497 protein-coding genes, 2 tRNA genes, 1 other RNA gene, 6 pseudogenes, 3 riboswitches and 3 other annotated features (1 of these 512 only partly in view) are annotated in these 461,373 nt (G+C 36.3%); of the genes and pseudogenes, 347 read left to right on the top strand and 159 right to left on the bottom strand.

Annotated elements, in window-relative coordinates:
• The 4 genes from ABC228_RS11785 to ABC228_RS11770 form a co-directional block, all read left to right on the top strand.
• A protein-coding gene (locus ABC228_RS11785; protein ID WP_345825338.1) for a methyltransferase domain-containing protein crosses the window boundary here: on the top strand, positions 1-143 show its final stretch. The gene continues 565 nt to the left of window position 1, outside the view; the window shows 143 of its 708 coding nt (coding positions 566-708); the start codon falls outside the window, past its left edge; it ends in the stop codon at positions 141-143.
• Positions 144-203: 60 nt separating this feature from the next.
• A complete protein-coding gene (locus tag ABC228_RS11780; protein ID WP_345825337.1) occupies positions 204-695 on the top strand; it encodes an NUDIX hydrolase in 492 nt (163 codons plus the stop codon).
• A gap of 42 nt (positions 696-737) precedes the next feature.
• Positions 738-1,490 carry a phosphorylase family protein gene (locus ABC228_RS11775; protein ID WP_345825336.1) on the top strand — a complete coding sequence of 251 codons (753 nt, stop codon included), beginning with the start codon at positions 738-740 and terminating at the stop codon, positions 1,488-1,490.
• Between the two features lie 150 nt (positions 1,491-1,640).
• On the top strand, positions 1,641-2,183 hold the full coding sequence (locus tag ABC228_RS11770) for a DUF6944 family repetitive protein (RefSeq protein WP_345825335.1): 543 nt from the start codon (positions 1,641-1,643) through the stop codon (positions 2,181-2,183).
• 133 nt (positions 2,184-2,316) lie between these two features.
• On the opposite strand, the gene ABC228_RS11765 is transcribed toward ABC228_RS11770, so the two are convergent.
• A complete protein-coding gene (locus ABC228_RS11765; RefSeq protein WP_345825334.1) occupies positions 2,317-2,946 on the bottom strand; it encodes a hypothetical protein in 630 nt (209 codons plus the stop codon).
• A gap of 194 nt (positions 2,947-3,140) precedes the next feature.
• Here ABC228_RS11765 and ABC228_RS11760 point away from each other — a divergent pair, with 194 nt between their 5' ends.
• From ABC228_RS11760 to ABC228_RS11735, 6 genes are all read left to right on the top strand, one after another.
• Positions 3,141-4,058 (top strand): hypothetical protein, encoded by a 918-nt coding sequence (locus ABC228_RS11760; protein ID WP_345825333.1) that lies wholly within the window; start codon positions 3,141-3,143, stop codon positions 4,056-4,058.
• 302 nt (positions 4,059-4,360) lie between these two features.
• Positions 4,361-5,182 (top strand): VOC family protein, encoded by an 822-nt coding sequence (locus tag ABC228_RS11755; RefSeq protein ID WP_345825332.1) that lies wholly within the window; start codon positions 4,361-4,363, stop codon positions 5,180-5,182.
• 19 nt (positions 5,183-5,201) lie between these two features.
• A complete protein-coding gene (locus ABC228_RS11750; RefSeq protein ID WP_345825331.1) occupies positions 5,202-5,963 on the top strand; it encodes a MerR family transcriptional regulator in 762 nt (253 codons plus the stop codon).
• A gap of 368 nt (positions 5,964-6,331) precedes the next feature.
• Entirely contained in the window at positions 6,332-6,844 is a 513-nt protein-coding gene (locus ABC228_RS11745; protein ID WP_345825330.1) for a hypothetical protein, read from the top strand.
• Between the two features lie 141 nt (positions 6,845-6,985).
• Positions 6,986-7,213 (top strand): FeoB-associated Cys-rich membrane protein, encoded by a 228-nt coding sequence (locus ABC228_RS11740; RefSeq protein ID WP_345825329.1) that lies wholly within the window; start codon positions 6,986-6,988, stop codon positions 7,211-7,213.
• A 138-nt stretch (positions 7,214-7,351) separates the two neighbouring features.
• Complete coding sequence (locus ABC228_RS11735) at positions 7,352-7,990, top strand: hypothetical protein (RefSeq protein ID WP_345825328.1); 639 nt, start codon at positions 7,352-7,354, stop codon at positions 7,988-7,990.
• Between the two features lie 256 nt (positions 7,991-8,246).
• On the opposite strand, the gene ABC228_RS11730 is transcribed toward ABC228_RS11735, so the two are convergent.
• Complete coding sequence (locus ABC228_RS11730) at positions 8,247-8,441, bottom strand: DUF4177 domain-containing protein (protein ID WP_345825327.1); 195 nt, start codon at positions 8,439-8,441, stop codon at positions 8,247-8,249.
• 110 nt (positions 8,442-8,551) lie between these two features.
• Here ABC228_RS11730 and ABC228_RS11725 point away from each other — a divergent pair, with 110 nt between their 5' ends.
• The 8 genes from ABC228_RS11725 (at position 8,552) to ABC228_RS11690 (ending at position 13,938) form a co-directional block, all read left to right on the top strand.
• Positions 8,552-8,878, top strand: a complete 327-nt coding sequence (locus tag ABC228_RS11725; RefSeq protein ID WP_345825326.1) for an HIT family protein — start codon at positions 8,552-8,554, stop codon at positions 8,876-8,878.
• A gap of 21 nt (positions 8,879-8,899) precedes the next feature.
• A complete protein-coding gene (locus ABC228_RS11720) occupies positions 8,900-9,310 on the top strand; it encodes a VOC family protein (RefSeq protein ID WP_345825325.1) in 411 nt (136 codons plus the stop codon).
• A 17-nt stretch (positions 9,311-9,327) separates the two neighbouring features.
• The gene (locus ABC228_RS11715) at positions 9,328-10,116 is read left to right on the top strand and encodes a hypothetical protein (protein WP_345825324.1); all 789 of its coding nucleotides are present in this window, start codon (positions 9,328-9,330) and stop codon (positions 10,114-10,116) included.
• A gap of 109 nt (positions 10,117-10,225) precedes the next feature.
• Positions 10,226-10,828: a zinc dependent phospholipase C family protein gene (locus ABC228_RS11710; RefSeq protein ID WP_345825323.1), complete on the top strand. Its 603-nt coding sequence runs from the start codon at positions 10,226-10,228 to the stop codon at positions 10,826-10,828.
• The gene (locus ABC228_RS11705) at positions 10,825-11,331 is read left to right on the top strand and encodes a GNAT family N-acetyltransferase (RefSeq protein WP_345825322.1); all 507 of its coding nucleotides are present in this window, start codon (positions 10,825-10,827) and stop codon (positions 11,329-11,331) included. Before ABC228_RS11710 ends, ABC228_RS11705 begins: the two co-directional genes overlap by 4 nt.
• A 64-nt stretch (positions 11,332-11,395) precedes the next feature.
• Entirely contained in the window at positions 11,396-12,319 is a 924-nt protein-coding gene (locus tag ABC228_RS11700) for a phosphotransferase (RefSeq protein WP_345825321.1), read from the top strand.
• A gap of 22 nt (positions 12,320-12,341) precedes the next feature.
• Positions 12,342-13,127: an AAA family ATPase gene (locus ABC228_RS11695; protein ID WP_345825320.1), complete on the top strand. Its 786-nt coding sequence runs from the start codon at positions 12,342-12,344 to the stop codon at positions 13,125-13,127.
• A gap of 259 nt (positions 13,128-13,386) precedes the next feature.
• On the top strand, positions 13,387-13,938 hold the full coding sequence (locus ABC228_RS11690) for a hypothetical protein (protein WP_345825319.1): 552 nt from the start codon (positions 13,387-13,389) through the stop codon (positions 13,936-13,938).
• Between the two features lie 192 nt (positions 13,939-14,130).
• Here ABC228_RS11690 and ABC228_RS11685 read toward each other — a convergent pair whose 3' ends face one another.
• Complete coding sequence (locus ABC228_RS11685; protein WP_345825318.1) at positions 14,131-14,871, bottom strand: hypothetical protein; 741 nt, start codon at positions 14,869-14,871, stop codon at positions 14,131-14,133.
• 172 nt (positions 14,872-15,043) lie between these two features.
• Here ABC228_RS11685 and ABC228_RS11680 point away from each other — a divergent pair, with 172 nt between their 5' ends.
• Genes ABC228_RS11680 through ABC228_RS11665 form a run of 4 tightly spaced genes read left to right on the top strand, consistent with a single transcriptional unit; the run spans position 15,044 to position 17,082 of the window.
• A complete protein-coding gene (locus ABC228_RS11680; protein ID WP_345825317.1) occupies positions 15,044-15,562 on the top strand; it encodes a GNAT family N-acetyltransferase in 519 nt (172 codons plus the stop codon).
• 22 nt (positions 15,563-15,584) lie between these two features.
• Positions 15,585-16,067: a GNAT family N-acetyltransferase gene (locus ABC228_RS11675; protein ID WP_345825316.1), complete on the top strand. Its 483-nt coding sequence runs from the start codon at positions 15,585-15,587 to the stop codon at positions 16,065-16,067.
• On the top strand, positions 16,068-16,490 hold the full coding sequence (fosB, locus tag ABC228_RS11670) for a metallothiol transferase FosB (RefSeq protein ID WP_345825315.1): 423 nt from the start codon (positions 16,068-16,070) through the stop codon (positions 16,488-16,490).
• 34 nt (positions 16,491-16,524) lie between these two features.
• The gene (locus ABC228_RS11665) at positions 16,525-17,082 is read left to right on the top strand and encodes a DUF6241 domain-containing protein (RefSeq protein ID WP_345825314.1); all 558 of its coding nucleotides are present in this window, start codon (positions 16,525-16,527) and stop codon (positions 17,080-17,082) included.
• A gap of 27 nt (positions 17,083-17,109) precedes the next feature.
• Here ABC228_RS11665 and ABC228_RS11660 read toward each other — a convergent pair whose 3' ends face one another.
• On the bottom strand, positions 17,110-17,538 hold the full coding sequence (locus ABC228_RS11660) for a DUF6376 family protein (protein ID WP_345825313.1): 429 nt from the start codon (positions 17,536-17,538) through the stop codon (positions 17,110-17,112).
• Between the two features lie 170 nt (positions 17,539-17,708).
• Here ABC228_RS11660 and ABC228_RS11655 point away from each other — a divergent pair, with 170 nt between their 5' ends.
• The 6 genes from ABC228_RS11655 (at position 17,709) to ABC228_RS11630 (ending at position 23,102) form a co-directional block, all read left to right on the top strand.
• The gene (locus tag ABC228_RS11655) at positions 17,709-18,029 is read left to right on the top strand and encodes an ArsR/SmtB family transcription factor (protein WP_345825312.1); all 321 of its coding nucleotides are present in this window, start codon (positions 17,709-17,711) and stop codon (positions 18,027-18,029) included.
• Positions 18,022-18,717 carry an SRPBCC domain-containing protein gene (locus ABC228_RS11650; protein ID WP_345825311.1) on the top strand — a complete coding sequence of 232 codons (696 nt, stop codon included), beginning with the start codon at positions 18,022-18,024 and terminating at the stop codon, positions 18,715-18,717. Before ABC228_RS11655 ends, ABC228_RS11650 begins: the two co-directional genes overlap by 8 nt.
• Before the next feature lie 98 nt (positions 18,718-18,815).
• Positions 18,816-19,991, top strand: a complete 1,176-nt coding sequence (locus ABC228_RS11645; protein WP_345825310.1) for an NAD(P)/FAD-dependent oxidoreductase — start codon at positions 18,816-18,818, stop codon at positions 19,989-19,991.
• A gap of 27 nt (positions 19,992-20,018) precedes the next feature.
• A complete protein-coding gene (gene sigJ / locus ABC228_RS11640; protein ID WP_345825309.1) occupies positions 20,019-20,885 on the top strand; it encodes an RNA polymerase sigma factor SigJ in 867 nt (288 codons plus the stop codon).
• Between the two features lie 118 nt (positions 20,886-21,003).
• Positions 21,004-21,105, top strand: a riboswitch (purine riboswitch).
• Between the two features lie 128 nt (positions 21,106-21,233).
• Complete coding sequence (locus ABC228_RS11635; RefSeq protein ID WP_345825308.1) at positions 21,234-21,803, top strand: xanthine phosphoribosyltransferase; 570 nt, start codon at positions 21,234-21,236, stop codon at positions 21,801-21,803.
• 12 nt (positions 21,804-21,815) lie between these two features.
• Positions 21,816-23,102, top strand: coding sequence for a nucleobase:cation symporter-2 family protein (locus tag ABC228_RS11630; protein ID WP_345825307.1), 1,287 nt, complete (start codon positions 21,816-21,818; stop codon positions 23,100-23,102).
• Positions 23,103-23,145: 43 nt separating this feature from the next.
• Here ABC228_RS11630 and pdxK read toward each other — a convergent pair whose 3' ends face one another.
• Together pdxK and ABC228_RS11620 are read right to left on the bottom strand one after the other, a co-directional pair.
• Complete coding sequence (pdxK, locus tag ABC228_RS11625) at positions 23,146-23,961, bottom strand: pyridoxine/pyridoxal/pyridoxamine kinase (protein ID WP_345825306.1); 816 nt, start codon at positions 23,959-23,961, stop codon at positions 23,146-23,148.
• A gap of 124 nt (positions 23,962-24,085) precedes the next feature.
• Positions 24,086-24,964, bottom strand: coding sequence for a manganese catalase (locus ABC228_RS11620; protein ID WP_345825305.1), 879 nt, complete (start codon positions 24,962-24,964; stop codon positions 24,086-24,088).
• 208 nt (positions 24,965-25,172) lie between these two features.
• On the opposite strand from ABC228_RS11620, the gene csaA reads away from it, so the two are divergent.
• The gene (gene csaA, locus ABC228_RS11615; protein ID WP_345825304.1) at positions 25,173-25,502 is read left to right on the top strand and encodes a chaperone CsaA; all 330 of its coding nucleotides are present in this window, start codon (positions 25,173-25,175) and stop codon (positions 25,500-25,502) included.
• 26 nt (positions 25,503-25,528) lie between these two features.
• A complete protein-coding gene (locus tag ABC228_RS11610; protein ID WP_345825303.1) occupies positions 25,529-26,218 on the top strand; it encodes a CBS domain-containing protein in 690 nt (229 codons plus the stop codon).
• 49 nt (positions 26,219-26,267) lie between these two features.
• Here the strand turns inward: ABC228_RS11610 and ABC228_RS11605 are convergent, their stop codons facing one another.
• The gene (locus ABC228_RS11605) at positions 26,268-27,029 is read right to left on the bottom strand and encodes an NRDE family protein (protein WP_345825302.1); all 762 of its coding nucleotides are present in this window, start codon (positions 27,027-27,029) and stop codon (positions 26,268-26,270) included.
• A gap of 262 nt (positions 27,030-27,291) precedes the next feature.
• Between ABC228_RS11605 and ABC228_RS11600 the strand changes: the two genes are divergently transcribed.
• From ABC228_RS11600 to ABC228_RS11585, 4 genes are all read left to right on the top strand, one after another.
• Positions 27,292-28,707, top strand: coding sequence for a DHA2 family efflux MFS transporter permease subunit (locus ABC228_RS11600; RefSeq protein ID WP_345825301.1), 1,416 nt, complete (start codon positions 27,292-27,294; stop codon positions 28,705-28,707).
• Positions 28,708-28,815: 108 nt separating this feature from the next.
• Entirely contained in the window at positions 28,816-29,847 is a 1,032-nt protein-coding gene (locus tag ABC228_RS11595; RefSeq protein ID WP_345825300.1) for a S66 family peptidase, read from the top strand.
• A 68-nt stretch (positions 29,848-29,915) separates the two neighbouring features.
• Positions 29,916-30,512 (top strand): short chain dehydrogenase, encoded by a 597-nt coding sequence (locus ABC228_RS11590; RefSeq protein WP_345825299.1) that lies wholly within the window; start codon positions 29,916-29,918, stop codon positions 30,510-30,512.
• A gap of 228 nt (positions 30,513-30,740) precedes the next feature.
• A complete protein-coding gene (locus ABC228_RS11585; protein WP_345825298.1) occupies positions 30,741-31,523 on the top strand; it encodes an HAD family hydrolase in 783 nt (260 codons plus the stop codon).
• 89 nt (positions 31,524-31,612) lie between these two features.
• Here the strand turns inward: ABC228_RS11585 and ABC228_RS11580 are convergent, their stop codons facing one another.
• The 4 genes from ABC228_RS11580 to ABC228_RS11565 all read right to left on the bottom strand — a co-directional run bounded on the left by ABC228_RS11580 (position 31,613) and on the right by ABC228_RS11565 (position 35,249).
• A complete protein-coding gene (locus ABC228_RS11580) occupies positions 31,613-32,209 on the bottom strand; it encodes a hypothetical protein (RefSeq protein ID WP_345825297.1) in 597 nt (198 codons plus the stop codon).
• Between the two features lie 74 nt (positions 32,210-32,283).
• The gene (gene serA / locus ABC228_RS11575; RefSeq protein ID WP_345825296.1) at positions 32,284-33,870 is read right to left on the bottom strand and encodes a phosphoglycerate dehydrogenase; all 1,587 of its coding nucleotides are present in this window, start codon (positions 33,868-33,870) and stop codon (positions 32,284-32,286) included.
• A gap of 3 nt (positions 33,871-33,873) precedes the next feature.
• Positions 33,874-35,034 carry a pyridoxal-phosphate-dependent aminotransferase family protein gene (locus tag ABC228_RS11570; RefSeq protein ID WP_345825295.1) on the bottom strand — a complete coding sequence of 387 codons (1,161 nt, stop codon included), beginning with the start codon at positions 35,032-35,034 and terminating at the stop codon, positions 33,874-33,876.
• A gap of 44 nt (positions 35,035-35,078) precedes the next feature.
• Positions 35,079-35,249: a hypothetical protein gene (locus ABC228_RS11565; RefSeq protein ID WP_345825294.1), complete on the bottom strand. Its 171-nt coding sequence runs from the start codon at positions 35,247-35,249 to the stop codon at positions 35,079-35,081.
• A gap of 363 nt (positions 35,250-35,612) precedes the next feature.
• On the opposite strand from ABC228_RS11565, the gene ABC228_RS11560 reads away from it, so the two are divergent.
• The 6 genes from ABC228_RS11560 to rbsB all read left to right on the top strand — a co-directional run bounded on the left by ABC228_RS11560 (position 35,613) and on the right by rbsB (position 41,362).
• Positions 35,613-36,599 carry a LacI family DNA-binding transcriptional regulator gene (locus ABC228_RS11560; protein WP_345825293.1) on the top strand — a complete coding sequence of 329 codons (987 nt, stop codon included), beginning with the start codon at positions 35,613-35,615 and terminating at the stop codon, positions 36,597-36,599.
• A gap of 5 nt (positions 36,600-36,604) precedes the next feature.
• The gene (gene rbsK, locus ABC228_RS11555) at positions 36,605-37,495 is read left to right on the top strand and encodes a ribokinase (RefSeq protein ID WP_345825292.1); all 891 of its coding nucleotides are present in this window, start codon (positions 36,605-36,607) and stop codon (positions 37,493-37,495) included.
• 2 nt (positions 37,496-37,497) lie between these two features.
• Positions 37,498-37,893 (top strand): D-ribose pyranase, encoded by a 396-nt coding sequence (rbsD, locus tag ABC228_RS11550; protein ID WP_345825291.1) that lies wholly within the window; start codon positions 37,498-37,500, stop codon positions 37,891-37,893.
• Positions 37,894-37,908: 15 nt separating this feature from the next.
• Positions 37,909-39,417: a sugar ABC transporter ATP-binding protein gene (locus tag ABC228_RS11545; protein WP_345825290.1), complete on the top strand. Its 1,509-nt coding sequence runs from the start codon at positions 37,909-37,911 to the stop codon at positions 39,415-39,417.
• The gene (locus ABC228_RS11540) at positions 39,414-40,352 is read left to right on the top strand and encodes an ABC transporter permease subunit (RefSeq protein ID WP_345825289.1); all 939 of its coding nucleotides are present in this window, start codon (positions 39,414-39,416) and stop codon (positions 40,350-40,352) included. The genes ABC228_RS11545 and ABC228_RS11540 overlap by 4 nt, the downstream gene beginning before the upstream one ends.
• Positions 40,353-40,420: 68 nt before the next feature.
• Entirely contained in the window at positions 40,421-41,362 is a 942-nt protein-coding gene (gene rbsB / locus ABC228_RS11535) for a ribose ABC transporter substrate-binding protein RbsB (RefSeq protein WP_345825288.1), read from the top strand.
• A gap of 43 nt (positions 41,363-41,405) precedes the next feature.
• Here rbsB and ABC228_RS11530 read toward each other — a convergent pair whose 3' ends face one another.
• Positions 41,406-42,509, bottom strand: coding sequence for a 5-methyltetrahydropteroyltriglutamate--homocysteine S-methyltransferase (locus ABC228_RS11530; RefSeq protein ID WP_345825523.1), 1,104 nt, complete (start codon positions 42,507-42,509; stop codon positions 41,406-41,408).
• Between the two features lie 22 nt (positions 42,510-42,531).
• Complete coding sequence (locus ABC228_RS11525) at positions 42,532-43,290, bottom strand: cyclase family protein (RefSeq protein WP_345825287.1); 759 nt, start codon at positions 43,288-43,290, stop codon at positions 42,532-42,534.
• Positions 43,291-43,374: 84 nt separating this feature from the next.
• Positions 43,375-43,476, bottom strand: a riboswitch (SAM riboswitch).
• Between the two features lie 154 nt (positions 43,477-43,630).
• Here ABC228_RS11525 and ABC228_RS11520 point away from each other — a divergent pair.
• The 12 genes from ABC228_RS11520 (at position 43,631) to ABC228_RS11465 (ending at position 54,875) form a co-directional block, all read left to right on the top strand.
• Positions 43,631-47,158: a hypothetical protein gene (locus ABC228_RS11520; RefSeq protein ID WP_345825286.1), complete on the top strand. Its 3,528-nt coding sequence runs from the start codon at positions 43,631-43,633 to the stop codon at positions 47,156-47,158.
• Positions 47,159-47,297: 139 nt separating this feature from the next.
• Positions 47,298-48,074: a Cof-type HAD-IIB family hydrolase gene (locus ABC228_RS11515; protein WP_345825285.1), complete on the top strand. Its 777-nt coding sequence runs from the start codon at positions 47,298-47,300 to the stop codon at positions 48,072-48,074.
• A gap of 229 nt (positions 48,075-48,303) precedes the next feature.
• Positions 48,304-48,933, top strand: a complete 630-nt coding sequence (locus ABC228_RS11510; protein ID WP_345825284.1) for a 3'-5' exonuclease — start codon at positions 48,304-48,306, stop codon at positions 48,931-48,933.
• Positions 48,934-49,069: 136 nt separating this feature from the next.
• Positions 49,070-50,062: a signal peptide peptidase SppA gene (gene sppA / locus ABC228_RS11505; protein WP_345825283.1), complete on the top strand. Its 993-nt coding sequence runs from the start codon at positions 49,070-49,072 to the stop codon at positions 50,060-50,062.
• Between the two features lie 13 nt (positions 50,063-50,075).
• On the top strand, positions 50,076-50,540 hold the full coding sequence (locus ABC228_RS11500; RefSeq protein WP_345825282.1) for an RDD family protein: 465 nt from the start codon (positions 50,076-50,078) through the stop codon (positions 50,538-50,540).
• Positions 50,541-50,739: 199 nt separating this feature from the next.
• Complete coding sequence (locus ABC228_RS11495) at positions 50,740-52,350, top strand: fatty acyl-CoA synthetase (RefSeq protein ID WP_345825281.1); 1,611 nt, start codon at positions 50,740-50,742, stop codon at positions 52,348-52,350.
• Between the two features lie 102 nt (positions 52,351-52,452).
• Complete coding sequence (gene sspL / locus ABC228_RS11490; protein WP_345825280.1) at positions 52,453-52,593, top strand: small, acid-soluble spore protein L; 141 nt, start codon at positions 52,453-52,455, stop codon at positions 52,591-52,593.
• Between the two features lie 15 nt (positions 52,594-52,608).
• A complete protein-coding gene (locus tag ABC228_RS11485) occupies positions 52,609-52,857 on the top strand; it encodes a sporulation protein (RefSeq protein WP_345825522.1) in 249 nt (82 codons plus the stop codon).
• A 79-nt stretch (positions 52,858-52,936) separates the two neighbouring features.
• A non-coding RNA gene (gene ssrS / locus ABC228_RS11480) (6S RNA) lies at positions 52,937-53,124 on the top strand.
• A 188-nt stretch (positions 53,125-53,312) separates the two neighbouring features.
• On the top strand, positions 53,313-53,681 hold the full coding sequence (locus tag ABC228_RS11475) for a VOC family protein (protein WP_345825279.1): 369 nt from the start codon (positions 53,313-53,315) through the stop codon (positions 53,679-53,681).
• A gap of 99 nt (positions 53,682-53,780) precedes the next feature.
• A complete protein-coding gene (locus ABC228_RS11470; RefSeq protein WP_345825278.1) occupies positions 53,781-54,731 on the top strand; it encodes an alpha/beta hydrolase in 951 nt (316 codons plus the stop codon).
• Positions 54,732-54,734: 3 nt separating this feature from the next.
• Positions 54,735-54,875: a hypothetical protein gene (locus tag ABC228_RS11465; RefSeq protein ID WP_345825277.1), complete on the top strand. Its 141-nt coding sequence runs from the start codon at positions 54,735-54,737 to the stop codon at positions 54,873-54,875.
• Positions 54,876-54,991: 116 nt separating this feature from the next.
• Here the strand turns inward: ABC228_RS11465 and ABC228_RS11460 are convergent, their stop codons facing one another.
• The 3 genes from ABC228_RS11460 to ABC228_RS11450 all read right to left on the bottom strand — a co-directional run bounded on the left by ABC228_RS11460 (position 54,992) and on the right by ABC228_RS11450 (position 56,768).
• The gene (locus ABC228_RS11460) at positions 54,992-55,441 is read right to left on the bottom strand and encodes a GNAT family N-acetyltransferase (RefSeq protein WP_345825276.1); all 450 of its coding nucleotides are present in this window, start codon (positions 55,439-55,441) and stop codon (positions 54,992-54,994) included.
• A 13-nt stretch (positions 55,442-55,454) separates the two neighbouring features.
• Positions 55,455-56,024 carry a nucleotidyltransferase family protein gene (locus tag ABC228_RS11455; protein ID WP_345825275.1) on the bottom strand — a complete coding sequence of 190 codons (570 nt, stop codon included), beginning with the start codon at positions 56,022-56,024 and terminating at the stop codon, positions 55,455-55,457.
• Between the two features lie 153 nt (positions 56,025-56,177).
• A complete protein-coding gene (locus tag ABC228_RS11450; RefSeq protein WP_345825274.1) occupies positions 56,178-56,768 on the bottom strand; it encodes a Maf family protein in 591 nt (196 codons plus the stop codon).
• A 155-nt stretch (positions 56,769-56,923) separates the two neighbouring features.
• On the opposite strand from ABC228_RS11450, the gene ABC228_RS11445 reads away from it, so the two are divergent.
• Positions 56,924-57,196 (top strand): DUF4190 domain-containing protein, encoded by a 273-nt coding sequence (locus ABC228_RS11445; RefSeq protein WP_345825273.1) that lies wholly within the window; start codon positions 56,924-56,926, stop codon positions 57,194-57,196.
• Positions 57,197-57,333: 137 nt separating this feature from the next.
• On the opposite strand, the gene ABC228_RS11440 is transcribed toward ABC228_RS11445, so the two are convergent.
• From ABC228_RS11440 to ABC228_RS11430, 3 genes are read right to left on the bottom strand one after another with little or no spacing between them, the layout of a single operon-like run.
• Positions 57,334-58,482, bottom strand: coding sequence for a Ger(x)C family spore germination protein (locus tag ABC228_RS11440; RefSeq protein ID WP_345825272.1), 1,149 nt, complete (start codon positions 58,480-58,482; stop codon positions 57,334-57,336).
• Positions 58,483-59,898, bottom strand: coding sequence for a spore germination protein (locus ABC228_RS11435; protein WP_345825271.1), 1,416 nt, complete (start codon positions 59,896-59,898; stop codon positions 58,483-58,485).
• Complete coding sequence (locus ABC228_RS11430; protein ID WP_345825270.1) at positions 59,895-60,983, bottom strand: GerAB/ArcD/ProY family transporter; 1,089 nt, start codon at positions 60,981-60,983, stop codon at positions 59,895-59,897. Before ABC228_RS11430 ends, ABC228_RS11435 begins: the two co-directional genes overlap by 4 nt.
• Positions 60,984-61,074: 91 nt before the next feature.
• Here ABC228_RS11430 and ABC228_RS11425 point away from each other — a divergent pair, with 91 nt between their 5' ends.
• Complete coding sequence (locus ABC228_RS11425) at positions 61,075-61,641, top strand: DJ-1/PfpI family protein (protein WP_345825269.1); 567 nt, start codon at positions 61,075-61,077, stop codon at positions 61,639-61,641.
• Positions 61,642-61,656: 15 nt separating this feature from the next.
• Positions 61,657-62,169 (top strand): DNA-deoxyinosine glycosylase, encoded by a 513-nt coding sequence (locus ABC228_RS11420; RefSeq protein WP_345825268.1) that lies wholly within the window; start codon positions 61,657-61,659, stop codon positions 62,167-62,169.
• 535 nt (positions 62,170-62,704) lie between these two features.
• Here the strand turns inward: ABC228_RS11420 and ABC228_RS11415 are convergent.
• Complete coding sequence (locus tag ABC228_RS11415) at positions 62,705-63,805, bottom strand: SDR family oxidoreductase (RefSeq protein ID WP_345825267.1); 1,101 nt, start codon at positions 63,803-63,805, stop codon at positions 62,705-62,707.
• Positions 63,806-63,962: 157 nt separating this feature from the next.
• Here ABC228_RS11415 and ABC228_RS11410 point away from each other — a divergent pair, with 157 nt between their 5' ends.
• From ABC228_RS11410 to ABC228_RS11375, 8 genes are all read left to right on the top strand, one after another.
• On the top strand, positions 63,963-65,042 hold the full coding sequence (locus tag ABC228_RS11410; RefSeq protein ID WP_345825266.1) for a sensor histidine kinase: 1,080 nt from the start codon (positions 63,963-63,965) through the stop codon (positions 65,040-65,042).
• 11 nt (positions 65,043-65,053) lie between these two features.
• A complete protein-coding gene (locus tag ABC228_RS11405; RefSeq protein ID WP_345825265.1) occupies positions 65,054-65,695 on the top strand; it encodes a response regulator transcription factor in 642 nt (213 codons plus the stop codon).
• A 473-nt stretch (positions 65,696-66,168) separates the two neighbouring features.
• Positions 66,169-66,978 carry a cytochrome c oxidase assembly protein gene (locus tag ABC228_RS11400; protein ID WP_345825264.1) on the top strand — a complete coding sequence of 270 codons (810 nt, stop codon included), beginning with the start codon at positions 66,169-66,171 and terminating at the stop codon, positions 66,976-66,978.
• Positions 66,979-67,114: 136 nt separating this feature from the next.
• Complete coding sequence (locus ABC228_RS11395) at positions 67,115-68,047, top strand: ABC transporter ATP-binding protein (RefSeq protein WP_345825263.1); 933 nt, start codon at positions 67,115-67,117, stop codon at positions 68,045-68,047.
• 11 nt (positions 68,048-68,058) lie between these two features.
• Positions 68,059-69,321: an ABC transporter permease gene (locus ABC228_RS11390; protein WP_345825262.1), complete on the top strand. Its 1,263-nt coding sequence runs from the start codon at positions 68,059-68,061 to the stop codon at positions 69,319-69,321.
• Positions 69,318-70,430: an ABC transporter permease gene (locus tag ABC228_RS11385; RefSeq protein ID WP_345825261.1), complete on the top strand. Its 1,113-nt coding sequence runs from the start codon at positions 69,318-69,320 to the stop codon at positions 70,428-70,430. Before ABC228_RS11390 ends, ABC228_RS11385 begins: the two co-directional genes overlap by 4 nt.
• Before the next feature lie 103 nt (positions 70,431-70,533).
• Positions 70,534-71,028: a DinB family protein gene (locus ABC228_RS11380; RefSeq protein WP_345825260.1), complete on the top strand. Its 495-nt coding sequence runs from the start codon at positions 70,534-70,536 to the stop codon at positions 71,026-71,028.
• Positions 71,029-71,170: 142 nt separating this feature from the next.
• The gene (locus ABC228_RS11375; RefSeq protein ID WP_345825259.1) at positions 71,171-72,121 is read left to right on the top strand and encodes an alpha/beta hydrolase; all 951 of its coding nucleotides are present in this window, start codon (positions 71,171-71,173) and stop codon (positions 72,119-72,121) included.
• Positions 72,122-72,199: 78 nt separating this feature from the next.
• On the opposite strand, the gene ABC228_RS11370 is transcribed toward ABC228_RS11375, so the two are convergent.
• From ABC228_RS11370 to dat, 3 genes are all read right to left on the bottom strand, one after another.
• The gene (locus ABC228_RS11370; protein WP_345825258.1) at positions 72,200-74,197 is read right to left on the bottom strand and encodes a S9 family peptidase; all 1,998 of its coding nucleotides are present in this window, start codon (positions 74,195-74,197) and stop codon (positions 72,200-72,202) included.
• An 86-nt stretch (positions 74,198-74,283) separates the two neighbouring features.
• Entirely contained in the window at positions 74,284-74,796 is a 513-nt protein-coding gene (locus ABC228_RS11365; RefSeq protein ID WP_345825256.1) for a P-loop NTPase family protein, read from the bottom strand.
• Positions 74,797-74,875: 79 nt separating this feature from the next.
• The gene (dat, locus tag ABC228_RS11360; protein ID WP_345825255.1) at positions 74,876-75,751 is read right to left on the bottom strand and encodes a D-amino-acid transaminase; all 876 of its coding nucleotides are present in this window, start codon (positions 75,749-75,751) and stop codon (positions 74,876-74,878) included.
• A 495-nt stretch (positions 75,752-76,246) separates the two neighbouring features.
• Between dat and ABC228_RS11355 the strand changes: the two genes are divergently transcribed.
• From ABC228_RS11355 to ABC228_RS11320, 8 genes are all read left to right on the top strand, one after another.
• Positions 76,247-76,320, top strand: a tRNA-Gly gene (locus tag ABC228_RS11355).
• A gap of 224 nt (positions 76,321-76,544) precedes the next feature.
• Positions 76,545-77,693 (top strand): tRNA epoxyqueuosine(34) reductase QueG, encoded by a 1,149-nt coding sequence (queG, locus tag ABC228_RS11350; protein WP_345825254.1) that lies wholly within the window; start codon positions 76,545-76,547, stop codon positions 77,691-77,693.
• Between the two features lie 13 nt (positions 77,694-77,706).
• Positions 77,707-78,222 (top strand): methylated-DNA--[protein]-cysteine S-methyltransferase, encoded by a 516-nt coding sequence (locus ABC228_RS11345; protein WP_345825253.1) that lies wholly within the window; start codon positions 77,707-77,709, stop codon positions 78,220-78,222.
• A 42-nt stretch (positions 78,223-78,264) separates the two neighbouring features.
• Entirely contained in the window at positions 78,265-79,107 is an 843-nt protein-coding gene (locus ABC228_RS11340; RefSeq protein WP_345825252.1) for an amidase domain-containing protein, read from the top strand.
• Positions 79,108-79,165: 58 nt separating this feature from the next.
• A complete protein-coding gene (gene trmL / locus ABC228_RS11335) occupies positions 79,166-79,639 on the top strand; it encodes a tRNA (uridine(34)/cytosine(34)/5-carboxymethylaminomethyluridine(34)-2'-O)-methyltransferase TrmL (protein WP_345825251.1) in 474 nt (157 codons plus the stop codon).
• 457 nt (positions 79,640-80,096) lie between these two features.
• Positions 80,097-82,961 carry a 2-oxoglutarate dehydrogenase E1 component gene (locus ABC228_RS11330; protein ID WP_345825250.1) on the top strand — a complete coding sequence of 955 codons (2,865 nt, stop codon included), beginning with the start codon at positions 80,097-80,099 and terminating at the stop codon, positions 82,959-82,961.
• Positions 82,948-84,201 (top strand): 2-oxoglutarate dehydrogenase complex dihydrolipoyllysine-residue succinyltransferase, encoded by a 1,254-nt coding sequence (odhB, locus tag ABC228_RS11325; RefSeq protein WP_345825249.1) that lies wholly within the window; start codon positions 82,948-82,950, stop codon positions 84,199-84,201. The genes ABC228_RS11330 and odhB overlap by 14 nt, the downstream gene beginning before the upstream one ends.
• Before the next feature lie 188 nt (positions 84,202-84,389).
• On the top strand, positions 84,390-85,577 hold the full coding sequence (locus tag ABC228_RS11320; RefSeq protein WP_345825248.1) for a NupC/NupG family nucleoside CNT transporter: 1,188 nt from the start codon (positions 84,390-84,392) through the stop codon (positions 85,575-85,577).
• 21 nt (positions 85,578-85,598) lie between these two features.
• Here ABC228_RS11320 and ABC228_RS11315 read toward each other — a convergent pair whose 3' ends face one another.
• Positions 85,599-86,969, bottom strand: coding sequence for an MATE family efflux transporter (locus ABC228_RS11315; protein WP_345825247.1), 1,371 nt, complete (start codon positions 86,967-86,969; stop codon positions 85,599-85,601).
• A gap of 116 nt (positions 86,970-87,085) precedes the next feature.
• On the opposite strand from ABC228_RS11315, the gene ABC228_RS11310 reads away from it, so the two are divergent.
• Together ABC228_RS11310 and ABC228_RS11305 are read left to right on the top strand one after the other, a co-directional pair.
• Complete coding sequence (locus ABC228_RS11310; RefSeq protein ID WP_345825246.1) at positions 87,086-88,156, top strand: undecaprenyldiphospho-muramoylpentapeptide beta-N-acetylglucosaminyltransferase; 1,071 nt, start codon at positions 87,086-87,088, stop codon at positions 88,154-88,156.
• 100 nt (positions 88,157-88,256) lie between these two features.
• A complete protein-coding gene (locus ABC228_RS11305) occupies positions 88,257-88,712 on the top strand; it encodes an NUDIX hydrolase (RefSeq protein ID WP_345825245.1) in 456 nt (151 codons plus the stop codon).
• An 83-nt stretch (positions 88,713-88,795) separates the two neighbouring features.
• Here ABC228_RS11305 and ABC228_RS11300 read toward each other — a convergent pair whose 3' ends face one another.
• Both ABC228_RS11300 and ABC228_RS11295 read right to left on the bottom strand, forming a co-directional pair.
• On the bottom strand, positions 88,796-91,909 hold the full coding sequence (locus tag ABC228_RS11300; protein ID WP_345825244.1) for an MMPL family transporter: 3,114 nt from the start codon (positions 91,907-91,909) through the stop codon (positions 88,796-88,798).
• 14 nt (positions 91,910-91,923) lie between these two features.
• The gene (locus ABC228_RS11295; RefSeq protein WP_345825243.1) at positions 91,924-92,355 is read right to left on the bottom strand and encodes a MarR family winged helix-turn-helix transcriptional regulator; all 432 of its coding nucleotides are present in this window, start codon (positions 92,353-92,355) and stop codon (positions 91,924-91,926) included.
• 641 nt (positions 92,356-92,996) lie between these two features.
• On the opposite strand from ABC228_RS11295, the gene ABC228_RS11290 reads away from it, so the two are divergent.
• The 6 genes from ABC228_RS11290 (at position 92,997) to ABC228_RS11265 (ending at position 98,563) form a co-directional block, all read left to right on the top strand.
• Positions 92,997-93,989 (top strand): ABC transporter substrate-binding protein, encoded by a 993-nt coding sequence (locus ABC228_RS11290; RefSeq protein ID WP_345825242.1) that lies wholly within the window; start codon positions 92,997-92,999, stop codon positions 93,987-93,989.
• Between the two features lie 99 nt (positions 93,990-94,088).
• Complete coding sequence (locus ABC228_RS11285; RefSeq protein ID WP_345825241.1) at positions 94,089-94,940, top strand: ABC transporter permease; 852 nt, start codon at positions 94,089-94,091, stop codon at positions 94,938-94,940.
• Positions 94,940-96,148: a quaternary amine ABC transporter ATP-binding protein gene (locus ABC228_RS11280; RefSeq protein WP_345825240.1), complete on the top strand. Its 1,209-nt coding sequence runs from the start codon at positions 94,940-94,942 to the stop codon at positions 96,146-96,148. The genes ABC228_RS11285 and ABC228_RS11280 overlap by 1 nt, the downstream gene beginning before the upstream one ends.
• A 332-nt stretch (positions 96,149-96,480) precedes the next feature.
• Positions 96,481-97,326, top strand: a complete 846-nt coding sequence (locus ABC228_RS11275) for an SPFH domain-containing protein (RefSeq protein WP_345825521.1) — start codon at positions 96,481-96,483, stop codon at positions 97,324-97,326.
• A 12-nt stretch (positions 97,327-97,338) separates the two neighbouring features.
• Complete coding sequence (locus ABC228_RS11270; RefSeq protein WP_345825239.1) at positions 97,339-97,518, top strand: type II toxin-antitoxin system antitoxin; 180 nt, start codon at positions 97,339-97,341, stop codon at positions 97,516-97,518.
• A gap of 223 nt (positions 97,519-97,741) precedes the next feature.
• Positions 97,742-98,563: an aldo/keto reductase gene (locus tag ABC228_RS11265; protein WP_345825238.1), complete on the top strand. Its 822-nt coding sequence runs from the start codon at positions 97,742-97,744 to the stop codon at positions 98,561-98,563.
• 36 nt (positions 98,564-98,599) lie between these two features.
• Here the strand turns inward: ABC228_RS11265 and ABC228_RS11260 are convergent, their stop codons facing one another.
• The 4 genes from ABC228_RS11260 to ABC228_RS11245 form a co-directional block, all read right to left on the bottom strand.
• Positions 98,600-99,739 (bottom strand): Ger(x)C family spore germination protein, encoded by a 1,140-nt coding sequence (locus ABC228_RS11260; RefSeq protein ID WP_345825237.1) that lies wholly within the window; start codon positions 99,737-99,739, stop codon positions 98,600-98,602.
• Positions 99,736-100,851, bottom strand: coding sequence for a GerAB/ArcD/ProY family transporter (locus ABC228_RS11255; protein WP_345825236.1), 1,116 nt, complete (start codon positions 100,849-100,851; stop codon positions 99,736-99,738). Before ABC228_RS11255 ends, ABC228_RS11260 begins: the two co-directional genes overlap by 4 nt.
• A 7-nt stretch (positions 100,852-100,858) precedes the next feature.
• A complete protein-coding gene (locus ABC228_RS11250; RefSeq protein WP_345825235.1) occupies positions 100,859-102,373 on the bottom strand; it encodes a spore germination protein in 1,515 nt (504 codons plus the stop codon).
• Positions 102,374-102,494: 121 nt separating this feature from the next.
• Complete coding sequence (locus ABC228_RS11245; protein WP_345825234.1) at positions 102,495-103,049, bottom strand: beta-class carbonic anhydrase; 555 nt, start codon at positions 103,047-103,049, stop codon at positions 102,495-102,497.
• A 107-nt stretch (positions 103,050-103,156) separates the two neighbouring features.
• Between ABC228_RS11245 and ABC228_RS11240 the strand changes: the two genes are divergently transcribed.
• The 6 genes from ABC228_RS11240 (at position 103,157) to ABC228_RS11215 (ending at position 110,602) form a co-directional block, all read left to right on the top strand.
• The gene (locus tag ABC228_RS11240; protein WP_345825233.1) at positions 103,157-103,384 is read left to right on the top strand and encodes a hypothetical protein; all 228 of its coding nucleotides are present in this window, start codon (positions 103,157-103,159) and stop codon (positions 103,382-103,384) included.
• 357 nt (positions 103,385-103,741) lie between these two features.
• On the top strand, positions 103,742-105,490 hold the full coding sequence (locus ABC228_RS11235) for an ABC transporter ATP-binding protein (protein ID WP_345825232.1): 1,749 nt from the start codon (positions 103,742-103,744) through the stop codon (positions 105,488-105,490).
• Positions 105,490-107,520, top strand: coding sequence for an ABC transporter ATP-binding protein (locus ABC228_RS11230; protein WP_345825230.1), 2,031 nt, complete (start codon positions 105,490-105,492; stop codon positions 107,518-107,520). The genes ABC228_RS11235 and ABC228_RS11230 overlap by 1 nt, the downstream gene beginning before the upstream one ends.
• Before the next feature lie 24 nt (positions 107,521-107,544).
• Positions 107,545-108,372, top strand: coding sequence for a S1 family peptidase (locus ABC228_RS11225; RefSeq protein WP_345825229.1), 828 nt, complete (start codon positions 107,545-107,547; stop codon positions 108,370-108,372).
• A 377-nt stretch (positions 108,373-108,749) separates the two neighbouring features.
• Positions 108,750-109,472: an RNA polymerase sigma-I factor gene (gene sigI / locus ABC228_RS11220; protein ID WP_345825228.1), complete on the top strand. Its 723-nt coding sequence runs from the start codon at positions 108,750-108,752 to the stop codon at positions 109,470-109,472.
• The gene (locus ABC228_RS11215; protein WP_345825227.1) at positions 109,469-110,602 is read left to right on the top strand and encodes an anti-sigma factor domain-containing protein; all 1,134 of its coding nucleotides are present in this window, start codon (positions 109,469-109,471) and stop codon (positions 110,600-110,602) included. Before sigI ends, ABC228_RS11215 begins: the two co-directional genes overlap by 4 nt.
• Positions 110,603-110,653: 51 nt before the next feature.
• Here the strand turns inward: ABC228_RS11215 and ABC228_RS11210 are convergent, their stop codons facing one another.
• Positions 110,654-110,890, bottom strand: a complete 237-nt coding sequence (locus ABC228_RS11210) for a YhdB family protein (protein ID WP_345825226.1) — start codon at positions 110,888-110,890, stop codon at positions 110,654-110,656.
• Between the two features lie 168 nt (positions 110,891-111,058).
• Between ABC228_RS11210 and ABC228_RS11205 the strand changes: the two genes are divergently transcribed.
• The 8 genes from ABC228_RS11205 (at position 111,059) to ABC228_RS11170 (ending at position 118,313) form a co-directional block, all read left to right on the top strand.
• A complete protein-coding gene (locus tag ABC228_RS11205) occupies positions 111,059-111,667 on the top strand; it encodes a YhcN/YlaJ family sporulation lipoprotein (protein ID WP_345825225.1) in 609 nt (202 codons plus the stop codon).
• 136 nt (positions 111,668-111,803) lie between these two features.
• Positions 111,804-112,442, top strand: a complete 639-nt coding sequence (locus ABC228_RS11200) for a class I SAM-dependent DNA methyltransferase (protein ID WP_345825224.1) — start codon at positions 111,804-111,806, stop codon at positions 112,440-112,442.
• Positions 112,443-112,467: 25 nt separating this feature from the next.
• Complete coding sequence (locus ABC228_RS11195) at positions 112,468-112,926, top strand: S-ribosylhomocysteine lyase (protein WP_345825223.1); 459 nt, start codon at positions 112,468-112,470, stop codon at positions 112,924-112,926.
• Between the two features lie 21 nt (positions 112,927-112,947).
• Positions 112,948-113,883, top strand: coding sequence for a PLP-dependent cysteine synthase family protein (locus ABC228_RS11190; RefSeq protein ID WP_345825222.1), 936 nt, complete (start codon positions 112,948-112,950; stop codon positions 113,881-113,883).
• A gap of 1 nt (position 113,884) precedes the next feature.
• Positions 113,885-115,021 carry a bifunctional cystathionine gamma-lyase/homocysteine desulfhydrase gene (locus tag ABC228_RS11185; protein WP_345825221.1) on the top strand — a complete coding sequence of 379 codons (1,137 nt, stop codon included), beginning with the start codon at positions 113,885-113,887 and terminating at the stop codon, positions 115,019-115,021.
• 116 nt (positions 115,022-115,137) lie between these two features.
• A complete protein-coding gene (locus ABC228_RS11180) occupies positions 115,138-116,508 on the top strand; it encodes a dipeptidase (protein ID WP_345825220.1) in 1,371 nt (456 codons plus the stop codon).
• A gap of 44 nt (positions 116,509-116,552) precedes the next feature.
• Positions 116,553-117,536: a phosphotransferase enzyme family protein gene (locus ABC228_RS11175; protein ID WP_345825219.1), complete on the top strand. Its 984-nt coding sequence runs from the start codon at positions 116,553-116,555 to the stop codon at positions 117,534-117,536.
• Between the two features lie 18 nt (positions 117,537-117,554).
• Positions 117,555-118,313, top strand: coding sequence for a (S)-benzoin forming benzil reductase (locus tag ABC228_RS11170; RefSeq protein ID WP_345825218.1), 759 nt, complete (start codon positions 117,555-117,557; stop codon positions 118,311-118,313).
• A 186-nt stretch (positions 118,314-118,499) separates the two neighbouring features.
• Here the strand turns inward: ABC228_RS11170 and ABC228_RS19110 are convergent.
• Positions 118,500-118,583: pseudogene (locus ABC228_RS19110) on the bottom strand (YjcZ family sporulation protein); the annotation flags it as partial.
• A 196-nt stretch (positions 118,584-118,779) separates the two neighbouring features.
• Between ABC228_RS19110 and map the strand changes: the two are divergent.
• The 3 genes from map (at position 118,780) to ABC228_RS11150 (ending at position 120,762) form a co-directional block, all read left to right on the top strand.
• Positions 118,780-119,529, top strand: a complete 750-nt coding sequence (map, locus tag ABC228_RS11160; protein ID WP_345825216.1) for a type I methionyl aminopeptidase — start codon at positions 118,780-118,782, stop codon at positions 119,527-119,529.
• 214 nt (positions 119,530-119,743) lie between these two features.
• The gene (locus ABC228_RS11155; RefSeq protein ID WP_345825215.1) at positions 119,744-120,469 is read left to right on the top strand and encodes an AzlC family ABC transporter permease; all 726 of its coding nucleotides are present in this window, start codon (positions 119,744-119,746) and stop codon (positions 120,467-120,469) included.
• A complete protein-coding gene (locus ABC228_RS11150; RefSeq protein WP_345825214.1) occupies positions 120,466-120,762 on the top strand; it encodes an AzlD domain-containing protein in 297 nt (98 codons plus the stop codon). Before ABC228_RS11155 ends, ABC228_RS11150 begins: the two co-directional genes overlap by 4 nt.
• A gap of 117 nt (positions 120,763-120,879) precedes the next feature.
• Here the strand turns inward: ABC228_RS11150 and ABC228_RS11145 are convergent, their stop codons facing one another.
• Positions 120,880-121,746 carry a cation diffusion facilitator family transporter gene (locus ABC228_RS11145; RefSeq protein ID WP_345825213.1) on the bottom strand — a complete coding sequence of 289 codons (867 nt, stop codon included), beginning with the start codon at positions 121,744-121,746 and terminating at the stop codon, positions 120,880-120,882.
• Positions 121,747-122,164: 418 nt separating this feature from the next.
• Between ABC228_RS11145 and ABC228_RS11140 the strand changes: the two genes are divergently transcribed.
• The 4 genes from ABC228_RS11140 to ABC228_RS11125 all read left to right on the top strand — a co-directional run bounded on the left by ABC228_RS11140 (position 122,165) and on the right by ABC228_RS11125 (position 126,625).
• On the top strand, positions 122,165-122,398 hold the full coding sequence (locus ABC228_RS11140) for an IDEAL domain-containing protein (RefSeq protein ID WP_345825212.1): 234 nt from the start codon (positions 122,165-122,167) through the stop codon (positions 122,396-122,398).
• A 90-nt stretch (positions 122,399-122,488) separates the two neighbouring features.
• Positions 122,489-123,949 carry a methyl-accepting chemotaxis protein gene (locus ABC228_RS11135; protein ID WP_345825211.1) on the top strand — a complete coding sequence of 487 codons (1,461 nt, stop codon included), beginning with the start codon at positions 122,489-122,491 and terminating at the stop codon, positions 123,947-123,949.
• Between the two features lie 69 nt (positions 123,950-124,018).
• On the top strand, positions 124,019-125,293 hold the full coding sequence (locus ABC228_RS11130; RefSeq protein ID WP_345825210.1) for an MFS transporter: 1,275 nt from the start codon (positions 124,019-124,021) through the stop codon (positions 125,291-125,293).
• Positions 125,294-125,590: 297 nt separating this feature from the next.
• Positions 125,591-126,625 (top strand): serine hydrolase domain-containing protein, encoded by a 1,035-nt coding sequence (locus ABC228_RS11125; RefSeq protein WP_345825209.1) that lies wholly within the window; start codon positions 125,591-125,593, stop codon positions 126,623-126,625.
• A gap of 70 nt (positions 126,626-126,695) precedes the next feature.
• Here the strand turns inward: ABC228_RS11125 and ABC228_RS11120 are convergent, their stop codons facing one another.
• Positions 126,696-127,607, bottom strand: a complete 912-nt coding sequence (locus ABC228_RS11120) for a zinc dependent phospholipase C family protein (RefSeq protein WP_345825208.1) — start codon at positions 127,605-127,607, stop codon at positions 126,696-126,698.
• A gap of 230 nt (positions 127,608-127,837) precedes the next feature.
• Here ABC228_RS11120 and fumC point away from each other — a divergent pair, with 230 nt between their 5' ends.
• Positions 127,838-129,223 (top strand): class II fumarate hydratase, encoded by a 1,386-nt coding sequence (gene fumC, locus ABC228_RS11115; protein ID WP_345825207.1) that lies wholly within the window; start codon positions 127,838-127,840, stop codon positions 129,221-129,223.
• Between the two features lie 149 nt (positions 129,224-129,372).
• Positions 129,373-129,576, top strand: a complete 204-nt coding sequence (locus ABC228_RS11110; protein WP_345825206.1) for an alpha/beta-type small acid-soluble spore protein — start codon at positions 129,373-129,375, stop codon at positions 129,574-129,576.
• Between the two features lie 180 nt (positions 129,577-129,756).
• Here the strand turns inward: ABC228_RS11110 and ABC228_RS11105 are convergent, their stop codons facing one another.
• Entirely contained in the window at positions 129,757-130,854 is a 1,098-nt protein-coding gene (locus ABC228_RS11105) for an ABC transporter ATP-binding protein (RefSeq protein WP_345825205.1), read from the bottom strand.
• 129 nt (positions 130,855-130,983) lie between these two features.
• The gene (locus tag ABC228_RS11100) at positions 130,984-131,865 is read right to left on the bottom strand and encodes a PucR family transcriptional regulator (protein ID WP_345825204.1); all 882 of its coding nucleotides are present in this window, start codon (positions 131,863-131,865) and stop codon (positions 130,984-130,986) included.
• A 155-nt stretch (positions 131,866-132,020) separates the two neighbouring features.
• Between ABC228_RS11100 and ABC228_RS11095 the strand changes: the two genes are divergently transcribed.
• Complete coding sequence (locus tag ABC228_RS11095) at positions 132,021-132,371, top strand: YlbF/YmcA family competence regulator (protein WP_345825203.1); 351 nt, start codon at positions 132,021-132,023, stop codon at positions 132,369-132,371.
• Between the two features lie 60 nt (positions 132,372-132,431).
• On the opposite strand, the gene ABC228_RS11090 is transcribed toward ABC228_RS11095, so the two are convergent.
• Positions 132,432-132,791, bottom strand: a complete 360-nt coding sequence (locus ABC228_RS11090) for a hypothetical protein (RefSeq protein ID WP_345825202.1) — start codon at positions 132,789-132,791, stop codon at positions 132,432-132,434.
• A gap of 157 nt (positions 132,792-132,948) precedes the next feature.
• Here ABC228_RS11090 and ABC228_RS11085 point away from each other — a divergent pair, with 157 nt between their 5' ends.
• A complete protein-coding gene (locus ABC228_RS11085; protein WP_345825201.1) occupies positions 132,949-133,722 on the top strand; it encodes an enoyl-CoA hydratase-related protein in 774 nt (257 codons plus the stop codon).
• Between the two features lie 79 nt (positions 133,723-133,801).
• Here ABC228_RS11085 and ABC228_RS11080 read toward each other — a convergent pair whose 3' ends face one another.
• A complete protein-coding gene (locus ABC228_RS11080; RefSeq protein ID WP_345825200.1) occupies positions 133,802-133,987 on the bottom strand; it encodes a YhzD family protein in 186 nt (61 codons plus the stop codon).
• A gap of 168 nt (positions 133,988-134,155) precedes the next feature.
• Between ABC228_RS11080 and ABC228_RS11075 the strand changes: the two genes are divergently transcribed.
• The 10 genes from ABC228_RS11075 (at position 134,156) to ABC228_RS11030 (ending at position 143,564) form a co-directional block, all read left to right on the top strand.
• Complete coding sequence (locus ABC228_RS11075; protein ID WP_345825199.1) at positions 134,156-134,365, top strand: helix-turn-helix transcriptional regulator; 210 nt, start codon at positions 134,156-134,158, stop codon at positions 134,363-134,365.
• A complete protein-coding gene (locus ABC228_RS11070) occupies positions 134,355-134,672 on the top strand; it encodes a DUF3796 domain-containing protein (RefSeq protein WP_345825198.1) in 318 nt (105 codons plus the stop codon). Before ABC228_RS11075 ends, ABC228_RS11070 begins: the two co-directional genes overlap by 11 nt.
• 31 nt (positions 134,673-134,703) lie before the next feature.
• Positions 134,704-135,021 carry a DUF2178 domain-containing protein gene (locus tag ABC228_RS11065; protein WP_345825197.1) on the top strand — a complete coding sequence of 106 codons (318 nt, stop codon included), beginning with the start codon at positions 134,704-134,706 and terminating at the stop codon, positions 135,019-135,021.
• A gap of 19 nt (positions 135,022-135,040) precedes the next feature.
• On the top strand, positions 135,041-135,940 hold the full coding sequence (locus ABC228_RS11060; protein WP_345825196.1) for an ABC transporter ATP-binding protein: 900 nt from the start codon (positions 135,041-135,043) through the stop codon (positions 135,938-135,940).
• The gene (locus ABC228_RS11055; RefSeq protein ID WP_345825195.1) at positions 135,933-137,180 is read left to right on the top strand and encodes an ABC transporter permease; all 1,248 of its coding nucleotides are present in this window, start codon (positions 135,933-135,935) and stop codon (positions 137,178-137,180) included. Before ABC228_RS11060 ends, ABC228_RS11055 begins: the two co-directional genes overlap by 8 nt.
• A gap of 167 nt (positions 137,181-137,347) precedes the next feature.
• On the top strand, positions 137,348-138,571 hold the full coding sequence (locus ABC228_RS11050; RefSeq protein ID WP_345825194.1) for a metallophosphoesterase family protein: 1,224 nt from the start codon (positions 137,348-137,350) through the stop codon (positions 138,569-138,571).
• Between the two features lie 9 nt (positions 138,572-138,580).
• Positions 138,581-141,559: an ATP-binding protein gene (locus ABC228_RS11045; protein WP_345825193.1), complete on the top strand. Its 2,979-nt coding sequence runs from the start codon at positions 138,581-138,583 to the stop codon at positions 141,557-141,559.
• Positions 141,560-141,697: 138 nt separating this feature from the next.
• The gene (locus ABC228_RS11040; protein ID WP_345825192.1) at positions 141,698-142,246 is read left to right on the top strand and encodes a GbsR/MarR family transcriptional regulator; all 549 of its coding nucleotides are present in this window, start codon (positions 141,698-141,700) and stop codon (positions 142,244-142,246) included.
• Between the two features lie 101 nt (positions 142,247-142,347).
• Positions 142,348-143,292, top strand: coding sequence for a 3'-5' exoribonuclease YhaM (gene yhaM / locus ABC228_RS11035; protein ID WP_345825191.1), 945 nt, complete (start codon positions 142,348-142,350; stop codon positions 143,290-143,292).
• Positions 143,293-143,366: 74 nt separating this feature from the next.
• Positions 143,367-143,564, top strand: coding sequence for a sporulation YhaL family protein (locus tag ABC228_RS11030; protein ID WP_345825190.1), 198 nt, complete (start codon positions 143,367-143,369; stop codon positions 143,562-143,564).
• A 41-nt stretch (positions 143,565-143,605) separates the two neighbouring features.
• Here ABC228_RS11030 and ABC228_RS11025 read toward each other — a convergent pair whose 3' ends face one another.
• The 3 genes from ABC228_RS11025 to ABC228_RS11015 all read right to left on the bottom strand — a co-directional run bounded on the left by ABC228_RS11025 (position 143,606) and on the right by ABC228_RS11015 (position 145,512).
• Entirely contained in the window at positions 143,606-144,469 is an 864-nt protein-coding gene (locus ABC228_RS11025; RefSeq protein WP_345825189.1) for a peptidylprolyl isomerase, read from the bottom strand.
• Between the two features lie 122 nt (positions 144,470-144,591).
• Positions 144,592-144,777: a hypothetical protein gene (locus ABC228_RS11020; RefSeq protein ID WP_345825188.1), complete on the bottom strand. Its 186-nt coding sequence runs from the start codon at positions 144,775-144,777 to the stop codon at positions 144,592-144,594.
• Positions 144,778-144,972: 195 nt separating this feature from the next.
• Positions 144,973-145,512 (bottom strand): DUF3267 domain-containing protein, encoded by a 540-nt coding sequence (locus ABC228_RS11015; protein WP_345825187.1) that lies wholly within the window; start codon positions 145,510-145,512, stop codon positions 144,973-144,975.
• Between the two features lie 216 nt (positions 145,513-145,728).
• Here ABC228_RS11015 and ABC228_RS11010 point away from each other — a divergent pair, with 216 nt between their 5' ends.
• Positions 145,729-146,064, top strand: a complete 336-nt coding sequence (locus ABC228_RS11010; RefSeq protein ID WP_345825186.1) for a DUF1878 family protein — start codon at positions 145,729-145,731, stop codon at positions 146,062-146,064.
• A gap of 52 nt (positions 146,065-146,116) precedes the next feature.
• Here ABC228_RS11010 and ABC228_RS11005 read toward each other — a convergent pair whose 3' ends face one another.
• Entirely contained in the window at positions 146,117-146,599 is a 483-nt protein-coding gene (locus ABC228_RS11005) for a GbsR/MarR family transcriptional regulator (protein WP_345825185.1), read from the bottom strand.
• A 305-nt stretch (positions 146,600-146,904) separates the two neighbouring features.
• Between ABC228_RS11005 and ABC228_RS11000 the strand changes: the two genes are divergently transcribed.
• The 3 genes from ABC228_RS11000 to ABC228_RS10990 all read left to right on the top strand — a co-directional run bounded on the left by ABC228_RS11000 (position 146,905) and on the right by ABC228_RS10990 (position 149,933).
• A complete protein-coding gene (locus tag ABC228_RS11000; protein ID WP_345825520.1) occupies positions 146,905-148,104 on the top strand; it encodes a quaternary amine ABC transporter ATP-binding protein in 1,200 nt (399 codons plus the stop codon).
• Positions 148,097-148,954 carry an ABC transporter permease gene (locus ABC228_RS10995; RefSeq protein ID WP_345825184.1) on the top strand — a complete coding sequence of 286 codons (858 nt, stop codon included), beginning with the start codon at positions 148,097-148,099 and terminating at the stop codon, positions 148,952-148,954. Before ABC228_RS11000 ends, ABC228_RS10995 begins: the two co-directional genes overlap by 8 nt.
• Positions 148,955-149,030: 76 nt before the next feature.
• Positions 149,031-149,933, top strand: coding sequence for a glycine betaine ABC transporter substrate-binding protein (locus ABC228_RS10990; RefSeq protein ID WP_345825183.1), 903 nt, complete (start codon positions 149,031-149,033; stop codon positions 149,931-149,933).
• Between the two features lie 144 nt (positions 149,934-150,077).
• Here ABC228_RS10990 and ABC228_RS10985 read toward each other — a convergent pair whose 3' ends face one another.
• From ABC228_RS10985 to ABC228_RS10975, 3 genes are all read right to left on the bottom strand, one after another.
• Positions 150,078-150,452 (bottom strand): YtxH domain-containing protein, encoded by a 375-nt coding sequence (locus tag ABC228_RS10985; protein WP_345825182.1) that lies wholly within the window; start codon positions 150,450-150,452, stop codon positions 150,078-150,080.
• A gap of 150 nt (positions 150,453-150,602) precedes the next feature.
• Positions 150,603-151,118, bottom strand: a complete 516-nt coding sequence (locus tag ABC228_RS10980; RefSeq protein ID WP_345825181.1) for a tryptophan transporter — start codon at positions 151,116-151,118, stop codon at positions 150,603-150,605.
• A 147-nt stretch (positions 151,119-151,265) separates the two neighbouring features.
• Positions 151,266-151,694, bottom strand: a complete 429-nt coding sequence (locus tag ABC228_RS10975; protein ID WP_345825180.1) for an HIT family protein — start codon at positions 151,692-151,694, stop codon at positions 151,266-151,268.
• A 527-nt stretch (positions 151,695-152,221) separates the two neighbouring features.
• Here ABC228_RS10975 and ABC228_RS10970 point away from each other — a divergent pair.
• Complete coding sequence (locus tag ABC228_RS10970) at positions 152,222-152,965, top strand: ABC transporter ATP-binding protein (protein WP_345825179.1); 744 nt, start codon at positions 152,222-152,224, stop codon at positions 152,963-152,965.
• A complete protein-coding gene (locus tag ABC228_RS10965; RefSeq protein WP_345825178.1) occupies positions 152,958-154,172 on the top strand; it encodes an ABC transporter permease in 1,215 nt (404 codons plus the stop codon). Before ABC228_RS10970 ends, ABC228_RS10965 begins: the two co-directional genes overlap by 8 nt.
• Before the next feature lie 108 nt (positions 154,173-154,280).
• On the opposite strand, the gene ABC228_RS10960 is transcribed toward ABC228_RS10965, so the two are convergent.
• On the bottom strand, positions 154,281-155,450 hold the full coding sequence (locus ABC228_RS10960) for a M20 metallopeptidase family protein (RefSeq protein WP_345825177.1): 1,170 nt from the start codon (positions 155,448-155,450) through the stop codon (positions 154,281-154,283).
• A gap of 130 nt (positions 155,451-155,580) precedes the next feature.
• Between ABC228_RS10960 and ABC228_RS10955 the strand changes: the two genes are divergently transcribed.
• The 7 genes from ABC228_RS10955 to ABC228_RS10925 all read left to right on the top strand — a co-directional run bounded on the left by ABC228_RS10955 (position 155,581) and on the right by ABC228_RS10925 (position 161,035).
• On the top strand, positions 155,581-156,225 hold the full coding sequence (locus tag ABC228_RS10955; protein WP_345825176.1) for a phosphatase PAP2 family protein: 645 nt from the start codon (positions 155,581-155,583) through the stop codon (positions 156,223-156,225).
• An 85-nt stretch (positions 156,226-156,310) separates the two neighbouring features.
• A complete protein-coding gene (locus ABC228_RS10950) occupies positions 156,311-157,567 on the top strand; it encodes an MFS transporter (RefSeq protein WP_345825174.1) in 1,257 nt (418 codons plus the stop codon).
• Entirely contained in the window at positions 157,564-158,319 is a 756-nt protein-coding gene (gene liaF / locus ABC228_RS10945; protein ID WP_345825173.1) for a cell wall-active antibiotics response protein LiaF, read from the top strand. Before ABC228_RS10950 ends, liaF begins: the two co-directional genes overlap by 4 nt.
• Before the next feature lie 11 nt (positions 158,320-158,330).
• Positions 158,331-159,368, top strand: a complete 1,038-nt coding sequence (locus ABC228_RS10940) for a sensor histidine kinase (protein ID WP_345825172.1) — start codon at positions 158,331-158,333, stop codon at positions 159,366-159,368.
• 49 nt (positions 159,369-159,417) lie between these two features.
• Complete coding sequence (locus tag ABC228_RS10935; RefSeq protein WP_345825171.1) at positions 159,418-160,056, top strand: response regulator; 639 nt, start codon at positions 159,418-159,420, stop codon at positions 160,054-160,056.
• Positions 160,057-160,131: 75 nt separating this feature from the next.
• Entirely contained in the window at positions 160,132-160,560 is a 429-nt protein-coding gene (locus ABC228_RS10930; RefSeq protein ID WP_345825170.1) for a disulfide oxidoreductase, read from the top strand.
• A 1-nt stretch (position 160,561) separates the two neighbouring features.
• Positions 160,562-161,035: a thioredoxin family protein gene (locus ABC228_RS10925; RefSeq protein ID WP_345825169.1), complete on the top strand. Its 474-nt coding sequence runs from the start codon at positions 160,562-160,564 to the stop codon at positions 161,033-161,035.
• A 38-nt stretch (positions 161,036-161,073) separates the two neighbouring features.
• Here the strand turns inward: ABC228_RS10925 and ABC228_RS10920 are convergent, their stop codons facing one another.
• Positions 161,074-161,568, bottom strand: coding sequence for an antibiotic biosynthesis monooxygenase family protein (locus ABC228_RS10920; protein WP_345825168.1), 495 nt, complete (start codon positions 161,566-161,568; stop codon positions 161,074-161,076).
• 539 nt (positions 161,569-162,107) lie between these two features.
• Here ABC228_RS10920 and hemE point away from each other — a divergent pair.
• Genes hemE through hemY form a run of 3 tightly spaced genes read left to right on the top strand, consistent with a single transcriptional unit; the run spans position 162,108 to position 165,509 of the window.
• Complete coding sequence (gene hemE / locus ABC228_RS10915) at positions 162,108-163,136, top strand: uroporphyrinogen decarboxylase (protein WP_345825167.1); 1,029 nt, start codon at positions 162,108-162,110, stop codon at positions 163,134-163,136.
• A 37-nt stretch (positions 163,137-163,173) separates the two neighbouring features.
• Complete coding sequence (gene hemH / locus ABC228_RS10910; protein ID WP_345825166.1) at positions 163,174-164,109, top strand: ferrochelatase; 936 nt, start codon at positions 163,174-163,176, stop codon at positions 164,107-164,109.
• Complete coding sequence (gene hemY, locus ABC228_RS10905) at positions 164,109-165,509, top strand: protoporphyrinogen oxidase (RefSeq protein WP_345825165.1); 1,401 nt, start codon at positions 164,109-164,111, stop codon at positions 165,507-165,509. The genes hemH and hemY overlap by 1 nt, the downstream gene beginning before the upstream one ends.
• Before the next feature lie 155 nt (positions 165,510-165,664).
• Here the strand turns inward: hemY and pepF (ABC228_RS10900) are convergent, their stop codons facing one another.
• Together pepF (ABC228_RS10900) and yhfH are read right to left on the bottom strand one after the other, a co-directional pair.
• The gene (gene pepF, locus ABC228_RS10900; RefSeq protein WP_345825164.1) at positions 165,665-167,479 is read right to left on the bottom strand and encodes an oligoendopeptidase F; all 1,815 of its coding nucleotides are present in this window, start codon (positions 167,477-167,479) and stop codon (positions 165,665-165,667) included.
• 190 nt (positions 167,480-167,669) lie between these two features.
• Positions 167,670-167,801 carry a protein YhfH gene (gene yhfH / locus ABC228_RS10895; protein WP_345825163.1) on the bottom strand — a complete coding sequence of 44 codons (132 nt, stop codon included), beginning with the start codon at positions 167,799-167,801 and terminating at the stop codon, positions 167,670-167,672.
• A gap of 96 nt (positions 167,802-167,897) precedes the next feature.
• Here yhfH and ABC228_RS10890 point away from each other — a divergent pair, with 96 nt between their 5' ends.
• Together ABC228_RS10890 and lplA are read left to right on the top strand one after the other, a co-directional pair.
• Positions 167,898-168,629 (top strand): MBL fold metallo-hydrolase, encoded by a 732-nt coding sequence (locus tag ABC228_RS10890; RefSeq protein ID WP_345825162.1) that lies wholly within the window; start codon positions 167,898-167,900, stop codon positions 168,627-168,629.
• Positions 168,630-168,703: 74 nt separating this feature from the next.
• Positions 168,704-169,699: a lipoate--protein ligase gene (gene lplA, locus ABC228_RS10885; protein WP_345825161.1), complete on the top strand. Its 996-nt coding sequence runs from the start codon at positions 168,704-168,706 to the stop codon at positions 169,697-169,699.
• 137 nt (positions 169,700-169,836) lie between these two features.
• Here lplA and ABC228_RS10880 read toward each other — a convergent pair whose 3' ends face one another.
• The gene (locus tag ABC228_RS10880) at positions 169,837-170,805 is read right to left on the bottom strand and encodes a helix-turn-helix transcriptional regulator (protein ID WP_345825160.1); all 969 of its coding nucleotides are present in this window, start codon (positions 170,803-170,805) and stop codon (positions 169,837-169,839) included.
• 110 nt (positions 170,806-170,915) lie between these two features.
• Between ABC228_RS10880 and ABC228_RS10875 the strand changes: the two genes are divergently transcribed.
• The 6 genes from ABC228_RS10875 to ABC228_RS10850 all read left to right on the top strand — a co-directional run bounded on the left by ABC228_RS10875 (position 170,916) and on the right by ABC228_RS10850 (position 174,785).
• On the top strand, positions 170,916-171,395 hold the full coding sequence (locus tag ABC228_RS10875; protein WP_345825159.1) for a GyrI-like domain-containing protein: 480 nt from the start codon (positions 170,916-170,918) through the stop codon (positions 171,393-171,395).
• 21 nt (positions 171,396-171,416) lie between these two features.
• On the top strand, positions 171,417-171,881 hold the full coding sequence (locus tag ABC228_RS10870; protein ID WP_345825158.1) for a phage tail protein: 465 nt from the start codon (positions 171,417-171,419) through the stop codon (positions 171,879-171,881).
• Between the two features lie 255 nt (positions 171,882-172,136).
• Positions 172,137-172,580, top strand: a complete 444-nt coding sequence (locus ABC228_RS10865; RefSeq protein WP_345825157.1) for a GNAT family N-acetyltransferase — start codon at positions 172,137-172,139, stop codon at positions 172,578-172,580.
• A gap of 269 nt (positions 172,581-172,849) precedes the next feature.
• Positions 172,850-173,809: a tRNA dihydrouridine synthase gene (locus ABC228_RS10860; protein WP_345825156.1), complete on the top strand. Its 960-nt coding sequence runs from the start codon at positions 172,850-172,852 to the stop codon at positions 173,807-173,809.
• Between the two features lie 226 nt (positions 173,810-174,035).
• Positions 174,036-174,185 carry a hypothetical protein gene (locus ABC228_RS10855; RefSeq protein ID WP_345825155.1) on the top strand — a complete coding sequence of 50 codons (150 nt, stop codon included), beginning with the start codon at positions 174,036-174,038 and terminating at the stop codon, positions 174,183-174,185.
• A gap of 108 nt (positions 174,186-174,293) precedes the next feature.
• Complete coding sequence (locus ABC228_RS10850) at positions 174,294-174,785, top strand: competence protein ComK (protein WP_345825154.1); 492 nt, start codon at positions 174,294-174,296, stop codon at positions 174,783-174,785.
• Here ABC228_RS10850 and ABC228_RS10845 read toward each other — a convergent pair.
• Positions 174,766-175,155, bottom strand: coding sequence for a YhjD family protein (locus ABC228_RS10845; protein WP_345825153.1), 390 nt, complete (start codon positions 175,153-175,155; stop codon positions 174,766-174,768). The genes ABC228_RS10850 and ABC228_RS10845 overlap by 20 nt on opposite strands.
• 328 nt (positions 175,156-175,483) lie before the next feature.
• Between ABC228_RS10845 and ABC228_RS10840 the strand changes: the two genes are divergently transcribed.
• The 3 genes from ABC228_RS10840 (at position 175,484) to addA (ending at position 183,469) form a co-directional block, all read left to right on the top strand.
• Positions 175,484-176,137 (top strand): TVP38/TMEM64 family protein, encoded by a 654-nt coding sequence (locus tag ABC228_RS10840; RefSeq protein ID WP_345825152.1) that lies wholly within the window; start codon positions 175,484-175,486, stop codon positions 176,135-176,137.
• Between the two features lie 104 nt (positions 176,138-176,241).
• Entirely contained in the window at positions 176,242-179,745 is a 3,504-nt protein-coding gene (addB, locus tag ABC228_RS10835) for a helicase-exonuclease AddAB subunit AddB (protein ID WP_345825151.1), read from the top strand.
• Positions 179,738-183,469, top strand: coding sequence for a helicase-exonuclease AddAB subunit AddA (gene addA, locus ABC228_RS10830; protein WP_345825150.1), 3,732 nt, complete (start codon positions 179,738-179,740; stop codon positions 183,467-183,469). The genes addB and addA overlap by 8 nt, the downstream gene beginning before the upstream one ends.
• 29 nt (positions 183,470-183,498) lie before the next feature.
• On the opposite strand, the gene ABC228_RS10825 is transcribed toward addA, so the two are convergent.
• The 7 genes from ABC228_RS10825 to ABC228_RS10795 all read right to left on the bottom strand — a co-directional run bounded on the left by ABC228_RS10825 (position 183,499) and on the right by ABC228_RS10795 (position 187,020).
• The gene (locus ABC228_RS10825) at positions 183,499-183,717 is read right to left on the bottom strand and encodes a spore germination protein (RefSeq protein ID WP_345825149.1); all 219 of its coding nucleotides are present in this window, start codon (positions 183,715-183,717) and stop codon (positions 183,499-183,501) included.
• Positions 183,718-183,783: 66 nt separating this feature from the next.
• Positions 183,784-184,170 (bottom strand): spore germination protein GerPE, encoded by a 387-nt coding sequence (locus ABC228_RS10820; RefSeq protein ID WP_345825148.1) that lies wholly within the window; start codon positions 184,168-184,170, stop codon positions 183,784-183,786.
• Positions 184,171-184,238: 68 nt separating this feature from the next.
• Complete coding sequence (locus tag ABC228_RS10815) at positions 184,239-184,415, bottom strand: spore gernimation protein GerPD (protein ID WP_345825147.1); 177 nt, start codon at positions 184,413-184,415, stop codon at positions 184,239-184,241.
• Positions 184,412-185,005, bottom strand: coding sequence for a spore germination protein GerPC (gerPC, locus tag ABC228_RS10810; RefSeq protein WP_345825146.1), 594 nt, complete (start codon positions 185,003-185,005; stop codon positions 184,412-184,414). The genes ABC228_RS10815 and gerPC overlap by 4 nt, the downstream gene beginning before the upstream one ends.
• A gap of 61 nt (positions 185,006-185,066) precedes the next feature.
• Positions 185,067-185,279: a spore germination protein GerPB gene (locus ABC228_RS10805; protein WP_345825145.1), complete on the bottom strand. Its 213-nt coding sequence runs from the start codon at positions 185,277-185,279 to the stop codon at positions 185,067-185,069.
• A 5-nt stretch (positions 185,280-185,284) separates the two neighbouring features.
• Complete coding sequence (locus tag ABC228_RS10800; RefSeq protein WP_345825144.1) at positions 185,285-185,500, bottom strand: spore germination protein; 216 nt, start codon at positions 185,498-185,500, stop codon at positions 185,285-185,287.
• A 323-nt stretch (positions 185,501-185,823) separates the two neighbouring features.
• The gene (locus ABC228_RS10795) at positions 185,824-187,020 is read right to left on the bottom strand and encodes an ornithine--oxo-acid transaminase (protein WP_345825143.1); all 1,197 of its coding nucleotides are present in this window, start codon (positions 187,018-187,020) and stop codon (positions 185,824-185,826) included.
• Between the two features lie 233 nt (positions 187,021-187,253).
• On the opposite strand from ABC228_RS10795, the gene ABC228_RS10790 reads away from it, so the two are divergent.
• From ABC228_RS10790 to ABC228_RS10775, 4 genes are all read left to right on the top strand, one after another.
• Complete coding sequence (locus ABC228_RS10790; RefSeq protein ID WP_345825142.1) at positions 187,254-187,628, top strand: YisL family protein; 375 nt, start codon at positions 187,254-187,256, stop codon at positions 187,626-187,628.
• 144 nt (positions 187,629-187,772) lie between these two features.
• A complete protein-coding gene (locus ABC228_RS10785) occupies positions 187,773-189,269 on the top strand; it encodes an alpha-amylase family glycosyl hydrolase (RefSeq protein WP_345825141.1) in 1,497 nt (498 codons plus the stop codon).
• A gap of 220 nt (positions 189,270-189,489) precedes the next feature.
• Entirely contained in the window at positions 189,490-189,915 is a 426-nt protein-coding gene (locus tag ABC228_RS10780) for a DUF1801 domain-containing protein (protein ID WP_345825139.1), read from the top strand.
• Positions 189,916-189,995: 80 nt separating this feature from the next.
• A complete protein-coding gene (locus ABC228_RS10775; RefSeq protein ID WP_345825138.1) occupies positions 189,996-190,397 on the top strand; it encodes a DUF4440 domain-containing protein in 402 nt (133 codons plus the stop codon).
• Here ABC228_RS10775 and ABC228_RS10770 read toward each other — a convergent pair.
• A complete protein-coding gene (locus ABC228_RS10770) occupies positions 190,394-191,299 on the bottom strand; it encodes a carbohydrate kinase family protein (RefSeq protein WP_345825137.1) in 906 nt (301 codons plus the stop codon). The genes ABC228_RS10775 and ABC228_RS10770 overlap by 4 nt on opposite strands.
• A 145-nt stretch (positions 191,300-191,444) precedes the next feature.
• Between ABC228_RS10770 and ABC228_RS10765 the strand changes: the two genes are divergently transcribed.
• From ABC228_RS10765 to ABC228_RS10755, 3 genes are read left to right on the top strand one after another with little or no spacing between them, the layout of a single operon-like run.
• Positions 191,445-191,966, top strand: coding sequence for a GNAT family N-acetyltransferase (locus ABC228_RS10765; RefSeq protein WP_345825136.1), 522 nt, complete (start codon positions 191,445-191,447; stop codon positions 191,964-191,966).
• A gap of 31 nt (positions 191,967-191,997) precedes the next feature.
• On the top strand, positions 191,998-192,438 hold the full coding sequence (locus ABC228_RS10760) for an NUDIX domain-containing protein (protein WP_345825519.1): 441 nt from the start codon (positions 191,998-192,000) through the stop codon (positions 192,436-192,438).
• A 32-nt stretch (positions 192,439-192,470) separates the two neighbouring features.
• The gene (locus ABC228_RS10755; protein WP_345825135.1) at positions 192,471-192,875 is read left to right on the top strand and encodes an NUDIX hydrolase; all 405 of its coding nucleotides are present in this window, start codon (positions 192,471-192,473) and stop codon (positions 192,873-192,875) included.
• A 20-nt stretch (positions 192,876-192,895) separates the two neighbouring features.
• Here the strand turns inward: ABC228_RS10755 and ABC228_RS10750 are convergent, their stop codons facing one another.
• From ABC228_RS10750 to ABC228_RS10735, 4 genes are all read right to left on the bottom strand, one after another.
• Positions 192,896-193,762, bottom strand: coding sequence for an SDR family oxidoreductase (locus ABC228_RS10750; RefSeq protein WP_345825134.1), 867 nt, complete (start codon positions 193,760-193,762; stop codon positions 192,896-192,898).
• Between the two features lie 110 nt (positions 193,763-193,872).
• Complete coding sequence (gene yppF, locus ABC228_RS10745) at positions 193,873-194,058, bottom strand: YppF family protein (RefSeq protein ID WP_345825133.1); 186 nt, start codon at positions 194,056-194,058, stop codon at positions 193,873-193,875.
• Between the two features lie 200 nt (positions 194,059-194,258).
• Positions 194,259-196,511, bottom strand: a complete 2,253-nt coding sequence (locus ABC228_RS10740) for a beta-propeller domain-containing protein (protein WP_345825132.1) — start codon at positions 196,509-196,511, stop codon at positions 194,259-194,261.
• Positions 196,512-196,655: 144 nt separating this feature from the next.
• Positions 196,656-197,516: a DegV family protein gene (locus ABC228_RS10735; RefSeq protein ID WP_345825131.1), complete on the bottom strand. Its 861-nt coding sequence runs from the start codon at positions 197,514-197,516 to the stop codon at positions 196,656-196,658.
• A 98-nt stretch (positions 197,517-197,614) separates the two neighbouring features.
• Between ABC228_RS10735 and ABC228_RS10730 the strand changes: the two genes are divergently transcribed.
• The gene (locus tag ABC228_RS10730; protein ID WP_345825130.1) at positions 197,615-198,457 is read left to right on the top strand and encodes a YitT family protein; all 843 of its coding nucleotides are present in this window, start codon (positions 197,615-197,617) and stop codon (positions 198,455-198,457) included.
• 138 nt (positions 198,458-198,595) lie between these two features.
• On the opposite strand, the gene ABC228_RS10725 is transcribed toward ABC228_RS10730, so the two are convergent.
• The 4 genes from ABC228_RS10725 to ABC228_RS10710 form a co-directional block, all read right to left on the bottom strand.
• Complete coding sequence (locus ABC228_RS10725; RefSeq protein WP_345825129.1) at positions 198,596-198,859, bottom strand: NifU N-terminal domain-containing protein; 264 nt, start codon at positions 198,857-198,859, stop codon at positions 198,596-198,598.
• 232 nt (positions 198,860-199,091) lie between these two features.
• Positions 199,092-199,280, bottom strand: coding sequence for a DUF3813 family protein (locus ABC228_RS10720; RefSeq protein WP_345825128.1), 189 nt, complete (start codon positions 199,278-199,280; stop codon positions 199,092-199,094).
• A complete protein-coding gene (locus ABC228_RS10715) occupies positions 199,281-199,430 on the bottom strand; it encodes a hypothetical protein (RefSeq protein ID WP_345825127.1) in 150 nt (49 codons plus the stop codon).
• A gap of 101 nt (positions 199,431-199,531) precedes the next feature.
• Positions 199,532-200,365 carry a Cof-type HAD-IIB family hydrolase gene (locus ABC228_RS10710; RefSeq protein ID WP_345825126.1) on the bottom strand — a complete coding sequence of 278 codons (834 nt, stop codon included), beginning with the start codon at positions 200,363-200,365 and terminating at the stop codon, positions 199,532-199,534.
• Between the two features lie 172 nt (positions 200,366-200,537).
• Between ABC228_RS10710 and ABC228_RS10705 the strand changes: the two genes are divergently transcribed.
• Both ABC228_RS10705 and ABC228_RS10700 read left to right on the top strand, forming a co-directional pair.
• The gene (locus ABC228_RS10705; RefSeq protein ID WP_345825125.1) at positions 200,538-201,296 is read left to right on the top strand and encodes a prolyl oligopeptidase family serine peptidase; all 759 of its coding nucleotides are present in this window, start codon (positions 200,538-200,540) and stop codon (positions 201,294-201,296) included.
• Between the two features lie 59 nt (positions 201,297-201,355).
• On the top strand, positions 201,356-201,667 hold the full coding sequence (locus ABC228_RS10700) for a metal-sulfur cluster assembly factor (protein ID WP_345825124.1): 312 nt from the start codon (positions 201,356-201,358) through the stop codon (positions 201,665-201,667).
• Positions 201,668-201,908: 241 nt separating this feature from the next.
• Here ABC228_RS10700 and ABC228_RS10695 read toward each other — a convergent pair whose 3' ends face one another.
• Complete coding sequence (locus ABC228_RS10695) at positions 201,909-202,703, bottom strand: undecaprenyl-diphosphate phosphatase (protein ID WP_345825518.1); 795 nt, start codon at positions 202,701-202,703, stop codon at positions 201,909-201,911.
• Positions 202,704-202,829: 126 nt separating this feature from the next.
• Between ABC228_RS10695 and ABC228_RS10690 the strand changes: the two genes are divergently transcribed.
• On the top strand, positions 202,830-203,183 hold the full coding sequence (locus ABC228_RS10690; RefSeq protein WP_345825123.1) for a hypothetical protein: 354 nt from the start codon (positions 202,830-202,832) through the stop codon (positions 203,181-203,183).
• A 103-nt stretch (positions 203,184-203,286) separates the two neighbouring features.
• On the opposite strand, the gene ABC228_RS10685 is transcribed toward ABC228_RS10690, so the two are convergent.
• Positions 203,287-203,466, bottom strand: a complete 180-nt coding sequence (locus ABC228_RS10685) for a DUF2929 family protein (protein WP_345825122.1) — start codon at positions 203,464-203,466, stop codon at positions 203,287-203,289.
• Positions 203,467-203,592: 126 nt separating this feature from the next.
• Here ABC228_RS10685 and ABC228_RS10680 point away from each other — a divergent pair, with 126 nt between their 5' ends.
• From ABC228_RS10680 to ABC228_RS10655, 6 genes are all read left to right on the top strand, one after another.
• On the top strand, positions 203,593-204,207 hold the full coding sequence (locus ABC228_RS10680) for a hypothetical protein (RefSeq protein WP_345825121.1): 615 nt from the start codon (positions 203,593-203,595) through the stop codon (positions 204,205-204,207).
• Positions 204,208-204,241: 34 nt separating this feature from the next.
• A complete protein-coding gene (locus ABC228_RS10675; RefSeq protein ID WP_345825120.1) occupies positions 204,242-205,204 on the top strand; it encodes a BMP family ABC transporter substrate-binding protein in 963 nt (320 codons plus the stop codon).
• Between the two features lie 123 nt (positions 205,205-205,327).
• Entirely contained in the window at positions 205,328-206,266 is a 939-nt protein-coding gene (locus ABC228_RS10670) for a beta-ketoacyl-ACP synthase III (protein ID WP_345825119.1), read from the top strand.
• A 60-nt stretch (positions 206,267-206,326) separates the two neighbouring features.
• Positions 206,327-207,562, top strand: a complete 1,236-nt coding sequence (fabF, locus tag ABC228_RS10665) for a beta-ketoacyl-ACP synthase II (protein WP_345825118.1) — start codon at positions 206,327-206,329, stop codon at positions 207,560-207,562.
• A gap of 400 nt (positions 207,563-207,962) precedes the next feature.
• A complete protein-coding gene (locus tag ABC228_RS10660) occupies positions 207,963-208,169 on the top strand; it encodes a YuzI family membrane protein (protein WP_345825117.1) in 207 nt (68 codons plus the stop codon).
• 137 nt (positions 208,170-208,306) lie between these two features.
• Positions 208,307-209,080 (top strand): YjbA family protein, encoded by a 774-nt coding sequence (locus tag ABC228_RS10655; RefSeq protein WP_345825116.1) that lies wholly within the window; start codon positions 208,307-208,309, stop codon positions 209,078-209,080.
• A gap of 7 nt (positions 209,081-209,087) precedes the next feature.
• On the opposite strand, the gene trpS is transcribed toward ABC228_RS10655, so the two are convergent.
• The 4 genes from trpS to ABC228_RS10635 all read right to left on the bottom strand — a co-directional run bounded on the left by trpS (position 209,088) and on the right by ABC228_RS10635 (position 212,313).
• The gene (gene trpS, locus ABC228_RS10650; RefSeq protein WP_345825115.1) at positions 209,088-210,086 is read right to left on the bottom strand and encodes a tryptophan--tRNA ligase; all 999 of its coding nucleotides are present in this window, start codon (positions 210,084-210,086) and stop codon (positions 209,088-209,090) included.
• Between the two features lie 67 nt (positions 210,087-210,153).
• Positions 210,154-210,334 (bottom strand) — a binding site (T-box leader).
• Between the two features lie 103 nt (positions 210,335-210,437).
• Positions 210,438-210,710, bottom strand: a complete 273-nt coding sequence (locus ABC228_RS10645; protein WP_345825114.1) for a phospholipase — start codon at positions 210,708-210,710, stop codon at positions 210,438-210,440.
• 254 nt (positions 210,711-210,964) lie between these two features.
• The gene (locus ABC228_RS10640) at positions 210,965-211,681 is read right to left on the bottom strand and encodes a ZIP family metal transporter (RefSeq protein WP_345825113.1); all 717 of its coding nucleotides are present in this window, start codon (positions 211,679-211,681) and stop codon (positions 210,965-210,967) included.
• A 179-nt stretch (positions 211,682-211,860) separates the two neighbouring features.
• Complete coding sequence (locus ABC228_RS10635; protein ID WP_345825112.1) at positions 211,861-212,313, bottom strand: GNAT family N-acetyltransferase; 453 nt, start codon at positions 212,311-212,313, stop codon at positions 211,861-211,863.
• Between the two features lie 408 nt (positions 212,314-212,721).
• Between ABC228_RS10635 and ABC228_RS10630 the strand changes: the two genes are divergently transcribed.
• The 4 genes from ABC228_RS10630 (at position 212,722) to ABC228_RS10615 (ending at position 215,553) form a co-directional block, all read left to right on the top strand.
• Positions 212,722-213,018 carry a hypothetical protein gene (locus ABC228_RS10630; RefSeq protein ID WP_345825111.1) on the top strand — a complete coding sequence of 99 codons (297 nt, stop codon included), beginning with the start codon at positions 212,722-212,724 and terminating at the stop codon, positions 213,016-213,018.
• A 323-nt stretch (positions 213,019-213,341) separates the two neighbouring features.
• Positions 213,342-213,749 carry a hypothetical protein gene (locus ABC228_RS10625; RefSeq protein WP_345825110.1) on the top strand — a complete coding sequence of 136 codons (408 nt, stop codon included), beginning with the start codon at positions 213,342-213,344 and terminating at the stop codon, positions 213,747-213,749.
• Between the two features lie 149 nt (positions 213,750-213,898).
• Entirely contained in the window at positions 213,899-214,372 is a 474-nt protein-coding gene (locus ABC228_RS10620; RefSeq protein WP_345825109.1) for a YusW family protein, read from the top strand.
• Positions 214,373-214,407: 35 nt separating this feature from the next.
• Entirely contained in the window at positions 214,408-215,553 is a 1,146-nt protein-coding gene (locus ABC228_RS10615; protein WP_345825108.1) for a PQQ-dependent sugar dehydrogenase, read from the top strand.
• A 47-nt stretch (positions 215,554-215,600) separates the two neighbouring features.
• On the opposite strand, the gene ABC228_RS10610 is transcribed toward ABC228_RS10615, so the two are convergent.
• Positions 215,601-217,808: an outer membrane protein assembly factor BamB family protein gene (locus ABC228_RS10610; RefSeq protein ID WP_345825517.1), complete on the bottom strand. Its 2,208-nt coding sequence runs from the start codon at positions 217,806-217,808 to the stop codon at positions 215,601-215,603.
• 334 nt (positions 217,809-218,142) lie between these two features.
• Here ABC228_RS10610 and ABC228_RS10605 point away from each other — a divergent pair, with 334 nt between their 5' ends.
• The gene (locus ABC228_RS10605) at positions 218,143-219,369 is read left to right on the top strand and encodes a putative glycoside hydrolase (RefSeq protein ID WP_345825107.1); all 1,227 of its coding nucleotides are present in this window, start codon (positions 218,143-218,145) and stop codon (positions 219,367-219,369) included.
• A 240-nt stretch (positions 219,370-219,609) separates the two neighbouring features.
• Positions 219,610-220,203, top strand: coding sequence for a GNAT family N-acetyltransferase (locus ABC228_RS10600; RefSeq protein WP_345825106.1), 594 nt, complete (start codon positions 219,610-219,612; stop codon positions 220,201-220,203).
• A gap of 155 nt (positions 220,204-220,358) precedes the next feature.
• On the opposite strand, the gene ABC228_RS10595 is transcribed toward ABC228_RS10600, so the two are convergent.
• Both ABC228_RS10595 and ABC228_RS10590 read right to left on the bottom strand, forming a co-directional pair.
• Positions 220,359-221,669: an ammonium transporter gene (locus ABC228_RS10595; protein ID WP_345825105.1), complete on the bottom strand. Its 1,311-nt coding sequence runs from the start codon at positions 221,667-221,669 to the stop codon at positions 220,359-220,361.
• 28 nt (positions 221,670-221,697) lie between these two features.
• Positions 221,698-222,039 carry a P-II family nitrogen regulator gene (locus ABC228_RS10590; protein WP_345825104.1) on the bottom strand — a complete coding sequence of 114 codons (342 nt, stop codon included), beginning with the start codon at positions 222,037-222,039 and terminating at the stop codon, positions 221,698-221,700.
• A gap of 406 nt (positions 222,040-222,445) precedes the next feature.
• Here ABC228_RS10590 and spxA point away from each other — a divergent pair, with 406 nt between their 5' ends.
• The 4 genes from spxA (at position 222,446) to pepF (ABC228_RS10570) (ending at position 226,992) form a co-directional block, all read left to right on the top strand.
• Positions 222,446-222,841, top strand: a complete 396-nt coding sequence (spxA, locus tag ABC228_RS10585; protein WP_345825103.1) for a transcriptional regulator SpxA — start codon at positions 222,446-222,448, stop codon at positions 222,839-222,841.
• A gap of 269 nt (positions 222,842-223,110) precedes the next feature.
• Complete coding sequence (mecA, locus tag ABC228_RS10580) at positions 223,111-223,797, top strand: adaptor protein MecA (RefSeq protein WP_345825102.1); 687 nt, start codon at positions 223,111-223,113, stop codon at positions 223,795-223,797.
• 89 nt (positions 223,798-223,886) lie between these two features.
• The gene (locus ABC228_RS10575; protein ID WP_345825101.1) at positions 223,887-225,074 is read left to right on the top strand and encodes a competence protein CoiA; all 1,188 of its coding nucleotides are present in this window, start codon (positions 223,887-223,889) and stop codon (positions 225,072-225,074) included.
• Positions 225,075-225,177: 103 nt separating this feature from the next.
• Positions 225,178-226,992 (top strand): oligoendopeptidase F, encoded by a 1,815-nt coding sequence (gene pepF / locus ABC228_RS10570; protein ID WP_345825100.1) that lies wholly within the window; start codon positions 225,178-225,180, stop codon positions 226,990-226,992.
• 91 nt (positions 226,993-227,083) lie between these two features.
• On the opposite strand, the gene ABC228_RS10565 is transcribed toward pepF (ABC228_RS10570), so the two are convergent.
• From ABC228_RS10565 to ABC228_RS10550, 4 genes are all read right to left on the bottom strand, one after another.
• Positions 227,084-227,263: a hypothetical protein gene (locus ABC228_RS10565; RefSeq protein ID WP_345825099.1), complete on the bottom strand. Its 180-nt coding sequence runs from the start codon at positions 227,261-227,263 to the stop codon at positions 227,084-227,086.
• A 322-nt stretch (positions 227,264-227,585) separates the two neighbouring features.
• Complete coding sequence (locus tag ABC228_RS10560; protein ID WP_345825098.1) at positions 227,586-228,482, bottom strand: ClpXP adapter SpxH family protein; 897 nt, start codon at positions 228,480-228,482, stop codon at positions 227,586-227,588.
• 14 nt (positions 228,483-228,496) lie between these two features.
• Positions 228,497-228,883: a globin domain-containing protein gene (locus ABC228_RS10555; RefSeq protein ID WP_345825097.1), complete on the bottom strand. Its 387-nt coding sequence runs from the start codon at positions 228,881-228,883 to the stop codon at positions 228,497-228,499.
• Positions 228,884-228,972: 89 nt separating this feature from the next.
• Entirely contained in the window at positions 228,973-229,542 is a 570-nt protein-coding gene (locus tag ABC228_RS10550; RefSeq protein ID WP_345825096.1) for a CYTH domain-containing protein, read from the bottom strand.
• 134 nt (positions 229,543-229,676) lie between these two features.
• Here ABC228_RS10550 and yjbM point away from each other — a divergent pair, with 134 nt between their 5' ends.
• The 3 genes from yjbM to ABC228_RS10535 are packed head-to-tail and all read left to right on the top strand — an operon-like array spanning position 229,677 to position 231,994.
• Positions 229,677-230,285 carry a GTP diphosphokinase gene (yjbM, locus tag ABC228_RS10545; protein WP_345825095.1) on the top strand — a complete coding sequence of 203 codons (609 nt, stop codon included), beginning with the start codon at positions 229,677-229,679 and terminating at the stop codon, positions 230,283-230,285.
• Between the two features lie 18 nt (positions 230,286-230,303).
• Positions 230,304-231,101 carry an NAD kinase gene (locus ABC228_RS10540; RefSeq protein WP_345825094.1) on the top strand — a complete coding sequence of 266 codons (798 nt, stop codon included), beginning with the start codon at positions 230,304-230,306 and terminating at the stop codon, positions 231,099-231,101.
• 8 nt (positions 231,102-231,109) lie between these two features.
• Positions 231,110-231,994: an RluA family pseudouridine synthase gene (locus tag ABC228_RS10535; protein WP_345825516.1), complete on the top strand. Its 885-nt coding sequence runs from the start codon at positions 231,110-231,112 to the stop codon at positions 231,992-231,994.
• Here ABC228_RS10535 and prpE read toward each other — a convergent pair whose 3' ends face one another.
• Positions 231,995-232,741 (bottom strand): bis(5'-nucleosyl)-tetraphosphatase PrpE, encoded by a 747-nt coding sequence (prpE, locus tag ABC228_RS10530; RefSeq protein WP_345825093.1) that lies wholly within the window; start codon positions 232,739-232,741, stop codon positions 231,995-231,997.
• Positions 232,742-232,791: 50 nt separating this feature from the next.
• Positions 232,792-233,955 carry an FtsW/RodA/SpoVE family cell cycle protein gene (locus ABC228_RS10525; protein ID WP_345825092.1) on the bottom strand — a complete coding sequence of 388 codons (1,164 nt, stop codon included), beginning with the start codon at positions 233,953-233,955 and terminating at the stop codon, positions 232,792-232,794.
• A gap of 274 nt (positions 233,956-234,229) precedes the next feature.
• On the opposite strand from ABC228_RS10525, the gene mgtE reads away from it, so the two are divergent.
• Both mgtE and ABC228_RS10515 read left to right on the top strand, forming a co-directional pair.
• On the top strand, positions 234,230-235,591 hold the full coding sequence (gene mgtE / locus ABC228_RS10520) for a magnesium transporter (RefSeq protein WP_345825091.1): 1,362 nt from the start codon (positions 234,230-234,232) through the stop codon (positions 235,589-235,591).
• Between the two features lie 218 nt (positions 235,592-235,809).
• Entirely contained in the window at positions 235,810-236,352 is a 543-nt protein-coding gene (locus ABC228_RS10515) for a CotO family spore coat protein (protein WP_345825090.1), read from the top strand.
• A gap of 55 nt (positions 236,353-236,407) precedes the next feature.
• On the opposite strand, the gene ABC228_RS10510 is transcribed toward ABC228_RS10515, so the two are convergent.
• A complete protein-coding gene (locus ABC228_RS10510) occupies positions 236,408-236,896 on the bottom strand; it encodes a CotY/CotZ family spore coat protein (RefSeq protein ID WP_345825089.1) in 489 nt (162 codons plus the stop codon).
• A 217-nt stretch (positions 236,897-237,113) separates the two neighbouring features.
• On the opposite strand from ABC228_RS10510, the gene ABC228_RS10505 reads away from it, so the two are divergent.
• The 3 genes from ABC228_RS10505 to ABC228_RS10495 all read left to right on the top strand — a co-directional run bounded on the left by ABC228_RS10505 (position 237,114) and on the right by ABC228_RS10495 (position 238,013).
• Positions 237,114-237,326 (top strand): hypothetical protein, encoded by a 213-nt coding sequence (locus ABC228_RS10505; protein ID WP_345825088.1) that lies wholly within the window; start codon positions 237,114-237,116, stop codon positions 237,324-237,326.
• A gap of 142 nt (positions 237,327-237,468) precedes the next feature.
• Positions 237,469-237,666 (top strand): hypothetical protein, encoded by a 198-nt coding sequence (locus tag ABC228_RS10500; RefSeq protein WP_345825087.1) that lies wholly within the window; start codon positions 237,469-237,471, stop codon positions 237,664-237,666.
• 74 nt (positions 237,667-237,740) lie between these two features.
• Entirely contained in the window at positions 237,741-238,013 is a 273-nt protein-coding gene (locus tag ABC228_RS10495) for a hypothetical protein (protein ID WP_345825086.1), read from the top strand.
• Between the two features lie 323 nt (positions 238,014-238,336).
• Here ABC228_RS10495 and ABC228_RS10490 read toward each other — a convergent pair whose 3' ends face one another.
• The 6 genes from ABC228_RS10490 to ABC228_RS10465 all read right to left on the bottom strand — a co-directional run bounded on the left by ABC228_RS10490 (position 238,337) and on the right by ABC228_RS10465 (position 244,548).
• On the bottom strand, positions 238,337-239,038 hold the full coding sequence (locus ABC228_RS10490) for a YetF domain-containing protein (protein ID WP_427902226.1): 702 nt from the start codon (positions 239,036-239,038) through the stop codon (positions 238,337-238,339).
• A 117-nt stretch (positions 239,039-239,155) separates the two neighbouring features.
• The gene (locus ABC228_RS10485) at positions 239,156-239,581 is read right to left on the bottom strand and encodes a GNAT family N-acetyltransferase (protein WP_345825085.1); all 426 of its coding nucleotides are present in this window, start codon (positions 239,579-239,581) and stop codon (positions 239,156-239,158) included.
• Entirely contained in the window at positions 239,578-240,096 is a 519-nt protein-coding gene (locus tag ABC228_RS10480; protein ID WP_345825084.1) for a YjcG family protein, read from the bottom strand. The genes ABC228_RS10485 and ABC228_RS10480 overlap by 4 nt, the downstream gene beginning before the upstream one ends.
• Positions 240,097-240,205: 109 nt before the next feature.
• The gene (locus ABC228_RS10475; RefSeq protein WP_345825083.1) at positions 240,206-240,934 is read right to left on the bottom strand and encodes an alpha/beta hydrolase; all 729 of its coding nucleotides are present in this window, start codon (positions 240,932-240,934) and stop codon (positions 240,206-240,208) included.
• A 64-nt stretch (positions 240,935-240,998) separates the two neighbouring features.
• Positions 240,999-242,828, bottom strand: a complete 1,830-nt coding sequence (locus ABC228_RS10470; protein WP_345825082.1) for an ABC transporter ATP-binding protein — start codon at positions 242,826-242,828, stop codon at positions 240,999-241,001.
• Positions 242,818-244,548 (bottom strand): ABC transporter ATP-binding protein, encoded by a 1,731-nt coding sequence (locus ABC228_RS10465; protein ID WP_345825081.1) that lies wholly within the window; start codon positions 244,546-244,548, stop codon positions 242,818-242,820. The genes ABC228_RS10470 and ABC228_RS10465 overlap by 11 nt, the downstream gene beginning before the upstream one ends.
• 347 nt (positions 244,549-244,895) lie before the next feature.
• Here ABC228_RS10465 and ABC228_RS10460 point away from each other — a divergent pair.
• The 8 genes from ABC228_RS10460 (at position 244,896) to ABC228_RS10425 (ending at position 250,655) form a co-directional block, all read left to right on the top strand.
• Positions 244,896-244,968 (top strand) — tRNA-Val (locus ABC228_RS10460).
• On the top strand, positions 244,945-245,079 hold the full coding sequence (locus tag ABC228_RS10455; protein ID WP_345825080.1) for a hypothetical protein: 135 nt from the start codon (positions 244,945-244,947) through the stop codon (positions 245,077-245,079). The genes ABC228_RS10460 and ABC228_RS10455 overlap by 24 nt, the downstream gene beginning before the upstream one ends.
• A 193-nt stretch (positions 245,080-245,272) precedes the next feature.
• Positions 245,273-245,818 (top strand): hypothetical protein, encoded by a 546-nt coding sequence (locus ABC228_RS10450; protein WP_345825079.1) that lies wholly within the window; start codon positions 245,273-245,275, stop codon positions 245,816-245,818.
• A gap of 24 nt (positions 245,819-245,842) precedes the next feature.
• Positions 245,843-247,120, top strand: coding sequence for an ABC transporter permease (locus ABC228_RS10445; RefSeq protein ID WP_345825078.1), 1,278 nt, complete (start codon positions 245,843-245,845; stop codon positions 247,118-247,120).
• Between the two features lie 17 nt (positions 247,121-247,137).
• Entirely contained in the window at positions 247,138-248,022 is an 885-nt protein-coding gene (locus ABC228_RS10440) for an ABC transporter ATP-binding protein (RefSeq protein ID WP_345825077.1), read from the top strand.
• Positions 248,019-249,137: an ABC transporter permease gene (locus tag ABC228_RS10435; protein ID WP_345825076.1), complete on the top strand. Its 1,119-nt coding sequence runs from the start codon at positions 248,019-248,021 to the stop codon at positions 249,135-249,137. The genes ABC228_RS10440 and ABC228_RS10435 overlap by 4 nt, the downstream gene beginning before the upstream one ends.
• Before the next feature lie 437 nt (positions 249,138-249,574).
• Entirely contained in the window at positions 249,575-249,994 is a 420-nt protein-coding gene (locus ABC228_RS10430; RefSeq protein WP_345825075.1) for a MerR family transcriptional regulator, read from the top strand.
• A gap of 85 nt (positions 249,995-250,079) precedes the next feature.
• Positions 250,080-250,655 (top strand): sugar O-acetyltransferase, encoded by a 576-nt coding sequence (locus tag ABC228_RS10425; protein ID WP_345825074.1) that lies wholly within the window; start codon positions 250,080-250,082, stop codon positions 250,653-250,655.
• A gap of 161 nt (positions 250,656-250,816) precedes the next feature.
• Here the strand turns inward: ABC228_RS10425 and ABC228_RS10420 are convergent, their stop codons facing one another.
• Positions 250,817-251,191: a DUF2255 family protein gene (locus ABC228_RS10420; RefSeq protein ID WP_345825073.1), complete on the bottom strand. Its 375-nt coding sequence runs from the start codon at positions 251,189-251,191 to the stop codon at positions 250,817-250,819.
• Positions 251,192-251,767: 576 nt separating this feature from the next.
• Between ABC228_RS10420 and ABC228_RS10415 the strand changes: the two genes are divergently transcribed.
• The 3 genes from ABC228_RS10415 to ABC228_RS10405 all read left to right on the top strand — a co-directional run bounded on the left by ABC228_RS10415 (position 251,768) and on the right by ABC228_RS10405 (position 254,302).
• Positions 251,768-252,634, top strand: a complete 867-nt coding sequence (locus tag ABC228_RS10415) for an aldo/keto reductase (RefSeq protein WP_345825072.1) — start codon at positions 251,768-251,770, stop codon at positions 252,632-252,634.
• Between the two features lie 376 nt (positions 252,635-253,010).
• Complete coding sequence (locus ABC228_RS10410) at positions 253,011-253,766, top strand: carboxymuconolactone decarboxylase family protein (RefSeq protein ID WP_345825071.1); 756 nt, start codon at positions 253,011-253,013, stop codon at positions 253,764-253,766.
• A gap of 128 nt (positions 253,767-253,894) precedes the next feature.
• Positions 253,895-254,302, top strand: a complete 408-nt coding sequence (locus ABC228_RS10405; protein ID WP_345825070.1) for a cupin domain-containing protein — start codon at positions 253,895-253,897, stop codon at positions 254,300-254,302.
• A 238-nt stretch (positions 254,303-254,540) separates the two neighbouring features.
• Here the strand turns inward: ABC228_RS10405 and ABC228_RS10400 are convergent, their stop codons facing one another.
• The 6 genes from ABC228_RS10400 to ABC228_RS10375 all read right to left on the bottom strand — a co-directional run bounded on the left by ABC228_RS10400 (position 254,541) and on the right by ABC228_RS10375 (position 260,954).
• Entirely contained in the window at positions 254,541-255,245 is a 705-nt protein-coding gene (locus ABC228_RS10400; RefSeq protein ID WP_345825069.1) for a hypothetical protein, read from the bottom strand.
• Between the two features lie 26 nt (positions 255,246-255,271).
• Complete coding sequence (locus ABC228_RS10395; protein ID WP_345825068.1) at positions 255,272-256,162, bottom strand: ATP-binding cassette domain-containing protein; 891 nt, start codon at positions 256,160-256,162, stop codon at positions 255,272-255,274.
• 48 nt (positions 256,163-256,210) lie between these two features.
• Positions 256,211-257,371: a hypothetical protein gene (locus ABC228_RS10390; RefSeq protein WP_345825067.1), complete on the bottom strand. Its 1,161-nt coding sequence runs from the start codon at positions 257,369-257,371 to the stop codon at positions 256,211-256,213.
• A gap of 26 nt (positions 257,372-257,397) precedes the next feature.
• Complete coding sequence (locus ABC228_RS10385) at positions 257,398-258,627, bottom strand: hypothetical protein (RefSeq protein ID WP_345825066.1); 1,230 nt, start codon at positions 258,625-258,627, stop codon at positions 257,398-257,400.
• 553 nt (positions 258,628-259,180) lie between these two features.
• A complete protein-coding gene (locus tag ABC228_RS10380) occupies positions 259,181-260,098 on the bottom strand; it encodes an ABC transporter permease (protein WP_345825065.1) in 918 nt (305 codons plus the stop codon).
• Positions 260,091-260,954 carry an ABC transporter permease subunit gene (locus tag ABC228_RS10375; protein WP_345825064.1) on the bottom strand — a complete coding sequence of 288 codons (864 nt, stop codon included), beginning with the start codon at positions 260,952-260,954 and terminating at the stop codon, positions 260,091-260,093. Before ABC228_RS10375 ends, ABC228_RS10380 begins: the two co-directional genes overlap by 8 nt.
• Positions 260,955-261,137: 183 nt before the next feature.
• Here ABC228_RS10375 and ABC228_RS10370 point away from each other — a divergent pair, with 183 nt between their 5' ends.
• From ABC228_RS10370 to ABC228_RS10260, 23 genes are all read left to right on the top strand, one after another.
• Positions 261,138-261,299, top strand: coding sequence for a hypothetical protein (locus ABC228_RS10370; RefSeq protein ID WP_345825063.1), 162 nt, complete (start codon positions 261,138-261,140; stop codon positions 261,297-261,299).
• Positions 261,300-261,347: 48 nt separating this feature from the next.
• Complete coding sequence (locus tag ABC228_RS10365) at positions 261,348-261,473, top strand: DUF6254 family protein (protein WP_345825062.1); 126 nt, start codon at positions 261,348-261,350, stop codon at positions 261,471-261,473.
• A 139-nt stretch (positions 261,474-261,612) separates the two neighbouring features.
• Complete coding sequence (gene proC, locus ABC228_RS10360; RefSeq protein WP_345825061.1) at positions 261,613-262,413, top strand: pyrroline-5-carboxylate reductase; 801 nt, start codon at positions 261,613-261,615, stop codon at positions 262,411-262,413.
• Between the two features lie 140 nt (positions 262,414-262,553).
• Positions 262,554-263,522 carry an L-lactate dehydrogenase gene (locus ABC228_RS10355; protein ID WP_427902225.1) on the top strand — a complete coding sequence of 323 codons (969 nt, stop codon included), beginning with the start codon at positions 262,554-262,556 and terminating at the stop codon, positions 263,520-263,522.
• A gap of 99 nt (positions 263,523-263,621) precedes the next feature.
• Entirely contained in the window at positions 263,622-263,735 is a 114-nt protein-coding gene (locus tag ABC228_RS10350) for an RAxF-45 family protein (RefSeq protein ID WP_345825060.1), read from the top strand.
• A 169-nt stretch (positions 263,736-263,904) separates the two neighbouring features.
• Positions 263,905-265,761 (top strand): ribosomal protection-like ABC-F family protein, encoded by a 1,857-nt coding sequence (abc-f, locus tag ABC228_RS10345; RefSeq protein ID WP_345825059.1) that lies wholly within the window; start codon positions 263,905-263,907, stop codon positions 265,759-265,761.
• Between the two features lie 183 nt (positions 265,762-265,944).
• The gene (locus ABC228_RS10340) at positions 265,945-266,688 is read left to right on the top strand and encodes a DUF3784 domain-containing protein (RefSeq protein WP_345825058.1); all 744 of its coding nucleotides are present in this window, start codon (positions 265,945-265,947) and stop codon (positions 266,686-266,688) included.
• A 270-nt stretch (positions 266,689-266,958) separates the two neighbouring features.
• On the top strand, positions 266,959-267,069 hold the full coding sequence (locus ABC228_RS10335) for a YjcZ family sporulation protein (protein WP_345825057.1): 111 nt from the start codon (positions 266,959-266,961) through the stop codon (positions 267,067-267,069).
• 41 nt (positions 267,070-267,110) lie between these two features.
• On the top strand, positions 267,111-267,260 hold the full coding sequence (locus tag ABC228_RS10330) for a YjcZ family sporulation protein (RefSeq protein ID WP_345825056.1): 150 nt from the start codon (positions 267,111-267,113) through the stop codon (positions 267,258-267,260).
• Positions 267,261-267,757: 497 nt separating this feature from the next.
• Positions 267,758-268,321 (top strand): histidine phosphatase family protein, encoded by a 564-nt coding sequence (locus ABC228_RS10325; RefSeq protein WP_345825055.1) that lies wholly within the window; start codon positions 267,758-267,760, stop codon positions 268,319-268,321.
• Between the two features lie 11 nt (positions 268,322-268,332).
• Positions 268,333-268,866, top strand: a complete 534-nt coding sequence (locus tag ABC228_RS10320) for a DNA topology modulation protein (protein ID WP_345825054.1) — start codon at positions 268,333-268,335, stop codon at positions 268,864-268,866.
• Complete coding sequence (locus ABC228_RS10315; RefSeq protein ID WP_345825053.1) at positions 268,856-269,443, top strand: GNAT family N-acetyltransferase; 588 nt, start codon at positions 268,856-268,858, stop codon at positions 269,441-269,443. Before ABC228_RS10320 ends, ABC228_RS10315 begins: the two co-directional genes overlap by 11 nt.
• Positions 269,444-269,485: 42 nt before the next feature.
• The gene (locus ABC228_RS10310; RefSeq protein ID WP_345825052.1) at positions 269,486-269,980 is read left to right on the top strand and encodes a GNAT family N-acetyltransferase; all 495 of its coding nucleotides are present in this window, start codon (positions 269,486-269,488) and stop codon (positions 269,978-269,980) included.
• 93 nt (positions 269,981-270,073) lie between these two features.
• A complete protein-coding gene (locus tag ABC228_RS10305; protein ID WP_345825051.1) occupies positions 270,074-270,826 on the top strand; it encodes an RNA polymerase sigma factor in 753 nt (250 codons plus the stop codon).
• An 18-nt stretch (positions 270,827-270,844) separates the two neighbouring features.
• Complete coding sequence (locus tag ABC228_RS10300; protein WP_345825050.1) at positions 270,845-271,843, top strand: hypothetical protein; 999 nt, start codon at positions 270,845-270,847, stop codon at positions 271,841-271,843.
• A 16-nt stretch (positions 271,844-271,859) separates the two neighbouring features.
• Positions 271,860-272,279, top strand: a complete 420-nt coding sequence (locus ABC228_RS10295; RefSeq protein ID WP_345825049.1) for a VOC family protein — start codon at positions 271,860-271,862, stop codon at positions 272,277-272,279.
• Positions 272,280-272,480: 201 nt separating this feature from the next.
• Entirely contained in the window at positions 272,481-272,771 is a 291-nt protein-coding gene (locus ABC228_RS10290) for a HesB/YadR/YfhF family protein (RefSeq protein ID WP_345825048.1), read from the top strand.
• A gap of 76 nt (positions 272,772-272,847) precedes the next feature.
• Entirely contained in the window at positions 272,848-273,021 is a 174-nt protein-coding gene (locus ABC228_RS10285; RefSeq protein WP_345825047.1) for a hypothetical protein, read from the top strand.
• Between the two features lie 152 nt (positions 273,022-273,173).
• Complete coding sequence (locus tag ABC228_RS10280; RefSeq protein ID WP_345825046.1) at positions 273,174-274,346, top strand: hydroxymethylglutaryl-CoA synthase; 1,173 nt, start codon at positions 273,174-273,176, stop codon at positions 274,344-274,346.
• Positions 274,347-274,463: 117 nt separating this feature from the next.
• A complete protein-coding gene (locus ABC228_RS10275; protein WP_345825045.1) occupies positions 274,464-275,129 on the top strand; it encodes a ribonuclease H family protein in 666 nt (221 codons plus the stop codon).
• A gap of 344 nt (positions 275,130-275,473) precedes the next feature.
• On the top strand, positions 275,474-276,295 hold the full coding sequence (locus ABC228_RS10270; RefSeq protein WP_345825044.1) for an SDR family NAD(P)-dependent oxidoreductase: 822 nt from the start codon (positions 275,474-275,476) through the stop codon (positions 276,293-276,295).
• A 79-nt stretch (positions 276,296-276,374) separates the two neighbouring features.
• Positions 276,375-277,100: a YkgJ family cysteine cluster protein gene (locus ABC228_RS10265; protein WP_345825043.1), complete on the top strand. Its 726-nt coding sequence runs from the start codon at positions 276,375-276,377 to the stop codon at positions 277,098-277,100.
• A 166-nt stretch (positions 277,101-277,266) separates the two neighbouring features.
• Positions 277,267-278,127 carry an AraC family transcriptional regulator gene (locus ABC228_RS10260; RefSeq protein WP_345825042.1) on the top strand — a complete coding sequence of 287 codons (861 nt, stop codon included), beginning with the start codon at positions 277,267-277,269 and terminating at the stop codon, positions 278,125-278,127.
• 112 nt (positions 278,128-278,239) lie between these two features.
• Here ABC228_RS10260 and helD read toward each other — a convergent pair whose 3' ends face one another.
• From helD to ABC228_RS10240, 4 genes are all read right to left on the bottom strand, one after another.
• Positions 278,240-280,537 carry an RNA polymerase recycling motor HelD gene (gene helD / locus ABC228_RS10255; RefSeq protein ID WP_345825041.1) on the bottom strand — a complete coding sequence of 766 codons (2,298 nt, stop codon included), beginning with the start codon at positions 280,535-280,537 and terminating at the stop codon, positions 278,240-278,242.
• 249 nt (positions 280,538-280,786) lie between these two features.
• The gene (locus ABC228_RS10250; RefSeq protein WP_345825040.1) at positions 280,787-281,164 is read right to left on the bottom strand and encodes an SLAP domain-containing protein; all 378 of its coding nucleotides are present in this window, start codon (positions 281,162-281,164) and stop codon (positions 280,787-280,789) included.
• Between the two features lie 166 nt (positions 281,165-281,330).
• Positions 281,331-281,720 carry a TIGR02328 family protein gene (locus ABC228_RS10245; protein ID WP_345825039.1) on the bottom strand — a complete coding sequence of 130 codons (390 nt, stop codon included), beginning with the start codon at positions 281,718-281,720 and terminating at the stop codon, positions 281,331-281,333.
• A 6-nt stretch (positions 281,721-281,726) separates the two neighbouring features.
• Positions 281,727-282,512 carry a nucleotidyltransferase domain-containing protein gene (locus ABC228_RS10240; protein WP_345825038.1) on the bottom strand — a complete coding sequence of 262 codons (786 nt, stop codon included), beginning with the start codon at positions 282,510-282,512 and terminating at the stop codon, positions 281,727-281,729.
• A gap of 181 nt (positions 282,513-282,693) precedes the next feature.
• On the opposite strand from ABC228_RS10240, the gene ABC228_RS10235 reads away from it, so the two are divergent.
• Positions 282,694-283,119, top strand: coding sequence for an OsmC family protein (locus tag ABC228_RS10235; protein ID WP_345825037.1), 426 nt, complete (start codon positions 282,694-282,696; stop codon positions 283,117-283,119).
• Positions 283,120-283,154: 35 nt separating this feature from the next.
• On the opposite strand, the gene ABC228_RS10230 is transcribed toward ABC228_RS10235, so the two are convergent.
• Positions 283,155-283,679, bottom strand: coding sequence for a CBO0543 family protein (locus tag ABC228_RS10230; RefSeq protein ID WP_345825036.1), 525 nt, complete (start codon positions 283,677-283,679; stop codon positions 283,155-283,157).
• Positions 283,680-283,901: 222 nt separating this feature from the next.
• On the opposite strand from ABC228_RS10230, the gene ABC228_RS10225 reads away from it, so the two are divergent.
• From ABC228_RS10225 to ABC228_RS10185, 9 genes are all read left to right on the top strand, one after another.
• Positions 283,902-284,147: a DUF378 domain-containing protein gene (locus ABC228_RS10225; protein ID WP_345825035.1), complete on the top strand. Its 246-nt coding sequence runs from the start codon at positions 283,902-283,904 to the stop codon at positions 284,145-284,147.
• A gap of 128 nt (positions 284,148-284,275) precedes the next feature.
• Positions 284,276-285,871 carry a spore germination protein gene (locus tag ABC228_RS10220; RefSeq protein WP_345825034.1) on the top strand — a complete coding sequence of 532 codons (1,596 nt, stop codon included), beginning with the start codon at positions 284,276-284,278 and terminating at the stop codon, positions 285,869-285,871.
• Between the two features lies 1 nt (position 285,872).
• Positions 285,873-286,973: a GerAB/ArcD/ProY family transporter gene (locus ABC228_RS10215; RefSeq protein ID WP_345825033.1), complete on the top strand. Its 1,101-nt coding sequence runs from the start codon at positions 285,873-285,875 to the stop codon at positions 286,971-286,973.
• Positions 286,970-288,169 carry a Ger(x)C family spore germination protein gene (locus ABC228_RS10210; protein ID WP_345825032.1) on the top strand — a complete coding sequence of 400 codons (1,200 nt, stop codon included), beginning with the start codon at positions 286,970-286,972 and terminating at the stop codon, positions 288,167-288,169. The genes ABC228_RS10215 and ABC228_RS10210 overlap by 4 nt, the downstream gene beginning before the upstream one ends.
• 170 nt (positions 288,170-288,339) lie before the next feature.
• Positions 288,340-288,918, top strand: coding sequence for a TetR/AcrR family transcriptional regulator (locus tag ABC228_RS10205; protein WP_345825031.1), 579 nt, complete (start codon positions 288,340-288,342; stop codon positions 288,916-288,918).
• 165 nt (positions 288,919-289,083) lie between these two features.
• The gene (locus ABC228_RS10200; RefSeq protein ID WP_345825030.1) at positions 289,084-289,425 is read left to right on the top strand and encodes a DMT family transporter; all 342 of its coding nucleotides are present in this window, start codon (positions 289,084-289,086) and stop codon (positions 289,423-289,425) included.
• The gene (locus ABC228_RS10195; RefSeq protein ID WP_345825029.1) at positions 289,425-289,736 is read left to right on the top strand and encodes a DMT family transporter; all 312 of its coding nucleotides are present in this window, start codon (positions 289,425-289,427) and stop codon (positions 289,734-289,736) included. The genes ABC228_RS10200 and ABC228_RS10195 overlap by 1 nt, the downstream gene beginning before the upstream one ends.
• 283 nt (positions 289,737-290,019) lie before the next feature.
• Entirely contained in the window at positions 290,020-290,973 is a 954-nt protein-coding gene (locus tag ABC228_RS10190) for an RNA polymerase sigma factor (protein ID WP_345825028.1), read from the top strand.
• Positions 290,974-290,985: 12 nt separating this feature from the next.
• Complete coding sequence (locus ABC228_RS10185) at positions 290,986-291,345, top strand: VOC family protein (protein ID WP_345825027.1); 360 nt, start codon at positions 290,986-290,988, stop codon at positions 291,343-291,345.
• A gap of 58 nt (positions 291,346-291,403) precedes the next feature.
• Here the strand turns inward: ABC228_RS10185 and ABC228_RS10180 are convergent, their stop codons facing one another.
• Entirely contained in the window at positions 291,404-291,991 is a 588-nt protein-coding gene (locus ABC228_RS10180) for a cell wall hydrolase (protein ID WP_345825026.1), read from the bottom strand.
• Positions 291,992-292,330: 339 nt separating this feature from the next.
• Between ABC228_RS10180 and ade the strand changes: the two genes are divergently transcribed.
• Both ade and ABC228_RS10170 read left to right on the top strand, forming a co-directional pair.
• Entirely contained in the window at positions 292,331-294,139 is a 1,809-nt protein-coding gene (ade, locus tag ABC228_RS10175) for an adenine deaminase (protein ID WP_345825513.1), read from the top strand.
• A 142-nt stretch (positions 294,140-294,281) separates the two neighbouring features.
• Positions 294,282-294,692, top strand: a complete 411-nt coding sequence (locus tag ABC228_RS10170; RefSeq protein WP_345825025.1) for a cupredoxin domain-containing protein — start codon at positions 294,282-294,284, stop codon at positions 294,690-294,692.
• A gap of 1 nt (position 294,693) precedes the next feature.
• On the opposite strand, the gene ABC228_RS10165 is transcribed toward ABC228_RS10170, so the two are convergent.
• Positions 294,694-294,912: a hypothetical protein gene (locus tag ABC228_RS10165; protein WP_427902224.1), complete on the bottom strand. Its 219-nt coding sequence runs from the start codon at positions 294,910-294,912 to the stop codon at positions 294,694-294,696.
• Positions 294,913-295,257: 345 nt separating this feature from the next.
• On the opposite strand from ABC228_RS10165, the gene trhA reads away from it, so the two are divergent.
• The 6 genes from trhA (at position 295,258) to ABC228_RS10135 (ending at position 297,905) form a co-directional block, all read left to right on the top strand.
• Positions 295,258-295,896 carry a PAQR family membrane homeostasis protein TrhA gene (trhA, locus tag ABC228_RS10160; RefSeq protein WP_345825024.1) on the top strand — a complete coding sequence of 213 codons (639 nt, stop codon included), beginning with the start codon at positions 295,258-295,260 and terminating at the stop codon, positions 295,894-295,896.
• A gap of 131 nt (positions 295,897-296,027) precedes the next feature.
• Positions 296,028-296,366, top strand: coding sequence for an NIPSNAP family protein (locus ABC228_RS10155; RefSeq protein WP_345825023.1), 339 nt, complete (start codon positions 296,028-296,030; stop codon positions 296,364-296,366).
• Between the two features lie 16 nt (positions 296,367-296,382).
• A complete protein-coding gene (locus ABC228_RS10150) occupies positions 296,383-296,913 on the top strand; it encodes a GNAT family N-acetyltransferase (RefSeq protein WP_345825022.1) in 531 nt (176 codons plus the stop codon).
• Between the two features lie 136 nt (positions 296,914-297,049).
• Positions 297,050-297,220 carry a hypothetical protein gene (locus ABC228_RS10145; protein ID WP_345825021.1) on the top strand — a complete coding sequence of 57 codons (171 nt, stop codon included), beginning with the start codon at positions 297,050-297,052 and terminating at the stop codon, positions 297,218-297,220.
• Positions 297,221-297,235: 15 nt separating this feature from the next.
• Positions 297,236-297,583 carry an MGMT family protein gene (locus ABC228_RS10140; RefSeq protein WP_345825020.1) on the top strand — a complete coding sequence of 116 codons (348 nt, stop codon included), beginning with the start codon at positions 297,236-297,238 and terminating at the stop codon, positions 297,581-297,583.
• Positions 297,584-297,650: 67 nt separating this feature from the next.
• On the top strand, positions 297,651-297,905 hold the full coding sequence (locus ABC228_RS10135) for a GlsB/YeaQ/YmgE family stress response membrane protein (RefSeq protein WP_345825019.1): 255 nt from the start codon (positions 297,651-297,653) through the stop codon (positions 297,903-297,905).
• 54 nt (positions 297,906-297,959) lie between these two features.
• Here the strand turns inward: ABC228_RS10135 and ABC228_RS10130 are convergent, their stop codons facing one another.
• Positions 297,960-299,516 (bottom strand): ABC-F family ATP-binding cassette domain-containing protein, encoded by a 1,557-nt coding sequence (locus ABC228_RS10130; RefSeq protein WP_345825018.1) that lies wholly within the window; start codon positions 299,514-299,516, stop codon positions 297,960-297,962.
• 311 nt (positions 299,517-299,827) lie between these two features.
• Here ABC228_RS10130 and ABC228_RS10125 point away from each other — a divergent pair, with 311 nt between their 5' ends.
• Positions 299,828-300,685, top strand: coding sequence for a DegV family protein (locus tag ABC228_RS10125; RefSeq protein ID WP_345825017.1), 858 nt, complete (start codon positions 299,828-299,830; stop codon positions 300,683-300,685).
• Between the two features lie 59 nt (positions 300,686-300,744).
• Positions 300,745-300,921, top strand: a complete 177-nt coding sequence (locus ABC228_RS10120) for a hypothetical protein (RefSeq protein ID WP_345825016.1) — start codon at positions 300,745-300,747, stop codon at positions 300,919-300,921.
• A 100-nt stretch (positions 300,922-301,021) separates the two neighbouring features.
• Here ABC228_RS10120 and ABC228_RS10115 read toward each other — a convergent pair whose 3' ends face one another.
• The gene (locus ABC228_RS10115; RefSeq protein WP_345825015.1) at positions 301,022-301,336 is read right to left on the bottom strand and encodes a hypothetical protein; all 315 of its coding nucleotides are present in this window, start codon (positions 301,334-301,336) and stop codon (positions 301,022-301,024) included.
• A 147-nt stretch (positions 301,337-301,483) separates the two neighbouring features.
• Between ABC228_RS10115 and ABC228_RS10110 the strand changes: the two genes are divergently transcribed.
• The 3 genes and pseudogenes from ABC228_RS10110 (at position 301,484) to ABC228_RS10100 (ending at position 302,779) form a co-directional block, all read left to right on the top strand.
• Positions 301,484-301,960 carry a DinB family protein gene (locus tag ABC228_RS10110; protein ID WP_345825014.1) on the top strand — a complete coding sequence of 159 codons (477 nt, stop codon included), beginning with the start codon at positions 301,484-301,486 and terminating at the stop codon, positions 301,958-301,960.
• Positions 301,961-302,077: 117 nt separating this feature from the next.
• Positions 302,078-302,459, top strand: a pseudogene (locus ABC228_RS10105) (GNAT family N-acetyltransferase).
• A gap of 86 nt (positions 302,460-302,545) precedes the next feature.
• Entirely contained in the window at positions 302,546-302,779 is a 234-nt protein-coding gene (locus ABC228_RS10100; RefSeq protein ID WP_345825013.1) for a YczI family protein, read from the top strand.
• A gap of 92 nt (positions 302,780-302,871) precedes the next feature.
• On the opposite strand, the gene ABC228_RS10095 is transcribed toward ABC228_RS10100, so the two are convergent.
• Complete coding sequence (locus ABC228_RS10095; protein ID WP_427902223.1) at positions 302,872-303,594, bottom strand: Crp/Fnr family transcriptional regulator; 723 nt, start codon at positions 303,592-303,594, stop codon at positions 302,872-302,874.
• A 196-nt stretch (positions 303,595-303,790) separates the two neighbouring features.
• Between ABC228_RS10095 and ABC228_RS10090 the strand changes: the two genes are divergently transcribed.
• Positions 303,791-304,627 carry an alpha/beta fold hydrolase gene (locus ABC228_RS10090; RefSeq protein WP_345825012.1) on the top strand — a complete coding sequence of 279 codons (837 nt, stop codon included), beginning with the start codon at positions 303,791-303,793 and terminating at the stop codon, positions 304,625-304,627.
• A gap of 153 nt (positions 304,628-304,780) precedes the next feature.
• Here the strand turns inward: ABC228_RS10090 and ABC228_RS10085 are convergent, their stop codons facing one another.
• On the bottom strand, positions 304,781-306,082 hold the full coding sequence (locus ABC228_RS10085) for a globin-coupled sensor protein (protein WP_345825011.1): 1,302 nt from the start codon (positions 306,080-306,082) through the stop codon (positions 304,781-304,783).
• 125 nt (positions 306,083-306,207) lie between these two features.
• Here ABC228_RS10085 and ABC228_RS10080 point away from each other — a divergent pair, with 125 nt between their 5' ends.
• Positions 306,208-307,338, top strand: a complete 1,131-nt coding sequence (locus ABC228_RS10080; RefSeq protein ID WP_345825010.1) for a glycerate kinase — start codon at positions 306,208-306,210, stop codon at positions 307,336-307,338.
• Positions 307,339-307,432: 94 nt separating this feature from the next.
• On the opposite strand, the gene ABC228_RS10075 is transcribed toward ABC228_RS10080, so the two are convergent.
• Positions 307,433-307,645 (bottom strand): YjzC family protein, encoded by a 213-nt coding sequence (locus ABC228_RS10075; RefSeq protein ID WP_345825009.1) that lies wholly within the window; start codon positions 307,643-307,645, stop codon positions 307,433-307,435.
• 360 nt (positions 307,646-308,005) lie between these two features.
• On the opposite strand from ABC228_RS10075, the gene cpaB reads away from it, so the two are divergent.
• From cpaB to ABC228_RS10010, 13 genes are all read left to right on the top strand, one after another.
• Positions 308,006-308,728: a Flp pilus assembly protein CpaB gene (cpaB, locus tag ABC228_RS10070; RefSeq protein WP_345825008.1), complete on the top strand. Its 723-nt coding sequence runs from the start codon at positions 308,006-308,008 to the stop codon at positions 308,726-308,728.
• A gap of 52 nt (positions 308,729-308,780) precedes the next feature.
• Entirely contained in the window at positions 308,781-309,917 is a 1,137-nt protein-coding gene (locus ABC228_RS10065) for a CpaE/TadZ family protein (protein WP_345825007.1), read from the top strand.
• A 48-nt stretch (positions 309,918-309,965) separates the two neighbouring features.
• Positions 309,966-311,333 carry a P-type DNA transfer ATPase VirB11 gene (gene virB11, locus ABC228_RS10060; RefSeq protein WP_345825006.1) on the top strand — a complete coding sequence of 456 codons (1,368 nt, stop codon included), beginning with the start codon at positions 309,966-309,968 and terminating at the stop codon, positions 311,331-311,333.
• A complete protein-coding gene (locus ABC228_RS10055; protein ID WP_345825005.1) occupies positions 311,305-312,234 on the top strand; it encodes a type II secretion system F family protein in 930 nt (309 codons plus the stop codon). The genes virB11 and ABC228_RS10055 overlap by 29 nt, the downstream gene beginning before the upstream one ends.
• 3 nt (positions 312,235-312,237) lie before the next feature.
• Complete coding sequence (locus ABC228_RS10050) at positions 312,238-313,173, top strand: type II secretion system F family protein (RefSeq protein ID WP_345825004.1); 936 nt, start codon at positions 312,238-312,240, stop codon at positions 313,171-313,173.
• A 21-nt stretch (positions 313,174-313,194) separates the two neighbouring features.
• On the top strand, positions 313,195-313,410 hold the full coding sequence (locus ABC228_RS10045) for a hypothetical protein (protein WP_345825003.1): 216 nt from the start codon (positions 313,195-313,197) through the stop codon (positions 313,408-313,410).
• A gap of 59 nt (positions 313,411-313,469) precedes the next feature.
• Entirely contained in the window at positions 313,470-314,885 is a 1,416-nt protein-coding gene (locus tag ABC228_RS10040; protein ID WP_345825002.1) for a VWA domain-containing protein, read from the top strand.
• 47 nt (positions 314,886-314,932) lie between these two features.
• Complete coding sequence (locus ABC228_RS10035; protein WP_345825001.1) at positions 314,933-316,366, top strand: hypothetical protein; 1,434 nt, start codon at positions 314,933-314,935, stop codon at positions 316,364-316,366.
• A 101-nt stretch (positions 316,367-316,467) separates the two neighbouring features.
• On the top strand, positions 316,468-317,292 hold the full coding sequence (locus ABC228_RS10030) for a hypothetical protein (RefSeq protein ID WP_345825000.1): 825 nt from the start codon (positions 316,468-316,470) through the stop codon (positions 317,290-317,292).
• Between the two features lie 64 nt (positions 317,293-317,356).
• Positions 317,357-317,854, top strand: coding sequence for a hypothetical protein (locus ABC228_RS10025; RefSeq protein ID WP_345824999.1), 498 nt, complete (start codon positions 317,357-317,359; stop codon positions 317,852-317,854).
• A 65-nt stretch (positions 317,855-317,919) separates the two neighbouring features.
• Positions 317,920-318,321 carry a TadE/TadG family type IV pilus assembly protein gene (locus tag ABC228_RS10020; protein WP_345824998.1) on the top strand — a complete coding sequence of 134 codons (402 nt, stop codon included), beginning with the start codon at positions 317,920-317,922 and terminating at the stop codon, positions 318,319-318,321.
• A complete protein-coding gene (locus ABC228_RS10015; protein WP_345824997.1) occupies positions 318,318-319,088 on the top strand; it encodes a Tad domain-containing protein in 771 nt (256 codons plus the stop codon). The genes ABC228_RS10020 and ABC228_RS10015 overlap by 4 nt, the downstream gene beginning before the upstream one ends.
• Before the next feature lie 79 nt (positions 319,089-319,167).
• Entirely contained in the window at positions 319,168-319,884 is a 717-nt protein-coding gene (locus ABC228_RS10010) for a YciC family protein (protein ID WP_345824996.1), read from the top strand.
• Positions 319,885-320,087: 203 nt separating this feature from the next.
• On the opposite strand, the gene ABC228_RS10005 is transcribed toward ABC228_RS10010, so the two are convergent.
• A complete protein-coding gene (locus ABC228_RS10005; RefSeq protein WP_345824995.1) occupies positions 320,088-321,089 on the bottom strand; it encodes a glycosyltransferase family protein in 1,002 nt (333 codons plus the stop codon).
• Between the two features lie 254 nt (positions 321,090-321,343).
• On the opposite strand from ABC228_RS10005, the gene ABC228_RS10000 reads away from it, so the two are divergent.
• From ABC228_RS10000 to ABC228_RS09980, 5 genes are all read left to right on the top strand, one after another.
• A complete protein-coding gene (locus tag ABC228_RS10000; protein WP_345824994.1) occupies positions 321,344-321,826 on the top strand; it encodes a PCYCGC motif-containing (lipo)protein in 483 nt (160 codons plus the stop codon).
• A gap of 426 nt (positions 321,827-322,252) precedes the next feature.
• Entirely contained in the window at positions 322,253-323,521 is a 1,269-nt protein-coding gene (locus tag ABC228_RS09995; RefSeq protein WP_345824993.1) for an MFS transporter, read from the top strand.
• Positions 323,505-324,035 carry a GNAT family N-acetyltransferase gene (locus ABC228_RS09990; protein WP_345824992.1) on the top strand — a complete coding sequence of 177 codons (531 nt, stop codon included), beginning with the start codon at positions 323,505-323,507 and terminating at the stop codon, positions 324,033-324,035. Before ABC228_RS09995 ends, ABC228_RS09990 begins: the two co-directional genes overlap by 17 nt.
• A gap of 120 nt (positions 324,036-324,155) precedes the next feature.
• Complete coding sequence (locus ABC228_RS09985) at positions 324,156-324,917, top strand: MerR family transcriptional regulator (RefSeq protein ID WP_345824991.1); 762 nt, start codon at positions 324,156-324,158, stop codon at positions 324,915-324,917.
• A gap of 152 nt (positions 324,918-325,069) precedes the next feature.
• Positions 325,070-325,210, top strand: a complete 141-nt coding sequence (locus ABC228_RS09980) for a YpzI family protein (RefSeq protein WP_064971738.1) — start codon at positions 325,070-325,072, stop codon at positions 325,208-325,210.
• Positions 325,211-325,358: 148 nt separating this feature from the next.
• On the opposite strand, the gene ABC228_RS09975 is transcribed toward ABC228_RS09980, so the two are convergent.
• From ABC228_RS09975 to ABC228_RS09960, 4 genes are all read right to left on the bottom strand, one after another.
• Positions 325,359-326,612 (bottom strand): DUF5068 domain-containing protein, encoded by a 1,254-nt coding sequence (locus ABC228_RS09975; RefSeq protein ID WP_345824990.1) that lies wholly within the window; start codon positions 326,610-326,612, stop codon positions 325,359-325,361.
• Between the two features lie 198 nt (positions 326,613-326,810).
• Complete coding sequence (locus tag ABC228_RS09970; RefSeq protein WP_345824989.1) at positions 326,811-328,880, bottom strand: carbohydrate-binding domain-containing protein; 2,070 nt, start codon at positions 328,878-328,880, stop codon at positions 326,811-326,813.
• 68 nt (positions 328,881-328,948) lie between these two features.
• Positions 328,949-329,638, bottom strand: a complete 690-nt coding sequence (locus ABC228_RS09965; RefSeq protein ID WP_345824988.1) for a DUF4956 domain-containing protein — start codon at positions 329,636-329,638, stop codon at positions 328,949-328,951.
• Between the two features lie 24 nt (positions 329,639-329,662).
• On the bottom strand, positions 329,663-330,364 hold the full coding sequence (locus ABC228_RS09960) for a polyphosphate polymerase domain-containing protein (protein ID WP_345824987.1): 702 nt from the start codon (positions 330,362-330,364) through the stop codon (positions 329,663-329,665).
• Between the two features lie 225 nt (positions 330,365-330,589).
• On the opposite strand from ABC228_RS09960, the gene ABC228_RS09955 reads away from it, so the two are divergent.
• From ABC228_RS09955 to ABC228_RS09930, 6 genes are all read left to right on the top strand, one after another.
• Entirely contained in the window at positions 330,590-331,270 is a 681-nt protein-coding gene (locus ABC228_RS09955; RefSeq protein WP_345824986.1) for a response regulator transcription factor, read from the top strand.
• Complete coding sequence (locus ABC228_RS09950; RefSeq protein ID WP_345824985.1) at positions 331,254-332,672, top strand: HAMP domain-containing sensor histidine kinase; 1,419 nt, start codon at positions 331,254-331,256, stop codon at positions 332,670-332,672. The genes ABC228_RS09955 and ABC228_RS09950 overlap by 17 nt, the downstream gene beginning before the upstream one ends.
• A gap of 134 nt (positions 332,673-332,806) precedes the next feature.
• Complete coding sequence (locus ABC228_RS09945) at positions 332,807-334,036, top strand: S1C family serine protease (RefSeq protein ID WP_345824984.1); 1,230 nt, start codon at positions 332,807-332,809, stop codon at positions 334,034-334,036.
• Positions 334,037-334,053: 17 nt separating this feature from the next.
• Positions 334,054-334,920 carry a peptidylprolyl isomerase gene (locus tag ABC228_RS09940; RefSeq protein WP_345824983.1) on the top strand — a complete coding sequence of 289 codons (867 nt, stop codon included), beginning with the start codon at positions 334,054-334,056 and terminating at the stop codon, positions 334,918-334,920.
• Between the two features lie 1,183 nt (positions 334,921-336,103).
• Complete coding sequence (locus ABC228_RS09935; protein ID WP_345824982.1) at positions 336,104-336,703, top strand: hypothetical protein; 600 nt, start codon at positions 336,104-336,106, stop codon at positions 336,701-336,703.
• 181 nt (positions 336,704-336,884) lie between these two features.
• Positions 336,885-337,544: a M23 family metallopeptidase gene (locus tag ABC228_RS09930; protein WP_345824981.1), complete on the top strand. Its 660-nt coding sequence runs from the start codon at positions 336,885-336,887 to the stop codon at positions 337,542-337,544.
• 166 nt (positions 337,545-337,710) lie between these two features.
• Here ABC228_RS09930 and ABC228_RS09925 read toward each other — a convergent pair.
• From ABC228_RS09925 to ABC228_RS09915, 3 genes and pseudogenes are all read right to left on the bottom strand, one after another.
• Positions 337,711-338,881: pseudogene (locus ABC228_RS09925) on the bottom strand (IS256 family transposase).
• Between the two features lie 43 nt (positions 338,882-338,924).
• Complete coding sequence (locus ABC228_RS09920) at positions 338,925-340,136, bottom strand: PqqD family protein (protein WP_345824980.1); 1,212 nt, start codon at positions 340,134-340,136, stop codon at positions 338,925-338,927.
• 5 nt (positions 340,137-340,141) lie between these two features.
• Positions 340,142-341,311 (bottom strand): HesA/MoeB/ThiF family protein, encoded by a 1,170-nt coding sequence (locus ABC228_RS09915; RefSeq protein ID WP_345824979.1) that lies wholly within the window; start codon positions 341,309-341,311, stop codon positions 340,142-340,144.
• A 355-nt stretch (positions 341,312-341,666) separates the two neighbouring features.
• On the opposite strand from ABC228_RS09915, the gene ABC228_RS09910 reads away from it, so the two are divergent.
• Positions 341,667-342,419, top strand: coding sequence for a PepSY domain-containing protein (locus ABC228_RS09910; protein WP_345824978.1), 753 nt, complete (start codon positions 341,667-341,669; stop codon positions 342,417-342,419).
• A 492-nt stretch (positions 342,420-342,911) separates the two neighbouring features.
• Here ABC228_RS09910 and ABC228_RS09905 read toward each other — a convergent pair whose 3' ends face one another.
• The gene (locus ABC228_RS09905; protein WP_345824977.1) at positions 342,912-343,322 is read right to left on the bottom strand and encodes a VOC family protein; all 411 of its coding nucleotides are present in this window, start codon (positions 343,320-343,322) and stop codon (positions 342,912-342,914) included.
• A 90-nt stretch (positions 343,323-343,412) separates the two neighbouring features.
• Here ABC228_RS09905 and ABC228_RS09900 point away from each other — a divergent pair, with 90 nt between their 5' ends.
• From ABC228_RS09900 to ABC228_RS09890, 3 genes are read left to right on the top strand one after another with little or no spacing between them, the layout of a single operon-like run.
• Positions 343,413-344,078, top strand: coding sequence for an RNA polymerase sigma factor (locus tag ABC228_RS09900; RefSeq protein ID WP_345824976.1), 666 nt, complete (start codon positions 343,413-343,415; stop codon positions 344,076-344,078).
• Positions 344,079-344,127: 49 nt separating this feature from the next.
• Positions 344,128-344,565 (top strand): NUDIX hydrolase, encoded by a 438-nt coding sequence (locus ABC228_RS09895; protein ID WP_345824975.1) that lies wholly within the window; start codon positions 344,128-344,130, stop codon positions 344,563-344,565.
• 26 nt (positions 344,566-344,591) lie between these two features.
• Positions 344,592-345,344, top strand: coding sequence for a glucose 1-dehydrogenase (locus tag ABC228_RS09890; RefSeq protein ID WP_345824974.1), 753 nt, complete (start codon positions 344,592-344,594; stop codon positions 345,342-345,344).
• Between the two features lie 62 nt (positions 345,345-345,406).
• Here the strand turns inward: ABC228_RS09890 and ABC228_RS09885 are convergent, their stop codons facing one another.
• A complete protein-coding gene (locus ABC228_RS09885; protein ID WP_345824973.1) occupies positions 345,407-345,496 on the bottom strand; it encodes a YjcZ family sporulation protein in 90 nt (29 codons plus the stop codon).
• 131 nt (positions 345,497-345,627) lie between these two features.
• Here ABC228_RS09885 and ABC228_RS09880 point away from each other — a divergent pair, with 131 nt between their 5' ends.
• The 3 genes and pseudogenes from ABC228_RS09880 to ABC228_RS09870 all read left to right on the top strand — a co-directional run.
• Complete coding sequence (locus ABC228_RS09880) at positions 345,628-346,083, top strand: GNAT family N-acetyltransferase (RefSeq protein ID WP_345824972.1); 456 nt, start codon at positions 345,628-345,630, stop codon at positions 346,081-346,083.
• 95 nt (positions 346,084-346,178) lie between these two features.
• A complete protein-coding gene (locus ABC228_RS09875; RefSeq protein ID WP_345824971.1) occupies positions 346,179-346,715 on the top strand; it encodes an STM3941 family protein in 537 nt (178 codons plus the stop codon).
• Positions 346,716-346,887: 172 nt separating this feature from the next.
• Positions 346,888-346,989: pseudogene (locus ABC228_RS09870) on the top strand (sigma-70 family RNA polymerase sigma factor); the annotation flags it as partial.
• Here the strand turns inward: ABC228_RS09870 and ABC228_RS09865 are convergent.
• On the bottom strand, positions 346,970-347,257 hold the full coding sequence (locus ABC228_RS09865; protein ID WP_345824970.1) for an SDR family NAD(P)-dependent oxidoreductase: 288 nt from the start codon (positions 347,255-347,257) through the stop codon (positions 346,970-346,972). The pseudogene ABC228_RS09870 and the gene ABC228_RS09865 sit on opposite strands and share 20 nt — an antisense overlap.
• Positions 347,258-347,461: 204 nt before the next feature.
• Between ABC228_RS09865 and ABC228_RS09860 the strand changes: the two genes are divergently transcribed.
• A complete protein-coding gene (locus ABC228_RS09860) occupies positions 347,462-348,292 on the top strand; it encodes a mechanosensitive ion channel family protein (RefSeq protein WP_345824969.1) in 831 nt (276 codons plus the stop codon).
• Positions 348,293-348,371: 79 nt separating this feature from the next.
• Here ABC228_RS09860 and ABC228_RS09855 read toward each other — a convergent pair whose 3' ends face one another.
• Positions 348,372-348,980 (bottom strand): restriction endonuclease, encoded by a 609-nt coding sequence (locus tag ABC228_RS09855; RefSeq protein WP_345824968.1) that lies wholly within the window; start codon positions 348,978-348,980, stop codon positions 348,372-348,374.
• Positions 348,981-349,124: 144 nt separating this feature from the next.
• Between ABC228_RS09855 and ABC228_RS09850 the strand changes: the two genes are divergently transcribed.
• Both ABC228_RS09850 and ABC228_RS09845 read left to right on the top strand, forming a co-directional pair.
• The gene (locus ABC228_RS09850) at positions 349,125-350,324 is read left to right on the top strand and encodes an alanyl-tRNA editing protein (RefSeq protein WP_345824967.1); all 1,200 of its coding nucleotides are present in this window, start codon (positions 349,125-349,127) and stop codon (positions 350,322-350,324) included.
• A gap of 67 nt (positions 350,325-350,391) precedes the next feature.
• A complete protein-coding gene (locus ABC228_RS09845) occupies positions 350,392-350,877 on the top strand; it encodes a metallophosphoesterase family protein (RefSeq protein WP_345824966.1) in 486 nt (161 codons plus the stop codon).
• A gap of 56 nt (positions 350,878-350,933) precedes the next feature.
• Here ABC228_RS09845 and ABC228_RS09840 read toward each other — a convergent pair whose 3' ends face one another.
• The 3 genes from ABC228_RS09840 to ABC228_RS09830 form a co-directional block, all read right to left on the bottom strand.
• Positions 350,934-351,722 carry a FixH family protein gene (locus ABC228_RS09840; protein WP_345824965.1) on the bottom strand — a complete coding sequence of 263 codons (789 nt, stop codon included), beginning with the start codon at positions 351,720-351,722 and terminating at the stop codon, positions 350,934-350,936.
• 35 nt (positions 351,723-351,757) lie between these two features.
• The gene (locus ABC228_RS09835; RefSeq protein WP_345824964.1) at positions 351,758-352,327 is read right to left on the bottom strand and encodes a DeoR family transcriptional regulator; all 570 of its coding nucleotides are present in this window, start codon (positions 352,325-352,327) and stop codon (positions 351,758-351,760) included.
• A gap of 79 nt (positions 352,328-352,406) precedes the next feature.
• The gene (locus ABC228_RS09830; protein ID WP_345824963.1) at positions 352,407-353,171 is read right to left on the bottom strand and encodes a cytochrome c oxidase assembly protein; all 765 of its coding nucleotides are present in this window, start codon (positions 353,169-353,171) and stop codon (positions 352,407-352,409) included.
• A gap of 194 nt (positions 353,172-353,365) precedes the next feature.
• Between ABC228_RS09830 and ABC228_RS09825 the strand changes: the two genes are divergently transcribed.
• The 3 genes from ABC228_RS09825 (at position 353,366) to ABC228_RS09815 (ending at position 357,117) form a co-directional block, all read left to right on the top strand.
• Positions 353,366-355,195: a MotA/TolQ/ExbB proton channel family protein gene (locus tag ABC228_RS09825; RefSeq protein WP_345824962.1), complete on the top strand. Its 1,830-nt coding sequence runs from the start codon at positions 353,366-353,368 to the stop codon at positions 355,193-355,195.
• Positions 355,185-355,877, top strand: a complete 693-nt coding sequence (locus tag ABC228_RS09820; protein ID WP_345824961.1) for an OmpA family protein — start codon at positions 355,185-355,187, stop codon at positions 355,875-355,877. The genes ABC228_RS09825 and ABC228_RS09820 overlap by 11 nt, the downstream gene beginning before the upstream one ends.
• A gap of 466 nt (positions 355,878-356,343) precedes the next feature.
• Positions 356,344-357,117, top strand: coding sequence for a TerC family protein (locus ABC228_RS09815; RefSeq protein WP_345824960.1), 774 nt, complete (start codon positions 356,344-356,346; stop codon positions 357,115-357,117).
• A 162-nt stretch (positions 357,118-357,279) separates the two neighbouring features.
• Here ABC228_RS09815 and ABC228_RS09810 read toward each other — a convergent pair whose 3' ends face one another.
• From ABC228_RS09810 to ABC228_RS09800, 3 genes are all read right to left on the bottom strand, one after another.
• Positions 357,280-358,737, bottom strand: a complete 1,458-nt coding sequence (locus ABC228_RS09810; protein ID WP_345824959.1) for a hypothetical protein — start codon at positions 358,735-358,737, stop codon at positions 357,280-357,282.
• A gap of 131 nt (positions 358,738-358,868) precedes the next feature.
• Positions 358,869-359,468, bottom strand: coding sequence for a YqaA family protein (locus tag ABC228_RS09805; protein ID WP_345824958.1), 600 nt, complete (start codon positions 359,466-359,468; stop codon positions 358,869-358,871).
• Between the two features lie 365 nt (positions 359,469-359,833).
• The gene (locus ABC228_RS09800; RefSeq protein ID WP_345824957.1) at positions 359,834-360,670 is read right to left on the bottom strand and encodes an FtsZ/tubulin family protein; all 837 of its coding nucleotides are present in this window, start codon (positions 360,668-360,670) and stop codon (positions 359,834-359,836) included.
• 317 nt (positions 360,671-360,987) lie between these two features.
• On the opposite strand from ABC228_RS09800, the gene ABC228_RS09795 reads away from it, so the two are divergent.
• From ABC228_RS09795 to ABC228_RS09785, 3 genes are all read left to right on the top strand, one after another.
• Positions 360,988-361,347 (top strand): DUF3888 domain-containing protein, encoded by a 360-nt coding sequence (locus tag ABC228_RS09795; protein WP_345824956.1) that lies wholly within the window; start codon positions 360,988-360,990, stop codon positions 361,345-361,347.
• Between the two features lie 98 nt (positions 361,348-361,445).
• Positions 361,446-361,847, top strand: coding sequence for a MarR family winged helix-turn-helix transcriptional regulator (locus tag ABC228_RS09790; RefSeq protein WP_345824955.1), 402 nt, complete (start codon positions 361,446-361,448; stop codon positions 361,845-361,847).
• A gap of 15 nt (positions 361,848-361,862) precedes the next feature.
• Positions 361,863-363,050, top strand: a complete 1,188-nt coding sequence (locus tag ABC228_RS09785; protein ID WP_345824954.1) for an MFS transporter — start codon at positions 361,863-361,865, stop codon at positions 363,048-363,050.
• A 131-nt stretch (positions 363,051-363,181) separates the two neighbouring features.
• On the opposite strand, the gene ABC228_RS09780 is transcribed toward ABC228_RS09785, so the two are convergent.
• Positions 363,182-364,174 carry a hypothetical protein gene (locus ABC228_RS09780; RefSeq protein WP_345824953.1) on the bottom strand — a complete coding sequence of 331 codons (993 nt, stop codon included), beginning with the start codon at positions 364,172-364,174 and terminating at the stop codon, positions 363,182-363,184.
• A 237-nt stretch (positions 364,175-364,411) separates the two neighbouring features.
• Here ABC228_RS09780 and ABC228_RS09775 point away from each other — a divergent pair, with 237 nt between their 5' ends.
• From ABC228_RS09775 to ABC228_RS09760, 4 genes are all read left to right on the top strand, one after another.
• The gene (locus tag ABC228_RS09775; RefSeq protein WP_345824952.1) at positions 364,412-364,570 is read left to right on the top strand and encodes a hypothetical protein; all 159 of its coding nucleotides are present in this window, start codon (positions 364,412-364,414) and stop codon (positions 364,568-364,570) included.
• A 132-nt stretch (positions 364,571-364,702) separates the two neighbouring features.
• A complete protein-coding gene (locus tag ABC228_RS09770) occupies positions 364,703-365,566 on the top strand; it encodes an NAD-dependent epimerase/dehydratase family protein (protein WP_345824951.1) in 864 nt (287 codons plus the stop codon).
• A gap of 33 nt (positions 365,567-365,599) precedes the next feature.
• On the top strand, positions 365,600-366,100 hold the full coding sequence (locus tag ABC228_RS09765; RefSeq protein WP_345824950.1) for a GNAT family N-acetyltransferase: 501 nt from the start codon (positions 365,600-365,602) through the stop codon (positions 366,098-366,100).
• Positions 366,101-366,205: 105 nt separating this feature from the next.
• Complete coding sequence (locus ABC228_RS09760) at positions 366,206-367,012, top strand: alpha/beta fold hydrolase (RefSeq protein ID WP_345824949.1); 807 nt, start codon at positions 366,206-366,208, stop codon at positions 367,010-367,012.
• Positions 367,013-367,220: 208 nt separating this feature from the next.
• Here the strand turns inward: ABC228_RS09760 and ABC228_RS09755 are convergent, their stop codons facing one another.
• Positions 367,221-368,090 carry a proline iminopeptidase-family hydrolase gene (locus ABC228_RS09755; RefSeq protein WP_345824948.1) on the bottom strand — a complete coding sequence of 290 codons (870 nt, stop codon included), beginning with the start codon at positions 368,088-368,090 and terminating at the stop codon, positions 367,221-367,223.
• Positions 368,091-368,360: 270 nt separating this feature from the next.
• Between ABC228_RS09755 and ABC228_RS09750 the strand changes: the two genes are divergently transcribed.
• A complete protein-coding gene (locus ABC228_RS09750) occupies positions 368,361-369,125 on the top strand; it encodes a DUF2087 domain-containing protein (RefSeq protein ID WP_345824947.1) in 765 nt (254 codons plus the stop codon).
• A 172-nt stretch (positions 369,126-369,297) separates the two neighbouring features.
• On the opposite strand, the gene ABC228_RS09745 is transcribed toward ABC228_RS09750, so the two are convergent.
• The gene (locus ABC228_RS09745) at positions 369,298-370,125 is read right to left on the bottom strand and encodes a TetR/AcrR family transcriptional regulator (protein ID WP_345824946.1); all 828 of its coding nucleotides are present in this window, start codon (positions 370,123-370,125) and stop codon (positions 369,298-369,300) included.
• A gap of 106 nt (positions 370,126-370,231) precedes the next feature.
• Between ABC228_RS09745 and ABC228_RS09740 the strand changes: the two genes are divergently transcribed.
• Positions 370,232-373,312, top strand: a complete 3,081-nt coding sequence (locus ABC228_RS09740) for an efflux RND transporter permease subunit (RefSeq protein WP_345824945.1) — start codon at positions 370,232-370,234, stop codon at positions 373,310-373,312.
• Positions 373,313-373,589: 277 nt separating this feature from the next.
• Here ABC228_RS09740 and ABC228_RS09735 read toward each other — a convergent pair whose 3' ends face one another.
• Positions 373,590-373,976, bottom strand: coding sequence for a VOC family protein (locus tag ABC228_RS09735; RefSeq protein ID WP_345824944.1), 387 nt, complete (start codon positions 373,974-373,976; stop codon positions 373,590-373,592).
• Between the two features lie 635 nt (positions 373,977-374,611).
• Here ABC228_RS09735 and ABC228_RS09730 point away from each other — a divergent pair.
• From ABC228_RS09730 to ABC228_RS09700, 7 genes and pseudogenes are all read left to right on the top strand, one after another.
• Entirely contained in the window at positions 374,612-375,832 is a 1,221-nt protein-coding gene (locus tag ABC228_RS09730) for a DUF819 family protein (protein ID WP_345824943.1), read from the top strand.
• A gap of 313 nt (positions 375,833-376,145) precedes the next feature.
• Positions 376,146-377,369 carry a methionine adenosyltransferase gene (gene metK, locus ABC228_RS09725; protein ID WP_427902222.1) on the top strand — a complete coding sequence of 408 codons (1,224 nt, stop codon included), beginning with the start codon at positions 376,146-376,148 and terminating at the stop codon, positions 377,367-377,369.
• Complete coding sequence (locus tag ABC228_RS09720; protein ID WP_345824942.1) at positions 377,366-378,865, top strand: aminotransferase class I/II-fold pyridoxal phosphate-dependent enzyme; 1,500 nt, start codon at positions 377,366-377,368, stop codon at positions 378,863-378,865. The genes metK and ABC228_RS09720 overlap by 4 nt, the downstream gene beginning before the upstream one ends.
• A gap of 1 nt (position 378,866) precedes the next feature.
• A complete protein-coding gene (gene speD / locus ABC228_RS09715) occupies positions 378,867-379,298 on the top strand; it encodes an adenosylmethionine decarboxylase (RefSeq protein WP_345824941.1) in 432 nt (143 codons plus the stop codon).
• Positions 379,298-380,152, top strand: a complete 855-nt coding sequence (gene speE, locus ABC228_RS09710) for a polyamine aminopropyltransferase (RefSeq protein ID WP_345824940.1) — start codon at positions 379,298-379,300, stop codon at positions 380,150-380,152. Before speD ends, speE begins: the two co-directional genes overlap by 1 nt.
• Entirely contained in the window at positions 380,142-381,002 is an 861-nt protein-coding gene (gene speB / locus ABC228_RS09705; protein WP_345824939.1) for an agmatinase, read from the top strand. The genes speE and speB overlap by 11 nt, the downstream gene beginning before the upstream one ends.
• A gap of 195 nt (positions 381,003-381,197) precedes the next feature.
• Positions 381,198-381,710: pseudogene (locus tag ABC228_RS09700) on the top strand (GNAT family N-acetyltransferase).
• Between the two features lie 58 nt (positions 381,711-381,768).
• Here ABC228_RS09700 and ABC228_RS09695 read toward each other — a convergent pair.
• A complete protein-coding gene (locus ABC228_RS09695; protein ID WP_345824938.1) occupies positions 381,769-382,290 on the bottom strand; it encodes a DinB family protein in 522 nt (173 codons plus the stop codon).
• A gap of 116 nt (positions 382,291-382,406) precedes the next feature.
• Positions 382,407-382,754: a winged helix-turn-helix transcriptional regulator gene (locus ABC228_RS09690; protein ID WP_345824937.1), complete on the bottom strand. Its 348-nt coding sequence runs from the start codon at positions 382,752-382,754 to the stop codon at positions 382,407-382,409.
• Positions 382,755-382,983: 229 nt separating this feature from the next.
• Here ABC228_RS09690 and ABC228_RS09685 point away from each other — a divergent pair, with 229 nt between their 5' ends.
• Together ABC228_RS09685 and ABC228_RS09680 are read left to right on the top strand one after the other, a co-directional pair.
• A complete protein-coding gene (locus ABC228_RS09685; protein ID WP_345824936.1) occupies positions 382,984-384,042 on the top strand; it encodes an LLM class flavin-dependent oxidoreductase in 1,059 nt (352 codons plus the stop codon).
• 12 nt (positions 384,043-384,054) lie between these two features.
• Positions 384,055-384,621 carry an NADPH-dependent FMN reductase gene (locus ABC228_RS09680; protein ID WP_345824935.1) on the top strand — a complete coding sequence of 189 codons (567 nt, stop codon included), beginning with the start codon at positions 384,055-384,057 and terminating at the stop codon, positions 384,619-384,621.
• Positions 384,622-384,720: 99 nt separating this feature from the next.
• Here ABC228_RS09680 and ABC228_RS09675 read toward each other — a convergent pair whose 3' ends face one another.
• Complete coding sequence (locus ABC228_RS09675) at positions 384,721-385,194, bottom strand: DinB family protein (RefSeq protein WP_345824934.1); 474 nt, start codon at positions 385,192-385,194, stop codon at positions 384,721-384,723.
• Positions 385,195-385,436: 242 nt separating this feature from the next.
• Between ABC228_RS09675 and ABC228_RS09670 the strand changes: the two are divergent.
• The 4 genes and pseudogenes from ABC228_RS09670 to ABC228_RS09655 all read left to right on the top strand — a co-directional run bounded on the left by ABC228_RS09670 (position 385,437) and on the right by ABC228_RS09655 (position 389,826).
• Positions 385,437-387,389, top strand: a pseudogene (locus ABC228_RS09670) (GTP-binding protein).
• A 65-nt stretch (positions 387,390-387,454) separates the two neighbouring features.
• Positions 387,455-388,009 carry a GNAT family N-acetyltransferase gene (locus tag ABC228_RS09665; RefSeq protein WP_345824933.1) on the top strand — a complete coding sequence of 185 codons (555 nt, stop codon included), beginning with the start codon at positions 387,455-387,457 and terminating at the stop codon, positions 388,007-388,009.
• Between the two features lie 86 nt (positions 388,010-388,095).
• Positions 388,096-388,815 (top strand): DsbA family oxidoreductase, encoded by a 720-nt coding sequence (locus ABC228_RS09660; protein ID WP_345824932.1) that lies wholly within the window; start codon positions 388,096-388,098, stop codon positions 388,813-388,815.
• Between the two features lie 93 nt (positions 388,816-388,908).
• On the top strand, positions 388,909-389,826 hold the full coding sequence (locus ABC228_RS09655; RefSeq protein ID WP_345824931.1) for an aldo/keto reductase: 918 nt from the start codon (positions 388,909-388,911) through the stop codon (positions 389,824-389,826).
• Positions 389,827-389,890: 64 nt separating this feature from the next.
• On the opposite strand, the gene ABC228_RS09650 is transcribed toward ABC228_RS09655, so the two are convergent.
• Genes ABC228_RS09650 through ABC228_RS09635 form a run of 4 tightly spaced genes read right to left on the bottom strand, consistent with a single transcriptional unit; the run spans position 389,891 to position 393,625 of the window.
• A complete protein-coding gene (locus tag ABC228_RS09650) occupies positions 389,891-390,901 on the bottom strand; it encodes a FecCD family ABC transporter permease (RefSeq protein ID WP_345824930.1) in 1,011 nt (336 codons plus the stop codon).
• A complete protein-coding gene (locus tag ABC228_RS09645; protein WP_345824929.1) occupies positions 390,894-391,895 on the bottom strand; it encodes a FecCD family ABC transporter permease in 1,002 nt (333 codons plus the stop codon). Before ABC228_RS09645 ends, ABC228_RS09650 begins: the two co-directional genes overlap by 8 nt.
• 16 nt (positions 391,896-391,911) lie before the next feature.
• Positions 391,912-392,832, bottom strand: coding sequence for an iron-hydroxamate ABC transporter substrate-binding protein (locus tag ABC228_RS09640; RefSeq protein ID WP_345824927.1), 921 nt, complete (start codon positions 392,830-392,832; stop codon positions 391,912-391,914).
• Positions 392,774-393,625, bottom strand: coding sequence for an ABC transporter ATP-binding protein (locus ABC228_RS09635; protein ID WP_345824926.1), 852 nt, complete (start codon positions 393,623-393,625; stop codon positions 392,774-392,776). Before ABC228_RS09635 ends, ABC228_RS09640 begins: the two co-directional genes overlap by 59 nt.
• Positions 393,626-393,757: 132 nt before the next feature.
• On the opposite strand from ABC228_RS09635, the gene ABC228_RS09630 reads away from it, so the two are divergent.
• Complete coding sequence (locus tag ABC228_RS09630) at positions 393,758-394,795, top strand: NAD(P)/FAD-dependent oxidoreductase (protein ID WP_345824925.1); 1,038 nt, start codon at positions 393,758-393,760, stop codon at positions 394,793-394,795.
• 126 nt (positions 394,796-394,921) lie between these two features.
• The gene (locus tag ABC228_RS09625) at positions 394,922-395,197 is read left to right on the top strand and encodes a hypothetical protein (protein WP_345824924.1); all 276 of its coding nucleotides are present in this window, start codon (positions 394,922-394,924) and stop codon (positions 395,195-395,197) included.
• Between the two features lie 73 nt (positions 395,198-395,270).
• Here ABC228_RS09625 and ABC228_RS09620 read toward each other — a convergent pair whose 3' ends face one another.
• Positions 395,271-395,882 (bottom strand): DUF4304 domain-containing protein, encoded by a 612-nt coding sequence (locus tag ABC228_RS09620; RefSeq protein WP_345824923.1) that lies wholly within the window; start codon positions 395,880-395,882, stop codon positions 395,271-395,273.
• A gap of 262 nt (positions 395,883-396,144) precedes the next feature.
• Between ABC228_RS09620 and ABC228_RS09615 the strand changes: the two genes are divergently transcribed.
• A complete protein-coding gene (locus ABC228_RS09615; RefSeq protein ID WP_345824922.1) occupies positions 396,145-397,290 on the top strand; it encodes a PcsB-like coiled-coil domain-containing protein in 1,146 nt (381 codons plus the stop codon).
• A gap of 73 nt (positions 397,291-397,363) precedes the next feature.
• On the opposite strand, the gene ABC228_RS09610 is transcribed toward ABC228_RS09615, so the two are convergent.
• Positions 397,364-397,828 carry a GNAT family N-acetyltransferase gene (locus ABC228_RS09610; protein WP_345824921.1) on the bottom strand — a complete coding sequence of 155 codons (465 nt, stop codon included), beginning with the start codon at positions 397,826-397,828 and terminating at the stop codon, positions 397,364-397,366.
• 221 nt (positions 397,829-398,049) lie between these two features.
• Here ABC228_RS09610 and ABC228_RS09605 point away from each other — a divergent pair, with 221 nt between their 5' ends.
• On the top strand, positions 398,050-398,205 hold the full coding sequence (locus ABC228_RS09605; protein WP_345824920.1) for a hypothetical protein: 156 nt from the start codon (positions 398,050-398,052) through the stop codon (positions 398,203-398,205).
• Positions 398,206-398,306: 101 nt separating this feature from the next.
• Here ABC228_RS09605 and ABC228_RS09600 read toward each other — a convergent pair whose 3' ends face one another.
• On the bottom strand, positions 398,307-398,603 hold the full coding sequence (locus ABC228_RS09600; protein WP_345824919.1) for a spore coat protein: 297 nt from the start codon (positions 398,601-398,603) through the stop codon (positions 398,307-398,309).
• A complete protein-coding gene (locus tag ABC228_RS09595) occupies positions 398,600-398,806 on the bottom strand; it encodes a hypothetical protein (RefSeq protein WP_345824918.1) in 207 nt (68 codons plus the stop codon). The genes ABC228_RS09600 and ABC228_RS09595 overlap by 4 nt, the downstream gene beginning before the upstream one ends.
• A 122-nt stretch (positions 398,807-398,928) precedes the next feature.
• Between ABC228_RS09595 and ABC228_RS09590 the strand changes: the two genes are divergently transcribed.
• From ABC228_RS09590 to ABC228_RS09580, 3 genes are read left to right on the top strand one after another with little or no spacing between them, the layout of a single operon-like run.
• Positions 398,929-399,138 (top strand): spore coat protein, encoded by a 210-nt coding sequence (locus ABC228_RS09590; protein WP_345824917.1) that lies wholly within the window; start codon positions 398,929-398,931, stop codon positions 399,136-399,138.
• A 9-nt stretch (positions 399,139-399,147) separates the two neighbouring features.
• Positions 399,148-399,507, top strand: coding sequence for a spore coat protein (locus tag ABC228_RS09585; protein ID WP_345824916.1), 360 nt, complete (start codon positions 399,148-399,150; stop codon positions 399,505-399,507).
• 19 nt (positions 399,508-399,526) lie between these two features.
• Entirely contained in the window at positions 399,527-400,663 is a 1,137-nt protein-coding gene (locus ABC228_RS09580; protein ID WP_345824915.1) for a zinc-dependent alcohol dehydrogenase, read from the top strand.
• A 58-nt stretch (positions 400,664-400,721) separates the two neighbouring features.
• On the opposite strand, the gene ABC228_RS09575 is transcribed toward ABC228_RS09580, so the two are convergent.
• The gene (locus tag ABC228_RS09575; protein WP_345824914.1) at positions 400,722-401,879 is read right to left on the bottom strand and encodes an MFS transporter; all 1,158 of its coding nucleotides are present in this window, start codon (positions 401,877-401,879) and stop codon (positions 400,722-400,724) included.
• 142 nt (positions 401,880-402,021) lie between these two features.
• On the opposite strand from ABC228_RS09575, the gene ABC228_RS09570 reads away from it, so the two are divergent.
• The 7 genes from ABC228_RS09570 (at position 402,022) to cspD (ending at position 408,132) form a co-directional block, all read left to right on the top strand.
• Complete coding sequence (locus ABC228_RS09570) at positions 402,022-402,690, top strand: response regulator transcription factor (RefSeq protein WP_345824913.1); 669 nt, start codon at positions 402,022-402,024, stop codon at positions 402,688-402,690.
• Positions 402,687-404,042 (top strand): sensor histidine kinase, encoded by a 1,356-nt coding sequence (locus ABC228_RS09565; protein ID WP_345824912.1) that lies wholly within the window; start codon positions 402,687-402,689, stop codon positions 404,040-404,042. The genes ABC228_RS09570 and ABC228_RS09565 overlap by 4 nt, the downstream gene beginning before the upstream one ends.
• Positions 404,043-404,152: 110 nt before the next feature.
• A complete protein-coding gene (locus ABC228_RS09560) occupies positions 404,153-405,064 on the top strand; it encodes an ABC transporter ATP-binding protein (protein ID WP_345824911.1) in 912 nt (303 codons plus the stop codon).
• Entirely contained in the window at positions 405,061-405,768 is a 708-nt protein-coding gene (locus ABC228_RS09555) for an ABC transporter permease (protein ID WP_345824910.1), read from the top strand. The genes ABC228_RS09560 and ABC228_RS09555 overlap by 4 nt, the downstream gene beginning before the upstream one ends.
• Positions 405,769-406,500, top strand: coding sequence for an ABC transporter permease (locus tag ABC228_RS09550; RefSeq protein WP_345824909.1), 732 nt, complete (start codon positions 405,769-405,771; stop codon positions 406,498-406,500). It begins immediately after the preceding gene.
• A 169-nt stretch (positions 406,501-406,669) separates the two neighbouring features.
• Entirely contained in the window at positions 406,670-407,725 is a 1,056-nt protein-coding gene (locus ABC228_RS09545) for a beta-carotene 15,15'-monooxygenase (protein ID WP_345824908.1), read from the top strand.
• 206 nt (positions 407,726-407,931) lie between these two features.
• Positions 407,932-408,132, top strand: coding sequence for a cold-shock protein CspD (cspD, locus tag ABC228_RS09540; RefSeq protein ID WP_339215661.1), 201 nt, complete (start codon positions 407,932-407,934; stop codon positions 408,130-408,132).
• Positions 408,133-408,178: 46 nt separating this feature from the next.
• Here the strand turns inward: cspD and ABC228_RS09535 are convergent, their stop codons facing one another.
• Positions 408,179-408,721: a cysteine hydrolase family protein gene (locus ABC228_RS09535; protein ID WP_345824907.1), complete on the bottom strand. Its 543-nt coding sequence runs from the start codon at positions 408,719-408,721 to the stop codon at positions 408,179-408,181.
• 325 nt (positions 408,722-409,046) lie between these two features.
• Here ABC228_RS09535 and ABC228_RS09530 point away from each other — a divergent pair, with 325 nt between their 5' ends.
• The 5 genes from ABC228_RS09530 to ABC228_RS09510 all read left to right on the top strand — a co-directional run bounded on the left by ABC228_RS09530 (position 409,047) and on the right by ABC228_RS09510 (position 413,121).
• Entirely contained in the window at positions 409,047-409,304 is a 258-nt protein-coding gene (locus ABC228_RS09530; protein ID WP_427902221.1) for a transcriptional regulator SplA domain-containing protein, read from the top strand.
• A complete protein-coding gene (splB, locus tag ABC228_RS09525; RefSeq protein WP_345824905.1) occupies positions 409,297-410,325 on the top strand; it encodes a spore photoproduct lyase in 1,029 nt (342 codons plus the stop codon). The genes ABC228_RS09530 and splB overlap by 8 nt, the downstream gene beginning before the upstream one ends.
• A gap of 192 nt (positions 410,326-410,517) precedes the next feature.
• Complete coding sequence (locus ABC228_RS09520; protein WP_345824904.1) at positions 410,518-411,762, top strand: MFS transporter; 1,245 nt, start codon at positions 410,518-410,520, stop codon at positions 411,760-411,762.
• Entirely contained in the window at positions 411,752-412,633 is an 882-nt protein-coding gene (locus ABC228_RS09515; protein WP_345824903.1) for an aminoglycoside 6-adenylyltransferase, read from the top strand. Before ABC228_RS09520 ends, ABC228_RS09515 begins: the two co-directional genes overlap by 11 nt.
• A gap of 17 nt (positions 412,634-412,650) precedes the next feature.
• Positions 412,651-413,121, top strand: a complete 471-nt coding sequence (locus tag ABC228_RS09510; protein ID WP_345824902.1) for a GNAT family N-acetyltransferase — start codon at positions 412,651-412,653, stop codon at positions 413,119-413,121.
• A 137-nt stretch (positions 413,122-413,258) separates the two neighbouring features.
• On the opposite strand, the gene ABC228_RS09505 is transcribed toward ABC228_RS09510, so the two are convergent.
• The gene (locus ABC228_RS09505; protein WP_345824901.1) at positions 413,259-413,693 is read right to left on the bottom strand and encodes a DUF2383 domain-containing protein; all 435 of its coding nucleotides are present in this window, start codon (positions 413,691-413,693) and stop codon (positions 413,259-413,261) included.
• A 156-nt stretch (positions 413,694-413,849) separates the two neighbouring features.
• Between ABC228_RS09505 and ABC228_RS09500 the strand changes: the two genes are divergently transcribed.
• From ABC228_RS09500 to ABC228_RS09490, 3 genes are all read left to right on the top strand, one after another.
• The gene (locus tag ABC228_RS09500) at positions 413,850-414,698 is read left to right on the top strand and encodes a pentapeptide repeat-containing protein (protein WP_427902230.1); all 849 of its coding nucleotides are present in this window, start codon (positions 413,850-413,852) and stop codon (positions 414,696-414,698) included.
• Between the two features lie 324 nt (positions 414,699-415,022).
• Positions 415,023-415,919, top strand: coding sequence for a heme o synthase (cyoE, locus tag ABC228_RS09495; RefSeq protein WP_345824899.1), 897 nt, complete (start codon positions 415,023-415,025; stop codon positions 415,917-415,919).
• A gap of 296 nt (positions 415,920-416,215) precedes the next feature.
• A complete protein-coding gene (locus ABC228_RS09490) occupies positions 416,216-417,256 on the top strand; it encodes an FUSC family protein (RefSeq protein ID WP_345824898.1) in 1,041 nt (346 codons plus the stop codon).
• Between the two features lie 40 nt (positions 417,257-417,296).
• Here ABC228_RS09490 and ABC228_RS09485 read toward each other — a convergent pair whose 3' ends face one another.
• From ABC228_RS09485 to ABC228_RS09465, 5 genes are all read right to left on the bottom strand, one after another.
• Positions 417,297-418,076: an energy-coupling factor transporter transmembrane component T family protein gene (locus ABC228_RS09485; protein ID WP_345824897.1), complete on the bottom strand. Its 780-nt coding sequence runs from the start codon at positions 418,074-418,076 to the stop codon at positions 417,297-417,299.
• A gap of 4 nt (positions 418,077-418,080) precedes the next feature.
• A complete protein-coding gene (locus ABC228_RS09480) occupies positions 418,081-419,649 on the bottom strand; it encodes an ABC transporter ATP-binding protein (RefSeq protein ID WP_345824896.1) in 1,569 nt (522 codons plus the stop codon).
• A complete protein-coding gene (locus ABC228_RS09475) occupies positions 419,630-420,235 on the bottom strand; it encodes an ECF transporter S component (RefSeq protein WP_345824895.1) in 606 nt (201 codons plus the stop codon). Before ABC228_RS09475 ends, ABC228_RS09480 begins: the two co-directional genes overlap by 20 nt.
• A gap of 62 nt (positions 420,236-420,297) precedes the next feature.
• Positions 420,298-420,888, bottom strand: a complete 591-nt coding sequence (locus tag ABC228_RS09470) for a YkoF family thiamine/hydroxymethylpyrimidine-binding protein (protein ID WP_345824894.1) — start codon at positions 420,886-420,888, stop codon at positions 420,298-420,300.
• A 97-nt stretch (positions 420,889-420,985) separates the two neighbouring features.
• Positions 420,986-421,089: riboswitch (TPP riboswitch) on the bottom strand.
• Between the two features lie 74 nt (positions 421,090-421,163).
• A complete protein-coding gene (locus tag ABC228_RS09465; RefSeq protein WP_345824893.1) occupies positions 421,164-421,505 on the bottom strand; it encodes a DUF4363 family protein in 342 nt (113 codons plus the stop codon).
• 87 nt (positions 421,506-421,592) lie between these two features.
• Here ABC228_RS09465 and ABC228_RS09460 point away from each other — a divergent pair, with 87 nt between their 5' ends.
• A complete protein-coding gene (locus ABC228_RS09460) occupies positions 421,593-422,453 on the top strand; it encodes a DUF421 domain-containing protein (protein WP_345824892.1) in 861 nt (286 codons plus the stop codon).
• Between the two features lie 21 nt (positions 422,454-422,474).
• Positions 422,475-422,927 carry a hypothetical protein gene (locus tag ABC228_RS09455; protein WP_345824891.1) on the top strand — a complete coding sequence of 151 codons (453 nt, stop codon included), beginning with the start codon at positions 422,475-422,477 and terminating at the stop codon, positions 422,925-422,927.
• Between the two features lie 46 nt (positions 422,928-422,973).
• Here the strand turns inward: ABC228_RS09455 and ABC228_RS09450 are convergent, their stop codons facing one another.
• Positions 422,974-423,840, bottom strand: coding sequence for an MBL fold metallo-hydrolase (locus ABC228_RS09450; RefSeq protein ID WP_345824890.1), 867 nt, complete (start codon positions 423,838-423,840; stop codon positions 422,974-422,976).
• Complete coding sequence (nhaC, locus tag ABC228_RS09445) at positions 423,837-425,258, bottom strand: Na+/H+ antiporter NhaC (RefSeq protein WP_345824889.1); 1,422 nt, start codon at positions 425,256-425,258, stop codon at positions 423,837-423,839. Before nhaC ends, ABC228_RS09450 begins: the two co-directional genes overlap by 4 nt.
• Before the next feature lie 49 nt (positions 425,259-425,307).
• Positions 425,308-425,501: a binding site (T-box leader), on the bottom strand.
• Positions 425,502-425,556: 55 nt separating this feature from the next.
• Positions 425,557-425,750: a binding site (T-box leader), on the bottom strand.
• 166 nt (positions 425,751-425,916) lie between these two features.
• Between nhaC and ABC228_RS09440 the strand changes: the two genes are divergently transcribed.
• Positions 425,917-427,158 carry an EAL and HDOD domain-containing protein gene (locus ABC228_RS09440; protein WP_345824888.1) on the top strand — a complete coding sequence of 414 codons (1,242 nt, stop codon included), beginning with the start codon at positions 425,917-425,919 and terminating at the stop codon, positions 427,156-427,158.
• A gap of 78 nt (positions 427,159-427,236) precedes the next feature.
• Here the strand turns inward: ABC228_RS09440 and ABC228_RS09435 are convergent, their stop codons facing one another.
• Positions 427,237-427,401 (bottom strand): hypothetical protein, encoded by a 165-nt coding sequence (locus ABC228_RS09435; RefSeq protein ID WP_345824887.1) that lies wholly within the window; start codon positions 427,399-427,401, stop codon positions 427,237-427,239.
• A gap of 166 nt (positions 427,402-427,567) precedes the next feature.
• On the opposite strand from ABC228_RS09435, the gene ABC228_RS09430 reads away from it, so the two are divergent.
• The 3 genes from ABC228_RS09430 to ABC228_RS09420 all read left to right on the top strand — a co-directional run bounded on the left by ABC228_RS09430 (position 427,568) and on the right by ABC228_RS09420 (position 431,618).
• Entirely contained in the window at positions 427,568-429,301 is a 1,734-nt protein-coding gene (locus tag ABC228_RS09430; RefSeq protein ID WP_345824886.1) for a C40 family peptidase, read from the top strand.
• Between the two features lie 473 nt (positions 429,302-429,774).
• A complete protein-coding gene (locus ABC228_RS09425; protein WP_345824885.1) occupies positions 429,775-430,656 on the top strand; it encodes a serine/threonine-protein kinase in 882 nt (293 codons plus the stop codon).
• Positions 430,657-430,688: 32 nt separating this feature from the next.
• Positions 430,689-431,618: an aminoglycoside phosphotransferase family protein gene (locus ABC228_RS09420; protein WP_427902229.1), complete on the top strand. Its 930-nt coding sequence runs from the start codon at positions 430,689-430,691 to the stop codon at positions 431,616-431,618.
• A gap of 32 nt (positions 431,619-431,650) precedes the next feature.
• Here ABC228_RS09420 and ABC228_RS09415 read toward each other — a convergent pair whose 3' ends face one another.
• Positions 431,651-433,237, bottom strand: a complete 1,587-nt coding sequence (locus ABC228_RS09415) for a peptide chain release factor 3 (RefSeq protein WP_345824884.1) — start codon at positions 433,235-433,237, stop codon at positions 431,651-431,653.
• A 243-nt stretch (positions 433,238-433,480) separates the two neighbouring features.
• Here ABC228_RS09415 and ABC228_RS09410 point away from each other — a divergent pair, with 243 nt between their 5' ends.
• From ABC228_RS09410 to modB, 18 genes are all read left to right on the top strand, one after another.
• Complete coding sequence (locus tag ABC228_RS09410) at positions 433,481-433,816, top strand: ArsR/SmtB family transcription factor (protein ID WP_345824883.1); 336 nt, start codon at positions 433,481-433,483, stop codon at positions 433,814-433,816.
• A gap of 24 nt (positions 433,817-433,840) precedes the next feature.
• Positions 433,841-435,130 carry an arsenic transporter gene (locus tag ABC228_RS09405; protein WP_345825507.1) on the top strand — a complete coding sequence of 430 codons (1,290 nt, stop codon included), beginning with the start codon at positions 433,841-433,843 and terminating at the stop codon, positions 435,128-435,130.
• Between the two features lie 15 nt (positions 435,131-435,145).
• A complete protein-coding gene (gene arsC, locus ABC228_RS09400) occupies positions 435,146-435,565 on the top strand; it encodes an arsenate reductase (thioredoxin) (protein ID WP_345824882.1) in 420 nt (139 codons plus the stop codon).
• Positions 435,566-435,821: 256 nt separating this feature from the next.
• Positions 435,822-436,727 (top strand): hydroxymethylglutaryl-CoA lyase, encoded by a 906-nt coding sequence (locus ABC228_RS09395; RefSeq protein ID WP_345824881.1) that lies wholly within the window; start codon positions 435,822-435,824, stop codon positions 436,725-436,727.
• Positions 436,728-436,849: 122 nt separating this feature from the next.
• Positions 436,850-437,446: a helix-turn-helix domain-containing protein gene (locus ABC228_RS09390; RefSeq protein WP_345824880.1), complete on the top strand. Its 597-nt coding sequence runs from the start codon at positions 436,850-436,852 to the stop codon at positions 437,444-437,446.
• 394 nt (positions 437,447-437,840) lie between these two features.
• Positions 437,841-439,121, top strand: a complete 1,281-nt coding sequence (locus tag ABC228_RS09385) for an L-lactate MFS transporter (RefSeq protein ID WP_345824879.1) — start codon at positions 437,841-437,843, stop codon at positions 439,119-439,121.
• An 86-nt stretch (positions 439,122-439,207) separates the two neighbouring features.
• On the top strand, positions 439,208-441,559 hold the full coding sequence (locus ABC228_RS09380) for an FdhF/YdeP family oxidoreductase (protein ID WP_345824878.1): 2,352 nt from the start codon (positions 439,208-439,210) through the stop codon (positions 441,557-441,559).
• Between the two features lie 11 nt (positions 441,560-441,570).
• The gene (gene fdhD / locus ABC228_RS09375; protein ID WP_345824877.1) at positions 441,571-442,383 is read left to right on the top strand and encodes a formate dehydrogenase accessory sulfurtransferase FdhD; all 813 of its coding nucleotides are present in this window, start codon (positions 441,571-441,573) and stop codon (positions 442,381-442,383) included.
• Between the two features lie 90 nt (positions 442,384-442,473).
• Positions 442,474-443,478 (top strand): GTP 3',8-cyclase MoaA, encoded by a 1,005-nt coding sequence (gene moaA / locus ABC228_RS09370; protein WP_345824876.1) that lies wholly within the window; start codon positions 442,474-442,476, stop codon positions 443,476-443,478.
• A gap of 29 nt (positions 443,479-443,507) precedes the next feature.
• Entirely contained in the window at positions 443,508-444,518 is a 1,011-nt protein-coding gene (locus tag ABC228_RS09365) for a MoeB/ThiF family adenylyltransferase (RefSeq protein WP_345824875.1), read from the top strand.
• Positions 444,519-444,530: 12 nt separating this feature from the next.
• The gene (locus ABC228_RS09360; protein WP_345824874.1) at positions 444,531-445,844 is read left to right on the top strand and encodes a molybdopterin molybdotransferase MoeA; all 1,314 of its coding nucleotides are present in this window, start codon (positions 444,531-444,533) and stop codon (positions 445,842-445,844) included.
• Positions 445,834-446,313, top strand: coding sequence for a molybdenum cofactor biosynthesis protein MoaE (locus ABC228_RS09355; RefSeq protein WP_345824873.1), 480 nt, complete (start codon positions 445,834-445,836; stop codon positions 446,311-446,313). Before ABC228_RS09360 ends, ABC228_RS09355 begins: the two co-directional genes overlap by 11 nt.
• Entirely contained in the window at positions 446,310-446,543 is a 234-nt protein-coding gene (gene moaD / locus ABC228_RS09350) for a molybdopterin converting factor subunit 1 (RefSeq protein WP_345824872.1), read from the top strand. Before ABC228_RS09355 ends, moaD begins: the two co-directional genes overlap by 4 nt.
• A gap of 2 nt (positions 446,544-446,545) precedes the next feature.
• A complete protein-coding gene (gene mobB / locus ABC228_RS09345; protein WP_345824871.1) occupies positions 446,546-447,052 on the top strand; it encodes a molybdopterin-guanine dinucleotide biosynthesis protein B in 507 nt (168 codons plus the stop codon).
• Entirely contained in the window at positions 447,045-447,647 is a 603-nt protein-coding gene (locus ABC228_RS09340; RefSeq protein WP_345824870.1) for a molybdenum cofactor guanylyltransferase, read from the top strand. Before mobB ends, ABC228_RS09340 begins: the two co-directional genes overlap by 8 nt.
• A complete protein-coding gene (locus tag ABC228_RS09335) occupies positions 447,640-448,161 on the top strand; it encodes a MogA/MoaB family molybdenum cofactor biosynthesis protein (protein ID WP_345824869.1) in 522 nt (173 codons plus the stop codon). Before ABC228_RS09340 ends, ABC228_RS09335 begins: the two co-directional genes overlap by 8 nt.
• 6 nt (positions 448,162-448,167) lie before the next feature.
• Entirely contained in the window at positions 448,168-448,950 is a 783-nt protein-coding gene (modA, locus tag ABC228_RS09330) for a molybdate ABC transporter substrate-binding protein (protein ID WP_345824868.1), read from the top strand.
• Positions 448,950-449,597, top strand: coding sequence for a molybdate ABC transporter permease subunit (gene modB, locus ABC228_RS09325; RefSeq protein WP_345824867.1), 648 nt, complete (start codon positions 448,950-448,952; stop codon positions 449,595-449,597). Before modA ends, modB begins: the two co-directional genes overlap by 1 nt.
• A gap of 7 nt (positions 449,598-449,604) precedes the next feature.
• Here modB and moaC read toward each other — a convergent pair whose 3' ends face one another.
• Positions 449,605-450,096 (bottom strand): cyclic pyranopterin monophosphate synthase MoaC, encoded by a 492-nt coding sequence (moaC, locus tag ABC228_RS09320; RefSeq protein WP_345824866.1) that lies wholly within the window; start codon positions 450,094-450,096, stop codon positions 449,605-449,607.
• A gap of 99 nt (positions 450,097-450,195) precedes the next feature.
• Positions 450,196-450,786 (bottom strand): DNA-3-methyladenine glycosylase, encoded by a 591-nt coding sequence (locus tag ABC228_RS09315; protein ID WP_345824865.1) that lies wholly within the window; start codon positions 450,784-450,786, stop codon positions 450,196-450,198.
• Between the two features lie 297 nt (positions 450,787-451,083).
• Between ABC228_RS09315 and ABC228_RS09310 the strand changes: the two genes are divergently transcribed.
• The 3 genes from ABC228_RS09310 to ABC228_RS09300 are packed head-to-tail and all read left to right on the top strand — an operon-like array spanning position 451,084 to position 455,030.
• Positions 451,084-451,701, top strand: a complete 618-nt coding sequence (locus tag ABC228_RS09310; protein WP_345825506.1) for a phosphotransferase family protein — start codon at positions 451,084-451,086, stop codon at positions 451,699-451,701.
• Between the two features lie 11 nt (positions 451,702-451,712).
• Complete coding sequence (locus tag ABC228_RS09305) at positions 451,713-452,267, top strand: GNAT family N-acetyltransferase (protein WP_345824864.1); 555 nt, start codon at positions 451,713-451,715, stop codon at positions 452,265-452,267.
• Positions 452,268-452,300: 33 nt separating this feature from the next.
• Positions 452,301-455,030, top strand: coding sequence for a UPF0182 family membrane protein (locus ABC228_RS09300; protein ID WP_345824863.1), 2,730 nt, complete (start codon positions 452,301-452,303; stop codon positions 455,028-455,030).
• Between the two features lie 164 nt (positions 455,031-455,194).
• Here ABC228_RS09300 and ABC228_RS09295 read toward each other — a convergent pair whose 3' ends face one another.
• Together ABC228_RS09295 and ABC228_RS09290 are read right to left on the bottom strand one after the other, a co-directional pair.
• Complete coding sequence (locus tag ABC228_RS09295; RefSeq protein WP_345824862.1) at positions 455,195-455,302, bottom strand: YjcZ family sporulation protein; 108 nt, start codon at positions 455,300-455,302, stop codon at positions 455,195-455,197.
• Between the two features lie 157 nt (positions 455,303-455,459).
• Complete coding sequence (locus ABC228_RS09290) at positions 455,460-455,891, bottom strand: YndM family protein (protein WP_345824861.1); 432 nt, start codon at positions 455,889-455,891, stop codon at positions 455,460-455,462.
• Between the two features lie 126 nt (positions 455,892-456,017).
• Between ABC228_RS09290 and ABC228_RS09285 the strand changes: the two genes are divergently transcribed.
• Together ABC228_RS09285 and ABC228_RS09280 are read left to right on the top strand one after the other, a co-directional pair.
• Positions 456,018-457,214 (top strand): DHH family phosphoesterase, encoded by a 1,197-nt coding sequence (locus tag ABC228_RS09285; RefSeq protein WP_345824860.1) that lies wholly within the window; start codon positions 456,018-456,020, stop codon positions 457,212-457,214.
• 109 nt (positions 457,215-457,323) lie between these two features.
• Positions 457,324-458,307 (top strand): ring-cleaving dioxygenase, encoded by a 984-nt coding sequence (locus ABC228_RS09280; protein WP_345824859.1) that lies wholly within the window; start codon positions 457,324-457,326, stop codon positions 458,305-458,307.
• A gap of 103 nt (positions 458,308-458,410) precedes the next feature.
• Here the strand turns inward: ABC228_RS09280 and ABC228_RS09275 are convergent, their stop codons facing one another.
• Both ABC228_RS09275 and ABC228_RS09270 read right to left on the bottom strand, forming a co-directional pair.
• Positions 458,411-458,620, bottom strand: a complete 210-nt coding sequence (locus ABC228_RS09275) for a hypothetical protein (protein ID WP_345824858.1) — start codon at positions 458,618-458,620, stop codon at positions 458,411-458,413.
• Between the two features lie 17 nt (positions 458,621-458,637).
• Positions 458,638-459,336 carry a YetF domain-containing protein gene (locus ABC228_RS09270; protein ID WP_345824857.1) on the bottom strand — a complete coding sequence of 233 codons (699 nt, stop codon included), beginning with the start codon at positions 459,334-459,336 and terminating at the stop codon, positions 458,638-458,640.
• A 217-nt stretch (positions 459,337-459,553) separates the two neighbouring features.
• On the opposite strand from ABC228_RS09270, the gene ABC228_RS09265 reads away from it, so the two are divergent.
• Together ABC228_RS09265 and ABC228_RS09260 are read left to right on the top strand one after the other, a co-directional pair.
• Complete coding sequence (locus ABC228_RS09265; RefSeq protein WP_345824856.1) at positions 459,554-460,201, top strand: DUF3889 domain-containing protein; 648 nt, start codon at positions 459,554-459,556, stop codon at positions 460,199-460,201.
• A 160-nt stretch (positions 460,202-460,361) separates the two neighbouring features.
• Entirely contained in the window at positions 460,362-460,718 is a 357-nt protein-coding gene (locus ABC228_RS09260; RefSeq protein WP_345825505.1) for a DUF1360 domain-containing protein, read from the top strand.
• Positions 460,719-461,373 lie beyond the last annotated feature (655 nt).

Below are 461,373 nucleotides of genomic sequence, written 5' to 3'. Positions count from 1 at the left end.
AAATGAATACTATCTTGCTCAGATTGTTTACTAATTGGACTGTGTTAAAGCATATGGTAAAACCTTTAGAATATCAAATAACTAGAAATGGTAGAAAGATTGCATTAAAGACAAATGCAATTACCTTTGTCGTAAGGAAATGATAGCTATTTAGTTCTAATAGATTCTATATATATAAAATAATTGTTTCGGAGTTGATAAACTTGGTATCTACATATGTTACTTGGGGAGAGGCAAGAGTGAAACTAACCTGGAAGCAAGATTATCTAGGTCCAAGAGAGTTGATGACAAGTGCACACGGATTCTGTTTTTGGAATGGAAAACTATTGATCGTTGATTTGAATCATCGTGGTTGGGACTTTCCAGGTGGGCACATTGAACCAAATGAAACACCGGAAGAAGCTTTTAAGAGAGAAGCGATGGAAGAAGGATATGTAGAAGGTGATTGTAGCTTTTTAGGATGTGTTGAAGTAAGCCATCACGAGAACCCAAATTGGAGAAAGGATAGTCCATATCCACTTGTTGGTTACCAAGCATTCTATCGAATGGATATTAAACAGTTACATAACTTTGATGCTGAGTATGAGTCTAGCAAACGTGAATTTATTGAGCCATATGAAATTGAAAACTATAAAAATTGGGATACCATTTATCAAGCACTGCTAGAGTATGCTATGAAAAAGGAAGCTGTTTAAGACGTAACACGAACAAAAATAGAGTCTTAACCTAGGGGGAGCATGATGAAACTTTATGGAGAGTTTACAAAAGAAGACTGGATGAACGCTTTGGGAATAGAAGAAAAGAATATTCCAAATACCTTTATCCTACATGGTGAATGGGAGCATGAGGACAACTTAGAATTATGGAAAAATCTATTACAAGCAGATCAATGGCATCCAACTTGGAATACAGTAATCGGTGAGTACAGTCAACAAAAAATTGGGTTTTCAAATGTATTTGGAGGACCTCATGCATCCATCATAGCTCACCGATATGCTGTTTTAGGAACCGATAAATTTATCCAAACTGGTTATTTTGGTGGTCTATCTCATCATGTTCAGTACGGTGATATTTTCATTGTTACTGGTGCATATATGGAGGATGGTGTTTCACAATGGTACTTCCCAGGAGAAACAATGGTTTATGCAGATTCGGGATTCGTGCAAGCAGCTATCGATTATTGTGAAGAAAAAGGCTACCGATATGTAACGGGTTCTGTTTTCTCTACCAGTGCTATGCTAATGGAAACAACCGAATTAGTGAAACGTTGGTCAGAAGATGGGCATATTGGAGTTGATATGGAAACAGCAACTACATTTGCTATTGCAAAGAAGTTTAATCGAAAAGCAGTTGGACTTCTGAACTTGTCTGATCATATTTTACAAGGTGATACATTTTATACGGCAACAGAGGAAATAAGGGTTATCGAAGCGGAAACTGATAGAAGAATTCGAGAGTTATCATTGTATTTAGCATCATTAAAGTTCTGATTATTAATAGTACATTTTTAAAAAAACGTAAAATAATCTACCTATATGGAAGTCAGGTTGGAATAGCAAAGGTTATAGTTGCTTACCGTTACCATTAACTTATCCCTTGAATAAGATGCACAAACGTCTTGCTGAAGGGTGATAGAACCAATGAACAATTACTTAGAAGAATTACTGGGCTCTTGGGTTCAGGCAATCGGTACTGTTATTGATGCCATAAGTAATACGCCCTCACGTAAATTAAGTGAAGAGCTACAAACGAATTTATCCATAACTGGTAATGTCATGCAAGCAACTGGAAATGCACTATTAGCGGATAGTGATAATACTCTTGATTTCGAGAAGATAGGAAACATAATCCAATCGATTGGGAACTTAACAGTCGTTTCAGGTATTTTAATAATGTCGGACGAGAAAAGAGAAACAGAATTAGAAATAAAAGGTAATTTACTTCAAACCTTAGGTAATCTATTGTCCCCTTTTGATATCTCAGTTGATGATAAGAGCTCTTACAAAGAAAACCTCTTGCTTGATGTAGGATCTATTCTACAAGCCATCGGAAACTCCCTTCAGGCAATGGCAGGAATCCTTAAGCTTCAAGGAAAAGAACAGGGAAATTTGAATCTTGTAGGGGGGTGGATCCAGGCTAGTGGAGCCGTTCTACAAGCCTTGGTTCAAAGTAAAAATAGTTAAGGGAGTTTTGTAGATGTTGCCTTCTTTGGGTGAAGGGAACAGCTAATTCTCTTGATACCAAACGAATTACAACAAAAAAGGCTGGGGTGAAATTACAACCCTCAACCTATTAATAGCGTTAATAACGAACATGTTAATGATTATTTTGCAGTTCGATTAATCTTATAACATCTTCATCATCTGCTGGATCAATATATACTGACTCTGTATTTTCAATAATCTTTTCTGTTTCCTTGCGCATGACACCTTCCTCTAACTCTTCAGGGGGGATTCCATCCCAGCGTAAAGGAACATTGTATACATTAATTGTTCCATCTCCATTACCACTATATGTTACGGACCCATCAACTAATCGTGAACCTGATAATTGAATAACATCTTCAGGATAAGTGGCGCTGGTGTCGTCATTTGGATTAATTAATTCTCCGGCAGAAATATGATTCACATACAGTTCATCTATTTCTTGATTTGGTCCAAGCTGCAACCAAACTCTAGCGTATTCAATTTGTTCACTTGAATACTGGGACAATGAATCTTTGTCTTCCTCATCATCTACATTTAAATCGCTATTCTCGGATGAGGTAATATCTGTATTATTGTTTTCAGATTCCTCGGAGGTACTTGCTGAATTGTTATTGTCTATTTCAGACTTATCTTGACTGGTCGACTCTATTGGAGAACCGTTAGTAGATTCTTCATTTGTACTGCACCCTACTAAGATAAAGACAATACTCAAATAGATCATTATTGTTATCTTTTTCATATGTTAGACCATACCTTTCATTATTGCTATTTAAGAAAATGTTTTTAAAGTCTACCTACTTGTTGGATGGATTCCCCTCACAATTTTACTATACTTCTTTTCAATATCTACTTATTTTAACATAATTTAACAAAAAATTATCATTTTAATCATGTGAAGACCAAAAGCTTTTTTACTAGAAAAGTTGGAGTCTAATGAAAATAGTGAAACGATGTAGTATGGGGATGAATATCCTAGCTATTCTGAGGAATGATAAAGAAAAAAAGGTAGTCATTGTAATGCCCAACTATATCCCTTATTTGATTCTTACAATAGTCAGTATAATCATATTGATTTTTGTTATATTTTCGAAACGTCAGTTTGGACTAATTGTTCTTTTTTTAGGATTTTCTGGATTGGTGTATGTTGCCGAATTTCTAGTCATGGTAATCGGAAATTGCTATGTATATTATCCAAACATACTTTCAGTCCAATATTATAATAATATACTAGGCGCAATTGTCTCCAATCTATTTGTTATTCCTGTCTTGGGTTTAGTAGCTGCTGTTTATCAGCTTCGACTACGTTGGCTTGTACTTTTTGTAGGAACTCTAGTGGGAATAGAATGGTTATTTGAGTGGTTAGCTATTTATCACACAAATTGGTGGAGGAAAGGATATACATTCGTTTTTGTGTTGTTATTCTTCATGGTTACCAAGTTCTGGGTGCGTGCCATTCAGTCTGGAGCGAAGTGGTCCCAATTTTTAATGTTGTGGATGCAAGCGTGGGGTGGTGCAAGTACGGTAATGTATATCATGTCCATTACTTTTATACGCTATTATGAATTCGGGGTTTTCGAAAATATTTATCGTGATAACATCTTTATCTCAGCCATCATGGGGTTATTAAAAGGGTTAATTTTTACGGTAGCAGTTATCATCATTCGAAAGCCTCATTGGCGTTTTCTTGCCCCAATTTTGGTTTTTGGAATTGATATGCCTTTGTATTACTTCGGTATATTGGTGGTCGAAATACCATTTTGGATATATACAATTGTTTACTTCGTGCTGGCGACTCTTCTACTATGGTGGACTCAGTATGCCTACTCTATTATTGCCAAAATGGCTAGGTAATCAGTAAGTAAGAGTTAGTGTTTATATAATTCAATTAATGTTATTCATCACAATTATTAAATAAAGATGGAGTCATAGGATAATGGCTCTTTTTTTATGGCTGGAAATTTATTCAGAATTTTTATAGTTCTTTATGATATTATTTTTTTAGAATGATTGTCGTTTTTAGTGTAATGTTTACCTTAGTGTTCGAGTAAATAGCTAAAAATCTAAGATTTAAAAAAAGTTTTATAAAAGCATTGACATTAAACTAGGTTTAACCTTTATCTTTAAAATGTAAAAATAATAAAGGAGTGAGTAATATGTATCGTTGGGATGGAGGATTTATCATGGTTGCACCGGAATCGTTTGATGATGGTGTGAAATGGTATCAGGAAGTTTTGGGCTGGGAATGTGTTGACAAAATTACAACTTGGGTTGGTAGAAAAGGGTTTATGAAACTACCAAGATCTGGGATGGTCACCATTAAATCTTTTGAAGGAGAGTATGAACACTTACAAGTATCTGAGAACGAGGGTAACACGAAGCTAGTATTTGTTACATATGATCTTGAAAATACCTTAAACTATTTAAGGAACAAACAGGTAAATGCTACTGAAATTAGCTTACTACCGAATGGTCAGAGATATTGTGATATTTATGCATTTCATGACACGAAGCTAACAATTGTAGAAGAAGATAGAAAAGATGATAATAATGAATACCCGGCTTCTGGAATAATTGGCTTCGGGAGCGTCAATACCATTATCCATGTTGAAGACCCAAAGGCTTCTGCTGAATGGTATGTAAAGAATCTTGGGTTTGAAGTAGTCGACTTAAATATAGAAGAAGGCTATGCACATATGAGGACAGAAGATGCGTATGATAGAAATGCGTTGGACGAACAATTTTGGGATTATATATGGCTGATCAAGGGCTCAAATCGTCCAGCTGAAAAACCGAATGATAATCATGCTAGAACATATTTTGATATTAGACCTGCTGTGTTCTTTGAGGAATATAATAAATTGATTCGTAACGGAATAAAACCCTCAGAAATTGCAGGCGATCCAATAAACGGCTGGGGTGGATTTCATATCTATGATCCAGATAACAACCGAATAAATATTTGGTCGTATAAATAATATAAATGGATAAATTATTATGTATCTTACCATAAAGGACTTTTCCAATAAGACAGGTCTACCACCTAGTAAACTAAGATTCTATGATAAGAAGGGACTATTAGAACCATCAGTCCGATTGGATAATGGCTATAGAGCGTATTCGGTAGAACAAATACATTTAGCAAAAATGATTGATTCGCTTAGACAGGCTGATATTCCGATACAGGATATTAAGCTATATTGTACAGTCAATGAACAGGAGAAGAAAAGGATACTTCAAACATGGAAAGTGGATTTGGACAGAAGAATGGAGGTTCTTCTTGCTGCTCAAAAATATATTGGTGGTATCAATGTGGAAAATCCTCAAACGCTGTTACTATCAAAATGGGAGAAAGAGAAGCATCTTGTTTGGCAGCGGTTTGAAGTGGAGAGAAAACCACACCCTTTCCATGCGTATTTCAGGAGTGCAAAGGATCATCTAGAAAAGCATGGAATAGAATGCTCCAATCAGGTATATATCAAAACTGACACGATTACTGATGAGAAAATAATAGGTGAGATAGGATTTGAGGCTATCAAAACTATTCAAAAAATGAACGATGAAAGCTTTCGATTTGAAGTAGTTCCACCGACGCTATTTGCTGTACTACAAGAATGTAAAGCCGATGATGCGTTCCTTTGCTTTTCGTACATACAGGTTGTAATTCGTTACGGCTTTCAACCTGCAGGGACGAAGCTAGAGAGATATTCTAACTTAAGTGCCGAGACTTTTGATTATTTAATTCCACTTGTGACATAAGTAATGAAAGAGAAAAAGCGATAAATTATCGCTTTTTCTTTTTGTTAATTAGACTGGTGTTTTCGGAATATTAAGTTGGTATTTGATGCAAGGGTTGGCATAGAATATCAATGGTTATAGAGCGGGAAATAATCTGGAAGTCAAAGTGGAGCATTATCGGATTAGTTTATTTCTACTTTCATTTTGATATTTCTTTATAATGGTTTTTTGGATAGAAATGGAATAGTTGTAAATGATAGAATTTTCACAACGGAGTAGTCTAGAAATATAATACTAAAGGTTCTATAATAAAATTATACAGAGTAATTTCAATATTTGTTTCGGAACTGATAATCTATTTGGCATTATCAGATAAGGGGAAAAGAGATATGAATGATTACGAAACCTATAGATTTTTTCGGAAAACGTACCCTGCTTGGAATATTCATCGTGTTAAGGACTTCTTTATAGAAGAGCTACAAGCGATACCTATTCCAATGGATCATCCGGACATACAATATCACCTTCAGGATCCGTATATACCCAAGAGAGAAAAAATTTGTGGTGTGTATGGTATTTATAAGAAATCAATCCTATCTGTACTCGAAGGAGAAGTAGAAAATATTAATGGAATAGACTTTGCGATGAAGAAGCAAAAAGATGTAACATTAAGTATTGATGATGTGGAAACAATTCTTGAGGTTGGAATATTAGTTATATTAGAGAAGGATGATCAGAAGCACGTTTCTGGGGCATTTATAGGTGGAAATGCTGGCAAACTATATAATTTAATTGATGTTTTCCGTGGTTTACCACCCTTAACACATTCGAAAGATGACATAATCTCTTTACGTAAATTTATGAGTAGTTTAGATACTGTCAACCGAATGGGTTTCTTGTAGACTAACACCCATCATTTTACATATTTAAAGCTTGGATAATAGGTAATCGAAGGTAGCGACAATAGAAATAGAAAATTATTGACTAGAATAAGCTTCTCTTTTTAAAAAATACAGGATAAATTTATACGAAGGAGTTCTTGTATGACTAGAAAAAAATATGTTTTTTATTTTATTGTTAGTTTTTTATTTGGATCATATATTTTATCAACATTATTAGATTTGCTAGGCGTTTCATCTTTCGCAGATGTTTTGGAATTTATTTTTGGGGAACCAAACATGCTAAGTATGTTAATTGTTGGTTTACTCATTATTGCAATACTTTTCTTTACTGGACGTAATTTTTATAAAGAATATAAAAAACTGCCTTAGCATAAGACGAGGGAGAGTGATAACAATGTCACTCTCTTATTTTTGTTTTTATAATTCAGATATTTTAAAAAATAGTTGGGATAATATGGTATTATGATTTTGTGAGGTGAATACTAGATTAGCTAAGGAGAGAAGAATATGACGAATAGCAAAGAACGGTATACGCAACTTGACGTAGAAAAACTAAATATTGTGGATAAAGATGGAAAGGTTAAAATGACATTATTTAATCAAGAAAATATCCCACCACTAATGATGGATGGGAAGGATATTTTACCTGGGCATAGACAAGATGACCCGATTGCTGGCATTATGTTCTACAATGGAAAAGGTGAAGAATGTGGTGGTCTTATTTATGGGAGTCAAGAAGATGAGGCAGGTAATGTATATGCGGGGGCTTCCTTAACGTTTGACCAATACAGACAAGACCAAGTGGTTCAAGTGCAATACGAGGAAGAAAATGGTCAACGAGAATATGGCTTTTATTTATATGATAGACCAAATACTCCTATGCCAGAAATTATTGAAAGGCAACATGAAATTACAAGTTCTGATTTAAATGAAGAACGTAAGCATGAAGAGTTGAGAAAGATTTATCAAGGAAACACTCAGCGGGCATTTTTTGGTAAGGATGCCAATGGGGATGTTGCTGTGCAACTAATGGATTCTAAAGGAAGGCAGCGTATTAGAATGGTGGTTGATCAACAAGATGTTCCAAGAATTGAATTTCTAAATGCACAAGGAGAGGTTACCTATACATTACCTCCTGAGGAATGAAAATGGTGTAAAAAGGAGCATTCTTTTACGATAAGTCTAGTAATAGTGTAGGAGTTGACCAAATACGAAATTAAGCTTTAAAGTACCTGATAAAGTATCTGAATACCTATCCAATTTTCAATAGAGGTCCTCTATGTAATGAAACTACTATAATGAAAGATAGGTTATCTGACATAACATAAACACCTTACGTAAGAAATTCTCTTACGAAGGTGTTTTTTTATCGTTAGACTATATGCTGTATAAATGATATTTTCTACAGCTTTCTTTTAAAGACTAGTTGATTAAATTCAACGGATGTAGTACCACCCATTCCCCCAACCTGAGGGATGATATTGACCAATTCCCAGCCTTCCTTTCCAAAATCATTTAATTTTTCTTCAAACTCCTGGCGATCAGCAGAGGTGATGGCTAATGTCCAAGTTTCAACTGCATATTCCCACTTTGTCAATTTATTCCCTCCATAGCTAATAATAATCTTTTCTAATTAATACTATACTACCATATTATGGATGTTATAATGTTTATAATATTTACTTTATTATAAAGGGAGTGAGTTGAATGACAAACGATTTTTATTGTGATGAGGTATTAAGTGGGAAGACAGCTGTTAAGAAAGTTTATGAAACAGAGAATGTTTTAGCTTATTATCATACTCGCCCGTTTTATGAGGTGCATATAGTTGCTATACCGAAGAAACATATTCCTTCTCTAACTAAAATCGATACTCATGACATGGAAATATTACATGAGCTAATAGAAGTAATTCAGATTGTAGCTAGTGAAGTGGAAAATAAATATGGTGCTTGTAGGGTTATGACGAATTTAGGTGCTTATCAGGAATCGAAGCATTTACATTGGCATATTGTTTCTGGTGACAGCGCTTAATCTACTTAGGAGGAATGTGGGATGGAGTTCAAGGAATATTCTGTTGTTCAGGTTCGAATTGCAAGACCGACAGATAAATTTAGTCAAGTAATAGATTTTTATGAGATTGGACTTGGGTTAAAACGGCTGACTGATTTTGGTGGACCTGGACATGCAGGATACAATGGAGTCATTTATGGATTACCCGAAGCCCCATATCACTTGGAATTTACAGAGCATGTTGACGGTACCCCTTGTCCAGCGCCAACCAAAGACAATCTACTAGTATTCTATATTCCTAGTAGAGAAGAAATTGATAAGCTTAAGGATAGGTTGGAGGGTATGGGCTACCCTGAGGTGGAACCAGAGAATCCGTATTGGAAGAATAGAGGAGTAACGATTGAGGATCCGGATGGCTGGCGGGTGGTTTTGATGAACACGAACGGAATTTAACGCTTGGAGAAAAGACGATGACAATTATCATGAAAGAATATAATCAAGAACAAGTAGAAAAATTAAAGCAGCTTATTTCAGTAAGTTCTTTAGAAACGGATGAAATAAATATTGTAAATCAACCTTATAAGTACGCGTATTCAGCCTTTCACCAGAATGAAATGATAGGGCTAATCGTTGCTTGGAAGAGTAGTTTTCATCCACATTGCACTTACTTTCGAGTTATCCATCATCCAGAATATACAAATCTAGTAGACGAACTGATAACGGAAATGGAAGAAAACCTTCATGAAGATGAATATCCTCTTCAAACCGTAGTCATGGAAAACACCTATTTGGATCGTTATTATGCAACGAATAGCTATCAAGTTGCGCGAAAGACCTATTTACCATCGGTGCTAGTTTCGCTTTGTCATGCTGAGGGAATCGAGTTGCCAGAAAATAGGTTAATTATGTCATTAGATGGTATTTCAACAAATCCCAATTTAGTGCAAAAGCTTATTAACTTAGTGAAAAGCGTCTATGAACAAACACATCTTATAAACCCTGTTGCAGAGCTTGAATTGGCTACATGGAGAAAAATGATTTTCGCTGAAGATACCATAATGCTAGGAAGCTATGTTTGCTTAGATGAAAAAGGTGATGATATTGTCGCTTTTTCCCTTCTTCATGAGTCAGATAAGCCGAAAACTATTGAACTTGGTTGGTGTGGATCGTCCTGTTGTGGAGAAATGAAGACGGTTACGCAATTAGTGAATAGCATTTGCAAGAAGGCATGGATATTCCTTATTAGAAGGAGAATTTGATACCACTAGTGAATATGCAATGGAAGTACTAAAGTCCATACCATTGCCAATGGAACCAACATTAATAACTTATCAAAAACAAAAAACACGTAGTGAAGAGGAGTAGGACATGGGGTCAAGAATCATGCATTTAATTATTGCAAAGCAAATTGCAGAACAGTTTTCTATTCAGGATAAGAATGCCTTCTTACTCGGTGGAATTGCACCAGATGCTGTTTCGCCAAAAGAAAAATCGCATTATTTTGAAGGAGATACTGAACGATATACGAGAACGATAGCTTACGAGAAATTTATTCATAACTATCATCAGAAGTCAGATTACGTACTAGGGTATTACACACATCTGATTGCAGATTATGTATGGCTGAAGGGATTCTATTTAGGTTGGTTAAAAAATAGAATGAATGCTGATAATAATCTTTATGAAAAGTATCATCAGGATTTTAGGCTATTAAATGGTAAGTTGCTTCATCACTATCAGATAAGTAAAGATATCCTTGAGAATGTAAACTTTAATACAATCCATGATTTAGATGAGGTGAAGGTAAGGGATGTTGTGGGGTTTGTACCGTATGTAAAAGGTGATTTTAATTATAAAAAGGAAACACTAAATGATAGCTTACAAGTGTTTTCGTTTCAACAGATAATCGGTTATTTGGAAACCTCTATTGAGATTGGATTGATGAGGATGAAAGAGGCAGGTATAACATGATTGGCTTAACACCATTAATCATGGAAGAAGATGTATTACATCGCGTTAATTCGCTATATAACCATGTTTGGAATGTTAATGGAGTTGAATTTGTACAACGAATTAAAAGACATTTTACGTATCCAGGCTTTATTGGAATATTGGCTAGTCAGGGGGCAGAAGTGATGGGCTTTGTATATGGGTATGCTTCCGTAAAAGGCCAATATTATCATGAACTGTTATGCCAACAATTAAGTGTTTCTGAACAGAGGCTCTGGTTAGAAGATTGCTTTGAATTGGTTGAATTAGCTGTTCACCCTTCCATAAGAAGACAGAGACTTGGGCAGAGGTTGGTTCAGTCACTTATGGAACAGGTAACGTGTCAAACAGCTATACTAACAACCCAAAAGAATAATATTCCTGCTCTGGGCCTCTACAAACAGCTTAACTGGGAAGTTGTGAAGGATGACTTCTTTCCAACCCAGCAACAGGAAGCCTATCTTATTATGGGCAAGGAACTTTAATAAAAAAATAAACATGTAGCCACAAAAAAATTAAGGCTATAAAGTATAGTTAAGGGGAATATTGATGAACGGGAAATTGATTTTACATCGATTTGGATTTGAACTAAATGAGGAACCAACAAGTATATACGCATTTTCACCAGTCTATCGAGTGAGGATTGATAAACAAGACCTTATTGTTAAACGAACACAAAGAAAAGTAGATAGCTTATTAGCTTATACATCCATGTTAAAAAAGCAAGAAGTCAATGTGGTGACACCAGTTCCATTAAAAGCAAAAAATCCACAGCAAATCGATGATACTAATTTTATTGTCTATCCATTTATTGAAGGAAAGCTTTATTCTGGTAAAGAAGAAGAAATCTATGAAGCAGGTAAATTTTTAGGGAGAATTCATCAGTTGTCTCCTAACGCAAATGTATATGAGTTGCCAGAATATGATGTATATGATTTTAATCAAGAAGAGGTTGAAGAGAGTGTTTCTTCTATTGATAAGCTAGCAAAGGCTGAAGGCGTATTGGTTGAGTGTGAACTGTTACAAGGGAAGCTGCTTGAAAGTGTTCAACGGCAATCTGATTTGCAGGAAGCAGGATTAATACATGTAGCAACCCCACATGATTATAAGGCCAACAACTTAATTTATACACCAGAGCCATATTTAATAGATCCAGATAATGCAACCTGGATTCCACGAATCTTTGACTTAGCATTGGCTTTGTTACTCTTTCATAATGAGCATAAGGATGCACCATATCGGACTTTCTCGCCAAAAGAATGGCGATTGTTCCTATCTGGCTATCAGACTTATGTGACTCTAACAGATAAGGAAAAATCATTGTGGATACATGCATTAGAGCACGTGTTTTTAGATGAGGTGATGTGGTTAATGGCAGAGGTTGAAGAAGATTGGCAGAATCCGGCGCAGAAACAGTTGTTTATTAGCTTGCTTAACCTATTGTATGATAGTTCTGGCTATAAACTAGATTAAACAGGAAAGGAAGTATATTTCCATGATTCACCTTAAGTCTGTCGCCAAACGAAACAAACAAAGTAATCATGAATATCCATTTAATTTGCCGTTTATTCAACAGTTTAAAGAAATGCATTTTCGCTATCCGGTTACGATTTTAGTAGGTGAAAATGGAACTGGAAAATCAACTTTTTTGGAAGCACTAGCAACTAATATCGGCAGCATTTTAATCGGTGGCGAGAACCTCGAGAATGATCCTAGCTTGACACCTGCACGAAAGCTTGGTAACGAGTTAAAGTTAACCTGGACCATCAAGACGAAAAAGGGCTTCTTTTTTCGTGCAAATGATTTTATTAATTTTACCAACAGGCTTGCAGCAATTAAAGAAGAGTCAAAGCAAAAACTAAAAGAAATACGAGAAAGAGACCCAAACAGTCTTGAGGTTCTTCCTTATGCAAGTACACTTCACGATTTAAACCATTTTTATGGAGAAGGTCTAGAGGTTCGGTCGCATGGTGAAAGCTTTTTGGATTTGTTCCAGGCCAGATTCCAGCCAAATGGATTATACTTACTTGATGAGCCTGAGGCTCCATTGTCACCATTAAAACAGCTTACGTTAATGTCTATGATTAATGAAATGGTAGAAGAAAATGGTCAATTTATTATTGCGACACATTCACCTATACTAATGGCTTTACCCAATGCCGAAATATTTGTGATAGAAGATGATGTATTACAACGAAAAAGTTATGGTGATGTTGAACACGTTAAGCTGACCAGAGATTTCTTGAGTAGTCCAGAACGTTTTTTACGGCATTTAAATTGATATACAGTCCCTTATTAGGGACTTTTTTTAATTGATTTCCAATTATTTGAAACTTTATTAGGGTTTTATTCGTCTATATATATAAGGTGATTTTTTAACATGTGACAGTCTCCATTATTAAAAAAATATTAAAATTCCCTCTGAACTGTATCCAAATTTACTTATTTTTCTATTATATGATGTAGCAAGTAAAAATTATTGTACATCATTCGTTATAACTAAGTGGGCATATTAGGTCCTGATTATCAGGGAGGAAAACATGAAAAAGTGTTTAGCAGTATTGTTACTATTGATTATTGTTTTGGCGGGTTGTTCAGCACAAACGCTACAAGATGCAATCAGTTCAAGTGCTTATGGGGACTATGACAAACCAGAAATCCTATATCGAAATGATGACATTGGTGTCGTTATATTTTTAACAAAAGATGAAAATAACGAATTTGTCTTATGTCGTAGTACGTACGAGAAGAACCGTTTTAATCGATATGACTTAAGAGAAACCGATAATGATTATTCGATATCGGTTGATATTGGTAGAAAGTCTGAATTTATCACGGTAGATACAATTGATAAGGATTCTGATAATCCATTGCACTTAGTATGGGGAAGTATCTTTCATCACCCAGGAGCTGAACAGGTTGTTTATAAGGTTCATAATCAACAAGGAGACCGTTTATATGAGAATAAGGTTGAAATAAATAATAAACATATCTTTGTCGATATCGTACCAGAACAAGTTACCAACTCTTATACGATTAGCTTCGATATTGTTGACCAAGAAGGAAATATTGTATTTAGTAAACCAAATTAGAAGACCCTTTTGATCACGATCAAAAGGGTCTTCACGATATTTATTTGTTCATAACCCAAAAATCCTGAACCAATCGCTCCAGACACTTGGCTTAGTAAATTATTCCAATGGGCAGGTTATCTAAATTTATGGTTTCGGTAAAGCTTCTAAAAATCCTGGAAATTATTTATGAGTAACTCCGCTTATTACGTTTCACTTTCTGTAATGAATTAGCTCTTTTTCCAATGTTTCTTGATACGCTTTAGGAATTATAAGTAAATGGTCGATGAAGTGAAGTAATAACATAGAATTCACCCCAGATTTTCCTGCTGTGAAACGCTGGTAAACCGAGATTAATAGGTCACGTTTGATACTATAACGTCGCTTATCATGAAGTTTCGTCTTATTATTAAATAACTCGGCTAGTACTACAATTGCAAAAGGGTTTGAAGATTTTTGTAATCGATTCACATTTAGTTCTAGGAAATTAACAACATGATAGGTGTAGGTAAGACTCGTTCCGTAATAATGATAGGAATAGTAATTCTGCCTCGGATGAGTATTTCGATTTGTTAGTAATGCGATTCCATAGACTTCTTGGTTAAAGTGGTCAAAAACACTGTAAAAATACTGGAACATACTTTTTCTAAAGTCGTCTAAAGACATTTCTCGGTTTGGGATATGAATGAATAGCCACTTTTCTGTCTGATTACGTAAAGGTGCTTTTAAGATGTGAACGGTAGCAGTTTGTAAATTATCTTTAGAAAAAATTGGTTCTAGTTCGCTATGCTGAAGAAATACGGGAGGTTTTGTAAAATCAATAACTTCTTGTAAATTAGGTGCAAAAAACACAATAAATTCCTCGAACATTTCTTCAATCAGTTTCTTCCAAAGTTCATTATAGTAATGTGGTTTATAGGTTGAATTATTTTCGAGAACAACATCTATTAACAATATTTTCCACCCCTTTTTGGATATTGTACACGAACATACGTTTCTTTTCAAGTGATAAATAAAGGAGTTTTATAGATAATGTGGAATAAGTGTAAATAAGAAAACAATAGAATATAGAATCTTTTTAAACTAGTTATTCGTAGTAGAACTAGTAGAATTCGGGGGAATTCATATGATGATTAGATTACTGAATCCAGCGGATGCCGAGGAATATTCGAGGCTTCGAATTGAAGCCTTACAAGAAAATCCAGAAGCTTTTTCTTCAAGCTATGAGGAGTTAATTAGAAAGCCGAATTTAGTAGCGGAATATAGAAGAAATTTTCAAGAAAATAAAAGCTATACCTACGGTGCATTTAAGGATGGTGTGTTAATAGGGATGGTGACGTTAATTCCTGAAGGTAAGGAAAAATTAAAGCATAAGGCTACTATATTTGCTATGTACGTGACTCCAGGACATAGAGGTAATGGGATTGGCAAAGCACTCTTAGAAGCAGCGATTAGTCAAGCAAGAGAAATAGAAGGAATTAAGAAAATAAACCTAGGAGTCGTATCGATTAATAGAAGAGCTAAAGAGCTATACGTGAAATTTGGCTTTAACACATATGGTGTTGAGGAAAAAGCATTGAAGATTAAAAATGTGTATTTTGATGAGGAATATATGACGCTATTTCTTACGGAAGAGAAAAACTAGGCTAACAGAATTGAGGGGAAACATGGAATGGACTAATAGAAGCATGACAGAAAAACACGCAGTTGAGATTCTTAGCTGGAAGTACAGTAAACCATATGACTTTTATAATAATGTATTGTCAGGTGATGCATTATTAGAGATGACTAATGGAAGCTACCATGTCATCTTAGCTGGCAACCATCACATCATTGGGTTTTACTGTACGGGAAAATCAGCTCAAGTTCCAGCTGGTGACCTCGTTCATGCATATCGCGAAAATTGTTTGGATATAGGGCTTGGGATGAGACCAGACTTAACTGGAAAGGGACTAGGAACTGATTTTTTTCACTTTGTTTTAGCGGAAATCAAACAATGCTATAAGGGTGGAATCCGTTTGACCGTGGCTGAATTTAATAAGCGTGCGATTCGGCTCTATGAGAAATTTCATTTCGTAAAGCAGGGGGAATTCTTAAAAGGCGATACAAAATTTATTACGATGAAAATGGAAAACGAGGTAGGTGTGTGAATGAAGTTGGGTGGTATTAATCATATACTGTTCTCTGTGTCAGATTTAGATGTCTCAATAGCATTTTATCAAAAAGTGTTTGATGCAAAGTTGTTGGTGAAGGGAAGAACAACAGCATACTTGGACATTAATGGATTGTGGCTGGCACTAAATGAAGAAAAAACGATACCGAGAAATGAGATTCACAGTTCTTATACACATATCGCTTTTTCAATTGATGAAAAGGATTTTTATTATTATTGTAGGAAGTTAGAACAATTAAATGTTACGATAGTGCCTGGACGAGAACGAGATGTGAAGGATAAAAAGTCGATCTATTTCACTGATCCTGATGGCCATAAATTTGAGTTTCATACGGGTACCCTTGTTGATAGATTAAATTATTACAAACAAGATAAACATCATATGGAATTTTTTGATTAGTAGTGGACATATATTACCTAAGTGGGAGGTAATGATGAAGAAAGTATTAATTGTCTTGGTTGCTTTGACGGTAATTGTCTTAGGTTATGGTGGGTGGATATTTATCAGTTGGTTGAACGGTGAAAAGGCCGAAGAATCCAATCACGAAGGCACACAGGAGGAGCTAAGTGGATTAGTTGATCAACGTGAATTATTGCAGGGCAATGTCTCAGAAGAAGATTTAGCAGTATTTCAAGAGCAAAACTTAAATCCATTTGGACATTCTGTAGTGGAAAGTGAACTAACAGACGCTATCTATCAGGAATATATTCATGGTATGTCTCATCAAAAGGTGAAGGCAAGTGAGAAGTGGGGATTCTATGGAATACATCCGGATCGTATTGAATGGTTGCTAAATGGTTTGGAAGAAGTAGAACTTCGTCATGAGGAATTGTATCGAAGAATATTAGAAAAATGGTATCAGGGTAATTTTGCAACTGCTGCTGATGATCATAATGCAATTTGGGAGCTGCAAGGTGGAAGTATTGGGAAAGCAACAGGGGTGCTTAGTCCTGAAGAAGAACAAGCTTACATAGATAGCCAAACAAATTAAAACCACTTCGTTTGAAGTGGTTTTTGATTACTCTAATCCTAATTGTTCGATTTGATCCATAAAGCTCGTAATACTATCGATTGTTTGAAAAATCTCAGCGTTTTGTAGTTCTTCAATAGCTAGCTGGCCATCTTCTTGTAGATTGTTTATTTTTTCAAGCAGTATTTCATTATTGGTAAGAATATCTTGATGAATTCCTTCAGCTAGTTCTGGAACCTCGATATGATTAAATTCGGTAATGGTTTGCTCTAATGAAGTTAACTTTTCTTCTAGTGCTTCTGTATTAACCTCACCGTTAGCCAAACTAGCGGTTTCATCAGCAAACGTGCTAAGTTTATTGAAATATTCCGTTGCTTCATTTGCGTAATTAATTGTGTTTTGTGTTTCTTCAAATAATGCACATCCGGACAAAAAAATGATGGTTGTGACTAGAAAAACACGTATTGTTTTTTTCATTTAATAGCTCCTTTTTAATTAAAAAATTGAGACTCACACATAGAATAACACGCAATTATGTTACTGTCTGTAAGGAAGTTGCGTTTTTTTTCAGAATAATGTTGACATCGTATTTACTTATGGTTATATTATATATAACCAATTGGTTATATAAGAATTGAGGGATAACAATGCCAGATATTTATCGTGCATTAGGTGATCCAACGCGACGGCGTATACTTAGCATGCTAAAAAGAGGAAACAAAACACAAAAGGAGATAGTGGAGGCGTTTGCTATCTCCCAGCCTGCAATTAAGAAGCATTTAGCAATTCTTCTGGAGGAGAAGATTATTGCACAAGAGTTCCAAGGTAAATATCGAATCTATCGATTAAATTTGGATTCGCTACAAATTGCCTACAACGAAATGCTTCAATACATCGGAGATCTACTAGATAATCAGCTCGCAAGTCTAAAAGATTATGTGGAAAAAGGAGAGATTCGAGATGAATGACGTGAAGGATTCTGTACAAAGAGAAATTGTTGTGAATGCATCACTTGAGAAGGTTTGGGATACGCTTACAAAGCCAGAGCACCTAAACAAATGGTATACAAAGGATGCTCAAATTGATTTTCGTGTAGGTGGAAGAGGTTATATGAATCATGGTTGGGGTGCCGAAACAGAGGGGGTATACACAGAAATAGATGCAATGCACTACTTTGTTTTACAGGGGGAAGATGGTGATTTTACAACCATTACCACGTTGGAGGAAGTAGAAGAAGGAATTAAAGTAAGTATTGTATATCAAGCCTCCTATATTGGGAAAATGCAAGCAGCTGCCAAAGAAAATATGCTATTCGGTACTGGTCAATTTTTAGAGAACCTAAAAAGTGTCTATGAAACAGGTAAAGATAATCGTGTAAATCTGTGGAGAACTTGGATTGGTATCGCTCATACTACATACAATGGAGAAGGCACAAGGGTCTTACAAGTAAAAGAAGGTTCAACAGCGGCAAAAGCAGGTATACTATCCAATGATGTGATAACGGAATTGGATGGCGAAAAGATAGATGGATATGAATCCTTTGAAAGAAGCCTGAATGAGAAGAGCATTGGTAATACAGTTACTATAGAGGTTCAAAGAAACCAGCAGAAGCAGCAATTAAATTGTGTCGTAGAGCAATATCCCGTGTCATATTAATAAAGAATGAAAGGATGCTAACATATTTAGCGTCTTTTTTTGTCACAAAAACCAAGCCTATCTCGTTCTATTTATAAAATGGAATGGAGATGTATGCGATGAATAAAAAAACAATAGCGATAATTGGTGGCGGTTATGCAGGAATACATGCCATAAAGTCTATTCAAAAGAAAGTATCGAAGCAGGAACAATTTCGTCTCGTTTTAATTGACCCAAGACCTTCTCATGTAAGGAAAGTTCTTATGTTTAAGCCAGCAGTTAATGAGGTTGATATCACAGTTCCTTGGGAGAAGCTATTTCCAGAAAGTGTAGAAATTATTGAAGGGGCAGTAACCGATATAAATCATCAAACGAAAACAATTTTCTATCGAAACAATCGACAAGAGACTGGGATTCTTCCTTATGAGTTTGCTGTTGTAGCGGTCGGAAGTGTTATTCAGCAAGCTTCACCAGAGCAAGGAGGAATATCCCTTTCTAATTCAGAGGCAGCTATGGAAATTCGTAACAGATGGCAAAGTGATTTACGTAGGGCACTTCAGCTATCGGATTCTGTGGAACGTAAAAGATTAATGACTATTACTGTTGTAGGAGCTGGTATAAGTGGTGTGGAAACATCGGCATCATTAGCAGAACAAATGAAGCAATATGCACAAGATATTGGTCTTCAACCTAACAATATACGTGTTCATTTAATTAATTCCAAGGAAAGACTATTTATTGAAGGAAACAAGAGGATGAGTGCAAAGCTAGAGGATTTACTAACTAGCATGGGGGTAAATGTGTTGCATAATACAAAAGCTGTTCAGGAAAAAGATGGAGAAGTGCTGTTAACAACAGGTGAAAAAATCTCTTCTGGGTTATGTGTGTGGACAATCGGACTAATTCCTAATCCAGTGCTTGCTTCCTGGAGCCTTCCAATAACAGAGAATGGTAGAATTAAAGTGGATGAATCATATAGAGTAATCGGGAAAGCTGGAATATATAGTATTGGGGATTGTACTCGAATAGTTGACCCGAGAAATGGAGCAGAAGATACGATGACATGTAAAGAAGCGACCATGCAAGGTAAAAGATTGAGTAAGGTTATTTTAGCAGACTTCTATAAGCGAAAAGCCCCAGTTCATAAGAAGACAATTGCTACTTATTGTTTTGGAATTGGAGAGAAAAAGGGGCTGGTCTGGATAAGATTTTTGAAAATGAATGTGATTCTGTCAGGAAAGCTTGGTCTGTATATTAGAAAGCTAACTTGGGATATGGCAAGTTTGTTAAAATAGTGAAAAGGAAATCGGGGAGGGTATTGTATGGAGATAAAGGTAATGTATCAGGAATACAGACCTTTACTATTTACATTAGCATATCAATTGATGGGTACAACGGTGGATGCTGAGGATGCCGTACAGGACGTCTTTGTTAAACTACACAGTGTAGAGGTTGATAGATTAGAAGAACCAAAATCATATTTATGTAAGATGGTCACGAATCGTTGTCTAGACCATCTAAAGTCAGCTAAGAATAAAAGGGAGCAATATGTTGGACCATGGCTCCCAGAGCCAATTTGTACTTCTAATGAAGACGTGATGGATATTATAATCAAGAATGATTTACTCTCCTATGCAATCCTTGTTTTAATGGAGAAATTGACACTAGTCGAACGTTCTATCTTTGTATTAAAAGAAGCGCTTCGATTTGATTATAAAACGATTGCATCCATCGTTGAAAAGAGTGAAGTAAATTGTCGCAAGATTTATAGTCGGGCATATGAAAAGCTCCAAATACAGAAAGAAGATAAGACATTAGATGTACCAGCTAATTCTGAGTGGTTCCAAGCGTTTATTCATGCACTTGAGGCTGGGGATATTGAGCAATTACTGCCACTTCTTTCCGAAGACGTTACCGTATTTTCTGATGGGGGAGGGAAGGTTCCTGCGGCTATTTACCCTATTCATAGCCCAATGAATGTTATTCGTTTCCTGGTTGGTCTAATGCGAAAATTACCGCAGTTTGGCGAGGATGTCGCAGTAGAATTTATGACTTTAAATAAACAAGATGCGATTGTGATTTCAACCGCGAAGGAAATCCTTGTCGCAGCGATAGTAGAGTTTAGAGGTAACGTAATCGAAAATATATTTTTCGTACGTAACCCAGATAAACTTCAATCCATTAGATGATAATAAGGGTACTAACGCGTTAGAATGATAGACTTTCCTCTTTCCTTGCTATGAAATAATCTGAATCTTTTTTTATTCATGTTTTGGGTTGATTTTGTCAACTTGCGTGATATACTTGAAAACAATTAAATACTATTTTCATATAATCGCGAGGATATGGCTCGCAAGTCTCTACCGGTTTACCGTAAATGAACCGACTATGAAAAGCGGCAGAACGACATATTACACGGCTTTAATCGTGTAATCTTTTCGTTGTTTATTTTCGAATTAACATAGCTCGAAAACATTGCTTCTTCATAGTGGAGGAAGTATGTTTTCGGGCTTTTTTGTTAGGAAAGGAAGTTAGCTATGGAACGATTAAAACAAAAAATAAAGGAAGAGGGTACAGTTCTATCCAATACGGTATTAAAGGTTGATGCTTTTTTAAATCATCAAATCGACCCGGTATTAATGCAAGAGATAGGTAACACCTTTGCAGAGCTTTTTAAGGGGACTGGGGTTACTAAAATCGTAACATTAGAATCTTCCGGAATTGCACCAGCTATGATGACAGGCTTACAATTAGGAGTCCCGGTAGTGTTTGCTAGAAAACGCAAATCACTGACGTTAGTAGATCAATTACTATCGGCTAACGTTTATTCGTACACGAAAAATGAAACGAATGAAATTTCCGTATCGAATGAGTATTTAATAAAAAAGGATAAAGTACTTATTATTGATGATTTTCTCGCAAATGGTCAAGCCGTCCTAGGAATCATGAATATCGTAGAGCAAGCTGGAGCATCACTAGCTGGCGTTGGTATTGTCATCGAAAAAGGTTTTCAAGATGGTGGAGAAGTATTGCGAACAAATGGGGTTCGTGTAGAATCCCTAGCAATTATAGATTCATTACAAAATAGAAACGTAACCTTTCGTTAGGGGGAAATGAGAATGAAGACAGCAACACTTGGAATTCAGCATGTATTAGCAATGTATGCCGGAGCTATATTGGTTCCTTTAATAGTAGGAGAATCCTTAGGACTAACCTCTGAAGAGTTAACATACTTAGTTGCTATTGATATTTTAATGTGTGGAGTTGCTACGTTATTACAAGTTGTATCCAATCGGTTTTTTGGTATTGGTTTACCAGTGGTACTGGGCTGTACATTTACAGCAGTAGCACCAATGATTGCTATTGGTGGACAATATGGGGTATCGGCGATTTATGGTGCCATAATCGTATCTGGATTAATTGTTATCCTAATTAGTGGTTTCTTTGGTAAGCTTGTACGATTCTTTCCGCCAATTGTCACGGGAACAGTAGTAACTATTATTGGTGTGACACTTATTCCTGTGGCAATTAATAATCTTGGTGGTGGACAGGGAGAAAGTGATTTTGGTTCGATAGCCAATATTTCTTTAGGCTTTGGAACATTAATTTTTATTATTTTATTGTATCGCTTTACGAAAGGCTTTATCCGATCTATTTCTATTTTAATTGGATTAATTGTTGGGACTGCAGCAGCAGCTGTATTGGGAAGAGTAGATTTTAGTGCTGTATTAGAGGCATCTTATGTTCACTTGCCAGAGCCTTTTTATTTTGGAATGCCAACGTTTGAATGGTCAGCTATTCTTACCATGACTCTAGTAGCGATTGTGTCACTAGTTGAATCAACTGGCGTCTATTTTGCCTTAGGTGATATGACAGAAAAAGAATTATCGGAAAAGGATCTATCGAAAGGATACCGAGCAGAAGGGATAGCCATCTTTATTGGTGGAGTTTTTAACGCCTTTCAATACACTACTTTTTCTCAAAATGTTGGACTATTACAAATGACTGGGATCAAAACGAAAAAGGTGATTTTTGTAGCTGGCGGGATGTTAGTTGCCTTAGGATTTATTCCTAAAATTGCTGCTTTTACAACGATTATTCCGACTTCTGTTCTGGGAGGAGCAATGATTGCCATGTTTGGAATGGTCATCTCACAAGGTATAAAAATGCTAAGCAAGGATATAGCAAGTTCAACAGGCAACTCGATGATTGTAGCATGCTCCGTTGGGATGGGACTAGGGGTAACAGTCGTTCCAGAATTGTTTGCAAAATTACCGGATAGCATCCAAATTTTAACGGGAAATGGTATTGTTGCAGGAAGCGTTACAGCAATCGTATTAAATATAATCTTTAATATGTTACCAACAAAAAATACGGTCACAATACTACAAGAAAAAGAAGCCTAATTAAAACATGGAGAAGGAATTCGTTTTCCTTCTCCATGCTTGATTACTGACCTACTTCATATTTATTGTATGCACCATGCATAACTGGTCCTACATAATCATTTAGCTTCCAGCCGTGCTTAATGGCAGCTGAAACAAATTTCTTCGCATTCGTAACAGCGTCTAAGACAGATTGTCCATTTGCAAGATTAGCGGTTATTGCCGCAGCAAATGTACATCCTGCACCATGATTATAGGTTGTATCAATTTTATCACTTTCGAGTAGTGTGAAATCCTTACCATCGTAGAATAAGTCTACTGCTTTTTCATGCTCGATTGCGCTTCCGCCTTTTATCACGACATTTTTTGCACCAAGCTCATGAATCTTAACAGCTGCTTCCTTCATTCCATCAATTGTCTTGATTGGACCTGAAGTTTGTGCTAATTGCCAAGCTTCAAAAAGATTCGGCGTTGTCACTAGTGAGACAGGTAGAAGAACTTCACGCATTGCATCGGTATTTTCAGGTAGTAATAGTTCGTCTTCTCCTTTACAAACCATTACCGGATCTAGTACATACTTATCTATTTGATGCTCCTTAATTTTTCTTGCACCAAGCTGAATCACGTCAACTGTACCAAGCATTCCTGATTTCATTGCATCTACACCAACAGATAGAATGGTATCTAACTGCTTTTCTACGACATTCACATCAATTGTTGTCACATTATGATTCCAGCCATTTGGTTCCATTGTAACAATGGAAGTAAGAGCATTCATGCCGTATACCCCATGTTCTTGAAAGGTTTTTAAGTCAGCTTGAATACCTGCACCACCACTTGTATCAGAGCCTGCAAGGGTTAGAGCTTTTTTCATTGTCATGGTATTTCCCCCTTCTAAATAAATCATACACATGTACTAGGATATAGTATTTCTAATGGAAAATAAAGAATACATACTTATGATGAAAATGAACCCCAATTCTTAGATGAATTGGGGTTATGCCTTACATAATCGGACCGGGTTGGTCATAATTTGCTTGGTCTAATGCAGGGGGATTCATTCCAGGCATTGGACTGTTATGGATATATGCTGGAGCTTGTTGTAATTGTGGTACCTGTCCCATTGCTTCTGGTTTTGCGATATATTCAAAATTGGCTTGTTGGTCGATGCTTTGACCATTTGCCCATCTACCCTGTGCACTTTCCTCCCCTTTTGAAAAATTCATAAAGGCGTAAGATACTTCTTGCTTCTCTAGTTCCTGTGGGAATGTGCTTGGTACTATCGGTTTTTGTGTTTGTTCAAGCTCTTCGATTGCTGCCATCCATTGGTTTTGATGCATCGTATCACGAGCAATTAAAAAGGACAACATATCACGAACACCTGGATCTGTCGTGGATTCATAGAGACGAACAACCTGTAATCGGCCTTGTGACTCTGCGTTTAGATTTGCACGAAAATCAGCTAAAAGATTTCCGCTGGCAATCATATAACGGGCATTCCAAGGATAGCCAACACTGTCTGTGGCGGTAGCACCAAGACCTGAAACAATTGCATGCTGTGGATTCATTCCGCCTAAAACAGCAGCAACCGCAGGATTTTGAGCAGCAGCCTCTTCTTGTGCATTTGCAGGTGCTCCATCTAATAACTGCGCAATCATTGTGGCAATCATTTCAACATGTGCAATTTCTTCGGTACCAATATCGAGTATCATATCGCGATACTTTGCTTCTGCACGACAATTAAAACCTTGAAATAAGTATTGCATCATCACACTAATTTCACCGAATTGACCACCTAAGATTTCTTGGAGCTTTTTCGCATAGACTGGATCTGGTTGCGATGGCTTGGCATTGTATTGTAATTCTTTTATGTGGTAAAACATCTAATCAACATCCCTTCCTCTGAATGAATAATGTTAGGATTTACTAAAGCAAAGGAAGTATACTGATTTATGGAGTTAAATTACTTTTACTTATGTATAAGAGAAAGTACAATAGTAATAATAGAAGATACCAACCATGTTTATTAAACCTCTATGTTCAGCTTCTTATGTACATGGGGGTTTCTTTAGTTGAAGGGGGTATTTCAAGATGGCAACAATTGATGATTTTATGAAACTTGACTTGCGAGTAGGTACCGTTATCAAGGCAGAGCCTTTTCCTGAAGCAAGAAAACCAGCTATTAAGCTAGAGATTGATTTTGGAGAATTTGGTGTGAAACAATCTTCTGCTCAAATCACAAAGCGTTATGAATCGGAAAATTTGCTTGGGAGACAAGTTGTTGCAGTAGTGAACTTTCCACCGAGAAGAATTGCAGGGTTTAAGTCAGAGGTGTTAGTACTGGGTGGTGTACCAACAGAGGATGATGTTGTACTACTTCGCCCTGATGAAGAGGTAGAAAATGGAACAAAAATTTCATAAACCATGATCTGAAGGAGAGCTTTTCAATGCCAACAAACTCAGAACGATTTATTACTGCATTTAATCGGATTGATAAGGCTTTGGACTCGGAGTTAGACAATAGTAAGGGATTTGGATTTTCAAAGTCTGTTCGTATTTTAGCGAAATACAACGCCACTGTAAGAAGGTATAAGGAGGATTTATTAGAGTATGCGGAATTAAGAAATGCGATTGTACATAATCGCATGGATACTTTACAGGTTATTGCTGAGCCGCATGATTCAATCGTTGAAGAAATTGAGAAAATCGAAAGAGAGTTTACTCAACCTAAGCTTGTTACCCCACTTTTTGCTCGTGAGGTACAGGCGTTTCAATTGAAGGATCCGCTGTCCAATCTATTAGATGCCATTCATGAGAAAGGATATTCCAAGTTTCCTGTATATGATCACGACCATTTTAAAGGTCTTGTGACAGAAAGTGGGATCACGCAGTGGTTAGCGAAACATATGGAAGCCGAAATCCATGAGGTAATCCTGGAAGAAATATTGCCTTATCAAAAGGATACAAATCATCAGTTTATCCAAAAAGCGACCACCGTCTATGAAGCGGTCGAGATATTTAAGGATGAGATTGAAAAGGGAAATCGAATTGATGCCCTACTCATAACAGAGAACGGCATAGACCGTGAAACATTACTGGGGATCATAACGGCATGGGATATTATGAGTATTGAATAATATAAAAATAAGGAAGAAGTTCCAGTAGTAGGTAGCTTGAACTTCTTCCTTATTCGATTTGAAATTCCATATTAACTTCATAAGCCTGTTCACCAGCTTGAAATGTTCTTTCAGAAAAGGTTACATAATTATTATTATCGATCGTAACTACAGTTGAACAACGAGTTCCATAATCAGGTAACGCAATAAACATGGGAGATAATCTTTTTTCAAGCTCTTTATCAATTCCTGTGTCTGGAATTTCCTTCTCATCGGCTTCTTCTGAGTCTGACAAAATTTGAAAAAGATCCTCTACAATAATCTTTTCTCTATTCAAGGTGTACTCCTGAAGTTTCTTTTTGCCTTTTTCTACCTTTGGCCAAGGTGTATTTAAGAAATGATTGCTTAGCCCATGTGTACCAGGTGGAATGGCAGTCATACTATCCTCGATATTGTTGTAATAGGCAAGTTCATTAGGATTTCCAACTAACACATTGAAGCCTACATAATTTAATTTATCTTTGCGTAATGCTTCTAAATAATGTTCCGCTGTATCCATGCTTTCTAGATAATTCGAAACGATTGCACCACGAGAAAATTTACCGAACTTCATTTGCTTTGGATCACGGTAGTTCGTCAAGGCAGCAACACGACCTTCTTTTGTAATTCCTAACCAGGTACCCATTTGCTCAAGGTCTCTACCAGCAAGAATTGTAGGGGCAGTTTGCCAGAATTGTGCCTGTGCCGTTGGACGATTATAGAACTCATCTCGATTAGCAGTAAGGATGAGCTTGTAATGTGGATGTTCTTGTAATTGGAAAAGTATTAGCACATAACTTAAATACGTCCTCCTTTTACATTCATTATAAACGAATAGCTTAAGAAATATCATAAAATACCAAAGGATTTATGAGGTAAACATCTTGCTAAATGGGATACAATTCTCTAGTTCGTTTCCTTTTTTAAATATGAATGGGGATGTTATAATGGAATCTTGTCAAATTTCAAGTAGATAAGTATTCCACAATCTAGTCATAAAATACTAGCCTTGTGGTATCAATAAGTATGAGTAAATAGAGAAAGAAGGAAGCAGTATGGTTAAGAGTCAGGAGCAACCAGAACAAACGGAACAGATTCGAAAGGTTCCACTTATCATTGTACTATTATCAGGGGCATTCGTAGCGATCTTAAATCAAACGCTTTTAGCCACAGCGCTACCAGTAATAAAAGCTGATTTGCAAATCGATGATAATACAGTTCAATGGTTACAATCAATATTTATGCTAGTGAATGGCATCATGATTCCAATCACTGCCTTTTTAATTGAACGATTTACAACGAGAGGATTATTTATTTCAGCAATGGGTTCATTTGCTTTAGGTACCATTGTCTGTGCCTTCGCACCTGAATTTTTTACACTATTAATAGGAAGGGTTCTTCAAGCAGCTGGTGCTGGTATCATGATGCCATTAATGCAAACCATCATGTTTTTAATTTTTCCAGTGGAAAAAAGAGGTACTGCAATGGGGTTGTTTGGTCTAATTATCTCATTTGCACCGGCAATTGGCCCAACCTTGTCTGGATATTTAATTGAGCATTATCCATGGCGAAGCTTATTTTATGTTGTATTCCCAATTGCAGCAATTGATCTTATCTTAGCGTATTACGTTCTAAAAAATGTTACGAAGCAAACATTTCCAAAGGTTGATATCTTATCGATTATTCTCTCTACACTTGGATTCGGAGGTTTGCTATATGGGTTCAGTGTTGCTGGAAATACGGGCTGGACTAGTTTGCAAGTAATTCTGTCAATCTTACTCGGAGCGGTTACATTAACCTGGTTTATAGTAAGACAATTAAAACTAGAGCAACCAATCTTGGAGTTTCGAATATTTAAGAATCCAATTTTTACATTAACAACTGCTTTAGGTATGGCAGTATTTTTGGCAATGATTGGCGGAGCAGTAATCCTTCCATTGTTAATGCAGGATATGTTAGGATTTTCACCACTTGTCTCAGGGTTAGCCCTGTTACCTGGTGCAATTATCATGGGGATAATGAATCCAATTACTGGACGATTATTTGATAAATTTGGAGCAAAATGGCTCTCACTTATTGGATTGTTACTGATAACAGCGACAACATTTATGCTTACAGTTCTGACAACAGACACAACCTTTACGTATATTGCAACTGTTCAAGCATTTCGTATGCTTGGGATTGCGATGGTAATGATGCCAGTAACAACCGCTGGATTAAACCAACTCTCACCAAGAATGCTACCGCATGGAACAGCAATGAATAACACATTACGCCAGGTAGCCGGGGCAATCGGTACGGCATTGTTGGTTACGGTCATGACAACAACAGCTATACCATCAGAAGGATTGAGTGGAATTATTCATGGTGTCAATATGGCCTTTGCAGTAGCAGGCGTTATTGCTGCAGCTGGTCTTGTCATTACCTTCTTTATTAAATATGATAACCCGAGCCATATGAAACAGAATTAAGAAAGAAGCCAGGAAATAGTTATTTCCTGGCTCTTATTTTTAATAAAAAAGGAAAATAAGCAATTATGTTGAATAAATTAAGGGATAGAATCATGAGGAGGGGAAACCGTGTTTGTGAAACCCAAAAGTTTAAATCCAGGAGATAAGGTAGCAACTATTAGCTTATCTTGGGGTGGTGCAGGGGACAAAGAACTTAGGTGGCGATATGAACAAGGGGTTAAAAGATTGGAAGAGGTCTTTGAATTAGAGGTTGTGGCGATGCCAAATAGTTTAAAGGGTACCGATTATATCTACCATAACCCACAGGCAAGAGCGGAGGATTTCATGGCTGCATTTCGTGATCCCAGTATAAAAGGGATTATATCGAACATTGGTGGTGACGACAGCATTCGAATGCTGCCATATATTGACTATAATGTGATTCACAACAATCCAAAAATATTTATGGGGTTTTCGGATACCACCATTCCACACTTGATATGCCTAAAAGCAGGTATCTCATCCTTCTATGGGCCAGCAATCCTAACCGATTTTGCAGAAAATGTAGCAATGGATTCCTATACAATTGAAATGATGAAACGGACACTTTTCTCCAATAATAAAATCGGATTAATAGAACCTGCTGCAGAATGGACAAGTGAGCATATTCGATGGGAAGAGCAAAATAAGAATCGGAAAAGAAAACGAAAGCCAAATCGTGGATATGAGTTGATTCAGGGAGAAGGCGTAGTACGCGGTCATCTAATCGGGGGATGTATGGAAGTACTTGAATTTGCAAAAGGAACTAGCATCTGGCCGGATGAAGAGGTATTTGAAAATAGTATTCTGTTTTTTGAAACTTCTGAAGAAACGCCTAACCCTAGCATGATTCGATATTGGCTTCGAAACTATGGTGCACAAAATATTTTAGCAAAGGTAAGTGGCATCTTATTTGCTAAGCCTTTAGATGAAAAATACTATGAGGAATATAAAATAGAGATTCAAACAGTACTTAAAGAATTTCATTTAGAAAAGCTCCCAGTACTATATAACTTAAACTTTGGGCATACCGAGCCGAAATTAATACTTCCGTACGGAGCTATGGCGGAAATTGACTGCAATCAAATGACATTTTCACTAATCGATAATGGAGTGGAATAGTTTACAAACTGTCCATCATATGAATTAATGATGGAGAATTTTGATATTCCAAAAAGGGGATTTGTAAAATGAGAATATTAGTTGTTGGCGCGAGTGGGACAATTGGTTCTGAAATATGTAAAGTATTAGCGAATCACGAAATAATTCGTGCTGGTCGGAATGGGTTAGATGTATCGGTTGATACGACCTCTGAACAAAGCATTCGAGATATGTATAATCAAATTGGTAAAGTGGATGCGGTTGTAAACGCGGCTGGTGGAGCTAATTTTGCTTCTGTGTCTGAACTAACTCCTGAGCTAAATGAACGTGGTATTCAAAGTAAGCTAAAAGGGCAGATTAATTTAGTATTAATTGGAATGGACTATGTCAATGATGGTGGAAGCTTCACGCTTACAACTGGTGTAATGATGGATGACCCGATACCAATGGGAGCATCTGCGGCGATGGCAAATGGAGGGGTGAAATCCTTTGTGAAAGCAGCCTCCATCGAAATGCCAAGAGGTATCCGTATTAATAGTGTTAGTCCAAATATTGTTCAAGAATCATGGAGCAAAATGGAAAAATATTTTGCGGGATTCTCACCAGTTCCTGCGGTTCGTGTAGCGCTTTCGTATAAAAAGAGTGTTGAAGGTGCACAAACTGGTCAAAATTATGAAGTATATTAGAGATTAAGGAAGCCAAAGCAATAATTAGATATTGCTTTGGTATTATTTTTTTCTAGTATTTTTTATTCGGAATAAATTACTTTCAAATTGCTAGACTCCTAATATGGTACACTACTCTATAATGGAAATGGAATGAAATTACATACCTATCATCTAGTGATTGTCATCACGACATATAGTAAGTATCAAGTCAGAAAAATCACTTTCAAAAATATAAAGGGGAGTTCGATGAAAAAGGTAATTATATTTGATCTAGATGATACATTAATAAATGACAAAAAAAGTATCGATAATGCATTTCGTGCTACTTGTGGCATTGTAAATAGTCAGCATGGTATTGATTCCATACAACTAGAGAAGAAGGTGCGTGAGTTTGCCCGTGAGCTCTATTCTTCCTACGATACATACCGGTTTACAAAAAGGATTGGAATTAATCCTTTTGAAGGGCTTTGGGGTACATTTGTGGATAATGGAGAAGACTTTCAGAAGTTAAGGGAGATTGCTCCAGTATACCAACTAGACGTATGGAGAATGGGGTTGCGTGAATTTGGAATTGAGGATGAGGGATTAGCTAAGAAGCTATCCATGGCTTTTCCGATGTTTCGAAAGCGATATGCCTTTGTATTTTCAGAGGTCTTTCCCGTTTTAGAACAGTTGAAGGAACAGTATCAATTAGTGTTACTTACAAATGGATCGCCTTCCTTACAACGGACAAAATTATCCCTTTCCCCAAAGCTTGGTAACTACTTTGATTCTGTTTTTATTTCTGGTGATTATGGAATTGGTAAACCAGACCCTTCCATTTTCCAACATGTACTAGAAAGTGTAATGGTGGAAAAGGAAGAAGTGATAATGGTGGGAGATAATTTACATACGGATATTCTAGGTGCCAACCGTGTTGGAATAACGAATGTGTGGATAAACAGAAAAGCAATAGAAGCTGTAGACATTCGGCCAACCTTTGAAATTAGGACATTAGATGAGTTAACTCCAGTACTTCAAGAGCTTTGACTCCTATTGCTGGTGTAAAAATAATGTACGACATTTGCTTCTGAGCAAATGCCGTACGATTTATCTCATCTACCTGGATGAGATTTTCTTTATGTTGTCTTACGCAGTCCTCTATAACAAGCCCAAATTAACACAATTAGTAATCCGATTATGACAAATGCATCCGTTTGGATAGAATCTAAACTTGATAGTTTTCGAGTGAAGGCATTCCAAAACGGTTCTTCAATATGTTCACTCCGATCTTCTTGGTAGCGAATATGATGGACTGAATCTCCTGATATTGCTGGCTCCCACCCGTTATCTCCTTCTTCTAACCATATTTCAATCACATCTTCTTTGGCAATGTCCATCCTTTTTCCACCATTATAATTCTTGGCATCCCAAGCCGGAATATAGTGGTAAAATACGTCAACTGAACGATTACCTATCATGTTGTTTGGAGCTTTTATCACATCGGTAATATGAATCGTCATTTTTCGAAGCTGTATTGGATGTTCTTGGTCTTTTGTTACATCGCTATAAAGCTCATCTGAGGTAACCGTCCCTATGATATGATAAGGAGCATCACGATTAATTTGTTCTATTTCCGTTGGATCCATTGCTGCGAGTACCGTGTTAGTCACAAGTAAGAATAATAGAAAGCAAGTGATTATTCCTATTGTCTTTTTTAAACAAGCTTTTGGCATCGTTATACCTCCAATTTTTATCCCTTGTTAATGGGTAACGCAATTTCAATCCAAGACAAAGGGAATAGAATTATTTATAAGTCAATTGCTCTAACATAATGAATATCTTCTAACATCATTAGTTTATTTAATACGACTTCCTCTACATGCTTATCCACCTTTAACATCATAATAGCATCTCCGCCAATATCTGAACGGTCAACCTGCATCGTAGCGATATTAATGTCATGATTAGCGAGTAGGCTCCCCATTTTACCGATTACACCAGGTTGATCGGTATGATGGATGACTATAATATGACCTTTAGGGGTTACGTCTACACTGAAATGATCAATTTTGACGATTCTAGCTCCCAATCCATTTAATAATGTACCTGACACATTTCGCTTGGTTGATTTAGTTTTTAATTCTACCGTAATTAAGTTAGAGAAGCCTTTTTTGGTAGACGTTTTACTTTCGTGAATTTGAATATCCTTTCTATTGGCTAGATATAATGCATTAATTTCATTTACATGTGTTCCGAGATGTCGCTTTAATATTCCTTTTATGATTTTTCTACTTAGTGGTGAAAGCTCGTAGCTGGTTATATCGCCAGCATATGAAATTGTAATTTCCTCAGGTGACTCATCTGCTAAATAGATAAGAAATTCACCAAGCTTTTCTCCTAAGTGAAAGTAGGGTTCTATCTTGCGATAAAACTCTTTATCAAGGGAGGGAAGATTCACTGGATTTCGTACAACCCCACCATGAATATAGCGCAAAATATCTTGGCAAACATCCACTGCTACATTTTCCTGTGCCTCTATTGTACTAGCGCCAAGGTGAGGTGTTGCAATAACCTCAGGTAGCTCAAGTAGCTTATGTTGTAGAAATGGTTCCTCTTCAAGGACATCTAGTGCTGCACCAACAACCTTCTTAGAAATTATTGCCTCGTATAATGCATCTTCATCGATAATTCCCCCACGTGCGCAGTTTATGATTTGCACCCCCGGCTTCATCCTTTCAAATGCATCGCGATTTAGCAGATGCTTTGTTTCTTTAAGTAGTGGGGTATGTACAGTAATGAAATCCGCACTTTGTAAAACTGCTTGTATACTCCCATACTCAATACCCATCTTGGATGCCTTTTCTTTTGTTAGAAAGGGGTCATAAGCAATAACATTCATTCGTTGTCCTCTAGCACGATAGGCAACTTCTGCTCCAATTCGTCCAAGACCAATTATACCTAGTGTTTTATCCTTTAATTCCACACCAATATATTGCTTGCGGTCCCATTTATTTTGTTTTAATGCATGATAGGCTTGCGGTATGTTTCGAGACAAAGCCATCAGCATAGCCATTGTATGCTCTGCAGCAGAATTTGTATTTCCATTTGGTGCATTAACAACCAGAATTCCATTCTCAGTTGCTGCATCCAAATCTATATTGTCTACACCGACTCCAGCACGTCCGATGATCTTTAAGTTTGTCGCAGGTTCAATTATCTCTCTCGTTACTTGGGTCTGACTTCTGACGATTAATGCATCAAACTGATGGATAATTGCTGTTAAGTCTTTAAAATCCAGATTACTTCTAAGTTCCACTATTACATTTGGAGTTTCTTGTAATCGTTGAATCCCTTCATTACTAATTGATTCTGTAATTAATATCCTGAAGGCCACTTTTTAATCCCCCTCTATATGATTTAAATAAACATCCTGAGCTGCTTTCGTGCCAATACCAAGTGATGTTTTCTTTCCTAGCTTATACATTCCAATTTCTATACAGCTAATAACCTGAATCACGTCTGCTGGCGAACAATAACCCATATGGCCGATTCGAAATATCTTTCCTTTTAACTGGTTTTGGCCTCCAGCTAATACTAATCCAAAATCCTTTTTCACGATTTTCCTTAATAGGTCGGGTTGAAAGTCGTACGGCTTTAATGCTGTTACGGTTGGGGATGCTACTAAATCATTTGTTAAAAGTGGAATGCCAAGTGCTCGCATGGAAGCTCTTGTCATATTTTTCATTACTTGATGCCTCTGAAAGACGGCTGGAAATCCTTCTGATTCAATTAAAGTAAGGGATTGTTCTAATCCATATAAAAGGGAAAGCGCTGGTGTAAATGGTGTGGAGTCCTGTTGAGATGAATCACGGTATTTTCGTAAATCTAGAAAAAAGCGAGCTTGCTTGGATTCTTCTATTTTTTTCCATGCTCGCTTATTTGCAGCTACGAAGGTAAGTCCAGGAGGGAGCATGAGGGCTTTTTGTGAGCCTGTAACTAGTACATCAATTCCCCAGTCATCCATTCTTGTTTCAACTGCGCCAACGCAAGAAACACCGTCTACTATGAATAGTGCATCTGAAACCTGCTTTACAACTTGAGCAAGCTCTCGTATTGGATTTAATACACCTGTTGAGGTTTCACAATAAGTTGCAAAAATCGCTTTAATGGAAGGGTTTTGTGATAGGTATGCTTTTATTTGCTCAGGCTCTAGCGCTGTACCCCAGTCATAATCAAACCGATGTACAGTTAATTGGTAGGTTTTACATATCCTTGCAAAGCGATCCCCGAAAGAACCAGTAACTAGAACAAGTACATCTTCTCCGGGATTAACCGTATTGACAACAGCAGACTCGAGACCTGCAGTTCCACTACCAGCTATTACGGCGATATCTTGCAATGTCCCAAATATGTTTTTAAGTTTAGGTTGAATACGGTTCAGTAATGCTTTTGTCTCCTGATCACGATGACCAATCATTGGTGCAAGCATTACTTGTTGGACACTAGGTGGGATGGGAGTCGGTCCGGGGATCCGGAGTAATTGATAGTCTTGTAACATGTTATTACACTCCTTTTGGTTAACAAAAAAACATCAGGATATTCCTAATGTTCTATGTGCTCGTTACGACGGCTTCTTCGAAAAAATTTTTTGATAATGCCATTCTTTTCTTGGTCCTTTGCTTGCTTGCGAAATGCTAAATGATTCGATAAATAATATAGTCCTTCTTCAAGGAAGATTAATATGACAATAATGAGTACAATCCAAAACCACATTGAAATGCTCCTTTTCTCTAAAAAGATACAGCTATAGTTTACTTTTATTTTACCAAAAGTTTCAAGTGATGGTGTGAATTTTGTGATATTTCTATATGAACCTCTAAAAAGATTATTCAATATGTAATGGAAGGGATAGTTCTAATTGCACTGAGGTGATATCCCTCAGTAGGGATTAATAACTACTACAGAAGAAAGTGCTTCAAAAAAAGTATTTGACAAGAAAAAGAAAGCGCTTTATTATGTATGTAACGGGTTACACAAATAAATTTTAATAGATTTGTGTATTTTTTATCCTTCAATATGTAACCCGTTACATAAATTCTACAAATCTATTAAGCGATAAGAGGGTGGGTTAGAAGCATGCCTACAATTAAAGATGTTGCAAGTCTTGCAGGTGTTTCCGTGGCTACCGTGTCACGAGTATTAAATGATAGTGGTTATGTCAATCATGAAACAAAACAGCGAGTTAATGACGCAATATCAACTTTAAACTATCGACCTAATAATGTGGCTCGTAGTCTATTTAATGGACGTTCACAGATGATTGCATTATTAGTTCCAGATATAATGAATCCCTTTTTCCCAGAGCTTGCAAGAGCTGTTGAGGATTTTACGAAACAAAATGATTATACGTTTGTACTATGTAACACCGATGATGATCCCGAAAAAGAAATGCATTATATTGATGCATTACAGCAAAAGTCAGTCGATGGAATTATCATCGTTTCTAGTACGATTACGGAAAAGGAGTTAAATCAAGTTAAGGTTCCAATTGTGGCCCTTGACCGTATTTTAAGCTCTAATCTCTCTTCTGTTACGGTTAGAAACAGAGAAGGTGCCAGGCATGCTGTGAAATATCTAAAAGCTCTAGGCTGCAAACGGATTGCACATATATGTGGTCCAGAAAATGTCAGTAATACCAAAGATCGCTTAAGTGGTTATTTGGATGAAGTAAAAGATATGGATTGGTTTTTATCCAGTTATGTGGTTACAGGTGAATATCAGTTCGACTCGGCAATGGCTGCGACAAAAAATCTACTAATTAATCATCCAGAGATTGATGGAATATTCGTAGCAAATGATGTAATGGGTGTTGGAGTGCTAAAAGCAGCACAAGAGCTTGGACTCCGAATTCCAAAGGATCTTTGTGTAATCGGATTTGACGGTATATCCCTTGGCGATAAAATTACGCCATCATTAACGACGATAAAGCAACCAATTTATGAAATGGGAACACGAGCAGCAGAAATATTAATTCAGCAAATCAATGATCCTGTATTTACGGTACAGCGAGAAGAATTTGAAGTAACCCTACTTGAAAGAGAGTCAACCAGTGTAAGGAGGTAAGGCATATGAGTATGACAGCAACCGTTACTGTAGTCGGAAGTATAAATATGGACCTCACAGTATCCACTAAGAAAATTCCTGAAAAGGGTGAGACCATTCTTGGGGAAGAATTTGCAACCTATCCAGGAGGTAAAGGTGCTAATCAAGCTGTAGCAGCTGCAAGACTAGGCGCAAAAGTTAATATGATTGGTTCCTTAGGAAATGATGAATTTGGATCGTCCTTGTTAACAACTTTGAATGATGAAGGAATAAATACAGAAGGGGTCACGTTAGTAAATGATGTGGCTACTGGAATTGCAACCATTCTTGTTTCTGACAATGACAATCGAATCATTGTTGCACCGGGTGCCAATAAGAAGGTTAGCCCAGTGGTCGTTGAGAAATATAAACATCTTATTATTCAGAGCGACATCGTATTACTTCAGCTAGAAATACCAATGGAGACGGTTATTTTTACAGTGAAGCTTTGTAAAGAGCATCAAATTCCGGTTATTGTGAACCCTGCACCATATCAATCATTATCACAAGAATTAATCGAAAATGTATCATTCTTAACACCAAATGAATTAGAAGTGGAAGAAATGCAACAGGATACACTACTAGATTCCTTAAAAGATAAGCTAATTATCACCAAGGGAGAAAAAGGTGTCGGTTATTATCAAGAGGATAAGGAACAATTTGTTCCAGGTTTCGCTGTAGAGGTTCAGGATACAACTGGGGCAGGCGATACATTTAATGGTGCATTGGCAGTGCAATTGGGAAGTGGAGAAACAATTGAAGAAGCAATCCGATTTGCAAATGCTTCTGCCGCCCTATCGGTTATGAAATTCGGAGCTCAGGGTGGTATGCCGACCCGACAGCAGGTGATGGAATTCATGCAAGAAAGGAAGTTATAACAATGAAGAAGTCAGGTATTCTAAATCGAGATATTGCAGCAGTTTTGGCTAGGTTAGGACATACAGATACGGTGATAATTGCTGATTGTGGTCTTCCGATCCCAGATCATATACCGTGTATCGATCTTTCCATAAGACTAGGAAAACCAAGTTTTACATCAGTATTAGAAGCGTTGGAAGAAGACATGGTAATCGAAAAAATGATACTAGCAAATGAAATTAAAATAAAAAACAGTGGATTGCATACACATTTGGCAAAACAGTATTCTAAGATACCGTTGGATTATGTTTCACATGAAGAATTAAAGGAATGTATAGTAGACGCAAAAGTAGTGATACGTACAGGAGAAGCGACTCCATATGCAAATGTGATTTTACAAGCTGGCGTTTTATTTTAGAGAGGGGGGAGTTAAATGAGTGAAACACCTTTAGTAGAAATGACCGGTATTGATAAGGCATTTTCGGGAAACCAAGTATTAACGAAGGTTGCTTTTAATGTAAAAAAAGGTGAAGTTCATGCACTAATGGGAGAAAATGGTGCAGGGAAATCCACCCTTGTAAAGATATTGACAGGAATCCATCCTCGGGATAAAGGTCAAATAAAGATTAATGGCGAAGAGGTTAGTTTTACGAACCCAAAGCAAGCCGAAGCAAAAGGGATTGTCGTTATTCATCAGGAATTAAATATTATTCCACATTTAACCGTAACGCAGAATATGTTCCTTGGTAAAGAAATCACCTATGGAAAAACAGGAATATTAAATCATAAGAAAATGAAAGCGGAAACAGTGAAAAACTTGCACGCATTGGGTGTAAGTAACATCGACCCAGATGATCTTGCTGGTGATTTATCTGTAGGTAAACAGCAAATGATTGAGATTGCAAGAGCACTGGCTACAAATGCAGAGTTAATCATCATGGACGAGCCTACTGCGGCACTTACAGATCGTGAGATAGAAAGTCTGTTTAAAGTAGTAAACGCATTGAGAACAGAAGGCGTAAGTTTTGTTTATATATCTCACCGAATGGAAGAAATATTTGAATTATGTGATCGCATTACGGTTTTGCGTGACGGACAGTTTATTGGAACCGAAAAAATAGTAGAAACCTCATTAGAAGAAATCGTTAAAATGATGGTTGGTCGTGAACTAGGTGAACGGTTTCCTTCTAGAGACCACAACATTGGAGAAACAATTTTTGAGGTAACTAATCTCTCTAGTAAAGAAGGCTTATTCCGAAATATTAGTTTTGGAGTACGCAAGGGTGAAGTTCTTGGAGTAGCTGGTTTAATGGGGGCAGGTCGTACCGAAGTGATGGAAACAATATTTGGCTACCGCAAAAAGGAAAGCGGCACTGTTACGTTAAATGGTAAGTTGTTAAATACGAAACAACCAAGCAATCTAATTAAGGCAGGCATTGGCTTTATTACAGAAGATCGGAAAACAAAGGGGCTTGTTTTGGGTTCGACGATTCGGGAAAATATTGCATTAACTAATTTAAGCACAGTTTCAACGAATGGCGTCATATCGAAGTCAAAAGAAAAATCTTTGGTTAATGAACTGATTAAGCAATTAAAGGTTCGAACTACTGGCAGTGAGCAAGAAGTTAAATCATTAAGCGGTGGAAATCAACAAAAGGTTGTAATTGCGAAATGGCTAGGTATTGAGCCGAAAGTACTTATATTAGACGAACCAACTAGGGGAGTTGATATTGGGGCCAAAAAAGAAATCTACTCCATTATTAATGAACTAACGAAAAATGGAGTTGCAGTTATTATGATTTCCTCTGAATTACCAGAAGTTCTAGGTGTTAGTGATCGAATTATGGTATTACATGAAGGGAAAATCACAGCATTTTTAGATCGGGACGAAGCAAATCAAGAAAATATTATGATGGCAGCAACAGGGGGGAGTAAAGCATGAAGCGATTTATAACGAATAACATCTCTATTATTGGACCATTTATTGGATTAATCCTATTTTCTATTATTCTAGGAGTTCTAAGCGATAGCTTCTTTACCGTAGATAATATTCTAAATTTGTTAAGACAAATTTCAATTAATGCACTAATCGCGTTTGGGATGACATTTGTTATTTTAACAGCTGGAATTGATTTGTCAGTTGGTTCCATTCTTGCATTGGGGAGTGCGCTAACAGCCGGATTATTGACTAGCGGGATGGACCCATTATTAGCGGTGTTTATTGGGTTAATAATCGGACTTGTATTAGGAGCAGTAAATGGTCTGGTTATTACGAAAGGTAAGGTTGCCCCTTTTATCGCAACCTTAGCAACGATGACAATCTATCGTGGTGCAACATTAGTTTTTACAGATGGTCGTCCTATTACAGGATTATCTGATAGCTTCACATTTGAAATGATTGGAAAGGGTTATGTGTTTGGAATACCATTTCCTGTACTCCTCATGTTAGTGATCTTTGGAATATTATTCTTTGTATTGCGAAAAACTGTTTTTGGAAGACAAGTTTATGCCATTGGTGGTAATGAAGAGGCGGCTATTCTATCGGGAATTAAAGCAGATCGTGTGAAAATCTGGGTATATTCGTTAACAGGTATGCTATCTGTACTAGCAGGAATTATTTTGACTAGCCGATTAAATTCAGCACAACCAACAGCGGGTACTAGCTTTGAACTAGATGCAATTGCTGCTGTTGTTATCGGTGGTACAAGCCTTGCCGGTGGTAAAGGTAGAATTGTCGGAACGTTAATTGGTGCTCTAATTATTGGCGTTATTGATAATGGATTAAATTTATTAAATGTATCTTCTTTCTATCAACAAATTGTCAAAGGTGGCATCATTTTACTAGCAGTTTTACTTGATCGTCGCCAAAGCAAATAGGTTTTAATGATGTTTCAATAAACATCTTAAAATAAAAAAACACTTTTACTTATAGGGAGGAAACAAAAATGATGAAATGGCTTAAATCTTTAGGTCTTGTAACACTTTTATTGGTAGTTTTAGCAGCATGTTCAACGGAAGCACCTGGATCAGATGATTCAGATGATACTAGTGAAGGTTCTGGTGATAGTGATGTGAAAATCGGTCTATCGGTTTCTACACTAAATAACCCATTTTTTGTAACATTACGTGATGGGGCTGAAGCGGCTGCTAAGGAAGCTGGTTATGAAATTGTTGTTTCCGATGCACAAGATGACCCTTCAACACAGTTAAGTGATATTGAAGATTTATTACAACAAGATATTGATGTATTGCTTGTAAATCCAGTAGATTCTGATGCAATTGTTAGTGCTGTTGAGTTAGCAAATGATGCAGGAGTTCCAGTAATTACAGTTGACAGAAGTGCTGCTGGTGGAGAAATTGTAACGCATATCGCTTCTGACAACGTTGCAGGTGGAGAAATGGCTGGAGAATTCATTGCAGAAAAATTAGGAAATGAAGGAAATATAGTAGAACTAGAAGGTATACCTGGGGCTTCTGCAACACGTGAACGTGGAGAAGGATTCCACAATATTGTAGATGCGATTGATGGCATTGAAGTGGTTGCAAACCAAACAGCTAATTTTGACCGAAGTGAAGGCCTAACTGTAATGGAAAATATTATCCAAAGTACAGACGGCATTAATGCAGTATTCGCTCATAACGATGAAATGGCATTAGGTGCACTTGAAGCCCTTGATGCACAAGGATTATTAGAAGACGTAATTGTAGTAGGATTTGATGCAACTGATGATGCAGTTGCTGCTGTAGACGAAGGTAGATTAGATGCTACTATTGCACAGCAACCCGCTCTAATTGGAGAATATGCTGTTGATGCTGCGGGTAAAGTGGTAAGCGGCGAAACAGTAGAAGAATTTATTCCTGTTGAACTAGAATTAGTATCACAATAATAACAACAGGTCAGCCTGAAGTGGTTGACCTGTTGTTTTATTTTTAATTCCAAACTTCCTTTGCTATATCAACTATAAATTTTAATTTTGCCCACTGTTCTTCCTCAGATAATTTATTTCCGTGATGTGTAGAGGAAAAACCACATTGAGGACTTAAGCATAATTGTTCGAGTGGAACAAATTCAGTAGCTGCATGAATTCGTTGTTTAATGTATGCTTTCTCCTCCAATTCGCCAAATTTGGAAGTTACTAAACCTAGTACGACTCTTGCTCCATCTGAAGGAATATAATCTAACGGTTTGAAGGTACCCGAACGCTCATCATCGTATTCTAAGAAAAATCCATTAACCTTTTCTTTAGCAAATAACGTAGGAGCGATAAATGCATAACTACCTTCAAATGCCCATCTAGATTCGTAGTTTCCGCGGCATAAATGTGTCGTAACATATAAATCCTCGGGTTTATCTTCCAGTACGCCATTTACCACCCGCAGAGCTAAGTCTATCAATTCTTCTCTTGTCAGCTCTTGCTCATATGCTATTAAATTTTCCGTGTTTAAGCCTGCAATATACACATCATCAAATTGTAAATACCTTACACCAGCATCATAGAATGCTCGTAAAGCATCACGATAGGCATGAATAATATCATCAGCATATTCATCTATATTAGGGTATACAGCGATATTTCGAATTCCTCGGTGAAAAAGCTGATTAGGACTAGGTATGGTTTGTTTTGCAACTGCTCTCCCACCAACAATTTCATTGAATTCAATAAAATCTCTTATAAAAGGGTGATCTGGATTAAACGAGATTTTTCCAATGTTGCGTACATCATATGGTTCGGTTTCTATCCCTTCAAATAGAATACCTCTTTCAGGTACAAAACCCTCAAATCCATTAAGATTCTCCAAAAAGTCTAAGTGCCACCAAGAACGTCGGAATTCACCATCGGTTACAAGCTCTAGCCCAACTTCAATTTGCTTATCAACAATGCGTTTGATTTCCGTAGTCTCTACATCCCGGAGTTCACTTGCAGAAATAGTTCCATTGTTAAATTTTTTTCTTGCTTTTAGTAAATTATTTGGTCTTAATAAGCTTCCAACGTGGTCTGCTCGAAAGGGTACTTTATTCTTTATTTTGCTCATCATTATTCCTTCTTTCTATATATTATGGTAGTAATGCAAATGAACGTACTGGGAAGCCAGACGCTTTTTCAACTTTTGGTACGATATTAAAGATGACTGCACCATTTGCAGGTAATTTATCTAAATTTGTTAGTAATTCTACTTGATATGTATCTTGTTCTAGTACATAATACTCTCCTAATAGTGCACCATTCTTTCGGTAGTCAACAGCTGAGTCAGTATCAAACGTTTCATGGCCAATAGCTTTAATTTGTCTTTCTTCAAATAAAAATTGTAAGGCATCTATGCCCCATCCAGGTGCATGCGGATTTCCATTAGAATCTTTATTATTGAATAAATCATGATTGGGCCATCGTTTGCTCCAGTCAGTTCGAAGCGCAACAAACGTATCAGGTTCAATTTTTCCATTTTCAGCTTCAAACTGAAGGATATCATCTACTGATAACGTAAAGTCATTATTTAAAGCAGCTTCTTTGGACTTATCGATCACTATTAATGGTAATACAAGTTCCTTTAGCTCTAATTCTTCCAAATAACGTTTGTTCTGAACAAAGTGAATTGGGGCATCCAAATGGGTTCCATATTGTCCAGGAATAGTAAAACTTTGTGCAAAAAAGCCATCCTCATGTGTAAATAGAGTTTTGAATTCTGCTGATTCAAATGCTGAAAAATGTGGAGAAGTTGGCCCAAACGTATGGGTTAAGTCAATCCACTTCTTTTCTTTTAGAACGTTGATAGCTGTTCGTAACTCGTTTACCGTTTGCAAGTTATTCTTAGTCATACAATCACCTCATTTTATTTTTGAACAACTAAAAAACCTCTTCTTAAAAATAAGAAGAGGTTAACATACAAATCTCGCTATCTCTTCTTATCTTCAAGCATTACGCTTCTGGAATTGGCACAGTACTCTTAAGAGTCCGCTGCCGAGGCTTCAAAGGGCCAGTCCCTCCACCTCTCTGGATAAGAATTATCGGTAATTTAATTGTTAGTATATAATCTACACTCGTGATATTACGATGTCAAGAAGAAATTTCCAAGAAAATGAAAATTATGATGAATATGACATAATATACTGTTATGATTATCTTAGCAGAAAATTGATGAACAAAGGTGGGAATAGGATGGCTCCGTTAAACGCGGATGAAAGACGTGAGATATTCAGAGAAGAACTACATAAGCTGGTGAAGGCAAATTACGTAACTTTAAATTTGGCAGCACGAATCATCAATGCGCATGCGAAGTATTATACGACAATACCGAAAGTGGAACAACAAAGACCAGCAGTACAACAAAAAACACCAATTGAACAGCAACAACCAATTAATCAACAAAAATCTCAAGAGCCACAATTGAATCAATCGATAAAGGAGAACAAGTCACAAGTTAGACAGCAGTTGGATCCTGTAAGCCAAGAGCAAGAGACATCGAGTGGTTTAGCGCCACGACCGGTTATGGCTCCCAAGCAGAAGGATCCATTGACAGCTCAACAGGTTCGAGAACGGAATATTACGTGGGCACTTAACTTAGGTGTTATTCTACTTTTGTTAGGAGGTCTCGTACTCGCTACTAGTACCTGGGAAACACTTGGGAATTGGACTAAGACAGGCTTAATCTCACTTGTTTCGGTGCTGTTTTTTGGATTGGCATGGTTAACGAATCGAGTACTACATATTAAGAAAACAGCGCTTGCTTTCTTAATCCTAGGAAGTTTATTTCTCCCAATCGTGATTGTATCAGCAGGGTATTTTGAATTATTTGGTACATATTTATCCTTCTCTGGCGAAGGGAAATACTTATTTGGTGCAATCGGAACACTTGTTGTGTTACCAATATATATATTCTTTGCTTTTAGACTAGCATCACGACTATTTGTTTGGTTTTCATATGTGTTTATTAGTGTATTTATCGGATTACTAATAGCAGCACTATATCTCCCAGTTGACGGGTTCTATCTCGGAATTATGCTTTACAATGGATTATTAATTCTTGGATATCGTGGTGTCAGAGAAAATCCAAATCTGAAGGTGTTTACAAAGGAATTTATCCCATTTATTCAAGCAAACTTAATTCTTTCTACATTGCTCATGCTAGTTTTCTATGATCATGAACTAATGTATAGCGCGAATCTATTATTAACAGCTATTATTTATTTTTCGATGATTTACGTTACCAATCACAAGTCCTATCATTTTGTATTTACAGCAATGCTTGTGTATGGTGCCTATCAGCTAATTGAAAATTCCATGCTTGCTGGTGTTGAGGAAATAGCATATGCATTTCTTGGAATAATTTTCATTTTAATTCCAAGGATGATTAAGGATACAAAATCACTTCAAACTGTATTTCATGTAACAAGTGCAATCGTATCGTCACTAGCATTCTTATATATTAGTTTTGAGGGAATTATATTACGAATAAATGATCCGTCTATCGTTTTAGTTATCGCGTATATCATCATTGCCCTTAATTTTACGTACTTGGTGAAGTCTGTAACTAATACATTATTTACGTACTTAAGCCCCATTTTCTTTATTAGTGCGTTATATGAGTTAGCGATGCTTGGGAAGGATTGGATTGGATATGAAACGGTTACGTTACCATTCTTTGTTTTGGCATTTAGTTTCTATATCCTAGTAGGATGTTTGGTAGGAGGCTCATTCTTAGGTGCAATCAAACAGAGCTCTAGAGATATTAGTGGGATTGCGATGCTTCTAAGTCTATTAATTGGCTTGTCTCAAACGAATGCAATTGAACAGAGTATAATGCTATTGCTAGTAAGTATTCTCAGTATCGTAACACATCGATACGAGCCGCGAGCAGCATTCAAATTATTTACAACCTGGATACATGCAGTAGCATTAGCGTTAGCGATTACAGCGTTATATAGTGAATTAGTGGTGACAATGGACTCATTATTTGTGATGTCTCCATTTAATCAAGAAGGAGTCATCCTTGGAAGCATCGTTGTACTAATTATTAGCTATGTTTGGAAGGCTTTACGACAAACAAAATTTGCTAATCACAGCTTCTTTATAGCTCAAATGTTCTATGGTCTAGGGATTCTTATAAGCCTTGCAATGGAAACCGATTCTATCGTAAAGGTCTTCATTTCTCTAGGTGGAATTGGAATGGCATATCTACTGTATAAGAGGACTGATTGGTCAGCTATTCCGTATGTTATTAGTGGATTATCACTATTATTCTATCTAAATATACTAGTGGCTATGCATACAGAACTAGCGAATATTCCAGCTGCATTTGAATGGTTTGAATTTATTATAGGAGCAATTTTATTATTAGGAACGGGAATTATTATTGGGAAAAAAGACGAACAATTGATGAAGGCATATCAATGGGTAGGTCAAATCTATCTTCCACACGCTCTCATGATTAGTTTGTTAATCAACGGAGAGGATGCTATTTGGTCCTTTATTATTGCAACAATCGTGTATGCTTTATCGGTGAAATACGTTAAATCAGATTGGACAATTATTACGTTCTTATATGCAGGATTTACAACATTTTGGGTAATTTTATTATTATTATTTATCAAGCTTGATTTATATGATGAAATTCCTTATACATTCTTGATTTCAAGTATTGCGATGGCGATTGGTTGGATTATTTCGGATGAAGGCTGGAGAAAGCGGATCGCTTATTATCTAATTCCTTTTTCAAATATTGGTATTTTAAGCTTTTTAACAATCTATCCATATGAATTGGAAATGTTTATTCCGACCTTAATTTACGCAATTTTTGTTCTGTACCTATTCCATCGATTAGCTTGGGATTCTTTTTCAATTTTTACTCTATTAATGATTTTTGCAGCAGTTATAAGCTATAGTGATCAGTTTGATGAGCATTTCCAACTTGTAGCGTATGCGTTCTTTGGAATTCTATTAACTTTGTTAGGAATGGTCCTCTATCAATCAATGTATTTGTTTGCGAAAAACATATTAAGAATTGATTGGTATAGTATTCTAGCATTTATTGTATTTGTTAGTTTGTATGAATTTAGTAGTTTCAATAGTTTGTATAAAGTGCTCCCAGGTATTTTAATTGTATTATTCTTGTTCCTTCAACGAAATAGACTAACTGGCCTTTCACCAAGGTGGGTCACTTTTGGAGCATTTACGTATCTGCTACAGCCTTATTATGCGCTGCTTGGAGATGTTAATCTTCCAGATCTATTTGAACGTGAATTTTATGTGCTTCCGTGGATTATCGTTGTGATTGTTTTAAGAAGTTTTGTATGGAAAGAAAACAAACAGGCAACCAATTCTATCCAATGGGCAGTATTAGTGATTGTATCCTTATTACTTGTCCAGGACGGCTTAGCTAGCAATACAATTTATGATGCGCTCATCGTTGGTGTGCTCTCCTTAGCGTCACTAGTTGCTGGGATGATTTATCAAATAAAATCCTTCTTCTTTGTTGGCACTGGGGTATTATTATTCAACGTATTTATGCAGACCAGACCATACTGGGGCAAATTGCCGTGGTGGGTATACTTATTAATAGCAGGTTCTATCTTGATTACAATTGCTAGCTATAATGAATGGCAAAAGCAACGTTCCTCAGAAGGAAGAGAAACACTGGTATCAAAGTTTAAGAAAAATGTAATTGAACGGATAAAGAAATGGGATTAGTCGAAGTATAAGGTCGTGAGACGATGAAGGTATTGGAGAATATCCAATACCTTCTCTTTTTATGATTTGACGTGAAAAGCCTTTCATAAGGTAGAATGGGGTCAGAATTACAAAAAGGTATAAGAGGAGCAGAACCCATATGACAGAACAAAGCGTTATTTTCTTTGATATTGACGGCACTTTATTAGATCATGATAAACAATTACCAAAGTCAACAAAAGAATCAATTTTTCAATTGAAAAGCCAAGGACATGTTGTTGCGATTGCGACCGGACGTGGTCCATTCATGTTTAAAGAACTCCGAGAAGAATTAGATATTGATACATTTGTGAGTTTTAATGGGCAATATGTAGTGGTTAAGGGAAAAGTTGCGGATGTCAATTCACTTCATGTTCCTTCTTTAGAAAGGCTTACGAATGATGCCTTGCAAAAAAATCATCCCGTTGTCTTCATGGATCATGCTGTGATGAAGGCAAATGTACCAAGTCATCCATTTATTGAAGAAAGTATTGCAACGTTAAAGGTCGGCTTACCGACTCATGATCCACTTTACTTTCAACATAATGATATTTATCAAACCCTATTATTCTGTGAAGAAGGGGAAGAAAAACAATATGAAGAAGCATTTCCTGCGTTTGATTTTGTACGTTGGCATCGATTAGGAGTTGATGTACTTCCTAAGGGTGGTTCGAAAGCAAAGGGCATTGAAAAGGTCATGGAAAAGCTACAATTTCCAAAAAGTCGTCAATATGCATTTGGAGATGGTCTTAATGATATTGAAATGCTCCAAACAATAACGAATAGTGTTGCAATGGGGAATGCAGAAGAAACCGTTAAATCCTATGCAAAACATGTTACGAAGCCAGTTGATCAAGATGGCATTTATCATGGATTGAAGATGGTTGGATTGCTCTAATTATTAGCAAGTAACGGGATTATATTATGAAAGTGTGGAATGGCAAGGTTCAGATATGTGAAAACTTGTTTTCTTAATTCAACTTGCTATAAGATTCAACCTTGCGTTATTCCATATCTACCTGTAGTAATATAGACGATATGTCTAACTATAATTTGCTTGTGAAATTAACAGAATTTAATTCTTCATGTTATGATAGATATAAAGATCTATAAAGGAATGTACGATTATGAACTTTGTTTCCATTGATTTTGAAACAGCCAATGAAAAACGAAATAGTCCATGTGCGGTAGGGATTGTACTTGCAAATGAAACGGAGATTGTAGATGAGTACTATACACTTATCAATCCAGAGACAAATTTTAACCCATTTAATATCCGAGTTCATGGAATTACAGAAAGCGATGTGCTTGGCGCACAAACTTTTTCTGAGATTTGGCCGACATTGGACAGTTATCTCTCAGGGAATGTTGTGGTTGCCCACAATGCTAGTTTTGATATGAGTGTTATTCGGCAAACCTTAGATTATCAAGGACTTGCGTATCCAGAAATGGATTATTTGTGCACGGCAAATATTGCAAAGCGAGTATGGCCAAATATTGAAAATCACAAGCTAAATACACTTGCCAGATATCATGGAATTCAATTTGAGCATCACCACGCTCTAGAGGATGCACGTGTAGCGGCAAAAGTAATGCAAAAAGCTGTTGAAGCATATGAGACAGATTCTCTTGATATATTTATGGAGCGGTGTCAAATTACAAAGGGGAGAATATTTGAGAGAGGCTATTATCCTCCTAAAGTGAAACGTTCAAAAAAACATACAACCCTATCCTTATCAAAAGGAGAGATGTTCTAGCATCTCTCTTTTTTTATACCGAAATACTTGAATTTAAACCTATTAAGAGTTCGACCTAGTAAATAATTAGATATCCATTTCCAAATAGTGTATCCTTTTACTGTGAATATAATTGGTAAAAACAGGAGGATTTTGCATGAATAAAAAACGCTGGTTTGCTTTATTAGCAGCTATCGTATTATTTGTTGTTTCGATAGGGTTTCAACTCGTCACTAGCATTGCTAGTACTAATTTTGAACAGTTATTTGCTTTTCCAGAAAGCAAATTTGAAGAGGAAGTTATCGAGAAAGGTACAGATGGAAAACTTGTTGTGCTTCACTTAGATGGTGTCATCCAAGATACAACTCCAAGTACATTACTTAATACGACATCCTATAATCATCGACAGTTCTTGGAAATGTTGGAGGAAGCAGGTAAAGATCCAACAGTTGATGGAATTGTCCTACGCATTAATACGCCAGGAGGAGGCGTGGTTGAAAGTGCAGAAGTCCACGATAAAATAGTTGAAATACAAAATGAGCATGAAAAGCCTGTTTATGTTTCCATGGGAAATACAGCAGCCTCTGGTGGTTACTATATTTCGGCTCCTGCCGATAAAATTGTCGCGCATCCTGCAACATTAACAGGTTCGATTGGTGTTATTATGCAAGGTTATGATCTTTCTGGTCTAACAGATAAGCTAGGTATTGAATTTAATACGATTAAGAGTGGTGAATTTAAGGACATCATGTCAACTTACCGTGAAATGACCGATGAGGAACGTGAGCTTCTCCAAACGATGATAGATGATATGTATGCTGATTTCGTACAGGTGATTGTAGAGGGCAGAGGCATGTCAGAGCAGCAGGTGCGAGAGCTTGGTGATGGACGTGTTTATACAGGTGGACAAGCGAAGGAAAATGGTCTCGTTGATGAGCTTGGCTCACTAGAAGATACGATTACCATGATGAAAAAAGACTTGGATTTGGAAAATGCACAGGTTGTTAACTATAACAATCCAATGGGGATTGAGCAATTCCTAGGGATGTCAGTTCAGAGCTTAGTTGGACAAGATGAAGAATTATCAAATATACTTTCTATCCTACGTGAATCAAATGCGCCACGTGCGATGTATTTGTATTCGAATTAAAGGAGGATCAATCATGAACGAGAAAAGTGTAGAACAATCGATTGAGACTGTGGTTTCGAATAAAAGATACGCTGGTTTTTGGATGCGATTTTGGGCGTATTTTATTGATTTATTGGTCATTTTTAGTATCAATGGTATTTTGCTTTCTCCTTTTAAATTTATGAATGAGGGAATTGCGATAACAGTAGGTTTCTGGACGATAACTGGGATCGTTGGCTCTGTCGTCTTTTATACGTATTTCTTATTAATGACCAAGTTCTTTGGGCAAACATTAGGAAAAATGATTTTAGGAATAAAAGTAGTACGGGAGGATGATCAGCCACTTAAGTGGAGTGATCTTATTTTCAGGGAGTTTATAGGTAGGTTCATTTACCGCGTATTTTCAATCCTACTGGTACTTTATATTATCGTTGGGTTTACAGATGAAAAGCAAGGTTTACATGACATGATTGGAAGTACTAGAGTGGTATTTGACTAATAGTGAATTGAGGACACGGTTTACCATTTGAGTTGGTACCGTGTCTTTATCTATTTATATGGGTCGAAAATAAGCGATTTACGTTAGGTTTTGACAAAGTACATGTTACATATTGCTTCTATAAATTATCTGAATTAAAATAATAGATAGAATTTTAAAACGCTAAAGTCATCAAATTATTTGGAGGAGTTGTTGTTACATGAACACAGATTCAAATGTAGTTGATGAACTATCAAATGTACTGGAGCGTGCACGTAGAAATACATTAGGGGATTTACTTGCAAGAACAAGTGAACGAATGCCTGAGAAGTTTGCATTAGCTTATCGAGATAAGCGATTAAATTACGAAGAATTAAATCATGTGGTGAATCAAACAGCACATGCATTTGTGAAAGATGGCATGAAAAAGGGTGATATGATAACCGTGATGTCTAAGAATAGCTTAGATTTTGTCATCGTTAATTTTGCCTTAGCACGTATTGGCGCTGTGATGATCCCTGTTAATTACATGCTAACAAAGGATGATGTAGCATTTATTCTGAACCATGCTGGTGTTAAGGGGTTCATAGCATCAGAAGAGTATGCACCTTTATTAGACACAGCTGCTATAAATCGTGATATCATGTTTCGTTATTTAATGGATATTGATGACGCTGAAACTCTTGATGGAAGGCTTGAAGAATGGGTGCCATTACGTGATACACGTGAGAATCAACCGACATCCTTGGTTGATTTAGATTTATCGGATGATGATTTGGCGCATGTGCTCTACACAAGTGGAACTGAATCAAGACCAAAAGGAGTTATGCTAACACATAAGAATATCATTAGTGAATATATGAGCTGTATTGTGGATGGTAGCATGAATGAAGAGGATGTGTTAATTCATGCTCTTCCAATGTATCATAGTGCTCAGCTACACTGTTTTTTAGGGCCAAGTATCTATTTAGGGTCAAGTGGAATCATTCTTGATGGTGCTAGTCCTGAAATAATTTTACAGACTATTGAGAAAGAGTGTGCCACACAGTTATTTTGTCCACCAACAGTATGGATCGCATTATTACGTCATCCAGAATTTGAATCAAGAAACCTCTCAACGTTGGAGAAGTGTTATTACGGGGCGGCAATTATGCCAAGAGAAGTATTAAAGGAGCTATCGGAAAGATTGCCAAACGCAAGGTTTTGGAATTTTTACGGACAGACAGAGGTATCTCCACTAGCAACAGCATTACAACCAAAGGATCAATTACGCAAGCTTGGTTCCGCGGGGAAGCCAACCTTGAATATGCAGACTCGAATTGTAGATGATTGTAATATAGAAGTTCCACGTGGTGAGGTCGGAGAGATTGTTCATCGAACGCCTCATGCGATGAAAGGATATTTAAATGATCCGGAAAAAACTGCTGAAGCATTTAAAGGCGGTTGGTTCCATAGTGGAGACCTTGGGATAATGGATGAGGATGGCTATATTACTATTATAGATCGAAAAAAGGATATGATTAATACTGGTGGTGTAAATGTGTCAAGCCGAGAAGTAGAAGAGACAATCTACCAGTTAAATGGTGTGTCAGAGGTTGCCGTTATTGGTATCCCCGATGAATACTGGATAGAGGCAGTGACAGCCATTATTGTTCCAAAAGAAGGTGTGAACCTTACTGAAGACGCTGTTATGGAATTTTGCAAGGAGAGTTTGTCAACGTTTAAAGTTCCAAAATATGTTGCATTTACAGATACATTACCTAAGAATCCTAGTGGCAAGGTATTAAAACGAGAGTTGCGCCATGAATATGAAGGATTAAGTGAAGCGTAAGTATAAGATAAAGACATAAGCATATATTAGCTTATGTCTTTTTTATTGGAAATTTGGATAAAAGAATGATGTCTTGAAATACTAATAGTGGAGGTGTTAACGTTGGCAGAAAAAAGTGACAATTGGAGCAAGAAACGTGTTACATCTAGTGTGAATCCTCAAGGGCTAACAGAAGAAACTGCAGATCACCGTCCAAAAACGCAGTTAGAGGATCGAGCAAAGAAAAAGAATACCAAGATATAAAAGCAGGTGAGCACAATCGACCATACATTAAAGTACTTACAGGAATCATTATCAAATTACACAGATAATGCGTTAAGCGAATCTATTTATCAAAAGCTAAGAAATAATTCGTATGAAAATGAAGAGGAATTTGTTGAGGATTTAAATGATAAGGAAATGCAATATTTAGATCAAATTCTTGAAAGAGAAATTAACTATGCTGAGAATGTACAAGATGATGTTCGTGTTGCCCAACTACGTGAAGTGTATGAGATTATATTCTAGCACTAGTAGGATAAGCCTATTTTCCATAATTGGATGACATTGACATTGATATTTGTGATTAGAGATAGTATGATATGTATACAAGCTACGATGTACGTATTTAATTAAGTTTTAACCTCTAATTGGATAATAGGGAGTTTTACATTGGAACTCAAATGTCGGGCCGCCATGGATGAGCGGAAGACAGGAAGGTTTCTGCAAACACCCACTTTGGTGAAGTGGTGGTTTAAAACTTTTTATTACAAATACGGCATATGTGGCTGTTAACTAATGAATGATACCGACCAGTTTCCTGATGGAGACTGGTCATTTTTTTTGAATAAGCTGACGATTAATCATTCATACCATACCAAAAGGGTATAAGTGATTCTTTCAAGTATGTATTTGAAATTAGTATTTTATTTTATCTTTCTTTAGCTCTATGATGGAATTAACATGAGGATAGAGGTGATAGGATGTCTTTTCATTACGAAAAAATTGACCACGTTCAATTGGCTGCTCCTAAAGGCGGAGAAGATAGGGCTCGTGCATTTTATCAAGGTTTATTGGGCTTTGAGGAATTAGAGAAACCGGAGAATCTAAGAAAACGTGGCGGCGTATGGTTTCAGTCTGGTAGTTTCCAACTTCACATTGGAATTGATGAACCATTTTATCCAGCAAAAAAAGCACATCCAGCTATTCGTGTAACGAATTTAGAAGGCTTGAAAGATCGTCTTGATAACCATCACGTTAGCTATACTGTCGATGGGGATTTGCCTGGCGCAGACCGATTTTATATGACGGATCCATTTGGTAACCGATTAGAATTTTTAGAATGGTTATAAAGACAATAGGGATATCTTACTATTATCGTGAGATATCCCTATTTATGGTAAAATGATGAGAAAAAATGCAAGTTTTTTTAGCAATCAGGGGGAAATCAATTGAAAAAGAAACTGATGATTATTTTTGGAAGTTTGGTAGGAATAGTTGTAATTGGTCTACTAGTAGCAGGGAATTACTTTTATGCTGAAGGAATAAAACGTGGTACGGATATTGAATTGCATAGTGAGCCTGAAGAAGTCAATGCTGAAGCAAGCGAAACAGCACTATCCATTATTGCGGAAGCAGAGGAATGGTATGCTAACCAAGAGCCAGAGGTATTAGAAATCCAATCCTATGATGATTTAACCTTAAAGGCGGGATTCTTAGAGAATGACTCCAATTCTGGTAAAGTTGTGATATTGGCTCATGGCTATCGTGGGCAACGCGATCAAATGGATGACTTGGTTAAGTTTTATGATGACCAAGGGTTTGATGTGTTAATGCCTGATGCTAGGGGGCACGGTGAGAGTGAGGGGGACTATGTTGGATATGGTTGGCATGATCGCCTTGACTATTTAAAGTGGATTGATTTATTAATTCGTAAGTATGATGCAACAGATATCTTTTTACATGGTAATTCAATGGGCGCTGGGCTTGTATTAATGACAAGTGGAGAAGACCTTCCAGAAGAAGTGAAAGGGATAATTGCAGATAGTGGCTATACATCTGTTAAGGAAGAGCTGGAGCACCAATTAAAGTATTTATATCATCTTCCGGCTTTTCCAATTCTTGATATCACAAGTGGGATAACAAAGGTTCGAGCAGGTTATTTCTTTGGTGAGGCTTCTGCTATCGAACAGGTTAAGAAGAATACAAAGCCACTATTTATTATTCATGGAGATGCAGATGAGTTGGTTCCAACAGAAATGGCATACGAATTATATGAAGCAGCTGGGGGTGACAAGGAGCTTTGGATTGTTCCAAATGCTGGCCATACAAAAGCATATACCGTAGCGACAGAGGAATTTCAACAACGATTGCAGGTCTTTATTGACCAAGCATTAGAATGAATAATGCTAGTAGAGTTCGCATGGTTGGATGAAAAGAATATTTTTTGCGAAGAAGGACAGGCTGCGGTAGGAACAGTTGAAAAAGCCTTCTATGGAAATGAAGTTCAGAATGAGATTGACTCATCCGATAAACATACTAATTAGGACAGAAGTAGTTGTTATTATTTTGAAACGATACAGAGAAAGCATGTGTAGAAATGGTAACTTCACATGCTTTTTACTTGTCTTATAGCAAGATTTACTGTTTAGTATTTGTTCTTTTATTTTAAAAAATATTCCATGACTAATTCATCTTCAATCTTTTCTGCTGTCATGTTAAATCCAACTTTCTCATAAAAAGCGATAGCGGATTGGTTCTCAGGTACTACCGATAATCGTATGCGCTCACAATCTTTGTGCTTTGAAATCATGGCAATTAGTTCTTTCATTGCTTTTTTTCCGTATCCCATACCTTGGAATTGTTCACCAACCATAAAACGAGGAATCCAGTGCTTGTCTTCTGGTTCATTCTCAGGAATATATTCAACAGCAGCAACACCAACAACTGTATCTTCATGGTAAATGGCATATGGTGTGAAGGTTTCATCGACGTATGCCCATGCAATGGTTGCAACATTGCGTGCAACAAAGTTTTTTTGATCTTCAGCTACTTCTAAGCGGGCACAATCACGTATATTTTCTTTTGTAATCGATTTAATTTCTATATTCATTTCAAGTTTTCTCCTATTCTACTAAATATGTAACTTGATTCCAGGTAGCTTTCCAATTTTTTTGTTTCAATCGTCTAGAATAGATTCTCATTCTGTCTGAGGATTCTAAGAAATAAGGTGTTGGTCTTACGATAACATTTAATACATCCTCTACACCGTGAGGAGCTGTTAAATGCAATGAACCATCATTAGCAAATGTCAGACCGAGAGCTGTTGCTGTTTCAGGGAATTTCGAAATGGCATCTTGCGTACTTGTATAAGGGGAAATTCCGTTGATAAGATGCATTCTTGCTTCATTTTTAACTGACCATGGAACGGATGGAAGAATTTGCTTTAGTTTCTGCTCGTAACCCTTCTCATTCGCTTTGTCTGTATTGGTTTTATCGAAATAAACAACGTCAACATCATCAATGCGAGTCGGTTCACGAAAATTATGTATAATGTCCCATATTTTGGAACGTACAAACCCAGCACAAATCCACCAGTCTTTTAGATTCAAGGTTTGGGCGGCTTCAAGTATCTCCATCATGCGAGGGTCGTTACGGAAGGCTAACAGAATATCATCTTGACCTCGTAAATCCATTTCTTCTCTCTCCTAATTTAAGAAACTAATCCTATCATACAATAATTATGCAAAATTTAGCGGCTTTTTTAAATGAATTTTTATTCGTATGACAAGAAATGATTATGTCTTCAAGATAATACTATAGGTGACAGAATTATTGTTTGGGGGGGGTCATGATGTGCGATTATCAATTATTGGATAAATTTGAAATTTTCCTAGCTCACGCACAACACGTGAAATGGGGAGACCGACGACATTATAATAATCTCCTATAATTTTCTTGACTAGCGTAGCGCCGAAGCTTTGTATTCCATATGCGCCAGCTTTGTCAAAGGAGTCATTTGTGGCTAAATAAGCTTCTATTTCCTGGTGTGTTAATGGCCAAAACTCTACTAAAGTCTTTTCAACGAAGGAAGCTTCTTGTTGTTCTGAAAGGATTGTAACCCCTGTATACACCTCATGAACAGCCCCACTTAAGTTAGCGAGCATCGCATACGCTTCTTCTTTATCCTTAGGTTTTCCATAAATATTTCCCATGAGAGCTACAACCGTATCTGCTGCTAAAATTACCTCATCTTGCTTTGAGATAACTGTGCTTCTTGCTTTTAACATTGCGATTTGCTCAGCTTTTTCCTCAGGATCAGGTGATTGAATTAATCCTTCATCAACGTCTTGCTTTCTTGCAGTAAAAGGGATATTAACCTGTTGCAATAGCTCAGCTCTTCTTGGTGAGGATGAAGCTAAAATTAACGTTCTCTTCATGAAAGTACCTCCAGTACGTGAATCCTCGTATTATTATTAGGTAACAGTATACTGATAAAATTACAGGCCTTGCAAGAAATATATCTATACATGGCGGCGAGTATTTGGTATTTTTGAATAGGTATATGTAATTGTTTTAGAAAAGGGGGATTAGTATGGAAACACAAGTGACAAACGGGAAAGCAATTGCTTCATTAGTATTAGGAATCCTTTCTTTTATACCTTATATTGGAATTATTCTTGGTATTATTGGTCTTGTATTAGCGAACAAAGGTATAAAGGAGGTTGCTGTATATGGTCAAGGTGGTTTAGGACTTGGCATTGCTGGCAGAGTAACAAGCATTATTGGAATTGTTCTTGGAGGAATTCTTTGGTTATTTATCATTCTCGGAATAGCAATTATAGCATCCAATCCATATTATTTTTAGATAAATAGTATTCCGTTTCGTTTGAACGCTCCCATGAAATTGTTGGGAGTTTTTTTTATGCATTCAAAGAAGCTTGTTAATTAGCAAGCTTCCTTGAATGGTAATGAGTGAGGATGAAGCTACTAGCTATCAATGTATCAATGTGTATTGATATTGGAATTATTCTTATGGATGCTTTTATAAGGTTTAATAGTTATATGGATGTTTTCTTTTTCTAACTTAGGGAAGCTTACACTTTTGCTGAGCTTTTTCCACTCGTGATGCTTGAATCGATACATAAATTCTTCAAATTGATAGATGTCACTGTCTAACTCAAGACCTTTTATGTATGAATTGTATGCTTCGGTTTTGAGCTTCTCTTCTAATTTACGCTTAATTTCTCTCATATCTAGCTGATAACTAGATTCACGAATGATAGCGGAAATTGTAATATCTAGCTGAAGTTTAATGGAGTTATCCTTAGTTTTTACAATATGTTTCTTTAAATTTGGTTTCTTTAAGTCAACCTGAACATGCTTCTCGTCCTGCTCATCATCGGATACAACCACAGATGTTCGAATAGAATCATCGTTTACGTAAATAAACCCTTTCAAGTCATCAGTTGTCAAGAAACCCTTTAATTGATTCTGCTTCAATAAATAGGAACCATTTATTATTGTGACCGGAGTTTTTTCAAGGTCTTTATTAATAATTTCCTTATTGATTGAAACGGAAGGAAGCATAACCGTAGTCGCTTTTTCATTCAACTGATAGACAAGCTCCTGTAATGTAACTGATGGAATAGTAGATGCCTCCCCTTGTAGATAATCTGGTTGTACGATTCGAGAATTTGTATAAGGGTAATTAAATGGTACGCTGGCTGTAAAGATATCTTCTATAGATTCTCCCGTACCGTATGCCATACCAGTTAATCGAATACTAAAGTTCGTATCCAAGGAAAGAATTGTTTTTTTTAATCCTTTCTCAAGGAGTGACTGTCCAAAGATAAATAAGCTGATTTGATCAAAATTAATTGGGATTTGGATTCCACGATAAATTTTAAATATTGCTTCCTCTACTGTTTTGCCTTCTCCAGTTCCTAACCAAACCTGTCCAGGTTTATCACTTTTCCCCTCAGTTTTGGCTACATTTGAAAAGTCTAGAAATTGTAGCGTTACCTGATAGTTATCATCTGTGTAGTCTATTCCCATTCCCACTGCATATGCTTGGTTTTCTATTTCTTTCGTATCCGCACAACCAGTACAAATGAACAAAATAAAAAATATCATGAATAATCTTGTTTTCATCTAATCACCTGTTCTCGTTTTATCTTTAGGTAATAAGGATGATGCACGTTTTCTGAAAAAAGCGAGTGGTAAACGGAAGAAAGTAAATAAAATATCCAGACCATTTTGTGAAAGGATGTTTGAAAGAAGCGGTACACCGAAAGATTTTAGTTTTGATATATATAAGAATATAAATACAAGACTAATAAAGAATCCATATATTCCCATGAAATAGCTAAGTAGTAATACCAGAACTCTAATATAGAATAGGTTACCAGCCAGTGATTGATTTACTAAAGTGAAACTTGAAATCGCTGTGATACCTATAACGACAAGTGTTGTTGGAGAGGTAATCCCGCCTCTTATCGCGGCATCACCAATAATTAATCCTCCAATTACCGCAACAGTTTGACCAATACCTTTTGGTAGACGTGCGCCACCCTCTTTGAATAATTCCAGCATAATCAGCATGAGTAATATTTCTAATAATGGAGAAAAAGGTAAACCAATTCTGGAAGCTGTTAGCGTTGCAATTAGTGGAAGTGGTAATTGTCCAACATTATGTGTAATCAGTGCAATATAAAATCCTGGAAGAAATACCGTAATAAATAATCCAATAATCCGAAGCGATCGTTCTAACGAAGCAAAGTAAAAGCTTGTGTTATCATCTTCAGGTGTTTTATATAGCAAGGAAAGATCTGTAGGAGCAATTAATACGGTTGGTGCTCCGTCAACTACAATGGCAAATCGACCCTGATTTAAACATTGCACAACAAAGTCAGCTCTACCTGAATAGTTCATTAACGGAACAAGCGTAAATTTTTGATTAATCAATACTTCAATTAACATGGAAGAACTAGTTAAGATATCAATATCTATGCTTGATAGTCTGTTCTGAATATCAGATAAGATATCCTTATTCAAAATATCTTTGATGTAGAGAAGCGAAACCTTTGTTTGTGTTCGTTTCCCTATTGTATAATCCTCTGTCACAAAAGAGCTTGTTCGTAATCTTTTACGAATTAAGCCAATATTTGTTGTGATATCCTCTACAAATCCATCCTTAGGACCACGAATAGACACTTCTGCTACAGATTCATCTGGTTGCCTGTTAGGAGATTTGCTGATGTTATAGAATTTTATTGTTTCACTTGAAGATATAAGCATTAATTTTCCTGAAAAAATCGCATCCTCTATGTATTTTGAAGTCAGCTCGTTCTTATGGATAGTATCTAATTGTATCGATTGATAAATAGATCGATCATCTTCTTTGTAATCTGATGTTGTTAAGTCTTGAGCAAGACTAGTATCTGTTAGTGGCTTACAATAAACATATAACGTTGTGGATTGTTTATTTTTTAACTCTTTTATTTCAATATCTGTGGAATGGTTAAACAATTTTTGGAGACTTGTTTTTGTAAAAGGTTCTGGTTTCATGAAGTTGAATCATCTCCTAGGATTTTTCGCTGATTTATCCATAGATAAATCATTAAAAAAGTAATATGAGTCACCAAAAAAAAGAATGTAATGGGTCGAATATACTCGTACAAATAGTAGTAAAATTGATTTTGGTTGACAGGATATATACAAAAAGCGAGTAAGATAAGATAAATAAACCTAATTACCCGCTTATTTTGCTTCGCTTTTGAAAAAATAAGACTAGCAATTAATATAAATAAACTAATTCTGATTACACCGCCTGAGAGCCATTGAAATATAGCAAAGAAATCGGCATGGGAAAAATATTTACCTACTGTTATTAATCGCCACTGTTCATATGCTGGATAACGATAGATAGAGGCTTGTTGCGGACCAAATTCTACAATGGCACCAATAGTAGGTCCTAACATTAGAAAAATGATAAACAAGCCCAACATACTTAATTGCTTTTTGTTTATTACTTTTTTTAAGGATGGTGTCAAGAACAGTAAGACAAATAGCTCCAGAATAGGTAGGGATGTAAATAACAATCCCTGGATTGCTGGTAGGTATCCATCTGAAAATGCCGGAAACAACAAGTCATAGTTTTTTTTCTGTATGTTCGCAAACGAGATGAAAAACCCTAATAAAATAACAAGTGGACAAAGGATACTACTTAGTATTCCAATAGAAATAAACCCTGATTCCGAACAGATTAAACAAACTATTAACAAAACTAATGCCAGTGTAATATTATCGAAGCCTTGCATGTAGCTTAACTGTGACCACAGAATAATATCCTTAGAGGTAACAATTGCATTTAAAATCATGTATATTGCTAGCGGCAATAGTAGCAAATAGTATATAAACTTCTTATTCTGGTCATGGAGTACTGTAATAATGGATCTTTTTTTTATAATGGATATAATTTTGTTAAATATGTACAGCCATAATGGTAGAATTATAAATACTAATAAAACACTTATCCATGCATCTCTCTTGACGATATTTAGAAGTCCGGGAATTATTTCTACATGGGCAAACAGCCCTACTGATAAAAGCATCATGTATATAACTGAAATAAATCGCAATGTATTATTCATGTAAAGAACCCTTTTTAGTCTTAGTATTGTATTCTTTTACCAAAATTATCCTGTAAAATAGAGAATGAAAAATATATAAAGAGGGATATAGATGACGAGAGTTTTATTTTTTGCTTACCCAATGTTTGCCGATTTTGAAATCGCACATACACTATTCTTTTTAAGAAAAATTGGTAAAGCAACTATTACAACTGCAACAATAGATGGGAATCCTGTAGAAAGTCTTGGAGGAATTGTGACTCAAGCCAATGTGGATATTGCTGAGGTAATTCCAGAGAACTATGATTTAATCTTAATATCTGGTGGAGATGGCATTTCAGAGGTGTTGAATAACAGGGAAATTCACAGCGTTCTCGAACAATTTAATAGCTTAGGAAAACCAATAACAGCCATATGTGCTTCAGCAGCCTTACTTGGTAAAAGCGGATTACTGAAAGGCAATTCATTTACCTGTAATCCGAATAATTATGATGTATATCAGGAAGTTTTTACAGGAGCATCATATACAGGCAAAAGAATAGAGATTGCAGGAAATATCGTAACTGCAAAAGGTACAGCGTTTCCAGAATTTACGCAGGCAGTTCTTGATCAATTGCGTTTATGGGAGAGTGTAGAGCAACGTGATTGGGCGTACAAGTTCTGTAGGGGTGACATATAAAGAGGAGGAGTGATTATGTCGGAAAGGATTGTCGGACTACCACCAATTATAACCAAGCAGTCAACGGTATTAATTCTAGGTTCTATGCCGAGTGTCCTCTCATTAGATCAACAAGAATATTATGGGAATCCACGAAATCATTTTTGGAGAATTATCTATGGCGTGTTTCAGAAAGATGAGGATGAGGAATATATTTCTAAAATAGCTTTCATAAGGGAGCATTCCATTGCACTATGGGACACCATTGGTACGTGTTACCGTGAAGGGAGCCTGGATTCTGCTATACGAGATGAAGAACCGAATGATATACCAGGTCTTATAAAGAAGTATCCGAATTTGCGTTTAATCGCTTGTAATGGAACTAAGGCTTATAACACCCTTAGAAAGTATTTTTCGCCTGAGGATTTAGGGGAGGTAACTGTCGTCAAACTACCTTCTTCTAGTCCAATACCGGGACGATTTAATAAGACATTACCGGAAAAAATAGAAGACTGGAATATGATTTTGAAATATCTCGAAGAAAAATGATGCAATTTTCAAAAAAGTATTGTATGTGGCACATCCAATTATGTATAATAAACTTTGGGAGTGTCGTCAGCCTATTGAAGCAAGCGAGCCGTAAGCTGCAACTTACGACTCGGACAGTTACGTAGGCTTCGGCGACTTCCTTTCTTGGTGAAAAAGGTAATTATCCTGGTTCCTTAATCAGATACAGGGTGATTACTTTTTTTCACGGGAGTTCACAACTAACAATATGAGCGTTGAGAACATTAACATTAACTCGATCGTCTTGTCAATTGGAATCACAAGCTTCAACCCCTTTCCTGGGGAAAATTTTTTGAAGCCGCCGAGTAACTCCAATTCTTTAAGTCGATTCTAAAGCCTACCTTCTGTCTTCCTAATTATACTACAGATGAGGGGGTCAAGTATCGTGATTATTGTGAAATGGTAAAATATTCATAGAATTTAGTTTCTTGCTGCAAAATACCTATCAAATGCAATTTTTCTAGATTTTTGTCAAGCTAAGGACTAATGAACCAGCATATTGTAACAAGCGATTTTTTTAGTTAATATGAATATGCATCTGATCATCATCCTTATATTTTCGGTAAAAGGTAACCATAGACTCTAATGTGTCCTTTAAGTCTGGACAGTTAATGCCAGTTCCTGATAAATCACGTACTGCCTGACTACAATCATAGGATGAATGAATTGTAAAATAATCCATCGCCTCAGCCTCGACTTTTAACCATTTTCGTATCGCTTTTAACCCGAGTGCAGCTTTTGTAACCGATATTGGAATGCTCCCTTTAGGGGCCTTTCCTAGATATAGCTGTGCGAGCATTTTTTGAATCTCCCGCATTTTATATGGTTTGGGATCAGTTAGATGATAGGTTTTACCTTCTCCTATTGGATGAATTGCTAAATAACTAGTTGCATTCAATACATAATCAGAAGGCACAAAGTTTCCTTCTGGTGTCCCCTTCCCTAGATATGGAATGACGGGTGAGTATCGTAAACGATCGAATACATTGAGCATGAAATATAACCCATCAAATTTGATTGTTTGTCCTGTTTTTGAATTTCCTTTCACGACACCTGGACGAATAATCGTTGTAGGTATTTCATTCACTCTTTCCTTAACTAAATACTCAGCTAGATATTTGGTATGTTCGTAGTGATTCCGAAATTCTTGTCCTTCGACTAGTTCGTTTTCAAATATTTTTCCTTCACGTTTACCGGATACATATGCCGTGCTAAAGTAAATATATCGTTTCAGATTTTCAATGTTCCGCAACCACTTGTTCACGTTATCTGTTCCATTTACATTTACATTGTAGGCTACTGCCTTTGGAACAGCTAAATCATAGACTGCGGCGAGATGAAATAGATGTGTTATCTTCTTCGTTAAAGTTGGGCTTATAGTCGAGTCCAGCATAAGATTCTCTTTTGTAATATCGCCTCTAACGATTGTGAAATTTTCTCTGATTAATTCATCGTTTTCTATTATATGCCGTAATGATTCGCTAGCTATTGATTGTTGACTAGGTAATACAAGTAAATAGATATGTTCAACATTATTATAATGATCTCTGATGAGTTGTTTCACTAAGCTTGTCGCAAGAAATCCTGGAAAACCGGTAATAAAATATGTATGCTTCAAGCATATCCCCCCTATACATTTCAATTAATTATTCGTTAGAGAGCAAGATAATTCCTTTGTTAATTGCGAAAAATTTATGAAAATTTCATAATACGTTATGATAAAATAATATCTATTAAGCCATTCAAATTTTTTTGGATAGGAAAGTAGGTTTATCATGTTTTATTTTTGGCTCCGTTTTGGCATGTTTATCATACTATGGACCTATATGATCGTGAACTATAGTAATAATTTTGGTATAAGTATTCTATGTTTTGCCATTGCTATGGTATTTTTCTTTTTCCTATCTTTACGACAAGTACCAACATTTATATACATATTTCTATCGCTCACCATCGTTTTCCATGGTGTATACTTTGTTGAAGAAAATTGGTTTACCATTATTCTTTTATTATTTTCATCCATTATTTCTTCCTTACGTTTACATAGTAATTGGCTGAAAGTATATGTTTTGTTCAATTTATTGTTATCTATATTCATTAGCATGTTGCAAAACAATCATGTTATTGAATTAACAATAATGGCGGTATTCTTTTACTTTCTTATCATGGCAATGCATCAAAATTATGCTTCTTTTAAAGAACAGCAAAGTCTTTATGACCAATTACGGGGAGAGTACCGGAAATTAAAACGGATAAATCTTCTTGCTGAACAAGATGCACGTTTGGAAGAACGGAATCGAATTGCTCGAGATATTCATGATTCTGTTGGTCACCGGTTAACTGCATTAATTATGAAGTTAGAGATGCTAGCAATTCAAACAAAGAATGATGGGTACCGAGAATTAAAGGAAATGGCAGAGGAAAGTCTTGGAGAAACAAGGCAGGCAGTGAAAGCTTTGCAAGCGGAAGAGAGCGAAGGGATAGCTACTGTTGTTAATCTAATTCGAAAACTTGAAGCGGAAAGTCATATTGTTGTCCAGTTTACGATGAAACAGGGAGTGCTTTCGGTTCCATTATCCAATCAAAATAGTGTTGTTTTATACCGAGTTATCCAGGAAGCTTTGACCAATGCAATGCGCCATGCATACTCTAGAGAAGTCCATGTTGTACTAAGTAAATCTGCAATCGGTGATGTTGCCTTTGAAATTTCAAATGCTATTTATGATAGGAAGTCCTTTAAGTTTGGGTTCGGCTTATCCAATATGAAAAAAAGGCTTGAGGAAATAAGTGGTAGACTGGAAGTTTATCAAACAGAGAAAAAGTTCTTCGTTACTGGAATTGTTCCAGCACAATAGGGGGAAGCAATATGTGGAATGTTTTGTTGGTAGAGGATCAAGCAATTGTAAGGCAAGGATTAAAAGTAATTTTAGAACAAGACGAAAATATTCAGGTATCACACGAAGCAGCGGACGGACTACAAGCAATAGAAATTCTAGAAAAGCATTCAGTCGATTTTGTCATGATGGATGTTCGAATGCCTAATATGAATGGTATTGAAGCAACAAGTGTGATAAAAAAGCGTTGGCCAGCTATCAAAATTCTTATTCTTACCACGTTTAATGATGATCAATATGCGCTAGAAGCATTAAAAGAAGGAGCAAATGGGTTCTTACTGAAGACAGCAAATTCTACTAAACTCATTGAAGCAGTTCATAGCTGTATGCATGGAGGGATGACTCTCCATGAAGAAGTAGCGGCGAAAGTGATGCCTAAATTATTACATACCTCACCAAAAGACAAAGAGCCCGTCGCTGTAGCACTATCACCACGCGAGCTAGCTATAACGAAGCTAGTCGGAGAAGGTAAAACCAACAAAGAAATTGCTGACGAGCTGTTTTTATCCATTGGCACAGTAAAAAATCATATCACACAAGTCCTGCAAAAAACGGGGCTCCGCGACCGCACGCAATTAGCAATATATGCTGTGAAACATGATATATCTGATTAGGGATTATCCTGCTTTAAGCAGGATATTTTTATGGTGGATTTCTTTTTAATGGGGGGATCCGCTTAAGTGATGGATTGTTCGGATAATATGTCCAACCGACGAATTCCTCAGCTGAACAACGGAAAATGCAGAGAAACGCCAGAATAATTGGGTTAGCCGCCGGAATAGTGAGAGGGAGCGCCGAATAACAGACTGAGCCGCTGTGAAAAAGTTGATTCGCTGATATAACGGAAGAACCGCTGATATATTGAAATATTCGCTGATAAATGAAAGTGATTCGCTGATAAATGAAAGTGATTCGCTGATAAAACGAAATCTCCGCTGATAAAAGTACAGCCCCCGCTGATAATTCAATAGAACAGCTTCCATAATCACTTCAACAGAAAATTCACGAAATCGTTATAGCTATAATCTGATTCGGGTTAGTCTATCCTTTATAATATAGATAAGTAATTATGTTAGAAGGTGTTTCAATGCTCGATATTATTTTAGATGAATTTCATTTTGCCTCACTATGGAATGGAGGGATTTTTTTATTCCTGGCGTTCACGGCGATCATTTATTTATTCTTACTTCCTTCAGAGAAGAACCACTCTGCCGGGAAAACAATTCTATTTTTAGGTAGTCTTGTATTACTGTTTATTGCCGTAGGTAGTCCTTTAAATATTATTGGAAGGATAAAGTTTAGCACCCATATTATTCAGGTCGCATTGCTGGTGCTGGTCATTCCTCCGCTAATGTTGTTAGGATTGAAGAAGAAAGTGATTCACCAGGTAAGAAAGTTTCCAGTGATCAAGAAGCTGGAGAAGTTCATAACCAACCCTATTATTGCATTCGGATTATTTTATGGGTTTCTGTATGCATATCACCATCCACCAATTTTTGATGATGCTAGAACTGATTTGTTTTGGAATTATTTTTACTTACTGGGCTTATTTCTTGCTGCTATATTATTATGGGTTCCAATCATTCGAAACCAATTCGGAACAAAACAAAGAACGATTTTCTTATTGGCCATTATGGGAATGCTTCTACCGCTTGGAAGTATCTTTCTGTTTGCAAAGGAAAGCTTATATCAGACATACAGTAATTTAACTTCCTTTACTGAAGCACTGCAGTTATGCTTACCACCTGGTGAGACACTGTCTTCTGATTATATTCTTATGCTTTTACCATTTAAACCGGTTGCCGAACAACAGCTCGGTGGAATAATTTGGATTGTATCAGGCCTTGTTATCTTTGCTGCAATACTGTTGTGGACGAATCTTAAACGAAAATCGTAAGCTGCTCTCTTTTAACGAAGAGGGCTTTTTTTTGGAGAAAATGACTTAGGTCATAGTGTGACAACTTGAATTGATGACTTCCGATAGTATTCTAGTATGATAAAGTATCGTATGATTATCATAGGAGGGGAAGCGAATGATTGAATTAGTGAATTTGTCGAAGAAATATAAACAGGTGGATGCCGTAAAAAACTTAAATATGTTTATTGAAAAAGGAGAGATAGTTGGGCTACTTGGTCCAAATGGAGCTGGTAAGTCAACTGCGATATCAATGCTTTCATCACTTGTTGAACCTACTAGTGGTGATGTTCGTTTTGAAAATAATAGTATTCTAAAAAATCCTTCACCTTTACGAAAGGTAGTTGGAATGGTTCCACAGGAAATCGCTCTGTATACAGACTTAACTGCTGAAGAAAATCTTGAATTCTTTGGAAGGATATATAAATTAAGTGGGAAAGCATTAAAGCGAAAAATGGATGAAGTATTGGAACAAATCGGTCTAACAGATCGTCGGAAGGATATCGTAAAAAAATTCTCTGGTGGTATGAAACGAAGACTCAATATTGGGGTTGCAATGTTACATGATCCTGAAATGATTATTATGGATGAACCAACAGTTGGTATTGATCCGCAATCTAGAAATTATATTTTGGAAACAGTTAAACGATTAAATGAAGAGAGACAAATGACGGTGTTATACACTAGTCATTACATGGAAGAAGTAGAGTTTTTATGTGACCGCATTTACATTATGGATAAGGGAAATTTGATAGCTTCCGGAACGAAGGGTGAGATAAAACAAATTCTTTCCTCTGAAAAAACAATTTCCATTAAATTAGACAGATTAAATGATCAATTTGTAGAAGGATTACGGGAGAATCCATTGGTAAATCGTGTCACAGTAGGGGAAAAAGAAGTAACTATTCTTGTACCTAGAGAGGCGAATATGTTCTCAGACGTTATTAAAATTGCTGAAGCAGCTGAACTTGAGATATATTCCGTTGATAATAAAACACCTACTCTAGAAGATGTGTTTTTACATCTTACTGGCAGAGCATTACGGGATTAGGGGGGAGTATTGTGATTTGGAAAATCATTAAAAAACAAGCACTGTTATTTTTACGTAATCCCCAGCAATTAGTACTGCTAATTGCATTGCCAATGATACTAATTATGATATTAGGAACAGCGTTAGGTAGTGTCATGAATGGTGAGGGTTCGCCAATAAATCTGAAGCTTGCTTTCATCGAGAATGATGATGAACAAGAACAGGTAGAAAGATTTCTAACTGATCTTGCAGAGAAACTCCCACCTGAAGCTGTAACCGATATTGAGGCAACTATTTCCAATATGATGCCAGTTGACTTATTAAAAAAATCATTGGATAACAAGGAAGTTGATGATTTCATACAGGTTTCATACTTTGATCCATCTGAACGTGAAGCTTTACGGAAAGAGGAGTCTTATACAGCGATTATTGAAATTCCGGAACAGTTCACCTATAAAGTTTTAGAGGCGATGTTCCTTGGCAATATAGAACCACCTGAGCTTCAAGTAACTTATAATGAAGAAGAACAGGTTGGCACTAGTGTCCTAACAAGTTTTCTAACACAATTTCAAACACAACTAACAAAAGGGAATTTTTTAGGGGAAAATGGTATCGATCTCTCATCTATACAAATTGATGAAAGTATTATTGAAGGTGAATTGATAGCTGTCAACGAGAAGAACCCAATTACATCTTCAGCCTATTACACGGTTGGTATGGTTGTAATGAATGTCTTATTTATTGCAGGTGCTATTGGCTATTATGCATTTCATGAAAAAGAAATTAAGGTCTTTAATCGAATAATCATTGCCGATGTTTCAAGATGGGTTTATTTCATTAGTATACTCCTTTCTGGAACCATCTTTGCTTTTATACAATCCATGTTAATTTTTACTTTTTCCAGAATCGTGTTTGGTATTATCTGGCCAAATCTATTTTCATTTTTAGTTGTTACACTAGCATTTTCATTTGCGGTTGGAGGACTTGCGGTGCTCTTAACTGCATTAAACTATCGGGTGAATTCTGAAACCATTACGAATTTCTTTATGAATATTAGTGTTACTCTATTAGCTGTACTCGGAGGTAGTTTTTATCCAATTGGAGATTATTTACCGCTTATACAAACAATTGGAAATATGACCCCTAACGGCGCAAGCTTGACTGCTTATGTAACATTACTAAGAGGTGATGGTATTGCTGCCATTGATAGTCAGCTCATATATCTCGTATTATTTGGCATTGTGATGGTTATTATTGCTGGCCTTTGTTTTCCAAAAAGGGGGGTATCAGCATGATTGGGATTTTACTAGCAAAATTCAAAACGTTTATTCGTAGTCCATGGTCATTTGTCGTATTTACAGGTATGTCAATGGTGTTTGCGTTAATTTTTGGTGGAACAAGTATGGATAAAGCATATATACCTGTATATACAGATGATGAATTATTAAGAGAATCTTATATTGGTGAGGAATTAGAGAAGCAGGATGCATTCGGATTTAATTGGGTTACTAAGGATGAATTACAAAAACAAATATCGACTGGCATGGCAGAGGTTGGTGTTATCCTGAAAGATGAGGAATATCAAGTTATTGTTGGTGTTGATTCTTACAATGTTAATCTAGTACAGCAGATAGTGTCGAGTATCTATAAAGAAAAGATTGAAAGAGAACAAATCGCAGAAGCGGCTAATTTATCATCGGAAACGGAGAAAAAAAGCTTTTTAGAAGAGATGGATTTCGCACTAGAAAATCCAGTATTCAAGATAAAATCAGAAAGCTTCCGCGGGGAAGACGCGTTTGTATATGACAATTCATTGCATCGGTTGTTTGGATTTTCATTATTTTTCGTAATCTATACCATTGCTTATAATGTATTACCGATATTGGTGGAAAAGCGAGATGGTATCTGGGATCGTATGATATTATCGCCATTAAAGAAATGGGAAATGTATGTTGCGAATTTGGTATATAGCTTTATAACTGGCTTTGCTCAGGTCATCATTATATTTTTGATGTTCCGATATGTAATTGGTGTTGATTTTCATGGGAAATTCATTGAAACATTACTTTTGTTAATGCCTTATGTGTTTTCCATTGTTTCGCTTGCGATATTATTAACTGCTGTTGTTAAAACCGTGCAGCAATTTAATGCAGCTCTTCCAATATTGGCTGTAAGTATGGCGATGATTGGTGGTGCCTACTGGCCAATTGAGCTTGTAGAATCTAAGTTCTTATTAACACTGGCTAAATTTAATCCATTAACCTATGGTATGGAAATTTTGAACGGTGCAGCAGTATATGGACATTCATTAGAAGAATTACTGGTTCCGATTAGTATATTATTGCTGATGGGAGTAATAATGATGGGATTAGGAATTCATTTAATGGAAAGAAGGCATGTGTAAACGAAGAGAGGAATGGCTGTTATAGTGGCCATTCCTCTTTCTCTATGAATTGACGCACTTAATTGTTATAATATTCTTAATATAATGGATTGGAAGTGATCGAATGGAAGTAAAGAATAAGGCGAGGAAGGATTTAATTATAGAAATTGAAGGGATATCAGATAAGGAAATTAATCGTAGAATAGCAACGGATACATGGTCTATCGGACAGGTTTTAGAGCATTTGTATTACATTGAGAAAGCATTTATTAAAATGATTACGAGGCAGCTGGAAAGCGGAGAGGATGTTTTTGCGAAGGAACAACCAATTCAATTAACGGTTGACCGTTCATACAAGGTCCCATCTCCTGAATTCGCTATTCCAAGTCCCGAGGATAAGAAATTAGACACGTTAATAAAACAACTAAATTCCTCCCATCAAATTCTAGCCGACCTTATTCATCAGACTGAACCAGAACAATTAATCTCTCGTGGAATTCCACATCCAATATTCGGTAATCTTAGCTTGAAGCAAACAATCGACTTCCTTGGCTATCATGAAATGAGGCATATTGAACAGATAAAGGAAATAAAGCATGCTTTAGGTGTTACAAAATAGATTATTATGCCATCATCAATAAAAGATGGTGGCTTTTCAAATAAATACCAACGAAATGTTTCTATTTTTTGTGAAAATTTCTAGTATAATAGTATAATAGATAAATTTACATCAAGAGAGCACACCACAGGGGGACGGCAAGGTGAAAAAGGTATTAAAAATTGTTACAGGTCTTATCATTCTATTATTAATTATCGATATTATTGCTAGTTTTTATTTTTATGATCTTGCTATCAAAACTGGTCCTAAGGAATTTTTACAGGGAAACAAAGACCTCGAGGTTTCAGCCGAGACAATGGATGTTTTACTAGAAGGGTCCTGGCGTGACTGGGTAGCTAATCAAGACTTCGAGCGGATCGAGATGACATCAAGGGATGGTTTAACGCTTCAAGGTTACTTTCTTGAAGCCGAGGAGCCGACTAATAAACTGGTAGTCGCTGCACATGGTTATCTTGGTCGAGGTAGTGATATGGGATTATTTGGGCAATATTACTATGAAGAATTGGGTTACAACTTCTTTACTGCTGATGCACGTGGACATGGAAGAAGTGAAGGTGATTATATTGGTTTTGGTTGGCCGGATCGCTTAGATTACGTGGATTGGATAGACTTATTGATTGAAAGACTCGGTCCTGACACAGAAATCATACTTCATGGACTATCAATGGGTGCTGCAACTGTATTGATGACGAGTGGGGAAGAGCTTCCGTCAAATGTGAAGGTTTTGATAGCGGATAGTCCTTACACGAGTGTTCAGGAATTATTCTCCTATCAGGTTACGAGAATGTTTAACTTACCACCATTTCCTGTAATTAATACAACCAGTCTTGTCACAAAAGTAAAAGCAGGATATTCCTTTACAGAGGCATCTGCGTTGAAACAGGTTAAGAACACAAATATACCAGTCCTCTATATCCATGGTAATAAAGATACATTTGTGCCAACTAGTATGTCGCAAGAACTCTATGAAAATACCCAAAATGCCGAACTCGTTATTTTTGATGGGGCAAATCATGGTGAATCCTTTGTGATAGATGAAGAAAGGTATATTGAAGTATTAAATGAATTCTTGGAAGAGAATGATCTAAAATAAAAAGCTGACTGATTAAGACGATATCCTCTCTATTAGAAAGGATGTATCTTAATCGGCCAGCTTTTTTACTTTTTTCGATTATAGGTAGTTATCAAACCATCGAGTAATATGGTTTAGACGTTCTACTCGCATTTCCGGCTTACCACTTCTACTTAATTCATGGTTTGCTCCTGGGAATCTAACAAACTCAACTTCTTTCTTGAGATGCTTCAATGTTACAAATAATTGTTCGCCTTGCTCGATAGGACAGCGATAATCTTGTTCGCCGTGTAAAATTAATAATGGGGTCTCCACCTTATCTGCATATTTTAATGGGGATATATCCCATAAGGCTGTTGGATTATCTAGTAAATTGTGACCGTGCTCCCACTTATTGAAGAAATATCCGATATCACTTACTCCGTAAAAGCTTAGCCAGTTACTTATGGAACGCTGCGTAACAGCAGCTTTAAAGCGATTGGTGTGTCCGACTATCCAGTTGGTCATGAATCCACCATAGCTACCACCAGTAACACCTAAGCGGCTTTCATCTACAAAGTTATACGTTTCAACAACATAATCAACCGCAGACATTAAGTCACCATAATCTCCGCTACCGTAGTTCCCACGACAAGCATCAACAAATGTTTGTCCATAACCATGACTACCACGAGGGTTTGTGTATAAAACGGTGTAGCCTTTGGCAGCAAGTAATTGCATTTCGTGGAAGAATGTTTGCCCATACATGACATGTGGACCACCATGAACCTCTAAGATAAGCGGATATTTTTTATCTTCTTCAAATCCATAAGGACGTAACAACCATCCGTGAACATCCCACCCATCTTTTGCCTTGAATGAAATTCTTTCAGGTTCACTAAGTTCAACCTCATCTAAGAATTCTTTATTAGAATCTGTTAATTGAACTGCTTCAGCATTAGAATCTAGTAAATAGAAATTACAAGGATTTGTTGGTGTACTTACGCCAACAACAAAACGTTCTTGAGTTGCGTTATATGAAAAGCCAAACACATGGCTGTCCACGTTATATAACTCTTTTAATTCGCCTTGTAAGCTTACTTCATAAAGATTTGTTACTCCGTTATCTGAGCCAATGAAATATATATGATTTTCATCCTTTGACCATACCGGACCATTTTCTGAAGCGCCTAAACGAGTGTCACCAGCAATAAGATCGCCTAAAGGAAAATCCCATTTCTCGCTAAGACAAGATAGTTCCTTAGTAGATATATCATAGATAAATAGTTCTGTTAATGTTGCACCGGCAAATTGTTGTTTATGCCCTAAGAAGGCAATTTTGTTTCCGCTAGAAGAGAATCGAGCTGTGTAGTAAGATCCCTTACCATCTGTAAGCTTCGTTATTTCTTTTGTAGCCGTATCGATTGTATACAAGTCACTCTTAATTTCATAGTCAGCATCTTCACTAAGATTACCAGCGATTAGAATAGTTGACCCATCTGGTGAAATATCCTGGTATCCGTGATGGTGATTGCCACTTGTTAACTGTGTAAATGTCTCTTTCTCTAAATCGTACAGAATGATTTGTGACTTTTTATCATCAAGGAATCCTTGGGCATCAGATTTATATTTTAAATTTTTTACGATCAGAGGTTGTTTGCTTTTTTCTTCTCTTTCTTTTTGTCTTTCTTCTTTGGACAGTTCTTTTTGGTTTGTTACATCATCGTCCTCGTCTAGTGTTGCTGAAAAGATAATTAATTTTCCATCCTTTGACCATTCCGGATTCACAGCACCATTTTTGAACGTTGTAAGCTGTTTTGCTTCACCGCCATCAGTAGGAAGAAGCCATAGTTGTGGGACACCGCTTCGATTGGATTGAAACACAACTGCTTTTCCATCAGGAGAAAAACGAGGATTACTGTTTTTATCTTGGCCAAACGTCCATTGTCTTGTGGTTTTTTCACTTAAACCTTGTACAAATAGATTTGATTGATATTCTTTTTTATCATTGACAGTGGTTGATACAAATGCGTATTGAGATCCATCAGGTGAAAGCTGAGGATCACTAAATACTTCAAGCTTCATAAAGTCTTCTGTTGTGATTGCTCGTTTTGACATAAAAAAACCTCCAATAATCGTAGTGAATTTTCAAACTTATTTCTATTTTAAACTATTTCGTGTTTCGAAGCAATTAGATTACTAGATTAATTGGTCTGTTTTAAAGCTTCCAAAAAAGTGTTTAATTGTCTTCGGTTTTTGAAAATATGTATATCCTTACCCTGTAGGATGGATAATCGTTCATACATCTTAGGAGCATTGTTTTTATTATAGTTTTTCGTCCATCGAATAAACTCGAGATTCAATCGTTCTGGGCAGTCTTTGCCAATGTCAGGTCTGGTTTTGTTGCGATATTGAAATCTCCTTCTCGTGATTCCATATAGACATCTAATAGTTGAGTAATTAAGAAATATGATAGTATCTGCATCCTCTAATCTTTTTGGTAGCGTGACACTATAATTACCATCGATGACCCATTCTTTTTGTGTTAATATCTCATCGTGTTTTTGAAGTAGTCCTTCCTTATCAATTGGTTCCCATCCTGGTTTCCAAAAAATTGAATCCATGTGGTAAACAGGAATGTTTAATATTTCACCAATTATTTTAGCAAGAGTTGATTTACCAGCACCAGGGTTGCCGAGAATCGTAATCTTTTTCATAAATTCCTCCTCTTTCAAATCGTAATATTCTGATAAAATTGATGAAAATAAGTATCCCAAGTAAATGGGATACTTATTTCTATGCATAGTTTTCAATTAGGTTTTCTAGTATGTTAGCATCCTTTTCATATGCAGTTTGTAATTGTTTGGTGATAGGACCAGGTTTTCCAGTGTTAACCGGATGCCCATCTACTGTAACAATTGGTGTAATTTCAGAGGTACTGCTTGACAAGAATAGCTCATCTGCACTCCAAATATCATCTAATGTAAATGCTTCTTCGATAAATGGAATGTCGAATTCAAGAACAAATTGCTCTATTGCCATACGAACGCATCCATGTAGAATATTGTTTGTGGTTGGATGTGTAAATATTTTTCCGTTTTTAACTAAATAAACGTTGGATGAAGAACATTCTGTAACATGACCATTTCTATGAAGAATCGCTTCATAGCAGCCGTGTTCTTTTGCTTCCTGTTTAGCCATAACATTCGGTAATAAGTTTAAACTTTTAATATAACAATTTTCCCAACGGATATCTCGATGTGTAATAACACCTACTCCATTTTTCATTGTTTCTAAATTACGTGGCTGAGACTGTATATATGCATAGATGTTCGGATCGACATCTTTTGGAAAAACATGATCTCGTGGTGCTGAACCGCGAGAAACTTGCATATATAACTTTCCATCCTCTGTCATTTGATTTCGATTTAATAGTTCTTGAAGCATATGTTTTAACTCATCTTTCGTAACCATGAGTTTGATTTTAATAGCTTCTGTTGATCTGAAAAGTCTATCAATATGCTCATCTAATAGATAGTAGGTTCCTTTGTATATACGGATGACTTCATATATGCCATCTCCAAATTGAAGAGCGCGCTCTTCGAGTGGAAATCTTAGACTATCACGATGTGTGAATTTTGTTTGAGATAGTATTACTGGATAGACTGACAAGCTTTATCGCCCCCTCATTATTATGATTATTTTATTACTTCCTCGTACCATTGTAAATAATTGTTTTTATATATTATTCGATTCGAGAAAATAAGTTAAATAGTCCTAGGAATGCCTAATGATTTGCCAAAGGTAATTGTTCAATTTTGTAGACTAGTAGATATATAGTCTTGGCGATGAGTCACAATAAAGAAGGGAAATGAATATAGTTGTTTTAGGCAGATTTGGTGAAACGATGCAAAAGTATTTGTAAAGTTTTGTAGAAGAATGTATAAATATCCTCTTGCATCTATTTTATGTTCTTGTTATAATTACTTTTGTACTCAAAAAACAACTTATATGCGGGTGAAGTTTAATGGTAAAACTCCAGCCACAAGCAAAGCTTCTGCCGACTAATCTGCGAGTTGCCCCGAAGAATATGCTTCTTCGATTTTGCTAGTAGATGCAGGGGCATGATTATGCGTACGAAAAATTTCATAAAATTTCTATTAATATGCGGGTGTAGTTTAATGGTAAAACTCCAGCCTTCCAAGCTGATGTCGAGGGTTCGATTCCCTTCACCCGCTCCATACATACATATGTCCTAACGCAGTGTTTCGTAATAAACTTACGAGGCGTTGCGTTTTTACTTTTTATCCCCTTATGAAATTGGATAAAAAGGGACCTCTAAAAGAATGAAATTCCACATAAAATATCTACAATGTCCCAATTACCAAATACAAATACTTAACAAATAATAATGCAGATAGTATCTTAAGAATAAATCAGGCTAAATGGAAGGGAGGCGCTGCAGATGAATACGAACCAGTTAAAACAAGAAATTATCGAATATAGTAAAAAAATCGGGATTGATAAAATCGGGTTTACAACAGCCGATGTGTTTAGTGAACTAAAAGAACGTTTGAAGCGGCAACAAGAGCTCAGGTTTCAATCAGGCTTTGAAAAAGGGTCTAATGAAGAACGTACCGAACCAAAACGGTTGTTGCCAGAAGCACAATCCATTATAGCTATTGCGGTTGCCTACCCTTCTCGAATGAAAGATGCCCCTAAAAGCACGAAAGAAGAGCGAAGAGGTTTTTTCTGTCGTGCATCTTGGGGGAATGATTATCACGATGTATTGCGAGAGCGTTTAGCAAAATTGGAGAGCTTTATTCATGCAAAAGTAAATGATGCTGTTACCAAAATAATGGTCGATACTGGAGAGCTTTCCGACCGAGCAGTTGCAGAGCGAGCTGGAATAGGCTTTACTGGTAAAAACACATTACTAATAACTAAGGAATATGGATCATTTGTGTATCTAGGGGAACTCATTACGAATATTCCATTTGTACCTGATTCCCCAGTTGAAGATAGCTGTGGTGAATGCAGGAAGTGTATCGATGCATGTCCAACTGGCGCTATTGTGCAAGGAGGTCAATTGAACGCACAGCGTTGTATTGCTTTCTTAACGCAAACAAAGGATTTTCTACCAGATGAATTTCGCGAAAAAATCGGAAACCGAGTGTATGGCTGTGATACATGTCAGCTCGTATGCCCCAAAAATAGGCAGGTAGATTTTCATATCCATTCGGAGTTCGAGCCAGAAGACGATATTGCAAAGCCAAAGCTTAAACCAATGCTTACAATATCCAATCGTGAATTTAAAGAGACATTTGGACATATTTCAGGTTCTTGGCGCGGGAAGAAACCAATACAACGTAATGCGATACTGGGACTTGGTCATTATAAGGATAAAACAGCAGTACCGGAATTAATTACGATTATGAACAATGATCCACGTCCAGTGATACGAGGAACAGCCGCATGGTCACTCGGGAAGATCGGAACAGAAGAAGCATTTGAAGCAATTACCAAAGCATTGGAAAAAGAAACAGATGTTGACGTACGATATGAAATGGATAAGGGATTAGCATTCCGTGAAGTGCAAGCTTCGCAAAAATAGGGGGAAGGAATTTATGTCGCTTCTATACGTTGATGAAATGGATTCACCTCTTGGAACTTTACTGATAGTCAGTGATGAGGATTCTATTTTGCGAATTGACTTTGGCTCGTATATGGATAACGAAGCTAACATTACTAGGTGGTCACAAAAGTACTTGAATCATAAAAATTTTGTCCACAACCCTGAAAAAGTTGTACATGTGAAGAAAGAACTGGAAGAATACTTTCAACAAAATAGAAAGGAATTCGGTTTTCAGTGTGCATGTTATGGGACAGCTTTTCAGAAGCTGGTATGGCAAGCGCTCATTGATTACATTCCATATGGAGTCACGAGGACCTATAAGGATATTTCCGTTGCTATAGGTAAACCGAATGCTGTTCGGGCTGTAGGTGGAGCGGTTAATAAAAACCCATTTTCAATAGTGGTGCCTTGTCACCGTGTTGTTGGGAAAAATGGAAAACTAATTGGCTATAACGGTGGTCTGGATAAGAAAGAATATCTATTAAGGCATGAAGAAATCGTGCTTTAGACAGGCGTTCCTTCCATATATATGCTAGTGGAGGGGATTATCATGGACTTGTTAAAGCAGTTTTGGATGGAATGCTTTGGATTAGATTATCATGATGAGGAATGGTGGCACCGGAAAAAGGCATCACTTGCAAATAGAAATGTACAAATTGTTCGAACAGCAGGTAAGGGTCACATCTTTCAACGCATTCGTTATGATCAAGAAGAAAAAGTGTATTATCACTTACATGTATCAATGCTCATGAAACAAGGGGATTATTTCTATCAGGAAGAACAAATAATTCCATATCAATTTCGGTTGAGATCTGGAAAGATTGCGGAACATAGACAGTTGAATGAAAATGAACCCGAAGAGCAACTGGAGAAGTTAATGCCAGAAGGCGAAACAGATCGTACTGTTCGATTCGCATATGACCGATTAGCAGCGGTTCAATATGCGGAAAGATGGTGGAATAGTTATAATCCTGCTTATAAAAAATTTGATGTAGATTGTACAAATTATATATCCCAATGTTTGCGAGCGGGTGGTGCACCAATGCGTGGTGCTCCTAATCGGAACCAGGGATGGTGGTACCAAGGGAATAATTGGAGCTATAGTTGGTCGGTTGCTCATTCGTTCAGGTGGTTTTTAAGTGGGTCGACGCATGGTTTAAAAGGAACGGAAGTCGATTCACCAGAGGAGTTAATGCCTGGTGATGTCATTTGTTACGATTTTGAGGGGGATGGCAAATGGAACCATACAACGATTGTTGTAGCAAAAGATGCCAATGGAATGCCATTAGTAAATGCTCACACTCATAATAGTAGACATCGCTATTGGGCATATGAAGATTCTACGGCGTATACACCAAATATTAAATACAAGTTTTTTCGGATAGGCGATTAGTGCTATAATAATAACGTTATGCAACTTTAGAGACATAAAAGAGCAAGGAGAAATGATTGTGAGTTTACATGTCGTTTTATTTGAACCAGAAATCCCAGCAAACACAGGTAATATTGGAAGAACCTGTTTAGCGACTGATACAACGCTGCATCTTATTCATCCGTTAGGATTTTCTACAGAAAATAAAATGGTTCGCAGAGCTGGCCTTGATTATTGGGAGAATGTTGATATAAAGGAGCATGATTCCATTCATGCCTTATATGAAAAATATCCAGATGGAAAGTTTTATTATATAGAAAACTTTGGCACGAAGCATTATACTGATTTTGATTTTAGTGATCGAGATGAAGCGTTATTTTTTGTATTTGGAAAAGAAACTACCGGTATCCCAAAAGAATTATTAGAAGGTAAAGAAGACCAGTGCTTACGAATTCATATGAATAATAAAGTTAGGTCTTTAAACTTGTCCAATACTGCTGCAATCTTAATCTATGAAGTATTAAGACAACAAGGGTTTCCCAATATGGCATAGCAAAAAACGTCACTTCCCTCTTAATATAGGGAGTGACGTTTTTTTAGGTTAACATTACTGGTTTTTCTTTGGTACTCCTGGCTTTGCTTCATATCCAGCAGTGAAGATAGCTGTAATGAACGTTATCGTTACACCTAGAATTAGTGCTAATTTCATAGTGGTATCCTCCTTTAGCATAAAACAATATGTAGGGACTGTTATAATATGTCCCTATTATAACGAATAAATGTTAGAATGTGAACTAGGATTAGGAACATTTGCATGAACAGATAAGTGTGAATATTCGTTATCTTTTTAATTCGATACAATTCTGGGATAATGCGCATAACATATATTGTTTCCCGTTATAAAATAAGGTATATTAGTTGATGAAGAATCTAGACAGTTCTATAATTAGAATTGTGTTTAACAACCGTTTTCATACGGAGTAAGTTAACTTCTAATGGGGGTATAAGACGTGGCACAAAATGATGAATCTTCACAAGGATTCTGGGGAGAGTTTCATGGTCCTAATATGGGGTACTTAGAAGAACAGTATGAACTATATAAAAAGGACCCTCAAGCAATTGATCAATCATTAAGAGAAATGTTTGATCAACATGGAGCTCCTAATTGGTTAAAGTCAACAACCAATACGATACAAGAAAGTTCTCAAACTACTTCTATAAATGATGTCAAAAAGATTACCTCAACAGTGAAATTTGTTGAGGCTATTCGTCGTTTCGGACATTTGGAAGCAGACATTTACCCAGTAAGTGTTCAGGATGAAAGAAAATCTGAATTATTAAATCCACAAACTTATGGTTTAACGGAAGCAGATTTGAAAGACATACCTGCATCTTGGGTGTGGGAAAAAGCGCCTATCGGAGTGGATAATGCGCTAGATGTTGTTCGAGAGTTACGCAAATATTATACGGGTACGATTACATTTGAATATGATCATGTAGACAGTGATGAAGAACGAAATTGGTTATCGGATTATATTGAAACGGGAAACGCTCGTTTGGATTTATCTGATGAAGAGAAGAAGCAATTATTAGACAGACTCGCAAATGTCGAGGGGTTTGAAGGTTTTTTACAAAAGACATTTGTAGGACAAAAACGTTTTTCAATTGAAGGACTAGAAGCGATGGTTCCAATGCTTGATCATATTGTCAAGCATGCAACGGAAGATCGAGTAGAAAACATTATGATGGGTATGGCGCACCGTGGAAGACTAAGTGTGTTAGCTCATGTATTAGGAAAACCAATTGATAAAATCTTTTCCGAGTTCCACCATTCGCCAAATAAGGAACTAATTCCTTCTGAAGGATCAAGAGGAATTAATTATGGCTGGACCGGGGATGTGAAATATCACTTCGGTGCTGTAAGAGATGTGAAAGATGGGGAAGAAACAAGAATTAGAATAACCCTTGCACATAATCCTTCACATTTAGAATTTGTGAATCCAGTTGTAGAGGGATTTACCCGTGCTGCACAGGATGAACGTTCTGAAAGCGGTTATCCAAAGCAAGATGTATCAAAAGCAATTCCAGTTCTAATACATGGAGATGCCGCATTTATCGGAGAAGGCGTCGTTGCCGAAACACTTAACTTAGCTAATTTGCCAGGATATACTACTGGTGGAACCTTGCATATTATTGCAAATAATTTACTTGGTTATACAACAGATCAGCAAGACGGTCGTTCCACTCGTTATGCGAGTGATTTAGCGAAGGGATTTGAAATTCCGGTAATCCATGTCAATGCTGATGATCCGGTTGCTTGTATATCGGCGATTAAAATTGCTTATGATTATCGCAAGAAATTTAATAAGGATATTTTAATAGACTTAGTTGGGTATCGTCGTTATGGTCATAACGAAATGGATGAACCACGGGTTACACAGCCTATGTTATATGGCCGAATCGATAATCATCCTACTGCCGCTAATGTATTTGGAAATGAATTAGTGGAAAAAGGGATTATTTCTGCTGAGCAATTCGAAAGCATGAAGACAAAGGTTGAGGAAGACTTACGTGCTACGTACGAAAGTATGAAAGAGACAGAGATTGCGAAGGTAGAATGTAAGGACATGCCTGATGCTCTCAATAACAACCTTGATCAATATAAAACTGCCGTTCCAATGGAAACGTTAGCTGAACTAAATGAGGGACTATTTAATCGTCCAGAAGGCTTTGTTGAGAATAAAAAGCTATCAAGAATATTTAAGCGTCGTAGAGATGCACTAAAAGATGGTAATACAGTAGACTGGGGCGCTGGAGAAGCACTGGCATATGCATCGATATTAAAAGATGGTATTCCAATTCGCTTGACTGGTCAGGACTCTGAACGTGGTACATTTGCACACCGACATGCGGTACTTAATGATGCTGAAACAAATAAAAAGTACAGTATCTTCCATGGTTTAAATACAGAGGCATCCTTCGATATTCGTAATAGCCCGCTTTCGGAAATCGCTGTACTAGGATTTGAATATGGCTATAGTGTTCAAGCTCCAAATACATTGGTTCTATGGGAAGCACAATTTGGGGACTTTGCTAACGTAGCCCAAACAATATTTGATCAGTTCATCTCAGCTGCCCGTGCAAAATGGGGAGATAAGTCCAACATGGTCATGTTGCTACCACATGGATATGAAGGTCAGGGACCTGAACACTCTAGTGCTAGACTGGAAAGATTCCTACAAATGGCTGCAGAAAATAACTGGATCGTTGCTTATGTTACTTCATCAGCACAGTTCTTCCATTTAATTCGCAGACAGGCAGCATTACGTGATAAAGAAGAAGCACGTCCATTAGTACTGATGACACCGAAGAGTAGTTTACTACGTAACCAGCGTATTGCTTCTGAAGCGAAGGATTTCACAGAAGGTAATTTTGAAGTACTGCGTAACCAGCCTAACTTGAAGGTGAGCAAGAAAAATGCAAAACGCTTACTAATTGGAACAGGAAAAGTTATGGTGGATATTGAAGAAGCAATTGTAAACTCAGAAGATAAGTTTGATTGGCTAAGAGCGCTACGTTTAGAACAAATATATCCATTCCCTACGAAAGAGTTGGAAAAGGAACTAAAAGAACTTCCAAATCTAGAAGAGATTGTTTGGGTTCAAGAAGAACCGAAAAACATGGGTGCATGGAGCTTTGTCGATGATTATTTAAGAGATGTACTAAAACCAGGTCAAACTTTACGCTATATTGGACGTCCAAATCGTTCAGCACCAGCAGTTGGAGATCCAAATGTCCATAAAGCAGAACAAGAGAACATTGTGCAACAAGCAATTAACCCGACTTTAGGAGGAGATTCCAGTGAAAGAAATTAAAGTACCTGAACTTGCCGAATCAATTACAGAAGGAACAATTGCCGAGTGGTTAGTTAAAAAAGGGGATCGAGTTGAAAAAGGTGACCCGGTTGTTGAGCTAGAAACAGATAAAGTCAATGTAGAAGTAAACGCAGAGGTTTCTGGGGTTATTACAGAAATCGTTCGCGAAGAAGGTGATGACGTTGTTGTAGGCGATGTTATTGCAAAGGTAAGTGAAGAAGGGGAAGCAAGTGCTGAGCCAGCTCAGGAAGAAGCACCAGCAGCAAAAGAAGAAGCACCAAAATCAGAACCAAAAGTAGAAGAATCACCAAAAACGGAAGAGACACAAACTTCTAAGCATGATGTAATTGCATCACCAGCGGCTAGAAAGCGTGCTCGTGAATTAAATATTGATTTAAGTGCTGTTAGTGCTCGTGATCCTCTTGGCCGAATTCGTCCAGAAGACGTAGAAGCAGCAGCGAAAGGAGAAAGTACTCCTAAGCAGCAGGCTCAACCGGCAAAGCAAGCTGCTCCTAAAGAGGAAACTACTGAATTTAATAAGCCGGTTGAACGTGTGAAAATGTCTCGTAGACGTCAAACAATTGCTAACCGTTTAGTAGAAGCACAACAAACAGCAGCAATGTTAACGACGTTTAATGAAGTGGACTTAACGAATGTGATGAAGCTTCGTGGAGAACGTAAAGACAAATTCGTAGAAAAGCATGGTGTGAAGCTAGGTTTCATGTCATTCTTTACAAAAGCTGTCGTTGGAGCACTAAAAGACTTCCCATTACTAAATGCTGAAATCCAAGGAAATGAATTAGTAATTAAGAAGTTCTATGATATTGGTATTGCAGTATCGACAGAGGAAGGTTTAGTAGTTCCAGTAGTTCGCGATGCAGATAGACTTGATTTTGCTGGCGTAGAACGTGAGATTTCTAACCTTGGTAAAAAAGCGCGTGACAAACAATTAGGACTTAATGATTTACAAGGTGGAACCTTTACGATTACAAACGGCGGAACATTTGGATCTATGCTATCGACACCAATCTTAAATGCTCCACAGGTTGGTATTCTAGGGATGCATAACATCATAAAACGAGCAGTTGTTATGCCAGATGATTCGATTGAAGTACGTCCAATGATGTACCTTGCTCTTTCTTATGATCACAGAATTGTAGATGGGAAAGATGCTGTACAATTCCTTGTACGTGTGAAGCAGTTGTTGGAAGATCCATATGATTTATTATTAGAAGGGTAAACAACTTCCGATTTAATAAAAACTCATGATAACCATACGTTGTCATGAGTTTTTTATTTAAATCAAGATATTAGTAAAATTCTGACTAAAATCTTTCCTATGGTTTTCCCTGTTAATTTATCCTGCATTTAGGGTAAACTATCAAAGTAACAAAATTTTATAGTAAAAAGTAAGGAGGCTTTATACCCGTGGATATTCTTCTTGGAATAGTAGCAATCATTGTTGTCCTCGGTCTATCGTATTTATTGTCGAATGACAAGCGTGTAATCAATTATAAAGGAATCATAGTAATGATCCTTGCGCAATTATTGATTACTTGGTTTATGTTTTCTACGACAATAGGACAAACCATTATTAATGGTATATCTGCAATATTTAATAAACTAATTGAATTTGGTAAGGCAGGAGTAGATTTTATTCTTGGCGGTGTTGTAAGTGAAGAAGGTGGTATATTCTTTTTCGATGTACTGTTATTAATTATCTTCTTCGCCACTATCTTATCGGTGCTTACATACCTGAAAATATTGCCAATCATTATTAAATATATCGGGGGATTAATCTCAAAGGTAACAGGATTACCAAAGGTAGAATCCTTTAATGCAGTAAATAGTATCTTTTTTGGTCAATCAGAGGCCCTAATCGCCATTCGTTCTCAGTTTCACCATTTGTCGGCGAATCGACTTTATATTGTAAGTGCATCTGCAATGGGATCAGTATCTGCTTCAATCGTAGGAGCCTACATGCAAATGCTACCTGCAGAATTCGTTTTAGTTGCACTTCCTTTAAATATGTTTAGTGCGCTAATTATCGCTTCTATTATTTCTCCTGTTCGTGTGCCGAAGGAAGAAGATAAAGTAGATATTAAGGACGTTTCGAATGATTCGAGTATCTTTGAAGCAATGGGAAATGGTGCTCTTGAAGGTGGAAAGATCGCATTAATCGTAGCCACTATGTTAGTTGCCTTTATTGCGTCACTTGAACTAGTGAATTGGATTATACAGTCGGTATTTGCAGGGGTAACACTACAGCAAATTCTAGGCTATGTATTCGCGCCAATTGGTGTATTAATGGGTATTCCAACTAGTGAAGTAATAGAAGCAGGAGGAATAATGGGTACAAAAATTGTGACAAATGAATTTGTAGCCATGTTAGATTTCCAACCTATGTTGAAATCAATGTCTGAAAAAACAATTGGGATTGTAACTGTATTTCTAACGAGTTTTGCTAATTTCTCTTCAATTGGTATTATCGCTGGTACAGTTCAAGGAATTGACCGTAAAAAAGGTGGAGAGGTTTCAAAGTTCGGTTTGAAGCTTTTACTTGGAGCAACGTTAGCTTCTATACTGTCAGCAACAATTGCGGGCTTATTCCTATAAAAATGAAAACTCATCTGCAGATTAGGTTGCAGATGAGTTTTCTATTTGATTACGGTATTTCTTTTGAATGTGGATTAGTCTTGCTAGTAGGGCTAGGGCTCCACAGCTTAATCCAGTAATAATTCCAACCCAGTAACCAAATGGTTCAAGTGACGTGTAATTCGCAAGTATCCAGCCAGTCGGTAAACCAATTACCCAATAGGATACAAGTGCAATTACTAATGTCATATTCACATCCTTATATCCACGAAGGGCACCTTGTATTGGTGCGCCGAATGCATCAGCCAATTGGTACACAATGGCAAAACCAATAAATTGTACAGTTAATGCAATAACATCTGGGTCTGTATTATAAAGACCAGCAACATAGTCATTAAAGGCAAATAGGACAATACCATTAAATAATGCGATAAAGATGCCACCGCTAATTCCGATATATCCATATACTTTCGCATCTTGCATTCGTTTGGCACCAACCTCAAATCCTACTGTTATGGTTAATGCCATCCCAACACTCAACGGAATCATATAGAGTAATGAAGAGAAATTCATCGCTGCTTGGTGAGCGGCTATTGTATTTGTACTATAGGCACTCATTAATAAGGTTACGGCTGCGAAAATGCTTGTTTCAAAGAAAATAGCGAATCCTATTGGAACGCCTATTTTTAGTTGTTCTAGCCATTCCTTCACCCTAGGTCTTACCCAAGATGAAAATAGCTGATAATCCCGAAATGGTGCTACTTTATATAAGATCGCAATAGCTAACAAACTGATTACCCAATACGTAAGAGCAGTAGCGATACCTGCACCAATTCCTCCAAATGCAGGTACACCAAATTTACCGAAGATGAAAATGTAATTAAATAATAGATTTATTGGAAGTGCAATTAAGATGATAATCATAGACATCCTAGTTTGACCTAAAGCATCCATAAAACAACGTAGAGTGTTAAAGATGAATAACGGGATAATTCCAACACCTAATGTAATAAGATAGAATTTAGCAATATGGCGTACTTCATATTCTAAATCCATTGTATTGAGGATGGGATTTAATAGGATAAGGCCAAGTAATAAGATTGCAATCGCTAAACCAACAGAAAGATACATGGCTTGCTGCACTTTTTGTTTGATGGATTTATCTTCTTGAGCACCTAGTAATTGAGCGATGATGGGTGTGATGGCAAGAAGAATACCATTAATACCAGTGAATACGGGGACCCATAAACTTGAACCAATCGCAACACCTGCTAAATCTTCAGCACCAGCTCGACCTGACATGACGGTATCAAAAAACGTCATGAGGTTGAGGCTGACTTGTGTGATTAGGATTGGAAAGAATATGATCATAAACAATTTGATTTTTTGTTTTAGATTATCTGTTTGATACATATTATGCTTCCTTTTTCTGTGATTTTTTAATAGGATAGAGAAGTAATGGAATTACACATATAAAAGCTATTATAAGGCTATAATGTGTAATTGGAAAGAGGGGACTACCAAAGCTTATGAAAAACAAACGAATTCTGTTCACTGGCGGTGGAACAGCAGGACATGTAATTGTAAATTTAGCATTAATTCCTGTATTTCAACGTGAGGGATGGGAAATTGATTATATTGGTTCAAAAGATGGAATAGAGCGAAATCTAATAGAACAATTGGAGCATGTGACATATCATCCAATTTCAACAGGGAAACTAAGAAGGTACATGTCTATCGAGAATATAAAAGATCCATTTAAAGTCATAAAAGGTACGTTACAGGCATGGAAAATTATTGGAAAGCGAAAGCCATCCGTCATTTTTTCAAAGGGTGGATTTGTATCTGTACCTGTAGTACTTGGAGCGAAAATGCGCGGTGTACCAGCAGTTATTCATGAATCTGACTATACGCCAGGTCTAGCTAATAAACTTGCCATCCCATTTGCACAAAAGGTGCTGTCTACATTTCCTGAAACAATGGAATACTTACCAGATAATAAAGCTGAATATGTAGGAGCCGTTATTCGTGAAGAACTATTTCAAGGTATTAAGGAAAAGGGCTTAGAATTATGTGGATTTAATCTTGAAAAACCAGTTCTATTAATTATGGGAGGAAGCGGTGGCGCAAAGAAAATAAATGAAACAGTTCGAGCATCATTAGATAAACTGTTACCTCGCTTCCAAATTGTCCATATCTGTGGCAATGGAAAAACAGATCCGTCCTTTAATCAAACAGGATATATACAATTCGAGTATGTGAATGAAGAGCTAAAAGATCTCTTTGCGGCAACAGATTTTATTTTATCTCGAGCTGGTTCGAATGCTATTTTTGAATTTTTAGCATTGCATATTCCAATGCTTCTTATCCCACTGTCTAAAGAGGCTAGTAGAGGAGATCAAATTATAAATGCTAAATCGTTCCAAGATAAAAAATATGCTAGGGTGTTAGAAGAAGAAGATTTATCAGAGGATACTCTTATACAAGAGCTTGAAAAGCTAATGAGTCAAGCACCGGTTATGCTGGATAAAATGAAAGCTTATCAAAGTGAAAAGTCACGTGACCGAGTCATTGGAATTATTAAAGAATCCGCTAAATAAAATTTGAAAGACTGTTCTTCATTGGAACAGTCTTTATTTTTTAAAGGAATTTGTAGTTATTTGTCGAATACTATAATGGTAACGATAAGGAGGTTATCTATTGGGATATATAGAAGATTTACGTCAATTAGTGGGAAATGAGCCGTTAATTTTAGTTGGAGTTGCTGTTGCAGTTATCAATGAGAACGCTGAGATACTTTTACAGAAAAGACATGATGGTGTTTGGGGTGTACCTGGTGGGTTCTTGGAATTGGGAGAGTCGACAGAGGAAGCAGGAAGACGAGAGGTATTCGAAGAAACAGGACTTGAAGTTGGAAAACTAGATTTGGTTGGTGTGTTCTCTGGAAAAGAACATTTTGTGAAGCTTCCAAACGGTGATGAGTTTTATCCTGTAACTGTCTCCTATGTAACAACGGAAATTAAGAGTGGAGAGCTTAAAGTGGATGGTGTTGAAACAGTAGAGCTAGCATTTTTTAAACCTAATGAATTGCCTGAGGATTTAAATCCGATAATAAAAAATCTTATTAAACAGTATCTTTTATCCAGGAATAGATGAATGTTACTTAATACAAGATTAGCAGTATAGGTAAGAAAACGAAAGAGCATCGTATTTTCACGATGCTCTTTCATAATTTATTATTATTTCATTTTAAATGGCCACCAATTAATTTTTCCAAACAATCGAACCATAACAGGAATAAATAATGGTAACATAACGAGTGCATATAGGAATAACCCTATTAGCACCACCGTCGCGATTTGCAAGATGGATAATACCCCTGAAGGAAGCATAGCAGCAAATGTTCCACCTAAGATGACCGCTGCTGAGATGATTACAGTTCCCATCTTCTTCATAGCGGTTAGCATTGCTTCTTTTAGATTTCCTTCACGATATTCATTAAATCGGTCCATTAAGAAAATACTATAATCAATCCCAAGAGCGGTAAGCATAACGAAGGCAAAGAATGGAACTGCCCAAGTTAATCCATCATAGCCCAAGATATTTACGAAAATAATTTCACTGAATGCCATGGATGTAAAGTATGTTAATACTAATGATCCAATTAAATAGATTGGCATTACGATAGAGCGAAGAAGGATTATTAGAATGATGAAAATACCACCAATCATATAAAGTACAGTTCTTGAATAATCCTCATCTGATACATTTTGAAGGTCATTATTCGTACTACTAATCCCCCCAAGAAGCTGCTCACTATTTTCAAAAATAGTGCCTTGTTTTACCTCATCAACCTTATCGTTAATTTTATCAACCATGTTTAGTGCTTCCGTAGAATATGGATTATAGTCTAGCACTACTTCAAATTTAACGATTTTTTTATCGTCTGAAAGATACATGCCTGCACCTTCCATAAACGCTTCATTTTCTAAGGCTTCATGTGGAATCATCACAATTGGATTGTTTTCATCTGTTTCAATATCAGCAAGATAGCTCTTAACCTCTGACAATCCATCACCTATTTGTTGTAGTCCGTCAGCCCCTTCAGATAATCCACTAGAAAGCTGTCCAAGCTGATCCTGCATGTCTTGGAATGCTGTTTTCAGCTCTTCCTGACCACCGTAAATCTGTGATAATCCATCTTGTAGACTAGGAATATTGGATACAACCTGCCCTTGCCCATTTGCTGCTTGATTTAAGCCAGATTCTAATTGTTCTAAACCAGTTATTAATTCTCCAAGACCGGATGAAAGTTGTTCTTGAGCTTGAATGGATTGATTTAAGTTAAATTGCTCATTTTGTTCATTTAATTGTTTTAATGGTGCAATAACTTTAGAATTCATTAATTCCTGTATATTAGCTAAAGAAGCAGTTTCTTCTTTAAGTTTTTCTAAAGTTCCATATGCAGTCATAAAGTCTGTGTCGTTTCTCAAACTTGGGTTATTAGTAAGAACAGTAGTTAAGGTATTGTATACCTGCTCAATAGTACCTGGTAACTGACTTAATGAGCTAAATTGTTGTTCATTTATGGTAGTTAGTCCGTTTGTAACTTCCTGATAACCTTTCAACAACTCTTTATTACCAGCAATAATCTGGTCTAGATTATCTTTTATCGTTTGTAATCCATTTTTAGCATCATTAGCTCCGAGAGCACCGGATTCAATACCATTCTCAATTTGTGCTAAGGCATTTTTCATATTTCCAATACCTGAATTAGCAGCTTCTGTACCGTCCAATAATTGGTCGACACCATCTTGTGCTTCTTGAAGTTGCGGTTCAGCGTTTGATAATTCACTAGATGCTTCTTGTAATCCAGTTTGTATCTCTGTTAGGCCGTCTGTGCTTTTACCAATTCCATCTGCCAGTTGGCCGGTTACATTATCAACTAGAAAGTCTTCGATAATCGAACCGGTTGGACGTGTTGCACTACGTACTTGATCAACACCTTCCATTTGTGTTAATGAATCGGAAATTTGCTCAATCTGCTGATATTCACTCGCTGAATCAACAGGTTCGTCTGTTTCAAATACAACAGTGGTAGGCATTGTTTGCCCTGGACCAAAGCTATCAGAAATATAATTAAACCCTTTAACAGATTCATAGGAATCTCCAATTTCCTCAAGAGAATTATAGGATTTATTTCCGTCATAGGTTAGTAAAGCTGGCACGACGATGACAGCTACGATTGCTAGCGCAATAAGTGGCCTCTTCCATGCAAAGGAGCCTACGCTACCCCATAGTTTACTTTCCTTATGCGATACTGCTTTATCAAATGGCCAAAAAAGTTTTTTGCCTAATACCACAAGGAAGAACGGTACAAGTGTTATTAAAGCAATCAATACGACAGCAACCCCAACAGCAACGGCCACTGCTGATTGATAAAGAGAGAAAGTTGATAATCCGATAGTTGAGAATCCGATTAGAACTGCCAGCCCAGAAAATAGAACCGTTTTGCCACTTGATTTATACGTACTTAGTACAGCATCTTTTATTGAATCTTGATTTGCTAACTCTTCCTTAAATCTACTAATTAGTAAGATACAGTAATCCGTACCAATTCCAAACATTACAGCTACCATAAAAATTTGTGTAAACGTAGAAAGTGGGAAATCAACTTTATCTGCCAAAATAGACACAATTCCTTGAGCAGCCAAATAAGAAATCCCAACTGTTAATAATGGAATAAATGGAGCCACAAAGGACTTAAATACGATAAATAGAATGATGAGGATTAAGCCAACCGTAATAATCTCAGTCTTTTTTAATCCTTCTTCTGAATTCGTAATAATGTCCTGAGAAATAAAGGCTTCACCGGTTAAGTAATGGTCAATCTCTACTTCTTCTACTATTGAATAAATACGCTCAGAAGCTTCATCAATCTCTTGATTTTTTAGAGATACCTGGAATGGTACAATAATGGTCTTACCATCCTCTGAAACAGTTTGTTCCTCAATGGCAGGATCTGAATTAAATGCAAGTATTTCAGATATACCGAGGTTATCTTGGTTACCTTCTAAAGTGTTTATGGCTTTAATCACCTGATTTTTTTCGGCTTGATCAAACCCATCCTCTTCACGAAATACAAGTACTGCACTCGTTACATTACTTGTATTGTTGTCAGACATCGACTCTAGCAATTCACTTGCTTGAACTGATGGAGAATCCTCTGGTGCCGCAATCTGTCCTTTTTCCCGGACAAGCTCTTGTAAGTTTGGTGAGAAAATTAATAATATAGTAGCGACTGCAATCCAAGCAACTGCAATGAGCCACCTAAAACGAACGATTTGTTTCATTCTTTTTCCCCTTTCTATTCTTCATTCATAACCTTTGCTAATTTCTCTAAAGAATGGATAAATGTATAAATTTCTTCCTGGTCAAAATTCGTTAAATATTTCTCCAACTCACTAAATAGCGCTTTCTCTGTAAATTCAACAAAATCAATTCCTTTATCCGTTACATGTAAATAAATCACTCTTCTATCATTATCATCACGATCACGCTCAATGAGCCCTTTATCGAATAGACGGTTAATTTGTGCTGTAACAGCACTCTTTCCAACACCAAATTCATTGGCAATATCCGTACTTGTACATTTCTCGTTTTTGGTAATGTAATGAAGTGTGGCAAATTGATCTGATGTAATGTCCGAATGAATCTTCTCCTTTAAGAGGATATTTACTCTTCGGTATACTTGATTCATGGCGGTTTGATATCGTTCAATAAGTTCTTTCATCTGCATGGGTGGATACACCTCCAGTCTTGTCTATAAAAGTTCACTTTATGAATAGTTCACTAAATGAACTATATTATCATAACAGGTTTATGTAGAAGTCGCAATTATTTTTTCCATTATTTTATTGTTTAGTATTTCATCTTATTGGGTATTTAATTTTATTGGTATTACTTGAAGGTGAGGTGAATAGCAGGTGGCAATTTGTAAGTAGAGCAAATGTAAGCGGATTATAGGTGAAGCCTTATTCTGCTTTAATAAATTCTAAGAATACTAGAGTTATATAGAGAATTATGGGCAATAAAGCTAGATAAGGTAGGTATTGTATACTAAAGTCTGTAATATCATAGATAATTCTATTATTTCCGTTAATACGCCATTTGATAGAAGTGAAATAATTCTGTAACATTAAATGTGTTGTGTTCATGTTAAATTCTTTCTTTACCTCCACACAAATTCAAGTAAAAACTTCTTTTATTGGATTAAGTTCACCTACCTATTACATTTAATCGGTTTTATATTGAGAATAAAATAAGTGGACAGATAACGTATCTCGTTAATTTTTGGATTATTGGGAATTTTGTGTTGTTAAAATGGGATTTCATCATGAATTTAGAAGACAAAAAAGTGTAACACAAAGGAGTTTTATCATGAAAAAACTAGGAATTGCTTTACTGGCAGTGTTTTTTGTAATTTTATCTGCTTGTAGCTCAGAAACAGAAGGAGAAATTGAAACGATTGTTCTAGCGGATGCTGGATGGGATAGTATTCGTGTCCATAATAGTATTGCACAAATTATTATGGAGGATGGCTTTGGATATGATACAGAAGTAACATCTGGTTCTACAGCAGCAACCATCCAAGGTCTACGTCAAGGTGACATTAATGTATACATGGAAGTTTGGACTGATAATATTAAGGAAGTTTATAAAGAAGCAACAGAAGCAGGAGATTTTGAAGCGGTTTCTGTAAACTTTGATGATAATGTACAAGGTCTATATGTTCCAACTTATGTAATAGAAGGGGACGAGGAGCGTGGAATAGAACCTGCTGCTCCAGATTTGAAAACGGTTGAGGATTTAAAGAAATATCCCGATGTATTTGCTGATCCTGAGGACCCAGGTCGCGGACGTATTCTAAATGCACCAAGTGGCTGGGCTGTAGCTGAAGCGATTACAGCAAAATTTGATGCATATGGATTAGATGAAACAATGAATAATTTTATGCCTGGTTCAGATTCAGCAGCAGTAGCTGATTTAGTAGATTCATATGAAGCTGGTGAGCCATGGGTAGGCTATTACTGGTCACCAACTGCAGTAACAGCGAAATATGATTTAACATTATTAGAAGAGCCAGAATATGATGAAGCGGTTTGGAATGAAACAAAAGGAACGGAATTTCCTCCAAATGATGTCGTTGTTGCTGTTCATAAAGATTTTGAGGAGCAAGCACCAGAAGTATACGATTTCCTAAGTAACTATGAGACTAGCAGTGCTCTAACAGAGGAAGCATTAAAGTATATGGATGAAAATGATGTAGAACCTAAAGACGCTGCCATTTGGTGGATGAACCAACATGAAGATATATGGACTAGCTGGGTATCAGAAGACGTAGCTGAAAAGGTTAAAGAAGCTCTAAAGTAGTAAATTAGGAGCAGCTGGCCGGAGGGTTGGCTGCTTTTCTAATCTAAAAAAATATGAAAATTAAAGAGAGGTGAGAGGACTGCAACTTGCAGTCTACCTATGGGAACTTTTCCTGATATACGAACAAATTTAGGTGATTACATTGATCAATTTGTTAGTTTCTTAGATACAACATTAGAAGGCTTTTTTGATTTTATCTTTTTTATTTCATCTAGAACGATAAATTTTATTGATGATATGTTAGTAGCCATGCCTTGGTGGAGTTTTATCTTAGTTATTTTTATATTAGGCTGGTATTTTAAATCGTTATTTTCTGGCGTACTTTATGGATTTTTTGTATTCCTTATCGGTAGCTTTGGATTATGGGAAGATATGATGACTACGATTGCCATTATTTTAGCAGCAGTAATCATTTGTTTAATTATCGGAATACCAATTGGAATTTGGATGGCATTTAGTAAAGGATTCTCCAATGTCATGCGTCCATTATTAGATGCGATGCAGACGATGCCGAGCTTTGTATATTTAATACCTGCTATTTTCTTCTTTGGACTAGGTAATGTCTCTGCGATATTTGCTACATTAATTTATGCGCTTCCGCCTGTTATTCGATTAACTGAGCTTGCTATTCGCGGTGTTGATAAGGAAGTTATCGAATCAGCTCAATCCTTCGGGTCTTCAAGAGGTCAAATGCTTAGAAAAGTACAATTACCGCAAGCTATGCCAACCATTATGGCGGGTGTTAACCAAACCACCATGATGGCACTAGCAATGGTAGTAATCGCTTCTATGGTAGGTGCTAAAGGACTCGGGGAACAAGTTCTTGTTGCGATTAATCGAATAGATATTGCACTAGGATTTGAAGCTGGCATTAGTATTGTATTTTTAGCGATTATTATTGACCGTATTACAAATGGTGTGGCAGCCAAGTTCCAAAGGGGGGTTAAGTAATGGAAACAAAAATAAAAATTAATCATGTATCCAAAATCTTTGGGCCAAAGCCAAAATCAGTTATACCGCTAGTGAAGGAAGGAAAGACAAAGGAAGAGATACTAGCAGATACTGGGCACACAGTAGGTGTTTATGATGCTTCTTTTGACATAAAGAAGGGTGAAGTTTTTGTCATAATGGGCTTATCCGGTAGTGGTAAGTCTACCTTAATCCGTTGCTTTAACTTATTGAATAAGCCAACAGATGGGTCTATATATATTGATGATACGGATATTACGAAATCGAGTAAACAGGAGTTAAAGCAGATTAGACAGGAAAAAATCGCGATGGTATTCCAACATTTTGGACTTTTTAGCCACCGTACGATTCTAGCTAATGTAGAATATGGACTTGAAATTCGGGGTGTATCAAAAGAGGAACGACGTGAGATTGCCCTGAAAAATATAGAAGTTGTTGGCTTAAAAGGATATGAGGATAAATATCCAGATGAGCTATCAGGTGGTATGCAGCAGCGTGTAGGGTTAGCTAGAGCTCTAGCTAATGACCCTGATATTCTATTAATGGATGAACCATTTAGTGCACTCGACCCATTAATCCGCCGTGAAATGCAGCTGGAATTATTGGATATACAAGAAAGACTTCAAAAAACCATTATCTTTATTACACATGATGTAAATGAGGCATTTAAACTTGGGGATCGTGTGGCAGTTATGAAGGATGGTCATGTTGTGCAGGTAGGAACTCCAGAGGAAATTATCGAAGCTCCTGCGAATGATTATATCTCCGAATTCATTAAAGACATTGATCGTTCTAAAGTATTCCAAGCCGAACATGTGATGATTAAGCCGAATGCTTTAGTTTCGCTTAAAGATGGACTTAATGTTGCAATTAAGGAAATGGAAGATAATGGGATATCAAGTGTATTTGTAGTGGATCGTGCACGACAAGTAAAAGGGATTGTAACGATTGATGATGCTATTCAAGCAAAGAAAGAAAAGCAATCGTTAACGGATATTTTACGTGATGACTATTCCGTTGTTCAACAAGATGAATATATAAATGATTTAATTCCAAAGGCATTAGAATCGAAATATCCGCTGGCTGTTGTGAATGAAGCTGATAAATTGGTAGGGTTTATTCTACGTGTTCATGTTCTCTCCGGACTGGTATCAGAGGATATTGATGAAAGTGACGAATATTATAATTAATGGATGAGAAATAGGTCAGCTACTGAACTATACGATAGAATGAACAATAGGTTAAGGGGTGTTTACTAGCTATCTGTACTAGTACCGTTGCATCCTAAAATTATGCCTATAAAAATGGTAAAATAACAAAAAAACCGAACGTATTTAAATTCTAGTTAAAGAATATTGAATACGTTCGGTTTTTCTTTCGTTAAACAAATAAATCATTCTTTATCACACTCAAGAAATTATTTTTTTTGTTAAAAGTAATTGCAAGAAAATTCATAACTATGATATCATAATGATATAAATATGATATTTTGAAATGAGATGGAGGAAGAAGTATGAATGGGATGAAAGAAAGAAATGCTTGGGCGATGAATGGATATCTTGGCATTCTAATAATTGCTGGATTGATTGCTGGTACTGTATTTAGTATTATGGAGGAGCAATTTATATTAGGCGGTATGCTAATTGTTCTAGTGATTGTGCTTGGGTCAGGAATAACCATGATTCAACCAAACCAGTCTGTAGTTGTTATGTTTCTTGGTCGATATATGGGGACCGTACGTCGTGAAGGAATTGTTCTAACAGTGCCTTTCTCGGTTAGAAGAACGATTTCACTTCGCGTTAGAAATTTTAATAGTAATCGTTTAAAGGTAAATGATGTAAATGGTAATCCAATCGAGATTGCGGCAGTTATTGTATTTAAAGTAATTGATGCAGCAAAGGCTGTTTTTGATGTTGATCGATATGAACAATTTGTTGAAATTCAAAGTGAGACTGCAATTCGTGCAGTTGCAACAAAATATCCCTATGACAACTTTGACGCGGATGAATTAACGCTTAGGGGAAATGCCGAAGAAGTTTCAACAGAATTAACGACGGAACTACAGGATCGATTAACCGTTGCCGGTGTAGAGGTTATCGAAGCAAGATTAACACACTTGGCATATTCTACTGAAATTGCACAAGCCATGCTTCAAAGACAACAGGCAAGTGCAATTATTTCGGCTAGAAAACAAATTGTAGACGGTGCTGTAGGGATGGTACAAGATGCTATTGATCGAATTGAAAGAGAAGGTATTGTGGAATTAGATGATGAAAGACGAGTAGCAATGATTAATAATCTTCTGGTATCAATTGTTTCCGACCACGGCACACAACCAGTTGTGAATACAGGGTCATTATACCAATAAAGAAGGGATAAAATGGCAAAGAGGAAGAATTTCCCATTACGTATTGATCCGAAGCTTTATGATGCCTTAGAAGCTTGGGCTAATGATGAATTTCGAAGTGTTAACAGTCATATGGAGTTTCTACTAAGGGAATCACTTAAAAAGGCAGGAAGGCTACCAAAGTTACAGGAAAGAAATAAAGAAGAGGATTAAAATAGTTTACGTTATGTTTAGGGGCTTGTTATTTTCAAGCTCCTTTTTCAATAAAATTATTCTATCCTCTCTTTCACAAAATGTAACCATAGTCTAATGAAGGCTTGTATTTTTTGATAAGCTGAACGAAAAAGCATCTGAAATTCTAGCATGTTTTTGATTTTATCCGATTCATTCTTTTCAGTAAACTTGAAATAATCACTACCAGGAAAGGAGAACTTGTATGAACGATATCCCGGTAAAAGAGCTAGCTAATGGTGTTAAAATTCCACAGCTTGGATTAGGTGTCTATAAAGTATCATCGGAACAAGCATATGAGACTGTTTCGAATGCATTAAAAATTGGTTATCGACATATCGATACAGCAAGCTACTATCAAAATGAGGAAGAGGTTGGTCGAGCAATACGTGAATCTGGAATTCCTAGAGAAGAACTATTTGTTACTACGAAAGTGTGGAATGACGAGCAGGGATATGATCGAACATTAAGAGCTTTTGAGCAGAGTAAGGAGCGACTAGGATTAGACTACATCGACTTATATCTTATTCATTGGCCAGTCACGGATCGTTTTCCGGAAACATGGAGAGCCTTGGAAAAACTAGATACGGATGGTGAAGTCCGTGCAGTTGGAGTCAGTAATTTTTTAAAACATCATTTGAAAACGTTGATGGAGACAGCAATTATCAAGCCAGTTGTTAATCAAATCGAATTACATCCTAAGCTTGTAGAAAAGTCCACGATTGCATATTGCAAGGAGCAGGGCATTGAAATTGAATCCTGGTCACCATTGGGAAGGGCTAAGTATTTAGATGACCCAGTTTTAGTTGAACTTGCCAGTAAGCATGATAAATCACCTGCACAAATCATGATTAGATGGCATATCCAAAACGACTATATCGTCATTCCAAAATCTACCAAGAAAGTTCGTCAACAGGAAAATCTAGCTGTTTTTGACTTTTCATTAGATAAAAAGGATTTGGAAAAGCTAAATCAAATGGAAGCTGGAGAACGAGTTGGTTCACATCCAGATCATATAACAAGATAGAGGGCGTCCATTTAGTTCGCCCTTCTCTTTATAAATTTATTTATTTACTGTTCCATGACGAATAATATCTACATTGACAGTAAACTTCGATTCTATTTTCGGAAAAAGTTTATCCCACTCTTTTTTGGTAAGTTTGCCGTCTTTATTATTAATTCGGTATATGACCCCATAACCAAATGCATCACTATTTAATTCCTTTAACTGTTTTAGAATTTTTTCATATCTTTTTTTAACTTCTTTTTCAACTTCTTTTTCTAGGTCTTGAATCGCCTTCTCTTTTTCAAGGTCATATTTTTTGGAAATCTCCATGAGGTTAAGCTCTATATCGATATTGGTGTCAAATTGTAATTTTTCTTTGTTCTTTAATTTAATGTCTCCAGTGCCATGTTCAATTAAGAATGTCGTTGTGAAGTTCTCTTCACTATCACCAGAACTTTCATCCTTAATGTAATCTGATAATGCTTCAGTAGGCAACTGTACTTCAAATAACTGACCTCGAACTGTTCCCTGAATCAGCATAAAAAGTTTTTCTTCCTCGATGGGTACCTCTCCAACCAATTTATCATTTTTAAAGAGAGCAATCCCTTTTATTTTAGGAACACCTTCATCAAGCCCAATTATCGGTAGGATTGGGTCAATTCCTTCATTATTAATTATTGTTGAGAGCTGTTGCAATGAAACACTAGGAAATAATTTCGTTTGGATTCCAGTCTGGACTAATCCATGTAGAAACTCTCCAATATTAGTAGATAACCCAGATTCTTGGGTGTCAATTATTTCCTTGCCAGTTGTTTCACTGACCGCTAAGAGCATTGTATCTGGAATCGTGGCGTCACGCCTGAGTGTGTCTAAGTATGGATTTATTCCTTTTTCCGCAACGCTTTTACCATAAATTTCCAACTCTAATTTTCCACCTACTATAGTTTTATTGGATCTTTTATCCGCTTCATCTACAGCCCCCTTAATAGAGTGAGATTTACCAGTAATTACTTTCGTGTAATCTTGAGAATCTGCTTCAAATTGAAGTACGGCCATTGTAATTTCAACCTCATTATTGTCTGTTAAGTCCACCCCTCTGGAAGCGATGATTCCTAGTTGTTCAAGCTGCTGTGTTTGTACACAGCTTGAGAGGAAGATTACCGGAATTAAATAAAGAATGAAAAGGTAACGTCTCATGAAGCATCACCACTTTTAGATTTTTGAATCCTTTTCTTAATGAGGACAATCGGTAGCAAAATAAACGGATAGACGTAAATAATCCAAAATCCAATTCTTGCTACAAGATCTGTCAAATTTGAGATTTGGTAATCATATTGAAAAAAATTAACAGCTATAAGCACGATAATTGTTATTGTATATAAAGTGAATCGTTGTGGAACCTTGTATAAGCGTTTTAGCCCGTAGGTCATGGACCACATGATGAGTGCTAAATTAGGTATTATTACCATCATCCACACAACAATTACAATATAGTCCAAACGTTCAATAAAGGTAAAGGAAGCACTTTTTACTAGGATTAATAGTGCCCAATCTACACCTTTTAGCCCAACAGGACTAAAATAACCGATTGAGATGATGGTAATGATCAATAATACAAGTGATGAAAAAGCAAGTCCTAAGAAAACCGGAAGCTTTGCCTTTTCTTTATTCTGTATAAATGGATATACAATTAATAGGATTTCAAAGCCTGCCAATGTATACGATGTTGCTTTTGCTCCTTTTAATAGCTCTGTAAAAGAAGAATTAAATACTGGCATTAAATTAAACCAGTTCATTCTCATAAAAGGATCGTATAGCACGATTAACAGCCAAAAGGTTAAAATGAAAAAAACAAAGGAAACACCAACTACTACTCGAAATCCTCCCAGTACAGCGTACATGATAATAATCATTAGTAAAATGGTTAATAGGAGATTAGGAAGTGTATGATATAGAAAAATTTGTACGACTTCAATATACGTTAACAGAATGGAAAGAAAGCTTGCCCCTAGATAAATGATTAACACAGTTCCGAAGAATTTACCGATCCATTTACCAAATATATCAACATGAATTCCGAAAAAATCTGCATTTTGATACTGCCTTAAGGTGAGTAGCATTACCCATGCCACGATGCATATATAAAAAAAGGCAATAATAATCGCGATCCAAGAGTCCCGTTCAGACTCCATATAAATAAAACGGGGAGCCCCGATAATACCGACCCCAATCTGGATACTTGCTATGATGAAAAACAGGTAAAAAGCACGTATTTGAAGATTTGGTTTAATTGTTTGATTGATCTCCATGTTTCACCTACTCATCGATATCACGTATTTTCTGAGAGTCTTTTTTGCTATATCGTAATTGGCGCTTTGGTCGGTAGGACATTGCGCGTCTACTTGTGTAATTAAAAGGAGTTCTGAAAAATGCTTTATTAAAGTCTTTTAGCTTTAATGGATATAACGGTGTTAGGTATGGTCTGCCTAATGATGTTAATCGTAATAAATGGATGATTAAAAAACAAAGGCCAAACGCGATACCAATCAATCCTAATAATCCCGCTAGTATAATTAATGGAAATCTAATCAATCGTACGGTTGTTCCCATCATATAGCTAGGGGAAGTAAAGGAAGAAAGTGCACTCATCGCTACAACAATGATTAGGATATTACTGGTTAATCCTGCTTCTACGGCTGCCTGACCAATAACGATACCACCAACAATACCCATCGTTTGTCCGACCTTAGTAGGTAGTCTAGCTCCAGCCTCTCTTAGGAGTTCGATTAAGAATTCCAAGAGTAGTGCCTCTATAAGAGGTGGAAAGGGCACTGCAGCTCTAGATTGGCCAATTGTTATGAGCATTTGCGTCGGAATAATACCATATTGATACGTTACAGCTGCGACATAGGTAGGTGTGATCAGAATAGAAAATACCATTGCAATGAAACGAATCATTCTTAAGAAAGACCCTGCCTGCCACCGCATATACACATCTTCTGTAGACTCTAAAAAACTAAATAGCGTTGTTGGAGCGATGATTGCAGACGGACTATTTTCTACTAAAACACCAACTCTTCCTTTGGTAATATTATAGGTAAAGCGATCCGGTAGCTCCGTTGTATCAAATTGTGGAAAAAGATTGGTTTGAGAGTCTTCTAAATACTGCTTCAATACAACTGCATCTTCGACCTCGTCGACATCCAATTCACTAATCCGTTGTCGCATAGTATTGACATCATCATCGTTGGCAATCGATTTGATATATACGATTCTTATCAGTCTTGGTGATAGTTTTCCTACTGTTAATTCTTCCATAACTAAATCAGTAGATTTAATTCGCCAGCGAACAATGTTCATATTCATATGCAAGGATTCAGTAAACGAAATCTTTGGACCAAGCACTAATGATTCTGTTTCCGCCTTTTCTAATGAACGGCTTTCCTTTTTGAGGAGACTGTAGCTAACCGCTTCGTTTTCTCCTTCAATATATATAAAGACTTCACCTAGAATGATTTTCTTAAAAATATCATCAATTGTTTTAAAGGTTGAGCCAGAGCTTAAAGGAAGCCTCTGTAAAATTACTTCATTCGTAATTTCTGTTTTATCTTCCAATTCCAGTAACGGCTCAAGCAAATCTCGATGCATGACGTTTGTATCGATTTGATAATCGATGAAGAAGATTGCTATGTTTTTTTCATTTTTCTTATAGCATGAGAAGCTTAAATCTGGACTATTTTCAAACTTCTCCTTGAGATAAATCTCGAGCTTATCAAGTGAGATAGGGAAGATAGGATTCTGTTTTGTAGCTGCTTGTTTTCTTCTTCGCATAGCAACCTCCAAAAGCATATGATCTAGTAATACAGGTTAGTATGTGAAGAATAGTTAAAAATATGAGTAGAAGGTAAAAGCAGGAAATAAGAAAAGCGAGCAGTAATTACTGCTCGCCAAATTAATCTTCTCTTGTAACGACATCGACCTTGCCAGTGCCAGGATCAATGACTAATCCATGCACTTTTACATAGTCTGGAAGGAGAGGATGATTCCGAATAAGGTTTACACTTTGTTGAACCGATTCTTCAACAGTTTCAAAGCCATGAAACTCGTCCTCAAAATCGATTCCAGCATGCTGTAACGTTTTAATTGTTTCTTCTTCTATTCCTTTATCCAACATCGTCTGTGTTAATTTCTTTGTATCAACTCGAGACATTCCGCAATCGTGGTGGCCAATGACGGTTACTTCTTCTGCTTTTAGCTCAAAGATTGCGACAAGTATACTCTTCATGATGCTATCAAATGGCTTGCGGATAATTGCACCCGCGTTTTTCACCATTTTTACATCTCCGTTTTGGATGTTGAGAGCCCGTTGTAATAACTCAACTAAACGGGATTCCATACAGGTGAATACAACCATTTTTTTATTTGGAATACTATCAGTCTGATATTTTTCGTATTCCTTTCCTTCAACAAATTGCTTATTAAAAGCTAACATTTCATCAAGATGCATGTTCAACACTCCTTTTACATTAAATACCCTATTAAAAACTATAGCAGTTTTCGAATCATATAGAAAACAAAATAACTGGGGTTTTATTTTTTAAGGGGGGAACATCGATGTGCGAACATGTTCGGAATTGCAAGTTGTGTCAAAAGCAAATGAGATACAGTGCGTTCTTTATATGCAAGGAATGTCTCATTGAAATCGATACGATCGGTAATTATATAAAAAAACATCCTCAAGTATCTGTCAGTCAAATTGCAAAAGCAACCAATCTATCAACAGAAAGTGCACAGAAGATTATTACCTATATGATAAGTCGAAGTACTTTGTTTATGATGTAATTTTTTTAGAAAACAAAATATTTTAAAAAGTTATTGACTAATCGTCATTACCAATCTATAATGATGAGGTGTTCAAAAAATGAAAAGGAGGTCATGAAAATGAAAAACAATATCATTGTTCAAACTAAAATTGATAATTTAATATTTCTAGTGGCCTCTTACGAGCGGAAAATTGGTTTGTAATACATACATAAAATTTTTTTCGATTAAGTAAAGGTCACAATGTGCTGTGGCCTTTTTGTAATATATGGGGGAATCTAGCTATTTCCTGAATTCTTACATGCATGCGTCATTGGCGCATGCATTTTTTGTTTTTTGAAAATTATTAACAACCAAAGAGATAGAGAAGGTGAAAAAATGTTTCAGGTATTTAAGAAATTAGATTGGTTTTTTAAGCATTATTGGAAACGGTACACATTTGCTATTATTTCCTTAGTTATTGCTAGTGCAATTGGTTTAATACCACCAAGGTTAATTGGATATGCGATTGATCAAATTCAATATGAAACACTGACTTCGCAGCTGTTAACCATTATTATTGTAGGTTATATTGTGCTTATTATTGTCCACTACAGTATTTCCTTCTTATGGGACTATACCCTATTTAGTGGAGCGGTAATCTTAGAGCGTTGGACTCGGACCAAATTAATAGATCATTTTCTAAAAATGACACCTACTTTTTACGGGAAGTATAAAACAGGTGACTTAATGGCTCGAAGTACGAACGACTTAAAAGCGATAGCTCAAACGGCTGGATTTGGAGTACTTACATTAGTAGACTCGACAACATTTATGTTTATGTTAATTGCAGTGATGGGATTTACGATTAGCTGGAAATTAACATTAGCAGCATTGATACCACTTCCGCTTATGGCAATCATTATGAACAAATATGGTTCAGCCATTCATGCACGCTTTACAGAAGCACAAGCTGCATTTGGGAATATGAATAATGAAGTATTAGAATCAATCCGTGGTATCCGTGTTATTCGTGCTTTTGTTCAAGAGAAGCAAGATAAAAAAAGATTTGAAGATATGACCGAGGATGTTTATCAAAAGAATATTTCTGTAGCAAAAATCGATGCGATGTTTGAACCAACGATGAAAATATTAGTTGGCCTGTCCTATACAATTGGTTTAGGATATGGAACGTTGCTAGTCTTTCAAAATGTTATTTCATTAGGAGATTTAGTTTCCTTTAACGTGTATCTTGGGATGTTAATTTGGCCAATGTTTGCAGTAGGTGAATTAATTAATGTATTGCAACGTGGTAATGCATCGCTAGATCGGGTTAATGAGACAGTTAATTATAAGGCTGATGTACAAAATCCAGAAAAACCTATTTCTGTTGGATATGTGGATGCTATTCATTTTGATCAGGTATCATTCTCCTATCCAGGTACAAAAATGAATCAGCTAAAGCAAATTAACCTTCGTATCAAAAAGGGGCAAACCATTGGAGTCGTAGGTAAAACTGGTTCTGGTAAAACAACCTTATTTAAATTATTGTTACGTCAATATCCTGGTGTACAAGGTACCATTAATATCTCAGATGTCAATATAGACTCCATCAGCTTAGAGGAGACTCGTAGCTGGATTGGCTATGTACCACAGGATCAGGTGATGTTTTCGAAAAGCGTACGAGAAAATATTCAATTCGGTAAAAGTGATGCAACAGATGATGAAATCTTTCGGGTAATGGAGCTTGCGCATTTCTTAGAGGATATTAAACAGCTTCCACAAGGTTTAGATACGAAGGTAGGAGAAAGTGGTGTAACGCTTTCTGGAGGACAGAAGCAACGTGTTGCACTTGCTCGTGCATTCATTAAGAACCCCGAGATATTAATCCTGGATGACTCGCTATCAGCAGTTGATGGTAAAACCGAATCTAAGATTATTGAGCATCTACGAAGTGAACGTCGTAACAAAACAACTTTTATTGCCGCACACCGCTTATCTGCGGTTACCCATGCGGATCATATTATTGTGTTAGAGGATGGTAAAATCGCTGAAGAAGGCACCCATGAAGAACTATTGAAAAATGGTGCTTGGTATAAGGAACAATATGAACAGCAACAGCTTGATGATGAGGAGGTGATCTCCTAATGAAGAAGAGATCGACCGAGAGAAGACTCTTTCAATATGCACTACAATTTAAAAAACGTATTATTATTGGTGTTGTTTGTCTAATGATAGCAACTGCCTTAGAATTAGCTGGGCCGCTAATTGCAAAAACAATAATTGATGAGCATATTGTTGGAATTGAAGGAACATGGTATGAGGTTGAAGATAATAATGACCGAAATACAGTAGAATATGAAGATAAAAATTATAAACGTTCCGATCGAATCTTAGCAGAAGAGGAGATTGTCGCAACAAATACGATCTTACAAATTGGTAGAGAGTATTATTTAATTGAAGGTGAAACACCTTTACAAGGAGAACGAAGTGTAGATGGAAATGTCATAACCATCACAACTCCAACCGATGACTTAACCTATACTGGTAAGAAGATTTCCTTAACAGATATTTATTCGTTCTTTAAACCAGAACAGCGTCCAATATTAATGCTCTTAGGGTTATATGTTGGGTTGCTTTTAATCGCAGGGATTTTCCAGTTCTATAAGACGTTCATGTTACAAAAGGCGTCCAATCAGATTGTAAAGAAAATGCGTAATGATATTTTTGAACATACACAACGAATCCCAATTAATTACTACGTAGATCAACCAGCAGGTAAAATTGTTGCTCGAATTACAAACGATACAGAAGCCATTCGAGATTTATATGAGCGAGTGTTAAGTATTATTGTAACAAGCGCAATCTATATGGTAGGTATATTTGTGGCATTGTTCATTCTAGATGCCAAGCTTGCTGTATGGTTCTTAATTTTAGTTCCACTTATTATTGTATGGATGAAATTTTATAAGGCATTTGGAACGAAGTACAATAAAGTTATTCGTTCAACCATAAGTGATATAAATGGAAAAATTAATGAAGCAATTCAAGGTATGACAATTATTCAAGCATTCCGTAGAGAAGAAAAAACAAAGGAAGAGTTTGAGGTGTTAAATAATCGTCATTTCACCTACCAACGAAAATTAGTAAAATTAAGTGCGTTAACATCGTATAATCTTGTTACAGTGTTTCGTAATATTGCATTTGTCGCATTTATTTGGTATTTTGGTTCACAATCGTTAGATCTTACTAGCATCATCTCAATTGGAATGCTGTATGCGATTGTTGACTTATTAACAAGGCTTTTTGAACCTGTAAACGATATTGTAAATCAGTTGCCACTACTTGAACAAGCAAGGGTAGCCGGTGGTCGAGTATTTGATTTAATAGACTTAGATGGAGAAGATGTTGTTCATGAAAAGATTAATCGCTATGAGGGCAACATCAAATTTGACCATGTATCCTTTGCATATAATGATGAAGATTATGTATTGAAGGATATTTCATTAAATGTGAAAGCTGGCGAAACCGTAGCCTTTGTGGGGCATACTGGTTCTGGTAAAAGCTCTATTATGAATTTACTATTTCGTTTTTATGATCCACAAAAAGGTACCATTACAATTGACGGTAATGATACAATGCAATGGTCTAGACAACAAGTTCGTAGTCATATGGGAATCGTACTACAGGATCCGTTTCTTTTCTCGGGTTCGATTATTACAAATGTCACCATGAATGATCCAAAGATTTCAAGAGAGAGAGCGATTGAAGCGTTGCGAACAGTTGGAGCAGATCGATTTATTGAAAAGCTACCGAAGAAATATGATGAGAAAGTTACGGAAGGTGGAAGCACCTATTCATTAGGGGAGAGACAGCTAATCTCATTTGCTCGTGCCCTTGCATTTGACCCAGCAATTCTTATATTAGATGAAGCGACTGCTAATATTGATACAGAAACAGAAACTGTCATTCAAAATGCACTAGAGGTATTAAAGCAAGGAAGGACAACGCTTGTTATTGCACACCGACTTTCTACAATTCAACAAGCAAATACCATATTTGTACTGGAACATGGTAAAATTATAGAACAAGGTAACCATGAACAACTTATTACAGAAAAAGGTACCTATTATCAAATGTATAAGATGCAGCAAGGAATCTCGCAAAAAGCAGTTTAGTTCCATACAAATGTGGGGTGACCTATGGATAAAGAAAAAAAAGTCAAACCAGATATTATTGATGATGATTTATATGAAGAATTTGAAGATGACGAACTCTATGAGATCGTTGAGCAGGTAAGACAAGATGCGCTTAGAAAAGCAGCAATGAAAGAGGAAAACAAACAGCCAAAGCGTCCATTTCCAAAGTGGGCGTTTTGGCTTATTGCTATTGCGTTGCTATTGAATGTAATTGCCATATTGCCTAGAACCTTCTCCATTCCGGCAATTGATTTCTTAATAACATCGGCAAAACTCTCTACAGATGAAGAAATTCAACAGTATAAGAAATCAGTTGTGGTGGTGGAGACAGAGGAAAGTAAAGGTACAGGATTTTCAATTTCTAGTGATGGATACATTTTAACGAACCATCATGTAGTTGATGATGTGAGTGAAGTGAAGGTGGGCTTTCCGAATAACGGTATATTTACTGCGGAAGTAGTCGAAAGGTATCCCGATGTTGATTTAGCTCTTCTTAAAACAGAAAGTGATGATAAGCTTCCGTATTTAACATTAATCGATAAAACGGTATTTGAAAAAGATGAACCCATTTCTTTTATCGGTAACCCGCTTGCATTTAATGGCATCGCTAACCAGGGAACCATAATTGGCTATACGGAATTGAAAAGCTGGGAGAAGCCAGTTGTCATGATTAGAGCCCCGGTATATCGTGGAAATAGCGGAAGTCCAATTATTAATCAAGATGGGAAAGTAATAGGTATTATCTTTGCCACAATAGATCATGATGAACACGGGAAGGTAGGCTTATTTATTCCGGTCGATTATTTTTATGAACAACAAAATAATTTGTAATACTATCGATTCCGAATAACGAACCGATAAAATAGAAGAGAGGATAGATTTCCTGCTCTTCTATTTTATATTGAAGAGATATAAACCTAATTTTATCTACTGTTTGAATATTTTACTTTATATGAAATATTGCTCTTTTGGGGGCAGTTACAGTTATTTAAACAAACTGTAATTATTCTGTGATAGCTCCTGTAATACTAGTGAGGTAATATGGTCATATTCAATTAAATTTATACTAATACGATAAATAATGGTGGTTTTATAGATGACCTTTTTAAATAAAATTTGCGATAATTTGATATATTTATTACTTGCTACACCCAAAAAAATTGTAACACAATCGAAATATATGAATGATTGGGGTGGTCTTTTTGACAATGCCTAATTTAAAAGACATCTCAATGGAAGAATTAATAACAATTGCACAGCAAGGTGATGAAGCTGTTCAAAACTATCTGTTAAAGACTTATCAGCCATTTATTGCGAAATGTGTATCTGAAGTGTGTAAACGATACATTGATCCAGAGCATGATGACGAGTTTAGCATAGGGCTGTCTGCTTTTAATGAAGCAATACGAATGTTTTCGCCAGATAGAGGGAGCTCCTTTTTAACATTTGCTAATTTAGTGATTAAACGAAAAGTTATCGACTATATTCGATATAATAATAAGTATCCGACGGCTATTTCTTTGGATGAAACATATGATGAAGAAAAAATGGAAAATCCAACTGAAATTGAAGCGGTAAAAGAAATCTATCAGCAAGAGCAGGATGCTTGGTATCGTAGAGAGGAAATTGCAGAATTTAAGAAAAAGCTATCTGCGTATAAATTATCACTTGCTGAGCTTGCCGAGATTGCACCGAAACATCGAGATGCAAGAGATACAGCTGTAAGGATTGCTAGACTTATTCGTGATGATACTGAATTAAGTGAATTTGTTGAGCGGAAGAAAAAACTTCCAATTAAAGATTTAGCCAAAAAAGTGGATGTTAGTAAAAAAACATTAGAGCGAAATCGGAAGTATATTTTGGCAATTTTTATTGTTTTAAGTGAAGATTATGTATTTCTACAGGATTATCTTAAGGGGGTTGGCCAGTGAAAAAAGGTATTGTCATGGAGCTGCATCGTAAGTACATTATTGTAATGACTTCAGACGGCTCATTTGCAAAAGCACACACCATAGACAATGTAGTAATTGGCTCTGAAGTAAACTTTGAGCCAGTTGCAAAAAAGCCATTTATAAATACGATTCGGGAAAATCTCTTCACCCTCCGTGTTGTGGCAATGGCTTGTATATTTTTGATTGCACTTATTCCATTATATATGATGGTTGATGGCGACACAGCTTATGCTTATGTTGATATTGATATCAATCCAAGTATCGAGCTAGAAATTGACGACGATTTAGAGGTATCCGAGATAACTCCTTTAAATGATGATGCGGTTAGTTTACTAGAAGAAATTGGTGATTTAAAAGGAAAGAAGCTCGCACAAGTAATCGAAGTCATTATGACAACGAGTGAAAATAGAGGGCTTGTAAATGCTTCAAAGAATGTATTGGTCGGGGTTCATTATACGGATGAGGAAAATGAACAAGACAAGCAAGTTCTGGAAATAATTGATCGACACTTCTCAGAAGAGGAATCGGATTGGGAGGTAGTTACGGTTGAAATTCCTGAAGAAATCCGCGAAACCGCTGAGGAAAACAAGCAGTCAATGAATGAAGCGTTAGCTAATTCTTTTGAGGATGAAAAAGTAGATGAAGTAGCTGAGATTGAAGCGTTAGACAAAGAAGTATTGGAATCATTTTATCGTAATAATAAAAAAGAAATCGTAACAGACTTTCCTGTTAAGCAAAAGGAATTAACAGAGAGGTCAAAAATTACGGAAGAAACGCCAACTCAAAGAAGTGAAAGATCAACGGATGAATTACACCCAAGTGATTTAAAAAGTGAAAATGGCGATAATAATTCGGAGCATAAATCAAATGACCGTGGGAATGGCTTAACACAAGAAGAACCAAAAGGGAACCGTGATACCGATACCAAGAAGAATAATGATAATGCTAAGTCTAATCAAGGTAAAGGAAATGACAACGGTAGAGACAATAAAGGTAATGATGAAGATGACAAGGAAAAGAAAGACAATCGTGACAAAAGAAACAATAATAATCATGGTAACAATGGCAAAAATCATAACCATAACAATGGAAAACCAGAATTTAAATAAGGGAATGCACATTAACGTGCATTCCCTTTATTGTTTTGGTGTTATTCATGGTTATACTTCCATAACTGCGGCTGGAGTATATTTCATTGCGTGATCAATATAATAAAGAAGATTCTCATGCGATTGAACAATTCTTTGTTCATCTAATGAATAGTGATAGGCATGTAGGAAATTTTGTATTTTTTTAGACAGCATATCATCCTGCGTACGTACCATTAGGACGAGCAAATCATCCCATTGTCCCCAAAGTGTGTAATATAGCGCCTTGTCATAATCTGGAATGTCCATGAATTCCCCTCCTTAGAATCAAGGGTAGTAATAGTCTCCCCGTAATATATATATATTTTCACAAACAAATTTGGTGTGGTTTCCAATTTAAGGTTCAGCCTTCATTAGCATAAACAGTTGAGTGCGATACATACTAAAATTGAACAGAAAGGGAGGGAAAATCTGTTTATGAAAAAACAAATACTAAGTATTGCTGCAGCTACATTATTTATTGCTACTGGTTGTCAAGCTGATAATGAAGAAGGTCAACAAGGTACGATGAATAACAATGTGGATCCTGTACGATATGAAAATAATGATGAGAATCGAAACTACACAATGCAACGCGATCTTGAGGAAAGAAGGAAGACAGCTAACAACCTTGGCACACAAAATATAAATAATGATACAAATAATGGTAACAACGATAACAATAATCGATACGATGTAGCGGAAGAAGCGGCAGAACTTATTGCCAATAAACTAGATGAAATTGACAATGCATATGTTCTTACAACTGAAAACAATGCATATGTTGCTGCAGAACTCGATACACACCAAAATGGAAATAATCTAAATCACAATAATGAAGAATTAACCGATGAGGTTAAAGAGAAAATTTCTTCTATTGTGAAGTCAGTTGATAATAATATCGATCATGTATACGTCTCTACAAATCCAGATTTTATGGACCTTACCAATAATTATGTAGACGATGTTAATAATGGTGAGCCTATCGAGGGATTTTTTGAAGAGATGGGTAATATGATTGAACGAGTTTTTCCTCAAAATCGTTAATAGGGAAGTGCTTCCAATTATTAGGAAGCACTTCTTTTTTTTGATAAATTCATCAACATATGTTAGTGTATTACATATAATCCATATTAAACATAGTGGATTACTATGTTTTAAATCTGATGTGGAGTTGAATGAAATGGGTAGAGAATTTTTAGATATTTTTGAAGAGTGGGCTGAGGAGTACGATAACAGTGTAACGGGTCAGGACCCGCAATATAAAGAAGTATTTCGAGATTATGACATAATTTTAGATGAAGTTTCTGCTAACTCGATTGGTTCTGTCTTAGAGTTTGGCGTAGGAACTGGTAATTTAACAGTAAAGCTACTTGAACGTGGACATCATGTTTTTGGTGTAGAGCCTTCTGCAGCAATGCGAGAAATTACAAGTGAAAAGCTTCCAGAAGCCGATGTAGTGGATGGAGATTTTCTTCATTATCCCAATCCACCGTTTCCGATTCATACCATTGTGAGCACATATGCATTTCATCACTTAACAGATGCTGAAAAGAATCAAGCTATTCGAAAATTTTCGGAAACATTAGCTCCTAATGGTAAAGTAGTATTCGCGGATACGATGTTTGAAACCGAGATTGCGAAACAACAAAAGATTGATGAAGCACTTGCTTTAGGCTTTCATGATCTAGCAGATGATCTCAAGCGTGAATATTATCCACTCATCGGGACGATGGAAGAATTGTTTAAACAAAATAATTTTGACATTTCATTCAAACAAATGAATGATTTTGTTTGGTTAATCATAGCTAATTACAAATAGGGAATAGTAGAGGAGAGTATGTAAAATGAAAAAAATGAATGTAGAAAGCTTTAATTTAGATCATACAAAAGTAAAGGCACCATACGTACGCTTAGTTGGCGTGACAGAGGGTGCAAATGGAGACAAAGTATATAAATACGATATTCGTTTTAAGCAACCAAATAAAGAGCATATGGAGATGGCTGGACTACATTCAATTGAGCATTTAATGGCAGAAAATATTCGTAATCATATGGATAATGTATTAGATATTGGTCCTATGGGATGCCAAACTGGTTTTTATTTAGCAATATTAAACAATGATTCCTATGATGAAGTACTGGTTACCTTGGAAAAAACGCTACAGGATGTTCTAGAAGCAGATGAAGTTCCAGCTTGTAACGAAGTACAATGTGGTTGGGCAGCTAACCACAGTCTTGAAGGTGCAAAGGAAATTGCTAAAGAAATGCTAGCAGGGAAAGATGGTTGGCACGAAGTTTTCTAATGTTAATATGAGGTGAATCGAATGGCAATCTATAATTCCTTAAACGAATTAATTGGCCAAACACCACTCCTAAAGCTTAATAATTTTAATGTGCCAGACGGAGTCCAAATTTATGCGAAGTTAGAGTTTTATAATCCTGGTGGAAGTGTCAAAGATCGTTTAGGAGTCGAGTTAATACGAGATGCGATACAGTCAGGGAAGCTTACTCCTGGAGGTACTATTATAGAACCAACGGCAGGAAACACGGGGATAGGATTAGCTTTAGCAGCTAGAGAAAATGGATTAAAGGTTATATTTGTTGTTCCGGAGCATTTTAGCCAAGAAAAACAAATGATTATGCAAGCACTCGGTGCAAAAATCATTCATACCCCAAGGGAATTAGGCATGATTGGTGCTATTGAAAAAACAAAAGAGTTAGTCAATCAAATACCGAATAGTTTTTCACCCCAGCAGTTTCATAACCATGCAAATCCGAATACCTATTATAAAACGCTTGCCCCTGAAATATGGGATGACTTAAATGGTAACATTGATATCTTTATTTCCGGTGCAGGCTCTGGTGGAACATTTATGGGATGTGCTCGGTATCTGAAGGAGCAGGACAAGAGAATTAAAACAGTAATTGTCGAGCCGGAGGGCTCTATTATTGCAGGCGGAGAACCTGGTTCACATCGAACTGAGGGAATTGGAATGGAATTCTTCCCGCCTTTTGTTGACCGTTCTTACTTTGATCATATTTATACCGTAACAGATGAAAATGCCTTTCAAATGGTAGAAAGTCTTGCTAAGAAAGAAGGCTTACTAGTAGGAAGTTCATCAGGAGCAGCCATGTATGCTGCATTAGAGGAAGCCAAAAATGCAGAAGAAGGCACAACAATCGTAACGATATTTCCAGATAGTAGCGATCGGTATTTAAGTAAGAATATTTTTCCACAAGTTAGAAGTGCGGAGGTATAATATGCGTTCAAAAACGAAGATGGTACACGGTGGTATTACAAGAGATGAACAGACTGGTGCAGTATCGGTACCAATTTATCAAGTTAGTACCTATAAACAGGACGGAGTTGGAAATTTTCGGGGCTATGAATATTCACGTACTGGAAATCCAACTAGACATGCATTAGAGACTGTAATTGCAGATTTAGAGAATGGTAACCATGGCTTTGCATTTGGTTCCGGAATGGCGGCCATAACAACTATTATGATGCTATTAAATGCAGATGAGCATGTTATTTTAACAGATGATGTGTATGGGGGCTCATATCGATTAATGACGAAGGTATTGAATCGTTTCAATTTGGATCATACCTTTGTTGATACAAGCAGCCCTGAGCGTGTTGAACAAGCAATAAAAACTAATACAAAAGCATTATATATCGAGACGCCAACTAATCCGCTATTAAAGATTACAGATATTAAAAAGATGACTGAAATAGCGAAGAAGCATAATTTGCTACTTATTGTTGACAATACATTTGCAACGCCATATTGGCAGCAACCACTTGATTTAGGCGCAGATATTGTTCTACACAGTGCCACTAAATATATTGGAGGACATAGTGATGTTGTCGCAGGATTAGTGGCTGTTAATTCAGATGAGCTAGCTGAAAGAATCCATTTTCTTCAAAACTCTGTAGGTGCTGTCTTGGGACCACAGGATTCGTGGTTGCTCATGAGAGGGATAAAGACGCTAGCATTAAGAATGGAAGCAATTGAAGCCAATACAAATAAAATTGTAGAGTTTTTACATGCACATGAAAAAGTCTCTTCTGTTTTTTATCCGGGAATGAAAACACATCCTGGACACGACATAGCCAAATCGCAATCAGCAGGATTTGGTGGAATGGTCTCCTTTGATGTTGGGAGTGGAGAACTGGCGGAGGAAGTATTAAAGCGAGTCAAGTATTTCACGTTGGCAGAAAGTTTAGGTGCTGTAGAAAGTTTAATATCGTTACCAGCAAAAATGACACATGCCTCAATTCCTGCTGATCGCAGAGCTGAACTTGGCATCACGGATGGATTAATACGCGTGTCTGTTGGTATTGAAGATAGTGAGGATTTAATTGAAGATTTAGCACAAGCATTAGAATCATAATGGGCAACCTAGAGGTTGTCTTTTTTTATGGTATATCTTTCTTAGGTAGAAGCTAGTTGTTCGAAAACAATATATGATAAAATATACATCATATAATGGTAGAAGGGATGTTTTGGATGAGCGATAAAGCATTAGAATACTTAAGAGAAAATAGAGACCGTCTATTACAAAGATTGAATGATTTTTTATCAATTCCTAGTGTAAGCACCGATAGTGTACATAAAGAAGATGTAAGAAAAGCGGCTGGCTTTTTAGAAGACTATTTATCTGAAATTGGCTTTGAAAAAATAAAGCAAATTGAAACGAAAAAACACCCAATCGTTTATGCGGAGTATACAAATGCTGGTCCTGATGCACCTACTGTGTTGCTGTATGGCCATTATGATGTGCAACCGGTTGATCCTATTGAATTATGGGAAAGTGATCCATTTCAGCCTGAGGTTCGAAATGACCGATTGTATGCACGTGGGGCAAGTGATGATAAAGGACAGGTTTTCATGCATCTTGCAGTGTTTGAAGCGATGATGAAAACAGAAGGAGCTCTTCCTATAAACGTTAAGGTCTGTTTAGAGGGTGAGGAAGAAATCGGTAGTGAAAATCTCTATGATATGCTTCATGAGAGAAAGGATTTGTTCCAAGCAGACTTTGCTGTGATTTCAGATTCTGGAATGGTTGCAAAGAACCAACCGACAATTCTTTATGGATTAAAGGGCTTCACGGGTATTGAAATTACCGTTACTGGTCCAGATCATGATTTACATTCTGGTATGTATGGTGGTGCTGTACGAAACCCAATTATGGCACTATCACATATATTAGCTTCCATGAAAGATAAGGACGAAGTTGTTACAGTAGATGGCTTTTACGATGGTGTAGAAGCGTTAACAGATGAAGAGAGAAAGTTAATTGAACAAGTTCCGGGCGAAGATTTTAGAAAGGCAACTGGCATTACGGAGACGGTTTCGGAAAAAGGATATACGCCAAAAGAACATACAATGGCAAGACCAACCTTTGAAGTCAATGGAATTTTTGGCGGTTATCAAGGTGAAGGAACGAAGACGATTATTCCAACATCAGCAACTGCTAAAATTACATGTCGCTTAGTGCCTGGACAACATCCAGATGACATACAAGCTGCTTTGGAAGCACATGTTAAAAAGGTTGCTCCTAAGGGAGTAACGGTAGAAGTCAAAAGAGAGAAGCTTTCCGCAAAAGCGTACAAAGTAGAGCCTACTCATCCTTTAATTCAAAAAGCAGCTGAAAGCTATACAAAAGCATTTGCTAAGGAAACTGTATATGTACGAATGGGAGGATCCATACCTGTTGTCGAATGGATTGAAGACATTTATCATATTCCAATTGTGTTATTAGGATTTGGAACTCCTGAGGATCGCCTTCATTCACCGAATGAGAGCTTTCCTTTAGACAGCTACGATAAAGGCATGGAGACATTGGTCTATTATTGGAATGAAGTAAATAAGAAGTAATCAGTTTCTAGGTGAGACCTAGTGAGTTGATTGGGGGAATTATCATGGAGAAGTCTGTTGAATCCGTATTTCACCCAGAAATACGAGAACATTTTCTTCGTGCATATCAATTAGATAGCACGTATAAATTATTAGGAGACTTTGAAAACTATGTTTACGAAGTGACGAAAGACAATCAAGCTTTCATTTTACGAGTTACACATAGCTCCCATCGGTTGGAAGAAGAAGTATTAGGGGAAATTGAATGGGTGAACTTTTTGCATTCGCATGATGCAAATGTTCCAGTAATCTATCCTTCACGTCATAATAAGTTAGTGGAAAAGCAGATAGCTGAGAATGGAACTGTGTTTTATGCAAGCTTGTTTTCTAAAGTGAATGGTAGTCCTGTAAGAGCTAATGATGATAGGTTTGATCGTAAGTTATTTTATAGCTGGGGGAAGGAAATTGGGAAGTTACATCGCCTAACGGAAGACTTTCAACCAGAAACAATTGTCCGGAAGCAATGGTATGAAGATGACTTGTTTGAAATTGAAAAATACATTCCACAAGAGAAAATGGTTATTAAGCGTACAAAGGAAATCATGGAACAATTGAAGGAGCTTCCAAAAACAAGCTTTGGTCTCATTCATAATGACGTGCATCACGGTAACTTCTTCTATGATGACGATGAGATTCAAATCTTTGATTTTGATGACGCCTGTTATTTTTGGTATGTTTCGGACATTGCTATTCCACTTTATTATACTTGTTTTTCCTTGTTTTCAGATGACAAAACGGATCGTAGTGGAAAACAAGAATTTGCTAGACAATTTTTAGATGCTTTTATGGAAGGGTATCGACAGGAGATTAATCCTCCTTTGAATTGGGAAGAACAACTTTCCTTATTCTTGAAAGTAAGGGATATTACCTTATATTCTGCCCTTAATAAAAAGATAACACCTGAGTCAAGAAGTGAGGACTTACAAGGTCAAATGCAGCAAATTAAGCAGCGTATTGAACAAAGTGAACCAATCGTATCCATTAATTAGCGAATTGAGGTTTTATTAATGAAAATTGCACTAGTTACTGGGGTATCTAAGGGCTTAGGAGAATCCATAGCGAAGATTTTTTTAGAATCTGGTATTCATGTCTTTGGTATCTCCAGAACCGAGAATAAACGATTAGCAAAGATTGCTGAGAAAAATAATGTGAACTATCAGCATTATTCTTGTGATCTCGGTAATATAATTCAAATAGAAACAACGATAGAACATATCAAGGTTGACTTAGATAAAGATGGGCAATCACTATTATATTTAATTAACAATGCAGCAGTAATCGAGCCGATTAATCAAGTTCTGAAAGTTGATAATCAAGCTCTCGCCTACCACTTTCAATTAAATACGATTGCTCCGATTCTATTAATGAATCAATTTCTACAGTATGCTAGTGAAAAAAATACGGATTTTATTGGTGTTAATATTACTTCTGGTGCTGCAGAAAGACCTATATATGGTTGGAGTGCTTACTGTAGCTCGAAGGCGAGTATAAACATGTATACGAAAACCGCAGCCCTAGAACAAGAAGAATTGAAGACAGGACATAAGATTATCGCGTTTAATCCTGGAATAATGGATACATCCATGCAACAACATATACGATCAAGTACCAAGGAAGCATTTGTTGAAGTTGATAAATTCAAAGGATATAAAGCAGCGAATCAGCTGCGGGATACAGATACTGTAGGTGGAATATTAATAGATATTCTAAACGATGAATCAAGTATCCAAAATGGAAAGATTTATCAAGTAAATGAATATTTCTAACGCAAAAAGGTCTGCATCTATTGCAGACCTTTTAAACTGCGCACACTGAGCGCAGAATTCTAAAAACTTGCATCTTACCCATTATGTTCTAATGAAATGTGTTTATATAAAGGTGACTTATGACCACCAACTATCCCCATATCCGTACCCATAGTTATTGCCGTACCCATAATTACCACCAAGTGCACTTGCTCCAACTATAATCAATAAGATGAACAATACAACAATAAGCGCAAAGCCTTTACCATATCCACCTACTTCTTCACTCATTCTTCCACCTCCTCTCCTACAATATATGTGTATACCCTAATAACGACCGGGCGGATGTACGAAAAGGTTTAGAGATAAGAATGCGTAGGTCCTAGTTGATACTGAAACAGAACGTAAAATGTGGTACACTTATGAAACGTAAAATATAATAATATAAGTGATTGCTTTAGCTGATTCATAGAAAGGACGTAGTGAAATGATTAACAGAAAGAGTAAACGAGAGATTGAACAAATGCAAAAGGCAGCAGACTTGCTTATTCAAGTGCATAAAGAAATTGCAAAGATGATAAAACCAGGAATTACGACACTAGAAATTGACGCATTTGTCGATGATTTCTTAGAAAAACATGGTGCGACCCCTGAGCAAAAGGGTTATAATGGTTTTCCTTACGCTACTTGTGCATCCATAAATGATGAAATCTGTCATGGATTTCCACGTGATGAAAAATTAAAGGATGGCGATATTGTTACAATTGATATGGTTGTTAATCTTAATGGTGGTTTAGCAGACTCTGCTTGGACATATGCGGTTGGTAATGTAGATGAAAAAGGTCTACGTTTGATGGAAGTAACGAAGAATTCTCTCTACAAGGGGATTGAACAAGCAAGGGCAGGAAATAGAATCGGGGATATTGGTCATGCTATCCAAGTGTACGCAGAAGCAGAAGGCTTCTCAGTTGTTCGTGATTTCACAGGGCATGGAATTGGTCCAACTATTCATGAAGATCCACATATTCCGCATTTTGGGTTGCCGAATAAAGGTCTACGCTTAAAACCAGGAATGGTCATTACAATTGAGCCGATGCTAAACGAAGGAGATTGGCCAAGTAAAGTTGATAGTAATAACTGGACTGCTAGAACAGTAGATGGTGGACGTTCTGCACAGTATGAACATACTATCGTAATTACGGATGGAGATCCGCTAATTCTAACAGAACAAGATTAATCAGTTAGAAACCTGTATCTAAATGGTGCAGGTTTTTTTATTTTTTCGTTAGATGATAATGATTACAAGTAACCATTATTAAAGCGTTAAGTAAAAAGGCTCATCCACCAAAAGTACTTTTTCACATGCAGTCTAATTTTTCAAGCTGTTGCACTTTTTACTTCGAATAAAATCAGTTATAATTATGAGAACTTTTAGTGGGGGAGAAACGGAAATGGATACTGTACAGGAAAAGGAACGGACAACATCAGCTAGTTCCGTGATTAAACGAGGATTTGGGGTTGGTTTTCCAATCATGCTGGGCTATATTCCAATCGCAATCACTTATGGAGTACTCGCAAAGCAAGCAGGTTTGTCCATTACAGAATTAACGCTCATGAGTGTTTTGGTGTTCGCCGGTGCAAGCCAGTTTATGGGAGCGAACATGATTGCCTTAGGAGCAGGAGCTGTTGAAATTATTATCGCTACTTTCGTTTTAAACTTTCGTCATTTTGTCATGAGCTTATCCTTTATGAATCGTATGCGCCCAGTTGCATTAAAGTGGAAGCTGCCAATTTCGTTAGGATTAACGGATGAAACATTTGCGGTCTCTTCCTTACATCCTGAGGAGGCAAAAGAAGAAAAAGGATTTCTGTTTTATGCTTCGCTTACGTTAACAGCTTATTTTGCTTGGGTCTTTGGTTCATTTCTAGGTGGTGTTTTAGGTGAAGTAATTCCGGAAACATTAAGCCAAAGCATGGGAATTGCACTATATGCGATGTTTATTGGTTTATTAGTGCCAACTGTTAAGAAGGAATTACGAGTAGGATTAATTGCTATTATTGCAATGCTAATAAACGTTATTTGTCTCCAGTTTATGAGTAGCGGATGGGCAATCGTTGCCGGAACTGTATTAGGTGGACTAAGTGGTGTCTTTTTGTTGAAGGAGGAGCAGGTATGATCTTCATTATTATTATTGGAATGTCTATTGTAACACTCTTACCAAGAATAATTCCTGCCTTCATCGTTGATAAATTGCAGTTTAAGGAATGGGTGAATCGATGGTTGAACGCTATTCCTTACGCAGCATTAGGAGCGCTTATTTTTCCAGGTGTTCTTTCAGTAAATGCGGATAAACCCTATATTGGTCTGATTGGCGGCATAGTAGCAATTATGCTTGCTTATGTAGGGCTAAATGTTATTTTTGTGGTCATTGGTTCGATTTTGTCCGTTTTTCTATTAACAACAGTTTAGAGTGTGAAAATAAAAAAAACTGGTAAGTATGAGACAATCTCTACTAACCAGTTTTTTATCTTAGGTGACACTAATATTCCATAGAAACTTTAAATAAGTCCCAAAAATAGTTCCTCTTTATAGGAAAGGTTCAATATGAATATGGGTATGTAAAATCCCGTGCTTATCCGCTAATAATCGCTCAATATTAACAGTAATATCATGACTTTGTTTTACATTTAACTCAGGATTAACCTTAATCGTTACGTCCAACACAGGTTGATTACCGAGTACCCTACCTTTAATATCTTCTACTTTCTTCACTTCAGGTATTTCGGAAATTGTATTGCTGATATAGTTAAGCTTACCTTCGTCAAATGCATCGGTCAATGTTAGGGTAGAGTCTTTAAATATTTCCCATGCAGTTTTACAAATGATGAAGCCAACAATCAATCCAGCTAGTGGATCTAACCAATAGATGCCAAATTGTGCACCGAGAATTCCGATAAATGCGCCTATACTAACAAGTGCATCCGAACGATTATCTTGGGCAGCTGCATAAATGGCACGGCTATTAATTTTTTTAGATAAGTTGAGATTGTAACGGTAAACGACATACATGACGATTGCAGCACCAATTGCGGTCCAGGCCGTTAATAAGTTTGGTTGGGTAACCTCAGGCTGAAGTATCTTTTGTATTGTAGAAAAAATTACTTGTATTCCCACTGCAACCATAATAAATGCTGCTAGTAGAGAAGCAATTGTTTCTGCACGATAATGCCCGTAGCGATGATTGTCATCAGGTGGCTTCTGGGATATTCGTAATCCAATTAAAATAGCAATCGAAGCAATTACATCGGTTGAATTATTTAGACCATCCGCCCATAAAGCCTCGGAATTACCAAAGCTGGCAATAATTAGTTTTGAGCTAGCTAGGAAAAGATAGGCAAAGATACTAATCCAAGCCCCCTTTTCTCCGCTTTTTAAATTATTATTTTGGTTCATTGAAATAGCCTCCGTGGTATTCTGCTAATGACTTTAATTCTGACGTGGGGTACTAGTACTCTTACTTTTAAGCCTGGATAAGTGGTATATGAATATAGGTCCTCCAATGAATAAAGGTACGCTTTATTATTCCCATATTCAAAAAAATGGTTACAACATCACAAAGAATTCTTATGTAAATTAATAGGTAACCACTAAGCTTATCATTAGCACATTAACTGTTACACTATAACAAAGCAATAATGGGTGGGTCTAGAGAAACATAAAAGCACGAACGAATATCAATTGAAACACTATAATTATGTTTCCTAAACGCAATAAAAATGACCAGGTGCTAGTTGTACTTTTTCGAAAATCCCATTGCAATTATTCATAAAATTTAGGATAATGGAATAAAGGAGCAAAGGGGCGTATTCCCATGAAGAAGGAAAAGGTAATTTATCGCTTTTGTCCGTATGAAGGAAAGGTCCTAAACGCTAAAAGAGAAATATCCTTTGAAATTCGTTTAGCATCTCGACTGCTTTTAGATGAGTTGTGCTTTAAGTGGAATAAAAAAATGCTAGAAGAAAAAATAAATGATTCGATTGAAAAAGGGAATAGAGAAGAATTTGCAAGCGTCCGCGAAGAATATTTAAACTATATTTGGGAATAAAATCGTACGCATCTTTCAAATAGCCTTGCCTACGTTTGGTAAGGCTATTTTGGTGTACAGATAATGATAAAATGAATTTAGGGGGATAATATGAAATTAGATCTAACCATTCTAAAAAGACAAAATCGTATACTGTTGTACATACTTTTATTTTCACTTTTACTTGGACTGGGAGCAGAGATAGTCGTAGGGGCACCAATTGAAAATATGGTGGCTATATCACTAGGTGGAGGTGTCGGAATTGTATTAATAGCTGTTTTCAATCTTAAAGGCATCTTTACACAGCTTGTTCCATATCTAGCAATAGTAAGTCTAACGGGAGTATCATTCATTATTATGCTGAGCTCTGACTATGTAACCAATATGTTGTTCACCTTCTTTTTGTTAGCGGTTTCATCTATAGCGTTGTCTCGAGCTGTGCTTACTACTGGGGGTGTTTTGGGAATTTCTTTACTAATCTTTTTTATTATCTCAAAAGGACAAACAGTAGGATTTGATACAAGGTCTGCAGCAATTACAATCGTGTTTTTTGTATTAATTTTTCTTATACTGTTTATACAAATTAAGGTCTCCAGAAGCTTTTTAACAACGATGCATCAAACGTTATCTGGAATGAAGGCAAAATCTGAAGAAGACAAACAACGTTCAGAACTTGTTCATGCGGGTGTTGAAGTAGTTAGAAAACAAATGAATATCATTGAAAATGATAGTAATTTAAACCAAAAGCAAGCAAAGGAGATGTTGGAAGGGTTTCGTGAAATTGCAACGGCGAGTCAGTCACAAGCAGAGACTGCTTCAGAAATATCAGAGACGACAACGATTAACCATAAATCATTAGAAAAGATGATAGAATCCTTCTCAAGAAGTGTGCAGGATGGGGAAGAATTAATTCTGCTATCAACGAAAGGGAAGGAATCGATGGATACGTTATCCAATACAATTGAAAAATTCCAACAATCTTTTGCTAATTTAACAAACAATATGGAAAGTCTTGTGAATAGAATCTATGAGAACAACTCAAACGCGGAGAAGATACAAGATATTGCAGAACAAACAAATCTACTCGCATTAAATGCAAGTATAGAAGCAGCCAGAGCAGGGGAATATGGCAAGGGATTTTCAGTGGTTGCCTCGGAAATACGTAAGCTGGCAGAGGTGTCACAGTTAACGGCAAAGCAAATTCGTGAAAATCTTGACATGATTGAATTCGATGCAAAGAATACGCAATCAGAAGTAAGCAATAACGAAGACAAAATAAGGGCTAATAATGCACACACGAAGACAGCAAAAGAAAATTTTGAAAGGATAACAGAGCAATTACACAGCTTTATAAAATATCTTCAGTATTTACACGATCAAGCAAGTGAGATTAAAGGGTCATCAGAGTCGATTGAACTTTCCGTCAATAATCTTGCCTCGATTATTGAAGAAACAACCGCAACGATTGAAGAATTAGAAGCAATTGTTGACGAGCAAGTGAATCGTATGGGGAACTTGGTTCAAGCTATTGAAAAAACAAATGAAGCGGCCGCTGCAGTAGAGAAAGCATAAAATTTACCAATTCTTAACACAGTGGTCCAATTTATTTGCTATGCTATTGATGAGAGGAGTGTAAGTATTTTGATAAAAGACAAAAAAACTCAGTTAAGTTGGGCACTCTATGACTTTGGAAATTCGGCATTTGCAACAACAATGTTAGCTGCTGTTCTTCCTATATTTTATTCAAATGTTGCTGCAAACGGCTTAGAGGATGGCTTAGCAACAAGCTACTGGGGTTATGCCAATTCGATAGCGGTTTTAATAGTCGCTATTTTAGCACCAATACTTGGAGCAATTAGTGATTTTTCTTCGTCCAAAAAGAAATTTCTGCGCTTCTTTGCTTTTATGGGAATGATTGCAAGTATTTTATTAGCTTTTACTGGTGAGGGAGATTATATATTTGTTGCACTTTTATTTATCATCGGTTCAATCGGTTTCTCAGGAGCTAATATTTTCTATGATGCTTTCCTGCCAGAAGTAGCAGATGAAAGAGATATGGATAAAGTCTCTTCAAAAGGTTTTGCACTTGGTTATGTGGGTGGCGGAATATTATTACTAATTAATGTTCTCATGATTTTAAAGTTTGAATGGTTTGGGTTACCGGATGTTACTTCTGCTATGAAGGTGTCATTTTTTACGGTAGGTTTATGGTGGTTTATCTTCTCCATACCACTTTTAAAGAATATTCATGATGAGAAAAAGGCACCTATTAAACGGGATAAAGCATATTTATCCATTGGTTTTTCTAGAATTGGAAGTACATTTAAAGAAATTAAGCAGTTCAAGCACTTATTGATTTTTTTATTTGCCTTTTGGTTATACAATGATGGAATCTCCACGATTATTCGTATGGCAACTATCTATGGAGACGATATCGGAATTGATCAAAATAGTCTAATTGTTGCATTGCTAATTACACAATTTGTCGGTATTCCATGTACCTTTTTCTTTGGTTGGTTAGCAGGAAAAATTGCACCAAAGAAAGCATTAATTATGACGTTAGTATTCTATTTAGGGATTGTAATACTTGGGTATTTCATGAATTCTGCACTTCATTTTTACTTGCTAGCTATTTGTGTAGGATTTGTCCAAGGGGGAGCACAAGCTCTAAGTAGATCTATTTTTGGACGTATGGTACCAGAAAATAAAAAAGGTGAATTCTTTGGTTTTTACGGTATTTCTTCCAAGTTCTCTGCAGTATTTGGACCATTCTTATTTGGATTTGTCGGTCAAATTACTGGTAACAGTCGATTTGGAATTCTATCCTTGGTCTTCTTCTTCGTTGCGGGTATTATATTATTGAGCTTTGTTAATGTTGAAAAAGGAGCACAGGCAGCAAAACAACATACGGCATAAGTCGGCCGCTTATTTGTATGGTCGGTAAAAACGCTAATCGAAAATAGATTAGCGTTTTTTAGTGTAGAAAGGTGAAACCTTTCAAGAGAATAGTCGTATACATCTAATGAATGTAGAAGATTTTTATATTCAAACGCTTCAAAAGATGTGACTTTCCGCTTTTTCTTAGGGAGAATAGCTTAATCAGGCGATGGAATATTATTTGAATCAAACGGAACGCCAATAGAAAGAATAGCGAACAACTAAATTTCTTGCTAGTGGCATTATAATGAAAGCGTGGATGAGGAGGAATAATAAATGATAACTGTTAATGGAACCGTTGAAAGAGAAATAGAAGAAATAATTGTTCCATACACGAATAATAAAACAAATCTAATACTAACAATTGGAATAATCAAGGATGGCCAAAAACAAATTTATCGTAAGGGTAAGCATAATGAACTGGAAGAAACGAATATTGAAGACGGGATATACGAAATAGGCTCGATTACGAAAGTATATACATCTTCATTGTTAGCCAAGGCAATCGATGAAAAAAGAGTCTGTCTAGATGACTCCATAGTACAATATGTACCTTCCCTAAGCCAAAATAAACACTTGAACGAGAACCCTGTTACACTTCGACATTTAACGACACATACTTCAGGATTACCTTCTCTACCCCTTGGTTTTACGTTAAAAGTACTTTTTTCTAAAAAGGTAAGAAATAATCCTTACGTATATTTTTCAAATCAAGATATGTTCAATTTTTTAATGAAGTATAAATTTCATCTGGAAAGAAGGAATTTTAATTACTCAAATTTAGGTGTAGGGCTTTTGGGGCATATCTTATCCAATGTATATGAGGAGGATTATGAGACCGTCATTCAAAATGAAATATGTAGACCAATGAATTTAACGAATACTGCCATCCGTTTGTCAACAAATCAGAAAAAACAACTCATACCTGGCTTTGATCACAAGAATAGGGCTGTAGACAACTGGGATTTTAACGCACTTGAGGGAGCGGGGGCGCTTCGTTCAACAATTACGGACCAGCTTGCTTTTTTAGCGATTCAGATGGATGATACGGAACAGTTGAACTGGGATTTGTCTCAAACACATAAGGTTCACTATGACGAACCAAAGGGTATTAGCGTTGGTATGAATTGGATAATTGACAAGGGAAAAAATGTTATCTGGCATAATGGAGGAACTGGTGGTTATTCGAGCTTTATGGGATTTCATAAAGAGAAAAACTTAGGAATTGTAGCGTTATCCAATTATGCACCTAGCTTTTCGAAAAAGGCAACGCTTGACCAAATTGGATTCCAACTATTGAAGCAGTTATGACCCTGGTAGTGAATGAAGAGGCATGAGTCGCGAACTCATGCCTCTTCGACTATCCAGCAATATAGATTACTTAAACAATTGGTTCACTATACTTGTTCGATAAGTTTAAATGTAGTGGTAACCCGGTATCGTAAGAGATATCTCCAATAATGTCGACTAAATCAGAACGATTAGAGCTATCATCCTTCCAATAATCCAGTACTTTTCTCATTACCTCGATACCTTCAATACGTGCTTGCTCATACAAATCAATAAAGCTCTTTTTGGATGCCTCGTTTGTTGCAGGATGATACCATGTCGTATGTTCTAGATTTAAGTAATCCTTATGCTCCGTAATAGGCTGATGGGAGAAAGAGGATACCATTGATTTTAAAAGTTTATTTTTCCAGCCATGCGGATCTGCTAGTAATTTCAGTGCAAGATGCATATCACTAAAAGCTTTTTGAATATAGTCTGAAGAGCTTCTCTTCACTTCGGGATAGTGCTTTAATATGACTTGATGAAGTACCTCCGATATATCCTGTTTCTGTTTTTTATGAAGGTGTATTTCCTTATAGACAGGTGTTTTCCATGTTTTCAGGTTTTTATATCGTTCCATCATTAACGTATCGATAATGACCTCTAGTTTTTGATGTTTATTTCCTTCATAGCCCGCCCGATAATGGATATAAGGGTGTGCATTACGGTCTAAAATATGGTGAGTCACAAATCCAAATACATAGGATTTTATTTCAACTGACTTGTGTTTAGCCAAGTGAATCAAATCGAGTAGAAATTCTCCGCATTTTTCAGTATGTAAAAGATTCCCTATTTGATGAACAGGTTCATCTTTAACCCAAGGCCAAAAATTGAAATAAAAGAAAGGATCTGGACCTTGTGCTCCTAAATTAATGATATAACTATGCTTTGGTAATGACTGGGGATTACCAATTGAGTCAATTACATCTTCGCAAAAAAGCATATGTGTCCATATATTAGGCATATAAAGTCCTCCAATCATTAGAATTACGATATTTTTATCCTTTTAGATGTCTAATTACTAGTATAAAGGTAAACGATGGGATTAAGCATTACAATTTTGTGAATTATCAAGCGGAGCAAGAAATATTATTTTTAGGGTTGAGAATGTGAAATAGATTTTCATTTCTAAAAAATTTGGTACAATAGAGGAAGATTCAATTTGAAGAATAATACATTGGGGAGGCAATACATATGGATTATCGCATAGAACATGATACACTAGGTGAAATTAAAGTACCAGCTGATAAACATTGGGGTGCTCAAACGCAACGCAGTAAGGAGAACTTTCCAATTGGAAATGAAACAATGCCAAATGAAATAATAAAAGCGTTTGCAATTCTAAAGAAAAGTGCAGCAAAAGCGAATCGTGATTTAGGTTTACTAGATGCGAAAAAAGCAGATGCAATTGAACATGCTGCATTACGAATTCTAGAAGGCAATTTGGACGAGCATTTTCCATTAGTTGTATGGCAAACTGGAAGTGGTACACAATCTAATATGAACGTAAACGAAGTAATTGCATTCGTAGGGAATGAGTGGTTAAAGAAAGAAGGAAGTGATTTAACACTACATCCAAATGACGATGTTAATAAATCACAGAGCTCAAACGATACCTATCCAACTGCAATGCATATTGCAGCATTACTAAAGCTTGAGGATGTTGTGTTACCGGCATTAAAGACATTGAAGTCTACTCTAAAAACAAAAATGGATGCATTCCACGAAATTGTGAAAATCGGCCGCACACATTTACAAGATGCAACACCTTTAACGCTTGGGCAAGAAATTAGTGGTTGGCACCGTATGTTAGAGAAATCAGAAAACATGATTGTCGATAGCTTAGAATATTTAAAAGAGCTTGCTATTGGTGGGACGGCAGTTGGAACTGGATTAAATGCTCATCCGGAATTTTCTGAGCGCGTATGTACTGAAGTAAGTAACTATACTGGGAAATCATTTGTTTCTGCTCCCAATAAGTTCCATGCATTAACAAGTCATGACGAAACAGTTTTTGCACATGGTGCCTTAAAAGGTTTAGCAGCAGACTTGATGAAAATCGCAAATGATGTACGTTGGCTTGCTAGCGGTCCTCGTTGTGGTATTGGAGAAATCACGATTCCAGCGAACGAGCCTGGAAGCTCCATTATGCCAGGGAAGGTTAATCCAACACAGAGTGAGGCTGTTACCATGGTAGCTGCACAAGTAATGGGTAATGATGCAACAATTGGGTTTGCAGCTAGCCAAGGGAATTTTGAATTAAATGTATTTAAACCTGTCATTGCTTACAACTTCCTGCAGTCTTGTCAGTTACTAGCGGATAGCATGCTATCCTTTGACGAGCGCTGTGCACAAGGAATTGAACCGAACCATGATCAAATCGAAAAGAATCTAAATGATTCATTAATGCTTGTGACTGCTTTAAATCCTCATATCGGCTATGAAAATGCTGCTAAAATTGCCAAGAAAGCATTTGCTGATAATGCGACATTGAAAGAAACTGCAGTAGCATTAGGTTTATTAACCGAAGAGGAATTTGATCGTTATGTAAATCCAAAAGAAATGACTTATCCAAAGTAAACAAGCAAAGAAAAACGAATCCTGCACCTTTCGTGCAGGATTCGTTTTTTTTTCATGCTAGCCATTTCATCAAACCACAAATTACCAGTGTTTATTTATAATAAGATTTCTAGATCTGTTAACAATACTTAGTACAGGAGGTGATAAACATGGCTAGCAACAACAGTTCAAACCAATTACTTGTACCTGGCGTACAACAAGCTCTTGACCAAATGAAATATGAGATCGCTTCTGAGTTTGGCGTAAATCTTGGTGCTGATACAACTTCTCGTGCTAACGGTTCTGTTGGTGGAGAAATCACTAAGCGTTTAGTTCAAACTGCTCAACAACAACTAAATGGTAAAATTCAATAATGATGGATTCGGGGGAGGAATCCCCTTCCTGAAAGGGAAAGTCGTAATGGCTTTCCCTTTATTTATTGTTAATTGTATTGTTTCCTAATATCTAGAAATAATTCCCTAATTTTTACAAAAAAAGTAAAGCAAAGCAAAAAGGAGGACAAATTAATTTGTCCCCCAAGAAAACTATAACCGTTATTTAATTCTTTCTTCTGTTTCAGCATCAAAGAAGTGAGCTTTATTCATATCCAAAGCTAAATCGATTTTTTCTCCACCTTGTATATCGGAACGAGAGTCTACTCTTGCGATGAAATCCTGATTGCTTACTTTTGAATATAAGTAAGTTTCAGCTCCCATTAATTCAGCTACATCGATTGATGCAGAAATTTTTGTTTCCGGACTTGATTCGATGAAGACTAATTCATCATGAATATCTTCAGGGCGAATTCCTAGAATCACTTCTTTATTGACATAACCTTTTTCTTTTAATAGCTTCATTTTTCCTTCTGGTACTTTAATGTTTACTTCATTCATGACAAAATCAGTTTCTGTTAACTTACCGGTTAAGAAGTTCATAGAAGGTGAACCAATAAATCCACCAACGAATACATTATTCGGGTTGTCGTAAACTTCTTTTGGTGCACCAACCTGTTGGATAACACCGTCTTTCATAACCACAAGACGAGTAGCCATTGTCATTGCTTCTGTTTGGTCATGTGTTACATAAATAGTAGTAGTTTGTAGACGCTTGTGAAGCTTTTGAATTTCAGCACGCATTTGAACACGAAGCTTAGCATCTAAATTGGATAACGGCTCATCCATTAAGAACACCTTTGCATCACGTACAATTGCACGCCCTAATGCAACACGTTGACGCTGACCACCAGATAATGCTTTTGGTTTACGATCCAAATACGCTTCCAAACCAAGAATTTTCGCTGCATTTTGAACACGCTTATCAATCTCATCTTTTTTGAACTTACGCAACTTAAGTCCAAATGCCATGTTATCGTAAACATTCATATGTGGGTATAACGCGTAATTTTGGAAAACCATCGCGATGTCACGGTCTTTTGGAGCGACATCGTTCATTTTCTTATCATCAATCAATAAATTACCTTCTGTAATTTCTTCTAGTCCTGCAATCATGCGCAGTGTAGTAGACTTACCACAACCAGATGGACCAACAAATACGATAAATTCCTTATCCTTGATATGCAAATTAAAGTCATTTACCGCTATAACCTCTTTATCGTACTTCTTTTGAATATGTTCTAATTTTAATTCAGCCATTGGATACTCCCCCTAATATTGAAAGCGTTTTAATTGATATGTCTATTATAGTAAAGATTTCATAAGGCTAAAATGGCAAACATGCACAAAGAATCTTTCTGTCTTTGTGCATGTTTACTAATAAAAACGTTATTCAGTTGATATAAGAGCTAAATAAACGGTTAGTGCCTGATGAAATTCTCGTACATCAATCCCAGTTTTTTCGTGGAATTTATCGATACGATATTGAAGACTGTTACGATGCATGTATAATTTCTTTGCCGCTACAGATAAATTTAAATTGCTTTCAAGGAATGTGTAAATCATTTTAATAAACTCTGTATCGTGTTGAAAATCCTGCAATACGACTTTTTGAACTTCTTTTTTAAATGTAGGATCTATTTGCTCCATGAGAATATAAGGTATTGCTTCTAAATAGGAGATGACATGATGATCAGAATACTTAAATGCGATATTAGCACCAGTAATCAGGTGTTCATAATGTTGTTTAACTCCCTTTATGTCTGAAGTAAAAGGGCCGACAAAGAATTTGATATTTACATAGATATCACTCATGAAAATATCAATTATTTCTTTATAGGAAAGCTCTTCATCTATCCCATCTTGTTGAATTTCAATGATTACTCCTTCATCCTCGTTTTTCCACAATATTATTGTTTCTCTTTCAAATAATTCATTTAATGCTTCCTTAAATGCTTGTGGATCTATTTGTTTAGTTGGTATAGAAAAATACACAAATCGATAATTAATCGCGATGTGTGGAACTATTTCTTCTTGGAAAATCCATCCCTTCCATTTTTCCTCTTCAGAAGTCATTTGCGGGAATAGATGATGAAGTGGTCGTAATAATGCGTTTAGTAAGGCGATATCTTTTGCTTCTAATTCACTTTGATGAATTCCGATGATATGTGATTCTTCCGTTATGTACCATTTGAATGTATCTTCTAGAGTTGAGGGAAGTGTCTGATGATAGCAAAGTGTTGGAAAGATTTTTTTTAATTGCTCAATCAATGGGAATACCTCATTTTCTGTAGTCTTCTTTTTATTATAACAATTGAAGCAATGTATAAAAAAGATTTTAAATAATTTTGTAAATATGATTTCAGTATACATTGAGCGAGGGGTTTGTTATAGTGGGTGTAATCGTAACCAAGGAGGAATATGTTTTGCCAAATATGTATGATAGTGCTTATGAATTAGAAAAGGCGATTCGTGAGAGTGAAGAGTTTAATGGGCTAAAAGCTGCGTTTGAAGCGGTTATGAGTGATGAATCTGCAAAAAAAATGTTTGAAGATTTTCGTGACACACAAATGGAACTTCAACAAAAACAAATGCAGGGTCAAGATATTACAGAAGAAGAATTAGAAAAAGCACGTAAGGTTGTAGAGCTAGTCCAACAGCACGATGCCATTTCTAAATTAATGGAACAAGAGCAACGTTTAAATTTAGTAATTAATGAAATTAGCCAAATTATTACAAAGCCACTAGAAGAGTTATACGGATCACAACAAGGATAATAAGAGCGTATTTTAAAAGCAGGGATAGTTTTATCACCCTGCTTTTTTTGTTATATGAGATTATTCTTTGAATTGGTCGATTGTTTCTTTGTCATCCCCAATGGTGTAGGTTGTAAAGGTAACCTCTGTTCCAGATTCATACGAATTTGATTCCAGTTGCTTTTTCGCATCTTCAGAAAGACGATAGGTAATATCCTCGCCTTCAACCGTAATGATTATCTCATCTGAGGAATCGATGCTTTTGATTGTTCCGACAGTTTCAGGTGCTTCCTGACCGGCAAGCATTGTTCCAGAAGTATTTTCATCCGTTGATTCTAGACCACTATCCTCATGTTCCTCAACGGTAAAACCACATGCTCCTAGGAATAATAAGCCGAAGAGACTGACAATCAAGATGCCCTTTCCCATATACTTCTTCATATAACCACCTCCTTTGGTGATACACTTTATACCTGTAAGACGATGCGTTTAAATAAAATGTTTCGCTAATTAGAATTGTAAGGTTCGTAGCAGGAATTTATCAGCTGATTATCGAATAAGGTTTGTAGATTGTTTTCATTTTGAGGGGGAATAGAAAATGGATTTTGTAAAGCATGAGAGCAAGGACAATATTTCTTATATTACACTTGCCCGTCCGGATCGATATAATGCACTTAACAAAGCGTTTCTAGAGGAATTACTAGAGGTAGTGAAAGCTGTTGAAAATAATCAAGATAAAATAATCATTTTAGCTGGTGAAGGCAATGCATTTTGTGCTGGGGGCGATATCGCCATGATGAAGGACTTTTCCAACAAAGTGTTTTTTGATTCGGTAATGCAGACCATTGCATCCATTGTTAGAGGTCTATATATGATGCCCAAGCTTGTAATCTCTGCCGTACAAGGTTCAGCAGCGGGATTAGGTCTAAGTATTGCATTAACAGCGGACTATGTTGTAGCACATCACCAAGCAAAATTCGGTATGCTGTTTAATGGGGTAGGGCTTGCACCAGATGGTGGTGGTCATTTTTGGGCAGAACAACGTCTTGGCACACAACAAGCAAAACAGTTTATTTGGGGGAATCCGAAGCAGGTAAAAGGTGTGGAAGCAAAGAATATGGGACTTGTAGATGTTCTCACGGAAGAAGAAGTACTTACGGAGGCAAATAAGCTAGGAAATATTCTCTTGGCATCTCCATTAGTAGCCATGTTAAAAACGAAAGCAACCTATCATAAACAGCATCTGGGTACATTAAATTACTATCTTGAAATGGAGCAACAAAATCAATGGGAACTACGAAATACTGCGGATCATCAAGAAGGAGTTCATGCATTTTTAGAGAAGAGAAGTCCAGTTTTTAAAGGGCAATGATTTTGTTTATTGATCATCTACAAATACAATGAGTGGGTTAACACCCACTCATTGTATTATTTTATATGATTTATTTTGACTAGCGATGAAATAAAATTAATTTAGCGTCTGGAGAAACGCATCGGTGGGTATGCTCTAAGTAACCTTCGTTAGCTAATCGTTCTTCTCCAAGCTTTTTAGCTTCCAGATCATTTGCAGCTTCAAAAGATTCATCTAATAATTTTTCCCCTGATTTATCAAATACCGTTAGCACATATGTTTTCATTTCTTTATCTCCTCCTGAAGTAACTTCTATAAGGTTATATTCGCTTTTTTATCAAAAAATCCTTCTCGGAATCCATTATTATTTCTTATGTAAAGTTACCTTGACATGACTAATAGTGTATAGTAAGCTTTACGTAAAGTTAACTTTACAAAAAAAGTAGGAGATAACATGAAAACGTTAATTCGTGAGAAACGAATGGACAGAAATATGACACAAGAGGAGCTCTCGCAGGCTTTAAAGGTATCGCGGCAAACCATTATCTCATTGGAAAAAGGTAAGTATAAGCCGTCACTTGTGTTAGCACATAAACTCGCACAAATTTTTAAATGCCAAATAGAGGAGTTATTTATTTTTGAGGGGGATGAGAATGTTCAGTGAAGAATTTCTAAATAATCCTTGGATAGTCGTTATTCTGTTTGGAACTTTTGCTTGGATATTGGTTGCGTTTAGGATTCAGCGTAAGATTGGGCAAAGAGAACACCGTTATGATGAACGGTATGAATATGAAACTAATCGAGTGAAAAGCAAAGCCTGGGATATTATGCTGCTAGTTATGCTAGTAGCGATGCCAGTTGTCATTATTTTCGATGGTGTATCCTTCAGTTATTTTCTTTTAATGATTCTATATACGATACATTGTTTGTCAATGGGGATTGTGGCTATCTATTATCGTATGACATCGTAATGTCTATGTGCTTTCAATAAGGGGGATAAAAATGCTTAGTGAAGAATTTTTAGAAACGCCGTGGGTTGTACTCATATTAATTGGGAATTATTTGCTGATGCTCACGATATTTTTCGTGCAACGTTATGTAGGTAAGAAAAATCATCGCTATGATGAACGGTATTATCAGGTGAACAATCGAGCAAAAAGCCGAACATGGGATATTATGCTGGTCGTAATGCTCATCGCTTGGCCAATTGTAATCATGTTTGATGGAATTTCATTTAGCTTTTTTTTATTAACTGCATTATATATGCTGCATTGTATTATTTTTGGTATATCGGCTGCTTTTTATGGTAGTAGAGATTAAAAGAAAGGGAGTGTAATAGATGACCTTAGTATTAAATAATGTAACAAAACGTTTTGGAAAAAACACCGCAGTCCATAATCTTTCTATTGAAATACCTGAAAATGAAATGTTTGGTTTTTTAGGTGGAAATGGTGCTGGAAAAACCACTACATTTCGAATGATATTGGGCTTGCTCGATCACACTTCAGGTGAAATCACTTGGAATGGGGAGGAAATCGACTATGGTAAAAGCAGTGTCATTGGCTATTTACCTGAGGAAAGAGGCCTATACCCCAAGCTAAAGGTAAGAGATCAAATTGTATACTTGGCTCGATTAAGAGGAATGGGAAAAAATGATGCGGTTCAAGAATTGGAAAAATGGTTAGAACGCTTTCGTGTTCCGGAATATATCGACCAAAAAGTAGAGGAATTATCAAAAGGAAACCAACAAAAAATCCAATTCATTTCCAGTGTCATCCATAGACCAAAATTATTAATTCTAGATGAACCATTTTCTGGGTTGGATCCAATTAATGTTGAGATGTTGAAGGATGCTGTCGCGGACTTGAAAAATCAAGGAACCTCTATCGTATTTTCATCCCATCGGATGGAGCATGTGGAAGAGCTATGTGAGCACGTATGTATATTGCAAAAGGGTACACCTGTTGTCCAAGGAGCTTTACGGGAAATAAAACGGTCCTTCGGTAAGAAAAATCTGGTGATTCATGGGGATTTGTCATTAGATTTTCTTGAGAATTATGATGGTGTTATACGGTATAAAGCCTTATCTGAAGGTTGTCAGCTACAAATTGTCGATGAAAATGTCTCACAGGATATTTTCAATGCCTTACAAGGAAGGGGCTTTATTCGAAAGTTTGAATTAGAGGAGCCATCACTAAATGATATCTTTATTGAGAAAGTAGGTGCGGCTTATGAATAAGTTTTGGATTATTGTATCGCATACCTATATGTCTAGGTTAAAGACGAAAATGTTTTATATTAGTACAATATTAACGCTGTTATTTATTACGCTAATGGTAAACTTTGAATCAATCGTTGATACCATTTCAGGTGAGGATGATAGAAATGTAGCTGTTATTGATGATTCGGGGGAGCTTATAGATTCGTTAAGCACTAGTGTTGAAGCAAGTAATCTCGGATGGGAAATTACCTCTTACACCCAATCAGTGGAAGAAGGGAAGGAAGCGGTGAAAGAGGGAGACTTCTCTGCACTTGTCACACTTTCTTTAAATGAAGAGGGCTTTCCAGAGGCGACATACTATGCAAATAATATCGCAGACTCAGAGTTACAAACCGATTTACAGCAACAGCTGCAACAATTAAAGATTTCGATTGCCACAAAAAAAGCAGGACTTGACCAAGAAACAATTGGAGAAATATATGAGCCGATTACCTTTCATTCGGTTTCATTGGATCTTAATGGTAAATCTGAGGAAGAGTTAAATCAAGCTCGTGGGATTGTTTATGCGATGCTAATTTTACTTTACATGGCAGTTTTGATGTATGGAACCCTTATCGCGACTGATGTTGCATCCGAAAAATCATCCCGTGTGATGGAAATATTAGTGTCCAGCGCTTCGCCTGTAACACATATGTTTGCAAAGATTGTTGGCATTGCCTTACTAGGATTAACACAAATCGCTATATTTGTAGGAGTGGCATTTGGTATGCTTCAAACGAAGCAAGATGGTGCAGGTGGATTGTTAGAATCGTTTGGCTTTCATGGAGCGTCGATCTCCATCCTTCTTTATGGTGTACTATTCTTTATTTTAGGCTATTTACTTTATGCGACGTTGGCAGCAATGTTAGGATCCCTTGTAAGTAGAGTTGAGGAAGTAAATCAAATGATAACACCAATGATGTTACTGATCGTAATTGCTTTTATGCTAGCTATGTTCGGAATTAATGTTCCAGAGTCAACGGTTGTTACGGTAACCTCTTATATTCCGTTTTTTGCACCGATGCTAATGTTTATTCGAGTAGGAATTCTAGATGTAGCAATGTGGGAAGTTCTTTTATCGGTAGGCATTTTAGCTGCCACTATTTTATTATTTGCTTTCATAGGTGCTAGAGTCTATAAGGGTGGCGTATTACTCTATGGAAAATCAAGCTCATTAAAGGACATAAAGAAGGCAATTGTACTATCAAAGAAAGAATAGAATGGATTAGAAAATATGAAATGAAAGACCGCTTATGGGAAGCGGTCTTTCTATGTGTGGAGTAATTAGTATTGTATACCGAACGAAGAAAATGGAAAATCTATTACGAACGTGCATTCGTGTATTGTTTTTGGTAAAATAGAATAATAAAGTTAGGAGGTATGGTGGTGGAACAGAAGATTTCCTTTATTCATGCAGCAGATTTGCATTTAGATAGTCCCTTTAAAGGGCTTTCCAATGTAAGTGAAACGATTTTTCAAGAAGTACGTCAAAGTACATTTGCTGCGCTTGATAATTTAGTCAAAGCAGCAATTGAAAGAAATGTAGATTTCGTATTGCTTGTAGGTGATTTATTTGATAACGAAAAGCAAAGCTTAAAAGCACAAATTAAGCTGAGAAATGCATTTCAAGAGCTACAACGCCATCATATAGAGGTATATCTATCCTATGGCAATCATGATTATATAAAGGGGAATATCTACCCGATAACCTATCCAGACAACGTTCATATATTTTCAGGTGAACAGTTATCGTCATTTTTATATCAAAAAGACCACCAAACATTAGCAGCCATATATGGATTTAGCTATGAAAATCGCGCAGTTACCAGAAATAGAGTTCAAGAATATCAAATAATTGATTCAGAGATTCCCTTTCACATCGCTATGCTTCATGGAAGTATTGAAAGTAATACAGAGCACGATACGTATGCACCCTTTCAACTAGGAGAGTTAATAGATAAGCCTTTTCACTACTGGGCTTTAGGCCATATTCATAAAAGAGAGATTCTGAAAAAGAACCCTTTCGTTATCTATCCTGGTAATATACAAGGTAGAAATAGAAAAGAAACAGGTGAAAAAGGCTGCTATTATGTAGAGATGTCCGAAAGTGAAGCCGAAGCAAGCTTTATACCATTACAGGTAATTCAGTATAATTCGATAACAATCGATTTATCAGCTTGCAAAGCCATTCATGATATAGAGCAGGTAATAAAGGATAACTTAGCAGCACTTGAAGCACCTGTACCTCAATTAGTGGATCTTACATTACATAGTAATCAAAGTAATCTAATCGAATGGAAAAACGAGGATTTAATAAATGAAATCATTGATATCATCAACGATACATTTGAAAATCAAAAGAATTGGCTTCATATTTTTCGTTATACAATTCAAGATGGCTATCCACTACATAATAGTCCTTTAAAAGGTGATCACTTCCTAGGCGAATTAAGCAGTCAAATGGAAAAAATCTCGGTTAATCAGATTGTAAGTGAGTTATTTCGACATAAAGAAGCTAGAAAATATATAGAAGCTCTTGCGAATGTAGAGGAGGAAAAGATAAAGGAAGAGGCCTTTCAATTACTAACTCATGAGCTGATGAAAGAGTGAGGTGAACGCATGAAACTCAGAAGTGCAATAATTTATGGTTTTGGAAAATGGGTGGATTATACAATCGATTTTTCCGAGCAGTCTTTTATTACCATTTATGGTGAAAACGAATCAGGAAAAACAACGCTTCAACGTTTCCTCATATTCATGCTATTCGGTCTTCCTCCAAAACAACGAAAACACTATCAGCCCAAGACTAGCAGTAAGATGGGTGGTCTTTTAACAATCGTGGACTCAGAAATAGGAGAATATACAATTGAACGATTACATGATGTTCGTAATGGGACAGCAAAGTGTTTTACTTCAGATGGAGGAGAGTATGATGAAACCTGGCTCCAAGAGAAACTACATGGTATGAATGCAAAAACCTTTCGTTCTATTTTTTCCTTTTCTGCAGTGGATTTAAGTGCAATACAATTCATGAAGGAAGAAGATATCAGTGACATATTACTTGGAGTAGGGCTCACCGGTTCGACGCATATATATACGATTGAAAAGCGACTTGAGCAAAGGCTGGCAGACTATTTTAAGCCATATGGAAAAAACCCAGAAATTAATCAACAATTAGAGAGATTGAAACAGCTGCAACATGAATTGACAACCATAAAGCAAGAGGAAGCTACCTATCAGGAAAAGAAAAATGCAATAATGGAGCTTCATGTCGAAATAAAAATGCTACAGGAAGCCCTTCAGGATGAGAAACAGAAGCAACTATACTTTGAAAAGGTAATTCAAGCTTTACCACAAATTGAGGAATATATTGTATATCAACAGCAATTAGCTGAATATCCTCAGCAGATAACGATTCCTGAAGAAGGGATTGAAAGACTTGAATACGTGAAAGATAAGCTACTTCCTATAAAAAGTGAGCTCACAGTACTTCAGCATAATCAAGAAAAATTTACGAAAGAGAAGGAAGCATTAGAAGAAAGCATAGATGCTTTTCCATTAGAGGATGCAAAGAAAGTTACTTCGTTACTTTCTAGTAATTTGGAGCATGAGAAAGACCTTCAACGGATACAAAACGAAATTAATAGGCTAGATATGGAGATAAACAATCAGATTCTAAGCTTAGATATTGCGCTCACTATGGAAGAGTTAGAAGTTATGAATTTGCCATTTCATGTAGAAAAGCAATGGAATGATTTAAAAGTCAATATGGAAGAAATAGAGCGTGAAAAGCAATTAAATGCGGAACAAATGCAACTTGCGAATAGTAAGCAGAAATTCCTAGAGGAGCAACTAAGTGAGATTAAAGACAATATTCTCCCTGTTGAAAACAGAAAAGAGCTAGAAGCGTTATTAAACAGGCATAAAGAAGGCTTATTACGTGAAAGGCTTCAACAAGAAGCGAGTAGAAACAAGGAAAATTGGCGAAAAACAAAACAAAAGACAAATTCTAGAATAAAGCTCATTTTAGGATTATCCATTCTTGTTGCGATAATATTTGTCATATTAGCAGTTGTATTCAAAGATTTCTTATACACGAATTATATGGTGGTTAGTCTTGCTGTTGGTTTAGCACAGTGGTTCTGGGGGAAAAAATCTATTACTGACATGCAAAATATGGTCATCCAATTTCCTAGTGATGCACCTTCTTCTATTGTTTCCGAGGAGGAGAAGAAGCATGCTGAAATGCAAATCCATCTAGATCAAGAGTATACGAATGAAATGACATTACTATATGAGCAGCTGAAGGAAGCAGATATTCAGCTTAATCAAGTTCAGGAACAAAACATTTTAGTAGGTCAACGACAAGTGGAGCTCTTGGAGCAAATTGACAAACAAAAGAAGCTTTATCCTTTTTTACAGGTGCTCGATGTACGATATTGGCCAGAGTTGTATCATGCGATAAAGCAACTTATCCGAAAAAGTCACGAGAAAAAGCAGCTTAGAATGGAAGCCGAACAGTTGAATCACAAGCTAGATGATTATAAGAATATAGTGCGTGATTTCTTTGAAAAGAATGATGTGGGACAAGCATCGAAATCAACTACCAGCCAACTAGAGTTACTAGCATCTAAACGTAATAGTCTTCAAGAAAAACAAACACAGCTACATCACATAACGAAATTGTTAGAAGATAATTTGCAAAGAGTGGAAGAATTAACGGTAACATATGATACCTATGAGCGTGAAATGACAGCACTGTTTGATATAGCAAACGTAAAAACGGAAGAAGAATTTTATAGAAAAGCAAAAACATTCTTTGAAAAAGAGAAGCTTCAAGTTAATTGCGAAAAAATCAAGACACAGTTCTCATCCTTTTTTTCACCAGAAGAGTGGAAGGAGCTAGTTCTAAACAAGCCCCAACATAATTCGATGGAGCTACAGAATAATGAAGTATTCCATACGATTCAACAACTAGACAGAGACATCGATGAAAAACGACAGCAGCTTGCCAATTTAAAGGCTGAGATTCAGCAGTTAGAATCCTCTGATACCTACTCTAAATTGGTCCATCAATTTGAGGCCGAAAAAGAAAAGCTAAGTGAGCTTGGACGGAAATGGGCTATTTATAAGACAGCAAAGGAACTTTTGACTGAAACAAAGGATTCGTATCGTGATAAATATTTATCAAAAGTATTGGAAAAGACATCACAGTTTTTTTCGATATTGACAGAAAACGTATATATAAATGTATATGCACCTTCAAAGGACAAACCATTTGCGGTTGAACGATTTGATCATATCCGGTTCCATGTTAATGAATTATCACAAGGTACCATGAATCAGTTATATGTTTCCTTACGTTTAGCAGTATGTGAGGTAATGAGTGAAAGCATGGAACTGCCATTTATTATTGATGATGCATTTGTGCATTTCGATCCTATTCGAACGAAGCGGGTTATTCGCTTATTAGGGGAAATAGCAAGTAATCATCAGGTACTCTTATTTACCTGTAATCATGAGGGATTGCCCGAATTTAACAGCAGTAAACCACTCAAGTTGACAAATGCGGTTCCAATATTGGAAAATAAGTGGTAAACTGATTGCAAACTAGCTATACAGTCTAACTAAAAATTATTTGAATACATGATGTGTACTACTGGAGATTTATTATTTAATATTAGTATTCGTAATTACGAAGGTAAACGTGCATCTTGTTAAATGGAGGGACATCCATTGCCTGAAGATAAGCAAAATAAAGAATGGGATAAATATGAAGAAACGATTGATAAGTTTATCCAAATCATTGCAAAAAATATGAACCTATATGGTATTACATCTTCTATCGGAAGACTATATGGCGTACTCTATTTTTCTGATGAACCAATGACACTTGATGATATGCGAGATGCATTGGAAATGAGTAAAACAAGTATGTCAACAGGTGTACGTGCACTTTCGGATATGAAGATGGTCGAATCAACCTTTAAAAAAGGGATTCGAAAAGACCTCTATCAATCAGAAGAAGACTGGTACAAGTCTTTCACATCACTGTTTGGTAATCGCTGGAGAAAGCATACTGAGTCCAATATAGAAGAGGCTGCAGAAGCCATTGATGAGTTACAAAAGCTTTTGGAGCTAACAGTGGATGAAGAATTAAAGATGAAGATAAGCAATGATATGGAACGATTACATTATGCGAAAAATTATTATGAGTGGCTAATGAAGTTTATTCACGTCATCGAATCGGGCAAGATTTTTGAATATATACCAAAAAATGAATAACGATTAGAACACTTCTGGGATTGACAATTCGATAAGCACTCTAAAATAGATTGCTTGCCAATCGTCAATCTCATTTTTATTAATTGGGGGAGGATTGCCTTATGAAGAGGGGAATCGGGAATCATCAAATTGGAGATTCTTTCGAAGGATTTGTACTGATTAAAGAATCGACTAAAGGAACTACTACAAACGGAAAGCCGTTTTTAACATTAGTACTCAGAGATGCAACTGGAGAAATTGAAGCAAAGCTATGGGATATTAACCATGAAGATGAATCAGTTTTCGTTCAGGAGCAGATCATTAATATTAACGGTGAAATTAATCAATTTCGTGGAAAAGCACAGATGAGAATTAATACCATCCGTTTAGCCCAGCCAACGGATGGGGTACAAGTAGCGGATTTCATCGAAAAAGCACCTGTAGAACGAGAAGAATTGATGGAAAAGCTAACAGAAGCTATTTTTGAAATGAAAAATCCAGCAATGCAGCGCATCGTACGAGCAATTATCAAGAAATACCAGGAGCCATTACTCTTGTATCCGGCGGCGGCAAAGAATCACCATGAATATGTATCTGGACTTGCACATCATATTGTGAGTATGTTGAAGATTGCTCGGGAGCTTTGCGAGTTATATCCAGAAGTTAATAAAGACCTATTATATGCAGGAATTATACTTCATGATATTGGTAAGCTTAAAGAGTTATCTGGTGTGGTTTCAACTTCTTATACGCTACAAGGAAAATTACTTGGACATATTCCAATTATGGTTGAGGAAATAGGAAATACTGCCAAGGATTTACAGATCGAAGGAGAAGAGGTTTTAATCCTACAGCATATGGTTCTATCCCATCACGGGAAGGCCGAGTGGGGGAGTCCAACACCTCCATTAGTTCGAGAAGCAGAATTACTCCATTTTATCGATTTAATTGATGCTAAGATGAATATGCTGAATCGTGCATTGGATAAAGTAAAGCCTGGAGAATTTACGGAGCGATTATTTGCAATGGATAACCGTTCCTTTTATAAACCAACCTTCGAGGATTAAACTGGATACTTGTAATTATTTTGCTCCCTAGAACATATAATTGTGATAGAAATGATGGACAAGGGGGTTAAAACATGATATTTGGAATGCCTTGGTGGATTTTTGTGTTGATATTGTTTATTTTCTTTAGTGGGTATATGGCATTTCGTGCAATGCGTGCCGAAAAAGAGCTTGAAAAGCACTATATTGAACGAGATGGTCAAGTGTATATGAAGCGAATTGAAGAGGAACGCGAACAACGTTTGAAGCAAAAAGAACAGCTAACCAATTAATAAAAGGCTAGTACATAATCATGTACTAGCCTTTTCAAATTTTAGCCTTGTGCGGCTTCTTCAATTTTAAATAAGTCTTTGTAATCTTCAATTTTTACATCGATATCTGCATCTTTAAGAAGAGAATTCATTTTTTCTTGGACTGTTGCATTATCAACCTGTTCCATTGCTAACTGTCTGCGTATATCTTCTGTTTTTTCTTCTAATGTTGGAATATCTGTAACTTTAATGATGTGATAACCATGTTCCGATTTAACTGGACCACTCACTTCATTTTCTCCTAGGCTATAAGCAGCATCCTCAAATTCTTTTACCATTTTGCCAGTTGCAAAATAACCTAAATCTCCACCGTTAGCAGCTGAGTCATCCGAAGAATATTCTTGAGCTAGTTCTGCAAAATCAGCACCATCGTCCAATTTCTGCTTCACTTCCTTAGCAGTTGCTTCGTCCTCTACTAGGATGTGGCTTGCACGGATTTCAATTTCTCTATTTTCTTTCATTTCATTAAATTTTTCTTCTATTTGCTCATCGGAGATTTCAATATCTTCAAAAACAAGCTTTTCTTGTAAAAGTCTTTGATAAGTTTGTTCACGGAAAGCATCTTCATCTGGGTAACCTTGTTGCATTAACCACATGGAGAACATATCACCTTGCTCATCCTTTACTTTTTGAACTGCTTCATCCACTTCTTTGTCTGTTACTTCATATTTGTCCTCTAATACTTTTATCACAACCATGTTGTAAAGCATACTTTCACCAACATAGTCCTTCATTTCTGAATAAAATTCTTCTTTTGTAATGTCCCCTGCTTTTGTTTCAACTACTACTTCAGATTCTTTGTCAGAGCTACAAGCAGAAAGCAATAATGCACCAGCTGTAATAGTAGCTATTGTAAGTTTTTTCATGAAAATTACACTCCTAATCTAATTTGTTACTCTGTGACTATTGAATAATATACCATAACTAGTCCATAAATTAATAGTCTAAACATTAAATTTATAAAGCCTGCTACTGATAAAAGAAAGAATTAAATCATTGCATTTAATACTTTAACGTATGAGGACACTAGTAAGATAAGGATCATAATATTTGTTACTCGAAATACGTTTGCTTGTTTCGCAGCATTCATTTCTAACTTTTTACAAAACTTATCCGTTAATGAATTAAAAATAAATAAAATAATTGAAGCATATAAAAGGAAAATAATAATCATCTATCTTACATCCTCCCCCAAACATGAATAAATCTAACCTAATATCTATGCGAAATTATATAAATCATTCTTCGTGAAATATCATTTATATAAAGATTTCTAATACATACTGTAACAAAATTTTCACTTCATGAATAGTAAAGTTACAAAAAAACGGCCTTAAACAAAAAAGAAACCTGGAAAAATCCAGGTTTCTTAGTTTGCTTTTAAGAGGATATCAAATCCGTCATCGCCATTTTCAATATAGGCATTTCTTGGAGCTCTAATTAGATGTCTAATATAGAGAAAATCAATGACAGTCATGCCAATGTTAATAGAAGTGGCAATGAGTAAATAAACATACAAACTTGGAAATAAGAGAGCCATGATAATTCCAGGAAGTGTAATGGTAATCGTTGGCGCTATCGCTGACAGTATGGATGCGTATTTACTTACATGCGAATCGGTATAAAAAGTTAAGATTGGCAATACTCTTTTTCGAATACAAATTAATTTTATTCGTTTATTCAGTACGAATAATGGTAAAATATGCATTAGAGAATGAAGGGTCGGCAACAGGATTATGGCAAGCACAAATAACATAATTCCTGAGTCATGTACTGGTTTTCCTTCATGAAACATAGAAAACGGTACGTACATAATAATAAACGCCATAAGACCAATTAGAAAGGAAATGAATTGAAGCCATCTTATCCCATATTGTTTATCTAAGTTGATTGATTTCCAGCAGTTCATTTTGAGATCCCTCCACTTCATTCAGAACAAGCTTTGTTATTGATAGAATATTAACGTAGTCCAATAATCATTACGGTTTATTTAAGCCTTTTTGATGATAGTATCTTATGCAAAAAAAAGCAATACCTTTTACAAAAAAAATTATTAAAAATTACTAATAATAAAAAGTATATTCAGATAATTGGATGTGGTATGGGTCAAGGAGGGGGTTTTGACGTGTGTGAGGTTAACAATTTGGCAACATTTCAATTACAGTTACTTTCAAGAACAATTGATGAAACACAATACCCTTTCACAAAGCTTGTAATTGAACGGAATATTACAGAGGAAGAATATGATGAATTGTTTCAATTACTGGGACGAATTGAAGAGCAATATTTGGAGCAAAAGGAAGAGGGATTACTTAATTTTTCTTCACTTCTAGTGTGCTTTGCTGGAATGCTAAATGAGAAGCTAGAACCAACGGAAACGGTAATGGCCTTGAAGGACGAAGGATATTTTCCATTACTTCTTGAAGAATTTATCAAATTAATAAACGAAGGTAAACTATGAAAAAATTATAGAAGTTAAAAAACTCTCAGAGCAATAAGTCTCTGAGAGTTTTTTAATTTTTAATCTCGGAAGCTTCTTTGAAAAAGCTATCTAATTGCTGGTGAAATTCGATAATGGACTCTAGCTTTTCTTGGAGATTTTGACTATCGTTTTTGGAAGAGAGATTTTCTAATTGGTATTTAATATCTAACAATGCTTCTTTACGATCTTCGGATGCATCAATCCACTTCTTCATATAAAAGCTCATAAATTGCTTGAAAAGATACGTATTTGCTTGATATAAATCCTTTCGTACACCTTTTTTCCACACGCGCTTTACAAGATTTAATTCTACTAGACTACGGACACTGGTACTCATCGAAGTCTTGCTTTTTCCTAGTGCATCGCTCATATCATCTAATGTTAAGGCTTCTCCCTCTACATATAAATAAGTAAATAATCGAGCCTCTAATGGGTTTAAATCAAATAATTCTACGGTTTTTGCAAATTCAAGTAGAATTCGATTCCTAATTGTTTCGTTGCTGTTGTCCAACATGCAAACCTCCTAAAACTAGCCTATAACAAGGGTACAACACTAATCCTTTTTTTGAAAATGCATAGTTGTGCTGGAAATGGGAGGTATTAGGAGTATTTATAAGGAAAACCTGTGAAAAGTACGTACAGTTTTAACTGTATAAAAAATACAATCAAAAATAAAGGTATATAAAGTTTGTCCTGTTCATATAAAAAAGTATATAGTATTACAGTAAGCGAAACGCGGCTAGCTTTTATAAATTCTATTAATCTACGATTTCAAAGAAGTCATTTCGCAGAATGGCTTTTCAAAAAGAGGTGAAAGATATGCCGATAATAGAGGCAAAAAATTTAACAAAGGTTTTTGGTAAGAATCCAAAGGAAGCATTAGAAATGTTAGCACAAGGTTCTGCCAAAGATGAAATATTAAAGAAAACGGGCAGTACAGTTGGTGTTAACCGTGCATCATTCTCCGTAGAAGAAGGAGAGATTTTTGTCATCATGGGCCTATCCGGAAGTGGTAAATCAACATTAGTTCGGTTAATAAATCGATTGATTGAACCAACTGAAGGAAGCATATTAATTGATGGGCAAGATTTAGCAAAAATGGATAAGAAGGGACTTCGAGAAGTCCGACGTGAAAAACTCGGAATGGTTTTCCAGCGATTTGCGCTATTCCCGAATCGAACAGTCCTGCAAAATGCTGAATACGGATTAGAAATCCAAAAGGTACCCAAAGAAGAAAGAAGTAAGAAAGCAAAAGAAGCACTTGAACTGGTGGGACTCGGTGGTTATGTAGACCAAAAGCCTGACCAATTATCAGGTGGTATGCAGCAACGTGTCGGGCTAGCAAGAGCATTAGCTAATGACCCGGAAGTTTTATTAATGGACGAGGCTTTCTCGGCTTTAGACCCATTAATTCGTAAGGATATGCAAGATGAATTAATAGAATTGCAATCTACTATGAAGAAGACAATTATCTTTATCACACATGATTTAGATGAAGCATTACGTATTGGAGACCGTATCGCACTAATGAAGGATGGTTCTATTGTACAAATAGGTACACCTGAAGAAATTCTGGTTAATCCTGCCAATGATTATGTTGAGCGGTTTGTAGAGGATGTAGATCGTTCAAAAGTCCTAACAGCACAACATATTATGAAGCGTCCTGAAACAATTAATATTGAAAAACACGGTCCTCGTGTGGCATTGGAGCGTATGAAGGAATCCGGTATATCAAGCATATTAGTAGTGGATAGCAAGCGAAATCTTAAGGGCTACGTGACAGCTGATGATGCGTCTGAGGCCAAGAAAAAAGAAATTCGCGACATTCAGGAAATATTAAGAACTGATATTAAACAAGTGGAGAAAGATACAGCTATGCATGATATCTTTGCTGTGGTGAATGGTTCACCGGTGCCTGTTGCTGTTGTTGAGAACAATAAGCTAGCAGGGATTATTGTACGGGGTGCTGTTATTGCTGCACTTGCTGGAGATGGTGAGGTGAACATCGAAAATGTTTAATACATTAAAAAATTGGTTTACAGAAGGTATACCAATTGATGACTGGGCTGAAAGCTTTACAGAGTGGACAAAGGAAAGCTTTGCTGTTTTATTCGAGCCAATAAAAGAGCATTTAGGAAACTTTATGGAATGGTTTTCTGAGGATGTATTAATGCTTATTCCAGAAAGTGTCTTCATTATTATAGTTGCTGTATTAGCATTTATTCTATCTGGAAGAAAACTTGGACTTACGGTCTTTTCGATAGTTGGTCTGTGGTTGATTTCGAATTTAGGATTTTGGGAGCAGCTCATGAGCACAGTGACACTCGTTCTGATTGCGAGTATCCTTTCTGTCATTATTGGGGTGCCAATTGGGATATTAATGTCCAAAAGTAAAACGACTGAAGCAATTATTAAACCAATACTTGATTTTATGCAGACGATGCCTGCATTCGTATACTTAATACCTGCTGTTGCCTTCTTTGGAATCGGTATGGTACCGGGAGTATTTGCATCATTAATATTTGCAACTCCACCAACAGTAAGGTTTACGAATTTAGGTATTCGAGAAGTATCCAAGGAATTAGTTGAAGCATCCGAAGCGTTTGGAAGCACAGGTATGCAAAAACTATTAAAGGTTGAGCTTCCAATGGCGAAAACAACGATTATGGCTGGGATTAACCAAACCGTCATGCTTGCCTTATCGATGGTTGTTATAGCGTCCATGATTGGGGCACCAGGACTTGGTAAGGAAGTATTAACAGCGCTACAACGTTCTGATGTTGGTACAGGATTTGTTGCTGGACTAGGTATTGTTATTCTAGCGATTATTATTGACCGCTTTACACAAAGCGTCAATAAAAAAGCATAAGGAATATATAATGTTGGCAATCTTTTCATTTGAAAAGTTCCATATATAAATTACAAAAAAGGGGAGATTTAGGATTATGTTTAAACGTAATTGGAAACGTCTAGGAATCATTGCTGGACTTTCATTATCACTATTTGCAGCAGGTTGTTCTTCAGACGAGGATACATCGAATGGAGATTCTGAAGGCTCATCATCTGTTGGTGATGGACAAGAAATCGAACTTGCTTATGTTACATGGGACACGGAAATTGCTTCTACTCATGTTGTTGGTAAAGTACTTGAGGATTTAGGTTATGATGTAACATTAACAGCTCTTGATAACTCAATCATGTGGGAAGCCGTTGCAAACGGTGAAGCAGATGCGATGGTTGCAGCTTGGTTACCAGGAACACATGCGGAGCAGTTTGAACAATATGGTGATCAAATGGTTGAGCTTGGACCAAACCTAGAAGGAGCTAAAATTGGTCTAGTTGTACCGTCTTATATGGATGTTAATTCTATTGCTGATTTAACAGATGAAGCGGACATGAAGATTACAGGTATTGAACCTGGTTCTGGTGTAGTTGGTTCCGCAGAGGATGCTTTAGAAGAATATGATAATCTTGCTGATTGGGAAGTTGTTACTTCTTCAAGTGGTGCAATGGCAACTGCTTTAGGTGAAGCTTATGATAATGAAGAGGAAATTATTGTTACTGGTTGGTCTCCACACTGGAAATTTGCAAAATATGACCTTAAATATTTAGAAGATCCAAATGGTACATTTGGTGGAGCTGAGAAAATCGAAACAATGGCTCGCGAAGGATTAGAAGAGGATATGCCAGAAGCATATCAAGTACTTGATAACTTCAATTGGACTACAGAAGACATTGAGTCTGTAATGCTTGAAATCTCAGAAGGTGCAGATGCAGAAGAAGCTGCAGCTAACTGGGTTGAAGATAATCAAGAAAAAGTATCAGAGTGGACTGAAGGTATCGAGTAACACTATGAAACCTGTAAACTTTAAAGTTTACAGGTTTTTTGTTGTTTGAAAGTTAGGGATCAGTAACTTAAAAAGTTAAATAAACAAGGATAGTCATCAAAATAAATAAAACCAGCACTGTTATTGTGCTGGCAGGGTCCTTCATTATGCATTTTTCTTGTTACTGGAATTAACTTTTTCTTCTAAATCCTTTAGGCTTGTCTCAATTTGCTCTAAGTATTGATGAATATTTTGTTGGTGTGGCTCGACTGATTGCTTCCACTCTGTTACAGAGTTTTTCATTTCTTGCGTTAAATCTTTTATTAAGCCGACACCTTCTTTCGATGTTGCGGCGATTTGTCTTTTCAAACGTAAGCCATCTAGTTTAAGACTTAGCAATAGTTCCTTCCATTCCAAGCTTTGGGATTTCACCTTACCTCTTAATTGCTTCCCAGAAGCCGGAGTACTTAATAATGTTGCAGTAGCACCAACTACACTTCCAACCATAATACCAAAAATTAATGATTTACCTCTTGCCATAATCATTCCGCTCCTTTCCCACTTACTATATTTTTCTCTTTTTATGTTAGATAATACGTATACCTACAGAAAAAATGGATTAGCATTAACGATATGTATTTTAAAAAATCCTCTGACATTACAAAACGCCAGAGGATTTAACTATCGTTATTAGACTGTAATTGGTTTGGATCGTCGCAAAATTTGCTGTACAACTGGATAAATGATAATCATTAGTACCGTATTTAATCCAGCAGCAGGTAATACCGCTGTAGCAAATGCTAGTAAGAATGCACCCTCCATCAAGCCAATGACGTAAAGTGCCAATCCAAGGAAAATTGATCCACTGATCAATGTACCAATTGCAGTTAAAATCGGTGCACTAAATCTTATATTCGCTCTGTCTTTTATAAGCAAAAATAATGCAAAAAACACGATTGCTGTAATCGGCTTTTCAACCATGTTTGCAATTTGTCCACCTGGTGCCTGTGTTGTTAAAGCTGATAAAACACCTGTCGTAATAGCTAAAACTACTACATATTGGAACTTAGGAAATAACATTATTCCTAAGAACATCATCGCTAACATCATGTCAGGCGTGACACCGTAAATCGATGGCATTACAAAATGTAATGCTGCGCCAATCCCCACTAATAGTGATAAAATGACTAGTACCCTTGTATTCATTTGTATCTCTCCTCAACTAAGCTAACTCAGCTCTATTTTTTAGTTCCTCAACTGTACACTCGTTGTCAGTTGCAGAAACTTACTATTAGTATAACAAATATCAAAATAAATAAAAAGCAGTATTTTGAAGTGTTTTCTATTTTTGGATTATTTAATTTCCTTACCTATGTTATTTGCTATTTGCTGTAATTCTTCTTGCTGGTAACTCTCCGAATGGACTGTCCAATTAGCAGAATATCCATCACCCTCACCATACCGAGGTATTAAATGAATATGTAAATGAAACACAGATTGATCAGCTGCAGGCTCATTATTGTTTAACAAATTCATTCCACTCGGTTGAAAAGCAGCCTTAATTGCATTGGCTATTTTAGGTACCCGTGCAAAGAGGGAGCTAGCAACTTCACTTGGCGTTTCATAAATATTCTTTGTATGAGTTTTGGGAATTACTAACGTATGACCCTTTGTTACCTGACTAATATCTAAGAATGCATAGACATCTTCATCTTCATATACTTTCGCTGATGGAATTTCTCCAGCTATTATTTTGCAGAAAATACAATTCTCATGCGCCATTCATAGTCAACTCCTAACAGTTTTCTTATATTGTAATGAGTTAGACCAAGGTATGTAAAGTCTTAACCATTTAAAAACAAAGAAACAGGCTCGCCCTTAAGGGCGATGCCTGTTAAGAAGAGCCGAGGACATAATACTAATGTGGGGACTTGTAATTACCGTTTTTTCGCATTAGCTACTCATAGGTTTTACAAAAAACCTTTTTGCTAGTATCCCTTGGCGTTGAGATTTCTTCTAACAAAAGAGTTTTATTTCATTAGATTATTTTTCACCGACACCCCATTTGTTTTTTTAACACATTTAATTTAGTGAAGCATCACTTTTTCCAACACTAACACCTCATTTGTGTTTAACAATTGGTAGTACTGTGAACCTTCCTCGACTCTTCTCTAGTATTTTGAGCAATTTTTTCATTTCTATACATTCCTTTTTAAAAAAATGTCGAAAATCGTAAGAGAGTTTCCTTTGGAATTTGTAGGCAATAATGATAAAATTTTTATCAAGTGAGCAGATTAGGGGGAAAGCTTGTGAAACCGTTACTTCACATTGACAATTTGGTTGGGGGCTATACCCATAAAAATGTACTCCATGGTGTTTCGTTTGAGGTGAATTCCAAGGAGATAGTCGGATTAATTGGTTTAAATGGAGCAGGAAAAAGTACAACCATTAAACACATTATTGGTTTAATGCAACCAAAAAAAGGCAATATTTCCATTAATGGAAAGACATTTCGTGACAATCCATCCGAATATAGAAATCAATTGGCATATATTCCTGAGATGCCAATTCTTTACGATGAGCTAACGTTATATGAGCATTTGCGTTTAACAGCAATGGCTTACAATATACCAGAAGATACTTTTGAAAAAAGACTACAGATCTTATTGAAAGAGTTTCGAATGGAGAAGAAACTAAAATGGTTTCCGGTTCATTTTTCTAAGGGCATGCGTCAAAAAGTCATGATTATGTGTGCTTTTCTTATTGAACCACCTCTGTATATTGTGGACGAGCCATTTGTAGGATTAGATCCACTAGGAATCCAATCCTATCTAAATTTAATGGAAGATATGAAGCAAAAAGGGTCAGGTATATTAATGTCGACTCATATTTTAGCGACAGCGGAGCGCTATTGTGATCGGTTTGTGATTTTGCATGAAGGAGATATTCGAGCGCTTGGTACATTAGAGGAATTACGGGAGCAATTTGATATGCCGCGTGCAACATTGGATGATTTATACATCCAATTAACAAAGGAAGATAGCCATGTTTAATTCTCATGACTTTTTTCTGAAGCGTTTTAACGCCCATTTGAAAGAAACTAGCCGATATCTTCGTTACATATTCAATGGTCATATTGCATTTGCAATGCTTTTTTTAGTATCTGCACTAGCATATTTCTACCAGCAATGGTTAACGACATTACCAGAGAATTTTCCTACATCTTGGGTCATGGGAATAGTTCTTGGGATTATTGTTAGCTATAGCCCAGTCAGAACACTTCTGAAGGAGCCTGATTTAGTCTTCCTTATTACTGCTGAGCATAAAATGGGGGCCTATTTTCGAAATGCATTAATATATAGCTTTGTTATTCAACTATATATGGTTGTGATTGTATTTGCAGCATTTGGTCCACTGTATTTTGCAACGTTTCCAGATCGAACTGGAGGTACTTACTGGTTGACATTAGCTGTAGTTTTAATTTTTAAACTCTGGAATTTAATGGCGAATTGGTGGATGCTAAAGGTTCGAGACAATGCAATTCGCTATACGGATCAGGTTGCGCGTGTATTTCTAAACATTGCTGTTCTTTATTTTCTTGTTAGTGGAGAAATGCTATTAGCGGGCATTACAACCATTATGTTCATTATTGTATTTTTGTATGATTTAACGTTATCAAGAAGACAAGCAGGGCTTGCTTGGGAATTGTTAGTGGAAAAGGATTCACATCGAATGCAATCCTTTTACCGATTTGCAAACATGTTTACGGATGTTCCGCATTTAAAAAATCGTATTAAACCTCGTCATGGATTAGTATCTATCATCGAAAGAAACATTTCATTTGAGAGAAAGCATACATACGATTACTTATATCGAATTACATTTCTACGTGGTGGCGATTATTTATCTATGTACATTCGGTTAATCGTAATTGGAGGTTTATTCATTTATTTCATACCTAGTTTTTGGATGAAGATTGTCTTTGCATTACTTTTCTTGTATATGAGCAGCTTCCAAATGATGACGCTGTATCAGCATCACCGAACGATTATTTGGTTAGATTTATACCCTGTTGAAATCGAACATAGGAGAAGTGCTCTATTAAAGTGGTTGTTTCAATTAGCATTTTTACAACTCTTTATATTCTCGATTATTTTTCTTTTCATACAAGCTTACTTAGGTTTTGCGATTACCTTAGGAGCAGGACTCGTTTTTACGTATGGCTTTATCAATGGCTACGTAAAGCAAAAATTGGCATAAAGAAGCAGTCGTTGGACTATTTCCGACGACTGCTTCTTTTATATAAGGAATTAATTTGTTAATAAGCTTCATACAAAGTGAAACGGATTTCATTTATTTTCGTTTCAATTATTTATTCTGATAAGCATAATAAGCACCAATCAAGGTTTTTGCGGCAACTGGCATCGCTCTTTCATCAAAGTCAAAACGTGGGTGATGATGAGGATAATAGTTGCCTTCTTTTTGTGCTCCAGTAAAGAAATATGCCCCAGGTTTTTCAAGTAAGTAATAAGCGAAGTCTTCTCCACCCATTACAGGAATAATTTCTTCTGCGGTTTCAACTTCTGGAATTTCTCTACTCACGTCCAATATTAATTGTGCTTCTGCTGCATGATTTTTTACTGGAGGATAACCCTTGTCGTATTGGAACGTATAGGTACAGTTATTGGCAACTGAAACCCCTTCAATGATTTTTTCCATTTCGTGAATGACTTGGTCTTGAATTTCTGTGTTCAAATAGCGAACAGTTCCAACTAATCTGGCGGTGTCTGCAATGATGTTAAAAGCATTACCTGCTTCAAAAATTCCAATAGTAAGTACTGCAGTTTCTAACGGGTCAATTCTTCTACTAACAATCTGTTGGAGCTGTGAAACAAGCTGTGAACCGATAACAATGGAGTCTTTTGTCTCGTGTGGATATGCTCCGTGTCCACCTTGTCCTTGGATGGTAATTTCAAAACGATCTGCACCAGCCATTAAGACATCTTTTGAAGTTTGTATCCTACCGAATGGAGTTGTTGCCCATAAGTGCGTTCCCAATACTGCATCTACATTATCTAGTGCACCAGCTTCGATCATTGGCTTAGCACCACCAGGAGCATATTCTTCCGCATGCTGGTGGATGAAAACTAATGTACCAGGTAATTCCTCCTGATGTGCTTGCATCACCTTCGCTACAGCTAATAAAGTTGCAGTGTGCCCATCATGACCACATGCATGCATAACACCATCAACTTTTGATTTATATGGCACATCCTTTTCATCTTGGATTGGTAGGGCGTCAAAATCTGCTCTAAGTGCAATTGTTTTACCGGGTTTAGCCCCCTTAAGTGTAGCAACAATTCCATTACCACCAACATTTTTTTGATAAGGAATACCTAATTTATCATAATATTCTGCTATGTATTGTGCGGTTTTAACCTCTTGAAAGGATAGTTCTGGATACTGGTGTAAATAGCGTCGAATCTCAACCATATCAGGAAATAATGCATCGATTGCTTGATAGATATCTTGAAGCATTTACCGTTCCTCCTTTGATTTTTCTACTATTATAGCATCTTTTTTTCTAGTGAAAAAAATTAATTTTGAATAAACTTCTGGATAAGCTATGATGGAATTAACGTTATTTTAACAGGAGGCTTCACATAGATTGAAGAAACGTAATATTGTCATCATATCATTTTTTACAGTTATGTTAATCGTTATCGGAATTTGGGTCGTCAAAATTATGCAGGGTGAAATCCCTTATATTGATCAGTGGACTAGATCGTTAGTAAGCACTTTTCCAGATACCTATACATATGACTTTTTTAGAGAAGTTACTAATTTAGGATCAAAGCAATTTATGTATCCATTCACAGGTGTAATGGTTGTCATTCTTATTATTATATTTCGAGACTGGCTACCGGGTGTTATTTTTGGCGCTGGGATATTTGCCACGCATGAATTTAATAAATTGATAAAGCTTATTGTTGGACGTGATAGACCTTCCATACTAGAAGAGGCGAATGCAGTAGGCGAGAGCTTTCCATCTGGACATGCCATGATTCCCATGGTTTGTTATGGGCTTTTATCCTATTTTCTAGCTAAGAAGCTGAAATCGACAAAGATAATTTTAGCATTGCAAGCTTTCTTTGGTTTACTTGTATTATTAATAGGAATCAGTAGATATGTCATTAATGTTCATTTTCTCACCGATATTGTAGCAGGATTTATTATCGGATTTTTATGCTTACTAGCCCTTATTTATCTATATGAATTTATACAGAGAAAAAGGAATCGGTCTAAGGTCTGAGATAAAAGCATTCTAGAGATGGTTTTCCCCTTTTAAGGAAATGTCTAAGATAGAGATAAGAGAAGACAAGAGGGGAGCATTAACAATGGAAGCTATAGTAAAACAGGAAGAGTTAAAGGTTCCGATATTTCATAATCGAAACTTTGTTCTTTTATTAATTAGTGCATTGTTTTCTTCACCTGGCTATTTTGTCTATTTAATTGGAGCCGAGTGGTTGATGTTAAGTATAACCGATAATCGTTTTTACTTTGGAATGCTATTTTTTGTGGCTGCTATACCAAGATTAATATTTCTGTCTATTGGCGGATTAATTGCCGATCGAATGAATAAGCGGACAATCCTATTTTGGTCAGACCTCAGTCGTGCAGTTTTGATAAGTATTTTGGTTCTGTTAATTTGGACTGATTCCGTTGCCGTATGGCATCTATTAGTTTTAGCGGGGCTATTTGGTGTTTCGGATGCTTTCAGCTATCCAGCGATGAATGCATTAGTACCAACGTTACTTGAAGAAAAACAATTACAAAGAGGTAATTCCTTAATTCAAATGACGAGTCAAATTAGTCCAATTCTTGGTCCAGCACTAGGTGGTACATTAATTGCTTTACTAGGCTTTAAAGGAGTATTTTCCGTATCACTAGTGATGCTGTTAATAGCGTCTTTTGCAGTATTGTTCATCCGTATGAAAAAAGAGGAAGATGTTCAGGGAAATAAGCCTACTCCATGGACCGAGTTAAAAGAAGGCCTAAGCTACGTCCGCAAGAATGAACTTGTAATTTCCATTGTTGTAATGGCATTGTTTATTAATTTCTTTTTCTCGGGCCCATTTTCAATTGGAATGCCAATAATCGTGAAGGATATTTTTGGCGGAAATGCCGTTAGCTTAGCAACGATACAGACTTCTATGGGGGTCGGAGCATTAGCAGGTGCAATTTTGTTAGCTGCCATTAAGTTGAAAAAACCGGGAATAACCTTGGTCGTTAGCATTATTGGCTTAGGGTTGTTATATATCGCAACAGGTATCTCGGCTAATATTGTACTTACGGCTGGTTTAGTAGCACTTATGTCAATCCTGACACAATTAATTAATATCCCTTTAATCACTATGTTGCAGCAAACTACTGAGAAACGTATGCTTGGTAGGATGATGAGCCTATTTATGACGGTTTCTACAGGATTAATTCCTATATCATATATTGTTACTTCATCGCTTATCGCAATTGGTGTAAGTATTCAAACAATCATTATCATAAGTGGAATTATCGTTACCCTTATTGCAATCTACAATCTAAGAAATAAAAAAATACTAGGATATAAATTTTCACAAGGGAGAGAGATAGGATGAAAAATGGTTTTTTCCGTTATCTAATAGCCGCTGCACTGATTGGTTTCGGTGTTGTACTGGTATTAGAAAATATAGGAGTAATGGATTTTAATAGTAGAAATGCATGGAGTTATATCTATCCATCGTTATTTGCATTAGTCGGTATTAAATGGGTGGTAGATCGAGTAAGGCACCGTGGTGGTAGCTATTTCTGGGGATCGTTCTTCTTTATATTTGGAGCATTGCTATTATTAGATCGCTTTGAGGTAATATCCTTTACGTTTAATGATGTATTCAAGCTATGGCCGTTATTAATTGTTTATTTTGGTTTTATGTTTATCGGAAAATCGACAAGACCTAAAGTGATTATTGAAAGTAGTAGTGAAAAGAATGATAAAGAAAATCATAACAGTTCTTTCTTTACTGTAGGTAATCATGAATTTAATCAACCAAATTGGAAGGTAGAGCCAACTACCATTAAAACATTGGCAGGAGATTTCTATTATGACTTCTCGAAGGCATATATTCCTGAAAAGGAAATCCCAATTACAATTAGTGCACTAGCTGGGGATGTCCACATTTTAATTCCAGAAAATCTTGAATTCCAAGTAAATGCATCTGTTAAGGCAGGGGATATTGATATTGTTGGCCAAACTGTAGATGGAATTAATCGCTCCCTTAAATATGTGTCAACAAATTATGATAATGCCACTAGAAAGTTAGATTTAACTTTAAAACTAAAGGCGGGTTCAATCAGGGTTGACTCCGTATAAGGGGGATTATAGTGAAGAATCGTTTTTCGAGTATTCGTTATAGCTATATCATTTCGCATTTTAATGGATTGTTTTTAACGACGGTAACCATATTAGCAATTCTACTCTCAATCTATGTACTCATTAGTCCCGAATGGTTAACGTCCAATAGCATTTATTTATTTATTATATTGTATGGGTTAGTCGCGTTTTTTGTATCCGTTTATGTTGGTTTTCGATCAAGTGGTGATTTGAAGCAGCGCATGGATTATCTCTCTGTTTTGATTACCCAATTCGCTAATGGAAACTATCAATCTCGCATTTACTTTAATGAAGGTGACGAGCTCTCTCGTATTGGAAATGAGTTAAATGAGCTTGGGGAAAAACTACAAAATCAAGTAAAGTCACTGCAACGATTAGCAGATGAAAAAGCAGAGTTAGCCAAATCTGCACATAAGTCTGCGGTAATTGAGGAAAGACAGCGAATTGCTCGTGATTTACATGATGCAGTGAGTCAGCAACTATTTGCCTTAACGATGATGTCAGAAGCTTCCATTAAACAATTGGATATAAATCCAGAATTAGCGAAGGAGCAAATGATGGAAGTCGCATATGCAGCACTACAAGCACAAACTGAAATGCGGGCACTTTTATTACATTTACGACCAGTTCACCTTTCTGGAGATCCATTACCTAAAGGAATTCAAAAGCTTGTTGATGAATTAAGTCAGAAATCACAAATAGATTTTCAATTAGTCATCAACGATAATTTAAAGCTTTCTGAAGCAACGGAGGAGCATGTGTTTCGTATTATACAAGAGTCCTTATCCAATATCCTTCGCCATGCTAATGCTACTGTTGTTAAAATAGATATCTCGCTTCGTGGAAATGAACTATTCATGCATATTGCTGATAATGGCAAAGGATTTGATTTAGAACATGATCATGCCAAAAAGACATCCTACGGATTAAAAACGATGAAGGAAAGAAGCGAGGAGTTAGGTGGTACATTCACCATAAGGTCTAACATTGATGAAGGCACATATATTGATATTCGAATACCATGCTAAAGGCTAATTTTGATATAGTGATGATAAAGGGGTTAGGGGGAGACTGAAAATGATTCGAGTTGTTGTTGTTGATGATCATGAGATTGTGCGTAAAGGAATTATTGCGTATTTACAAACTGATCCAGAGATCGATGTTATCGGTCAAGCGAGTAGTGGGAATGATGGAGCAAAGCTTATCTTAGCGGAAAAGCCAGATGTCGTGTTAATGGATTTAATGATGGATAACGGTACGGGAATAGATGCTACAAAGCAAGTTATGCAGCAGTATCCATCTTGTAAGATTATTATCCTAACAAGCTATTATGATGATCAACAGGTTTTTCCTGCACTTGAAGCTGGTGCATTTAGTTATTTATTAAAAACGTCATCGGCGGATGAAATCGTCACCGCTATTAAAAAAGCCGCTACTGGAGAGAATGTAATTGAACCAAAAGTAGCTAGTAAAATGATGACGAGTTTTAGAGGGGAGAAACGAAAACCACACGATGAATTAACGGATAGAGAAATGGAAGTGCTTCTGTGCATTGGAAACGGAATGACGAACCTAGAAATTAGTGAGAAACTCTATATTGGTATTAAAACAGTTAAAACACATGTAAGTAATATCCTAGCAAAATTGGATGTGCATGATCGTACACAGGCAGCAGTTTACGTTCACAAAAATCAATTATTAACGCAAGAGGGCTAAGCCCTCTTTTTTGTTATTTTGAGCAAACCCTAGTATAATACTAGGGAAAATTAAAATAACGAGGAGACTTCCGAAATGGATCATTCGAAGAAGAAAGAGAATTTTCTACTTGGAATATGGGGAATTGCAGCTGTCGCAACTGCAGGGAGTTTGTTTTTTTCAGAAATAATGGGATATGAGCCGTGTGAGCTGTGTTGGTATCAACGCATCTTGATGTATCCGCTTGTTGTCATATATGGGACAGCGTTATTAAAAAAAGATTTGTCCATTGCATTACCTGGATTAGTTATGAGCGGAATAGGGATGTGCCTATCAGCATATCATTATGGTATACAAAAATTGCCTGCCTTAAGTGAAGCAGGTGGTTCCTGCGGGTTGGTTCCATGTAATTTTCAATACGTAAATTATTTTGGGTTCATAACAATACCATTTTTAGCAGGTACAGCATTTATCCTAATATTCATTGCCCATGTAGTACTATTAAAACAATATAGGGGGAAATAAAATGCAAAAGAAGATGCTAGCAATTGTCGGCGTAATTGTTGTGTTAATAATCGCGCTGTATTTTGTAATAGACTATAAGAATAATAAGGCGCTTGAAGATAATCCATATGGAACGAATGACCTAGATCAAGCAACAATTGATCAACTGGATGATCCAAACTACGGAAATCAAATATTACCAGATGACTTAATTGAACAAATTGATAATGGTGACGCTGTAACCGTATATTACTACAGCCCGATATGTGTTTATTGTCAAAATACAACACCATATCTTTCGCCATTAGCAGAAGATATGGGAGTAGATATGAAGAAATTGAATCTGTTAGAGTTCAGTAATGAAGTGACTCGATTTGGAATTACATCTACTCCGACTCTTGTTTATTACGAGGATGGAGAAGAGGTTATTCGATTAGAAGGTCAGAAAACGGAAGAAGAATATGAGAAGTTTTTTGAGGAATACGTCCTTAATTAGCGAAAAACCAAGCACCATACTAGGTGCTTGGTTTTTCATTATTTCTTGTCTTTTTCTATCATATGGTATGTGTTTACAAAAGGTCTGTCTGCAAAATAGGCAGATGGTTTTGTATCGACATGAGCCTTTTGAAATCCTTCAGAGTCTTTCCATTGTTCAAAGCTATCCATGGAATCCCATTGCGTAAATACAATATAGGTATTCCCTTTCGTTGGCTTCAGGAGACGAAAAGCTTGAAAGCCCTCTTGCTTGTCAATCGCCTGCTGTCTCTTTTTGAAATTATCTTCAAATATAGGAACACCTTCATCGGTTACTGGGATATTATTCATTACAACGTAACCACTGTCCAAAATGTCCCCAGATTGAACTAAGACTTCAAATGCTCTACCTGAAACAAAAACACTTTGCTTTGTACCTTCATAATATGCTACGTCATTCGAAGTACCTTTCATAAAGTGGAATTTAATTGCAGGGTATTTTTCTGCTAATTTCAAGAGAAAGTCGTATGTACCATTTGTCATAAATGCATTCATTTCGTAACCTCTCCTCCAATTTTTCCTTTGTTAAAATAATTATTAATTAGTAATTCCTATCAGTTTAAGTTTTTTACTAGTTGTCGTATAATGTAAATTGTTGATTAAGTGGTAATAGCGCTACACACTTATTATAGGAAATCATTTAGCTTTGTATCCATTTTAACATTTTACCGTATAATATTTAAATTTATAACCGAATCTTCTACTATACAGTATGGTTAGCAATTGATGGAATTAATATTACATAACTATTAGCCAAATGAATTCGACAAAATAGTCGATATTTCCCAGGCAATATGTTTAATGAAGTGCATGTATGTCTTAACATCCCACAAATGGCGTATAAAGTTATAATAAATTAGACAAATTCATGACAATAGTCATGTGTTGCTATACAGTTATGACGGAAATCGGTATAGTAGAAGAGGATGATGACCTATTAGATCGTGGGCCTATGCCCGAAAGTAATTAAATGAATAAATATGGATGTTGGTTAGAAGATAAACTTCTTCATTACGTCCAAAAAGGGTGAGAAAATGAAGCTTAATGACACTATTATTCGCGCGTATAAAGGAGAAGCAACAGCTTATACTCCTGCATGGTTTATGAGACAGGCAGGTAGATCTCAAGAAGAATATAGAAAGATAAAAGAAAAATATTCTTTATTTGAGATTACACATCAGCCAGAGCTTTGTGCATATGTAACAAGGCTACCAGTTGAAAATTATAATGTGGATGCAGCAATTCTTTATAAGGACATTATGTCACCATTACCCGCAATTGGAATTGATGTTGACATTAAAGCAGGAATTGGTCCAGTAATTGCAAATCCTATTAAAAGCATGGAAGATGTTGAAAAACTAGGCACAATTAATCCTGAGGAAGATGTACCATACGTATTAGAAACAATTCGATTATTGACAGAGGAACAATTAACTGTTCCATTAATTGGGTTCAGTGGTGCGCCGTTTACGCTTGCTAGTTATCTTATTGAAGGTGGACCATCAAAAAATTATGGCAAAACGAAAGCATTCATGTATTCACAATCAGAAGCGTGGTTTGCATTGATGGATAAGCTTGCAGATATGACTATTACATATGTTAAATCCCAAATAAGAGCGGGTGTCAAAGCAATTCAATTTTTTGATTCTTGGGTTGGTGCCTTAAATGTGGCAGATTACCGTACATTTATTAAGCCTGTTATGAACCGAATCTTCTCTGAGCTCCGCCATGATGATGTGCCATTAATTATGTTTGGTGTTGGCGCAAGTCACTTGTTATTAGAGTGGAATGATTTGCCAATTGATGTAATTGGCTTGGATTGGAGAACTTCGATTAAAGAAGCCCGTGATCTTGGAGTGACGAAGGTATTACAAGGGAACTTAGATCCTGCAATTTTATTGGCAGATTGGGATACGATTGAGAGTCGTACAAGAGCAATCCTAGATCAATCAATGGAAGATGGTCGTCATGTGTTTAATTTAGGACATGGTGTGACACCTGATATTCAACCAGCGACATTAAAAAGACTTACTGACTTCATTCATACGTATTCGAAACGATAGTACATTGAATCAAATCATACTAAAGAGGTGTAGAATAATGGGAAGAAAGAAAATGGGACTATTAGTGATGGCTTATGGAACACCATATAAAGAAGAGGATATTGAGCCATATTATACACATATTCGTCATGGTAGAAAGCCATCAGATGAGCAATTACAGGATTTAAAGGACCGTTATAAAGCGATAGGTGGAACTTCTCCTTTGGCTAGAATTACCGAAGAACAAACAAAAGCTCTTGAAACAAAGCTTAATGAAATGCAGGAGGAGTACGAATATAAAGCTTATATTGGATTAAAGCATATCAATCCTTTTATTGAAGATGCTGTTGAGGAAATGGGCAAAGATGGGATTCAGGAAGCAGTGTCCATTGTACTAGCACCACACTATTCAACATTTAGTGTGAAATCGTATAACACACGTGCACAAGCAGAAGCTGATAAATACGGTATTTCTATTAAGGCTGTAGAAAGCTGGTATGATGCGCCAGGTTTTGTTCAGTATTGGGCAGAGCAAATCAATAAACAATATGCAAAAATGACGGATGAAGAGCGTGAAAAAGCAGTATTAGTAGTATCAGCGCACAGCTTACCAGAAAAAATTCTACAAAATGGAGATCCTTATCCAGACCAGTTAAAGGAAACTGCAAAGCTTATTTCCGAAAAAGCAGGTATCAAAAATTATGAGTTAGGCTGGCAGAGTGAGGGAAATACACCTGATCCATGGCTAGGACCAGATGTTCAAGATTTAACGCGTACACTTTATGATGAAAAAGGATATCGTTCATTTGTTTATGCTCCAGTTGGATTTATCGCAGATCACCTGGAAGTACTTTATGATAATGATTATGAATGTAAAGTTGTTTGTGACGAATTAGGTGCTAGCTACTATCGTCCAGAAATGCCTAATGTTCATCCTTTATTTATCGAAACATTAGCAACGGTTGTACAAAATCGAGTAAAGCGTGATGCGTAATGGAAAAACAAACAATCGTAATAATAGGCGGCGGAATAACTGGGTTAACCGCTGCCTATTATTTACAAAAAGCGATTCGTGAAAAAAAATTACCGTACGACGTTAAACTAGTAGAAGCTAGTAATCGTCTAGGTGGAAAAATTCAAACCTATAAGCAGGATGGCTTTACGATAGAACGTGGACCAGATTCGATAATTGCTCGAAAAAAGCCAGGTGTAAAACTAGTTGAGGAGCTGGGCTTAAAGGATGAAATGGTGCGCAATGGAACTGGACAATCGTATATTCTAGTAGAAGGTAAGCTTCACAAAATGCCAAAGGGTGCTTTTATGGGAATACCAAAGCAAATTGGGCCGTTCCTCCGTTCGGGATTAGTTTCACCAATTGGTAAAATGAGAGCATTACTAGATTTGACAAAGGCAAAGGGTGAGGAGAAATCTGACCAATCGCTCGGTGCTTTTATGCGAAGACGTTTTGGGAATGAATTAGTTGAAAATGAAATTGAACCATTACTTTCAGGTATTTATTCAGGTGATATTGATAAGATGAGTTTAATGGCTACTTTTCCTAACTTTTATCAGCTTGAGCAGAAATATGGTAGCTTGATAAAAGGATTGAAGCAAACTATGCCAAAAGCGTCACAAACTACTGGGAAAGTTCCTGGTGCGTTTTTCTCCTTTCCAAATGGTCTTGAGACGATTGTTGATAAATTAGTAGAAAATATCGATCAAGAATCTATTCTATTAAACGCTGCAGTAGATCATGTGGAGAAGAAGGAATCTGGGTATCATGTACTGTTAAGTGATGGGAATGTCTTGAAGGCTAGCTCGTTAATCGTAACAACGCCACATAAAACAATACCGAAATTGTTTAGCCAATATGATTTTATGAAGGTGTTTACAGAAGTGCCATCAACTTCTGTTGCGAATGTCGCGATGGCTTTTGATAGATCCGCGATAAAGCAGGACATTGATGGAACAGGCTTTGTTGTTTCACGAAATAGTGATTATCGGATTACAGCTTGTACGTGGACACATAAAAAGTGGCCTGCAACAACACCAGATGGAAAAGCGTTAATTCGATGTTATGTTGGGAAGCCAAATGACCAGGAAGTAGTGGATTTAACAGACGATGAAATAACATCCATCGTGTTAAATGATTTAAATAAGACAATGAATATTACAGCAGAACCTGACTTCAGTGTCATCACTCGTTGGCATAATGCAATGCCTCAATATACTGTTGGGCATCTTGAGAGGATAGCTACAATTCGTAAAGAAGCACAGCATCAAATTCCAGGTGTGTTTTTAACTGGAAGTTCCTTTGAAGGTGTTGGAATACCAGATTGTATTGAGCAAGGTGAAAAAGCAGTAGTAGATGTCCTTTCATTTTTACAAGATTAATTAAGTATTCTATATCAACCGAGAGAATCTTTAACAAAAATAAAGTATCGGATAATCTACAACTTAATTGAAAAGCACAGCATTCACGTATCGTGTATGCTGTGCTTTTATTTTACTCCATGATGCGACGGGAGAGGTATTGTATCGTTTCTTTCTTATTCATAGCTTTGTTCAAGCTGATCAACGAGTGAACCGACAAATGCAACAGCTTCGCGAATTGCATCTGGCTTAGACATATCAACGCCAGCCTGTTTAATCAAATCAAGCGGTTTTTGTGTTCCACCTGCTTTTAAGACATTCAACCAGCTTTCAACGGCTGGTTCTCCTTCGGTCTGAATTCGTTTTGCTACTGCAGTTGAAACAGTCAATCCAGCGGAGTACGTATATGGATATAATCCCATATAGTAGTGAGGCTGGCGCATCCAAGTTAGACCTGCACCATCATCCATTACAACAGCATCACCCCAGAAGCTTTCTAGAGCTTCACGCTTCTGCTTTGTTAACACACTTGCAGTTAAAGGCGTACCAGCTTCAGCTAGTTCATATACGCGACGTTGATATTCACCTTCTAGTAGATGGGTAACAAAGTTATGATAATACGTACCTAGTAATTGTGTGATTACCCAGCGTTTCATTCGTTTGTCATCTGTTTTACGCATTAAGTGATCCGCTAAAAGCAATTCATTAATTGTCGATGGTGCTTCAACAAAATACGTAGAAGGTCTTGTATTAAATAATGACTGATATTTACCAGCAAGATAAAAGTGTCCGGCATGACCTAATTCATGTGCTAATACAAATGCACCACGCATCGTATCTGTCCAAGTAATTAAAATATATGGATGCACACCATAGGGGCTTGAACAGAATGCACCAGTTGATTTGCCAACATTATCGGCTAAATCAACCCAACGGTCATTTAGTCCTTTTTCCATAATTTCGATGTATTCTGGTCCCATTACCTGTAGAGAATCTAAAATAACAGATTTAGCTTCCTCATAACTAGTTTTTGGGTTGAATTCAGGATCTAATGGAGCCTTTAAGTCACAATATCGAAGTTCATTAAGACCTAGCTTTTCTTGCTTGAGCTTAGCATAACGGCGCATATGTGGTGCAAGTTCTTCTTTAATGACGTTTAATTGGTTCTCATACATTTCTTTGGTTACTTGTTGTGAAGCGAGTAGCATATCTGTAACAGAATCATAGTTACGGAGTCTTGCCATCGTTACTTGCTTAGTAACTTCAGTTGCGTAGGTTGCCGCAAATGTATTTTTATATTGATCTAATGTTTTCACGAATGAATCATATGCATCACGACGAAGTATTGTGTTTGCTTCTAATTCATAACGATCTTCATATAAAGCAGCAGACATTGGTAATTCATTACCTGATTCATCCTTTACGGAATCAAATACCATATCTGATGATTTACTACGTGAATAAATCATGTATGGTGCCCCATGTACTTCACTTAGTGCAGCCAGTGTTTCTTCAATTTCAGGTGAAAGCGTATGTGGCTTGTCCTCCAAAATATCATCAAGCATCTTTTTATAAGGCTGTAATGCTTTTTCTTCGTTTAGGAATTGTTCAATTTGCTCTGTCGTTAACGTTAATAGTTCTGACTGAACAAATGATAGCTTTGCTCCAATACTTGCCATAGCAGAAGATACTCTAGCAGCATCTCGTTGATTATCAGGATCACTTCCATCTGCACTGGATTTTAAGCTAGCATATGTACCAACACGTACTAATCGTTCTCGATAGTTTTCTAATGTTGTGAGACAGTCTAATAATGTTGCGGCATCATTTCCAAGCTTGCCTTTAAATTGTGTAATCTTTGTAACGTCAGCCTGCACCGCATTCAGTTCAGTTTCCCATGAATCGAAGGTTGGAAATAAATCGGTTAAGTCCCATTTTTGTTCTTCAGGTACCTCAGAGCGAAGTAGTCGTTTTGTGTTTGTAGTTGCCATAATGAATTTCCCCTTTCCTAAAAAATATTTCGGTAGTCTAAATAATTATAATATAAAATTGGTTAGAAGGATATGATTTTTCAGATATTTTCACAAAAAAATACAGCTATTGATTAGCTGCGCAAAAGTTGTTTCCTAGTATCATAAAGCTTACAATTGTGATGAATCAGTACGATTCGTCGTTTTTGCTTTATCTAGCTGGGTGATCACACTCTTCACAAAAGTTTGTATAACAGTCGGCTTGCTCATTTATTTCTTGACCGCATTGTTGACATTTTTTCTTGGGAAGGTTTCGGAAAAACTCAAGCACATTTGTGATCATACAGATCCTCCTTTATCGTAGTAAGTTTATTGTATTATAACAGTATGATTTTGGTCAATTGTGTGTTACAACAAAATTAGAAATGAGGTGACAGAAATGAAGTTAACAGTAATTGGGTATTGGGGTGGTTATCCTGCACCTGATAGTGCAACATCATCTTATCTAATAGAAAAGGATGGATTTTCATTATTAGTAGATGCAGGTAGTGGTTCAATATCCAAGTTACAAAAGTATAAAAATATCATGGAAATTGACGCTGTTATTCTATCGCACTACCATCATGACCATATTGCAGATATTGGCGTGTTACAATATGCCTGGTTAGTGCAATCCTATTTGGTTGAAAACAAAGACATCTTACCTATATATGGTCACACAGAAGACAGGGTGGGATTTGAAAAGTTAACGCATGAATTTACCGAGGGAATTGCCTATGAGCCAAATGAGACGTTAAGTATTGGTCCATTTACCATTAATTTTTTGAAAACAAAGCATCCAGTTCCTTGTTATGGTATGCGAATAACGGATGGAGAAAATGTAATCGTGTATACAGCAGACACAAGCTACTTGGAGGAATGGATAGAATTTAGTAAAAATGCCGATTTGCTGATTACAGATAGTAATTTCTACGCCAATCAAGATGGCTCTGCTGCTGGCCATATGACTAGTCGAGAAGGAGGAACGATTGCAGAAGCGGCTAATGTGGGAGAGTTAATATTAAGTCACTTACCACAGTATGGGAATCGAGAAGAACTGATTACACAAGCAAGTGATGTCTATAAAGGAAAAATCCTTCTTGCTGAAGAGGGGTTAATCTGGGAAAAATAAAGACAATTTTCTTTGCTTGCATGTCTTTTTTCGATAAACTTATAGATGGAAAAAATTTATAGGAGGGGCAAATCGTGAAATTTATTGATAACCAAGGCATTACGGATCCAATGATTAACCTGGCAATTGAAGAATATATTTTGCAAAATTTTGGGGAGAAGGATACATATTTATTATTCTACATTAACAAACCTTCTATTATTATTGGTAGAAACCAAAACACCATTGAAGAAATTAATACAGATTATGTAGAAGACAATGACATTAAAGTTGTTCGTCGTCTTTCCGGTGGAGGGGCTGTCTATCATGATGAACAGAATTTAAACTTCAGCTTCATTACAAAGGATGATGGAGAAAGCTTCCATAACTTTGCCAAGTTTCTTCAGCCTGTTATCGAGGTATTAAATGACCTAGGTGTTCCTGCTGAGCTTCAAGGAAGAAATGATGTTGTTGTTAATGGACGTAAAATTTCTGGAAATGCGATGTTTTCTACAAGAGGACGCATGTTTAGTCATGGTACATTAATGCTTGATTCTGAAATTGAAAATGTTGTAAAAGCACTAAAAGTTAAGAAAGAAAAAATTGAATCTAAAGGTATAAAATCTATTCGTAGTCGAGTAGCCAATATTTCTGAGTTTCTTGATGAAAAAATTTCAATGGATGAATTTAAAGCACGTATCTTAAAACACATATTCGATGTTGAGGATGTGAATGATGTTCCTCGTTATGAATTAACAGAGGAAGACTGGAAAAATATTCATCAGATTTCAGAAGAACGTTATCAGCAATGGGAATGGAATTACGGTAAGTCTCCAGCATTTAACGTTCAAGCATCTCATAAATTCCCTTCAGGATTATTAGATGTACGTTTTGATGTGAAAAAAGGTGTTATTGAAAACTGTAAAATTTACGGTGACTTCTTCGGTTTAGGGGACATTCAGGACCTTGAAAATAAACTTATCGGTGTTCGACATGAAAAACAAGCAATTGAAGAAGCTTTAAATGATATCGATGTTGCTCATTATCTTGGTAAAATTGGTAAAGAAGATTTTGTAAATCTATTATATTAACCTGAGTAAAACAAGCAGAAATGTAATACTAACATTTCTGCTTGTTTTATCTTATTAAAATGAGTATGATTCCCCATTATTTGGTACGACAACAATACAAGGGATTTAGAAAACGTGCATTACCTTTGTTTGTTTTATTATAAATTATTGGAGTATACGGATAGTCTCTTTTGTATGCCCTCTAAGACGTCTTTAGGGGCTTCTCTAATTTTGATATCCTCACCTAGAAAAAGAACCCAATTTATTATTTCAGTCAATTCTTCGGTATTTTTAACATTGATAAATGTCTTTAGTATGGCGGTAGTTTGGTAAGGATTTGTATAGGATATAGATACTTTTAAGGGATGATATTTCTTGAACTGGGAAATTGCTTTCGGACCAAGTTCAAGGAAAATATTGCTTGTTTTCTCCTGCATACTTAGTTTATCTAAGATTTTTTTCTTACTTAATCTATTTTTATTCGAGTAGGGTTTGATAGCTGTGAGATGGTCGACTGGGATTATTTTCTTTTTTTCTTCCTCTAAATCAAATCCTTCAATTAACCAAACACTTTTCTCATGATACAGGTGCATGAGATAAATTGGATATGAATTTATCAGCTTCTCTTCTTCGATGGTAACCAATAAGTATCTCTCCAATAGAAGGATTTGAATGAGTTTTTCTAACATGGGATGGGGAAGATCTGACAAATCTAATAGGTCAGGATTATTTGGGTTGGTCCCTTCAAAAAGCAAGAGTTGATTTAAGAGAACAAGGTCATCTTGCTGGTTTTCTGAAATGAGTCCGAGTAATTTTTCAGCAAGAGACTGGCGACTCTTAAGATAGGGAAGCTGCTGATTTCTTGTGGCCATAAAGGCAATAAAAAGAGCTTTGACTTCATTATCAGTAAAGTGAACATCGGGCAGGACAGAATTGTGCATGACAGAATAACCACCATCCCTACCAACTTCAGAAACAAGTGGCATACCCATGCCTTCAATTTCTCTGATGTCTCTAATTGCTGTTGAGCGAGAAATATTAAATTCTCGCATGATTTCAGTGATGGTAAAGTGGGCACGATTATTAATAAACCGCATAATCGTATTAATCCGTTCAACTTTTTTCATCAGGACTCCTTAACAGTATCATTTTTTGACATGGTTTAAGGCTATTATAAAACTATCAAGTGAAGAAGACAAATTCATTTGAAAAATTTAATAAAAGGAAGGTATTAAATATGACAAATTATAGTTTAGAAGAAAAAGACAGCTTTACAGTATTAGGGTTTGGAACAGAGCTTAAGAGCGATTACACAGACTATGCTGGAATAAACAAGGAAAAGTCAGACTTTTGGGGGGCTGTTGAAGAGGATGGAAGGCTTGATACGTTAAAGGCTATTGCTACAAACGACTATATATTTGCTGTAAACGAAGCGGTGAATAACAAAATGATGCATTATGCAGGTGTCATGACGGAGGAATCACTTCCGGAAGCATCGAGAGCTATCCAATTTCCTAAGGGGGAATACTTAGTTGTTAAAGGGGAAGAAAAGACTGCTGAAGAGTTGAGTAATAAGCTTACTGGTGTCGCATTTGGTGAAGCTTTACCTAATGCAACGAATATTGCTTATGTTGGTGGACCCAATGCATCAGTTGTGATGGGACATCGAAATGGTTTGGTTTATGGTGAAATGTGGATTCCAGTTGTGAGGAAGTAAGGGATTAAAGGAGAGATGAAAATGTCTTTTGTAGTTGATTTTAAAACGGTGTCTACAGTTGGTATAGAGTCTTCACCTGTAGTAGAATCACTTGCTGGTTTACGTGCTAATGAAGCTCGTTATTTTATGAACAAATACAAGCACGAATTTACGGTAGTTCCAGCTAGTGAAAGCCAGGGGACCCTTGATTATGTGAATCGAATTTTGAAAGAGGAACGCGATATTGAGTTTGCCGCTAAACCTTTAGAAACGTCTCGCTTTCAAGTAGAAAATATCCAATTTGCCTATGTCTTTTATGAGGATGGTCTTGTTGTCAATGTGATGTATACCAATGATGATCCGAAGAAGCGGGCCGTTGGTTTTAAGCTTTCGGAGGAGATGGAAGTACCGAAGGAGTTAGAAGGAAAGTTTAAGTTTGCTAAGCAGAAGTCTAAACTAGCTGGAACAATCCGCGGCTCGTTCTTTGTCATTAAAGGAGAATATTAACTAGGCAAACCTATATAGGCGAATCTAATGGAGTCTATTCGATAAATATTATTCACTGAAGTAATTGCTAAATAAACTCTGTTAAGAGGTTTAGAAAAGAATATATGTCGTATTTCAAAGTGATCGTAGAAGTGGATCACTTTTCTTTTTTGGTAAAAATTAAATTCTGTTTTAGAGAGTATTACGTTAGTATTAAAAGTAGATTAGATAAAGGGGCAGGCTATTTCATGTTGTTCCACCTTGGGGGATCGTAATATGTATAATGTTTACTTTAGGGACATTGATGATAAAAATGAATTTACGGTTAGAAATATAACGTTAAAATCTGGACAAGAAAATTTTATTGAAACTGTCGATGAATGTTTAAAGGAAGCAAGTATTTATCCTGAATGGCACCCAGTAGCAATCTATAAGGATGAGATCATTATTGGATTTGCTATGTACGGTTCCTTTGGCCCTAATAAAGATACTTGGATCGATAGAATCATGATAGATGAAAAATATCAAGGTAATGGTTATGGAAGGATTGCAATGAAGAAGCTTATTGATATCGTTTCAAAAGAATATGGAGTAAACGTTATCTATTTAAGTATTATTGAGGAAAATAAAGTTGCTTACCGTTTGTATACAAGTATGGGATTTGAATTCATGAATGAAAGAGATCCAAATGGAGAGCTCTTATTTAAGTATACTATTTAATAAATATTTGCAGATGAATATTAGTGTTTCGTAACGGCTTCGGGTTCGGTTGTCCATTACTTTTTCACCTAACCGAAGTAATGTGATAAGAAAGACATCATTTTCTTACGATGCAGCACCACATTATTATGAAAATCAAAATTTATAGTTTGATAAAAAGTGCTTAACCATGGTATAAGTGTAAAGGAAGCAGAGATATCTTTGCTTTTTATTTTTGGGTCACATCAGGTTGTCCTGATCCCCGATAATGAGAGGATTTGAATTTATATATGTCAGACAATTTTTGGCGTGATTTACCACGACCGTTTTTTATACTAGCACCAATGGAAGATGTAACTGATGTTGTTTTTCGCCATGTAGTGAGTGAAGCTGCTAGACCTGATGTGTTTTTTACAGAGTTCACAAACTCGGAAAGTTATTGTCATCCAAAGGGACACCATAGTGTACGTGGTCGTTTGACCTTTACAGAAGATGAACAACCAATTGTGGCCCATATTTGGGGAGACAAACCGGAGTATTTCCGAGAGATGAGCATCGGAATGGCGAAAGAAGGTTTTCGTGGTGTAGATATCAATATGGGCTGTCCTGCACCTAATGTTGCACCGAATGGGAAGGGGTGTGGTCTCATCCGTCGTCCAGAAGTTGCAGCAGAATTAATACAAGCAGCAAAAGCGGGGGGCTTGCCTGTAAGTGTGAAGACAAGGCTTGGTTACACGGATGTAGATGAATGGCATGACTGGCTTACACACGTACTCAAACAAGACATCGTTAATCTCTCTATTCATCTGCGTACCAAAAAGGAAATGAGTAATGTAGATGCGCATTGGGAGCTAATTCCTGAAATTAAGAAGCTTCGTGATAAAGTGGCACCAGATACGCTCTTGACGATCAATGGGGATATTCCTGATCGTCAAACTGGCATGGAGCTTGCTCAAAGGTATGAGGTTGATGGGGTTATGATTGGTCGTGGTATTTTTAAAAACCCATTTGCCTTTGAAAAACAGTCGAAGGAGCATAGCAGTAAGGAATTGCTCGATCTCTTAAGGTTGCATCTTGATCTTTATGATCAATATTCAAAGGAATATGTAGCCCGTTCATACAAATCTCTGCAACGTTTTTTTAAGATATATGTTCGTGGGTTTCGAGGAGCAAGTGAGCTAAGAAATCAATTGATGGGCACAGAATCAACTGATGATGCCCGTACATTGCTCGCTAATTTCGTGGAATAATCTCTTAAAGGCATGCATGCATCAGTGAAAGAAAAATGAGCAATTTCCAATCGGAAATTGCTCATTTTTATATTTTCCAGACAACTAATATTATTTCCTGGTCTTTGAAATTCCAATTTATTCTTTCACTTCAATAGTAAACAAACGAATTGCTTGCTTAAATAATTTTTTAGTATGAAAAATATGGAAAAAATGCATACTATAGATAAAAAGGAGGAGAATTTTGATGGCTAAAAAAGAATTACTTCCGGAATTAGAAACCTTTACACTGCTTAATCCAGACTTTGATCTTCCATTAGAAGAAAATATGGAAGTGAAGCAAGAAAAAGAGCATATTAATGAAAAAAATCCTGAATTATTAGGAAATGCTGACTGATTAAATAATTTTTTGAAAAATTATGATTTGATATAGGAATATTCAATAATATTTGTTACATTAATACGTAAGCCTCTCCCTTTCATTCTCATGAAAGGATGATATTAAATGATTAATAATACGTTTTATGCTCCCTTACATGAAATTACGCCACTCACCCTAGCTGTAATCGCCCAAAAAGATGAAGAAGGAAATAGTTATACATCAGTTCTAGAAGAAGAAACAGAGTATGTTGTGGAGCACTCACCAAGTAAGTTGATTGATTATGCATGTAAGTTTTTTGGTGCCAGTTTGAAGGGCAGGCAAGATGGAACACGTAATATTTGTGGAATTACACATAAAGCTCCAATCTCTATAGACCCCTCAAGTGGCATGTATTTTTTCCCAACTACCTCTCCCACGAATTCAAAGTGCTCTTGGATTGCACATTCCCACATTGACCAAGTGAATCGTGCTGTTAATCAATGTACAGAGATTGTTTTTAAAACCGGAAGAACAATCACTTTGGATACATCATATGGTTCTGTTATGAACCAAATTCATCGTACTGCGCAATTTCGGTATTTATTAGATAATCGAATTAAGCATTTGCAACAGTAAGGGATTGGCTTTGGGATAAAGCCTTTATCATAAACTCCTGTACGATTTCCTCAACCTTTTTGCGAATAGCTGGATTAAAATAATTTCGTTTTTCTTCTTTCCCCTTACAGAGAAAAAGATAGGAAGAGAAGGAATCATTTTTATTGATTAACATTACTTGAAGTCTCTTCTTTTCCATCTTTGTTCGTAATTGTCTGCGTTCTGTTAATGCTTCTGTATTCATTCTTTCCAAAAGCTGAATATATGGTTCTTTTATTTTAAAAGCTCCCTTTTGGACGTGCTGAATATCCTGTTGAATCACGACAATTGCCATCGAAAGAAAAAGAAAGCGTGTAGTCATTGCTAATTCTTCATCTGTAAGATAGCGCATAGTTACCCCTCCAAATAAGAACGTTTGTTCTATTATACGCCAAATAAACGAAAAATACACTAATAAACAAGAAATATTTTTTGGGAATTGAAAGGGTAGAAGGCTATAATTTCCAATTAATAAGTAAAGTATGGTACCGGATATTTTATATCGTGTTAGGATAGGATTAGTTATAGTAGTAATATGCTCAATGTGTATTTATATAAGAGAAAATAACGACTTAGAAATGCCATGCTTAATAAAACTTTTCATAATGTTTAATTTCAATTAAAATGGAGTTAGTACATAAAAGAATAGGCGTTTTAGTTGGATGGGGAGATTTTACTAAATGTATCTTTTTAACATCATTACTGAATGGAAAATAGCATTTGAAAATGACGAGCTAGATCAATACATTATGGAACTATTACAGGATTATGAGCGCTTAGGGCCATTACCGGGAATATTGCTACCTTTTGTCGAAGCATTTCTCCCTTTCTTACCATTAGTGGTATTTGTAATGGCAAACGCTGCAGCCTATGGACTATTAGAAGGCTTTTTACTGTCTTGGGCTGGATCTACCCTTGGAGCAGTACTTGTTTTCTTAATCGTTCGAAACCTTGGCGATAAGAAAATCTTCGTTTCCATACGAAAAAACAAGCAGGTAAAGAAGGTAACGGGATGGTTGGAAAGACATGGATTCGGTCCATTATTTTTATTGATGTGTTTTCCGTTTTCACCATCGTCTGTTATCAATGTGGTAGCAGGATTATCAAATATTAGTATTTACCAGTTTATATTGGCTACGATATTAGGTAAATCTGTCATGATTTTTTCCATCTCATATATTGGTTCAAGTATTGTATCATTTGCAAAAAATCCTACCAAAACAATTATTGTAGGAGGCTGTATTGTACTTTTTTGGGTAGTTGGGAAATTCATTGAAAAGAAGCTACACCAAAAATCCAAGCTGCAAGATACTTCGGATTCAGAGAAAGTATAGTATAATTTAAGACAAACGAAAAAATCAAAACTTCTGTCTCTTATTAAGTAAATAGTCAGGAGTTTTTTTCATTCACTGTACATTATCTAAGGGAGGGGACTCATGTGGGACTTCGTTTTATATTAGGAAGAGCAGGAACAGAAAAAAGTAGCTACGCATTTAACGAAATAAAGGAGAATTCAACTGTAGACCCGCAAGGTCCACCAATATTTTATATTGTGCCAGACCAAATGACTTTTGAGCAGGAATATGCTTTATTCCAAGACGAAGCTTTTCAAGGTAGTATTCGGACACAGGTAACGAGCTTCTCGCGCCTAGCGTGGTTAATACTTCAAGAAACTGGTGGGGCTACAAGACAATTCATAAGCTCAGTTGGTATTCAAATGATGCTGCGAAAAATCATCGAAGAAAAAGATGGAGAATGGCATGTATTCCAAAAAGCTGTGGAGAAACAAGGATTCTTAAGCCAATTGGAAAAGATTATTACCGAGTTTAAACGATACGAAGTAACGCCAGAAATGCTATTGATGCAAAAGTATCAAATTAATCAGTATGCTCATAAAGAGCCTGGGGAGCAAGCTTTGATTCATAAGCTAGAAGATTTGCACTATATTTACCAGAAGCTTGGACAAGCACTAGCAAATAACTACATTGATAGTGAAGACCAATTAAGTCTTCTAGCTGAAAAAATAACGGAAGCAAACTCGTTAGAAGGTGCTGAGATTTATTTTGATGGTTTCCATCGTTTTACACCGAAAGAGCTGGTGGTAGTCGAAGCATTATTCAAAAAATGCAAACGAATTACCGTGAATCTAACAGTTGATAATACAGACCTAGAAGAATTATCAGATCTAGACCTGTTTTATCAAACGAAGGAAACTTATCACGCTTTAAAATCTCTTGCAGAGTTAAATCAAGTCAAAATTGAAGATAATATTGTACTTAATCCAGTGGAAGGGGTCTTTAAGAATAGATCATATTTTGCACATCTCGAGAAAAATTTTGATGTTCGGCCAGCGCCTGGTTATCAGGAAAATGCACCGATACAAATAGCCGAAGCTGTTCATCCTAGAGCGGAAGTGGAAGGTGTTGCACAAGAAGTATTACGTCTTGTTCGTGAAGAAAATTATCGTTTCCGAGATATTGCTGTCTTAATTAGGCAAACCGAAACCTATCAGGATATCATCTCGACGATATTTGAAGATTACAATATTCCAGTTTTCATAGATGAAAAGCGTACTATGCTGAACCATTCCTTAATCGAATTAATACGGTCAGCGCTTGAGGTTGTTGATGCAAATTGGCGCTATGACGCTGTTTTTCGCATGCTTAAGACCGGATTTATTCCAGCAACAGATGAGGAATATCCATTAACTGATGATGCAATTGACGAGCTTGAAAATTATGTCATTGAATATGGTATCCGTTCTAGGAAGCAGTGGATGTCAGAAGAAAATTGGATTTTTCAACGGTTTAGGGGATTTGAGCAAGCAGTTCAAACCGATGCAGAGAAAGAAATGCAAACACGTATAAATCATTATCGTAGACAGGTTGTTCATGCCCTAGCAACATTTGATGAACAAATGAAGTCCGTATCTACCATTCAGGAGCTATGTGAAACCACGTATAGATTGCTGGAGCATATCCAGGCACCGGAAAGACTTGAAACGATGCGAAATATGTTTGATGAGAACGGACAACTATCCAAAGGACGTGAGCAGGAACAAGTATGGAATGGCATTATGCACCTCTTGGATGAAATCGTTGAGATGGCTGGAGAAGAAGAGATGGCTTTATCAACGTTCCGAGAAACATTGGATGCGGGATTCGAGACGTTGAAATTTTCTCATGTACCACCAAGTATTGACCATGTTATTGTTGGGACAATTGACCGCTCACGAATTAGTGGTATTAAATGCTCCTTCTTAGTAGGCGTAAATGATGGGGTATGGCCATTAAAACCACCTGCTGATGGGATGATTAATGAGACTGAACGAGAGCTCTTGGCTACCCATGGTATGAAGCTAGCCGATACAAGCAAACGCCAATTATTAGATGATTGGTTCTACATGTATTTGGCCTTTTCTGCTGCATCTGATTATTTATGGATCAGTTATCCAATTAGTGATGAAGAAGGTAAGTCGAAGATGCCATCACAGCTCATAAAACGTATGAAGGATATGTTTCCGGCATGTAAAACGCCAATTCTATTACAGGATCCAGATGAATTATATGAGGCAGATCGATATATTACGTCGCCAATCAAGACAAGGTCTGCCTTAACGGCTCAGCTTTCTAGAAGTAGAAAAGGGTATCCAGTCAAATCTGTTTGGTGGCATGTATTGAATTGGTATATGACCAATCAGCCAAGACATGAGACGACGTATACGATATTACAAAGCTTGTTTTATGAAAACACGCCATCGGACATTGAAAAAGAGACAGTTGAGGCATTATATCCGAAACAGGTAATGGCAAGTGTGTCTAGGCTAGAGACATATTATCGTTGCTCTTACCAGCACTTTGCTAAGTATAGTCTAGGATTAAATGAACGAAAAACATATAAATTGGATGCACCAGATATTGGTAATTTGTTCCATGAGTCATTAAAAATTATTACAGAATGGATTCAAGAGGAAGGTAAGGATTTTGCTCATTTAACAAAGCGAGATACGGATTCTTATGCTGCACGTGCAGTCACAACGCTTGCACCAATTTTACAGCATCAGATATTGCATAGCTCTAATCGTTACCAATATATCCAACATAAATTGCAGCATGTTATAGCACGTGCAGCTTATGTATTAAGTGAACAAGCAAGATTAAGCCAATTTTCACCTGTTGGTTTGGAGCTTGGGTTTGGATCAAAGCGAGACAAGCTTAATCCGGTTACATTACAGCTACCGAATGGATATGAAATTATGCTTCGTGGTCGAATTGACCGAGTAGATAAAGCATTGAACGAAGAAGATTTATATTTGAGGATAATTGACTATAAATCCAGCGCTAGAGGTCTGGATATGGTGGAGGTTTACTACGGATTAGCCTTACAAATGCTGACGTATCTCGATGTTGTGCTATCACAATCTGAGCAGTGGCTAGGGAAAAAAGCTACACCTGCTGGAGTCTTGTATTTTCATGTGCACAACCCAATGATTACAGGTAATCACAAGCTGTCAGATGAACAGCTAGAGGAAGAAATTTTTAAGAAGTATAAAATGCAGGGATTGCTTATTAATAGTGAGCGTGTTATCCAATTGATGGACACTTCACTAGAGTCAGGAACAAGTCAAATCGTCCCTGCAGGGATTAAAAAGGACGGTGCGTTTAATAAATCATCCAAAATAGCAAGTCAAGAGACGTTCTCAAGCTTACAGCAGCATATCCATCACCTCATGATGAATGCTGGAATTGATATGACACTAGGTGCAGTTCATTTAAACCCATATCAACGAAAGCAAAATGTGGCGTGTACGTATTGTCCGTTTTTATCTGTCTGTCAGTTTGATACGACTCTAGAAACAAACAACTATCGAAAACTGCCAGAATTAAAAGAGGAAGAAGTACTCGAGAAGCTAAGGGAAAAGGAGGGAGACAACATTGGTTAAATGGACAAAAGAACAAGAGGCTGCAATTTATACGGAAGGCAGTGATGTCCTTGTTGCAGCGGCGGCTGGCTCAGGTAAGACTGCTGTACTAGTAGAACGTATTATTCAAAAACTATTAAAGCAAGAGAATCCGGTCGATATAGACTCCCTCCTGGTTGTTACGTTTACGAATGCAGCAGCACAGGAGATGCGAAACCGAGTTGGTCAGGCACTAGAGAAAGCATTGGAGCAAGATCCAGGCTCAGCACATCTGAAGAAGCAGTTATCACTGTTACAACGAGCATCCATTTCAACGTTGCACTCATTTTGCTTAGATGTGGTCAAACAATACGCCTATTTAATCGACATTGATCCGGGGTTTCGGATTGCAAATGATATGGAAGCAGACTTAATGCAGCAAGAGGTACTAGATGAATTATTCGAGGATTGGTACGGTCGAGAAGGGGAGGAGCAGGAACGTTTCTTCCAAGTGGTAGACCGATTTTCTGGGGATAGAAATGATGTTGATGTCGAGAAATTAGTACTATCATTGTACAATTTTGCTGTTCAAAATCCACGACCACATGTCTGGCTTGATCGTCTAGCTGAGGTTTATGCAATACCGGATAACTGGCAAGAGGAAGACCTGACATGGTTAGAGATTATTAAGCGAGAAGTGCGTGATAAATTCCAAGCTATTGAACAGGAAGTTAATCATGCCTTGACATTAACAAAGGAAAATGATGGACCTTATCAGTATACGGAAACGATTGAAGCAGATTTTCAAATGCTAGAAAAGGCACTTACATTGCTTGATGATTGGGATGAGCTTCAGGCATTTATGAGTGGAAGTGACTTCAAAAGGCTGTCAGGAAAAAAACAAGAATGCAATGAAGATAAGAAGAACAAAGTGAAAGCATTAAGAGATAGCTATAAAGACCGTTGGAATGCAATGAAGGGGAACTGGTTTAATCGAAATCTAGTATCTCATGTACAAGATATGCGAGAGCTTGCACCAGTAATCAAGTCATTGACAGATATTGTGAAGGATTTTATTCATCGTTTTACTCAAATGAAACGCGAGAAGGCAATCGTTGATTTCTCTGACTTGGAGCATTTATGCTTGCAGTTATTAATTGAGGATTCTTCTAGCTTAGATGTGCCCAAGCCATCTAGTGTTGCTAAAAATTTACAAAAACAATTTAGTGAATTATTAGTAGATGAATATCAGGATACAAATTTGGTGCAAGAGACGATACTGACACTTATTAGTGATCAGATTGGACCTGGAAACATGTTTATGGTAGGAGATGTTAAGCAAAGTATTTATCGATTTCGACATGCAGAGCCTTCTCTTTTCATCGATAAGTATAAGCGTTTTGCAGAGGAAGATCATGTAGCGACGCGAATTGATTTAGCAAGCAATTTTAGAAGTCGTGAGCTGGTGTTAATTGGTGCAAATTATATCTTTAGACAAATATTAGATGAAGAACTTGGGGAAATCAATTATGATCAAGATGCAGAACTGATCTATGCAAACCGTATGTATGATTCTTTACCATTAATAGAACCGAGTCCAGAGCTTCTAATAATAGACCGTGAAAAGCCGGAGGACCAGCTACCAACAGATGACGAAGAGGATGAGAACTATCAAGATCTTGAAAATGCTCAATTGGAAGCAAGAGCATATGCAAGGAAGATAAAACAATGGATTGGTCAAAAAGATGCACCGCCTCTTCAAGTGGTGGAAAAGTCTACAGAGACCCAGCGAGATGTCCAATATCGTGACATTGTTATATTACTTCGTTCCATGACTTGGGCTCCGACAATTGTTGATGAGTTGAAGAAGCAAGGTATACCAGTTTATGCGGAACTATCGACGGGATATTTTGAAGCAATTGAAGTTAAAATTATGTTAAATCTTTTAAAGGTAATTGATAATCCAAGACAGGATATTCCGTTAGCTTCCGTTCTGAAATCACCTATTGTAGGATTAAATGAAAATGAATTAACTAAAGTACGATTAGCAGATCAGCGAAACACGTATTTTGATGCCGTACAAAAATATCTCCATGAAAATGAAGATGTTCTAGCCAAAAAAGTATCGCGTTTTATGGAATTGTTAAATCGTTTTAGACTATCAGCTAGGCAAGGGGCCTTATCAGAATTAATCTGGCAGGTCTATCGTGAAACAGGGTATTTTGACTTTGTTGGCGGAATGCCAGGTGGACGGCAACGACAAGCAAACTTGAGGGCGTTATATGACCGGGCTCGAGGTTATGAAACAACTTCTTTCCGTGGTTTGTTCCGTTTCTTACGCTTCATTGAACGAATGGAGGAACGAGGAGATGACTTAGGTGCTGCTAGAGCACTAAGTGAGCAGGAAGATGTTGTGCGTATTATGACCATTCATAAAAGTAAAGGCCTTGAGTTCCCAGTTGTAATTGTTGGGGCAATGGATAAACAATTTAATATGCAGGATTTGCGACAGAATTACTTGCTTCATAAGGATTTAGGATTTGCTTCTAAGTATATTGATCCAATCAAACGAATAACCTATCCGACTTTATTCTATCATGCCATTAGAGAAGAAAAGCGAAGAGAACTTTTAGCAGAAGAGATGCGGGTGCTCTATGTCGCGCTAACACGAGCAAGAGAGAAACTCGTAATGGTTGGTAATGTAGCATCCTTTCAGAAAAAACAGGAGACCTGGCAATCCATTATCGACCATTCAGAATGGATTTTACCAGCACACTTCCGAATTCAGTCGAAATCATATTTGGATTGGGTAGGACCGGCATTAGTGCGTCACCACGAAGGTGTTGCGCTGCGTACAGAGGATGTACAAGATGCGGTTCTAGAAGAGATTCGAATCGATCCATCTAAATGGGAGGTATCGATTCTCCATGGAAGTGAATTAGCCAATCTGGAAGAATCCTCCGTAGAGGAAGATTTGAAATTAAAAGAAAAGATTCGTGCATGGCAGCCTATTGAATTAGAGGAACCAGAACTTGATGAATTTGTCCATAATCGACTTGCATTTGAATATCCATTCCTAGAGGCAGCTCATTCCAGAGCAAAGCAAAGTGTTACTGAAATTAAGCGACAGCGAGAAATAAAGGATGAATATAGTGCCAATCAGCTTGTTCAGCCTTTTAAGACACCAATTGTTAGAAAGCCCATTTTTATGCAAAAGGAGAAAACTCTCTCAGCTGCTGAAAAAGGAACAGCCATGCATACCGTGATGCAGCATCTTTCGTTTAAGAAAAAAATGGATGAACATGAAATTGTAGCGTTCGTTGAATCATTAGTAGAACGTGAAATTCTACGGAGACAAGAAGCAGATTCCATTAACATTGAAGCAGTAGAAAGATTTTTTGATACAGAGATTGCAGCGCTAATGATGAATGCAGATAAGCTTTACCGAGAAGTACCTTTCAGTATCACCTTACCTGCAAAAGAAGTGTATGCAAATTGGAGTAGTGAAACAAGTGAGCAGGTACTTGTGCAAGGGGTATTTGATGCAGTTATTCCCACGGATGGTGGTTGGATAATTTTAGATTATAAGACTGATAGTATTACACAGGAAGTGAATGACACGGTTATCAATAATCTAATAAACCGGTACAAGGTTCAATTAACCCTATATCGTCATGCATTAGAAACTATTTGGAAGTCGCCAGTAAAAGAAACCTATCTATACTTCTTTTCCAAGCAATTGCTTATTAAGGTACCAAAAGCGTAAGAGGATGTTCCGTTATCGGAACATCCTCTTTATGCATTTGCAGTTTGGTTTTGATCATTAACATCAGGATCAAAAGGGTTAGTCGAGCTTACACCTGTGTTGGTATTAATAAAGTCACCTGTATTTAGAGAACCGGAACCAGCATTGGTTTTAGAAGTACTCTTTGGAGATAAATAGAAGGCATCTCCAAAGTTTACAACGCCGCCTCCAACACTATTGATCTTAATTGGTCCGACGATTGATGGCATAGTCATACACCTACTAAATAAGAGTTTACTTTACGATATGAAGATGACTAAAGAACTGTGTATATTCTATTCAAAGTTATCTTCTTCATTCCGTAAAATACGAATATGTTTTATTCTTGCCTCGGCGTCTATGTGTTGAATTCCTCCAACTTGAGCGATGGAGGATTGACTCACCCCTGTGATGGATACGTGACCAACGTGAATATGATCATTATGGTGAAAACTCCTCTCATGAACCGGAATGTTGCTCTCTAACCATTTTGGTTTCATCCGAAATATCGGAAAATCTTGAAATTCCTTCTCGTCATCACTGGTAAAAATACTGCCTTCTTTTTGGACAGCAATTGCCCTTGATCTTGGCGTATAATAAACAGCATCTCCTATATTTATCATAGAGCTAAAGGCAATAGATGTTATACCAATTCTTGAAACATTGACTAGTCGTTTTTGCACTGAACCACCTCACGCTAAAACTATCTTGTTATTATAATAGAAACGATTCATCATTCACTCACCAAAAGTTATTCTGGTGATAATGGAACAATTGTACCAATTACATACGATTCAGGTGGCGTATCATAAAATGAAGAAAGCTTAATCGTTTCGTTATCACCAATTAAAAAAGCAGATGAGGAGGCGATTGCTTCAATTCGTACGTCTCCCACACATAACCCCCAATTATGCACTTCTAAATTCATGATGATTCTCCTTTTGAATGCTGACCTTGCATGTATTTTTCAATGGAATGATATATTTCTTTTTTAACTTGATCGGTAATATAGCTTTCTAATTGATTCCGATTTGAAATTTGATGCTTTTGCTTCGCTTCTTTTTCATAGAATTCAATACGACTAGGAATTTGATTTTTAATATCGTTAATCATAGCTACTTCAAAATCTTTTTCAATAGGTTTTTCATATTTAGTTGATAGGGTTCGTATCATTTCAGGTCCTTGATTTTGTATATAGCTATTTAAGTTAGGAATGAGCTCTTGCTCTACTGCATGAAACTGTTTATCTTGCATATGCTTTTTTGGTTTAGGGATATCTAAATCATCAATGTTTGCTAATTCGGAAGGTGATAAACCGATGTGTAACGTTCCATCTAACCGTTCAATTTTAAGCTGATCAAAATGGTACTCAATCGTTTCAACTGAATGTGTATTTTTCTCGTTGATTAATGCTTCAAGATGATTAATCTTTGCCTCTAGTTCTTGAATCTGTTGATTTTGTTTGTAGATAGTTTGCTGAAAATCGTACAAATATTGATTCCACTCATACATATTCATCAAATCGCACTCCTTTACTAGGCGAATACCTATAATAATGTATGCGAATGTTAAAAATATGTTATTGAACAGGCTGTGTTAGTGGAATCAATGGTAATGTACTTGACCCAGCAGGTGTTGCCTCTTCTGCGAGCTCGGTAAATCCTCCAGTATTATAGATGTCAGACTGAGCTAATATGCATCCAGTACTACCAATTTGTAATACAGAGGAGTTTGTAATTGCTCCCACACGTAATAGATTGATATGAATCGACTGGTGAACCGTAATATTCATGCTTCTCACTCCGATCTTGACTGGTCAACGATGTCCTTGTCATAGACATACGTATTCGATTGATTAAGGTTGATTCGTATACCATCACCAGTATTAAATGATCCCCCACCAGCAAAGGTTTTCGCAGAACTTACTGGACTCATGGAATATACGTCACCAATGTTAAAAATACTAGATGACGAAACATTATTAACTTTTACAGCTCCTACTTTTGCTGGCATATGAATCCTCCTCATCATCAGTTTATGTAACGGTTTAAAATTGTTGAAAGTTATAGGGCGGGGGGTAGTATTGTTAGTTGACTAAATAAATTGGGTGCCGCTAATATATGGAGGAGATTCGCTGATAAAATAGTCTGAACGCTGAAATGTGGAGGTGATCCGCTGATATAAATGAAAAAACGCTGATAAATGGAGGAGAACCGCTGATAAAATTGGGTGCCGCTGATAAACAATTAACTCGTCGAATTACCAACCAACCATCCAATCAATCCCGCGCAGGTTTTTTTCCGAATAAAAAAGGTGCCACTCGGCACCTTTTTCGTTTAACCTTTTAATACTTCTTTTATATGTCCTAATGCCCAGTCTAAATCCTTTTTGTCAATGATTAGTGGTGGAGCGAAGCGAATTACATTTTCATGTGTTTCTTTACATAGTAATCCTCTTTCTTTCAATGCTTCACAATAGGAACGAGCAGGTTCGTTTAATTCAACACCTACAAATAATCCTTTACCACGAACTTCTTTAATGACTGGATTATCAATTTTTCTTAGTTCTTCCATCATGTAGTTCCCTAGCTCTAAAGAGCGTTCCGCTAATTTTTCCTCTTCCAGTACTTCAAGAGAAGCTAGTGATACGGCACATGCCAGTGGGTTACCACCAAATGTTGAACCATGTGATCCTGGGTTAAAAACACCAAGAATATCTTTATTGGCAACTACACAGGAGATAGGCATCACGCCGCCACCAAGTGCCTTACCTAAGATTAGCATGTCAGGCTCTACTTCTTCCCAGTCACAAGCAAACATTTTACCTGTACGTGCTAGACCTGCTTGAATTTCGTCCGCTATGTATAGCACATTATTATCTTTACATACCTCATATGCTTCTTTTAGGAATCCTTCTGGTGGAATTACAATACCAGCTTCACCTTGAATTGGTTCAAATAGGAAACCAGCAGTATTCTCAGTTATCGCTGCCTTTAATGCATCAATATCGCCATAAGGAATTAATTTGATGCCTGGAAGCATTGGACCAAATCCACGTTTATATTCTTCTTCAGATGATAGGGAAACAGCAAGCATTGTGCGACCGTGGAAGTTTCCTACACAAGCAATAATTTCTGCTTTATCTTCAGCAACGCCTTTTACATCATATGCCCAACGACGTGCGGCCTTGACCGCAGTTTCAACAGCCTCTGCACCAGTATTCATTGGAAGGGCCATATCTTTATTTGTTAGCTGACATATTTTTTCGTACCATGGGCCAAGTTGGTCATTGTGAAATGCACGAGATGTTAAGGTTACTCTTCCTGCTTGTTTAACCAAAGCATCAATAATTTTTGGATGACGGTGTCCTTGGTTCACTGCGGAATATGCGCTTAACATATCCATGTAACGATTTCCTTCAGGATCTTCAATCCAAACACCCTCAGCTTTTGCTACAACAACTGGCAGTGGGTGGTAGTTTTTCGCGCCATAAGATTCAGTTTGGTTAATAATCGATTCACTTAATTTTGCCATAAAATCCCTCCTATAATAGCAATGTAACACAACTTCGCAAATTATCAAATAGATAGCATATGTATAAATATACATTTTTTCTTATTATAATAGATTTTGTGCGGAAAGAGAATAAAAATGAAATTTATTGTCAAAAATTTTTCATATGTATTTAAATGCGAACATGTTATGATAGGTTAGAAATGTTATAGGCTTGTATGAAAAAGAAAAGAGTATGAATTAGGAGGAGTTAGATGAATACACATCTACATATTACAGCATGGGCACTTGCTTTCATATTGTTTATTGTTGCAGTGATATTACATAAGCAAGGTAGTGAAAAAGCTTCAAAAATTGTGCAAATGATTCTTCGTTTAGACTATCTATTAATTTTGTATTCTGGTGGAGACCTTATCGCTACATTCTTCAAGGGAGATAATCCGTATTTGGTCGAAGCGATTATTAAAGGCCTGGCTGGTGTTTGGGTAATCGCAGCAATGGAAATGACATTAGGAAAAATTAAAGATAATGACTCGGCAAAAGCTGGGTGGATTCAGCTTGTAGTAGCATTTTTAATTACCATTGCTTTAGGCTTCTTCCGTTTACCAAATGGTGTTTGGTTCGGTTAAGGTACTATGAAAAAAAGCTATTCCGTTATTATTGGAATAGCTTTTTTTGTGGCGTATTTTTAACAATTTGGTAGATATCGTTGACTATTTGTATGAAAGGTTAATAATAGTACAAGAATGATTAAAAAAGCTGGAGGAAGATGAATGAAGAAAATTGCAATACTATTGTTAATAGCGATTTTATTAATTGTATATACATACCCAGTTGTAAGCTTTGCAGCGGAAAAATCAATACAAAAAGAAATAATCTATGAGGTGATGGTTGATCGTTTTAATAATGGGGATCAAGCATTTAGTGATGAGGTTCGAATTGATGATCCTTATGCATACCACGGTGGGGATTTAGAAGGAATAAAGTTAAAGCTAGATGATTTAAAGGATTTAGGATATACAACAATATCACTTTCTCCAATAATGGAAAATGCTCCTGATGGCTATCACGGTTACTGGATTGAGGACTTTTATTCCGTGGAGGAAGAATTTGGAACGATGGAAGACTTGCATGAGTTGGTGGAAGAAGCTCATAAACGTGATATGAAGGTTATGCTTGAGCTTGTGACAAATTATGTAGCTGAGAGTCATCCAATTGTTGGTGATCCTGAAAAAGAGGACTGGTTGATAGATAAGGCTGATGCGAATGTAGTGAATGCCGAGTGGTTTGAGAATGTTGCTGTATTAAATCAGGAAAACCCAGATGTTCAAAACATGCTATTGGATATAGCAAAATATTGGATGAACGAAGGAAATGTTGACGGATTTATTTTACATGCGGCTGATAAAGCGTCTGTTGGCTTTATGGGTACCATGACAGCAGAGTTAAAGAAAGAGAACTCTGATTTTTATATTGTAGCTGATGTAGTAAATAATGCTTCTGAAGAGCTTGTTGATATTTCAACGATAGATGCTGTAGAGAATCAAGAGCTTTCAAAGGCAATGGCTGATGTATTCATCAACGTCAATAATCCTGTTGAAGATATTTATCAAGCATGGAAATCAAATGAGAATAAAGAAGGGCTCATTTATTTAGATAATAGAACAGTGGAACGATTCACGCAAAGAGCAGCGGAGAATGGAAGAAATGCTGTAACAACCTGGCAACTCGCATTAACTTATATGTTGACAAGTCCTGGGGTCGTCTCTATTTTTCAAGGGTCTGATATCCCAATGTATGGGTCTGGTATTGAAGAAGCACAACGATTAGTTGATTTTAACAGCGGTGAAGAAGAATTGGAGGAAGTATACTCGAAGGTACTTGCTCTCCGTACAGAATTTCCAGTCTTACAATATGGTGATTTTGAACTCGTTGGATCTGATGAAGGTATGAGTGTGTTTAAGCGCTCTTATCAAGACGAAACCATGTATATTGCCATTAATAATGACAGTGTTTCAAGAGCAGTTTCCATAACTGACCTAGACTCAAATGTGCAGTTACGAGGTCTATTAGGTGATAATCTAGTTCGTCAATTGGAAAATGGTGACTATAAAATAGGATTAGCAAGAGAAACAGCTGATGTGTTTGTTATTGAAGAAGATACAGGGATAAATTGGGGATTTATTGCACCAATTGTAGTTGTTTTCCTATTGTTTATAGCAGGCGTTATATACTTGAGTAGAAAACAGAAAAAAAGAGAAGGTAAGTAATGGAAAGCAGCATTAGGAAACTAATGCTGCTTTTTGCTTGTTGTAACTGTTTTAAATATTAGCTAAAATTAAATGAGAATAGTTAAAATTCTTTGAAAGAAAAATAACAATCAGTGAAGGCAAGGATAATCATTAATATTCATTAAAGCCTTACATGCATTCTCCTGTTGGATAATCTATTAAAAGGCTATACTATTACAAAAAGAAAGGGAGCGATAGGATGTACGAGCTAAAGACGAAAGAAAATGATAATAGTGTACTAGAATTCATTGAAGCTGTAGATTCTCCAAAGAAGAAAGAAGATGCATATAAACTTCTAGATATTTTTACAGAGACAACGGGATATCCTGCCAAGATGTGGGGACCTAGCATTATTGGTTTTGGATCTTACCATTATAAATACGCGTCTGGTCACGAAGGTGATGCTCCACTAGTGGGATTTTCACCTCGTAAAGCAAAAATTAGTCTCTATTTTGCAACAGGTGACACGGAGCGCGAAAAACTATTAAATGATTTCGGAAAGCATACAACTGGAAAAGCATGTGTCTACATTAATAAAATAGCTGATATCGATGTTGATGTATTAAGGGCATTAATTCAACAATCCATAAAATTTTTACAAGAAACCTATCCAGATAAAGCGTAATCATGCATAACGAATGGCTAGCGGTTTGGATAACCATTTTAGATGCCAGATAATTTATTCGATGAATTAGGAGGTACATGATGGGAAGCCAATATGATGTGGTAAAAGATATAAAAGTATATTGCCAGGAAGAATGTGGTAATGCTCCAAGAAAAGAGATACTCAGACAATTCAATATTGCTTTAGTAACCGCTGATATAGAGTTGCTGAATGATTTTCTTTCGGATGAAGTGATATGGAACCAAATCGGAACAAAGAAAACCAAAGGGAAGAAAATTGTTATGGAACAATTTCAGCAACTCCTAAAAAACAGCGTTATTGCGTTACATATAGAAAATATAATTACACATGGAAGTAGCGCTTCTGTTAATGGATACTTAGAGTTTGGTGACCAAACAAAACAGGATTTTTGTGACGTTTATCGTTTTGTCAGTGCAGGCAAACATGCCAAAATGAAAGAAATAACATCCTATCGAATTTAAGTGAAAGCTGAAAGGGAACCTTGCTTCGTACAGGTGATAGCACCAAGTTTATTAGCGAATTCAGTGTATTCCCGTAGCTTCTGGATATTAGTCGGCAGTCCCTTTTTATCAATACAATGTAGTATACCAGCCATAAATGCATCGCCCGCTCCTGTAGTATCAACGACATCCACATGGGAAACGGCAACTTCGATACGGATCTGATTATGAATGGCGATAGCACCATTTTCCCCTTTAGTAATCCAAATAAATGGAATATGGTAATGGGTAAGCTTCTGTAATGCTGCTTCAATAGTTGAGGACTGCATTAAGAATAATAATTCTTCATCGGATAACTTCAAAACATCGATAGCTGGAAGGATATCCTTGATTGTCTCTCTACAAATTTGTTCGCTTTCCCATCGCTTCATTCGAATATTGGCATCAAAAGCTACAAGTGTATTGGAGTTCTTCGCTAATTCAATTGCAGCTTTTGTAGTCTGTCGAGAAATCGGATTGAAAAGGGTACCAGATCCAACGTATAGTATAGCAGCATGATGAAAAAAATGAGCATCCAACTCATCCTCTTGCAACTGTTCATCAGGCGTCTGGTCAATATAGGTATGGAAGTAACGGTCACCTTGTTCATTACGATGAATATAGACCCTACATATTTGTTTGTTCGGACTAGTTTTACTATACGATACATCCACTCCTTCATTTTTTAGAGCATTCACAACAAAATCACTTGTTTCATCCGTTCCTTTCTTACATAGATAAGAAGCCGGACTTCCTAATCTACGCACACCTACCGCTACGTTGATTGTCGTTCCTCCTAGATAGCGATTAAATCGATCATTATTCTGGTCTATCGCAATATAATCAATAAATGCTTCTCCATATGAGATAATTCCCTTCTTCATTCGATGACGTCCCTTTCTATACAATCTATTTGCATTCTGTTGAAAGTTAAAGGATTTTTGTGCTTTTAATCGAAATATAATTATAAGCATAAGGTAGCTGAAAATTTGTGTAAAGAATTTTACAGGTAATGGGGGGAAGAGTACCATGCGCATAAGAGAAGGAAAATTTTCCGATGCGAAAGCAATAGCAAGGGTGCATGTTGATTGTTGGAGAACTACCTATAGTGGAATCATTAAAGATGAATATTTAAATAGGCTTTCCTACGAACAACGAACAGAGCTTTGGGAACGCAATATTAGTAGAGATGACAATCATGTATTTGTAGCTGAAAATCCTGAAGGTAAAATTATAGGGTTTGTAGACGGTGGGAGAGAACGAAGTGGCAATTACCCCGGCTATGATGGAGATATTACCTCCATCTATATTTTAAGCGAGTATCAAGGTCAAGGTGTTGGTAAGCAATTATTGCAGGTTCTTTTTCAAAGATTCATCAGTCTGCAAATGAATACAGCATTAGTTTGGGTGTTAGCCGATAATTCTTCTAAAACCTTTTATGAAAATATGGGTGCAAGGCTAATTGTTGATAATAAATCAATTACAATTGGAGGAGATGATTTAGTTCTTCTTGCATATGGTTGGGATGACATACAGTTAATTGCAGAATAGAGATAGTAAAGGAGAAATCAGAGTGGTTTTCATGAAGAATAATGGCTGGAAATTTCGTGATTTCATTAAAGTTGAAGAATCAAGCATGAATACATATTATCCATTAGCAGGTTCGTTTGCTGTCATTCGATGCAGTGGGAAATTTCTTCTATGTTATAATATCTGGCGCAAACAGTGGGAAATACCTGCAGGGAGTCGTGAGGGGAATGAGACTCCAATGGATTGTGCCAAACGAGAGCTGTTTGAGGAGACAGGGCAACTTGTAGCAGAACTGACTTTTAAAGGCTTATTAAAGTCTGAACATATTGAAACAGCCAGCGTAAAGTATAACCCTGTATATACCTCAACCATAGATCGGTTGATGCCCTTTCAAGAGAATACTGAAACCTCTCAGATTATACTATGGGATTTACAAGAGGAGATTGGCTATATCGATGAAGTAGATTATCGAATCATTTCTTGTATCGATTGACATGAAAGTAAGGATTAGAGTGGAGGAGAGAGATGAAAGAATGGTACGGTTCAGCAGCAATTTGTATTAATGACCAACATGAGGTTTTAATGGTAAAGGCAAACGACACAGAAGGCTGGGCAGTTCCATCGGGTGGGATGGAAAATGGTGAGACCCCTGAGGAATGCTGTATTCGTGAGGTGAAGGAAGAAACTGGCTATTCAGTAGAGATAATCAATGAGCGCTTTGTCAAAGAAACTGAAATAGAAGGGATTTTCGTTAGAACGTCATACTTTCTCGTTCGGAAAATAGGTGAAAGTCTCGGTATACAAGATCCTGATAACACAATCATTGAGGTTGGTTGGAAGTCATTTGATGACGTGGCTTCAATGATACATGCGTACCCTGAGGATCAAGATGTACTATTAGAATTGTTAAAGACAGATGCCAGTTGTTGACATAGCATCCTGTCATAAAGTTAGCCATTTACAATGGTTCCACCATTTATGTGGATCACCTCTCCTGAGACGTAGCTCGAGTCTTCACTTGCTAAATACACATATGCTGGTCCGAGTTCTTTAGGCTGGCCCATACGTTTCATTGGAGTATTAGATCCAAAGGTATCGACCTTTTTTGCATTAAAGGTAGAAGGGATAAGTGGGGTCCAAATCGGACCTGGAGCAACAGCATTCACACGAATCCCTTTGCCAATTAATGATTCCGATAGGGACCTTGTAAATGTAGTTATTGCACCTTTGGTAGAGCTATAATCAATTAAATCCTTATTTCCTTGATATGCTGTAATGGAGGAAGTATTAATAATGGTACTTCCTTTTTTCATATGAGGTAATGCAGCTTGCGTCATATAAAACATCCCAAATACATTCGTCTTAAAGGTACGCTCCAATTGATTTTGGGAGATATTCATAAAATCACTTTGTGGATGCTGCTCTGCTGCATTATTAATCACGATATCAATTTGGTTAAATTGATCCATTACTTGCTTAACTGCCTGATTACAAAATGCAGGATCTGCAATATCCCCCGCTATTAGAAGGCATTTCTGCCCAGCACTTTCAACTAATTGCTTCGTTTCATGGGCATCTTTATCCTCGTTGAGATATATAATTGCGACATTCGCACCTTCTTGAGCATAATGCACACTTATCGAACGCCCAATACCACTGTCTCCCCCTGTTATAATAGCAACTTTACCGTCTAGTTTTTGACTTCCTTTATAGTCTTTTCGGATATACTCTGGCTCTGGATGCATGTTGGATTCAATTCCCGGTTGCTGATCTTGCTCCTGTGGTGGTGGAGTTTTTGGGTCTTTATTTGCTGTCACGTGATTAGCCTCCTATGTAAGAATATGTTATCCATTTTACCCATTTTCAGCGAAACCATGAGAAAATTTTATGCAAAAGAAAAAGCCCTAGCTTAGGACTTCGGTTTCAATTATACATATTCGTGTGCTGAAGTAGCACCCTGTTGATGTAAGAAATTATATATGTCTCGATAGGATTTAATATCAATGTCACCAGCAATATACTTCTTTTGAAAGTAGTCTAATAAATCATTTAGTGTTTTAGGGGATTCTTGTCGTTCCGTTTCATAGACAGAAATTAATTCGTTTATTAGCATATCTATCCTCCTTCTGAACATATACCAAGTACGACTGTATAAAAAATATATGTGAGAATTTAATAAAACATGCTAAAAATGTGAAAAGGCTAAAGAATGGCAGAAAAAGGTTAAAGTTCCGTGCCAAAATCTAAAGTCCTAATAACAAGCCAACTCACATGCAAAAAAGGAGAATACATCATTTGTATTCTCCCTTCTAATTAATAGTTGATGTGAAGCTCGGGTAAGTCAACGGATTTCACAACTTGTTGGCTGGAAATATCATATACTTTCATTTGATTCCATGAGAATGTGTACAGTGTATCATCAACGGATACCATTCTCTTTATCTCCGATGTCCATTCTGGATATTCATCAAACTCAGCTTGATGCGTAACTGTATCATACAGTTGTATCCCATCTTCAGCAGTTATTTTGTAGAGGATTGCCCCTTCAAAAATAGGATTGTACTCCTCATAGGAAATATCTCCTTTATTAATGAGCTTAGTTTCGGATAAAACTGCCGGGAAGCCAAATAGGTTTTCTGTCGGGTGTTGATATAAAGCCTTGTGATTATGCAAGATTTCAGAGTATGAACCCCCTTGCCCAATAACTTCACTGTATTTTTCTGTTGGGTTTGTTGGATCACTGACGTCAAAAACAGAAATTTTTACTCCGGCTGTTTGGACCCTTGGTTCATTCATACCTTCTTCTTCGATTAGTTTGGTATGTTGTCCAAATCCTATGACATGATTTTCATCTAATGGGTGCAAGTAATTACTAAATCCTGGTATTTTTAATTCTCCTAATACGGTAGGATTTGCAGGGTCTTTAAGGTCGATTACAAATAACGGGTCAACCTGTTTGAATGTTACCATATACGCTACATCTTTCATAAAACGAACACTATAAATTCGTTCTCCTTCAGCAAGTCCTTCAACAGAACCAAGCGGTTGTAGGTTCTGATCAAAGGTGTACAGATTATTGGTAGAAGCTTGCTCATCATCCTCCCAGTTCTCCTTGGTTGTAGCAACTCGAAAGGTGTTGTCGCGTTCGTCCATTGCAAATTGATTGATTAGTGTACCGTTTACTACTGTAGAAGCATTATATGTTAATGAACCATTATCAATTTGAAACTGGGTAATTTCAGTATCGACATTTTCTGGTCGCCAAATCATAATCTCTGCCTTATCACTTGATGTTGATTTAGAAGACTCCGTATCCGTGTATTTATTTACTGCTACATAAAGATTTTCTTGAGACATATAGATTTGTTCAGAGGCGCCAAGGTATGTCTCTATATTGGCCTCCTTTTCCATATCCTCCAAATCAATAGATGCCAAAATTAAAAACTGCTCCTCATCACTCTCTGGGAAGAAGTACATATCGTTAAAATCTACTGGCTTACTGGCTTCGCTAATTGCTGTATCCTTAATAAATGGACGTACTTCTACATCTTCTTGTTCTAGGATATGAAAGGGAGGATGTTCATTGGCTATTAGATAAAGATAACCATCTAATATTCTGGAAGTATTGTAATAGCCTTCATGACTTACTTCACGTATTTGTTTTGGTTCTTCTGGGTTTTGAACATCGTAAATATAGACTGTTGTTTGACTAGAATACATTGGTTCATAGATGCCAATTTCACTGTCAACCGTTTCTCCAGGCTCTTTATCGGATTCTTTAACTTTCCGCAATGGCTCAGATTTATTTCCTATCGTTATTAATAGCTTATCGTGCAAATATATTTCATTTGGATAGTAATTTTCTAGCTTAATTTGGCTGAGTACTTCACTATTTTCTTCATCTGTTGAGGTAATAATTATATCACCGTCTCGAACAAAGAAAATTGATTCTCCGTTTGTTTTTATGATATCGGCCTCATCGACCCCATCCACTTGGACATTTGTATTAGAAGAGCCATCACCGGATGAGCTTTCATCAGCTACTGCCGTATCCGCAGATTCCTTAGCCTCAGCGCTACCAGTATCACTTTCAAATGTTACAAATTCATTTTTTTGCTGCGCTTCCATCCGCTCTTCAAGTAAGGTGATAAGCTGCTTTTGATCCTTAATACTTGGCAGTTCCCCGACAGCTGTGAAGTTATGAGAGAACTTCTTTGATAAATTTCTACCTGATGCAGTTTCCACATTATTTGAAATAACTATTTGATATGTCTCATCAATGCTGTAGCCTCTTTCAGGTGCCCGCAGTGTTAAGATGGTGTTTGCTTCATTCCATTCTAATGTTACAGCAATCGGTTCTCCACTTTTGTTTTGTACAAGGACGTTTTCTTCCGTGAACGTATCTGGATTCATCGGTTCGGAGAAATGTACCGTCCAATCTTTATAAGTTGGTACAAAACTGGAGGCAGAAGGAATTTCTGCTGTAATCCGATTTGTAAACAGGAATATCATGAGAATAACAATGCTAATAACCCCAATACTAATTAACCCAATTTTCTTTTTCATTTTTTTCACCCCTTAAATCAGAAAAACATTTCATTTTCGAATAAGACGTACCCATTGAATGATTTGTTTCAAAAAAAAAGCATGGCTTTCAAAAAAACGAAAAAAACTGACTCAGGTCATTGAGTCAGTTTTATTATCTGGTTATTATTCAAAAGATTTATTTAAGAAAAATAGTGCAAGTGTACCAGGTCCAGAATGGGCACCGATTGCGGAGCCGACAAATTCAATAATAACATCTTTAACGCCAAATTTCTCTTTAATCATTTCTGCTAGCTTTTCTGCGCGTTCTAAATCGTCACCATGGCTAATACCGATGGTTTGATTTTCGAAGTTTAAGCCACGTTCTTCCATAATTTCAAGCATGCGACCAAGAAGCTTCTTCGTTCCACGCATTTTTTCAAGTGGAATTAATTTTCCATCCTCTACGTGAAGTATTGGCTTAATATTAAGCAAGGTACCAACAAAAGCGGCTGCTTTACTTACTCGTCCGCCACGTTGCAGATATTCTAAATCATCTACGGTAAAAATATGCTCCATATGAAGTGCTCGTTTTTTCGCATCCTCCATGATTTCTTCCTTTGATTTACCTTCATTAGCTAGTTTAGCAGCATTCAGAACAACTAGGCCATAGCCAATTGATGCGCATTTCGTATCGATTACATGGATATCAGCATCCGGATACTCTTCCTTTACTTCTTGCTCCATCATTTTAGCTGTTTGATATGTACCGGAAAGCTCGGATGAGAAAGCTAAATAAACCAAAGTTTGTTTAGACTCCGCATAAGAGGTAAAAATAGTTTTAAATGTCTGTGGTGATACCTGGGAGGTTTTGGGAGATTTGCCTTCCCGCATTGCATCAAAAACATTTTTTGGTGTAATGGCTACTCCGTCCTCATAATCCTTGTCATCTAAGTGGACGGTCAAGGATACCATCTCCATGTCATATTCAGTAAAGTAGCTTTGTGTCAGGTCACTAGCTGAATCAGCCATAATTTTCACACTCATCGAATCACCTTCAATTCTAATAAATAAATGATTTTATGTTTAGTTTATAGTTATAATGGGATATAGTCAAAATAATTGATATAAAAAAGGAGCTTGCTATGTTTTTAGTAGAAGCAAAAAGAATCGCTGTTGTCATCATCGGATCCTTGTTTAATGCCATATCATTAAACTTCTTCTTAATTAGTGCGAATGTGTATGCGAGTGGATTTACTGGAGCGGCACAGTTAATTTCGAGTGTTTTCAATGACTTTGTCGGAATCGGTATTTCTACGGGGATTCTACTATTACTATTAAATATTCCAGTCTTCATATTGGGTTGGTTTAAAGTAGGAAAAGGTTTTACAATTTATAGCATTGTCTCGGTCATTTTTACCTCGTTATTTTTAGAAGTAATACCGCTGGTTCAGTTATCGGAAGATATTATTTTAAATGCAGTATTTGGTGGACTAGTAGCAGGTATCGGTGTCGGATTTACACTGAAAATTGGTGCATCTACTGGTGGTATGGATATTGTTGCAATGGTTCTCTCACGAATAAATGATAAACCAATTGGCATTTATTTTCTATCCTTGAATGCGGTCATTATTGCATTTGCAGGTATTTTATATGAACCAGAAAATGCACTTTATACATTACTTACGCTATATGTCACTACACGAGTAATTGACGCAATTCATACAAGACATGAAAAACTCACGGCCATGATAGTGACAAGAAAGGCAAAGGAATTACAACAAGCCATCCACAAAAACATGGTACGTGGTATAACCATCCTACCTGCAGTTGGTGCGTATACCAATGAAAATAAGAATATGCTCTATTTAGTCATTACACGCTATGAACTATATGATTTAGAGAGAATTATAAAAGAAGTGGATCCAGATGCATTTGCGAATATCGTTGAAACGGCAGGTATATATGGCTTCTTTCGCAAGGAATAGTGGAAGAGGAGTTAATTTATGCTGCCAAAGCAATGTTATGTTTAACAGGATTTTTAGAAAAGGACATAAATAATCCTTTTATGACAACAGTAAATTGAAAAAAACTTGCAGAAACTATCCTGCAAGTTTTTTTATGTATTAATATCCGTGCTTTTCAAACACTTCTTTGACACTTGGGGTTACATCGTCCCATTCTGCATCAAAGCTTTTGTTTACTGTGATAAAGTTTTGGTAGCCAAATACATTATCTACGCCTTCAAGTTTCATTAAATCATTCATAATTTCATGTTCACTTGTATCACCGGGCATAACCGAAATACTATTTGTACCTTCAAAGATTAGCTTGTCTGTTGTAAATTTAATCGCATTTGGGTTTGGTGTCGCTTCAGCTCTAACTCCCATCGGATTACCTCCCTAATATTGCATCTTTTAAATCTATATTAGCAGAAAAATGTGTAAGAAAAAAGCGAAATAGAAAAGGGTGCTCCAATTCTCCTTGGAACACCCTTGGAAAGCCTGCTTATTCAGTAATCCCGTTTCATCCGGAGAATGAATTGGCTATTACCATCACAAGCATTATCGTACTTTTTTGGGGATATACGAAATGGATAGAAAAAGTCAATGCTAACGGAGGCTAGCTAAGTTTGTGTTGCTCAAGCTGCTGTTGTAGCTGCTGTAATTGTTGCTTCTCTTCTGGAGTAGCATCGGTTAAAGCAGCTTGTATTGCATTATGAGCAGCTTGTTGATCTTGTTCAGAGGCCCCGTTCATATTTGTTAAACGAGACATAGCATCTTTAGCTTGCTGAAAAAGGTTGTTCTGCATTTAAAACCCTCCTACCGTATGGTTATCTGCTTCTTCCTGTTTTCGCTCTTTATCAGTAAAGTTAGAGCGATAAGGGAATTTTTCATCATGCTTTCTTACAGCATCAGCACTTTGTTGACTAAATCTTTTGGATTTGCTCCCTTTGCCCAAGACGATTCCTCCCAACAAAAAAGTGAACGCTTATATACGTTCACTTATAGTATGGAATACTGGTTTAATTTTATTGTAGGAAAAATTCGGTAGGCTTGCTTTTACTTAACATTTGAAGGCTCTAATTTTAAGTAATCTTCTAGAAAGACACTAATACCATTTGCTTCATTCGTATCGGTAATATGTTTCGCCAAGTTTTTTAATGGGTCAATTGCATTTCCCATAGCAACACCAACACCTGCGTATTCAATCATTTCGAAGTCATTATCCTCATCTCCGAACGCAATAATTCGTTCTTGAGGAATTTGATAGTAATGGGCAATTTTTTGTAGCCCCACTGCTTTATTAATTCCTTTTTTCACGATTTCAATGATATTCCAAGGAGCACCCCATTTACGGTGTTCAATAACTTCTGCATGAAAATCATCGAGGTGATCACGTAGTGAAGCGATATGATCTTCTTTTGGATGAATTAGTAATGATGTAGGATCTTCTGTTAGCTTACTCTTTAAACTTCCGATGGTAAAAGGAGAATCATTTTCAGTTTGATGGAAGATATCAATTATATTCTGATCGAATTTATCAAGAAATACATTATCCTTAACCTCGGCCAGAACATTATGTACATCTAAGTTATAGCAGGTTTCTACGATGCTAAGTGCGGTTCTTTTTGGCATTGGATTATGAAGTGCATCCCATTTTGAATCTTCTGGATGGTGAATCAAAGCACCGTTGAAGTTAACCATAGGTGTTTTCAGACCTAGTTCTTTATAGTATTGAATACTAGCACGATGTGGTCGACCTGTTGCAATGACAACGATATGTCCTTCATCCATTGCCCGGAATAAAATTTGTTTATTTTTTTCGCTGATTACTTTCTGATCGGATAGCAACGTCCCATCCAAATCTAATGCGATTAAATGTTGTTTTGTCATTTGTTTCACCTCGTATGTCATTAGTTTATTCGTGTTTTCTGAATATGTAAAGGATTAAATGTACAGGATTAATGTAAAACTTCAGAATAATCTCGGTTAAATTAGTTTCACTATTTCCAAAAAAATACTATTATAGAACTAGAAAATGAATATGGCTGAGAGGATTATGTAGATGATTGGAGTACACAAGCAAGAAGTAGGGGGAGTACCAAGCTTAGTGGTGGTGGATTCTAATAGAGACAAGGACGCACTACCAACTGTCGTTTATTTTCATGGAATTACCAGTGCGAAGGAGCATAATTTACCACTAGCATTTTTATTAGCGGAAAAAGGATATCGGGTTATTTTGCCGGATAGTGAGTTTCATGGTGAACGTACCACAAATCAAATCGCTGATGTGCGAATTTATTTATTTAATATCGTATTACAAAACATAAAGGAATTGAATGATATTAAGTCATTCTTAGATCATCAAGGGTTGATATTAGATGGAAGAATAGGTGTTGCTGGTACGAGTATGGGTGGTATTACAACTGCGTCTGCATTGTCACATTATAGCTGGATAAAGGCTGCTGCTGTTTTAATGGGGTCACCCAAAATAACAACCTTTGCGAAAGAACTGGTTGCAGGGTATAAAAAGATGGGGGCTCTTCCATTAACTGATGAAGAAATAAATCAATTATATGATAAGTTGATTACATATGATTTATCTTTGCAGACAGAAAAACTAAATGAGCGACCATTGTTATTCTGGCATGGCGATCGTGATTCGGTAGTCCCATTTGACCATTCCTTTAGTTTTTATCAGCACGTTACGAAATTGTATCAACAAAAGGATAATATTAAGTTTTTACGAGAGAAAAACCGCGATCACAAGGTAAGTCGTTTTGCTATTTTGGAAACTGTAAAATGGTTTGAAAAACATCTTTAGTTTAAAAAAAGTGGAAATTATGTTTAAATGATAGGTATAAGAAAGAAGGAGGGAAAACCATGGATGAAGCATTAAAAGAAAATCTCATGGGAGCTCTTGAAAATGTAATTGATCCAGAGCTAGGGATTGATATCGTTAACCTTGGATTAATATATGATGTTGATTTAGATGATGACGGAGTTTGTGTTGTTACGATGACATTAACAGCAATGGGCTGTCCATTATCTGCTCATATTGAAGCCGATATCCAACGTGCACTATATGATCTTCCTGAAGTGAAAGAAACGAGAGTAAATATTGTTTGGGATCCACCTTGGGGCAAAGAAAGAATGTCACGATATGCAAAAATTGCTCTAGGCATTCCAGATTGATCGGATAGAAGAAGCTTGATTCGTAAATACGAGTCGGCTTTTTTTTATGAAGTAAAAAGCAAACATCGATTAGCCGAATTATTTGCCATTTCGCCGAAATAGACGAAGAAGTGCTGAATTCTCTGTTCCTTTCGCCGAATATCCTACTGTACGCCGAATTAACCATCTTCGAAACCGATAAAATGGTATAGATCCATTTAAAAAAGAACTGGATTAAATCCAGTTCTCTGCAATGTTATTCTTATAAGAAGACTACTACTAGAATCCCAACGATAAAGCAGTAGAATGCAAAGTACTTCAGATTGCCTCTAGCCATAATGTTCATGAACCATTTTAAGGCGAAGTAAGAAGCAATAATGGAAGAAATAAATGCTAGAATATATGGAATCATTAATGTATCAAAATTCTTATCATGAACAATATCATCAACGGAAAGTATTCCGACTCCCAAGCTCACAGGTATGTATAATAGGAACGAAAAGCGTAATGCTGTTTCCTGCTTCATGCCAAGCAGCATGGAAGCAACAATAGTAGCACCTGATCGACTTATACCCGGAACTAAGGCAATGGATTGAGCAAATCCAACAATAACAGCATCCTTGAATGTAATTTGTTTATCACTTTTATTACCTCGAAGATTACGAATTACCCAAAGTGCAACACCTGTAATCAGCAATGTTATGCCGACAACAAAGGATGTACTCAAATCACCGATTTTATCCTCTAATAAAACACCGATTAAACCTGCAGGGATGGTTGCTACAATTAACATTAGAATAAAATGAAAATCCTCTTTTGCAGTCGGATCTTTTGTAAAGATAAAGCGTACACCATTTTTAACTAACCGAAGGATATCTTTCCGATAGATAAGCAACACAGCGATTAGCGAACCAAAGTTCACGAGACTCTCAAAGGAAAGTCCATCAGCCTCTACCCCAAGAATGTCTCTTGCAAGTACTAAATGTCCACTTGAGGAAATAGGAATTGGCTCTGTAAATCCTTGTAACAAGCCTAAAAAAGTATATTTAAGTAACATCAGAAATTCTTCATTTAAGAAATCCACGGATTTTTCCCCCTATATAAATTGTTTGTTACATCTGGATTATTCTGTCACCACCGTATAGGCAAATGAATAGGCTAATTTGTGAGGAGGTCGATATGAATGGCTCATAAACATAAACATATGTATGACCAATGCAAAAGCCATATGCATTCCTACGTACTAGTCCAATTAGAAGATGGCACGAACTTTGATGGTATCATCACAGGCTTAGATGAAGACTATGTCTATTTTGCAGTACCTATTGATGGAGAAGAAGGTCAGCAAATGCCGAATACAATGGACCAACGCCAGTTTGGTGGCTGGTATGGTGGATACCCAGGTTATGGCTATGGTTATCCAGGATACGGATATGGCTATCCAGGCTATGGATTTTATGGCCCACGTAGAAGATTTAGACGATTAGTCTTACCGTTGGCAGCTCTTACAGCTCTAAGTGTATTACCATGGTATTAAACTATTGATTTACCATTGACAGAATGGAAGAAGACAAAGAAAACCCTTGCCAATAAAATTTAGGCAAGGGTTTTGTGTTCAAGCTTCAACAAATGAAGAAAAATTATTGCTCTTTTTTCTCTCGCAGTAAGCCATCACCTAAAATGAATACAATGATTGAAAAGATTGCGGCAACAACAAACGTGCCAACAAGATCAAGTGTTTCTCCAGCCATACTTGAAAGAACATAAGAAAGAACAAAACTAATTAATACTGCCCAGCCAATCGTAGCGACAAAGCGCATATGTAACACCTCATTTTTCCTAAGTTCATTATCTTTAAACGATTATTAATTCCCTATATAGTTTACCAAAACAACTCATAAAATAAAAGTATTTCTTCATAGGTTACATAAAAGGAGGAGTAAGTGATGGAAGTACTCGTATACAATTGTTTTAACTGGATTGGATTTCACTATGTTAATTTTTTGCTTCATAAAGGGATGGTAGTCAAGGGAGTCGACAAAGTAGACTCCGATAAAAAAGAAAACTTCTATATGTTTGTGGGAAGAAATAGTTCATTTGAATTAATCGATTCCTTGAATAACAATGAATGTAACCTTGCAATTGTTATTGGAGAACATTTTCCAACAGATAAACAAGATTTCAATCGAGTAGTTAAGATTTGCAATGAACCTCAAGGAGATGATAATAATAACAGTTGTGTTATGGTTAATGCTCCTTTGCTTTTTGGCGAGTGGATGGATATGTCAGAAGAAGGCATCCTATGGAAGAACAGAATGATTTCTTTTTCCTCTCAAGAATTTCTTGTTAATGCAGTCTATATTGAAGATTTTATAAAAGCCACTTATCCGTTATTAGATGGAACCCTAACATCTGAACAAATTATGGTATATTCGAAGAAAAAAACGCAAGGTGAAGCACAAAAACTTGAAAATTCTATTTCGATTCGTGACAATATACCTATAGAGCAAAATGTGAGGAAAGTCTTGGAGCATTATCAGCGTTATAAGGATTTGTATTAAGTAAAGTCTAAGGTTTGAATGGAGTGCTTTAAGCTTGAGAAAAAAAATTAGTATTATTTTTTTATCTGTTTTAGGAATCATATTTATTAGTGGCTGTTTAGAAGCTGAGGAGCAAGGCAATCTTTATAAGGCTGGTATGATTGTTGAGGGAACAATTGATTCTCAGCCTTGGAATGAAAAAGGGTATAATGGGTTATTAGAAATTGAAGAAGCGTTCGATGTAGAAGTTGAAGTGGTAGAGAATGTCCAAACAGAAGTAGAAATCTCTAAGGCAGTTAGTGATTTAGTTTCTAGCGGAACAAATTTAATCTTTGGTCATAGTAGCACATTCGGAGAGCACTTCTATCGAATAGCTACTAATTATCCAGATGTTCATTTCGTTTATTTTAATGGGAACTATTATAGTGACAATTTGACAAGTATGACCTTTAATTCCCATGCGATGGGCTTTTTTGCAGGGATGCTAGCAAGTGAAATTTCGACTAATAATCAGGTTGGAATCATTGCTGCATATCAATGGCAACCAGAAATTGAGGGATATTATGAGGGGGTAAAATACCAAAATCCTGGTACAAACGTTCAGATGGAATTTATATATGATTGGAATGATACTAATATAGCGATCCAAGCATATGAACGGATGAAAGCGAATGGCGTAGACGTATTTTATCCTGCAGGGGATGCCTTTAGTGAAGAAGTAATTAAAAAAGCAAGTGAAGATAATTTATATGCCTTAGGATTTGTGTCTGACCAACTAAAAGTTGAACCTAATACGGTATTAACTAGTACTGTACAGCATGTAGAGCAATTGTATATGCTAGCAGCAAAGCAGTTTAATAAGGGTGAACTAGAGGGTGAAGTATTATCCTTTGATTTTAAAGACGACTATATCACCATGGGTGAATATAGCTCAGAGGTTCCAGATTATTTTCGAGAAGTATTAAATAAAGCCATTGAAAAATATAAAGAAACGGGCTTGCTACCGAATCAATACTAACTCCAAAATCGTGATATATCCCTGATTAGGAAGTTGTATCTTGCAAGTCTTTCTTTTTTGCTTTAAAATTAGTACCAAGTCATAATATTTGATAATAACTCTAGAGTGTAAGGGGATGTAAATATGGGTGTTGGCGTATTAGGTGTAGGTCATTACGCTCCAGCAAAGATTGTCACCAATCAAGATTTAGAAAAAACAGTTGATACAAGTGATGAGTGGATTCGAACACGAACTGGAATAGAAGAAAGAAGAATAGCAGAAGATGATATGGATACTTCTGACATGGCTTACCATGCATCGTTAAGTGCATTAGAAGATGCAAATGTGAAGCCGGAAGATATTGATTTAATCTTAGTTGCTACGGTTACACCAGATACACCATTTCCATCTGTATCCTGCATAATTCAAGAGAAGTTAGGTGCATGGAATGCTGCTGCAATGGATGTAAGTGCAGCGTGTGCAGGATTTATGTATGGCATGGTAACAGCAAAGCAATTTATTGAATCAAAGGTTTATAAGCATGTACTTGTAGTCGGCGCAGAAAAACTTTCTAAAATAACGGACTGGTCCGATCGTAATACTTGTGTATTATTTGGAGATGGTGCAGGTGCAGCTATAATGGGTGAAGTATCAGAATCAAAAGGAATTCTATCGTTTGAGCTTGGAGCAAATGGTTCTGGTGGAGCTCATCTATACCAGAAAAAAGACGGTTTTCTATCCATGAACGGGCGTGAGGTTTTCAAGTTTGCGGTTAGACAAATGCCAGATTCATCTGTCAATGTAATTGAAAAGATTGGATTAGGTAAAGAGGATGTGGATTACTTAATTCCTCACCAAGCTAATATTAGAATTATGGAAGCTGCAAGAGAAAGACTAGGTATATCTGAAGAAAGAATGGCAACAACCATTAAGAAATATGGTAATAACTCTTCAGCTTCTATACCTATGGCTTTATCAGAAAGTGTTAAAGATGGTAAAATTAAGGAAAATGATTTAATCGTTTTAGTAGGTTTTGGTGCAGGCTTAACATGGGGAGCTATCGCGTTACGTTGGGGTCGATAAGCCTAACATGTCAACTGTAATAATCACGCATTTATTTTAATTATAGGAGGAGTACCAATCATGACGGAAAGAAGAGTAGTTGTGACAGGTCTTGGAGCAGTTACCCCCATTGGAAATGATGTACTCACAATGTGGGGGAATCTTCTAGCTGGAAATTCGGGGATTGATTATGTAACACGCGTAAATAAAGATGAATTTCCTGCCAAGGTCGCAGCTGAGGTAAAGGATTTCGATCCAACCTTATATGTAGATAAGAAGGATGCAAGAAAGATGGATGCTTTTACACAATTTGCTGTAGCAGCATCAAAAATGGCGTTAAAGGATGCCAACTTAGAAATAACAGAGGATATTGCACACCGTGTTGGTGTTTGGATTGGATCTGGAATTGGTGGAATGCAAACCTATGAAGATCAATTCAGAAAGTTTATCGAAAAAGGACATAAACGAGTAAGCCCATTTTTTGTACCAATGATGATTCCAGATATGGCGGCTGGTCAAGTTTCCATTCAAACGGGTGCAAAAGGAATTAACTCCTGTTCAGTAACAGCCTGTGCTTCAGGGGCAAACTCTATTGGTGATGCTTATAAGGCTGTACAACGTGGAGATGTTGATTACATCATTGCTGGTGGAGCAGAAGCACCAATCACAAATATGTCATTTGCTGGATTCTCATCTGCAAAAGCATTATCGTTTAACGAAGATCCAAAGACAGCTAGTCGTCCATTTGATAAGAACCGTGATGGTTTTGTAATGGGAGAGGGAGCCGGGATTCTGATTCTTGAAACCTTAGAAAGTGCAGTAGCTCGTGGTGCAAATATCTATGCGGAAATCGTAGGCTACGGTGCAACTGGAGATGCTTATCATATTACTGCTCCAGCAGAGCATGGTGAAGGTGCAGCAAGAGCCATGCAGCATGCATTACGTGATGCTGGATTAAAACCAGAAGATGTCGATTATATTAATGCGCATGGAACAAGCACTGATTTAAATGATAAATTTGAAACGGAAGCAATTAAAACTATTTTTGGTGATCATGCGTATAAGCTGGCGGTGTCATCAACAAAGTCGATGACTGGACACTTACTAGGTGCAGCTGGTGGTGTAGAGGCGGTTATCTCTGTTAAATCAATTGTAGATAGTGTACTACCACCAACTACAAACTATGAAACACCAGACCCAGATTGTGATTTAGATTACGTACCAAATAAAGCAAGAAAACAAGATGTTAATGTCGTATTAAGTAATTCATTAGGATTTGGCGGGCATAATGTATCTCTTATTTTTAAAAAATATTAGTAAAATGATTAAGGCTGACGAGGGTGTCAGCCTTTTTTTATGTGTTGATCTGGTTAATTGCTAATTTTATAGGAGAAGCGCAGAGAAGTTTAGATTATTCGCTGTAACTTTTACGATACGCTGATAAAATTAGCTTAATCGCTGATATCTGATAAAATCCGCTGATTTATTAGCAGGTTCCGCTGATATCCTCAAAGAACCGCTGATAAATTTATATATTCGCTGATATCCAATGCACGACAAACCCATCGCTGTACATCACCCTCTTCTAATTTTTCTCCTTCTCCAATCAAACATACATACCTCACAATCAGTTTAATAGCTCTAGCAACTTTTCAATCATGTAAATCTCCGCCCCAGCATATCATGTAATAAAAGGACAAGCATAGGTGGTCATGGAATGGGATATATATTTTTATTTTTGATTGGGTTTGGACTAGCAGTTACAGGTGGTGTAACGCTGATTTCGTATATGAATTTTTTGCCTGCAGGTGTGTCATGGGCAGAATATTTTATTTTTGTTAGTGGGCGAATGGAGTGCTATTTTCTCCCAATCGGTTTTCTATTGATGACCTTTGTTATATACACCTATCCGAATAAATCCTAAACGGTTTTCGGCACAATCGAATAAATTTCTAAATGATGGTCATAATGTATTTTAAGTGTATGTTCAAAAAGAACTGGAATAGATGGTAAATTTTTGAACAACCTCAATTGATTCATTCGGGAAGTGAGGGGTGTTGTATGTTATATTTACACGATGTTTGGGTGAACTGGTTCGAAGGAGAAGAAAACGGCTATAATGTTTGTTATTTTCATGAATGGCGAAAAGATGATGGTATTGAATTACTTGATCAAGTTCCATTAGTATACATAACTGAACCATTGTATCGATACATTGAAAATGATATGCATGATTTGCCTCAAGGTTTACTTGATGCAATTTACAAACGCGCTTATACTCGAAAAGGCCAAGATCGTTCGGTTGTCGATTACGCCTGTGTCGTAACAGATGGAAATGATATCCTAGTGTTCGATACAATTGGCTATCGTATTCCAATCCGAAAGAGCCGACTCATCCCTAGACAGGAACAGCTTGTATTTGAAATGATTGAAAAAGCGAAGCCACAGAGTTTTGGCTTTGATGAAATGACTTATGAAAAAGAATATCATATGCTTTCTATGTCGCCGGACTTAGTATTTGGATTGACAAGAAGAGAGCGGCAGTTAAAGCAATTGTTGATGATGGGGTTAGATCAACTACGTACATCGAATAACATAGAAGAATTACGTTATTGGTTAACGGAATGGAATCCAAAAAAATACCCATTTATTCGCTTTATGGATGAGGATGAAGTGTGGCAGGCTTTATATGATGGTGTTAAGTTCGGTTGGAGTCTTGCACATGAGGAGCTTTGTGAGAAAATTATTAAGGGGCAACCATTTCTTGAAAAGATGTGGGAGCTTGAAAGCAGTTATGCAGAAGGAGCATCCAAACAGAAATCAAAAAATCAGTGAGAAGCACTCACTGATTTTTCTTTTTGACTCTACCAAGTCCCATTGCTTTTTTCGCTTTTTGAATAGTCTTATTCGCAACTAATGATGCTTTTTCAGCACCTTGATCTAAAATTTGGTCCAATAAGGCTGAATCAAGAATCTCATAATAACGGTCTTGAATCGGTTTTAGAACATTAATAATTGCATCTGCAACACCTTGTTTAAAATCGCCATACCCTTTTCCTTCATATTTTCTTTCAAGCTCTTCAATCGTCTCACCAGAAAATACAGCGTGTATATCTAATAAATTTGAGACACCTGGCTTATTTTCTTTATCATATTTCACAATACCTTCTGAATCGGTAACAGCGCTTTTGATTTTCTTTTCGATTTTTTTCGGATCATCTAGCATGAAGATGGATGCTTTTGCATTTTCATCAGATTTACTCATTTTTTTTGTTGGCTCTTGTAGTGACATAATACGGGCACCAACTTTAGGAATGCTAATTTCCGGTACGGTAAATACATCTAAGAAGCGATTGTTAAAGCGCTGCGCTAAATCTCTCGTTAATTCTAAATGTTGTTTCTGATCGTCTCCAACAGGTACTAAATCTGTATTGTATAAAAGGATATCAGCTGCCATTAGAGATGGATAGGTAAATAGTGCTGAAGATACAGCTTCTTTCCCCTCGGATTTATCCTTAAATTGTGTCATCCTTTCCAATTCACCCATATAACTGATGGACTGCATCATCCATCCTAACTGTGTATGAGCAGGTACTTCTGACTGGATAAATAGGGTTGATTTATTCGGGTCAATCCCTGATGCAAGATAAATTGCTGCTAGTGACCGGATGTTATCACGTAGCTTTAATCGTTCTTGTGGAACCGTTACAGCATGCTCATCTACAATACAAAAGAAACAGTTATGACTGTTTTGTAGTTCGACGAATTGCCGGATAGCTCCAACATAGTTGCCAATGGTTAAGGTTCCACTGGGCTGAATACCAGAAAAAATTGTACTCACTGTAATTCACTCCTAATCAAGTTAATTAATGGTTAGGGAATAAAAAAAAGCCCATTCATTCCCTATAGAAAGGGACGAATGAACCGCGGTGCCACCCTTATTACCTTACTTAAAAAGCAAGATCACTTTAAACGTTTTGATAAAGCTCCAAAGTCCAATTCCAATATACCTTGATGCTTGTTTCCACCGACCACAAGCTCTCTAAAATTCAGCGGGCAATTGTACTACGCCTTCTTCATAGCCATATTGAGTTTTTATTATTATATATAGACTTGTTATGAATTGCAAGAAGAAAAATTTAAAAAATCTTTCTTGTTTCGTGAGTTTCCTAAATCAGTAAGCGAGGAGTAGCTAAAACATCGTTTTAATCCGCATAAAATTATAAAGTGTTCTAGCGTGACGGCCCTTTTGTGTTTGTCGATTAATTTTTGGGCGTAATTGCCGGATAAATGCTTCATCACATGCGCGTCTATTTCCGGATCTTCGATAGCATTCATCATGAGCCTTACAAAGGGCATCCACATCATTAACTGGGGCTCCTGGGCCACTACAACCAGGTCCACACCAATTGTATCCAGGGAAGATACATAATCGAAAGCCTCTATTTCGAGTGTTCGACACCATTTTTATTCTCCTTTCTTTTGGGATATAGCTACTATAATTTATTCATCTAAGGTTATAATTGCTTAAGCCAGTACCTAGTGATGGTTACTAAAAAAATCATTTGCCTCCAGGATGAAGCCTGTTTGGCTAAGAAGCAATTAAACATGAGCTGATGAGACCAAACAAAAAAAGCGGTATTCACCACTTTTTTAGATAGAATTTTTATTTATAGCAATGTTAACGACAGAAAGTTCCATCAAACTCCTAATCTTTATTTAGTTCATGTACAAATAAATAATTCCAACTCCCACCAATCCAATAATAGTTGAATATATAAGGTTGGATTCTTTCACTGCCTCTAAAAATATTTCTCTAATGGCCACCATAAATATAATTGCAATGGCTAGGTTAATAAGTAGGGCTAGTAATGAGGGCATATTGATGTGAAAGGCTTGTCCAAGTAATGAACCAACTGCAATTGGGAATGTTACAAGAATCGTGATTAATATCCAAGAAAGTAACCCAAATCCAGCAAGAAATAATGGGGTAAATACAATGATTCCTTCGGGGATATTATGTAAGATTAATGTTGTTAGCATTAATCCTCCTAAATCTGTACCAAGTGTTGAACCGAGTGCAATACCCACAGGGAAATTATGTATCGCTATACTAATGGCTAACAGCGTACCGGAACGAATAAAGATCTCCTTCCTGTTACTATTCGTAATAATGATAATGTTGTTCATTATTTGATGAAGAAAATGAAATAACACAAGCCCAAATCCGAGACCAATTATTAGAATAATCCATCCACCCAATTCAATACTTTCTGGAATCATCTCCAGACATAATAGCCCAATGATAAGTCCAGCGCAAAGCGAATATGTAAAGGCAAAGCCTTTTTGAATACCTTTCAATAACCAAGCTAGTCCACCGCCAACACCAATTCCTAGTGCAGATGCAATCGCGCCCATTATCCATGCTGTACTCATCTAATCGCTCCTTAACAATGTCCTTATTATTCTATATTACAATCCAGTGAGATATAGACTAGTAAATAAGACATGAGAGTATTTTACAGAAAAGTATGCTTGCAGTAATTGTTCGTTTACTGATTATATTTTACCTATTTCAGATGCTAGATAAGTTTAGGGTGTGAGTTATTCACACCCTAATCCGTATTAGACCCGAAGTCTAATTTCATCGTTGTATATAGGTCTTGAAAGCCAAGTTTCCGATAGAGATTTTTTGCTCCATTTCCAACAAATACATTCAATTGAATTTCTTGACACCCTTGTTGTTTTAAATGAATTGTTGCTTCTTTACATAACTCCCGTGCTATTCCCGCATTTCGATATTCTGGTAAAACGTATAATTCTTGAATAAATCCAATCTCTTTATCCGTATAGCTGTCATAGGTGACACCTATCCCAATCCAGCCTTTAATTTTGTTGTTTTCTGTATTTATGAAATAATATCCCCCGTTATTTAAAAATAATGAAACACTTTGGAGTGCCTTATCCCAGCTAGGCTCTATATGGCCAACGGTGGATTCCGTAAAAACATTTATGGCATGATTTAAAATAAACTGTGTTTCGTTATAGGTCGCGCTTTGAATTGTCATTTCATTATTACTCCTCTACGATTATAGTAGATAATTTTTCTGAAAACAGATTTGCCCGAAGTTATCTTAAAATAATCTCCATTCATCAACATAATCTGGTTGATGAATTTCTCTCTTCTAATTCTTGTATATAGTGTATTGTCAATGCTATTGTATGGTCACTTCTTTATTAAAAAGTAGTATACGAAAAGAACGTAGTCATTACGATATCAGTTCCATACATAGGCATCATCGTTAATCTGAACTTTTCGTGACGTGCGTGAGTTAACCAGTAGATGTATGGATCTACAATACCTCGTAAAAATAAATAGCAGTTTCATATAAGGAAATCGCCCATTACATTTTTGTTGGTGTTCCATAGGCTATAGTGAATAGAAATAAATTATTTCTAGGAAAGGGAGAATCAACATGCATGGAGTAAGAAATAACCTACCTATGTATAGAGGACCACAACAAAGATTTGGAGCAGGATTTGGTGGTATAAGTCCTCTAACTGCAGGACTAATTGGTGCTGGTTTGGGATTTTTAGGTGGAGAATTATTTGATAATGGACCAGGTTTTGGAGGATACGGACCGGGCTTTGGCGGATATGGTCCTGGATTTAGTGGACCTGGATATTACGGGAATGTACCGGGATATGGTTTTCCTGGATATCAGGCAGGATTCCAAAACCCTGTATATGGATATAGACCAGACTTCTATTAATTTTTCCTGATAAGAAATGTATAAATTGACTAAGGACCTTCTATATTGCTGAAGGTTCTTAGTTAATTAATTGTGCATATTTGGACTCTGTAAGGACTTCTTAGGAAAAATTAATAAAAGGATTCTCAGGACAAGTCTCAGAAAAAGTGAAAATAAATATGAACATGCTTGCAAATAATTTAAGAACGCAACATTCTTATCAAAACAGAATTTTGCATTTTTTACCAAATGCATCGATATTACTCCCTCTCTACGATGATGTATATTTCTCATCCTAATGCCAACAATTAATAGAGTAGCACAAGATAAAGAGGCGAGAGGAAATGAACTTTTTTCGGGGAGATGCCCACAAATTGTTTTTAACATTAAAAAAACAAAAGGATTTAGAATCCAATAAACTACTAAAGGAAGCTTCTGATATTAGGTCTTTCTATGAATCTCTTGACAGTAAGATTCTTCAGTTAGTCTATTATCGTATGATTAAAGAACAGAATGGAATGGGTGTTATTCCAATATTTGTTACTTCTATTCCTTGGCTTTTATTTCTGTTTTCAAGTAAGCTCCAAGATGTTTTGTTTAACGATGGCAATATGATCTGGATAATCTTTATATCCGTTTATCTAATATTACTTACGATTAGTGTCACATTTCATTTTAGAGAGAAAGCATGGGCAGCATTTCATCTTGAAATTATTAGTGATGTACTAAGCGAACGAGAATGTAGTGACTAAAAGGAATTCAAATTTAATCAATTTGGGTTCTTTTTTTATTTTCTAATCGATTGTAGTTTATGAAAAATACTATCGTTTCTATGAAAATTATGAATATCTATGAAAATTATGGAAATAATAGGGACTATATAATGAATTGGAGGTAGTTTATGAAAAAACTAGTCTTAACAAGTTTATTCGTTACAATGGTTTTTATAGTAACAGCGTGTGGTGATGATGAAAATTCATCTCATGATCAATCAACTACGAGCGAAAATCAACCAGCTATGAGTATAGAGGATGTTGTAGAAAAAATGGATGCATTGGATTATTCTGTTGTAGATTTTGATGTGCTATACGCTGATACAGAATTTGAAGGTGAGATTGAACATGATGCGGGATTAGTAGAAGCGGAATTTTATTATCCGTTAGAGGAAGTAGACGCTCGTGGAAAGGAAGCTTTTGATGCAATTTTTCCTTTTGTGCAGAAATTAGATGTACATTATGACATGACGGATGAAGAAGCAATAAAGGCATCACTTGAGGTATTCAACCTGCCAGAAAATTTTTTGAAAGCTGAATTAGAAGTAAAGTTCAAGGATGGTACACAGAAGACATTTATAGTAAACAATAACGAAATGTAAGTGATGTAGAAAAAGAAAGTAAGAGGTGAATATTATTGAAAAAATATGGTTTTTTAGGGTTGATTGGCTTGCTTCTTGTTGCAAGCGTTGTTATGCTTTTATCGAATAATCGGAACGTAGATGAGGAGACTAAGCAACCTACTCATAAAGATAATAAAGATGCGATTCAGGTTTTGGAAGAATCCGTTGAGGTGGTTTCTTCAGATGATGGAAATATCAATGCGAATAAGCTTTTTATTCCTTGGACAATCAATAAAAATGGAAGCTTGTTTTACTTAAGTCAAAGGGATGGAACCGTGGTGGAGATTGATGGGGATTTTGGGCTAGTTGAGGTCCAGGATGTACAGGTTAACGAAGCAATTCTTCATGAAGGTGAAGGTGGCTTTCTTGGATTTACGTTAGCTCCAGATTTTGAGACTTCAAAGAAAGCATTTGCTTTTCATACGTATGAAAAGGATGGGGAAACCCTTAATCGGATTGTCTCTTTAGTTTTGGATGGAACCACGTGGAAGGAAGATTCTGTATTATTAGAAGAAATTCCTGGTGGCGAGCTTAATAATGGAGGCAGGGTTCAAATTGGCCCAGATGGTAAACTGTATGCTACTACTGGTGATACTGGAAAAGGTGAGCTTGCACAAGATCTAGATAGCCTCGCTGGAAAAATTTTAAGGTTGGAGCTAAATGGGGAGGTACCGGAGGATAATCCATTTGCAGATTCGTATGTGTTCTCATATGGACATCGTAATTCTCAAGGGTTATCTTGGGATGATAATGGGACCTTATATAGCTCGGAGCACGGTGAAGATGGTCATGATGAAATTAATATAATTGAATCAGGAAACAACTATGGTTGGCCAGAAATTCAAGGTGATGAGGAAGCTCCTGATATGGTGACGCCAGTGTTTCATTCTGGAAATGAGACATGGGCTCCATCTGGTATGGCTTTTCGTGATGGACAATTGTTTATTGCCTCCTTGGCAGGTAAGAAAATTTTCACATATGATTTAGCGAATGGTGAAATTAAAGATTTCTATGATGAAGCGGGAAGGCTGCGTGATGTTCTAATCGAAGATGATGGATTATTTACCATAACAAATAATCATGACAGTCGCGGTGAACCAACAGAAAAGGATGACCGATTAATACACGTTCCACTAGCAGAAAAATCATCCTCAGAATAATGAAACAAAGGTAATTGCTAATCAAGCAATTACCTTTGTTTTTTTGCTTATTCATCCTTATTCATAAGTGTCTTTAAATACTCCACCAGAGCATTAATTTCTTCTTCTGACAATATGTCTTCAAACTTTGGCATAGATCCGCCGCCCTTTTTAATTTGCTCTACTAGTTCCTCATCGCTAAGGGTAGCATTTTCTATGTTTGGTCCATTATGGCCACCAACACCTTCGGCACCATGACATGCTAGACAATTGTTTTCATATAGCTTTAATCCTTGTTCGGCAACTTCTCCGCCGTCACTTTCTGTTACACCTTCACTATTGTCATTGTCAGTATCCTTGTGAACTGGAGATGTATTAATGGCGTCCTCTGGGATATCCTCTAATGATGCGTATTCTCCTTCTAAGGAGAATGTATAAATTTTATCCCCATGCTTACTTCCGGCTAAAGTGTTTCCTGCTGAAAAGATTGAAATATACTGTTTGCCATCAACCTCGTACGTAATTGGGGGAGCGTTTGCACCAGCATCGGTCATAAATTCCCACACTTGGTCTCCAGTTGTTGCATCATATGCAATAATCCGTCCATCATTATGACCAGTAAAAACGAGATTCCCTTTTGTGGTCAATATTCCACTGTACGCAATACTATCCCAATTTTTTTGCCAAACAATTTTATTGGTTTTTATGTCGATAGCGGTAACTGTTCCTCGACTAGGTGTATTCTCAACCGGCTGCCAAATACTCCCAATCCATTCTTTCCCCTCTACAAACTTATTTGCTTCATCCTCTGCATAATGAGCGTAGGCGAAATAGTTGTCATTTCCTAATACATAAAACATTTCAGTATTTGGATTATAGGCAGAAGGTGGCCAGTTTGCTCCACCTTGAGGAGATGGTTTTATCGTCATTGGCTCATCCCAGAATGGTGTAAACATGTCACCAACCTTACCTTCAAAATCTTCTGGTAAATCATTTTTAATATCCTCTTCCGATATGGATTGTGGTACAAAGTTATCACCGATTGGAAATGGTTGTGTAGGAGATGTTTTTTGTCTATCATCCTGAGGAACTGGTTTTTCTTCAATTCCGATTAACGGTTCACCGTTTGTTCGATCCAGAATATACACCCATCCGGTTTTTCCAGCTTGAGCAATACCTTTTTTCATTTGCCCATCCATTTCAACATCGAATAGTACAACCGGGTTGGCAGGGTCCATATCCCAAATATCATGATGTACCTCCTGAAAGTGCCATTGATAATCACCAGTATCTGCATCTAAAGCCAGAACCGAGTCGGAATATAGATTATCACCTTCACGATTACTTCCATCTAAGTCAGGTGATGTGTTTCCAGTTGCAAAATAAATCATTCCTAACTCTGGGTCTACAGCTGGCGTCTGCCAAATGGGAGCCCCACCAGTAATGGCGCTATTACTATCCTCTGGCCAGGTTTCTGATCCTTCCTCACCAGGAGCGGGGAGTGTATACGTTCGCCACAGCTCTCTACCCATTTCGGCGTCATAAGCGGCTAAAAATCCTCGAATCCCATATTCGCCACCAGCAATACCGGTATAAACCTTTCCATCATAAAATAGTGGAGCACTTGTTATCGTATATCCTTTTTCCCATTCTGCCACTTGTGTCTCCCAAACTAACTCACCGGTTTTTTGATCAAGAGCAATTAGGCGTGCATCTAATAATCCGACAAATACAAGTCCATTTCCTAAAGCAACTCCTCGGCTTGTCCACCCACAGCACACCGTATCTAATCCGTCTGCTATCTGAGGGGTGTATTCCCATATTATTTCACCTGTTTTGGCATCGAGAGCCTGTACAACATTCGCTCCTGTAATAGTAAACATAACGCCATCATAGACAAGTGGTGTTGCTTCACCAGAATACTTAAATTCAGAACCAGATCCCAAGCTCGTAACCCATTCAACCTTAAGGTTCTTCACATTTGATGTATCAATTTTTTCTAATGGTGAATACCTGCCATTATAAATATTTCCACCATTGGTCACCCAGTTGCCTGCAGGATCCTTTGTCAACTCCTCAGCTGAAAAGTCGGGCGCTACCTCTGCCTTATAGTCCATATGTTGAACAGAACTATGCGCATCTTTTTTGTCTGAATCGTTTTCTGTTTCTTCTGTTGGTGTTTCTTCTTTTTGCCCTTCATCCTTTGTTTCATCTTGATTCCTACATCCAACGAGTATGAAAAGGATCGTGCCAGTAATAATTAACCATTTACGCATATTCACACGTACAAAACTCCTTTCTTGTGTCTAGATGTATATTCTTTTGTAATTTGCCCGTATCTACTTAAATTAACCTTTTATGTAAGGAAACGATTTGTAGTTAAAAAATGGCAAAATTAGAAAATGAGCTAATCCTACAATTGGAAATAGCTTAAATCGTTATTTCTTGCTTTTATCCGACATAAATAAGGCAAAATATCGACATAAATCTAGTATTTTCCATTCAAATTCTAACATTTCTGTTTTATAATAGATTTAAAGTGTTGCAAACGAATAGTTGTGAAATCAACTTGAGGGAGCATACTTAATTTTTGTTTAGGAGATTGATAGTATGAAAAATACACAACTTAAGAGACTCATTATTCCAATAGCTCTCCTACTCGTAATTATACTTCCGTTTGCAATACCCGAAAAAAGTAGTGGAGATGAAGAATTAGTTGCATCTGACCATCCACAGAGACAGACAAGTATTCAGCCGTTGGATGAAAGTGCAGATCTAAAGCGCTTTGTTTTTGATTCGGGTTATCATTTTGAATATCCAGATGCGGTAAGAGGGATTTATGTAACAGGACATTCTGCTGGTGGTAGTCGTTTTGATACGTTATTGAATTTAGTCAATACAACAGACCTTAATGCAATGGTTGTTGACATTAAAGATGATCATGGGTATTTAACGTATAAGACAGAAGAAGGATCTCCTTATGCAGATATTGGCCAAAATTATATTAAGAATCCTGTTCAAATGATGGAAACTTTGGAAGAAAATGAAGTTTATCCAATTGCAAGAATTGTTGTATTTAAGGATAGTGTTCTTGCAAAAAGCCGTCCAGATTTATCGTACACGGAGAATGGTGAAGTATGGAAAAATAATCGTGGTGAAGCTTTTGTAAACCCATTTATGAAAGAAGTTTGGGAATATAATGTTGAAATTGCTAAAATGGCAGCTGAAATGGGCTTTAAAGAAATCCAATTTGATTATGTTCGTTTCCCAGAAGGATTTGAGCATCGTGATCATGAGCTAGGTTACTCGCAGGGTGATTACGCAGATTCTGAGTTGGATAATGTGCAAAGACGTGTACAAGCTGTGACAGATTTTGTTGCATATGCAAAAAAAGAGCTAGAGCCTTATGATGTTGATGTATCTGTTGATATCTTTGGATATTCTGCAACGATACCAGAAGCGCCTGGGATTGGTCAAAACTTCTCAAAAATATCATCGAATGTCGATGTTATTTCTTCGATGATTTATCCTAGTCATTGGACCAATAATTACTTTGGAATTGCAGTTCCAGATGCGGAACCATATCGCTTAACAGCTGAATATGCAAAAGTAGAAAATGAAGTGCTCGGAAAACTTGAAAACCCGCCGGTATCTAGACCGTGGATTCAGGATTTTGAAGCTCCTTGGATCTATTCAGGAACTGGTTTACCAGTTACACAGTATGGTAAAGCGGAGGTAGAGGCACAAATCAAGGCGCTTCAAGATAATGGAATAAATGAGTTTTTAATATGGAATGCAGGAAATACGTACTCGGAAAACGTTGATTATACGCCATAATATAGGAAAAAAAGCGAAACTGTTAATAAAAGTTCCGCTTTTTTTCGTATAACTACATATACTGATACTATTCAACCCGAAAGGCGATTTAACATAATATAGCGTTTTCGTTATAATTAATATAACTTGTAAATGTTAGGTTACCTAAGACATGTACTGGCAGTATAAATTTATAGCATTTCACATATTGTACTAATGGTACTGTGTCACACAAACAACGAAAGACGAAGGAGTAGATCAATGGATTGGTATGAAAAGCTAAGCAAGTATTTCCCGATAGAGGAAATGAAATCTAAAGAACATATGGAGCTACTATTAAAGGAAAAAGGTGACGTATATCATAAAGATGAAGGTCCATTTCATGTTTTGATGTATGCTGAGTTTGACACCTTTATTTTCATCGATTATGTATGGGTTTCAGCAAAATCAAGAGGACAAGGTATTGGTCACAAGCTAATTGAGAAATTGAAACAGCATAATAAGCCGATAATTCTTGAAGTAGAACCGGTGGATTATGATGATACAGATACCGAAAAGAGACTACATTTTTACAAACGTGAAGGATTTACACATGCACAGTCAATTGGATACAATCGTCGATCACTTGCGACAAATAAAGAAAACGCAATGGAAATCCTTTATTGGTCACCAAGTAATGAATCAGAGGAAATGATTTACGAACAAATGCGTAAAATGTACGAGTATATTCATACTTATAAGGATGAAGAAATCTATGGTCAGGCATATCAGCCTGTCGATGAAGTGCTAACGTATAATGAGGATCGAGAATCAGAAGATATCTTAGCTGGGCTAGAACAAGATCAAGTCAAGTAAATATAAGCTTTCCCATAATGTAATATGATGTATGTGCGTGAATTATTGTAAATACAAACGCAACAAGCCTCTTCCAATCAGGAAGAGGCTTGTTGCGTCACTTTTAGGGAGTTGCTATATAGAAACTAATGCTGATAAGCAATAGTGTTCTACCATTATTGAACGGTTTTACTTTTTGTTTGACTTACCGTTAAGTTGTTTAAACGATCTGCTAGGGCAAGGCCAGTTGCAGGAGATTCCATATCATCATTTGTTAACAGTGTTTCTTTAAAATCATAAGCGTTCGATCCATGCTCAGCAAAGTCTAGACCAGCAATCTCTTCTTCTTTGGCTACACGAATAGGGGAGATTGCATTTAATAACAGCGTAAATCCACCAATTGTAACAGCTACCCAAGCGATGACAGCAAGAACGCCAACTGTTTGAATTCCTAACTGTGATAAACCGTGTCCATAGAAAACACCCGTAGAGGTGGAAAACAACCCTACTGCTAAAGTTCCCCAGATTCCCAAAAGGCCATGAACGGTAATGGCCCCAACTGGGTCATCAATTTTAAGCTTCGCATCTAAGAAACGAATACCCTCTACTAGAATGACACCAGATATCAATCCAACGATAATAGATCCGCCAAGTGAAATTTCTGCACAACCCGCCGTTATTCCTACTAAACCAGCTAAAACTCCGTTAAGCGATAATGAAGCATCTACACGTTTAAATCGTAGTTTTGTATAAGCGGCTGAAGATATAAGTGCTGCGGAAGTAGATAATAAGGTTGTTCCAATCACCATTGGCACTAATTCTGGGTCAGCAGCTAATGAGCTACCACCGTTAAAGCCGAACCATCCAAGCCATAGTATAAACACACCGAGAGCTCCTAATGGAATATTATGCCCAGGTATGACATTGACTTTCTTTCCGCTATATTTTCCTAAACGAGGACCTAAAATTAATACAACTACTAGTGCACCTACAGCACCAGTTAAGTGAACAACTGTTGAACCTGCGAAATCACTAAATCCTATATTAGTAAGCCATCCCTCGCCTTGCCAAACCCAATGACCAACTACCGGATATACAACTGCAGTCATGGCAACTACAATTAACATATAGCTTCCAAGTTTCATTCTTTCTGCTACAGCACCCGACATGATCGTTGCACATGTTGCAACAAACATTGCTTGGAATACGAAGAACCCGATATCACCCACTTCACTTAATAAGAAGCCATCAACACCAATAAACGATCCCATAGTACCTCCAAACATTAGTCCGTAACCAACGATAAAAAATAGTATTGCGGATACACTGATTGTTAGGAAGTTCTTCATTAAGATATTCAATGTGTTCTTAGACCTAGTAAAACCTGATTCAACCATTGCGAAGCCTGCATGCATAAAAAATACAAGGAAAGCTCCTAACATAACCCAAACGAGATTGATGGATAACGCTAATTCCTCTGGACTCATAATTATTCCTCCTTAATTCGTTTGAAATTTATAAAACAGCCTTTGCACCACGCTCTTTCGTGCGAATTCGAATGACTTCTTCAATTGGATGAATAAAGATTTTTCCATCTCCGACTTGACCTGTGTTGCATGCATCAATAATGATGCCCACAATTTCATCCACTTGATCATTATCAACTACCATTTCAACCTTTAATTTCGGTAGAAGCTGGATTTGAAAAGTTGTTCCTCGAAATAATCCTTTTTCTCCTTTTTGTTTACCCGTTCCAGCTGCTTCTGTAATTGTCAATCCACCAATACCAATCTCAGAAAGCTTACTTCTTAAACTCTGAAATTTTTCTGGACGGATGATTGCTTCCACTTTTTTCATTGTTCTCCCCCCTAATATAATGTAAGGTTTTATTACATCAAATAATATATAATACTTATCATAAGGGTATTATTTAACTAAATCAAGTGTTTTTTGTGATTTTTTTGAATAATACAACTTAAAATGTAAGGAAACCTAACATTATTTGAATTGTTAACAAAAAAATATAGACAATAAATGGGTTTTTACAAAGAAAAAGGTTTAATTGAGAATCGTTTGGGGTAAGTTATAGGTAAATGAAAACATTTTGTGAACATCAAGCAAATAATCGTTTTTTCCTTATGGATAATCTACCTTTTGCTTGACATGTATAGTATACTTATACATATAGGTTAATTAAACTTATTTTAATTTAATAACAAATTAAATGTTTACAAAGTGTGAGCAGAATGAGGAGTGAAGTATCATGGTAACACTTTATACCTCACCAAGTTGTACTTCTTGCAGAAAAGCAAAAGCGTGGCTAGAAACTAATGACATTCCTTTTAAGGAAAGGAATATATTTTCTGAACCATTATCATTAGACGAAATTAAAGAAATTTTACGTATGACTGAAGATGGTACAGATGAAATTATTTCAACTCGCTCGAAGGTTTTTCAAAAATTAGATGTTAATATTGACCAGCTTCCTCTAAAGGAACTATTTACTTTGATTCAACAAAATCCAGGTTTATTAAGAAGACCAATTATTCTTGATGAAAAAAGGCTGCAAGTAGGCTATAACGAAGATGAGATTCGCAGATTTCTACCTAGAACGGTACGTACCTTTCAACTACGCGAGGCTCAGCGTATGGTTAATTAGATAGACAATGATGAGAAAAGTGAAAAGCGCAGATCTATATTAGTGATCTGCGCTTTTCGTATCTAAATGATTGATTTGTGTATGATATTAGTAATGACAAAATAACGAAAGTAAGTTAAAATAGTGTTTTAAATAAAGATATATAGGCATATTAATTTTCAAAATGCAATATGCTAACATACAATTAAATAAAGATAGAATATTATTCTTTCTATAGATCAGGTGAAGAAGCTCTTCTGCCTATTATAAAAAGAAGGGAGAGAAAATGCATGGAAATCGAAAGAATTAATGAAAATACGGTCAAATTCTTTATCTCTTATATCGATATTGAAGATCGTGGATTCCAACGGGAAGAAATTTGGTACAATCGCGAGCGCAGTGAACAACTATTTTGGCAAATGATGGACGAGGTAAATTACAAGGAAGACTTTCATGTAGATGGCCCTTTATGGATTCAGGTGCACGCACTTGAAAAAGGTCTAGAAATTGTTGTCACAAAAGCGCAGCTTTCTAAAAATGGTGATAACCTTGAATTCCCGACAGAAGATGGCTCAACAATCGATATTCCAGTAGATGAAAAAGTGGAATCCTTCTTGGAAGAGAAATTTGGAAATAGTTCAAATGAGAATTCAGAAGAGGACTTTATTGAAGAAAATCTTTGGATTGTTGCAAGCTTTAAAGACTTTGAGGATGTAATTCAATTAAGCCATCATTTTCAAGAAGAAACGAATAGTGAGGAAGAAACACTATATTATTATAATGGAAAATACTATCTATATATGGAATTTTCAGAGGATGTTCTCGATGAGCATACGCAAGAAGATATCATATCCAGAGTACTTGAGTATGGTGATGACTCAGATATGACTATTCATGTATTAGATGAATATGGTAAAAAGATATTTGATACGAACACCTTCGAAGAGGTTAGAGCTCATTTTCCAGCAACTATTTAGATACCTATCAAAGGTGTCTTTTTTTTTTGCGCAAAGCAGGAATTATCACTTAAATAGCGAATATAAGGGGATGGAGGTGTTCAACTAGTATGCTTCAAGCAAAACTAAATACAGGAGAGCTGATAACGCTGTTCCAATTGTCTTCTGAAGAAATTGAAAAACTTCGATTCAAGGCGCGATTTTTTTGTCCAACTTGCCACAATCAGGTAATTATCAAAGCGGGCAGAAGTGTAACACCGCATTTTGCTCACAGCATTATGTCAGGCTGTCCATCCGGTGATGGAGGAGAAGGAGTTTACCATGAAAAGGGAAAGTATTTATTATTTCACTGGCTTCAACGTCAAAACGTGAATGCTTCATTGGAGGAATACATTCCTGAAATTAATCAGCGCCCAGATCTCTTGTTAAGAATCAATGAGAAGAAGGTAGCCATTGAATTTCAATGTGCCAGAATTTCCATACAAGAAATCATGAAACGAACAGAGGGCTATGTGAAAGTAGGGATTGTGCCAATCTGGATACTTGGTGCAAACCACTTTAAACGTAAAGGTACAAATCTAGTTCAGCTTGATCAGTTTACGCTTCATTTTATTCATCAATTTACCCCAGAACTTCCACTTGTTATATATTTTTACGACCCGGCATCCAGTCTTTTTATTACTGCTACAGATATCATTCAAACCACCAATTCCCAAGCAATCGCTAAACTATCATTTCGAAAGCTTGAAGACATGAATTTTTTAGGTATGTTCAAAGGTATGTTCCTTTCCAGTACTATGATCGTGGATGAATGGAAAAAAGCAAAGCAAAAATTCCGTATGTATCAGCCACGAAGACTTTACGGGAAAGAGTTAGCGTGGCATAGATGGCTCTATCTGAAAGGAACACATCGAGAATATTTGCCATCCGTCATTTATCTTCCTGTTTCATCGCAATATTTGCTGAATACTTCACCGTGGGATTGGCAAAGTCGTATTTGCCTCGAACTAATCACCCCTAGATCTACTGGGGAAATTATTTCATTACAGGCTTGTCAACGTCTATTAAAGAATTCGATTACAACCGAATCGCTACCTCTTATTCAACCCTCAAAAGATCCTATTATGGAGTACCTACAATTATTATGCAACCTTCAATTTATGACGCAAGTATCAGCTGAAGCTTTTGTGAAAACACACGATTTTTGCCATTATTCTCATATAGAAGAAGCATTAATAGGAGATACTAAACTAATGGATGTCCTTTTGCAAAAATTTTCAAGCAAATTACGAGCATGATACATAAATGATTCGTTATACTAAATAATATAGTTATTCAGTAGGAATATTTTTCTTGATGTCGAATTACTATGTATAGAAAGATTTAAAAGGAGGAACTACATTGGCAAAAGCAACAAAAGAGCTTCAATCAAGAAGTGAGGTACCTGTAGAGCGTACGTGGAGATTAGAAGATATCTTTGCTAGCGATGCAGCGTGGGAAGAAGAATTAAATAGCTTAAAAGGCGACATTCCAAAAATATCAGAATTTCAAGGGAAAGTAGCAGATTCTGCAGACTCTCTCTTTCAAGTATTGGAATTACAAGATCAATTATCAGCAAGACTGGGTAAGTTATATACATATGCGCATATGCGCTATGATCAGGATACGACAAACTCATTTTATCAAGCATTAAACGCTAAGGCTGAGAATGTCCTTACGTTAGCGCAAAGCGCTATGAGTTATTTAATTCCTGAAATCCTGAAGATGGAAGAAGCAACAATCAAAAGCTATTTAGAAGAAAAAGAAGAACTAAAGTTATATGAACATGTACTAAATGAAATTATTAGACAGCGTAGTCATGTTCTAAGTGAAACAGAGGAAGCCCTACTTGCTGAAGCTTCAGAAGCTTTATCAACAGGTTCCCAAACATTTGGTATGTTAAACAATGCTGACCTAAAATTCCCTAGCATTAAGAATGATAAAGGGGAAGAAGTAGACTTAACTCATGGTCGTTATGTAGGATTCTTGGAATCGAAAGATCGTCGTGTTCGTGAAGATGCTTTTAAGGCAATGTATAATACCTATGGACAATTTAAAAATACATTTGCATCAACATTGGGTGGTACTGTAAAAACACATAACTTTGGAGCAAAGGCACATCATTATGATTCTGCAAGACAGGCAGCATTAGATAACAATAATATTCCTGAGCAAGTATATGACAATCTTGTAGAAGCAGTAAATGAAAGATTGCCTTTATTACATCGCTATGCAAAATTACGAAAGCAAGTGCTTGGAGTAGATGAACTACATATGTATGATATGTATACATCATTAGTTCAGGATGTTGATATGGAAATTCCATATGAAAAAGCACAGGAATATGTGTTAGACAGCCTTGAGCCGCTAGGTACTGAATATACGGATGTCATCAAAGAGGGCTTCCAAAACCGTTGGATTGACGTGGAAGAGAATAAAGGAAAAAGAAGCGGTGCTTACTCATCAGGTACTTATGGAACTAATCCATATATCTTATTGAACTGGCAGGAACGAGTAAATGATTTATTTACGCTAACACATGAGCTAGGTCATTCCGCTCACAGTTATTTCACAAGAAAATTCCAACCATATCGTTATGGTAACTATTCTATTTTCGTTGCAGAAGTAGCCTCTACATGTAATGAAGCGTTACTTAATGATTACATGTTAAAGACTTTAGACGATGAAAAACAAAAACTATATTTATTAAATCACTTCTTAGAAGGCTTCCGTGGTACGGTATTCCGTCAAACTATGTTTGCTGAGTTTGAGCATGAAATTCATAAACGCGCACAAGCAGGCGAAGCATTAACAGCGGATTACTTAACGGAAATTTACTATGATTTAAACAAAAAATACTTTGGAGAAGATGTTGTATCCGATAAAGAAATTGGCTTGGAGTGGGCGAGAATTCCTCACTTTTATTACAACTATTATGTATACCAATATGCAACTGGATACTCAGCAGCAACAGCATTAGCAAACAAGATTCTATCAAGTGAAGATGGAGCAGTTGATCGTTATCTAGACTTCTTAAAAGCAGGAAGCAGCGACTATCCAATTGAGGTATTAAAGAAAGCTGGCGTTGACATGACTTCAAAACAACCAATCCTTGCAGCATTGGATGTATTTGAAGAGAAGTTAAATGAGATGGAAAACCTATTGTTAAATAAGTAATGACAAAAAAAGGATGATTCCCCTGTATTGGGTGATCATCCTTTGTAATGCAGAGATAAGTTCGGTTATGTAAGAAATTCCTCACTTGGGTTCATCGCATACGACCTCGATAGGAATTTCGATGTGTGAAGGAAAATACAGTAAGGTAAATACAGAGAAATAGAATCGGTAATGTTAAATAAATTGGAATGAGTTGCATCAGCCCGAAGATGTTTAATAGGACAGCGAAAAAGGTAAGGATGATAAATAGATAAGGGAGTAGCTCTCGCATCGGAATATCCTCCTTTTTTCTGAATAGCAGTAGTCTATTAGATATATATGTTGCAAAAAATGTATTAGAAGTGACAGATTTGTGAAAGGAAGTACAATCTTATTGATAAAATAGATAGACCTTGCTATAGTATATATGTGAGATGAATCACAAACAAAACCCCTTTGTTTGATCATGAAACTTTCTCCCATCCCCCTTTGTTTATATACAAAGAAGTGAGAAAAGAAGGATATACGCTGCCCCGTATATCCTTTATTTTTTTGCAAACAAAAAATCAAGGAGATGTCCTTGATTCTACGTTAATAATGGAATGATAATAGCATTATTTATTTGTTACAAATTTCCAGAATGCACCATATTTGGCGGGGATTTTCTCTACAATTTGTTTTAACTGAAGCTTCTTCATTTCTCTTTCTGCTTTATTCAAAGACCAGTTATAAACAACGGATACCTCTTTTGTCCCAACCATTCCATAATTTTCAACAAACTCCTCCAAGGATGGATGCTGTGATGGAATCGGTAAATGCTCTAACATTTCACTTAACACTCGTACATAGATCTCGTATGGATATAGTCCTGAGATTTTAATGCCTTGTTCTTCGACATTTCTGTGAAAGAACACCATTGTAGGCATATAGTCAATTTCCATTTCTTTATTAAGCTTCAAATCACATTGAAGTGCTTTCTTAGATGAGACAGAGTGTAAATCATTTTGGAATTCCTGAAGGTCTAAATTTGCTGCCTTGGCACATTCCAGTAAAACTTCTTCATCGGATATATTTTGTTTTTTTAGGAATAGACTTTCTTGAACTTTTCGTAAGAAAACTTTCCCAAACCGAATTCCTTGTAGCTCTGCTGCTTTAATTGCTAAATATGCCGTAATTGGAGAATGGATTGGATTCTCAATCCATAAGTCACCATCACAGCTCATTCCGGTTCTGGATGCGGTTTTTTCCCATATTTTTTTGAGTTTTCTTGGTTGTTCAAAATTATCATGGGTTAATGGCTTCGAGGAACCAGAAATGATTGGCCTTATGGTAAAAAATCGTCCATATTCAATTGATAATTTTTTAAGATAAGGCTCAAGTGACCAGCATTCTGGGCACATTGGATCTATAAAAACGTATATTTCAATCGGTTTCTTGGCAATGTCACAACTATATTCAGGCGATGTGTTTGTTTTCTTTGAGCTCATTAGCTCAGTATGTTTCCAACTCACATCGATTCTCCTTTCTAATATTCGGGTGTATTCATCATGTGATTAGCGGTCATTGTAAGCTTCTCAAATATAGCTGTTCGATAAGGTTCATCAATATTTGCTTCTTCTAAAGCAGCTTCCATGCATTCTAACCAAGCATCTCTTCTTGATGGTGTTATTTCAAAGGGTAAATGTCGACGTCGAAGCATTGGATGACCGCGTTCTTCTGTGTATAATTTTGGTCCGCCAAAGAACTGCGTGAGAAAAAGACTTTGCTTTCGTGCAACCTCTGTTAAATCGTCCGGAAAAATAGGGGTTAACTCCGGATGATTCCCAACACGTTTATAAAATGAAGTGACGAGGCGGTCAATTGTTTCGAATCCACCTATCGCTTCAAAGATTGTTCCAGGTACTGTTGTCATACAGGTAACTCCTTTAAGATTTGTCTTTATTGTAGCAACAATACGATTAATGGAGCAAATTATCTGATTGCAATATTAGTAAATATTTCCTATTTTATTCTGCTAAAAAAACGAGCGATTTTATTAGGGGTCTCCTTACGCTCAATACCCCAATCATTTAATACGGTGTCAAGTGCCTGTAGCCCTGCCTGTCGATTAGTAGCTTCTATTTCTAATTCATAATCCTCATGGTCAAGGTAAATACTATGGTCCAATACATAAATTAATCCATCTTGATCGTATTCATGTCGGCTAGTCATCAATTTTCCTTTGTATATTAAATCCGCAACACAAACCCCCAACTGGTTTAGCTGTTTTGTCGTAGCTTCCTTAGGTATTGGATTCCCATTCATCCATTCCATTGCCTCTCTTTTCGTTAGAGAATCATGAGTTTCCAATAGCCCCTCTGGATGAGGCTCTTTCAGGGTTAACTTGAACGCTTCATTTTTTTCACGGATTCGTAAAGCAGAATTCTTTATTTGCAATTTATTGTCAGTCGTCTCAAAATAGTAGTTTGTTTGGTTCTGGCCTTCTTTTGGAAAGGGAAGGCGATCCAAAAGTAATACATATTCTGCTTTCGTTAATAAATTCTTAAATTCAATTTCAATTTCTTGTGCCATATATGGCCCTCCATGGGTATTAATTGTCTAATTATATTGATTATGGCTAATAAGACGTAATTATGCAAAGAATATCCATTCTATTTGTGTTAAAATAAGGACGAATCATGTTAATAGACACAGGTGGTGTTTTGATGAACTGGGAAGCAATACTTGCACCATATAAACAGGTGGTAGAAGAATTAAAGGTAAAGTTAAGGGGAATGCGTGCTCAATTTGAATATGAGTCTAGACACTCACCAATCGAATTTATAACTGGTCGAGTAAAGCCTGTAAAAAGTATATTAGAAAAAGCAGAGAAAAGACATATATCATTTGACCGTATGGAAGAAGAAATTCAAGATATAGCTGGGGTTCGCGTCGTATGTCAATTTGTAGACGATATTTATACGGTTATCGACATGCTAAAATCTCGGAAAGATTTTACGATTATTGAAGAAAAAGATTACATATCACATAAAAAGGCGAGTGGATATCGTTCCTATCATATGATTATTGAATATCCTGTGGAAACGATACATGGAATGAAGGTTGTTCAGGCAGAGATTCAAATTCGTACACTTGCAATGAATTTCTGGGCAACGAATGAGCATTCATTAAACTATAAATATAAGGGGAGAATCCCGGAAGAAATAAAGAAACGATTACAACGTGCGGCAGAGGCAGCATTTAAGCTAGATGAAGAAATGTCTAAAATTAAGACAGAAGTGCAAGAAGCACAGCGAATATTTCATCGGAAGTAGCATGAGGGAGGGCATTCAATGAAGTTTAAAATTATTTCAAAAGGCGATGAACGATCCAATCAAATTAAGGCAACCATGAAGCAACATCTAATTGATTTTGATCTAATCTATGATAGAGCAGAACCTGATTTAGTTATCTCTGTTGGGGGAGATGGTACTTTTTTAGAGGCGTTTCATCGGTACAACCATCGTCTTCAATCTACCGCTTTTATTGGTGTACATACTGGACATTTAGGTTTTTACGCTGATTATGTTCCAGAGGAATTGGAAAAACTCGTGATTGAGATTGCCAAAACACCATTTCAAGTCGTCGAGTATCCATTATTAGAGGTTATTATTCGATCGAAAACTGGAAACAAAGTCGACTCCTATCTAGCTTTAAATGAAGCAACGATAAAAACACCAGACGGTTCTGTTGTATTCGATGTGGAGATAAAAGGAGAACGATTTGAGACATTTCGCGGTGATGGGCTTTGTATCTCAACTCCTTCTGGTAGTACTGCTTATAATAAGGCACTTGGTGGTGGAATCATTCATCCTACATTAGAAGCTATTCAGTTAACTGAAATGGCTTCAATTAATAACCGTGTCTTTCGTACAATCGGCTCTCCACTTATTTTGCCAAAGCATCATACTTGCTTATTAAAACCATTGGTTGAACGTAGCTTCTTTATCACGATTGATCATATTACCCATAATTATACCAATGTTAAATCGATTCAATGTCGAGTAGCGAAAGAGAAAATTCGTTTTGCTCGATTTAGACCATTTCCATTCTGGAATCGTGTACGGGATTCCTTTATTACTGAAAACTAGGTGACATGATGCAATGGCAGATTACACAAGCTAATAAAAGCATACTATTGCGGGACTTTTTACGAAACGAACAAGGCTTTTCTAGGAGAATCCTGAAAAGCCTTATTTATGATGGTGGGAAATTATTAGTTAATGGTCGAGAACAAAATTTACGGTATGAGTTACAGATTGGCGATGTAGTATGTGTAGAGTTCCCAAACGAGAGAAAGGGAACCCACATGACCCCGGAGGAAATCCCTCTAGATATCCTGTACGAGGATGACTCTGTATTAGTTATTAACAAGCAGGCAGGGGTTGCAACCATTCCATCCTTCCATCACCAAACTGGGACAATTGCGAATGGTGTGCTACATCATTATGTGAAACACAACATTCCTTATACGGTTCATGTTGTAACAAGGCTTGACCGTGATACTTCTGGCTTGTTACTGATTGCTAAGCATCGTTACAGTCATTCCATTTTATCAACTGCTCAAAAGCAAGGAAAAGTGAAACGAAAGTATTATGCAATCGTAGAAGGTAGTCCAACCCATAGAAAAGGAGTTATTCGTGCAAATATTGGTCGGAAAGCAGACTCCATTATTGAACGGGAAGTCCGTGAAGATGGGCAGCATGCTGTAACCCACTATCAAGTAAAGAACAATAACCTAAATCATGCATTAGTAGCAGTTCAGTTAGAAACTGGCAGAACCCATCAAATTCGTGTTCATTTCTCCTTTATTGGACATCCACTCGCTGGAGATGATTTGTACGGTGGTTCGAAGGAGTCGATTACAAGACAAGCTTTACATTGCTTTGAACTTGGCTTTGAGCATCCGCAAACGAAAGAGTGGATGACATTTTCTGTGCCTCTTGCGAAGGATATGAAAAAGATCCTCTCAGATGAACATTAATTATTCATCTGGGAAGGATCTAAATTTTTCTTCAAGTAATGGTTGTTCAGAAGGGATGGAAACGGTAATTTCTTCTGGAAGTCGAAATGCTGTTAGCTTATTTCCAAACACACAACCAGTATCGATATTAATGGTTCTATTGATAATTCTAGGATTAAGCACAGGTGTGTGACCATAAACAATCCACGTGTTTCCTTGATAATGCTGTGCCCAGTCCCTTCGAATAGGTCGACCATCCTCATCAAACTCTCCGGTAATATCACCATATAACACAAAGGTTTTCACTTTTTTATCATGTCTGCCAATATAGGATTGTTTGATTCCAGCATGTGCAATGACAGCATTTGCTTCTAGTAATTGTAAATAAAGTGGAGCATCTTCATACAAGGTTATGAATTGTTTGCGGACCTTTGCTTGTTTTTGTTTATCAAGTGTTTCATATTCAGCAACGGTTGTCTCTAGTCCATGTTGCTGCTGCACTTTATTGCCTAAAAAGAACCGATAGAGCTTATTACAATGATTCCCCGGTACATACCGTGCTTTCTTCTGTTGCACCACCATTTCATATACAAGTTCCATCACTTTGATGGACGCCGGTCCTCGGTCTGTTAAGTCACCAACAAATACTGGAATCCTACCATCCTGATGTACGAAAAAGTTCCGTTCCTTTTTATAACCTAATTCTAGAAATAACGTACATAGCTCATCAAAACAACCATGAATATCACCAATCACATCTATTTTCATGTCATCACCTCTTCTATAAGAAAAGCGAGAATAGTATGTGCTATTCTCGCTTATTCAAACATATATTTTTTCGTTCGCGAATGTATATTTAATACAATCCCAATTGCAATTAAATAGGTGAGTGTGGAGCTCCCACCATAGCTTAGGAATGGAAGCGGCAGACCTGTAATTGGGAGTAATTGAATAGACATCCCGATATTTTGAAAGATTTGATAGGCAAACATCCCGACAATACCAGTTATAATATAGCTTGCATAATTATCATTACTTTGTATTGCAATATGGATTAATCGGTAAAGCAATAAGAAAAATAACGTGACAACAATACTAGCACCAATAAAACCAAACTGCTCCGCAACTCCCGTGAATATCATGTCAGTGTGACGCTCTGGAACATAGACCTGCATTTGCTGGATACCTTTTCCGAACAATTGACCGGATCCAATCGCCATCATTGCTAGCACAAGTTGAAAGCCGGAATCGGAATATTGCTCTGGAGCGAGCCAACCATAAAATCTACTAGAAACATGCTTGAAAACAGTTTCTTCTAAAAACACTGCAACTGTATCAGGGAATAAGAAATAGGCTCCAACAATTAAACCAATTATTCCGATCCCTATTAGAAAGATCGAAAAAATAAGCCGCCATCGAATACCTGAAACAAGAATCATCGCACCAACGATTGCTGTTAGTACTAAAAACCCGCCTAAATCTGGTTGAACAGCTATTAATCCCATAGGAGGCAATGCGATAACAATTATTTTTGCGAGCAACCAGAGGTCGCTTTTAGTCGTTTGATTTATGTGCTTCTTATTATGACTGTACATGACATGTGCTAGGGTTAAGATTAAGATTACCTTCATAAACTCAGCAGGCTGTAAGGTACCGATTACCGGGAACTTAATCCAGCTAACTGCGTCATTTGCTTCATGGATAATAGGTGATGGAAAATGGAAGAATAGCATCAATAATAATACCATTCCAATACTGTACATCACCCAGGTTAGCTGTCTAAAGCGGTCATAATCAATTAACATAATAACGGAGATGATTATTCCTCCTGCAATATACCAAAGCGTTTGCTTAAATGTCACACCTTGATATTTGAGTTCTAAACCAGGCTCGATTGTACTAATTGTAAACACACTAATAATTCCCAAAAGCAATACGATTGAAATTAATGTATAATCAATGTTATTTTTTGATGTGTTCATAGGATATCCTTACTTTCTGTATAATTCTTGCGCTACTTCTAAAGTTTACACGATTTTCAAGTATTTTTCACGTTAGGATTCAATAAATTTTCATGTGATGTGATAGGTGGAGACATTTGGTAGCTATTCTTCAATCCGTATAGATAACCTGATAGGACGTCTCCATTCTCTCGCTAAGCATTATATCATTATAACATTCTTTCACTATGTTAGCTGAACATTTTTTAAGGGTATGGTATAACTATACTAGTAACTAGGTAAAGGGGGCTGTGCCATGGAAAACATAGACGAAATAAAGCTAGAGCAATTGAAACAGATCCAACAGCTATTGGATGGGGAGAAAATTGAGGAATTTCGGGAACAATTCTTAGATATGCATCCATACGACCAGGCGCAGTTTTTTATGGAAATAGATGCAGCTAACAGAATGCTCCTGTACAGCTATTTATCACCAGAAGAAGTTGCGGAAATGATGGAACATATTGAAATTGAAGAAATACAGCCATTTTTTGCAGAAATGGATCCAAGATTTGCGTCCATGATTTTTGCAGAAATGTCTACAGATGATGCGGTTGATATCTTAAATGAAATGGATAAGGATAAAGTCGTTAGCTTTCTGACTATTATGGATGATGAAGATGCTGACGAGATTAAGGACTTACTTCATTACGAAGAAAAAACAGCCGGTAGTATTATGACGACTGAATTTATCTCAGTTTATAAAACACAATCCGTTAAGGCTACAATGGTCCAGCTTAAAGAGGAAGGGCCCGATGCGGAAACAATTTACTATCTTTACGTGGTTGATCAGGATAAAAGACTAGTTGGCGTTCTTTCCCTACGCGATCTAATCATTGCAGAAGATGATACAAAAATTGAAGCGATAATGAGTGAAAATATCTTCTCGGTATCTGTTGCAGAGGATCAAGAGGAAGTAGCTAAAATAATGAAAGACTATGACTTTCTAGCTGTGCCAGTTGTAGACTTTCAGCATCATTTATTAGGGATTATTACCGTAGATGATATTTTAGATGTCATCGAAGAAGAGGCAAGTGAAGATTACTCTAAGCTAGCCGGTATAACAGATGGTGATAAGCCTGATACCAACCCAATTGTTGCAGCGAAAAAGCGGCTTCCTTGGCTAGTTATCTTATTGTTTTTGGGATTGTTAACAGCTAGCTTAATCGGGCAGTTTGAAGCTACCCTTAGCCAAGTAACGATATTGTCAATCTTTATTCCGTTAATTGCTGGGATGGCGGGAAATACTGGTACACAGGCCTTAGCGGTTGCGGTTAGAGGACTTGCAACAGGTGAGTATGGAAATGAAGGAAAGTTGAAGCTAGTGATTCGAGAAGCAGGAACAGGGCTCATTACTGGAACGGTTTGTGGAGTCATTATTACTGCTGTCATTTTCCTATGGAAAGACAATTTTTATCTTGGAATGCTTGTAGGATTGTCCATCATGTTAACATTAATTGTTGCCACGCTTGCAGGCTCCTTAATTCCAATCCTTATGCATCGCTTGAAAATTGATCCAGCGGTAGCATCTGGACCATTTATTACGACAATCAATGATATTATCTCAGTACTTATCTATTTTGGTTTAGCTACAACATTTATGAATTTATTATTGTAAGATTGGAGAGCGTCTCTTTAGGAGAATGCTCTCTCTTATTTTTGGACGAGTCTGTTTAGGAAAACATATCACAGACTGCCATTATCCTGTAGATATAAATAACTAGCTTCTCCTGATATGCCGATTTACCTGTCTGGACAATCTCCGCATTTAACACAAATTAATTCTTAGGTTCATATAATGAGTTGACGAATGGAATAGAAAGGAGAAAGTATATCATGTCAGAGCGTAGTAAGTTTGCTAATGAACCTTTAATGTATATTAACCAACCGACCATCAATAAACCTAGTGCACCGATGCAAAATTTCTACACGACTCCCAAAAAATCCCTTAATCATACACCACAAACAGATGAAAAAACGCCGCAAAAAAAAGTTAAAAAAAGATCATCCAATTTAGGTGCCTTTAGTCAGGTTGTTCCAAATCTTAAGGAACCACAAAAAGTTGAAAAAAAACATAGCACTACCAATAGGCTAAATAGCGATAAGAATGAGGATAGTTACGCGCAGTCAGAAGAAGAAAATAATAATGAACGAAAAAAATTTAAGGACATGTCCTTAACAGAGAAGATAGCGTATTTTGTTAATACTCCTAATCACTTACCAAAAATGCGATGTGAAGTAAAAACTGCAGAAAAGTCCCATCGAGGCATTATAAGGGATTTTAAGGAAGACACGGTATATATGCAAGTCGGAAGAAGATCTTCGAATACGACAATTAAATTAGAGGATATTACGGAGATTCGCTTATTAGGATTTTAAATAGAAACACCCTGGAAAGAGGATATAACTCTTTCCAGGGTGTTTTTTACTATTATTAATCAAAGACACTAATTGCTGGCAAGCAAGTAACGTGGCAGAAGCAATCTAAGTCGACAGTGATACAAATTCCAGTGTTTTCTAGATTGTCGGTGTCTTGATCACAAGGATCTTTTAAGTGGTCGCAATCGCAAGGGTCATTTGGATCAAGCAATAATTCTAATACTGCACAGCAGTCATCTGTTACTGATTTAACACGGAAGATGAAGCTTGCTTTTAAGTCTCCAATTGTACCAAGACCATTTCCACGTTTTGCACCAAATCCTTTAAATGGTTTACAATCACCTGCACAATATAAGATTACAGGAACTGTATCCAAACCATTGCCGGGATCAGTTTCACCTAACAAATCATTAATTGATTGTTCGCAGCTACTATCACAACAATTTTCGATAACATCGTTTTGAGCATCAACAATATCACGAAGGATCTCACATACGCAGTTATCTGTTGCTGCACCTTCTACTCTACCATGGCCACAACCCATGAAACATTTCTCCTTTCTAATGCTTATTGACTTATTGTCCCTAATAGAATATGTGTGATATCCCATATGGTGTGGGCGACTGTAGGATATTTAAAATTAGAATCAGAATGAGTAAATAATCCAAAAAAAAGTTGCCAATAAGGACATTTGACCATACCTTATGATTTCACTTACATAGACTAATATCGAGCAAACTATCACGAAGGAGTGACATTGAATGTCTGAAAATAAAAGAGTAATTCGCGTTAAAGACCTTGTGATTCAAGCAGATAATGTCTTTATCGAGCCGGCTAAACGACGTGATCCGTTTTTTGGAGGATTCAGACGTAATGTGGATGATCAAGTAGAATCAGCCAATAGAGAGTCAGAGAGCCGTGAACATCATGATGATCGTGATGACAACGACCGAGGACCGTTCTCCTGGATATAAATACCAACAATCCGTACCATTTTCCATACCCATAGCAGCTTTTATAGCTGCATTTTTTTTGCACTTATAAGTAAACGCTAAAAAAAGACTTGCTAAAAGCTAAGTCATTTGCCATTTCTTTGAGAAGGAGGCGTCGTTCTATATGGATACCAAAAAATTATTAAAGAATCTCGGTATTATTCAAAAGCATCTCGAAAAAAATGAGAAGTGGTTTCAACATCCCGAAAAAAAGATGGGGCAATTTGAAAAAGATATGGATGAATGGAATAATCGTTATCTAAAGTCGATGAATGAGATTGAAAAATGGATAAAAGAGCTGGAAAAGAAGCTAGATGGATAGATATTTTTTCTAAACCGTCATAAACTAAAGGAAAGTAACGAATAATATAATACCAAAGTTGAGGAGGTAGATATATGGGATACATATTGCCAATTCAACAGCATGAATATGCAGATTATCAAAAAAGGATGGTCACAAGAAAGAGGACCGTTCCATCGGTAGAAAGGACTTACCGAGCAATACTTGAATCGAATTATGAAGAGCTACGCCAAGAAGAAGAGCTTCGTAATCAACAAGTATCGAATGTACCACATAAGTCAGAAGAAATGGAAACTCCGTTAGGGTATACAGATGAAATCTATACGGAACTAACTGGTTTAGGACAATATGTAAATGAAAGAGTCTAAGAGGACTGTCAGGTTCTATCTGACAGTTCTTTTCGTTTGTTATTAGTGGAATCTTAACAATTCTTCGTAATGTCCAAGTGGTTTTCCGAACAATTTTTTGTTACGCGATTTTGAGACGAACCGGGGGGAAATTAATAGCATCACATGATTTTGAGTATCCGGTTGTTTCAATAGGACATTTTTGGTATCTCGATAGATTACAATCCGCAAGCGATAATGAAGTAAGCTGTCTACTGAAATTGTAAGAGAAATAGAGGTTTAACTTACGTTATCTATAGTTCTGCACAGAAAAAAATCCGCTAAAAGCGGTGTTGTATTATGCATTAATGTTTTGGCTTTCCACGATTCACGAAAGGGAGGATAAGTAGTTCTTCATCCTTTAAATACTCTGCATAGAAAACTTCTTCTACTTTATCAAAGCCTTGTTCTTTCAACTGTTCCATCAACCATTCTTCTGTAAGATTCTTCTCCTCTAGATTATCATAAATAATTTCACCATCATTTATCACCATTGTAGATAGGTTAACTTCCATAGGAGAGAGTTTCATATCTTTCCGTGTAGGATTTTGATAGTCTGACTTCCTAAGCACAGATATCTCCCCATTTGTTTCGAGAATAGCATATTCAACCTCACGAACAGAAAATACATCCTTTGATCGTAATAAATGTTGTAACTGATTAACATCCAGCTTGTTTTTCTTCATCACATCACGAATCATTTTTCCATTTCTAATAACGATTTCTGGACTGCCTTCTAACAGAGCGCGTGTTCCCTTGAATTTTTGTGTAATAATTTCTGTTATATACAGTAAAGCTCCCCATAAAAAAAGGACGTAGGCTATTTGTAGCACGCCTGCATTGTCATCAAACAGTGCATTCCCAACTAATTCACCTAAAATAATAGCTGAAATAAAGTCAAAAGCTGTCAGCTGTGAAATCTGCGTTTTTCCGAGTACCTTTGTTAAGATATATAAAGCAAAGAAACCAAACAACGTATCTGCTAGCATTTGTGTATATGATATCAACGTTATGTGTCCCCCTTTCAAGTATTAGCTTTTCCTTTTTCCATGAAGTCATGCGTAGAAATAGGGACCAGTAAATGTAATAAAAAAACAGTTCGTATCATTACGAACTGTTTCTTCTTAAAGTTGTTTCTTAATCATTGTCACATGGGGTATTCCAGCATCCATGAATTCATCAGAAACTGTTTCATACCCGAGCTTTTTATAAAACTCCTCCGCATGTGTTTGCGCATTTAATTTAGCTTTTTGATAACCGTTTTCTTTAATAACTTCTTCCATTGCCAGGATGATTTCTTTCCCATAGGACTTTCCACGAAAATCATGTAACACACAAATTCGTTCCAATTTACCGTAAACATCTACAAACCGTAAGCGGCTAGCGGCAATCGGCTTATTGTTCTCTATTCCTAAAAAGTGGATCGCAGTCTCATCATATTCGTCTAGTTCCTCTTCAGGAGGCACACCTTGTTCCATAACAAATACCTCGGTACGAACCTGAAATGCTTGATCTTTTTCGTGGTTTGTCTCAGCAATCTTTATTTTCATAGAAGTTCCTTTCCAAATACAAAAGACTCATACACCGTCCAAGAGCCATTTTCTAGTTGGTAAAGTAGTTGGAATCTATCAACTTTTTCTTCGAATTTAAAGCTTCTCATTTTCATTCTACCAAAAATGTCGGAGTACTCATCATCCAATAGCTTTTGTCCTATAGTAATATGCGGCACAAAATTAAAATTTTTATTCTGTGGAAACTTACCAGAGTGAAGCTTTTCGTAAAGTTTATCAAGATTTTCTTCAGGCTCTACCTTCAGGTAAATCGTATTAGTAACCGGTACAAAAGAGCTTACTTTGTTAATCCGAATGTTAAACGGCTCCATTTCATTGGCAACTCGCTTTAATTCAGGAACAAGCTCATCGATTGTAGAGTCATCAGCTTCAAATGCTTCTTTTAATGTTATATGTGGTGGTATTAATGGATAATGTGGGTCATAGCGCTTACGATAAGAATTGGCTTCATCTTGAATTTTCTTTGAAGGGAATATAGCAATACCGTATTTCATGTTTTAACCTCCTATTAATCGTTATATCGAGATAGTTTCTCTTAATTTATAACAAATTGGTTTACTTTAAAAGTGTTTTTATACCTATTCTGATAAAAAATTGAAATTATTAATTATGAAAGATCGCTTTCAGCGCTTGAACCATATCCTTTTGCCAATACTTCCAAGTGTGAATACCTTCAGGAATCTCTTTATAGTAATAGGTTGTACCCTTTTGCTCAATAAGATCCTTAAGCCTTCTGTTAGGTGTGAGGAAATCAACATCTGGATTTAGTGTAGTTTCAACATTTGTTTCGGCTGTACCAATGGTGTGATAAATATCTAAGCCGTGTAAATTCTCTGCTTGCTTAACCAAATCAAGCACGACATCATCTACTAATGGAGACTGCATGATGACTTTGCCAAACGTGTTTGGATATCTAATTGCAATTGTTAATGCAAGTGTCCCCGCAAGCGAATCACCCATTAGGGCACGTGTACCACCCATGTGATAGGTAGGGAGGAAGTCGTCCAGTAATGGTACAACCTCCCGCACTAAAAATTTTGTGTATGCTTCATATTGCTCTCCTGAAGGGTGGTATTTTTTCAGTCGGTCCTGGCGATCTTTATAGTGAATTCCTACGAATACTGTATTCTCAATCTCTGCATCATCATGAAGCTGGTCGCTAAAGGTTGCAATCCTTCCAAGCTGATAATAATCATTACCGTCCTGCATGATACAAATATGATATTTATACAATGGTGAGAAGGATTCTGGTTGATAAATCTTAAGTGTCATCACTTCATTTAAATAATCACTTTCTATTTGTCTTTCGAGCATTTTACCTTTTCGGCCCATTTCATTCACCTCATAAACAACATTACATAGTCATAGTGTATCATGAAATGGATTCCTTGTAACGCTAACTACCAACCACTTCACGAAGCTGACCTTTGTAAAGATTATAGTAATTTCCCTTTAAACTTAATAATTCCTCATGACTACCTTTTTCTAAAATATGTCCATGCTCAAGCATAACGATTTGATCTGCCTCTTGAATTGTATTTAAGCGATGTGCAATGATAAAGCTTGTTCTACCTTTCATGAGCTCTTTTAGTGCTTGTTGGATTTTTACCTCTGTAATGGTATCAATATTACTTGTTGCTTCATCAAGTATAAGGATTGATGGCTCCGCAATAAATGCACGTGCAATCGTGAGTAATTGCTTCTGCCCCTGACTTATACCACTACCATCTTGGTCTAGTATGGTATCATATCCTTCAGGAAGTTGTGAAATAAAATCATGTGCATTGGCTTGTTTAGCTGCCTCGATGACTTCTTCATCGGTTGCATGTAGCCTACCATAGCGAATATTTTCACGAATTGTATCACGGAACAGGAATGAATCCTGAAGTACAAAAGCCATGTGTGAACGTAGACTAGAACGCTTAATATCCTTTAAATCAATCCCATCTAGTGTTATTTTCCCACTATCATAATTATAAAAACGAGAAATTAGATTGATAATAGTTGTTTTTCCAGCACCAGTATGACCGACAAAAGCAACTGATTGACCAGGCTTGGCTTCAAAACTGATGTGATCAAGAATTGCTTCTTTTTCATATCCGAATGATACATTTTCAAATTTAACATGGCCCTTCGTTTCTGGAAGTTCTTGTGCATGTTCTTCATCAAGCTCTTCTTGTGTTTCATCGATTACATTAAAGACACGCTCAGCACCTGCAACAGCGGATAATAGTAAATTAAATTGGTTGGACAGTTCATTTAATGGTCGAGTAAATTGTCGTGCATACTCTGTAAAAATAACAATAATCCCAACTGTTACAAGCTCTGTGTTAACAGCTAAAAGACCACCAACCAATGCAATCATACCGAAGCTTAGGAAGTTTAGCATGTTCATCACCTTTGGAATAAATCCTGCAAGCGTTAATGCCCAAAAGCCGGAATGGTTTAAATCTTTATTCTTAACCTCGAACTCACCAATAACTCGATCCTCTTGGGAGAAGGTTTTTACCACATGTTGACCAGAGATCGTTTCTTCGACATAACCATTAAGTTCACCTAATCGTTTTTGTTGTAGCTTATATAATGGACCTGTACGCTTGGTAATCCAACGTGTCGCATAAAACATGACTGGAATAATCGACATCGTAACAAGGGTTAATATTGGGCTTAGATAAATCATAACGCCAACAGTACCAACAAGTGTAAGAACACTTGAGAACACCTGAATGACGGATTGGTTTAAGGTGTTATTAATATTATCAATGTCATTTGTAATACGACTCATCAATTCCCCATGCTGCCGTTTATCAAAATAGGCAATTGGTAAACGATGGAATTGCTGAAACAAATCGGAACGTAAATCATAGACTGTATTTTGGGCAATACCAATCATCCAGAAGCTTTGTAAAAATATGGATAAGGAATGGAACAAATAAACAACTACTAAACCAATTACTAGTAAGCCTAAGCCAGAAGCCTCTTTCGTAACAATAAAGTCATCAACTGCCATCCCAACCATGAATGGTCCTAGAAGGCTCATAGCAGAGCTTACAATAACAGCTAATATCACTAGCCACAATCTTGCCTTCTCACGTGCTAAGTAAGACCAAATTCTTTTTATTGTTCCAAACGTATTCTTAGCTCTTTTTTCCTTCACTGCATCCGGAATCTTCTCAATCGGTATTTTTTCATATTGAAAAGGATCTTTTAGCGATTTAATGGACATTTGGGTACTCCTTTCCAAATTGAGATTCAACAATCAATTGATAAAGCTCAGACTGTTGTAGTAATTCATCATGTGTACCAATGTTTAGGATTATACCATTATCGAGTAATAAGATTTTGTCTGCATTCATTGCTGTAGAAACCTTCTGAGTAATGATAAGCATGGTATTAAGGTCCTCTTGAATTGCTTGAAGTAGTCGTGCCTCAGTCGCTAAATCCAATGCACTTGTACTATCATCTAGCATTAAGATTTTTGGTTTTCGGATTAATGCTCTGGCAATAGAAATACGTTGTTTTTGTCCACCAGATAAATTAACTCCTTTTTGACCGATTTGGGTTTGATATTGTTCAGGCAAATCCATAATCGTTTCATGGATTTGGGCATCACGTGCTGCTTTTAAAATTTCTTCCTGTGTCGCATTGTCTTTTCCCCACGAAATGTTCTCAATAATTGGACCACTGAATAGTAATGGACTCTGAGGAACATAGCCGATGCTTTTACGCAGCGTCTCTAATTTATAGGAAGAGATTGGTTTGTCATCAATGAATATTTCCCCATTTGTAACATCGTATAGTCTTGGAATTAGCTGGAATAACGAAGATTTTCCAGAACCAGTTGCACCAATAATTGCCAGTTTTTCTCCTGGATTAACCGTAAAGGAAATGTTGTACAATACTGGGCCATCAGATGTTGGGTATTGGAATGAAACATTCTGAAATTCAATTTTTCCATTCTTAACAGTTTGCTTAATCACAGCATCGTCTGAATCAAGTAGATCAATTTCCTCTACTAGTACTTCGCTAATACGTTCAGCAGATGCTTTTGTACGCGAGAATGCCATAATAATGAAAGAAAACATGGAAATAGCCATTGCAACACGCATTGCATAGTTAACAATTGCGACGACGTCCCCAACCTCAGTTGTTCCTGCAATGGATTGGGTGTTTCCTATCCATAGAATTGCAATAATACTTAAATTCATTACAAATAATAGAACAGGCATCGATGCTTCTATAAAACGGAAAGTTTTTCTTGTATTGTCACGTAAGTTTATATTTGCATTTGTAAAACGTTTTTCTTCATGATTCCGTCTGAAAAATGCTTTAATTAAACGCATTCCAGCAAGATTTTCCTGCATCACTCGATTGACATAATCGATGCTCTTTTGAACGCGATCGAACATTTTACTAGCTTTTTTCAATACCCAAAGTAAAAATCCAACTAAAAGTGGTACGGTAATTAGAAAAATAACCGCAAGCCTAGGATTTACGATAAATGCCATCACGACACCACCAATGCAAATCAATGGTGCTTTAACCATGATTCGTAGTGACATAAAGATAGTATTTTGAATTTGTCGAACATCGTTTGTGAACAATGTCATGAGACGAGAGGTAGGATATCGATTTAAATTTGCAAAGGAGAATTCTTGTATTTTACGGAATAATCTTTCGCGAATATCATGTGCAAACCCCCAACTGACATGGGAAGCGTAGAAGGAGTTTGTAACCCCAGAGATAAAAGAAAGTAACGCCAAGCCAATCATAATACTTCCCCACATAATGATGTTATTCATGTCGCTATTTAACACACCATCATCAATCATTTTTCCAAGAAAGAAGGGAAGGAGTAGCTCGACAGCCAATTCTACGAGCATGAGGCATAAGGCAACAAATGCAGATAATTTATAAGGCTTTAAAAAGGAAAAAACAGTTCTCACAAGAGTAAACCCCCGTTGTCAAAATTATTAGTCTTTTAAAATTAGTGAATTTAATATCATCTTATTATAAATGATAAACAGGTTTTTATCCAAGGATTTATTTCGAGTATCGAATGATTTTCGGGCAGGTGAGCGGAGGACGAAATTTTGAATACGCTGATATATAGGTAGATACGCTGATAAAATGAAACATTCGCTGATATAAATATATTTAAGCTGATATAATAGAAAATTCGCTGATATATGAATAAAGGCGCTGATTTAACAACACTCCCATTTACGGAAGTAAAACGTATTGACAGTAATTACTAGATTCCATATAATTATTTCACAACCTAAATTTATACGATTCCGTAGCTCAGCTGGGAGAGCGCCACCTTGACAGGGTGGAGGTCGTTGGTTCGAGCCCAATCGGAATCATACAATGTTGATGAGTCTGAATCCTTGTTTTATCAAGAGATTCAGGCTCTTCTTTTTATCGTCCTTAAACGTAATCATTTTTGTGAATTGCATGCATCTATCGTTACCTAAGTGATTTTGAAGAATATAGATTGGTCATTTTTCGTGCTTTCCTGTCGTTAATATTCTTTATTAATAAAGTGCTTTCTCTATAAAACGCGATTATATAGCACATAACATTATTTCAAATATATTAAAGTTATGTTACTATTTGTTAAAAGGTTCAGAAAATAATTAATTACCGGATAATTTAGGGGTGTTTAATGTGAAAAAATGTTTCCTTTTTTTCTTAATGCTAATAGGAGTTACTTTGGTCGGATGTGCGGAAAATCCAGCATTAATAGGATTGAAAGAAGAAGTTCAAGAGTCACCTATTAGTAAGGAAAGTGAATCTGAAAAGGAAGAAAGCGGAAATGTGGCTAAACCTCCTGATGTTCAAGTGTGGACTGATGAAGATTCAACTGTTGTTGTACTTGATGTTTGGTGTTGGAAAGAGGTAAGCCTCTGTTCGTTGGAACCGAATCCTCCAGAGGAGCAATTGTATGGATCTCCACCTTTAAAGGTAGAACCAGGTGAGGTATTTGAATTTGCTATTTCAACTTCTGAAATACCCGAATCGGATCATATATATTTCCCCGATTATATTGAATTAACTCAAATTAGACTAGATGAGGAGAAAGAAGTGGAAGTCACTAATAGAAGAATAACCGCCCCAATGGAAAAAGGAAGATATTATTACGCTATGAAACTGCAATGGGAGGGTGAAGTAGTAGGGCAGGCTTATTATGTTTTTGGTATTAATGTTCAGTAATTCTATGAAGCAGGGGGTGTTTCTTTGTTAAAGCTAATTTTATTTGAAATAAAGAAGGTGTGGAATACCACCTTCTTTCGAATACTTTTGGTGGCATTGCTCGTATTCATTATTGGATATTATGTATTTGTTTATGTCAACACAACGCGTGTTGAGGATGTCATAAAACCATTAAAGGATGATATACAAATAACGGAACAGGCTATTGAAGAGGATAGAAATGCTTTAGAATTCGCAGATGAATCAGATGTCAGGGAATTAGAAGAGTCTATTGAGTTTAATGAGAATTGGTTAGAAGAAAGGCAAACAAAAGTAGAATTATTAGAGAAAGAAAATTGGGATGCTCTCCTACAAATTGAAATTGAAGATACCGAGCCAGTTATTGGCCAAATGCGATACGAAAACCAAACGCATACCTATAGCCACCCTACTTTATTTACATTAGAAACCTATGTGGGAATGAATAAGTGGATGCAAGATAAGGGTGTTATCCCTTTATTGCCTTTGGATCGATTCTTTGCTTATATGACACTATACGATAGAGAAGTTAGTAGTACTAGTACAGCAGAAGCGGAAACTATTATGGAATTTTTAGCAGATAATAGTAATAAATATTCCTCTACAAGTTTTCATTATCTCTTTCGACTTTTTAATCTGTTATTTAGTTTAATAGGTGCCGTTTTCTTTCTTTTCCTATTTGGAGATATCGTTACAAAGGAAGGCTTAGGACGAAATGGACCAATTCATTTACTACAAACACAGCCAATTGGTCGGAATAAAATCATAGCTAGTAAATTTATTACTGCAATTTTAGTTAGTATAATGATCTTAATGTGTGCAGTTGTCTTTTCGGTTATAATGGGAAGCCTTTTTGATCGACTAGGAGACTGGCAATATCCCGTAGTAATTTATGGAGAAGATAGAACATTCACCCTCATGAGCATAGGTGTATTATTAGTCAAGGCAATTGGTATGTTCATGTTAATCCTATTATTCTGTTATTCTATTTTATTCCTATTTTCCATTTTGACCAAACGTGTACTGGTGGCAATAGGGTTAACTGTGGTTACCGTATTTATCGGGTATACAATAAGTGAGGAATTAGCAACTTCCAGTATTGCACACTATATTCCATTTCAATATTTCTCTGTTACTGACGTGTTAACAAATGAGCTAGCATTAACCTTAGATAATTTTAATCTTCGTTATTCGAATGGATTGATTTCGTTAAGTATTGCTAGTTTAATTCTCTTCGTTGTAACGTATGTTGTCTCTATTATGCAAACTAAAACTGGTAATTAGTATTTGGGAGTGATGACATGATTGTAGAAGTAAATAATTTAAAGAAACGTTATAAAAAGCAACTGGTACTAAAAGGAATTAATATAAAAGTTGACAGTCCAGAAATAATAGCGTTAGTAGGCCCAAATGGTTCTGGAAAAACAACTTTATTAAACTGTATGACCAATCTACTTTCCTTTCAAGAAGGAGATGTTAAGGTATTGGGAAAAAAACATACGGATGCTAATCTTTTCTATGATGTATCTTATTTACAGGATAACCGTATTCTTTATGGAAATCTAACTGGTTATGACCATCTGAAATTTGTTTGTAGTGTGCAAAAAATAGCCGTTTCTAAGATTAAAGAGGTTGCAACGCGGGTTGGAATGGAAACGTATTTGAGAAAGAGAGTACGTAATTATTCTCTTGGCATGAAGCAACATCTTTTACTGGCAATGGTTATTATTAATGAGCCGAAGCTTTTATTAATGGATGAACCATTAAATGGATTAGATCCAACAAGTGCGCTTAATATGCGTAAGATTCTACTTGAATTATATAAAGATGGAACGACCATCATTGTTTCCTCACATAATTTAGATGAGATTGATCGCCTAACCAATACGATCTATTTTATGAAAGATGGTGCTCTATTAAAAGAATCACTCCAAGATATTGCAAAGAAAAAGTACCTCATTACGGTGAATGATATAGAAAAAGCTAAGAAAGTATTGAATGATAAGGATATTTCCTATTCCATAACTGATCAATACCAATTGGGATTTGAAGAAACGGATACGGAATTGCAGTGTTTCATTGACTGTTTAAATGACAATAGTATTATGATTACAGATATTGAAGTTCAAAAAGTGGGAGCTGAAAAACGGTATCGTGAATTGTTTGAAGAGGAGTTATCCTCATGAGACTGTTGTCATTTGAGTTAAAAAAGATACTGTTTAGTAAAAAATTCTTATATATCTTAATTGGGATTGTTATTGGTGTCGCTTTTTTGATGGCCCGAAATTTTATATTTGAATCGTCTATTGAAAAAGAGGCCAGCGAGCGGGTTGATGAGTTATTAGAGATCAATTTTGCTAATGCAAAGATGCACCAGTCTATCCTTGAGGAAGATCCAGAGAATGAAGAGGAACAGGAACTCAGACGGTTAAATAGTGCTATGATCAATAATCTGTATGAAGCGAGGAATGTACTAGAACCAAATCAATTTCAACAAAGATTGAGACTTCAGAATGTGTACTACTCAACTGGTAAGGAGTATAAAGAAAAAGGGGGGGAACACTCGTTAACCTTTCAAGAAATCTCCCATTCTTTAGCATTAAATAAAAAACTGCTCGAGTCAACTATCCCACCTGAACATGAAACTTACAGTAGAGCCTTTCCGAATTTTATAAAACAAGTGATAGATTTGTTTATAACGTTAGGTGCGCTTATTATTGTTTTATTAGTACTGGGAGAAATAATGTCATCCGAGTTTGAAAATCGTTCTATTAATTTATTGTTTACTCAGCCATTAAAACGGACTCATATTCTAGCAAGCAAGTTTTGGAGTTCGATTATTGCTTATATGATGACAACCGTATTTCTATTTGCGGTAACCTTCATAATTGGATATGTATTTGGATATCAAGGAACATTTAACTATCCTATTGTTATAGAAGTGAATGATACGATAGAATTTTTAACAATAGCAGAGTATATGATGTTTGCCATTATTGCAGTATCATTAAGTGTATTTATGATTATTGCTCTTTGTTTATTGTTTAGCTTGTTTTTTAAACATACATTAGCTACACTCTTTGCTGTCTTATTAGCACTGCTTGTTGGTTATGGGCTGTCTGCGATGGTTTCATGGACACCGTTCACTTGGGTTAACCCATTTCAATATTTACTTCCTAAAGAGATTATCTTGTTTCAAAATGGAAGGGTTTGGTGGCAAGGGATTCCAGCTATTCTTGTGTTGACGACTTGTAGTTATTTGGTAGCTAACCAGAAGGTTAAGACAAGTAAGGTGGATTAACTATCAAATCTTAAACAATACAAAAATGCCAACGTAATCCTATAAATTTCGTTGGCATTTTCCATTGCTAAAACGTAAATCAACCCCAAAAGCTAGGTATAGAAAAAGAATTCATCCGTGGAACAGTTTCATCAGCACTACCACCGAAGGCGTATATTGTTAGTGTGAGAAAATTTTTATCTGTAAAAACATATTTGTAATTGGAATATTTAATGTCATAGTAATAAATGTTGTGAAAATTTCACTTGTGTCTTCGTTAAAAAGATACCACACAAAAATTGTAACACTATTTTGATTGACTTAGAGTTAACTTTAAGGAGTAAAATAACCACAACAATTTGAGGGGTTTTGATATTAATTTGTCAATATTAAATGTAAGGAAAAAATAACTAAAGTACATACTAATTAATTCGAATTCACTATATGGAGGTGTAAAGATGGCGTATCGCATTGGAGAGCTCTCAAAACTAATAGGAATAAGTGAGCATACATTAAGATATTACGAAAAAGAAGGTCTGGTGGTACCTGAGCGAGATAAGAATAATATTCGGCACTACTCTGAAGACAATAAATTATGGGCAGAATTCATCTTACATATGAAAGGAACAGGAATGTCATTAGATGATCTGAAAAGTTATACTCAGTTATGGAAATCAGGAGAAGAAGGTACTGAGGGACTGCTTGAGATTCTCATTAGTCACCGAGGAAAAGTAATGAATCAGTTGGAAAACTATAAAAAAAATTTGGAGTTATTAAATACTAAGATTGATTTTTATCAGAGTAGTATTGAGAAAAATAAGGCGGCCAATCTATATGAAAAATTTGTCCACATAAAGAAAAATAGAGATAAGTTATAAATAATGAAAGACAAATCTTTTTAAAAGCAACTGCTGATGAATGTGTTAGTTTGCTCAGAAATTCTTACTTATGAGGAGGATCTAAATGGATATCCAAGATTTTTTAGCGCATTTAAATCGTGGTGAAACAGTTGAGGGTGGTTCTGAGATACACCAAAAGATGCACAAAGTCTCTCAAGAAGCTTTAAAATTAACCGCTGAAATGAACGGCCACTATCATACTCCAGAAAGAATTATTGAATTATTTTCCCGTATAATTGGCAAACCGGTAGATAGTACATTTGCCATATTTCCTCCTTTTTACACGGATTGTGGAAAAAACATTAGTGTGGGTAAGAATGTTTTTATCAACTCAGGATGCCGATTTCAAGATCAGGGAGGCATTACCATTGGTAATGGTGTTTTCATTGGGCACAATGTAGTATTGGCTACCCTTAATCACGATATTAATCCTAAAAAGCGTAGCACCATGCATCCTGCACCAATAAGAATTGGTGATAATGTATGGATTGGCGCAAATGCCACGGTCTTACCAGGAGTTACCCTTGGTGAAGGGGCTATTATTGCTGCTGGTGCAGTTGTAAACAAGAATGTACCTCCCAATGTTATTGTTGGAGGCGTACCTGCGAAGGTAATAAAAAAAATTGAGATTGAACAATAATATTTTTTCATTATGTTTAACATCCTATTAATATATGAGCTCAATAGCAGAAAAACAAGATTCTACCTAATACTAAGGTGAAATCTTGTTTTTCTCATTAGGTACTATTCATAGAAAAACTAATTTTTATGACAATGTCCGATTGTAAATTTTTATTCTGTTTAACCTCTTGGCATCAACTTTATTGTAGCAGAACGAGAACGTTCGCTAATCATTGGACTAAGATATGGACTATTATGATATTTTTTGCGATAGGCATTGTCAATAGTCTCGTTTATTGAATCGTTAGCAGGTTCAAAAGCGACTTCCTTTGTTAATCCTGCAATCGTAATACGACCCGCTTTCTGTTGTAAAGCTGCATTATACCAGCTAGAACTTTGCCCGTTGTATGCCCGTACATAGAGGTCATCTTCAACTACTACAGACCAAATCCAGGTCGGTGTGCCGTTTGTAATCCCGTCCTCACGAAAAGGTGATATATGAAGATCATCCGCTGCTTTGATTTTACCAAGCTCTTCTTTTGACCATTTTGACATTATTAATCCCCCTATAATTTACTGAGTATATGATTAAAATAAATAGTTAATAGGTACGTATACTGTTTCTTTTAGTCAAGTTGTTCATATTTATTCATTTAGTCACTCCTTTAAGAACTTTTTCTCACAAAATAAAGTCTATTACTTAGAGTAGGCTTTAATGCAAGAGGTAAGCCTTTAGAGAAATAGAAAAACAATTCAATGTAACTTTTTATATGTACACTTTCAAAAGAATTTAACATGATATTTTCCTTGTATTAACTCTGAATTGTCTATAGATTAATCTCATAATATTTACAGCTGAAATATTAAGATATAAGTCCGTTTTTACTCCGGGGATGTGACATTTTTATATACAAGTTACTATGAACTTATTCCTTCAGGGGAGTTTGGCAATTGTATTTAAGTCATTATTGAAGAATTTATTTTTCTATAATTTTTAAAAAGAGTGTTGACCTAAAGTGAACTCTAAGTAATATACTTTGTTTATTACGTATTTAGGTAAATGTAATAGATTCATTTATTTGGAATATGTAAGGGCAGCTTACCAATATAGAATATAAGGAGAGGTTTTATATGATTTTACAAGAAAAATATAATTTACCTAATGGAATTGAGATTCCTAAATTAGGTCTAGGAACGTGGATGATTGAAAATGAAGATATGGCACAAGCTGTGGTAGATGCTGTGAAAATCGGTTATCGTCACATTGATACAGCACAGGCATATGCCAATGAAAGTGGTGTTGGAGACGGAATTAGAGCTTGTGGTGTAAACAGAGAGGAATTGTTTATTACTACAAAACTTGCTGCAGAAGTAAAGACATATGAAGAAGCTATTACAGCAATTGATCAATCACTTGAAACTATGGGACTTGATTATATTGATATGATGTTAATTCACAGTCCACAACCATGGATGGAATTTGGTGAAGAAGACCGGTTCTTCGAAGGAAATCGTGAAGCGTGGAGAGCTCTTGAGGAAGCTTACCAAGCCGGGAAACTTCGTGCTATTGGTCTATCTAATTTTCAAAAAGAAGACCTAGATAATATTCTTAGTACTTGTACAGTTAAACCAATGGTAAATCAAATTTTAGCGCATATAAGCAATACACCGCTAGAATTAATACAATATTCCCAGAAACTAGGCATTCTAGTAGAGGCTTATTCACCGATTGCCCATGGAGAATTATTGAAGAATCAACAAGTTGTAGATATCGCAGAAAAATACGGTGTTTCAGTACCTCAATTAAGTATTAGATATGATATACAGCTGGGTCTTCTTCCTCTACCTAAAACTGCAAATCCAGAGCATATGAAAAATAATGCAGAAGTAGATTTCATTATTTCTGAAGCTGACATGGAGTTCTTGAGAAATCTGGAACGCATTAAAGATTATGGTGAGGCAAGTGTAATGCCTGTATTTGGTGGTAAGCTGAAATAGTCAGTTACAAAAACGAATACGAATAAAAGGTCAATTATCCTCAAAATATTGATAGAGCAGAACTATCTATTCTGCTCTTTTTACTATTTATCCTAGATGCTTTAGTTAAATGTTAAATTAGAAAGTCTCTTAGTGAGTAACCAGGGAAACTAAATGGCTAAAAAGCAGTTGAGGTTCATTTGATTTACGAATCAATAGTCCTAAGTAGTATAGGTCAAGTTGTACATTTTAAAAAATAGCTACTAATGATTTAGAGTTATGTCTACGGATATAATGTGGACTGTACTATAAATTTTATTTAATTATGTTATTGTATTCAAGTTTACTGTCTTTTAAATATTCGGATGAATGTAGTCGTTTAATATGGAGGATTGTCATGAATCGTATTGAAAAGAGTAAGGAAAAACTTAACCATCTATTTGGTGAAGTAATACCAGCCACATATATTACCGATCCAAATTTTCAGGAATCCTTAAGTCGTTTTATTTTTGGCGAGGTATTTTATCAAGGTGATCTTGATGATAAACAGCGTGAGCTTATCACATTGGTAGTGCTTACCACTAACCAGACTTTGTCACAGCTTCCTGCACATGTTCAAGGTGCACTAAACGTTGGATTGACAGCTTTAGAAATCCAAGAGGCAATTTACCAGTGTGCTCCTTACATCGGGTTTCCTAAAACGCTAAGTGCTCTAGAACAAGTAAATGAGGTATTTAGGGCCAACAAAATTAAAATGCCAATTGAAAGCGAAAAGCAAGTTGATGAAGATAATCGTTATGATAAGGGACTGGCAGTACAAAAAGAAATTTTTGGTGACATTATTGAAAAAATGCAAGAAAGTGTTCCATCAAATCAAAAGCATATACAGGAGTATCTGTCTGCTTTTTGTTTTGGTGACTTCTACACCCGTGGTGGACTTGATTTGAAAACGCGGGAGTTGCTTACATTTTGCATAATAAGTTGCTTAGGAGGTAGTGAAGTACAAGTAAAGGCGCATGTACAGGGAAATATGAATGTTGGTAATAACAAGGAAACATTAATAACTGCAATTACCCATTGCATTCCATATATGGGTTTTCCGAGAACGTTGAATGCATTAAGTTGTGTTAATGAAGTTATACCTGAAAATTAATAATAAATAAAGTTACTTGAACAATCCCCTTATACACTGAACAGCTTATAATTCTAATTAATTTATACTTAGTTACGTTCATTATTTCAGGACAATAAATAATACAAAAATAATTGGAGGAATTAGAAATGGCGAAGCATGAAGATGTAAAGAATGGTGTTATTTTTCCTGTAGGTGAAAAAAATGAAGCATTTTCTCAATTTTTTGTAGGGCAAAGTTATCTTAAACCACTGATTTTTGATCCAAAAGTGAATGTGAATGTTGGAAATGTGACCTTTGAACCAGGATGCAGAAATAACTGGCATATTCACCGTGATGGTTATCAGCTGTTATTGATAACTGGTGGCGAAGGGTGGTATCAAGAAGAAGGAAAGCCTGCTCAATTTTTAGAAGCTGGTGATGTTGTCGTAACTTATGATGGTGTTAAACACTGGCATGGTGCTACAAAAGACAGCTGGTTTGAACATATTGCAATCACTGCAGGTACGCCGGAATGGTTGGAACCAGTTGCCGATGAAGACTACAATAAATTATAAAATGAAAAGCGCATCGATTCACTTGATTCGGTGCGCTTATCGTTAATGTTTAACTATCATTTAGCTTTTGGCGCTGCCATAATATAACGTATGTAATGAAATCTAATTGAGGCATTAATTTTGCCATTGACAGAGCATCTAACTAGTATTGTATAGAACAAGTTCAAAGACCTGTGGTCTGAACATCTCTATAAAATAAAGGTGAATACTAATATGCTTAGTACTCACCACTAACAAATTACGATGCTTCGGGTTCAAATTTTAAATAGGATAATCCAGAAATCTTTAATTTTTGTCCTTTCTTTAATTCAATTTCAATCTTGGAATCTGTAGAACTATTGAGTATTTCATAAAGTTTAGGCGATTCTCCCTCTTCAAAAACCTGTAAATCTCCAAATGCAAATTCGGATGCGGCAATCACCGAATACTTTCCTGCTTCAATATCCTTCCCAACTTCCCATATCCCTGCTGTTAGTTCATTTGAAATTTGTGTAGAGGCAGGAACAATCAAGGCTTGATCTAATCCATCAATATGAACTTTATGTACGCCATTTAAATCAAGGGTTACACTATTAACACCATAAGCGCTATCAACTAATTCATTAAGTAGAAGCTGCCCTTCGTCATCATAGACGAGAATTCTACCTGACTGGGGAAGACCGTCGAGTACTTCACCAATACCAATCACGTATCGTCCTTCAGGAAGAACAATGTCCTCACCCTTGCCTTCGATAGGGTGAATGAACACTTCTTTTGCTTCCAAATTACTACGGTCAATAGAATCGTAAATGGTATCGCTAATATCGCCAATTATTTCCTCTTTTTCTATGCCGATGATTTCATTGTTCGCTTGATAATGTAATACCTTTTCCGAAGGTTGTTCTTGACAGCCGATTAACACGGATAAACTAGTGACAAAAACAAGTCCTATCATTCGTTTCATTTTGTATGCCTCCTAGCCAATTGCTATCATTTTTCATGGAAATATTTTTCATAGTATTCTGGTGTTCCCAGTGGTCCAATCGTTAGTTCCTTTTCTTTGTAATCAGATAGTCTTTCAACCCATTCCTTTTGTGTTTCCATATCCATATTAGCAATTGGGATACAGCATAATCGTTCGGCAATATAGAGGTGATCGTCTGGCAGTGTATATTTCATTTTTTCATATTGTTCCAGCGTTAACTCGAGTTTTATATATTCTTCCGTTGATTCATTTAAGGATTGTTGGTGAACAATATCACCAGCTTTTAAATATAGAACACGATCTGCGTATAAGTCCAGATTCGCTAGTAAATGAGAAGCTACGAAAATGAGCTTTCCATCTTGCTTCATCTTCATTAGATGTTTAGAAATAAGAGATACATTGGCTATATCCAACCCGTTCATTACTTCATCCATAAGCATGATTGGTGTGTCAGCTGCTGCAATCATGGCAAAGCATAGTCTTTGTCTCATACCTAACGAATACGTTTTTACCTTCTTTTTTACGTAACTTTCCATTTGTAATTGCTCATATATGTCTTTAACATGCTTCGTTGAGCCTTTCCACATATTAGCATAAAGCTTCATATGATCAACGCCAGTCAATTCTTCAAATAAATCACCCTGGTCTGGGAAAGTAGCCAGTTGTTTGTGGATGGAAATCTCTTTTCTTTCCGTTTTGTATTGAAGATTTTCATTAAACGTAACACGACCCTTATTTGGTTTTAAAAAGTTCGATATTACGTTAAATAAGGTAGTTTTACCTGTCCCATTTGGGGCAACTAATCCAATTATTTCCCCGCTGTTTGCTTCGAAAGATAGGTTGTCTAATACTACTTTGTCTTTATATTTTACAGAGATATTTTCCAGTTTTAACATGACAATCCTCTTTTCTAATCATAATATGAAAGCCGATCTTATCATCTATTAAAAAGCTCTTTCTAACGGTAAATCTTTTGGAACCCTATGATAATTAAATTTATTGATGGCATAAATCGTTGCAAATACGAGAATAGTGATAATCCCTAAATAAGCCATCGCATTCCAATAATCAATGGAACTATTTCCTAATTCTGTAGCTAGTTCACCTGAAAGAACTTTGTTAACATCAATAAATTTAATAGGATGTAAAAATGTTGCTTTAAATCCTGCTGCCATCGCAATATCAGGAAGAATAAATATACCTAATCCAATTAATATATTGGCGAATGCATTTTTGAAAAGCATATTAAGTAAAATAGATAGAAATAATAATAAAAGAGTAGCCAGTGCTAGTCCTAAGAACATATAGAGTAGATACTGTCCAGTTGAAACAGCGATATAATCTTCATTTTGATAAATTAAGATCGGAAAAGAAAAATCACCGGCATTAAATTTCTTCGTGACATAGATACTTCCAATAACAAAACCAACAAGTAAAAAGGCTATAATGTGGAAAAATTGAATCATCACTTTACTGATGACCTTGCTCATGAACGATAAAGGAAATCCTCTCATGACAGATTGATGACTTTTTTCATATAGTAGCATTTCATTTCCGCTAATTAATACAATGACAAGAAATAATAATCCCGACAACATGGTAAGTACATTGGTAAAATAATGGTTCGTAGCAAAGGAGTCCGACTCAATTGGTAAATCATGGTCTTGAATATAATGTAGTAATGCATCCTCTTTTAGTATTTCTTCCTTTGGAACAATTAAGTGATCAGGAATTCCAGCATTCCCTAGTTCATGTACTTTAAGACGTAATTGATTTATCTCCAGCCCATTCTCTATATACTGCTCACTATCATTCCCATTACCAATAAACCAAAGCTGCATCCCTAATAATGACTGGATTTGTGTGTGATAATTGTATACTTCTGCAACTTCAGGAATATCGTGACGCAATAAATCAAGGTGCTCAAACACTGCATAGGACGTATTCGTTTCGGTTCTTTTCTGATCTGTTAAAGGTATCGGTTCCTCTTGGCTATAGTACATGAAAAATAAAATGAAGAAGAACAATAGGAATACCGCAATGAACCAACTTTTTCGGTTTCTTAATAATAAATCCATTTCAAAGCGTGTAAATTTCCAAAACATATCGACTTTCCTTTCTGACTTAGACATCATGCCGCTTTTCTGTAAAAACGACGTTTACTTACGATTCGAGATACTACAAAAAGGCAAATTTCTAGGACTAGAATTGTACAGAGTAAAACTAGAATTCCTTTTTCATAGGTTATTGATTCTAAATGGACTAAATAAAATTTTTCACCTGAAATTACTCTACCAAAGTCAAAATAAGTCTGTGGTAAATTACTTATTTCAATACCAAATAAATCCGTTAATGTTCTAGAATAGTAGATTCGCTCTGAGAATAAAATTACGCTGCTAACCATCAGAACAATCCAAGAATTTTTAAAAATTAGGCTTAATATTGCATTTAAACGGATGAATAGATAAACAAGAATCGGTATCATACCAAGAGCTAATAATAGGAACTTCGCTATGGAAATCGTATCGTATTCACTAAATCGATAGCCGAAATAATCATCCGGCTGAGAACTAGGTAATGTAATTGGTACAGATAATTTTAAGGATCCAAATCCACTTTGAATCGATATAATAATCAGTGCTAAGAGTAGTAAACCAAATAGAATAAATAAGGTATAGCCAAATATAACCCCTGATTTTACATTGATTAGTCGATACCATCCGATAGGCATCCCCTGTAAAAGGGTTCGGTGCTGCCGGTCCTTGCTTAACATGTCACTACTAAAATAAATGGCGCAAAATAGTACAATAAAGGCTGATGTACCGAGAAGAAAATTGGTAACGGTTTGTAATGCTGTTTTTTGTTCAATCATTTCATATGTAACCGGAATATTCGCATCTAAATAACCTTGATATCGTAGGTTTTTTAGGTTAGTATCACGATTTGCATCCAGTCCGGGGTAGGGCGCATTAGCAATTAACATCCAGTCTCGGCTAGCGCTTTGAAAGTCATAATCGAAACCTTTCATTCTTAACTGAATAAAACGGTCGAAATCCTTATCTTCAAATGCATTAACCATTCTAGATTGGACTTTTAAAGCATATCTTTTACTCGCATATGGAGTTCCAGTCATTTGGCCGAAGCCTGTCCCACCTCTACTCTCCATTCCTTGTGTCACAGCTTCTAAGTTTTTCAGTTCGCTCTTCATTTCCTCTACATCAAAAGAATCTGGTGTTTCCTGTGAGGGTAGAACAATAAGTGCGTAACTTAGGATTAAGCTTACAAGCGCAATGAGAAATAATATATTTTTTTTGTTTCGCAATGTCATTTTAAATTCGTGAATCATCATGGATTTAAGCATCTTCGAATTCCCCTTTAGATTGCAATTACTCTTTTTTTATTTTTGCAAGTTTACAGAAAATTATTGTTTTATTAAGTATAATTGTTTGTAATATAATTGTAAAATATTACTTTACTGGGGAATGATAGAATAACAGATTTGTAGATTATGATTCCTCTGATGGAATGAAAATTCTTACCTAAACCAATATTGTACATTGAATTATTATTGTTATAAGACTAATATGAAGAAAGTAATCCCTCCTTCTCAAGACACTCATTTGGCTCGGATAGAGTGATGTTTTCAGGAGGGTAGCGAAGAAATTAAGATATTACTAATAGAGATTATTCGAGGATTAAAAAATTGGTTAGCAAAATTAAACATTGGATTTCTTCCATTTCGAATATCCACAGGAAATCACTTGCTTCCATTTTTAACTATTATATTTCTATTTGTGTGGATATAATTTGAGTGAATTGCGTGGACTAAAATTAAGGTGAGAATCTAATTGGATAGAGAGAAAGTCAAAAATCCATCCTTATTATACCAAGGATGGATTATTCCATAGAATCAATTAAATGTGCGGATACTTTTGCAAAGTTGATTTCTGCTTTAATTCAATTCCTCTCGACAGCATATAGAACGAAAATAATAGAATGATGAACGCGAGTAACGGGAAGTATAGAATCCATTGATAATCATAAACAAAGGATCTCCACTGCCCAATCAGTCCAGCCCAATCACGACTAATCGAGATATAAACTGGTGGCCCACCTAACCGAAGGATTGTACCACCAAGGAAAAGGTTAAAAATACCGAGCTGACCAATTAGCGTTAACACTAATATAATTTCTTTAACGAACATGACAAGTAATGTGCCCTTTAAATGTGGAAGGATATGCTTCCACATGATACGGAATTTTCCAGCGCCTAAGGCCTTTGTCGCTGTAATATAGAGTTCCTTCTTTAATTCTCCCGTTTTACTGTAAACTGCAGAGTAAACCCCAGGAAACCCGACTAATATCATGAGAAATGATTGCAATATCACCAGTTCCATTGTAGATAATGCGGAATTAATTGTAATTCCAATGAGTAAAAAATAAACAATCAAAAAGGCAGGAATACTCCCTAATAAACTGAAAATGGAACTCGATTTCTTTTCGACTTGGCCAGATAATCCGAACCACATGCCGAGTGAACCACCGATAATGATTCTAAGTAACGAAACTCCTATCCCAACAAAAATGGTGTACTTGGCTCCATATAGAAGCAGAGTCAGGATATCGTATCCCCACTCGTCAGTACCCAAGAGATGCTCTTTTGAAGGTGGGTATGGTGAAGAATAAAAACCAAAATCATCATCACTATTATAGTAATAACCAGATGGCTCCATAAAATCTTTTTCGTATGGAGCAAGTGCTGTTCCGAATATGGCAATAAGTAGTATAAGACCGGTGGAGATCATACCAAACCATAATCGCCAATTAGTCATGAGCAAACACCCTCTCCAAAATAAAAATAAGTAAGCGAATACACCAGTAAAGCAATAAATACAGTAGGAGTAAGGAGAACAATGTATTCACGACAAGATTATATTGGTACAACGTTCCATCAAATAAGTTAGCGGTGATACCTCTAATATTAAATAAGTATTCGACTATAAATAAGTTGCTCATCATGATTGCCAGTACTTTATGTATGTCAGCCTTCAAGAATGGAAGAACATTTCGAACAACATGGTGAATAAAAACATAACCTTTCCTTAATCCCTTTGCTTTTGCTGTTAAAATGTAATCCTCTGTAAGAACATCATAAGTCTTTTCGGATAAAGTACGGATTAAATATATGGTGGGTACAATTGTTAAGGTAATTAGCGGAAGTAATAGTGCATTTTCATCGGTAGAACGTGATGCAATTTTTGCAATCTTTAGTCCAGTAGTTTGATAAACAAACACAACACTTAGCTGCAAAAACAATACAAAGATGAAATCGGGAATCGTCCCGAAAAATCCAATGATATCCTTTAACCATTCTTTTTTGGACTTGCTATGCCAAGCAGAGACTAGCATTCCAATACAAACACTCAAAAAACCAGCTATTAATAGATAAGTAAAGGAAGTAAAAAAATACGATGGTAAATCCGTAAATATATTTAGAATTCGATCCTTTCCTTCCTGATATGTAAAGGACTCCCCATTGAACAGTCCGCCTATATATTGTTGAATCAAATCGTAAATCGATTGAATACTCAATGCTAAATCACCGTTAGATATGGTTAGTGAAAATGGTATTGCCGCTAGAAAAAATATAAATATAACGACGCCAACTAGAGAAATAGTAATGCGCATAAATGATCATCCTTGTAGTTTATGATTAATAGATAAGTAAAAATTACCACTTACAGAAAATTTGGTCAAGTTAAAATAAACTTAATACTATTTATTTTTTGAAGCTAATATTATTGCAAGTTTCCTCCTTTAGAATAATTCGTTTTCGATTTCTCATACTAAGTCAGAAAAGGAGGGATATTCATGGCGAAACGTACGAAGAAAAATGATCCACAGCAAAAAAATAAACAAGGTTTCGACTCTAGTAAGATTGATTCGGAATTTGCAAAAGAATTCGGAAGCACAAATGCCAATAAGGCACATAAGAACAAAGCCAAGAAAGAGCGAGCAAATAAGCAAAAATAATAATGTCGGATAGTTAACGACTCATGAAGGAAGAAGGGAGGAAGAAAAGTGTCAAATCCCAAAAGTAGAGAAGAAAGACAATGGCGAGGTAGAAAAAACTCACAAAATCCACATGGAAAAGTAAAGTCTTTTGAACAGCTGTCCAAAGAATCAGGAGCAGATAATCATCAATAATTCCTTCATAATACCCAAGCATTCTTAATGCTTGGGTATTCATGATATTACATTTAGCCATAATAATTTCCCGTTTGCCAGAAAACTATCTTTATATTAAAATATATCTTTGTATTTCAACTAAGAGAGGATACTATAAATGAAGCGGAATATCGGTTTTATTGGCAGTGGAAAAATGGCAGAAGCAATTATCGGTGGGATTGTAAGTTCAGACTTTACCCAACCTGAAAATATTTTTGCATCAAACCGAACGATACCAAAGTTACTAGATTTACAGGTAACTTATGGTATACAGGTTGCTGAGAGTAATATAGATATTGCTAGAAAATGTGATATAGTATTTCTTTCGGTTACACCAGATAAATACCCAGCTGTAATTGATGAAATAAAAGATTATGTAAGAGAAGATGTTATTGTTGTTCTCATTGCTGCCGGCCAAACAATTGCAATGAATGTGGAACGTTTTAATAAAGAGGAACTCAAAATGGTTAAAGCTATGCCAAATACACCGGTGCTCGTTGGAGCAGGCTTAACGAGTATTAGCTTTAATCAATTTGTAACTGAAGCGGAACAGGAAGAGATAAAGCAGCTATTTGAAAGTTTTGGAAAAGCTGAAATTATTGACGAAGAATTGATGGACACTGCAAGTGCGGTCGGCGGTTCTTCTCCAGCATTTGTTTATATGTTTATAGAAGCATTAGCAGATGCAGCTGTTGTAAATGGAATGCCAAGGCAACAAGCCTATAATATTGCTGCACAAGCCGTACTAGGTTCTGCTAAAATGGTATTGGATACAGCAATTCATCCTGGAAAATTGAAGGATGATGTATGTTCTCCTGGTGGATCTACGATTCAATCTATTGCTAGTTTAGAAGAGAATGGATTTCGTTCGGCTATAATAAAAGCAGTTCAAGCAAATGTCGATAAATTAACTAAATAATATGAAAAATGACTCCTACTTTCGTGAAAGGTAGGAGATTTTTTATTTTACGAAGAATATTCTAGCAATACATCGCATATTATAAAGGTTGTTATGATAGGGGAATTGTTTTCAAAACGAGAAAATGGTGGTGTATCTGCTTGAAATTGACAGTTAATAATAATGCTAGAAGAGTAGCGTTAATCGGTACCGGATTTGTAGGTTCTAGTTATGCATTTGCACTCATGAATCAGGGGATAGTGAATGAGTTAATTTTGATTGATTTGAATGAAGAAAAAGCAAAAGGTGATGTGCTTGATTTAAATCATGGAAAAGCATTTACCAATAATCCTACATTAATCAAATACGGTACCTATAAAGATTGCGCAAATGTTGATTTAGTTGTTATTTGTGCTGGTGCAAATCAAAAGCCTGGTGAAACTCGCCTTGATTTAATCGATAAAAATATTAAAATTTTCAAAAGTATTGTAGAAGAAGTGATGGAAAGTGGATTTAATGGGATTTTTCTGGTTGCGACAAACCCCGTAGATATTTTAACTTATGCAACCTGGAAATTCAGTGGTCTTACAAAAGAACGAGTTATTGGTTCCGGAACAATTTTAGATTCCGCTCGGTTTCGATACTCGTTAGGGGATTATTTTGATGTTGCACCTAAAAATGTTCACGCCTATATTATCGGTGAGCATGGTGATAGTGAATTACCGGTGTATAGTGCTGCTTATATCGGATCTATTCCAGTAGAGTCCTATATCGAACAGCATGCAGCCTACAAAAAAGAGGACTTAGATAATCTATTCATCGACGTAAGAGATGCTGCCTATAAGATAATCCAGAGTAAGGGAGCAACCTATTATGGAATTGCGATGGGTCTTGCTCGCATTACGAAAGCAATCTTTACAAATGAAAATGCTATTTTAACTGTTTCAGCATTATTATACGGCGAATATGGAGAAGAAAATGTTTATATAGGTGTTCCCGCAGTTATTAATTTAAATGGTGTTCGTGAAATTATGCAATTGAACTTAAATAATAAAGAACAAGCTCTTTTTAGAAAGAGTGCATCCATTCTGCGACAGAATTTAACCACATACTTTGGTGAGGTAACATAAATTTGGTTACCAAATCAGACAGAATAAAAGAATAGATTGAATTTTTCCGCAAGCTGATATATAATGATTTGTAATAATTATGAACGGAGGTGGATGAAGATGTTGAAAACTGTTTTATTGCACGATTATTGGATTAATTTCCTTTATTTCGTTCGTGCAAAATTTGCTGTAGTTGCTGCTGACGGGATACGTATGCCCTTTTTTAGCAACTAAATAGCAAGTGTAAAACGGTGAAAACATCTCTTAATCCACAAAAAAATGATAGAAGGCAGGAGAGCGTTTTTTACGCTCTCTTTTTCTTTGCCAGCTATGCAAGTACAAAGTCATGGATGAAGTTTATTCGCCATGGCTTTTTTGTATGTATTCAAGGAGGAATTTAATCATGATTATATGTAGTGTCAATAATATTAAGAAAATGTATGGTGGAAATATTATTTTTGAAGATATCTCGTTTGAAATAAAAGAAGGGAATCGAGTTGCTCTAGTCGGTCGAAATGGTAGTGGTAAAACGACAGTGTTCCGTTTATTATCAGGTAATGAAGCACCAGATTCGGGAGTAATTCACTGGAAAAAGGGATTACAAATAGGTTACCTCGAGCAGAATCCAACCTTTCCTGGAGACTACACGGTGAAACAAGTTCTTTATACAGCATTTACTTCTCTGGTCTCTTTAGAAGAAAAAATAAAAGACATTGAAATTGAAATGAGCCAGGAGCTGAATAAAGTTAAATTAGAAAAGCTAATACGCGATTATGGGAATTATCAAGATCAGTTCGTCTTACAGGGTGGTTATGAAATGGAAGCTACCATTGAAAAGGTAGTAAATGGCTTAAACATAGCTAATTTACTAGAGAAAGATTTTGTAATGTTAAGTGGTGGTGAGAAAACCAAGGTTGGTCTTGCTTTAACCTTACTGAGACGCCCAGACCTCTTGTTGTTAGACGAACCAACGAATCACTTAGACTTAATGGCTGTAGAATGGTTAGGTGATTTTTTAAAAGAGTATAGTGGAACAGTTGTCATTGTATCACATGACCGGTATTTTTTAGATGAGGTTGTTACACAAGTGCTCGATATGGAAGATGGTGACATTACATGTTACCGTTCAAATTTTTCTGGTTATGTAAAGGAAAAGGAAGCGCGTTTACTCAAGGAATTTCAAGCATATGAAGAGCAGCAAAAAAAGATAAAGAAAATGAGGGAAGCCATTAAACGCCTTAAAGAGTGGGCAAACCAGGCAAACCCGCCAAACGAAGGCCTTCATAAACGAGCAAGAAATATGGAAAGAGCGCTAGAAAGAATGGAGAAGCTGAATCGACCAATTATTCATCGCAAAAAAATGAATCTTGAGATGGAGGCATCAGAACGAAGTGGAAAAGATGTCATTATGCTAAAGAATGTTTCCAAACGGTTTGATGATAAGCTGCTATTTAAAAATGTAAGTATCCATGTAACCTATTTAGAGCGAGTAGCAATAATCGGAGAAAATGGAACAGGAAAGTCATCATTAATTAAAATGATTCTAGACCAATTAACAACAGATAGTGGTGAAGTTAAAGTTGGTAGTAATGTGAGAATTGGATACCTTTCTCAACATGTATTTTCAGATATTGAAGATACCACCATTATCGATGCTTTTCGTGATGAAATTAATGTCACAGAGGGAGAGGCAAGGCATATATTAGCGAGATTCCTGTTTTATGGGCATGCAGTATTTCGAAAGCTGTCACAGCTAAGTGGTGGAGAACGTATGAGACTTCGACTTGCACAGCTCATGTACCAGGATGTGAATTTGCTTATTTTAGACGAACCGACGAATCATCTCGACATAGAATCAAAAGAGGTTTTAGAGGATGCACTTGAAGACTATAATGGAACAATTTTAGCGGTATCGCATGATCGTTATTTTCTTAATAAATTATTTGATAAGATATATTGGATTGAGTCGCAAACAGTTCATGCGATTGAAGGGAATTATGATTATGCAAAGACTAAAATGCTTGAACAAAGGGTGGATAGGAAGCCTGAAGTGAAGAAGAAAGTTGATAATTGTACGAAGAAGAGAAGTAATACGCAAGTAATACCATCACTTCAAGAGTTAGAGGTATTAGAACAGAAAATCCTTGAGCTTGAAATGCAATTAGAACATACGAATGATTTAGAGGTACTACAAAAGCTCTTTGAAGAGAAGAAGGAATTAGAAAAACGCTGGGAAACTTTATGTGAACAAATAGGATAATGGTCAGACAGTTTTTAAGACTGAACTCTGTCATGAAGCGTTCAGTCTTTTTTTATTAGAATAAACGTTGTCTATTCTATAGATGAAGGCAGTCTAATGAAACATTTCCACTGTATCGTTCGTATAACTAGTTAGAATAATACGGTACATGACTTAAATTTCGGACAGTATGAGGTGCATTCCATGTCAAATAGCATGTTGATTTTTATCGTCGTAATGGGTTGGACGCTAATTGTTTTTGGAGGTATAACGTATTTAATCGTCAAGAAAAAGGAATATAGCTTAATATCAGGTTTTTATAATCGTCCTAAAGAAGAACAAGAGTATTTAATCCAATATGGTTATATTGAAAAAATGGGAAAAGTATTACTTATTTCATTTTACTTATTAATCATTGCTACACTTCTAACTGTTTTCGGGGTGCCTTACGGAATAGAGATCGGATTTGGTTTATTTATGCTCGAATTACTAGGTGGAATAATCTATATTCAAAAATATGAAGTGCCCCATAAACGAAAAAAATATTATCTTCTCTATGGAATAATTACATTCGTAACCATAGGTATTGTTGGTGGTTTATTTGTAATGGGAAATATGAAGAGCGAGTTTGTAATTAAGAACGATACCTTCATCATTTCCGGTATGTATGGCGTAGAATGGTCTGTTGAAGAGATAGAAAAAGTTGAGTTATTGGATCAGCTTCCGGAAATAATGTTTAAGAATAGTGGTTTATCCTCCACGACCACTAAAAAAGGAAAGTTTACATTAGAAGCTCCTTATGGAAAAGGAAGATTATTTGTTCAAGTGAAGAATTCCCCATTTATTTATGTTTCGACTAAAGAAGATTATGTCATCATTAATCGCGATTCACCTAAAGAAACAAAAGCTGTTTATCAACAATTACTTAAATTGATAAGTCTTCAATAAGTTGAGTGTATTTTCTGCTTTTCACATGCATTTCTAATGATAGCTTCTGGTCCCATTGATGGTAGATATAACTGCTGGTTATCAATGGAACCTTTTTATCTAAAAAAATAATTACCCATAACCCATATAGAAAAGGGTTGCTCATAACTTCATCGAGAATATTACCCGTGTGTATGTTTACCTATTTTCCCCTTAAATAGGGTATTATCCCTATCACAACTACATCATTATCCATATAGTAATTGTGTAATGATTAAGGAGGTGTAGTGAATGAGTGAATCAGTAGCTGGTTACGGTGGAGGTTTTGCTCTTATCGTAGTACTGTTTATCTTATTAATAATTGTTGGGTCTGCTTACGTCGGATCTGGATATGGTTATTAATAAGTTATCTCCCAATCATTCATGAAGAAAGGAGAATCTATATGGGTTTTGGTAATCCTTATGGTGGCTATGGCTACAATAGCTGTGGTTATGGCTATGGAAATGTAGGAGGCTATGGAACTGGAGGTAGCTTCACGTTAATTGTAGTATTATTTATTCTATTAATCATCGTAGGTGCAGCTTGGCTTTAATTACACGATAATTGAATAAACATGTTGCATTAGATGTTAACAGGACGATTCTCAGTTAAAATTGGTTATATTTCCTCTTTTTTAACTATAAATTTTTGGAGCAGTCTGGTATAAGACTGCTCTATTTTTCTTTGTTCATTATTCGTATCGTTGAAAGTTTTGTCTAAGTAATTTCTACTTCATTTAGCTTTTCATTAACTGCTTGGTCACTGTAATGCCTCATCTCGACTTCCTGCAGGAGCAATTATCATGAGTCCGTTCTCCTTATACCAACCAGAGTGGTACTCACTTTGTTCACGTAAGCCAATGGTGAATGCTTCAAATTTCTCATCTATAAAAAAGGATACCTGGAGAATAAACAGATCCTACATCAATTATTTGAATGACGCCATCATTTCAACATGTTGAGAGAACTGAGTAAAAGGACTTGTTTTTTCTGTTTATTCGAAATCTTAATTGTGCTAATCTTGACTATATAATGTTAGACAGGTGATAAAATGTATACCAATATTTATTTTGTAAGACATGCTCACTCGACGTATACTCCAGATGAGCTAAATAGACCATTATCGGTTAAAGGCTTTAAGGATGTAAATCTTGTGACCAAGCTTTTACAGAACAAACAAATTGATGTCGTGTACGCAAGCCCATATCGACGGGCAATTCAAACTGTACAAGGGATTGCTGATTACATAGGAAAAGAGATTACTTATGAAGAGCGCTTTAAGGAAAGGAAACTAGCAGAGAAGCCTGTAGCTGATTTTGAAACAGGCATCAAGCAAGTTTGGGAGAATCCAAATTTCTGTTTGAAAGGTGGTGAGTCAAATATAGCTGCACAGGGTAGAGGAGTTGAGGCACTAATCCATCTATTAGAAGAACAACAATCGAAAAATATTGTCGTTGGTACACATGGAAACATTATGGTATTAATGATGAATTATTTTGATAAAACTTATGGATTAGAATTTTGGAAAGAACTTCAGATGCCAGATATTTATCAGCTTTCATTTGACGGTACAACATTATTAGCAATTAAAAGGATTTGGAACGAACATCCATAAGGGGGAGAAAGTTGAAACGAGTTGCCATTATTGGGTCAGGTGGTTCAGGTAAATCTACTCTGGCCAGGAAATTAGGAGAGAAACTACAAATTAACGTGTACCATCTAGATGCTTTATTTTGGAGGTCCGGATGGGTTGGGACCTCTAAAGAAGAACAACGATCTGTTCAGGAGAACTTAGTTGGCCAAGAGAAGTGGATTATGGATGGTAACTATGGAGGAACAATTGATATTCGTTTAAATCATGCAGATACGATTATCTTTTTAGATATTCCAAGAATTACGTGCTTGATAAGAGTAATCAAACGAAGAATCCAATACCGAAAATCTCCCCGTCCAGATATGGGAGAGGGTTGCAATGAGCGTTTAGATGCTGAATTTGTAAAGTGGGTTTGGAACTATCCGAAAGTAAAGAAACCAGCTATAGTAGAAAAATTAGCGCTTCTATCTGATAGAAAAGAAGTGATTATCCTTTCTTCTACCAGAGCGGTGAATGATTTCTTGCAACATGTGAAAATGAGAGAGGAAGAGTTTATTGGAAATTAGAGCATATGAACCAACAGATGAGCAAGGGTGGGTACGCTGTCGGGTACTCGCTTTCTTAGATACAGCCTATTATGATAATGTTCTTCAGCATAAAGAGAAATATGAACATCCTGCGATTGAGCTAGTTGCTGTTATCGATGGAGCCATTGTTGGGATTTTAGATATTGAGTATGAAGTCAAAGAAAAGACGGTATGTTCGAGGGGAACAGGTCTTGGTGGCATGATTTGGCATATTGCAGTACATCCAGATTATCGCAGAAAAGGAATTGCTTCCAAACTATTACAGAGGGGCGAAGAAATCGCCAAAGAAAAGAAGTTAAATCGGTTGGAAGCATGGACTAGAGATGACGAGTGGGTCAATCTATGGTATAAGAAAAGTGGATTTAAGCAAGTTGATTCCTATTTACATGTTTATCTGGACGGCAATAAAGAGTTAAGTGGCCATATCGGTACTGAGGATAGACACCTCATTCCAATTCATGCTTTTGCACATTATGTTGGAGAAGAAAGAGAACGAATGAAACGCAATTTTAAACGTGTACATGATTGTGTTTGTTATGAGAAGGTAGTAGGCTAACGAAGAATTAGATTCATTCATTAATTAATAGGAGTTTTGCTTATGACGATAAAAATAGTTAAAGCGGATACAAGTCATGTCGAAGGGATTGCAAAAGTCTGCACGGATGCTACACGAGCAACCTATCGTGATATTTATACGGACGAACAAATAGAGACGATAATAAAAGAATTTTATAAGCCGGAAAGAATACTAAAGGAAGTATCAACGACGACAGAAGGATGGGGCGGATATTTTGTCGCAGTGGAAGATGATGTTGTCATTGGTGCAGGTGGCGGAGGGATGATTCGTAAGGATGTCGGAGAAATATATGTTTTGTATTTAAAACCTGACAGGCGGAATGAAGGAATTGGCACGTATTTAGTACATGCCATTACGGAACAACAAAAAGAATATCACGCGAAAGAACAATGGGTTTCTGTACAGAAAGGAAATGAAAAGGGAATTCCATTTTACGAAGCAAAAGGATTTCAATTTCAATATGAAGAAACAGAAAATGGCTATATTTCATTGCGGTATAAACGAAGTATTCATTAAAAAATATCATTTTAGTAAGTTATTTTCTAATTACATGATAGAAAATGGAACATCCTGGCATCTAGCTAGTAGAGTGGGAGGAAGTGAAGATAAATGATAAAGGAATTTGTACTTGACAGCTTAGTACCTCCAATACGTCAGGATGAACAGGATGGAATATCTAATGAAAAATTGGTTAATCGAGCAAGAGGTGGCGATCAAGAGGCCTTCAGTGAACTAGTAAGGCAATATCGAGCAAAGGCTTATGGATGGGCCAATTCCGTTGCAAAAGATACCTTTTTAGCAGAGGACATCGTACAAGATGCCTTATTACGAGCATTTTTAAAACTAGGCACCTTAATGGATTCTAAAAAGTTTCTGCCTTGGTTGAGACAAATAGTTCGTAATGAAGCATACATGAAAATGCGACGGGGAGGTCCGTTTCGAAACGAACAGCCAGTTAGTGGAATCCAAACAAATACCTTACATAAGGATGTAGTTGATTTCTCAAATATAGATTCAATACTATCCTTTGTTGCATATTCATCTTCGGAAAAAGCAAGGGTAGAAGGTCCTGAGGAGCATCTCATTCGTTTGGAGATGATGGAAAGTATCCAAACCCTTCTACACTGTTTAAGTCCTCGTGAAAAAAAGATATTTGAAGCACATTTTTTTGAGGCAATTTCACCAGCTGAGCTCGCTTCACTGTTTGACACGTCAACGGCTAATATATACAATGTGCTGTCTAGGTCAAGAGTGAAGATTCGAAAGGAACAAATTCGGCTATCTATTCATGCCTATACTAAAAAAAGAGCGGATAAAGGCTTAACTAGGAAAAAAATTCTTCCAACCCCACCAACATTATAGCAAAGGGGGAAATATGCTTTGAATATACATGAAAGAGATTGGACAACTACCAGAACATCTGCTGCTAGTGCTATTTATGGTGCTTTGAGCTACCTCGATGAAAATGCGTTTTCTTTAATTGACGTAATGGGGCTGACGGGGCATGCATTTCGTATGAATATTGATCCGAAAAAGGTACACCCTGCCGGACCAACTGCTTTTCCTGGTGGTTATATATTGCGACGAAATTTATGTAATCTAGGCTTTACTAGCTGTCTAGCTGATCCGGCAGCGCCAGTACCACCAGATAAGCTTCAAAAAACGTTTAGCATAATCCAAGAATCTATTGATCATGGTATTCCGGCAATATCATATGATTTGTTTTCAACAGAATTTGGGTTAATTTATGGGTATGATGATGATTCTCAGGAATTTTATGCAAAGGATCCATCTAATGATGGTGTCATAACCTATGCAGATTTTTCAGAAGCAAAGGGATTTATTTTTATTACGACAATTAGTGAAAAACTACCTCATTCTAAATATGAGATGCTTCGAATGGCACTTGATATGATAGTTGACCATGCTCGTGGTAGAGAATGGAACCATATATTTAATGGTAATTTTGTGATGGGCCTGGATGGCTTTGAGGCATGGATTAAGGTATTTGAAAAAGGAACGGTTGATCCACTAGGTAACGCCTATAATGCAGCGGTTATTGCAGATGCTAGACAATTTGCTGTGAAATTTTTAGAAGAATTAACAATGAAATGGAATGGAACAAATGTTGTTGAACGTGGAGTACGCAAGCTTGCAGGAGAGGCTAGAGAATTCTACATCGTATCCGCTGAAGCCTTTGAGCAGTTAACGAGATTGTTTCCATTTCCTAATGGGGGGATACCAAATGATCATAACTCTTCTAATAAAGCGATTGAATTATTGAGAAATGCAGAAGCAGCTGAACATGAAGGAATAAAGGTAATTGAGAAATTACTTCAATTTATGAAGGGTTATTACTCTGAAAAATGGATTTATTAATAGGGGGAAATGAATCATGAACAATTATATTAAGCGAGTAGGGACTACATATTTACCAGTAAAGAATCCAGCAGCTTCTTCTGAATGGTATCAAACTATATTAGGCGCGATTGAAAATTATCGAGATGAAAATAAAGCGATTTTAGACTTAGCGAATCAGAGCTTCTTTCTTGTGAAGGCAAAAGACGGTGAAAAAATTGGATTTATCGATAATGAAGGAAAAACACATTTTAATTTCACGTTTGAAGTAAATGGCTATGAACAATTAGAAGCATTTAACACATTCTTAAAAAATCAACATGTACAGGTTGGTGAAATTGAGGATCGCGGTCATTCAGGTAATAATTTTGTGTTTTATGATTTAGATGGCAATTTGTTTGACGTTTGGAGTGAATTAAGTCCTACTTTTAAAGAGGCTTATGGAATCGAGAAATAATATTGTTCAAAAGACCTTCAACATGGAGGTCTTTTTGTTATCCATAACTTTCCCGATAAATCATATACTATAAGAACCTAGGAGTTTAATTCATTGACTTATCCTCGTTATCGTACTACATTCATGGTAAGAAGACAGTATGTAACATAGGGTAGTCTAAGATAAGACTTTGGTTATAGAACAATCAAATGAGGTGTACATATGAATTTAGAAATTACCAATGACGCAGCAAAGTGGTTTATCGATGAAATGGGACTTGAAAAAGGCGACTATGTTCAATTTTTCCTGAAGATATACGGTGGTATCAAGACTGAACATCCCAATTATTTTCTAGGATTAACCGTTGGTCGTGATGGTGAAGTAGGTGTGAAACAAGAGGTTGAAGGTATTACCTTTTATTTTAGTGAAAAAGATGCTTGGTTTTTAGAGGAATATGATATGAAAGTCGTGATGGGGAAAGATGAAGTAGAATATCAATTTAGAGAGAAATAACGGACAAATAAGAAGCTCCAACGTGGACATAATAATTAGTGAACACTAATAATGCCGACGATTGGAGGAATTTAAAATGTCTGAAGCAAATAAAAATCGAAATCGAGACACTGGTAGACAAAAGAATCATGGAATCAAGTATAACACTGAACCGGAAAGAAGCAATAAGGATGATGTTGAATTTGCGGGGGATAGTGAGTTTTTGAACATTAATAATAAAAAGTACAAACGAAAACGAGATAAAGGTTAAATATGTTTTGTATCCTTTTTAGAGCTTGTTTGCCAAACGGTAAACAAGCTTTTTCGTATTTCTTTCCATCGTTCCATAGAGCTTTGATTTGTGTGATTTTTCACATATAGATATAATAGGGAAAGAGAAACTGATTTAAAGGAGAAGTCAGCATGAAAATTGGAATTGATAAAATAGGATTTTTTACACCACATATTTATGTGGATATGAATAAACTAGCAGTTGCTAGAAATGTGGAGCCTGAGAAGTTTACTATTGGTATCGGGCAGAGCCAAATGGCAGTTGCACCAATTACACAGGATTCGATTACACTTGCAGCAAACGCTGCACTAAAAATCCTCGATGATGAAGATCGAGAAAAGATTGATTATGTAATATTTGGATCAGAGTCTGGAATCGACCATTCGAAGTCGGGTGCGGTATATGTTCACCAATTATTAGGTTTAAATCCAAATGCTAGAGCAATAGAAGTAAAGCAAGCTTGTTATGCTGCAACCGCTGGAATTCAAATGGCAAAAGGACATATTGTATTAAATCCGGAGAGTAAGGTGCTTGTATTGGGTTCTGATATAGCACGTTATGGTCTCGATACCTCTGGAGAATCTACCCAAGGTGCGGGTGCAGTTGCAATGGTTATTAGTGCTAACCCTAGAATATTAGAGTTAGAAAACCATAATGTATATCTTACCAATGATATTATGGATTTTTGGCGTCCAATCTATTCGGACAAGGCATTTGTAGATGGGAAATTTTCGAATGAACAATACATTGCATTCTTTAATAAGGTGTGGACAGCCTATCAAGAGAAGTCAGGCTTTGATTTAAACGAGATGGAAGCTATCTGTTTCCATCTTCCATACACAAAGATGGGCTTAAAGGCGCTACGCACGGTGCTTGATGATACGACAGAGGAAGTTCGTGAGCGTCTTTTGAATCATTACACAACTAGTACAACCTATAATCGTAATGTCGGAAATATTTATACTGGGTCTCTATATTTAAGTCTTCTGTCATTGCTTGAGCAATCTGAAGATTTGAAGGATGGCTCTAGAATTGGAATGTTTAGTTATGGTTCTGGTGCAGTAGGAGAGTTCTTCTCAGGAATTCTGCAACCGAATTATCGAAACCATCTAAATATGAAGGACCATAAGCAATTATTCGATTCACGTAAGGAAGTATTAATCGAAGAATATGAGCATATTTTTAAAGAAACATTGCCAGCTGATGGTTCAGATATTGAACTAGACATCATGAAAGATCCAGCTTCCATTTGTTTAGCTGGTATTACAGATCATAAACGTCAATATGTCAATAAACATAGCTAATGGTATAGCTCTAGGCAATTTTAGCCTAGGGCTTTCATTATATTCCTAACAAGAATTGCATTCTTAGAGCGATTAAGTGAAAGCTATAACTAGTCCAATATGGTTAGGGTGAGCACGATGAAAATAAAAATTGAAATGACCTATCGAACACCAAAGGGAACCGAATCGACCTTTCAATCCGAAGTAATGAACCCGGAGAAAGCACTTTTACTGGCCGAAGATTTAGCAAAAACTGGTCGAATAAAAGATATGACCTTCTATGATAATCATGATACGACTTGGATGCTGAAGGAACTAAAGCGATACGTGGAAGATATTGATTCGGAGCCACATAATGTTGTCGTGTTTTTTGATGGGGGCTTTGATGTAGCAACAAAAAGCTCTGGATTGGGTTGTGTTATTTATTTTGAACAAAACGGTAAGCAGCTTCGGTTAAGAAAAAATGCTCTTGTAGAAGAGCTGCAAACAAATAGTGAGGCAGAGTATGCAGCACTGTATCTAGCGATCCAAGCTCTTGAGGATTTAGGAGTACACCATCTTCCGGTTACATTTACTGGAGATTCACAAGGAGTTATTAATCAAATGAGTGATGAGTGGCCTTGCTATGAGGAAGACTTATTAAGATGGATTGACAAGATTGAAGGAAAGCTTATGAAACTAGGCATTACACCTGAATTTACATTAGTATCACGGAAGCGAAACAAGGAAGCCGATCACTTAGCAACACAAGCATTGAATGGTGTAGAGATTTTAAGTCAAAGTGAAATAAATCGGGCTGAATAACAAGCATCTCATATTGATGGGATGCTTTTATTTTGTAGAATGAAGCTGATTAATTAAAATTGACAAAACAATGAATTGTTAGTCTTACTTCTTATTTTATGAATAAATGGATGTATACTTATATTAGAAGGCTATAGCTAAATTTTTTAAGAACTATCCACCCATGAACTAGCTAGATAAAACCTTCACTATCCTCATCATATCTGAGCCCAACATCAATTCACTTCAGTATTCAATAGTAGAGGAGGTAATCTAATCACAAGCAAATCGTATACTCAGTTTTCATTGCGATCAAAAGTAAGCGGTTTCATAATTTGATAATATACAATATTGGAGGGGTTACGATGCAAGCAAATCGAAAAATTGCTATTGTTACAGGTGGAGCCTCAGGAATTGGGAAGGCTATCTGTCAGGAACTGGTTATCAATGATATTTATGTCATTATAACAGATATTAATGAGTCAGAAGGAAAGATTCTTGAGGCGGAGTTAAATAAAGAAGGTAACAATTCGAGGTTTATGTATCTTGATGTCAGAGAGTATCAACATGTCGAACAATTGATTCAAAATAGCTATAAGGAATTTGGTAGACTGGATTATCTCTTTAATAATGCTGGTATTGCTATGTATGGAGAGTTATTTGATATGTCAATGGATGCTTGGCAGGAGATAATGGATATCAATGTTTGGGGAGTAATTCATGGAACACAAGTTGGGTATAAAATAATGAAAGAACAAGGCTTCGGATATATCGTAAATACAGCTTCTGCAGCAGGATTAGGTCCATCCCCAATATCATCCGCATATTCCACCACCAAGCATGCTATTGTCGGTTTAACGACGTCACTACACTATGAAGCAAAAGAGTTTGGAATACATGTCAGTGCACTTTGCCCCACCTTTGTTGATACACCAATCTTTGATAAGGCAAAAGCGATAAATATTAATAAGAACATCATTGTTGAGCAATTGAAAAAGCAAAAAATGATGACTCCACAACAATTAGCAAAAATTACGCTTAAAGGTGTTCATAAAAATAAATCTATTATTTGCCCAATGCCATTACGTAGAACGATGAATGTAGTATTTGAGATTGTACCACCATTACATCAAAAATTAATGAGAATGGTATGCAATGTTAGTAGGAAAGCTCGAGTAGAAGGATAACAACTAATTAGCAGTTTACAAATAATTGAATATCGATAACAATAGGTAAGTGAACTTGAAGTTAAAAGGGAGTTTTATAATGGGAGAACACTATCTATCCTTTGAGGATATTCAATTAAAATGTGAACAATTATCAGATGAATATACTATAGATGAAGAAAAATTTTATCGAATTGTTGAAAAATGGGCAGATGAGGAAGTCTCTACCGATACAAAATTACTTGCTAGTTTTTCAGAATTATTGCAAGTGGTTAGTACTGAGATTACTTGTATGGAGGAGCATGTCCAACTAGAGTCAACTTGTCGGTTAGGCTGTGCGTTTTGCTGTTACTTTCCGATCATTATTAATGAAATGGAAGCAAAGCTAATGGTAAAGTCAATTGAGAACTTTCCTGAAGATAGACGAAAAAAGCTAGAAGTGCATCTTGTTAAATATTATGAAAAACATGGAGAGCAGTTACAGCCTATGATGGAGTTGGACTTTGAGGAGGATAAGAACTTCAAGCTAAAGTACCGAAAAAGCTTAATTCCATGCCCGTTGCTCAATACAGATACGAATCAATGCATGGCGTATGAAGTTCGTCCAATTCCTTGTCGTACCTATGTAAACTATACTGACCCAAAAGTGTGTTCAGATAATCTAATGCCAAAAGAAACAATTAGCTTTGAATTTTTATATAGCGAATACATGGGCGCATTAAATGAATTTCTGCAATTCCTCTATGAAGAAGAAGGGGATACAGGATTTATTAGCTATCCAGACAATCTCTATAAGCATGACTATTTGGCTAACTGGCTTCGATAAGGGTTTTAGTTCTGGGGAGATTTCACGGTATAATGAGCCAACTTTTGCCTTTTATACCAAATTTTATCATTTACCAATTGAGCAGCTCTCTGTCAAAAGTGAGCACAGATGAACAGGAATACAATTGATATGCTTGCTAAACTGTCTATAGAGGGGAGAGGTGAGGTTGGAAGGACTTCAACGAATGCTTGCTAGCATTAACTATATAGAAGAGAATTTAGAAGGAATGCTAACTATCGATGATATTGCTGCTATTGCCTGCATGTCAAAATTTCATTTCCAACGCATGTTTAGTATGTTAACTGGGTTTACCGTAAGTGAGTATATCCGTAATCGTCGTATTACAAAGGCTGCTCAGGAGCTAGTGAATACAGATTACAAGGTAATTGATATTGCAATGAAATATGGATATGAAAGCCCAGAAGCATTTACAAAGGCATTCAGAAGAATACATGGTATTAGCCCAACGGCTGCTAAGAAAAATAGTCAAGCATTGAAGGCTTACCCGAAGCTCTCTTTTCAAATTCAGTTAAAGGGAGATGTTGAAATGGATTACAAGCTAGTGAAAAAGGAAGCATTTACTGTAGTGGGGAAAAGTATCCGCACATCAACAATTGGCGGAGAGAATAATCGTAAAATCGCTGCTTATTGGAACGAGTCCAATTCGAATGGACTTTCGAAGGAACTAGCTAATAATTGCGGCCCACTCGGGTTGCTTGGGATTTGTATGGAATTTGATAAGCAACAAGAAAACATAACTTATATGATAGGTGCTGAAAAGAATATGGAGTCACTTCCAACTGACTGGGAGGAAAGAGAGATTCCTGCGGCTACTTGGGCAGTATTTCCAGTTCGCGGAGCAATGCCTGATGCAATTCCGTATGTATGGAATCGGATTTTCTCTGAATGGTTTCCAGCAACAGGATACGAGCATGCTGGTGGGCCAGAGATGGAGGTTTATGTAAGCGATGAGGATCCCTCGTCAGTGGATTACTATAGTGAGATTTGGATTCCAATAAAAAAATAACAAGAAAAAGCACATGAACTAAGATTTGTTAGTCCATGTGTTTTTTCGTTTTCTATTTATTAATAAAGATTTTTGTGCAACACATTCAAAGTGTATAAAAGCATAACTGTGTCTATTCTAATTCATAAGTTTTTGTAGAGGCTTCTTCAATGAAACTACATAGATGATTTTCTGTAATCATCGTTAGAGAGTGCATGGCTCTTGTGCATGCCGTATAAAATAGCGTACGATCAGATTCCTGATTATAGTGCTTGTTTGATGCATCAGGAATAATGACAGCATCGAATTCAATTCCTTTTGCAAGATACACAGGTAGTATCAAGATCCCTTTTTCAAAAGAATATGTTTCCTCATGTAGTTGCTTGATTGGGATATTGTCTTTTAGTAAACCATATAGTCGTTTGCTTTCTTCAGTGGTTTTACAGATTATCGCAATTGTTTCAAAATCCTTTTCTTGAAGGGATTGTATGGATTCCGTTATAGTATTGGGTAACAGCTTATGATTATCGATTTTGATAACTTTTGGACGTTCTCCTGCTCGTTCAAAGGGTTCAATTATCTCTCCATCTGGTGCGAATCCCTTTGTAAACTCTACAATTTCCTTTGTTGAACGGTAGCTTTTCGTTAAGGTTATTCGCTCATGATTTTCATTTACCAAATCTGGAGCTAATGGGTTTTCGTCGGAAGCATAGGTGTATATTGCCTGATTAATATCCCCTAATAAAGTCATACGCGTATAAGGGAAGCTATCTTTTATATAAGCATATTGAAAAGGGGTATAATCTTGTGCTTCATCGATAAATAAATGGCGAATCGCTCGATTGGACACATCTCCAAGTAGCTTGCCTCGGAAATACCGATACGGTGTAGCATCCTCCCATGATAAATATTTAGTTGAGATAGCTTCTACGGTTAATCTGCTTATTACCTCCCAATGATTAGGCACCGGACTTGGCTTCCAACTTATAAATAAGTGACGGTAGGTAGCTAAGGTATTCACAAATGCAAATTTCCGAACAAGCTTCCGTATCGGGGCGAACTGTCTTTTTACGACTTCAGCACGTAGAATATCTTCCTCTAGGCTAAAATCATCCTCATCCACTTGCTGATTTTGGTAGTATGCTTGTAAAAAATCCTCTTTTTCGAGAAGCTCCACCTTTTCCATAACCCAGTCTTTGTTCTTCTCCTTTTGTTGATGGATGCGTAATTCTTTCAGTAACCATTTTGCAACAAGCTCCAACCGATTTGGTATTGCAAAACTGTTATCAAGCGAATAAAAGTATTCTGAAATGCTTTCTTTTGATATGAGCACCTGATTATGCAAGGTAATATTTCTAAAACATAGACCTTGTATAAGCAATGATGAAATATAGTCGTCTAATATGTCCTTATATTTAAGGCTTGATTTTAGTTTCATATTATTGCGGCGTATTTCTAATTCGGCTGCATCCTTACACGTTAAGGTGAATTCCATCTGTTCGAATGGAGATTCTATCGTTATTTCTTTTTCAATACCTTTACGTAGAAAATCTAAAAATATTGTTTGACTAATATTTGCTTCTCCGAGCTCTGGAAGGACATTTTGGATGTAGCTTGAAAACAATGGGTTTGGAGAGAATAATAATAAATTCTCTGAATTCAGGCTCCCTCGAAAACGATAAAGCAAATATGCGATCCGCTGTAGAACAGCTGAGGTTTTACCACTTCCTGCAACACCCTGTACTACTAGTAAATTACTGTGCTCATTACGGATGATTTTATTTTGTTCCTTTTGGATGGTAGCGACAATGCTTTTCATCGTTGTACTTGCATTGTTACCTAGAGCAGCTTGAAGTAGCTTATCACCAATAGTTACTCCAGTATCAAACATGCCTTTTATTTGCCCTTGTCTAATAATGAACTGCCTTTTTAAGGAAATTTCACCGGATATCGTGTTGTCCATTGTATGATAATATGCTTCACCAGGGGGGAAATCATAATAAAGACTTGATATTGGTGCACGCCAATCATAGATTAGAAAATCCTCTTCTGCTTGATCCATCAAGGAAGCAATTCCAATATATATTGGCTCATTTTCATGTCCAGGTTTCTCCGTGAAATCAATTCTACCAAAATAAGGTGAGTCCTTTAGTCGATTTAATGTCTTTAATTCTTTTCCGATTTCCCCATGAAAACGTTCGCGTTCCATAAGTAATTCAGCTTGTTGTTTAATACTAGCCTGTGTCTCGATAACATCATCTGGCTCATCAAGATTAACCGTAACATCCTCCCAAAAATTTTTGCGAAGATCGATAATACTTTCTTTGAGTCCACCAGCTTTTTCATAGAGCTGTTCCTCTTTAATGTTGATTTCTTCGATGACTTTATCTACACGATTTTGCTCCTCACCAATGCTTGTATCATATCCCATTAAATCAACCCCGTTCTATAAATATTTTCTTTTTTATTGACTCACGCTTCCTGTGATGTTATAATATAATTGGGTAAAAATATTATAATATTACATTTAACGCAGTCACTGTTTTATTCTACCATGAGTAGTTTTCTGTGACAACGTTTTTTTATGTGAATAAGCGTTCTTTTTGTTTGGGGTGGAAATTACCATCTATAATTACAATAAGGCACTGGTCAATATGATTGGCCGGTGCCTTTTCAATTCTTATTCTGTTACCACTAATGTACCCTCTGTAAAAGTTTTCTCACGATTATAAGCATTAACAGGAAATATAAATGTCCAAGGCATTGCTGTTTTTGATTGAATTGTTAAGTATGGTAGGTCAAATAAATGGTTAGCTATCACGTTGTTATGTTGTAAAAAGGACAATCTTTTTTGTTTAAAAGAATATGCTTCATCTGAGTTGTTGTGAATCAATACGATTAGTAGTAATTCATTTCTGTGATTACGATCCCACCTGATGGGTGTAAACTGAATCGCTTTATCGGTAATGAATACTGTTTGATGGACTTGCTCAATTAGTTCTCGATCTTTACTGGATAATGCTTTATCCCAAGTAGGATGGTAAACGAGCTTCAACATGCTATTTTCTCCCTTAGTTAGAGTACTTTCATCATTAGATATGAAGAACAATTCTGCTAAACCTAAAATATTACGATGTGTATTTTATTCAATGAAGAGAACAAAAAGTAGCGCTCTCATACAATAAAAAGAAAGGTAATCTATAAAACTTTCATACGTACGCTTTTTAGGATAGAGCAATATTTATTCCTTTATCCTTTAAGTTTTCGATACATATACGTAAATACGCCTCATCATGTTCCTGATAAATAGATGATGAATTTTTACTAAAATTATTTCCTTGAAACAGACTCTCATCACTGTGCTTGGGACAGTTTTTTCCTCTGTAATATGGATCGTCCCATAGGTTATCATGATTGTAGCCCCGACGGCTCATCTCTTCCAATACCATCTCATGGTATTGAAATAACTGATAGGGAGCATATTCAAACACGTAATTAACAGTTGCATGAGGTTTGTTCCATCCATTTCCCCTTAATGCACAGCACTCTCGGTGCTGTCCAAGCAATTGCTGCCTAGGAAGGTAAGATAGTAATTGTTCATGCCATAAACGCAATATTTCTCAACTCCAAACTTCTTCTAATGTTGTTCGGAACAATTTATTTAATATTTCCGTCTCGTTTTGATTAGTTTGTTCCATTGTTTTAGCGAAAGTACTAATTCGATTTATTTCTTTTAACACAAAATTTAAAAGAATATCCTCATGGTCAATTTTGAAAGGCGTACCGGTAATTTTTGCCTCCATTAAATGCTGGACCACATGTTTAAATTCATTATTCGAAATAATAGTATCCACAAGATGTTGAAAGCTTAAAGGTGGAAACTCTTTAAATCGTTCTATCCAATTTGCCACTAAAATTGGCCGAACCATTGTTAGGATTGCTTTAACATTTGATTCCATTATGCCTTTTTGATACTTAGCATAATTTGCTTTGGCGGTATTGAGATAATGAAGAATGCAGGACTTATTGCTAAAGAAATTAGGGAGAATCTCTTTCATCTTCTGGATTGTTGAATAAGCCTGGTAATATTCTATCGGTGAATGCAGCCATTCTAATAATGAGGGATTGGATTTTCGAAATAGACGCAATGTTTTCGTAAGCTCCCAACCGCTTAAATCAAGTCCGTTAAAGATTGGCCTTTCGATAATATCTTCTCTTTTCCCCGTACCAATAGCGTCTATACTTAAGTAGTATTGAATTGGATGAATATAAATGAATCGAACATCATAATCACTCTCCATGGAAGAATATCCCCAAGCTCGACTACCAGCTTCACAAGCGTATAGGATTTTGATTTTATGATCTTCTTCAATCTGCATCAAATTAGACAAGATATTTTCATTCATTTTCTTCCCTCATTCGTATTATTTTGATAAGAATCTATCTATAGAATAATACATATAGCGAATTTTATTAAGTTTTTGATGACAGAAGATGTCCTATCTGGAATTCAAGTTCAATTAGTTGTAAAAAAATTATTTTGTAGGCACACTATACATAAACAAAGTTAAACAAGGAGGAAAAAACATGGAAATGAAAGTAAAGTGGAATGATAAAATGTCTTTTACTGGCTTTGTACCATCTGGCCATGAATTAAGAATGGATGCTGCTGAATCAGTTGGTGGCGAGAATAGCGGAGCAAGACCGACAGAGCTATTAATGAGTGCAGTTGCAGGCTGTACTGGAATTGATATTATTTCAATTTTAACAAAGATGCGTTTGAGTCCAACAGCTTTTGAAATGAACGTAACAGGTGATCGTGCTGATGACCATCCTAAGAAATTTACAAAAATAAATATCCATTATGCTCTTGAGGGAGAGCTTCCAGAAGACAAGGTAGTACGTGCAATTGAGTTGTCCAAGGATAAATACTGTTCGGTATCGCATTCTTTAAGTGCTGAAATAAGTGTTAGCTATTCCATCAATGGGGTAGAAGGAGAAAATAGCATTTAACTGTAGCAGACCTACACCTATATAGATGGTGTAGGTTATTTCATTGTCTCATATGGTACATCAAGCATGATAATAATAAAGATTGCCCAAGCAAGGGAGATGATCCAAGCAAGAGTTGGTCTAAGATGATGAATTCTTAAAGTTGTAAACATAACGATGTTAAAGGCGATAGACCAGTACATTGACCAACCGTTATTATGGGTAATCAGATTTAGGTATTCCAGATTTATAAACTCAATTGTGCTATAAATAAAAACCCAATAAGCCATCCACAAAAATTTCTTCCAATTTTCTTCCGGAAATTTTCCTAAATATATTAAAATCGTTACTGGATACGCTATAAACATAATCATTAATGATATAGAGGTATGATTACTTAAAAAGTCCATTCCGAATATAGTTTCTTGATAGCTCCATAATGGATAATGGTAAATCAAAAAGTTAGCAAATAAATCACATAAAATAAAGTACAAAATAGTTGGGTAATATTTACGCCATTCTCGCCAATCACCCCATTTATAACCAGCTAGTATAAATAGTATATTGTAAATAATGTGCATACTGCTCTCTCCAAACCAACGGTATTTAACGATTTTAATTTTCTAATGACAAGAAAGTCCTCATAGATAATCAAGTACATAAATGGAGCGGATTACCATAGCATCCAGCTTAGGTTAACTTTATTGTTTGGAATGCATGTAAATTTATTCCTCTACCCAGTTTTAATATTCATGGAGGGATTGGAGATACTAGGTATAGTCTTACACAAAGGAGGAAAGAACATGAATGGTATACAACGTTTTGCGCTTGCCTTAGTAATAATCGGAGCGATAAATTGGGGACTAATCGGATTATTTGAGTTTGATTTAGTAGCTACAATCTTTGGCGGTGGCGAACAAGATGCTGGTTTAGCGCGAGTCATTTATTCCTTAGTTGGATTAAGTGGTTTAGTTGCACTTACGTTATTATTCAAAACCGATGAATCCTTTTCAAGACAACGAGCTCCAAGACCACGTACTGAAGTTTAAGGAACGTATAACGAAAACTCTTCCTCACATTTTGCCTGAGGGAGAGTTTTTTTACGATTAATATAGATATGCATGAATGTATTTTTTTGAAGTATACTAAATAGTCCTTGCAGAAGGAGTGAAAATAGTTGCGATTTTTCAATAGTCGTAAGAAAAAGAAGCAAATCCAAGAAAGTAATATTCCAAAAAGTAAAATAAGTAAGGATATAAAAGAGTTACATGTAGTTCCAGAATTAGAGAAAATGATAATATTATTTGATACTATTTTTCAAAAAGACTTTGATTTCTCGGTGCGTAAATTTCACGTGTTTGGAAAGACAGAAGCAGCAATCGTATTTATTAGTTCAATTGTGGATAAAGAAAAATTAGAGCGAGATATTATAAAGCCATTACAAGAAAACAGTCGTACTAAAGATTTAACGAAATCAATGATGAACTACATAAACGAAGATGTCCTATATGACGGAGACGTAAACAAAACGATACATATGAAAGATTTAGTGGAGGGACTTCTGAGAGGAAAAGTCGTATTACTCATTGATGGACAAAAGGAAGCATTCCATTTAGATGCATTTAAGCCTGAAAAGCGAGGAATTACACAACCTGAAACAGAGCGAGTGGTACGTGGTTCTCGCGATGGTTTCATTGAACAAATAGGTGTGAATGCTTCCCTGCTTCGTTATCGATTACCTGTCCCAGAATTTCGAGTGGAGCAGATGGAAGTTGGAAAGCTAACCAAAACAAAATTGGCTATTTGTTATATAGATAGTATTACCAATGAAGAACTAGTAGAAGAGGTTAGAAAGCGAATTGAACGTATTGATATTGATCGAATATTAGATGCAGGATATATCGAGCAATATATTCAAGATAATCCACGTTCTCCATTTCCCCAGGTTCAAAACACCGAAAGACCAGATAAAGCAGTGGGAAATATCGTAGAGGGAAGAGTAGTAATCCTAATCGACGGTTCTCCATTTGCACTAATTGTTCCTGCTGTTTTTAACCAGTTTTATCAAACAAGTGAGGATTATAATGAACGTTGGCTAATCTCCTCTATCATTCGCTTAATTCGATTAGCTGCACTTATCTTTTCACTAACCTTTTCGTCATTCTATGTGACTGTTTTATCGTTTCATCCTGAGCTTATTCCAGCACAATTTGTTGTCGCTGCTGCAAGTGGTAGGTCGGGAGTTCCATTTCCCGTAGTAATCGAAGTATTAATTATGGAATTTGCAATGGAGATTTTACGGGAAGCAACTGTAAGGATGCCACAGCAGGTCGGTGGTGCGTTATCAATTGTTGGAGTGTTAGTAATTGGACAAGCTGCTGTTCTAGCAGGGTTTGTTAGTCCAATTACAGTAGTTATTATTGCATTATCAACAATTGGGTCGTTTGCAACGCCATCCTATAATGCAGCAACCGCTTTTCGTTTATTACGATTTCCGTTAATTATCCTATCGGGAGCATTAGGGTTATTAGGGTTAGCCGCAGGATTAATAATTGTGATGAATCATATGCTTTCGATACGTTCATTTGGGGTACCATATATGACGCCATTCTCACCGTTAAATATCACTAGTCTGAAGGACTCATTTTTAAGAGCACCAATAAAATGGTTGATGGAACGACCAAGTCAGCTACAACCTAAAGATGTCATTCGAGAGAATAGTGCAGAAAAAATGGATAACCCAGGGGAAACAGTGAATAAAGGAGGAAACTAGGATGCATAAGCATCACGAAAAAGTGACTCCATTACAGCTCGGCACCGTTATAGCCAGTACAATCATTGGTGTATCAATTTTAGCGTTACCGAGATTTGTTGTATTAGAAGCAGGAAAGGGTGCACCCCTTGCCAGTTTAGTTGGGATAACACTAGTATTTATTGGCTTATTAGGGATTGTTATGTTGGGTAGGAGATTTCCAGAGCAAACATTGATTGGTTATAACCAAATCATTCTCGGAAAACCATTCGGTTCCGTCATTAGTGTATTGTTTATTGTTTATATGACTATATTATTGGGTTTAGAGGCAAGGCAATTTGGAGAAGTTATTGCTGGTTCTTTATTAACTAATACACCTATACAGATTCCGATATTTATCATCATTTTTCTTTGCGCTGTTTCAGGACTACAAAATGTTTCAACCTTTGTATATATTCATTTACTTTACATTCCATTGATTGTTATCCCAATTATTCTGATTATCTTTCCATCATTAAAGGATGTTGCTTTTTATCATCTTACTCCAATTGTTGGTCATCATCCATCTGTTACAAAAATAGTGCAAGGTGGTTTGATTGCAGCTCAGGCAATATCAAATGTATTTATCATTTCCATGCTGATACCATCCATGAAAAATCCAAAGAAATGCATCAAAAGCAGTATAGTCGGATTTTGGATTGGAAGCATAACAGTGTTTATCATTGTAACCATGTGCTTAGCTGTTTTTGGGGAAGAGGAAATAAAGGAAATGTTTTGGCCAACATTAATATTAGGAAGGATGGTGAATATCCCTGCAGAATTATTATCCAGGGTCGATGCAATCTTGTTGATTTCTTGGATTTATGCTGTATTTACAACTTTATTATCCGTTTACTTTTTTGTAATTCGAGGAGTTGCAGAATTATTCCGATTTGAACGTTATCGATTATTAACGTTATTAATTTTTCCTGTCGTATTTGCAGTAGCATTAATTCCGAATGATATTTTTGAAATGTATGAATTTCTTCTATATGTAACGAAATACGGATTAATCCTAACAATTGGTTACCCGGTATTTCTATGGCTAATCGCTTGTTTGCGACGTAAGAGGGAGGAATCATGATGAAAAAGGTATGCAGTATCTTTATATTCTTATCCTTCTTTATACTTAGCGGCTGTTGGGATCAGTATGAATTAGAGGAACGGGCAAATATTCTTGGGTTAGCAATTGATTTAGTAGAACAAGAAGATATTAAAGAGGAAAATGAAGTTACCCATCCAGAAGGAGAATTTCCAAACGAAAAACGTCATACATTTTATAAGATAACGGCACAGATTGCTGTTCCGGGTAAGATTAAACTTGGACCTGAAGGAGGAAGTGAGGGATCGGATAAGACATCCTGGGTTATTCAAACAACAGGACATACATTAAAGGATGCCATGGCTAATCTTCAGCAGCAGTTAGCGGAAAGGTTATATTTAGGGCATCTGCAAATCGTTATCATCTCAGATGAAATTGCTGAGCGCGGAATAGAGGATGTTAATGACTACTTAGGACGTAATCCAGAGGTTAGAAGAACTGCATGGATGGTAGTGAATAAAAAAGATGCTTCAAAGGTTATACAGGCAGCACCTCCACTTGAAACGGTTCCATCTCTTTATCTTTCCGACACTTTGGATAATGCTGTGAAATTTGGCAAGCTGCCCCGAGAATATTTGGGGAGATTTTGGATTGATTTATCTGATAAGGGGATCGATGGTATCTTACCTGCTGTTAAGGTTGTCGATAATGATAGGATTATGGTAGATGGATTTGCTTTATTTCGGGGAGAAAAAATGGTTGATCGTACAACGCCAATTGAAATTGGCGTATTAATGAACTTAACAGAAAGCAATGCTGGCGGATACAGTACGCCTGTTGAAGTACAAGATGGAATATATTTTATTGAATCCCAGGAAAGAACAAATAATATAGATGTTACGCTAAAGGACGGAGAACCAACTGCAAATATCTCCGTGAAAATTGATGCTATATTGGATGAACAAATAAATACGGATAGCTTAAATGATGAAGTTATCAATGAAATAGAGAAAGAAGCAAATAAAAAGATGGAAAAATTAAGCCAAAAGTTAGTAGCAAGTCTTCAAGATACTGGTTCTGATGCATTAGGGATTGGTGCTCGAATTAGGGCGAAACACGGAGGGTACTGGGATAAAGAAATCCAATCTGATGAGAGGTGGATTGATGTTTTTCAGGAAATGGATATTAGTATTACGTATCATTATCGAATTAGACGTGCTGGAATTCGCTCTCAGTGAATGTTGACTATGGTTTGCCAGGTTCCATACACATAATTTGAGCATGGCAAACTTCCGTATTTCTTCATATTAATAGATGGGAATTAAATGCTTTATATCAAGTGTTCGTCTTGACTTTTTAGAAAATTCCTGTATAATGAATGACAATCAGTCATATTCGGAGGAAATAGATGGACAATAAAAAAGAGCGCATTATACATGCAGCAATGGAAGTATTTACAGAAAAGGGAATTGAGAAAACAAAGGTATCCGATATCGTCAAAAAGGCTGGTATCGCACAAGGGACATTTTATATTTACTTTTCTTCCAAGCTATCGGTTGTACCTTCTATTGCAGAAGTAATGGTTGAGAAGACTTTGGATGAAATTATGAGAACAGTTAATAAAAGCGATTCATTCTCAAATCAAATGAAGGATCTAATTGATGCAGTATTTTCCGTCACAAAAGAGTACCGACAAATATTTGCGCTGGTATATGCAGGACTAGCAGCAACAGAGTATCTTCAGGAATGGGAAGCACTTTATTCTCCCTACTATACCTGGATGAGTAAGTTTTTAAGTGATGCAAAAGAAGCCGGTACCTTGCGAGAAAACCTTGATCCAGACCAAACAGCTGTATTACTTATTGATCTTATTGAATCTGCAGCAGAGCAGACTTTCTTATATTCACATGGTGATAAGGATATGGAGGCCATTAAGAAAAAAGAAGTTTGGGAGTTTTCATTATATGGTTTAGGGGTACAGAAATAGAATGTTTAAATAAATCCATCACTGTGAATACAATAAATTCCATAATCCTTAGTAAGGATATAGTTTTTAGTAGCCTATAGAAATTTTCCTTTTCGTACAAAAGGATTTTTCTTTTACAGATAAAATGACTGAATGTCAGTCACGGAAAAATTGGAGAGTGCACGTATGAATAAGTCATGGATTTATGTAATCTTGACAAGTTTATCAGAATTAATTTGGATATATGGATTTAACACAGCATCTAACTGGTGGCATTGGGCGATAATTATCGGGTTTATTTTATTAGATTTACATTTCTTAGCGAAAGCATGCGAAGGCTTACCCACAGGAACTGTCTATGCGATCTTCGCGGGTTTTGGTACGGTTGGAACATTTTTAATGGATATCTTTATTTTTAATGAAGAGATTAGAGTAGTTAAAATACTCTTCATTATGTTAATTATTGCAGGGGTTGTTGGACTTAAACTCTCGGATGATCATAAAAATACGAAAGGAGCTGTTGAATAATGGGCTGGTTTTATGTTATTTTGGCCGCAGTGAATGAACTGATTGGTGTCTGGGGATTAAACAAGTTCAGCCAAAAACGAAATATTGCCAATGCAACCGTTTATGTTGGTGGATTGGGATTATCATTTGCATTTATTTACGCGTCATTTAATTATTTACCCACTAGCGTCGCTTACGCAACATGGACTGGTGTCGGAACTGGTGGCGTTGTTCTTATGAATATGCTATTATTCGGAGAATCTAAAAGTGTCTTTCGAATGGTAAGTCTTCTTGCCATTATTATCGGCGTAACTGGTTTGAAAATTGTCTAGAAAAGGATGCCTGTCATGTTTCAAGTTAATCGTAATTTTTCGATTTAATTTGAAATGTGACAGGCATCTTTTTGTTCTTATAGAAAAGCTTGCTGTTGGTGTTATTATCCATGATGGTATTACGATTCGACAAAAATCGAGTTTGTTGCATGCTTTTTGCAGGAATTTCTATTTTGATGTGGAAGTTAATAAATAAATTGAAAGATATATTTTTTAGATAAGGTAGTATAATTCTAGTTTGTTTATTCGTTATACATAATGAGAAGAAATAAGGAGGTAGTAGATGACTTCAATTGAAGAGAAAACACAACTATTTACTGAAAAATCTCGTGAATTACGCGAGGAGTTTAGTGAATTAATATTAGAATTTCGTGAGGATTTGTGGAGGTATTGTCGCTATTTAACAGGGTCTCCGTGGGATGGAGAAGATTTATTCCAAGAAACGTTAATCAAAGCATACGGTGGTATTTATCAGGTTTGGCATCCCGAAAATCCAAGGTCATATCTATATCGAGTTGCAACCAATACATGGATAGATCACTGTAGAAGAGAAAAGCGAATCATTGGTACCTTGGAGGAAGTGGATGAACCAAGTGAGGAATTTATAGATAGTCTCGATATAGAGCAAGCTCTCGAGCATTTGATAATACTTTTTACTCCTAGACAGGTTTCGGTCTTCTTATTAGTGAAGGTTTTTCAGTTTCGAGCTGAAGAGGTTGCGGGTATTGTAAAAACGACAAGAGGTGCTATTTATTCTACGATAAGAAGAATTGAAAAGCGATTGAGAAAAGAGGACCTCTCTCAAAAACAGACGGTACAACATCAGAATTATGAAGAGGAAACACAGAACAAGGTCATTAAAACATACATGAAAGCATTAAATAATGGAGATTTACATGCTCTATTTGATTTGGTAAGTGATCATTTACATCATGAAGCATCACTAGGTTTCCAAGAGTTTTCGAAAGAATCTATGCGAAAAGGATCGATGCAGCATGGCTTGCCAAAATATCGTGCGGAGCAACATTGGTTGTGGGGTAAACTTGTAATTGTTAAGGTTGCTGATAGTGATAATGGTCCATTAATCCACGATATTCAGTATCAGGAAGTGGAAAACGAAAAAATCGTGTTTCATAGAAGCTATTACTTTCGAAAGGAATTTATTGTAGCAGCCGCTAAAGAGCTCGGTTTAGCACCGCAATTAGATAAATTTCCAATTGGTTGGGATAAAAAGTAAGGGGGAAAAATCATGGGAAGTCCTTTGAAGAACAAGATTAATGCAGTATTTATACCAGTAAACAATATTGAGAAAGCGAAAGAGTGGTATTCAACGATCCTTGGTGTGGAAGGGGAAATAATGCATGGACATTTATGTGTCTTAGATATGGAAGGGACCGGTGTAATCTTAGATGAAATGCCTGCATGGCGAGAAAAAGGTGAGCTGATTACACCATATCAAGTACCTTCTATTCAATTTGGAACGGATGACATTCAAGCATCTTATCGATTTATGAAAGATAACAGTGTTGAATTTGTAACTGATATTCAGTTCGGTCACTTTTTTGTTATTAAGGATCCTGATGGAAATATGCTCATGGTATGTGAATGATAATAGAAAAAGGAGGCAGAAATCGTGTGCTACGATCCTGCCTCCTTTACGTTTTCCTTTATTTTGCAAAAACATGGTTTCCAATGGTTACGGTCACTTCACGAGTTGTAATCCAGCTACTTGATGCAGTAGATGGGTTGTAGAAATAAATAGAACCTTTCCCTTGACCACGGAATGCAATTGCTTCATTAACAGCTTTCATATCTTCTGCTGTGTATCCTCTATTAATCTCACCATTTTCAACTGGAGAGAATGCATAGTGTCCAGAAGAGCGTTCATAAATTACGCCACTAATTGAATTAGGAAATTCCTTATGATCGACGCGGTTTAATATAACAGTTGCTACGGCAACTTTTCCCGAATATGGTTCACCTTTTGCTTCTGCGTGTACTAAGCTAGCCATCAGTTCTTTATCTGCTTTTGATACATAATCTGGTACCTTAATGGCTTCTCCAGCGAAGAGCTGACTTCCTGAACGATTATTAGCAATTTGTAAATTAGCTACAGTCGTACCATACTTTTGGGCAATAGACCAGAATGTATCACCTTGTTGGACAGTATAAGGTGCTGCTCCACCGATAGTTGGTAATACAAATATAGATAACGATAATGTCGTTGCAATTACAAGTTTTTTTAATTTATTCATTATTGTAAACCTCCTAGTTGTTTTGGCTACAACTAAGAGATTACTAGATGTAACATAGTTTATCAGTAGCAAATTTTGGATAATAGTTTCATATATTATCTTAAGTAGAAGCCATAAGGGTTTAAAATAATGATGGAATTTATTTCCTGAGAAGAAATTATACCAGTAAATGGTTATGTTGGAATACAACGGTTGAAACATGACATATATTTCATGTGTATTACTACGTTTCGTTGTTTTTACATCGCTTAGTAGCTATTCGCAAGTAATAGGAATCGCTAGCGTGAATTATGATAGTATATAAAAAATAATAGTTTTTTGAATAGGGGGAAATAGGTGATGGGTTTTAAACGTCCTGCACAATTTGAATGTTTACGTGAATTAACTGCAACCGCTAGAGGAGATATGGATGCAACCTTAGTCATTAAAAATGCTAAATTAGTTAATGTTACTTCAGGTGAGATTTTATGTGGAACTGATATTGCCATACAAGGTACTAGGATTGCGTATGTGGGTAATGATGCTAGTCATTCAATTGGAAATAATACAAAAGTAATTGATGCTTCAGGTCGCTATGTAACACCAGGACTTCTAGATGGCCATTGTCATATTGAAAGTAGTCAAATTACTCCTACACAATTTGCTAGAGCAGTTCTGCCAAGAGGAACCACAGGTGGCTTCTTTGATGCCCATGAAATTACAAATGTGTTAGGACTTGAAGGATTACGAATGATGCTTGAGGAAGCACGTTCTACTCCAATGGCAGCATACATGCAGGTTCCATCTTGTGTTCCGTCTACTAATACTGATTTTGAAACAAATGGCGCTATGTTAGGTCCAAAAGAAGTGGCAGAAGCATTTACATGGGGAGAAGACATGATAGCGCTAGGGGAAGTTATGAACTTCCCAGGTGTTGTTTACGGTGATGATACAATGCTCGGAGAAATTGAGGAAACTTTAAAGGCTAGACGGATTGTAGATGGGCATTATACGTGGACAGCTGATGATGCTGTGAAGTTATCTGCCTATGTTGCCGCAGGTGTGAGTGGAGATCATGAGGTGACAACTGTTCAGGATGTTGTTAGTAGATTGCGGTTAGGCCAATATGTAAAGATGCGACGGGGCTCTGCATGGCATGATGTAGCCGAAACAATTAAAGCCTATACAGAGCTTAATCTTAATACAAGAAGGATGCTTCTAGTAACCGATGATCGAAGTCCCGAATCTTTAGTAGATGAAGGGCATATGGACTTTGTTGTTCGACATGCTATTGCTCAAGGGGTGCCACCGGTAATAGCTATTCAAATGGCAACCATTAATACAGCTGAACGTTTTGGACTTTCACATGATATAGGTATAGTTGCACCTGGACGCTTTGCAGATATACTCATTTTAGATGGTCCATTAATCGATGTTAAAGTTAATACGACGATAGCAGCTGGGCAAGTTGTAGCAAGGGACGGCGTAATGACGCTTGACCTCCCTAATCAAACTTATCCAAAATCGGCTATTCAATCTGTCCATATTAATCGAAAAATAAAAGCAGATGACTTTGTCATTGAGTCACCAATTACCAATGGAAAAGCTACAGCAAGTGTTATACAGGTGCGAGAAAATCATGTTGGGACACTTGAAAAGCGAATGCAGATTGAGTGTGTGAATGGTCAGGTGGATATCCAGGAAGAATTATGCAAAATGGTTGTATTTGAGCGTCATGGAAAAAGTGGAAATATTGGTCGAGGTTTGGTTTGGGGAGTAGGCTTTGATAAACCTGCCGCAATGGCAACAACAGTTGGACACGATAGTCATAATCTAATGGTGCTTGGTAATGATGATGCGTTAATGGCTAAAGCCGCGAATAAAATTGTCGAGATGCAGGGTGGTATTGCAGTAGTTACTAATGATGGAATGACAGAACTAGCATTACCTATTGCAGGATTAATGTCTGAGGCCCCATTTGAAGATGTAGCGGCTGGTTCTAAAGAAATAAGTAAAGCATTAAGGAATGCTGGCTGTACAATGAATTATGCATTTATGACGCTATCCCTGTTATCTCTTGTTGTGATACCTGAGCTTCGCCTATCCGACAAAGGACTAGTACGAATTACGGATGCTGGATTTGAGCTTACATCCCTGTTTGTGGATTAGATTTCGAATTGTGAACATAAGGTGACAATTGAAGATAATTAAGTTATTTTTCCTCTTTGCTGTGATGTATGTCACAACCTAACGATCACAGTAGCATTAAGCTATAGGTGTAGAACAATTCGTATTATTAGGAGGAACAAATATGAAAAGAAGTTTATTAGCAACATTATTAATCTCTATCATCCTACTATTAGCAGCATGTGGAGGAGAAGATACAGACACTGGAAGTGATTCAACTGACAATGGAAGTAGTGATACAGAACAGAGCACAGAAACAGCAGCAGCTGATCCGAATAATGAAGTGAATTTGGTTGCAACAAATTTTGAATTTGAAAAAGACCAATATGTTGTAAAATCTGGAGAAGAAGTAAAGGTTACCCTCACGAACAAAGAAGGCAATCATGGAATATCTATTGATGATTTTGATGTAATGATTCAAGGGGATGGGGAAGCAACCTTTACGCCAACAGAACCAGGCGAATATAAAATTTATTGCAATATTATGTGTGGAGAAGGCCATGCAGATATGGTAGCAACACTTATCGTACAATAATTTATGATATAATTCGATATCGGAAATAAAAAGAACCGTTTTCCCATTGTTTTGGATTACGGTTCTTGTGTTTGATGCGATAAAGATGATCTTTTTTCGTTTTTGTTTTTCTCGTTCTCAAATCAAGCTGGGAATAGGGACTACGAATAATCTCAGGGTTTATTCTTCCTTCACGAACTAGCTTTTCACGTTTCTTTTGGGCATTTGACTTACTCATCATTTCACACTCCTAAAATAATTTGTTTTTTATTATACAGGAAAAAACAAAAAAGAAAACTAAATTTTATCAAGTACCTTTTCTGATTCCCCTGTGCCAAGCTTATTTTGAAAAAAACATGGTGACAGCTAATGTTATTTCCGGGGAAATTGTCGAAAAGATAAATAAACCTCTTTTTGAAAAATAGTATCGGTTGTTCGCTATCAGAAGCAACATAATGCTAAATTCTCTGTCATAATCTTGAACAGGTGCTTCCGTTCATGTAACCTGATATAATGAAACATATGGTTATCGCACATGTAATCGACAGTTATTAACCACAATTTTAACGGTAAGGAATGATTGATTTTGGCAGAAACACATACCTTTTCCAAGGGTGAGGAAATAGCAAATGCAACAACACATGGAGTTGGCGTTCTATTAAGTATAGCTGGTTTAGTTTTACTTATTGTATTTTCAGCTTTTGAAGGGACAGCTTTACATGTCGTGAGCTTTACGATATTTGGAGCTACCATGGTTATTTTGTATACATCTTCTACATTAGTACACGCGCTTCCGCCAGGGAAGGCAAAAGATTTATTTGAAATATTTGATCATTCTTCAATTTACATCTTCATTGCAGGTACGTATACACCATTTACCTTACTCGTGATCGAAGGTGCTTTAGGATGGACAATGTTTGGGGTAATTTGGGGATTAGCAGTTGCTGGCATAGTATTTAAAGCATACTTTGTAAAAAAGTTTTTGTTTACCTCAACGATCCTATACCTATTAATGGGTTGGTTAATTGTCATTGGATGGAATCGTATTGTAGTTAATTTAGAATCTGGTGGAGTTGTTTTGCTTGTCGCAGGTGGCTTGTGCTACACATTCGGAACAATCTTCTATATGTGGAGAGGATTTAAATACCACCATATGGTTTGGCACATCCTAGTCTTAGCAGGAACAATCTGTCATTTCTTCTGTGTTCTTTTATATTTGCTATAGTGATCGTGAACATCGCTATAAAGAGTTAAGGTAATTTCCTTAGCTCTTTTTATTATAGGAAAGCAATATGAATTAATGTATGATAAAAATATGTAAATTTCAGTAAATTCAAAAGGGGGAAGATAGTACTTATGATATATCGAAGAAAAAAATATAAAGTAAATCCTCTGATTTTAGAGTCATTTAATCATCACTTCAATCATACGCTTCTTCCAACTCAGTTAAAGTATGGTGCGCGACTAGTTGGAAGATGGATGAAACGAGAGGACGAAGAAGTTGAGATATTTGCCATTTGGGAATATGACTCTTATGAGGAATATGAAAAAATTGAAACAAAGGTTAGAAATGATCAGGCTCATTTAAAACGTGTTCAGCAATGGTTTGAAATGCATGGAGGAAAAGAAAATCTAAGAAATGTGTTTTATAAAATTGAACAAGATTTTGTTGAAGATACAGTAACTCATGACTAGTACTAAGAAACATACTATGAAGGCTAAATCGATTTATTTGAGACCTCTTTTACAACAAGATAATAAGCGAATTTATCAAGCTGTCCATGATGAGGAAATTCGCTATATGACTGGAACAAGAAATATGTTTACTATGGAACAATTGGATAAACATATCGAACGAATTGAAAATGATGATACTCGCTATGACTTCGCGATTTGTTTGGTAAATAGTGACGAATTAATTGGGGATTTATCTATTTTAGAAATTGAAAAGGAAAACAGAAAGGCTGGATTTCGAATTGCATTACATGATAAACAGTATTTTAATAAAGGCTATGGAACAGAAGCAGTTATGTTAGCATTACAGTTCACTTTTGAAACTTTAAAGCTAAATCGACTACAGTTAGAAGTTTACTCCCATAATAAGCGTGGTATTAACGCATACCAAAAAGCAGGATTTAAAATTGAAGGTGTAATTCGAGACTCCATATATATGAATGGTCAATACTCGGATGAAATTATAATGGGAATGTTAGCAAGCGATTATGAAGAAAAAATTAGATAAGGGTGGTTGAAGGGTGAAGATAATCCTATTTTTGGGGGGAATGCCTCTTGCCTTGATAATATCTTAATCTTTCTATAGCTTAATGGTAGTCTGGAATCGTAGTAAAAGCACATGGTTATCTTTAACTACTGGAGTATTGTCCAATCTTATTATTTTTACAATTGCTTCTGTTTGGTGGGTACTTACGGAAACGGACGGCATTAGTCAAGGACTAGGAATACATTATTATTCAATAGCTACGGTAGTAAGCAGTGCGGTTCTTTATATTGGTTTAGTAGCTTTGAAGAAAAAAAGAATGGAAGCTTGATAGGAGTAGAGAGAAATGACATCATTTACAAGAAACGTCCTCTTAATTCTACAAAACATCCCAAATGGTTGTGTGATGACATATGGACAGGTCGCCAGGGTAGCTGGTAGCCCGCGTGCCGCTCGTCAGGTAGTTCGAGTTCTTCATTCCATGAGCAAGAACTATCACTTACCTTGGCATCGGGTAGTTAATGCCAAAGGTCAAATTGTAATAAAGGATGAAGCGTCATATAACGAACAACTACTTAATCTTGAAGCGGAAGGTGTTGAGGTTGGGGAGCACGATAGAATTGATTTAGGGGAATATCAGTGGAACCCAACAGCTGAACAAATAAAAGCAATTCTTGAAGCTAAAGAATTATAAGTGATTTTCCTTTTTTCCTATTCCAGAATAATATGGAATCCATAATATAGCAAAAAGGAGTTATGATGTGGATATTTTAACACTTTTATTAAAGATAATGATTGCATTTATTATCGGAACAGTTGCCAGTAAAGTATCTCCATTAAGCATGCCAGGTAGTTGGGCCGGAGCTATTTTTGCTGGTTTCATAGGAAATTGGATTGGGATGTTATTAATTGGTAGCTGGGGACCGATGTTAATTGACTTTTCACTTGTTCCGGCGCTCATTGGAGCTTTTCTAACAGCAATAGTAGTTGGGGGAATTGCGAAGCTATTAGATTAGTTATGAAAAAAACGCTTGGAGAAAATAAATACTCTCCAAGCGTTATGTGTGAGTTTAAAACATCTTTGTTGTCCAATCCTCACAGTTCCACATATCCGTTACAACTCCATCATAAAAATCTGGTTCATGGGAAATTAATAATACGCTTCCTTTGTATTCTTGTAAAGCACGTTTTAACTCCACTTTTGCATCATAGTCCAAATGGTTTGTAGGCTCATCAAGTACTAGTAGATTTGTTTCACGGTTCATCAATTTACATAGACGAACTTTAGCTTTTTCCCCTCCGCTAAGCACTTGTACCTTACTCTCGATATGTTTTGTGGTAAGTCCACATCTTGCTAAGGCTGCACGTACCTCATACTGTGTGAAATGAGGAAATTCATCCCATATCTCATCAATGCAAGTGTTGGTTGTTTCGGTTTTGATTTCCTGTTCAAAATAGCCAATATGCAGGTGTTCACCTAATTGCACATCTCCCGAAACGGGTGGAATTTCTCCTAATATGCTTCGAAGTAATGTAGTTTTTCCGATTCCATTTGCTCCATAAAGTGCAATTTTTTGTCCGCGTTCCATTGATAACGTTAATGGTCGGGATAATGGTTCATCATATCCAATTACTAATTCCTCTGTTTCAAACAAATATTTCCCTGGAGTACGTGCTTCTTTAAAATGAAACATTGGTTTTGGTTTTTCGGCATCCAGTTCAATAACGTCCATTTTATCCAGTTTCTTCTGGCGTGACATGGCCATTCTACTTGTTGCAGCATTTGCTTTATTACGTGCGACAAAGTCCTTTAAATTTGCAATTTCCTTTTGCTGCTTTTTAAATGCTGCAACCTGCTGTTGTTTCTTTAACTCGTGTAAACGTAAGAATTCATGATAGTCACCAGGATACCTAGTTAGTTCCTGATTCTCCATGTGATAAATCAAGTTAACAACACTATTTAAAAATGGAATATCATGAGAGACTAAAATAAATGCATGATCATAGTTTTGTAAATAGTTTTTCAGCCACTCAATATGCTCGACGTCCAAATAGTTGGTTGGTTCGTCAAGTAGTAGAATCTCTGGTTTTTCTAAAAGCAATTTTGCGAGAAGTACTTTCGTACGTTGTCCACCACTTAAATCATTAACATCACGCTCTAAGCCAAAGTCATTCAAACCAAGACCATTTGCTACTTCTTCGACCTTAGCATCAATCGTATAAAAATCATTATTTGTTAGGGCATCTTGCATTCGTCCTGTTTCCTCAAGGAGCTTTTCTAGCTCTTCAGGTTCCACTTCACCCATTTTTGCAAATAGCTGATTCATTTCTGTCTCCATATCATACAAATATTGAAATGCTGTTCGTAGAGCATCACGGATTGTCATTCCTTGCTTTAAAACAGCGTGCTGATCTAAATATCCAACACGAACATGTTTAGCCCAAGTCACATTACCAGCATCTGGTTCTAGTTTTCCGGTGATGATATTCATAAATGTAGACTTACCTTCACCATTTGCACCAATAAGCCCGATATGTTCACCTTGTAGTAAACGAAAAGACACATCATCAAAGATAGCACGATCCCCGAATCCGTGACTAAGATTTTTTACGGTTAGTAAACTCATGTTCAAACACCTTATCCTTCCTAGGTACATTCTTTCTTATTATACGTTCCAATTGAAAAAAGGGATAGGGGGAAATTATTAGAATTACCCTACCCTATCATATTGATTCATCAGGTTCAACTTTTATAGGAATACATTTGAAGTAAAAGGAATTTTATCGTAACGGTAGTAAATGGTGAAATATTATTAGAACATATTTTATAAAATAGAAATAAACCTACACAATTAATACCTGTTACTAATACTTGGTATTGTTTTGTGTTCGTTGTATAATAACGCTAATAATGCATGGAATGGAGAGGGGACGGTTTATGACAAACAAGCGAATTGCCTTTGTAACAGATAGTACTGCATACTTATCGGAGGAATTGAAACAGCACCCAGATATTTATGTAGTGCCAATTGTTATCATTTCAGAAGGAAAAGAATATGAAGATGGTATTAACTTAACTTCCAATGAGTTGTACGAGTTGATTCGAAGTGAAAAAGAGGTCCCAAAAACCTCTCAGCCTAATGTAAATAAGTTTATTAATCTATATAAAGACTTGATGGAAGCTTATGACCAAATTATTGCTATTCACGTGTCTTCTAAATTAAGTGGTACGATTTCAAGCTCAAGTACTGCTAAAGATCAGGAAAGAGTTCCTGTAGAAATAGTAGATTCCTATTCTCTTTCTTTTGCGATTACTACATTATTAGAAAAAGGATTAGAACTAGCGAGAAAGGGAATGGAAGCATCCACGATTGCAAGTGAGCTTCGACAAATGTCAGCTGGACACGAAAACTTAATATTACTAGATACATTAGAACAATTATATAAAGGCGGTAGAATGACTGGTGTCCAATTTAAGGTTGGTAGCTTCTTGCAAATTAAACCAATCTTATCCATTAGTAAAAGTGGTGAATTAGGACTTGTCGAAAGGATACGTTCAGAGAAAAAAGCGATAAGACGAATTGTCGCCATGATAAAGGATTCTTGTGAAAAGAGCGCTGTTACTAGAATTGGTATTATGCATGGAAATGCGTTAGACAAAGCAATACAACTAAAAGAGATGATTCAAGCAGAGCTTCCTAACTTAGATATCATTATTGGAGAAGTTAGTTCTTCATTAGCAGTTCATGCAGGGGAAGGTGCTCTCGCTGTATTTTGGAGTACTTCAAAATCATAGTAGGTATTCAAATGGATTTATATTATAATAGTGCTATCACTTGTAGAGGAGACTACAATATGTCGAATGAAAAGAAACCTAGTATGCAAGAAATAATTAAACAACAATTGGAAAAAAAGAAACAGGAGCAGGCTTCCAATAACCAACAGCAGGAAAATTGGAATGGCTCAACAAAGAAAATGCAAAGTCAGCACACCAAAAAAGCAAGTAATACTCGCAGAAAGATGGGTAGCTAAAACCCATGGCAAAAACGACCTATCCCTTTATCGGGATAGGTCGTTTTTCCTTAAGGAAGAGGAATGAAAACGAGATTAATCAATACAAATCTGACTAGAGCTATTCCTTTTGATATTTGAGGTAATTGTATTTAGAAGTAGGTATTCGTACGATGACATTTCCAGCAGCATCCTCATGAACCTCATATTCTTGATATGTCTCCACAATATAATCGTCTACTTCATTCATTTCCTCCAGTCTAAATTCAAAATACGTGGAAGCTGAATTTTCTACTTGTTCTGCATCAACACCAATGGTTTGTTCCTCATTTCTATCATAAACAATCGTATTATCACGATTACTGGAAGGTGAATCAAGAAAAGCAGCAAGCGCAATTACCAATAGTCCACCAATAATGAATAACGTTGATTTCATGGGATCACTCCTTTTGCTATTTTCATAATAAATATATATGCTTGTACTTCATTATTTACCCAAAAAAGAGGAATGAATAAGAATGGAATTTTTAATAGCCTCGTGTTAAATTGATGATAAAGATGTTGCGAAGAAGGAGTAGATATAATGTATCGAAAAAAAGAAGATTTTTTACAAGATTGGCATATTGCTAGCCAGGGGACAATAAAGGTATTAGAAGCACTAACAGATGAAAAGCTAGGGCAGTCAATTGTAGAAGGACATAATACACTAGGATGGCTAGGTTGGCATTTAGCCACAAGTCCCTCATTTTTTGCTGGTGAAGTTGGTTTACAGGTATCGGTAGGCATTGGCAAGCAAAATGTTCCAAAGCACGCGAAAGAGATTGTGGATGCTTATAAAAAAATGGTTGAGGATTTTCAACGAGAGGTAGAAGAAAACATAACCGATGACACACTAGTGGATACCGTAAACAGTTTTGGTAGACAAATTGCAAGAGGGGCTTTACTACGTTCTATGCTAGATCATCAAACTCATCACCGTGGTCAAATGACTGTGTTGTTAAGACAGGCTGGATTAAAGGTTCCAGGAGTAATGGGGCCAACTAAAGAGGAACAGATGTAAATGACTATACTTTCATTTCATCTTGGTTAAGTAGTGATAAGGAGAAATAAGCCAGGATATAACGTAATAGTGTTAATCCTGCTGATATTTTGAAACCCATAAAAGGCTGGTGCATTCGTGTCAACATTATTCTTAAAACCAATCGATAAACATAACTGGGAAGAAGCTATTACAATTTTTAGAGAATTTTAAAGTAAGGGGGATTTACCTTGGTGAAAGCATGATTGGCTTTACAATGTTTGGAGTTGATCCAGATGATCAGAACTTTTGGATCTATCGTTTTATGATTGACGAAAAGTATCAAGGTAAGGGATTAAGTGTTCCTGCTATTAAATTAGTAATTGAAGAAATTAAACATATTAATTCTGACAAGCTTTCGGACATCATGATTGGTTATAATCAACAGAACTTGGCAGCAAAATATGCCTACCAAAAGGCAGGTTTTATGGAAACAGAGATCGCACCATGGGGAGAGCAATTAGCTTTATTCACGTTATAAATAAATTCATTCCTATTTGATTAGTAAGTTTATAGACAATTAGCTAATTAACAATGACAATTAACTAGTGAAGGTGGAGATAAGAGATGTTAAAAATGATTAGAATATCCTTAGCAGTTGTAATTATTATATTGTCCATCTACATATTACTAACTGATAATTTTGATATGCTTCTTTATAGCAATACTTTATTAGGGCTCTTATTATTTGTGATTGGTTTGGAAGAGCTTAAAAAAGAAAAAAAAGGATTTGGGTATTTGGGTATTTTTGCTAGTATATTTGCGTTTTTTGTTTCCATTCAGCTAATATTTTTCAACTAAATTACGTTGATAACTTACGTCTAATATCGAATTTAAGCGTACCAAATTCAATTGGTACGCTTAAATTATATTTATAAAAAGATTTTCGTGTATCAGTTAATATTACAAATTTCTATTGGACATTCTTCACACCCTATTTCGTTTCGAAGATAGGCGATATCCTTAATAAGAATTTTACCTGATGGATAGGTTTCAATAATTTCTAATCGGCGAAGCTCAGAAAGCATACGGTTAATGCTTTCTCGAGTCGCGGTACAGAAATTTGCCAATTCTTGGTTAGTCATTGCAATGTTAATTAATGTTCCATTATCCTGTTCAAGTCCATAACTATTGGATAAGCGAATCAGGGTGGAATACAGTGCACCTTTTTTTCCGTTTAATAATAAGTCTCTTATTTTGGATTGAAATTTACGCATCTGGTTACTAGTCCATTTCATAAACTCCATCGTTAATCTACTGTTAGCTATCAAATTCTCTTCTAATTCTTCTTTATTAATCATATAGACTTCGCCTGAACATAAAACCTTTGCGCTTAGTAAATACTTTGGATCGTCACTAAATAAGGATAATTCTCCGACTATATCATCATGACTACATATTCGAATGATTAATTCTTTTCCATCTGCTGCTAGCTTTGAAACTTGAACGAGTCCAGACTTAATGATGTATATCTCATCAGCAATTGTTCCTTCATGAAATAAGTAAGTATTTTTATCTATTTTTTTTGTCGTACTAATGACGTTTAATAGCTGTTTTAATTCTTGGGACATAAAATGTGTGGTGGAAAGAGATTCAGGCATGACATAGGCTTCCATTTTCCCATCTCCTTTTAAAATATACAAAATAATAATCCTATATTAAGTACAGTGTATCACGTTGGTCGAGCTACCTTACCTGATACTGTTTACGAAATTGTGAAAGTTATATCGTGAACATACGAAATGAAGAGAAAATTGTGATAAGATTTAAATAATATTTGGCTTATAAATTAATAGTAGGGGGATAATGAAAATGTGGGAGAAGCATGTAATAAAAACAGCAAGAGGCAGCTTTGAATATTTTCAAAGAGGTACAGGTGAGCCACTTTGTGTAACACATTTGTACAGCGCATTCAATGAAAAAGGAAACACTTTTGCAGAACCTTTCACAAATCATTACAAAGTTTTCTTGATTAATTTAAAGGGCTGTGGTGATTCGGATACTGCTAAACAAGATTTTGAGTATAGTATGGAAGAAGCGGTAAAGGATTTAGAGGCTATTCGGTTGTCTCTAGGATATGAAAAATGGGCATTCGCGGGTCACTCAACAGGTGGAATGCTTGCCCTTAAGTATGCCATTATGGCTGAAAATAGTTTAACGAAGATTATTGCAGGTGGTCTCTGTGCTTCGGATGCCTATATGGAGCATCCAGATAGTATATATTGTAAAGAGAATCCCAATAATCCTCGTATAATAGAAATTATTCGAGCACTTAATTCATCAGACACACCAATTGAAGAAAGAAGAGAATTAAATAAAGAATGGTTTTTAATGTCAATATATAATCCATCACAATATGAGGAAATAATAAAGAAACCAAATAGTGGGAAAGTGGTAGGGAAGCGATTAGATTATTTTTCCAAGGTAGAGCTGAAGGATTATGATCTAAGGCCAAAGCTTTCAGGTGTCAGAATACCAGCATATATCTACTCGGGTCTATATGATGCCCAATGCCCATATGTGTTTTCAAAGGAAGCTGCTGATTTACTAGGAAATGCCTCAATGACTACATTTGAAAGAAGTAATCATAATCCATTTGATGAGCAAGAAGAGAAGTTTAAAGCGTTTGTGATGAAAACATTAGAATAAAGTATTATCCATTGAACATAGAAGCGAGGAAGTTGCCCATGGTGTTTGTCGAATGCGTATGAAGACTCATTCATTAATAGAAAGAAAAAGGTGTCCCGCATCACCTGCGAAACACCTTTATTTATAGCTTTTCAATGAAATTATGAATGGAAACTATCCGCGTTCAATCATCTGCTTAATGTTTTCTACGGTTGCAGAGATGCTTTCGGATGATTTTGTGATTTCAATTATTTCTTGACTAATTCCTTCTAGGTCCTGTTGCATTGTAATGTTACTAGCCTTTGTTTTTTCCATACTCTTATTAATTTGATTGAATGCTTCCTCCGTGCGATGCATTTGTTCACGTACTTCATCTAAATAGCCCTTGCTTTCATTAATGGAGCTTGCACTCTGTTGGACCTGTTCGTTTGTTTTATTAATCAAGTCGGTTACACTGGATACTGAGTTTGCAGATTGCTCAGACAGCTTACGAACTTCCTCTGCAACTACTGCAAATCCACGACCGTGTTCACCAGCTCTTGCAGCTTCAATCGATGCATTTAAAGCTAGTAAACTCGTTTGATCGGCAATAGATTTAACAATTTGTATAATATCCTTGATCTGAGTAGAGGTTTCCTCTAGCACATTCATTTCATCTGTCACTTTAGAAGTACTGGATTCCATTTTTTCTAAAGAAAGGCTCATGTTCTTTAATCTTTCGTTACCTTCATCAGCAATTTCTTTAGCAGATTCTGATAATTCAGTACCTGTTTTTGAATTCGTAGTAATTAAATCAATTTGTGCAGACATTTCTTCAAATGATGCGGTTGATTCTTTGGATACAGTCGATAGTTCCATAGAAGTTTGCTCTAATAGCGCAAAGATATCAGCCTTCTGCTGTAACTCTGCTTCTTTTTGTCTATTTACTTCGTCATCATATGCTTCCAAAACAACTTGTTGTTCTAAATTTAATAATTTATTAATAACTTTAATCGCAGTTATTTGATCTTGTGAGTGATGAAACTTCGTTAAGACTGTTTCAATTAGTCCATTAAAAATTTTCTCAAATGATGCAATATACCATTTTTGTGTTAATCCAATGTGTACATGAATAATTGCTATCCGTTTTCGTTGCTGAATAAATGCTTCATTCATAACACCAGAAAACATCTCGACAATATGTTTTCTTAACGTCTGCTTTAATCGATCAATCGAGCTATTATCATTTATGATTTTTATTAATAAAGGATTGTTGTCTAGATTATCATAGAAACTTTCAATTATGGTGTGAACAGATTCTTCAACATAGGGTTTTAATGCTTGTGCTACAGCAAGGTCTTTCATAGTCAAATCTAACATCGCTAATTGTTTTTCTAAATCTGAGCCGGATTCTACTTCTAATACAGGCTTCATGTTAGCACTTATATCGGTTAAAGAAAGCTTGGTCTTTTGTTTTGTTTGAAATAGTGTTGCCATTTAGTCACCTACTTTATATGATACACTCATTGTATCTTGTTTTAAGAATTTAGAAAAGAGCATATTTACAAAAATCGACAAATTTCGTTCGGGTTATAACGCCAATTTTTGGAAGGGGGTAAAGGATGAAAATTGTAGTCGCACCTGACTCATATAAGGGGAGCTTATCATCGATACAAGTAGCAGATATTATGTGTAAGGCAATAGCAGAGCTTACACCTGAAGCAAATGTCATCTCTATGCCAATGGCTGATGGCGGAGAGAGTGCCTTAGATGCTATGTTAATCGCTACTCAAGGTAAACGGATTAACCTGACATGTACTGGTCCACTTGGGAGCAGTATTAAAAGTGAATATGCAATTGTAGATGGACATACCGCTATTATTGAATGTGCTTCTATTGCAGGACTGCCTCAGGTTCCGGTTGAATTACGTAACCCTGATCATACAACCTCCTTTGGGATTGGAGAGGTAATGAAGGATGCTTTGGATAAGAACTGTAAAGAGATAGTGGTTGGACTTGGTGGTAGTGCTGTAAATGATGGAGGGCTTGGAATGTTACAAGCACTTGGAGTTCAAATGCTTGACCAGAATGGAAAGAAGGTTGGTCATTTTGGGAGAGATATTCATAACATTGTAGCATTGGATTTTTCTAACCTGGATTTCAGGTTAGATCATATTAAGTTAAGTGTGGCTTGTGATGTTAATAACCCTCTTTGTGGTGAAAAAGGAGCAACATATGTATATGGTCCTCAAAAGGGAGCCACATCTAGCCAACTGGAGTTGTATGATCACTCTCTGCAACAATATGGTGAGTTAGTAGAACGGTCGGTTCACAAGAACATAATGGAGCATCCCGGTGCAGGAGCTGCCGGAGGACTTGGATTTGCTTTGCTTTCCATAGGTGCAGAGCTAGTATCTGGTGCAGAACTATTAGCGAATGCCGTTAACATGGAAGAAGCCATGAAAGAAGCTGATCTTGTTTTTACAGGTGAGGGACAAAGTGATGAACAGACACTTTACGGAAAAGCACCTGGATTTGTTGCTGCTCTTGCTCGGAAGCAGCATATTCCTACCGTATTAATATCAGGTAGTCTTTCAGGGAATCTAGAAGTTTTACGCAATAGATTTTCCGGATGTTTCTCTATTGTTAATAAGCCACTGTCATTGGAGGAATGTATAGAGAGTGCAGAAGAGCTGTTATTTGAACAAATGAAGCAGATTATGCAATTAATTAATGACATCAAAGTTAAGTAATAGTTACTTTGGGTAATTACTATAAAAAGTTAGAAAGCTTGGATGTTCACATCCAAGCTTATTTTTTGCTGATTATTTTGAAAGACTGATGATCTTAACTGCCACTTCTTCCTTGCGTACTTGGACGGTTAATATTTCGTTTATTCTTCCATACCCGATTTTCATTTGAAGTATCTGGGAATTTTTCTCCCGCATTTAGTTCAATTTGCTGTGGATCTTTAACACTGCTACCCGTCTCACCGATTTCAATATATACCCCATTATTAGGTGCCTTATCCCCAGGACGAAATTGGCTGATTTCACCCATTCTTCTCACTCCTTTAGTTAATCTTTTTGTAGTATGAGTAAAATCCCCCATATTATAACTAAAAAATAGATACAGATAAAAAAAGAAATGTAAAAATGAAAAATAATTAATTTGACCCAGGTACGACAAAGAATGACATCCTTTTAGTTAATAATTTCCAAAAAACTAGGCTTCTTTCCTTTTGAGTAAAATTAACTGTTTATTAAAAGAAAAAATAGGTAGAAAGAACCCTAAGATTAAAGTCCTACAATCCTTTACATTGGATAATTATGGAATTGACAAATATAGCCTTTGTGTAATTATTTAGGTATATCTAATCAAATATAAAAATTCACACAATTTAGAAATGAGGTCTATAGGTTGTTAGAGTCAAAGCGAAGAGCCATTATATTTTTTGTTATAGCGATTCTATTAGCAGCATTGTCGGGCTATTTTATCTTACAAAAGGTAAAAGAGCTTAATGCTGATCTAGGTACAATGGTTAATGTTTACGTATCCAATAAAGAGATTCATTCACGCGCTTTAATTACCCCAGATGATATTACAACAACAGAAATCCCTGCTAAATATTTACGTAAGGAATATATCACTGATATTGATGAGTTTGTTAACTCTGTATCAGTTGTTCCACTTTCCGAAGGTCAAATAATCACAAGAAATATGTTGAAAACTGCTTCAACTGTAACAGAAGAAGATCATCGATTAATCACTATTCTACAGGCTGAAAACACTTTTTTTGATGAGGTGCTTTATGATATGGACCGTGTCGATATCGTTGTATCACACGAAGTCAATGGTGAGGACGTTACAGAAGTGTTTATGACGGACTTAAAGGTTGTACGAGTAGCTGAAAAAGATGGCGAATTTTCGGGAGTGCAAGTCGAAGTACCATTTGATGACATTACAGAACTAATTCATATGCAACATTATGCAGAAACCTTCAGAGTAATTCGTGCAAATGTTGGTCAAATGCCTACAGAAGGAGAATCTTCGATTGGAGATGTTAACGATGATTCTACCAATAACACGAATGAAGAGACAGAGCAGGAAGACACAGAAGAACCTGTAGAAAGCGAAGAATAAGGATTAGGACTAACTTCATCAATCCTTGAAGCTTACGTAATGGAGGATTTACATGAGAAAAATAAATGAAATATTTGTAATTGGAGATAATGATGATTTATTCGCTTCGATTCAACATCAGCTTAGTCAAGAATTTCGAATTCAGAAGCTAGAATTAGAGGAGTTAAAAAAGTTTACCATTCAACTCGTTTTGATTTTAAGAACTGAAGAGATATCACCACTTGATCTTGCACAAACAATATTGTCCCAATATCCAAAAGCATACTTAGTGTACATAAGTGACATTCAAAACTTTGATTTATTAAGGGATTTGAATCGTCTAGGTGTTATGGATTACTTAGTATTACCAGAAGAAGAATGGCTATTAGAAGAAAGAATTCGCGAGGTTACTGAATCTAGACTTTCAAGTGTGGATAATTCTTCTGCAGTTGAAGGATTTAAACGTGGTGGTGGAAAGGTTTTTACTTTTTATAGTGGTAAGGGTGGGGCTGGTAAATCATTGATCAGTACTGCATTTGCTCAAACACTTAAAGTTGAATCAACAGCTAAGGTTCTATATATCGATTTAAATCTACAGTATGGTGGGTCAGAGACATTTTTAGGATTAGATAGTAGTCGCTCGCTTATTGATTTATTTCCAGTAATACATGAACTAAATGAACATCATATTCGAAATGTTGCAGAAAAGGAAAGGCATTCTGGCTTGGAGATTTTAGTTAGTCCACGTGATGCTGAAATGGCAGAAAGAATTGATGAGGACTTTGTATTAAGGCTTGTTCGAGCGAGTAAACGAAGCTATGATTTCATTATTATTGACGTACCAACTTGGATGGATGAACGAGTGTATACTACTTTGGAAGAATCCGAGAAGATCTACTATATAATGAGCTTCGACACGATCGCAATAAGTGTATTGAAAAGCGTAGAGCACTTATTCAAACAACTTGGTATTGTAACGAATGAAAAGATGGAGTTGGTTATGAATTACAGTGGCAAAGATAATGAATTAACACAAAAAGACATTGACCGCTTTCTTGGATATCCAATTGCATCAAAAATTCGTCGAGATTTAAAAGGAGTTCAATCCTTTGTTAATCAAGGAATTCCTTTAAGAAGGGAATTAAAAGATAAAAAGCTGCCTCCAGTAGCAAGAGATGTTCAAAAATGGGTGCGGTCAATGTTAAAGTAATCAACTTACTGAACATGTATCCGAAGAAAGCTCAAAGGTGGTGTTGGTTTGGCTCTTTTTCAAAAGAATAATAAAGAGAAGAAAGATTATTATGAAACGGAATACAACGTTAACAATACCTATATTGATGATCTTGTTGAACATTACAAATCCAGATTACTGACAGAAGTCAATCTAGAGCAAATAACAACCCTTGAAGAAAGAGAAAAAAAGCTAAAGATTGAACGATTTATCAATCAATTTATGACCGAGGAAAAAGTTGTAATTCCTAGACATGATAAAGAAGCATTATTATCTAAACTAATTGATGAGAGTGTAGGATTTGGTCCCCTGGAACCATTGTTGCAAGATGACAGTATAACGGAAATCCTCGTAAATGGTCCAAAGGAAATTTATATTGAAAAAAGTGGAAAGTTAGAACAAGTTGACATTTCATTTAAGGATGAGGCACACGTCAGACATATTGTAGACAGAGTTGTTGCGCCACTAGGAAGGCGTATTGATGAAAGTTCACCGATGGTTGATGCGAGGCTTCCAGATGGAAGCCGTGTTAATGCAGTAATTTCGCCAATCAGTCTTACTGGAACAATCCTTTCTATACGTAAATTTAGAAAAACTCCGTTTGAGATGAAGGACTTAAGACGCTATGGTACTTTTGCCAATGATATGGAAAAATTTCTTCAAGCACTTGTTAAGACCAAACAAAATATTTTAATCTCGGGCGGAACTGGTAGTGGGAAGACGACCTTACTGAATGCTTTGGCAAAGGAGATACCGTACAGTGAACGTTTGATCACGATTGAAGACTCTGCCGAATTACGATTAGATAGGAAGAATGTCGTTGGTATGGAAGCACGTCCTCCAAACGTAGAGGGACAGGGTGAAATCTCAATTCGCCAATTAGTAAAAAATGCTCTACGTATGCGTCCAGATCGAATCATTGTTGGTGAGGTTCGGGGTTCTGAAGCCTTTGATATGTTGCAAGCGATGAATACTGGACACGAAGGTTCGTTAACCACAGTACATGCAAACACACCAGCAGATGCAATAAATCGTGTTGAAGGTATGGTTGTAATGGCTGGAATGGATTTACCTACGAATATTATTCGAGAGTATATTGTTGGAGCAATTGATTATATTGTTCAAGTCCAACGATTAACTGATGGAACTAGAAAGCTCCTAAATATAGCGGAAGTAACTGTGAATGAGCAGAATAAAATTGAAGTAAAAGACATATTTTGCTTTAAGCGAACTGGAGTTGACGAAAAGGGTGTTATTCGTGGTTCTTTTACTCCAACTGGGATTATCCCAAAATGTCTTGATCATCTAGAGATTTTCGGGTTTCACTTTGATCGATCGTTTTTTGAACCAAAAGGAGAGATTTCAGATGAATTTAACCGTGTCTATACTTTATAGCTTTGCAGTGCTCTTCTTCCTAATAGGAATCTACTTCTATCTTGGCTATCGAAATCATAAACGAGAATGGAATCATAAGATCAAAGACTGGTTTCCAGAGGAAGAAAGAAAGAGTTTCATAAGTAAATTAGGTGATCGCTATGATAAACGGGAAAGCGCAAAGGTATTACGGAATAAGCTACAGAATGCCAACTTAAAGCTTTTACCATCTGAATATATTGGCATATTAGTTGTTGGATCCTTAATCTTATTTGTGTTATTCTATGTCATTTTTAACATGCCGATGCAGGTGGGGCTCTTGCTTTCAGTGGGAATAATGGTGGTTTCACATTTCCTATTATTTTACTTCCGAAAGAACAATTATGAAATGCGATTTAATGAACAATTATCAGAGGTTTGTAGATTACTAGCAAATGCAGCTCGTTCAGGTCTTACGATTAACCAGGGATTGGAGATAGTTGCAAGAGAAATTACAGGACCTGCAGGTGAGGAATTTAAAAGGATTGCGAACGAGTTAAAGCTTGGAGTTTCATTAGAGTCAGCTTTCCGGTCTGTTCAGAAAAGAAACAGCTCAAAGGACTTTAACTTGTTTATTGCAACATTATTAATTCAGAAAAAAACAGGTGGAAACCTAGCAGTCACACTAGATACAATGGCGAACACATTTGAGGATAGAAAGGTATTATCACAAACTATAAAAACGATGACTGCTGAACAAAAATATATTTCCTTTATTGTTCCGGTTTTACCAGTCTTCTTATTACTCGTGATGAATAATGTGATTGATGGCTTTATTGAGCCATTGTTTTCAGGGTTTGGCATTATTATTCTAATTTTATTTTTGGGTGCAATCGTCTTATCGTTTTTGATTATAAGAAAAATCACGGATATAAAGGTGTAGCTTATGGATGCATTAATTCTACTATGTATAATTGCTTTTTGGTTCAGTATTTTATTATTTTTGAAGCATTATTGGACCTTTTTAAAGGAAAAAAGAAAAAGGATTGAACATGTAGCAGTAGTGACGAACATCGATCCTTTTGAGAAAAAAGAAAAAAAGAAAAATAGAAGAGCGGCATTATTTGAACAGATGACAAAATATGCGGATGATTTTTCCGATCTTGGTCAACGAATCAATTTCTTTAGTGAGAATCATGATGTAGAGGAATGGTTACGTAAATCAGGTAATCCTCTTCGATTAACCGTCAAGCGTTTTCAAGGACTTAAGATTTTCCTGTTTTTTATAGGTTTATTTTTTGGAATATTGGCAATTGTTATTGGACTTCCATTTTCACAATATTTTTTAGCATTCTCACCAATATTAGGCTATTTTTTACCTATTGTTCTAATCAAAAGAGAGGCGAAGAAACGACAAGAGCTAATCAGGAAGGAGTTACCTGATTTCTTGGATACAGTAAGTACGAGTGTTCAGGCAGGTGTTAGCTTGGACCATGCTTTACGGGAGGTGATTCGACACTTTGAGGGGCCAATTCGAGAGGAGTTTTCTAGATTTAACAATGAAATTGACCTAGGAGTGCCAAGAGAAAGAGCTTATCGAGAATTGTTAAAACGGAACGATAATTCTGAATTTCAATCCCTAATCAAATCATTAATCCAGGGAATGAATTTAGGAGTTCCAATTGCTACTACATTTAGAATACAAGCGGATGATATGAGACAAATGCGAGAAGAGAAAGTAAAGGAGCTAGCCGCAAAGGCATCACCTAAGGTTACGCTTGTCACGACCTTTTTAATTGCCCCAGTATCTATCTTAATGATTGCTGGTTTAATGATCATGAATATGCTACTGGGTGAAAATAGTATTTTTTCAACATTTTAAATTTATAAGGAGGAAACACAGATGAAATTATTGAATGGTGCTTATGGAAAGTTTTTGAACAAAATGACAGAGTGGAAAAGAGAGGAAAGAGGATCTCAAACGCTTGAATGGTTAGGAATTGCAGCTGTAGTTGTTATCATTGTTGGTGTTATTTCACAGGTGTTTAGCGGTGACAACAGTATTGGTCAAGATATAAAGGAAAAGTTTGGAGATTTTATAGATAAAATCGGAGGATAAATTATAAATACTACCTGTTTTAAAATGGCTGTAATACTAAAGTTTAGGAGAATTCATATATGAAATACAAATCATTCGTAATCTCTATAATTCTACTTGCCGTATTGTTCATAGCAGGCTGTAAGGATGACAAAGATACCAAAGACTCTTCGCCAAAGGATCCCCCAGAATCGGAAGTAGTTTCCGGAGTGGAAGATGAAGAGGCAGAAGAGGAAAATGACAATCAAAGTAAGAATCAGAATACTGCAGATTTAAACTTCTTAGGTGAAGTGGATGACGTGCCTCAAAAAACAAATGATGTGATCCAGCAAGTAGTTGGTCCTTATGCTGGTATTGATGTTCGTGATGATAGTGTTATTGATCAAGTAGTGGAAGAGGTAAAAAAAATAGAACCTTTACCTGAGGATGCTACGGAAGAACAGCTTCAATCATATTTTAATTACTTATATTCTCTTGTCGCAGAAGATTTCCCTGATCCCCAGGACACTATCAAAAAATGGGAATTTGGATCATTCGGAAATCCTGATTTGCCAGATTCACGCTTTCATTTTAAAGAGAATTACAATGTTGAAGTATTGCTAGATGGAAGCGGAAGCATGGGTGCATATATTGGAAATCAAACCATGATGGAAATCGCAAAAGAGGCAATTCATAACTTTATGAAGCAAGTACCAGAGGAAGCGAATGTTTCTCTAAGGGTTTATGGACATAAAGGAACTGGCTCAGAAAGCGATAAAGAGCTTTCTTGTAGCACGATTGAGCAGGTTTATGGATACGCTCCATATGATGAGCAGTCATTTAAAAAGGAACTTGATGCAATAAGTCCAGCAGGGTGGACACCGCTGGCAGACGCTTTAAAACAAGCACAAAGAGCTTTAGCAGAATATGATACCGAAAATAACACGAATTTAATTTATGTTGTTAGTGATGGAATTGAGACATGTGATGGTGATCCTGTAGCTGTTGCTAAGTCACTTTCTGATTCTAATGCTAAGCCAATAATTAATATTATTGGATTTAATGTGGATAGCGAGGCACAGGCACAATTAAAGGAGATGGCCGAGGTATCAGGTGGAATTTTCTCGATGGCTAACGATCAAAGTGAATTAGAAGATGAATTTAATCGTGCTGAAGAAGTATTGGAGGCATGGAAGGATTGGAAAGACGAAGCCCTAGATGATGTCGACAGCATTAGAGTGGATAATAATTTTGATATTTTAAGAGTTAGTAATGAATGGGGTAGGAAGGAAACAAGACAATCGAACAATATTTCTAGGTTAGCAAGAATATTTGAGGACGAAAGTATTATAACTTTCGAACAACGAGAATATCTCCGGGATTTACGGGATGAAGTCCATATAATCATAGAAGATGGTCAGGATGAAATTGTAAAAGAATTGGAAGGAATCAGTGCTGAGAAACTAGATGAGATAAAGCAGTCTATTAATGAAAAGTATAATCAGGGAACTGAGTAATAGTCTTATATATTATGTTACTTATCGAGAAGAGGAGGTGGAGTTTTTTGGATAGACTTTTTAGAAGAGTAATAGCCTTATTCGGTATTATTGTTCTAACTTTTCTTCCAGTAATGACTCCAACAGCATATGCTGTGGAGTCCTGGTCAGGAGATCCGTGGGAAGGTAATCCATGGTCAGGAGATCCATGGGATGGTAGTGAACTTGAGTGGTCAGGTGATTCATGGAATAGTGAAGGTTGGAAGGGCTCAAAATGGAACGGGACCAACTGGAGTCAGGGTGGATGGAATAGTTCTGGATTTGACGGAAATGACTGGAAGCAGCAGGGTTGGAGTTCACCATACTTCCAAGGGGATTCCTGGATTCAGCAAGACTGGAATGGTTCAGATTTTGAAGGGAATTCATGGACAACAAATGGCTGGAATGGACAACAGTTTGAGGGAAGTCCATGGGCTAATTCTGGTTGGAGTATGTATGGTTATAATGGTACCCCTTGGTCGAGTTCCGGCTGGACTGGTAATGATATATTAGGTAGTCCTTGGTCAAATTCCGGCTGGAAGGGTGAAGGCTCAGAGGGGAATCCTTGGTTAATTCCTGGATTTAACGGGACACCAGGTACTGGAACGGAAGTCATCACTTCCGACCCTACAGATCCATCGTTTAAGCCCGGCGAACAATTTTACGATACGGATGAATTTAAAGCCACAAAGTACGTTTGGGATAGTGTTGTAAATGGTGTTGTAGATTTTGATCCTAATCGACCAGGCGGTTTAAGTCCAAACTATGTTAGAAGTGTATTTGCTGACAGTATTAAGCTTCAATACGGAAATCACGTAGCTTTTGATCTTTATGATATAGGTGATAAAGGTTATTCTGCGTATGATAGTTATTCAAAGTTAGAGGGATTTAGGCAAGCTGCTTTTAATACAAATGCCGCATCATTAACAAATAATGCATATCAAGTATCGACTGCTTCAAAATTTGCTCAATACGGTGGACTGATAAAAGATTCAGCTAGAACTGTATGGAATAATATGGACATTGCGAATGTATCTAGTACTTGGGGCTCCATGGGAGCGATATCCAAATTAAATTTTGTCGCATCGGGAGTTAATGCTGGATTATCCGCGTACAAAACAGGTGTAAGTGTAAGTAATGCTGTTAATACATGGCAAAGCACAACAGATGGTTCTGAAAGGACCGCAGCGATTGCTGATGTAGGCGCTAATCTTGGAGAAACACTCATGAGTGCAGGTGGGGTAGCAGCAGCAATTCCTGGCGGTCAGGCGGTTGGTGCTGGATTAATCGTTGTTGGTGGTGGATTATATGTTGTCTCCAAAACAACGCAAGTAGTAGCGAAAAATTGGGATAAGATTGCTGGTGCTACTAAAAAGGCTGGAAGCGCAATTAAGAATGCTGGGAAATCGGTTGTGGATGGAGCGAAAAAGCTCGGTAGTACGATAAAAGGCTGGTTCTCATAATTGTTATTTGCCAGAAGGCTAGATAAATAATAATAGGAAACAGTAGAGTGAATTATTTCTCTTTACTGTTTCCTAAAAAACAGAATTAGGTGGCATACATAATGAAATTAGACGGTAACCAAATATTGGATTTAGGAAAAAAACATAAGAAGTGGAATGAAAATGTAACGGTTGAAATTTTCCCATATTTACTAAATAATCATAGATTCTATTTAGCTTACTATCATGGGAAATTTAACCGTAACGTAAAATCTATTGCGGTAGTATCTCCTGATGCTAACTGTAAAGAAGAAGCACTTAAAGCACTGGAGCCTCTTGTGTTTTTCACTATCACGTTTGACAAGGTTGAAAATAATACCAAAGCAAGAGCAGAGCTAGACTATAGTATCTATGAAGAAATACGAGTCTACTTGAAGAATGTATTAGAATCAAATGTATTAAAAGATAGCCTAAGTGAAATATATCAGCGTTCTTACAACATTATTGATGAAATGATTAACCTACAAAAAGAGATGCTTAACCTAAGGCAAAAAGTTAATGCATTTGCAAGTAGTGTTTTGGATAGAGGGTATTTCCTTCACGATGAAATTGATGAATTATTTGAGGTATTTCCGATTCCAGGATGGATTCAATATAAGCAATTCTACGACCGATATCAATTTCGATCCGACTTTGATGTGATATACGAAAATAGTAGTAAACCAGAACTACAATCTTTTATGCGGTTTCGAGATTCCAATACATTAAAGAACATGACAAGTGCAGTTGCAGAAAAACAATTAGCCGACTCTTTAGAAGTTTTAACAGATGGAAAGGATATGAGCTCGTTGACGGAGGAAGAATATCAACAGTATTGGTTATCGAAATTTAAAAACGATTTATATGAACGATATCAGCAGCTTCGAGATCAATTACGTTATCCATAGATAAATGGATAGTTCATTATGCAATAATAGTGTCCATATTTTTCATTAGTTAGGAGATTTATATATGAAAAAAATCCTAGAAGTAATCGGCTTCTTCATGATTCTTGGTCTGGTTGCTTGTGGTAGTTCGCCAGAGGGAGATGCCTTGGCTGAATATCATAATAATTATGTAGAGAATGTTAATTCGTTAGCTAGTCAAGTAGATGTGGAAGTTCAAAAATCATTTAGCACAGAGTCCCCCGAAGAAACCTACAAACTGCAAACGGAAAATGTCTTACCGCTAATTAAAGAAGTAAAAGAACATATTGAATCAATGGCTCCTGAATCTAAAGTCGTTAAAGAAATACACGAGTTACGATTAGAACAATTAACTGCTTGGGAAGAGGCATTTGATCTTCAATATGAAGCGCTAGAGAAAACTATTGCAGCGGCAAGTGAAGGCGAAGTAAATGATTTATTAACGAGGTCCGATCAAAAGCTAGTAGAAGCTGCGGAATTTGGTCAAAAAGCAGATGAGAGATTACTAGAGTTAGCTGAGGAGCACAATGTTACGCTTGAATAATGAGAACAGAAGCTGATTTAAGGCAAGCTTACTATACAAAGGCAGTATGTGGAGGAAGGCGCCGAATGAACTGGTTGAGAAAAATAAAAAGAAGTGAAGAAGGAAGCGCGACTATCGAATTTTTGGGCATTATTCCAATTGCTTTACTGTTCATGATGATTATATGGCAGTTTATTGTTGGCATTAATGCTGTAATTGTAACCCAGTCTGCCATTAACGAATATGCTGAGGTTTATTCGGTTACAAAAAATAAGGGAGAAGCACAAGCTGCAGCCCAAGAGATTATTAATGCTACTGGTGATTATTTAACGTTTAATTCCTTTGTAACCGAACCAACACAGTATGATAAGGAATTTACTGCTGAAATTGCTGTAAATATACGACTGATTCTCATTCCAGAGCTATTTGGTGATACGATTCAAAGCATCGATTATAATGCCACGGCATATGGTAGGGTGATTGAATGAGAGAAAAATTGGGTCATCTATTTCGTGATGAAAGAGGAAATATAGCATTATTTGTCCTAGGTATGTTAGGGATTATGATGGTCTTGTTTATACTTGTCATGAATTTAGGGTCGGTCCTAGCAACGAAAGAGAGATCGGGAACAACTACCTCTCAAGCCAGTCTTGCAGCAACTAGTACATTGTACGAAGAGGTAAGAACTATTATTACAAATTATTCTTACCCGGAACCGACACCGCCAACACCTCCTGATTCGGAAGCGGATGAGTCTGCTTGGGATGCTTATGAAGAAGCAAAGGAAGAGTATGAGAAGAAATTAGAGGTTTATGAGTTCTTTTTCTATTTTGATGATAGCTTAGAATCAAAAAAGTCAGGAATGACAGGTATTTGGTATAATAACTGGTCTGATAATGAGCTTGAGTTAGAGGCATTAGATAAGGTAATTCATGAGGCATTAGATAGCGGTGGAGAGCTTCTTCAGGAAAAACTCGAAGAATTATTATATGGAAATGGAGCCATTCAAAATGCCGCAATTGAAATGGCAATTGATACGATATACCAAAATGGGGGCGTAATAGAAGGTGCTGAGCTTGATATTGAAGATAACCGAATTGTCATAAAAGCCGCAAATGAAGTAACGTCTACCTCATATGATGAGATTATGGTAGACATTACGGAAAACGTATATCAAGAATCTGCTGGACCTGTAGTAGATTTTCTGAATCTTATATGGACCAAACCGACACCGGTTAATTTGGAATACGAATAAGCAATATAATAGAAAGAAAGTACGTGACGAGCTCAAGCGTTTAATTACCAATGTACTAGTAAAAAAAGAGGAGATATACATGAATAGTCCTTTTCGAAATACGTGGGAATTATATACTGGTAGATTTGAAAGAATTTTATTATTAATGCTTCTAACAACTTTACCATTACTAATATTGCATTCTTTCGCAACAAATTACATATATGCTGTTACTCCGAGTTTTGATCCATTGTACTCTTTTGCAGATATCTATTATGGATTTTTAACAGTATTACTGTTTATCTACGCACAAGTACCATATATTCGTTTTGTTTATAATGAGCATTACGATAGTGAAAGAAGCCTTAGGGATTCAATTTATCAATTTGTGGTTAATGGCTTTACAATTTTTGTTTTTGCAACATTAATTGCATTTACATCAATTGTTGGTTTTTCATTATTTATTTTACCTGGATTCATCTTATTAGCGCTTACCATGCCTATTCCATATATTAGTATTTTTGATAAGAAATCGGTTTGGAAAGCCTACAAAGAGGGAATTCGGATTGGAAAGAAACATTTCATTAAGCTATTTTTATTACTAATATTTACTGGCTTTTTGGAAATGATTGTCGGTGTTTTTATTACTGCCCAAATCTTTACTATTACTAATTCTTTTGCTGCGCAAATTATTACACAAATTGTATTAAATTTAATTTACTACCCATTCATTATCATGCTATTAAGTTCTTTTATGATTAAATGGCGAGAAGAACAAGAGGTCTTGGAGACTAGAGAGGATACGGAAGTAGCATAATCAGAATGGAGTGAAGTTAGTATAGAGTAATTCGCAATATAATTATAGTTTTCTTCGTTAACATGACGTTAGGTTCATTCTACTTGATAGACAATACTATTTCCCTTCTTATCTATTAAATTGCAAATATAACTGAACACAAAACAACATATAACTTGTTAAATGGCAATGCTAATTTAACAAGTTATATGCAATTTGATACGCTATATATGTTTAGTATCAGTTCGGGATATAAATTCTTGGACATAATTCACAAATTGTTTTGCACGTACCTGATTGGTATGATTTTGATGAATGAATTGATAACCAGCCGCTACTATTTTTTCTCGCTCACCCTCATTTTTTAGATAATAATGAGCCTTCTCGTAAAAATTTTCTGTATTGCAGGCTACATAATTAACACCGTCGATAAATCCTAAATCTTTAACATCTTTGTTTGGTTCTGCTAATAAAAGCGTTTTACAACCTAGTGCTTCAAAATATTTCAAAACTGCAAAGCTACCAGTCTTGTTCGTACTACCGCATGTGAAAAAGATTTTAGAACGATTTAATTCCTTTGCATATTTTTCGTTCATGAATAAAGCGGAGCCTTTGGCGAAATGGCCTGGATGTGGATGGAACACAAAACCAGGTTCATCTTTCATTCTTTCTAATACTTGATCACGGAAGGCATATCTTCCTTTTGGTGCTTGAACTTTTAAATTGAGATTAGGATCATCGGAATATACAAGTCCCATCAATAAAAAATCAATTGTTTTTTCCTGATTCCAATCTTTAAATAGCTTAGGGTTAATAGACCATGGTAGCCAACATAATTTGTTTTCAAATTTAGGGAAGACGGTTAGAAATGGATGCTTACTAACTGAAAAAATAAGGTCAATCTTATTCTTATAAATGTAAGCTTCTCTTTTGGGGTTATTCCAATGTAAATCAATGACAAAACAGCCCTTAGGAATATTTACTTGGTCAAGCCCTGTAATCTTGGGTGCAAGTGCATATCTATCCCAAGCAATATCGTAATGAAAGATAAAATCTGGAGTGATGTTTAATTTACTTAATATATCACGAATATCGCCGTCTTGATACCAATAGTAAACCTCTGCGAAATTTTCAATTTCTCGTATCATTTCCATTTTCGGTTTATGCTTCGGAAAAGTTTGGTCAAAAGGTTTAATTAGTATTAGTATCGTTAATTTTTTATTCACTTTTTCACCTCCAATGAAGATTTTACACTTTGCTTCTTTACGATTTATGTCGGTAAAGCATATTAAGTGATTGATTTGAAAAAGAATAGTTGGACACACATTTGTTAAAACTCAACTAGTAGTAGATTGCTTAGAATTGTTATAATGAATTTACTTGGTCAAGAAATAATGATTGAACGTAAGTTAATTTCAAAAAAGCAAAATTTCACTCAAAATATTCTCAGGTAATATAAGATTAATAGAAGGTGATTAAAATGAAGAAAAAATTTGTCATGCTAATTATCGTGGCTTTAACGATATTAGGAGCTTGTTCTCACAATGAAACCGAAGAAGGTGGCCATACAGCTCATGAACGATTACCAAATGGAGATATTCAAGAGGCAACATCCTCGACCAATGAGCTCCCTACTTTTCTTGATGAACACAATCAAGACATGAAAAATATCTATCTTGTAGCAGCAAAGCATCAGGAATTATTGGAGCATATCCCTTGCTATTGCGGCTGTTCATTATCTGCTAATCATAAGGATAATTATGACTGCTTCATCCATGAGAATCGAAAGGATGGTTCAATTGTATGGGATAATCATGGAACAAAATGTCAAGTCTGTGTTGATATAGCAGCTGAATCAGCTATTTTATACAATCAAGGTAAATCCATTAAGGATATTCGTGAATATATCGATGAAAAATATAAAGAAGGCTTTGCAGAACCAACACCTACACCGGGAGTATAGAATTAAGGTACAGGTTTTTTCACGCTAAAAAGGAGCAAGCTCTTTTACCATTTGTTATTTACTTTTCTATATATTGACTGTATATTTTTAATTGTACTTCGTATTAACTGTTAAAGGAGGATTATTAATGCATGCAGTCAGACTACGTAACCAAGCTTTGGGCAAGTAATTGAATATGTTCAAAGGCTCTGTATGTGTATTCAGAGTAATGGGGAGGTCTGTCCTAATTAATAATCTACTATATGAAAAACAATGAGGAAGAAAAGACAAGTCAATTGCTTTTCTTCTTTTTTTACCTTATAACTTCGTAACAAATCCCATTGCTCTTAAAACACAGGCAGTTACCTGTGTTTTTTAATTTGTCCAAGGTTATACGGACATAGAAGTGTCGAGAATAAGATCAAAACTGAATAGGAAGTGTACGTTATGGTTAAAGCAAATGAAAATATCATGGAAAACTGGAAGCGGAATAGCATTCTCTTTTTAGGAAGCCAAATGATATCATTATTTGGTTCATCTTTGGTGCAATACGCAATTATGTGGTACGTTGTGTTAAATTCACAATCCGGTATTATGATGACGGTTTATATCCTCTGTGGCTTTATTCCTACCTTCATTCTGTCACCTTTTGCAGGGGTATGGGCGGATCGTTTTAACCGAAAGAAGCTAATCATTATTTCAGATACATCAATAGCAGCTGCTACGTTCATTTTAGCGTTAGTTTTCTTAATGGGTTATGATTCGTTTTGGCTAATGTTTGTTGTAGCAGCAGTTCGAGCACTTGGAACAGGGGTCCAAACACCAGCAGTGGGTGCCATATTACCTCAGTTTGTTCCAGAGGATAAACTGACGAAAGTAAATGGTGCAAATGGAAGTATTCAGGCTTTAGTGATGTTGCTTGCTCCTATGGCTAGTGGTGCATTACTTGGATTGGCTTCTATCGAGATTATATTTTTTATTGATGTCATAACAGCAGCAATAGCTATTTTAATCCTAATAGTATTTCTGCATATTCCATCACATAAAAAGGCTTCAACTAATGAAACAATTAGTTATTTTGATGACCTGAAAAAAGGGTTTCAATATATTAATAATCATCGTTTTTTGAAAAAGTTTTTCTTGTTCTTTTCGTTATTCTTTATATTAGCCGCAGCACCATCTTTTCTAACACCATTGCAGGTAGCACGAAGCTTTGGAGATGATGTGTGGCGGTTAACGGCAATAGAGGTTGCTTTTTCTATTGGTATGATAATTGGTGGCTTTGTAATTGCTTCATGGGGAGGGTTTAAAAATAAAATCTATACGATGACTTTAGCAAGCTTTATGTTTGGCATTTTAACAGTTGGACTTGGTACTATTCCGCATTTTGGAATGTACTTAGCTCTAATGGGAATTACAGGTGTGACCATGCCATTGTTTAGTACACCATCGACAACATTACTCCAAGAAAAGGTTGCGCCAGATTTTCTAGGAAGAGTTTTTGGAGTAGTAGGTATGATTTCAACCTCCATGATGCCATTAGGAATGTTAATTTTTGGACCAATAGCAGATGTTATTGCGATTGAATGGTTACTAATCGGGACAGGAATTTTTATGTTTATAGCAGGTTTTTTCTTAATTGGAAGCAAAGTGCTAGTAAATGCAGGAAGGCCTTTAGATGTAGATAGGGGAGAAGCGAATGAACATTATAATTAGACAGGAACAACCTCAGGACTATAAAGAAACAGAAAGTGTGATTAAGCTAGCGTTTTCTAGTGTAACGATTAGTGATAAAACGGAGCATGAGTTAGTCGCTAGAATTAGAAAATCGGATGCATTTGTACCAGAGCTTTCTTTAGTTGCTAAGATTGATAATCAGGTGATTGGTCACGTGTTATTATCACGAATCAAAATTAATAGTGAAAACAAGTCGACAGAATCTCTAGCCCTTGCCCCAGTTTCAGTGTTGCCAGAGCTTCAACAAAAAGGTGTTGGAAAATTACTAATTAATACGGTGTTACAAATGGCTACTGATCTTGACTTTAAATCTGTTATTGTATTAGGTCATCCTGAGTATTATTCGAAGTTTGGTTTCAAGCCAGCATCTCTTTGGGGAATTAATGCCCCATTTAATGTCCCAGATGAAGTTTTCATGGCACTGGAATTATCAGATCAAGCACTTAATAAGCAATCAGGTACTGTAGAATACCCTAATACATTTAAGAATTAGATAAAATAGTGTACTTCCATTTTTAAGGTACACTATTTTTAATAAAATAAATATAAATTACTCCTTGACCTTTACGTTGCGTAAAGGTTTATGATTAGAATTGTCAGGAGGGTGATTCGTATGGAATATACAGTAAATCAGTTGGCTCGTATGTCAGGAGTAAGCGGCCGCACGCTCCGTTATTATGATCAAATTGGACTATTAAAGCCGGCAAGAATTAATTCGTCCGGATATCGGATATACGGTCAAAAAGAAGTGGATTTACTTCAGCAGATATTATTTTATAAAGAAATCGACGTTAGCTTAGAAGACATCATAGACATTATTCATGAACCTAGCTTCGATCAAACAGCAGCATTGAAAATCCATTACGAACAATTAAAACAAAAACGATCCCGCCTAGACAAAATCATGGCGACTGTTGAGAAAACAATTGCCAGTGTTGAAGGAGGAGAAACAATGAAAGATCAAGAAAAATTTGAAGGCTTCAAGGAAAAACTAATCGGTGAAAATGAGAAAAAATATGGCAAAGAGATTCGAGAAAAATATGGTGAAGATGCTGTAGAAGCAAGTAATGCGAAATTAAGAGGAATGTCAGAATCAGCGTATGAGGATATGACAAGACTTGGAGATGAGATCTTAACATTACTTGAAAAGGCTTATGAAATAGGTGATCCAGCTTCAGAGGAAGCACAAGAGTTGGCGGAAAAGCATAAGCAATGGTTAATGTATTCATGGTCAAGCTATTCAAAGGAAGCACATGCTGGCTTAGCAGAAATGTATGTTGCCGATGAACGATTTACTGCTTATTATGATAAGCATGTTAAAGGAGGAGCCGTATTTTTGCGTGATGCAATATTAATTTATTTAGGAATGAAGTAGCCGTTAAATGGCTTATCTAAGCGGAATAGCCGATTTTATAAAGAATCGGTTATTCCTTATATAAAAGATCTTTAGGTACTTCTTCTTATTTGGTAATAGTTTATCGTATAAATTGCGATAATCTATCCATCTTAGTAATAGGAGGTGCTAATATGGGAAAAGACCGCCAAGAAAAAAAACTGAAAAAAAGTAGACGTGTGGAATCGGACCGTGATGTAGGACTTCGATATAAGGGATCTACTATTATGTCTAGTCCGGAAGAAGCAATGGAATTAAATGATGGAAAGAAATAACGTGCGTATCATTTATTCACTTTTGCTTTCTCTATCGGGGATTAATGCAGTTGTATTTCTAACTTGAGGTAGGGTAACACAACGTTTTCACTTGGAATAAATAAAGAGGGACAGTCTTCTTTCAGAAAAGATGGCTGCCCCTAATTGGTTATCTACCACTTGGTAATTCGAAAGTCATTATTTCTTCATTAAAAATATATCCGTCTTCACCCATAAACGGTCCAACTTCTAATTGAAATGTCTCATAGATATCAAAGTATTTCTTCTCAAATAAGAAAACCATGTAGCGTTCTGCACGTTCTCCTGGCTGCATTTGACTTATATCGCTATTTTCAACAATACCATGGTTGAGAATACGGGCTTCATTTTCATTGGGAATTAAGAAAGCACTAGTGTCATTCCATACCATTTGGTCGGATTGGTTGTCCATTTTGATTTTTAAAGTCATTGCCACTAGTTCTTCATCGCCAAATTTGCTAAAGCGCTCCTTACTAGATTCATTCGGTGTTATTGTTGTATATTGAACACCTTCAATCGTAAAACCAAACGTATTCAGTTGTTTTGTTTCATTAATTTCAAGGTCTTCATACATCATTTCTTTTGTTGCGATATTCTCCGTAGTAAGCTTATCGTGATAGAATTTTGGAGCAAGTGCAACCTGTTTTGCATGCTCATCACTTAAGATAAAATCAAAAACTGTTTCTGATCCAAAGCTGTCGGAAAAGTCATCGTGGTTTGAAGCCATTGCTCCAATAATAAATTTTGGCTCAACTGTATGCAAGCTTTGAAACTCTTCATCACTCATTAAGAATGTTAGAAAGATATCCTGATTAAAGCCAGGCTCAAATTTACTAATCTCCTCTTTCCAAGAGATTCTCTTATCATCAGGAACAAATTCATAATTATTGGATGGGATATAATCATTGCTATCTTCCATTTGAAGACGCATAATGTGGTTATAGTAAACGTCTTCATTTTGACCGTTTTCAATGGAAATATCAGCGGTTACAACATAGCCATCTGAGGCTCCTTTAAATCTATTTTCCACATCTTGCTTCATGTTTGTGATTTTTACAATTTGGTAGCTATTAACCATTACTACAAACCCATTCATATCGTTTACATAACCTGGCTTCGTATTTGTATAAACGACTTCTACAGTACCACCGGACTCTTCTATTATGGTTGGATTTAACATAGCACCATTGCGCAAAGTAGCATGGGAGTCTCCAGTCTCCTCAGTGTTTTCTTCTTTTTCAGCTACCGAAGTTGTTTCCGTTTTAACCGTTTCTTCACTGTTTTTTTCATGTTGTTCTTTACTTTCATTATCTGAATTACATGCTGCCATTAATGTAAGGACTAATACGATTAAAAGCATAGGTAGTAATTGTTTTAATTTCAAGTTCTAAACAACTCTCTTTCAATAATTTTCAAATACTTGAATATTATGGCATGTTTTAGGGATAAATACATCGGCTTAAGGTCGTAGGAAAAATATAGTGAAAATATAGATGAGTTAGATAAATAGAACTATGTAAAAAGAAACAGCTCCACGCTACGAAATGCGAGAACTGTTTCTTTTTGAATCGTTACTTATCTATTATCTTCTACCACTACCATCAAACATACCGTTTGACTGGCCATCTGTTATACCATTTTCATTTAAGTATGTCATGGTATTTGGTAGAGAAAATTGTAAAGATAAATTACCATTAGAGTATCCTGCTGACTGGTATAGTCCATCTAAATTTTCTCCAGATAGCACACCACCAGCTTTAAAGATATATGTCTTGTCATTTTGAAGATCTGGAGTACTGATTAGAATGGATTGATATTCTTTTTCTGGTGCGATAGCAAGTTGTTGATTACCACTATCGTCTTCAACATATATTGAAGTTCCTGCTTCCTGAAAATCTGTAAAGGACATGATCACTGCATTCTGTGTAGACTCCTCTGAAATGCCTTGTACCATTTCGCTACTTCCTGCTGCTACTAAAATACCACCTTCTATTTCAAAGCTCTGATCATAATCGAGAGAACCATTCATCGATTGCGTTGGGCCATATACTAATACTGTTCCACCAGTCATCTTAATAGAAGAGTTGGAGTCAAGCCCATCACCTTCAGCATTAACATATAGATAGCCACCTTCAATTAATAGTGTACTCGCTTCTTCTGGTGTTTCTCCAGATGGTTCTGGTTGGTTAGTTGCTGTGTCCTCTGAAGTGCTTGTGTCTCTCATCCCTGGTGCTTCAAAGCTAGTACTGCCGCCGTTTACGTTTATACCATCATCTGCTGCGTTTACATGAATTGTACCATCCATAATGGTGATATTGGCTCCTTCAATCCCTTCTAGGCTTTTTGTTATAGCAATTGTTCCATTATTTATGACAATGTTAGAATCTGCATGAATACCATCATCACCAGTAGAAAGATTCACTTCACCACCATTAATGTTGACGTTCTGGTCTCCGTGAAGTGCATCCTCCAACGAATCAATCATAATTGTACCAGCAAAAATCGTTAGATTGGTGCCAGTCTTAATCCCTTTCGTACTTATCGTATCATCCGACTCTTCGTTGGCTTCCTGTGCTGTTTCTTGTGTATCTTGATTATTGGTAGGAGGCTCATTGGCATTAGGCATTCCCTCGAATCCTTCAGGGGGTTCACTACCCTCAGGCATGCCTTCAAATTCCGCAGGAGGCTCGCCCCCACCTGGTATGCTGATAGTACTATCATTTCTTGATTCATTAGAAAATTGACCCATACCACCAAACCCATTTCCGAATTCTGAGGTAGTTTCTATTGTTTCTGGGCTTCCGCCACCAGTTGTAATTTTGTACTCACCATCCATGATTGTGATTTCTTTCTCGGACTGAATACCATCTCCATCAGCCAGGATTGTTAAGGTACCACTTTCGAGAACAATATTTCCTTTATCCTCGTCCTCGTCATTAGATGATTTGACACCATCTCCAGATGCTACAATAGATAGATTTGAATGTTGCATAGCAAATAAGTCGCGACCTACAATGCCATCATCAACCGACTTCACTTCGATTGTGCCTCCAGTTATGATTAACCGATCTCGACTAGTAATTCCATCATTATAATTGCCCGTCACAGTTAATAATCCTGTACCATTAATCGTTAAGTCATCCTTGCTATATATTGCGGCAGAGGGTTCATCCGTATTATCGTAAACATAATTTGATGCATCGGAAATTTTGTTTTCAGTTCCTTCTTCTATAGAAATAACGGTTTTGTCTGCTTGCTTCGCATAGATAGCAGCACTTGTGGATGAATTAATTTCTGCACCATTAAGTACTAGTCTAACAGTACCCGAATCCTCCGCATCTACAATAATCTGTCCATCATTCAACGTACCTTCAATAATGTAGGTACCAGTTGCATGAATAGAAATCTGACTACCATTGACAGCAACACCATTATTTCCTTCCACTACTGCAGTAGTGCCTTCTAATTGTATATACGTAACATTTTCTTCCTGCCAATCCGAATAAAAATCATCATTGTCATAAGAAACGAGACTTTTTACTATATCTTGTGTTTCTTGTACAGCTGTACTTGAATCATTGCTACACCCACTAATGATCAATGAGATACCTAGAATAGCAGGATAGATAAAACTAGAAATAGTTAACTTCATTTTTGTCACCCTTTATTTTATGAAAATAAAGTAGATTCCCTACAGCTGAGAATCTACTAAACAAACCTTTAAGCTGTAAAGTTACCATCATAGCTGAGCATTACAGCAGAGTTTACACTATGAACTTTTGTTATATCGGATACGATTTCTGAATCATTTTCTTTGACACGAACCTCATACGTAACTTCCAATTCAGATCCTTGAATAATTGACTTTGATTTTAAAGCATACTTCTTCGTTTTTTCTTTTAAAATTCGTTCAATCTCACCACCAACTGAACTTTCATCAAATTTAATAACAAGCAAATATGGGTTTTCAACTTTGATTTTATTAGCGAATAGCACAATAACGATACCAATGAATATAGACCCGATTGCAGCTAATAGGACAAATCCAGCTCCACTAAGTATTCCTGCGATCACAGACCAAAATAGGTATACCAAATCCATTGGATCCTTAATAGGAGTACGAAAACGTACAATTGATAACGCACCAACCATTCCCAGAGATAATAGTACATTTTGGCTAATTCCCATAATAACGAGAGCGGTTGCCAGAGTCATAATAATGAGTGATATATTAAAAGAATGAGAATAAATAACACCATTAAAGGTTTTCTTATAGATTCCATAAATAAATAATCCAATTAATAGTGCTATACCTAGTCCTAAAAGTGAATCTACTAATGAAAAGGATGCAGTATTCTCTAAGAAACTTGATTTAAAAATATCTGAAAAATTAATTGTATTTGTGTCCATTTTTTTCTCTCCTTTATTCGTTTTTTATCCATACATACGACTAAGCTGGTATTTTGAATATGCTTCCTGTCTGGTGTCTGACAATTGTAGTAAGTAGCGAATTACATTTGGCAAAAATTCATCATACTTTACTTCAAGAATGACTAGATTTGGTTCCAGAACATCTACCATTGGCAAGTGCTTATTAAACATATCTGTGTTTTGTAAGCTTGATTGTACTTTCCTATCAAATGTGACACGCACATTTCCGTATTGGTATATCCAAGCTTCACGCTCATAATCAACTACTGCCACCGGTTTAATTTGGTAATACTTCATCTCATGATAGAGGTCTCGCATTAATTCTCGGTTATCTTCCTTCATCCAATAAACATCACCGATACGCATTTTCTCAAACTCTTGCCTTGTTATGTTACATTTTGTTTTGAATGTTAAATTATTTCGTTTGCTCTTCCGTTCAAGGTTAATGTAAGAATCACTAATACCGTAAATTCGAACTCGGTATTTATTACGATTGATATAGCCTTCCTTCTTCTCGTTTAACACCTTATTATCGAAGTTATCGAAGTATGTGGAACGAATGAGATATGTGCCATCCCTTCCAGCATGCGCATCCCGTTTCATCAAATGGGACATTTTACTTCGTAATAACTGGTATTCTGGAATCGATATAGCGTGCTTCAATTCCTTCCGACCAGCAGGGTTATATGAGGTTTGAATTGGCATCTCATGTACCTCCTTTTAAGTGAATTTTGTTTTTGATATTGTTTTTCAACTCAAGTTGTTTCGCCAGCAGAGACAACTTTAAACGGTTAATGTGTCAAATAGATGTCAAGTAAAAAAAGTGTAAATTAATTTTGAGGCTATAGGTTGACTTTTTACTGACACATAAGAGTGTGATACTGTAATAGAAGATAAATTATTCGACAAAACTCGGGTGGTGAAGATGCCATGGAAATATTAGTGGTAGAGGATGAATTTGCGATAAGTCAGGTATTACGGGCATATTTGCTGAAAGTTGGTTATACAGTTGTTCTAGCCTTTGACGGGGAAGAAGCATTAGTGAAATTTCAGGAGCGTCAACCGGATCTTATTCTTTTAGATGTGATGCTACCCAATACTGATGGCTGGAAAGTACTGAAGGAGATTCGGGTTATAAGTAATTGTCCAGTTATCATGTTAACAGCTTTAGGGGATATTGATTATCGATTAGAAGGATTAAATAAGGGTGCGGATGACTATATAGCCAAGCCATTTATAGCTGATGAAGTAGTTGCACGTGTAAAAGCAGTGTTAAGACGTTCACAGACAGATAGTGATAACCCTGTTAAACGATATGGGCAGTTGGAAATAAATCTTAAGGCACACGAGGTAAAGGTTAAAGGAAGACAGGTAAGTCTTACGCCGAGAGATTTATCTGTTCTATTATTTTTAGTAGAAAATCCAAATCAAACCTTTACAAGAGATCAGTTAATTGAACACATTTGGGGCTGGGATTATGAAGGTAGTGATCGTGCAGTTGACCTAGCAATCAAAAGAATACGAAAAGCGTTAATCGAATGGCCAAGTGACGAGGGAGAAATTAGAACACTTAGGGGATTGGGGTATCAATTTCATGTCGAAAAAAATTAAAAAACGAGTTACACTACGTAGATATTGGATAACTCGATATTTAGTAACCTTATGTATCGGTTTATTTGTCGTTGCCATAGTCTCGGCACTCTGGATCCGGCATACCACACTGGAAAATCGATTAAACGTCATGACCATTCTATCAGAGGGTATGGCTGAAAGAATAGTTGCAACAGAAGAACAAGGGGATTTTAAAGGGCAAGATCCGCCTAACTTTTTTAATCGGCCAAAGGGGGAGATGAATCTTGAGAGCGATCCATTTACGTATATCGTTGATACGGAAGGAACCATTGTCTCGAGTAACCGTCCAAGAGGACCAATGGAACAGCAATTACATCCTACCATCTTAGAAGAAGATGACACGGTTTTAGAATTATCAATTACAAGTGAGAAATATTATGCGGTAAAATCTCCTATTGAAATTGAGGATTCGGTAATCGGATGGGTCGTGATGATAGAATCAAAGGACAATCTAGCAAAGGTTAACCAAGAATATACACAGCTGGCTATTATGATTATCAGTTTGGCTTTACTGGGTTGGGCGGCGATTTATATGTTGTCAAGTCGATTAGCAAATCCAATTAAAAAAGTAGCAAATGCTGCGAAGCAAGTAGAAGAAGGTAATTATCAGATTGAGCTACCTAATGATAGTAAGGAATTAGAAGTACATGAATTGATTCATTCCTTTAAAGAAATGACAAATAAACTCGAAAGATTAGAAGCGCTACGAACAGAGTTGTTGGCAGGTGTAACACATGAATTAAAAACACCTGTTACCTCTATAAGTGGACTATTGCAAGCAGTAAAAGATGATGTGGTTGCTGGAGAAGAGTCAAAAGAGTTCTTAAAAATTTCACTACAAGAAACTGAAAAAATGAAAAAGATGGTAGAGGATCTACTAGCTTTTAATCAGTTTGCTGCCAATGCAGTAGAAGTGAATCAAGCGATCCACAATCTTAATGATGTTGTAGAGGATGCTGTACACAGCTGGCAAATCACACAGGATGATGGAAGCATCAACATTAACCTAACACTATTGTCCGAACCTGTTGAAATTGCAATTGACCCATTACGTTTCCAGCAAATCATTACTAATCTATTTAATAATGCAAAGCAAGCGATGGAAGGAAGTGGGAACATTACGATAGATATGTACAAACATCCGGATCATATTGTGATACAGGTTGCTGATGATGGAGGTGGCATTCCGAATGATGAACAACCGTTTATTTTCGAACGGTTTTATCGAGGAGAAAATAAAAAATATAAAGTTAGAGGACTAGGTCTAGGATTACCTTTAAGTAAAATGATTGCAAATGCCTTAGGGGGAGATTTAGTTTTAAAGCAAAGCTCACATGAAGGAACGACATTTAGACTATTATTTCCGATTGATAACAGCTAATGGAAGCTGTTATCTTTTTTATTTAATTAAGAATAAGTATCTATTGACATCTTCCTGACATATTCACGTTATAAAGTAGGTCTTGTAAGAAAAACAGAAGAAAACGTGTAGGGTTCGAATTTGGAGGGATATAAATGGTACATGAACATGAGGATTCATCTAGTCATCGTATTAATGAGCTGAAATTTGAAAAAAAATCAAGAATAAAAGGTTTTGCAACGGCTGTAGCTGGAGGAGTCATAGGCTCGGTACTAACCTTTACTACAGTTCCTTATTTTGATTTAAGTAATTCAAAGGAAAAAGCAGTAGCTGTAGAGGAAATAAATACAGCCGAACAAGCTACAGAAACAATGAGTGTTCAGCAAGTATCCAGCACATCATTTTCGGTTGCAGATATTGTTGCAGAGGCTTCAAAAGCGATCGTTGGTATTACGAACATTCAGGAACAAAACAATCCATTTGGACAAGGTGGCTTTGAACAAAATGGTGAAGAAGTCGAAAGTGGTACAGGTTCTGGTGTTGTTTATGAGGCAACGGATAACGCTCTATATATTGTCACCAATCATCATGTAATTGAAGATGCAACTTCTATTGAGGTAACACTTTATGATGAAAAAGTAGTCGAAGCGGAGTTAATTGGGTCAGACTCATTAACCGATATTGCAGTATTAAAAATTGAAGGTAGCTACGATATTGCTCCTTTAGGATTTGGAGATTCGGATGTGCTTCGAGCTGGTGATGAAGTGATTGCAATTGGTAATCCGTTAGGCCTTGATTTATATGGAACAGTTACACAAGGTATTGTCAGTGCCGTGAATCGAACGATTGAGGTATCTACTTCAGCAGGTATTTGGGAGATGGAGGTTATCCAAACCGATGCCGCTATTAATCCAGGTAATTCTGGAGGAGCATTAATAAATGTATCAGGAGAGCTAATTGGAATCAACAGTATGAAAATTGCTGAAGATGATGTGGAAGGACTTGGATTTGCAATACCGAGTAACGAAGTACTATCAATTATTGATGAATTGATTGCTAATGGACAAATTGTTCGTCCGTATTTAGGGATTTCTATGGTAAATCTATCAGAAATTCCACAATACTATTTACAAAATATGAACATTAACTCGACTACTGGAGTAATGATCGCTGATATCGATGAAAATAGTGCGGCAAAAGACGCTGGACTACAGGTAGAAGATATTGTGGTTTCAATTGATGGAACTGCTATCTCAGATGCAGATGACATGAGAAAGTATTTATATACAGAAGCATCGGTAGGAGATGTTGTGAAACTGGTAATCTATCGTCAAGGAGAAAAAATGGAAATTAGTGTTACCTTATCAAGTAACCAATTAAACTAAGAATAGAGGGAATTTCGATGAATAAGAAATATATATATTGGATTGGTGGAGCAGTATTATTAGTGGTATTAATTGTAGCTGTTTTCAATATAGGAGATAAAGAATCCTATGTTGCGAGTATTAATGGCAAAAAAATTAGTGAAACAGAGTTAAATGAGCTTCTCGTTTCACAATATGGGACTGATGTATTGAACTCATTAATTACGGAGAAGGTTATCGAAGAAGAGATTGAGAAGCAAGATATTGAGGTAACGCAAGAGGAGATTGATGCTGAGAAGGAAGAGTACTACGAATATTACGGTGGTGAAGAAGCATTTTTAGAGACGCTTTCCTATAGCGGAGTTAGTGTGGAAGACTTTGAAAGTGACTTAGAGTTGTATATTGCAACGAACAAGCTAATGGAGGATGACATTGCGATTACAGAGGAAGAGATGGAAACCTACTTTGAAGAGAACAAAGATAGTTTTGCACAACAAGAAGAGGTTCAAGCAAGTCATATTTTAGTAGAAGACCTAGAAACCGCTAACAAAATTGTTGAGATGCTTAAAGCAGGTGAGGATTTTGCAGAATTAGCTAAGGAGTACTCCACGGATTCTTCAGCTGAGAATGGAGGAGAGTTAGGGTATTTTGGTAAGGGTGAAATGGTAGAAGCTTTTGAAAATGCTGCATTTGAAATGGAAGTAGGTAACTATAGTGACCCTGTCGAAACAGAGCATGGGTACCATGTTATCAAGGTAACTGATCATACTGAGGCGAAGGAAGCAGTATATGAGGATGTGAAAGACGAAATAGCGGATATTCTTTTTGATCAGAAGGCCGATGAAATCTATACAACTTGGGTAAATGAATTAATGGCAGAGTACGAGATTGAAAGCTATCTATAATATAAAATTGACAGTCCCTCCGTTATGTTAATGGGGGTTGTCAAATAAAATGTGTAAGTTTAGATCACACACTTAGATATATTGGATAACCTTATCTTTTAATCGGTCATCCATTAATAGCTGATTCATCACTAATTTTCTATTGGAAAGAATTCTCCAATATAGACTCCTGGCAATTCTGGTTTGTATTAGGATAGTTAATCATACCATTATTTATAATATATTTTGCTATAGATCGGACCAAGATATTTGAAATACTATTTTTGGGTTTATCTGTACATATGTTTTGGACTTACGTAGATATTGTACTAGGATCTACTACATTGTTCGTGCATCAATACTTTATAATCCCTATGTTACCGTTTGCTATAAGTTTAACCTCATCTGTTCTTCCAGTAGGTTTTATGCTTGTGTATCAATACTGTTTAAATCACAATAAAAATTTTTACTCTTATACAATCCTTCTTAGCGCCGTATTTTCATTTGGGTTTTTATCGTTGGAGAAGTTATTCGGACTAGTTGATTTTAACAGAGGTATGAATGAGTTTTATGTGTTTATATTAGATCTAATTATTGTATTTTTATCTTTCTGGTTGACTAAACTTATTATGAAACTTGGAGTATCAAATTAATACATTTTATTTTTGCCATTAATCCTTCATAATATCCTTGAAGGGAAATGTACACTATGAATAATCCTGAGTTACAACTGTTTATTAGTCACCTCGAAAAACTAGAAAAAGAATTGGTTAGATGTAAAGTTCCTGATATCCGGAAATCAATCCAAGATGAAATTATCTTTTTCAACAACATGATTAAACAAAAATTAAAAAAATGGGTAACTTACAAACCCTCTGCTGGTTAACCAGTAGGGGTCTTTTTTTGTGCAAAAACAACCCATGTAAAAAGGATTTACAAGAAACTTATGCAAGTACTAGTATAATATAAATACAAATATAACTTCATGGAATGATTAAATAGTCCCCCTGTTTCCAAGAGGGCTTTACTTATTCATTTTGTCCAGTTTTCAATTGTGGAAGTATTAATAATATAGGCATTTAGTTCTATTTTGTAAAAAAAAGGAATATAAAAGGAGGGTTTTTGAAATATATGTAGAACCTTATGTAATATTCACAGAATATTTTATTATTTTTCGAAAACAAAATTGAGGAAGCGAGATAAAATGAAAAATAAGACCTTAATAAGTATTATAGGACTTCTATCCTTTGCATTAATTACCTTTTTCTTAATAAATAATATGAAACAGCCTGATACATCCGCAATAGAAGAGGCAAATAAAAAGAATGAGATACTGAGCGAGAAAATACGAAAATTAGAAAGTGTAGAAAAAGAAAATATTGAAATCAATGAACAACTTTCAAAAATTACGGCGGAAAACGAGATGCTTAATGAGACTATCACAGAGACAAATATTAATACAGTTCTCTTAACTGGGACAGAAATTGATGGCTCCATACTAAATATGAAGGTGACTTACATTAATATCAACGTATGTAGGGAGTGTCAACATGGTTATGAATTTATTAAAGTTGAAGAGGAAACTTCCAAGACTATAAAAAAAGAGGTTCCAATTTATTTGCTTGATGAATCGAATACTTTATTTAAAGTAGAGTGGGAGAAATTAGTTGATCTTGGACGAAATCCTGTACTTTTATTATTTGAATCGAATAATGAAGTCTTATTCATAAGAGAGGAATATCATCCACTTCGGCTTAAAGGTAAAGAGATACAAGAGTCTTTAATTCATAGTTTAGTAGAATAGAATAAAAAACAATTAATTATTGAAAGCTTGTTGTAAATTGCCGAGTAGTTATATGTATGGTAAAAATATCTGCTCGTTAATTTAAATATATGTAAAAAGAGGGGGAAAGTACTAGCTTGAAGGATAAATAAATTAATAGAAAGAAGGGGAAATTTTAAAAAAAGTATTCACAGGAATTTTATTGTTCTCTTTTATGTACTTAATTGCTGGAGACATTGAGCCAGCTGAGGCAGCTCCACGTATGTTATGGCCAACTGATTCAACAAGAGTAACCTCGGAATATGGACCCCGTACTATTAATGGTGTATACCAGTATCACCGTGGGATAGATATTGGAGCTCGAAGTCCTGGAGTTGCTGGGGATAATATTTATGCAGCTCATACTGGTATTGTTAAAAATGCATACTGGAATAATGCTCGAGGTTGGGTTGTAGATATTAGACATACTGGCTCATATAAAGTAGGTGGGACGGATAATGTATTGTCTAGATACCAACACTTACGATACAGTTCTAAAATGACACCTGGCAAAACTGTTTATAAAGGTACCGTAGTAGGTTATATGGGTGCATCAGGAGATGTTACTGGAGTTCACTTACATTTTGAAACCATGTATTGTTCAGATAGTACTTGTAATAGTGCTAGTTATGTTAATCCGAGAACCTATTTAAATGACTTAGGTGGTGGAGGTCCTATGATCAATAGAACAAATATGGATTTCGAGAATACATTAAGTTATTTTGAGGAAGAAGATTGGTATAGTTATAAGGAATTAAAAAACATGACTCCTGCTGAAAGAGAAAAAATAGGTTATCCAAATCCTGAAGAGGAGTTTGAATAATTTTACTAGCAAATAATTAAGCCTACCTTAGCTAAGGTAGGCTTTCACAATTATGTTCTACAATGAATTACTACTGTCATTACTTTTTGTTACAAGTCTATTATTTGAGGTGTTTCAAACAAGGCATGGGGTTGTCAAATAAAGTGTGTAAGTTTGGATCACACACTTAGATATATTGGATAACCTTATCTTTTAATCGGTCAACCATTAATAGCTGATTCATGGCTAATGACCAGTTTTGAATATGACCGCTTTCCCATTTGGTTTCTAATTCTTTAACACGTAGATAAAGAACTATTAGTAGGGCATTCTCGTTTGAGAATGCTCCTTTTTTGGTTGCTTTTCTGAAGCTGGAGTGGATACTCTCCACTGCGTTAGTCGTGTACATGATTTTACGAACAGCGCTGCCGCAGTCAAATAATTGTTCCACGTGTTCAAAATTACGTTCCCAAACATCAATAGCTCCTGGATAGGCAGACCATTGTTGCTTAAAGGTTTCAAATGCATTGTGACAAGCCTTGAGGCTTTGGGCCCCATAAACCTTCCTTAAAGAGGAGGTGAAAGCTTTATAATCCTTGCTTGGAACGTATTTTATTGCATTACGAATTAAATGTACAATACATCTTTGAACAATGACATCAGGAAATATGGAGCGTGCTCCTTCCTCTAAACCAACACACCATCCATTGAAATAAAGAAGATATCGTTGACTCCTCTTGCCTTAATTTCGTCAAAGATTTGCATCCATTTATGTTTGCTTTCCGTTTCATTTAGCCACAGACTAAGAATGTCTTTATTCCCCTCCATGGTATAGCCTAAAATGGTGTATACAGCGTACTTCTTTGTCTCATATTGATTGCGTATGGTTGTGTAAATACAATCGACAAAAACAATAGGATAACATTCATTTAGAGGACAACTTTGCCACTCTTCTAAATCAGGCAGCACGGCGTCCGTGATATCCGATACCATTTCATGCGATTCAATAAAGCCATAAATGTCCTCAAAAGTAGAAGAGATGTCTCGCTGAGACATGCCTCTTGCATACATGGCGATAACCTTATTCTCGATTTCAGAAACGTCCTTTTTCCGTTTAGGAATGATCTCGGGTTCAAACGAGCCATCACGATCCTGTGGTACTTCAATTTCTACTTCCCCAGCACTGGTATTTAGAGTTTTCTTCCCATAACCATTTCTCCTTTTAACATGGATTCAAACATCGGACCAAATATGTCTTTTAATGCATTTTGCATATCCTCTACGGACTTCGGTTGATATTGTTCAATAATCTTGTTAGCTAATTCTACGGAGTTAGGATTTCTTTTTAATTTCCCCATTTCTAAATACACTCCCTGTTAATGTGAAGGGACTGTCATTATGTTAAGCGTTTTGTAATTTCCTAGTTCGATAGGACCTGAGCCAGGAATAGCATAGGAGAACAAGTGGTATTAGCATCATCACAATTAGAATAATACCGTCCCAAAACGGAGCAGTCGTTATACTATATTTCGTTATGTTTTGTATCGTGCCAGATATTATGGTGAATGTTTGAGGGAGTATATACATCGCAAATAAGTATACAGCTAACACACTACCTAAAATAAAAAAGTATGCGTACCATTTTACAATTTTCTTCTCATGTTCATCGACAAGCTTCCATTCTTCTTCTAGTCTTGTTTTTAATTTCGGGATGATTTGGTACACATATAGCCTGGTGTTATGGAGGAGATTTCGACAATTGAAAAGATTGGTAAATACATAGTAGATGTCTGTCTTCATAAAGAATAAAAATTGAAAAGCCATTCGAAGCACTAAGACAACATTTAGCATTCTAATGATACCAGTCAAATAGACTGGAAACCCAAAAGAAAACCAATCATTTAGGCTTATGATAAAGATACCGATACCAAGGAAAAATCCATCCAATGCGAGGCCAGCAAGCAAAGCTTTATAACGATAGCGTTTGTCTAACAGAACGATATTGGACATGTCGGTTTCAACTACTAGAAATACAAGCCGATGACTGATAGAAAATCTACTGTCCATTCCTGAGGAACGAGCTGCCATTAAGTGTGCTATCTCGTGTAAAAAGAGAAATGTCCAGCTCGCTATTGTAGTCCCTATTAAAGAAGTAGTATAGGATTCAGAAAAAAATATATCAGAATAAACTGGTACATAAGTATGATTTAGGATGCAGATTAATATTGCAATGACAAAGCATATTAAGAATCCACTTAATGTATAGCGATTAAAAAAGAACTTGGATACACCGTCCGTAAAAAAAGGGAATATCCGCTTATTACTTACACGATCACTAATAATATTCCCATCAATTTTATAAATGAATCCATATTCTTGTAATACATCCTCGATAAAACTAGAGACATCAACCTTTTCTCCTAGCTTTTCTTCAATCGATTGATCTGCTTCTCTAATCGTTTTTCCACTATTTAACTCGTCGATAACAATCCGTGCAACAGAAGGTAAAACAATATAATCACCGGTATCCATTCGCCCTATGAGTATTTCTTCATCTCCTTCTGGCCTTGAGGAAAGAGGATGTAACTCAAGTATACTCTCTTCATTAATCAACTTGTTTACCTCCTTACCACATCTTTTAAATAGTAATCTTCTTTCTCCACATCTTGAAAGAATGAGGTATTATGGGTGCCATTACCACAGGTTGGGCATTCTTCTTCATACCGATCCCATTGATAGCCTGTCTCGGATTTGAACGTGATGAAATCAATTTTATGTAGTTTTGCGCGAGATACCAATTTTTCTGTATTGGTTATATATTTCATAACCTCTGAAACAATCATACCAGTTGTCATCATTAACCCAGGAGCAGTTGCAGCATTTGGAGGAATAAAATTGGAATCTAAAAATCCGACAATGGATTGATGATAAGAAGAGGAAACTTTTAGATTGCGTAAGTGCATACAATCCACGCATCCACTTTCATATGGGATAATCGTGAAAAATTGCCCGCTATTAATTGTTAATCCACCAGCAATGAAAGGGATTCCCATCTCTACACAAGCTTTATTTACCTCCCTAGGTAAGATGATATACGGTTGATCGGCTGCCAACACAACGAAGTCTGAATCAGCAATTAATGGTTTAATATCATCGGCTCTTGATATAGCTTGATTATATAGATGAACCCTAACATCAGAGTTGAAGTCTTGAATAAACTTTCTTGCTTCTTCAACTTTAAAGTGTCCGATACTTTTTTCATTAAATAGAAATTGGCGATTTAAATTACTAAGACAAACCTCATCGAAATCAACAATATTTATATTCTTCACGCCTAAACCAGCTAATTGAATGAGGATGTTTGCACCAAATGCTCCCATTCCTAAGATGGTAATTGTCGCATCACATAAAGCTTCTTGCTTTTGATAATGACTTTCTTTTAAAGTGGAAAACAAATTAAAAAAATTTAAGTTTCCTTTGTAACGTTCTATATCCTTTTTATTTAATTTCGACCGCTCTAAATGTTCCATATCTGTAATAAAGCCTAACTCATTAAGCGTGTTTATGGATTCAGCTATGTCATCTACTTGTATTGCTTGATAACCTTCTTGAAGTAGTAATTTATGTATTTGCTTTATGGTGTTCTTGCCATTTAATAGCTGAAGCAATAAGTAAATAGAACCATCCTTATCCTCAATATCGAAAGAAGAATCTGCAGTACTCCCAATTCGTATCGTTGTATCATTTAGTCTGTTAATTAGGTGTAAATCTTTGAATAGTGGTTTCATAAATGACTCCTTTCAACAATGATAGGGGCTAACAAGTATTAGCCCCTTGGAATTAGCAAACTGCTCCTGCACAAGCATCAGCAGTTGCCTTTACCTTTTCAACTTTCTTTGCAGTAAGTTTCATATTATGTACCCCCTCTCATGAACTATGATTTAATGTTATTCGCCATAATTAACATTTATTACCTGTAATTCGAAGTTTTGCATTAACTAGTCGGATTTTAGTCCATATATACCAGGGAATATTTCATACAATTCTCCTGTACTTTTTCTCATCAAATTCTAATCTCACTTTTAGTTGATTATCAGAATAGAAGGATATAGTTAAATAGAACAAGCCAGGAGGATATCAATTATGAAGCAATTAGTACGAATCGGAGTAATTGTTGTAGGCGCATTAGCAACTATTTTAGTTGTTATTGCTAGTTCTTATAAGCACATAAAGCCGGTTAATGAAATGTATCTCAGTGCATTTGGAATGAAGGACCCCATTGTATTTGAGGAAAAACTGGATGGGATGATGTTAGAAATAAAATCGGGAAAGAGACAAGTGGAATACGGCAACTATTTCGATGCATATAATGAAGAAGTTTTACACATACAAAAAAAGCATGAAGTTGATGACATGGAGGATACGGAGATGAAACCATTAGCAATCTCTAATCTAATCCCTGAACTACAAGCAATTGAAATTGCGGAAAGTGTTGTAGAAGGATCTGTATTGGAAATGCAATTAAATAAAGCGGATAGTCAGTATGTATATGAGTTAGAATTAGAAACAACTGCTGGAAATGTTGCTGTTGAAGTTAATGCTATCACTGGAGAAGTACTCAAGAAAGCAATGGCTATGGAGGAGAGTATTCATGCAAGTGATATAAGATCATATAGTGAATTAAAAAAGGTCATGGAACTGATAAATGAAGAGGCATACCAAATGGAAGTAGTGGAAGATAGTACAGGAAAACGAGTTCTTATTTTCAAAAATGCTGATGGGATAGAGAAGTATAAATCCGTTTTTATAAAAGCTATGAATCACCTAAAAGTAATAGAGTTTGAAAATGGCGTGGTTTTCAATAAGATAATATCATTTCATTCAGATCGATTATGACATTCATAATCGATTTTTTGTCGAGAACGTCCGTATTAATTTGTTTCTGTATAGAAGGATTTATGTGATGTTCTGTCGAATAATGGTTTATTAGTTTACTTACCGAATAGGAAACAATTAAATCGCAGGAAAAATGTGTATCGTTACTGGGAATCAGAGGTACTTTATATCGAGACACAGCATTCAATAGATAAAAACATTTTCATTTTAACGAATTCACGTTATTACTGGTGAAGGTATTTGATAAAGAGGAAGGGACAAAACTAATAGGGAATTCTGAAAAGCCGAACGATAAACTAAACTAGATCCGGAAATATGCGTAGACTCCTGCGGGAGGAAAGGCATCGGTGAGACCCTACAGTGCGTTAGCACGAGGAGGCTCACCAGCCGCCCGCGGAAAGCGAAGTATATTTCCGGATCGGGATATATGCACTAGCTATAATTGTTCGTTTTTTCCTTGCTAAAAATACTTTTGTCCCAGCCCCATAAGAGTTACTTTCCTCTATTAATATGAGGAGAATGTTCTTCCTCACTTACAACACTGAATGGGTTGCCATCAGGATCAAAGAAGTCAAACCCTTTCATTAAACCATAATCGTGTATCCTGGTTGTTTCAACTTGATTATTCTGAAGGTGTTCATAAACATAATGAATATTGTCAACGACAAAATTATAGTAAGCATTTTTACGCTTTCCTTTTATTGTAAACTCGGTTGGCTGAGGTTTTTCGACCTTAATCAATGTAAGGCCAGTTGTATCATTTGGAAATATGTAGTCGACACCATGATCTTCACCATTCTCTTGCCATGCATCAACCTGAATGACACCTAGATTCTCTTCATACCATTTTTTAGAACGCTCTAGGTTTGTTACAGGAATAAAAATACCGCCAATCTTTAACAAAATTCTTCACTCCTTATTTTCGAATTCGTATACTAACGTTTATACTAAAAGGAAAGTTACATATTTTTATTACTTTTTTTGGAGGGTAAAATGAGACTACAAGAAATGCCCCTTGAAGAAATTACGCCAAAACTCTATTACTATTGTTTGTCGCTAACCAATTCGAAATGGTTAGCGGAAGATTTAGTTCAAGAAACCATCCTTCGCTATCTTAAATTATATCAACAGGACCCAAATAGAGATATTAATATCACGTTTTTCTATACAATAGCTAGAAATCTATTCATTGATGAGAAGAGAAAAAAGCGGCCTCTACTAGTTGAATCACAAGAAATATTGGGAAAATCTATCGATTTCAATGAATGGGATAGTTTATTAGAAATTTTATACACTAAGTTGCCACTACGCCAGGCAATGCTGGTCACATTAAAGGATGTCTTTCAATATACATCAGATGAGATTGCTCAAATGCTGCGAGTGCGTAATGAATCAATCAAAACTGCCCTTCATCGAGCAAGACAAAGATTAAAAGACAGGAATCATGATACAAGCATGAATCTTTCTTCTAATGAATCAAATATTATTCAAAAATTTACCATGGCCGTAAAGAATAGTGATGCTGAGAAAATATACTACTACTACCGATTATTAGAAACAGAGAATTATAAGGTTATGTCCAGTCGAAACCTTAATCGGCATACAATATTTATTTCAGATCCTGATGGGAATATTCTTCAGATAAATTCCAACTCTTAATGTTTCTATTAGAAATTAGCAGCAAGTACTGAAATTAAGGAGGATTTGCGTGAAACCAGCTTTTGGAGAAAAACTAACCAATATTAACTATGTTAGAAGAAAATCAGCCTATGTTATCATTTTGAGTTCACATGAGGATTGTGTATTAACTGTTCACAATGGAAAAGGATATCATTTTCTTCCAGGTGGAGGTATCGAGAGAAATGAGACAGATAAGGAATGTATTATGCGTGAAATGTTAGAGGAAACAGGGTATACAGCTGCATTAGGACAATTTATTGGTAATGCGTTGAATTATTTTGTCTCAAGTAAACAAGAGTATATTCTAAATGACGGCAATTTTTACATAGTTGAATTAGGTAAAAAGGTACAAGAACCAACTGAATTAGACCATCAATTAGCATGGGTACGATTAGAAGATTTGCAGGATCTTATGTTTTATGCGCATCAAGTTTGGGCAGTGAACAAGGCTATTCGTGGGCAGTAGCCGTCACGAAAGGGGAGTGATAAGAAGTGAAATTTAATCATACAACAGTTGTTGTAACTGGCGCTGGTAATGGTATAGGGAGACAAGTAGCTTTAACATATGCAGAAGAAGGTGCCAATGTTATTGTGGCAGATATGGAAGAAAAGTCTGGGAATGAAACAGTTCATCTAATAAAGAAGCTTGGTGGAATCGCTCTATTTGTAAAAACTGATGTCCGACAGGAAAGTGATATTGTAGACCTGATGTATAAGGTGAAACAAACGTACGGTCAAATTGATATATTAATTAATAATGCCGGTAAATCTGTTTTTAAATCTCCTTTTGATCTTACTATTCAAGAGTGGGATGATGTCATGAACACGAACTTACGAAGTGTTTTTATAGCTGCTCGTGAAGCAGCAAAGTATATGCGAGGTAATCCAGAGGGCGGATCCATTGTAAATATTGCTTCTACTAGAGCTATGATGTCTGAACCGAATTCAGAAGCATATGCTGCAACAAAGGGTGGAATCGTTGCGATAACGCATGCACTTGCTGCTTCGTTCAGTGAGGAAAATATAACTGTAAATGCTATTTCACCAGGCTGGATTGAAACTGGGAACTATTCGGCATTAAGCAAGCTTGATCATGAGCAGCACTTTTCAAAACGAGTTGGAAGACCAGAGGATATTGCTAGAGCTTGTCTATATTTAACCGCTAAAGAAAATGATTTTGTAACAGGCATAAATCTTGTCGCGGATGGTGGAATGACGCGAAAGATGATTTACGAGGAGTCGTGAAAAGTCACAAAAATATAAATGAACCAAGGACATTGGTGTGATGTCCTTGTTCATTTACCACACTAGCAATATACTGCTGCACCTACGATGATTAGTAGTATAAACAAGACAACAATTAATACAAATGAATCTCCATATCCACAACCGCTCATTTATAACACCACCTTTTCTAGTTTCTCTTTATCATATGGGGTAGTGCCTTAATTGGAGTAGGCGTTTGCCATAATAAATGTGAATTAATGTTTTGGTATAAAGAAATTAATTATGGAAAGGAAAAGAAACAATGAAAATAGTATTAGATGATTTAACAGGGGACAAGATTATCGCTTTTATTCAAGAACATCTAGATAATATGGCAGTAAATTCACCACCGGAAAGTATACATGCGCTTGCTGTTGAGGAATTAAAGAGACCAGAAATTACGTTTTGGAGTGTGTGGGACGGTGAGGATTTAATAGGGTGTGGTGCTCTAAAGCAATTGGATAATAAGCATGGAGAAATTAAATCGATGCGTACAGCCGATTCCCATCGAAGAAAAGGTGTAGCAAAATATATAGTAACGCACATAATTAAGGAAGCTTGTAATCGAGGATATCATCGTTTAAGTTTAGAAACCGGTAGGATAACAGCATTTGAACCTGCGAGACGATTATATGCAAGCTTTGGCTTTCAGTATTGTCGGCCATTTGCTAACTACGTTGAAGATCCAAATAGCGTATTTATGACCAAGGAATTATAAACCTTAGCAAATTAACACTGTGTTAGGGAAGCTGTAAATTCTCCCTGCATTTACTATGAAATATTTTATAAAAGAAATTAGGAGGCATTAGTGATATGGGGGATATTGTCATTTATCCAAAAAGAGGAAAGTTAATTGTATATAGTGTATTAAGTCTGATGTTTGTTACATTGGGTATCTTTTTATTTGTTGTAGGGTTTACAGAAGCAGGTAGTGATGGGATGAAATTTATAATTATTGGTATGATAACATTTGTTTTTTTTGGATTATGTATGATGTATTTAATTAAAGTACTATTCAATCGAAAACCAGCTCTCATTATTACAGATGAAGGGATTCTTGATGATTCTACCTACATTGGAGCGGGACTTATTAAATGGGAGGAAATTGCTAACATTGACTTTGTTCATTTTAGTAGACAAACCTATCTTGGTATTTATACCCATGATCCTGAACTAATCATTAATCGGTCTACCAAGTATAAAAGGATGCTGAATCGATTGAATAAAGGACTTCTGGACTCACAAGTAAATATACCGATAAAAATTTTAGACTGTTCCATCGAGGATCTTGTTGCGAGAATTAATGAACGCTGGCAAAAAGCAATTGAACGAGAGTCTAATTCTGTATAAACTCCTCTAATTAGAAGCTTTCTCCAATAGGAGAGGGCTTTTTTATTCGTGCAAGATTTTGTAAAGAAAAAATAACGTTGAAACTAAAGTCGGTTGTTTCTCGTCAAATAGGTATGATAAAGAGATGTGGATACAAGGAGAAGCATGATAAAGAAATTTTCTTGAAGAAATAATGATTGGGAATGAATTGGTAAGATTAGCTTTTGCCTATGTCAAAGATAGTGAGGTTGCGAAGGACATGGTTCAAAACACTTTTATAAAATGTTATGACAATTTTGGGCTACTTTAAATGATTGACCTTGTCGTTCTATTGGATTGATTGTGAGTGGAACTTGGTTAGCCGAAAAGTTAGATGGTATTAATGGTAACCATATTTTTCCTGGGTAAATTGCATTTACGCTTACTCCTTTTGTAACGTGATTTCTCATTAAAGCTCGGATAACCCCTATATTGGCCCCTTTCGTTGCTATGTAATAGATAAGATTATTATTCCCCTCAAATGTGACAACTGAAGCGGTATTAATAATGGAGCAGCCTGCCATTAATTACTTTAATGCTGCATGCGTCGTTTAAAAATATAGTTGTGCCAAGCAGGCTCTCGTTATTCTCGTTTATAGGGGGTATCACGATAACTGCTTAGCACAAAGTTTTAGAATTAGTGTTTTCGGGAAGAATGTAAAATAGCTTTTATTATGATTATTTGTGTCGAAAGATAATTTGTTAGATAATAATGTAGAGGTGATAGGATGCTAGATTGGATAGAAACTATTGATTGGACAAACTTGATGATTGACATTGGAAAAGTCACATTAAAGCTAATAGCAATCATAATCGTATACTTTATTGTTAAATCTATTGGTAAACGTGCTATTATACGATTATTTAATCGAAAGGGTAACGAGATGTCGACTGGTAGGAGTAAGACATTACAGTCGATTACATTGAATATCTTTACCTATTTTCTAATGTTCATTTTTATCGGTATTGTACTTTCATTATTTAACTTTGATATCACGACCTTAATAGCTGGAGCGGGGATTCTTGGTTTAGCAATTGGTTTTGGTGCACAAGGACTCGTAAGCGATGTCGTAACAGGCTTCTTTATTTTGCTTGAACAGCAAATCGATGTAGGTGATTATGTCACAGTTGCTGGAAAAGATGGAATTGTAGAGGAAGTTGGCTTACGTACAACCAAAATACGTGGTTTTGATGGAACTCTCCATTACGTGCCGAACCGTGAAATAACTAATGTTAGTAATCATTCACGTGGAAATATGCGCGCATTAATTGATATTGGTATTTCGTATAATGATGATATCGATCATGCTATAAAAGTGATGCAACAAGTTTGTGATGAGGTTGCAGCAAACGATGAAAATATTATGGAAGGACCAGATGTTCTTGGCGTTCAGGCTTTTGGCTCTTCTGATGTCGTGATTCGTGTCATCGGAAAAACGAAGAATGGTGAGCAGTTTGGTGTAGAGCGTACATTGAGAAAAGCAATAAAAGAAGCACTTGATCAAAATGGAATAGAAATTCCTTATCCACATCAGGTAAATATTAATAAGGAAAGCTAATCATTCTTTTCTTTTAACCGAATGTGGTGAAAAAGGTACTTATGTCGTGAAATCTACATAAGTACCTTTTTTCATTTCCCTATTTGACAAAATCTGGAGTCAACTGTTTTATTTCTTCTTCCACTGTATTTAAACCTGCAATCCATAATTCCACTAAATCAACACCTTCAATTAATTCAATATCTAAACCTTTCGCATACTTCTTTGCATCATTTGTAAAAGAGCTTGTGGTAATTACATAGCCACCTTTTGCCTGTTCTTTCATCATATTTGAATGAAGGATTGCAATTGGTTCATAATCAACGTTATCCTTATAGCATTTTACCTGCCCTAAAAATTTCTCGTTTTCAATTGTGTGTTCAAAATCAACACCGTTGTCACCAGTGCTTGGTGATACCCAAGTAGAACCACCTTTTGCTGATTCAATAATTGCTGCAACAAAGCTCTCAAAGGCGTAGGGATCCTGTTTTAGAAATGTATTATTCTCCTTTATTGTAGGATGATAGCTCTCTTTTTCTTCACGAAACCGTAGATATATCCCCATAGCCAGTGTTTTCTTTAGCGTTTCGCTAGCATCAATATGTCCAGCTAATAACGCAGTTTTGTGCGAGTTTCTTTTCTTGTTAACCTGAAAATGAATGAAAGAACCTAATAAATATATCGCAATTAATATTTCAATAATTATCATTCTATTACCTCCTTCATTACTAGGTTATCCAGGAGAATACTAGTTTAAACAGAGGTGCTACTAAGTAATAAATTTAATGTGCTACAATAAAACAAAGTAAACTAGGTAATAATGTTAAAACCTAGGGGAACGGAGCGTGCATGCATGGAAACGGATAAATTGTATTACAAGAATCAATATGAAGTGGAGTTTGAAGCGGTGGTTCGAAAATCAGAACAAGATAATGCTGGTCATTATGTTGTATTAAATCAAACAGCATTTTATCCAACGGGTGGCGGACAACCTTATGATACGGGAACCCTTAATAATATTCGCGTTTTTAATGTGGAAGAAGTAGAGGGAGAGATTCGACACTACGTAGAGATGCCTATTGAATTGAATGTGAAATGTATAGGAGAAGTAGACTGGAATCGTCGCTTTGATCATATGCAGCAGCATACAGGTCAGCATATCCTTTCTGCTGCATTTGACAATGAACTCGGGCTTAAGACGGTTAGTTTTCACTTAGGTAAGGAAATTTGCTCCATAGACTTGGCAACTGATCATGTTACAGAAGAGGAATTGCTTAAGATAGAGGAAATTGCAAACCAAGTTATTCTAGAAAACTATCCTATTGAGTCAAAGTGGGTTACAGAAGAAGAATTAAGAAATTATTCGTTAAGAAAATCGGTATCAGTTTCAGAAAATATTCGCCTTGTCATTATACCAGACTTTGATTATAACGGCTGTGGCGGTACACATCCCGATTCGACTGGGCAGGTAAGCACGATTAAACTATTACATTCTGAAAAACAGAAGCAACTTGTCCGCGTCTTCTTCATTAGTGGTAAACGAGTGCGAAAACAGCTACAGGAAAAGCATCAGGTTATCCAGCGTTTAACAGCTTTGTTAAGTGTCCCACAAGAACAAATGGAGGAAGCGACCAGCAGAATTCTATTACAGGGTAAGGAATTGGAAAAAACGATTTCAGATTTAAAAACAAAGCTTACGGAATATGAGGCAAATCAGTTAATTGAACAAGGAGAACAAAATAATTCTAATATAATGGTGAAGCACATATATCAGAATCGCCCTATATCAGAATTACAAAATTTAGCAAGAATGATTTCTCAAAAGACGAGTAATATTGTGGTGTTGTTCATCAATGAGACGGATAATAAATTACAACTTGTATGTGCTAGAGGGAATGATTTAGAAATGAGCATGAACCAACTTGTGAAGCAAATTCTGCCAATAATTAATGGAAGAGGCGGAGGAAGTGATACGATAGCGCAAGGAGGAGGAGAGAAATTGATTCCAACTGAAAGATTAATGGAAGAGATGGTTAGTGAAATATTAAGTTAGAGTTAGCAATAAATACTACTTTGTTAACCATACTGTATTTTTGTTTTCCATTAGAAGGGGGTATCGGATGAAAATTGTAATAACAGCTGACACACATATACCTAAAAAGAAACAATTACCTTATAAGCTACTTCAAGAATTTGAACGTGCAGATTTAATAATTCATGCTGGTGACTGGAGCTCTATAGAGATATACCATACTCTACGTGGCTTTGCTGATGTGAAGGGAGTATACGGAAATAATGATTCTGATGAGGTTAGAGGAACTCTGCCAGAGAAGGAAATAATTGAAGTAAAGGGCTATCGTATTGGGATAGTTCATGGGCACGGGGAGAAAAAAACGACAGAAAATCGAGCGTTAGAAGCTTTTGAAGGGGTGACGTTAGATATCATAGTCTTTGGTCACTCGCATATTCCTATGATCAAGTATTATAAAAAGACCTTATTAATAAATCCAGGTTCTCCTACGGATAAACGTGCTCTTCCATATTATTCCTATGTTAACCTTTCTCTTCATGAAGGAATCAAAACTGAGATAATCTATTTTAGATGACTATAAAAATAGACCTTATCCAAGCAAATGGATGAGGTCTATTCTAGCTTATCAAGTTATTGAACGGTTATGGTCGTTTCTTGATGATCATGTAAATCGTCTTTTTTAAAATGAAGTTTAATGGTATATTCACCAGCTTCTACAAACGTGTAATTCGCTGTATATTCACCTTGAACTTCTTCAGTTGCTTCTACATATTCGTGCTTCTCTGTTCCAGCTTTCCATATTTCAAAATCTACATCTGCTTCTGATACAGGTTGTTCTTCTTGTTGAATATGGCCAACTAAGGCAATTTCTTGGTCTTTATCTACAGTTGAATCTACCATAATATGAAGCATTAAATCGCTAGAAGCATGATGATCGTGATTTGATTCCTCACCACTGTCATGTTCATGTTCATCTTGCTCTTTATCTGTAGAGTGCTCTATTTCCCCAATCACTAATTCTTGTTTTGGCATTTTGTGCATTTCCCTAGCAGTAACATGCGCGATAACGTAATATGTGCCTGGTTCTTGAACCATTTTTTCAATAGCGTAAATTCCATCTGATTGGAACTCTCCATTAATCATCTCATGCTCCTCTGAAGCCTGTCCATCCTTCCAGAATTCAAACCTTACTTCATTAGCATCATTAACAGCCTCTCCACCTTGTGTAACCTTTGCACTTATTGTAATTGTTTCATTAGGCTGTAATTGATTCATTTCTGGATTAGTAAGTATTTCAACTTCAATCATTTCAGGAACTGATTCTTCATCCTTGTTTTCTCCAGTTTCCTCTTTTCCGCAAGCAGCGAGTAAGAGTATTCCTATACTGACAATCAATAATAATAAATGACGTTTTTTCATAACAAATCTCCTTTTCATATGTAACTTCAATTCTACTATTTTAAACAACAGCCTTCATTCATGTCCTGTGAAATTACTTGGATAATATCTTGGAATGAATGAATGTCACCACCAAATCCTTTTTGAAATTGTAAGGCTACTTCTCTAGATTCAAACGAGAGAACCTGTGGCTTACAACATTGTATATCAATGTTTGCATTAATTAAGAAATACGCTGTTTTCGCACTTATCGTTGTATCCAACAAAAAATCCTTGCAAATTATTTGCGAGACATGTTCCGAGGCATCGTCGTATCGTAATAAGCCACAATGTGCACAACACGTCTGTTCTACACGATGATCCTTCATAATCAGGTGAATGTTGTGACGCGAATTAATATTCTTAAAACAATACGTACATGTATTCGTTGACATTGAAGGGCTAGATGTCACAATTGCAATCCCCTTCGAGGTCTTAATGACTTTGTTTGCTTCAATTAAGGGCTTGATATCACGATAAATTGTCATCTCGGATACCTCTAGTCTTGAACTAATCTCTGATACACGTAGGGTATCTTCTTCTTTTAGCCATGATAATATCTTCTGTTGCCTTTCTATCGGTAACAAACAATCACCCCTTTTTAACTTATTCTAAGTATACTTACGCTCATTTAACCATAAAAACGATAAAATATGTGAAAAAATGTTATTTATTAACAAAATCGACATATTTGTATTTTCTGTGTACACGATTAAATAACGTTACACTTCCCTTGTGAAATACAATCATGATTACAGCTGCTATCACTTGGTCAAATCGAGGTGGTAAGAGGAAACTCGATACTTGATCCAATGTCATTCCTTCTGGTAGGCAAAATGCCATGCTATAAATCAAAACCATATGATCTATAGGGGATAGCACTGCATCAAATAATAAATATGTACAGGCGGGCAGTAAGACTATCATATTAATAGTCATATACCTTTTTCGACTTTCTCTAAACCAACTATTCTGTTTAGATGGTAAAATTGGACGCCACATATCTAATGCCAGCAGAAACATGAACCATTTTAAGAAGGTACTCGTTATCCCTAGTTGTTCAAAGCGTTCAATTCCGGAAGAGGTGTGCTGCAAAGTTAGAAGTAATGCAAAAATAAATAAGGAGAAAAGAGGCGTAAACTTTAGAAGACTATGAATTCTAGAGGAATGATTCAAGCTTGTAAATCTTCTTGGACTCCCTAGTAAAAGTAGTGGAGGCGTAAGAAAATAAATCAAGCTTATTTCAAGCATGTGAATACTATAGGTTAAGGGGAATTCTTCGCTTATTGGATAAACATTGAGATAGATTAACAAAGAAACTCCCATTACCAAGTAGGTAACTCTTGGGCTAACATAATAAATTGAGTACCACTTCAGTATAAGATGCTGATAGATATTTCGCTTCTTCAGTCCAATATTCTCCTGATGCAAATGAATCCTCCTGCCTTTCTTTTCTACTGTTGCAATCATAATAAACTATGTGCTGAAGATGTTATTTATCACAAAGCTACATTTGTTAATAAATTTTTATGAATCTCGATGCTTCATACATGATTTGTCCAAGTTTTGAATAGGATGAAATAAGATGATTTTTGGTCGAATTTGTTAAGGTGGGAGAGGTAATTGTGGTGCAATTTATGTTAGAAATATTTACAAGTGAAGAAAAGGCAGAGGCTATTTTAGCTAGTCCACTAATAGAGCTTATTTTTATGATTCTAATTGCCGGGTTTCTTTTTGCATTTACTTTTCACATTCTTTTATACAGTAAACTGAAGAAACTACGAAACTATCTTCGTGACACGAATCGAATGGATATGGAACCACTTCATACACTTCAAAATCAATACAAAAAGCGACAACAAGAAGACACGGTAGAGGTAGAAACATTCGTTCAGGAGAGATTTTCTAATTGGCGTGTTTTGGGTTTTCCAGTTATTAGTCTTATTAAAATGATTCAAATGACAGTTTCCGTATTTATCTTAATTGGGGTGCTAGGGACATTTATTGGACTAACGATGTCCTTGGGAAGCATTAATGCGACAGGTGATCAAATAGTTGAAAATGTTGCTGCTGTTCTTTCAGGTATTGATGTTGCATTCTACACCAGTATAGCGGGAATGGGCTTTTCCCTTGTAATGACAATAGCACTTAAAATGATGAATACGGAGTATATGCTTACGGATATTATGCTGAAGGTAGAATCTCAGCTTGAGAGAAGTGATGAAAGCAGCATGGTTAAGCTCATAAACGTTTCCGAGATGATTAATCAATCGATTCAAAGCCTTCAAGAAACGAATCAACAATCCCTGGGGAGTATTGAACGTGCATTTGAAGGATTCCAAGAATATACAACCGGACTACAGCAATCGGCAAGAGATTTAGCGCATTTTAATGATGGACTTTCACAAAATTTAAAGGAATTTCAAACATTATTTGATCAAATGAAAGAAGTAACAGATGGCTTTGGTAAAGGTACAACCCGTTTAAATGAGAATTTTGAAGCGCTATTTTCTTATTTTCAAAAAATGGATGCTAGAAATGACAGGATGGCTAAAGTGTTTGAGAATACCTATGAAAAAGTAAAAGAGGTTTCTACTTCACAAATGAATACGTTAAATCATTTTGAGGAGTCGGTAGTAGATTTAAAGAACTTTAGCTCATCCATCGTAGAAGGACAAAACTCTGTAAAAGACTCTATTAGTAAAATTATTCATCAGAGCTACGATATCGTCAAGAAGATGGAAGCGCATAATAAGGAGTTTAAACAAGTGTTCGGAACGGATTTATCGACCAAATTATCGGGGATTACAAATTACTTAGGGGAATTATCAAGGGACTTTGACCGACTTGGGGAGTCGATTGTTACATTGCCACAGGCATTAGAAGTCATTAATCAAACACAAGTGGAACATAAACATTTGCTATCAGATCGATTCGAAGAATTAAAACACTTCAATAAAACGTTTAGTAATCATATAAAGGAACATACAACTGAATCCATGATGTTTGAAAAACAGGTGCGTGAGGCTAGTAAAACATATGACCAGGTAGGTATGAAGAATAATCAACTAATACAAGAAATAAATACAACCATAACGCAAATGAACCAAGCATTTAGTCACCGGGAGAATCAGTTAGAATCTAGTGTAGGATTTTTAAAGGACACGCTTTCAAAATACGTATCAAGCTTAGAAGGAACGCTTGGGAATAGAATGGACCAAGTGGTTCGTAATATTTCTGACTCGATGGAGAAGACAAATGATACTATCACACGAGAATTTATGGAGATACGTCGAATATCGGAGCAGATTCATCAAAGTAATGCCCGATACACACAGCAAATGCTTCAGGAATTAGGTAGGGAAATCCAAGCATTGAATCGACAATTAAGTACTGTTAGTCAGCAAGGTGCTCCAAGACAAACGGGTATAGGAATGAACCAAAATGGATACTAAATATCAGCGGTTATTTAAGAAGGAAAATGATGAAGGTCATTTTTGGCCATCATTTACAGATTTATTAACCATCATTTTATTGTGTTTCATCCTACTATTTATTGTCATGATGGTAATTAAGTCACTACAAATTGAGGAAATGAAACGTACAATTGATCAAATAATGGGCGTTCGTGTGCAGTTGGTTAACGAGTTAAAGAATGAGTTTAGTGATACCTCATCTGGCATTACCGTTGATGAAGAAACTGGTGCCATTATTTTTGATACGGATATTTTATTTGAATTCGATAAAGCAGCGTTAAAGCCAGCATCATATGAATTTTTGGATGAATTTGTTCCTAAGTATTTAGATGTGTTACTTGGAAGTGGCTATGAAGAATATGTAGCGGAAATTATTATAGAAGGTCATACTGATCGAAGTGGAGGTTATCTATATAATCTAAAGCTTGCTCAGGATAGGGCTTACAGTGTTGCATCCTATATTCTTAGTGAAGACTTTCCTTATAAGAATATACAGGAGCATTTACAGGGGAAACTGACTGTAAATAGTAAATCATATACGGATTTTCGAACAAGCGAAGATGGCCAATATAGTGCAGAGGCATCGAGAAGGGTTGAGTTTAAGTTTCGATTGAAGGATGAGGAGATTTTGAATCGTACACGGGAGATTTTAGGAGAATAAGGATAGTGGTTGTTATTTACCCAAAATTCATATAAGATTAGCACGCCTATTGACATATCTCCTTTTATAGATTAGTATAAAATTAATTGAATAGTTACCCTCAAAGGGGAGTAGCTTTAACAACAAAGTCGTCATTACGGAAATGTACATTTCTCGGCTTTGTTGGCAACGGACGTTGTTAGCAAGACCTTTGCCTATTGGTAAAGGTCTTTTTATATGCTCTTGTAACACTTGAGGAAAAGTTTCTGGAAAATATAGAGCTTATTATACACCTTTATCGATTTTGGTAAAGGTTTTTTTATTTGCCAACGGGGTCTGTCAATCCAATACGTATGAAAGGAGAGACTGTTATCCATAAATGTTCAATAAAGCAAATTAATATGGATAATACTAATCATGTTTAGGTGAGTAATTTAAAGAACGAAACTAAGTAAACAAAAAAATTGGATAAAAAGGAGCGTTTTAATTGGAATTATCTATTCTACTTGAATATGGTGGAGTACTACTATTATTAATTGCATTAGAAGGTTTATTAGCAGCAGATAATGCTCTAGTATTAGCGATTATGGTGAAGCACCTACCTGAAGAGGAAAGAAAAAAAGCGCTATTCTATGGTCTCGCAGGTGCATTCGTTTTCCGATTTGGTTCACTATTTATTATATCTTTTCTGGTGGACGTATGGCAGGTGCAAGCAATTGGTGCTTTGTATCTATTATTTATTGCGATTAATCATATTGTCCGGAAGATTTACTTCAAGGATAAAGAAAAGAATGTTGATGAAAAGAAAAAATCTGGATTCTGGGGAACTGTATTTCGGGTTGAACTAGCAGATATTGCATTTGCTGTTGATTCTATTTTAGCTGCAGTAGCTTTGGCTATGACATTGCCTAACACCAATCTTCCTAGTATAGGTGGAATGGATGGTGGGAAATTCCTTGTCATATTTACTGGTGGATTAGTAGGATTAATCATTATGAGATTTGCCGCTAACTTATTTGTGAAATTACTTCATGCTAGACCTGGATTAGAAATTGCTGCATTTGCCATCGTTGGATGGGTAGGGGTTAAACTATTAGTACTAACGCTAGGACATCCAGACATCGGAATCATTTCATATGAATTTGCCCACTCTAAAGAGTGGAAGCTAATATTCTATACAGTATTAATTGGAATAGCGGCAGCTGGATGGTTCTTAGCGAAGGACAAGGGAGATAAACCTACTGAAAACATGGAAGGGTAACGATTAATCGCCTCCATCACTTATTTTGTTTCAGATGCCTTTTATAACAAATGTAACATTACAACAACCTTACTCATTGGGAGTAAGGTTGTATTATTATGAAGGTTTGAAATAAGACGCCTGGCTATGGTAGCAATAGACACTGTTAGCGTAAAGGACCTTTTACTCATACAAATAATTTTCTTTTAAAATCCCTGTTTCTACATAACTTACTTCACCAGTGATGGCGTTTATTTTTTCAATATGGCCTCCAGTTCTTGGAAAGTTAATTCCATAGGATAATGTGTACACATCTTGTTGATCAAAGTACTTAACAACACGAGTTAACACCATTTCAATTTCACTGAAAAATCGCAATTCAGCTTCCTTTAAAGAAATAACTGGTGTAGTATTGATGTCATAAAGGCTCTTTTCTTGTTTTCTGGTTAATCTGGTTACCGAACATCCACGGATGAGACCGGTGTATCGTCCAACGTCTATATTAGCTTCAAGGTTTTCAATTTTAAATCCATCATGTTGACGATAAAAGGTAAACATTTGAGTAGGTTCGGGTTCTAGATAATCTTCCCAAGATTCATCTTCGTCTATATCAGAGTTAATTTCTTCATCTAAATCATTTTCTTGTAATTCTTCTGAATGTTCTTCGACTGGAGTTGGTTCTTCTAATACGTATTTTTGATTTATGTTTCCTTCTACCAATTCCAAATATTGAAGAGCTATCTCTGTTAATTCCTTTAGAGATATTGGTTTCAAACCCTCAGATTTTTCAAATGGAGTATTTGAAAAACTAAAGTGTCTCAACTCATTATCGAAAATTGAGACAAGTGCTTCTTCTTCCATATCCTCATTATTAGAGAGAAAGGAATCAACCCAAATTGTTGCGTTTTCTTCACCTGTTTTCTTTTGTAAGGAATGAGGAACACCAAGTAGTTCTTCTTTCGTCTTAGTTGGTTTTACAGGTGGTATTTGTAGTGTAGCTGGTTTTTTAGTTCCCAAAAAATCTGTAACAGTATCAATTGCACCATCAACCCCGATGCCCATTATGGAATGGTTTGGGTGATAGATTAGTTCTGCCTCTGAATGACTATCATTGATATCTGGAAAATGAATCGCCAGTTGAAGATAATTAGCATTCTTTAATTTTTCTTTTGCCTCTTGTTCTGTGATTTTAATGCTCGGATATTCCAGGTTTATTTCGCTCCGTCCAACATTAGCGGTTGTTAGCACAGCATCTCTTGTGAAATAAAGGGTGCAACCAGTGTGGGGAAGTAATAGTGCGAGCTTTGGATCTCTTTCTTCAAACGTTACCATGAAGTTATTGCTGCTCCACTCATTGAACATACTAAAATGAACCTCTTTTTCTAAAAAAGTATCAACAAATAATTGTGCTTTATGTAATATTTCTTTTTGCCTAATCGGGATATCATAAGGTAACTGCACTTCATCCTCGTAGTCAATCTCACTTTCAAATCCGATTAATTTATACTCATCAAAGTGTACATAACCATATACTTCTCTAGTCTGTTTATCGACAATTTCGCTAGAGTATTCGTTTTTTATGATTTCTATTTCTGGACTTCCTGGAATAAAAGGCATTAAATTACGCGCTAGTTCTTGCATGTTCTTACACTCGCTCCTTCTATGAAATGTTGACGTTCGTAGTAAGAATATCTTAGCATATCAATGAATAATACTCTCTTATGAATTAATCCAATAAAAAAATAAAGAGCCAAATGATTCTGGCTCTTCGGTTATCCAACATAATTCTTTTGCTTTTCAATGTTAATTTGTTTCACTCGCTGGATCCTTCTTTTTATATAAAATATACCTAACAAGATGATAGCGATTCCGCCCATAATATAGGACAGGTATGAGGTGACAAATTCTTCTGATGCCTGACCATAAAAATAGAACGCAAGTCCAACCACATAGTATTTAACCGCTCTTCCGATTGCTGCATAACCAATTAGCTTCCATAGCGAGTATTTAAAGCAACCTGATAAGATCGTAAACACTTTAAAAGGTATCGGTGTAAATGCACCAATTAATATTGCAGCTTCTCCATTTTTTTTGAAGGAGTCTGTTGCTTTATCAATCCATTTTTGTTTAATAAATTTTTGTAAGACGGGTTCCCCTAATGCCCTTCCAATTAAATAGCCGAAGGGAGTACCTAATAGACATGCAATATAGCCTAATGTCGCAAGCCAAATTGCAGAAGAGGGGTCTATCATACTAAGCGATACCTGTGTAAAAAATGCGGGAATAGGGAATATTATCGCATCAATAAATCCATGAATAAACATTCCAATGAAGCCGAAATCTTCAAAAAACTTACTCGCCTGTTGGACCATGCCAAAACTCCTTCTATAACGACCTGTTAATTAGATTATGCTAGATTATAACTCTAAGTGTCTAGTAATAACCTAATATCTTATAGCTAGTTTAGACATTGTATCTAGTATTTAAACGGAAATTTTAAAAAATAAAAAAACGATTCTCTACCGAATTTGGTACAGAACCGTTCACAAATGTATTATTCCTAAAGTGAATTCTTTAAAAGTTATTGTCTATTTTTAGGATAACGTTCTTTTCCTTTCATATCATTTAATTCTTCTTTACTTTTGTTCTTTTTTTTCTTATTTTTCGACATGAAAAAATCCCTCCTTAGATGATTAGTGTGGACGGATTTAGTGGAATAATGCATAGATGATGCATCTTAGCGAATTTCTTTTTCAATAAATTTTTGCCATCTTTTAATAAAGCTTTTGTACTTTGTTTCCGTTTTTATATTAATGCTTGGGTTTTCAACAGGATCCTGAAGGCCATTTACTAGTAGACTTATTTTGAAGTGATGACCTGGCTCATCAATAAAATACGAGCCTAATTTAAATAAATCTGCTTTATCAAATAGGTCATTTAGTCGTAAGTTTATTTGGCGAAATGCAGCCATATCTACATCTCGAGTGTAACCAATATTAATAATTAATTGTTCCCCCTCAGTAAAATCCTTTGGTAAGTAGGGCGTAGCGATTAAGTACTTTAAGGGTTCATCAAATGAGTCTCCTTCAATTGTATGGACAAATAATGGACCTCTATTTCTTTGAATAAAGGATTTAATATCATGAAAATCGATATTTATTTTTCCAGTTTCATCGACCATCTCACGCAATGTTTGACTGGTTTGTTCTTCAATCTTATCAAAGGCTAACTGGGCATCATGTATTGGTGTAGTTGGATCAATGGTTTCCATTAACCCATCACTGTCGAAGAAAATAACTGCATCACAAAATTCTTTCATCATAAAATATTGTTCTCTGGCAGTAAATTGTCTTCTTTTACCTTCAAATCGAAAAGGGAAGCGAAAGATGCCAATTAATAGTGCTTTACTTTCTCTTAAGGTCTGCAATTTCTGACTGAGGGCTTGTGTCTCACTTGGATTACCGCCAATAAAGTGGTAAAAGCACAAATCATCACGTTCTAGTTCAGCACGAATCGATTGCTTTGTATCTGAAAAATCTGTATCCATCTTAAAAAGTCCAAAAAATCTCTCCATGTCGCCTCTCCCAACTTTATTATTTCATTATGTTCACCATAATATCAGATAAATCTCATGATGTTTGTCACATTTTGTTAAGAAAAATAACTAGTTTTGTTGAAAGGGGATAAATTAATCCTAATTCTTAGTTAAGTTAGACTATAAGTGATTGGAGGCACAAAATGTACTTTGGAGAAACATCGATATAGAATTATTTGACTGCTAACCAAACCTGCATAGTTTTATACTTTTTTACAACAATAAGATTTGTAAAACAGGAGAAAAAAGGAGCAATCGCATGAAAAAGTTTTACTTTATTATTCGTGATGGTATTTATGTTACCTACATGTCTTGTTTATGCAACAACCATAAATGAAACCGAATCACAGCTATGTGATGCGTATAAATATGCACTTATTCAAAGTCTTAGAGCCCCGGTAGAAAAAGGAATACAATCAATTTATAAGGATGATAAACATGCACCTGAATCTCTTTCTTGGGATGCCTATGATACAGAAGTTCTGCAAATCAGGCAGTTATATGGTGTTGGAGGTTCATATGAAATAACCTTAAAAATAAAGCCCTGCTATCGTGCGCATATTACTTATGGTGTTGATGAAATAACAATACGCTCGGATGGTACGTTAATACGCTATGAGCATCTAAAAACTTATCCCATAGTAGATTTCAATTAATAGAAATATCATAAATGCGACTATACACACTTAGAAAAAGGGTGTATGATAGTATTTGTCTGATAAATACTTACCTAGCTAACTATTTGGAGGTCTCTATGTTAAACCAAGATTTGTTGCATGTATTGAATCAACGAGTACGTTATTTCCAAAAACATTTAAATGACCGCTTAAAAAAACATGATTTATATCATGCACAGTGGTCCATTCTATACTACTTAAATAAAAATGGTTCAAAAACGCAATCAGAAATTACGAACTATTTTCATGTTGAAGCGCCAACCATTACACGAACCGTAAAACGGATGGAAGAAAATGGCTGGGTAAAACGAGTACATGGCGCTGACAAACGTGAGCGGTTTATTGAATTAACGGAATATGCCAAAAGCAAGTATGCTGAGATTTTAACGACAGTTTCCGAGCATGAAGATGTAATTCTTGCTAATCTATCGGAGGAGGAGAAGAAACTTCTTCTTACCTTACTACAGAAATTAAATTAAGAGAGGTTCGACAGCATGAGTAATCACAAGAATAAAATTTGGACGAAGGACTTTGTTAATATTTCTCTTACACAGTTTATTGTATTTGTTGCATTCTATACCTTGCTAACTACATTGCCAATATTTGTTTTAACAGTATTAGATGGATCAGAAGCGCAAGGTGGATTAGTAGTCACCAGTATGTTAACTGCTGCTATTATAATAAGGCCATTTTCTGGAAAACTATTAGAAAAAGTAGGGAAGAGGAATGGATTAATTTGGAGTACGGTATTGTTTACAGCTACTATGTTTTTTTATGCTGGAATTGATAGCTTTCTAGTGTTAATGATTCTTCGATTTATCCACGGCTTGTCCTTTGGAGTGCTGACAACTGCAACTAGTGCTATTGCTGCGGATGTGGTTCCAGAGGAAAGAAGAGGAGCAGGTCTTGGGTATTTTGCGATGTCGATGAATATCGCTATGGTGGTTGGTCCTTTTCTAGGCCTTACGTTAATTCAGTATATTAGCTTTGAATCAATGTTTATAATCATTAGCCTGTTTATGGCTATTGGGGCTATATGTGCACTGCAAGTTCATGTTACCAATGAAATGGAACAGGAGGAACTAGAAGAGGGGAAGAAATTTTCAATTCATGAACTAATCGAGGTGCGCGCAGTACCAATTGCTATTATTAGTCTATTTGTTGGAATTGCCTATTCTAGTATTCTATCCTATGTTAGTGTGTTTGCAAATGCTTTAGATCTTGCGAGTGTTGCCAGCTATTTCTTTGTTGTATTTGCAATTGTAATGATTATATCAAGACCCTCACTTGGACAGCTATTTGACGTAAGAGGTCCAAGCTATGTCATTATTCCATGCCTAGTGGTGTTTAGTATTGGTTTAATACTGTTAAGTATTACGAATAATGCTTGGTTGTTTTTAATTGCGGCAGCTGTTATTGGTCTTGGTAGTGGGTCATTATTACCGAGCTTTCAAACTATGTGCATTCAGACTGCGAAAAAAGGGCGGAGTGGCCATGCTACAGCAACCTTCTTTATTTTTTGGGATATTGGTATTGCAACAGGCTCGTATGTACTTGGATTAATCGTTGCTATGTTTAGCTTCCAGGTACTATATCTCGTTTGTGCAGGATTATTAGTAGTTGTCCTTGGGTTATTTATAGTGCAACAGGCTAGTGAAAGAAGTAAGACGAATGCGGCATAAACGCTTTCATTAATTAGGCATAAAAAAGGACTGTAGTGTTTAGCTAGGGAACCTAGCCATTTACTACAGCCCACATATGTTTAACTTATTTAATCCACTATCATGTATTTGATTCTGAAAAGATTATCGTCTTATTGTGCACTTAAGTCAACATATTCCCAAGGAGTGATTCTATACGTGAGATTTTGGATGATTTTCCACTCATCATTTATTTTGACAATAACAAAACCTAATTCCGTAAGGTCAAGTGATTTATTTTCTTCATATTCTACACTTACGTTAATTGCATATGCTTCCGTCGCTTCTTCAATTGGCATTTCTCTAAATGGTAGAAGCTCGTCAATTTTGACATTTGCAACCATTGGTCTTGATTCCTTATCTAGTTGGAAGAAGCTTTCATTGCTTGAAAGAATGTTTTGCTTTATAACCTCTTGTTCTTCATCAATCCACAATTCAATCATACCACGTAAATCATCAACAGATTCACGATTTCCTAATGATAAAAATTCTGTAGCAAATAATTTCGCTAGCTCTGCAGCAGCTTCTTGACTGTCATTAGCTGGAACTACTTCAGCATTATTAGATCCCCAAAAATCAATAGGTTCAAGTGGTTGTGCAAAATTATACCAGTCAATTTCCCATGTTGAATCAGCATTGTTATAAGAAAGTAATATGCCAGTAGATTCATAGTTTTCTTTGTCGTCATTGTCTTTAAAAAGTACTTTTGTGTTAATAATGTATACTGGGGAGTAAGTTTCATCCTCATAATAATCTCCGAGATCAATTAACTCTTTAATAATAACATCTTTTACTTCAAAGGATTCTTGACCGTTATTTGTGATGAATGCCAACTCATCCATAAAAGATTGATGCCATTCCTGGTCTCCACTCATATATTCCGTTCCTTTAAAATTGGTTGTTGATGAAAAATCAGTATTTGAGTATGCAGCTTTTATGTATGATTTGACAGTCTCTGCCGCGGCTTTCTGATTCTCATCTGTTAATTCGATGTCTTGCTCTTTTACTTCAGTTTTTTCTTCTTGATTAGCTTTGTCTTCTTGGCCACAAGCAGCTATCAGAATAGTAGAAATTAATAAGACCATTAATAACTTAAGATGTCTCATTGGATCATCTCCTCTTTGTATGTAATATTTTTGTAATATAGAGACATGAGACTATTTTACTATACTTTTAGAACTGAAGAAGTGGTAATTTTTGGATTTGTTCAGTCTAGGGTCTGAAAGTCGTTCCGTATGAAGTATGGAAATTTTGTGCTCGAAAATCAGTCGCGGTCCCGAGGTTAATAACAGGGGAGATGAGTAAGATAGAACTGTAAGCTAACCAATCGAGGAGGTAATAACATGTATACTGATATATATCGAATGTTAACGGAAGAAAAAATGAAGGAATTGCGAGCATACGCATCTGAACATGGGCGTTATGGCATTAGTAAAAAGGAGAAATCACAAACAAGAATTCGCCGTTCCATTCCCTTTATGCGAGCCAAAAAAGTAGGCTAGTAATTGGTCACTCCTCATTTCCAAATGGGGAGTGTTTTATTGGAATCGTTTGAAAGTTGTTATTTTAGCGATTATATACCATAATGAAGGAACGAAAAGAGTTTTAATTTTTAGAATGGGAGGAAGTTCTTAATGAAAACAGCTTTAGTCTTTGGCGGCACACGATTTTTTGGGGTTAATTTAATTGAAGCTTTAATCGATGAAGGAGTATCTGTAACAGTAGCTACTCGTCAAAACAGTAGCGATCCGTTTGGGGACAAAGTAGAGCGGTTAAAGGTAGATCGATTCGATGAGGCTTCCGTAAGGTCTGCAGTTAAAGGAAGAGAGTGGGATGTTGTTTTTGACCAATTATGCTTTTCATCTGATGATGCAGCAATTATTCAGAATGCTTTAGAAGGAAAAATGAAGCGATATGTTTTTACATCTACGCTGTCAGTATATGATTATGGTGCAAGAATGAGCGAAAAGGTGTTTGATCCATATTCCTATGATTTAAAAATGGTAGATAAGCAGGAGGTTACCTATCAAGAAGGGAAGCGTCAAGCTGAAGCGTACTTCTTTCAGAAGGCATCATTCCCAGTTGTTGCAATGAGAATACCGATAGTTCTTGGAGAAGAGGATTATACAGAACGATTACATCACTATGTAAGAAGTGCTAAGGAAGAAAAAATGGTATATTTCCCAAATCCTGATGCGGAAATGTGTTTTGTTCATCAGCGTGAGGCAGGTAATTTCCTATCATGGATTGCGAAAACAGATTTCACTGGTCCAGTAAATGTCTGTGCAAATGGTTATATAACTATGAAGCAACTAATGACGTTAATAGAAAATAAAACCGGGCAGGCAATAAAAATTACAACGGAACAACAATTAGAGTCACCGTATGCCATAGCGGAAACATGGACTCTCAGTAACGAAAAGGCAACAAAACTAGGATATCAGTTTACAGATTTAGAAGAATGGTTGCCAGAACTAATAGACTATTTGGCTAAATAAATCAAGGTTGATGGCGCTTAGAAGGATTGAATAATGGAAATTAAGCTGGCAAGTAAAGATGATATTAATGAAATCATCCGAATCATAAAGGATGCTATTCAGGATATGGATTCAGAGGGTATCCATCAATGGGACAATGTATATCCTAATGAGGAAATTGTTCTACATGACATTCATGAAGGTACAATTTACGTGCTGATTGATAACAAGCAGGTAAGAGGATTTTTAACGCTTAATGAAGATTATGAAGAGGAATATAATACAATTAATTGGAGATATCGAGATGGTAAAAACCTAATCATTCATCGTTTATGTGTCGATCCGAAGTTTCAGGGTAATGGGATTGCCAGGGCGCTAATTTATTTTGCAGAGAGGTTCGGTATTGAAAATAAATATACATCCATTCGGTTAGATTCCTTTATCAGTAATCATCGAGCATGCAAATTGTATGAAAAGAACGGCTATGAGGTAAGAGGGTCTGTTACCTTTAGAAAAGGTAAGTTTCTGTGTTTTGAGAAAAAATATTATAAATAGATGGTGCTAGGTATTCCTGTCAGTGGGAGTTCCTAGCACTTATTTTGTATTTTTTGAAATTTTCTATTAAAATAGCAATGATAGACTTCAGAAAGTGAGGTACTTATGAAAAATAATACTTACGAATGGGGAAATAAAGAGAATACCACATTAGTTCTATTGCATGGAATGGGTGGTACAGGGTTAAAGTATGGTGAATTAGCGGGTTATTTAAATGATTTTCACATTGTAGCGTTTGACCTTGCTGGTCATGGTGGGGCAATTTCCTTTGAAAGAGAAGAAGATTATTACCCGTCATCTATAGCAAAATATACAAATGAACTAATAACAGACATGAATATATCAGATTTTTATCTCGTTGGACATTCATGGGGGGCACATATAGCATTATATTATGCCAAAATGTATTCTGATAAGGTTAAAGGAATCATTTTATTGGATGGCGGTTACATACCAGATAGTGAAATAAGCTCTCTAGATGTTGAACTGGAACAAATTGAAAAGTTTTATGAAAATATTCGTTTTCCATCATGGGAAGCGTTTATTGCCTCAGAGAAATCAGAGTTGGATAGATGGTCGGAAGAATTGGAGGCAGGATCAAAATCTCAGGTTAAAGAAATAGATGGCGAAATTCTTCTCGCCACTTCCATATTTACGGCAAAAGCAGTGGTTAAGGGAATTTATGCTGAACCGACCAAGGATATCCTAAAGGAGATAGCCTCTCCAACTTTATTATTACTTAGTAGTCTTCCAGATGAGATGAAAGATATCCGGGAAGCTGGATCTAAAGAATTTATCTCATTAGTTAAAAACGTAACAGTGAGAACTATTCCTGATACGACCCATAATATTTATGTGGACGCACCTCAAGAAGTTGCTGACTATATGAAACGTTGGATACAATACTATTAGTAAAGAAGGATTAAATGAATTACATACTTCATGAAGTAGTCGTTTGTAATGTTTATAGAAATGTCCTTCATGACTATGATGGAGGACATTTCGTTTAAAACCCGATTAGAAATATGTCCTTCACACGAAGAATGAAGGACTACAACTCTAATCCAATGCCTACGAAATATTAATGTCCGCATCAGGACAACTAGCAAGATGATTCCATTTAATCTGCTAAAAACTCCCGCATAATACGAAGGTATTCCTCCGTTTCTTCAATATAGGGCATATGTGAACTATTTTCAAAGACATGAAATTCACTATTTGGTGTCAGTCTACTAAAGTATTCAGTAGATTCTGGCGTTGCTTCATCGAATCGTCCGCATGTATAAAGTGTTGGTATGTGAAACGAATTCAATTCATTTGTGCAATCAAAGCTTTTAAGACTACCTGCTACGTGAAATTCAGAAGCTCCCCACATCATATTATAGATTTCGGAGTTTTTGTAAGCAGCACCTTCTTTTAGGAATTCAGGTCGTTGCTCCTCTGGAATTCTACAAACAAAATGGCTATTGAATACTTTCGTTGCTTCTTTATATGCAGTGCTGTCTGTTGTACCATCTTTTTCACATTCACGAATCGTGTTTTGCACGTTAACAGGAAGCTGTTGTAGATTTCTTTGTTGATCTTCAGCCCATCTAGGAGCACTTAAACAAGGACTTGAAAAGATGATTCCTTGAACTCCTTCTGGGTGAGATAAGTAGTATGCGGCAGCTAGAGTAGTCCCCCAGGAATGCCCGAGCAGATAAAATTCCTTAAGCTGTAGTCCATCTCTTAATTGTTGCAGCTCCTCTACAAATCGGTCGATATTCCATAAGGAAGTATCTGATGGCCGATCTGATTTTCCACATCCTAATTGATCGTAGAGGATAACGGGTCGTATAGTTGATAATGCCTTTAATCCTTGTAAGGACCAGTGTGAAGATCCAGGTCCACCGTGCAAAATGATTACAGGGGCGTTATTAGTATGAGCATCGTGCATTTGATACCAAACTCTTCCACCAGTTACCTCGACAAATCCTTCTTTCATTGACAATGAATATTCCTCCTAACAAAGCATTGTAAATCTATAGTATCACTAAAATAGAATAAAGAAGTATATTCGAATCAATTGTATCTAGAAAATCATTTTTAATGATGTTAGGCTAGGCCTATGGGAGTAAGAAATATTCGTTTAATAGATATTTATGAAGACACTAATTCTCATGATGATGGAAATTAGGGTCTTTTTTCATTGTTGATTTTTTGTAAACAAAAGTATATTATGTTTATAATATAAATAAACGTAATGAGGAAGTGTTTGTTAATGGAAAGAGATAGTTTGTTTTGGAATGCTTCAATTGAAGAACTTCAAAAAGGATATACCTATCAGTCAAGCTCAGATGAATATATCTGTCTTTTCTGTAATAGAAGATTTGAAGACGGTGTTATCTATCCAACAGAGAACCTCCTACTTGAGGCAAAAAAGGCTATCGTATATCACATTAAAGAGACACATCGGTCTACGTTTGATTATTTATTAGGGATGGATAAGAAGTATACGGGATTATCTGAACTTCAAAAGGAGCTACTTCAGTACTTTAAAAAAGGATTAAGTGATAAGGAAATCGTTAAGGAAACTAGTGGAGGAAGTACATCAACAATACGGAATCATCGATTCAAACTAAAAGAAAAAGAAAAGCAAGCTAGAATTTTCTTAACGATTATGAGTTTGATTCAAGAAGAGGAAGCACCAACAATTAGACAGGATGAATTTATTAGTATTCATAAGGGGGCGAAAATGGTGGATGACCGTTACGCAATCACAAAGGAAGAAAAGGATAAAGTCTTATCAACCTATTTCCATAAAGATGGGACTCTAGGCACATTTCCAAGTAAAGAAAAACGAAAAATCATTGTTTTACAGCATATCTTAGGGTTGTTTAATGGTGAGAAGATTTACACGGAAAAGGAAATAAATGAAATATTAAAAACTATTTATAGTGATTTCGTTACAATTAGAAGGTATTTGATTGAGTATGGATTTATGGAGCGCAATAAGGATGGTAGCGAATATTGGATTAAACAATAAGGCGATAGCTGCAGGATGAAAATAATATCGAGATGTACTATTCACCTACTCCCAAAAGGCAAAAGGCATTGTGAAAATAATGCCTTTTGCCTTTTGGGCTACTCCGAATATACAATGTCTTTGTGTATCCTCTACAAGTTACAGTGACATACTAAGAAATTAGTTCATCTCCCTATAGCTGAAAGTATTTACGTAGTAGGTAGCTAATCCATTTACAATCTGGGTGATTTCGAATGTTTTCTAACATTCCTTTTACAATAGCAAGACTATAGCTTTCCATTAAAAGCTGTTCCTTCAAGATCAATAATGATTCTTTCTCAATAGATTCGTCTAGCTCTTCAATGCTTTGGCTAAGTAGTTCAGCTAAGGATTCTTTTGACATATCTTCAACCTCATTTTTGAAACTTTTAATCAGGTCAGTCGTAATAAAAGGAACAGACATGTGATTAGCTAGTATATTTGTTTTTTCTACAAGTGATTTTGAGACTAATTCCACATTCAGTACAAGTGTATTAAACAAAAATAAAGTGGAATAACTATTCATTAAGCCTTTAATAGTATAAACCAAATCATACTTAATAGGTTCAATTTTATGACCGTACGTTTTTTCTACCATTGCTAAGATTGATTGGTCTACTAAGTTATCATAATAGCGCATCTTCGACAGTAGCTCTTCATTTAATGGTTGCGTTTGTTCCTTCATGAGTAATTTAGCAAATTTCGAGTGCTTTAAGAATGCGGTGAAAAGTGTATGGTAAAAATAATATAACGTATCCGCTTTGTTGGTATTTCTGACCGTATAGTCAATATCCATGGTTATCTGTTTCATGAAGTGATCAATTAACGCAATTATTAGCTCGTCTTTTGATTTAAAGGCTAAATAAAAGGCACCCTTTGAGATTCCACAATAACTTGTAATTTGTTGAACGGATGTAGCTTCAAATCCTTGCCTTGCAAATAAATCTAGTGATTTTTCCATGATTAATTGTTTTTTACTCATTTGTAAAATTTCTCCTAAATCATTGAGTATATGGTTGACAAAATGACCAGTTAGTCATTATTATAGGGAAATGAGTTTATAAAGTCAATTTAAGGTAGGTGTAGACGTGAAAGGTTTAGTTAACTTTGTATTAAAAAATAAACTAGCAGTTTGGATATTGACGATTATTATCGTCGTATCAGGTATATATTCCGGTACACGTATGAAAACCGAGACAATTCCTGATGTATCAATCCCATACTTAATGGTTACTGGTGTATATCCAGGTGCAACTCCAGAGAAAGTAATGGAGGATGTATCGATACCAATAGAAAAGGCTGTTGAGAATCTTGAGGATGTAAAAGCAGTCTATTCCAATTCATATTCTAATTATTCAAGTATTCAAGTAGAGTATGAGTATGGAATTAATATGGATGAGGCAGAGCGAGAATTAGAATCTGCTATGGGAAATTTATCACTACCCGATGGAGTAGAAGAGCCAACAATAACAGCAATCAGCATGGACATGATGCCGGTTGTGGTATTAAGTGTTAGTAGTGAAACAGAAGATATTGTTGAATTAACATCAACTGTTGAAGATGTACTTCTTCCAAAGATCGAAAAAATCGATGGGGTTGCATCTTCAACCATTACTGGTCAACATATTGAAGAGATAGAATTAACCTATGATGAAGAAAAGATGGCTCAACTCGGTTTAACAGAAGATACTGTTAAGCAAATGATTCAGGCTAGTGATATGGCTGTTTCACTTGGGCTATATGAATTTGAAGAAGGAGAGCAGGCTGTTTCAGTAGATGGAAAATTCATGTCAGCAGATGAATTGTCTAATATGCTTATTCCGGTAACACCTTCTGAAACACAGCCTTCACCATTTGTGAAATTAAGTGATATTGCTACCATTGAGGTAATTGGTAAGGAAGAATCGGTATCACGTACTAACGGTGAAAATGCAATTGCCATTCAAATTGTTAAAGGTCAAGAAGCAAATACGGTAGAAGTTGTTAATAAAGTAAAAGACTTAGTTAAAGAAGAAGAAGAGAGTATTGAAGGTCTTGTAGTCGATATATCGCTTGACCAAGGTGCTCCAATCGAAGAATCTGTTACAACAATGGTTGAAAAAGCAGTATTTGGTGGATTAATCGCGGTATTAATCATTTTATTATTCTTACGTGATTTTAAATCTACTATTATTTCTATCATTTCCATTCCAGTTTCGATTTTCATTGCATTAATGCTATTAAACTGGATGGATATCACGTTAAATATCATGACGCTTGGAGCGATTACGGTTGCGATTGGTCGTGTTATTGATGACTCGATTGTTGTTGTGGAAAACATCTATAGGCGACTACATTTAAAAGAAGAGAAATTAAATGGTCGTGCCTTGATACGTGAAGCAACAATTGAAATGTTTAAACCAATACTATCGTCAACGCTTGTAACAGTAGCGGTATTTGCACCACTTATTTTCGTGGGTGGTATGGTTGGTGAGTTGTTTATGCCATTCGCTTTAACTATGACATTTGCACTTGGTGCGTCATTACTTGTTGCCATTACAATCGTTCCAGCATTGTCTCACTTCTTATTTAAGAAGAAGCTTTATGGGGAGAAGACGGAAGGAAGCCATAAAGAATCTGGTAAATTAGCGAATTGGTATAAGGGTGTATTACGCTGGTCATTAAACCACAAAATCATAACATCTGTATTTGCTATCGTGCTATTAGTTGGAAGCTTGGCGTTAACCCCATTAATTGGCTTTAGTTTTATGGGTAGTGAAGAAGAGAAGGTAATGTATTTAACGTACACACCTGAAGCTGGTGAATTACCAGATGAAACTTTAGAGAATGTAACGTTTGTAGAAGAAGAGATGTTAAAACGTGAAGATATTGATATTGTTCAAGTATCAATAAATGATAGTGCTGATCCAATGACCTCTATGATGGGTGGTGGAGGCGGTGCCTTAATGTACCTAATCTTTGACCCTGAAATGGAAAACTTCCCTGAGGTTCGGGAAGAGATTGAAGAATATGTATTTAATCTTGAGCAGACAGGTGAATGGAAAAGCCAGAACTTCTCTGCTATGTCAATGGCATCAGATGAACTTAGCTATACCTTATACAGTGAAGATTTAGATAAACTAAATGAAGCTGTAACACAAGTAGAAGAAGTGATGAGTAAAAACGATGGATTAGAGGATGTATCCTCCAGTAAAGAAGATGCTTATGTGGAGTATACCTTTAATGTAGATCAAGAGGAACTATTACAGTATGGATTAACAACAGGGCAAATTGTGATGATGTTAAACCCTACTGCAACGCAAGAAGTTCTTACAACCATCGAGAAAGATGATAATGAACTAGATGTTATTGTCCAACAAGAGCAAACACAGCAGCCTAAATCTATTGATGAATTGCTAGCAACGGAAGTAGAAACTGCTCTTGGTACAACAATGCCACTTTCTGAGCTTGTAACAGTCGAAGAAGGTACGACACTCAATACACTAGCTCGTAGTAAAGGTGAATATTATGCTTCCGTTTCCGGAACAATTATCGGTGACGATATTTCAAAAGCATCTGCTGAAGTAGATGAGGCAATCGATGAGCTAGAATTACCGAAGGGTGTAACACTAGGAGTTGCAGGTGTAACTGCTGATATGCAGGAAACATTTACACAGCTTGGTTTTGCAATGCTTGCAGCGATACTAATCGTATACTTCATTCTTGTTGTAACATTCGGTGAAGGTCTCGCACCATTCGCAATACTATTCTCTCTACCATTCTCTGTAATTGGTTCATTTGTTGGATTATTAATCGCAGGTGAAACAATCTCTGTTACAGTTATGATGGGGCTATTGATGTTAATTGGTATCGTTGTAACTAACGCTATTGTTTTAGTAGACCGTATCATCCATATGGAACGTGGCGGCATGGGAATGCGTGAAGCAATCCTAGAAGCTGGAAGCACTAGATTACGTCCAATTCTAATGACGGCAATTGCTACAATGGGCGCTTTAATTCCATTGTTATTTGGAACTGGCGGTGGCGGTTTAATTTCCAAAGGTCTTGGAATAACTGTAATCGGTGGTCTTGCAAGCTCAACGTTGTTAACATTGATTGTTGTTCCAATTGTATATGAAACATTATCAAAAATGTTTAAGAAAAACAGAAAAGAAATTCAAGAAAATTAATCAAAATAAAAGCCTTACAAGTTAATCTTGTAGGGCTTCTTTTATGTTTATTGCTGTAGTGTCATATGCGTAGTACTTATCCCATTATGTTAGGTAAGTGTCCAAAAATTCTTTAATTGCATGATATCCTGTAATCCGATTTTTTCTCTTCGTAAATCCATGGCCATATGCAGCCCCGCCCATATGGTGGGGCTGTTATTTAGTATCTTTAAAGAAGAAAAAGTGTGGATAGGATTTACGTTATGTACTTGTAGTCCCTCATAAATGAGATTGAATTTTATTTATTTGCAGTACCAAATCCGATAACATATCCATCAGGATCTGCAATGGCAAATTCTTTCCAACTGCCCCATTTAAATTTGGTAATTTCTGGTTTGATGACTACGGTTGCGCCGTTATCTGTGAGCTTGGTATGCAATGTATCAAGGGCGGCGAAATCATCGGTATAGGCATATACATCACAAACTATTTTTTGATCTGTACTATTTGGATTAATGTCCTTAACGTGATCAGCTTGCAGGAGTTTTAATCCTAATTTTACCTCATCATCACGTAACGCCCACCATTCTGTCACTTCACATCCAAGAATGTTTTGATAGAAATCTCTTGATTTTTTGATATCGGATACCTTTAAAACGGTTAATGATTGGATACGGTCTGTCATGCTTCTTCCTCCTATACTAGTAATCTATTTCCGTAAATGGCAAGCTATATCAGTAACCCAGAAGTCAGAATGCATTCCGGAAAAGCAAGACGACTTCCCAGAATTTATCATCGATTTGTTTTGATTCCATACCTATTTTTGCAAGGGGCTGGGACAAAAGTAATTTTAGCAAGGAAAAAACGAACAATTATAGCTAGTGCATATATCCCGATCGGGAAATATACTTCGCTTTCACTTCCAGTACAGGGGCGACAACACAGTGTCTACCTTGCCGCGGGCGGCTGGTGAGCCTCCTCGTGCTAACGCACTGTGGGGTCTCACCGATGCCTTTCCTCCCGCAGGAGTCTACGCATATTTCCGGATCTAGTTTAGTTTATCGTTCGGCTTTTCAGAATTCCCTATTAGTTTTGTCCCTTCCTCTACCTCTTTTTGATTTCTACATATCTAACGATTACCAATAATAAATCATACACAAAATGTATCGATACTTTAGAATTTTTTTTAGTATATCATTATTAATAAAAATCCCCAATAAATAAGACAATCCCTTCGACATGGTTATAACTATCGTGACAAGATAATTTTAATTACGCTATAATAGTAAATTAATAATAGTTGTCAAAGGAGAAAAATATATGGTATTTGCAATAATTCAGCCGGATGATACATGGATTCTCTGGGCTTTTTTGACTGGTTGGGCAGGAGTTAGTATCTATTTGGAGCAAAAGTTTGATTGGGCGTCTAAAATATCAGGTGCTATCATTGCGTTAGTTGGTGCAATGTTGTTGGCCAATTTCAATATTATTCCGACTGAATCACCAGTTTATGATACGGTTTGGGGATATGTTGTTCCACTTGCGATACCATTGTTATTATTTCAATCAAATATTCTAAAGATATGGAATGAAAGTGGTAGACTCTTAGTCATGTTTTTATTTAGTGCGATCGGAACGGTGGTAGGTGCAATAGTAGGCTTCTTTTTATTAAAGGATTTTGTTCCAGGATTGGATAAGGTAGCCGGAATGATGACCGGTTCTTACATAGGAGGCAGTGTTAACTTAGCGGCGTTATCTGCCAGGTTTCAAACGCCTGGTGAACTTGTCTCTGCTACTGTCGTTGCGGATAACTTAATGATGGCATTGTATTTCCTTGTACTAATGGTAATTCCAACAGTAGCATTCTTCAGGAGAATGTTTCATTCACCACATCAAGAGTTGGTAGAGAAGAGCGTGAATAAAGGGGATAAGAATCTTGCGGCTTCTTATTGGAGGGGGAAAGAAATATCATTAAAGGATATCGGTCTCGCTGTAGGTTCTGCATTTACGCTCGTAGCGATTTCGTTTAAGCTTGCTGAGTTATTTGATCAAGTAATCCCATCTGGAGATGACGTTAGCTTTGTCCTAACGACAATAAATGGGATACTTGGAGATAAGTATTTAATGTTAACAACCATAACTCTCATAGCTGTAACTGTATTCACTCGATTTTTTGAGAGGATTAATGGTGCGCAGGAGATAGGTACATACCTTATTTATATTTTCTTTGTCGTGATAGGTGTTCCAGCTTCATTACCAATCATTTTAGAAAACGCACCTTTATTATTTGTACTAGTATTCATTATGGTTGCTTTGAATATGGGGATATCGTTTGTTTTTGGTAAGTTATTTAAGTTTAATTTGGAAGAAATAATTCTGGCCAGCAATGCAAATATTGGTGGACCAACGACTGCTGCAGCAATGGCAATATCTAAGGGGTGGAATAAACTAGTAGCTCCGGTACTAATCGTCGGAACCCTTGGATACGTAATTGGTAATTATATTGGTGCTGCAATCGGCTACTGGTTTGGCTTTTATTAAATGAAAAGAGCTAAAAATACAGGAACAAGGTTTCTGTATTTTTTGTGGAAATTATTTCTGATTTCTCGACAAAAAAAGAGTTTGACACATAGAGCATTATCCTTTAGTATTAATCCCAGCATGAATAAAGTCTATCTTATTAATAGCCGCTGAGACGAGGGGTCGAAGATGCGGTGGCAAACCAGTGTGATTCAAACTGAATCTGCTATGGGGCCCAACCTGAGCGCAAAACTTTCCTAGTTTTGTGAACGATAAGAGGATAAGCAGCTGATATTAATCGAAGCTTTCCTTAGGTTGTAGGAGAGCTTTTTTTATGCCCAAAAATATGAAAATGAAGGGATGGTTAATATTGGCAGAGAAATTATTGTTTACTTCAGAGTCTGTTTCTGAGGGACATCCTGATAAAATTGCAGACCAAATTTCTGATGCAGTATTAGATGCAGCACTCGAACAGGATCCTTTTTCTAGGGTTGCCTGTGAAGTATTTACGACAACAAACACAGTAATTGTAGGTGGCGAAATTACCACTACAGCAAATATAGATATAGAAAAAATAGCACGCGAGACACTTATTAAAATTGGTTACACGGATGATCGCTTAGGTATTGATGGACGTACTTGTCAAGTACAGGTTCTCGTTCATACACAATCACCAGATATAGCGATGGGTGTAGATGCTTCCAGTGATACGAAAGCTATCGGAGCAGGAGATCAAGGGATCATGTTTGGTTATGCTACGGATGAAACTGAAACCTTGATGCCACTTGCTATCGAAATGGCACATACCTTAGTAAAAAGAGCATCACAATTAAGAAAAAGTGGTGCATTTTTATGGGCTCGCCCAGATATGAAATCACAAGTTACAATTGACTATACAATACCGAACCAGCCAAAAATCGATACTGTTCTTATGTCTATTCAGCATGATGAGGAATTTAATCAACAAGAATTTGAAGACTATGCAATCGAGAATATCATTAAACAGACAGCAAAAGATTTTGGCTTAAACGAAGTATTTCGAATCTTAATTAATCCGACTGGACGATTTGTAGTGGGTGGCCCACACGGTGATGCTGGTTTAACTGGCCGTAAAATCATCGTGGATACGTACGGAGGAGCGGCTAAGCATGGTGGTGGTGCATTTTCTGGTAAGGATTGTACGAAAGTTGACCGATCAGCAGCCTATGCAGCACGTTATGTAGCAAAAAACATTGTAGCGTCGGGCTATGCGAAGAAGTGTGAAATCCAATTATCCTATGCAATCGGCGTAAGTGAACCAATAAGTATTGCATTAGATACCTTTGGAACCGAATCTGTACCACATAATCAATTGCTAAAAGCTGTACGTCAAGTGTTTGATTTAACACCCTCAGGTATTATTACGATGCTTGATTTACGCAAGCCACAATATAAGCAAGTGGCTGCCTATGGACATTTTGGAAGAAGTGATCTCCATTTGCCATGGGAAAGAACGGATAAAGTGGAGGAGCTACAACAAGCATTAGCAACTTATGAATTAGCTGGAGTTGGTCAATGATGAGTAAGGTAAAGGAGCTTGTCACGAAAAAGGTTTCTTCGATGAACCAAGATAGGATGCCTTTATTTGAAGCATTAGTCCAATATGCAAAGCAAGATGTAACCCCTTTTGATGTACCTGGACATAAAATGGGTGCCCAAATGAATACGTTAAAAGAAGTTCTTGGAGAGATGACGTTACGGATGGATGTCAATTCGATGAAGGAATTGGATTTATTAAGTCATCCTCAGTCCGTCATAAAAGAAGCACAGGAATTAGCGGCAGATGCATTTGGAGCAGACCACGCTTATTTCTTGGTAAACGGAACGACGGTTGGCATTCAAGCGATGATTATGGCCGCTTGTAAGCCAGGAGATTCATTACTGGTTCCACGGAATGGTCATAAATCCGTTATGGATGGGATTATTTTAAGCGGAGCAAAGCCGGTATTCATTCAACCCGAAGTTGATTATCATTTTGGTATTTCACATGGTGTATCAGTGGAGAGTGTCAAAAAAGCAATTACCGAAAGCCCAGATGCTAAAGCACTTTTAATTACCTATCCTACCTATTTTGGATCGATGAGTGATTTAGAAGAGATTTGTCATGTAGCACATGAAAAGGATATTGCGGTAATTGTGGATAGTGCTCATGGGGCGCATTTAAAGTTTTTATCAGGTGATATTAAGGATCCAATTGCTGCAGGTGCAGACGCAGTTACAATCAGTATGCATAAAACAGGTGGATCGTTAACACAAAGCTCCATTTTACTGTTAAAGCATAACCGATTAAATCCACAAGCGATTCAAAAAGTATTAAGCATGCTACAATCCACAAGTGCAAATTACCTGTTAATGAGCTCACTAGATGTGGCGCGAAAAGAGTTAGCACTACATGGAGAAAAGCATTACCATAATTTAAATCAAATTGTTACCGAGGCAATTGAAACAATTGAGCGAGATACTCGGTATGAAATATTAAAGGCTGATTATATTCAAAAGCAATTTAACCAATCGTATGACTGGACTAAATTAGTTATTCGTGTCAATGGTATTGGGTTAACAGGGTTTGAAGTCTATACAATTTTAAAAGAAAAATATCGGATTCAGATGGAACTTGCAGAAGGTTATGTTGTAATGGCTGTTATTACAAGTTCTGATACAGTTGAATCAATCGGAAAACTTGTTAAAGCTTTGAAGGACATTGAGAAGGTATATGGTGAGAGAACCGTTCTCATGTCTACTAGTGTAACTGCTGATCAAGTCAATGAACTAGTCATCAGTCCAAGAGAAGCGTTTTATTCCGAGCATGAATCTGTTGAAATTGATGAAGCTGTTGGACGGATAAGTGCAGATACGGTAATGATTTATCCACCAGGCATACCGCTTGTTATTCCAGGAGAACTAATTTCACACGAAGTAGTTCAGCAATATTATTATTACTGTCAAACCTTAGGAGAAGTATTATCGGAGGCGAAAGAAGCGAATCATATTACAGTTGTAAAGGAGAATGTATAAAATGGGGATTGAATTATCAACATTAGGAAGACACGTATTGATTGAGTTTTACGGTTGTCCAAGTGATATTATTGAAAACAATAAATTAATTGAGAAGTTTATGAACGAAGCAGCAGATTATTCGGGGGCAACTATTGTGGAATCGGTTTTCCATCATTTTAACCCATATGGTGTTTCAGGTGCAGTTATCATTGCGGAATCCCATTTAACAATCCATACATGGCCAGAATATGGTTATGCTTCTGTCGATGTCTATACTTGTGGAGATTCGGTTAGTCCTTGGAAGGCAGCTGATTATCTCGGTATAAAATTACAAGCGAAAAAAACAGAATCATTTGAGGTTCCTCGTGGTATGGTTGATAAAATTAAACAATTTGCAGAGCGAGATATTCGTGAAGTCCAGGTGAAACCGGCGTTAGAAGGTGTAAAGTAATGAATTGGTATACAGAACAATGGAGCAAGGATTGCAGATTTTCAATAGCATACGATAAAGCATTATATAGTGAAAAAAGTCCTTTTCAGCAAATTGATTTTTATCAAGGAACAGAATTTGGTACCTTTTTTACGCTAGATGGTTTAATGATGGTAAATGAGAAGGATGAATTTATCTATCATGATATGATTGTCCATCCTGCATTCGCAACCAATCCGAATATTAAAAGCGTGTTAATTATTGGTGGCGGAGATGGTGGTACGGCACGTGAGGTATTGCGTTATCCAACAGTTGAAGAAGTAGTGATGGTAGAAATCGATGAGCGAGTATTTCGCTTATGCCAAGAATATTTACCATTAACAGCAAAAGGAGTAGAAGAGGATAATCGTATGAACCTTATCTTTGATGATGGGTTAGCATATGTAAAGAATGCTAAGAATGAGTCTTTCGATTTAATCCTAGTAGATTCTACTGATCCTATTTCTGTAGGAGAGGGATTATTTACAACTGCTTTTTATAAAGAATGCTATCGTGTTCTAAAGGAAGACGGTATATTAATTAATCAGCATGAATCACCGTATTTTAGTGAATATGCTACTAACATGAAAAAAGCGCATAAGAAGATTAAAGATATATTCCCAATAACAAATGTGTATCAATATCATATGCCAACCTATCCTTCTGGACACTGGTTATTTGGATTTGCATCTAAAACCTTGGATCCCATTAAGGATTTGAAAAAAGAAGCATGGACTGATTTTGGTTTACAAACGAAATATTATAACACGGATTTGCATGTTGGGGCATTCAACTTACCGAACTACGTGAGGGAGGCGCTTATTCGTGGGGAATAGACCATTCAATATCAATACGTTTATCGGTTGTGAGAAGTCTTATGATGAATCAGATGTTGTTTTGTTTGGCGTACCATTTGATGGTACGACAAGCTTTCGTCCAGGAACAAGATTTGCGATGCAAGCAATCCGAAATGACTCCTTTGGATTAGAGACATACTCACCTTACCTAAATAAGGATATAGAGGATGTTGGAATTTACGATGGAGGCGATTTGGAACTACCATTTGGAAATACGAAGAAGGTGCTAGATGAGATTTTAGCATATAGCCAAGAGGTTTTAAGGGACAATAAAAAGTTCTTAATGGTAGGTGGTGAGCATCTTGTGAGTCTTTCGACGATAAAGGCAGCTTATGAGAAATATCCTAACTTACATGTGATTCATATTGATGCTCATACAGATTTACGTGATGATTATTTAGGAGAAAAACTATCGCATGCTTCTGTGATTCGCAGAAGTCATGATTTTCTTGGTGACGGAAGAATTTTTCAGTTTGGTATTCGTTCTGGAATGAAAGAAGAGTTTGAGTGGGCAAAAGAACATACGTATCTTGAACGATTTTCACTAGATACGCTACAGGAGAAAATACAAGAATTAACCGATGTTCCAGTTTATATCACCATTGACTTGGATGTTTTAGACCCTGGGGTGTTTCCTGGAACTGGAACTCCTGAGCCTGGTGGCATAACCTATCGCGAACTACTAGAAGCAATAAAGCAGTTCCAGTCGTTGAATCAAATTGTTGCGGCTGATATAGTAGAGCTCTCACCACAATATGACCCATCAGGTGCATCCACTGCTATGGCTTGTAAAACAGTAAGAGAGATGTTATTAACGCTTGCAGACTAGTAAGTTAAAATTATAGCATTAGATAAGAAAAAGTACATCGTTGTTTAACACGGTGTATTTTTTTCTATAGGAATCCGATGAGAAATAAGGAGACTAACGAATAATCTGTTAAAATGAAAGATAGAAGTAGATGACTTAGCCATCTATCACAGGAATCTAGTATACTATTTATTAAAAATGATTGGAAGAATGTTAATGAACATTAATACGGATAGACTGCTGATAAGAGAATTTAAACATGATGATTGGAGAGAGGTGTATCCATATACCTCAGATTGTGAGGTTATGAGATATATACCGGAACAAGAGTTTACTGTAAAAGTAGCAAAAGAATTTGTTATTAAAAATCAGGGCAAGAATGCTAAGTATTTCCCTGTAATACTAAAAGCTGGAAATACTCTTATCGGGCATCTCATATTTCATCCTTTTTTTGGGGAACATACATATGAAATAGGATGGGTATTTAACCCGAAATTTTATGGTAGAGGATATGCTACTGAAGCAGCGAAAGCAGTGGTAAATCATGCATTCAAAGAAATGAAATTACATCGAATTATTGCAACCTGTTAACCAGAAAACATTCCTTCCTACCGTGTCATGGAAAAGATAGGGATGAGAAGAGAAGGTTATTTTAAAAAGTGCATTCCTTCAGGAGACGAATGGTGGGATGAATATTATTATGCAATATTACGGGAAGAGTGGCATTAAGGAAACACCAAATTATTGTATTTTATTGAAATAGATAGAACAAGAAAACTTGTCCTATCTATTTCAATATGCCTAAGTATTCCTGCCAGGGTCCCACTTCAGACTGGTAATGCTTGGCCATGACACGAACAATTTGGGAAATATGAGTTAAGTCATGAACTGCCCAGGTAGCGATTAATTCTTTAATCTTTACTACCCCAAAGGCCGGATGGAAACCTGTTTTATCGAGATCTAGTGCGGGATCAATTATTTCCTTGAGTTTCATAATGTTTTGGCTTCGAATAGTTTTGAAATCTAAAAGTAGTTTTTCTATCGTTCTTTCAGTAGATTGGTTTAAATGGGAGAACCTATCAAATGCAGGAAATGCGTTATTCTCACCTTCTTGTAGAATGAATTCTAATCTAGGTACCCAGTTAAATCGCTCTGCTTCTATAAGATGAGCGATTATCTCTGTTGGATTCCATGTACCTTCTCCTTCATTCGCATCTAACCATACTACTGATAGCCCAACTAATAGATTTTCTAATGATTGCGGCGTTCTCTCCAGAATTTCTATTGCCTCGTTTAAATTAAATTTCATGTACTTCACCTTTCTCTTCAAATAATATTTATACAACTATATGCAATTAATCGATAAAATTACTCTAAAAAAGAGCTAACACCTATTTTCTAGTTGTTAGCTCCTACGAATTCTTCTCATGATATATCTGTCTTCATCTTCTTATTCTTATGGTTTGTATGCTTCAATCCCCACTCATGCATAGCGTGTAAAATTGGCTCTAGACTCCTTCCATATTCGGAGATGGAATACTCTACCTTTGGTGGAACTTGTGGGTAAACCACTCGTTCAACGATATCTTCTTCCTCCAGTTCACGTAGCTGCTTCGTGAGCATTTTTTGAGTGATTCCTGGTAGCTCTCTTTTGAGTTCACTAAATCGTTGCGTTCCGTTTTTTAATAAATGTAGTAGGATAATTGGTTTCCATTTGCCGACTAGAATGCCTAATGCATCTTCTACACGACATAATTCAGGTTCGATTTTCACCTTAATTCCTCCTATAGTATCTTTTAGTATACTATAGCACTTGAAAGTGCGTACTTATATTTAATGTTATTATTAACTATAATAACATTGTGAAATAAATATAGATAGAAATTTTTTCTATACACCAAGACGATAGCTGTCTTTCATTACTATTTCTAAAATGACAAATTAACTCTCAGATATTTTGTTTAAAATATCGTTAGACTTTGAAGTGAAAGGTTGAATAATCATGAATAAATATCGTATAAATCCTAGCAATGGACTTGAGTTTGGTATCTATACATTAGGTGATCACCTTGTAAATCCAATATCAGAAGAACGAATCCCTGCCGGGCAACGTATTCATGAAATCATTGAACTAGCCCAGTTGGCAGAACAGGCGGGAATTGATTTCTTTAGTGTTGGTGAAAGTCATCAGGAGTATTTTACAACTCAGGCACACGCTGTTGTTTTAGCGGCAATTGCACAGGCAACTGAGCATATAAAAATTGCAAGCTCCTCAACTATTATTAGTACATCAGATCCGGTGCGAGTTTATGAAGACTTTGCGACTATTGACTTGATTTCGAATGGTCGTGCAGAAATTATTGCTGGTCGTGCCTCAAGAGTTGGTCTCTATGATCTACTCGGCTATGATCTACGTGATTATGAGGAATTATTTGAAGAGAAGTTTGATTTATTACTAAAGATAAATCAAGAGGAAGAAATAAATTGGAGTGGGCAATTTCGTGCACCATTAAAAAATGCAAAAATAATTCCTCGCCCCCAGAATGGCTCGTTACCAATTTGGCGTGCAGTGGGTGGAACTCCTGCAAGTGCCATTAAAGCTGGTCTAGTAGGTGTTCCCATGTTTCTTGCTCATTTAGGGGGACCAGTTACTGCGTTTAAGCGTTCGATTGATGCCTATCGAGAAGCAGCCAAACAGTCAGGATATGACCCATCGGAATTACCGGTTGCAACGGCAGGCTTCTTCTATGCAGCTGAGACAACTCAACAGGCACTTCGGGAGTACTATCCTCATATAAATGAAGGAATGAAGCTGACAAACGGAAGGGGTTTTCCAAAGCAACATTTTGCACAAGGTGCCGATACACGGGATGTAATAAATGTTGGTAGTCCACAGCAAATCATTGAAAAAATCCTCTATCAGCATGAAGTATTTGGTCATCAGCGTTATATTGCACAGATGGATTTTGGTGGTGTGCCATTCGATAAGCTAATGAAAAATATTGAACTAATAGGTACTGAAATATTACCAGCCATTAAAAAATATACCGGGAAGAATTAGGAGGAAGCACACATGAAGATTGTTGGACTATCTGGATCTATCGTTGGTTCCAAAACACGAACAGCAATGAACTATACGGTGAATGCGATTCAGGGTAAATATCCAGATATGGAGATTACATTAATTGATTTAGCAGAATATGAAATACAGTTTAGTGACGGACGAAATTACCTGGAGTATGATGGAGATACTGGTTACGTTACAAAAACGATTATGGATGCAGATGCAATCATTATTGGGACACCGGTTTTTCAAGCGTCCATTCCGGCAACGCTAAAGAATATTTTTGACTTGTTACCAGAAAAAGCATTTTTAGATAAGGTAGTAGGGTTTATCGTCACAGCAGGTTCACCTAAGCATTATTTAATCGCAGAGCAACAATTAAAACCAATCGTTGCTTACATGAAAGGTCAAATTGTACAATCATATGTTTTTATTGAAGAACAAGACTTTTATCGAAAAGAAATTACGAATGATGATGTGAAGTTTCGTATTGACCGTTTGGTAGAGGATACGGTTATACTTGCTGGAACGTACCAAACTATTCGTGAGGCAAAAGAAGCGGAATATGGATTTTAAATTAACGAGATTGGTTAAAGCACCTGTATTTCATTCGGTCATTAAATACAGATGATTTTTAACCAGCTCTTTTTTTATGTTGGTGGATGTTCCTTCACACTAATTAAAGCTTACTCCAATTGCATGATGAATCTGTTGAAAGTGGTGGATATCATGTTCAACTAAACCAGAAAAATAGTGATAAAGTGAAAATGTTGATTGATTCATTACTATTTCCTTAGTCCATTTAGCATCCTCAAACTTTTCTAAAGCAGATATTATTTCCCTTCTGAAATGGGTGAAGATGGTGATTGTCTCTTCCTTCTCTCTCTCCTTACTATCAACGGATGCTTTTTGATTGATGGCTTCAACCTCTGGACTCTTAGGCAAGTTAGTAGCCTCAAAAAAATATGGGATTCTATTCATTAGAATAAATTCATCCCAAGGGATAAGGTGGCCGATTACTTCCGCAACTGTCCATTTATTAGTGGCTATTGGCATTCTCCATTGTTTCTCTGACAGATTGCTTAGATTATTTACCCACTCAATCGATTTCTGATAATGTTCTAGGATCGATTTCTTCTCTGAGTTCATTCGTTTCACTTCACTTTGTTTGTATTTTGATATAAAAGCAGAAAATCTCATTCTTCATCAGAAAGTATAAATAGATATGTGAGACGTAAATACTACCACATAATTATACTATATTTCATAATATTTTGTTAAAAATATAGAGGTGCGCCTTCTATATCGATAGGTATATTGTTACGAATTCTTTTAGACTATTAAGTTTGTTATAATGAACCATATATAGGAAGAATTTAAGGAGAACAAATATGAATAAGACAATAGGAATTCTAGCGCATGTGGATGCAGGCAAAACTACTTTTTCCGAGCAGTTACTTTATCATACAAATACGATAAGAAGTCCTGGAAGAGTTGACCATCAAAGTGCTTTTCTCGATAGTCATGAGATTGAAAAACAACGTGGCATTACTGTTTTTGCAGACCAAGGTATATTTTCATATGGTGATTCTACTTATTACATGATTGATACACCAGGTCATGTAGATTTTTCTCCAGAAATGGAGCGATGTATACAAGTAATGGACTACGCCATATTAATAATTTCTGCTGTGGAAGGTATTGAAGGTCACACAGAATCAGTTTGGAAGCTACTACAAAAATATCAGGTACCCACTTTTTTCTTTATTAATAAAACCGACCGTACTGGTGCAGATGTAGATGCGGTGTTGAAACAAATTCGTAAAAACTTTACGAAGGATGTTTTTGATTTAAACGCTTCTTTTTTGAATGAGTGTATGTCTGAAAGTCTGATTGAATTTATTGCAGAACGAGATGAACAGTTATTGCAAAAATATATGGAAAGTGGTTATGAGTCTAGTCTATGGTTAGAAAAGACTCGTACGATGATTCGAAAAGCACATATTTTTCCTTGCTCTAGTGGTTCGGCATTACATGATATTGGAGTAAGAGAGTTTTTAGATAGATTTGAGAATTTATCAGTAACAAGCTATGATTCTAGTGAAGAATTTTCTGCTCGTGTATTTAAAATTCGTCATGATGAATCTGGTACTAGAATGACTTTTATGAAAGCAATAAGTGGTAGTCTTAAGGTGCGTGATGAAATAATTTATGGTAATTCAAATAAACGGCTATCCGAGAAAGTTACTCAAATTAGAAGTTTTAACGGTAAACAGTTTGAAGTAGTCAATGAAGTTAATGCAGGTGAACTTTTTGCAGTAGTTGGCCTTACTAGTGCTTCTATCGGAGATGCTATTGGAGTGACAACAGACAAGTTAATATTTTAGATGATACCGACATTGCGGTCGAAGGTAGTATTAGAAGCTTCTATTAATCCGAAAGATGCATTAGCTTATTTTAAATTACTGGATGCTGAAGATCCCTCGTTACAAGTAACCTGGGAAGAAGCTCAACAACAAATCCACATTCATGTTATGGGTAATATTCAACTAGAGGTTTTGGAACAGATAGTATTAAGCCGATTTGGATTGAGGGTTATGTTTGAGGAGCCTGAGATAGTCTATAAGGAAACCATTGACAGAGAGGTTATTGGGTATGGTCATTTTGAGCCGTTACGGCATTATGCAGAAGTACATCTAAAAATAGAACCTGGAATCCGAAATAGTGGTATTACATTTCAATCTAGATGTCATACTGATCACCTAACAATTGGGTTACAGAATCTAATTCGTCAGCATATTTTCGAGCGAGAGCATCATGGCTTATTAACAGGCTCGGGTTTAACAGATCTTAACATTACTTTATTGACTGGACGTAATCACGAGAAGCATACCCATGGTGGTGACTTTCGAGAAGCGACTTTTCGTGCAATAAGACAAGGGCTAGAAAAAGCGTCTAATGTTTTGCTAGAACCGTATTATCGTTTTAAGATAACAGTTGATGTGGAACAGATGGGAAGGGTCCTTTCTGATGTGCAAGCAGCACATGGTAGGTTCGAATCACCAAATACAGATGGAGATAAAGCGGTTATCACAGGAGAAGTGCCTGTAGCAACTTTTATGACGTATAGTACTACATTGGCTTCATTTACAAAAGGAAAGGGAAGTATTTCATTATCGTTTAGTGGCTATGATTATTGTCACAATGAACTAGAGGTGAGGGAGCGTATAGGCTATGACAAAAATGCTGATCCAGCGTATACCTCTTCCTCCGTATTTTGTGCAAAAGGAGCAGGATATAGTGTTAAGTGGGATGAAGCAGAGAAATTGATGCATTGCTTGTAATAAATGATGATAGATATTATCAAATGAATATTAATTCATATTAAGTTATTTGGGGGATGAAAAACATGAGTAAAAAAATAGAAGATTTTCCGGTTCTTGAAACGGAACGATTACGTCTAAGAATGATAGAAGAAAATGATGCTCCGAGTTTATTGAAATACCTTTCCGATAAAGATGTCATGCAGTACTATGGGCTGAAGCCCTTTACGGAAATAAATGAAGCATTGAATGAAATTTCATGGTATCAATCTATCTATTTAAACAAGTCAGGAATTAGATGGGGAATTACATGGAAAGAGGAGAATGAGGTAATTGGTAGTTGTGGTTTTTTAAATGGAGTTTCTGAACACTGTCGGACCGATATTGGATATGAGCTGAGTAAAGACTATTGGGGGCAAGGGATTGCGAGTGAAGCATTGGTAGCTGTATTAGAATATGGCTTTAACGAACTGGAACTTGAAAGGGTTCAAGCTTTGATTGAGCCCCCTAATATTTCTTCTATGAAACTAGTTGAAAAGCACGGCTTTATACGAGAAGGTCTATTGAGAAACTATGAATACACGGATGGTAAATTTGACGATTTATATATGTATGCATTGCTTAAGCGGGACTTTAAATAAGTTTTTTCAAGCTTGAGCAATTAGTTTGTTTGAATGTCTCTACTGTGAAAAAATAGAAAGGAAGAAATAATAAAAGAGGTGCTTAAATGAAAATTGAAGTATGGTCAGATTTTGTATGTCCATTTTGTTATATAGGAAAAAGACGCTTGGAGCAGGCTTTGGAACAATTTCCGAATCGTGAACAAGTAGAAGTAGAATTCAAGAGCTTTGAACTTGATCCGAATGCATCACTCTATAAGGGGAAATCCATCCATGAAGCATTAGCTAAAAAATATGGAATGAGTGTAGAAGAAGCAAAGCGAGCAAATGAAGGTGTTGGACAACAAGCCCAAAGTGTAGGTTTAGAATACGATTTTGAGGGAATGAAGCCGACCAATACTTTTGATGCACACAGACTTTCAAAATATGCAAAGTCAGTTGGAAAAGAACGTGAGCTAACGGAAAAGCTCTTGCATTCCTATTTTACAGAATCCAAGCTATTAAGTGATCCAGAGACATTAGCGGAAATTGCTTCGTCTGTTGGAATCGGTAAGGATGAAGCATTAGCAGTTATCCAGAATCCTAAAGAATACGCCAATGAGGTTCGTAACGATGAAATGCAAGCACAACAATATGGAGCAACAGGTGTTCCTTATTTTGTTATTAATCAAAAGTATTCTATCTCCGGTGCGCAGCCTACAGAGCTGTTTTTAAATGCATTGCAACAGGTCTGGGAAGAAGAAGGAAATCAACCAAAGCTAACAAACCTTAGTAGTGATGGCGAGGCGGTTTGTGATGAAGATGGTTGTCGTATCCAAGAAAAATAATGGTATGCTACAGAAGCTATAGCCTCTCTGATTTCCATGAATATTATGCATATCCGATAGTTAAATATTTTAATGACAAGAAAGGGTGCTACTATGCAGAAGCTTAAGTTAGGAAAAAGTGATTTAAGTGTATCCAATATCTCCTTAGGCTGTATGAGAATGGGTGACTTGACTAGAGTAGATGCAGTAACAGTCGTTAATAAGGCACTGGAATTAGGAATCGATTTCTTTGATCATGCAGACATTTATGCTAGCGGGAAGTCTGAAGAAATGTTTGCTGAAGCGGTACAGATGAGCCCTTCCATTAGAGAAAAAATCGTATTACAAACAAAGACCGGAATTCGCAAGGGCTTCTTTGACTTTTCCAAGCAGCATATCGTAAGTTCTGTAGAGAATAGCCTTAAACGTCTGAATACAGATTATATAGATGTTCTTCTTCTTCATCGTCCAGATACGCTGGTGGAGCCAGAAGAGGTTGCAGATGCATTTTCTACGCTAAAGGAAAGTGGAAAAGTTCGTCACTTTGGAGTTAGTAATCATAACCCGATGCAAATAGAACTCTTGAAAAAGTATGTAGAACAAGATTTAATTGTTAATCAACTGCAATTTAGTATTATGCACACTGGAATGATTGATACAGGATTGCTGGTTAATATGAAACAGGACAATGGTGTGAATAGAGACGGAAGTGTATTGGATTATAGTAGGCTTCATGATATGACTATTCAGGCATGGTCTCCATTCCAATATGGATTCTTTGAGGGAGTTTTTGTAGATAATGATAAGTTTCGTGAGTTAAATAAGGAGCTTCAGAATCTCGCCGAGAAGTATTCTATCACTAAATCAGCTGTTGCGATTGCATGGATTTTACGTCATCCGGCTAAAATACAGCCAGTAGTAGGTACGATGAATCCTGATCGACTAACGGATATTGTAAAAGCATCTGAGGTAGTTTTAACAAGGGAAGAGTGGTACCAAATATATTTGGCTGCAGGGAATATGCTGCCATAGTCAACTAAAATAAAGCCAGGAGCTTCTTCTTTTACTGAGAAGAGGTTCCTGGCTTTAATACCGACTATTTATTATTTTTTTTCAGCAAATAAATAAAGTATGGAGCACCGATTAGAGCTACAACAATACCAGTTGGTATCGAACTAGATTCTAATATGTTTCTTCCTATGGTATCAGCTGTTAAGAGAAGAATTGGTCCTATGAATAAAGCAATAGGTAAAAATAATTGATGTCTAGGTCCAACTAGATTTTTAGCGATGTGAGGTGCCATTAATCCGATAAAACTGATTCCTCCAGTAATCGATACAGCTGCAGCTGCTAATGCAACAGCTATGATAATAAATAGAAAGCGTTCTTTTTTAAGTGCAATCCCCAAACCAATTGAAGTAGGTTCATTCATTGCGAGAATATTTAAGGTATTTACTTTATAAAAAATGATAGGTAAGCAACTAATTAGCCACGGTACTAATGCAAGTATAAATGGCCAATCTGTACCCCATACATTGCCCGCTAGCCAACTTGCGATAAATTCAACTTCCTGACGTTCCGCAGATGATATTAATATCATCATTAGTCCTGAAAGGGCAGTTGCGAAACCAAAACCAACCAATACAAATCTTACAGGTTGAATCCCTTTTCCTTTTTCATATGAGAAAAAATAAATCAGACCTGCGGTGACAATGGCACTAATAAATCCGATAATTGGAAGAACGTATGCATAGTGTTGGATATCAGATTGAACAAAAAGATAAAAGCATGTTATACCAATTCCTGCACCAGCATTTATTCCAATAATACCAGGGTCTGCTAAATCGTTGCGTGTCACACTTTGTAGTAGGGAACCTGCCATCGCAAGCGCCATACCGGCTAAGACCAAAATCAGCACTCTAGGCAGTCGAACAGAAAATAAGATAAACGATTCCTTGAAGGTACCTTGTCCCAAAAGCGTAGGAAAGATTCTGTCGATGGAAATGGATGAGCTACCTAAACTAATACTGATTAGAAATAGTACAACAAGCGCTAGTGCTAAAAATATCAACCATTTTCTTTGTTTTAGATGTTGATAATTACCCAAATTGTCGTCCTCCTTTTCGTACCAAAAGTAAGAAGAACGGCAAACCTATAATTGCAATAATGGCAACAACAGGGGTTTCAAAAGGTGCATTTAGAACACGTCCTACCAGGTCAGCGATAATCATAAATAATCCACCGATAATAATAGACATTGGAATAATGTAGCGATAATCTTGACCAACAAGAGCACGAACGATATGTGGAACCATTAAGCCAACAAATGCTAGATTTCCAACAAGCGCGACTGCAGCCCCAGCGAGAATGACAACTATTGCCATTAGAATTGTTTTAATACGTGCTGTTTTTTGACCCAAGCCTACAGCAACGTCTTCATTTAGACTGAGTATAGTTAGCTGACGACTGCCTGCAATACTAGCTATTAATCCCATTAAAATAATTGGTGCGACTAGCAACGCTTGCCATGTAGTTCCAATAAGGCCTCCTGCAGTCCACATGGATACATCCTTTGATACATGAAAAAGGATTCCAACTCCATCTGCAACGGCTTGAAGAAATGCTGAAACGGCTGCACCTGCCAATACAAGCTTAAGAGGGGAGAGGCCCCCTTTTGTAGAAGCACCGATTCCGTATACGATTGTCATCCCAATTCCTGCACCAATAAAGCAACCAACAACAATCAGCATATACGATACAGCAGGGAAAAAGGCCATTGACAGTGCTAATGCTGCATTTGCACCTGCGGTTATTCCAAGTAATCCAGGATCGGCAAGAGGATTACGTGTAACACCTTGCATGATTGCACCTGAAACTGCTAAGGCACTCCCTACTAAAAAGGCTGCAATAACCCTTGGAAATCGTATGTCACGTAGAACAGTGTAGTATTCTCCTTCTCCAGTTGCTGTTATAACGTTCCATATATCCTGGATAGAAGTATTAGCAGCGCCAAAAAGAATGGCAACGTAGCAAGTACTAAATAATAATACGATGCTAGCGATAAGTTTAAGTGAAAAAGGAATTGATTGAATAACCTTCATTATTAATTCACTTTCTTTAATTCTTTCCTAAGAATTTTTCTTGGAAAAATTCTAGTTGATAGTCGAGTGATAATGCATCGTTAAAATAGAATGCTTTCGCATTTGCTTCAAATAATTGACCATTTTTAACTGCATCTATTTCGTTATACCAATCTTCTTCTAAAAATGCAGTATCTTGATCGGTTGTGAGGCTTAAAATAACATAATCCCCAACATAGTCTGCCAATACCTCTTGTGAAATAGCGAAGTAGCCAGGTTCTAATGCTACCTCTGACACTTTTTCTGGCATTTTTAAGCCCATTTCTTGGTATAAAATTTCAGTGCCACGTCCCCAATTATCGCCAAATAGATAGAATTGCTTTTCATAATTTTCGATTACGGTTACAGTAGTATCCTCACCAATCTTAGCTTTAATTTCTTCGCCTAGTTCTTTCGCTCGTGTTTTAAAATCTTCTACCCATTCTGTAGCTTCTTCTTCTTTATTTACTACTTTTCCTATTTCAATAAGTTGCTCTAAGTAGTCATTTTTTCCATAAGTGAAGAGAACTGTTGGAGCGATTTCTTCCAATTTATCTGCATTTTCAATATTGTTAAGGCCAATAATAAGATCAGGATCTAATTCAATAATTTTTTCTAAATCTTCATTTGAAACGACGTCGACTCCTTCTAGAGTATCTTCAAAATTAGGGTTCATTGCTGACCATGAATCAACACCCACAATGTTAACACCTAATTTGATTAAGTCTCCAGCATATGAAGATAAAACAACAACTCGCTCTGGATTTGCTGGAACTTCAACTGGTCCTGTTTCAGATTCATATGTAATCGTTTCATCTGAATGGTTATCAGCTCCATCTTTAGAACTGGTTTCCTTATTGCTACAAGCTGCTACCAACAGTAACAGGCATAATAGTATCAATAGTAATATTTTTTTCATGTTTTTTCTCTCCCTTTAGTAAGTTATATGTGATACACATTGGTTTATTGGTTCTTGGATCATGATCGATAAGTGCATCTATTTGGAAAACCTCTCTGAGAATAGGAGGTGTAATAACCTCATCAGCACTTCCAGCTTTTATTAGTTTTCCTTTTGACATTGCTAACAAGAAATCAGAGAATCTAGCTGCTTGATTTAAATCGTGCAACACCATAATAATGGTTTTACCTTCTTCTTTATTTAGCATTTGCAGAAGCTCTAAAACCTCTAGTTGGTGGGCCATATCTAAATACGTTGTCGGTTCATCTAAAAAGATAATATCCGTATCTTGTGCTAAAGCCATTGCGATCCAAACACGTTGTCTTTGTCCACCTGATAGTGCGTCGACAGTCTTATATCGGAACTCATTTGTCCTAGTAACCTGAAGTGCCCAATCAATAATTTCCTTATCTTTTTTGGATAAATTGCCAAAGCCTTTCTGATAGGGAAATCTACCGTAGGATACAAGTTCTTCTACGAGTAGTCCATTTGCACTTTCTGGATTCTGGGTTAAAATGGCAAGTTGTTTGGCTAGTTCTTTCGTATTCATGCTATGTATGTTTTTTCCGTCCAAGACGATATGCCCATCCTGGTGACCAATAATTCTTGTCATTGCTTTTAGAAGAGTGGACTTTCCACAGCCATTTGATCCAATAATTGTCGTGATCTTCCCATCAGGTATGTCCATACTTAAATCCTGGACAATTGTTTGATTTTCGTAGCCGACACGAATATTTTTTACCTGCAAACGCATAAAAGTATTTCCTCTCCTTCTAAAACATGTTATGATAGTGACATTGAGAATCATTTTCAATTATCATATTAGAGAGTAATAGATTTTATGTCAATATAAATTCTATAAAAAGTTATTTCTGGGGTGATTGGTATGACAGATATTTATGATGTAACAATTATAGGTGGGGGACCTGCCGGATTATTTTCTGCCTTTTATAGTGGGTTGAGAGGAATGAGAACAAAGATCATTGAGTATCAACCAAAACTAGGTGGAAAAGTGTTATTATACCCAGAAAAAATGATTTGGGATGCAGGAGGACAGCCGCCTGTTTTAGGAGAGCTTTTCGCTAAACAACTGGTAAATCAGGGGATGACATTTCAACCAACTGTTTGTACCAATGAAAAAGTGGATTTAATTGAAAAAGACGAAAATCAAAATTTTTTATTAACTACTCATAATGGAAATAAACATTACTCAAAGTCAGTTATTGTTGCAATTGGCGGTGGTATTATACAACCTAGACCACTTGAGGTTGAAGCGGCAGATCGATTTGTAGGTAAGACTTTACATTATACGGTGAATGATTTACGACAGTTTCGTGATAAAGTAGTCATGATTTCTGGTGGAGGAGACTCCGCAGTAGATTGGGCTGCAGAATTACTATATATTGCCAAACAAGTTATTATCGTTTCCCGGAGAGACAAATTGTCTGCACATGAGGCATTAGTTAAACGCTTAGAGAGTAGTAGTGCTAAGATTTTGTTAAATAGTAGAATATGTGGTCTAGCTGGTAATGAAGGAATGATTGATCAAGTAAAACTAGAGAATATACATAGTGGAGACATGATGATGGAAGAGGTCGATCATCTTGTGGTAAACCACGGGTATAATCGAGATTCTTCATTTGAACTGGCAGAAAATCTTTCGTTAGAAATGAAAGATGATTATTTTTATGTAGGTAATGCACAAGGCTATACCTCTGAGGATGGAATTTTTGCGGCGGGCGATATCTTAACATACGATGGAAAAATTAACTTATTAGTTGGTGCATTTCAAGATGCTGTGAACGCAGTTAATAGTGCCAAGACTTACTTAGAACCAAGTGCAGAAAAAGTAGCGATGGTATCCTCTCACAATAAAGCATTTGATGAGCAAAATAAAAAATTAATACGGGAAATGTTACGATAAAAAAGTGCCAGGCATCGATTTCGGTTGCCTGGCATGTCTTATTTTTGGTTACAAATTACTTAAATACATAATCTAAGACTAGGTTGGAATACTATACCTGATATGTAGAATTATTGGAGGGTTCGTATGGCACAGGTGAATTTACATCAGAAGTTACAACAAGCAAGTCAAATGTTGCAAGATGCACAACAGGCAGTTATGCAGGCTGGTGGACAGGATTTGAACATATTAGAACAGGCTCATCAAAAGCTTGAACAGGTAGAAAGAGAATTAAAGAATACTCAGAATCAGGCTGGAACAGAGGCCACAGAAAATCCACAATTTCAACAAGCCTTTGAGGACTTACATGATATTCGACAACAAGTACAAGAGGCACAGCAAAATATTACCGATGTCTTATAAGGCTGATTTAGAAGGAAAACTAACAAAGGTTTTCCTTTTTTATATTTATGAAAAAGATAGATATCCAAAAAATCTAGATGCTTAATCCCATTCTGATAGATAGTTCCTTTATAAAGTCCCTCTGTGCAATATCATTTGAGTGAGTATGCATTTTCTTCAGTCTCTTAAGTGCTTTTTTCTCATACCCGGCTGCATGATATAGAATGGTTAGGAAATGTGGATTTTCATACCATCCCTTCATTTTTTCTCTTCTTTCCATTTCTTTAATGACATCATCAATCGTTTGGAATTGATTTAAATGAGGTAGGACAATTTCTTCTATATCGTATTCAAGTTCACTTGTTAATTGTTTTAAGTTTGTTTCATGATTCAGTTTATACCAGGTATCCGCCGTGTTTTTAAGTTCCGTGATTTGAAGCCTTAACACAGAAACGCCTTCCGTTGGGAACTGTGGTGCTTCATGGTTATAAAATGTTCCGAATAATGCATTCGTAAAGATGCCAGTATTAATTGTAAATTGAGCTTCCTCTTTCGTATTCCACTTCGAAGATTGAACATTAACAGTCCATGCAATGTCTGATAGTATTTTAGAGAAATTTTTACCTTTCTTTTTAAATCCATATGCCTTCAATAGTGGAGCTATTGTTTCTTTTAAAAGCATATGGAATACATCATGTTGATTCAAATCCAATCATTCCTTTCGTTATTTATTACATCATATAATTTATCCAATAAAGATGGTCAATAATCTTTCATGCAAATAATTGGAGAAAACTTATACATAAAATTAAATTATCTGATTCTTAGTAGTGCGTAATAGGTAGGTCCTAAGAGATGAAATATAATTGTAATAGTAGGATAAAGTAGTCGAAATGTGTAAATGCTATACTATTATTCGGTAGATTAGAAGAATTAACTAGACGATTAATAGGAAGCAGGGGAAAAAGTTGAAGAAATTAACTGCAATTACCTTAGCTACTGCGATTATGTTAGGAAGTGCTTTTAGTAGCAATTTTATAAGTGCAGAAACTGCAGATGACTTAAAAGATATTCAAACACAACGAGAAGATATAAAGGGAAATTTATCAGAAGCAGACGCCGAGATTTCTACAATAATGTCGGAGATAGATGAACTGAATGTTGAAATTGAACGAGTTAACGAGGAAATAGCAAATAACGAAGCATTAATAAATGAAACAGAAGAGAATATTTCAAATACAATAGCGGAGATTGAAAAACTTCAAGAAGAGATAGTAGAATTGGAAAAGGACATTGATAGACGCCACGAAATCTTAGAAGAGCGTATATCAGCCTATCAAAAATCAGGTGGTTCGATCAATTATTTAGAAGTGTTGTTTGGGGCACAAAGCTTTAGTGACTTCATTGGTCGTATTTCAATGGTTAATACAATTGCTAAATCTGATACCTCTTTGATTGAAGAACTAGAATCTGATATTGAAACTGTTGAAGAGAAGAAACAGCTCTCTTTAACGAAATTAAATGATTTAAATAGTATGAAGCTAGAGCAAGAGGATGCATTGGCAAAGGTACAAGAGCAGAAGCAACAAAATGAGCAAACAAAACACTCCTTAGAAGAGAAACAACAGAATGTACTTGCATTAATTGATGATTTAAAAAATAAAGATAGCAATCTTGCATCATTAGAAAATGAAGTAAAAGAAAGTATCGCGGCTGCAGCAGCTGCAAAGGCTAGAGAAGAAGCACAAGCAAGAGTAGCAACTGAATCATCCAATCTTTCTAATTCTGACTCGGCCAATAATGGGGAGTTAGTAACATTAGCAGAAGGTAAAACCATAACCGTAACGTCAACTGCTTATACGAGTAATTGTACAGGGTGTACTGGGAAGACCTATACAGGTATTAACTTGAAGGAAAATCCTGATTCGAAGGTAATTGCTGTTGATCCAACCATTATTCCACTAGGATCAGTAGTATATGTTGAAGGATATGGCTATGCGATTGCAGGAGATATTGGTAGTGCAATAAAGGGGTATAAAATCGATGTTTTTGTCCCGACTCGTGCAGAAGCCTTAAAGTGGGGAGTACGCAAGGTTAAGGTTACCCTTCAATAAAGTAAAAAGCTAGGATACCCTAGCTTTATTTTTTTGCATATTTATTGGAATGCTTGTATAAGTGATATGTAATTTAATTAAGGTTCAATTTTAATCCTTCATGTGTGGCTTTAAACCCAAGATGCTCATAAAAGCGCAGAGCATCTTTACGTTTTCTGTTTGTCGTTAGTTGTACTAAGTGACAGCCACGTTCCTTAGCCCGATTGATTCCCCATTTTATTAGTGCAGTTCCAATTCCTTTTCCTCGAACAGAAGATGACGTTCTTACTCCTTCAATGGTGGCTCTCCAACCACCTTGGTAGGTTAAATAAGGAGTAAATGTTATTTGCGCGACACCACTTACCTTTTCTCCACAACATGCAACGATTAACTCATTATTGGAATCAGCTTTGATGGCTTGGAATGCTTTCATATAGGTGCTTGGAATTGGGTGTTCAATGCGCTCACGCTGTCTTCCTAATTCATCATCAGCTAGCATTTCAACAATTATGGCTAAGTCTTCTTCGGTAGCATTTCTAAACGTTAATCTGCCCTTCATACTATTCCTCCTTTTACTATTTTATACTTATATCGTACTTTACTTTCTTGTATAAGTTAAATACCAATTAGTTATTATTTAGGATAAGAATTACTTATAATATTCGGCAATGTATGATCCAATTGTTGTGTTAGAATTTTTTCATTGCGGAAAAGGAATTTTGTCTGATATGTAGAAATAGAATACGATAGACCTTGGGCCGAGTGAGAGGATGATAGAAATTGCAAAACAAGCCAAAGAAATCACCGATTTATAAAAATATTGTGTTTTGGTTTTTGATACTCGTGGTGTTAGCTGGAATACTTGGAATTGTAATCGGAGAGGATTTACCTGATTGGTTAGAATTTGTTAGAAGATTGCTGAGGACAAATTATTAATTCATTTTCTAAATAATGTATGCTTACATCTAGGTAGTTTGAATACTGATTACGGTGATACAAAAGGAGCCAGTCCACATAAAATTGTGGGCTGGCATTTTTTAATCAGCGATTTTTAACGCTGCTTTTGTAGTTTTTTGAGCTATCTCAGTTTGGGCTTTTAAGTCACTTGGATGGTAGTAACCCTTTTCTATCATATATTGACTAATTTTTTCATGTGCTTCAATTGCATATGCCAATTGATTACGTAACGTATTTCTAACTTCTGGTGTGACTGATTCCGTGAGTGCAAATGTATAATTACGAACTGCTGTTTTGGTGGAAATAAGAAAATCTGTAGCAATAGCTTGATCAGTCATACCACTTAAGCCAGCAATTTTTTGAATGATATTTGTCATAGTTGTACACTCCTGCTTTCAAGAAGTTTTGTTAAATCTTGTACATGCTGTTTTCCTTCAATAACATCAGTTGTGAGTATTTGCTTTAATTCGTCACACCCAACTAATCCCTTCATTGTAGCTGCTTTTGTTAAGCAAAGATTTTTAAAGTTTAAAATCTCATGTAATTCTAAGGTTTCATGTAATGCCATCTTATCCTTCATATACACACTCCTACGTATTATGCTTTTTTTATGTTGCCTATTTTAAACCTCTTTATACTTAATCGAATAGGTTATGTGTTTCGAGACAAAATAGCTATAGATTAGTCTTAGGAGGAATCTTGATGGGCAAAGAAGATACGGCTTTTCATGAAACAGTTGATATGCATGAGTTAATCAATATGAAAACAGTTGGACTATTAAAATCCAAGCTTATGCAGGGGGTAGTTTTTGACCAAGATTTGCGAGCGCTTATGGAAAAGAATGTCCAGATGTCGATACTCGACATTAAACAACTACAACGTATTTATCCTTATACAAGATCTGAGAAATGAGGTGAAAAAATGAACGATTATTTAGATCCAATCAATGCTGTTGGAATGCCAGAGAAAATCGATTCAGCTATTGCAATGGACTTTTTAATCACGGTGAAAGAATCAGTTAGAAATTATGGGATTGCGCTAACAGAAGCAGCAAGTCCTGAAGTACGCGTAACGATTCATAATCAATTAGAAGCAGCAATAGATTTTCATGGTGAACTAACAGATCTCATGATGAAAAAACATTGGTTTTATCCTTATGACTTAAGTAAGCAACAGGAAATAGACTTGGTAGCTGCGCAGAATGCAATTGATATAGCAGGTTTAGATTTATTTCCAGAAAACAATAACAGAAAAGGATTATTTCCTACACCACCAAAATAGAGAAGGGCGGCGAACCTGGATGAAAGCAGTGACCTATCAAGGTGTGAAGAATATTATCGTAAAAGATGTAGATGCACCAAAAATTCATCGCTCTGACGATGTCATCATAAAGCTAACAAATACAGCAATATGTGGTTCCGATTTGCATCTATTACATGGCATGATACCAAATATCCAAGAAAATTATGTAATTGGTCATGAACCAATGGGGATTGTAGAAGAAGTTGGTCCAGATGTAACGAAGGTAAAAAAAGGTGACCGTGTTGTCATTCCGTTCAATGTAAGTTGTGGAGAATGCTGGTTTTGTAAAAATCAGCTAGAAAGCCAATGTGATAATTCCAATGATAATGGCGAAATGGGAGCATATTTTGGCTATTCAGGGACAACAGGTGGATATCCAGGTGGACAAGCGGAATTCATGCGTGTTCCTTATGGGAATTTTACCCCTTTTAAAATTCCTGATGACAGTGAAGTAAATGATGATAATCTCGTACTTCTAGCAGATGCGGGGACCACTGCTTATTGGAGTGTTGATAACTCCGGTATGAAAGAAGGGGACACTGTTGTCATTTTGGGATGCGGTCCAATTGGGTTATTAGCACAGAAATTCGCTTGGTTAAAAGGAGCGAAGCGTGTTATTGCTGTAGATTATGTTGGCTATCGATTAGAGCATGCCAAGCGTACTAACCAAGTAGAAATTATTAACTTTGAAGACCATGAAAATGTAGGCTCTTACCTTCATGAAATGACAAAGGGCGGAGCAGATGTGGTCATCGACTGTGTTGGTATGGATGGTAAAATGACTGATCTAGAATTCTTGGCAACAGGTTTAAGGCTACAAGGAGGCACTATGGGAGCGCTTGTAATGGCTAGCCAAGCTGTGCGAAAAGGTGGGAACATACAAGTTACAGGGGTGTATGCTGCCAGGTATAATGCATTTCCATTTGGAGATATTTTTGAACGAAACGTTAATATTCGAACAGGACAAGCTCCTGTTATTCATTATATGCCGTTTCTTCATGATTTAATTGGACAGGGGAAGGTTGATTTGAGTGACATCATTACCCATAAAATACCATTGGCTGAAGCAAAGCATGGTTATGAAATTTTTGATACGAAAACAGAAAATTGTATTAAGGTTGTTCTGCAACCATAATAGAAGCTACCAGACACCGTTAGTTGCACTAATGGTTGTCTGGCTTTTTTAAAAGCTTTTACATTGCATGTACACGGGATGGAGTACGGAGTTTTACGTGTCCTAGAATAGTTAGAATAACCATCCCAACGATAAAGGCAACGAAATATGGAGAAATGATTTCTCTGACTACTCCAGTAATAAAGGAACTTGCAATAATGCCTAATGAATAGACGGCAGACATCACACCAAACGCCTTTCCATAGGCTTGTTTTGAAACGTTTTCAGTGATAGCGGTTGCCATTGCAGGCATAATAAGCCCAAAGAATAACCCTGTAGTAAATAAAGGAATTGGTAGGGAAACACTCGGCATTGCAAAAAGGATAAATAAAGAAGCTGACATACCAAATAACCCAACAATGAGTCGTTTAATCGGGTCGAACCGATTAATAAAGAATAATGATAATGTAATAAATGTTCCGATTCCCATGTAGCTAAATAATTGTCCAGTCGTGACAGTTGAATAACCTTTTTCAATTGTTAAATATGGAATCTCATAGATTAGCACACCATGAATATACATGACAGCAAATCCGACTAAATAGATGACAAATAATTTAGGGGAAGTAACTAATTGGGCTAAGTTGACGGTAGCTTGGTTTCGTTGGCTGACGATTTCTTGTCTTTCAGTTAAGAATCGACTAGCAAATAATGCTGTTAATAGCATTGCAACCCCAATAATAAAGTAGGCATTTTGATATCCCACAACTTCTACGAGTTGCCCACCAATTATAGGAGCTACAATACTAGCAGTTGTTGTCAGAATGCCATTCATCGCAATGTTCTTTCCCTGTTGTTTACTGTTTTTGGCATATCCGGAAAGTAAAGCGAATGCTGCTGGAATTAAGAAGGCAAGCGCGAATCCGTTGAGTGCATGTAGAATTAATAAATCAACAGAATCTGTTGCAATACCATGAGCAAGAAAAATAAACCCAGAGGCAAATAAAGGTATGGTAATAAAAAGTTTTTTTCCAAAACGATCAACCATTGGACCAGAAAGCAAATTCCCAAGTAGATTCGAGAATGATGTTGCACTAAGAATTATTCCAATCACTATACTTGATGCACCAAGCAATGCGGCGTAGGGGGTAAAGATTGGAATTTGAATCCGCATAATAAGGCTGATAAAAAACATGATTATAAAAATATAAAGCTTTTCTACTGTTGCTTGTCTCATTGTTTTCACCTCAAAATAAAATGTATTCAGCATAACAATAAAAAAGACGAGCTTTCTTATCATTTATTTAACAAAGCTGGAACCTCCAATGGTAGATAACTTGCACCCTATGATAGAATTGATTTGGTAAGGGGGAAGAAAATTGGTTACGATTTTATATATAGAAGATGAAAAAGACATTGGAGAATGGGTATCCAATGACTTACAAAACAGAGGATATGCAGTCACATGGTTAACATCTGGTGAAGAGGTCGATCGCTTTATTGAAAAAGCTGATATTGTTATTCTGGATGTAATGTTACCTGGTTTAGATGGTTTTTCAATTGGTAGAAGGATTAAAAAGAACGATAGTCAAATACCAATTCTTATGTTATCCGCTCGGACATCTGTTGAGGATAAAATCGAAGGATTAGATTTTGCTGATGATTATTTAACAAAGCCATTTCATCCGGATGAGCTTGCTGCTCGCCTAGAGGTTTTACTAAGACGTTTTGAAAAGAAAAATGATGTAATTGAGCTTCAACATTTGACAATACATATGAAGGATATGCAAATAATGAACCGTGACACAGATGAGGAAATTCTGTTGACCGGGAAGCAGTATTATTTATTTAACTATTTTCTTAGACATCTAAATCAGATTCTAACGAAGGAACAGCTTTATGAAGGTGTATGGGGCGAGCAATTTATTGATGGGGACAAAACGTTAATGGTTCATATCCGCTATTTACGAGAGAAAATTGAAAAGAATCCTGCTAGTCCAACTGTTATTGAAACAATTCGTGGAATCGGTTATAGGGTGCGACTATGAAAAAGTTCTTTCGGTCTTTGCTAGCCAAGTATATGCTTATCATCTTTCTGGCAATTATCCTATTACAGCTCGCATACCTCATCATTGCGATGTTCACTATGTTCGGCCAATCCTTTCAAAATAGTGAAGCAGATAAAAATGATACCGCGATGATTGTAGAGGAGAAATGGCATGAAGATGCCAACAGTATGGAGCATGTAAACAAAGAAGTAATCCAAAATCTATTTAATAAATGGAAGGAAGACTACCCTGAAGCGGGGATGTTTTGGGTAAATGGGAATGGGCGATTAGCAATTGAAATTGACGCCACAGAAGGATTACCTTTAGAGTGGTCAACAGGTGAAACCGTAAAATTTATAAAAGAAAGATATGATAGTGACCCATTTACAGTAATTGCGTTTGCTGGGGAGGATGAATCAAATGGGTTTATTGTCCTAGAGGTTCCTAGAATAATATTTAGCCCACCACTAAGCCAATTAACGGAAAAATATGGTGTTCTTTTATTCTTTGGTGTATTGGCTATCATTTTACTATTTATCATCATCTCATTCCTGTTTTTTAGAAGAATTCAAAAACGATTAATCCAGCTCCAAGATGCAATGGAATTAAGAGATGTGGATGGGCTTCCTATTGAAGTGAAAGTAAAGAAAAAAGATGAGATCGGTCAGCTTGAGCTTTCATTTAATCAAATGGTGTTTGAAATTCGTGAGAGTAGAAAACGAGAGCAAGAGGAAGAACAGCTTCGACGGGAGTTAATCGCAAATCTTTCTCACGATCTACGAACGCCTTTAACGAAAGTACGTGCACAATCCTATACCATCATGAAAGAAGATTTATCGGTAGAAGGAAAACACGCTGTTAAAGCAATTGAATCTTCTATTGCTAATATTGACCGTTTAATAGAAAATCTGATGTCTTATACATTACTAATGGCGAGCAAATATAAGTACGCTCCGAAAGAGACGGATGTAACAAGGTTTCTTCGGGAATTCATCGCAACGTGGTATCCTGCATTCGAAAAAGAAGGATTCGAAATAGATGTTTCGATTTCTTCAGTTGGAAAATGGAGGATTGACCCAACTTGGATGGGAAGAATATTAGATAACCTATTCCAAAATGTTTTACGCCATGCAAAGGAAGGTAAATATATTGGAGTCAAAACCGAATCTAGTATACACTCCGATGCCATAATTATCTGTGATCGGGGACAAGGATTCCAGCAGGAATCTCAAGAAAAAGGTGCTGGTATTGGCTTGACGATTGTTGACAGAATGATAAATGGCATGAATTTAGAATGGACAATTAATTCGAAAGATAATGGTACCCTAATACGAATAGAACGCTTTAAGTAACATGGAATGGAGATTTTCTCTCCATTCCATCTTTTTTTAAACAAAATTTAAACTTATTATTTACTATTATTTAACCTATTACGTTTAAGCTAAAGAAAGAGGTGAAGGAAATGGAATATATTGTTGAGACAAAAAAATTAACAAAGCGATTCGGCAAGGAGTACGCAGTAGCAGATTTGGAAATGAAAATTCCGAGGGGAGAAATTTATGGCTTCTTAGGACCAAATGGAGCGGGAAAGACAACAACAATTCGAATGTTATTAGGTTTAATGAAACCGACTGCTGGTTCGGTACAGGTTTTTGGAAAGGATTTAAGAAAAGACCGTATTAATATATTGAATAAAGTAGGATCATTGGTTGAAAATCCATCTTATTATCCGCATCTAACTGCCAACGAGAATTTAGAAGCCCTAAGGAAGATATATGGCGTACCGAAAACGAGAATAGCAGAAGTACTTGAGATTGTTCGATTATCGGATGTAGGAAATAAGAAAGTAAAAGGATTTTCACTTGGTATGAAGCAACGTCTTGGTATAGCGGCATCTTTATTAAACAGCCCAGAATTATTGATCTTAGATGAACCTACTAATGGATTAGATCCATCTGGAATTATTGAAATTCGTAACTTAATTAAACGTCTTCCAAAAGAGTATGGAATGACAATTCTAATATCAAGTCATTTATTGTCAGAGATTGATCAAATTGCAACGACTGTAGGAATTGTAAGTAAAGGAAAAATGATATTTCAAGATTCCATTGAAACGATGCGACTTTATTCGAAGCAAAAGTTAGTATTAAAGGTAAATGATAGTGAAAAGGCATGGCGGTCACTAATTGCAAAAGGAATCAAAGCAGAGCTAGAAGAAGGTATCATTTCATTGTTTGAGCAGAGTGATAAAGGGGTTGCGATGGCAGTAAGAAGCCTGGTTCAAGATGGGTACTCAATTTACCGAGTTGAAGAGGAGAAACGTTCACTAGAGGATACATTCCTGCAAATGACTGCAGAGGAGAAGGTATTATGATGAAAAATTTACTCGCTGCTGAATGTTTAAAGATTAGACGAAAAGGAATCTGGTTTCTAACCTTTTTAGGTCCGTTTGGTGTGGTCGCATTACAAATGGTCAATTATGGGGTGCGCAAGGACTATTTACTTCAGCAAAGTGAAGATGATTGGGGTTACTATCTGCAAAATATAAGTACTTTTACACCATTTGCATTAATCTTAGGGATTGTTATTTTAACCTCCTTTATGGCAAGCATTGAGAACGAAACAAATGCTTGGAAACAGCTCGTTGCATTGCCTGTATCAAAACTAGAAGTGTATTTATCCAAATATACAGTCCTAACCTTTTTATTACTAATCTCAACCTGTTTATTAACTGTTTTTACGTTAGCTTATGGTGTTTTTCTAGATTTAGGTGAAATTCCGTATGTTGAGTTGTGGAAGAATAGCTTTTATCCGTTTGTTGCAGCACTTCCTGTGTTAGGATTGCAACTTTGGATTTCTTGTGTGAGTCAAAACCAAGGTTTACCGATAACAATAGGTGTCATTGGTGTTATCTTAAGTTTTATGGCTTATTCATTACCAGACTGGTTAATATGGAAGTGGCCATCACTTATTAATCAATGGGATGAACCACTAATAAATGTAGGTTTAGGTTTAGGTGTCGGTGTGATTTTATACATTGCAGGTACGGTAGATTTTATCAGAAGGGACGTTAAATAGATGCTTGCCTTGTTACAATCAGAATGGTTTAAATTACGAAAGTCAAAGGTTGTATTTATTGTATTAGTTGGTCCGTTAGTCGGATTTTTAATTGGTTTGACAAGTGATATCGATATGTTTCCGAAAGAGGCAAATCAGTGGACGAGTACGTTAATGGTGATGAATTTAACCTATGCATTATTATTTCTGCCCCTAATTACTGGTGTTTTAGCAAGTGTTATTTGTTGGTATGAACACCAAGCAGGTGGATGGAAACAGCTGCTTGGATTACCCGTTACAAGGGGAAGAGTTTTTGTATCAAAGTATGTCTTATTAATACTATTGATAGTGGTAATCCAATTCCTATATTTAGGATCTATAGTAGCAATTGGGTTTATGTTTAACTACACAGATCCATTTCCTATGGAGATTGTATGGAAAAGTATTCTTGGCGGATGGATTGCAAGTCTCCCACTTGCTGCCTTACAATTATGGATGTCGATGATGTTTAGAAGCTTTGCTGCACCTTTAGCTGTAAATGTTATCTTTACTTTACCAGCTATTTTAGCAATCAATTCAGAACGATTTGGTCCGTATTATCCATGGGCACAGCCATTTTCAATGATGTATATTGGTGGCGATACGAGTGATGTATTCTTTATACCATGGGAGCAGTTATTAACCGTAGTTGGTGGAGGGTTTTTATTGTTCTTTATCGGTGGCTATCTTTACTTCCAACGAAAATCTGTATAAGTGATTCGGAAGAGTTGAGGAATTTTCCTTAACTCTTTTTAATATGCAAAAATGTTAACAAAATATTCATTTCGTTTACTAAACAGATGAAAGCGTTTTGATAGAATGAGAGTAGAGAATGATCTTAGTTTCCTGAAGTTAACCAGTAAAGTATAGGGGGTAATGGAATATGGTGATTCAAAAACAATATTACAATCACGGTTGGATGATATTATTTCTTCTAGTTCTAGGTTCTAATGCCATGTTGTATCATACGGCTGTTGGAAAAATAATATTACCAGAAAATACGAGTGCAGTAGTTATTGGTTCGTTGATAGACTTAGCAATTGTTCTTCCATTTCTTTTTCTAGCATGGATAAAAAAGTGGAGTTGGAAGTATATGATAGTTTCTATTGCCTCTGGACTCATTCTTATTCGGTTTCTAGTTCCAATGGATTATCTAAAACCTTTTATTAGCTTTACATGGGGTGGCTTTTTCGTATTTGGGATTATTCTATTAGTAGAAGTATGTGTCTTGCTTACATTGATTCGCTTCTTACCAACAATTATTAGAACGACTAAGCATGAGAGGGAGCCAATATTATTTGCATTTTCCAAAGCTGTGGAGAGAACTGTAAAGGATACCAGTATTATTCGTATGATCAGTTCTGAATTATTAATGCTCTATTATGCGCTTGCAAGCTGGAGAACCAAACCAAAGTCGGACGAGAAATCCTTTACGATACACAAGAATTCTAGTTTCATTGCTCTGCAAGTTATGCTGATTCATGCTGTCATTATTGAAATGATCGGTCTTCATTGGTGGTTTCACAAGATGTCTCCTAGTATTTCTCTTATCTTGTTACTGATGAATATTTACACTGTCCTATACTTTGTTGCGGAAATTCAAGCTGTTCGATTAAATCCATTAAAAATTTCGAAGAATAATATGTTTATTTCCTTCGGATTAAAAAAAAGGATGAACATTCAATTGGATAATATAGATTCAATTGTGATAGAACGCTCCGAGTTGGAGAAGGAAAGAACTAGGGAAACCATTGAGTTTATTGCAAAGGACCTAGAGGAAGTCTTACCTACAGTAATATTGACACTAAAACGCCCAACTGCAGCAACGTTATATATGGGTATTAAGAAACATTACCGTAAGGTTGCGATACGTGTAGATGAAGAGAGACGTTTTCTTGAATTCCTACAAAATGAAATGAAAAAGCGAGAGGTGAAGTAGCCTATTACTTTTGACCCAAAATAAAATAATTTATAAATAGGGTATAGTTTTTCCATGTTCCGTGTTATACTAGTATTAACTTATTGATGTTCGTATAGCAATACAAGATTTATGTAATAACTTTCTAGTGATTATCTTCGTCTTGAATTATTATCTTGAACTGAAATTAGTAATAAACGTGCAAGTAGCACATGGAGGTTTTTTTCATGAACACAGGTTCAGTAAAATGGTTTAACGCAGAAAAAGGTTTTGGATTTATCGAAGTTGAAGGTGGAGACGATGTATTCGTACACTTCTCAGCAATTCAAGGCGACGGTTTCAAAACACTAGAAGAAGGTCAACAAGTTTCTTTTGAAATTACAGAAGGTAACCGTGGACCACAAGCTGCTAACGTAGTTAAATTATAATTAATATTGAAAAAAGCGCTTCTCAATTGAGTAGCGCTTTTTTAGATTATTTTTTATACGAAGGGTTGTAAATCTTTTCATATTCCTCAAAATCTAATACTTCGATTGCCTCTGACCAGTGTAAGACAGTTCCGACAAAATCACGAATATCCAAATCTCCCATTTCATATGTTTCGCCATTGTTTACCGTACCTGTTGCATTTTCGATAAAGGTTACGTTGTACCCTCTGTCATATGCCGAGATGGCTGTAAACATACAACAATATTCTGTATTAAAGCCTGTAATAAAGAGCTGTTCAACAGCTAGTTCCTCTAATAAGCTGCTAAGTGTAGTTTGATAAAAGGCGCTTGGAGATTTCTTTTCAATTATGTAGTCTGCATAGTCTTTTAAGCCACTAAATAATTCTGAGCCACTTGCCCCCCTGTGAAGAGGACTTTCTTCATTCTGATCAAAATGTCTAACAAAGATTATCGGATTATTGGAGTGTTTAAAATCTTTAATGATGTGCTCAATTAGCGATAATTCTTCTTGGAAATCTCGAACGCCAAGTATACCATTTTGAACATCAATCACGAGTAAAGCTTTCATATAATCACCTTTAAATTTTTTTGTGAAGATTATTTTACTGCTCATATTTAAGATTTCTAAATTTTTATTAGTTATTTAATTATAAATTAGTAGCGAATATTACATGATTTAAATGTGTAAAACATTTTCTTATTACCTCCTACAATATCATTATCAGTTAATTATATTAAACCATAATTTTCCTGATTATTGAATCGGAGCAAATCATCCAATATATATTTTTATTTATCGTTACTCAATGTTGAGATTGCCTGTAAGATACATAAATCGATATAGACAGAGGAATAATGTTTAGTAATTAATCAGAAAGATAGGTGATGATTGGATGATGCATCAAAATTTTAAACCTGGTGAGGTTGTATACATTATTATTCGAAATCCACATGCACAGGATGTTGCACAAGTGCAACAAGCAGCAGTAGTAGAGAATCCAGAAAATCCGTCAGAAATAGCTTTATTTGCTCATGAAACTTATTATCCATTCTCTGAAGAATTTGCTGTATTTAAATCAGAAGAGGAAGCAGAAATGGCATATAAAGATGCTTTCAGCAATCCAGAAGAATTTGAGGAATATTATGGTTAAGCCGTTTGTTCCGCAATTGGTGTATATTGAACCACGTGCCTTAGAATATCCGCTAGGAAAGGAGTTACGAAACAAATTTGAAAATATGGGGATAGAGATTCGCGAAACTACCTCACATAATCAAATTCGAAATTTACCTGGGGAGAATCATTTCCAAAAATATCGGACGGCTAAATCAACCCTTGTTGTTGGTGTTCGTAAAACGTTAAAATTTGATACATCAAAACCATCTGCAGAATATGCAATACCTTTTGCAACAGGCTGTATGGGCCATTGTCATTACTGTTATTTACAAACAACAATGGGTAGTAAACCCTATATCCGAACATATGTGAATGTGGAGGAAATCTTTGATGCTGCAGATCAATATATGAAGGAAAGAGCCCCAGAGCCAACTAGGTTTGAAGCCTCGTGTACTTCTGATATTGTCGGAGTCGATCATTTAACTCATACACTAAAAAGAGCAATTGAATATTTTGGAAAGTCTGAGCATGGTAGACTCCGTTTTGTAACAAAATTTGCTCATGTTGATCATTTATTAGATGCAAAGCATAATGGTCGAACTAGATTTCGGTTTAGCATTAATGATGATTACATCATTAAGTTCTTTGAACCCGGAACATCTCGCTTACAGGAGCGTATTGAAGCAGCTGTTAAAATTGCAGAAGCAGGCTATCCATTAGGTTTCATTGTTGCACCAATATATCTGCACGATGGATGGAAGGATGGCTATCATGAAATGTTTGAAAAGCTAGAAGATGCACTACCGGCTATTGCTCGAAAGGATTTAACGTTTGAAATGATTCAACACCGTTTTACCAAGCCAGCTAAAAGAGTAATTCAGGAAAACTACCCGATGACCAAGTTAGAATTAGATGAGTCTAAGCGAAAGTGGAAGTGGGGCAAATACGGGATTGGAAAATATGTTTATACCAATGATGAACAAGAGGATATTAAGGACACCCTTGGCAGCTATATTAATAAATACTTCCCAAATGCAAAAATTGAATATTTTACTTAAAACTATCTCTTAAAAGTACTTATTAATTAAATGAAGGACAATGGACTTGTTAAGTTGAAGCGCTTTGTCCTTCATAGTTAAATACCTGTGTTTTCTTTTTTGGATAATCCTATTTACTTCTCAAACAATATGCAATAAACATAATTGTGATATGTTAGAATAGTAGTACGATTAATTTACGGGAGAATATCAATGGATGATACTCGAATAAAATGGAAACAACCGACACTGCTTTTAACCTCTGCTGGAATTGCAGGAATCGGTGATTTTATTTATTTAATTGCTATTAACATTCTAGTTTTTCAAATGACAGAATCAGCTACCGCTGTTGCTGCCTTATGGGTGATTGGACCTGCTGTGAATGTTGTGACGAAGTTTTGGACTGGTAGTTTCATAGACTTTCGAAGTAAGCGCAAGATAATGATAACAACGTATTTAGCAAGAGGGCTTTTAGTATTTTGTATCCCGTTCCTCCTGCATATTTGGTTTATCTATTTTATCTTAATTTTATTAAGTGTCGCGCAAGCTTTCTTTATTCCGTCCTCGATGACATATACAGCTCAGTTGATACCGAAAGAAATTCGAAAGCGTTTTAATTCTATTCGTTCTTTAACAAGTTCTGGTGCTTTTATTATTGGACCTGCAATTGCAGGTATGCTCATTCTTATCAGTGATGTGCGCATGGCTTTGTATATTGATGCATTTGCTTTTTTCATTGCTGCTATTTTACTCTACATATTACCAGAGACGGATACCATTGATAAAAATACCATACCAACAATGTCACTCAAGCAAATAAAAGAAGATTTTTCCATTAGTATTCGTTTTATTAATGAAAATAAGTTTGTTGCATCGGTCTACACAGGATTCATAGCCCTAACCATTTTTGGTTTTGCAGCAGATACACAAGAGGTTGTATTTACACAAAATGTCGTTGGCTTGACTGAAATGGATTATAGTCTATTAATTAGTATAACTGGTATCGGTGCGATTGTCGGTGCATTATTAGTATCCATATTTTCAAATCAACTTTCATTGAGATATTTAATAGCAGTTGGTATTCTGATGCAAACTGTTGGCTATCTAATCTATGCTTTTTCATGGTCATTTTTATCAATTGCAGTTGGTTTTATTATTCTAGGTTTTTTTAATGTGTTCTTAAATGCTGGGATAGTAACTTTCTATCAAAATAACGTTCCAACTGCACTCATGGGAAGAGTTACAAGTATCTTTCAATTGCTGCAAAGCTTTTTTCAAATCATAATTGTATTAGTAGTTGGTACAGTAGCAGAAATTATTCCATTGAGGATTACGATAATTATGTTGTCTATGGGGATGCTATTGGTTTCCATTCTACTGATTGCTAATGTTTTTAGGGAAAAGAAAAGGAGCTATTTTTCAGAAGAAGTTACGGAGGTGGTTCAGGATGCGAAATGAGCAAGAAATGTTTAATCTAATTTTGAAAATAGCAGAACAGGATGAAAGAGTTCGAGCGGTGTATATGAATGGTTCTAGAACAAATCCAAATGTTCCAAAGGATATTTTTCAGGATTATGACATTGTGTATGTTGTTACCGAAACAACTTCATTTAGGAAAGATAAGAACTGGATTCAAGCCTTTGGAGAGTTGTTAATGGTGCAAGAGCCTGAGAAGAATGATTTCATGAGTGGTGGTGATGTTGATCTTGAACAAAACTATGGCTACCTAATGCTCTTTACAGATGGAAATCGGATTGACCTACATATTCAAACGAAGGATTATATGCTGAAGGAATATCAATCTGATTCACTAACTGTTCCGATATACGATAAGGATAATTGCTTACCTAAGATTCCACCGTCTACTGATAAAGACTATTGGGTAAAGAAGCCAATTGAAGCGGAATATTTTAATGCTTGTAATGATTTCTGGTGGTGCCTACAAAACGTTGCCAAAGGAATCTGGCGAGAAGAGTTACCGTATGCGAAGCAAATGTTTGCATTAGTAATTCGTCCAAGACTAGATCAAATAGTCTCATGGTGGATTGGAATGCAACATGCCTTTAAGATTTCTCCTGGAAAAATGGGCAAATATTTTAACGTATATCTTTCTAAAAAGCATTGGGAAATGTACAAAGATACCTATTCAGATTGTGAAAAAACCAATTTTTGGCATTCTTTGTTTCAAACGTGTGAGTTATTCCGGGAACTAGCAATGGAAATAGCGAAGGAATTATCTTTTACATATCCTATTGAAGATGATCGGAACATGACCATGTATTTATATAGAATAAGAGAATTGCCAAAGGATGCAAATGGAATATTTTAGTCTCGAGGAGATTTAGGATGAATCTAATATTAGAAAAAGCGATTATTACCGATGCGGTAGAACTGTTAAAAATGCAGACCCAAGCCTTTACCCCTTTACTAGAAAAGTATCAGGATTATCATACTTCTCCTGCCAACGAAACAATTGATCGCGTAACGGAGCGGATAACAAATCCAGAAGGTGCTTTTTATAAAATATTATTAGAGGGATTAATGGTAGGAGCAATATGTGTTACGAGTAAAAAAGAATATATGTGGATTAGTCCTATGTTCATATTACCTGAGTTTCAAGGACAAGGAATTGCCCAAAAAGCTATCAAACTAGCTGAGGAAAAACATCCAGATTTCAAGCGGTGGGAGCTTGCTACAATTCAGGAAGAGGAGCGGAATTGCTATCTATATGAGAAAATGGGCTACGTTAAAATGGGGATAGCAAAAGAAATAAATGAAAGGGCAACACTTATTTATTATCAAAAAGAAATCAATTAGTTTGTTCCTTTCTTTCTTTGAATGAGGGAGTATGGTGATTTTATTTTTGGAAATCTTAGAACATAAGCAATACGACGAGAGGATAAATAAAGGAGCTAATCCATTTTTTTGAGAAAAAACTATAACCTTTTGGGAGGTTATAGCCGCTTTTTTAGTTTCTTAAGCTCATTTACATGCTTTCTGCTTGTGTTAATTATTTCTTTTGTTATTCGGACACTTTCTGGATCTAAGTCACCCTTTACCAGTTCTTCTGAGTATTCTACACCATAATTTTCCATTCCTTTAATAGCATCAGTTAGTATTTTATCGGAGTCCTTTGGTAACATCATATTATGCATATAGCTATGTATGGATCCTGTGAAGCCTTCATCATCAGCTGGAATTCCTCCTAAGTCTTGAATTTGTTCCGCTAATTTTTGGGCATTTTCCTTAATTTCAAGTTGAATGGATTGGAAATGCTCTTTTAAATGATCATCAGTAGTTTTTTGTATATAATGCTCCATAGATCGAATCCCCATATAAATCCCTCTTAACAAAGTATTTAGCTCTTCTATTATTATATCGTTAGACATCTCAACACTTCCTTTATACTTATTTTGATAAATAAGCTATTAATTATTCCTTCACTTTTTAACGATTGTAGAGATCTGTTCGAGATTCACGAAATTATAAAGCGAATTCAATGTAAATATGGTATTATCTTTTGTGTCAGGGAGATGTGAAAATTGATAAATAATAGAGATGAAAAAAATCAAAATAAATTTCAAGCAGACTGTACTAACTGTTATGGGCTGTGCTGTATTGCACTGCCATTTGCGAAGTCATCAGATTTTTCATTTGATAAGGATGGTGGTACACCATGTCCGAAGCTACAATCGGATTATCGATGCAGTATTCACCAGCTTCTTAGAGAAAGAGGCCATAAAGGATGTGCAGTATATGAGTGTTTTGGGGCAGGTCAAAAGGTGTCACAAGTAACGTATAACGGAAAAAGCTGGCGAGAATCCCCTAATCAAAGTGAGGAAATGTTTCGTGTCTTTCCAATTATGCAGCAGCTTCATGAGATACTCTATTATTTACATGAAGCACGAAAGATTAGTGCAGCTAAAAGTATTCATGAGCAGCTAGATCAAGTTATTGAGCACACAGAGCGTCTTACGTTATTAGCCACAAAGGAAATCTTAAAAATTAATGTACATGCACATCGCGCTAACATAAATCCATTGCTATTAGAGGCTAGTAGACTAGTACGGATGAACGTTGCAAAGCCTAATAACCAAAACCTTCGGAAGAAAACAGGTTCTAGAATGGACTTGATTGGTGTTAAGCTAAGCGGAGAAAATCTGAGAGGATCTGACATGAGAGGGGCTCTACTAATAGCGGCTGATCTTCGTGGTAGTGATTTAAGAGAAACAAATTTTATCGGTGCTGATTTGCGTGATGCAGATTTAAGTGGAGCAAATTTATCAGGAAGTATCTTTCTTACACAAGCACAGGTAAATGCAGCAAAGGGTAATCATACAACTAAGCTACCAAATGGATTACATATCCCTAGTCATTGGGACAGAGTTGGATGAAAGAATAATACTTGTTGGCTAGTTAGTGAACTGAAGAAATCATTTTCAATGATAACCCCTATAAAATAATGAGAAAGGGGATATATGCGACATCAGTTCCAAAAATATCGACTCAGCTGTTTACAAATGTTAACAATTAACTTTATATGGAATCCACATTACGTGCATACTTAATGTGGATTTTACTATGTTGATATTTCTGACTGAAAGTGACGATGTTCAACAAATAGTACTATTTATATTGAGAAAAAAGAATGAAGAAGTGATACAATAAATAGAAGTATGTTAAGGAAAGGCAATTATAGAAGGGAATCTTTACGTATCATGAAAAATACTCGGGAATTAAAAGAAACATTAGCAGCAACAGTTAAAGCAGGCATCATAAAGTCAAATCTGATTCCTATGTTTGCTGGATTAACACTTGCTTTATATACGTATCAAATGGAATTGACGGATAAAATACCAGAAATCATCTTTGCTATTATTGGGACAGCCCTCATAATTGGTGCAGCAGGTGCCTTTAATAATTTATATGATCGTGACATTGATGCTGTCATGGAGAGAACGAAGATAAGACCGACGGTTACAGGAACAATAAGCTTTCAAACAACTTTATGGCTAGCTATACTAATGGCTATCGTTGGTATTGGTGTTCTATCTTTAACAACATTGCTTGCAGCCTTTTTAGGTTTTATGGGATTGTTTTTATATATCGTTCCATATACAATGTGGAGTAAACGGAGAACGGTATACAATACCGAGATTGGGAGTATGTCAGGTGCAACACCTCCTTTGATAGGCTGGGCTGCTATACACCCTGATATTACTCATCCTGCCATCCTCGGTCTATTTGTCATTGCGATACTTTGGCAAATGCCACATTTTTATGCAATCGCCATCCGCCGTCATGACGATTATCAAGCTGCAAATGTTCCGATGTTGCCTGTCGTTAAAGGAATAAAAAGAACGTATATTCAAACAAATATCTACCTTGTCATATTGATTGCCGTTAGTACTTTGTTAGGTACACTAAGTTTAGGATTGATGCTCGTCGGTTTATTACTGGGTGTAGGCTGGTTAATTCTAAGTATCCTAGGTTTCAAGCAAAAAGATTCTACCAAATGGGCGAAGATTCTCTTCATATACTCGCTTATTTACATGACAGTTCTCTTTTCAACGGTTATCATTTATTCCTTGATGGGGATTATTTTTAATTTGTAGGTAACGTTAAAGCTTTTAATAGTAGGGAGGAAAAGTGCTTTTTACTTTTCCTTTTTTTGTACTAGTTTTATATAAAGGACATAGTATTTGAATATAACAAGTAAGTTTATAGAATCTTGTAATATTGTAAGCATTCCAAACAAAATCTTATTGAAAATGTTTGATGGAATCACTATAATAGGTCTATCTTAGAAAGTTTACAATTTCGATTCTGTTATGTTCAAACTAAATGGAATACATCTTGTTTACATCAGAATAGCGTTTCAATTATTATTACATTATTAGAGGTGTAAATAATGGAGTTTAATATTGGCCCGCGTATGGTAAAAACGGGGCTAGCAGTAGCATTAACATTGCTAATCACTGACTTTTTTAACCTTGATTTAGAGATAGTTGCAGCAATTGCTGCCGTGTTAGCGATGCAACCGTCAATTATGAGGTCCTATACGTATATTAAGGAAGTTGTCATAACAAACGGTATTGGTATTATTTTTGCATTAATTGGATATTTTTTATTAGGTAGTCATCCATTATCTGTCGGAGCTGTCGTTATTATTTCCATTGCGATTAACATTAAGCTTGGATTGAATAAAACTGTTAGTTTAACCGTCTTGACGATTATTACGATGATGCTAGGTGGTGAAGATGGTGTCAGCTTCATCTATATCGTGGAGCGATTATCTCTTGTAACAATAGGAGTTCTAGCAGCCTTTACAATTAACGCACTTGTAATGCCACCTGACCATAAAAAGATATTATTTAACATGATTAAAAAGGCTAGTGATCGAACAAATTTCTTAATGCGTGTAATTTCCAATAAAACGTTAAGTATTCCTCAAATGAAGGTAGAGGATCGTGAAGTTGAGAAGCTAATTAATGAGGCGAAAAGCTATTATGAGATTATTTCTGATGAAAGAAACCGCCTATTTATTCGAAAACGTCTTAGCTTTTTCCGAAGCATTATTATATACAAACATATGATTCAAGTGTTGAGTAAGAAGCATACATTAATAAGACAATTAGAGAAGAACATGAACGTAGTAGAAATGATGCCATCTAATAAAGCATATTTAATTAAAAAGCTAGTACAGGAGATTAATGTATACAGCGAGAATATATTACTATTGTTTGAAGATAAGGTGGTACTAGATAAAGATTTACAAAAAGAAACAAAAACAGCGATGCAAGTGACCATCAATAATCTAATAGAGGAACTACAAGGTGCAGAGTTTACAAAATGGGCATATGTATTTCCGATTGCAAATAGCATTATCGAATTGTTTTTCGAGTTAAATAAGTTAGAGCGATTTGTTCGTTTAAAAGAGATAAATAACTAATATATTAGTAGATTAAAGGATACCTTATAATAGGTATCCTTTAATACTGTTTCCCGAAAATATTAAGGAAGCCAAAATAAGAAGAAAGGGAAGCAATCGTAACCAGTGAACCTACCATACAAAAAAGAAATAGCCAATCACGAGGATTAATTTTCATTTCATGATAATATGTTCGCTTAGATTCGCCTGAAAACCCTTTTGATTCCATTGCCAGAGCAACTCTTTCAGCTTTTCGTATTCCGTTTGCTAGTAGCGGAATAACATACCTACGAAACAGACCAATTCGGTCTCGTAACCCTTTTGATCTGGCAACTCCCCTAATCCGATGTGCCTGTCTGATTAACTGAAGCTCTTGTTGAAATGTTGGTAAAAATCTGTATCCAGCTAATATACCATAGGTGATTTTTGGAGGAAGCTTGCACTGTTGCATTAGACTAAGCATAAATTTTGTTGAATCGGTTGTTAGAACAAATAATAGTGAAAGTGAAACAAAGCAGAGGGATCGTAATCCAAGACTAACTCCAGTTTCAAAGCTTCCTGAAGTAACCTCAAATCTCCAAACTTCAAATAAAACATGGCCACCCGAAAACTCTTCACTTGTATAAAGCATTGTCATCCACGAGAAACCTATCGCAATTAGTAGGAATGGAGTGAAGATTTTAATCCATCGATAAAATGATACCTTACTTAATGTAAAAGTAATGATTAGGATAAATACTAGATAGAATAAAGGTGTAAAAAAGTCGTAAGTTAATGCTAATAGTATCCCAGGGATTAACACGGAAAAAGCCTTCATGGAAGGATTAATAGATGCTATCATTTGTTCACCTCCCCAATTTGTTTTGTGTTCGTATTCGATAAGGTAATCGGAGTCTGGCACGCTTCATTAAATCTGTTTTTCTCCAAAGTGCACTTGGACTCCCAGAGAATGCAACCTTGTGATTTTGTAATACAAGGATTGTGTCTGATAAATCAGCCAATTCCATATCATGTGTGATGATTATAATGGTTGTGCCGTTATCCCTGAGCATCACAAGAGTCTTTATGAGTTCATGGGTTGTATCTGCATCCTGCCCAAAGGTAGGTTCATCCAATAATAAAAGCTTTGGTGATTCGCTTAACATGGTTGCAACACTTACTCTTCTTTTTTGTCCACCACTTAATGAAAATGGATTATGATATTTGTGTCGTAGTAAACCAAATTGACTTAATAATGCAGTAGTGCGCGCTTTGATTTCTGCTTGATGATAGCCATTTAGCTTCATGCCAAAGGTAAGCTCGTCATACACTGTGTCGGTTATAAATTGATGTTCAGGATTTTGAAACACGAAACCGATATTTGCTCGTAGTTCTTTTTCATTCCAATTTTCAATTTCTTTTCCTTGAAAAGAAATCGTACCTCGATCCGGTGTTATCAGCCCAGCCATAAGCTGAAGTAGAGTTGATTTACCCGCACCATTTTCTCCGACAATAGTTACAAATTCACCTTCAGGGATATTTAAAGTAATGTCACTTAGGATTGTGGATTTCTTTCGTCTGAAGGAAAGATTTCCAATCGAAAGTAACACCGGCTTGTTTGTTGGGCGGGAGTCTGCTTTCACTGTCAATGGATTAAGATAGGGCTTGGGAAGCCAAACTCCTTCTTGTTTTAATCGTGGTATTTTTTCTGGAAAAATTTTATCTGGTTTATCATTTGCTATGATTTGTCCATTCTTATTAAGAACTAGTAATCGATCAACAATAAAAAGCCAGTCATCAATTTGGTGGTCGATAATAAGTATGGATAGTTTTTTTTCTTCCTTAATTTCTCGTATCAAATCAATAAATTCAATTCGTGATACTGGATCAAGATTTGCAGTTGGCTCATCAAATATGATTAGGTTTGGATCGAGAAGAAGCACTGCTGCAAGCGCAATTTTTTGTTTTTCTCCACCTGATAATTCATGTAATCTCTTATGCTTATTGTTAGTCATTCCAACCAAATGGAGAACCTCTAAAATGCGCTTAGGCATTTCAGAGGATGGGATGTTCAAATTTTCCAATGTAAAGGCTAGTTCGTCTTCAACCGTTATCATACAAAACTGGCTCTCTGGATCTTGAAAGACTATCCCGATATGTTGCTGTAATTCTCCTGTTGCGTAATCAGAAATATGTTTATCTTTAAAGTAAATATTTCCTGTAGAATTACCTTCAACTGCTTCAGGATATAAGCCATTTAAGCATAGTGCGAGACTGCTTTTTCCAGATCCACTAGCACCTATTAACATCGACATCTCATTGTGGTATAACGAAAAGCTAAGATCTTGAAGTACTTGGTTATCGTTAAGCGATTCATAGCTAAACGAGTAGTTTTCTACTTGAAGTAACGATTTGTTAAGCTGCTGGATGCTCACGCTTCTTTTGCAGCTCCTTTCCTAATGCATAACCACGTAGTACACCTGTTTTCGCAAGCTGATCGCCAAGCCATTTACCAAGAATTCCAGCTAGAAGTGCACCACTAATGATTCGGATGATAAGTGATGCTAGGATAATCCATGCTCCCATGGCAATAATACCAGATGCATATAAGTGATAGATGAAACTTACACTAGCAGCTAACATACCCGATAATATTAAAATTGGTAATGTATAATTACGCCATTTTGTTATTGCAAAGGCTAATTCAGCTCCCGCACCTTGTATCATCCCTGTAAGTATAAGTGTAGGACCAGCTGTACTTCCAATAAGTACCTCTACAACAGCGGCGATAACTTCTGCAGTAAAAGCAATACCAGGTTTTCGGATGATATAGGCTGCTAATATAGAAACAATAAACCAAATACCGAAAATAAATTCATAACCTAGTGGTCCTAATCCAAACGGGGTTAAGAATGTAGTGATTCCTTGCCCAACAAAGAAAAATAATAGATAGATAACGCCAAATACAACGCCTAGTATAGACATGAGAACAATTTCTTTTAATTTCCAATGCTTTGTCATATAAAATCCTCCTTTATGCCGCATATAATTGGCATTAATACCTCACTAAATGAAGGGTCAAGTTATTTAGTTGAGGGACTATTTGCAGAAATCGTAAATGTCATGGTGACATGAGAAACTTTGCTTTGTACATTTTCAAACGCCTCTTCCATTGTACGAAAAATATCATTTACATCTCCGTCGAGGCGGGTAGCATAATGGCTTCCACTTACTTTAACACCTTGGGATTGAGATAAATCGATTTGTTCATAAATCGTGTCCATATAATCCTCTCTACCCATAGGATATAGCGCAAATTTACAGCTGGCCTGCTGACGAATACTTTGGGAATTCTGTTGGTTTAACACAACGTCAGTTTCACTCATTAATACATCACCGCTTGAATCACCTGGACATCCGATGGAATATGTACCACTCATAGCAGCATGCTCTCCTGTTTTGGCTGCATGTAAAAATATAGCTCTTGTTACATCGAAAACATGAACCAACTTTCCACGAATACATGTAGAAACGTCATCTGTATCCTTCCAAACCTTAGAAGTATCAACTTCCTTTAGTGCTGTTAGAATAATAGTTGCAAAATTATCGCTCATCGGAAAAAGTGTAAACTGACATCCTGCAATTCTACTATCTCCACATCTCATACGCATCATAATTCCTCCTATAAAAAATTAATATAACAAAAAAACTGCACTCCCTTGGGAATGCAGTAACAAAAGTATGTACCTCAAAAAACAATAGAAAAAACACATACAGTGTACTACACTTCCCCACGCTAGTATTATCTAGATCGGGTAAATAAGGGTCAGGCAATGCCTTCTCAGCCACGTAAAGCAGCTCCCCTAGTGTTTACGGATATGCAGTTATGTTACAGAAATACTATAAACAATCATTTCAAATTTGTAAAGGGAGTCATTATACCTAATTGTTACATCGAATAAATTCCTTCAAGGTACCCTTTTATTGTTGCAAGCTCAAGTAATGCCTGTAACTTGTCCTCTTGGTCAACTGCGGGTTTTAGTCGCTCTAGGCTTTCATGAAGCCCCTCATATTCACCTTCGTCACCTAGTAATTGAAGCTTCCATAGTGTTTCTTCATATATTTTGATAAGCTCATCCATTTGTAATTTTGTTTCTTCCCAATCTGTATGTGATATCGAATCCTCTAAAGCATTTATCTGATTAAAAAATATTTCTCCACCTATTGGTTGTCCACAACCTGAAAAAAGTAATGAAAGAAAGATAATTAGAAGGTATGGTTTTTTATACATAAGCATTCTCCTATTTTGTATGTTATTTCTAGATTGTCCAATACTATAAAATGCTTACATAATTTTACTTCAAGGGGAAATGAAGAAGTGTCTGAATACCTAATAACCATAATTCGTTCCGTAATTGCATTTTTGTTATTACTCCTAATGGCTCGAGTGATGGGTAAGAAGCAAATATCCCATTTAACATTTTTCGATTATTGTGTGGGAATCACCATCGGGTCAATTGCATCCAGTATGGCAGTGGATCAAAATATTAAAATATCAAATGGTTTAATGGCGCTTTTAGTATGGGGGCTTTTTCCAATCGTATTGGGTTATATCGGATTAAAATCAAAACTATTTTTACAAATTACGGATGGAAAATCAGATATGGTCATTGAAAATGGAAAAATTCTTGAAAAAAATCTAATGAAAAACCAATTAGCTATTAAAGAATTAATGCTGTTACTACGGGAGCAGGGAGTGTTTAACGTGCAGGATGTTGAAATGGCAGTATTTGAAACAAATGGGCAACTCAGTATATTAAAAAAGTCTGAGGAACAGCCAGTGACTCCCCGTATTCTTCAAACACCTGTAGAAAGGGATCACGGCCCAACTATCATCATTTCTGACGGGCACGTAATGAAAAATAGTTTGAAAAAACTAGGATATACCAAGGAGTGGCTATTAGGAGAAATACAAGCACAGGGAGCTCTCACGTTTCAAGATGTGTTCCTTGCGCAGGTTGATTCAAAGGGAAATGTTTATGTGGATTTGTACAGTGATGACCTCAAGAAAGAGGTGGTTCAACAGCGTCCTTTAGTTGGTTCAACATTAAAAAAATTGCAGGCTGATTTTGAAAGCTTTGCATTACAAACGGATAATCCTGCTGCAAAGGAAATGTATACGGAGCAAGCCGAGAAGCTACAAAAGGTACTCGATAACATAACAGACTATTTAAAGTAACGTTTCGATGGAGGGATTTGTATGAAGAATTGGTTTGGGGTAATTGTGTTCATCTTGTTTTTTTCTCTAGTAAGATTAGATGTCCTTGCACTAGAAGAAACAACAACGAAATATTTTGGTGTCGGAGCAACTGTAGAAGAAGTAGAGCAAGCAACGTTTACTGTTAAAACCGATGGAGAACAAGTAGGGGAAGGCTTTGTATATTCACCTGAATCCAATAAAGCAGATGGAGAAATTCGTTGTCAATTGGATTTACAAGGGAAAGGTACAGTTTATATAAAAATGGAAGAAATTGATAAACAAGGAAATCTGCTTTCTGAACATAAAACCCAGAATCTTCATCTAACAAATGATTGGCAACCATATGAGTTAACAGCCAAACTAAGCAAATCATCAGCTCATCTCGATATATTTGTAATTACAAGCAGTAAACAGAATACAGAATTTCAATTTCGTGAACTTCGTGTTCATTAACAAAAGGCGATAAGTACATTCTTATCGCCTTCATTAGTTAATCCTTTTAGATACAGATTTCCTGCCTTTCTTCTGCAATAAAGAATCCTCTGGATTCGATTTGTTTTTTGGAAGCGCCATCCGGATGAATTACTGGATTCGAATGGTTTAGATGTGTAAAGATTATTTTCGTCTTGCTTGCAACCTCTTGAAGTAAATCCATTGTTTCCGTTATAGGTGGATGAGGTATATCTTGAAGGTCACGTCCAATTTTCTCTAAGTCCTTAGGAGAATAAAAAGTTCCATCTAATAGACATATATCCGCCTCTTTTGCAAGGGAAACAATATCAAGATTCCAATCTTTCCATCGGTCGATATCAGGGATATAGAGTACGCTCTTAGTCGGTCCATCAATCCAATAGCCGAAGGTTTCAGAGAATTCATTTCGATGCGGTACAAGTAATGGTTTTATAGATAATGACTTTGATAGCTTTACTGATTCCTTATGGTGTATTTCCCTAACGACAATATTCTCATCGTTATGCAATTGCTTCCAAGGTGCTTGTTCCAACAATAGTTTTTTTATCTGGGTTCCAGCGTACACGGGAATACTTTTCGTATTAATTGCTTCTTTACCTAAAAACAATAGACCAGGAAGATGCCCCATATGTGCATGTGTTAGAAAGATGCTGCGCATCATTTCACCTGCTAAATGATACTTTAATTGAAGTAACCTTAATTGTTCCTTTATATCTGGCGTGGCATCAATAAGATGCCAGGCTCCTTCATCTGGTATGATAATTGCTATTGATGCAGCTAAACGTTTGAAATCTTGGTCTTGCATGGCAAGTCTGCAATTTTCACAAAAACAATTTGGATGGGGAATACCCCCATCTTGGGCTGTTCCAATAATGGAAAGTATGACGTTACTCATATTACTTGTTCTCCTTTTAACGACGAATCAACATGTTCCTTTTCGTAATGTCTGCGAGTAATAGTCCATCCAGTAAAGCCGAAAATTAAATTAATAAGTGGAACCAGAAATACAAAGAAAGCGTAAGGAATAAACTCGATTGGGCTAATATCAAACAGCCCTGATACAAATACTGCTGGCACTCCCCATGGCACTAAGTTTATTCCAACAGTTCCTGCAGCTTCTACAGCACGAGAAAGATTAATTGTATCAATACTCATGGCTTTATATTTTTGAACGAAGGTTCTTGCTGGTAACATAATGGCTAATAATTGTGCACCAGTTGCGAATGCTACTAAGAAGGTCGATAGAATAGTAGAAGCTATTAGTGATCCCGTCGATTTTACATTTGCCATGATCTTTTTCGTTAATATATGAAACGCACCTGTTGATTCAAGTAGCCCACCAAGCGCAGTTGCAAGAATTACTAATGCAATAGTTTCAAGCATTGAAGTTAATCCACCATGGTTTAACAACGAATCAATCGTTGGGATTCCAGATTCTGCTGTGAACCCACTTGTCATGACGTTAATGATGGCTGTGACTGAAGAATCTTGTATAACGATTGCTAATAACGCACCAAGTAAACTCACTGAAATCAATGCTGGAATTGCAGGAGTCTTTTTTATCATTAAGATAATAGTTAAAATCGGCATAAGTAGCAATAAAGGGTGGATTACAAAGAGTTCATCCAATCCAGATTTAATGTCGCTTATTGTATTAGCATTAGCAGTGCCACTATGGGAGCCTGACATTCCAACGACCCCAAAAATGATAATCGATAATAAAAAGGCGGGAATCGTATCCCAAAGCATATGTTTTACATGACTAAACAGGTCTGTCTCTGCCATTGCTGGTGCAATATTAGTCGTATCGGAAACGGGAGACAACTTGTCACCAAAGAAAGCACCCGAAATAATTGCACCTACAACGATGCCAGCAGGGAATCCAAGTCCTTCTCCAATAACCATAAATGCTAATCCAATTGTAGCAATGGCAGTAAAAGAACTACCAAGTGTCACCGCAACGATACCAGTAACTAATGCGACTATTGGCAAGAAAATTTCTGGTTGAATAATTGATAATCCGTAGAAAATGATTGTTGGGATGACACCACTTGCAATCCAGGATCCAATGATCGTACCAATAATCAGTAAAATAAAGATTGCTGGCAATGCACGACTGACACCATTAACCATCATCGTTTGAGCATCTTGCCATTTTCGGTCACAAATTACAGCAACGAAAGCTGCTACAATAATTCCAAAAATAAGTGGAAAGTGCATACCTGCTTTCCAAACGAAAACCGAAAAAGAGGCTGCTACAATAATTGTCACAATTGGTAATAATGCTAGGCTAACTGACATTTCCTTTTTCATCTATAAGTCCCCCAATTTTTTAGAAAATAAAAAGAGCCTCCATCCCTAAAAAAGGGACGGAAGCTCCGCGGTACCACCCTAGTTAGCAGATTACTCTGCTCGCTTGTATTAGATAACGGCCAAAGCCGGATAAATTCAGCTCCCTATTTGTACTTCGCCATGCATCTTGCCTGATTCGCACCAATCATCAGGTCTCTGATTTCAAGAATTGCCATAACTACTATAATAGTTCCTTGCTTTTTGATTATGAAATTGTACTTTACGTAAAGTTAATAAAAAAAGAGCTTCCATCCCTAAAAAAAGGGACGGAAGCTCCGCGGTACCACCCTAGTTAGCAGATTACTCTGCTCGCTTGTATTAGATAACGGCCTAAACCGGATAAATCTGCTCCCTAACTGTAATTCACTATACATCTTGCCTGATTTGCACCATCCATCAGGTCTCTAGCTTTCAAGAATTGTATTAGCTACTATGAAAGTTCAACGCATTTCCTTCATGAAGTTAAAACAAATAGTAGAACATAGAATTGATATTGTCAATAGGAAAATTTGTCGAAAATGTTAGGTGTATAGTAAAAAATATTTATTTTTTTCGATTAAATTCGACCAATGTATGGTATTATTTTACTATATCTATTAAAAAAAGAGGTGGAACAATCTTGGAGGTATTTGTAGCAAGACAACCTATACTGACGAAAAAGCAAGAGGTTTTCGCCTATGAGTTACTATACCGTAATAATAAGCAAGATAATAAGTTTAGTCATACAGACATAGACCAAGCCACCTCAGAAGTAATAAACAGTTTCTTGCAGATTGGTATTGAAGAACTTTCAGAAGGCAAACCATGTTTTATTAACTTTACAGAAAAAATATTAGCCAATTCTATTCCAACTTTTATTCAACCTGAAAGTATGGTAATAGAAATTTTAGAAGGTGTAAATCCAACTGATAAAGTTATTGAGAATTGTAGTTTATTAAAGGCACAAGGCTATAAAATTGCGTTGGATGATTTTGAAATGAAGGTAGGAAACCCTAACTTTCATCTGCTACTTGAATTAGCAGATATAATAAAAATTGATATTCAAAAAACCGCTCGTGATGAGCAAATAAGAATTATGAGGGAATTAAAAAAATATGATCTAATTTACCTAGCGGAAAAGGTGGAGACAAGGGAAGAGTTCAAGCAATGTCTACAAGACGGATACACCTATTTCCAAGGGTATTTTTTCAGTAAGCCCGTTATTCTTTCAACCAATGATTATCCGGTTCAAAATCACAGTGTTTTCGTTGTGATTTCGGAATTAACAAAGCGTGAACCTGATATTGAAAAAATTGCTAAAATTATTGAAGCGGATGTTTCTTTATCCTATAAGCTTCTACGATTATTAAATTCACCGTCCATTGGACTTGTCTATAAAATCAAATCCATAAAGCAGGCAATTGTATTGCTTGGTTTGATCGAATTGAGAAAATGGTTTTATGTACTGTCAATTCGTGAAACCTTAGCAAGCTCAGGTGATGCACCGGATGAAATAATTAAACTGTGTTTAACTCGGGCGAAGGCAAATGAAATGATTTCACAGCATATTGGAAGAGATGAGGATAGTTCTAGCTTCTTCTTAACAGGTTTACTGTCATTAGTTGAAACTATTTTCAAGCAACCACTCGAGAATATATTAAAAAAATTACCGCTTGATCGAGAAATTAAGGATACTTTACGTGGAAAGGACACTTCCTTAAATCCTGTATTGAAATTGGTTTATGCAGCAGAACGAGCGGATTGGAAAAGTATCGATTCCCATACAAAAGAGATTGGCATTGATCAAAAAGTCTTTTTTGATTTACACCATGCGTCCAGAAAATGGGCAAAAGATGTTTTAGATGGGTCAGATCTTTTCTAATAAAAAGCTGTATTCTTTAAAAAACTTTGTCGAACATAATCGACAAAGTTTTTTGCTTTACTTTAATTTTATTTCATTTTATTCATCGTTTTCATGCTTCCAATACGTATCTTGGCCACTGATTGGACATTCAGGGAAGTTTTCTCCCTTATTCATACTTGCTTTTTTCCCAGATTGGCATATATAGGCCCCTGCTTTTGGGACACCTTGACCTGTTCGGTATTCACGATATTTGTTCTCCATCTTGACACCTCCAGTAAATAGTGTTTCCTGATGCCTACCCATTAATCTCATAAAATCTTTCGAATGAAGAATCCATAAACCCATCTCAAGAAGTAATAGCTTTGTATACTTTACATCTAATTTATGAAAACTATGGGTAGTAAAGGCTATGGAGGTACAGTAAATAATGTATAGGTATTATAGACATGAATTAAGAAAAACTGACAACGGTGACTCTTATGAGCTATATATTTATTTGGATGATCATAGGATGGAATTTGCTAATGAATTAGGGACAAAACCAGAGGAGAATACAGGTTTTGTTACTTCCGTTAAGCAAATGGTCAAGGAAAACTACCCTAGGATAAAAGTATCTGTTGTCAAAGTAGTAATTGGTGGATTGGCAATTACTTCCTTTCCTCTAATTGGTGGTAATATAAGTACCGCAAAAGCAGAGGAGGTTAAACAACCAGTAGCAACACAAGTTGCAGATTCAAGTTCAATCTATTATCAAGTATCAGTTGGAGACACACTTTGGGGAATCAGTAACAAGTTTCACACAACGGTTGCTAATCTAAAACAAGCTAATCACCTAACTTCTGATGCGTTAAGGCTTCAGCAAAAGCTGATTATTCCGCAGGCTTTCCATACTATAGAAAAAGGGGATTATTTATCTGTGCTTGCAAGAGAATATGATGTCACAGTGGATGCCATTAAAGCAGCAAATGGAATGACAAGTGACCTTGTAAGCCTCGGTCAAGTACTAACTATTCCTACCATCATACAAGGAATCACTACCACTAACGACGCACCTATAGAATCCAACTACACGGTTGTGGCTGGAGATAGCTTATGGGGTATTGCTAATCGCTACAATACGACGGTAACTGCATTAAAACTTATAAACAATTTAACATCAGACACACTGCGTATAGGACAGATGTTACGAATTCCTTCAGGAAATGCAGTGGCTGATACAAGTGAAGAGCAGGTTCCAGCAGCAAATATGGAGTATAAAGTAGTTGCAGGAGACAGCTTATGGTCTATTGCACAACGTTACGGTGTTCATGTTGATGCAATTAGAAGTTCAAATAATTTAGATTCAGATAATTTACGTATTGGACAGAAACTTATTATTTCCAAAGAGGAATCAAGTACAGTCTCACCATCACAAACAGTAGTTAATTCAAGTCATACAGTGACCTCTGGAGATACGCTATACAGTATTGCCAAACGATATAACGTGACGGTTGAACAATTAAAATCTGCTAATCAACTTACAAGTAATACAATTTCCTTAGGCCAAGTATTGAAAATTCCAAGTAAAGTAGAAACAGTCAACGAAAGCTTAGAAGATAACACTAATACTAACGCAACGCTTCAGACAATCCAACGTAAGCTACAGATATTGGGTTATTATGCCGTTCCTACCATTACAGGTAGCTATGATAATGCTACTACGGCTGCCATAAAGGATTTTCAAGCTGACTATGGGCTTTCTATTACTGGAAAAACAGATACAGCTACGAATATGGCAATTGAACATGCAGTTGTAAAGCGAGAATTAGTCAAGGATACGAGAAATTATTTAGGTGTACCATACCAATGGGGAGGGACGTCGCCATCTGGTTTCGACTGTTCCGGTTTTGTTTATTATATGTTTACAAAGCATGGTGTCAATATGGAGAGAAATACTTCATCTGGTCTATACACTCAGGGGAAGGCAATAGCTACAAATAACCTACAACCAGGCGATCTAGTGTTTTATTCCATCAATGCGTCAGGCTCTATTACTCATGTGGGATTTTATATTGGAGATAATCAATGGATATCAGCAACAAATTCCAAGGGGATTGCGATTTATACAATGGATAATCCTTATTGGTCGAAATATTATGTAGGGGCTAAAAGAGTTTATTGATTGTATAAATTGGCAGCAGCTAATAAATTCAGTTGACACACAGAATTTTAATTCTGTGTGTTTTTCTATTTGAGGATTATTAAAATCAGATTCTTTAACCTCCTCTTTTTATTAGAAATATAATGGACGAATCAAATTAATCATATTTGAATTTATTCACTTGTTGGTAACCAGAGAGAGTTATTCATAAATCGCAGTTTAAATTTGTTTTCTTGTACAATTAACCTAATTTTTTGTGATAGAATATTATAAGAATTTTTTTAAAAGGGAGACTTTTTATGAATCCTAAAAATAATCTCTTTATCCCTGGTGGATTATTCATCGGAACAGGCGTTGGAATAGCTATGGGGAATACTGTAGCGGAGCTAATGATGGATTAGGTAGTGGATTCGTTTTTACTACGTTAGTTCATTTAATTGGTCGAAAAGAAAAACAATAAATACAAAGTTGAATTCTATAAATGGGGGAATTTAATGAATAAGCGATATTCACTAAATCAAATATCATTTCAACTAAAAGAGGACCACAATTTTGAATGGATTAGCCATTATGGAAAAGTATTTTGTGTCTATGATCAACAGGATTCTGGAAATATAAGCTTTGGCATTGAGAAAAATGGAGTCAAGCGATTTTTAAAGTATGCAGGTGCTAAAACTATCAATGGTTCTGTTGAGCCAGATATCGCTATTGCTAATTTAAGGCGCTCTATATCCTTATATGAAGACCTAAGGCATCCATATTTAGTTAATTTAATTGATCATTTTGAATTAGAATCAGGGTATGCGTTATTATTCGAATGGTTTGAGGGAGAGTCCTTGCATAACCATTGGGTTTATCCACCACCTCATAAATACAATCATCCTGATTCTCCATTCTTTCGTTTCAAGCAATTGCCAGTTGAAAAACGTATTCAGTCACTCAATCATATTTTTGAGTTTCATGTTCAAATGGAGAGAAAGAGCTATGTTGCAGTAGATTTTTACGATGGAAGTATTCTATATGATTTTATTAGAAATGATACAAGGGTTTGTGATATTGATTTGTATCAGAGAAAACCATTTCAAAATCCAATGGGTCGTCTTTGGGGATCATCACGGTTTATGTCACCTGAAGAGTTCGAATTAGGTGCTGTGATAGATGAGAAAACAAATGTATTTAATATGGGAGCCATAGCATTTGGATTATTAGGAGGCGAGTTGGATCGTTCTCTTACGAAATGGGATGCAGGTGAAGTATTATATGATATTGTGAAAAAAGCTGTTGAAGTTGGGAGAGATAATCGTTATGCTTCAGTCGAAGAATTTTATTCTAGGTGGAAAGCAGCACTAAATAGTACATATGGAGAAGCTTTATAATAGTTTTTTTCTAGTTTGAAGAGAGGAGGTTGATTAATATTATCTCCATTATAAACAAACACTCTGAAATTTTGATGAATGCCACTAAGGTGAATAAATTATCAAAAGGGTATTCAACTGATCAAAAATATATCGTACATGCAAATGGAAATAAATATTTATTACGTGTGGGAGCAAGTGCAGATTATAAAAAGAAACAACAGGAGTTTCATACATTAAAAGGACTACAGAACCTACGTGTAAGATGTCCGAAGCCTTATGAAATAAAAAATATCGAAACACAAAATATTAGCTATACGATATACGCTTATATAGATGGCAAAGATGCGAAAGAAATCATTCATACCTTTTCCGACAAAGAACAGTATCATCTTGGTATCGATGCTGGTAAGGAACTTTATAAGCTTCATCAATATGCAGAAATCCCTTCAGTAGAAGCTTGGGAGAGTAGAATTTTAAAAAAACATTATCAATATCTTCAGGCGTTTCAGTCCTGTGGAATTAAGATTAAGCAGGTTGAGAAGATAATTGATTTCATTGAGGAAAATAAACAATATTTAATAGAACGTCCCAATAGGTTGCAACACGATGACTTTCACCTTGGAAACATTATTTTAAGTGATAGAAAATTTTCCGGAGTAATCGATTTTGATAATTTGGACTGGGGTGATCCAATTCATGATTTTGTTAAAGTGGGCTTATTTGTTCGAGGAGAAAGTATACCATTTTCTATAGGACAAGTTCATGGATATTATAACTTTCAAGTTCCCGAAAGCTTTTGGAGGTTATATTCGATTTACATGGCGATGGTTATTTTTTCATCAGTCGTGTGGACAATTCGATTTGTACCAGACCAATTGGATGAAATGATGGAACGCTTAAATGTAATTCTTGAGGATCATCAATATTTTGAATTATGGAAGCCTCTATGGTATCAAGAAAAAATGGAATGGAGCTCATAATCGGACTTCCGAATAGAGCTCCATCTTTTATTCTATTTCACTTGGTCATAGGAATTAACTTCAAACAGATCAATTAGTTCAATATCTTTATGATTATCCTTGAACCAGTTTAAAGCAAATTCATTGCGGAATAGGACGAGGTAATTATCGTCTCTATCTCGTACTAGTATATTTCTATCGTCAAAGAGAGCTTCATTTACTTGCTCTCTTTTTAACCATCGAGGGATACGCTCTCCAATTGTTTCAAACAATACCTCAACATTATATTCATTCTCCATACGGTATTTAAATACTTCATATTGAAGTTCACCAACAGCTCCTAGAATATAGGATTCAGTTCGTTTATCCTTAAATAATTGGATTGCTCCTTCTTGAACCAGCTGTTCGATTCCCTTTTTAAATTGTTTAGACTTCATGACGTTTTTGGCCATTACTTTTTTGAATACTTCTGGTGGAAATTTAGGAAGTTCATCAAATTCATAATTTGCTTTACCCTCTAGTAAGGTATCACCGATTTGGTAGGCATTCGGATCATAGATACCAATAATGTCTCCTGCGTATGCTTCATCAATCGTATCGCGTGAAGATGCTACTATTTGTTGTGACTGTGATAATTTAAACACCTTGCCAGTTCTAGATAGTTTAACGCTCATTCCACGTTCAAATTTTCCAGAGCATATCCGAATAAACGCAATTCTATCTCGATGTGCAGGGTTCATATTAGCTTGGATTTTAAAGATGAATCCTGAGAAGTCTTGATTGCTCGGTTCAATTATTCCCTCAGTTGATTTTCTTGGCTGAGGAGAGGGTGCTAATGAAATAAAGCTGTCAAAGAAATCGTGTACACCAAATGGAGCTAAAGCACTTCCGAAGAATACTGGAGTTTGTTCCCCCTTTAATACTGCTTCAAGGGAGAATGAATCCCCAGCCTCATCTAATAATGCAAGCTCGTCTTTGGCAGATTCAAATTCTGCTTTTGAAACCATATCTTGATGTTCAGGACTAGTTAATTCGGTGTATGGGATATGTGTTTCCTCTTCATTCCCATTGAATTTAATAAATTGCTCATTTTGACGGTCAAATATTCCAAGGAATCGTTTTCCCATCCCAACCGGCCAATTCATTGGATACGTCTCGATTTCAAGAACTTCTTCAATCTCTTCCAGAAGTTCTAGTGGTTCTTTTCCCTCACGGTCAAGCTTATTAATAAATGTGAAAATCGGAATGCCTCGCATGCGACAAACTTTAAATAATTTTAATGTCTGCGCTTCAATTCCTTTTACTGCATCAATAATCATCACAACACTATCTACAGCTGTAAGTGTACGATACGTGTCTTCACTAAAGTCTTCGTGACCAGGAGTATCTAAAATGTTGACTTGAAAATTTTTATATGGAAAATTCATCACACTAGAAGTTACCGATATACCGCGTTGTTTTTCAATTTCCATCCAGTCAGATGTAGCAAACTTTCCTGATTTTTTTCCTTTTACAGTTCCAGCCGACCGTATTAAATTACCGTAAAGTAACAATTTCTCTGTTAATGTGGTTTTCCCAGCATCAGGGTGGGAAATGATTGCAAATGTTTTTCTTTTTATAACTTCTTCTTTAATAGTCATTAGTAATTCCCTTTCCATTATGATCGATTAATAGGTTGATATAAATTAGGAAATAGCGATTTACATTGGCTAACGCCCCTTTAAATTCTGTTCATGATGAAATCTAACAATACTTGCGTTACACCTTATCTATCATACTATATTCGATGACTGATTGCATAAGTTCCGTATATTTATTGAATATATAAGTAAATTATTATAAACTTATATGGTCTTTAGATGGAGGTTGAGGAGATTATGGAAATGAAAAAGGATCTAAACCAAGCTGCAATTGTTTTAAAGCTGCTAGGGGATAAAACAAGATTAACGATGATGAAAATTTTAGATTTTCATGATTGTTGTGTTTGTGAATTTGTTGAAATATTTAAGATGAGCCAACCCTCTATTAGCCAGCATCTGCGAAAGCTCAGAGATGTTGGACTAGTAAAAGAAGAAAGAAGAGGGCAGTGGATTTTCTATTCTATGAATAAGGAAAATCACTATTATGAATTTATTCAACCACTCTTAGAACAATTGCCTAGTCAGAACTATCAGATAGAGCGGCTTGAAAAGGATGGTAAGCGAATTGTTTGTTGTTAGGAGGAATTGGTTTTGTCAGGTTTAATGACCGTACTCGCTTTTATTATATTTATAGCTACTTTAATTCTTGTTATATGGCAGCCTAAGGGACTGTCAATCGGATGGTCTGCAGTTGGTGGTGCACTTACAGCACTTCTAGTTGGCGTTGTAAGCTTTCAGGATGTTATTGAGGTAACAGGGATTGTATGGAATGCAACACTGGCTTTTATTGCTATTATTCTTATATCACTAATATTAGATGAGATTGGTTTCTTTGAATGGGCATCACTGCACATGGCGCAGGCCGCTAATGGAAATGGAATAAGGATGTTTATTTTAGTTAGTATTCTAGGTGCAATAGTTGCTGCATTTTTTGCCAATGATGGTGCAGCGCTCATTTTAACACCAATTGTTCTTGCTATGGTTAGAAATTTAAACTTTGAGGAAAAGATGGTTTTTCCATTTATTATGGCAAGTGGCTTTATTGCAGATACGACTTCTTTACCACTTGTGGTAAGTAATTTGGTGAATATAGTTTCTGCAGATTATTTTAACATTGGATTTGTAGAGTATGCCTCTAGAATGGTTATTCCAAACCTCTTTTCGCTAGCGGCTACTATTGTTGTGTTACTCATTTATTTTCGTAAGAGTATTCCAAGAAGTTACGATCTTACGCAATTAAAGGAACCAAAGGAAGCTATACGAGACGAAAAAATGTTTCGGATTTCATGGTATGTATTAACCATTTTATTAATTGGTTATTTTGTAAGTGAATTTATTCATTTGCCGGTATCGATTGTGGCAGGATTTATTGCAATCTTCTTTGTCATGCTGGGAAGGTCAAGTAAAATCGTTGATACGAAAGCAGTATTAAAAGGCGCACCATGGAATATTGTCTTTTTCTCGATTGGTATGTATGTCGTCGTATTTGGTCTTCGTAATGCAGGGTTAACGGACGTGCTCTCTACAGTTATACAAGCCGCTGCTGAGCAGGGATTATTTGTTGCAACTATTGCAATGGGATTTATCGCGGCAATCCTTTCTTCCATTATGAATAACATGCCGACTGTGATGATAGATGCAATTGCGATAGCAGATACGAATACTACAGGGGTTATCCGTGAAGCACTTGTCTATGCTAATGTTATAGGCTCTGATTTAGGACCTAAAATAACTCCAATTGGATCTTTAGCAACATTATTATGGCTTCATGTATTATCCCAAAAAGGTGTGAAGATATCTTGGGGAACATACTTTAAAACGGGAATTATTTTAACCATACCTATCTTGTTTATCACACTAATTGGTCTTTTTCTAACTTTATTGATAGTTTAAAAAAGGAGAATTTATATGGCGAAAAAAACTATTTATTTTTTGTGTACAGGTAACTCTTGTAGAAGTCAAATGGCAGAAGGATGGGCTAAAGAATATCTTGGTGAGGACTGGGAAGTAAAGAGTGCAGGAATTGAAGCACATGGACTGAATCCAAATGCAGTAAAAGCAATGAAAGAGGTAGGTGTTGACATTGCAGACCAGTCATCTGATATTATCGACCCAGAAATATTAAACAATGCCACGTTCGCAATAACCCTATGTGGAGATGCTAAGGACAAATGCCCAGTTACACCACCACATGTTAAACGAGACCATTGGGGGTTCGATGATCCAGCAAAGGCACAAGGGACGGAAGATGAGAAATGGCAAGTATTTCAACGAGTTCGTGATGAAATTGGTGAACGGATTAGAAGATTTGCTGAAACAGGAAAATAAAGGAGCCTATTTAATCTCAGGGTAATCATATACCTTGAGATTTTTTTTGTAAGTAATTTTCTAATAGTTGACAATACTGTGTCGATTACTATAAACTGAATTCAACAAAGTTGAATAAAAGGATACAAAATTGAATAAGCTTTACTGAAACCGTTTTAGTTGTAATCGCATAGTTTATGGTAAGTCAATTTTATGAAGATATTAAATGAGTTGTAGTAATGATCGTGAACGTACCCAATTATAAAGGAGGGATAGCGTGGGTAATTGGCCGAGTTTTGTACAATTAAAAGAAGTTGGTCCACGTGATGGTTTGCAGAATGAAAAGCAATTTATATCTACCGAAGACAAAATAGCTTGGATTGATATGCTCTCTAATACTGGTGTACGAGAAATTGAATATTCATCATTTGTCAATCCGAAATGGATCCCAGCCTTAGCAGATGCGAAGGAAGTAGGAAAGCGGATTAAACGAAATCCCAATGTGTTATATTCAGCACTAGTACCGAACATGAAAGGACTTGAAAATGCACTTGAAGCTGGAATTGATGGTGCTTCTGTATTCATGTCTGCTAGTGAAACCCATAATCAAAAAAATATAAACAAAGCGATAGATGATACTTACCCTATATTAAAAGAAGTGATTAAAGAAGCAAAACAGGAAGGAAAAAAGGTTACAGGATATGTATCAACTGTATTTGATTGTCCTTATGAAGGACCTATCTCACCTGAGGAGGTAATTCGTGTATGTGAACAGTTAATGGAATATGGCGTAGACGATATTTCATTAGGAGATACCATCGGCTCAGCGGTTCCCTCTCAAGTAGAATTACTGTTAAATACTATTCTTAAACGAATGCCAAGCGAGAGGATTTTCATGCATTTCCATGATACAAGGGGAATGGCAATAGCCAATATCATGACTTCCTTACAATATGGAATTAATCGTTTTGATACATCAATCGGAGGGTTAGGTGGATGTCCTTATGCTCCAGGTGCAGCAGGAAATGTTGCAACAAATGATGTTCTTTACTTATTGCATGGTTTAGGTGTGACAACTGACATACAAGATAAAAGAATACAAGATGCATCTATCTTCATTCAAAATAAACTCGGAAAAAAACTTCCTAGTAGATCGTTTGCATATGTAGAAAGCACCGCGTAACAAAACGGAGCGTGAATTATGATTCACGTTCCGTTTTGTAATTTCTTACAGAATTAACTTATCATTCTAAACTCCTAACATCTTGACGTTTATATTTTATGTAAACTATTATTAAAGAAACATTGACGTCACCAAATAAGGGGAGATTTACCATTAATCTAGAAAATATCGGAAAAAAGGTTAAGGAAATGCGCTTGCGCAAAAAATTAACGCAACAGCAGGTAGCAGATGCTTCAGGTGTATCCAAGAGCATGCTTTCAAAGATTGAGAATGGACAAACGGCCTCTGCGATTGCGACATTGTCCAAAATAAGCGAAACCCTAGAAGTCCCTCTCTCCTGGTTATTGGATGAACGAATGGAACAGGATTTAGTATTACTACCAAAGGATAGCAGAAGAGCAAGAATTGGCGATGAAAATATGGGATATTCCTACGAGTTACTGGCTAATCGTTCAACGCTCACCGGGATCGAGCCTACCATTGTTCATGTAACACCAAAGAATCTGAATTTACGGGAGGAATCCTATACCCATTCACAGGATGAATTTATTTATGTGTTAGAGGGATCTATCTACTTATTCTACGATGGGAAGAAATATTTCATGGAAAAAGGGGATAGTGCATGCTTTCAAGGCTCTAAGCCGCATCTGTTTATTCCAGTTGATGATAAAGAGGCACAAGTGTTGACTTTTTTTATTGATAATCCTTTATCAAGTTAATAGGCTTTTTTTATTTTTAGTCTTGTACACGGTGTATAAGGCTTTTTTAATGAAGTTCAAGATCGTAATAAATAATCATAATTGAATTGCAATCGATTTCATGATACGATAAAAGACAGAATTTATGGAAAATAATAAATATAATTTGGTGGATCATACCCCGATGTTAATAATCTAGTATTTAAAAGATAGATTTAGTGGAGTCTTACTTAAATGCAAGGAAATACTAAGCCACACCCTAAGTCTAACTATAATCGCTATACATAAAGATGTTGTTGATACTTGTACAATAATAAAACCTATCATCTCTGTGTTTGCTTTCTTGAAGCAATATATCCTTTCTTTAGTAAAGTCCCTAGGACTTACTATATAAAAGATTAGAAGGAGGATTTTTATGGAGAAGGTAAAAAATAGGTGGTTAATTGCTGCTTCAGCAGTTGGTATTCACCTATCTATTGGTTCTGCATACGCATGGAGTGTGTTTACCAATCCGATGATTGATGAATACGGCTGGTCTCAGACACAGGTTTCTACTGCTTTTAGTATAGCTATTTTCTTCCTAGGTTTTTCAGCAGCTTTTATGGGGCGATTTGTTGAAAAGGGTGGACCAAGAAAGTCTGGAATGCTTGCCGGATTATGCTTTGGACTCGGGGTTGTTGGCTCGGGATTAGCAACGGCATTGGAATCATTACCACTATTATATCTTTCTTATGGAATCATTGGTGGGGTTGGATTAGGTATTGGTTATATTGCTCCAGTTTCAACACTTGTTAAATGGTTTCCAGATCGCCGTGGGTTAGCAACAGGGCTTGCAATCATGGGATTTGGTTTTGCCGCTATGGTAAGCAGTCCAGCAATTAAAGCATTGATTGATGGAGTCGGAATATCAAATACGTTTTATATTCTAGGAACTATCTACTTTATTGTCATGACTGCTTCAGCCCAATATCTAGCACCTCCACCAGAGGGGTGGGCTCCAAAAGGATTCACGGAAAAGCAGGAGACTGGTAAAAGTAAAATAAAACCAGACTTATCTCAGCTTACAGCAAATGAAGCAATTAAAACCAGACGTTTTTGGATGTTATGGTTTATGCTATTTATTAATGTAACTTGTGGTATTGCAATTCTAGCAGTTGCATCGCCAATGGCAGAGGAAATAGCAGGTATGACTGCATTTGCTGCGGCAGCTATGGTAGGACTATTAGGCTTATTCAATGGAGGAGGAAGGATTGGCTGGGCATCATTAAGTGATTACATAGGTCGTCCTAATGTTTATTCAGCCTTCTTTGTAATCCAGGTAGTGGCATTTGCCGTTTTACCATTTGCATCTAATCCACTTTTATTTCAACTATTATTATTTGCTATTCTCACATGCTACGGTGGAGGGTTTGCTTCTATTCCTGCCTATATTGGCGACTTATTTGGCACCAAACAGCTTGGAGCAATACATGGATATATTTTAACAGCATGGGCAATGGCAGGCGTTGTGGGTCCTATTCTATTATCATTAATCTATGATAATACGAACAGTTACACACTTACGATGACAATTTTTACCGTTATGTTTGCTCTAGCCCTAGGAATTTCGCTTTGGATTCGTGTAGACATTAAACGACTTCGTGGTGAACAGGAAAAAACTGCTATGCAACATGCAACTGCTGCTGCAACGAAATAGAATAAGAGGTTAATAAGAAGGGGTCTGCTCCGATGAGGGTTAGGCCCTTAAGGTATATTGATTAAATATGTCAGGAGGGGTATAGATTGGGCAACACGAAGCATACTGGTCCTATCAAAATATCAAAGAAACCGGATCCTAAATTGTGGGTAAGCAAAGTCCCGTTTGGTTTAGGGAAAGTAAAGCCACATCATATTCGGGATACTATGAAAGTAGTTTGGGAGAATAAGGATAACTTGCCGTACGCCACACGGATTTTGACGCAAGGAGTTTGTGATGGCTGTGCACTCGGAGTTTCAGGACTACAAGATCAAACATTAAAAGGTCCACATGTTTGTACAACTCGATTAAATGTGCTGCGTTTAAATACGATGTCTGCCATCAAAGAAGATATTCTGCATGCGGATATTGATGATCTTCGTAAAATGAGTAGTACGGAGCTAAGAAAGCTTGGGAGAATACCCTATCCACTTATGCGAAAGCCAGGTGAGCGAAAGTTTTCACGAATTACTTGGGATGCTGCCCTTGATAAAATTTCCGACAAAATGAAAACGCTTAACCCAAAACAATTCGCGTTTTATACTACCTCACGTGGCATTACCAATGAAGTGTACTATACGTTAGGTAAAGTAGCGCGTTTCCTTGGCACGAATAATGTGGATAATGCATCAAGAATATGCCACTCTCCTTCCAAGACAGCCTTAAGTCGTTCTATTGGGGTAGGGGCATCGACCTGTAACTATAAGGACTGGATTGGAACGGACGTACTCGTATTTTGGGGTTCAGTTGCTGCCAATAACCAGCCTGTTTCGACGAAATATATGTATGCAGCCAAGCGAAAAGGAACGAAAATCATCATTATTAATCCTTATCATGAGCCAGCGATGGATAAGTATTGGGTACCTTCCATACCGGAATCGGCTTTATTTGGGACGAAGATAGCTGATGATTTCTTCCAAGTAAATATTGGTGGAGACATAGCTTTCATGCATGGGATTATGAAACATTGGTTTGAAATGGAGAAAAATAGGCCTGGATCGGCATTAAATCATGAGTTTATTGAGAAACATGTCAACAATCTAGATGATTTAAGAACGAAGGTTACGTCTTTTAGTTGGGAGCAATTGGTACAGTCATCAGGTATATCAAAAGAAAGAATGCTAGAATTAGCAGAGCTATTAGCCAATTCATCTTCAGCGGTATTTGTATGGTCAATGGGATTGACACAGCATCGTTTCGGGACGGATAACATATCACAAGTAGCGAATCTTGCATTATTACAAGGGTTTCTTGGGAGAGAGCATTGTGGTTTAATGCCTATTCGCGGTCATTCTGGTGTACAGGGTTCAGCCGAAATGGGAGCCGATCCATTCTCGTTACCAGGTGGGGGAATGGATGAAGTGAATCGTGGCCGGATCGAAAAAATTTGGGGATTTGATATCCCTGAATGGCAAGGGGATATTGTAGGTGTAACATTAGAGAATGCCCTTTTACCGGAAGACCACGCCCGAAAGCTTAAGCTCTACTATATGTCGGGGGGGAATTTTTTAGAAACAATGCCAGACCCTGATTTTGTAAGGCAGACCCTTGAAAATATTGATATTCGGATTCACCAAGATATTATATTAAATACATCTACTCTATTAGATGCGAAAGAAGCTGTCATTGTTCTTCCAGCAATGACAAGGTATGAGCAGCCTGGTGGTGGAACATCAACATCGACCGAGAGAATGGTATATTTTTCGCCAGAAATAAAAGGTCCGAGAATTGAAGAAGCAAGGCCTGAGTGGGAGGTTTATGTTGACCTAGCAAAACGTGTAAATCCTGAAAAGAAGGAATTAATTGACTTTGAGGATGCCTATGCAATTCGAGAGGAAATTTCGAAAGCAGCACCTAATTATTACGGAATTGACAACTTGAAGAAAAAGGGCGACCTTTTTCAATGGGGGGGCGCATGGCTTTGTGAAGATGGAATATGTCCCACATCAGATGGGAAAGGAAATTTAATTCCAGTTGAGCTGCCAGAGCTTCGTAAACCAGAAGGGCATTTTTATGTAACGACAAGACGTGGAAAACAATTTAATTCGATGATTTATCATGATAAGGATCCTTTTAACTCAGCAGATCGTTATGATGTGTTATTCAATGAAAAGGACGGCAGTGAACTGGGTATTAAAGAGGGGGAGGCTATCGTTGTTTATAATCAACACGGCTCATTTACTGGACGTGCAAAATTTGAACCTGTACGGTCAGGGAATGTAGAAGTACATTGGCCTGAAGGAAATTCATTAATACCAAAAGGAGTTTACGAGAGCTTTGCTGGTATTCCAGAATATAATACGGCTGTTATTGTGGAAAAGGCGGAAACATATTTTGCCCACAAGGATACCAAGTATGTTGAGAAACGAGTTGAAGAACTTGAAATGGAACCAAATTAGAAGGTGAAATCATGAATGAAAATCTGGATAATTGGGAAATTGTCCGTTTTAATGGAATAGAATCTAGCATTTCATATGAAGAAATTGCGGAAGAGTTTCCCCTTACTATTATTCTTAATGGCAAGGAATTCGCGACAATGGTTTGTTCCCTATCCCATATAGAAGAGCTAATTATTGGATTTCTTGCATCAGAAGGTATTATCCGATATATGGAGGAAATTAATACAGTCTCTATCGACTCCAATCGTGGGTTTGCATATGTTGAGCTCCATCGAGAGGTTGACGCTACTCAGCATGATCATTCAAAGCGTTTTATTGGGTCCTGTTGTGGTAAGAGTAGACAATTTTATTTTAAAAGTGATGTCAAAACTGCAAAAACAATAACAAGCCGTCTAACGATATCGGTTGAACAATGTTATAATTTAATGAAAGAACTTCAAGTACAATCTGAACAATTTAAACGCACAGGCGGTGTTCATAATGCTGCGCTAGCCACACCAGAAGGCATACTAGAGATTCGTACGGATATTGGAAGACATAATGCACTTGATAAAGTATATGGTTATGTGTTGGAAAAGAAGTTGTCATTGTCAGATAAATTAGTTGTCTTTAGTGGTCGTATTTCATCTGAAGTCTTATTAAAGATTTCTAAACTTGGTGTTGGAATTTTACTTTCTAAATCAGCACCTACTAACTTAGCGTTAAACCTAGCAAATGATCTCGGAATTACAGTGATTGGATTTGCTAGAGGGGATAAAATGAATGTTTACACCCATTCCCATCGCATTTTAGAGGTAGTTCAAGAGTCAACGGAAAATAAATGATAGATTACTTGGAGCTGTATGGTGCTAATTATACAGCTCCAAATCTTAGTTGTGTATGGTAACTAAAATAAGAGGAGGCTTACTGGATTCATGCTTACAGACAAATTTGGTCGTCCCTTACAGGATTTACGAATCTCAGTAACCGATCGATGTAATTTTCGATGTACATATTGTATGCCAAAGGAGATATTTGGAAAGGACTATCCATTTTTACCAAAGAGTCATTTACTCTCTTTTGAGGAAATAGAAAGGCTGTCAAGCTCCTTTGTGAAATTAGGCGTAAAAAAGATTCGTTTAACTGGTGGCGAGCCTTTACTAAGAAGAGATTTACCAGAGCTCATCTCGAATTTGTCCAGAATTGAGGGATTAGAAGATATCGGCCTTACTACAAATGCGACACTGCTTGAAAAGATGGCATATGAGCTGAAAACGGCAGGGTTAAAACGGATAAATGTTAGTTTGGATGCATTAGACAATAATCTTTTTCATTCGATAAATGAGAGTGGTATTAGTGCAGAACGTGTTATAAAAGGGATTGATAGAGCTATTCAAGAAGGCATGCAAGTGAAAGTAAATATGGTCGTAAAAAAAGGGATGAATGAGCAGCAGGTTGTTCCAATGGCTCAATTTTTTAAAGATAAAGAGATTACGTTGCGCTTTATCGAATTTATGGATGTTGGGAAGACAAACGGTTGGGATTATCGAACTGTTGTTACCAAGAAGGAATTATTCCAGAAGCTAACCAAGCATTTTGAACTAGAACCGCTTGTCCCGGCGTACATTGGTGAGGTAGCAAAGCGGTACAAATATGTTGGAACAAGTACAGAAGTAGGCTTTATTACATCCGTATCAGAATCGTTCTGTTCCACGTGTACAAGAGCTAGAATTGCTGCTGACGGGAAGCTATATAGCTGTTTGTTTGCATCGGGAGGTTTTGATTTTAAAGAGCTCCTTCGTTCTGGTGCAACCGATGAAGAAATAGAAAATCGAATTTCATCAATCTGGAATAATCGTCATGATCGATATTCAGATGAGCGAACTGAGGAATCCGCAAGAAATAAAGAGAAAATTGAAATGTCTTATATCGGCGGTTAACAACTTAAGAGATTGAGAGGAATAAGACCATGGATGATAGATATTCTCGTCAAACCTTATATAAACCAATCGGTGTAAATGGTCAGGATAAGCTTGGTAGGAAGCATGTGCTTCTGATAGGTTGTGGCGCATTAGGAACAGCAAATGCAGAGAGCTTAGTTCGTGCAGGAATTGGAAAGTTAACGGTTGTAGATCGTGATTATGTAGAACTGAGTAATTTACAAAGACAACTGCTTTTCACGGAGCAAGACTGTCAGGAACAATTACCAAAAGCTATTGCAGCTAAGAGAAGACTAACTTGTATTAATTCTTCGGTACAAATCGAAGCTCACGTAATGGACGCTAATAGTGTCAATCTATTTCCGTTATTTCGCGACGTTGATCTTGTTATTGATGCTACCGATAATTTCGATATTCGCTACATAATAAATGATTTCGTTCATCAATTTAAGGTACCATGGATTTTTGGCTCTTGTGTTGGTGGTACTGGAATGAGTTATACAGTCCTGCCAGGAAATACGCCTTGCTTACAGTGCTTACTAAAGGCCGCGCCTATATCAGGAGCGACTTGTGACTCTTTTGGAATTGTTGCCCCAACTGTCCAAATGGTTGTTGCGTTTCAGCAGACGGAGGCATTAAAAATTCTTGTTGAAGATTATGGTGCTTTAAGAAAAGAGCTTGTTACATTTGATGTATGGACTAACATGTTTCATTTTATCGATATAGAACGTGCCAAGAAAGAGGCGTGTCCAACCTGTGGACTGAATCCAAGTTATCCAGCCCTGCAATATGAAAACCAAACAAAAATGGAGATGCTTTGTGGTAGAAATACAGTTCAGATCAGGGGAACTCGTACCATAATGCTTGAGGAGGCAGCCAAGCGGTTGGAGAAATTAGGAGTGCTGAAACAAAATGAATTTTTGCTATCACTTGAATATCAGTCTTATCGTGTTGTTATATTTCGTGATGGACGAGTTTTGATTCATGGGACTGATTCTATTGAAACAGCTAGAAATCTGTATTATCAACTAATCGGATAGGGGGCATATAAAATGGTAGAAAGAAGAAAGCCCATAAAGGTAACAGAAGCGCTACAGCGGTTAATGGAATATAAGAAATATGGAGGCATCCAGCATACTCCAATTGAGGATTCCTATGGGCGTTTTCTTGGTCAGGATTTAGTAGCGGATCATGATGTGCCATTCTTTGACCGCTCACCTTATGACGGTTTTGCAATTCGTGCTATCGATACAAATGGAGCTTCAAGGGAAAATCCGATAACGTTTGAGGTTATTGGGGAAATCGGAGCAGGAAGTGTTTTTACGGATAATGTTGGTACACGACAAGCTGTTCGTATTATGACTGGTGCACAGATACCGGAGTATTGTGATGCGGTTGTAATGCTAGAGTTAGCAAATGAAGAATTAGTTGATGGAAAGCCGATGTTTCATTTAACACGCAGTGTGATTCCTGGAGAAAATATTTCATTTCAAGGCGAGGATACAAAACAAGGAACAATTTTGGCACCAAAGGGAACCTATATTAATCCTGGAATTGTCGCATTACTAGCTACTTTTGGATATAAACAAGTTCCGACAAGCTCCAAACCCAAAGTGGGTATTATTGCAACAGGTAGTGAACTTTTAGAAGTGGATGAAGCATTAGAACCAGGTAAAATCCGAAACAGCAATGCTTATATGGTATATGCACAACTTCAGCGAGCTGGTGCTGAGGCAATCTATTTGGGGCAATTTAGTGATGATTTTGATACTTGTTATAAGCAAGTATTGGATTCTCTTAGCAAGGTTGATTTTCTCATTACTACTGGAGGTGTTTCGGTCGGTGATTATGACTATCTCCCCGAAATTTACCAAAAGCTAGGTGCTAAAGTACTTTTTAATAAAATCGCAATGCGACCAGGAAGTGTTACAACAGTGGCAGCGTTAAATGGTCAGCTGCTATTCGGTCTCTCAGGAAATCCATCAGCCTGTTATGTAGGGTTTGAATTATTTACAAGACCCATCATCCGAACGTTTCTACATGCCTACCACCCATGCTTGAAAAAAGAAGTTGCTATACTTGGCTCTGACTTTTCAAAAGCAAACCCATTTGATCGATTTGTTCGAGGACATTTATCTTATGATAATGGAAGGTTAGTTGCCATTCCAGTGGGACTTGATAAATCGAATGTTGTTTCCTCATTAGGCTTGGCTGATATATTAATACAGTTACCTGGTGGCACAAGAGGATATGAACGAGGGATGGAGGTAACTGTTATTTTACTAGAGGATCAAGAAGGGGCCACAATCGATAGCTTTATAAAAAACAATATTAATGCTAGAAAGGAATTGCGCCATGAATATTGAGCGATTTGAAATCATTGAGGAGCCAATACAGATTCAGTCTATTATTGATAAAGTTACTCGGAGCGAAGCTGGTGCTGTGACAACCTTTGTTGGAACAGTTCGGGAATGGACAAAGGGAAGAAGAACCTTATATTTAGAATATCAAGCTTACAAGCCAATGGCTATAAAGATGCTGGAGAGAATAGGCAAGGAGATTATGGAGAAATGGAATGAGACAGAAGTTGCTATTACACATCGAATAGGAAGGTTAACTATATCCGATGTAGCTGTTGTAATAGCTGTTTCTTCACCACATCGAAAAGCAGCATATGAAGCTAATGAATATGCAATCGAACGGATTAAGCAAATTGTTCCAATATGGAAAAAGGAGCATTGGGAGGATGGCGAAACTTGGATTGGTGACCAACTAGAGAATGTAAACTATCCAAATGGTGAACCAACAGCAGTGTTTGAGGAGGGGAAAAGATGATTACGGTCCTGCTATTTGCTCAGCTTCAGGAGGAGATGGGCAAAGAACGATTTGAGCTAGAAATAAATGAACTATCCGTACAAGACTTAAAAGAATTAATTAAACAAAATTATAACCTCAATCAACTTGATCATGTAATGGTTGCAATAAATGAAGAATATGCCCTACCTTCTGATATCGTGTCACAAGGGGATGTTGTAGCATTTATTCCACCTGTTAGCGGTGGATAAGTATGAAGGTTCTGCAAGTAGTTGGGTACAAAAATAGTGGTAAGACAACCCTAACGAAAGAAATTATTACATATTATTCGAAAAAAGGCTGGAAAGTAGGAACTATTAAAAACCATGGGCATGGTGGAATTCCAATCGGATTACATGACACCGATAGCGAACAGCATCGAAGGGCAGGTTCTAAAATTGCAGGAGTTATAGGAGAAAATATTCTACAGCTTTCACAGGAAGAATGGGAAGTCGAAACGATTATCTCAATCTATGAATTGCTGGGGATTGAGTTATTAGTACTAGAGGGTTTTAAGCGGCTTGAATACCCAAAGTTAATCCTTATAAAAGATCGAAAAGAAATTCAGCTTCTTACGTCACTATCCAATATTATTGCTCTTATTTCGAAAACTGAGAAAGAGCTAGTAGGTTTGCAACTGCCTGTATTCGATAATAAGGATATTGAGCAGATTTGTAATTGTATTAGTATGCACATTCTGAAGGAGAATGACGATGAATAAGTCAATTATTGGCATAATACTAGGAGGTGGACAGTCAAGAAGATTTGGTTCACCAAAAGCGTTTGAAGAAAAAGACGGAGTTGCTTTCTATGAGTATTCCGTTCAGGCAATGGGTGCTTTTACAAAGGATATTATTCTTGTAACAAATACCAATCTATTAAGTAGATTTTCGGTAAATTCCTTGATGCATGTGATAACAGATATAGAAGATATAAATGGACTTGGTCCACTGGCTGGTATTTATTCAGCCATGGATAGAGCTAAAGCTGATTGGTATCTTGTTTCTCCTATTGATGTTCCGTTTATCGAAGCATCCATATTTGAAATGTTATTACAACAACATCAGGATAGTGATACTGATGCAATTGTTCCGATTGTAAATGGGAAGTTGCAACCACTGATTGCTGTTCTTAATTATTCGATAAAAGAAAAAGTGAAAGAACAACTTCGTATAAAAGAATTATCCATGAGGCAGTTATTCGATAAATGTCGGGTGACTTATTTTGCGATAGATAAGGAGAAACCCTTCATTAATATTAATACAAAAGATGATTTAGAAAGATATATCATGAAAGAGGAGGAGGAAAATGCTTGAAGAACATCGAAGAAATGCGAAGGAATCAGTAATATGCGCTGTTATGACGGTGAGTGATACACGAACAAAAGATACAGATAAAAGTGGGAAGTTAATAGTGGATTTACTTCAAGAAGCGGGTAACGAAGTATGTCACTATCAAATTGTCCCAGATGAAAAAGCCGCTATTCAGGAAGCAATTGAAGTGATAATTTCTGATACGTATGCAGAAGTACTGATACTAAATGGTGGAACGGGAATTTCTTTTCGAGATGTAACAGTCGAAGCAATTCAACCATTGTTTACGAAAGAAATACCTGGCTTTGGTGAACTGTTTCGGATACTAAGCTATCAATTAGATATAGGCTCGGCTAGTATGCTGTCAAGGGCGGTTGCTGGTGTTGTAAACCATCGGGTTATTTTTGCTACTCCTGGTTCAACGAAAGCAGTAAAATTAGCCATGGAGAAATTAATCTTACCAGAGTTAAGTCATGTGGTTCGAGAAGTTTCAAAGGATTTAAATGGGAAAAGGTGAGCGAGATTGCGAAGGGCTCCTATCTATATTAGTTTATTTTTTTTGTTAATGGGCTGTAGTTCAGATAAAGATCAAATTAATATAACGATCTCAGCAGCATCTAGTATGATGGATAGTCTATATGAGATCAAACAACAATTTGAACTAGAGCATCCAGAGGTGACCGTTTATTTTAATTTTGGTGGATCGGGTAGTCTGAGAAGGCAAATTGAGCAAGGAGCTCCAATTGATATTTTTATTTCTGCTTCTGAAAAAGAATATACTAGATTATTAGATGAAGAATTAGTAACAGCAGGAGAAGTAATTCTAAAAAATATACTAGTTGTTATATCACCGAAAGATAGTGAAAATAAATCATTAGAAGATTTCCTAAAGTCAACGGAAAAGCTTGCAATAGGTACACCAGGAGCTGTTCCAGCAGGAACTTATGCGAAAGAAGCGTTTGAAAATATGAATATATGGGATGAATTTGAAGAACGCAAAGTATTTGCCAAGGATGCAAGGCATGTTCTTACCCTTGTCAGTGAAGGGACAGTTGGCGCGGGTATTGTTTATGCTAGTGATGTGAAAAAATCAAATGAGATTTCGATACTAGAAGAACTAAATCCAATGTATCATCGTCCTATACGTTATTTCATGGCGCTGGTAGAAAAGGATTCAATCGAAGAACAAAAGAAAGTTTTTGCAATCAAACAATTTTACGATTATTTACAGACAGAGACGAGTTTAGCAATTTTTAAAGATTATGGGTTTGAAGTAGTTCAACAAGAGAAGCTGGTGAATGAATAATGGAATTTTCATGGCTTCCTGTTCAGCTATCGGTTTTTGTTTCGTTAGTTGCAACATGTATTACATGTATATTATGCGTGTTTGTATCCTATTGGATGGTTCGTAAATCATTTAGAGGGAAATCAATAATAGAGACAATCTTTTTCCTTCCATTGGTTCTGCCACCATCTGTCATTGGGTTCTTATTAATCATTATTTTTGGTAATAATAGTCCGGTTGGACAAGCAATTCAAGCAATTACAGGTCGAAGTGTAATTTTTACTGTTTCAGCAGCGGTTATTGCGGCTACAGTTGTCGCATTTCCACTTATGTATCAGTCTATCAAAACGGGATTTCAATCCGTAGATTTGAATATTATTGGAGCAGCTAAAGTTGACGGTGCAGGTAACTGGCGTATACTGTGGAAAATTATTATTCCAGTGTCCTCAAGAGCAATTATTGCAGGCGTAATTTTAAGTTTTACGAGGGCATTCGGAGAGTTTGGCGCAACCCTAATGTTTGCTGGAAACATACCAGGTCAAACGCAAACGATTCCAACAGCAATTTATTTAGGAATTGAATCTGGTCAGACGCAAATTGCTTGGTATTATGTATTAATAAGTGTAACATTTGCATTCATACTTTTATTTAGTATTAATCGAAAATAGAGAGTAATTACTCACTATTTTCGATTCGTTTATAATCGCCACTTTTACCGCCACTTTTTTCAAGTAAATAGGTTGATCCAATTATCATGTTTTTATCTACAGCCTTACACATATCATAAATCGTTAATGCGGTTATAGAAGCAGCAGTTAATGCTTCCATTTCAACTCCGGTACTTCCAATGGTCTTAACTTCTGTTTGAATGCTTAGCTCGTAGCAATTTTGTTGTATTTCTTCCCATGAAAATGTGATATTTACACCACTTATCGGAATTGGATGACACATCGGAATCAATGAAGAAGTCTGTTTAGCTGCCATGATACCAGCCACCTGTGCAACAGAAAGTACATCACCTTTTTTTATTGTTTGGTCTTGAATTGCATTATAAACCTCGGAACTCATTTGAATACTAGCGTGCGCTATTGCAACTCGAGAACTTTGCTCTTTATCCGAAATGTCAACCATTTTTGCACGTCCATCTTCATTAAAATGTGTTAGCATGTTTCAAATCCTCCCACAATATCCTTCGTTAATTTCATCATAGGATAGTCAATAGAAAAAGACAAGTTCACCGTTTAATGCAGTGTTTTAACGGAAAAATTATCTTGATACAAATGGATTTTGGGGAATCCAAAATCGATATGGGTAGTTTTTTGCTTCTCCGGAATTATCAATACCAATCCGAGTTCCATGGTCAATCTGTCTGGGCTTCTTACCTTGGGTGATATATAGGGAAGAGTTATAAAAGGGTTTTCCGTAATCATCCATGGTGATATGCATTGCTTTGGTAAGCTTTCCAGGCCCACTAGTAAGGTTTTTGAAATTTGTTACTGGCCTTCTCTTTAGCATTAGGTCAATTCCTGTAAATGGTTCAACTGCTCGGATTAAGATTGCTTCAGGAACATCTACAGGACCAGATACGACATTCACGAGACAATGCGTATGCATTTGGTATGTGTAAACTAAACCTGCATCATGAAACATTACTTCTGTTCGTTTCGTTCGGCGATTTTGGTAGCTATGTGCTGCTTGGTCTACTGTGCCGAGGTAGGCCTCCGTTTCGACGATAATACCGGAGGAGACACCTTCACTCGTTTCTTTTACAAGAATACAGCCAAGTAATTCCTTGGCTAAATCAAGTGTTGGAGTTTCATAGAATTCTTTGGGCAGAGGCTTTAATTGTTCATCCATACTTACAATTTCCTTTCTCCTGTTCGTGAATAGCAATAGGGTATCATTCTTTGCTTCATTATTAAAGTCCTTACAGTAAAGCTATGGTAAAATAATGAGAAGAATATTCTTTTGCGGGGGGAGTTTTTGATTCCAATTCAAATTGAAGATATTCCATTTGAGTTCGTACAAGTCACTGGTACAATTAAACAGGTAACTTTTCCTAGTCAAGGCTGTACCTCTAGCGTAGCAATTCTGAACTGTTTAAATGGGCAATTTGTCTTAAAGTGCTCGAGAGGGGAGTAATTCTATAGCTGGCTGAACAAAGAAGCAAAGATATTAAAATTGCTAGAAAATACTTCTGTACCAATCCCAAAGCTACATAAAGTAGTATCTAATAAAGAAAATCGAGAATGTTGGGTATTGATGGAATATGTACAAGGCGTAACCTTACGTGAAGCATTAGCTACAAGTAATACGGAGGCAGAAAGAGCTAATTTAATTTACCAGTTTGGGCAAATTTTACGTCAAGTTCATGAATCAGATTGCCCTAAAGGACTTGTAGAAAAGAAGCCTTGGATAGACAGAATGCTCGCAGAAGCTAGCTATAACCTGGAACGATATCAGGTAGATGGGTCTAGAATTTTGCTAGAGAAACTAATAAAAACGAAACCTAATCGTAAAAAACAAACACTAATACATGGTGATTTTACAATAGATAACGTCATGGTTAAAGATGGCAAAATCAACAAAATTATTGATTGGAGCGGAGGGGCTTTTGGTGACCCGTTCTATGATGTGTCATTGGCGATAAGGCCCCATCTTAATGTATTTGAAAAGAAAACAGACAAAGCAATTTTCTTTGAAGGCTATGGTGATAAAATTAATGAGGAGTCGTATCAGTATTTTGCAGAAGGCTTATATGAGTTTTTCTAAGGAGAAATAACATGGGACGTAATACGCTTTCAATTGAAACAGAAAGGCTTGTAATTCGATCTTATCAGCTCGAGGACTACCCAAATTGGTACAAGCAATTTGATAAAGAAAAACAGAAAAGACCCAGCTATTCAAAGGAAGGGTATTCGAAATGGATTCAGGGGTTGAATAACGATGCGGATAGCGATAAAATGTACAACTTCGGTATTTTTCGAAAACACGATGGTGTAAATGTTGGAAAAATAGAAGTATGGACAATTCTTCGCATGGATTACCAATGGGCAATGATGGGATATTCTCTATATAAACAGTATTGGAAACAGGGATATGCGACAGAAGCTGTGCTAGCAGCTACAGATGCTTTTTTTAATGAGCTTGACTATCATCGAATAGAATTACATATTGATACTGGGAATACCCCTTCCCAAAAAGTTGCTAAGCGTACAGGGTTTAAGTTCGAGTGTACACGTATTGCATTTTCATATGAGAATGGTGTCTGGACAGATATGGATATCTATTATAAAAATAAAGGTGAAACTTTTTACGGAAATGAACGTAATAACTAGTGATAATTAATTTGTTTAGTAGGAGGAACAGCATTGGATTTTACGGTATTTGAAAATAAATCTACCAAAAAGAAACCAAGCCTATCGAAAGGAAAGTCTATCATACTGATTGTTTTAGTAGCACTCATCCTTATTGGCTTATTGTCAGTTGGACTTTTTACAGATTATATCTGGATGGATACGTTAGGTTTTCGAAGTGTCTTTACAACCATTCTTGGTAGTAAGATATTATTAGCTACAATTGGTTTTTTAGTATTTTTCGTATTAACAGCAATTACATTTTTTTGGATAAGAAGCTCATATGTAAGTTATTTAGGAAAGGAAAAGCTACCGCCGTTTATTCTTGATAAGAAAAAAAGTAATGTCATTATTTTTGGTGGTTCTGCTGTAATTGGCTTAATTGGTAGTTTTCTAGTTCAAGGAATTGGTTGGGAACCCTTACTGAAGTTTTTGAATCAAGCTTCTTTTGGTGTTACTGATCCATACTTTAATTTAGATATTTCATTTTATATGTTTACACTGCCTTTATTAAAGATTGCCCTGAATTTATTATTAGGTTTAGCGTTATTCTATTTCTTTATAGAGGCTGGATTTTATTCGGTTTTTGGCATGTATCGTAAAAGTAAAAAAGCACAAATCCATATGGGTATCTCCCTAGGCTTTGTTGGCTTATTGCTTGCTGGCCTACATTTACTTGCACCATATGAAACCTTACTAACGAACCAAGTAAATATGTTTCAAGAAAGTGCTGTATATGGATTAAGTTATACGGATAATCTCATTAATATTCCAAAAGCTTATATCTTAGCTGGAGTTGCAGTTATTGGTACTATTTGGATGATTATAGCCATGAATCGTGGGAAGATACTATCAATGGCAATTCCAATCGTTGCTTATATATTGCTTGTCGTTATTGGGCAGGTCTCCAGTGTGGTTGTACAAAGTTTTGTCGTGTCACCGAACGAATTTTCAAAGGAAGAACCATATTTAGCAAATAACTTGGATTATACGCGTACTGCCTACGATATTGAAGAAATAGATGAGGCGGAGCATCCTGCTAATGAAACGTTGGATGGAGCGATGGTGGAGAGAAATAAGAAAACATTAGACAATGTAAGAATTAATGACGTCCGTCCATTGCAAGAAGTGTATGACCAAACACAGACAATCAGAACCTATTACTCCTTTAATGATGTGGATATTGATCGGTATATGGTCGATGGAGAATATGAACAGGTATTTGTAAGTGCTAGAGAATTAACTACTGAAGATTTACCAGAACAAGCAAAGACATGGGAAAATCAGAACTTACGCTATACACACGGGTATGGAATTGTGATGAGTCATGTTAATCAAGTTACTCCGCAGGGGCAACCAGAATACATGTTAAATAACCTTCCTCCTCAAGGAGTAATGGATATTACAAAACCACAAATCTATTATGGTGAGGAAATCTATGATGAGGTAATTGTGAAGAGTAAAAAGGAAGAATTTGATTATCCTCAAGGTAGCGACAATGCGACTTCGAGATATGAAGGAGATGTCGGTATACCGTTAACAGGTATTAACCGCCTGCTATTTGCAATTGACACGATGAATTTCCGTATGCTAGTTTCTGATCAAATTACAGAGGATAGCCTTTTACTACAGACCCGAAATATTGTCGATCGTGTAAATCGTATCGCACCATTTTTCTCATATGATGAAGATCCGTATATTTTCGTTCGTGAGGATGGTAGCCTAGCTTGGATGATGGATGCTTACCTTACAGAAGAACATTATCCATATGCAGAGCCATATGGTGAAGGTGGAAAAAACTATATTCGAAATTCAGTAAAAGTAGTGATTGATGCTTATACAGGGGAGGCTAGTTTCTATGTGGTCAATCCGGAGGATCCATTGTTACAGACGTATCAGAATATGTTCCCTGATTTATTTACTGAAGACATTCCGGAAGATATTCAAGCACATTTCCGTTATCCAGAAAAATTATTCCAGATTCAAGCATCCATGTATGGAACGTATCATATGTCTAACCTAGAGGTCTTTTATAATCGGGAAGATGTTTGGCAGTTCCCTACAGAGAAATATTATAATGAAGATGTTGTCATGGAGCCTTACTTTGTCACCATGAAGCTACCTGAGTATGATGAAGAAGAGTTTATACTAATGCAGCCATTTACCCCACGTAATAGGCAAAATATGATTGCTTGGATGGGTGTACGTAATGATGGTGAACACTATGGTGAAATGTTTGTATATCGTTTCCCTAAGCAAAAAAATGTTTATGGACCACAGCAAATTGAGAATCGTATAAATCAGGATAGTGTCATTTCCCAGCAGTTGAACCTTTGGTCACAAGGAGGATCTGAGGTAATTCGTGGAAATCTCCTTGCGATACCAATTGAAGATACAATACTCTATGTGGAACCTATCTATATTGAATCGTCAAACGAAACATCTCTTCCGGAGGTAAAGCAAGTCGTATTAGCTTACGGAGACTACATTGTCATGGAGGAGAATTTTGAAGCAGCATTAAATCGTATACTTCAAAAAATTGATCCAAATCATCAGCCGGAAGAAAATCAAGATCCAGTTGAAGAAGATGTAGAAGGTACAGATCCAATTCTAAATGCGGATGAGGTTCTGTCTGAAGTATCCGACTTATTTGATGCCTATCAATCCGCTTTATCGGAAGGTAACTGGCAAGAAGCTGCGGATTTAATGACAGAAATTGAAACAATTTTAACAGAAGTTGAGTAGTAATTAACGACTAGATGTGAAAAAGAGTGGTTCAGTTATATACTGATACCACTCTTTTTTATTCATGAGTAGCATTAAGTTAAAGGAATAGGAACTTTTACTTGGCAATAAGAAAAAGGTAGTGTCAGTTAAATTTCTGACACTACCTTTTAGAAAACTTGATATTAGTATCCTCCACCAACATAAGTGGTTCCTACAATAATGAGTAGGATAAATAGTACTACGATTAAGGCAAAGTTGTTTCCATATCCGCCACCGCCATCGTAACCCATAACATATCCCTCCTTTGTACGTTTATCAATTTTATAATATGAATATGTACCAAAACTGAAGTAGACATCTATGGTATAAAACGGTAAAATGTGCTTTCTCATTATCCCAATTTTAAAAAGACTTCTGTTAAGAAGTCTTCAATTTGTGGATATTTCCTTAGTGGTCTTCATCTAAGTCCGAACTAAATTCAGTCTGCATTCTATTTTGGGATATTTTTAAGTCCTTTGGTGACGTGGAAACTGTGTCATCTAGAATCTGTTTTTTCATATAGCAATGATAAAAATATTCTCCTACTGCTATAATCAAAGCAGAAATTAATGACGCATCTGCTAAAGAAATATTCGCTTCTGATAGGTATTGTACTGTAATCCAAATTCCTGCAAATGCAAGTCCAAAATCAGCAATTGTTGCCCAAAAATTACTAACACTTGGAAGGATATATATATCAATCATATATGCAACTGCACTCATAATAAAGCTAGTAAGTAATATGTCATTGAGTGATACTTCATAAACCATTCCTAATACAATCCACAATACTATAGCTATCATGATGAATTTTAACAGGAAAGATGTTACATACTTCAAATGAATAACTCCTCTCTAACCAACACAATATTTAGTACTAACATTCCCAGCAATCTTTTTTTCATTCGAAATGAAAAATCTATATTTTTAAAAGCTTTATGCATACTACAATCAGAGGTGAACAATATGTATAAATTACTTTCTCATAATGATTTAGACGGCGTGGGCTGTGGAATTCTTGCAAAACTTGCTTTTGGAAAACAAGTCCATGTCCGGTATAACGCAGTAGGAGGCTTAGATAGAGAAGTAGCTTGGTTCTTAGATAAGAAAGATTCAGATACCTTTTTATTTATTACGGATTTATCTGTACATGAAGAAAATGAAAAAAGGCTTGAGGAATTTTACCAGAATGGTGGAAAACTTCAATTAATCGATCACCATAAAACAGCAATGCATTTTAATCAATATGATTGGGGACATGTGGCTGTTGAGGACAGTGAAGGCAGATTAAATTCTGCAACGTCTTTGTTTTATGAATACTTACTGCAGAAAGAGTATATAAATCCTAAACCAGCAATTGAAGAGTTTGTTGATTTGGTAAGACAATATGATACTTGGGAATGGGAGAAGAATGATAATCAACAAGCACATCGTTTAAATGCGCTTTTCTTTCTTGTATCGATAGATGAGTTTGAAGAAAAAATGCTAGAGCGATTACAAGATAATGAGCACTTTTATTTTGACGAATTTGAGAAGAAAATACTTGATATGGAAGATAATAAGATCGAACGCTATATTCGACGAAAAAGAAGAGAACTTGTTCAAAATAAAATAGGGAATAATTTTGCAGGAATAGTATTTGCTGAATCCTACCATTCGGAGTTAGGAAATGAGTTAGGAAAAGAATATCCACATTTGGATTATATTGCGATTATTAATATAGGTGGCAGACGGATGGGATTTCGAACCATTCATGATGATATCGATGTTTCAGAAATTGCTGGAGTATACGGTGGTGGAGGGCATGCAAAAGCAGCAGGTTGCTCTATGACTGATGAAGCCTATAAATACTTTGTAGAAGAAACATTTCAGCATGATCCACTACGGGAAGATGCAAGGCGAAATCGATACAATGTTAAGCGGAGTATGTTTGGAACACTTTATAAGAGTAAATCAGAAGATTATTATCTGTTATATCAGCATTCTAATGGAAGATGGAATCTTGAAAAAAACCATCAACAGCTAGAACAAGAATTCCCTAATTTTGACGAAGGTGAAAAATTTCTAAAAAGAACGTTTGAATCGTGGCTAGTGAGAGATGAGGAATTTGTGCATTACTTAATGGAAAAAATCAAGTTGAAGAGAGCTACTAAAGGCAACTGACTCTTAGCATATCCATTGACATGGATGTTTACTTATGATAATTTTAATTTGAATTAAATATATCTTAATTAAAAGTATTTTATGCTTCATTGACTAGGGGGCTTGTAAATTGAATCATCTTAAAGGAATGCATCATGTCACGGCAATAACAAGTAGTGCAGAAGAGAACTATAAATTTTTCACCTATGTTTTAGGAATGCGATTAGTGAAAAAGACGGTTAACCAGGACGATATCCAAACATACCATCTGTTTTTTGCAGATGATAAGGGAAGCGCTGGAACCGATATGACATTTTTTGATTTTCCTGGGATTCCAAAAGGAATGCATGGAACCGACGAAATTTATAAGACATCATTTCGTGTACCAAATGATGAAGCTTTAACGTATTGGGTAAGACGTTTTGAACGTTTAGGTGTTGAGCATCAGGGAATTCAAGAAATGTTTGGGAAGAAGACTCTTTCTTTTATTGACTTTGATGACCAGCATTATCAATTGATTTCAGATGAGAATAATCACGGTGTTAAATCAGGAACACCTTGGCAAAAGGGACCAATTCCATTAGAATTTGCAATTACTGGCTTGGGACCGTTATTTGTAAGGGTTTCAAATTTTGATTATTTTAAGGAATTGCTTGAAAAGGTATTCCTATTTAAAGAAATAAATAGTGAGGGGGCCATTCATTTATTTGAGGTTGGTGAAGGAGGGAATGGTGCACAAGTAGTGGTAGAATATAATTCAGTTCTTCCGCGAGCACGTCAAGGCTATGGAACTGTGCATCATGCCGCGTTTCGCGTAGCAGATCGCTCTGAACTTGATCAGTGGATGTCTCGTGTGCATAGCTTCGGTTTTCAGTCATCAGGTTTTGTAGATCGGTTCTTTTTTGGGTCACTATACGTGAATGTAGCACCTCAAATTTTATTTGAATTTGCTACAGATGGTCCTGGTTTTATGGGAGACGAGCCATATGAAACACTTGGCGAGAAATTATCACTCCCACCTTTTCTAGAATCAAAGCGAGATCAGATAGAGAAAATGGTACGCCCGATTGATACTGTTCGCAGTTCAATTGATTTTGAAAAAGAATATGAATAAACAAAAGACAAGACGCCTTTCAATCTGAGGAACGTCTTGTCTTTTGTTAAAATTCAGTCACTAGATGGGATTAAATTTCTTTATCTATATTAATAGGATACCTCTAATGAAGAATAGTAAAATCATGCTCCATTAATGTCATAGCAATTCTTTCCATTGAAATTTCCTTTTGATTGAATTCTATCTTGACCTCTCCATCAGCAGTATCGACTAAGACTCTTTCAACCCCAATAACATCATTTAATACTTGTTCTAGCCTTTGAATATATGGCTCAGAAAATGCTTCTTTTATATAGAAGGTTTGCTCCTGCATCGTCTAACTCCTTTTGTTTAATGTGTAAAATCCTGTCTTTTATCAACAAATAATGTGCCATCAGATTTAACTTCAGCATAAAACACATCAGAGATGCTTTGGATTCCTGCTTGCTTAAGTTGATCATCTATCCATTTGCGATCAAACCCTAACTTAGAGAGGTTTTTCTGATTTATAGTTCCATCGGTGATTACTTCTGTTGATAAGGGAATAATTTTATCTGAATATGTTAATAAATTTATATCTTCTTTGGTAAGAGCTTGCTTATTTTCTTTCTTCTTAACCGATAACTTTCCACTTGTTTCAAAAATAGCATACTCAACTTCTGTTAAGGAAAAGGCGTTGTTTGTTCTTAGTAAGGAATTTAACGAATCCATATCCAGACGAACCTTCTTCATTGCATCCTCTATAATCTTTCCATTTTTAATCACAATCATCGGTTCACCAGTCGTTATTTTTCTAGCTTTCTTTGACTTTATATCAATATACCCCATCAATAATGTAAAAATCGTCCATCCAACTAGAGAAATGATCCCGTATAATATGGAAAAGTTTGCAGTTGTTACTAGGCTTGCGGCAATTGTCCCGATTGAAATAGCGGATACGAAATTAAAAAATGTCATTTGACTAATTTCTTTTCTACCCATAATTCTAGTTAAGATGAATAATGCGATAAATGACAATGCAATACGAAGTAGTAGCTCTGATATTTCCAATGCTAATAGCTCCTTCATTTTTTACCGTTATTCTTTGATTGAAATTCTTTATTTATACAATTGAAACGTTAAATATCCTATATAAATTGAGATGCGCTGTAACAGGTCAACCATGTCATATCATATTCTTCTATTATAGGGTGGTAAACGATGAAAATTGTCCTATGAAAATTTCATTTTCCGGTAACTAATTGTTGCCTGTAAATTGGGGGAAAGTATGATGTATTATAATTATTCAAGTAGTAATCAGCCTGGATACAGTCCATATCCTGTATATGGGTATAGCCCATTATCACAGGGCTATTTTGCGAATATGGCAATGGATTTTCGTCAACAGGTTATCAAAGGGCAAGCTACATGGACAGAGGGAGGACAGGTTACAAAATGTGGTATCCCTTGGTCAAGAAATCAATACCTAACAGTTGCTGTAGATGAAAGTACGTCGTATCAGTGTGGACAATCACTGAAAATTAGAAACCCCGCAAATGCAAGAGAAGTAATTGTAACGGTTGTTGATCAAGTACCAGGTTATCCGCAGAATAGAGTGAATTTACATCGAAGAGCTTTTCAGGCATTAGGTGGAAACCTTAACCAAGGTATTCTTAATATCGAAATTATGCCTTCACCTGAACTTGAAGAGGAAAAGTGGGGGAAATATCTCTTGGAGCTTGTACAAACTGCTTATCCAGGCTCACGAGTAACGGATTATAGTTCTGTTGGAAAAAACCAAATGTCTCCAACAAGAGTGAGGGAGACTTTTGATTTTATATTATCTACCCAACAGGAACAGATAAAAATACGAGGTAACGTCATTTATGATCCGCAAACAGATCGAGTCATTTCATTTGATTTAGCAGAAATTTAATCCTTAATCGGTCACCGAGTATAAGTGGCCGATTTTTTGATTGCTCGTACTTTTGCATACTTAGGTATATATCTGTGTCAATTTCTAGTTTGAAAAATATACTATCCTATAACACATGATTAAAAAAACTATTCCTAACTGGATGAGAAGGATGACATCGATGATAGATGGTTGGTTTGAATTTACATTACTGATGCTTGCTTCTTTTCGATTAACTAGGCTTATTGTCTTTGATAAGATAACTAGCTTTATTCGAAAACCTTTCCATCATGAAGTTGAAGAAGTCGATACAGATGGAACCACAGTTACCTTTATCGAAATAAAAGGGCAAGGTATACGGCATTGGTTGGGAGAATTATTAAGTTGTTATTGGTGTTCTGGTATTTGGTGTACTGCGATTCTGTTCGTATTATTGGTTAGCTGGCCAACAGGTGGCGAAGTAATTATTACGTTACTAGCAATTGCGGGTGCTGCAGGAATTTGTGAAGCTATTGTTCAAAGACTTATTAATGAATGAATTTGCTTAAGGAGGAATGTCGTACATGAATAAGCAAAACAAAGTCGTGAGTAATTCCTCAACCAAACCTCAAAGAAAAAGAGCAAAAAAATCAGGGTGTGGCTGTGGTAGGAGAAGAAAGACTCGCTAACAGGCTTTTTAGAAGCCTGTTTTATTTTTATTCAATTATTTTAATACCATGGTAATCAATTCCAATAAAAAAACATGGATTGAATTGTTGACATAGAGCCTTCTTCCGTTGTAAGATAGTTTTCCACCGTTGATAAAGCGAATTGCGCATCTACAGTGGTGAATAGCATGTATTGTGAAACTTTAAAAAATGTTTGACATTGATATTGAGAATATGTTAAATTATTTAACGTTGCTCATTTAAGAGCCGAAAAAAAGTTGAAAAAAGTTGTTGACATAGCGTAGGCGGCGTGATACGATATAAAAGTTGTCGCTAAAAACAACAATGAAGATTTTGCTCCTTGAAAACTGAACAAAACAACCAGTATGTCAAGAAAAAACATACCCTGTTTTTTCGAAAAAAGAAATACAGAAGCTAGCGCTTCTTTGCTAAGAAACAACCTATAATTGATTGGTGTCAATTATAGACAAACTTTTTTGGAGAGTTTGATCTTGGCTCAGGACGAACGCTGGCGGCGTGCCTAAT

The sequence above is a fragment of the Ornithinibacillus xuwenensis genome, assembly GCF_039614845.1.
GTDB lineage: Bacteria > Bacillota > Bacilli > Bacillales > Amphibacillaceae > Ornithinibacillus > Ornithinibacillus xuwenensis.
This window is presented reverse-complemented; position numbering and strand designations above follow the sequence as displayed.

Excerpts from the sequence above, each read along its gene's own strand:
- ABC228_RS10430 (WP_345825075.1), top strand. The coding sequence starts at position 249,575 with ATGGCGTATCGCATTGGAGAGCTCTCAAAACTAATAGGAATAAGTGAG.
- rbsK (WP_345825292.1), top strand. The coding sequence starts at position 36,605 with ATGAGTATGACAGCAACCGTTACTGTAGTCGGAAGTATAAATATGGAC.
- ABC228_RS11145 (WP_345825213.1), bottom strand. The coding sequence starts at position 121,746 with ATGAACCAAAATAATAATTTAAAAAGCGGAGAAAAGGGGGCTTGGATT.
- ABC228_RS09760 (WP_345824949.1), top strand. The coding sequence starts at position 366,206 with ATGAAAAATAATACTTACGAATGGGGAAATAAAGAGAATACCACATTA.
- nhaC (WP_345824889.1), bottom strand. The coding sequence starts at position 425,258 with ATGAAAAAGGAAATGTCAGTTAGCCTAGCATTATTACCAATTGTGACA.
- ABC228_RS11560 (WP_345825293.1), top strand. The coding sequence starts at position 35,613 with ATGCCTACAATTAAAGATGTTGCAAGTCTTGCAGGTGTTTCCGTGGCT.
- yhaM (WP_345825191.1), top strand. The coding sequence starts at position 142,348 with ATGAAGAGGGGAATCGGGAATCATCAAATTGGAGATTCTTTCGAAGGA.
- ABC228_RS10195 (WP_345825029.1), top strand. The coding sequence starts at position 289,425 with ATGGGCTGGTTTTATGTTATTTTGGCCGCAGTGAATGAACTGATTGGT.
- ABC228_RS09865 (WP_345824970.1), bottom strand. The coding sequence starts at position 347,257 with ATGGCAGGCTGCTCCATTATTAATACCGCTTCAGTTGTCACATTTGAG.
- ABC228_RS09630 (WP_345824925.1), top strand. The coding sequence starts at position 393,758 with ATGACAGATATTTATGATGTAACAATTATAGGTGGGGGACCTGCCGGA.
- ABC228_RS09860 (WP_345824969.1), top strand. The coding sequence starts at position 347,462 with ATGCTAGATTGGATAGAAACTATTGATTGGACAAACTTGATGATTGAC.
- ABC228_RS10605 (WP_345825107.1), top strand. The coding sequence starts at position 218,143 with ATGAAAAATACACAACTTAAGAGACTCATTATTCCAATAGCTCTCCTA.
- ABC228_RS10975 (WP_345825180.1), bottom strand. The coding sequence starts at position 151,694 with ATGGCGCATGAGAATTGTATTTTCTGCAAAATAATAGCTGGAGAAATT.
- ABC228_RS09610 (WP_345824921.1), bottom strand. The coding sequence starts at position 397,828 with ATGAAGGGCAGATTAACGTTTAGAAATGCTACCGAAGAAGACTTAGCC.
- ABC228_RS11405 (WP_345825265.1), top strand. The coding sequence starts at position 65,054 with ATGTGGAATGTTTTGTTGGTAGAGGATCAAGCAATTGTAAGGCAAGGA.
- ABC228_RS09520 (WP_345824904.1), top strand. The coding sequence starts at position 410,518 with ATGGATGATACTCGAATAAAATGGAAACAACCGACACTGCTTTTAACC.
- ABC228_RS10860 (WP_345825156.1), top strand. The coding sequence starts at position 172,850 with ATGTCAGACAATTTTTGGCGTGATTTACCACGACCGTTTTTTATACTA.
- ABC228_RS09775 (WP_345824952.1), top strand. The coding sequence starts at position 364,412 with ATGTATACTGATATATATCGAATGTTAACGGAAGAAAAAATGAAGGAA.
- ABC228_RS11585 (WP_345825298.1), top strand. The coding sequence starts at position 30,741 with ATGAAAAAGGTAATTATATTTGATCTAGATGATACATTAATAAATGAC.
- ABC228_RS10110 (WP_345825014.1), top strand. The coding sequence starts at position 301,484 with ATGTATCGAAAAAAAGAAGATTTTTTACAAGATTGGCATATTGCTAGC.
- ABC228_RS10185 (WP_345825027.1), top strand. The coding sequence starts at position 290,986 with ATGGGAAGTCCTTTGAAGAACAAGATTAATGCAGTATTTATACCAGTA.
- ABC228_RS11030 (WP_345825190.1), top strand. The coding sequence starts at position 143,367 with ATGATATTTGGAATGCCTTGGTGGATTTTTGTGTTGATATTGTTTATT.
- ABC228_RS09970 (WP_345824989.1), bottom strand. The coding sequence starts at position 328,880 with ATGAAGTTAACTATTTCTAGTTTTATCTATCCTGCTATTCTAGGTATC.
- ABC228_RS10275 (WP_345825045.1), top strand. The coding sequence starts at position 274,464 with ATGAAAATAAAAATTGAAATGACCTATCGAACACCAAAGGGAACCGAA.
- ABC228_RS11395 (WP_345825263.1), top strand. The coding sequence starts at position 67,115 with ATGATTGAATTAGTGAATTTGTCGAAGAAATATAAACAGGTGGATGCC.
- ABC228_RS09695 (WP_345824938.1), bottom strand. The coding sequence starts at position 382,290 with ATGAAATTTAATTTAAACGAGGCAATAGAAATTCTGGAGAGAACGCCG.
- ABC228_RS11450 (WP_345825274.1), bottom strand. The coding sequence starts at position 56,768 with ATGAAGAGAACGTTAATTTTAGCTTCATCCTCACCAAGAAGAGCTGAG.
- ABC228_RS11310 (WP_345825246.1), top strand. The coding sequence starts at position 87,086 with ATGAAAAACAAACGAATTCTGTTCACTGGCGGTGGAACAGCAGGACAT.
- ABC228_RS11430 (WP_345825270.1), bottom strand. The coding sequence starts at position 60,983 with ATGAATAATACATTGCGATTTATTTCAGTTATATACATGATGCTTTTA.
- liaF (WP_345825173.1), top strand. The coding sequence starts at position 157,564 with ATGAAAAATGGTTTTTTCCGTTATCTAATAGCCGCTGCACTGATTGGT.
- ABC228_RS09965 (WP_345824988.1), bottom strand. The coding sequence starts at position 329,638 with ATGGACACAAATACAATTAATTTTTCAGATATTTTTAAATCAAGTTTC.
- ABC228_RS10965 (WP_345825178.1), top strand. The coding sequence starts at position 152,958 with ATGTTTAATTCTCATGACTTTTTTCTGAAGCGTTTTAACGCCCATTTG.
- ABC228_RS09665 (WP_345824933.1), top strand. The coding sequence starts at position 387,455 with ATGAGTAAAAAAATAGAAGATTTTCCGGTTCTTGAAACGGAACGATTA.
- ABC228_RS09805 (WP_345824958.1), bottom strand. The coding sequence starts at position 359,468 with ATGGTCCAACAGGCGAGTAAGTTTTTTGAAGATTTCGGCTTCATTGGA.
- ABC228_RS10010 (WP_345824996.1), top strand. The coding sequence starts at position 319,168 with ATGAATAGTCCTTTTCGAAATACGTGGGAATTATATACTGGTAGATTT.
- ABC228_RS11150 (WP_345825214.1), top strand. The coding sequence starts at position 120,466 with ATGATCTTCATTATTATTATTGGAATGTCTATTGTAACACTCTTACCA.
- ABC228_RS10015 (WP_345824997.1), top strand. The coding sequence starts at position 318,318 with ATGAGAGAAAAATTGGGTCATCTATTTCGTGATGAAAGAGGAAATATA.
- ABC228_RS09465 (WP_345824893.1), bottom strand. The coding sequence starts at position 421,505 with ATGTATAAAAAACCATACCTTCTAATTATCTTTCTTTCATTACTTTTT.
- ABC228_RS10065 (WP_345825007.1), top strand. The coding sequence starts at position 308,781 with ATGAGAAAAATAAATGAAATATTTGTAATTGGAGATAATGATGATTTA.
- ABC228_RS10640 (WP_345825113.1), bottom strand. The coding sequence starts at position 211,681 with ATGAGTACAGCATGGATAATGGGCGCGATTGCATCTGCACTAGGAATT.
- ABC228_RS09880 (WP_345824972.1), top strand. The coding sequence starts at position 345,628 with ATGAAAATAGTATTAGATGATTTAACAGGGGACAAGATTATCGCTTTT.
- ABC228_RS11120 (WP_345825208.1), bottom strand. The coding sequence starts at position 127,607 with ATGCCTAATATATGGACACATATGCTTTTTTGCGAAGATGTAATTGAC.
- ABC228_RS11260 (WP_345825237.1), bottom strand. The coding sequence starts at position 99,739 with ATGAGACGTTACCTTTTCATTCTTTATTTAATTCCGGTAATCTTCCTC.
- ABC228_RS10760 (WP_345825519.1), top strand. The coding sequence starts at position 191,998 with ATGAAGAATAATGGCTGGAAATTTCGTGATTTCATTAAAGTTGAAGAA.
- ABC228_RS11300 (WP_345825244.1), bottom strand. The coding sequence starts at position 91,909 with ATGAAACAAATCGTTCGTTTTAGGTGGCTCATTGCAGTTGCTTGGATT.
- ABC228_RS11755 (WP_345825332.1), top strand. The coding sequence starts at position 4,361 with ATGTATCGTTGGGATGGAGGATTTATCATGGTTGCACCGGAATCGTTT.
- ABC228_RS11460 (WP_345825276.1), bottom strand. The coding sequence starts at position 55,441 with ATGAATATAGAAATTAAATCGATTACAAAAGAAAATATACGTGATTGT.
- pdxK (WP_345825306.1), bottom strand. The coding sequence starts at position 23,961 with ATGACAATGAAAAAAGCTCTAACCCTTGCAGGCTCTGATACAAGTGGT.
- ABC228_RS10425 (WP_345825074.1), top strand. The coding sequence starts at position 250,080 with ATGGATATCCAAGATTTTTTAGCGCATTTAAATCGTGGTGAAACAGTT.
- ABC228_RS10390 (WP_345825067.1), bottom strand. The coding sequence starts at position 257,371 with ATGTTTTGGAAATTTACACGCTTTGAAATGGATTTATTATTAAGAAAC.
- ABC228_RS10395 (WP_345825068.1), bottom strand. The coding sequence starts at position 256,162 with ATGTTAAAACTGGAAAATATCTCTGTAAAATATAAAGACAAAGTAGTA.
- ABC228_RS10720 (WP_345825128.1), bottom strand. The coding sequence starts at position 199,280 with ATGCAGAACAACCTTTTTCAGCAAGCTAAAGATGCTATGTCTCGTTTA.
- ABC228_RS11775 (WP_345825336.1), top strand. The coding sequence starts at position 738 with ATGATGAAACTTTATGGAGAGTTTACAAAAGAAGACTGGATGAACGCT.
- map (WP_345825216.1), top strand. The coding sequence starts at position 118,780 with ATGATTAACAGAAAGAGTAAACGAGAGATTGAACAAATGCAAAAGGCA.
- ABC228_RS10710 (WP_345825126.1), bottom strand. The coding sequence starts at position 200,365 with ATGACAAAACAACATTTAATCGCATTAGATTTGGATGGGACGTTGCTA.
- ABC228_RS10180 (WP_345825026.1), bottom strand. The coding sequence starts at position 291,991 with ATGAATAAATTAAAAAAACTTGTAATTGCAACGACATTATCGTTATCT.
- ABC228_RS09565 (WP_345824912.1), top strand. The coding sequence starts at position 402,687 with ATGAAAAAGTTCTTTCGGTCTTTGCTAGCCAAGTATATGCTTATCATC.
- ABC228_RS10290 (WP_345825048.1), top strand. The coding sequence starts at position 272,481 with ATGAATTTAGAAATTACCAATGACGCAGCAAAGTGGTTTATCGATGAA.
- ABC228_RS09735 (WP_345824944.1), bottom strand. The coding sequence starts at position 373,976 with ATGACAGACCGTATCCAATCATTAACCGTTTTAAAGGTATCCGATATC.
- ABC228_RS09995 (WP_345824993.1), top strand. The coding sequence starts at position 322,253 with ATGGTTAAAGCAAATGAAAATATCATGGAAAACTGGAAGCGGAATAGC.
- ABC228_RS10985 (WP_345825182.1), bottom strand. The coding sequence starts at position 150,452 with ATGGCAAGAGGTAAATCATTAATTTTTGGTATTATGGTTGGAAGTGTA.
- ABC228_RS11715 (WP_345825324.1), top strand. The coding sequence starts at position 9,328 with ATGACAATTATCATGAAAGAATATAATCAAGAACAAGTAGAAAAATTA.
- metK (WP_427902222.1), top strand. The coding sequence starts at position 376,146 with ATGCCCAAAAATATGAAAATGAAGGGATGGTTAATATTGGCAGAGAAA.
- ABC228_RS09425 (WP_345824885.1), top strand. The coding sequence starts at position 429,775 with ATGAATAAGCGATATTCACTAAATCAAATATCATTTCAACTAAAAGAG.
- ABC228_RS10740 (WP_345825132.1), bottom strand. The coding sequence starts at position 196,511 with ATGAAAAAGAAAATTGGGTTAATTAGTATTGGGGTTATTAGCATTGTT.
- ABC228_RS10405 (WP_345825070.1), top strand. The coding sequence starts at position 253,895 with ATGGCGAAGCATGAAGATGTAAAGAATGGTGTTATTTTTCCTGTAGGT.
- ABC228_RS10680 (WP_345825121.1), top strand. The coding sequence starts at position 203,593 with ATGGAAGTACTCGTATACAATTGTTTTAACTGGATTGGATTTCACTAT.
- ABC228_RS11725 (WP_345825326.1), top strand. The coding sequence starts at position 8,552 with ATGACAAACGATTTTTATTGTGATGAGGTATTAAGTGGGAAGACAGCT.
- ABC228_RS11080 (WP_345825200.1), bottom strand. The coding sequence starts at position 133,987 with ATGAAAACATATGTGCTAACGGTATTTGATAAATCAGGGGAAAAATTA.
- ABC228_RS09675 (WP_345824934.1), bottom strand. The coding sequence starts at position 385,194 with ATGAACTCAGAGAAGAAATCGATCCTAGAACATTATCAGAAATCGATT.
- ABC228_RS09410 (WP_345824883.1), top strand. The coding sequence starts at position 433,481 with ATGAAAAAGGATCTAAACCAAGCTGCAATTGTTTTAAAGCTGCTAGGG.
- ABC228_RS09340 (WP_345824870.1), top strand. The coding sequence starts at position 447,045 with ATGAATAAGTCAATTATTGGCATAATACTAGGAGGTGGACAGTCAAGA.
- ABC228_RS10045 (WP_345825003.1), top strand. The coding sequence starts at position 313,195 with ATGAAATTATTGAATGGTGCTTATGGAAAGTTTTTGAACAAAATGACA.
- ABC228_RS10020 (WP_345824998.1), top strand. The coding sequence starts at position 317,920 with ATGAACTGGTTGAGAAAAATAAAAAGAAGTGAAGAAGGAAGCGCGACT.
- ABC228_RS11290 (WP_345825242.1), top strand. The coding sequence starts at position 92,997 with ATGAAAAAACTAGGAATTGCTTTACTGGCAGTGTTTTTTGTAATTTTA.
- helD (WP_345825041.1), bottom strand. The coding sequence starts at position 280,537 with ATGGGATATGATACAAGCATTGGTGAGGAGCAAAATCGTGTAGATAAA.
- ABC228_RS10095 (WP_427902223.1), bottom strand. The coding sequence starts at position 303,594 with ATGGAAGCCTATGTCATGCCTGAATCTCTTTCCACCACACATTTTATG.
- ade (WP_345825513.1), top strand. The coding sequence starts at position 292,331 with ATGGGTTTTAAACGTCCTGCACAATTTGAATGTTTACGTGAATTAACT.
- ABC228_RS10230 (WP_345825036.1), bottom strand. The coding sequence starts at position 283,679 with ATGCACATTATTTACAATATACTATTTATACTAGCTGGTTATAAATGG.
- ABC228_RS09515 (WP_345824903.1), top strand. The coding sequence starts at position 411,752 with ATGCGAAATGAGCAAGAAATGTTTAATCTAATTTTGAAAATAGCAGAA.
- ABC228_RS09660 (WP_345824932.1), top strand. The coding sequence starts at position 388,096 with ATGAAAATTGAAGTATGGTCAGATTTTGTATGTCCATTTTGTTATATA.
- cyoE (WP_345824899.1), top strand. The coding sequence starts at position 415,023 with ATGAAAAATACTCGGGAATTAAAAGAAACATTAGCAGCAACAGTTAAA.
- ABC228_RS10285 (WP_345825047.1), top strand. The coding sequence starts at position 272,848 with ATGTCTGAAGCAAATAAAAATCGAAATCGAGACACTGGTAGACAAAAG.
- ABC228_RS10265 (WP_345825043.1), top strand. The coding sequence starts at position 276,375 with ATGGGAGAACACTATCTATCCTTTGAGGATATTCAATTAAAATGTGAA.
- ABC228_RS09485 (WP_345824897.1), bottom strand. The coding sequence starts at position 418,076 with ATGATAGCATCTATTAATCCTTCCATGAAGGCTTTTTCCGTGTTAATC.
- ABC228_RS11510 (WP_345825284.1), top strand. The coding sequence starts at position 48,304 with ATGAACTTTGTTTCCATTGATTTTGAAACAGCCAATGAAAAACGAAAT.
- ABC228_RS10295 (WP_345825049.1), top strand. The coding sequence starts at position 271,860 with ATGAACAATTATATTAAGCGAGTAGGGACTACATATTTACCAGTAAAG.
- ABC228_RS09730 (WP_345824943.1), top strand. The coding sequence starts at position 374,612 with ATGGTATTTGCAATAATTCAGCCGGATGATACATGGATTCTCTGGGCT.
- ABC228_RS09335 (WP_345824869.1), top strand. The coding sequence starts at position 447,640 with ATGCTTGAAGAACATCGAAGAAATGCGAAGGAATCAGTAATATGCGCT.
- ABC228_RS09560 (WP_345824911.1), top strand. The coding sequence starts at position 404,153 with ATGGAATATATTGTTGAGACAAAAAAATTAACAAAGCGATTCGGCAAG.
- ABC228_RS09405 (WP_345825507.1), top strand. The coding sequence starts at position 433,841 with ATGACCGTACTCGCTTTTATTATATTTATAGCTACTTTAATTCTTGTT.
- ABC228_RS11225 (WP_345825229.1), top strand. The coding sequence starts at position 107,545 with ATGGATAAAGAAAAAAAAGTCAAACCAGATATTATTGATGATGATTTA.
- speD (WP_345824941.1), top strand. The coding sequence starts at position 378,867 with ATGGGGATTGAATTATCAACATTAGGAAGACACGTATTGATTGAGTTT.
- mgtE (WP_345825091.1), top strand. The coding sequence starts at position 234,230 with ATGGAAAACATAGACGAAATAAAGCTAGAGCAATTGAAACAGATCCAA.
- ABC228_RS11060 (WP_345825196.1), top strand. The coding sequence starts at position 135,041 with ATGACCTTAGTATTAAATAATGTAACAAAACGTTTTGGAAAAAACACC.
- ABC228_RS09595 (WP_345824918.1), bottom strand. The coding sequence starts at position 398,806 with ATGAAGGATAAGATGGCATTACATGAAACCTTAGAATTACATGAGATT.
- ABC228_RS09625 (WP_345824924.1), top strand. The coding sequence starts at position 394,922 with ATGGCACAGGTGAATTTACATCAGAAGTTACAACAAGCAAGTCAAATG.
- ABC228_RS10620 (WP_345825109.1), top strand. The coding sequence starts at position 213,899 with ATGAAAAAACTAGTCTTAACAAGTTTATTCGTTACAATGGTTTTTATA.
- ABC228_RS11285 (WP_345825241.1), top strand. The coding sequence starts at position 94,089 with ATGGGAACTTTTCCTGATATACGAACAAATTTAGGTGATTACATTGAT.
- ABC228_RS09645 (WP_345824929.1), bottom strand. The coding sequence starts at position 391,895 with ATGAAGGTTATTCAATCAATTCCTTTTTCACTTAAACTTATCGCTAGC.
- ABC228_RS10480 (WP_345825084.1), bottom strand. The coding sequence starts at position 240,096 with ATGAAATACGGTATTGCTATATTCCCTTCAAAGAAAATTCAAGATGAA.
- ABC228_RS09875 (WP_345824971.1), top strand. The coding sequence starts at position 346,179 with ATGGGGGATATTGTCATTTATCCAAAAAGAGGAAAGTTAATTGTATAT.
- ABC228_RS09900 (WP_345824976.1), top strand. The coding sequence starts at position 343,413 with ATGAGACTACAAGAAATGCCCCTTGAAGAAATTACGCCAAAACTCTAT.
- ABC228_RS11435 (WP_345825271.1), bottom strand. The coding sequence starts at position 59,898 with ATGAAACCAGAACCTTTTACAAAAACAAGTCTCCAAAAATTGTTTAAC.
- ABC228_RS09640 (WP_345824927.1), bottom strand. The coding sequence starts at position 392,832 with ATGAAAAAAATATTACTATTGATACTATTATGCCTGTTACTGTTGGTA.
- ABC228_RS11520 (WP_345825286.1), top strand. The coding sequence starts at position 43,631 with ATGGCTCCGTTAAACGCGGATGAAAGACGTGAGATATTCAGAGAAGAA.
- ABC228_RS09505 (WP_345824901.1), bottom strand. The coding sequence starts at position 413,693 with ATGTCTAACGATATAATAATAGAAGAGCTAAATACTTTGTTAAGAGGG.
- ABC228_RS11525 (WP_345825287.1), bottom strand. The coding sequence starts at position 43,290 with ATGACTAAGAATAACTTGCAAACGGTAAACGAGTTACGAACAGCTATC.
- ABC228_RS11365 (WP_345825256.1), bottom strand. The coding sequence starts at position 74,796 with ATGAAAAAGATTACGATTCTCGGCAACCCTGGTGCTGGTAAATCAACT.
- ABC228_RS11065 (WP_345825197.1), top strand. The coding sequence starts at position 134,704 with ATGCTTAGTGAAGAATTTTTAGAAACGCCGTGGGTTGTACTCATATTA.
- ABC228_RS10655 (WP_345825116.1), top strand. The coding sequence starts at position 208,307 with ATGTTATATTTACACGATGTTTGGGTGAACTGGTTCGAAGGAGAAGAA.
- ABC228_RS09985 (WP_345824991.1), top strand. The coding sequence starts at position 324,156 with ATGGAATATACAGTAAATCAGTTGGCTCGTATGTCAGGAGTAAGCGGC.
- ABC228_RS09940 (WP_345824983.1), top strand. The coding sequence starts at position 334,054 with ATGAATAAGAAATATATATATTGGATTGGTGGAGCAGTATTATTAGTG.
- ABC228_RS09550 (WP_345824909.1), top strand. The coding sequence starts at position 405,769 with ATGCTTGCCTTGTTACAATCAGAATGGTTTAAATTACGAAAGTCAAAG.
- ABC228_RS09430 (WP_345824886.1), top strand. The coding sequence starts at position 427,568 with ATGTATAGGTATTATAGACATGAATTAAGAAAAACTGACAACGGTGAC.
- ABC228_RS09810 (WP_345824959.1), bottom strand. The coding sequence starts at position 358,737 with ATGCAAGAACTAGCGCGTAATTTAATGCCTTTTATTCCAGGAAGTCCA.
- ABC228_RS10980 (WP_345825181.1), bottom strand. The coding sequence starts at position 151,118 with ATGAATACAAGGGTACTAGTCATTTTATCACTATTAGTGGGGATTGGC.
- ABC228_RS11600 (WP_345825301.1), top strand. The coding sequence starts at position 27,292 with ATGGTTAAGAGTCAGGAGCAACCAGAACAAACGGAACAGATTCGAAAG.
- ABC228_RS10280 (WP_345825046.1), top strand. The coding sequence starts at position 273,174 with ATGAAAATTGGAATTGATAAAATAGGATTTTTTACACCACATATTTAT.
- ABC228_RS11760 (WP_345825333.1), top strand. The coding sequence starts at position 3,141 with ATGAAAATAGTGAAACGATGTAGTATGGGGATGAATATCCTAGCTATT.
- ABC228_RS10000 (WP_345824994.1), top strand. The coding sequence starts at position 321,344 with ATGAAGAAAAAATTTGTCATGCTAATTATCGTGGCTTTAACGATATTA.
- ABC228_RS10685 (WP_345825122.1), bottom strand. The coding sequence starts at position 203,466 with ATGCGCTTTGTCGCTACGATTGGCTGGGCAGTATTAATTAGTTTTGTT.
- ABC228_RS10770 (WP_345825137.1), bottom strand. The coding sequence starts at position 191,299 with ATGAAGAAGGGAATTATCTCATATGGAGAAGCATTTATTGATTATATT.
- ABC228_RS10995 (WP_345825184.1), top strand. The coding sequence starts at position 148,097 with ATGTTTAATACATTAAAAAATTGGTTTACAGAAGGTATACCAATTGAT.
- ABC228_RS10340 (WP_345825058.1), top strand. The coding sequence starts at position 265,945 with ATGTCAAATAGCATGTTGATTTTTATCGTCGTAATGGGTTGGACGCTA.
- ABC228_RS11630 (WP_345825307.1), top strand. The coding sequence starts at position 21,816 with ATGAAGACAGCAACACTTGGAATTCAGCATGTATTAGCAATGTATGCC.
- ABC228_RS11545 (WP_345825290.1), top strand. The coding sequence starts at position 37,909 with ATGAGTGAAACACCTTTAGTAGAAATGACCGGTATTGATAAGGCATTT.
- ABC228_RS10335 (WP_345825057.1), top strand. The coding sequence starts at position 266,959 with ATGAGTGAATCAGTAGCTGGTTACGGTGGAGGTTTTGCTCTTATCGTA.
- ABC228_RS09855 (WP_345824968.1), bottom strand. The coding sequence starts at position 348,980 with ATGATAATTATTGAAATATTAATTGCGATATATTTATTAGGTTCTTTC.
- ABC228_RS11565 (WP_345825294.1), bottom strand. The coding sequence starts at position 35,249 with ATGTGGTTTTGGATTGTACTCATTATTGTCATATTAATCTTCCTTGAA.
- ABC228_RS10400 (WP_345825069.1), bottom strand. The coding sequence starts at position 255,245 with ATGAAACGAATGATAGGACTTGTTTTTGTCACTAGTTTATCCGTGTTA.
- prpE (WP_345825093.1), bottom strand. The coding sequence starts at position 232,741 with ATGAAAATAGATGTGATTGGTGATATTCATGGTTGTTTTGATGAGCTA.
- splB (WP_345824905.1), top strand. The coding sequence starts at position 409,297 with ATGGTTAAGCCGTTTGTTCCGCAATTGGTGTATATTGAACCACGTGCC.
- ABC228_RS11740 (WP_345825329.1), top strand. The coding sequence starts at position 6,986 with ATGACTAGAAAAAAATATGTTTTTTATTTTATTGTTAGTTTTTTATTT.
- ABC228_RS11500 (WP_345825282.1), top strand. The coding sequence starts at position 50,076 with ATGAACGAGAAAAGTGTAGAACAATCGATTGAGACTGTGGTTTCGAAT.
- ABC228_RS11645 (WP_345825310.1), top strand. The coding sequence starts at position 18,816 with ATGAATAAAAAAACAATAGCGATAATTGGTGGCGGTTATGCAGGAATA.
- ABC228_RS11090 (WP_345825202.1), bottom strand. The coding sequence starts at position 132,791 with ATGAAGAAGTATATGGGAAAGGGCATCTTGATTGTCAGTCTCTTCGGC.
- ABC228_RS11210 (WP_345825226.1), bottom strand. The coding sequence starts at position 110,890 with ATGGACATTCCAGATTATGACAAGGCGCTATATTACACACTTTGGGGA.
- ABC228_RS10210 (WP_345825032.1), top strand. The coding sequence starts at position 286,970 with ATGATGAAAAAGGTATGCAGTATCTTTATATTCTTATCCTTCTTTATA.
- sigI (WP_345825228.1), top strand. The coding sequence starts at position 108,750 with ATGCCTAATTTAAAAGACATCTCAATGGAAGAATTAATAACAATTGCA.
- ABC228_RS11140 (WP_345825212.1), top strand. The coding sequence starts at position 122,165 with ATGAAGAAGGAAAAGGTAATTTATCGCTTTTGTCCGTATGAAGGAAAG.
- ABC228_RS09315 (WP_345824865.1), bottom strand. The coding sequence starts at position 450,786 with ATGGATGAACAATTAAAGCCTCTGCCCAAAGAATTCTATGAAACTCCA.
- rbsD (WP_345825291.1), top strand. The coding sequence starts at position 37,498 with ATGAAGAAGTCAGGTATTCTAAATCGAGATATTGCAGCAGTTTTGGCT.
- ABC228_RS10550 (WP_345825096.1), bottom strand. The coding sequence starts at position 229,542 with ATGGCACAAGAAATTGAAATTGAATTTAAGAATTTATTAACGAAAGCA.
- ABC228_RS09845 (WP_345824966.1), top strand. The coding sequence starts at position 350,392 with ATGAAAATTGTAATAACAGCTGACACACATATACCTAAAAAGAAACAA.
- ABC228_RS10250 (WP_345825040.1), bottom strand. The coding sequence starts at position 281,164 with ATGTTGAAGCTCGTTTACCATCCTACTTGGGATAAAGCATTATCCAGT.
- ABC228_RS10765 (WP_345825136.1), top strand. The coding sequence starts at position 191,445 with ATGCGCATAAGAGAAGGAAAATTTTCCGATGCGAAAGCAATAGCAAGG.
- spxA (WP_345825103.1), top strand. The coding sequence starts at position 222,446 with ATGGTAACACTTTATACCTCACCAAGTTGTACTTCTTGCAGAAAAGCA.
- ABC228_RS10735 (WP_345825131.1), bottom strand. The coding sequence starts at position 197,516 with ATGAGTGTGAAAATTATGGCTGATTCAGCTAGTGACCTGACACAAAGC.
- ABC228_RS10805 (WP_345825145.1), bottom strand. The coding sequence starts at position 185,279 with ATGAATATTACGGTTCACCAGTCGATTCATATCAATCTATTACGTGTG.
- ABC228_RS11380 (WP_345825260.1), top strand. The coding sequence starts at position 70,534 with ATGGAAGTAAAGAATAAGGCGAGGAAGGATTTAATTATAGAAATTGAA.
- ABC228_RS10815 (WP_345825147.1), bottom strand. The coding sequence starts at position 184,415 with ATGAATTTAGAAGTGCATAATTGGGGGTTATGTGTGGGAGACGTACGA.
- ABC228_RS10670 (WP_345825119.1), top strand. The coding sequence starts at position 205,328 with ATGGGTGTTGGCGTATTAGGTGTAGGTCATTACGCTCCAGCAAAGATT.
- ABC228_RS11590 (WP_345825299.1), top strand. The coding sequence starts at position 29,916 with ATGAGAATATTAGTTGTTGGCGCGAGTGGGACAATTGGTTCTGAAATA.
- hemE (WP_345825167.1), top strand. The coding sequence starts at position 162,108 with ATGAAGCTTAATGACACTATTATTCGCGCGTATAAAGGAGAAGCAACA.
- ABC228_RS09530 (WP_427902221.1), top strand. The coding sequence starts at position 409,047 with ATGATGCATCAAAATTTTAAACCTGGTGAGGTTGTATACATTATTATT.
- ABC228_RS10755 (WP_345825135.1), top strand. The coding sequence starts at position 192,471 with ATGAAAGAATGGTACGGTTCAGCAGCAATTTGTATTAATGACCAACAT.
- ABC228_RS09450 (WP_345824890.1), bottom strand. The coding sequence starts at position 423,840 with ATGAGTAACGTCATACTTTCCATTATTGGAACAGCCCAAGATGGGGGT.
- ABC228_RS09750 (WP_345824947.1), top strand. The coding sequence starts at position 368,361 with ATGGAAAGAGATAGTTTGTTTTGGAATGCTTCAATTGAAGAACTTCAA.
- ABC228_RS10510 (WP_345825089.1), bottom strand. The coding sequence starts at position 236,896 with ATGGGTTGTGGCCATGGTAGAGTAGAAGGTGCAGCAACAGATAACTGC.
- ABC228_RS09795 (WP_345824956.1), top strand. The coding sequence starts at position 360,988 with ATGTTACCTACATGTCTTGTTTATGCAACAACCATAAATGAAACCGAA.
- ABC228_RS10155 (WP_345825023.1), top strand. The coding sequence starts at position 296,028 with ATGATATATCGAAGAAAAAAATATAAAGTAAATCCTCTGATTTTAGAG.
- ABC228_RS11175 (WP_345825219.1), top strand. The coding sequence starts at position 116,553 with ATGGAGAAGTCTGTTGAATCCGTATTTCACCCAGAAATACGAGAACAT.
- ABC228_RS09475 (WP_345824895.1), bottom strand. The coding sequence starts at position 420,235 with ATGACAAAGCATTGGAAATTAAAAGAAATTGTTCTCATGTCTATACTA.
- ABC228_RS10270 (WP_345825044.1), top strand. The coding sequence starts at position 275,474 with ATGCAAGCAAATCGAAAAATTGCTATTGTTACAGGTGGAGCCTCAGGA.
- ABC228_RS11610 (WP_345825303.1), top strand. The coding sequence starts at position 25,529 with ATGCCAACAAACTCAGAACGATTTATTACTGCATTTAATCGGATTGAT.
- ABC228_RS10595 (WP_345825105.1), bottom strand. The coding sequence starts at position 221,669 with ATGAGTCCAGAGGAATTAGCGTTATCCATCAATCTCGTTTGGGTTATG.
- ABC228_RS11195 (WP_345825223.1), top strand. The coding sequence starts at position 112,468 with ATGAAAAAAATGAATGTAGAAAGCTTTAATTTAGATCATACAAAAGTA.
- ABC228_RS11540 (WP_345825289.1), top strand. The coding sequence starts at position 39,414 with ATGAAGCGATTTATAACGAATAACATCTCTATTATTGGACCATTTATT.
- ABC228_RS11745 (WP_345825330.1), top strand. The coding sequence starts at position 6,332 with ATGAATGATTACGAAACCTATAGATTTTTTCGGAAAACGTACCCTGCT.
- ABC228_RS10130 (WP_345825018.1), bottom strand. The coding sequence starts at position 299,516 with ATGAGTTTACTAACCGTAAAAAATCTTAGTCACGGATTCGGGGATCGT.
- ABC228_RS11020 (WP_345825188.1), bottom strand. The coding sequence starts at position 144,777 with ATGATTATTATTTTCCTTTTATATGCTTCAATTATTTTATTTATTTTT.
- ABC228_RS11255 (WP_345825236.1), bottom strand. The coding sequence starts at position 100,851 with ATGGAGATCAATCAAACAATTAAACCAAATCTTCAAATACGTGCTTTT.
- ABC228_RS11245 (WP_345825234.1), bottom strand. The coding sequence starts at position 103,049 with ATGCATCTTGATGAAATGTTAGCTTTTAATAAGCAATTTGTTGAAGGA.
- ABC228_RS11275 (WP_345825521.1), top strand. The coding sequence starts at position 96,481 with ATGAAAGAAAGAAATGCTTGGGCGATGAATGGATATCTTGGCATTCTA.
- ABC228_RS11720 (WP_345825325.1), top strand. The coding sequence starts at position 8,900 with ATGGAGTTCAAGGAATATTCTGTTGTTCAGGTTCGAATTGCAAGACCG.
- ABC228_RS11660 (WP_345825313.1), bottom strand. The coding sequence starts at position 17,538 with ATGAAAAAAACAATACGTGTTTTTCTAGTCACAACCATCATTTTTTTG.
- ABC228_RS10050 (WP_345825004.1), top strand. The coding sequence starts at position 312,238 with ATGGATGCATTAATTCTACTATGTATAATTGCTTTTTGGTTCAGTATT.
- ABC228_RS11735 (WP_345825328.1), top strand. The coding sequence starts at position 7,352 with ATGACGAATAGCAAAGAACGGTATACGCAACTTGACGTAGAAAAACTA.
- ABC228_RS10870 (WP_345825158.1), top strand. The coding sequence starts at position 171,417 with ATGTCTTTTGTAGTTGATTTTAAAACGGTGTCTACAGTTGGTATAGAG.
- ABC228_RS11000 (WP_345825520.1), top strand. The coding sequence starts at position 146,905 with ATGCCGATAATAGAGGCAAAAAATTTAACAAAGGTTTTTGGTAAGAAT.
- ABC228_RS11495 (WP_345825281.1), top strand. The coding sequence starts at position 50,740 with ATGAACACAGATTCAAATGTAGTTGATGAACTATCAAATGTACTGGAG.
- ABC228_RS10435 (WP_345825076.1), top strand. The coding sequence starts at position 248,019 with ATGAGACTGTTGTCATTTGAGTTAAAAAAGATACTGTTTAGTAAAAAA.
- ABC228_RS10080 (WP_345825010.1), top strand. The coding sequence starts at position 306,208 with ATGAAAATTGTAGTCGCACCTGACTCATATAAGGGGAGCTTATCATCG.
- ABC228_RS10470 (WP_345825082.1), bottom strand. The coding sequence starts at position 242,828 with ATGTCCATTAAATCGCTAAAAGATCCTTTTCAATATGAAAAAATACCG.
- ABC228_RS10645 (WP_345825114.1), bottom strand. The coding sequence starts at position 210,710 with ATGGTGTCGAACACTCGAAATAGAGGCTTTCGATTATGTATCTTCCCT.
- ABC228_RS10170 (WP_345825025.1), top strand. The coding sequence starts at position 294,282 with ATGAAAAGAAGTTTATTAGCAACATTATTAATCTCTATCATCCTACTA.
- ABC228_RS11135 (WP_345825211.1), top strand. The coding sequence starts at position 122,489 with ATGAAATTAGATCTAACCATTCTAAAAAGACAAAATCGTATACTGTTG.
- ABC228_RS11690 (WP_345825319.1), top strand. The coding sequence starts at position 13,387 with ATGAAAAAGTGTTTAGCAGTATTGTTACTATTGATTATTGTTTTGGCG.
- ABC228_RS11295 (WP_345825243.1), bottom strand. The coding sequence starts at position 92,355 with ATGCAGATGAAAGAACTTATTGAACGATATCAAACCGCCATGAATCAA.
- ABC228_RS09685 (WP_345824936.1), top strand. The coding sequence starts at position 382,984 with ATGAATAAATATCGTATAAATCCTAGCAATGGACTTGAGTTTGGTATC.
- ABC228_RS09885 (WP_345824973.1), bottom strand. The coding sequence starts at position 345,496 with ATGAGCGGTTGTGGATATGGAGATTCATTTGTATTAATTGTTGTCTTG.
- ABC228_RS10500 (WP_345825087.1), top strand. The coding sequence starts at position 237,469 with ATGGATACCAAAAAATTATTAAAGAATCTCGGTATTATTCAAAAGCAT.
- ABC228_RS10930 (WP_345825170.1), top strand. The coding sequence starts at position 160,132 with ATGGATCATTCGAAGAAGAAAGAGAATTTTCTACTTGGAATATGGGGA.
- ABC228_RS10600 (WP_345825106.1), top strand. The coding sequence starts at position 219,610 with ATGGATTGGTATGAAAAGCTAAGCAAGTATTTCCCGATAGAGGAAATG.
- ABC228_RS09680 (WP_345824935.1), top strand. The coding sequence starts at position 384,055 with ATGAAGATTGTTGGACTATCTGGATCTATCGTTGGTTCCAAAACACGA.
- ABC228_RS11635 (WP_345825308.1), top strand. The coding sequence starts at position 21,234 with ATGGAACGATTAAAACAAAAAATAAAGGAAGAGGGTACAGTTCTATCC.
- ABC228_RS10165 (WP_427902224.1), bottom strand. The coding sequence starts at position 294,912 with ATGATGAGTAAGTCAAATGCCCAAAAGAAACGTGAAAAGCTAGTTCGT.
- pepF (WP_345825164.1), bottom strand. The coding sequence starts at position 167,479 with ATGGCAACTACAAACACAAAACGACTACTTCGCTCTGAGGTACCTGAA.
- ABC228_RS11155 (WP_345825215.1), top strand. The coding sequence starts at position 119,744 with ATGGATACTGTACAGGAAAAGGAACGGACAACATCAGCTAGTTCCGTG.
- ABC228_RS10380 (WP_345825065.1), bottom strand. The coding sequence starts at position 260,098 with ATGACTAATTGGCGATTATGGTTTGGTATGATCTCCACCGGTCTTATA.
- ABC228_RS11230 (WP_345825230.1), top strand. The coding sequence starts at position 105,490 with ATGAAGAAGAGATCGACCGAGAGAAGACTCTTTCAATATGCACTACAA.
- ABC228_RS10370 (WP_345825063.1), top strand. The coding sequence starts at position 261,138 with ATGGCGAAACGTACGAAGAAAAATGATCCACAGCAAAAAAATAAACAA.
- ABC228_RS11085 (WP_345825201.1), top strand. The coding sequence starts at position 132,949 with ATGGATTTTGTAAAGCATGAGAGCAAGGACAATATTTCTTATATTACA.
- ABC228_RS10690 (WP_345825123.1), top strand. The coding sequence starts at position 202,830 with ATGGCTCATAAACATAAACATATGTATGACCAATGCAAAAGCCATATG.
- ABC228_RS10705 (WP_345825125.1), top strand. The coding sequence starts at position 200,538 with ATGATTGGAGTACACAAGCAAGAAGTAGGGGGAGTACCAAGCTTAGTG.
- ABC228_RS09820 (WP_345824961.1), top strand. The coding sequence starts at position 355,185 with ATGGATACTAAATATCAGCGGTTATTTAAGAAGGAAAATGATGAAGGT.
- ABC228_RS11240 (WP_345825233.1), top strand. The coding sequence starts at position 103,157 with ATGTGCGAACATGTTCGGAATTGCAAGTTGTGTCAAAAGCAAATGAGA.
- ABC228_RS11110 (WP_345825206.1), top strand. The coding sequence starts at position 129,373 with ATGGCTAGCAACAACAGTTCAAACCAATTACTTGTACCTGGCGTACAA.
- ABC228_RS11370 (WP_345825258.1), bottom strand. The coding sequence starts at position 74,197 with ATGTCAAAACGAGCAATCACAACAGAAGACTTTATGAAGCTTGAAGTA.
- ABC228_RS09555 (WP_345824910.1), top strand. The coding sequence starts at position 405,061 with ATGATGAAAAATTTACTCGCTGCTGAATGTTTAAAGATTAGACGAAAA.
- modB (WP_345824867.1), top strand. The coding sequence starts at position 448,950 with ATGGAATTTTCATGGCTTCCTGTTCAGCTATCGGTTTTTGTTTCGTTA.
- moaD (WP_345824872.1), top strand. The coding sequence starts at position 446,310 with ATGATTACGGTCCTGCTATTTGCTCAGCTTCAGGAGGAGATGGGCAAA.
- ABC228_RS10375 (WP_345825064.1), bottom strand. The coding sequence starts at position 260,954 with ATGCGCATTACTATTTCTCTAGTTGGCGTCGTTATATTTATATTTTTT.
- ABC228_RS11075 (WP_345825199.1), top strand. The coding sequence starts at position 134,156 with ATGAAAACGTTAATTCGTGAGAAACGAATGGACAGAAATATGACACAA.
- ABC228_RS10845 (WP_345825153.1), bottom strand. The coding sequence starts at position 175,155 with ATGCGCTATCTTACAGATGAAGAATTAGCAATGACTACACGCTTTCTT.
- ABC228_RS10850 (WP_345825154.1), top strand. The coding sequence starts at position 174,294 with ATGATTAATAATACGTTTTATGCTCCCTTACATGAAATTACGCCACTC.
- ABC228_RS11270 (WP_345825239.1), top strand. The coding sequence starts at position 97,339 with ATGGCAAAGAGGAAGAATTTCCCATTACGTATTGATCCGAAGCTTTAT.
- ABC228_RS10525 (WP_345825092.1), bottom strand. The coding sequence starts at position 233,955 with ATGAACACATCAAAAAATAACATTGATTATACATTAATTTCAATCGTA.
- ABC228_RS10100 (WP_345825013.1), top strand. The coding sequence starts at position 302,546 with ATGTTAAAAATGATTAGAATATCCTTAGCAGTTGTAATTATTATATTG.
- ABC228_RS11675 (WP_345825316.1), top strand. The coding sequence starts at position 15,585 with ATGGAATGGACTAATAGAAGCATGACAGAAAAACACGCAGTTGAGATT.
- mobB (WP_345824871.1), top strand. The coding sequence starts at position 446,546 with ATGAAGGTTCTGCAAGTAGTTGGGTACAAAAATAGTGGTAAGACAACC.
- ABC228_RS09800 (WP_345824957.1), bottom strand. The coding sequence starts at position 360,670 with ATGGAGAGATTTTTTGGACTTTTTAAGATGGATACAGATTTTTCAGAT.
- ABC228_RS10505 (WP_345825088.1), top strand. The coding sequence starts at position 237,114 with ATGTCTGAAAATAAAAGAGTAATTCGCGTTAAAGACCTTGTGATTCAA.
- ABC228_RS09935 (WP_345824982.1), top strand. The coding sequence starts at position 336,104 with ATGAAAAATAAGACCTTAATAAGTATTATAGGACTTCTATCCTTTGCA.
- ABC228_RS11695 (WP_345825320.1), top strand. The coding sequence starts at position 12,342 with ATGATTCACCTTAAGTCTGTCGCCAAACGAAACAAACAAAGTAATCAT.
- ABC228_RS11680 (WP_345825317.1), top strand. The coding sequence starts at position 15,044 with ATGATGATTAGATTACTGAATCCAGCGGATGCCGAGGAATATTCGAGG.
- ABC228_RS11650 (WP_345825311.1), top strand. The coding sequence starts at position 18,022 with ATGAATGACGTGAAGGATTCTGTACAAAGAGAAATTGTTGTGAATGCA.
- ABC228_RS10875 (WP_345825159.1), top strand. The coding sequence starts at position 170,916 with ATGACAAATTATAGTTTAGAAGAAAAAGACAGCTTTACAGTATTAGGG.
- ABC228_RS10800 (WP_345825144.1), bottom strand. The coding sequence starts at position 185,500 with ATGCCAGCAAAAGTAGGAGCTGTAAAAGTTAATAATGTTTCGTCATCT.
- fumC (WP_345825207.1), top strand. The coding sequence starts at position 127,838 with ATGGATTATCGCATAGAACATGATACACTAGGTGAAATTAAAGTACCA.
- ABC228_RS11005 (WP_345825185.1), bottom strand. The coding sequence starts at position 146,599 with ATGTTGGACAACAGCAACGAAACAATTAGGAATCGAATTCTACTTGAA.
- ABC228_RS10920 (WP_345825168.1), bottom strand. The coding sequence starts at position 161,568 with ATGAATGCATTTATGACAAATGGTACATACGACTTTCTCTTGAAATTA.
- ABC228_RS10725 (WP_345825129.1), bottom strand. The coding sequence starts at position 198,859 with ATGGGAGTTAGAGCTGAAGCGACACCAAACCCAAATGCGATTAAATTT.
- ABC228_RS10030 (WP_345825000.1), top strand. The coding sequence starts at position 316,468 with ATGAAATTAGACGGTAACCAAATATTGGATTTAGGAAAAAAACATAAG.
- ABC228_RS10120 (WP_345825016.1), top strand. The coding sequence starts at position 300,745 with ATGTCGAATGAAAAGAAACCTAGTATGCAAGAAATAATTAAACAACAA.
- ABC228_RS09585 (WP_345824916.1), top strand. The coding sequence starts at position 399,148 with ATGAACGATTATTTAGATCCAATCAATGCTGTTGGAATGCCAGAGAAA.
- ABC228_RS10535 (WP_345825516.1), top strand. The coding sequence starts at position 231,110 with ATGCAATGGCAGATTACACAAGCTAATAAAAGCATACTATTGCGGGAC.
- ABC228_RS11170 (WP_345825218.1), top strand. The coding sequence starts at position 117,555 with ATGAAAATTGCACTAGTTACTGGGGTATCTAAGGGCTTAGGAGAATCC.
- ABC228_RS09355 (WP_345824873.1), top strand. The coding sequence starts at position 445,834 with ATGAATATTGAGCGATTTGAAATCATTGAGGAGCCAATACAGATTCAG.
- ABC228_RS11235 (WP_345825232.1), top strand. The coding sequence starts at position 103,742 with ATGTTTCAGGTATTTAAGAAATTAGATTGGTTTTTTAAGCATTATTGG.
- ABC228_RS10235 (WP_345825037.1), top strand. The coding sequence starts at position 282,694 with ATGGAAATGAAAGTAAAGTGGAATGATAAAATGTCTTTTACTGGCTTT.
- ABC228_RS09490 (WP_345824898.1), top strand. The coding sequence starts at position 416,216 with ATGGAGTTTAATATTGGCCCGCGTATGGTAAAAACGGGGCTAGCAGTA.
- ABC228_RS10305 (WP_345825051.1), top strand. The coding sequence starts at position 270,074 with ATGATAAAGGAATTTGTACTTGACAGCTTAGTACCTCCAATACGTCAG.
- ABC228_RS10590 (WP_345825104.1), bottom strand. The coding sequence starts at position 222,039 with ATGAAAAAAGTGGAAGCAATCATCCGTCCAGAAAAATTTCAGAGTTTA.
- ABC228_RS11570 (WP_345825295.1), bottom strand. The coding sequence starts at position 35,034 with ATGTTACAAGACTATCAATTACTCCGGATCCCCGGACCGACTCCCATC.
- sigJ (WP_345825309.1), top strand. The coding sequence starts at position 20,019 with ATGGAGATAAAGGTAATGTATCAGGAATACAGACCTTTACTATTTACA.
- ABC228_RS10635 (WP_345825112.1), bottom strand. The coding sequence starts at position 212,313 with ATGACAATTCAAAGCGCGACCTATAACGAAACACAGTTTATTTTAAAT.
- ABC228_RS09365 (WP_345824875.1), top strand. The coding sequence starts at position 443,508 with ATGGATGATAGATATTCTCGTCAAACCTTATATAAACCAATCGGTGTA.
- ABC228_RS09260 (WP_345825505.1), top strand. The coding sequence starts at position 460,362 with ATGATAGATGGTTGGTTTGAATTTACATTACTGATGCTTGCTTCTTTT.
- ABC228_RS10515 (WP_345825090.1), top strand. The coding sequence starts at position 235,810 with ATGTCAGAGCGTAGTAAGTTTGCTAATGAACCTTTAATGTATATTAAC.
- ABC228_RS09435 (WP_345824887.1), bottom strand. The coding sequence starts at position 427,401 with ATGGAGAACAAATATCGTGAATACCGAACAGGTCAAGGTGTCCCAAAA.
- ABC228_RS10310 (WP_345825052.1), top strand. The coding sequence starts at position 269,486 with ATGACGATAAAAATAGTTAAAGCGGATACAAGTCATGTCGAAGGGATT.
- ABC228_RS09720 (WP_345824942.1), top strand. The coding sequence starts at position 377,366 with ATGATGAGTAAGGTAAAGGAGCTTGTCACGAAAAAGGTTTCTTCGATG.
- yppF (WP_345825133.1), bottom strand. The coding sequence starts at position 194,058 with ATGCTAATAAACGAATTAATTTCTGTCTATGAAACGGAACGACAAGAA.
- ABC228_RS09785 (WP_345824954.1), top strand. The coding sequence starts at position 361,863 with ATGAGTAATCACAAGAATAAAATTTGGACGAAGGACTTTGTTAATATT.
- ABC228_RS11125 (WP_345825209.1), top strand. The coding sequence starts at position 125,591 with ATGATAACTGTTAATGGAACCGTTGAAAGAGAAATAGAAGAAATAATT.
- ABC228_RS09945 (WP_345824984.1), top strand. The coding sequence starts at position 332,807 with ATGGTACATGAACATGAGGATTCATCTAGTCATCGTATTAATGAGCTG.
- ABC228_RS10215 (WP_345825033.1), top strand. The coding sequence starts at position 285,873 with ATGCATAAGCATCACGAAAAAGTGACTCCATTACAGCTCGGCACCGTT.
- fdhD (WP_345824877.1), top strand. The coding sequence starts at position 441,571 with ATGAATGAAAATCTGGATAATTGGGAAATTGTCCGTTTTAATGGAATA.
- ABC228_RS09580 (WP_345824915.1), top strand. The coding sequence starts at position 399,527 with ATGAAAGCAGTGACCTATCAAGGTGTGAAGAATATTATCGTAAAAGAT.
- proC (WP_345825061.1), top strand. The coding sequence starts at position 261,613 with ATGAAGCGGAATATCGGTTTTATTGGCAGTGGAAAAATGGCAGAAGCA.
- ABC228_RS11770 (WP_345825335.1), top strand. The coding sequence starts at position 1,641 with ATGAACAATTACTTAGAAGAATTACTGGGCTCTTGGGTTCAGGCAATC.
- ABC228_RS11530 (WP_345825523.1), bottom strand. The coding sequence starts at position 42,509 with ATGAGCAAAATAAAGAATAAAGTACCCTTTCGAGCAGACCACGTTGGA.
- ABC228_RS09765 (WP_345824950.1), top strand. The coding sequence starts at position 365,600 with ATGGAAATTAAGCTGGCAAGTAAAGATGATATTAATGAAATCATCCGA.
- ABC228_RS11345 (WP_345825253.1), top strand. The coding sequence starts at position 77,707 with ATGTCGCTTCTATACGTTGATGAAATGGATTCACCTCTTGGAACTTTA.
- ABC228_RS10555 (WP_345825097.1), bottom strand. The coding sequence starts at position 228,883 with ATGACAACAGTACCTGGAACAATCTTTGAAGCGATAGGTGGATTCGAA.
- ABC228_RS10950 (WP_345825174.1), top strand. The coding sequence starts at position 156,311 with ATGGAAGCTATAGTAAAACAGGAAGAGTTAAAGGTTCCGATATTTCAT.
- ABC228_RS09455 (WP_345824891.1), top strand. The coding sequence starts at position 422,475 with ATGAAGAATTGGTTTGGGGTAATTGTGTTCATCTTGTTTTTTTCTCTA.
- ABC228_RS10330 (WP_345825056.1), top strand. The coding sequence starts at position 267,111 with ATGGGTTTTGGTAATCCTTATGGTGGCTATGGCTACAATAGCTGTGGT.
- ABC228_RS11400 (WP_345825264.1), top strand. The coding sequence starts at position 66,169 with ATGCTCGATATTATTTTAGATGAATTTCATTTTGCCTCACTATGGAAT.
- ABC228_RS11750 (WP_345825331.1), top strand. The coding sequence starts at position 5,202 with ATGTATCTTACCATAAAGGACTTTTCCAATAAGACAGGTCTACCACCT.
- ABC228_RS10990 (WP_345825183.1), top strand. The coding sequence starts at position 149,031 with ATGTTTAAACGTAATTGGAAACGTCTAGGAATCATTGCTGGACTTTCA.
- ABC228_RS10780 (WP_345825139.1), top strand. The coding sequence starts at position 189,490 with ATGTACGAGCTAAAGACGAAAGAAAATGATAATAGTGTACTAGAATTC.
- ABC228_RS10785 (WP_345825141.1), top strand. The coding sequence starts at position 187,773 with ATGAAGAAAATTGCAATACTATTGTTAATAGCGATTTTATTAATTGTA.
- ABC228_RS10040 (WP_345825002.1), top strand. The coding sequence starts at position 313,470 with ATGAAATACAAATCATTCGTAATCTCTATAATTCTACTTGCCGTATTG.
- ABC228_RS10150 (WP_345825022.1), top strand. The coding sequence starts at position 296,383 with ATGAAGGCTAAATCGATTTATTTGAGACCTCTTTTACAACAAGATAAT.
- ABC228_RS11580 (WP_345825297.1), bottom strand. The coding sequence starts at position 32,209 with ATGCCAAAAGCTTGTTTAAAAAAGACAATAGGAATAATCACTTGCTTT.
- ABC228_RS10790 (WP_345825142.1), top strand. The coding sequence starts at position 187,254 with ATGAATACACATCTACATATTACAGCATGGGCACTTGCTTTCATATTG.
- ABC228_RS10410 (WP_345825071.1), top strand. The coding sequence starts at position 253,011 with ATGAATCGTATTGAAAAGAGTAAGGAAAAACTTAACCATCTATTTGGT.
- ABC228_RS10540 (WP_345825094.1), top strand. The coding sequence starts at position 230,304 with ATGAAGTTTAAAATTATTTCAAAAGGCGATGAACGATCCAATCAAATT.
- ABC228_RS10085 (WP_345825011.1), bottom strand. The coding sequence starts at position 306,082 with ATGGCAACACTATTTCAAACAAAACAAAAGACCAAGCTTTCTTTAACC.
- ABC228_RS10055 (WP_345825005.1), top strand. The coding sequence starts at position 311,305 with ATGAATTTAACCGTGTCTATACTTTATAGCTTTGCAGTGCTCTTCTTC.
- ABC228_RS11705 (WP_345825322.1), top strand. The coding sequence starts at position 10,825 with ATGATTGGCTTAACACCATTAATCATGGAAGAAGATGTATTACATCGC.
- speE (WP_345824940.1), top strand. The coding sequence starts at position 379,298 with ATGAATTGGTATACAGAACAATGGAGCAAGGATTGCAGATTTTCAATA.
- ABC228_RS10485 (WP_345825085.1), bottom strand. The coding sequence starts at position 239,581 with ATGAAAATAAAGATTGCTGAGACAAACCACGAAAAAGATCAAGCATTT.
- ABC228_RS11765 (WP_345825334.1), bottom strand. The coding sequence starts at position 2,946 with ATGAAAAAGATAACAATAATGATCTATTTGAGTATTGTCTTTATCTTA.
- ABC228_RS09575 (WP_345824914.1), bottom strand. The coding sequence starts at position 401,879 with ATGAGACAAGCAACAGTAGAAAAGCTTTATATTTTTATAATCATGTTT.
- moaA (WP_345824876.1), top strand. The coding sequence starts at position 442,474 with ATGCTTACAGACAAATTTGGTCGTCCCTTACAGGATTTACGAATCTCA.
- ABC228_RS09590 (WP_345824917.1), top strand. The coding sequence starts at position 398,929 with ATGGGCAAAGAAGATACGGCTTTTCATGAAACAGTTGATATGCATGAG.
- ABC228_RS09470 (WP_345824894.1), bottom strand. The coding sequence starts at position 420,888 with ATGATGCGTATGAGATGTGGAGATAGTAGAATTGCAGGATGTCAGTTT.
- ABC228_RS10420 (WP_345825073.1), bottom strand. The coding sequence starts at position 251,191 with ATGTCAAAATGGTCAAAAGAAGAGCTTGGTAAAATCAAAGCAGCGGAT.
- ABC228_RS09305 (WP_345824864.1), top strand. The coding sequence starts at position 451,713 with ATGGGACGTAATACGCTTTCAATTGAAACAGAAAGGCTTGTAATTCGA.
- ABC228_RS10575 (WP_345825101.1), top strand. The coding sequence starts at position 223,887 with ATGCTTCAAGCAAAACTAAATACAGGAGAGCTGATAACGCTGTTCCAA.
- ABC228_RS11420 (WP_345825268.1), top strand. The coding sequence starts at position 61,657 with ATGTCGGAAAGGATTGTCGGACTACCACCAATTATAACCAAGCAGTCA.
- ABC228_RS09415 (WP_345824884.1), bottom strand. The coding sequence starts at position 433,237 with ATGACTATTAAAGAAGAAGTTATAAAAAGAAAAACATTTGCAATCATT.
- ABC228_RS09840 (WP_345824965.1), bottom strand. The coding sequence starts at position 351,722 with ATGAAAAAACGTCATTTATTATTATTGATTGTCAGTATAGGAATACTC.
- ABC228_RS10075 (WP_345825009.1), bottom strand. The coding sequence starts at position 307,645 with ATGGGTGAAATCAGCCAATTTCGTCCTGGGGATAAGGCACCTAATAAT.
- cspD (WP_339215661.1), top strand. The coding sequence starts at position 407,932 with ATGAACACAGGTTCAGTAAAATGGTTTAACGCAGAAAAAGGTTTTGGA.
- ABC228_RS10240 (WP_345825038.1), bottom strand. The coding sequence starts at position 282,512 with ATGAATGAAAATATCTTGTCTAATTTGATGCAGATTGAAGAAGATCAT.
- csaA (WP_345825304.1), top strand. The coding sequence starts at position 25,173 with ATGGCAACAATTGATGATTTTATGAAACTTGACTTGCGAGTAGGTACC.
- ABC228_RS11515 (WP_345825285.1), top strand. The coding sequence starts at position 47,298 with ATGACAGAACAAAGCGTTATTTTCTTTGATATTGACGGCACTTTATTA.
- ABC228_RS09510 (WP_345824902.1), top strand. The coding sequence starts at position 412,651 with ATGAATCTAATATTAGAAAAAGCGATTATTACCGATGCGGTAGAACTG.
- ABC228_RS10475 (WP_345825083.1), bottom strand. The coding sequence starts at position 240,934 with ATGGGCCGAAAAGGTAAAATGCTCGAAAGACAAATAGAAAGTGATTAT.
- ABC228_RS09955 (WP_345824986.1), top strand. The coding sequence starts at position 330,590 with ATGGAAATATTAGTGGTAGAGGATGAATTTGCGATAAGTCAGGTATTA.
- gerPC (WP_345825146.1), bottom strand. The coding sequence starts at position 185,005 with ATGAATATGTATGAGTGGAATCAATATTTGTACGATTTTCAGCAAACT.
- ABC228_RS10190 (WP_345825028.1), top strand. The coding sequence starts at position 290,020 with ATGACTTCAATTGAAGAGAAAACACAACTATTTACTGAAAAATCTCGT.
- ABC228_RS11655 (WP_345825312.1), top strand. The coding sequence starts at position 17,709 with ATGCCAGATATTTATCGTGCATTAGGTGATCCAACGCGACGGCGTATA.
- ABC228_RS11425 (WP_345825269.1), top strand. The coding sequence starts at position 61,075 with ATGACGAGAGTTTTATTTTTTGCTTACCCAATGTTTGCCGATTTTGAA.
- ABC228_RS09910 (WP_345824978.1), top strand. The coding sequence starts at position 341,667 with ATGAAGCAATTAGTACGAATCGGAGTAATTGTTGTAGGCGCATTAGCA.
- ABC228_RS09960 (WP_345824987.1), bottom strand. The coding sequence starts at position 330,364 with ATGCCAATTCAAACCTCATATAACCCTGCTGGTCGGAAGGAATTGAAG.
- ABC228_RS10855 (WP_345825155.1), top strand. The coding sequence starts at position 174,036 with ATGGCTAAAAAAGAATTACTTCCGGAATTAGAAACCTTTACACTGCTT.
- ABC228_RS10695 (WP_345825518.1), bottom strand. The coding sequence starts at position 202,703 with ATGTTACTTAAATATACTTTTTTAGGCTTGTTACAAGGATTTACAGAG.
- ABC228_RS11455 (WP_345825275.1), bottom strand. The coding sequence starts at position 56,024 with ATGGATTTACGAGGTCAAGATGATATTCTGTTAGCCTTCCGTAACGAC.
- ABC228_RS09915 (WP_345824979.1), bottom strand. The coding sequence starts at position 341,311 with ATGAAACCACTATTCAAAGATTTACACCTAATTAACAGACTAAATGAT.
- ABC228_RS09850 (WP_345824967.1), top strand. The coding sequence starts at position 349,125 with ATGGAAACGGATAAATTGTATTACAAGAATCAATATGAAGTGGAGTTT.
- ABC228_RS11440 (WP_345825272.1), bottom strand. The coding sequence starts at position 58,482 with ATGAAAACAAGATTATTCATGATATTTTTTATTTTGTTCATTTGTACT.
- ABC228_RS11465 (WP_345825277.1), top strand. The coding sequence starts at position 54,735 with ATGCTAGTAGAGTTCGCATGGTTGGATGAAAAGAATATTTTTTGCGAA.
- ABC228_RS10385 (WP_345825066.1), bottom strand. The coding sequence starts at position 258,627 with ATGCTTAAATCCATGATGATTCACGAATTTAAAATGACATTGCGAAAC.
- ABC228_RS10630 (WP_345825111.1), top strand. The coding sequence starts at position 212,722 with ATGCATGGAGTAAGAAATAACCTACCTATGTATAGAGGACCACAACAA.
- ABC228_RS09535 (WP_345824907.1), bottom strand. The coding sequence starts at position 408,721 with ATGAAAGCTTTACTCGTGATTGATGTTCAAAATGGTATACTTGGCGTT.
- fosB (WP_345825315.1), top strand. The coding sequence starts at position 16,068 with ATGAAGTTGGGTGGTATTAATCATATACTGTTCTCTGTGTCAGATTTA.
- ABC228_RS11200 (WP_345825224.1), top strand. The coding sequence starts at position 111,804 with ATGGGTAGAGAATTTTTAGATATTTTTGAAGAGTGGGCTGAGGAGTAC.
- ABC228_RS10610 (WP_345825517.1), bottom strand. The coding sequence starts at position 217,808 with ATGCGTAAATGGTTAATTATTACTGGCACGATCCTTTTCATACTCGTT.
- ABC228_RS10140 (WP_345825020.1), top strand. The coding sequence starts at position 297,236 with ATGACATCATTTACAAGAAACGTCCTCTTAATTCTACAAAACATCCCA.
- ABC228_RS09780 (WP_345824953.1), bottom strand. The coding sequence starts at position 364,174 with ATGAGACATCTTAAGTTATTAATGGTCTTATTAATTTCTACTATTCTG.
- ABC228_RS09275 (WP_345824858.1), bottom strand. The coding sequence starts at position 458,620 with ATGCAGGAGCAAACCTTCTATATAAAAGAAGCATTTTCTGAGCCATAT.
- ABC228_RS10880 (WP_345825160.1), bottom strand. The coding sequence starts at position 170,805 with ATGAAAAAAGTTGAACGGATTAATACGATTATGCGGTTTATTAATAAT.
- ABC228_RS09360 (WP_345824874.1), top strand. The coding sequence starts at position 444,531 with ATGGTAGAAAGAAGAAAGCCCATAAAGGTAACAGAAGCGCTACAGCGG.
- ABC228_RS09265 (WP_345824856.1), top strand. The coding sequence starts at position 459,554 with ATGATGTATTATAATTATTCAAGTAGTAATCAGCCTGGATACAGTCCA.
- ABC228_RS10700 (WP_345825124.1), top strand. The coding sequence starts at position 201,356 with ATGGATGAAGCATTAAAAGAAAATCTCATGGGAGCTCTTGAAAATGTA.
- ABC228_RS11105 (WP_345825205.1), bottom strand. The coding sequence starts at position 130,854 with ATGGCTGAATTAAAATTAGAACATATTCAAAAGAAGTACGATAAAGAG.
- ABC228_RS10205 (WP_345825031.1), top strand. The coding sequence starts at position 288,340 with ATGGACAATAAAAAAGAGCGCATTATACATGCAGCAATGGAAGTATTT.
- ABC228_RS10660 (WP_345825117.1), top strand. The coding sequence starts at position 207,963 with ATGGGATATATATTTTTATTTTTGATTGGGTTTGGACTAGCAGTTACA.
- ABC228_RS11445 (WP_345825273.1), top strand. The coding sequence starts at position 56,924 with ATGGAAACACAAGTGACAAACGGGAAAGCAATTGCTTCATTAGTATTA.
- hemH (WP_345825166.1), top strand. The coding sequence starts at position 163,174 with ATGGGAAGAAAGAAAATGGGACTATTAGTGATGGCTTATGGAACACCA.
- ABC228_RS11045 (WP_345825193.1), top strand. The coding sequence starts at position 138,581 with ATGAAACTCAGAAGTGCAATAATTTATGGTTTTGGAAAATGGGTGGAT.
- ABC228_RS10350 (WP_345825060.1), top strand. The coding sequence starts at position 263,622 with ATGTTGAAAACTGTTTTATTGCACGATTATTGGATTAATTTCCTTTAT.
- hemY (WP_345825165.1), top strand. The coding sequence starts at position 164,109 with ATGGAAAAACAAACAATCGTAATAATAGGCGGCGGAATAACTGGGTTA.
- ABC228_RS09385 (WP_345824879.1), top strand. The coding sequence starts at position 437,841 with ATGGAGAAGGTAAAAAATAGGTGGTTAATTGCTGCTTCAGCAGTTGGT.
- ABC228_RS10440 (WP_345825077.1), top strand. The coding sequence starts at position 247,138 with ATGATTGTAGAAGTAAATAATTTAAAGAAACGTTATAAAAAGCAACTG.
- ABC228_RS11250 (WP_345825235.1), bottom strand. The coding sequence starts at position 102,373 with ATGCGAAGAAGAAAACAAGCAGCTACAAAACAGAATCCTATCTTCCCT.
- ABC228_RS10200 (WP_345825030.1), top strand. The coding sequence starts at position 289,084 with ATGAATAAGTCATGGATTTATGTAATCTTGACAAGTTTATCAGAATTA.
- ABC228_RS09295 (WP_345824862.1), bottom strand. The coding sequence starts at position 455,302 with ATGGGTTACGATGGCGGTGGCGGATATGGAAACAACTTTGCCTTAATC.
- ABC228_RS10125 (WP_345825017.1), top strand. The coding sequence starts at position 299,828 with ATGACAAACAAGCGAATTGCCTTTGTAACAGATAGTACTGCATACTTA.
- ABC228_RS09950 (WP_345824985.1), top strand. The coding sequence starts at position 331,254 with ATGTCGAAAAAAATTAAAAAACGAGTTACACTACGTAGATATTGGATA.
- ABC228_RS10025 (WP_345824999.1), top strand. The coding sequence starts at position 317,357 with ATGAAAAAAATCCTAGAAGTAATCGGCTTCTTCATGATTCTTGGTCTG.
- ABC228_RS11315 (WP_345825247.1), bottom strand. The coding sequence starts at position 86,969 with ATGTATCAAACAGATAATCTAAAACAAAAAATCAAATTGTTTATGATC.
- fabF (WP_345825118.1), top strand. The coding sequence starts at position 206,327 with ATGACGGAAAGAAGAGTAGTTGTGACAGGTCTTGGAGCAGTTACCCCC.
- ABC228_RS11620 (WP_345825305.1), bottom strand. The coding sequence starts at position 24,964 with ATGTTTTACCACATAAAAGAATTACAATACAATGCCAAGCCATCGCAA.
- ABC228_RS10495 (WP_345825086.1), top strand. The coding sequence starts at position 237,741 with ATGGGATACATATTGCCAATTCAACAGCATGAATATGCAGATTATCAA.
- ABC228_RS11710 (WP_345825323.1), top strand. The coding sequence starts at position 10,226 with ATGGGGTCAAGAATCATGCATTTAATTATTGCAAAGCAAATTGCAGAA.
- ABC228_RS10730 (WP_345825130.1), top strand. The coding sequence starts at position 197,615 with ATGTTTTTAGTAGAAGCAAAAAGAATCGCTGTTGTCATCATCGGATCC.
- ABC228_RS11475 (WP_345825279.1), top strand. The coding sequence starts at position 53,313 with ATGTCTTTTCATTACGAAAAAATTGACCACGTTCAATTGGCTGCTCCT.
- ABC228_RS11025 (WP_345825189.1), bottom strand. The coding sequence starts at position 144,469 with ATGAAAAAACTTACAATAGCTACTATTACAGCTGGTGCATTATTGCTT.
- ABC228_RS09990 (WP_345824992.1), top strand. The coding sequence starts at position 323,505 with ATGAACATTATAATTAGACAGGAACAACCTCAGGACTATAAAGAAACA.
- ABC228_RS09790 (WP_345824955.1), top strand. The coding sequence starts at position 361,446 with ATGTTAAACCAAGATTTGTTGCATGTATTGAATCAACGAGTACGTTAT.
- ABC228_RS10090 (WP_345825012.1), top strand. The coding sequence starts at position 303,791 with ATGTGGGAGAAGCATGTAATAAAAACAGCAAGAGGCAGCTTTGAATAT.
- ABC228_RS09285 (WP_345824860.1), top strand. The coding sequence starts at position 456,018 with ATGTATAAATTACTTTCTCATAATGATTTAGACGGCGTGGGCTGTGGA.
- ABC228_RS11205 (WP_345825225.1), top strand. The coding sequence starts at position 111,059 with ATGAAAAAACAAATACTAAGTATTGCTGCAGCTACATTATTTATTGCT.
- ABC228_RS11265 (WP_345825238.1), top strand. The coding sequence starts at position 97,742 with ATGAACGATATCCCGGTAAAAGAGCTAGCTAATGGTGTTAAAATTCCA.
- ABC228_RS10565 (WP_345825099.1), bottom strand. The coding sequence starts at position 227,263 with ATGCGAGAGCTACTCCCTTATCTATTTATCATCCTTACCTTTTTCGCT.
- ABC228_RS10225 (WP_345825035.1), top strand. The coding sequence starts at position 283,902 with ATGAATGGTATACAACGTTTTGCGCTTGCCTTAGTAATAATCGGAGCG.
- ABC228_RS10775 (WP_345825138.1), top strand. The coding sequence starts at position 189,996 with ATGGGAAGCCAATATGATGTGGTAAAAGATATAAAAGTATATTGCCAG.
- ABC228_RS10960 (WP_345825177.1), bottom strand. The coding sequence starts at position 155,450 with ATGCTTCAAGATATCTATCAAGCAATCGATGCATTATTTCCTGATATG.
- moaC (WP_345824866.1), bottom strand. The coding sequence starts at position 450,096 with ATGCTAACACATTTTAATGAAGATGGACGTGCAAAAATGGTTGACATT.
- yhfH (WP_345825163.1), bottom strand. The coding sequence starts at position 167,801 with ATGATCACAAATGTGCTTGAGTTTTTCCGAAACCTTCCCAAGAAAAAA.
- ABC228_RS11190 (WP_345825222.1), top strand. The coding sequence starts at position 112,948 with ATGGCAATCTATAATTCCTTAAACGAATTAATTGGCCAAACACCACTC.
- ABC228_RS10865 (WP_345825157.1), top strand. The coding sequence starts at position 172,137 with ATGTATAATGTTTACTTTAGGGACATTGATGATAAAAATGAATTTACG.
- queG (WP_345825254.1), top strand. The coding sequence starts at position 76,545 with ATGAATACGAACCAGTTAAAACAAGAAATTATCGAATATAGTAAAAAA.
- ABC228_RS10795 (WP_345825143.1), bottom strand. The coding sequence starts at position 187,020 with ATGGCAAAATTAAGTGAATCGATTATTAACCAAACTGAATCTTATGGC.
- ABC228_RS11385 (WP_345825261.1), top strand. The coding sequence starts at position 69,318 with ATGATTGGGATTTTACTAGCAAAATTCAAAACGTTTATTCGTAGTCCA.
- rbsB (WP_345825288.1), top strand. The coding sequence starts at position 40,421 with ATGATGAAATGGCTTAAATCTTTAGGTCTTGTAACACTTTTATTGGTA.
- ABC228_RS10925 (WP_345825169.1), top strand. The coding sequence starts at position 160,562 with ATGCAAAAGAAGATGCTAGCAATTGTCGGCGTAATTGTTGTGTTAATA.
- ABC228_RS11070 (WP_345825198.1), top strand. The coding sequence starts at position 134,355 with ATGTTCAGTGAAGAATTTCTAAATAATCCTTGGATAGTCGTTATTCTG.
- arsC (WP_345824882.1), top strand. The coding sequence starts at position 435,146 with ATGGCGAAAAAAACTATTTATTTTTTGTGTACAGGTAACTCTTGTAGA.
- ABC228_RS10625 (WP_345825110.1), top strand. The coding sequence starts at position 213,342 with ATGAACTTTTTTCGGGGAGATGCCCACAAATTGTTTTTAACATTAAAA.
- ABC228_RS11410 (WP_345825266.1), top strand. The coding sequence starts at position 63,963 with ATGTTTTATTTTTGGCTCCGTTTTGGCATGTTTATCATACTATGGACC.
- ABC228_RS11665 (WP_345825314.1), top strand. The coding sequence starts at position 16,525 with ATGAAGAAAGTATTAATTGTCTTGGTTGCTTTGACGGTAATTGTCTTA.
- ABC228_RS11280 (WP_345825240.1), top strand. The coding sequence starts at position 94,940 with ATGGAAACAAAAATAAAAATTAATCATGTATCCAAAATCTTTGGGCCA.
- ABC228_RS10115 (WP_345825015.1), bottom strand. The coding sequence starts at position 301,336 with ATGAAATCAACGTTATTCATTATTGGTGGACTATTGGTAATTGCGCTT.
- mecA (WP_345825102.1), top strand. The coding sequence starts at position 223,111 with ATGGAAATCGAAAGAATTAATGAAAATACGGTCAAATTCTTTATCTCT.
- ABC228_RS11185 (WP_345825221.1), top strand. The coding sequence starts at position 113,885 with ATGCGTTCAAAAACGAAGATGGTACACGGTGGTATTACAAGAGATGAA.
- sppA (WP_345825283.1), top strand. The coding sequence starts at position 49,070 with ATGAATAAAAAACGCTGGTTTGCTTTATTAGCAGCTATCGTATTATTT.
- ABC228_RS11055 (WP_345825195.1), top strand. The coding sequence starts at position 135,933 with ATGAATAAGTTTTGGATTATTGTATCGCATACCTATATGTCTAGGTTA.
- ABC228_RS10325 (WP_345825055.1), top strand. The coding sequence starts at position 267,758 with ATGTATACCAATATTTATTTTGTAAGACATGCTCACTCGACGTATACT.
- ABC228_RS11340 (WP_345825252.1), top strand. The coding sequence starts at position 78,265 with ATGGACTTGTTAAAGCAGTTTTGGATGGAATGCTTTGGATTAGATTAT.
- ABC228_RS10840 (WP_345825152.1), top strand. The coding sequence starts at position 175,484 with ATGTATCTTTTTAACATCATTACTGAATGGAAAATAGCATTTGAAAAT.
- ABC228_RS10890 (WP_345825162.1), top strand. The coding sequence starts at position 167,898 with ATGAAGTTAACAGTAATTGGGTATTGGGGTGGTTATCCTGCACCTGAT.
- ABC228_RS09770 (WP_345824951.1), top strand. The coding sequence starts at position 364,703 with ATGAAAACAGCTTTAGTCTTTGGCGGCACACGATTTTTTGGGGTTAAT.
- ABC228_RS09635 (WP_345824926.1), bottom strand. The coding sequence starts at position 393,625 with ATGCGTTTGCAGGTAAAAAATATTCGTGTCGGCTACGAAAATCAAACA.
- ABC228_RS09980 (WP_064971738.1), top strand. The coding sequence starts at position 325,070 with ATGGGAAAAGACCGCCAAGAAAAAAAACTGAAAAAAAGTAGACGTGTG.
- ABC228_RS10935 (WP_345825171.1), top strand. The coding sequence starts at position 159,418 with ATGATTCGAGTTGTTGTTGTTGATGATCATGAGATTGTGCGTAAAGGA.
- ABC228_RS09655 (WP_345824931.1), top strand. The coding sequence starts at position 388,909 with ATGCAGAAGCTTAAGTTAGGAAAAAGTGATTTAAGTGTATCCAATATC.
- ABC228_RS09545 (WP_345824908.1), top strand. The coding sequence starts at position 406,670 with ATGGTGATTCAAAAACAATATTACAATCACGGTTGGATGATATTATTT.
- ABC228_RS10415 (WP_345825072.1), top strand. The coding sequence starts at position 251,768 with ATGATTTTACAAGAAAAATATAATTTACCTAATGGAATTGAGATTCCT.
- ABC228_RS11015 (WP_345825187.1), bottom strand. The coding sequence starts at position 145,512 with ATGAACTGCTGGAAATCAATCAACTTAGATAAACAATATGGGATAAGA.
- ABC228_RS11700 (WP_345825321.1), top strand. The coding sequence starts at position 11,396 with ATGAACGGGAAATTGATTTTACATCGATTTGGATTTGAACTAAATGAG.
- ABC228_RS10825 (WP_345825149.1), bottom strand. The coding sequence starts at position 183,717 with ATGCCATCAATCGTCGGACCAATTAAGATCAATAGTGTTGGAGGCGGC.
- yjbM (WP_345825095.1), top strand. The coding sequence starts at position 229,677 with ATGAACTGGGAAGCAATACTTGCACCATATAAACAGGTGGTAGAAGAA.
- ABC228_RS09745 (WP_345824946.1), bottom strand. The coding sequence starts at position 370,125 with ATGAGTAAAAAACAATTAATCATGGAAAAATCACTAGATTTATTTGCA.
- abc-f (WP_345825059.1), top strand. The coding sequence starts at position 263,905 with ATGATTATATGTAGTGTCAATAATATTAAGAAAATGTATGGTGGAAAT.
- ABC228_RS09600 (WP_345824919.1), bottom strand. The coding sequence starts at position 398,603 with ATGACAAATATCATTCAAAAAATTGCTGGCTTAAGTGGTATGACTGAT.
- ABC228_RS11180 (WP_345825220.1), top strand. The coding sequence starts at position 115,138 with ATGAGCGATAAAGCATTAGAATACTTAAGAGAAAATAGAGACCGTCTA.